General features: G+C 46.1%; 306 protein-coding genes, 6 pseudogenes, 2 riboswitches and 1 other annotated feature. Of the genes and pseudogenes, 57 read left to right on the top strand and 255 right to left on the bottom strand.

Annotated features, from left to right (window positions below; translation table 11 throughout):
• Nucleotides 1-335: pseudogene (locus tag CHI14_RS01650) on the bottom strand (hypothetical protein); the annotation flags it as partial.
• 610 nt (nucleotides 336-945) lie between these two features.
• Between CHI14_RS01650 and CHI14_RS01645 the strand changes: the two are divergent.
• Nucleotides 946-1368, top strand: coding sequence for a MerR family transcriptional regulator (locus CHI14_RS01645; protein WP_349290346.1), 423 nt, complete (start codon nucleotides 946-948; stop codon nucleotides 1366-1368).
• 67 nt (nucleotides 1369-1435) lie between these two features.
• Entirely contained in the window at nucleotides 1436-2395 is a 960-nt protein-coding gene (locus tag CHI14_RS01640) for an oxidoreductase (RefSeq protein WP_095286662.1), read from the top strand.
• 270 nt (nucleotides 2396-2665) lie between these two features.
• Here the strand turns inward: CHI14_RS01640 and CHI14_RS01635 are convergent, their stop codons facing one another.
• From CHI14_RS01635 to CHI14_RS01525, 23 genes and pseudogenes are all read right to left on the bottom strand, one after another.
• Nucleotides 2666-3652: an alpha/beta fold hydrolase gene (locus tag CHI14_RS01635; RefSeq protein ID WP_095286661.1), complete on the bottom strand. Its 987-nt coding sequence runs from the start codon at nucleotides 3650-3652 to the stop codon at nucleotides 2666-2668.
• A gap of 310 nt (nucleotides 3653-3962) precedes the next feature.
• Nucleotides 3963-4840 (bottom strand): annotated as a pseudogene (locus CHI14_RS01630) (protein kinase family protein).
• 306 nt (nucleotides 4841-5146) lie between these two features.
• Nucleotides 5147-5752, bottom strand: coding sequence for an acetylglutamate kinase (locus CHI14_RS01625; protein WP_095286660.1), 606 nt, complete (start codon nucleotides 5750-5752; stop codon nucleotides 5147-5149).
• A gap of 159 nt (nucleotides 5753-5911) precedes the next feature.
• Entirely contained in the window at nucleotides 5912-6799 is an 888-nt protein-coding gene (locus CHI14_RS01620; protein WP_095286659.1) for a cation diffusion facilitator family transporter, read from the bottom strand.
• A 251-nt stretch (nucleotides 6800-7050) separates the two neighbouring features.
• Nucleotides 7051-7335 carry a hypothetical protein gene (locus tag CHI14_RS01615; RefSeq protein ID WP_095286690.1) on the bottom strand — a complete coding sequence of 95 codons (285 nt, stop codon included), beginning with the start codon at nucleotides 7333-7335 and terminating at the stop codon, nucleotides 7051-7053.
• Nucleotides 7335-7634 (bottom strand): DUF2089 family protein, encoded by a 300-nt coding sequence (locus CHI14_RS01610; protein WP_095286658.1) that lies wholly within the window; start codon nucleotides 7632-7634, stop codon nucleotides 7335-7337. The genes CHI14_RS01615 and CHI14_RS01610 overlap by 1 nt, the downstream gene beginning before the upstream one ends.
• A 173-nt stretch (nucleotides 7635-7807) precedes the next feature.
• Nucleotides 7808-9235: a VanZ family protein gene (locus CHI14_RS01605; protein WP_170947979.1), complete on the bottom strand. Its 1428-nt coding sequence runs from the start codon at nucleotides 9233-9235 to the stop codon at nucleotides 7808-7810.
• 205 nt (nucleotides 9236-9440) lie between these two features.
• The gene (locus tag CHI14_RS01600; RefSeq protein WP_095286656.1) at nucleotides 9441-10739 is read right to left on the bottom strand and encodes an NCS2 family permease; all 1299 of its coding nucleotides are present in this window, start codon (nucleotides 10737-10739) and stop codon (nucleotides 9441-9443) included.
• A gap of 375 nt (nucleotides 10740-11114) precedes the next feature.
• The gene (locus CHI14_RS01595) at nucleotides 11115-12098 is read right to left on the bottom strand and encodes an alpha/beta hydrolase (protein WP_095286655.1); all 984 of its coding nucleotides are present in this window, start codon (nucleotides 12096-12098) and stop codon (nucleotides 11115-11117) included.
• A 282-nt stretch (nucleotides 12099-12380) separates the two neighbouring features.
• On the bottom strand, nucleotides 12381-13694 hold the full coding sequence (locus CHI14_RS01590; RefSeq protein WP_095286654.1) for an ABC transporter substrate-binding protein: 1314 nt from the start codon (nucleotides 13692-13694) through the stop codon (nucleotides 12381-12383).
• Nucleotides 13695-13725: 31 nt separating this feature from the next.
• Nucleotides 13726-14550 carry a carbohydrate ABC transporter permease gene (locus CHI14_RS01585; RefSeq protein WP_095286653.1) on the bottom strand — a complete coding sequence of 275 codons (825 nt, stop codon included), beginning with the start codon at nucleotides 14548-14550 and terminating at the stop codon, nucleotides 13726-13728.
• Nucleotides 14551-14569: 19 nt separating this feature from the next.
• On the bottom strand, nucleotides 14570-15442 hold the full coding sequence (locus CHI14_RS01580) for a carbohydrate ABC transporter permease (protein ID WP_095286652.1): 873 nt from the start codon (nucleotides 15440-15442) through the stop codon (nucleotides 14570-14572).
• A complete protein-coding gene (locus CHI14_RS01575) occupies nucleotides 15439-16527 on the bottom strand; it encodes an ABC transporter ATP-binding protein (RefSeq protein ID WP_095286651.1) in 1089 nt (362 codons plus the stop codon). Before CHI14_RS01575 ends, CHI14_RS01580 begins: the two co-directional genes overlap by 4 nt.
• 20 nt (nucleotides 16528-16547) lie before the next feature.
• A complete protein-coding gene (locus tag CHI14_RS01570; protein ID WP_170947977.1) occupies nucleotides 16548-17384 on the bottom strand; it encodes a metallophosphoesterase family protein in 837 nt (278 codons plus the stop codon).
• 38 nt (nucleotides 17385-17422) lie between these two features.
• Nucleotides 17423-18274 carry an HAD-IIA family hydrolase gene (locus CHI14_RS01565; protein ID WP_349290345.1) on the bottom strand — a complete coding sequence of 284 codons (852 nt, stop codon included), beginning with the start codon at nucleotides 18272-18274 and terminating at the stop codon, nucleotides 17423-17425.
• Nucleotides 18275-18988, bottom strand: coding sequence for a glycerophosphodiester phosphodiesterase (locus tag CHI14_RS01560; RefSeq protein WP_095286649.1), 714 nt, complete (start codon nucleotides 18986-18988; stop codon nucleotides 18275-18277).
• A 139-nt stretch (nucleotides 18989-19127) separates the two neighbouring features.
• A complete protein-coding gene (locus tag CHI14_RS01555; protein ID WP_095286648.1) occupies nucleotides 19128-19667 on the bottom strand; it encodes a glycerol-3-phosphate responsive antiterminator in 540 nt (179 codons plus the stop codon).
• A 262-nt stretch (nucleotides 19668-19929) separates the two neighbouring features.
• The gene (locus CHI14_RS01550; protein WP_095286647.1) at nucleotides 19930-20814 is read right to left on the bottom strand and encodes a carbohydrate ABC transporter permease; all 885 of its coding nucleotides are present in this window, start codon (nucleotides 20812-20814) and stop codon (nucleotides 19930-19932) included.
• Nucleotides 20815-20836: 22 nt separating this feature from the next.
• Nucleotides 20837-21727: an ABC transporter permease gene (locus CHI14_RS01545; protein ID WP_095286646.1), complete on the bottom strand. Its 891-nt coding sequence runs from the start codon at nucleotides 21725-21727 to the stop codon at nucleotides 20837-20839.
• An 85-nt stretch (nucleotides 21728-21812) separates the two neighbouring features.
• Nucleotides 21813-23495 carry an extracellular solute-binding protein gene (locus CHI14_RS01540; protein WP_170947982.1) on the bottom strand — a complete coding sequence of 561 codons (1683 nt, stop codon included), beginning with the start codon at nucleotides 23493-23495 and terminating at the stop codon, nucleotides 21813-21815.
• Between the two features lie 174 nt (nucleotides 23496-23669).
• Nucleotides 23670-24806, bottom strand: a complete 1137-nt coding sequence (locus CHI14_RS01535; protein WP_095286644.1) for a response regulator transcription factor — start codon at nucleotides 24804-24806, stop codon at nucleotides 23670-23672.
• Nucleotides 24803-26563 (bottom strand): sensor histidine kinase, encoded by a 1761-nt coding sequence (locus CHI14_RS01530; RefSeq protein WP_095286643.1) that lies wholly within the window; start codon nucleotides 26561-26563, stop codon nucleotides 24803-24805. The genes CHI14_RS01535 and CHI14_RS01530 overlap by 4 nt, the downstream gene beginning before the upstream one ends.
• A 161-nt stretch (nucleotides 26564-26724) precedes the next feature.
• The gene (locus CHI14_RS01525) at nucleotides 26725-28668 is read right to left on the bottom strand and encodes a glycoside hydrolase family 127 protein (RefSeq protein WP_095286642.1); all 1944 of its coding nucleotides are present in this window, start codon (nucleotides 28666-28668) and stop codon (nucleotides 26725-26727) included.
• A 141-nt stretch (nucleotides 28669-28809) separates the two neighbouring features.
• Here CHI14_RS01525 and CHI14_RS01520 point away from each other — a divergent pair, with 141 nt between their 5' ends.
• Nucleotides 28810-29655 (top strand): AraC family transcriptional regulator, encoded by an 846-nt coding sequence (locus CHI14_RS01520; RefSeq protein ID WP_170947976.1) that lies wholly within the window; start codon nucleotides 28810-28812, stop codon nucleotides 29653-29655.
• Nucleotides 29656-29669: 14 nt separating this feature from the next.
• Here the strand turns inward: CHI14_RS01520 and CHI14_RS01515 are convergent, their stop codons facing one another.
• The 20 genes from CHI14_RS01515 to CHI14_RS01420 all read right to left on the bottom strand — a co-directional run bounded on the left by CHI14_RS01515 (nucleotide 29670) and on the right by CHI14_RS01420 (nucleotide 56579).
• Entirely contained in the window at nucleotides 29670-30128 is a 459-nt protein-coding gene (locus CHI14_RS01515; protein ID WP_095286640.1) for an EVE domain-containing protein, read from the bottom strand.
• On the bottom strand, nucleotides 30128-30685 hold the full coding sequence (locus CHI14_RS01510) for a DinB family protein (RefSeq protein WP_095286639.1): 558 nt from the start codon (nucleotides 30683-30685) through the stop codon (nucleotides 30128-30130). The genes CHI14_RS01515 and CHI14_RS01510 overlap by 1 nt, the downstream gene beginning before the upstream one ends.
• A gap of 68 nt (nucleotides 30686-30753) precedes the next feature.
• A complete protein-coding gene (locus CHI14_RS01505) occupies nucleotides 30754-31701 on the bottom strand; it encodes a helix-turn-helix transcriptional regulator (protein ID WP_095286638.1) in 948 nt (315 codons plus the stop codon).
• A 75-nt stretch (nucleotides 31702-31776) separates the two neighbouring features.
• Nucleotides 31777-32790: an alpha/beta hydrolase family protein gene (locus CHI14_RS01500; RefSeq protein WP_095286637.1), complete on the bottom strand. Its 1014-nt coding sequence runs from the start codon at nucleotides 32788-32790 to the stop codon at nucleotides 31777-31779.
• Nucleotides 32791-32823: 33 nt separating this feature from the next.
• Nucleotides 32824-33459, bottom strand: coding sequence for a GNAT family N-acetyltransferase (locus CHI14_RS01495; RefSeq protein ID WP_095286636.1), 636 nt, complete (start codon nucleotides 33457-33459; stop codon nucleotides 32824-32826).
• Nucleotides 33456-34256, bottom strand: a complete 801-nt coding sequence (locus CHI14_RS01490; RefSeq protein WP_095286635.1) for a helix-turn-helix domain-containing protein — start codon at nucleotides 34254-34256, stop codon at nucleotides 33456-33458. Before CHI14_RS01490 ends, CHI14_RS01495 begins: the two co-directional genes overlap by 4 nt.
• Nucleotides 34257-34463: 207 nt before the next feature.
• A complete protein-coding gene (locus CHI14_RS01485; RefSeq protein ID WP_095286634.1) occupies nucleotides 34464-34925 on the bottom strand; it encodes a GNAT family N-acetyltransferase in 462 nt (153 codons plus the stop codon).
• A 70-nt stretch (nucleotides 34926-34995) separates the two neighbouring features.
• Nucleotides 34996-35601, bottom strand: a complete 606-nt coding sequence (locus tag CHI14_RS01480) for a hypothetical protein (RefSeq protein WP_095286633.1) — start codon at nucleotides 35599-35601, stop codon at nucleotides 34996-34998.
• A gap of 181 nt (nucleotides 35602-35782) precedes the next feature.
• Nucleotides 35783-36619 carry a putative RNA methyltransferase gene (locus CHI14_RS01475; RefSeq protein WP_349290347.1) on the bottom strand — a complete coding sequence of 279 codons (837 nt, stop codon included), beginning with the start codon at nucleotides 36617-36619 and terminating at the stop codon, nucleotides 35783-35785.
• Between the two features lie 323 nt (nucleotides 36620-36942).
• On the bottom strand, nucleotides 36943-38733 hold the full coding sequence (locus tag CHI14_RS01470) for an L-fucose isomerase (protein WP_095286632.1): 1791 nt from the start codon (nucleotides 38731-38733) through the stop codon (nucleotides 36943-36945).
• Nucleotides 38733-41537, bottom strand: coding sequence for an alpha-L-rhamnosidase (locus CHI14_RS01465; RefSeq protein ID WP_095286631.1), 2805 nt, complete (start codon nucleotides 41535-41537; stop codon nucleotides 38733-38735). The genes CHI14_RS01470 and CHI14_RS01465 overlap by 1 nt, the downstream gene beginning before the upstream one ends.
• Nucleotides 41538-41557: 20 nt before the next feature.
• Nucleotides 41558-44566: a glycoside hydrolase family 2 protein gene (locus tag CHI14_RS01460; protein ID WP_095286630.1), complete on the bottom strand. Its 3009-nt coding sequence runs from the start codon at nucleotides 44564-44566 to the stop codon at nucleotides 41558-41560.
• A 28-nt stretch (nucleotides 44567-44594) separates the two neighbouring features.
• Entirely contained in the window at nucleotides 44595-47636 is a 3042-nt protein-coding gene (locus CHI14_RS01455; protein ID WP_095286629.1) for a family 78 glycoside hydrolase catalytic domain, read from the bottom strand.
• 104 nt (nucleotides 47637-47740) lie between these two features.
• Nucleotides 47741-49489, bottom strand: a complete 1749-nt coding sequence (locus tag CHI14_RS01450) for an extracellular solute-binding protein (protein ID WP_095286628.1) — start codon at nucleotides 49487-49489, stop codon at nucleotides 47741-47743.
• An 81-nt stretch (nucleotides 49490-49570) separates the two neighbouring features.
• The gene (locus CHI14_RS01445; RefSeq protein WP_227779495.1) at nucleotides 49571-50491 is read right to left on the bottom strand and encodes a carbohydrate ABC transporter permease; all 921 of its coding nucleotides are present in this window, start codon (nucleotides 50489-50491) and stop codon (nucleotides 49571-49573) included.
• Nucleotides 50492-50517: 26 nt separating this feature from the next.
• The gene (locus tag CHI14_RS01440) at nucleotides 50518-51459 is read right to left on the bottom strand and encodes an ABC transporter permease (RefSeq protein ID WP_095286627.1); all 942 of its coding nucleotides are present in this window, start codon (nucleotides 51457-51459) and stop codon (nucleotides 50518-50520) included.
• Between the two features lie 37 nt (nucleotides 51460-51496).
• Nucleotides 51497-51688, bottom strand: coding sequence for a hypothetical protein (locus tag CHI14_RS01435; protein ID WP_170947975.1), 192 nt, complete (start codon nucleotides 51686-51688; stop codon nucleotides 51497-51499).
• 50 nt (nucleotides 51689-51738) lie between these two features.
• A complete protein-coding gene (locus tag CHI14_RS01430) occupies nucleotides 51739-53562 on the bottom strand; it encodes a cache domain-containing sensor histidine kinase (RefSeq protein ID WP_095286625.1) in 1824 nt (607 codons plus the stop codon).
• Complete coding sequence (locus CHI14_RS01425; RefSeq protein WP_095286624.1) at nucleotides 53562-55181, bottom strand: response regulator; 1620 nt, start codon at nucleotides 55179-55181, stop codon at nucleotides 53562-53564. Before CHI14_RS01425 ends, CHI14_RS01430 begins: the two co-directional genes overlap by 1 nt.
• 3 nt (nucleotides 55182-55184) lie before the next feature.
• Nucleotides 55185-56579, bottom strand: coding sequence for a glycoside hydrolase family 140 protein (locus tag CHI14_RS01420; RefSeq protein ID WP_095286623.1), 1395 nt, complete (start codon nucleotides 56577-56579; stop codon nucleotides 55185-55187).
• 280 nt (nucleotides 56580-56859) lie between these two features.
• Here CHI14_RS01420 and CHI14_RS01415 point away from each other — a divergent pair, with 280 nt between their 5' ends.
• On the top strand, nucleotides 56860-60477 hold the full coding sequence (locus CHI14_RS01415) for a chitobiase/beta-hexosaminidase C-terminal domain-containing protein (RefSeq protein ID WP_095286622.1): 3618 nt from the start codon (nucleotides 56860-56862) through the stop codon (nucleotides 60475-60477).
• A gap of 228 nt (nucleotides 60478-60705) precedes the next feature.
• Nucleotides 60706-61923, top strand: a complete 1218-nt coding sequence (locus CHI14_RS01410; protein WP_095286621.1) for an NAD(P)/FAD-dependent oxidoreductase — start codon at nucleotides 60706-60708, stop codon at nucleotides 61921-61923.
• 149 nt (nucleotides 61924-62072) lie between these two features.
• Here CHI14_RS01410 and map read toward each other — a convergent pair whose 3' ends face one another.
• Nucleotides 62073-62813, bottom strand: a complete 741-nt coding sequence (gene map / locus CHI14_RS01405) for a type I methionyl aminopeptidase (protein ID WP_095286620.1) — start codon at nucleotides 62811-62813, stop codon at nucleotides 62073-62075.
• Nucleotides 62814-63380: 567 nt separating this feature from the next.
• On the opposite strand from map, the gene CHI14_RS01395 reads away from it, so the two are divergent.
• Nucleotides 63381-63836 (top strand): CBO0543 family protein, encoded by a 456-nt coding sequence (locus CHI14_RS01395; RefSeq protein WP_095286618.1) that lies wholly within the window; start codon nucleotides 63381-63383, stop codon nucleotides 63834-63836.
• A gap of 176 nt (nucleotides 63837-64012) precedes the next feature.
• Here CHI14_RS01395 and CHI14_RS01390 read toward each other — a convergent pair whose 3' ends face one another.
• On the bottom strand, nucleotides 64013-64537 hold the full coding sequence (locus CHI14_RS01390; protein ID WP_095286617.1) for a hypothetical protein: 525 nt from the start codon (nucleotides 64535-64537) through the stop codon (nucleotides 64013-64015).
• 104 nt (nucleotides 64538-64641) lie between these two features.
• Nucleotides 64642-65925 carry a DUF418 domain-containing protein gene (locus CHI14_RS01385; protein WP_249280954.1) on the bottom strand — a complete coding sequence of 428 codons (1284 nt, stop codon included), beginning with the start codon at nucleotides 65923-65925 and terminating at the stop codon, nucleotides 64642-64644.
• Nucleotides 65926-66068: 143 nt separating this feature from the next.
• On the opposite strand from CHI14_RS01385, the gene CHI14_RS01380 reads away from it, so the two are divergent.
• Entirely contained in the window at nucleotides 66069-66797 is a 729-nt protein-coding gene (locus tag CHI14_RS01380; RefSeq protein WP_095286616.1) for a response regulator transcription factor, read from the top strand.
• Nucleotides 66794-68593, top strand: a complete 1800-nt coding sequence (locus CHI14_RS01375; RefSeq protein ID WP_095286615.1) for a sensor histidine kinase — start codon at nucleotides 66794-66796, stop codon at nucleotides 68591-68593. Before CHI14_RS01380 ends, CHI14_RS01375 begins: the two co-directional genes overlap by 4 nt.
• A gap of 195 nt (nucleotides 68594-68788) precedes the next feature.
• Here CHI14_RS01375 and CHI14_RS01370 read toward each other — a convergent pair whose 3' ends face one another.
• A complete protein-coding gene (locus tag CHI14_RS01370; RefSeq protein WP_095286614.1) occupies nucleotides 68789-69760 on the bottom strand; it encodes an aldo/keto reductase family protein in 972 nt (323 codons plus the stop codon).
• A 135-nt stretch (nucleotides 69761-69895) separates the two neighbouring features.
• Between CHI14_RS01370 and CHI14_RS01365 the strand changes: the two genes are divergently transcribed.
• A complete protein-coding gene (locus CHI14_RS01365; RefSeq protein ID WP_095286613.1) occupies nucleotides 69896-70273 on the top strand; it encodes a MerR family transcriptional regulator in 378 nt (125 codons plus the stop codon).
• A gap of 71 nt (nucleotides 70274-70344) precedes the next feature.
• Here the strand turns inward: CHI14_RS01365 and CHI14_RS01360 are convergent, their stop codons facing one another.
• The gene (locus tag CHI14_RS01360) at nucleotides 70345-70743 is read right to left on the bottom strand and encodes a YkvA family protein (protein ID WP_095286612.1); all 399 of its coding nucleotides are present in this window, start codon (nucleotides 70741-70743) and stop codon (nucleotides 70345-70347) included.
• Between the two features lie 464 nt (nucleotides 70744-71207).
• Here CHI14_RS01360 and CHI14_RS01355 point away from each other — a divergent pair, with 464 nt between their 5' ends.
• Nucleotides 71208-72566 carry an alkaline phosphatase gene (locus CHI14_RS01355; protein ID WP_249280953.1) on the top strand — a complete coding sequence of 453 codons (1359 nt, stop codon included), beginning with the start codon at nucleotides 71208-71210 and terminating at the stop codon, nucleotides 72564-72566.
• 111 nt (nucleotides 72567-72677) lie between these two features.
• Here the strand turns inward: CHI14_RS01355 and CHI14_RS01350 are convergent, their stop codons facing one another.
• The 4 genes from CHI14_RS01350 to CHI14_RS01335 form a co-directional block, all read right to left on the bottom strand.
• A complete protein-coding gene (locus tag CHI14_RS01350; protein ID WP_095286610.1) occupies nucleotides 72678-72866 on the bottom strand; it encodes a hypothetical protein in 189 nt (62 codons plus the stop codon).
• Between the two features lie 466 nt (nucleotides 72867-73332).
• A complete protein-coding gene (locus CHI14_RS01345) occupies nucleotides 73333-79425 on the bottom strand; it encodes an S-layer homology domain-containing protein (protein WP_170947974.1) in 6093 nt (2030 codons plus the stop codon).
• A gap of 229 nt (nucleotides 79426-79654) precedes the next feature.
• A complete protein-coding gene (locus tag CHI14_RS01340) occupies nucleotides 79655-80686 on the bottom strand; it encodes a ketopantoate reductase family protein (protein ID WP_095286608.1) in 1032 nt (343 codons plus the stop codon).
• Nucleotides 80687-80699: 13 nt separating this feature from the next.
• Nucleotides 80700-81446 (bottom strand): acetoacetate decarboxylase, encoded by a 747-nt coding sequence (locus CHI14_RS01335; RefSeq protein WP_095286607.1) that lies wholly within the window; start codon nucleotides 81444-81446, stop codon nucleotides 80700-80702.
• Between the two features lie 132 nt (nucleotides 81447-81578).
• Here CHI14_RS01335 and CHI14_RS01330 point away from each other — a divergent pair, with 132 nt between their 5' ends.
• Complete coding sequence (locus CHI14_RS01330) at nucleotides 81579-82484, top strand: LysR family transcriptional regulator (protein ID WP_095286606.1); 906 nt, start codon at nucleotides 81579-81581, stop codon at nucleotides 82482-82484.
• Between the two features lie 65 nt (nucleotides 82485-82549).
• On the opposite strand, the gene CHI14_RS01325 is transcribed toward CHI14_RS01330, so the two are convergent.
• The 3 genes from CHI14_RS01325 to CHI14_RS01315 are packed head-to-tail and all read right to left on the bottom strand — an operon-like array spanning nucleotide 82550 to nucleotide 88929.
• Nucleotides 82550-87040 (bottom strand): carbohydrate binding domain-containing protein, encoded by a 4491-nt coding sequence (locus CHI14_RS01325; protein WP_095286605.1) that lies wholly within the window; start codon nucleotides 87038-87040, stop codon nucleotides 82550-82552.
• Between the two features lie 41 nt (nucleotides 87041-87081).
• Entirely contained in the window at nucleotides 87082-87960 is an 879-nt protein-coding gene (locus CHI14_RS01320) for a carbohydrate ABC transporter permease (RefSeq protein ID WP_095286604.1), read from the bottom strand.
• Nucleotides 87961-87978: 18 nt separating this feature from the next.
• On the bottom strand, nucleotides 87979-88929 hold the full coding sequence (locus CHI14_RS01315; protein WP_373323151.1) for an ABC transporter permease: 951 nt from the start codon (nucleotides 88927-88929) through the stop codon (nucleotides 87979-87981).
• Between the two features lie 147 nt (nucleotides 88930-89076).
• On the opposite strand from CHI14_RS01315, the gene CHI14_RS01310 reads away from it, so the two are divergent.
• Nucleotides 89077-90786 carry a sensor histidine kinase gene (locus CHI14_RS01310; protein WP_095286602.1) on the top strand — a complete coding sequence of 570 codons (1710 nt, stop codon included), beginning with the start codon at nucleotides 89077-89079 and terminating at the stop codon, nucleotides 90784-90786.
• Nucleotides 90787-90795: 9 nt separating this feature from the next.
• Nucleotides 90796-92436 carry a response regulator gene (locus CHI14_RS01305; RefSeq protein WP_095286601.1) on the top strand — a complete coding sequence of 547 codons (1641 nt, stop codon included), beginning with the start codon at nucleotides 90796-90798 and terminating at the stop codon, nucleotides 92434-92436.
• A gap of 118 nt (nucleotides 92437-92554) precedes the next feature.
• On the opposite strand, the gene CHI14_RS01300 is transcribed toward CHI14_RS01305, so the two are convergent.
• The 6 genes from CHI14_RS01300 to CHI14_RS01275 form a co-directional block, all read right to left on the bottom strand.
• Complete coding sequence (locus CHI14_RS01300) at nucleotides 92555-94240, bottom strand: extracellular solute-binding protein (protein WP_095286600.1); 1686 nt, start codon at nucleotides 94238-94240, stop codon at nucleotides 92555-92557.
• Nucleotides 94241-94589: 349 nt separating this feature from the next.
• Nucleotides 94590-95303 (bottom strand): beta-glucanase, encoded by a 714-nt coding sequence (gene bglS / locus CHI14_RS01295; RefSeq protein ID WP_095286599.1) that lies wholly within the window; start codon nucleotides 95301-95303, stop codon nucleotides 94590-94592.
• 255 nt (nucleotides 95304-95558) lie between these two features.
• Nucleotides 95559-96401 (bottom strand): formylglycine-generating enzyme family protein, encoded by an 843-nt coding sequence (locus CHI14_RS01290; protein ID WP_095286598.1) that lies wholly within the window; start codon nucleotides 96399-96401, stop codon nucleotides 95559-95561.
• Between the two features lie 94 nt (nucleotides 96402-96495).
• Nucleotides 96496-97128, bottom strand: a complete 633-nt coding sequence (locus tag CHI14_RS01285) for a glycoside hydrolase family 11 protein (protein ID WP_095286597.1) — start codon at nucleotides 97126-97128, stop codon at nucleotides 96496-96498.
• Nucleotides 97129-97212: 84 nt separating this feature from the next.
• Entirely contained in the window at nucleotides 97213-97980 is a 768-nt protein-coding gene (locus tag CHI14_RS01280; protein ID WP_095286596.1) for an alpha/beta hydrolase, read from the bottom strand.
• A 59-nt stretch (nucleotides 97981-98039) separates the two neighbouring features.
• On the bottom strand, nucleotides 98040-99332 hold the full coding sequence (locus CHI14_RS01275) for an SGNH/GDSL hydrolase family protein (RefSeq protein WP_095286595.1): 1293 nt from the start codon (nucleotides 99330-99332) through the stop codon (nucleotides 98040-98042).
• Nucleotides 99333-99614: 282 nt separating this feature from the next.
• Between CHI14_RS01275 and CHI14_RS01270 the strand changes: the two genes are divergently transcribed.
• Nucleotides 99615-100757, top strand: a complete 1143-nt coding sequence (locus CHI14_RS01270) for a family 8 glycosyl hydrolase (RefSeq protein ID WP_095286594.1) — start codon at nucleotides 99615-99617, stop codon at nucleotides 100755-100757.
• Nucleotides 100758-100887: 130 nt separating this feature from the next.
• Here the strand turns inward: CHI14_RS01270 and CHI14_RS01265 are convergent, their stop codons facing one another.
• The 11 genes from CHI14_RS01265 to CHI14_RS01220 form a co-directional block, all read right to left on the bottom strand.
• Nucleotides 100888-102585, bottom strand: coding sequence for an RICIN domain-containing protein (locus CHI14_RS01265; RefSeq protein WP_249280962.1), 1698 nt, complete (start codon nucleotides 102583-102585; stop codon nucleotides 100888-100890).
• Nucleotides 102586-102671: 86 nt separating this feature from the next.
• A complete protein-coding gene (locus CHI14_RS30610) occupies nucleotides 102672-102803 on the bottom strand; it encodes a hypothetical protein (protein WP_283163782.1) in 132 nt (43 codons plus the stop codon).
• Nucleotides 102796-103740, bottom strand: coding sequence for a carbohydrate ABC transporter permease (locus CHI14_RS01260; protein ID WP_095286592.1), 945 nt, complete (start codon nucleotides 103738-103740; stop codon nucleotides 102796-102798). The genes CHI14_RS30610 and CHI14_RS01260 overlap by 8 nt, the downstream gene beginning before the upstream one ends.
• 17 nt (nucleotides 103741-103757) lie before the next feature.
• Complete coding sequence (locus CHI14_RS01255) at nucleotides 103758-104603, bottom strand: carbohydrate ABC transporter permease (protein WP_095286591.1); 846 nt, start codon at nucleotides 104601-104603, stop codon at nucleotides 103758-103760.
• Nucleotides 104604-104656: 53 nt separating this feature from the next.
• Nucleotides 104657-107239, bottom strand: coding sequence for a DUF5696 domain-containing protein (locus tag CHI14_RS01250; protein WP_249280952.1), 2583 nt, complete (start codon nucleotides 107237-107239; stop codon nucleotides 104657-104659).
• A 16-nt stretch (nucleotides 107240-107255) separates the two neighbouring features.
• Entirely contained in the window at nucleotides 107256-107891 is a 636-nt protein-coding gene (locus CHI14_RS01245; protein WP_095286590.1) for a Yip1 family protein, read from the bottom strand.
• On the bottom strand, nucleotides 107875-109338 hold the full coding sequence (locus CHI14_RS01240) for an NHL repeat-containing protein (RefSeq protein ID WP_249280951.1): 1464 nt from the start codon (nucleotides 109336-109338) through the stop codon (nucleotides 107875-107877). Before CHI14_RS01240 ends, CHI14_RS01245 begins: the two co-directional genes overlap by 17 nt.
• A gap of 15 nt (nucleotides 109339-109353) precedes the next feature.
• The gene (locus CHI14_RS01235; RefSeq protein ID WP_076288847.1) at nucleotides 109354-110229 is read right to left on the bottom strand and encodes a carbohydrate ABC transporter permease; all 876 of its coding nucleotides are present in this window, start codon (nucleotides 110227-110229) and stop codon (nucleotides 109354-109356) included.
• Between the two features lie 2 nt (nucleotides 110230-110231).
• Nucleotides 110232-111149, bottom strand: a complete 918-nt coding sequence (locus CHI14_RS01230) for a carbohydrate ABC transporter permease (protein ID WP_481856380.1) — start codon at nucleotides 111147-111149, stop codon at nucleotides 110232-110234.
• Between the two features lie 58 nt (nucleotides 111150-111207).
• Nucleotides 111208-114105: an extracellular solute-binding protein gene (locus CHI14_RS01225; protein ID WP_095286588.1), complete on the bottom strand. Its 2898-nt coding sequence runs from the start codon at nucleotides 114103-114105 to the stop codon at nucleotides 111208-111210.
• A 112-nt stretch (nucleotides 114106-114217) separates the two neighbouring features.
• Nucleotides 114218-115573, bottom strand: a complete 1356-nt coding sequence (locus tag CHI14_RS01220; RefSeq protein WP_095286587.1) for an extracellular solute-binding protein — start codon at nucleotides 115571-115573, stop codon at nucleotides 114218-114220.
• Between the two features lie 283 nt (nucleotides 115574-115856).
• On the opposite strand from CHI14_RS01220, the gene CHI14_RS01215 reads away from it, so the two are divergent.
• Entirely contained in the window at nucleotides 115857-116612 is a 756-nt protein-coding gene (locus tag CHI14_RS01215) for a helix-turn-helix transcriptional regulator (protein WP_141236626.1), read from the top strand.
• Nucleotides 116613-116811: 199 nt separating this feature from the next.
• Here CHI14_RS01215 and CHI14_RS01210 read toward each other — a convergent pair whose 3' ends face one another.
• From CHI14_RS01210 to CHI14_RS01080, 26 genes are all read right to left on the bottom strand, one after another.
• Complete coding sequence (locus CHI14_RS01210; protein ID WP_095286585.1) at nucleotides 116812-118434, bottom strand: response regulator; 1623 nt, start codon at nucleotides 118432-118434, stop codon at nucleotides 116812-116814.
• 3 nt (nucleotides 118435-118437) lie between these two features.
• Nucleotides 118438-120189 (bottom strand): sensor histidine kinase, encoded by a 1752-nt coding sequence (locus CHI14_RS01205; RefSeq protein ID WP_481856375.1) that lies wholly within the window; start codon nucleotides 120187-120189, stop codon nucleotides 118438-118440.
• Between the two features lie 33 nt (nucleotides 120190-120222).
• The gene (locus CHI14_RS01200) at nucleotides 120223-121923 is read right to left on the bottom strand and encodes an extracellular solute-binding protein (RefSeq protein WP_249280950.1); all 1701 of its coding nucleotides are present in this window, start codon (nucleotides 121921-121923) and stop codon (nucleotides 120223-120225) included.
• 133 nt (nucleotides 121924-122056) lie between these two features.
• Nucleotides 122057-123607, bottom strand: a complete 1551-nt coding sequence (locus CHI14_RS01195; RefSeq protein WP_095286584.1) for a glycoside hydrolase family 43 protein — start codon at nucleotides 123605-123607, stop codon at nucleotides 122057-122059.
• Between the two features lie 302 nt (nucleotides 123608-123909).
• On the bottom strand, nucleotides 123910-124896 hold the full coding sequence (locus CHI14_RS01190; RefSeq protein WP_095286583.1) for a glycoside hydrolase family 43 protein: 987 nt from the start codon (nucleotides 124894-124896) through the stop codon (nucleotides 123910-123912).
• A 71-nt stretch (nucleotides 124897-124967) separates the two neighbouring features.
• Entirely contained in the window at nucleotides 124968-126002 is a 1035-nt protein-coding gene (locus CHI14_RS01185) for an endo-1,4-beta-xylanase (RefSeq protein ID WP_095286582.1), read from the bottom strand.
• A 61-nt stretch (nucleotides 126003-126063) separates the two neighbouring features.
• Nucleotides 126064-127620: a glycoside hydrolase family 43 protein gene (locus CHI14_RS01180; protein ID WP_095286581.1), complete on the bottom strand. Its 1557-nt coding sequence runs from the start codon at nucleotides 127618-127620 to the stop codon at nucleotides 126064-126066.
• The gene (locus CHI14_RS01175) at nucleotides 127621-128460 is read right to left on the bottom strand and encodes a carbohydrate ABC transporter permease (RefSeq protein WP_249280961.1); all 840 of its coding nucleotides are present in this window, start codon (nucleotides 128458-128460) and stop codon (nucleotides 127621-127623) included.
• Nucleotides 128461-128572: 112 nt separating this feature from the next.
• Complete coding sequence (locus CHI14_RS01170; RefSeq protein WP_095286681.1) at nucleotides 128573-129538, bottom strand: ABC transporter permease; 966 nt, start codon at nucleotides 129536-129538, stop codon at nucleotides 128573-128575.
• A gap of 128 nt (nucleotides 129539-129666) precedes the next feature.
• Complete coding sequence (locus CHI14_RS01165) at nucleotides 129667-131343, bottom strand: type 2 periplasmic-binding domain-containing protein (protein WP_095286579.1); 1677 nt, start codon at nucleotides 131341-131343, stop codon at nucleotides 129667-129669.
• 178 nt (nucleotides 131344-131521) lie between these two features.
• Nucleotides 131522-133063, bottom strand: a complete 1542-nt coding sequence (locus CHI14_RS01160; protein WP_095286578.1) for a response regulator transcription factor — start codon at nucleotides 133061-133063, stop codon at nucleotides 131522-131524.
• A complete protein-coding gene (locus CHI14_RS01155; protein ID WP_095286577.1) occupies nucleotides 133053-134876 on the bottom strand; it encodes a sensor histidine kinase in 1824 nt (607 codons plus the stop codon). The genes CHI14_RS01160 and CHI14_RS01155 overlap by 11 nt, the downstream gene beginning before the upstream one ends.
• Nucleotides 134877-134923: 47 nt before the next feature.
• Nucleotides 134924-136450 (bottom strand): response regulator transcription factor, encoded by a 1527-nt coding sequence (locus CHI14_RS01150; protein ID WP_095286576.1) that lies wholly within the window; start codon nucleotides 136448-136450, stop codon nucleotides 134924-134926.
• Nucleotides 136451-136751: 301 nt separating this feature from the next.
• Nucleotides 136752-138500, bottom strand: coding sequence for an allophanate hydrolase (gene atzF / locus CHI14_RS01140; RefSeq protein ID WP_095286680.1), 1749 nt, complete (start codon nucleotides 138498-138500; stop codon nucleotides 136752-136754).
• 37 nt (nucleotides 138501-138537) lie between these two features.
• On the bottom strand, nucleotides 138538-140145 hold the full coding sequence (locus CHI14_RS01135; protein ID WP_095286574.1) for a PucR family transcriptional regulator: 1608 nt from the start codon (nucleotides 140143-140145) through the stop codon (nucleotides 138538-138540).
• A 16-nt stretch (nucleotides 140146-140161) separates the two neighbouring features.
• Nucleotides 140162-140596, bottom strand: a complete 435-nt coding sequence (locus tag CHI14_RS01130; RefSeq protein WP_095286573.1) for a cupin domain-containing protein — start codon at nucleotides 140594-140596, stop codon at nucleotides 140162-140164.
• Between the two features lie 41 nt (nucleotides 140597-140637).
• Complete coding sequence (gene atzD / locus CHI14_RS01125) at nucleotides 140638-141696, bottom strand: cyanuric acid amidohydrolase (protein ID WP_283163781.1); 1059 nt, start codon at nucleotides 141694-141696, stop codon at nucleotides 140638-140640.
• A gap of 11 nt (nucleotides 141697-141707) precedes the next feature.
• Complete coding sequence (locus CHI14_RS01120) at nucleotides 141708-142460, bottom strand: ABC transporter permease (RefSeq protein ID WP_095286571.1); 753 nt, start codon at nucleotides 142458-142460, stop codon at nucleotides 141708-141710.
• A complete protein-coding gene (locus CHI14_RS01115; RefSeq protein WP_095286570.1) occupies nucleotides 142457-143281 on the bottom strand; it encodes an ABC transporter ATP-binding protein in 825 nt (274 codons plus the stop codon). The genes CHI14_RS01120 and CHI14_RS01115 overlap by 4 nt, the downstream gene beginning before the upstream one ends.
• A gap of 11 nt (nucleotides 143282-143292) precedes the next feature.
• Complete coding sequence (locus CHI14_RS01110) at nucleotides 143293-144300, bottom strand: ABC transporter substrate-binding protein (protein WP_095286569.1); 1008 nt, start codon at nucleotides 144298-144300, stop codon at nucleotides 143293-143295.
• A 48-nt stretch (nucleotides 144301-144348) separates the two neighbouring features.
• On the bottom strand, nucleotides 144349-145032 hold the full coding sequence (gene biuH / locus CHI14_RS01105; RefSeq protein ID WP_170947973.1) for a biuret amidohydrolase: 684 nt from the start codon (nucleotides 145030-145032) through the stop codon (nucleotides 144349-144351).
• 336 nt (nucleotides 145033-145368) lie between these two features.
• Nucleotides 145369-145908, bottom strand: a complete 540-nt coding sequence (locus CHI14_RS01100) for a GNAT family N-acetyltransferase (RefSeq protein WP_095286567.1) — start codon at nucleotides 145906-145908, stop codon at nucleotides 145369-145371.
• 217 nt (nucleotides 145909-146125) lie between these two features.
• On the bottom strand, nucleotides 146126-147328 hold the full coding sequence (locus CHI14_RS01095) for a glycoside hydrolase family 5 protein (RefSeq protein ID WP_095286566.1): 1203 nt from the start codon (nucleotides 147326-147328) through the stop codon (nucleotides 146126-146128).
• Nucleotides 147329-147917: 589 nt separating this feature from the next.
• On the bottom strand, nucleotides 147918-148841 hold the full coding sequence (locus CHI14_RS01090; RefSeq protein WP_095286565.1) for a bifunctional helix-turn-helix transcriptional regulator/GNAT family N-acetyltransferase: 924 nt from the start codon (nucleotides 148839-148841) through the stop codon (nucleotides 147918-147920).
• Between the two features lie 187 nt (nucleotides 148842-149028).
• A complete protein-coding gene (locus CHI14_RS01085; protein ID WP_095286564.1) occupies nucleotides 149029-150324 on the bottom strand; it encodes an MFS transporter in 1296 nt (431 codons plus the stop codon).
• A 200-nt stretch (nucleotides 150325-150524) separates the two neighbouring features.
• On the bottom strand, nucleotides 150525-151931 hold the full coding sequence (locus CHI14_RS01080; RefSeq protein ID WP_095286563.1) for a family 4 glycosyl hydrolase: 1407 nt from the start codon (nucleotides 151929-151931) through the stop codon (nucleotides 150525-150527).
• A gap of 173 nt (nucleotides 151932-152104) precedes the next feature.
• Between CHI14_RS01080 and CHI14_RS01075 the strand changes: the two genes are divergently transcribed.
• Nucleotides 152105-152956 (top strand): helix-turn-helix transcriptional regulator, encoded by an 852-nt coding sequence (locus CHI14_RS01075; RefSeq protein WP_095286562.1) that lies wholly within the window; start codon nucleotides 152105-152107, stop codon nucleotides 152954-152956.
• A 110-nt stretch (nucleotides 152957-153066) separates the two neighbouring features.
• Here CHI14_RS01075 and CHI14_RS01070 read toward each other — a convergent pair whose 3' ends face one another.
• From CHI14_RS01070 to CHI14_RS01025, 10 genes are all read right to left on the bottom strand, one after another.
• Entirely contained in the window at nucleotides 153067-153999 is a 933-nt protein-coding gene (locus CHI14_RS01070) for a copper amine oxidase N-terminal domain-containing protein (RefSeq protein ID WP_095286561.1), read from the bottom strand.
• 196 nt (nucleotides 154000-154195) lie between these two features.
• Nucleotides 154196-154846: an HAD hydrolase-like protein gene (locus CHI14_RS01065; protein WP_095286560.1), complete on the bottom strand. Its 651-nt coding sequence runs from the start codon at nucleotides 154844-154846 to the stop codon at nucleotides 154196-154198.
• A 44-nt stretch (nucleotides 154847-154890) separates the two neighbouring features.
• Complete coding sequence (gene dnaN, locus CHI14_RS01060) at nucleotides 154891-156015, bottom strand: DNA polymerase III subunit beta (RefSeq protein WP_170947972.1); 1125 nt, start codon at nucleotides 156013-156015, stop codon at nucleotides 154891-154893.
• A gap of 26 nt (nucleotides 156016-156041) precedes the next feature.
• Nucleotides 156042-156221: a ribbon-helix-helix domain-containing protein gene (locus tag CHI14_RS01055; RefSeq protein WP_249280949.1), complete on the bottom strand. Its 180-nt coding sequence runs from the start codon at nucleotides 156219-156221 to the stop codon at nucleotides 156042-156044.
• A 277-nt stretch (nucleotides 156222-156498) separates the two neighbouring features.
• The gene (locus CHI14_RS01050; RefSeq protein WP_095286557.1) at nucleotides 156499-157458 is read right to left on the bottom strand and encodes an amidohydrolase family protein; all 960 of its coding nucleotides are present in this window, start codon (nucleotides 157456-157458) and stop codon (nucleotides 156499-156501) included.
• A gap of 16 nt (nucleotides 157459-157474) precedes the next feature.
• Nucleotides 157475-158959 (bottom strand): ABC transporter substrate-binding protein, encoded by a 1485-nt coding sequence (locus tag CHI14_RS01045; RefSeq protein WP_095286556.1) that lies wholly within the window; start codon nucleotides 158957-158959, stop codon nucleotides 157475-157477.
• Between the two features lie 55 nt (nucleotides 158960-159014).
• Nucleotides 159015-159905 carry a carbohydrate ABC transporter permease gene (locus CHI14_RS01040; protein WP_481856374.1) on the bottom strand — a complete coding sequence of 297 codons (891 nt, stop codon included), beginning with the start codon at nucleotides 159903-159905 and terminating at the stop codon, nucleotides 159015-159017.
• 9 nt (nucleotides 159906-159914) lie between these two features.
• Nucleotides 159915-160847 (bottom strand): ABC transporter permease, encoded by a 933-nt coding sequence (locus CHI14_RS01035; protein WP_095286678.1) that lies wholly within the window; start codon nucleotides 160845-160847, stop codon nucleotides 159915-159917.
• A 326-nt stretch (nucleotides 160848-161173) separates the two neighbouring features.
• Nucleotides 161174-162394: an amidohydrolase family protein gene (locus CHI14_RS01030; RefSeq protein WP_095286555.1), complete on the bottom strand. Its 1221-nt coding sequence runs from the start codon at nucleotides 162392-162394 to the stop codon at nucleotides 161174-161176.
• A gap of 61 nt (nucleotides 162395-162455) precedes the next feature.
• A complete protein-coding gene (locus CHI14_RS01025; RefSeq protein ID WP_095286554.1) occupies nucleotides 162456-163676 on the bottom strand; it encodes an amidohydrolase family protein in 1221 nt (406 codons plus the stop codon).
• 204 nt (nucleotides 163677-163880) lie between these two features.
• Here CHI14_RS01025 and CHI14_RS01020 point away from each other — a divergent pair, with 204 nt between their 5' ends.
• Nucleotides 163881-165506, top strand: coding sequence for a PucR family transcriptional regulator (locus tag CHI14_RS01020; protein WP_141236625.1), 1626 nt, complete (start codon nucleotides 163881-163883; stop codon nucleotides 165504-165506).
• A gap of 291 nt (nucleotides 165507-165797) precedes the next feature.
• Here CHI14_RS01020 and CHI14_RS01015 read toward each other — a convergent pair whose 3' ends face one another.
• From CHI14_RS01015 to CHI14_RS00985, 7 genes and pseudogenes are all read right to left on the bottom strand, one after another.
• Nucleotides 165798-166553, bottom strand: a complete 756-nt coding sequence (locus tag CHI14_RS01015; protein WP_095286552.1) for a class I SAM-dependent methyltransferase — start codon at nucleotides 166551-166553, stop codon at nucleotides 165798-165800.
• Between the two features lie 183 nt (nucleotides 166554-166736).
• Nucleotides 166737-168788 (bottom strand): serine hydrolase domain-containing protein, encoded by a 2052-nt coding sequence (locus CHI14_RS01010; RefSeq protein ID WP_095286551.1) that lies wholly within the window; start codon nucleotides 168786-168788, stop codon nucleotides 166737-166739.
• A gap of 112 nt (nucleotides 168789-168900) precedes the next feature.
• The gene (locus CHI14_RS01005) at nucleotides 168901-170199 is read right to left on the bottom strand and encodes an ATP-binding protein (protein ID WP_095286550.1); all 1299 of its coding nucleotides are present in this window, start codon (nucleotides 170197-170199) and stop codon (nucleotides 168901-168903) included.
• A 1-nt stretch (nucleotide 170200) separates the two neighbouring features.
• Nucleotides 170201-170941, bottom strand: coding sequence for a LytR/AlgR family response regulator transcription factor (locus CHI14_RS01000; RefSeq protein WP_095286549.1), 741 nt, complete (start codon nucleotides 170939-170941; stop codon nucleotides 170201-170203).
• A gap of 248 nt (nucleotides 170942-171189) precedes the next feature.
• A complete protein-coding gene (locus CHI14_RS00995) occupies nucleotides 171190-172266 on the bottom strand; it encodes an ABC transporter substrate-binding protein (protein WP_095286548.1) in 1077 nt (358 codons plus the stop codon).
• Nucleotides 172267-172490: 224 nt separating this feature from the next.
• Nucleotides 172491-173606 (bottom strand): annotated as a pseudogene (locus CHI14_RS00990) (glycoside hydrolase family 88 protein).
• 30 nt (nucleotides 173607-173636) lie between these two features.
• Complete coding sequence (locus CHI14_RS00985; RefSeq protein WP_095286547.1) at nucleotides 173637-174782, bottom strand: DUF2264 domain-containing protein; 1146 nt, start codon at nucleotides 174780-174782, stop codon at nucleotides 173637-173639.
• Nucleotides 174783-174896: 114 nt separating this feature from the next.
• Here CHI14_RS00985 and CHI14_RS00980 point away from each other — a divergent pair, with 114 nt between their 5' ends.
• Nucleotides 174897-175682, top strand: a complete 786-nt coding sequence (locus CHI14_RS00980) for a helix-turn-helix transcriptional regulator (protein WP_095286546.1) — start codon at nucleotides 174897-174899, stop codon at nucleotides 175680-175682.
• Nucleotides 175683-175849: 167 nt separating this feature from the next.
• Here CHI14_RS00980 and CHI14_RS00975 read toward each other — a convergent pair whose 3' ends face one another.
• Entirely contained in the window at nucleotides 175850-176263 is a 414-nt protein-coding gene (locus CHI14_RS00975; RefSeq protein WP_095286545.1) for a cupin domain-containing protein, read from the bottom strand.
• 168 nt (nucleotides 176264-176431) lie between these two features.
• Here CHI14_RS00975 and CHI14_RS00970 point away from each other — a divergent pair, with 168 nt between their 5' ends.
• Nucleotides 176432-176983 (top strand): TetR/AcrR family transcriptional regulator, encoded by a 552-nt coding sequence (locus CHI14_RS00970; RefSeq protein ID WP_095286544.1) that lies wholly within the window; start codon nucleotides 176432-176434, stop codon nucleotides 176981-176983.
• 567 nt (nucleotides 176984-177550) lie between these two features.
• Here the strand turns inward: CHI14_RS00970 and CHI14_RS00960 are convergent.
• The gene (locus CHI14_RS00960) at nucleotides 177551-178039 is read right to left on the bottom strand and encodes an NUDIX hydrolase (RefSeq protein ID WP_095286542.1); all 489 of its coding nucleotides are present in this window, start codon (nucleotides 178037-178039) and stop codon (nucleotides 177551-177553) included.
• A 194-nt stretch (nucleotides 178040-178233) separates the two neighbouring features.
• Between CHI14_RS00960 and CHI14_RS00955 the strand changes: the two genes are divergently transcribed.
• The gene (locus CHI14_RS00955) at nucleotides 178234-179175 is read left to right on the top strand and encodes a DMT family transporter (protein WP_249280947.1); all 942 of its coding nucleotides are present in this window, start codon (nucleotides 178234-178236) and stop codon (nucleotides 179173-179175) included.
• A 95-nt stretch (nucleotides 179176-179270) separates the two neighbouring features.
• On the opposite strand, the gene CHI14_RS00950 is transcribed toward CHI14_RS00955, so the two are convergent.
• From CHI14_RS00950 to pdxS, 4 genes are all read right to left on the bottom strand, one after another.
• Nucleotides 179271-181541, bottom strand: coding sequence for a beta-glucosidase family protein (locus CHI14_RS00950; protein ID WP_095286541.1), 2271 nt, complete (start codon nucleotides 181539-181541; stop codon nucleotides 179271-179273).
• A gap of 18 nt (nucleotides 181542-181559) precedes the next feature.
• On the bottom strand, nucleotides 181560-182792 hold the full coding sequence (locus CHI14_RS00945) for a PTS sugar transporter subunit IIC (RefSeq protein ID WP_095286540.1): 1233 nt from the start codon (nucleotides 182790-182792) through the stop codon (nucleotides 181560-181562).
• 201 nt (nucleotides 182793-182993) lie between these two features.
• Nucleotides 182994-185453, bottom strand: a complete 2460-nt coding sequence (locus CHI14_RS00940) for a GH39 family glycosyl hydrolase (protein ID WP_283163783.1) — start codon at nucleotides 185451-185453, stop codon at nucleotides 182994-182996.
• Between the two features lie 262 nt (nucleotides 185454-185715).
• Entirely contained in the window at nucleotides 185716-186600 is an 885-nt protein-coding gene (pdxS, locus tag CHI14_RS00935; protein WP_212676968.1) for a pyridoxal 5'-phosphate synthase lyase subunit PdxS, read from the bottom strand.
• Between the two features lie 213 nt (nucleotides 186601-186813).
• Here pdxS and pdxR point away from each other — a divergent pair, with 213 nt between their 5' ends.
• On the top strand, nucleotides 186814-188286 hold the full coding sequence (gene pdxR / locus CHI14_RS00930; RefSeq protein WP_095286538.1) for a MocR-like pyridoxine biosynthesis transcription factor PdxR: 1473 nt from the start codon (nucleotides 186814-186816) through the stop codon (nucleotides 188284-188286).
• Nucleotides 188287-188464: 178 nt separating this feature from the next.
• Here pdxR and CHI14_RS00925 read toward each other — a convergent pair whose 3' ends face one another.
• The 3 genes from CHI14_RS00925 to CHI14_RS00915 form a co-directional block, all read right to left on the bottom strand.
• The gene (locus CHI14_RS00925) at nucleotides 188465-189733 is read right to left on the bottom strand and encodes a cytosine deaminase (protein ID WP_095286537.1); all 1269 of its coding nucleotides are present in this window, start codon (nucleotides 189731-189733) and stop codon (nucleotides 188465-188467) included.
• Nucleotides 189702-190979, bottom strand: a complete 1278-nt coding sequence (gene codB, locus CHI14_RS00920; RefSeq protein ID WP_095286536.1) for a cytosine permease — start codon at nucleotides 190977-190979, stop codon at nucleotides 189702-189704. Before codB ends, CHI14_RS00925 begins: the two co-directional genes overlap by 32 nt.
• Before the next feature lie 300 nt (nucleotides 190980-191279).
• Nucleotides 191280-193532, bottom strand: coding sequence for a glycoside hydrolase family 3 N-terminal domain-containing protein (locus CHI14_RS00915; protein WP_095286535.1), 2253 nt, complete (start codon nucleotides 193530-193532; stop codon nucleotides 191280-191282).
• A 181-nt stretch (nucleotides 193533-193713) separates the two neighbouring features.
• On the opposite strand from CHI14_RS00915, the gene CHI14_RS00910 reads away from it, so the two are divergent.
• The gene (locus CHI14_RS00910; protein WP_481856373.1) at nucleotides 193714-195738 is read left to right on the top strand and encodes an ATP-dependent DNA helicase; all 2025 of its coding nucleotides are present in this window, start codon (nucleotides 193714-193716) and stop codon (nucleotides 195736-195738) included.
• Between the two features lie 255 nt (nucleotides 195739-195993).
• Here the strand turns inward: CHI14_RS00910 and CHI14_RS00905 are convergent, their stop codons facing one another.
• Complete coding sequence (locus tag CHI14_RS00905) at nucleotides 195994-196674, bottom strand: TetR/AcrR family transcriptional regulator (protein ID WP_095286533.1); 681 nt, start codon at nucleotides 196672-196674, stop codon at nucleotides 195994-195996.
• Nucleotides 196675-196814: 140 nt separating this feature from the next.
• On the opposite strand from CHI14_RS00905, the pseudogene CHI14_RS00900 reads away from it, so the two are divergent.
• A pseudogene (locus CHI14_RS00900) lies at nucleotides 196815-198166 on the top strand (MATE family efflux transporter).
• Between the two features lie 129 nt (nucleotides 198167-198295).
• Here the strand turns inward: CHI14_RS00900 and CHI14_RS00895 are convergent.
• Nucleotides 198296-199012, bottom strand: coding sequence for a 3-ketoacyl-ACP reductase (locus tag CHI14_RS00895; protein ID WP_095286532.1), 717 nt, complete (start codon nucleotides 199010-199012; stop codon nucleotides 198296-198298).
• 165 nt (nucleotides 199013-199177) lie between these two features.
• Entirely contained in the window at nucleotides 199178-199549 is a 372-nt protein-coding gene (locus tag CHI14_RS00890; RefSeq protein ID WP_095286531.1) for a winged helix-turn-helix transcriptional regulator, read from the bottom strand.
• 396 nt (nucleotides 199550-199945) lie between these two features.
• Here CHI14_RS00890 and CHI14_RS00885 point away from each other — a divergent pair, with 396 nt between their 5' ends.
• On the top strand, nucleotides 199946-200473 hold the full coding sequence (locus CHI14_RS00885; RefSeq protein WP_095286530.1) for a DinB family protein: 528 nt from the start codon (nucleotides 199946-199948) through the stop codon (nucleotides 200471-200473).
• A gap of 136 nt (nucleotides 200474-200609) precedes the next feature.
• Here CHI14_RS00885 and CHI14_RS00880 read toward each other — a convergent pair whose 3' ends face one another.
• Nucleotides 200610-201518, bottom strand: coding sequence for a LysR family transcriptional regulator (locus tag CHI14_RS00880; RefSeq protein ID WP_095286529.1), 909 nt, complete (start codon nucleotides 201516-201518; stop codon nucleotides 200610-200612).
• Nucleotides 201519-201657: 139 nt separating this feature from the next.
• Here CHI14_RS00880 and CHI14_RS00875 point away from each other — a divergent pair, with 139 nt between their 5' ends.
• The 6 genes from CHI14_RS00875 (at nucleotide 201658) to CHI14_RS00850 (ending at nucleotide 206155) form a co-directional block, all read left to right on the top strand.
• Nucleotides 201658-202677: an alpha/beta fold hydrolase gene (locus CHI14_RS00875; protein ID WP_095286528.1), complete on the top strand. Its 1020-nt coding sequence runs from the start codon at nucleotides 201658-201660 to the stop codon at nucleotides 202675-202677.
• A gap of 298 nt (nucleotides 202678-202975) precedes the next feature.
• Entirely contained in the window at nucleotides 202976-203305 is a 330-nt protein-coding gene (locus CHI14_RS00870; protein WP_095286527.1) for a PadR family transcriptional regulator, read from the top strand.
• 14 nt (nucleotides 203306-203319) lie between these two features.
• Entirely contained in the window at nucleotides 203320-204183 is an 864-nt protein-coding gene (locus CHI14_RS00865; protein WP_095286526.1) for a pentapeptide repeat-containing protein, read from the top strand.
• Between the two features lie 12 nt (nucleotides 204184-204195).
• The gene (locus tag CHI14_RS00860) at nucleotides 204196-204957 is read left to right on the top strand and encodes an ABC transporter ATP-binding protein (protein ID WP_095286525.1); all 762 of its coding nucleotides are present in this window, start codon (nucleotides 204196-204198) and stop codon (nucleotides 204955-204957) included.
• Nucleotides 204958-205725: an ABC transporter permease gene (locus tag CHI14_RS00855; RefSeq protein WP_095286524.1), complete on the top strand. Its 768-nt coding sequence runs from the start codon at nucleotides 204958-204960 to the stop codon at nucleotides 205723-205725. It begins immediately after the preceding gene.
• 217 nt (nucleotides 205726-205942) lie between these two features.
• Nucleotides 205943-206155: an EamA family transporter gene (locus CHI14_RS00850; RefSeq protein WP_212676966.1), complete on the top strand. Its 213-nt coding sequence runs from the start codon at nucleotides 205943-205945 to the stop codon at nucleotides 206153-206155.
• Nucleotides 206156-206574: 419 nt separating this feature from the next.
• On the opposite strand, the gene CHI14_RS00845 is transcribed toward CHI14_RS00850, so the two are convergent.
• From CHI14_RS00845 to CHI14_RS00840, 3 genes are all read right to left on the bottom strand, one after another.
• Nucleotides 206575-207210, bottom strand: a complete 636-nt coding sequence (locus CHI14_RS00845; RefSeq protein WP_095286523.1) for a hypothetical protein — start codon at nucleotides 207208-207210, stop codon at nucleotides 206575-206577.
• 321 nt (nucleotides 207211-207531) lie between these two features.
• On the bottom strand, nucleotides 207532-207660 hold the full coding sequence (locus CHI14_RS30380; RefSeq protein ID WP_220039431.1) for a DUF6254 family protein: 129 nt from the start codon (nucleotides 207658-207660) through the stop codon (nucleotides 207532-207534).
• A gap of 120 nt (nucleotides 207661-207780) precedes the next feature.
• Complete coding sequence (locus CHI14_RS00840) at nucleotides 207781-208518, bottom strand: SDR family NAD(P)-dependent oxidoreductase (RefSeq protein ID WP_095286522.1); 738 nt, start codon at nucleotides 208516-208518, stop codon at nucleotides 207781-207783.
• 176 nt (nucleotides 208519-208694) lie between these two features.
• Between CHI14_RS00840 and CHI14_RS00835 the strand changes: the two genes are divergently transcribed.
• The 3 genes from CHI14_RS00835 (at nucleotide 208695) to CHI14_RS00825 (ending at nucleotide 210935) form a co-directional block, all read left to right on the top strand.
• A complete protein-coding gene (locus CHI14_RS00835; RefSeq protein WP_095286521.1) occupies nucleotides 208695-209318 on the top strand; it encodes a TetR/AcrR family transcriptional regulator in 624 nt (207 codons plus the stop codon).
• A 302-nt stretch (nucleotides 209319-209620) separates the two neighbouring features.
• On the top strand, nucleotides 209621-210136 hold the full coding sequence (locus CHI14_RS00830) for a DUF2243 domain-containing protein (protein ID WP_481856379.1): 516 nt from the start codon (nucleotides 209621-209623) through the stop codon (nucleotides 210134-210136).
• Complete coding sequence (locus CHI14_RS00825; RefSeq protein WP_095286520.1) at nucleotides 210126-210935, top strand: cytochrome c oxidase assembly protein; 810 nt, start codon at nucleotides 210126-210128, stop codon at nucleotides 210933-210935. Before CHI14_RS00830 ends, CHI14_RS00825 begins: the two co-directional genes overlap by 11 nt.
• 131 nt (nucleotides 210936-211066) lie before the next feature.
• Here the strand turns inward: CHI14_RS00825 and CHI14_RS00820 are convergent, their stop codons facing one another.
• Complete coding sequence (locus CHI14_RS00820) at nucleotides 211067-212767, bottom strand: ABC transporter substrate-binding protein (protein ID WP_095286519.1); 1701 nt, start codon at nucleotides 212765-212767, stop codon at nucleotides 211067-211069.
• Between the two features lie 228 nt (nucleotides 212768-212995).
• Here CHI14_RS00820 and CHI14_RS00815 point away from each other — a divergent pair, with 228 nt between their 5' ends.
• Nucleotides 212996-213883, top strand: coding sequence for an AraC family transcriptional regulator (locus tag CHI14_RS00815; RefSeq protein WP_095286518.1), 888 nt, complete (start codon nucleotides 212996-212998; stop codon nucleotides 213881-213883).
• 117 nt (nucleotides 213884-214000) lie between these two features.
• On the opposite strand, the gene rbsB is transcribed toward CHI14_RS00815, so the two are convergent.
• The 10 genes from rbsB to CHI14_RS00765 all read right to left on the bottom strand — a co-directional run bounded on the left by rbsB (nucleotide 214001) and on the right by CHI14_RS00765 (nucleotide 225647).
• The gene (gene rbsB / locus CHI14_RS00810; RefSeq protein ID WP_095286517.1) at nucleotides 214001-214933 is read right to left on the bottom strand and encodes a ribose ABC transporter substrate-binding protein RbsB; all 933 of its coding nucleotides are present in this window, start codon (nucleotides 214931-214933) and stop codon (nucleotides 214001-214003) included.
• 14 nt (nucleotides 214934-214947) lie between these two features.
• Entirely contained in the window at nucleotides 214948-215910 is a 963-nt protein-coding gene (gene rbsC / locus CHI14_RS00805) for a ribose ABC transporter permease RbsC (RefSeq protein WP_481856378.1), read from the bottom strand.
• Between the two features lie 10 nt (nucleotides 215911-215920).
• Nucleotides 215921-217402: a sugar ABC transporter ATP-binding protein gene (locus CHI14_RS00800; RefSeq protein WP_095286515.1), complete on the bottom strand. Its 1482-nt coding sequence runs from the start codon at nucleotides 217400-217402 to the stop codon at nucleotides 215921-215923.
• A 14-nt stretch (nucleotides 217403-217416) separates the two neighbouring features.
• Nucleotides 217417-217818 (bottom strand): D-ribose pyranase, encoded by a 402-nt coding sequence (gene rbsD, locus CHI14_RS00795; RefSeq protein ID WP_095286514.1) that lies wholly within the window; start codon nucleotides 217816-217818, stop codon nucleotides 217417-217419.
• Nucleotides 217815-218696 carry a ribokinase gene (rbsK, locus tag CHI14_RS00790; RefSeq protein ID WP_095286513.1) on the bottom strand — a complete coding sequence of 294 codons (882 nt, stop codon included), beginning with the start codon at nucleotides 218694-218696 and terminating at the stop codon, nucleotides 217815-217817. Before rbsK ends, rbsD begins: the two co-directional genes overlap by 4 nt.
• Nucleotides 218689-219678 carry a LacI family DNA-binding transcriptional regulator gene (locus CHI14_RS00785; protein ID WP_095286512.1) on the bottom strand — a complete coding sequence of 330 codons (990 nt, stop codon included), beginning with the start codon at nucleotides 219676-219678 and terminating at the stop codon, nucleotides 218689-218691. Before CHI14_RS00785 ends, rbsK begins: the two co-directional genes overlap by 8 nt.
• 190 nt (nucleotides 219679-219868) lie before the next feature.
• Nucleotides 219869-221974 carry a serine hydrolase domain-containing protein gene (locus CHI14_RS00780; protein ID WP_249280945.1) on the bottom strand — a complete coding sequence of 702 codons (2106 nt, stop codon included), beginning with the start codon at nucleotides 221972-221974 and terminating at the stop codon, nucleotides 219869-219871.
• A gap of 418 nt (nucleotides 221975-222392) precedes the next feature.
• Complete coding sequence (locus CHI14_RS00775; RefSeq protein ID WP_095286511.1) at nucleotides 222393-223625, bottom strand: MDR family MFS transporter; 1233 nt, start codon at nucleotides 223623-223625, stop codon at nucleotides 222393-222395.
• A gap of 396 nt (nucleotides 223626-224021) precedes the next feature.
• Nucleotides 224022-224918, bottom strand: coding sequence for an aldo/keto reductase (locus tag CHI14_RS00770; RefSeq protein ID WP_095286510.1), 897 nt, complete (start codon nucleotides 224916-224918; stop codon nucleotides 224022-224024).
• Nucleotides 224919-225158: 240 nt separating this feature from the next.
• Nucleotides 225159-225647, bottom strand: a complete 489-nt coding sequence (locus CHI14_RS00765; protein WP_095286509.1) for a GNAT family N-acetyltransferase — start codon at nucleotides 225645-225647, stop codon at nucleotides 225159-225161.
• Between the two features lie 171 nt (nucleotides 225648-225818).
• Between CHI14_RS00765 and xerS the strand changes: the two genes are divergently transcribed.
• Nucleotides 225819-226913, top strand: a complete 1095-nt coding sequence (gene xerS / locus CHI14_RS00760) for a tyrosine recombinase XerS (protein ID WP_095286508.1) — start codon at nucleotides 225819-225821, stop codon at nucleotides 226911-226913.
• 167 nt (nucleotides 226914-227080) lie between these two features.
• Here the strand turns inward: xerS and mobB are convergent, their stop codons facing one another.
• Together mobB and CHI14_RS00750 are read right to left on the bottom strand one after the other, a co-directional pair.
• Entirely contained in the window at nucleotides 227081-227620 is a 540-nt protein-coding gene (gene mobB / locus CHI14_RS00755) for a molybdopterin-guanine dinucleotide biosynthesis protein B (protein WP_095286507.1), read from the bottom strand.
• Nucleotides 227621-227625: 5 nt separating this feature from the next.
• Entirely contained in the window at nucleotides 227626-228894 is a 1269-nt protein-coding gene (locus tag CHI14_RS00750) for a molybdopterin molybdotransferase MoeA (RefSeq protein ID WP_095286673.1), read from the bottom strand.
• Between the two features lie 166 nt (nucleotides 228895-229060).
• Between CHI14_RS00750 and CHI14_RS00745 the strand changes: the two genes are divergently transcribed.
• The gene (locus CHI14_RS00745; protein WP_095286506.1) at nucleotides 229061-229351 is read left to right on the top strand and encodes a restriction endonuclease; all 291 of its coding nucleotides are present in this window, start codon (nucleotides 229061-229063) and stop codon (nucleotides 229349-229351) included.
• A gap of 127 nt (nucleotides 229352-229478) precedes the next feature.
• Here CHI14_RS00745 and CHI14_RS00740 read toward each other — a convergent pair whose 3' ends face one another.
• The 5 genes from CHI14_RS00740 to lpdD form a co-directional block, all read right to left on the bottom strand.
• Complete coding sequence (locus tag CHI14_RS00740; RefSeq protein ID WP_095286505.1) at nucleotides 229479-230213, bottom strand: DUF4247 domain-containing protein; 735 nt, start codon at nucleotides 230211-230213, stop codon at nucleotides 229479-229481.
• A gap of 11 nt (nucleotides 230214-230224) precedes the next feature.
• Nucleotides 230225-230731 (bottom strand): DUF4178 domain-containing protein, encoded by a 507-nt coding sequence (locus tag CHI14_RS00735; RefSeq protein WP_095286504.1) that lies wholly within the window; start codon nucleotides 230729-230731, stop codon nucleotides 230225-230227.
• 23 nt (nucleotides 230732-230754) lie between these two features.
• Entirely contained in the window at nucleotides 230755-231156 is a 402-nt protein-coding gene (locus tag CHI14_RS00730; RefSeq protein ID WP_095286503.1) for a DUF350 domain-containing protein, read from the bottom strand.
• Nucleotides 231157-231251: 95 nt separating this feature from the next.
• Entirely contained in the window at nucleotides 231252-231923 is a 672-nt protein-coding gene (locus CHI14_RS00725) for a PspA/IM30 family protein (protein ID WP_095286502.1), read from the bottom strand.
• Nucleotides 231924-232047: 124 nt separating this feature from the next.
• Entirely contained in the window at nucleotides 232048-232389 is a 342-nt protein-coding gene (gene lpdD / locus CHI14_RS00720) for a prenylated flavin chaperone LpdD (protein ID WP_095286501.1), read from the bottom strand.
• A 151-nt stretch (nucleotides 232390-232540) separates the two neighbouring features.
• On the opposite strand from lpdD, the gene CHI14_RS00715 reads away from it, so the two are divergent.
• Nucleotides 232541-233332 (top strand): polysaccharide deacetylase family protein, encoded by a 792-nt coding sequence (locus CHI14_RS00715; RefSeq protein WP_095286500.1) that lies wholly within the window; start codon nucleotides 232541-232543, stop codon nucleotides 233330-233332.
• 130 nt (nucleotides 233333-233462) lie between these two features.
• Here CHI14_RS00715 and CHI14_RS00710 read toward each other — a convergent pair whose 3' ends face one another.
• The 3 genes from CHI14_RS00710 to CHI14_RS00700 all read right to left on the bottom strand — a co-directional run bounded on the left by CHI14_RS00710 (nucleotide 233463) and on the right by CHI14_RS00700 (nucleotide 236751).
• Nucleotides 233463-234137 carry a 3D domain-containing protein gene (locus CHI14_RS00710; protein ID WP_095286499.1) on the bottom strand — a complete coding sequence of 225 codons (675 nt, stop codon included), beginning with the start codon at nucleotides 234135-234137 and terminating at the stop codon, nucleotides 233463-233465.
• 2 nt (nucleotides 234138-234139) lie between these two features.
• Nucleotides 234140-234339, bottom strand: a riboswitch (cyclic di-AMP (ydaO/yuaA leader).
• Between the two features lie 263 nt (nucleotides 234340-234602).
• Nucleotides 234603-235328, bottom strand: coding sequence for an amino acid ABC transporter ATP-binding protein (locus CHI14_RS00705; protein ID WP_170947970.1), 726 nt, complete (start codon nucleotides 235326-235328; stop codon nucleotides 234603-234605).
• The gene (locus CHI14_RS00700) at nucleotides 235315-236751 is read right to left on the bottom strand and encodes an ABC transporter substrate-binding protein/permease (RefSeq protein WP_481856377.1); all 1437 of its coding nucleotides are present in this window, start codon (nucleotides 236749-236751) and stop codon (nucleotides 235315-235317) included. Before CHI14_RS00700 ends, CHI14_RS00705 begins: the two co-directional genes overlap by 14 nt.
• 207 nt (nucleotides 236752-236958) lie before the next feature.
• Between CHI14_RS00700 and CHI14_RS00695 the strand changes: the two genes are divergently transcribed.
• Together CHI14_RS00695 and CHI14_RS00690 are read left to right on the top strand one after the other, a co-directional pair.
• A complete protein-coding gene (locus CHI14_RS00695) occupies nucleotides 236959-238134 on the top strand; it encodes a M20 family metallopeptidase (RefSeq protein WP_095286496.1) in 1176 nt (391 codons plus the stop codon).
• Nucleotides 238135-238386: 252 nt separating this feature from the next.
• Complete coding sequence (locus CHI14_RS00690; RefSeq protein ID WP_095286495.1) at nucleotides 238387-240138, top strand: alpha-glycosidase; 1752 nt, start codon at nucleotides 238387-238389, stop codon at nucleotides 240136-240138.
• Between the two features lie 75 nt (nucleotides 240139-240213).
• On the opposite strand, the gene CHI14_RS00685 is transcribed toward CHI14_RS00690, so the two are convergent.
• From CHI14_RS00685 to glgB, 3 genes are all read right to left on the bottom strand, one after another.
• On the bottom strand, nucleotides 240214-241920 hold the full coding sequence (locus tag CHI14_RS00685) for a right-handed parallel beta-helix repeat-containing protein (RefSeq protein WP_095286494.1): 1707 nt from the start codon (nucleotides 241918-241920) through the stop codon (nucleotides 240214-240216).
• A 135-nt stretch (nucleotides 241921-242055) separates the two neighbouring features.
• On the bottom strand, nucleotides 242056-243498 hold the full coding sequence (gene glgA, locus CHI14_RS00680) for a glycogen synthase GlgA (protein WP_095286493.1): 1443 nt from the start codon (nucleotides 243496-243498) through the stop codon (nucleotides 242056-242058).
• Entirely contained in the window at nucleotides 243495-245501 is a 2007-nt protein-coding gene (glgB, locus tag CHI14_RS00675) for a 1,4-alpha-glucan branching protein GlgB (RefSeq protein ID WP_095286492.1), read from the bottom strand. The genes glgA and glgB overlap by 4 nt, the downstream gene beginning before the upstream one ends.
• A gap of 196 nt (nucleotides 245502-245697) precedes the next feature.
• On the opposite strand from glgB, the gene CHI14_RS00670 reads away from it, so the two are divergent.
• Nucleotides 245698-246924, top strand: coding sequence for a glucose-1-phosphate adenylyltransferase (locus CHI14_RS00670; protein WP_095286491.1), 1227 nt, complete (start codon nucleotides 245698-245700; stop codon nucleotides 246922-246924).
• A 75-nt stretch (nucleotides 246925-246999) separates the two neighbouring features.
• On the opposite strand, the gene CHI14_RS00665 is transcribed toward CHI14_RS00670, so the two are convergent.
• The 5 genes from CHI14_RS00665 to CHI14_RS00645 all read right to left on the bottom strand — a co-directional run bounded on the left by CHI14_RS00665 (nucleotide 247000) and on the right by CHI14_RS00645 (nucleotide 252541).
• On the bottom strand, nucleotides 247000-248505 hold the full coding sequence (locus tag CHI14_RS00665) for a sensor histidine kinase (RefSeq protein ID WP_249280944.1): 1506 nt from the start codon (nucleotides 248503-248505) through the stop codon (nucleotides 247000-247002).
• Nucleotides 248502-249200, bottom strand: a complete 699-nt coding sequence (locus CHI14_RS00660; protein WP_095286490.1) for a response regulator transcription factor — start codon at nucleotides 249198-249200, stop codon at nucleotides 248502-248504. The genes CHI14_RS00665 and CHI14_RS00660 overlap by 4 nt, the downstream gene beginning before the upstream one ends.
• Complete coding sequence (locus CHI14_RS00655; protein WP_212676965.1) at nucleotides 249193-250509, bottom strand: hypothetical protein; 1317 nt, start codon at nucleotides 250507-250509, stop codon at nucleotides 249193-249195. The genes CHI14_RS00660 and CHI14_RS00655 overlap by 8 nt, the downstream gene beginning before the upstream one ends.
• A gap of 22 nt (nucleotides 250510-250531) precedes the next feature.
• Nucleotides 250532-251257 carry a phosphonate ABC transporter ATP-binding protein gene (locus tag CHI14_RS00650; RefSeq protein ID WP_095286488.1) on the bottom strand — a complete coding sequence of 242 codons (726 nt, stop codon included), beginning with the start codon at nucleotides 251255-251257 and terminating at the stop codon, nucleotides 250532-250534.
• An 84-nt stretch (nucleotides 251258-251341) separates the two neighbouring features.
• A complete protein-coding gene (locus tag CHI14_RS00645) occupies nucleotides 251342-252541 on the bottom strand; it encodes an MFS transporter (RefSeq protein WP_095286487.1) in 1200 nt (399 codons plus the stop codon).
• Between the two features lie 202 nt (nucleotides 252542-252743).
• Here CHI14_RS00645 and CHI14_RS00640 point away from each other — a divergent pair, with 202 nt between their 5' ends.
• Together CHI14_RS00640 and CHI14_RS00635 are read left to right on the top strand one after the other, a co-directional pair.
• Nucleotides 252744-253664, top strand: coding sequence for an ArsR/SmtB family transcription factor (locus CHI14_RS00640; RefSeq protein WP_095286486.1), 921 nt, complete (start codon nucleotides 252744-252746; stop codon nucleotides 253662-253664).
• Nucleotides 253665-253708: 44 nt separating this feature from the next.
• On the top strand, nucleotides 253709-254473 hold the full coding sequence (locus CHI14_RS00635) for an HAD family hydrolase (RefSeq protein WP_095286485.1): 765 nt from the start codon (nucleotides 253709-253711) through the stop codon (nucleotides 254471-254473).
• 57 nt (nucleotides 254474-254530) lie between these two features.
• Here CHI14_RS00635 and CHI14_RS00630 read toward each other — a convergent pair whose 3' ends face one another.
• From CHI14_RS00630 to pdhA, 9 genes are all read right to left on the bottom strand, one after another.
• Complete coding sequence (locus CHI14_RS00630) at nucleotides 254531-256861, bottom strand: type IA DNA topoisomerase (protein ID WP_095286484.1); 2331 nt, start codon at nucleotides 256859-256861, stop codon at nucleotides 254531-254533.
• Between the two features lie 125 nt (nucleotides 256862-256986).
• A complete protein-coding gene (fur, locus tag CHI14_RS00625; RefSeq protein WP_283163780.1) occupies nucleotides 256987-257478 on the bottom strand; it encodes a ferric iron uptake transcriptional regulator in 492 nt (163 codons plus the stop codon).
• Between the two features lie 250 nt (nucleotides 257479-257728).
• Nucleotides 257729-259216, bottom strand: coding sequence for a glutamate synthase subunit beta (locus CHI14_RS00620; protein WP_095286483.1), 1488 nt, complete (start codon nucleotides 259214-259216; stop codon nucleotides 257729-257731).
• Nucleotides 259217-259851: 635 nt separating this feature from the next.
• Nucleotides 259852-260340 (bottom strand): dihydrofolate reductase, encoded by a 489-nt coding sequence (locus CHI14_RS00615; protein ID WP_095286482.1) that lies wholly within the window; start codon nucleotides 260338-260340, stop codon nucleotides 259852-259854.
• A 27-nt stretch (nucleotides 260341-260367) separates the two neighbouring features.
• On the bottom strand, nucleotides 260368-261162 hold the full coding sequence (gene thyA / locus CHI14_RS00610; protein ID WP_095286481.1) for a thymidylate synthase: 795 nt from the start codon (nucleotides 261160-261162) through the stop codon (nucleotides 260368-260370).
• 275 nt (nucleotides 261163-261437) lie between these two features.
• A complete protein-coding gene (gene lpdA, locus CHI14_RS00605; protein ID WP_095286480.1) occupies nucleotides 261438-262853 on the bottom strand; it encodes a dihydrolipoyl dehydrogenase in 1416 nt (471 codons plus the stop codon).
• Nucleotides 262854-262856: 3 nt separating this feature from the next.
• On the bottom strand, nucleotides 262857-264176 hold the full coding sequence (locus CHI14_RS00600; RefSeq protein ID WP_095286479.1) for a dihydrolipoamide acetyltransferase family protein: 1320 nt from the start codon (nucleotides 264174-264176) through the stop codon (nucleotides 262857-262859).
• Nucleotides 264177-264352: 176 nt separating this feature from the next.
• The gene (locus CHI14_RS00595; RefSeq protein ID WP_095286478.1) at nucleotides 264353-265330 is read right to left on the bottom strand and encodes an alpha-ketoacid dehydrogenase subunit beta; all 978 of its coding nucleotides are present in this window, start codon (nucleotides 265328-265330) and stop codon (nucleotides 264353-264355) included.
• A 105-nt stretch (nucleotides 265331-265435) separates the two neighbouring features.
• Nucleotides 265436-266503 carry a pyruvate dehydrogenase (acetyl-transferring) E1 component subunit alpha gene (gene pdhA / locus CHI14_RS00590; RefSeq protein ID WP_095286477.1) on the bottom strand — a complete coding sequence of 356 codons (1068 nt, stop codon included), beginning with the start codon at nucleotides 266501-266503 and terminating at the stop codon, nucleotides 265436-265438.
• A gap of 255 nt (nucleotides 266504-266758) precedes the next feature.
• On the opposite strand from pdhA, the gene CHI14_RS00585 reads away from it, so the two are divergent.
• Nucleotides 266759-267493: an alpha/beta hydrolase gene (locus CHI14_RS00585; RefSeq protein WP_095286476.1), complete on the top strand. Its 735-nt coding sequence runs from the start codon at nucleotides 266759-266761 to the stop codon at nucleotides 267491-267493.
• Nucleotides 267494-267638: 145 nt separating this feature from the next.
• Here CHI14_RS00585 and CHI14_RS00580 read toward each other — a convergent pair whose 3' ends face one another.
• Together CHI14_RS00580 and CHI14_RS00575 are read right to left on the bottom strand one after the other, a co-directional pair.
• On the bottom strand, nucleotides 267639-268109 hold the full coding sequence (locus CHI14_RS00580; protein WP_095286475.1) for a low molecular weight protein-tyrosine-phosphatase: 471 nt from the start codon (nucleotides 268107-268109) through the stop codon (nucleotides 267639-267641).
• A 2-nt stretch (nucleotides 268110-268111) separates the two neighbouring features.
• The gene (locus CHI14_RS00575; protein WP_095286671.1) at nucleotides 268112-268780 is read right to left on the bottom strand and encodes a trimeric intracellular cation channel family protein; all 669 of its coding nucleotides are present in this window, start codon (nucleotides 268778-268780) and stop codon (nucleotides 268112-268114) included.
• 168 nt (nucleotides 268781-268948) lie between these two features.
• Between CHI14_RS00575 and CHI14_RS00570 the strand changes: the two genes are divergently transcribed.
• Nucleotides 268949-269590: a thiamine diphosphokinase gene (locus CHI14_RS00570; protein ID WP_095286474.1), complete on the top strand. Its 642-nt coding sequence runs from the start codon at nucleotides 268949-268951 to the stop codon at nucleotides 269588-269590.
• Between the two features lie 287 nt (nucleotides 269591-269877).
• The gene (locus CHI14_RS00565; RefSeq protein ID WP_095286473.1) at nucleotides 269878-270378 is read left to right on the top strand and encodes a C40 family peptidase; all 501 of its coding nucleotides are present in this window, start codon (nucleotides 269878-269880) and stop codon (nucleotides 270376-270378) included.
• A gap of 140 nt (nucleotides 270379-270518) precedes the next feature.
• On the opposite strand, the gene CHI14_RS00560 is transcribed toward CHI14_RS00565, so the two are convergent.
• The 26 genes from CHI14_RS00560 to metH form a co-directional block, all read right to left on the bottom strand.
• A complete protein-coding gene (locus CHI14_RS00560) occupies nucleotides 270519-271211 on the bottom strand; it encodes a response regulator transcription factor (protein WP_095286472.1) in 693 nt (230 codons plus the stop codon).
• Nucleotides 271212-271372: 161 nt separating this feature from the next.
• Nucleotides 271373-272422, bottom strand: coding sequence for a ThiF family adenylyltransferase (locus tag CHI14_RS00555; protein ID WP_095286471.1), 1050 nt, complete (start codon nucleotides 272420-272422; stop codon nucleotides 271373-271375).
• Nucleotides 272419-273186 carry a thiazole synthase gene (locus CHI14_RS00550; protein WP_095286470.1) on the bottom strand — a complete coding sequence of 256 codons (768 nt, stop codon included), beginning with the start codon at nucleotides 273184-273186 and terminating at the stop codon, nucleotides 272419-272421. Before CHI14_RS00550 ends, CHI14_RS00555 begins: the two co-directional genes overlap by 4 nt.
• A gap of 3 nt (nucleotides 273187-273189) precedes the next feature.
• Complete coding sequence (thiS, locus tag CHI14_RS00545) at nucleotides 273190-273393, bottom strand: sulfur carrier protein ThiS (protein ID WP_095286469.1); 204 nt, start codon at nucleotides 273391-273393, stop codon at nucleotides 273190-273192.
• The gene (thiO, locus tag CHI14_RS00540; RefSeq protein WP_095286468.1) at nucleotides 273390-274622 is read right to left on the bottom strand and encodes a glycine oxidase ThiO; all 1233 of its coding nucleotides are present in this window, start codon (nucleotides 274620-274622) and stop codon (nucleotides 273390-273392) included. The genes thiS and thiO overlap by 4 nt, the downstream gene beginning before the upstream one ends.
• 30 nt (nucleotides 274623-274652) lie before the next feature.
• Nucleotides 274653-275279, bottom strand: a complete 627-nt coding sequence (locus tag CHI14_RS00535; protein WP_095286467.1) for a thiamine phosphate synthase — start codon at nucleotides 275277-275279, stop codon at nucleotides 274653-274655.
• 242 nt (nucleotides 275280-275521) lie between these two features.
• Nucleotides 275522-275631: riboswitch (TPP riboswitch) on the bottom strand.
• A gap of 109 nt (nucleotides 275632-275740) precedes the next feature.
• Nucleotides 275741-277291 (bottom strand): ABC-F family ATP-binding cassette domain-containing protein, encoded by a 1551-nt coding sequence (locus tag CHI14_RS00530; RefSeq protein ID WP_095286466.1) that lies wholly within the window; start codon nucleotides 277289-277291, stop codon nucleotides 275741-275743.
• 138 nt (nucleotides 277292-277429) lie between these two features.
• Nucleotides 277430-278425, bottom strand: a complete 996-nt coding sequence (locus CHI14_RS00525) for a hypothetical protein (protein ID WP_095286465.1) — start codon at nucleotides 278423-278425, stop codon at nucleotides 277430-277432.
• Nucleotides 278412-278963: a hypothetical protein gene (locus CHI14_RS00520; protein WP_095286464.1), complete on the bottom strand. Its 552-nt coding sequence runs from the start codon at nucleotides 278961-278963 to the stop codon at nucleotides 278412-278414. Before CHI14_RS00520 ends, CHI14_RS00525 begins: the two co-directional genes overlap by 14 nt.
• Nucleotides 278960-279358: a hypothetical protein gene (locus tag CHI14_RS00515; protein WP_095286463.1), complete on the bottom strand. Its 399-nt coding sequence runs from the start codon at nucleotides 279356-279358 to the stop codon at nucleotides 278960-278962. Before CHI14_RS00515 ends, CHI14_RS00520 begins: the two co-directional genes overlap by 4 nt.
• A 16-nt stretch (nucleotides 279359-279374) precedes the next feature.
• A complete protein-coding gene (locus CHI14_RS00510; RefSeq protein WP_095286462.1) occupies nucleotides 279375-279860 on the bottom strand; it encodes an ABC transporter permease in 486 nt (161 codons plus the stop codon).
• 64 nt (nucleotides 279861-279924) lie between these two features.
• The gene (locus CHI14_RS00505; protein ID WP_095286461.1) at nucleotides 279925-281991 is read right to left on the bottom strand and encodes a hypothetical protein; all 2067 of its coding nucleotides are present in this window, start codon (nucleotides 281989-281991) and stop codon (nucleotides 279925-279927) included.
• A complete protein-coding gene (locus tag CHI14_RS00500) occupies nucleotides 281981-283807 on the bottom strand; it encodes an ATPase, T2SS/T4P/T4SS family (protein ID WP_095286460.1) in 1827 nt (608 codons plus the stop codon). Before CHI14_RS00500 ends, CHI14_RS00505 begins: the two co-directional genes overlap by 11 nt.
• 7 nt (nucleotides 283808-283814) lie before the next feature.
• Entirely contained in the window at nucleotides 283815-284645 is an 831-nt protein-coding gene (locus CHI14_RS00495) for a CpaE/TadZ family protein (protein ID WP_095286459.1), read from the bottom strand.
• Nucleotides 284642-285355, bottom strand: a complete 714-nt coding sequence (locus tag CHI14_RS00490) for a hypothetical protein (protein ID WP_095286458.1) — start codon at nucleotides 285353-285355, stop codon at nucleotides 284642-284644. The genes CHI14_RS00495 and CHI14_RS00490 overlap by 4 nt, the downstream gene beginning before the upstream one ends.
• Nucleotides 285356-285429: 74 nt before the next feature.
• A complete protein-coding gene (locus CHI14_RS00485) occupies nucleotides 285430-286446 on the bottom strand; it encodes an SAF domain-containing protein (protein WP_095286457.1) in 1017 nt (338 codons plus the stop codon).
• Between the two features lie 30 nt (nucleotides 286447-286476).
• Complete coding sequence (locus CHI14_RS00480) at nucleotides 286477-287952, bottom strand: serine/threonine protein kinase (RefSeq protein ID WP_095286456.1); 1476 nt, start codon at nucleotides 287950-287952, stop codon at nucleotides 286477-286479.
• Between the two features lie 179 nt (nucleotides 287953-288131).
• A complete protein-coding gene (locus tag CHI14_RS00475; RefSeq protein ID WP_095286455.1) occupies nucleotides 288132-289181 on the bottom strand; it encodes an SAM-dependent methyltransferase in 1050 nt (349 codons plus the stop codon).
• Between the two features lie 6 nt (nucleotides 289182-289187).
• On the bottom strand, nucleotides 289188-289961 hold the full coding sequence (locus tag CHI14_RS00470) for an ABC transporter ATP-binding protein (RefSeq protein WP_095286670.1): 774 nt from the start codon (nucleotides 289959-289961) through the stop codon (nucleotides 289188-289190).
• A 2-nt stretch (nucleotides 289962-289963) separates the two neighbouring features.
• Nucleotides 289964-290281 carry a thioredoxin family protein gene (locus tag CHI14_RS00465; protein WP_095286454.1) on the bottom strand — a complete coding sequence of 106 codons (318 nt, stop codon included), beginning with the start codon at nucleotides 290279-290281 and terminating at the stop codon, nucleotides 289964-289966.
• The gene (locus tag CHI14_RS00460; protein ID WP_095286453.1) at nucleotides 290281-290619 is read right to left on the bottom strand and encodes a cyclic-phosphate processing receiver domain-containing protein; all 339 of its coding nucleotides are present in this window, start codon (nucleotides 290617-290619) and stop codon (nucleotides 290281-290283) included. Before CHI14_RS00460 ends, CHI14_RS00465 begins: the two co-directional genes overlap by 1 nt.
• A gap of 20 nt (nucleotides 290620-290639) precedes the next feature.
• Nucleotides 290640-291488: a deoxyribonuclease IV gene (locus CHI14_RS00455; protein ID WP_095286452.1), complete on the bottom strand. Its 849-nt coding sequence runs from the start codon at nucleotides 291486-291488 to the stop codon at nucleotides 290640-290642.
• Nucleotides 291478-292299 carry an Fpg/Nei family DNA glycosylase gene (locus CHI14_RS00450; protein WP_095286451.1) on the bottom strand — a complete coding sequence of 274 codons (822 nt, stop codon included), beginning with the start codon at nucleotides 292297-292299 and terminating at the stop codon, nucleotides 291478-291480. The genes CHI14_RS00455 and CHI14_RS00450 overlap by 11 nt, the downstream gene beginning before the upstream one ends.
• Before the next feature lie 6 nt (nucleotides 292300-292305).
• A complete protein-coding gene (locus CHI14_RS00445) occupies nucleotides 292306-293115 on the bottom strand; it encodes a TIGR01457 family HAD-type hydrolase (RefSeq protein WP_095286450.1) in 810 nt (269 codons plus the stop codon).
• A gap of 349 nt (nucleotides 293116-293464) precedes the next feature.
• Entirely contained in the window at nucleotides 293465-294409 is a 945-nt protein-coding gene (gene rnz / locus CHI14_RS00440) for a ribonuclease Z (RefSeq protein WP_095286449.1), read from the bottom strand.
• Nucleotides 294410-294483: 74 nt separating this feature from the next.
• The gene (gene metH / locus CHI14_RS00435) at nucleotides 294484-297924 is read right to left on the bottom strand and encodes a methionine synthase (RefSeq protein ID WP_095286448.1); all 3441 of its coding nucleotides are present in this window, start codon (nucleotides 297922-297924) and stop codon (nucleotides 294484-294486) included.
• A 179-nt stretch (nucleotides 297925-298103) separates the two neighbouring features.
• Here metH and CHI14_RS00430 point away from each other — a divergent pair, with 179 nt between their 5' ends.
• The gene (locus tag CHI14_RS00430) at nucleotides 298104-298649 is read left to right on the top strand and encodes a cupin domain-containing protein (protein ID WP_095286447.1); all 546 of its coding nucleotides are present in this window, start codon (nucleotides 298104-298106) and stop codon (nucleotides 298647-298649) included.
• 93 nt (nucleotides 298650-298742) lie between these two features.
• Here the strand turns inward: CHI14_RS00430 and CHI14_RS00425 are convergent, their stop codons facing one another.
• The 8 genes from CHI14_RS00425 to CHI14_RS00390 form a co-directional block, all read right to left on the bottom strand.
• A complete protein-coding gene (locus CHI14_RS00425) occupies nucleotides 298743-299417 on the bottom strand; it encodes a GntR family transcriptional regulator (protein ID WP_095286446.1) in 675 nt (224 codons plus the stop codon).
• 106 nt (nucleotides 299418-299523) lie between these two features.
• On the bottom strand, nucleotides 299524-301155 hold the full coding sequence (locus CHI14_RS00420; RefSeq protein ID WP_095286445.1) for an ABC transporter substrate-binding protein: 1632 nt from the start codon (nucleotides 301153-301155) through the stop codon (nucleotides 299524-299526).
• A 70-nt stretch (nucleotides 301156-301225) separates the two neighbouring features.
• Nucleotides 301226-302095: a carbohydrate ABC transporter permease gene (locus CHI14_RS00415; RefSeq protein ID WP_095286444.1), complete on the bottom strand. Its 870-nt coding sequence runs from the start codon at nucleotides 302093-302095 to the stop codon at nucleotides 301226-301228.
• A gap of 12 nt (nucleotides 302096-302107) precedes the next feature.
• Entirely contained in the window at nucleotides 302108-303037 is a 930-nt protein-coding gene (locus tag CHI14_RS00410; protein ID WP_481856376.1) for an ABC transporter permease, read from the bottom strand.
• A 586-nt stretch (nucleotides 303038-303623) separates the two neighbouring features.
• A complete protein-coding gene (locus tag CHI14_RS00405) occupies nucleotides 303624-304415 on the bottom strand; it encodes an HAD family hydrolase (RefSeq protein ID WP_095286442.1) in 792 nt (263 codons plus the stop codon).
• Nucleotides 304416-304442: 27 nt separating this feature from the next.
• On the bottom strand, nucleotides 304443-304955 hold the full coding sequence (locus tag CHI14_RS00400) for a hypothetical protein (protein ID WP_095286441.1): 513 nt from the start codon (nucleotides 304953-304955) through the stop codon (nucleotides 304443-304445).
• A gap of 127 nt (nucleotides 304956-305082) precedes the next feature.
• Entirely contained in the window at nucleotides 305083-305292 is a 210-nt protein-coding gene (locus CHI14_RS00395; protein ID WP_095286440.1) for a DUF896 domain-containing protein, read from the bottom strand.
• 96 nt (nucleotides 305293-305388) lie between these two features.
• Nucleotides 305389-305766, bottom strand: coding sequence for a LysM peptidoglycan-binding domain-containing protein (locus tag CHI14_RS00390; RefSeq protein ID WP_095286439.1), 378 nt, complete (start codon nucleotides 305764-305766; stop codon nucleotides 305389-305391).
• A gap of 296 nt (nucleotides 305767-306062) precedes the next feature.
• On the opposite strand from CHI14_RS00390, the gene lexA reads away from it, so the two are divergent.
• Complete coding sequence (gene lexA, locus CHI14_RS00385) at nucleotides 306063-306689, top strand: transcriptional repressor LexA (protein ID WP_056689962.1); 627 nt, start codon at nucleotides 306063-306065, stop codon at nucleotides 306687-306689.
• A 113-nt stretch (nucleotides 306690-306802) separates the two neighbouring features.
• On the opposite strand, the gene CHI14_RS00380 is transcribed toward lexA, so the two are convergent.
• The 21 genes from CHI14_RS00380 to CHI14_RS00280 all read right to left on the bottom strand — a co-directional run bounded on the left by CHI14_RS00380 (nucleotide 306803) and on the right by CHI14_RS00280 (nucleotide 333346).
• Nucleotides 306803-308098, bottom strand: coding sequence for an aldehyde dehydrogenase (locus tag CHI14_RS00380; RefSeq protein ID WP_095286438.1), 1296 nt, complete (start codon nucleotides 308096-308098; stop codon nucleotides 306803-306805).
• Nucleotides 308099-308343: 245 nt separating this feature from the next.
• Complete coding sequence (gene glnA / locus CHI14_RS00375) at nucleotides 308344-309672, bottom strand: type I glutamate--ammonia ligase (protein ID WP_095286437.1); 1329 nt, start codon at nucleotides 309670-309672, stop codon at nucleotides 308344-308346.
• A 128-nt stretch (nucleotides 309673-309800) separates the two neighbouring features.
• Entirely contained in the window at nucleotides 309801-310214 is a 414-nt protein-coding gene (locus CHI14_RS00370) for a MerR family transcriptional regulator (protein ID WP_095286436.1), read from the bottom strand.
• An 82-nt stretch (nucleotides 310215-310296) separates the two neighbouring features.
• Complete coding sequence (locus CHI14_RS00365) at nucleotides 310297-311550, bottom strand: methionine gamma-lyase family protein (RefSeq protein WP_095286435.1); 1254 nt, start codon at nucleotides 311548-311550, stop codon at nucleotides 310297-310299.
• Between the two features lie 84 nt (nucleotides 311551-311634).
• The gene (gene hflX / locus CHI14_RS00360; protein ID WP_095286434.1) at nucleotides 311635-312918 is read right to left on the bottom strand and encodes a GTPase HflX; all 1284 of its coding nucleotides are present in this window, start codon (nucleotides 312916-312918) and stop codon (nucleotides 311635-311637) included.
• Nucleotides 312919-313036: 118 nt separating this feature from the next.
• On the bottom strand, nucleotides 313037-314008 hold the full coding sequence (locus tag CHI14_RS00355) for an AAA family ATPase (RefSeq protein WP_095286433.1): 972 nt from the start codon (nucleotides 314006-314008) through the stop codon (nucleotides 313037-313039).
• A gap of 108 nt (nucleotides 314009-314116) precedes the next feature.
• Nucleotides 314117-314680: a ribonuclease FAU-1 family protein gene (locus tag CHI14_RS00350; protein ID WP_095286432.1), complete on the bottom strand. Its 564-nt coding sequence runs from the start codon at nucleotides 314678-314680 to the stop codon at nucleotides 314117-314119.
• A gap of 283 nt (nucleotides 314681-314963) precedes the next feature.
• Nucleotides 314964-317639, bottom strand: coding sequence for a penicillin-binding protein 1A (locus tag CHI14_RS00345; RefSeq protein WP_095286431.1), 2676 nt, complete (start codon nucleotides 317637-317639; stop codon nucleotides 314964-314966).
• Between the two features lie 170 nt (nucleotides 317640-317809).
• On the bottom strand, nucleotides 317810-318052 hold the full coding sequence (gene hfq, locus CHI14_RS00340; RefSeq protein ID WP_017687918.1) for an RNA chaperone Hfq: 243 nt from the start codon (nucleotides 318050-318052) through the stop codon (nucleotides 317810-317812).
• A 228-nt stretch (nucleotides 318053-318280) separates the two neighbouring features.
• Nucleotides 318281-318493 (bottom strand): hypothetical protein, encoded by a 213-nt coding sequence (locus CHI14_RS00335; protein ID WP_095286430.1) that lies wholly within the window; start codon nucleotides 318491-318493, stop codon nucleotides 318281-318283.
• Nucleotides 318494-318727: 234 nt separating this feature from the next.
• Nucleotides 318728-319675, bottom strand: a complete 948-nt coding sequence (gene miaA, locus CHI14_RS00330) for a tRNA (adenosine(37)-N6)-dimethylallyltransferase MiaA (protein ID WP_095286669.1) — start codon at nucleotides 319673-319675, stop codon at nucleotides 318728-318730.
• Nucleotides 319659-320444: a class I SAM-dependent methyltransferase gene (locus CHI14_RS00325; RefSeq protein ID WP_095286429.1), complete on the bottom strand. Its 786-nt coding sequence runs from the start codon at nucleotides 320442-320444 to the stop codon at nucleotides 319659-319661. The genes miaA and CHI14_RS00325 overlap by 17 nt, the downstream gene beginning before the upstream one ends.
• Nucleotides 320445-320461: 17 nt before the next feature.
• Complete coding sequence (mutL, locus tag CHI14_RS00320) at nucleotides 320462-322549, bottom strand: DNA mismatch repair endonuclease MutL (protein ID WP_095286428.1); 2088 nt, start codon at nucleotides 322547-322549, stop codon at nucleotides 320462-320464.
• Nucleotides 322550-322569: 20 nt separating this feature from the next.
• Nucleotides 322570-325365: a DNA mismatch repair protein MutS gene (gene mutS / locus CHI14_RS00315; protein ID WP_095286427.1), complete on the bottom strand. Its 2796-nt coding sequence runs from the start codon at nucleotides 325363-325365 to the stop codon at nucleotides 322570-322572.
• Between the two features lie 206 nt (nucleotides 325366-325571).
• Nucleotides 325572-326822 (bottom strand): putative amidoligase domain-containing protein, encoded by a 1251-nt coding sequence (locus tag CHI14_RS00310; protein WP_349290342.1) that lies wholly within the window; start codon nucleotides 326820-326822, stop codon nucleotides 325572-325574.
• 109 nt (nucleotides 326823-326931) lie between these two features.
• Nucleotides 326932-327492 carry an outer spore coat protein CotE gene (locus tag CHI14_RS00305; RefSeq protein ID WP_095286426.1) on the bottom strand — a complete coding sequence of 187 codons (561 nt, stop codon included), beginning with the start codon at nucleotides 327490-327492 and terminating at the stop codon, nucleotides 326932-326934.
• Nucleotides 327493-327567: 75 nt separating this feature from the next.
• The gene (locus CHI14_RS00300; protein WP_095286425.1) at nucleotides 327568-328545 is read right to left on the bottom strand and encodes an aromatic acid exporter family protein; all 978 of its coding nucleotides are present in this window, start codon (nucleotides 328543-328545) and stop codon (nucleotides 327568-327570) included.
• A gap of 472 nt (nucleotides 328546-329017) precedes the next feature.
• Nucleotides 329018-329809, bottom strand: coding sequence for an ABC transporter permease (locus CHI14_RS00295; protein ID WP_095286667.1), 792 nt, complete (start codon nucleotides 329807-329809; stop codon nucleotides 329018-329020).
• Between the two features lie 41 nt (nucleotides 329810-329850).
• Nucleotides 329851-330645, bottom strand: a complete 795-nt coding sequence (locus tag CHI14_RS00290) for an ABC transporter ATP-binding protein (RefSeq protein WP_095286424.1) — start codon at nucleotides 330643-330645, stop codon at nucleotides 329851-329853.
• A 29-nt stretch (nucleotides 330646-330674) separates the two neighbouring features.
• Entirely contained in the window at nucleotides 330675-331679 is a 1005-nt protein-coding gene (locus CHI14_RS00285; RefSeq protein WP_095286423.1) for an ABC transporter substrate-binding protein, read from the bottom strand.
• Nucleotides 331680-331831: 152 nt separating this feature from the next.
• Nucleotides 331832-333346, bottom strand: a complete 1515-nt coding sequence (locus CHI14_RS00280; RefSeq protein ID WP_095286422.1) for a carboxypeptidase M32 — start codon at nucleotides 333344-333346, stop codon at nucleotides 331832-331834.
• A 220-nt stretch (nucleotides 333347-333566) separates the two neighbouring features.
• Between CHI14_RS00280 and CHI14_RS00275 the strand changes: the two genes are divergently transcribed.
• From CHI14_RS00275 to CHI14_RS00260, 4 genes are all read left to right on the top strand, one after another.
• Nucleotides 333567-334127 (top strand): beta-class carbonic anhydrase, encoded by a 561-nt coding sequence (locus CHI14_RS00275; RefSeq protein ID WP_095286421.1) that lies wholly within the window; start codon nucleotides 333567-333569, stop codon nucleotides 334125-334127.
• A gap of 190 nt (nucleotides 334128-334317) precedes the next feature.
• Nucleotides 334318-334884, top strand: coding sequence for a PadR family transcriptional regulator (locus tag CHI14_RS00270; RefSeq protein WP_095286420.1), 567 nt, complete (start codon nucleotides 334318-334320; stop codon nucleotides 334882-334884).
• A gap of 100 nt (nucleotides 334885-334984) precedes the next feature.
• The gene (locus tag CHI14_RS00265) at nucleotides 334985-335482 is read left to right on the top strand and encodes a hypothetical protein (RefSeq protein ID WP_095286419.1); all 498 of its coding nucleotides are present in this window, start codon (nucleotides 334985-334987) and stop codon (nucleotides 335480-335482) included.
• A gap of 5 nt (nucleotides 335483-335487) precedes the next feature.
• Nucleotides 335488-335766 (top strand): YxcD family protein, encoded by a 279-nt coding sequence (locus CHI14_RS00260; RefSeq protein ID WP_095286418.1) that lies wholly within the window; start codon nucleotides 335488-335490, stop codon nucleotides 335764-335766.
• 158 nt (nucleotides 335767-335924) lie between these two features.
• On the opposite strand, the gene tyrS is transcribed toward CHI14_RS00260, so the two are convergent.
• The 9 genes from tyrS to CHI14_RS00215 all read right to left on the bottom strand — a co-directional run bounded on the left by tyrS (nucleotide 335925) and on the right by CHI14_RS00215 (nucleotide 344870).
• Entirely contained in the window at nucleotides 335925-337184 is a 1260-nt protein-coding gene (gene tyrS, locus CHI14_RS00255; RefSeq protein ID WP_095286666.1) for a tyrosine--tRNA ligase, read from the bottom strand.
• Nucleotides 337185-337303: 119 nt separating this feature from the next.
• Nucleotides 337304-337526: a binding site (T-box leader), on the bottom strand.
• A gap of 102 nt (nucleotides 337527-337628) precedes the next feature.
• On the bottom strand, nucleotides 337629-338033 hold the full coding sequence (locus CHI14_RS00250) for a DMP19 family protein (RefSeq protein ID WP_095286417.1): 405 nt from the start codon (nucleotides 338031-338033) through the stop codon (nucleotides 337629-337631).
• Between the two features lie 34 nt (nucleotides 338034-338067).
• Nucleotides 338068-338538, bottom strand: coding sequence for an Imm63 family immunity protein (locus CHI14_RS00245; protein ID WP_095286416.1), 471 nt, complete (start codon nucleotides 338536-338538; stop codon nucleotides 338068-338070).
• A gap of 188 nt (nucleotides 338539-338726) precedes the next feature.
• A complete protein-coding gene (locus CHI14_RS00240) occupies nucleotides 338727-340196 on the bottom strand; it encodes a protein adenylyltransferase SelO (RefSeq protein ID WP_095286415.1) in 1470 nt (489 codons plus the stop codon).
• 292 nt (nucleotides 340197-340488) lie between these two features.
• Nucleotides 340489-341808 carry a nucleobase:cation symporter-2 family protein gene (locus CHI14_RS00235; protein WP_095286414.1) on the bottom strand — a complete coding sequence of 440 codons (1320 nt, stop codon included), beginning with the start codon at nucleotides 341806-341808 and terminating at the stop codon, nucleotides 340489-340491.
• A 311-nt stretch (nucleotides 341809-342119) separates the two neighbouring features.
• Complete coding sequence (locus tag CHI14_RS00230; protein WP_095286413.1) at nucleotides 342120-342578, bottom strand: hypothetical protein; 459 nt, start codon at nucleotides 342576-342578, stop codon at nucleotides 342120-342122.
• A 27-nt stretch (nucleotides 342579-342605) separates the two neighbouring features.
• Nucleotides 342606-342914, bottom strand: coding sequence for a Dabb family protein (locus tag CHI14_RS00225; RefSeq protein WP_095286412.1), 309 nt, complete (start codon nucleotides 342912-342914; stop codon nucleotides 342606-342608).
• Between the two features lie 187 nt (nucleotides 342915-343101).
• Nucleotides 343102-343647 (bottom strand): PadR family transcriptional regulator, encoded by a 546-nt coding sequence (locus CHI14_RS00220; protein ID WP_095286411.1) that lies wholly within the window; start codon nucleotides 343645-343647, stop codon nucleotides 343102-343104.
• Nucleotides 343648-343721: 74 nt separating this feature from the next.
• The gene (locus CHI14_RS00215; protein ID WP_249280942.1) at nucleotides 343722-344870 is read right to left on the bottom strand and encodes a YhgE/Pip domain-containing protein; all 1149 of its coding nucleotides are present in this window, start codon (nucleotides 344868-344870) and stop codon (nucleotides 343722-343724) included.
• Between the two features lie 106 nt (nucleotides 344871-344976).
• Between CHI14_RS00215 and CHI14_RS00210 the strand changes: the two genes are divergently transcribed.
• From CHI14_RS00210 to CHI14_RS00200, 3 genes are all read left to right on the top strand, one after another.
• Nucleotides 344977-346230 carry a cytochrome P450 gene (locus CHI14_RS00210; RefSeq protein ID WP_095286409.1) on the top strand — a complete coding sequence of 418 codons (1254 nt, stop codon included), beginning with the start codon at nucleotides 344977-344979 and terminating at the stop codon, nucleotides 346228-346230.
• Between the two features lie 153 nt (nucleotides 346231-346383).
• Nucleotides 346384-347238: an AraC family ligand binding domain-containing protein gene (locus CHI14_RS00205; RefSeq protein WP_095286408.1), complete on the top strand. Its 855-nt coding sequence runs from the start codon at nucleotides 346384-346386 to the stop codon at nucleotides 347236-347238.
• Nucleotides 347235-348155 carry a DMT family transporter gene (locus CHI14_RS00200; protein WP_095286407.1) on the top strand — a complete coding sequence of 307 codons (921 nt, stop codon included), beginning with the start codon at nucleotides 347235-347237 and terminating at the stop codon, nucleotides 348153-348155. Before CHI14_RS00205 ends, CHI14_RS00200 begins: the two co-directional genes overlap by 4 nt.
• Nucleotides 348156-348279: 124 nt before the next feature.
• On the opposite strand, the gene CHI14_RS00195 is transcribed toward CHI14_RS00200, so the two are convergent.
• The gene (locus CHI14_RS00195; protein WP_095286406.1) at nucleotides 348280-348972 is read right to left on the bottom strand and encodes a pseudouridine synthase; all 693 of its coding nucleotides are present in this window, start codon (nucleotides 348970-348972) and stop codon (nucleotides 348280-348282) included.
• A gap of 117 nt (nucleotides 348973-349089) precedes the next feature.
• Between CHI14_RS00195 and CHI14_RS00190 the strand changes: the two genes are divergently transcribed.
• On the top strand, nucleotides 349090-349977 hold the full coding sequence (locus CHI14_RS00190) for a hypothetical protein (RefSeq protein ID WP_095286405.1): 888 nt from the start codon (nucleotides 349090-349092) through the stop codon (nucleotides 349975-349977).
• A 98-nt stretch (nucleotides 349978-350075) separates the two neighbouring features.
• On the opposite strand, the gene CHI14_RS00185 is transcribed toward CHI14_RS00190, so the two are convergent.
• The 3 genes from CHI14_RS00185 to CHI14_RS00175 form a co-directional block, all read right to left on the bottom strand.
• Nucleotides 350076-350258: a YjfB family protein gene (locus CHI14_RS00185; protein WP_095286404.1), complete on the bottom strand. Its 183-nt coding sequence runs from the start codon at nucleotides 350256-350258 to the stop codon at nucleotides 350076-350078.
• Between the two features lie 292 nt (nucleotides 350259-350550).
• Nucleotides 350551-351411 carry a Cof-type HAD-IIB family hydrolase gene (locus CHI14_RS00180; protein ID WP_095286403.1) on the bottom strand — a complete coding sequence of 287 codons (861 nt, stop codon included), beginning with the start codon at nucleotides 351409-351411 and terminating at the stop codon, nucleotides 350551-350553.
• A gap of 66 nt (nucleotides 351412-351477) precedes the next feature.
• Entirely contained in the window at nucleotides 351478-351969 is a 492-nt protein-coding gene (locus tag CHI14_RS00175) for a GNAT family N-acetyltransferase (protein ID WP_249280941.1), read from the bottom strand.
• 252 nt (nucleotides 351970-352221) lie between these two features.
• On the opposite strand from CHI14_RS00175, the gene CHI14_RS00170 reads away from it, so the two are divergent.
• The gene (locus tag CHI14_RS00170) at nucleotides 352222-353382 is read left to right on the top strand and encodes a S8 family peptidase (RefSeq protein ID WP_095286402.1); all 1161 of its coding nucleotides are present in this window, start codon (nucleotides 352222-352224) and stop codon (nucleotides 353380-353382) included.
• Nucleotides 353383-353515: 133 nt separating this feature from the next.
• Here the strand turns inward: CHI14_RS00170 and CHI14_RS00165 are convergent, their stop codons facing one another.
• The 8 genes and pseudogenes from CHI14_RS00165 to CHI14_RS00135 form a co-directional block, all read right to left on the bottom strand.
• Entirely contained in the window at nucleotides 353516-354958 is a 1443-nt protein-coding gene (locus CHI14_RS00165; RefSeq protein ID WP_095286401.1) for a 6-phospho-beta-glucosidase, read from the bottom strand.
• Between the two features lie 31 nt (nucleotides 354959-354989).
• Nucleotides 354990-356912 (bottom strand): beta-glucoside-specific PTS transporter subunit IIABC, encoded by a 1923-nt coding sequence (locus CHI14_RS00160; RefSeq protein WP_095286400.1) that lies wholly within the window; start codon nucleotides 356910-356912, stop codon nucleotides 354990-354992.
• A gap of 355 nt (nucleotides 356913-357267) precedes the next feature.
• Nucleotides 357268-358107 carry a BglG family transcription antiterminator LicT gene (licT, locus tag CHI14_RS00155; RefSeq protein ID WP_095286664.1) on the bottom strand — a complete coding sequence of 280 codons (840 nt, stop codon included), beginning with the start codon at nucleotides 358105-358107 and terminating at the stop codon, nucleotides 357268-357270.
• Nucleotides 358108-358617: 510 nt separating this feature from the next.
• Nucleotides 358618-359256, bottom strand: a complete 639-nt coding sequence (locus CHI14_RS00150; RefSeq protein WP_095286663.1) for a pyridoxamine 5'-phosphate oxidase family protein — start codon at nucleotides 359254-359256, stop codon at nucleotides 358618-358620.
• Between the two features lie 45 nt (nucleotides 359257-359301).
• Nucleotides 359302-359862, bottom strand: a complete 561-nt coding sequence (locus CHI14_RS00145; protein WP_095286399.1) for a DEAD/DEAH box helicase family protein — start codon at nucleotides 359860-359862, stop codon at nucleotides 359302-359304.
• Nucleotides 359863-360018: 156 nt separating this feature from the next.
• A complete protein-coding gene (locus CHI14_RS00140; RefSeq protein WP_095286398.1) occupies nucleotides 360019-361107 on the bottom strand; it encodes an acyltransferase in 1089 nt (362 codons plus the stop codon).
• Nucleotides 361108-361346: 239 nt separating this feature from the next.
• The gene (locus tag CHI14_RS30375; RefSeq protein ID WP_249280957.1) at nucleotides 361347-361778 is read right to left on the bottom strand and encodes an alpha-L-rhamnosidase C-terminal domain-containing protein; all 432 of its coding nucleotides are present in this window, start codon (nucleotides 361776-361778) and stop codon (nucleotides 361347-361349) included.
• A pseudogene (locus tag CHI14_RS00135) lies at nucleotides 361779-364038 on the bottom strand (family 78 glycoside hydrolase catalytic domain); the annotation flags it as partial. It lies immediately after the preceding gene.
• Between the two features lie 137 nt (nucleotides 364039-364175).
• Here CHI14_RS00135 and CHI14_RS00130 point away from each other — a divergent pair.
• Nucleotides 364176-365045 carry a helix-turn-helix transcriptional regulator gene (locus CHI14_RS00130; RefSeq protein ID WP_095286397.1) on the top strand — a complete coding sequence of 290 codons (870 nt, stop codon included), beginning with the start codon at nucleotides 364176-364178 and terminating at the stop codon, nucleotides 365043-365045.
• A 29-nt stretch (nucleotides 365046-365074) separates the two neighbouring features.
• Here the strand turns inward: CHI14_RS00130 and CHI14_RS00125 are convergent, their stop codons facing one another.
• From CHI14_RS00125 to CHI14_RS00095, 7 genes and pseudogenes are all read right to left on the bottom strand, one after another.
• Nucleotides 365075-365641, bottom strand: coding sequence for a 5' nucleotidase, NT5C type (locus tag CHI14_RS00125; protein WP_095286396.1), 567 nt, complete (start codon nucleotides 365639-365641; stop codon nucleotides 365075-365077).
• A gap of 135 nt (nucleotides 365642-365776) precedes the next feature.
• Nucleotides 365777-367240, bottom strand: coding sequence for a glycoside hydrolase family 1 protein (locus tag CHI14_RS00120; RefSeq protein WP_095286395.1), 1464 nt, complete (start codon nucleotides 367238-367240; stop codon nucleotides 365777-365779).
• Between the two features lie 30 nt (nucleotides 367241-367270).
• Nucleotides 367271-369190 carry a beta-glucoside-specific PTS transporter subunit IIABC gene (locus CHI14_RS00115; protein WP_095286394.1) on the bottom strand — a complete coding sequence of 640 codons (1920 nt, stop codon included), beginning with the start codon at nucleotides 369188-369190 and terminating at the stop codon, nucleotides 367271-367273.
• A gap of 127 nt (nucleotides 369191-369317) precedes the next feature.
• On the bottom strand, nucleotides 369318-370160 hold the full coding sequence (gene licT / locus CHI14_RS00110) for a BglG family transcription antiterminator LicT (RefSeq protein ID WP_095286393.1): 843 nt from the start codon (nucleotides 370158-370160) through the stop codon (nucleotides 369318-369320).
• A 314-nt stretch (nucleotides 370161-370474) separates the two neighbouring features.
• Entirely contained in the window at nucleotides 370475-370858 is a 384-nt protein-coding gene (locus CHI14_RS00105; protein ID WP_170947967.1) for a hypothetical protein, read from the bottom strand.
• A gap of 214 nt (nucleotides 370859-371072) precedes the next feature.
• Nucleotides 371073-372176: a metallophosphoesterase gene (locus tag CHI14_RS00100; RefSeq protein ID WP_095286391.1), complete on the bottom strand. Its 1104-nt coding sequence runs from the start codon at nucleotides 372174-372176 to the stop codon at nucleotides 371073-371075.
• Nucleotides 372177-372482: 306 nt separating this feature from the next.
• Nucleotides 372483-372690 (bottom strand): annotated as a pseudogene (locus CHI14_RS00095) (NADP-dependent phosphogluconate dehydrogenase); the annotation flags it as partial.

Genomic DNA, 372690 nt, shown 5'->3' with positions numbered 1-372690 from the left:
GAACCTGTGGCGCCTGTTGTTCCGGTAACCCCCTGGGCACCCGCTGCACCCGTTGCACCTACGCCTCCACTTGCTCCGGTTGGACCTGTGGCGCCTGTTGCTCCAGTGACTCCCTGCGCACCCGCTGCACCAACGTCTCCAGTTGCTCCCGTTGAACTTGTTGCACCTGTTGCTCCAGTGACTCCTTGTGCACCCGTTGCACCCACGCCTCCGGTGGCTCCCGTTAAACCTGTAGCCCCCGTTATTCCGGTGACTCCTTGCGCACCGGCAGGACCGACACTTCCGGTAGCTCCAGTTATGCCTTTAGCTCCTGTTGCTCCGGTAACTCCCGTCACACCCGCTGGACCGACACTCCCGGCTGCTCCTTTATCTCCTTTTATTCCTCTATATCCACGTGGTCCTCTCCAACCTCTACATCCTCTTTTGCACGTTCTTCTCTTCTTTTTCTTATTATATTTCTTAGAATAGGCATCCCTACTACAGGAAGGTTTACGATCTTGTGGAGGTTCAGGATTTTGAATCTGGCTATAACAGGGTTTTGTCTTCTTCAGTTCCTTCTTCGTTGAAGAGCGATGGCTGGCCTTTTTCGGGTGCTGTCGCAAAGCGTTTTCTTTTATGCGAGTAATCTGATTGAGATCCAATGAAAAGGTCAACTTCAACACACCTCCTTAAGCCTAAGATATGCGGGAGCTGAAAACTGGGACTAGGTAAACTCACCAATATATAGCCTATCGTCATATAGACAATTGCTCATAGTAACGAAATCCCTTAAGAGCAGGCCAAGCCAAATATAAGAAAACCTCGAAAGGCAATACTATGTATAACTGGAATTACACTTTCAGTCTATACTCCATGAATTTCACTAGAGTTAGCTCCCTTCACGCTTTCGACCAAACGCTTATTTTGTTAGTCTAAGATTACCTTGATATATTTATATGAAGAGCCATGGTTCAAATATATAAAATCGGAGTTCAAGTTTGTGAGGTGGAGCAAGTGTACAGCATAAGTGAAATGCAATCTATATTGAATATCAATGCTTCGACTCTTAGATATTACGAAAAAGAGGGGATTCTCCCCGAAATTGAACGTAATGATGGTGGAAGACGAGTATACAGGGAAGAACATGTGCTGCTGATGAAATTTCTCCTCTGCTTAAAGGATACGGGAATGAGCATTGAAGACCTGAAAGCCTATATGAACTTAGGCTATCATATGGAGACTATGCTTGAAGACCGAAGGGATATTTTAATTAAACATAAAAAAAGCGTAGAGCACCAAATCGCTCAAATTCAATCCAATCTAGAACGCATCAATCAGAAAATTGGATTCTATGATGATTTGATTTCGAAGAAGAACCTTCCTGAGTGAGGATGCTTGACTTAAAGTTAACTTTAAGATGTATGTTATGTACACATCACCTAAAGGAGAATTACACATGCACTCAAACAAAACTTATCGTCGTACTCCTCAGGAGCCCATTACATCAGGTTACGGAAGAAATTCCACAGCAAAAGAAACGCTCCAAGAAATCGATTTAAGCGATAAAATTTGTATTGTAACCGGCGGATACTCCGGCATTGGACTGGAGACCACACGTGCTTTGGCAGAAGCCGGTGCTACAGTTATTGTGCCTGCACGAACCATAGAGAAGGCTCGTACAGCTCTAGCCGATATCCCTCATGTTGAGATAGAAGAGCTTGATCTCATGGACCCCGCTTCCATTGATGCTTTCGCCAAGCGCTTCCTGGATTCGCAACGCCAACTTGATATTCTTATTAATAATGCTGGTATAATGGTTCCTCCTCTGACCCGGGATTTCCGTGGGTATGAATCCCAATTCGCTACAAATCATCTGGGACATTTCCAGCTCACTGCGCGTTTGTGGCCTGCCCTTAAACAAGCAGGAAGCGCTAGAGTGGTATCGGTCTCCTCTTCAGGCATTGTGTTTGGCGGTATTAACTTTGAAGACCCGAATTTCGAACAAGAGCAATATGATAAATGGAGAGCTTACGGACAGTCCAAATCTGCAAACTCCCTTTTTGCCGTTTCATTAGATGAATTCGGGTATGATTATGGCATTCGGGCATTCGCTGTCCATCCTGGTGCAATCTATACCGATTTGTCACGCTTTCTGTCCGAGGAAGAATTGAATAATCTGGACTTTGGAATGGACCTCAAGACAGAAGAGCAAGGAGCAGCAACAAGTGTATGGTGTGCCACAAGTCCGACTCTGGAAGGTCAAGGCGGGGTTTACTGTTTAGATGTGAACATTGCCAGAGCTGTACCTACTGTGCAGGATATGCCAGGTGTACTTCCTTGGGCCATTGACTCTGACTCAGCACAACGATTGTGGCAGCTTAGCGAGAAATTAACCGGTGTGAAGTTTGACCTATAACCTAACCAGAAGTTTACGAAACGGCGTCTTTAATCATCATCATTTTCAATTGGATACGTATACGCTAAGTCATAACTCCAGTGAGCAAGGCGAATAGGCAGGCATTAACGCCTGCCCGTTTGGGACAAATGTTAGCATCAGAAAGCGAGCCGTGTACCGCAAACACGAGCTCGCTTCTGTTTTACCCTATGACTACTTTTACTATAAAAGCTTTTAGCATGTAACTTCCTTCCCTCCCTCTCTTACCAGTTCCTACAGGATTTCTCCCCATTATTTTAAATCTCTCGTGAACTCCTTGATTTTTTCAGAGATATCTTGGGGATGGGAGCGATACAAGTAATGTCCCGCATCCATTAGGACCATTTCTGCATGTGTAGAATCCTTTATTTGCTTCTCATGTTCGGGAACCCATCGATCCGTTGCCGCGTTATTCGCTTGAACAAAGAGAAGAACAGGTAAGTTTTGAGGGAACGATAGCTTCTCAGCTTCAGTAAAGTTGGTATACATGCGCTCTGCCTCGTTCAACTGCGTGTTGTTATACATGTTTTTACGTATGAAGATGTCTATTTGCTCTTTGGTTTGTTGATCATATGGCAGTCCTTCATAAGGGTCCGTGCTTAATTTTAACTGTATGCGGTGGAAGCCCAGGTTACGAAACCATTTAATCGGAGTGGTCACCGATGAATCAATGGTCTGTTCTTCTTTCAGCGTTGGAACACTGCTATCCAGCCCGATAAATGCTCTCACCTCGTCCGGATATTGGTTCACATAATCCAAGCTATAGATCCCTGATATGGAATGCCCCATGAGAATGTACCGGTCAATATCGAGGCTTTGTAATGCTTCATGAATTTCACTTACGATATTTGCAGTGCTGCGCTCCTTCTCGGTCTGATCGCTCAATCCGTAACCAAAAGGCTCAACGACGACGACTTTGTAAAATGGTGATAGCTCTGTGATGAGCGGTTTAAAATCAAGCGCAGGTGCCGCAGTTCCATAACCGGGTAACAGGACGACCGTCTCTTCGCCTTTCCCTTGAATCGAGACATTCATCTGCTTCCCATCCACAGATACAAGCTGACCGTAAGGTACCATTCTTTTTTGTTCTGAATAACGGCTAACCTGGTTAAATGTATACACGCTGGCTACAAAAAGCAGGATGGCTATTACGATTGCAGCGATGATTTTAAGTAAAATATGTAACACTTTCTTGAATAATGTACGTTTCCTTACTTCCTTTGCTGCTTGTTGTGTCAATCTCTTTCAGCTCCTCTTGTCATCTTGTACAATGGCTTTCCGGTCCACTGATGCTAGTCTAACCAACCAAGTTGTCCTCTGAATGAATACAATATGAACGGAGTATGAACAAGAAGATGCAAAGGATAAAGCTCCTATACTCCTTCCAGACGTAAAAAATCAGACCATGTAATTAAAAAAAGCCGCTAAATAGCGACTTTTCATCAGGAAATGTTCAATTGTTATAACCCATTAAGCTCACGTAACTCGGAAAAAAAAGAACATGACTTTGAAGCTCCTAAGCTTCTTCTAAGCTGCTATAGTCCACTGACTAGTTTTTAGCTGCATTCCAAGCATTGAAGAATTCACGGACACTTCTGTATCGTTGATCACGTTCCTGACTAACCGCTCGTAGAGCGACTTCGTAAAGTGATCTATTTGCTTCCCATTTTGCAAATGAATGATCCATCTCACCACCCAGCAGCCCGAATGCAATGGCTCCCATGGTAAACACATTCGTTCTCGCATCAATAGTCGCACCCCGTGTGAACTCTTCCGGTGCCTTTGAGCGTGCTGCTCCCCAAAAGTTCTCTCCCATGTCATTGACTGAAGGAGACGTTCTGTAGAAGTCAATATCGCAGATCTTCGTTTCATCCGTTGTAAAATCATACAAAATACTACCGTCATAAAAGTCAACAGCAACGTATCCTTTGGACTCCACGTGTTGATGAAACTCAAATATCTTATCCAGTGAATGCTGTCTCTGCTCGGTAGATAGCTGTCTAAATTTATAAAAAGGCGATTCCGGATGACGATGTTTCGCTCCACCTGCAAATAACCAGTGTGAATGCAGGCATTCGCCAGTAAACCATTCAAAAATGACAGCATACCCATTTCTCGTTTCAAAATGATCTATACGTTCAATGAGATTGGGATGAGCCAGGGTTTTGTACAGCGGCATGGCACTCTTTAATCTGGCAATTGCATCTCCGGGATTTCCTGAAAAAGCCATGGGTCTGCATCCCGCATATTTAACAAATCGCTTCTTGCTATTAATCTCAACTCCAAAACTGATGTTACCCGAATCCTGCTGGTCAAACACGCTAAAAACGGTACCAAGCGATTGCAGCCATGTGAAATGAAATCATGGTCTTCTTGAAGTTCGAATGATACACGATCCATCTTGAATGGAATCGATTTTTGATCCATACTATCGTCCCCTCACCATTTGGGGAATCACGCTATTTATAGGGATACTTAAACGTGTTCCCCTTATTTTGATCTGCCCTGTTATCGTATAAATGTCTACTCATAAGACATCACTCCTTTCATATCCTGTACCACCATTATCCATCTGTATGTAAATTTTGCAAACCTCCATCGGGTCAGAAAACTCCCCGTATTATACTTAATCATTGAAAATCAAAAAAGTCGCTTAAATAGCGACTTATTGTACAAACGCTCTTATTTAACTATCCTGAAAAAATTCAATTGGATGCTCTTCTTGCGTTTTGATTAATACTGAAATACCGCCGGGAATTGTTGTACAATTCCGCTTGTCATCATATCAGCCATCTCTAACGCCTGTTGTTGAATGGGATCACTTATTGCAACATTTCTCAAGTAATCTTTCGCTATCCGAGTTGCCACCTCTTCCGTGAGGAGACGTAAATGTTCATGCATCATTCGCTGCCATTCGATTTGAGACCAGTATGGATTAATTTGGGCCAGAAAGGCTGCAATTGCATCTGCATTCGCATACCACCGTTTCTGAGCGTCTTCTGCAGCTGCTGTGTTACCAGACTTCAAGTTACTAACAAGTTCGGCCGCAATGGTTAAATGTTCTCTGAACAATGTTTCAAATTGCTTGGCAATAGCCGTCCCGTACAACGGTTCAAGCACCATGGCGAAATCACTTGGATTGCGTAAAAGTCTTGCGGTTGTTGGCTGGACATCCTCAAGCCCATCGACGATACTGTTTACGGTTAATCTCGTCCAGAACACATGCTGTTCCCATAGTGATCTGAGCTTCCTGTTCAGATCGACACTGGCTGGCGTCCAGCTCAAATGATCTGATTTTCGATAGACAGGATAATAGTAGGTTTGAATATAATTCATCATGATCCGTCAGCTCCTTTTCTACAACAATATATAGGCAATAGCCTTCATTGGTGCATTCGGATAAGCGAAGTTGATTCTTTTGTCATTCCTGATATTTATCAAAAAAAATAAAAACCAATGAACGAGTGAACGTCCACTGGTTTACATCTTCAATATCGTTTACACGGATTCTTCCCACATCTCGGGTTCAACATGTACATGTACAGTATACACATCGTGTTCTCGAAGCAATTCGTCTTCAACATCGGTGCATATATCGTGTGCTTGGTGCATGTCCAGGTCAGAACGAACCGTAATAACGACGTCTACAACCGCATTATTGCCGTAGCTTCTCGCTCTTACATCTTTCACCGTCTCTACCCCATCAATCGTGGCAATGGTTTTTCTGTACTCCCGAATAAGCTCCACATCAAAACCGTCTGTTAAATGGTGAGTAGCCTCTTTGAAAATATCCCATGCTGTTTTACAAATGAGGAAACCTACGATGACTGCTGTTACGGGGTCAAGCCAAGGCAGTCCAAATTGCGAGCCTGCAATTCCAATCACAGTACCTATACTTACCCAAGCATCAGATATATTATCACGAGCTGCGGCCATGACCGCCTGGCTTTTAATTTTGGTAGCAAGTCGTTTATTAAACCGATAGACCAAGTACATCACAACTGCACAGAAAATGCCTGTATATGCGGCAATCAGATCCGGGGATTCACTTTCCCCTTGAAAAACGGAACCAATGGCTTCAAATAAAACTTGTAAACCAACAGCCATCATAATAAACGAAGCCACTAACGATGCAACGGTCTCCGCTTTCCAGTGACCATATGTATGATCCTTGTCTGCTGGCCGTTGAGCAAGCCGGAGTCCAATAAGGACGGCGATCGAGGCCACAATATCGGTTGCGTTATTCAATCCATCTGCTTTGAGCGCTTCTGAGCCTGCGATGGAACCGATAACCAGTTTTAATGCGGTCAGGCATATATAAGCAATAATGCTAATAATGGCTCCTCGTTCACCCATTTTTAAATTGTCGTACTTCAGTTGATCCACGAACAAATCCTCCTGCACTCTCCAGTCTTCTAGCACGTTTTTGATAGTATCATCACGAGATTGTGTGGGTCTAGAGAAACGTTTTGAGCATAGTGAAACATAATCTGAACGCGGCAAGACTGTTATAACAAACTAAAAGAATTGGAGCGGGTAAACTTTTTCCGCTAGTAGAACTACAATTAGAAAAAGCGAGCCGTCTGCTCGCTTTTTTACAACCCTGCATCTCATCCTATTTTTTGTTCTTCACATACCTAGTTCATGTCGTGAGTCTTCATCTTGGCTAATTCCTTATTTCTCTTCAGTTGAAGTGATTTTCTTCCCGCACTCCATTCAGCAATCAGGAAGAGCAATCCAAGTAGAAGATACAGGATAAAACCAAGAGTACTTTCAATACGTTCTGTAACAAACATCCATGTGGAGATTCCAATATAAGCTACGGGTACAATTGCACCCCAATAAACGTTGCTTCTGGTTGAAAAAAAGTACTGAACTACCAGTATTCCTACAATGATCAATAATCTGTAAACATCGTTCATCATTCACTTTTCCTCTCTTGTTTATATTTCTGAATAATTAGTTTGGCATCATCTACGCTTATCCGGTCATCAATAGATAAATTCTTAATGAATTTAATAAAATCTTCGTTATCCTCTGCTTCATTGACCTTTATTTTCTCAATAAGCCGATCGAGCTTAATTCTTACGGTTGGATACGAGACTTCATATATCTTCGCAATTTCTTTTAATGATCCTGAGTTTAGAACAAATTTTCGGATAAACTCCATATCCTCATTTTCCAAAGCTAAAACCCAATTAGGCACGTCTTTAATATCCATATTCCCCCTCCTTTTATACATATAATAACCAAATAATTAAATAAAATCAAACTTTATTTTAATAATATTAAACATAAAGTTGATTTAATTATGAATATTATAAAAACAAAAGAAACAAACACAAAAAACCATTGAGCTCATCACAAGCTCAACGGTCCTTTTCATACTCTTAGTCAATTCTTCAAGGCTGGTATCTGAGTGCTCCACTCTTCCCCGTTGACGGTTCCCTTGAATTGGTAGACGGGCTGGTAATACCCTTTTGAATCGTAGACATAGGTCAGTTCATAATCGGTCACAATCAATTTGTCGTTTTTTTGCAGGTCGTTATACATGTAGAAATTCCCTCTGAGAACTTCTTCATACGCGTCCGCCGGACTGCTCACATCAACGGTACGTATATATTTATTCTTATTCATGGCATAGAACAAATCTTGTGGAATAAGACCTTCTGCCGCAGGAACAATGATGATCATCCCATGATCTACGTCTCGCTGTTCTGTTGACATTTCGGAGTTGGACATATGCAAATCCCATCGAACGGTATCTTCATTTTGTGTACTAAATTCAGCTTCCTTAGGCAGTAATCCTTGCTGACTTAGCCACTTACCATAGGCAGTTCCTTTTTCCTCCAAAATCTCCGCCTGCATTGAGTTCGTCGCATACTGATTAGGTGCCAACGACCAATTGCCGCTATTCACGTTGTAATTAAAGGTGTAATCGGTCCCTCCGCTGTCATACAGATTCCAGATCCGGTTGAATCCGTCAATGGAGATGTGACCTCTCTGCTGCAGTTGAAAATGATCACTCAGTAATGAAACCATCTGCTTGGCATACTCCATGTTATGAATCTCAAAGCTTCGATATAGTGCTACGGGTTCAGCGTGGTCGGGCAGTTTCGTGTCTAGCGTCACATGGACCTTATTCATCTTCTGCGATGTGGCTGGACGAATGGCAAGGTTCCCGAGCTCTTGGCTGGAATACATCATGAGTGCCCCTGTAAATAACAGTACAAAGGTCAAAGGAATGCAGAGCGCACGAAACATCGCTTTGAGGGATATTCTCTTTTGCTGCCTGATGTCAAGGATTGCACTCATCAACCCGTATCCCGCTAAACTGCCGAGCGTATTGTGCAATATGTCATCCAGTTCAAAAATCCCTCTGCCTGTCGCCATTTGAAATGTTTCTATACCAATTGTGATCATCAGCGATATGATTAATATCGACTTGAAGCCACGTGTCTTCTTTCCCAGAAGCGGAAGCAGGAAGCCTAGGGGTGCAAACATCAACATATTGAAAATAATAAGCTGGAATTCACTCAGCGACCATTGGTTCCATGCATTTACATAGCCGCTGAACAACTCCAGGTTTACCCATCCGCTATAGTTAGCCCCTCTGCTAAATGTTGTTAACATCATGACCATGATCAGCCAGCCCATCAACGAAAATGAGGCTATAAACTGCCATAATTTTATGATGCGTTTTCCTCCTCTTTTTCTATACAACCTATAGGCCAATAACACGATTCCAAAGGCTATGAGACCGACTATTAATGCAACACCCACAACAGGTAATAGTTTCTGTACCACTTGAATGAAATCCATCTGTATCTCCTCCATCATGATTGGCTACACTGAGCAGCTCTCTATGGTTCAAGTATACCGAGAGTGGAAAAAAGCTCCTATCTATCAAGCTTTCATGAATCTTTCAATCGTGTAAGATTGTGCTTGAGATCCATACAGAATAAACCAAAAAGGAGAGCAGCCTGTATAAATTACAGGCCGCTCTCCTTCTATTTCAAATTGTTTTTTAGTGATCCAAAAATACAAGCTGGATGAAGAACAATACTGCGAACACGTAGAATACCGGATGAACATCCTTACCTTTACCACGAAGCAGCTTCAGAACCGGATAGAAGATGAATCCTACGCCAATACCCGTCGCAATACTGTGCGTTAGTGGAGTAAGGATGATAATCAGGAAAGCAGGAAATGTTTCTTCGAGATCCTTCCAGTTGATTTTGCTGATCACACTTATCATGAAGTACCCGACAATAATGAGTGCCGGAGAAGTAATCGCTGGAATACCGGATATTACGCTTACGATAGGTGTGAAGAACAGCGTAAGCGCAAGCAGCACACTTACCGTTACCGCCGTCAGTCCCGTTCTTCCTCCTGCAGCTACCCCTGTGCTGGACTCGATATAAGCCGATGTTGGGCTGGTTCCGAGCAAGGCGCCGGTCGTTGTTCCTACGGCATCTGCCAAGAGCGCACCGCGTGAGCGAGGGAATTTCCCGTCCTTCAGGAGTCCTGCTTGTTCAGCAACACCGAGCATCGTTCCCGTTGTATCAAACAGCGTGATTAACAGGAAGGTGAAGATGATCGTATACAAGCCATTTGAGAATACACCTGCCAGATCCAGTTGGAAAGCCGTTGCTGTAAGCCCCTCCGGCATGGATACGATGGATTCTGGCATTTGAAATAGCCCCATAATCCAGGCCAGAATCGCTGTAACTACCATTCCGATGAACAGATAACCTTTTACATTGTAAGCCATCAACACAACCGTAATAATCAACCCAATAATCGTCAGGTAGGTCATTGGTTCTGCCAAATTCCCGATGGTAATCAAATTCGATTCCGAATCGGCAATAATTCCTGCATTTTGCAAGCCTACCGTCGTAATAAACAGTCCGATCCCTGCTGTAATCGCATGCTTAAGACTCGCCGGAATGGCATCGAGCAGCATGTAACGGAAGGAAGTAAGTGATAAAACAATAAACAAAAGCCCTGCGATAAATACCGCACCCAGTGCAACCTGCCAGGACACACCATATCCTGCAACTACACTATAGGCAAAGAATGCATTGAGGCCCATACCCGGCGCGATAACGATCGGATAGTTGGACCATATCCCCATAATCAGCGTTGCCACAATGCTCGCCAGTACCGTTGCAATGAATACCCCGTTGAACTCCATTCCTGTGCTGCTGAGTATCCCCGGGTTTACGATCACTATATATACCATCGTGAAGAATGTCGTGATCCCTGCGATGATTTCGGTTGAAACACTTGTGCCTCTTTCTTTCAGTTTGAACCAATTGTTCATGGTAAAGCCAGCCTCCAACTTTCAAATTATTTCTGGATTAGATAAAAACAAAAAAATCCTAATCTTCGTATAGGATTGTAATATTACCGCTCCTATATTCGTCATTAGGATTGAACAGCTAAGCTTAGAGACCCAAAAAGTGATTCTCATATCTGTTATAACCTGACGTCCATTTCGTATTTTAATAAAAGTAACACGCATTGTCAACGAATCAACCGATTTGTTCACAGTTATTTACGAACTATATAGATGGTTTGTAATTAATTCATTCGCTTTTCGGGTCGAGATACATTCCCTTTCTGATCATCCGTAATCGGAAATGCATAACAAAAAAACGGCACCAATTACGGTACCGCAGTTTTATGATCAACCCAACTACTCGATTTGTTTCATATACTCTCTGAATTCCTCGGCAATTTCTTGGTATTTCGTATGATGCAGGTAGTGTGAACCTTCCATCGGGATCATCTTGCCCTGGGCAGATTGTTCGGCTTGCTCCGTATGCAGCGGAACCCACTGCGGATTGTGCTCATTATTCGATTGAACAAAAAGAAGCACGGGCAGATCAGAAGGATAAGTAAGCTGTTCTCCATTTTTGAAGTTGGAGCCGAGATGCCTTAGCTCATCCAACAGCGTCGGATTGGTCGCAACCTGATTCGAAATCAATTTCATCTGCTCTTTGGTATGTTCATCGAAATCAAGGGATGCATAAGGATCTGCACTCACTGCTTTAATGAATCTCATCCAACCTGAATCCTGAAGGAACTGCATCAATCCTAGAGGCAATTGCACATCCATGCCGGGTTGATTGGGAACACTGCTGTCAATGCCGACAAAAGCAAGAACTTCATCCGGATATGTGTTCACATAGGATACTCCATAAAGTCCTGTGATTGAATGCCCCATCAGAATGTAACGGTCAATACCAAGCTGCTGTACAGCTTCGTGATATTCGCGGATAATATTCTCCGTTGTTCTCTCCTTCTCCGTTTCGTCACTCAACCCATACCCGAAAGGCTCAATGGCCACGACTCTGTAATCGGCAGACAATTCATCAATCAACAATTTGAAGTCAAGCACCGGCGATGGAGTACCTTGTCCCGGAAGCAGAACAATCGTCTGCTCACCCTCTCCTTGAATATACGCATTCATCTTTTTGCCATCCACATGGACATACTGGCCATACGGTTCGATTTTCTTTTTCTCGACTCCGTTACTGATGGCATTCACTACAGATACGATGCCCATGCACAGTACAAGTCCACCGGCGATACCTCCGATTATTTTCAACCATAAGTTTCGTTTCTTACGGCTTTTCGTTCCTGTCGTTTGTATTTCCACCGTTTTTGCCACGTTCATCTTCTCCTATCTTCGCTTCTGAAGCGCCGCCTTGGCGACATAGTTGAAGTGTAACCAAGCAAGATGTCCACTTCATGACGACAATATGAACCGAATATGAACAAGTCAGAATCAAGTGAAGACACCGCTACATCAACGCGACTAGTCAATACGATTCACATGATTAGGTGCGGCTATGTCCCTCGTTACGAAGGCTAAGCCAGATTCTCTCAGTATCCCAGGGACAAAATAAAGGGGCTAACGGAAAATTACCGTCTAACCCCTTTGCACTTTCATCTTGTTCTACTTACTCAACAAGGCATCAGCCTTCTTTGCTGCTTCGGCTATTGCTGCTTCTGCCGTAACAGAGGAATCAACAACTGCACGAAGGATCTCATCCTTAATCATCTCACCAATTTCAGGATAAACCTTCTGCATCGGACGAGGACCTGCATATTCCAGTTGGTCTACCGCTACTTTGAACAGCGGCTTTTCTTCATAAAGCTTCTTCATTTCATCACTTTCCACCGCGCTGATTCGACTAGGCAAATATCCCGTGAATGAGCTCGCATAGATCGTTTGCTCTTTCGAAGTCATCCACTTGATAAACTTCCACGCCGCTTCCTGCTTTTCGGGGGACAGGCCAGAGGTCATTACCAGGTTTGCACCACCCGTTGGCACACCAAACGTATCATTTGCAGGCATAAATGTCGTTCCAAGTTCAAAGCCCTGCTCTTCTGCAACCTTCATGTTATTGGTCAAGTCAGCAGTGGAAGCGAACAGCATCGCTGAACGCTGATTGTGGAAATCCGTTTTGGCTTGCGTACCCGCGTCATCCGTCGTACCGATGCTCATGATGCCTTCATCCTTCATCTTCAGCCACAACTTCACAGGTGCAATTCCCGTTTCATTATTGAATGCTGCACTTTTCCCATCTTCACTAATCATCGTTCCTCCGCTCTGTCTTACAAAAGCTTCATAGAACCAAATATCGACAGGCATCGAGATACCATAGCGCTGATCCTTAATCGTTAGCTTGCGTGCATAATCTTCAAATTCAGTCCAATTCTTCGGTCCTGCAGGATCAAGTCCCGCCTCCTCCAGCATCGTACGATTCATATACAGTATTGGCGTACTCCGTAAATAAGGCAGAGCATACAGCTTGTCATTCACGTAGGAATTTCCCATCAGACCTGGAATGAAATCATCCATATCAAGCTGATCCTTCTCTACAAAAGAAGTCAACTCCTGCGTCATGCCGGATTCGGCAAATACACCAACCGAAGCAATTTCATTTTGCCATACTTCGGGAGCATTGCCCGCTGCAAAAGCAGCCTGTGCCTTGGAATGCTGATCTGCATACGATCCCTGATATTCTGCCTTCACAATCACTTCATCCTGGGATTCATTAAACATTTTCACCAGGTTCTCATTGTTCTCGGCGATCTTGTCACCCCATGAGTACCAATATGTAATCTCTACCGGTTTACTCGCCTCACCATTCGAATTCCCAGAAGCAGCAGCATTATCGGTTGAACCTGCGGAATTGGAATCACCACAACCAGCTAAAGCAAGTGCAAGCGTTCCTGCCAACAAAAGCGAACCAAATTTTTTCATGAATAAACCCTCCCATAAATTAAAAATTGAATTATTTCACACCGGAATATACGAATGCTTTAATAATTTGCCGTTGTCCAAATAAGAAAACAATCAGAATTGGAACGACCAAAATCATGTTTCCAGCCATCAAAATGTGCCATGCCGCCCCTCCGTCCACCTCGCGAAGCTTGGAAATCCCAATCGGAAGTGTTCTGGCAGCATCTGAGGTCGTCATCACAAGCGGCCAAAAATAATCATTCCAGTGTGCAATGAAGCTGAATAATGCAAAGGTTACCAGCGTCGGACGGGCCATCGGCACCATGATCCTAAGGATGATCTTCCATTCAGGTGTCTGGTCAAGCCGTGCGGCTTCAATAAGTTCTTCCTGTACCTGCTTGAATGACTGCCTGAGCATGAAGATCCCAAACGCGCTGGAAGCGAAGGGCAGAATAAGTGCCAGCAAATTGTTAATGAGTCCCCACTTGCTGAGTAACAAATACACTGGCAAAAAGATGAGCTGACCTGGAATCATTAAAGTGACCATCGTAATTCCAAATAACAGCTTGTCTCCTTTGAAGGAGTATCTGGCAAACGCATAGGCTGCCAATATAATGGTCGTAAATTGAAGAAGAAGGATACTGATGGATACAACGACACTGTTCATTAAATATTTCAAGAAAGGTCCCGATTCCCACGCCGCTTGGAAATTGCTCCACATCACCTTGGAGGGAATCCATTTTGGGGGAAAGATCACGGTCTCCGGATACGACTTCAATGATGTTGAGATCATCCATAGAAAAGGGATAGCAAAAATTGCAACCAGGACGATCGTCGCCGTGACGTTCAGAGCACGCAGAATTGACTTACTTGCCATGATATTTCCCTTCTCCTTTCTATTGGTAGTGAACCTTGCGGCTTAGCAGCTTGAAGTAGACTAATGTAAGCAAACCAACGACAACAAGCAGGATAACTCCAGCTGCCGAAGCGTAACCGATCTTGAAGTAGCGGAATCCATATTCGTAGATATAAAAGACGAGCGTGTTCGTTGAATTGATCGGACCTCCATTGGTCATGATGGCTATGGTTTCAAACACCTGGAACGAACTGATCAGATTAATGATAATTAGGAAGAAAAGGGTCGGTGAGAGCATCGGCAGCGTAATCTTGTAGAACTTCCTCCACCAATTGGCCTCGTCCAGGGCTGAAGCTTCATACACATCCTTTGGAATGCTTTGAAGCCCAGCGATGAAGATGAGCGCGTTGTAACCCACTCCCTTCCAGACCGAAACAAGCACAAGTGACAGTAATGAACTGTCTGGACTGCTGAGCCACTCCAGCTTGGGCAAGCCCAGCATGTCGAGTAATCCGTTAAGTAAACCGAATTTGGGATCCATCAGCCACATCCACACCAGAGATACCGATACAAGAGAAACAATATGTGGACTAAATAGCGCACCCTGAACGAATCCGTACCATGCGCCTTCCCGATTCAGCCATATGGCTAGCACCAGTGATATCACAATGGATAAAGATACGGAAAGAAGCGTATAGTTCAAGGAATTGCCCAGGACTTGTAGAAACGCACGATCCTTAAATAACTCGGTAAAGTTGTTGAAGCCTACAAACTCCTTGACCGGATTAATGAAGTCCCAGTTGTAAAAACTCAGGAAGATCATATAGAAGATCGGATAGATGAAAAAAATCGAAAATATGACGATTGAGGGAGCCACCATGACATAGGGACGAAATTTGGACCAAACGGTCATGAATATTTCCCTCCCAGGACAATAAGCTCTCTCTCTACGGATCTCTCATGCTGACGAGCACGGACTCCGTTGCGATCGAAGTAGTACAGGTCCTGCATGGAGACCATGATGTTCACCTCGGAAGCAGTCTCCAATGGCTTCAAAAAACTCTTCACAGACACAAGTCCAAGCTCGGATTCCAGTTGATAGATAATTTCTGCACCTAGTGTCTCACGTGTCATGATCCGCCCTGGGAAATGAACAAGTCCGGACTGAGGCCGGTTCTCAAGCGTCATCGTTGCTTTCTCCGGTCTGAAACCAACCTGCCCAATGTTGTCATGCAGCTGCCCATTCAAGTATGGCAGGATACGTTCACGATCAATCACATTCATCGGCGGTGTACCAATAAACTGGGCTGTGAAGACATTATCGGGATCGTCGTAGATTTTCATTGGACCATCTGCTTGTTGAATCAGTCCTTTGTTCATGATGACGATCCGATCTCCCATCGACATCGCCTCAACCTGATCATGTGTAACAAAGACAAAGGTTGCGCCTAGCCGTTTGTGAAGCTGAATTAACTCCGTTCGCATTTGATGACGAAGCTTGGCATCGAGATTCGACAGCGGCTCGTCCATCAGGAAGACTGCAGGGCTCTTCACCATGGCCCGAGCCAAGGCAACCCGCTGGCGCTGACCTCCAGACAGAGCTTGCGGCTTCTTGTGCAGATACTCTGCCAGACCGACAACCTCCGTGATTTCCTTAACGAGGCGCTCGCGTTCGGGCCGGGGCACCTTGCGATTCACGAGCCCGAATTCGATGTTCTCCTTGACTGTCATCATCGGATATAATGCATAGTTCTGAAATACCATAGCCACATTGCGCTTGCCTGGTTCTACGCCATTGACACATTGATCTCCGATCCATATTTCACCGCCCGTTTCTTTCTCAAGCCCTGCGATCATACGGAGTGTCGTCGATTTTCCACAGCCAGAGGGGCCGACCAATACCGTAAAGGAACCATCCTCAATGGTCAGATCCAGACCCTCAATGACTTTATCCTGCTTGAAGCTTTTTTCAATCTGCTTCAGCACAATTTGTGCCATGAGCTTCCCTCCTCTTTCATTTATTGAGCGGCCGATGCGAATTGAACCGATAAAATAAGGTCGCTTTTTTCTCCTAATGCACCAGCGACAGGGCCAAAGCCTGGCATATCACAGCAAAAGCTCTGAATATCATCGAGGAGACCCGCACCCTGTATCGGATGGTGGGTTATCTCTACCTGGCCCTCATGGACTTCGATCACACGGTATGCCGGCACATCCAGACAAGCTGCGGTCTGAACATAGTGCCACTTCCCCTGCTTCACGATGGAGTTTATGTGATTATGTCCGCAGAAATAGATGCCGCCTTCCGGTCGATTGTTGAATATGCTCTTCAGTTCATCCTGTGGACGAATGTACAGCTTATCGAGTGTCGAGCGTGCAGTAGTATCAAATACCGGATGATGCCCGAAGAGGAGTAGCTGCTTGTCATGTGAATTGGTAAGCTCTTCTTTGAGCCATGCCAGCTGCTCTTCGTCCAGCTCCCCACCCCAATCTGCAGGATTCATTTCCTGGGTCGTGTCTAGAAAAATCAGCTTGGCATGAGGCGTGTCAATCGCCCGATAGCGATCTTGACCGGTTAATTTGGAGATTTCATGCTTCGGTATCGAATACGTGTCATGATTGCCAAGCACATGTATGAAGTTCCGTTCACTCCTGGAAAGGAAGGAGAACATCGATCTGAATTCCTGAGCTGTTCCTTCATGCGTCAAATCGCCAATAGAGATATGGAAGTCCGCCTCAACCTCCAAAAAAGCCTTGAGCATATGTTCATAAGCTCGAACTCTTGCAGCTTTCATCTCTTCCGTTCCGTGACTCATGCATGAATAGTGATAATCACCAAGTAACGCTAAACGCATGAACTCCACCTCCATTATTTTTCAGAACTTACTGCTATTTAAATTCTCTTCATTTGTAGCACCATTGAGTGCTTGGATTGGCTATCCTGCTCCATGATGCATTCGTTGAAAGAAGACCATATATAGTCCGGAATAATCCCTGTTTCCTCGATATCCTCTCTTGAGGAGATGCCTGTGAGCACAAGGGCCGTCTTCATTCCATTCTGTTGACCAAATAAAATATCGGTCTCCAACCGATCGCCTATCATAAGGCATCTGCTGTTGTTCACATTCAAGAGCTGGATTGCCTTCTCTGCATAGTAACGGGAGGGTTTACCAATCACGACGGATGTTTTCTGCTGGCTGGCTGCCTCAATCGAGCTTAGAATCGAGCCGGTATCCGGAATGATATCTCCCTGGACGGGACAGCAGCTGTCCGGATTCGTTGCGATGAGAACTGCTCCATGACGAACTGCTTTTGCCGCCAGATGAAGCTTGTCGTAATGGAACTGCCGATCCATTCCGACTAATACATGCGTTGATTGAGTTGGATCTTCCGTCATAGTGATCCCAATCGCTCGAAGTTCATTCCGCAAAGCTTCTTCACCTACAACCAGTACTTGGGCATCAGGCGCATACTCTGCAAAATACATCCCTGACACGTATCCCGCGGTCAGAATTTCGTCAAGCGCGCATGGTACACCCAAACTCAGCAGCCTCTTGTAGCAATCCTCCCTCGTATGTACGGGAGTATTCGTTAAGAACAACAGACGCTTGCCTTGGGATCTCAAACTGCTTATGAAGCTGTTTACGCCAGGAAGGATCATCTGGCTAACATAAATCGTTCCGTCTAGATCGAAGCAATACGCATCGTAATCATACACATTTTCCATAACCTTACCCTTGCCCACTCATACTGAGCTGGACAGCTCCAATACATCCACGAAGGATTCGAGCTCGTCTGTACAGACCCACACGGACGGGTAATCCTGAAATTTCTTCATGACGGAGGTATCGTTAATTGTCCAGGCCATCAGTTGAATCCCCAGCTCTTGACATCGATGAATATAATGCTCGGTCACAAAAGCATAGTGCATGGACAAGAACGTGGCTCCCATCTCTACAGACCAGTCAAGAATAGCCTTCGAACAACCAAAGGTAATCAGACCGATGCGTACCTCACTAGATAATTGTCTGATTCTCTCCAAGGCGTCAAAATCAAATGACGTAATGACGACCTGATCCAGCATGCTGAATTCCTTAATCACTTCAAGTACCTTCTCCTCGAGCTGAGGATAGTAAGTCCCCATCTGCTTAAGCTCAATGTTAAGTCCAATTTTCCCCTTCAAAGCTCGAAGCACCTCTTCAAGGGTTGGTATGTGCTCACCTTGTTTTATGTGGAACGATTGCAGTTCCGAAGCAGTATAATCAGCTACTCTGCCCGTTCCATTCGTCATGCGGTCAACCGTATGATCATGAATGACAACCGGGATACCATCTTGGCTGAGATGTACATCCAGTTCGAGATGGGTGAACCCAAGTTCCACCGCTTTTAAAAAGGAAGACAACGTATTTTCAGGATATTTCTTTGGATAGCCTCGATGTGCGACTGCTTGAATGATCATGCTCCATTACCTCCTGTTGTATTTTTTGGACAACACAAAAAACCCAGCAGCAAATCACCCTCCTTCAACATCAAGGTTGTATTGATTTACTTACCACCGGGTTTTCTCGTCGTCTCCACCCAAGGATAAATGTATGAAATTAAGTCCAGAATTTCTCATGGCCTATCGATACAAAATCTGCCCCACTCTTTAGGGCTTGCTGTATCTCTTCCTCATGCCGGATCAGCCCACCAACAATTAACGGCTGTGTGATGCGCTCATTCAGCTCTTGGATGACTCGCGGCATCAGCCCCGGCATCAGTTCAACCTCATCCGGCTTGTAGCTCTTAATCATTCGCACTGCAGTCTCAATGGCTGCAGAATCAATGGCAAATATGCGCTGAATGCTCCGTATGCCTGCTTGCTTGGCCGCAGAAACCGCATTACTCTTCGTTGTCACGATACCATCAACTCTAAACACATCGGCAAGATATTGTATGGCCGAGGCATCTCGTCCAATCCCGGATACCATCTCGGTATGTACATAGGCCTGTTTGCCGCTCTGATGCAGCCTGTCTATAATGGATCCAAGATTCGTAATGTTTCCTGTCATCAGAATAACTCGCTTCACATCGCTTGCTATAGCCTGTGCAATCTGTTCATCTACCGTAATGGAGGCGATGATCGGATAGTTCTTCATGATTCAGTCCTCATTCCCTCATTTGTCATCTTAAATGTTAAAGCTGAAATATTTCTTTTGTTTCATGTTCATGTAAACGGGTTGTTAATTTCACGACTCAACATTCGCCATTCGGAGACAGCTTAAATGCAAAAGTAAAATGGGTTCGGCAGCTTGAGTTAACTGAAACGCCTTTCATAAAAAATAGGCCCGTATCGACGAAATCGACTACAGACCTATTCTGTCACGCTATTCGTTTGTTCTTAGGCCATGTCCTATTCAACTACTCCTTCACCGAACCCAGTGTAATACCATGAATGAAAAAGCGCTGCAGGAACGGATAGACAATAAGTACAGGAAGCATGGCAATGAAAATTTTTGCGGCATTTAGGGTTTGATTAGACAACTCATTCATCCGTTTATATTGGTCTTCCGTCATGTTCGACGCGTCGATGACCACAACGAATTGTTGGATTAACGTTTGCAGCGGATAATGATCCTGCCCTGAAGTCAGCACCAATCCATGGAAGAATTCATTCCAATGGTAGACGATGGTGAACAAAGTGACCGTAGCCAGTACTGGTACGGCCAGCGGTACATAAATGGTGATTAACATTCGCCACGGCCCGGCCCCGTCCACGAGTGCAGCCTCGTCCAGTTCCTTGGGCAGATTACGGAAATAGTTCACGATCAGTATGACGTTAAATACCGGCACTCCCCCACCAAGAACAAGTGCCCAGATGGTATCATACAGCCCAATCGCCTTCACCGTCATGTACCATGGAATCAGGCCGCCGTTGAACAGCAGCGTGAACACGAGAATCCACATGAATACATTGCGCATACGGAATTCGCGTGGGCTTCGTGAGAGCGGATAAGCCATCATCGTTGTCACCACAAACGTAATTGTCGCACCAAGCACAACACGCTGAATGGAAATCCAGAAGGAATTGAAAAAGGAACGGTCGCCGATAATTTGTTGATATGAATTGAAGTTGAAGCCAACGGGCCATAACCATACTTTTCCGGCAGCTGCCGCTGATTTTTCGCTTAAGGATACGGCCAGCGTATACCAGAGGGGTAGTATGCACAGGAATGCAATCAGGAGCAGCACAACCAGAAGCGTTACATCGAACACCCTGGATCGCAGCGTTGTTTCTCTAATCATCTCGCTCGACTCCTTCTCCTTATCAGAATATGCGGTAATTGGCGAACTTCGAAGCCAGCAGATACGAAACGATAATGAGCACAAAACTGACCACCGACTTCAGCAAACCAACTGCGGTTGCGAGTCCGTACTGCATGTTCAGCAACCCTTCGCGGTATACCCAAGTATCGATAATGTCACCCGTGGAGTAGAGCAGCGGGTTGTACAGGTTGAAAATCTGATCAAACCCTGCGTTCAGTACATTCCCCAGGCTTAACACTGCCAAAAGCACAATTGTGGTACGCAAGCCAGGCAGCGTCACATGCCAGATTCTCCTCATGCGGGTTGCTCCGTCAATTGAAGCAGCCTCGTACAGGGAAGGACTGATGCCTGTCAGCGCAGCCAGGTAGATGATCGTGTTGAAGCCGAACTCCTTCCATACATCACTGCCGACCACAATAAACGGGAACAGATCTGCACGGGCAAAGAACAATACCGGTTCAATGCCAAGGATGTTCAGCAATCCGTTGACCGGACCCGTGTATGAAAACACGTCGAGCAATATACCCGACAAAATAACCCAGGACAAAAAGTGCGGAAGGTACACGATCGTTTGCACCCAGCGCTTAACCACCATAAGACGCAGTTCATTCAGCATGATCGCAAAGACTAATGGCACAATCAGGTTACCCGCAATTTTCATGACGGCAATATACACGGTATTGAAGAAAATGGTCTTGGTATCGTTCAGGCTAAACATATATTCGAAGTTCTCCAGCCCGATCCAGGTCGATTTCCAGATGCCCTGGCCCGGGTTAAAGTCCTGAAAGGCAATGGCAATCCCGAACATGGGAATGATGCTGATGAACAGCAGCCATACCAATCCGGGCAATAACATAATGTAGTAATGTTTGATGAAACTTCGGTTTCGCATCCGGTGTTCCTCCTCCGCAATCTCCCATCCCTGATCTTCTCAAGAAGAAGCGCCGGATGACTAACCCGGCGCTCTGGACAGCTACCTACTTGACGTACTCCTTCACTTCCTCGGTGATTTTGTCGCCGCCTTGCTTTTTCCAATCACTTACAAACGTATCGAACGTATCCAGAGGTGCAGCTCCCATGATGATTTTCAGGAAGGTTTCATCCTCCAGCTTCTTCAGATTGGACCAGCGGCTTTCCATGGTGCGGGTCTGGGAATAGAGAAGGCTATAAACCTTGTTGTAGTCCTGCTGCAGGGATGATGATCCGACCAGCAGTGAATAGATGCGGCTCCATACGCCAAGGTCAGCCTGAGGATCCCAATACTGGATGTCCATATTGTCATACGGCTCTTTCTTCACCTTTTTGACGTTCTGAATGTCTGCAGCAAGCAGTTTGTAGCCCGGATCGGTGAAGTCTTCCGGTTTTTTCGTGCCAGCGAGTACTTCCTGCAAGGCTTTCGCTGAATATTCGCTCTCATCCATATAGGACATCGGTACACGCAGCGGATAGTGACCTACAGGCACAGAGATATCAAACTTCGATTCGTCCCGGATGAGCAAATTCAACATTTTGATGACCGCTTCGGGATGTTCGTATCCTTTGCGTACAACAACGAATACGGTAGAAGGAGCGCCCATATGAGCATTAAATTGTCCATCAGCATCCAGCGGCAGCAAGTATGCCTGCCAGTTGGCGTTCGGGTTGTTCTTAATGGCATCCGGCAATGGTCCGTATCCCATCCACCATGGTGCAAAGAAGATCCCTGCATTGCCGTTGACCACAGGCTCGGACGCGGCTTTGCGAATGCCGAGTTCCTTGTCGATTAGCCCATTCGCATACATGTCGCGCAGTTTGGCGAGCGCTTCCTTCGTTTCTGGCAGAATGGAGCCGTAGACCGGGTTGCCTGCATCGTCTTTTAACCAGTAACCAGGATAAGCCTGGTAAGCTCCGAAGATCGGATCAAGTCCATACGTGTTATTCGTTGATTCCAGGAAATTGGCATATAACCGGCCGCCGTTCTGCTGTCCTGCAATCCCAATTGTATCGTTCTTGCCGTTGCCGTCCGGATCTTGTTCCACGAATGCTTTCGCTACGTTCTCCAGTTCCTCCATCGTTTGGGGCGGTTCAAGTCCCAGCTTGTCGAGCCAGTCCTTGCGTATCCACATTTGGTGAACACCATCGGAGTGTACTTGTATACTGGGGATAGCGTACATTTTCCCGTCAAATGTTACCGCCTCGGCAGACACACCATTTGTTTTCTCCATATAACTCTTCATGGCTGGTGAAGCATATCGATTAAATGCATCAGTTAGGTCCTCCAGCTGGCCCGCCTTCACCATTGCCCGCAGCTGGGTATCCTTGACCACGAGCGCATCGGGCAAATCGTTGCTTGAAATCGCGAGGTTCACTTTCTGCTCATAGTTCGTTCCGGTCGCCGCCTGCCAGGTGACTTTGGTATCAATATTCAGATTGTCCTTCACATAACGCGAATACTGGTTGTTCTCCGGTGTATCCCCGGCAGGCAAACTTTTGTCTGTTGGATCGACCTCTTTGCCATACCTTAGTGTAATCGTCTGATCGTACTTGCCGAATGGATCTGCCGTCCCTTCTTCAACAACGCCAGGCGTAGTATTACTTTCCGCCGTTTCATTCTCCTTGTTGCCCGCGTCGCTGCAGGCGCTCGTGAATGCGAGCAACAGCATCATTGCCACCATGACCATTTTTTTGCCCAAATGCATGCTCCCCCTTTAATGGAATGTCATTCGCGTCCAGCACCAACAATATAACACGGCCGGAAAACGTTAATGGATAGAGAGCCGAACGAAGAACAGGAGGTGAAACGTCCGATTTTGTTAACGCTTACAATTCATTTATCCTACCTTCTCTCCATCCGTCTACCCTCTTCTTGGTGTATTGCGGTACTCGCTTGGCAGCATGCCCACCTGCTCACGGAAAATCCGGCTGAAGTATTTTTCGTCTGCATAGCCCGTATGTTCCGCGATCCAGACAATCGGTTTGGCCGTTTGGGTCAGATAGTCCTTCGCCTTGTCGATCCGAATTTTGCGCAGATATTCGTTAAACGAATAACCCATCATTTCCTTGAAACATTGATTGAAATAACTGCGGCTGAGGTTGACCCGCTTCGATACATCGCTGGCGAATAGTGGATTATGCAACTCGTCATGTATGATTTTGACGGCGGTCATGATACTGCTGCTGACCTCCTTGCGCAGATACTGCCCACCCGATAAACGTAGTGCTTCTGCACGAAAGTTCGCCATCCATTCCACCACATCGTTCCATGATACAAATTGAACAGGTATTGTCATTTCCGTGCTGACGATGTTCTTAAACGTTCGGTTCCAGTCTTCCGTTACACCGTACAGCAACTGCATCAATCGGGGGACAGGCAATCTCATGGTTTTCAAATCATCTAGAAGTTCAACCATATAAGACTCTTCATGAACCCAGCGAAACGAATGCAACTTGTCCTTAACACTCACATCGCTCGCTTCAACGACTGATGACCCGGGCCGTCCACGTTCACAGCGCGACTCATCGAACGATGGAGTTTCTTTTCCTTGCTCCCCATAAAATAACGCATCCTTTCCGGATTCCATCGTGGCTTCGTCATTGAATCGTTTTCGCCTGTCGGCCTGAATACGGTCATGAATGCGCCCAAGCACTTCCTCGAACCGTTCTTTCTCAAGCTGTACTTTGGCAATGTAATCGATGGCACCCAGACGGAGTGCCTCCTGAATGTATTCAAAATCCTGATGAAGGGTCAGAACCGCAATTGGCAGATCCGGGTATAGCTTACGAGTGGTGCGGATTAACTCGATCCCTGACATGACCGGCATGGCCAGATCCGTAATCAATAGATCGACGTGGTTTTCAGACAGAAATTCAAGCGCCTTCTCTCCGTTTCCCGCTTCGCCAACGATCTTCATTTCAAATCTGTCCCAAGGCATTGCGAGCATTAGCCCTTTGCGCACGAGTTGATCGTCATCGACGATGAGTACGTCAATCATGATTTTCCCTCTCCTTCACAGTGAATTGGCAGCTCAATGACAATCCAGGTTCCTTGCCCCGGTTCGCTGGATACGTTCATACTGGCTTGGCCTTCATAATAAGACTCCAGCATGCGCTTGACATAATTCATGCCAATCCCCATTCCGACCCGATGACGCTCGGCCTGTTCTTGTTCCAGCAGCGCTTTGATCTTTTCTTCGGAGATTCCCCTGCCGTTGTCTCTGATCGAAATTTCAAGCCGGTCGTTGTGCCTGCTTACTTCAACTTCGATTCTTCCTTTGTCATCCAGTCCATGGTACAGCGAATTTTCAACGAGCGGCTGCAAAATAAACCTCGGCACGGGCACGTTAAGCAGCTTGTCATCGATATGAATGCCAACATCGAATTGAAAATTATAGCGAATCTGCTGCAGGATCAGATACTGCTTGAGCGAATCAATCTCCTCCCGTATGGTTGAGCTCTGACCGCCCAAGCGCAAATTATAATACAGCAGCTTGTTCAGCGAAGTAACCAGCCGGTCGATCTCTTCCTGTCCATTCATGACGGCCAGCCAGTGCGCAGTGTCGAGCGTATTCATCAGAAAATGCGGATTGATCTGGTAGAGCAGCTTTTCAATTTCCAGGTCTGCCCTGCGCTTCTCCTTTAACTCCACTTCGGAATACAACCTTGCAATGTGGGACTTCATTCGTCCGAATTGTGTGAGCAGCATCTCAAATTCAGGTATGCGCGAGTTCGCGTCGACCACGTCGAAGTTGCTGTTCAGCATCTGCTTCATTTCCCGGTGGAATTGGGACAACGGCCGATATACCATTTTCCACAGCAACCAGCCGATGGCCAAGCTGACTGCGGCGAATAACACGGTTAACAGAACCATCTGCATGATCCAGCGGTTTTTCTCCTGATCATAATCTGCTTTGGACACGAGCGACACAACACTCCATCCCTGGTTGCTGTATTGCTGGTACCAGTAATAGCCCGAAGCGATTCCCGAAGTTGTAGAAGGTTCAGAGAGCTGGCCGGAAACTGGGAAATTTGCGTTTTCAGGGAAAGCGTCCCTTAACTCACTGTAAGAGATGCGTCCGTGATTATCCAAAATGAGGTGGGCTGTATTTTTGCTGACATCGTCCAGATCAAGAATGCTCTGTGTTAGATTAAACCCGGTTTCAATGTATACATAGGCATCCTCCCGTTCGGGCAGATCCACCTTTCGCAGCGCGGAAAGGACATATTGATCGTTGAACCTGTCGTTACTGATATGAGGCCCGAAATACGTGATTCCGTAATAACTCGCCATGATTGGCAATTTCTCCGGATCGAATGAATCCTTCACCCCCATGGTCTCAAAGAGATAGGTGTCGTCTTCACGAAAATAGTACATCGATAACCCGATATTGGGATTGGTAAACGCAATCAGGTTCAGCTGATTTTTGATCTGGTCGGTCAAATAACTGCGGTCATATGGTTGATCCGCAAGCATAAGCTGCTCCAGCTGTTTACCAATGCTTCCCTCGAAGGCAAGCTGCTGAGATACATGGTTCAGGTTGCTGAGTGTGTTTTCCAAGGAAAGTGTCACCTGTTTCAGATTACTTTGGATCCCGGATTGCAATTTGGTCGTCAAAATGGAATTAATTGTTCGATAGGATAGGTAGCAGGATAAGAGGAAAGGAATGAGGGCTACGGCCGCAAAAAGCAAAAGAATTCGGTTTTTGAGCGTTATTCGTTCGATACGGGATTTTAGTACATGTTCTGGTTTCATGCATTCATCTCCGCTTCCGGGTTTCGAGAAGGCCAGACATGGCGGAAGTCCCTCGGATAATATTCGAGGGACCTTCTGTCCTGCCAATATTGAAACCACGCGTTATGTTCAGTTGCCATTCAACCTCTTCAAACGATAGAGTTGCTTCGAAGACCCACGCTTCAGCTACGCAGCCAGACGCTCATTTCACCCGGTTCACGGTTCCCCCACAGATAATAAGGAATGGCGGTAAAACGTACTGGAATGCGAGGTTTGCGAATCGGTTGGTACAGTTGATCCTCCGGCCATGCTGACCCATCTGCAGTCAGTCCGTCGCCCTCCACAACAACACAGCCGCCAAGTAAATTCGGTGCATCGCGCTCCGTTAAATTGGCTGCTTCGGCAATGGATAATGAAGCCAGCGGCGCTCCGTTATCCGCCTCTTCCACGCAATATACAAGTGGTCCGCGCTGAATGGCTGCTTTGCCTGCATCAGCTCGAATCTGTGGATGAGCTTCAATCAAGTGCGTTTCAAGTGGCAGTAACCACTCCAATGCATCTCCTTCCGACCATATTCGGTGGATATGAGCATAACCATTGTTCAATGTATATGCCTGCTCTTCGCCATTCACTCGCAAAACAGGCTGCCCACTCTGGAACCAGTTTGGAATTCTGAGCGCGAGTGTAAATGCAGCACCATCTGAGCTGTCTGGAGCAAGCGAGATGTTGAAGTTGATTTTTCCGTTCCAAGGAAGCTCCGAATGTTGACTCAGCTTGACTTCCCTGCCTTCGGCGGACGTGAATTCTACCGTACTACCAATGTATAAATGAACATGAACCGCGTTCTCTTCCGCAGAGACATCATAGATATAATCGTTCAGCGAGCTAAGCAAACGGGCCACGTTTGGCGGGCAGCAGGAACAGCCGAACCACTTCTGACGGACCGGTTTCACATGATGCTTATCCGGATTGCGCATGCTGGCCTCTGGCCATATTTCAAGCGGGTTCACATAGAAAAAGTGTTTGCCGTCCTTGGACATGCTGCCAAGCACATTGTTGTACAGCGCACGTTCCATCACGTCCGCATACTCGCTCTTCGCTTCCAAACGAAGCATCCGGCGTGCCCAGAAGATCAATCCGATGGATGCGCAAGTTTCCGCGTACACCGTGTCATTCGGCAGATCATAATCGAAAGTGAACGCCTCGCCCAAATGAGTCGCACCGATGCCTCCCGTAATGTACATCTGTTTGCGAGTTGTATTGGCCCACAGCCGTTCGCACGCCGCTCGTAAGCTGTCATCCTTCGTCAAACGAGCGAGATCGGCCATGGCCGTATACATGTAAACCGCACGTACAGAGTGTCCAACGGCTGCTGTCTGTTCCCGTACTGGAAGATGGGATTGATACATTTCCAAGTCCGGCGAACCTTGTGACCAGATGTTAGTTCTGCCTCCCCGTTCCCATTCCTGGATGAAATAACTCGGGCTGCTGCCCCGCTCATCAATGAAATAATGACTAAGATTCAAATAACGTTCCTCACCGGTTGCATAATATAACTTGACGAGAGCCAGTTCAATCTCCTGGTGCCCGCAGTATGCCCGTTTCTGGTTCTCTCCCGTACCGAAGAGCTTGTCGATTAAGTCAGCGAAACGGCATGCAATGTCAAGAAGCTTACGTTTGCCCGTTGCGTCAGCGTAGGCCACCGCAGCTTCGATCAGGTGTCCGGCACAGTACAGTTCATGGGCCTCATACATATTTGTCCACTCTTTGCCCGGTTCCTTGATTGTAAAATAAGTATTGATATATCCGTCATCCCGCTGAGCCTGCCCAATGAGGTCGATTGCTCCATCTGCGGTGTTCTCGAGTTCGGGATCAGGATAACTCCGTAGTGAATAAGCAACCGCTTCCAACCATTTATATAAATCGCTATCCTGAAACACCCATCCGCCGAATTCTCCCTGTTCTAGACCGGCAGCAATTCGGAAATTGCGAATGGCATAGCTGGGTTCCGCTCCTTCGATACGATCATTCAATGCCTCCCATTGATAGGGTATGACTGTTTGACGTACCAGTGTGGAATAATCCTCCCAAAATGAGTCCCGGATATGAACCTGTGTTGTCTGCATCAGTAGTACCTCCTATATTAATTGACTCTTTACGAACTCAATTATATGCTTGGTATAACCGACTTAATAGGAATGGAATGAACCATTTTCTATAAAATATGACACAAGCGAAAGGATGCGAACGTTCTGGGCGAAGACACCATGATTGAACTTCATATGCCCCCACTCCCCTACTATTTGGGATCGGGCCTGACAGAGTATAAAAGCGGGGACCAGCACCCTCATCGCAGCAACATCGGAGCGTATGATCTGCTGATCCTTGTTCGCGGAGAGATGTATATCGGCGAGAATGGATCACAATGGACACTAACCGAGGGAGACATGCTGCTGCTGCTGCCTGATGGAGAACACTATTCGATCCGACCTTGCGATCAGGATACCGTTTTTTATTGGGTTCACTTTGAGCATGCACCGAGACGGGATGCATCTGTGACTGAGCTAGCGGAGAACAATACATCACCTTATTCAACCAGGCCATTTATTAACCCTTACACGCTTCGATTGCCTAAATATATGCATTTGCCTGACTCACGCACGGTGTTCGGTATGGTAGAACAGCTGCTCACCCAGCCGCCCACGCTCTCCTTTTGGCAGGAACAGCAACTTCTCGGAGAACTGCTCAGCTTGCTTGAAGAAGAATGTTTCGGCCGAACGGATTCGGTGGCTTCCCGATTGGCCGAACGGACTGCGGCTTACCTCCAAGCTAACTATCGGGAGAAAGTCACCAATGAAGCCATCGCGTCCGCCCTGCACTTTCATCCAAACTATATTGTACGATGCATGAAATCGAGATACGGATGTACGCCATCCGATTATTTGCAGCAGTTTCGGCTGGAGCGGGCCAAACGCCTCCTGGTCACGACCGATTGGTCCATTGACCGGGTCGCCGAGGAAGTGGGTTTTCGGTACTCCCCGTATTTTTCGTCCTGCTTCAAACGGGAATTCGGCTTTTCTCCGCTGCAATTTCGCAAGCAATACTTAAAATAGCAATGATCACATTCCTAGCAGATTTGAAAGTCCTTATGATTAATCATGGAGGCAGCGATTGTCATGAAATCTTCGGCTCCAATTTCAAAATGTCCTTTGCGAAATGTAAATCCCCAATTTCGATTTCCGCGTGTAAAGTCGAGTTCGTTTAATAGAGAGGCAATCTTAACTTCCCGACACGGAACATAACGGATATCCCGGCGGAAGGGTACAAAAGATTCCGTCATCTGATATTTGTAGACTGGGCTGTCCTTCACCTGGCCAATAGCGGTAAATGCCTGGAGCGGCTTCCCTGTCGACATGTCTGTGCGCGGGGAATAGTATATCAGCCAATCACCTGGGGACATCAGACGCAGGGATACTGCCTTGCCGTGACACAACTGTGCAAATCCGCCTTCTACGGCTGTATGGACATGAGAAGCAGAAACAACGCCAATCCAATATCTGCTTGTCTGATTTGTTATAACCGACATTAGATTTCGCCTTCTCTCTGCCCAATGCCTAAATCCAACTTCAAACGATTCAGTTGCAAAAAGTGATGTCTGTAATGCATTTCGATCAATAAAAACCATTCCTGGGCGTTCAGTGCCCCAAGGCTTGGATGAATGATCTTATCCGTTACTGGCGATGGACGCAAAACAGCTTCCATGTCCCTCATTGCTTCTATGACTTGATGCAACCCTTCAATCAATTGCTCCATGTTCTCCGGTGACTTCGGAGTGTACTGCGGTGAAGCAGGGACTTTAATTCGAATGGCCGGAAATTGTTCTTGCTCGAACACCCTTTCCCCCAGCTCCGTTTTTCCCTCATTCGAATTTACCGATGGTTCGCTGTGAACCAAACATTGTTTCATATTAGGCAGGTGCATAAAGAGCGCTGATTGAATCAAATGCATATACATCTGTCCAATGGACCATTCCTCCTCATCCGTCTTTCTATGTAATTGCTCCATACCCAGCTGTTTCAATTCAGCCAAATACCTCTCTACAGAATTTTCAAAAGATTTCAGTACAATAAGTGTGTTTTTCATCCTTCCAGCAACCCCTTTTCATCTTAGATATACTCAAAGTATAAAAAAACACTACTGACAAGGGTATGTCAGTAGTGTTTTAAAATATTTTTCGCAACTTCTTGAATTCGCATGCGCAGAGACTCCGGCTCAATCACTTGAATATCCCCACCCCAACCAAGCAAATGATGCAATAGTTCTTCCGTATGCCGGACACGAAGATGAAAATTCACACCGTCCACATGATCCTCTATGGCTTCGATATAGAAGTTGACTCCCTCTATAATCTTGTCTGCTATTTCAGGGTTTGCCCTGATCAATACCCGTTCATTCCGATCATCCGACGGCCGATATTTGCTTAGGTCAAAACGATCCGGTAAAAGAAAGTGATCCTCCAATACTTGAAGTTCCGTCATTCGGGACAGTCGGAAATGACGGATGTCTTGTCGCATATCGCAGTGTGCGATTAAAACCCAATGTTCATGCAAAAGAGATAATCCATACGGAGATACCTCCCGGAGATTGCTTCGATTCCCGTCTGGCCCTGGCATTTTTTTACGGTACATAAAACGAATCTTGTGCTTCTCCAGAATGGCGCTACGTATTTGCTTAAGGTAAGTTTTAACCGTCTCTCCAGTTAAGGGATCATTTCCATGAAGGAGTCGCATGGTTTCCCGAACACGTGTAGATTCATTTCGAACGGATTCTGGCAAAATAGCTTCAATTTTACGTTGAGCCGACTCGGCTTCACTTGCGTATGTATGATCCAATCTCTGTTCAATAAAATCAGCCCCCATGAGCAGGGATACGGCTTCTTCGGCTGTAAAGCTAACCGGGGGGAGAAAATACCCTTCCATTAGAGAGTAGCCCTGACCAGGTGCTCCTATTATTGGCACCCCAGCTTCGCTTAGTGCTTGCATATCCCGATATATCGTTCGTACACTTGTCTCAAACCGGGAAGCCAGATCTTCTGCCCTTAGCGTTTTGCTGCGCTGTAACTCAAGGGTAATTGCAAGATGCCGCTCCGTTTTATTCATATCTCTATCCTCCGCTTATCCATCATCCAAACTGCATTCATTCTATCATAGTAAGGTATGCACGGAATTCTTTCTTTAATTTGGAGTAATGGATCGCAGAAAATCCTCGATTTCATCCATATATCCCTTCACTGTAATGTTACGCGGGGCAAACAAACTTATCAATAATGCACGCGCTGGTGATTCGGTCGTAGAGACGGACAGCATGGAGTGCTCCGTGTCTGGCAGGAGTTTGACTCGTAATAGTTCCGATGGCGATACATGCTCCCTGTAGACCCTCTCCGTTTCCTGCACGTCGACGTTTATATCCTGATCGCCGAGCATTAGCAGGACAGGGGACTCAAAATTCGCAATATCGTTTGTTGCATCGGAAGTGTAGTTCCGGCTCACGAATCTCCATCGTTCTCTGGACATGGCATCTTCTTGCCCAGCGAGGCTCACATATTCTTCATAGGAACTGCCTGCGATCAGCAGCTTCTTAATCCGGTTATTCTCTTTAACCTGTTGCTCAATCTCATTCATGGGGCGTCCTTCCTTAGCCATCTCACTCCGTGTGTTGTACTCTCCCTGCGTGAGCCAGTTGATTGCCGGAGAGACTAGTATGCTGAAGGCTAGCCGTTCTTTGCCAGCCAGCTTGGGAATGACCCATCCTGCCTGACTTGCGCCCCATACGCCTATGCGACTCGCGTCGATTTCCGGTTGCTGCCTCGCCCACGCCAGCGCCTGCCGTGCTTCCTCTACCCGATCATCCATACGCTGGTCAAGCCAGCTGCCTTCCGACCCGCCGATTCCCCTCTTGTCCAGCGACAGTGAAGCATAACCAATCCCAGCAAGCCGCTCCCACAGCGGTTTATAGCCGTCGTTGTGTGTCGCGTCGATCGGCCCGTCGCCATGAATGAATAATACTAAACCCACTTTGCCGCTGTATTTCACGGGAAGCGTTAACACCCCCGTTAATTTGCCTTGAGGCGTATCTATTTGCACGGCACGTTGGACCATGTCAAAGCTATTTTGCCATAAAATAATTGAACCCGTCCCTCCTAAAAGCAGCAGGACGATCAAGAGCATCATTCCCCATTTTTTCTTCACGTTTTTTTCTACATCCCTTCCTCGTAAAAATGACTATCCTTCATGGATCATGTAATTCCATTCCGGTTCGTCAAACAACCATGTCATGAAGGAGCTGCGCTGTACTTCAAGCGTGCGGAATCCCATGCGCTCATACAGTCGTTTGGCTCCGAGGTTACTCCCCGACACATGCAAGCTTGCATATCGGACTCCCGGCCTTGTAGATGCTTCGCGAAGGGCCCATTCCAGCATCGCTCGGCCTACTCCTGTTCCTCGAAACCGTTCATGGACGGTTATATCGGCAATATACATTTCTCCACGTACCGGACGATGGCTCAAACATGCCAATCGTAGAGCAAAACCGAGTGCTCTCCGCCATCCAACGTTTTGAACTTCTTTCCACAAGGGAAGCAGGTCTGTTACTGTAATACTCGAACGCAGCTCGCCTGACCAAGCCTTAAACTGGAGGCTCAAGCTGCCGAGAATGGCGTCTTCCTTCATGGCAACGATACGCTCGCTTTTCCCCTGTTGTTCATCCAGCGAGAGACACGTTTCAAACATCATCATCATTTGTGCGTTACTCAAATTTGCACCAAATTTGCTGCAAAACCCTTGAAATAACAGTTGGCTGACCGAAGCTTGATGTTCCTCTTTCATTCGCTCCATCTGAACGACAGGATGGATGTTCATCGTTTTCCGTCACCATCCACTGCATCGCTACCGTTATGTTCAATACGTGCACACAATTCATAATATAAGCTTTCTTGGGTGAACAGCGACAGATATGACTTCTCCGCAAGAATCCGTGAACCATGTAGTATGAGACCAGTGCGGTCAGCAAATGCCTGGAATTGACTGAAGTGCTGCTCCAGGTCTTCTTCGCCATGTATTGTAAACCGGTAAGATACGTATTCGCCAGCTGGGAAAGCGATATCGCCTTTCACGTCATGCACTTCCGTGCACAGCAATACACGGTGGTCTCCCTCATAAACGTAATGAATGTCCGCTTCAAACAACTCTGGCAGCGTATCCCCCTCTTGAACCAACATTCGAGCATCCAATTCACTCTCCATGTGCGTCTCGAACCATGTAGTCAGGATAAGCTGATCACGTTGAATAACCTGAAAGGAAGTGCCCTCCTGCCCGTAGTGCTCGTTCTCGTCCAGCACCTTACGGATAAAGCCGCTTAACGATCGCAGCCTGTCTATTTCAGCTTCCATCTTGGAAACCGATTGTACAAGCAATTGCTGCATATCGTCCGGGGTACCTTCTTCACTCCATTCCCGGATGGCTTTTACCGGCAACCCAACTTTGCGGAGAAGTAAAATATGCGCCAATCGGTAAATCTCATTCATCCCATACATGCGATATTGATTTTCATCGATATACGACGGCAACAATATGCCTTTTTCCTCAAAATAACGAATTTGATGGACCGACACGCCCATCAGTTTCGCTAACTCGCTGATCGTAATTTCCTTTTTCAATTGCTTTCCCCCTCAGTTACATGGAATATGAACTAAGCATATACCTTAGGTCAGACCTAAGGTCAAGTCGTGAGAGATACCCTAAACTAAGGCTGCCTCGGATTGCAAACGTTCTGATGTTTCATAGAGCTGCTGCTCCAATATAAAAAGACCATCATAAGATGGCCCCCCATTACGATTTATATTATTTTTACTATTTTTTCAGAATTACTCTATTCGCTTCTCGTATTTGAATAAAATCAGCTTTTGAGCAAGCTGAATCTCTTTAGTCTTTTGGTATCCAAACTTTTCATAAAAGTAATGATTACGAAAGCTTAAATGCGGTGTATATAAGGTCCATAATTTTGTATTCGGAAATTGTGATTCCACAAATTGAATTGCTGCAGTACCTACACCCTTACTTTGATTAGAAGGAGAAATGAACACCTTATCAATGTGCATGCGCTCATCGTTGCCTCTTACATCAATCGCACCTATAATTGTTTTTTTCTCTAAAATAGTAAAGTGTTGATATTTTCTAATATTTTCAGCCAATTTTTCATAGGTTTCACATGCTGGATTAGTTTCAAAGTCTTCGTACTTTTCCAAATCCTCTTGAAACGCTGCTTTTTGAAGAAGAAGCAATGTTTCAATATCTTCTAATACTGATTTCTTAAATGTTATAAACATCTTTTATTCTCCTTTTTCATAAGAAAGCCAGTATGCTTATCCGCATGTCTATAAGAGCATAGAGGTTCACTTAAGTATGAATTGTACCTAGCTGTGATCGACATACATCCAGGGCACGATAGGCGGAGCGTTCCATGTATGCCAAGATCTCGTCTAATGAAAAAACACTCATCTCCTGCTGAACATGTTCCACTGGGTAGTTAAAGTCCTCCAGCGCCTGTTTCTTCAATATGAATACATTCTTCTTATCAAGTTCATCCATAACTGGTATGTATACAGCGGCATTTAGTGTTTCGTAAAGTCCCTCAGAAGTAAACATTTCAATCAGCTTCGCATTGCACAATCGAAAGTCATGGTGATAGCGATCGTACAGTGCAGGCTCCTTATTCAGTCGCTCTTCCAATCCGCTAAAGTAAGATTTCATAGCCCAAACTTCATCCGCAACCAAATGAGTTAAATAACCCAGCATAAAAGGCTCAGTAATACGCTCCTTATATTTAGTGATGAAACGCCCGTATTCCCATCGCCTGTTGACGCCATACTTGAATTGATCTCCTAGAAAATGGGTATCTCCTTTTTCGGAGTTTGCATCTGGCGCTATGGCGCCAAGGAGCATATCACCACGCTGCTTGATAGACAGCTCCTTACCTACAAAGTCTGAAATCAACAAATGCATTAACCTAGAGCCCACCTTATCATCCCCTTGATCCATTTCAGATGTTCTTATTCCAATAATAGTACCATATATTGGGTTTCACACTCAAAATGCTTCGCTGTTCCCTGAACAAAAACAGCCGATCTATTGATCGGCTGCCTTGATGGAGGCTTTGGTATTAGTTAATCGTAAATGCAGACCACTAGTTTTTTGATGGTTTCATACCCACTAATATCTTAAAGTCCATCGTAATTTGTCTCAGATCCATCCGTAAAATCTGTTCTCTGGCCCCTTGTGAAGCCCCCCAAGATAACGGCGTCATCCCAAGCAAAGGTGGAATGAGGTGCTCACTGAGGCTAACTTGATATTGAATATCTTCAACCGCTATTAAATCGAACCGTTCGTTAAAATAACGAATTGTAGGTGTATTGGAATAGACCTGTTTACCTGTTCCTTTGTAGAGGATATCTCTGATTTCTTTTAGATAATGCTGCTCTGGAACCACTTTAATCACCAAACCGTGATCTGTGAGCAATCTCTGAAACTCGGAATAATTGGCTGGGGATAGAATGTTTATGATGTAATTAAATTGCTGGTTAGCTAGTGGGATGTTTGCAATGTCTGCAACACACCACATGGCATTTGAATATTCCGCTGCTGCAAGACTGATCCCTTCTTTTGAGATATCCATTCCTACAGCCAATATAGCGTTACGTTTTCTCTGATTTATTGTGGATTGTATGTTATACAAATGAGAACCTTCTCCGCAACCTGCATCCAGTAAACGTATGGGTTCTTTGCTCTTGTTTTGACTCACAATTATTTCACTTACGGCAGCCTGCAAGGGATGAAATAACCCGCTCTGGCTAATTATTCTTCTGGTTTCGAAGGTTTGTCTATCATACTTAGATTTAATGGAGCGTGAGGATAGATTGATATATCCTTGCTTGGCAATATCGAAACAATGCTGATTCATGCAGATTAAGCTCTGCAAGTGAATCAAGTTCATCGGTTTACTGCATAACGGGCAACGAAACATCTCTTGCGACTCCCTGATTCTCTCAATACTCATCTGCTTTTTACTTTTGTTGAACACAAAAAAGCACCCTTTCATTCGTTTTAGGTTAACGAAAAAAGGCACAGTCAAACAAACCCCGCATCTTGTTCTAAAAATTCCGGGGTATCTGAGCTGTACCTGTCATTACCTTAAACGAATGAATTGGATGATCATATTTAAGCGCTCCTTATCATGATAACTATAAAGCACTTAAATACTACCATGTTTCTCTTGTGTGGGGAACGATTACATTCTTTTATTTAACTTACTAGCAATTTCACGTGTACAGACAATGCGTATGCTGCTCATCCATAGAGCGGCCCATACACGGAACAAGCTCTGAAGTCCGCTCCCTCCAGGTCTTTTGTTCCAAATGCAGACCAGGCGCTGGGCCGGAAAATGCGATCAGCTTCAATATTGTGCATATTAACCGGAATACGAAGCATGCTCGCAAGGGTAATTAAATCTGCACCGATGTGCCCGTAACTTACAGCGCAGTGATTCGATCCCCATGCTTCCATCACACCATAGACGTCATCAAAGACGGGGTCACCCGCTAGCCGCTTGGGTACGAACCACGTGGTCGGCCATGTTGGCGTAGTTCGCAGATCCAATTGACGATGCACGTCTTCCGGCAACTCCACGGTGTAACCTTCCGCAAGCTGGAGCACAGGTCCCAAACCCGCAACCAGGTTGATCCGTGCCATCGTGACGGGCATGCCACCTCGCGTTGTGAAGTCGGTTGAATACCCGCCTCCTGCAAACTGATCCATATAGGTTGGTCGCCAGCTTACAGCTTCCAGGCATTCATGAACCTCTTGATCCTCAATCTCCCAATGTGGTTTCATCACGGGCTTACCTTCACGTTTCTGTTCCCCCGTCCCGTCGAGTGCAGCTGGCCCCGAATTGATCAGGTGAATGAAACCAGCCGCGGCCAAGCCGTCAGGCTGCCAGCCAGTAACCCGTTTCACTGCCTCTGGACTCCAGAATGCACGCACATCAGCAAAAATCTGAGCGGTATGTGACAAGTAGTGATTGAACAGCATTGTGACTGCGTTTAGATTGTCATTCTCCGTTGCAACCATGTAAGGCTCACGAATGCCATTCCAGTCGAAGGAACTGCACAGGATAGCTTCCAAGACATCTGCACTGGGCTGGTAATCGGTCCACTCACGCTGACCCTGAAATCCCGATGCAATGGCGTTATAACCATAAGCTTCTTCCTCGTATCCCATCTCGGCAAGTTTCGGGTTACCAATCATCAGATCACGTACGATCAGTGTCATGCCAATGGAGATTTCCCAGTTTTTCTTTTTGATCTCTGGATCAATCTGTACCGATTCAGGATTGGGATCCGGTCCTTCCTTGCAGTGCTGTGCAGCCCAGGCTAATGCTGACTGTAATTCCTGCTTGTCGTAGATATGATTCTCCAGCCTTCGGCTAACTTCGGTCATGTCGACGTAGGCGTTGCGCATCCCCAGATAACGCTGGTAGAAATGTTCGTCAACAATACAGCCTGCGATGCCCATGGAGACAGAGCCAATGGACAGGTAGGATTTGCCTCGCAGCAGTGCAGCGGCCATGCCCGCTCGGGCGAACCGGATCAGCTGATCGCGTACGTCCTCTGGAAGCTTCCGTTCATCCTGGTCCTGTATATGCTTGCCATAGATCTTGAATATGGGCAGCCCTTTCTGATTATGTGCCGCTTGGAGTGCAGCCAGGTAGACCGCACCGGGTCGTTCCGTGCCGTTAAAGCCCCAGACCGCGTGTGGCAGGGTTGGATCGGTCTCCATGGTTTCAAGCGGATAACACCAGCCGCTCGCAACAGTGACAAGCACGCCAACACCTTCCTTGCGAAATTGCTCAGCGCAGCGAGCAGCTTCGGTCATTCCGGAGATGCATGGTTCAAAAATGACAACTTGCACGGGCGAGCCATCCGGATTGCGAAGAACGGAGGTGATCTCGGCCGCAGCCTCACGGGCAAGTTCCAGCGTACTTTCCGCCAACGCAGCCTTTACTAGCTTGCGGCGATCCACGATTGGACGAATACCGATTTTGGGAAATCCGCCTTCATAGCGATGTATCATGTCAGGCATCACGTTGACCCCTTTACAGTATTTTTAGTCGATGGTTCACAGGAAATGGAGAAGGAGTGTCGTCCCGGTTTCAATTCGTGAACACGGGGCTGCTTAGCTGCTGTTACCAGATCATGTGGCAAGACAAGCGTAGCAGCGGTTCCTTCAGGAATCACGGTCTGAATATGCAGACTCCCGTGTTCCTTTTTCCAGGCTACTTCGATGGCTCCATATGCTGTCCTGAGCGAAGCACGTACCGCATCCAGTTTGGAAGGAATGACAGGTTCAATCCTTATCCTTTCATAGCCAGGGGAGTCTGGTCTGATGCCTGCAAGTCGGGTGTAAAAAGAAGTACTTATTCCGCCAAACATTGCATGATCGTGGGAATGCATGCCGCCCTTCTCGCTCCATTGTTCCCAGAGTGTGGTGGCTCCGCGTTCAATTTGATAGCCGAATCCGGGATATTCCTTCTTGTTCAAAAGCTCCAGGGCAACATCGATATGTCCATGATCAGCCAAAACGTCCATCAGATATCTCGTGCCATAAATGCCTGTATGAAGATGACCGCCTTTTTCCGCAATAGCTTGCACTAGACGGTCCACGGCAAAAACGTGTTGTTCTTCTGGCACCATGCCGAGAGCGAGCGGCAGCAGCTGAGCAGTCTGGGAACCACTGCCGTAGACACCTTCCCCGGAGTACCAACGACGATGGAAAGCATGATTAATCTGCCGGGCCAGTTCGGTATAATAATCACGATCTGCATTGATATCCAGAACTGCAGCCGTTTCGGCAACAATGGAAGTGATTTTATAATAGATACTGGTATTTACTAGTTCGACTTCATGAAAATAATTCTCCCAACCATCGTCGTTAGGAGGACACCAGTCTCCAAAGCCATCTTTGACTTCATGGTCAGGCCATCGCTCATGCAGATGATCGATGTAGTCCTTCATGAATGGATAACTTTCACGTAACGTATTCAAGTCGTTATAGTGCATATAGAGATGCCAGGGAAGGGAGACCTTGTCTCCGCTCCAATCCGGATTGGTCATGCTGTCTTCGATATCTCCAAGCCACTTACGATAATAACGATGCATGTTGAAATGGTTCATCCCCGCTTCCTCAACCACAGCCGAATCCATAAGACATGGGGTGCGCTCATCACGCTGGCAGCAGTCCGTTGGTATGCTCACCAAATTGTTAAGATAGGACCACCGAATGTTACTGTATAGTCTGTTGATGCCTTGATCAGAGCATTCAAAGGTACCTGCCTGCTCTACATCTGCATGAACCGGAACAGCCTGTATGGAGAGCTGACCTGTCTCCCCGCTGACCTCCACATAACGAAATCCATGATATGTAAAGCGCGGTTCATAGCACTCTCCTACTTCCCCGTTAAGGATGTATATATCCTTCGCTTTGGCGTTTCGATTCGTCCAAGGGTCGATGTTGCCTTGTTCATCTACCAGTTCACTGTATTTCAGCCGAACTTCGCTGCCTGCCCGACCTGTTACCTGAATACGGACCCACCCTGCCATGTTTTGGCCAAAATCATAAACATTCACACCGGGTAGCGGGTTATAGACGGCAACAGGTTCTATCGGGTCGAACGGTATGACAGGAGGTTGATGATTCGGCTCCAACTCACCCACTGGTGGATCAGCGACTACTGCCATTGACCAATCCTCATCTTCCAGAAAGTTGGGCTCATCCCAACCTAGACGCATCTGCCTAGCATCATAAGTCTCACCGTCATAGATATCGTTGACAAGAATCGGGCTTGTCGCAGTTGACCAGGTTTCGTCCGTTATGATCGTCCGCGTGCTGCCGTCCTCCAGCCTAAGATCCAACTGCACGATAAATGCCTTATCCCGGTTCCACTTCCATCCCCAGCGCGAATAGTTAAAATGGTACCCGTTGCCCAGCCATACGCCCAGCGCATTTTCTCCATCGTGAAGCAAATGGGTCACGTCGTACGTGTCATAAAGCATCCTGCGTGGGTATGGTGTGTTGGCTGGTGCCAGCACTCGGGTGTCTGCCCGAACTCCATTAATGCGAAGCTCATACCAGCCTATCGAATATATGCGGAGCCTGGCTTGGAGTAGGGATGAGGGAATGTCAAACGTTTTCCGAAACATCGGACTGTCTACCGGAAGCGGAGCCTCACAAATGGACAGCATATGTCCCTCGACCACCAGCCCATTCCCCGAAGGATGTATAGCACCTGCTGTGAAATGAGTTGTTTTCGGATCATAAAACCGGTTGGAATACATCATGCGTCCATCTTTACCAGTAACCCTCAAGTCGCGGAAAACAGCCTTCTGTCCACCTGTTGTGCGAAAACCCACCGTTCCCTGATAATCCGCTGCCATGCAACGATAGGTATACTGTTGATTTAGCGTGAGTTCCCACTCCCCGCCTTCCTTCGTCACTTTGAGTGTGATGTGTTCAGGCTGCTTTTGGGATGCAGGAAGGGTGATTTTCTGCAAAGTGTGGCGCATACCGGATTCCATCCGAAAAATGTATGCCCGTATCTGCCGTGCAGCTCCTTCATTCGGATCGCCCTCACTCAGTTCAATACCGCAATGATGATCTTTGTCCTGATAACCGAAAAGAAAGGCTGCACCTCCTTCTTCCACGCTAATCACAACCTCTGCCTGATACAAAGTCCAATCTTGAGGAGGGGATGTTGACCGGGTGATCCACTTGGCAATCCATTGATCTGAGGTTAAGATTTCCTTGTGTGCCACCATCTCCTTTGAATCCTGTACTTTCTTCAGCACCTTCGTTGAATTCAGTGGTTCGATTGCCTTCGATGATGTCATATTACTGCTCCTCCTGTTATTCAATCCACATTTCCGCCTTGGATGCGGCTCACTTCTGAACAACTCCCCTGCACCTCGGGTGCGTTCCAGGCGCTTACAGTCATCCCGGATAGCAGAACCTCGGATCCTGCTTCAAACGGAATACGTCTCTCTTCTCCTGGCAATATTCCAAAATCGTTATCCTCCAGATAACAGCTCCAATCATCAGGAAAATGGTGAATGATGACCCGAATTGCCGGCACACTCCCGATATTGCGAATGGTAATAATACCGCCCTTATCTTGCCGATCAATAGACCATTCAAGCACGGTAGAGGGAAGTTCACGCAGCGGTGCAGCAGGGAGATCAGCGTATAATGAAAACGCCTGCCTGGCTTGATCCCCCGGATACTCGTTTGCTTCATGCTGATGTTCTCTCTCGAACGCCAGCAGCTCTGCTGTCTTCGGCTGGGCATTGAACCAATACCACTGATCGGAGATGAGAGCTCCGCTGCTCGCATAGAGCATGATGGCTATCAGGAACGGCTGAATCGCTTCTTTTTCCGGCAAGTTTACTCCCAGCTGATCGATGCAGGCTGCCAGCCCTGGCTTCACATTCAACGCAGGGTACTTCCAAGTCATCACCTCGGTTAATTGGCTGTTATACATCAAGACTTGAACGTACGCATTGTTAAGAGATTCACGTGAATCGTTCACCACATGCAATTCTGCGTGGAATCGTTCACCTGGCTCCCAGGTATTCAGCTTGGGGCTGGTGATAAAGGCATTTTGCGGACGTGAAGCTTGCTTGGCGCGATAATAAGACAACTTGGCTGTCCCGTAGTAATCGACCACTGCCCACGAATGTCCTGGAAAACAATCCGAGAATTTGTAATACCAGAAACCACTCTTGTCTCTCCCTGTTCCCGCTCGCTGTATATCAGCAGTCCAACGAATGGCATCGCCTTGAGCGGTTTGGGAATACGTGATGTAATCCTGCCAGTTTCGGATCGGTCCGTAGGCTGCGTATCGCATGACTTTAATAACATCCTTCAGGCCGAACTGGTGAAAATGTGACTTCCAGCCCCTGCTTTCTTCGGTGGGGGGAAACAACTCGAGCGCTTCCTCTGGCATATAGCGGAGACAGCTTGAAACGTTCGTCTGGCTTGGAATGCCGAATTCGCCATAGAATTTCGAAGGCATCGCCAGAATTGCCTCATCCAACGGTTCACCGCCATGGTAGACGTTCCAGTTGTGTGCGCTGCCACCCCATGGATCGGTTCGATGGAATGGACGGGATGGATCAAACTCACGACATCTTTTTCCGACCAAAAAGAGACCTTCATCTGCACCGCCATGCTTGCCATTTTCGTTACCTCCGCCCCACATGACCAATGAAGGATGATTTCTCAGTCTTTTTACCGAAAGTACGGTCTGACGGTCGAGTACACCGAGATCCGTCAGGGGAGAATCGGGCGGACCCCAGCAGAGTGGGAATTCCTGATAGACCATAATGCCTTTTTCGTCACACAACTTGTAAAATTCATCATCTTCCACCAATCCACCGCCCCATGCCCGGAGCATTTGCACATTTCCGCGACGGGCCAGCTCCAGAAGCCGTTCATACTGTCCCTTCTGCTGTGTCAGCATGACATCAGGCCAGCACCAATTGGCCCCTTTAATGAACATGGGTTCTCCATTGATAACAAATTGCCAGCGGTATTCGGTTTCCGGCGTTGTACCCGGCATGGGACGCATCTCAACCGTTCGGATGCCAAACGAAGTGCGGACTTCGCCCACCTTAATGAGATCTGGTACTGGGTTGCTCGCAGAGGCAGATTCAGTGTCCTGTAGAAATTCAGTTGTAGAGGTTCCTTGCAGCACGAGCTCATACAGCGGATGTTCGCCGTAACCTGAAGGCCACCACACTTCCGGATTGGCCAGCCTAATCACGGTACTAAATTTGCTCCGACCATATGGCACCTCGATAGAAAAGGTAAAGTGAGCATCCTTTTCCCTATCCCCATTGGTATTTGAGTCAAAAGAATCCATATCCCTCTTCGATTGTTTCATCCTAATCAATCCCTCGATCGTTAATTGGGACCGATTGGTAAGATGGCTCTCCACTGTAAACTCCAATTGAAGCAGAGCTTGAGCGGAGGTACAAGACAGCGTTGCAATATAAGGATCAAGCAAAGCAATATCCGGCTGAGCCACAATCCTCACATCCTTCCAGATGCCGAGTGAGATGAGGTGCCCATAATGCCAGCCAAAACCTGGACTTGGCTTCATCAGACCATTCCAGCTTTGAGGTCCAGGATCGATTCGGACAACAAGCACATTGGATTCATTCCATTGAACCAGTTCTGTGATGTCGTGAACTGGGCCACCGAACATCCCTTGATGGTGCCCCAGTGATGAACCATTGATAAAGACCGTGCCCGAATAGTCAATACCATCGAACTCCAGGGTAAGCCTTCTTCCTTGCCACTCATTCGGCAGCTCGAACCTTACAGCGAACCACCATTCCTTGCATTCCACACGTGTCCTGCGGAACCAGACTGGGGTTTCTTCCGGTGTGCCATGCTGCTCCAGTTCATCAATGGTATTGGTGTTCCAGTGGGGATCGTCCATCAGCTCCAGATCGATCAGTGCTCTCTGCACCGTTGTGGGTACGCTAATCACAAGCCAATCCTCTCGATTATGATCGGGATCGTACCAACGTTCCTGCATGCCTTCGCTGGCCCGGGCTTTTCGCCCAAACCAACCGGTTGCAGGCGCCGGATCTCCAGCATCGGCCGGATCGCCTCCCTTCATTCGCCAAACGCCGGACAACAGCAATGTATCCTTGGTCAAGGATTGGTTATCTGAATCACCATGCCGAATTTCTAGTGAATTCTGCCCTTCATTCGTTATGTAACGGGCAGGAATACGGCTCTCCATCTCCACCCACGCGTCCCCATGCAGCGAGGATCGAGAATACGCTTCGTCTTGAACTTCATCCAGATATCGCTTGTCTGTTACCGGATGATAATATGAGATATGCTTCATGAACCTAAACCTCCGCTCTTAAACGAATTCATAATGTTTTGTGTATAAGCACTGGCCGAAATCCTTCAGGAGCCTCCATCACAATCGTAATTTCTTTCGGCGCACATACCTCCATTTGAAATACAAACTCTCCTTCTTCTTCACGAATCTGCCATGCTACATCAACTCTTCCGTCACCGGGAAGCGGCACGGCCCCTTTTGCCCATTGCAAATCACCAGGCTGCGGAGCAACACGAATTTGTGTCCAACCGTCTGCAATGGGGCGAACCCCGAGTACGGATGCGCCCAAAAAGTACCCCGGTGCTGCCGACCAGGCGTGACAATGACTGCGTGTCAAATCTTTGGGATTCGCCCGATTCTCCGTAAATCCCGGGTACATTTCCCAGCAGGTGGTTGCTTCGTGTTTCACCATTTCGCCGAATTTCTTCCTCATGTCCTGCAGCATATAATCCGTCTCACCGCTCATCACCAACGCTTCATAATAGAAGAACGTCATAAATGGACTACCGATAGCCACAAAATTCTCAGGCGGCAAGGTTAAATAGGAAATAAGCTTTTCCCTGCGTTCCCCTGTTGCTATTCCGGTAACCAGTGCCATCACCTGGGTCTGCATGCTAAAGATGCTTGAACAAGCACCATTCGCATGGATGCAGTCCACATAAGCCTGATGCTCTTCGCTCCATAAATGGCTATTTATCGCGCGGGTTAAACCTTCGGATGCGGAAAAGTAGGATAGACTCTCTTCTGTGCAGCCTGCCATTTCGGACAATTGGGCCGCATCTGCCAGCGTGCGCGCAAATATCGTATTTTGATGCGTGACCGTCCCGTCGTTGGGCTGCTCCATCGGTGCCCAGTCCAGCAGATTCCAGGCTTTAATGGTAAAGAGTCCTTTGGCATCGATATGCTGCAAATAATGATCCAGCGTGAACTTCACTTTGGGCCAGATCGTCGCTGCAAATTCCCTGCTCCCGGTATAGCGGGCATATTCGAGGCAAGCGGTGACCCAGAAAAAGGTCCAGTTTGGAATCACACTGCTCCAGCCGCTGGGCACCTGATTCACATAGAGCGGCGTTTGGCGGCTTGATCCTGGAACGAGCTGCAGACAATGTCTTACGATATCGGTTGCACCGAACACATAATAGTTGACAAGCGCTTCATTGCGGCTGTCGCCAACCCAGAAAACCTGTTCATAAGTGGGGCAATCTACAAAAGTATCCTCCATGCACAGCCGTGTGGTATGCTTGCTGATCTCCCAGATGTCATTCAAAAGAGAATCGGAGCAATGGAATCGACCAATCTCTGCCACTGGATAATTGCTCTGCGCAAGGGTAACACCAAACAGCCGCACGGGTCTCGTATTCCCGTGTATGGTAAGCATCAGATACCGCAGCCCTCTCCTTACTGGAGATTCATAGCTTTGTCTTCCTTCACGGCAAACGTAACGCAGCGTATTATCAACGCCAAAGGTATCCTGACGCCACCTACCCTCCATATACTCAAAACCGTACGCATCAATAATGGTGCCTTCCGAAGCATCCACTTCGAATCGAAGGTAACCGGACCATTCACGGCCAAAGTCCAGAATCAGCTCGGTACTTCTCCCGGCAGAGCTTGTCGGCACGATGGCAGGCTGTCGATTGGCGAAGCATACTTGCTGCAAATCCGCAGGAACGGGACGTGCTTGCTCCTGACTCTTCCAGATGCTGGACGTAAAGATTGAAGCATCCGAGCTGAGTCTCTCGGGAAACGGCTTTATCCAGGCCCGGTATGGAGCAAGTTCAGAGACGGAGGCCAAATTTCGGCATCGCAGGTATACTTCTGCATCCGGGAAGGCCTTTCCATCCAAAGATTGGTTACCGCCAAATCCCTGATATGCCCGGATGGGATCATGATCCGGCTGATGGTCGATATGCACGAGAGTCGCAAATGGACCTATCAAGGCAAAGGGTGTTTTGCTCGCTTGTAATTCATCAAAAGGCGGTACAACTGTAAAAGGAACGTCGCAGTCGATTCCAAGGTGCAGCCCGCCGCCATGATCCGGTCCAGCCAGCTCGACCAGCAGCAGATTGTCTCCTGGCTGCAGTGTAACACGCTGAATTCTACGTGGATGTTCCCCGCTCATCGCTGTCGCTGGATAATGTGTACCGTTGAGCGTTATGCCACGCAGCGCATGAAAAGCACTGAAAAATCCAATAGCAGCTTCAGCTTCACCACTTGCCCGAATAACTGCTGCAGCATATCCGGCAAAGGATACGGGATTGGCATGCATCCTGCTCCCCGGGTCCATCGCTTCTCGCACATCCAGCACATGGGTCCAGGATACGAGAGACACTTCTTTGACTGATTCCACTCGAATAGGCCATACTTCTTGCTCAGTCAGTTCGGTTATGTCACTCGGAATCAAGTTCTCCCAAGGCGCAATGCCTGGTGTGCCAATGATCCGTGCAGCAGTCCAGCCATCATCCTCAGGATAAGACAACGCTTCTGCTCCAACCCAGCCTTCGTCCCAGCGGGATGCATCCACTTGTTCAGCAAAGCCAAGCTGACAGGACATGCGTGCTGACCGACGTTCATAACCGGCATGAAGTGCCGTCTGCCAGGATTCATCCGAACCCAGGATAAACTCTCTTCGCGGCAGAATACCGTCCGAGGCACGGTGTACCGATTCCAGTTGAGCGAGAAGTCCTCCCCTGCCCGGCAGATACGTGAACGTAGCCACGCCATAGCTAATTACCAGAACTGCGAGAACATTACGCCCTGTCCGAAGCAGATGGCCAACTTCATGCACATGGAAGTTCAGTTCAAAAGGCCAGGAGCGATTAGGTCCTCTGCCACACAACACACCGTTGACATATAAGACATATCTGGCATCAGCCGTAATGGTTACCTCAGCGCTTCCATACTCCCATTCCTGCAATTCGAATTCCCGCCGAAAACAACGCCATTCATTACGCGGCCAATCCTTGCCTTCTCCCCAGATCCATGAAGCTCGCCATGTGAATGCCTCTTCAGCGGTGACTTTTATTGCTGCTGGCAGGTCACTCCCGCCAGTTGATAAAATGTGGTCCATATCTGCATCAACTCCTGTCAATCCGAATGTTCAAAAGAAAAAGGAGCTAAAACTTCACAGCTCTAGCTCCCCACTCTGCCGTCTACCGTTACACCCAAGTCTTATTACAGCCCATGAGCTTGACGAAGCCGCTGAACTTCAGCGTTATACCAGGCAGAAAACTCATCTGCGCCAGCTTTTTTGAATGCCGCAAGTGCAGCTTGTTTGTTCGCTTCGAATGCCTGATCGTCCTTGGAAAGAATGATTTTGGCGGCCTCGCGTGCTGCCAACTCTTTGAGCTCTGACTCCTGTTTCTTCAGTTTGTCATCCAAGGTTACGCCTGGAACGGTATTGCGCTGCACAATCTCTTCGTCCGACATGCCGTTCATCCAGGTGGTAAACGTGTTCAATTTGCCTTCATCAATCATCTGTTTGAACACCTCTCCCGAGTAAGAAGCGCCATAGTATTCGGCAAAGTCCTTTTCAAGCGGTGTGGCCGCTTTGGATAACGCTTCCTCTGAAGTAAAGAGGTCGACCGGCATCTTGTCATTCGGATTGATCATGTTGCCACCGAGTCCAATGATATTGCGGTCCAGCGACAGTCCGCTTGCTTCATACGGTGCACCGCCTGCTGCTTTGAGAGAGAGTGTTTCGTCTGTAAGTGTCGGTTTGCCGTCCACGGTCTTCCAGTGCTTGCCTTCCACACCGTTATACATGGTTCGTGCTCCCTCATAAGAGTAAATATAATTCAGGAATTCCATTGCTTTTTCAGGATTTTTGGACGTTTTCGAAATACTATAGGCTTTATCCTGCCATCCAAGCGGATTGACTGCTCCCGTCCATGCAAGTTTGCCGGCAGGTACAACCAGATATCCCTTGCCCTCGCTTGCATGCTGTGCATTGAAATCACCCATCGCCCAAGTGGCTGGACCAACAACGATCTGTCCTGCAGTTGCTTTTGCCATATAGTCATTGTTTTTCATCGTAAGGGAATCCGGATCAAGCAAGCCTCTGCGTTGGGCCTTGTTATAGAAATTCAGTGCTGTCCAAAAATTGGAGGACTCGTCGCTCAAATTGCTGATGAACTCGCTGCCGCCAACTTGGGATGCTGTCAGGTCGCTTGTAGCGCTTACACTTTCAGTGAAGATGACGGGTGGAATGGTATAAGGCCAGAGCCCCCAATCCTGCCACATGGACACGCCGTAAACTTTTTTCCCGTCTTCGGTCTGTGGATGCTTCTCCACAATTTTTGCTACAACGTCCAGCAGGTCATCCATAGTAGCCATTTCCGGTGCACCGATCTCCTTATACCAGTCCCATCGTATCGTTGGTCCGATCGTTATGGGTGCAATGGACGTACCTGGTTTGGATTGTACTTGCGGAGGCAGAAAATACAGTTTGCCTGTACCGTTACTCCAGTTCTGTTTGCTGTATTCAACCACAGTTCCGATGTTCGCCGTAATATCTTTGCCTGATGTGGCTAGCAACTCGTCAAGTGGAACAATGAGATCCCCCTCAATTAGCTGCTTCTGGTATTTGTTCACATCCGTACGCACCAGGTCAGGCAGATCGCCACCAGCCAGCAATACATTGAATTTATTCTCGTCTGCTTCAACGTATTCAATCTTGACACCGATCTTCTCCGCAATAGCCTGTGCCACCTCGTTATTCTGTTGTGTATTCCATTTGGAGCCAGTTTCCATTATGAGTACCCGAAGTGTCACGAGGCCTTTTTCCGAGCCGGTGTCTGATGAACCCGCTCCCCCCGTATCCGTCTGGCCTGTTCCCGAGCCGCCACCTGTACAGGCTGCCAGCAGCATAGACGTCATGATAAACAGTGCCATTACACGGCGAAACGATTTTTTAGTTCTCATGTCATAACCCCTCCTGTTTATTCTTCTATGATTATCGGCAGATGCCGGATAATCCGGTTTGATTGCAGATTCATTTAAACCTCAACCCTTCACGGCACCCATCATGATACCTTTGACGAAGTAACGCTGCAGCATCGGGTACACCAGGACGATGGGTAGCGTGACGAGCATCGTAATCGTCATGCGAATGGACTGTGGTGTCAGTGATCGGACAACGTCCCCACGGGTCAGTTCTTCGGTCGTCATATTGGACAGATTGCTCGACTGATTCAAGAAATTGTACAGCACGAGCTGCAGCGTTTGCAGCTTCGGATTTTCCACCAGAAAGAAGTTGTCGAACCAGGTATTCCACTGACCAACGGCTGAGAACACCGCAATGGTGGCTATGATAGGCATCGACAGCGGAAAAATAATGCTGCGATAGATTCTGAAGTACCCTGCCCCGTCGATCTTGGCCGATTCCTCCAGTGATGCGGGCAGCTGTTCAATGAACGTTTTGATCAAAATAATATTAAATCCAGACATCGCACTTGGGATAATGTATAACAAGAAATTGTTTTGCAAGCCGTAAGTTTTCATGGTCAGATACCACGGAATAAAGCCAGCATTGAAGTACATGGTGATCAGAACGAAACGGTAAATGATTTTGCGGTACGGCATCTCTTCCTTGGTAATGAGGTAGGCAAAGAATGAACAGCTGAAAACCGTAATCAGTGTACCCAGCACCGTACGTGAGACACTTACAATGGCTGCGTCAAGGATGCCTGGCAGCTGAACTGTCGCTCTGTATGCTTCAAGAGAGAAGCCAGCTGGCCAGAGGTAAACCCCTTTTTGAACCTCAATGGGATCACTGATGGAATAGATGAGGATATAATAAAACGGATATATGGTGATGATGACAAGCAGTGACAGCATGATGTAATTAAACAGGGTGAACGTCAGATCTTTCCAATCCGTGTGGCGTACCGGACGAAGCATCTGTCCTGCGGGTTGTGTACGCATCTCTGTATGTCTCCTTTCCCTGCGTGTCAGACAATGCCTTGACCGCGAACTTTCTTGGATAGAATGTTAACACTGAAGAGCAGCAGGACACTGATGACGGTTTTGAAAATGCCCACTGCTGTGGAGTACGAGTAATCTCCGGTCACAAGGCCGAGCCGATATACATAAAGGTCAAGCACTTCAATTCGGTCTGCTATCATGACATTGCTAAATACGAGATATTGCTCGAATCCCGCAGAGAGCAGGTTACTGACCGAGAGCAGCAAGAGTACAATAAAGGTCGGCATAATGCTCGGCAGCGTAATATGCCAAATGGTGCGCATGCGTCCCGCGCCATCCACCTTCGCTGCATCATACTGCTCGCTGTCGATGCCGACGATGGCGGCCAGATAGATAATGGCGCTCCATCCTGCAGATTTCCACAGCAGCAGCAACGTTTGTACCGTCCAGACACGGTCATAATTGCCCAGGATATCAACTGGGGGACTGCCAATACCCGTTTTTAACATGATGGAATTGACGGCCCCTTCCGTGCTGAACATGCTGAATGCTAGAGAGAATACGATAATCCAGCTGATATAATTCGGAAGTGTGGACACGGTCTGCACCAGCCGTTTGAACCAGCCGGAACGAACCTCCGAAATCAGGATGGCAAGCAGCATCGGTATGGGGGCTGTTGCAATGGACAACAGGCTCAGTGCCAGCGTATTGGCCAGTACGGGACCCATCCGCGGATCATCGAACATATTGCGGAAATTTTCCAGTCCCAAAAACGGGGTTTGTTGAAGCGGAATGCCTGGTTTGTAATCAAAGAATGCATAGATCCATCCGAATAAAGGGACATAACTGAAGGCCAGCGTAAACAGGACGAACGGTGTGGCTAGTAGCAGGAGGTGTATGCCGTCCTTGCGGTTCAACTTGCCAGCTCTTTGCTTCACAGAGCTGTTCAGGGTCTCGGTACGTTGCATATGAATTTCTCCTTTGTGCGTTTGCTTTCGTTTGGGCTTATTCATATGGTAACGCTTTCTTTTCTTTGTTTGAATGAAGAATCCCTTGATCTGCTTGAAAAAAACAATGCTGCCTCACCAGCTCACTTGAACAATTCCAGGCTTTTGCTTGAACAAATTCCACCACCACATTATAAAAAAACGCCCTCATGGGCTGCCTTCCGGCCAAGCTCACGAGAGCATCGATCATTTTGCGTTTGAATGTTGCTGTACCATCATATCCAGACATAAGCTCCTGTTTTACAGTCGGTGAACCGGCAATGTAACGATCGCCTTGGCCCCCTGCTCAGCAGGAACGAAGTGAATGCCGAAGTCCCGACCATAATATAATCGAATCCGTTTATTGACGTTATTAAGCCCGATTCCACTTCCGCCAACGGTGGATTTGGGTGATTCACCGCTTGCCAGCTTTTCGTTGAGTGCATTGATGCTCTCCCTATCCATGCCAATGCCGGAATCTGTGATGCATAACATCAGACATTCATGGTCGCCAGAGACACTGATCCTGATCTGGATGGCAAAGTCATCACTCTGTCTGCCTGATGCAATGGAATTCTCCAGCAGCGGCTGCAGAATAAAGCGGGGAACCTGACAATCCATCCACTGCTCATCCACGTCTATCGTGAACGTAATGTTATTGTTGAATCGCATGTTGATGATTTTCAAATAGTTGTCCACATACGACAGCTCGTCACGCAAGGAACACATCGAATCTTTACTGGAGAATACAGGACGCAGAATATTGCCGAGAGCCACAATCGTATTAACAATGTTGTCAGCCTTCACGATAACAGCCATCCAGCGGATCATATTCAGCGTGTTATACAAGAAATGGGGATTAATCTGATATTGCAATGCCTCCAGCTCAAGCTCCCTCTTCTTCTCTTGAATCTCATTGTTTTTATCCACCAGCTCAACCATGCTGAGCGACATCTCGTTAAAGCGGCGGATAACCGTGCCCAGCTCATTATTCGGAACATGATCCACGGTGACCCCAAGTTCACCGCGGCTCATATCTTTCATTTTGCCGGACAATTGGTTCAGTGGTTTGATGATTTTGCGCAACCAGAAGTATGAGGCGATAAATATGGCGAGCACGCTAATCGAGAATACCAGTACCAGCATTCGTTGAACACCCAGGATCTGATCGGCATACTGGCTGAGCGGAATTTCCTTCAGGAGATACCAGCCGCCGTCATGGAGTTTGTAATATACAACCTGCATGCTGCGTCCACCTTTTTCGTCATCCAAACTTCCGTAAGCTCCGTCCGCCAGCTCCACACCGGGTTTCAAGTGACTCTGCGTACCTACCCGATCCGCCTCACTGGCCGATAAAACCGTTCCCTCAGCGTTCGCGATATACATGTCTCCTTCTTCGCTGTTCAGCGCCGTAGAGTAGATGGATGACAGATAGCGTTCATCAATATTGATGATCAGTGTGGCACTTGTTGTTGGATCATAGATTGCACGAGTTCCTCGCATCAGACTGATTAGATAGCCGTCATCTTTGCCGGTGAGATAAGGGTTGTAGAACGATTTTTTGATCCCGGAATGGATAATCAGCTGAGGATACTGTTCAAGCGTCTGAAGGAAGGGTTCGGAGGTGAAGAAACTCTTCTGCCATGCATCCCGATCGTAAACGAGTGTCCGCTTCTGGCTTCCTCCAACCGCTCCCAGGTTGTTCGCCGTAATATAGATGGAATCGATATAATTGTAGTTGTCAATAAAATCGGCAATGACGCGCTGCACATCGTTTTTGGATTCGAGGAATTCCTCTTCCGTTTTCTCCGAAATTTTGTACAAAAAGCGCTGAATGTGTTCATCTCGCAAGAAAAGCATGGATAACCGATCAATCTCCTTCACCAGTCCGCCGATATTATGGTCAAGCTGCTGAAACTGCTGGTAGAGCAGCCGTTCATTTTGAATCTTGATCATGTTTTGCATAAAGGAATAAATAAAATAAGAAGCCCCAGCCAGTACGGCGAGGCTGATGACCATAATATAGAGAATTAGCTGGGTTCTCAGCTGTCTGGAATCAAAAAGCGATTGGAGGGATTTCTTCATTAGGGCACCCTCTTGTCTTTGTTCGTCGTTTGTCTGCGATATTCATTCGGATTAAGACCGGTGATTTTTTTGAAAACCTTGCTGAAATACGTGTACTCCGGCGAAAATCCGACCAATGCCGGCACATCGGAAGAACGCAGCTGACTTTGGGCAAGCAGCTCCTTTGCCCGTTCAATTCGGTATCGGTTTACATAATCGATATACGTAATCTGCAGCTCTCGGCGGAACAGGTTACTAAGGTATCCCGGGCTTAATCCAACATGATCTGCAACCATTTGAAGACTAATGTTCTCCGTGTAATGTCGCTTGACGTACTCAATGGCCCGGGTGATTTCATCGCTCATTTGTAAGCGTTTGCTAATCAAGTCAACCAACGTATCCATATATACGAGTACCTGGTCGAGCATATCTGGCATCGTGTCACAGGTCTCCAGATTCTCAGTCATGCTGAGCAGCAGCGTTTTTTCGTTGTTATGATCATATACATGCGTATTGACCCACTGCACGAACTGGTAGATGGTGATCTCCATGGATTTTCGCTCCTGGTTCATGCCACGTTCCATCTCATCCAGCCACTCATCATATTCTTTCTCTTTGAGTTTCGGCAGCAATTCCCGAATGGATGTGTGATTTCGAATCTGTTCAAGCCTGGCAAGCACACCAGTATAGTCAGCCCGCCCGGTTCCTTGATGCTGCTGTCCGGAGCCTGTGATGAATTTGCGCTGCAATGCCCGTTGTGCTTCGGCGTATTGTCTGGGGAGGGAATCATACCCTCCGTTGACACTGCTGATCCCAAATGAAACGGTACTGTTAAAATAATGGCGAATGGTATCCTGAATATGTTCGAGCAGTTGACGAATTTCCTGCACGATGGCTTGTTCGGACAGCAGATCAGCAAAATGCAGTACAAGTGCGTAGTGCCGGTCGTTGATCTGAACTGCTTCTCCTCGTTTGTAACCGGACATAATCTCGCTTAATATGTTTAACAGCGACATCTTGACCAGATGACCATGCTCATCCCGGAAACGTTCCTTGAGCGAAACATACCGGTCCACTTCCATCACGCAAACGACCAAGCGAACAGGCGAGAGCCGAAGGCCGCTGTCTGTAATGAAACTGGCGAATTCTTCGGATGAAAAAATACGATAAAACATAAAATCCTTAAACATCTTTTCCTTCACAAGCTCCATATCCGGGGATGCTGCAGCTGCTCTGGCTTGAACATGCGTTGAGTTATGCTGCTGATCCAGCTCTTCCCTGACCCCGGTCAACACTTGCTCAATCTCTTCTTCCGTCATCGTCAGCTTCAGAATATAACTGGATACGTCCAGTGTCAGTGCTTTGCGGGCAAGCTCGAACTCTTCCAAACAAGATAGCACAACGACACGCGTATATTTGTCCTGCTTGCGGATGTTGGAGATCAGCTCCATGCCATCCATTCTCGGCATACTGATATCGGTAATGACCACATCGGGTTTCTCGCGCTCATAATAGTCCCATGCAGATTGGCCATCCGGAAAATCGGCGGACACCTCAAGCCCAAATTTGCTCCATTCGACGGAATTTTTCAGTCCGATGCGAACCAGCATTTCATCCTCGACAATCATTACCTTATACATGCATCAAACCCCTTTCAAAATCAAAATCCAGTCGTTCCCTCTTCCGCTGGTTGGGGCTGTGAAACGTTTAATGCCTTGGTTCGGTATTGTAGAATCTGTAGAAACTTCGGTCGTGCCTCCTGTTCTGGGGCAAAACCATATGGCTTTGACCTGTTTGCCCTCAATATACCCCATGACCACGTCAACATACAAGCCACTGGGCAGATATATGTAAGCGTTATATTTATTCTGTGCAGCAACAGCGTAATTGGCACCTGTACGGTTGAGGTGAATCAGTTGTGAATTGGGTCTCCAATCCGGACCGATCTCCTCTTCAAGCAGAGTACGAGCATGACGCATCTCTTCCGCTCCTGGACGATGCAGTGCTTCACGCCAGGATATGATGAAATAATCACCCATGCTGTTTGATTCAGCCAGATCATCCGTTCCCTGATACATAGACCATATCGAATGATGACCATATGTGTGACCCAGCGCGCCTGAGAATAACGCATAATATGCAGCTCTTCTCACATCGGCTGCATCGAAATAGCCTTGTTCACCCCTGAACCCGACGGGAATATCCTCGTAGCATGGCTCCGCATCCAGCGTCGGTTTAACGGGCACACGTTCATAATCTTGTTGTACACGCCTGTTGTTGGTAATCTCTCGCTCTCCATGTCCAGACTGAATCATATTGAAATCCAGCCAGGACTCATCATGAAGCTGGCGGGAAGATGAATCACAACCGGGCGGATGGAAGGTCATAAGTTGCCGTGCACCACCTTGTTTGAGCCCTTGTGCCATGGACGTGACAATGTCAAAATGACGTTTCGTTTCCAGTGGACGGTCCCCTCCCAGCACCCAAACGATCTGAGGGTTATCAGCATATCTCTCTCCTAGCCATTTCCCGTAAATAAACGCAGTTTCTGGTGTGAATATCTCCGGCCCTTTCCCCCACTTCTTATTAAACTTGTCACCCCAAGTCGGCAGCAGTGCCACATAGAGTCCAAGGCTATCTGCAAGGTCAAGTATGTAATCCACATGATCCCAATAGGAGTAAGTTCCCTCGGTATCCGGTCGGGTTGGATCGGGTTCACCTATTCCACTCATATACAAGGGCAGTCGGCCCTGTGCGTTTTCCGTTGTGACACCACTAAACTCCGCAAGCAGCACGGTCTGAATGACGGTAAAGCACTGTGCTGCCCTTGTACGTAAATACAGCTCGCTCTCTTCCTGGTTCAGGCGATGAAGCAATTCCCAAGCCGTGTCTCCCAGCCAGAAAAAAGGAACACCCTGCGATGTCTCCAGATAACGACCGTTCGCAGCAACCCGAAGGGCAGCTAGATTACGATTTTTATTTTCAAAGTTTAATGGATTGCATCGTTCTCTGTTCGCTTCACTGTTTGACGTATTCATAGCATGTGTCACCTTCCTAACGTTTGTTCTCTTATCAAGAGCATAGAATGCATATTTCGTTTCGTAAAGGCCGTTTCCGAGCAAAATCGTTCAACTGTGCTTTGTTTTGTTCAACCTGAGCGACTTTTTTTCAACTGTTTCAGTGGATAATTCAAATCCGTATTTTATTGAAAACGCTATCATTTTAATTGCCGCAAGCAGATTACCGCACAAAAGGTCTACATGAGATCTTGGCTTCTGCATTCTGCCTTGCGGTATACCACAATAAAGGAGAGCTGAGATGAAAAGTAAATCTGGTTATCGAACCTCAAGGTGGGGGATTTCGCTCCTCATTACCACGATGCTCACTTCGTTTATTCCCGTTTCTCCCCAAGCATATGCAGCTGTTCAGAACCAGAACCCGAGCCAGAGTGAGAACAGCACCAGTACCAGTCATACCATAACAATTGATACAAGTGATGTCATTCAGGATGATTTTCTCGGCGTTGGAGTCAATACCATTCCAACAGCACTCATGCCCGGTCAGACTCAATACGGGTATACGGAAGCCCACTGGGAGGTGGATAGGAAGCGAATACAGACGATTGAACCCAAGGTCGCCAGAGTATGGTTCCAGATTGACTGGATGGAGCCGACCAAAGGTACGTACACATGGGACAGTGCCAAAATGAAAGCTTTTTACAAATATCTAGACGCCTTTAAAACCGCTGGAACGGAAGTCGAATTGAACTTCGGCTGGAAAGTCGGATCGACCGTACACGATTGGTTCCCGATACCGGGAATTGATCCGTGGACAAGTGCACCGGCTGATCTGGATGCTTATGCGGCTTCCGCATCCGCTCTACTTAAGGAATTGATTCAGAACCGAGGATATGACAATGTGAAGTACCTGACGTTTTATAATGAGCCTAACGGAAGTTGGGACTTTGAAGCTCCCGGTGATCAGAAAGCCTATTACGCCGAGATGGTCAATAAAACAAGTGCCAGACTGACTGCGGACGGACTCCGCGATCTGATCGAAATCTGGGGGCCCGAAGAGACAGGCGCTCCTGCCTGGATTGAGTACATGAAAGAGCATGCGGATGACGCCATTGATGGATACAGCTTTCACGTTTATGGAGAATCCTACGATGGACTGGGCAGCGCCTTCGCGCAGCGGAAAGAATACGTGGGGGATAAACCGCTCCATTTAACCGAATTTGGCTGGGCAGACGACAACGCCAGCAACTGGGATGCCGGATATGCAAATTCAGTGATTCAGACAGCCAATATGGGTGTGAAATCCGCTCTGATGTGGCAGTTAAATGGGGTATGGACCAATGATCCTACAGGTGGAACGAACGGTACGTATACGATGTGGGATGCATTGCCCCTGGGGCTGAACCCTCGCAAAACATTCTACATCGCTGGCATGCTGAACCGCTATATTCCTGAGCACAGTAAGGTTTTGGCTGTAGATACGAACGGCTCAACCGATGTTCGCGCAGCAGCGTTCAGAGACAACGATGGCCATTATACCGTACTCGTCGAAGCAAAAGCAGGTACGGAAAAAGAAATTACGCTGGATTTTGGCAGTACTGCGGTAAACAACACGATCCGTAAAATGGTATACAAAAACGATATCCTTCAAGAACCAAATGCGGTCCTTCCTCCTGTAACAGCAACTTTTCCTGGGGGAGCTATGTTAACCGATAGCAATGTGAGCGATGATTACAATGTTATCATTTATACGACCCAGCCTGCAGAGACGCAAGTCAAGCTGGATAACGTAAATCCTACCGTCCGCTCGGGGGATTCCATCACGCTTGGAGCAGAGGTCATTGATAACATCGGAAGTGTGACTTGGAGCGTCGTTGGACAAAACAATGGCACCATTAACAGTACTAGCGGCGTATATCAAGCACCTCAAGTGACAGACGAAACGTTAATTGCAGTTCGTGCAACGAGTACGGCCGATCCGTCGGCATATGGTGTCGTTCTCGTACGCGTCCTGCCTTCGTCACTGGCCGGCAAAGTTGAAGTTCCAACCTTTAGCCTGGACCGTCACGTGTTCCCTAGCTCCGAAGTGCTCTATCTGGAGACAGCGACGAGCGGAGCTCAAATCCGTTATACAACCGACGGCAGCGAACCTACAGCTCAGTCCTCCCTTTACGTGAGACCTATTATTCTGAACGAAGGTTCACTCGCACTCTACAAGGCCAAAGCGTTCAAAACGGGTATGCAGCCTTCGGGCACCGTATCCTCCCTGTATCAAATCGGACAGATCAGCAGTTCACCAGATGGTTACAAACTCTGCATGGTTGAAAATGGCGGCGATTGTTATTTTCAGGGAAAAGCCGTTGTTGCCTACGGCGCAGATGGGTTATTTAATTATTCCATTCAGGAAGATGGTGTGGCCTGCACAAGCGCCATTCTGGGAGATCCCATTCCAGGTGTAAACAAACGCTGCTATGTAAACCCTGAAATTCCGGATGAACTTCCCGTGGTTACTTTCTTCAATGCTGGCTTTGAGAAACCGGCTACCACTTCAGCCCGGCCGGGTCCCTTAACCAACGGATGGGTGTTCGACAGCCGCTCCGGTGTGCAGCACAATAATGGTCCATTTCAGGCCCCTGCCGCGCCTCAAGGGGTACAAACAGGCTATCTGAAAACGGATGGCGGTGTATCGGGCACACTAAGTCAATCCATCCATTTCAAGCCAGGAACATATCAAATGTCATTTGAGGCGGCTAAACGGACCAGCTTTGGGGGCACCCAATCATTTGATGTTTATTTTGATGATCAGGTAATAGGCTCATATCAGCCCGAGTCAGGCAGCTTCGAAACGTTCAGAACAGATGCCTTCGAGACAACAGGTGGAAAACATACGATCAAATTTGTGGCGACTACGACTCAAGGGGACAACACCGCCTTTATCGATGACGTTAGAATTACACTGCCACTTACCACAGAGAACCCCTATATCGGGAATTCAAGCTTTGAGTCACCTGCAGTTACTCATCCGACAGGTGTGGTGACCGGGATTACCGCTGATTGGAGTTTTAATGATCAGTCCGGTATCCTGCGAAATGGCAGCAGCATGACCTCCTTGACTGCACCCGCCGGGCTGCAGGCAGCTTTTGTTCGAAGCCAGGATGGTGTTCAAGGTTCATTTCATCAGTCCGTAACGTTCCCGGCAGGAAGTTACGTCTTAAACCTGAAAGCTGCTGCACAGATTGCTGAGCAAGCTCAGCCCGTGCAAATTCAAGTGGGCGGTCAGACAGTTGGTACCATTGCCCCATCCAGCAGTACATACCAATCCTTCACGACGGATTGGTTTACCGTTGCCGATGGCTCGCATACGATCATCCTTACCGCAACGGGAACAGGCAGCCATGCAACCTTTATCGATCAGATTACCGTAGAGAAAGTTGATGTACCAGATCATGCCGTTTTGCAAAATAACGGTTTTGAACATCCGGCTATTTCATCTCAGAATGGTGTAGCTGTGGGCAGCGGTGAGGGCTGGAGCTTCAAGAACAACGCGGGCAGAATTCGCAATGGCAGCGTGTTTGGCGCCTCTGATGCACCCGAAGGCACACAGGCTGCGTATTTGCAGACCCTAAATGGTAAACAGGGTGAATTCAGCCAACCCCTGATCTTCCCTGCGGGCAGCTATGTCATTCAGTTTCAGACAGCCAAGCGGACCAGCTTTGGCGGACAACAATCCTTTGATGTCTATTTGGATGATCAGTCGATCGGTTCGTTTACACCTGGAAGCGGATCTTACACTGCTTACACCAGCAATTCCTTTCAAATCTCGAAGCCGGGGAAACACCAAATCCGGTTTGTGGCAACTTCAGGTACCGGCGACAATACGGCATTTATCGATGATATCGTGATTACACCGAATCCTTAAAAGGAAAATCAAGCAGAAACGTACCTGTATGATCCTATAAAAAGTGACTGCCCATTAATCTACAACTATATGAAGAGAGGACAGGCAAAAAAGCCTGTCCTCTCTTCATCATTTTCGATCTTATTTTCGATGAAATACAGGAATCGCTGCTTATCGGCCTAAGTGCTGCATCGAGTTCCAGTGAGTTGCCCATACTACCTACCGAATATATATAAGGGAGAGACTCGAATGGATCTGCAGAGCGGTAAGTTATACTGGCCGACAACAATAGCTAATCCCCCCTCTTATCCAAAGTTGGAGGAGGACATATCCTGCGATGTGCTCATTATCGGCGCTGGCAGCTCCGGAGCTCAGTGTGCAAACTTCCTTTGTGACCAGGGTATATCTGTCGTTATCGTCGACAAGAGAAAAGTTGGAGAAGGCAGTACCAGCACCAATACGGCCTTGATTCAGTATGCAGGTGAGAAGAGTTTTGTATCGCTCAGTCACTCGTTTGGTGAAGAAATAGCCTCTCGTCATTTGAAGCTATGTGAAGAGTCTATTAATCATATTGAGCAAGTAAGCCGTCAATTACCCATCAATCCTGATTTTATAAGACGTGATAGCCTCTATTACGCAAGCTATGAAGAGGATGTTTCCGCTTTGAATGAAGAATATGCTCTTCTACAGAAGTATGGATTTAAGGTAGATCTGTGGAATGAAGAGCACATATCCGGCTCGTACCCATTCCGGAAAAAGGCAGCACTGTACTATCATGACGATGCAGAAATAAACCCCTTAAAATTCGTATATGGACTTCTTGAGAAAGTAAAAGCTCAGGGAGGAAAGATCTATGAGAACACGGAGATAACTGGCAGACGATTCGAACAGGATTATGCCGTCTTCTACACCAAGGAACGTCGCGAAATCCGAGCCAAACATGTAATTATTGCAGCCGGGTATGAAGATAGTGATTTTAAATCCGAAAATAATGCAACGCTGGCAAGCTCCTATGCCGTCATTACGAAGCCGATTAACGACTTTTCAAGCTGGTACAAACGAACATTGATCTGGGAAACTGCACGCCCATATGTGTATATGCGTACAACCCCGGACAACCGGGTTATTATCGGAGGAATGGATAAGGATACTTCCTTCGCTTCAACCCGAGATTCCAAAATCCTGGCGAGCAAGGACAAGCTCATTCAAGAGTTTAACAAGCTATTTCCTGACATTCCGGCCGAGCCTGAATACTACCTGGGCGCCTTCTACGGAGGCACGCATGACGGATTGCCTGTCCTCGGCCAATACGAGACATATCCCCACTGCTATATTTTGATGGCATACGGAGATAACGGAACGGTGTATAACGGTGTCCTGGCCAAAATTGTTTCGGATCAGATTCTTAATGGATCGAGTTCGGATCTCGATATCTACCTGCAAACCAGACCACTCATCTCCAGGTAATCCAAGATATAAATGACCTTCAAGGCAAATGGATGGGTACAAGCCTGAAGGTACATGCTCAGGTTCTAGTTCACCTGAAACAGGAACCTGAGACACCAAAAAGCCGATTTCACAATGGAAATCGACCTTCAACAACACTCTTGTTCCCGTTACTCCGTGATGATAATCGGACCATTTTTGGTCAGGATAATCGTATGTTCGATTTGAGCCACATAGCTGTTTTTGGTAGCAAAGGTCCAGCCGTCATTTTTTTGGAATACTTCTTCTTCAGAAGTTGAAATAAACGGTTCAAATGCAATAACCATTCCATCTTTTAGCAATTCGTCATCCGATGTATCGTTGTAATTATAAATATGATCGGGTGCTTCATGGATTGTACGTCCAATACCATGTCCGGTAAGATTTTTGATAACCGTTAATTCATGTTGTTTTGCAGTTTGGAACACTGCTTTTCCGATGCCACTTTTTTTGGAACCGGGTTTTGCTTTTTTAAGCCCTGCTTCAAATGCTTTTTTTGCAACGTCGCATATTTTGGTTAATACTTCTTCACCCTCGCCAACTACAAAGGAGATTCCCGTATCTGCAAAATAGCTGTTCTTGGAGCCAGATACATCTATGTTTACGATGTCACCTTCCTGAATAACGCGCTGTCCAGGAATACCATGCGCTACTTCATCATTAACACTGATACAAGTGTATCCCGGAAAATCATATTCACTTTTTGGAGCTGACACAGCCCCTTCTTTGGCAAACAGCTCTCCGGCTATGTCATCAAGTTCTTTCGTCGTTATACCCGGAACTGTCCGCTGTACCAATTCATCCCGAATGGCGGCTACGATCTTACCGATTTCCTTCAAACCATTAAAGTCTTCTTCTGTCTTTGCAATCATTTTTTCTACCTCACTATCTTTTATCATCAGTGCACTTCATTCATGCTATTCTCACGAATAACTCAAACCATGTAAATGAGTAACCATACCTTTAACTAGACTAACCTGACCGATTGTTGGATGTGTCTCATTATAATCTCTCCAAAATCATCGGTGTTCAGAAGTGGAACACACGGCTATTTGAGACCACATTTATTTATAATAACGCAAAGAAGAGATATTAACTATCCTGTCAATACGAAACTTAATTCCAAAACAACATAATTTCTGCAAATTGGTTCATCCTATATATTAGGAAACAAAGTACTTTCCAGAGAGAAGGGTATCCGAGATTGAATGGGTTAAATGAATGGCTCAAACAGATCGCACATAATTACGTACTGATCGTCATTGCAGCAATATTATTTTTTACAGTTAAAGCCGTAATCGGGTTTATTACATATAAGCATTATGATAAACAATTAAAAATGGTAAACCAGAAGCTCAATACCCTACTTGAGGATAAAAATAAGATGGATTGAACGGAATGCGTGCTTCACAGGTGAATGAACATGAGGAGTGATCAACATGTTGGGGAATATTATTTTCGGTTTTATGATTCCTGTTCTAATTGGTGGATGGATTTTACGAAGACACCCCAAGATTCTTCTCGTTTTTTATCCGCTAGGAATAGCTGTCTCTGCTTGCATCAACAGTGTGGGTTTCAATTTTTTCTGGAACATACTCCCTAACTCCAATAATCAGTCCTATACCGCTGTTCCAATGGATCTGGGTATCTACCCTATCTCAGGATGTCTTATGATGTATGCCATTATCAAAAAAGGCACAAAACCCTGGCTCGCTATAGTCATTACATCCGTAGTTCTTACCCTCATTGAATGGCTGGCCAAAGAAATGGGCAGAGTAGTGTACTTCAATGGATGGAATATCTACTGGACCGGCCTTTCCTACCTGATGCCTTTAACTATAGCTTACGGTTACGGCCTTCTTTTCAGGAAGCTGTTCATACATTCAGAACTATAGGAAGGGATTTTACATGTCGGCCTTCGCCATTTCTGGCTCCCTCCTTTTTTTTGGTGATATGAGAATTACGAAATGCTATTTTTTCTTGGATTTTCGGATCGTTCCATTATCCATGATTTCTCCTCTATGTCAAAAAAGAAAAGCCCCTTACATCTGTCAAAGGGGCTGTGAGTTTATTATGCTTCTTCCTGTTCGGCCTTACTAGGCCCGGCCATGAGACCTTGGACAGCACCCATGAACGGCTTGATGGACTTGATCATACCGTAGCCCATTTTCACGACAGGCACGAATTGCTGGATCATGCCGAATAACCGCATTCCTCCGCCAAGCAATCCTCCAGCTGCAGCCCCGCCACCGAGCCCGCCAAACAAGGAACCCATCATGGGCAGAAAGGACGAAACCTGCGCTTGCGACATTTGGCGCGAACGCGTAGATGGCTTACGTGTGCCTTTGCCCTGTTTTCTTTTGTGAGAGGAGCCTCCGTTACTGCCTGAAACAGCCTTTCGGTTCCGTTTGGAACGATGGGAGCTGCCTCCTGTTGTCGGTGTACCTAATACGGTTCCTCCACCAGTTAGCACCACTCCACCGTTATTCACTTCAGCGATATAACCAATGTATGTTTCACCATTATGAAGAGTCACGCAGACGGGTTTGGCTTTATATCGCTTTGCCTTTAGGCGTATATCGTTGATTTTAGCCATAGAATTCACCTCGCTCTACTGAATCTCCTGTAGTTTACGCTATAAATGGACTGCTTGCCTGTGCGAATGGGGCATATGTAAGGTATTCTCAACGTGAAGCATGATCAACCTGTATATCCTTGTTCAGGCTTTAGCGAGTTCGCCTCCGCTTCTAACGTATTCCGTGGTTTTCGCCTCTTCTTTTTCAGCTTCCCTCTCCAGGACAGATACGTCCAGATGCGCAGAATGTATTCCATGGGTCCACTCCGGAACTTCTTGAGATACATTGGGCTAAACCACAACTGAATGCAATAAACAGCAACAGCGATAAGCGCCCCAACGAACACGCCAGCATGACCAAACAGTCCAAGCCCATACCCATAGAAAATCGACGTACATATTACACTTTGCAATAGATAATTCGTGAGTGAGAGACGGCCGACCGCCTCAAACCTTGCCATTAGAGCAGAACGATGGTTTCCCGTATACAGGAGTGCAAAAGCGTAAATGTAGCCCACTGCAAGCACCATACCTCCGAGTGTTGATCCAATACCGGTACCGATCCAGCTTTCTGCACCCAGTTGCGGGGCTAATACGCCGTATGCTTTAAGTAACAGTCCCACCGGAACAAAGAACGCGGTGCGGCGATAGTATGTACGTCTCATTGCTTGTGGGTTGTCAAATGTTCCGATTCTGGCGGAACGCATGCCGAGCAGAAACATCGGCAGCGTGATGATCGGGGCTAACACGATAACAAACAAAATGAAATCCGTTCCCATTTCCGCAAATGGATCCGCATTATTCCGAAAGTCCTTGATCTCCATATAGCTGCCGTTGCCGTATATATCCTGGCTCTGCACAATGTAGTTAATCATGCCCTGTGACGTAGCAGCCATCGGGTCTGACGAATCAGAAGACGGGAGACCAAGAAGCCCTGTAATAGTAAGTAAGATGATGGCCCATATGAATAACGTTTTTGGTTTCCGGTTCAGGAACAACAACAGTAAGAAACCAGTAATTCCATAAAACGCCAATATGTCCCCTTCCCACAGAAAAGTCGAGTGCAGCAACCCGATCATGAATAGAAGCAGAAAACGGCGGGCTAGATGACACTTCGGCCTTAGTTCCCTTGTTTTCAAGCTATCTGATAGCTTAATCATCCCGAATCCGAACATGAACGCAAAGATTGGCATGAAGCTGCCCACCACCGTGATATGCAGGAATGAATGAAAAGCCAGGTCCGTCCCTTCAATCCCAAACAATTGCGGTTCGCTCTCGCCAAACAGACCGTATTGAAAAATCAACATATTCGCCAATACAATGCCTACCAGGCTGAATCCGCGCAGTCCATCGATTAATTGAACGCGCTTTTTATTAATAATCAATTCAATCACCTCTGTATACAGCATAGTAGTCCGCCCTAAATGAGCGCTAAAGTCTTCCTTAACATTTCCTTAACGCAGCCATGAAAACAACCTGCTTACTTTAAGCATCGTTAAGGTTTCTCTGGTACAATGACTAATGCAATATGAAGACAAGGAGGAAATTCCCAATGAATTCTGCAAAAATTCTAATCGTGGACGACGAAAAAGCCATCGTGCAGATGATCGAGTTCGTACTGCGCAAGGAAGGCTTCGAGTATATCTATACAGCAGACAATGCGGAAGAAGGAATGCGTCTTTTAGCGGAATATGGCGCTGACATTATCCTTCTCGACGTGATGCTGCCTGACCGCACTGGTTTTGAGCTTGGACCGCAGATTCGGGCACAATCTGACGCACATCTGATCTATTTGACCGCTCGAGCAACAGATCTGGATAGACTGACGGGCTTTGCTGTAGGTGGCGACGATTATGTTACCAAGCCGTTCAATCCCCTGGAGATAGCCGCCCGAATTAAAGCCCGCTTGAGACGAGGAATTGCCGAATCAACAGTCCAATCCTTAGCCACACCTAACGCGGATCCACGTCAACGATATGATTTCGGCGGTTTTATTCTTGATGAACGGGCAGGCGAGCTGCTTGTTGGCGACCAAAACATGCCCTGCCCTGCTCAAGCTTACCAACTGCTGCTGTTCCTGTGCCGTAATCCAAACATTGTCTTCTCCAAATCCCAATTGTACGAATCAGTCTGGGGCTTTGACGGACTCGGCGACGATAATACGGTTATGGTTCATGTCCGCAAAATACGTGAACGCATTGAGCCCGATCCGAGCTCACCACGTTATCTTTTGACTGTTCGGGGTCTCGGATATAAGCTGGTGAAGGGCGAAAACGTATGAAAAAGCAAGCCAAAAAGAAACATAGCCGCTTTACGAGGCGTTTGGGGTTACATTTTACCATCCAGTTCTTCACCATTTGGCTGTTGGTTCTAGCCATCGTATTAATTTCTTTATTCACCATTATGTATCACATAAGTAACGAACAGCTGAAGACCGACATTCCCTCAGATGTGCTGGATTCACTGGTGATTGAGACCACGATCGAAGGTGACAGCGTGGAGCTTCCTTCTTTCTGGCCCGGCCAGCTTGAGCAAAAGGGATATTGGCTCCAGATCGTCAACGAAAGTGGTCGGGAAGTTTATAATCTAAACGTACCTGAAGACGTGCCGGAGCAGTACTCTGCTGCTGATCTACTACGCATCAGTGATACTAGAAGACTGAATGAATACCAGGTTACAACCTTATACGAAGAGATACTGGGTGACCGAAATCTCTATCTGCTCGGGCGGAAAGACGTGGACGGAACGAAGCTTGAAGAGTGGTACAAACTTTACTCCGAGAATGGAAAGGTACCGGACTCCGCGGCTAGAATATTAGAAAATGAAGTGAAATCAATCGGAGTTTCACTTATTGTTCTGAACGAGAGCGGCCATATCGTTCAGAGCTTCGGGCTCCCTTCAGGCCATGAGGCATACGGGGCCCTCGCTCTGATTGAAATGAGCCAGCAACCAGCCAAATCGAAGATTGACGTCTCCTATCATTACGACCCCGCTTCCCAATATACATGGCTGATTGAACGTCCACGAGAGGAAGCAGAATCAACAAACCAGCCGATATTACGTACCATGCTCATCGTGTTGGTTACCATCGGCTTAGCGATTTTATTGCTGTCCCTTGGGCTTGCTGTCTGGCACGGCTATCGGTATGGCGGTCCCCTGCTATTGTTCATGAGGGGTTTCGAGCGAATGGGCCGGGGCGAGTACGAGGAGGTCTTTACCGAGAAAGAGCGCAAGAAGATTTTTGGCAGAAAAGGCCGTTTTCGTGCCCGTTATAAGCTGTACCATGAGGTAATCGCGGGCTTCTCTGAAATGGCAGATAAATTAGCCTATGCCCGTAATGAGCGCCTGCGTCTCGAGCAATCTCGCGAAGAATGGATGACCGGCATTTCCCACGATCTACGTACACCACTTACAACCGTTCAGGGTTACGGTCATCTGTTAGAGAGTGGACAGTTCAGCTGGAGTGAGGATGAACTGAGAGAGGTTGGAGGCACAATCCGCGAAAAGAGTACATATATGTTGGAACTGTTACAGGACTTCTCCCTTACGTTTGAACTTAAAAATCATACGCCAGGAGAAAAGCTGGAGCCGCTTGAACTTAATGAATTCGTTCGACGTGCCGTTCTACGCTATGTTAACGATGTAACGTTGAAAAACGTGGTTTTCGATTTCGAAGAAAGCCCGGCTTCTCTTCGTATTTTAGCCAATCCAAAATGGTTCCAACGTTTGCTCGATAACTTGATCTCCAACGCTGTCAAGCATAACCCGCCAGGAACGAAAATCACACTGAGCGTTATAAGCGAAGGAGAGCTTGCCTTCATTATCGTCCGTGACAATGGGGTAGGTATGGACGAGGAGACGCAGTCCCGTCTCTTCGATCGTTATTACCGAGGGACCAACACCGACGAGGGAAGCGATGGAGCGGGACTCGGCATGAGCATCGCTTACGCAGTGGTGGCGGCGCACAAAGGCACGATCATGGTGGAGTCCAGTATTGGCGAAGGTTCGATGATCAAACTGACTTTCCCTAGACTTGCATCTACCGATTGCAACAATAAACCGGAAACTCACCTCTAAAGATAAGTGAAACGCCATTTTTTTACTTGAAACGATATGTAAAAGGCCCTGCTGAGAAACGGCAGGGCCTTTTACATCCTTCATTTTTCTAAATGGTCAGCATTCTGATTTCTACTAAAAACTTTCAGTCCCTACGTTTGTTGTTCAGCTCTCCATCTTCTACGTCGTCTGCCACCTATAACCGATTTTTCACATCTATCTCAGTGGTGCAAAATGGCTGATTGACGATAGAATCTTCTCTGTTCGTTCGATGATCTCAGAAGGTAGTTCCAGTTCGGTCGCTTTGATGTTTTCTTCAATTTGTGCCGGTCTACTGGATCCGATGATTGCTGAACTTACAGCAGACTGACGCAGAATCCATGCCAGAGCAAACTGGGATAACGTTGCCCCAAGCTCATTGGCCAGTTCCGACAGCTGTGCAGTACATTGGAGCACATCTTCACGTAAGTAACTGTTGATAACTCCATTGGTCTGATCATTGGAAGCCCTTGTTCCTTCTGGAATCTGCTGTCCAGGTTTGTATTTGCCCGTCAACACACCTTGTGCTAATGGAGAAAATACGATAAGTCCCAGTCCTTCTTGCTCACATTGTTCAATAATACCTTCTCTCTCGATATAACGTTCAAACATGTTGTAAATCGGCTGATTGGATATGATTGGACGCAGATTCAGGCGTTTGCCGATCCCGGAGGCTTCCGCAATCTGTGCTGCGGTCCATTCGCTGACACCCGCATACAATATTTTGCCCTGTGCCTGCAAGTCATCTAAAGCTCTCAGCGTTTCATCAATTGGTGTTTCGGAATCAAAGCGGTGACATTGATACAAATCAATATAATCGGTACCTAATCGCTTTAAGCTCGCTTCGCACTGCTCCATAATATGTTTGCGGGACAATCCACGATCGTTTGGACCCGGTCCTTGTGGGAAAAAGAGCTTTGTAGCCAGTACGTAACTGCTGCGTGGATACTGCTTCAATGTACTGCCCATTACCTGCTCCGCACCGGGATAGGAATTGGAAGTATCGAAAAAGTTAATGCCTAGTTCATATGCCTGATGCATGCAGGCACGCGCAGCTTCCTCCGATGTAGCCGATCCGTAGGTCAGCCAGCTCCCCAATCCGATTTCGCTCACTTTCAATCCGCTTCTGCCCAGTCTTCTGTACTTCAACCCAATCACTCCTTCATTGAATATTAAAATGAGAGCTTATCTCCTGAAAACGCTCTATTGAACAATCTTAGGATAGTGGTTAAACTTAGGTTTAAGTCAAGCCATTCAATCGATTTTTTTGAAAGGAAGATTTGTTTGGAATTTACGATTAAACAAGTCGCGGAACGCACCCAATTACCGCCTTCCACGTTACGCTTCTATGACAGGGCAGGTTTAATGCCTTTGTTGAAAAAGACAGAATACGGCACCCGCCAATATTCCGAAATGGATATCTGCTGGCTGGAGTTAGTCCGCTGCCTGAAGGACAGTGGCATGTCCCTGGAGGATATCAAAGCATTTATGCTGTTATGCCTGGAGGGTTCTTCCACGAGTGAACAGCGAAAGGTTATGCTGGAGCAGCATCGACAAAATATACTGAAACAACTGGATGTGCTGAACTGCAGTCTTGGTACCATTGACTATAAGCTGGAGCATTATAACGAAATTGGCATCTTTCACATCGACTCCAAATAGCATATCGATTGCTTCATATTTTATAAAAAAAGAGCCCATCTGAATCTGCTGGTTCAGGTGGGCCTCTTCATTTAGGTGAAAAGTTTATAGCAGATCGAACCAATCCAGACGGCAAAGACGATCCACACAAGGATAAACAATCCTCCTGTAATCCAATTCGTGGGTTTACCTTTCTTTCGGATCTCCTCCGCTTTGTCTCTGCAATCCCGGATGACTTCTTGAGGAATCAGCTTCAAAGCTATTGTAATGCCGAGGGGCACTATAATCAGGTCATCAAGATACCCAAGTACAGGTATAAAATCAGGGATCAGGTCTATTGGACTGAAGGCATAAGCTACTACGCCGACCGCAAATAATTTTGCATACCAAGATACCCGAGGATCCTTGTACGCCAGGTACAAAACGAATACATTTCGTTTGATCTCCCTCGCCATGGCTTTTACTTTATCGATCCATTTTACTTGTTTCATCTTCTGCCCTCGCCGCTTGTCATTGTAATGAATTGATCATAAACCATTTACATCCGGTTTGGTAGTAAATCATGAGTATACTTCAGGCATGACCCTCGCAACATTTCTCCGCAGCGCTTCCTTCCATCTCCTGTTAATAATTTCTTGATATTAACTTACTTATCAAGTAAATTAATAAATAATGATCCGGTGGTATCCGTCATTGCCTGAGTTATGCTGCTTGGATTCTCACTATACTTTGTCAACGTATTTGTTGTGAGCATAACACGATTATTTTAAATAACGTTTTTATAATAGGATGAATTGGGGATCTGCACTTGCAGGTCCTCTTTTTTTGTAATTATTTTACACAACGAATACAGAGGACAGGGACTTCTTTTACAGTCGAATGATAATCTTCATATTGACCGACAAATGAATAAAGATACATATGTTCATGTTTAATACTAAAAGGAGGAATTAACGTGAAATTATCCAAAAAAGTACTTCCTGCAGCTGCACTCAGCCTGGTCTTTGCCGCTTCTACCGTCTTGTCTGCCGGTCAAGCCCACGCGGTGCAAGCCGTTAGTGTAGAGACAAAAAAAATCAAGAATATCATCTTCCTCATCGGTGACGGCATGGGAACGGCTTATACTTCCGCTTACCGTTATATGAAGGATGACCCTTCGACTAAGATCATGGAGAAAACGGTATTTGACCCTTATCTTGTGGGCGCTCAAATGACCTATCCGGATGACGACACACAAAACGTAACGGACTCGGCTTCCGCGGCGACCGCAATGTCTGCTGGTGTGAAAACGTATAACGCAGCTATTGCTGTCGATAATGACCATACTGAAGTGAAAACGGTTTTGGAGCAAGCCAAGGAAAATGGAAAGTCCACCGGGCTTGTAGCTACCTCAGAGATCACTCATGCCACACCTGCTGCCTTCGGTGCTCATGATATAAGCCGGAAGAACATGGATGCAATCGCAGATGATTATTATGATGAATTGATCAATGGGGCGCACAAAGTCGATGTACTTTTAGGTGGAGGAAAAACCAATTTTGTACGTGAAGATCGTGACTTGACCAATGAGTTTGAAAAAGCCGGTTTTAGCTACGTGACGGATCGCAGTGCCCTTCTCAAGGATACAAATAAACAGATTCTCGGACTATTTGCTGACGGAGGTATGGACAAGTTGATTGACCGTACTAGCGAAACGCCTTCGCTGGCCGAGATGACAAATTCAGCCATTGATCGCCTGAGCTCAAACGAAAATGGGTTTTTCCTCATGGTTGAAGGAAGCCAGATCGACTGGGCGGGTCATGATAATGACATCGTTGGTGCTATGAGCGAAATGGAGGATTTTGCTGCAGCATTCGAGGCGGCTATTGATTTTGCCAAAGAAGATGGAGAGACACTTGTCGTAGCAACCGCCGACCATTCCACTGGTGGACTTACGCTCGGGAAAGATGGAGAATATAACTTTTTCGTGGATCCGATCAAAGCAGCTGTACGCACTCCTGACTTCATGGCAGCTCAAATCGCTAAAGGGGCTTCCGTGGAAGAAACACTTAAGAGTTATCTCAAACTTGAGTTAACTTCCGAGGAGATTCAATCGGTTAAAAATGCAGCTAAAGACGCAGATGTCACGACGATCGACAATGCCATCGAAGCCATTATTGATAACCGCTCGTTCACTGGCTGGACGACAGGCGGACATACGGGAGACGACGTGCCAGTCTACGCTTACGGTCCGGCAAGTCATCGATTCTCCGGCCTGATCGACAATACCAATAATGCAGAGATCATATTTGATATTTTAAAGAAGCATAAATAACAATCTGCCTCTCACCAGTAGCCCTTCTCTATTTCCGACAGGAATCGAAGAAGGGCTTATTCTTCTTTATCTTCATAAAACCTAATGAGAGAATAATAAGAAATGATACAACTATTGGTTTAACTTTTCAGGATTCTTCACTTTGATCGATACCACTTCTCCGCAGTTCAGACAAACGGTATACACCTTTTCAGATCCAATCGCTAGTTTCTTATCCACCGGACGGAGGTTGATAAAGTCTGAAGCTTGTACAAATGAATTTCCTCCACAATCATGACATCTCTTTTCAGTTGCTTCCATGTAGTCTGATTCCTCCTAGTCATTTACTTTGCTGATTCTTATGAATGGAATCTCCTGTATTATAGGAAATGAACCACTTTCAATATACCGTATTAACCAAATCAGGACAATATTAACACGTGCCATAAATGACAATAACACTGGATTTTCAACCCTAACCCTAAAGGGTTTAAAAAAACAAGAAGCCGCGTCTCGCGCGACTCCTTGTCTATCTTAAGCTTCCCTCGATTCAATCTTTCTGGCTTCTTAATGTAATTTCAAATTATGAATTTGTCTCTCCTGCAAAAACAACTCTCCCAGTGCAAGTTTATTCCTGCTCGCTATCCGTTGAGAGTCATGTCGAACATCATGCTTCACAAGGCAAATTGGCTGCACATATAAAATACTATCCGATAAAACAAAAAAAGCCGCCATTCAGGCGACTTCCTCTGTGTGAATTACATGTGCGAGTTGCATTGCAAGATGTTTATTCATGAATCAGCATATACACTATTTTAGCCATTTCTGCCCGTGTGACTTTACCTTTCGGATCAAAGCGAAGGTTCGCTTTGCCTGTCATCAGTCCCAGCGCATTCACATGCTCTACAGCATCTTGAGCCCAAGCAGATACCTGGCCTTGGTCAGAGAATTCTGCTCTTACCGTCGATTCCTGCTTCTCCATAAACAATACTTGCTGAGCTTTCATCAACATCACGGCTGCCTCTTCGCGGCTGATCGAATCCTTCGGCCTGAAGAGATTACCGTTTCCTTGTACAATGCCAAGTTCGGTCGCCTGAGCAACGGCTGCTGCATAATATGCATTGGCTGGTACATCGGCATATACCTCGGTTTTCCCCGAAGAATTCAGCCCTGCTGCACGCATGATCAGGGTAATGAAGTCGCCTCGACTTACCTGCAGAGCAGGACCGTAGTTCTCATTGTCCATCCCCTGGATCAAATGTTTTGCCGCCAACGTATGGACGTAACGCTCAGCCCAGGAGTCTTTCATATCCTTGAATGGTTTATGATATTCCAGGATTGCGTACAAACCTGGTTGCTCCGCCTCAAACGTCACCGATCCGCCTGCGAAGCGACCGCCTTGATATTCCATTCCTTGCCCAAGCAGATATACACCTGCATATTCAGATTGAATCTGTTTTTGCTGTTCAGCCGTCAAGATTCGATTAATCTCGACCGGACTGCCGAACTTCGTAACCTCCGTCTCGTTCTCTCCATGAATGAGGAACATACGAAGCGATTGCACTAACTCCGTGCGGGAGTAATGCTGCTCCTCCAATAGATGGTTATCCAATATCTGCTTCGCACTATCGTTAGATACAGTACTGAAACGCAGCAGCAGCTGGTCTGTCTCTCCCCATTCTTGCGGCAGGGATCCAGCCGGGAGCGTGACTTTTAATACAGGTGATGAGATTACTACGGAGAGGCCGTCTGCTTTCACCTTTTTCACGGCACTGGCAGGTAGGTATACATCAAACTCCCCGTTATCGTTCTGCTCTTGTATGCCAGCAAGTGTAATGACTACTTTCCCCCCACTCGCTGAACTCGCGGCTTGCTCCAGCGCTTGTGCTTCAGCACGATAAGTACCATCCGAAGATGGATTAAGCGTAATTTCACCATTGCTGATCGGTGCTGCTGGCTTCGTCACACTATTATTATCTGCTGGAACTGCCGGATTACTGTTACCTGAGCCTCCTCCATTACCCGGAGTCTGTCCCCCAGGAGCCGAGGTCCCTGTATAGAATCCCCAAATATCGGATAGAGCACTTCCACTATGCTGGTCTTCAGCTTTGGCGTACCATTGATAGTAGCTTTCGTTAGAGAGTCCCTTCCATACCATAGAGGCTTCTCGTCCACTCGCTACGTTCGTTTTTGAACCGATTTTCTCATCTGTGTAAACTTTAACCCCGATATAATCCGTGGCTACTCGCTTTGTTGTTGGTGCCAAACCAAGATCCAGGCTAAACTCATCTTTGCCTTGTTCGGTCTCTGGATCGTAATAGTTGTAGTCATCTAGATAAGGTGAATACGTCTTGATATGGAGCTTGTTGTTTGCCATATCAAACTGCATAAGCCGGATATAACCAAGTCCTCCTTCAGGAGCACCTTGATAATCTGCCAGCATTTGATAGACGTTACGGTCAGGAATGCCATCTCCGTTATCATCCAGCTGATCAACCTTAAGCTCGGCATCGTGATAGTGCCCGGAAAGAGCAGCAATCACGTTTTTGTTCGGTTTAACAACCTTCTCAAAAATCTGATCCGCAATCGGTGAACGGTTATTGGATACGAGCAAATACTCATGCAAACAGAGAATTGCTTTACGTTCCGGGTACTTGGAAACGATGTCGTTCATCCACTCAATCTCTTTTTCACCGAGTCCCCATCCCATATACACAATGACAAAATCATTGCCGTTCGCTGAAACCAAATCATAGTGTCCACGGTTATTCTCGTATGAACCACTAAATACCTCATTATTGATGAACCGGTTCGCTCCAAAATACTGCTGGAACTTCGCGTAATCGTTATCCTGATGTCCCACGTCGTGATTTCCTGCCAATACTCCATAAGGTATCGAAGCATCTTCAAGTACCTTCATGTTTTTGTCTGCTTCAATCCACTGGTATTCCTGGTCTGCCTTATCGACGACATCCCCGGTATGAATAACGTACTTGATGTTCATGTTTTCTTTTTGCCCGGCGATCCAGTTGACGATGTTTTGATAAATTAGTGGATAGCTCTGGGAATAGTACTGCGTATCCGACATCCAAACAAATGAAAAATCGTACGGGTCCTGTGATTCCGGTGAAGGCTTATTGCCTGCAGCAGCAGCTGTTTCCGCTAGTTCGTCCTGCACCATAATCTGAATCACATCTTCGTTTTCATAATCACCCGCCTGTACCACAGCCTTTAATTCAAAGTCCTCTGTACCGGCAATAACCTGATCCAGCTGATTCCATTTTTGCTCGCTTATGCTCCAGGCATACAAGCTTACTTTCCTTCCTTCAAGCGACTTGCCCTGCCATTCGATTTCAACACGATCTGTACTTTTCACGGATGGATCAAGCTTCACTTCGAAGCGTTGGTAAGGAAATTGCTCAACCGAATCATTGACGAGATATGTTCCGTCTACCGCAGCAATTTTTTTGTAATCCTCTGCATTCATGTCCTTTTCTCCGGAAGGAACCATTTCTCTAGGCGGCTCCGTAACGGAAGTATTCAGGTATCCTGCAAAACCTTCGGCTCGGGTTGCATCGTATTTATAACCTTTGTAAAAGGTTACATTCATGTCGTCTCTGCTTGGGTCCTGAACTTTAACTGTCAGGTTGGCGTCTATGCCAACATTGGTTTGATTTTGCTTAGGCGCCACCAATTCCGGTGGTAGCGGGTTCTCATCGGGCACTTCAAACTTTACCGTTCTCTCCGCAACGTTACCCACCTTATCGGCTGCCTGAATATGCAGGACATGCTTCCCGCCCTGCATCTCTCCCGACGAGGTTCTTAACGGAAGAGTAATTACTTTGTCATCCAGCTTCACACTAACCTTGTCCACGCCAGCTATCGCATCCTCAATTTCGGCATCAATGACGAATTCTCCGCGATATGTCTTACCATCTTCAACGGTTGGCTTAATGTCAGGTGCCGTATTGTCCACCATCACTTTGGCCGTTACCTGCTCTGAACCATCCGTTACGGCTACTTCATGAGCACCGTCCGAGGTGTGGGTTGTGTCCCATGCATAGGCTTTAGCTGTAAGATGTTCCGATTTCAGCTCAAAATGGAAGCCGATTGATTCGCTTTTCCCGGCAGAATCACCCATTTTAATCTGTTTTTCTTTTTCGGCGTAGGCAGGATCCCATATTTCAGTCCCATCAGCCAAGAGCAAACGGACGTTTTTGACTTCAAAGTCATCTTTGTTCTCTTCCGGACGTTGATCAAACGGCGAGGTTTTGGAACCAGCCCGTATGTAGATCACATTATCACCCTGAAGCAAACGTTCCGAATCAATAGGAAAGGATAATGTCGTATAGCTTGTAATCGGGTTCATGAACGTATAGAGAATCGACTTGTCCTCCAGCTCTGGTGGTCCCATGGTTACTGCGTTTTTAAAATAATAATCGACATTAACGGCTTCAAATACGAAATATGCATCATCCTCAAGCGCAGCATAAGTACTGTCATCAGGCAGAACTTCACCGTCAATACTGAGCCTGACGTCCATCCCCACAGCTTGCGAGGTTCCTTTAATGGTGTGCATACCGCGAATGGTATCCAGTTCCTTCACATTCAGTCGAAGCGGTTCATCGCTTACTCCTCCGGTCACGGATATAACAGCAGGCTCAGTTCTCGTTTCGTTAATACCGTCCGAAGCAACGAAATAATACTCCATGGTTTTGCGTCCGATGAGGTCGGCGGGTGACATGTTATAGTGGTACATCATGTCATCGTAGTCTTCTGTCAAACGATGTGCCGTAAATTCAGACTGTTTATCTGAACGAACGAATACCTCTACAGATGTTACCTCACGGTCATCTTTGGCATCAACGATCAGCTCTAATCCGTTCGATTGATCCGCCTCGGTCACATTTGTCATGTCCTGAACCGTTGGGGGTACGGCATCCAACTCGATATGAACGGGTACGGAAGGAACTTGTCCCGGCAAAATACTGGCTGGCGAAGGTGTTTCGACTCCAGAACTTGACTTGATCATCATTGTGCTGCCGTTTCTAGGATAGGTGTAAGTGATCGCTTTATCTTCCTTCGTTTCATCACTTTTGGTTCCATTTTCATAAGTCTGATCAGCATCGTAATAGGCAGAAGAGATTTCCTTGCCCGTATTCGTTTTGATTACGAGCGCTCTGCGGCCAGAATTCGCCATGCCATCACTCTGGATCGAGTGCAGCGTAATATTGGGGATGAGGTTGGTTTGATAAAATTGGTTGAAATCTTCCTCGGTATAAGCAGTGTTGACGCTATTTTTGATCCAAAATACAACCGATTGCTGCGCAGGAATAACAAAATCGGGATGAGCTGCCCCCCATTCCACATCCGCGCTTGGTCCTTTGTCCGGATAACGATAGTACAGGCTGTAATTTTTAAAGTTAACCGGTTGGTCTGTATTGTTATATATCTCGATATACTCATAAGCATCCGAAGACGTACCCGGTACATTCGTTGTATTCGGTACAAGCTCAGTAATAAGCAGCGTTGGTGCTTTAGCCGGATCGAATGCATTCAATTGAACCTGTGCCGAATACGGCTTGTCCATGCTGCCTGCTTGTATCCGGTATTGCAATTCGGGCTCGGTAAGTGCCGACGCCGGAATTGTTGCTGTATACTCATCTGTTTCAACTATATTCATCATGACTGCAACACTGTATCTGTTCTGGGAAGGCGTCTTGTACAATAGCTTGACCGCAGGCTGGCTTCCATCTGCATTTGTACCCAGATTCTTGATCTGCGCCTTTATCTCAACATCCTGAATGGCCAAGGCGTCAGTTGGAGCCGTATGCAGAATTTCGATTTGGGACCCTTCTTCCACAACTGGCGGAACTGCCTGTGCCGGATCAATGGATCCGGGTGTGGCTGAGATTTTCCCGGAATTCTCCATAACACTCATCTGAGTGCTTCCAGCTGCCGGATGTTTGAAGAATATCCCCATATTCGCTTTAACCTGAGCCGGTTCATAAGCTGCTGAAACGATACTCTCGTTGGCTTGATTTTTGATCACAAGTGACCTGGCACTTCCATTCGCCATACCAGCTCCACCCTGTATACGGAATAAGTGCTCTCCTTCGGTCAGAGATGTTCCATAATTTTGATTAAATTGCTCAGCCGTAAGATCGTTATTGCTTCCGTTCAAAATCCAGAATACGACCGGACTGTGAGCAGGAATCAGGATGTCCGCATCTTCTTCTGTTTTCCAAGTATCCTTATTATTGTAGAAGAAAGTATAGTCTTTAAAATTAATCTCTTGATCCGTGTTGTTATACACCTCAACAAACTCATACGCATCCGTACTGAGGTTAGGCAGATTGGTCGTGTCTGGTACCATCTCGGTAATCAGCAAATCAGGTCCTGAGGACTGCTGCATTAGAGACGTGGATGGCCGAATGGCCGCCGAGTATCCTGTCGATTGAATGATTTTTCCTTCCTTATCCATACTGTCAATGGCATAGTCTAACTCACTGCCGATCAAATTCTCACCAGGAATGTTCCCCACATAGGTATCCGGATTCTGCTCTAAGGGTACAAGTTCCACCGGAGTATGCATTTGACCGTCTACCGAATAAGAGATACGCCCGGTCCATGACTGGTCGGTGCCATATACCGTTGCAGTAACCGTGTAATCCTGCATTTCGTAAATCCAATCCGCCGGGGTGTGGTCTACCTGAACGTTTACAGCTTGAGTGACTTGTGTCTGTTCCTGGCTGTCTTCCTGCGGCATGCTTTCTGCATGAACTGCTGGCAATGATGTGAGAGGCATCCCGGTTGTCAAGATCATGCTGCTTAATAAAGCGATTGCAATACTTCGCTGAAGAATCCTTCTTCTGTTCAATTTAACCCGCATCTCCTTCTAATCCATTTTTGCTTACTCCACTTTGACAAACATTGTTTTATCATAAGTGGGATTTGTTAGGAGAGTGCGCTCCCTAAGTAAATTGAAAGTTAACGATATTACCCTTTCTCAATTAACTAGAGTTGAACAGACATAACAAAAAAAGCCGCAAATCGCGGCTTTTCATGGAATTCTATTCTCTATCAGGCAAGGCATTGATTTCAACAAATTAACGTCTGTCTACCAGATGTTTAAATTCTTCAATGTTCGTCTGAAAATCAGGAACCGTTTGTGTCTCTTCAGCAGCTTGGACCAGCTTCACAACCAAGTCATTATACGGTGTCGCAATTCCTGTACCTTCCGCTTTGCTCGAAACAACTCCATTAATGTAATCAATCTCGGTTTTGCGCTTTTTCTCCAGATCTTGAAGCATGCTTGCTTTGAGCAGCCGGGAAGGTTCCATCACATATTTCAACGTTTTAATCCGTTCAGGAATATCCTGTTCATTTTGGAGTTCAAGGGAGGCGATATCGAATCCGTTCATTTTGACAAATTCAATCCCGTTCGCATGTCCGACCTTAATCGTTTCGTCCGCGATATGAACAGCACTCACAATACCGACTTCATCATCCAGAATGTCTCCGTATTCTCCGTTCAATGCCGCCGACAGACCACTGAAGGCATTATTGATCAGCAGCTTGGACCATTTAGTACCCACTAAGTTGTCGGAAATGTGTGTTCCACCTACCAGATCCAAAACCGATTTTACACGCTGAATGCGATCGGACGTTTCTCCATTTAATTCGCCAATCTGAAAAGCATACTTCTTGAATTGTGTGTACTCCGTTGTGAGGCTTGATACACCTGGTTCCATGAACGTGGCACCAAATTCAACGGATCCGGCAATTACGCGAGCTGCACCCACTATGGAAGCCACGTCCTCTTCAGGAATCCCGTTCTGCAAGGAACACACGATACTCTCCTCATGTAAGAACGGAAGCAATTCCCGAAGGATGGTATCGTTGGATAATTGTTTGGTCAATAGCAGTACAAGATCATATGTCCCAGATTTTTGGTCAGGAGTAATGGCTTTAACTTTTGCATGAAACTCCGTTGTACCGACCACTTTAGCTCCCGTTTGATTCAAGGCATCGACATGCTCCTGATATGCATCAATTAACTCCACATCCATGCCGCCATCCGCCAGGTATGCGCCTACGATGGTTCCTAGAGATCCTGCTCCTAAGATTGCGATTCTCATTATAATTTCCTCCTTATTTCTGCTCAAGATAGTTATATACAGGCTGTGCTGCATTCAAGGTCAGGTCTGTCAGGATATGTGAAGCTGAAACAACTTCCAATACTGGTAAGTCGGCAAGGGGTGCGAGTGCATGTTCAAAAAGCTGAAGTCGTGCTGGTCCCGTCCATGCTTCCTTCACTTCGATATCCGTAATTTGAGTTCGAATCAAATCACATATTCTTAAATTCCCACTGTAATCCGTAGCAATTTTCATCATAAAGTTAGGTCGGCAGATTTCATTTCTGGCGAGTTCCTTATCCATCGGAACATGCTTATATCCCATCGTTGCAGTTGCAACACGAAGCGTTCCGTAATCAAGCGTACCCACAAGTGTATCTGAATCAATATATAGTTTGGGTGCACCTAACTTTTTGGGATACGCCGTAAGCTCTCTGCCACTTGCAATCGCAGGAAAGTTGTCCACGTACATTGAATGCACATAGTCACCATCCTCACCATTGAATCGCACAGGGATAACCTGCCCAGCTTCGGTATATGCACCTAATCCGGAGACATCCGGCATCCACATCACTTCAAATTTAACCAGCGGTTCAGTAATTTCCAGTGGTTCAGGCACCGCTGCCCGCAGAGCTTTTTCATCCGTTCGATAAATAATGTTTAAGTATTCCCGATTCACAAATTTATAGGGTGGCATGGGGTAAGCCGGTGCCGTTAGGGGTGTATTCAGATTTTTGGCTATGTTATTCACATCGATTTTCATGAAGGACACCTACCTTTTATGTTATGTTTTCTTCTCTCTCACAAATAAAATTCTACATTAATAATTAAATTTAATATAATACATAATAACTACTATATATATTTATTGAAATAAATAAGGGGTGCGAAACGAATGGAATTGCTGCAGCTCAAATATTTTCAAACCGTTGCCTATACCGAACATATCTCCAAAGCAGCTCAACAACTGAATATTGCTCAGCCCTCCTTAAGCCTGACGATCAAAAGACTGGAGGATGAGCTCGGTACAACCTTGTTTGATCGAAAAGGCAGAAACATTCAATTGAATTCGTCAGGGAAAATTCTATTGAAGCATGTTAATCGGATCTTTAACGAAATTGAAAATGCTCAACTGGAGATCCAATCGGAAGAACAACACGTTTCTAATATCATCCGAATTTCGATTACGAATCCTAGATTCCTTACCGGGCTGATTAGCGAATATATTCATAGCAACCCGCAAACCCAGATTCATCAAGGTATTGGAACGAAGAGCGAAATCATCACAAGCTTGCAAAAAGGAGACATCGATGTAGGAATAACGGGTCACCCGATCCAGGATGAGGAAATTGAGAGTTGTGTACTGGTTAATGAGGATATTGTTCTTGTTGTGCCTTCCCATCATCCGTACGCTGGAAAGACAAACATCTCGTTACATCTTGTTGCAAACGAACCCTTCATATCTCTTGCCGATAATGTGGAGTACAGCAACTTTACCACCATGCTCTGCGGGAAAGCAGGCTTCGTACCCAATCAGGCCTTTGAAGTGGATTCACACACACTGCTTGAAATCATCAAGCTTGATCAGGGAGTTGCTTTGTTACCTGTTTCCGTATGTAGAAAACTGGGGTTGCACTATATAAAAATTGCTGATGATTCAGCGATCTACCCGATTAGTTTATCCTGGACGAAACAAAAATCATTGTCTCCTTCAGTTCAACATTTTCGCGATTTTATCTCTATGTATTATGAATTGAATGCTGACCTCTTTACGGTGGTTAAGAACCGAAAGAATTCATGACAAAAAGGCAGCGGGATTCACCCGGCTGCCTTCTTCATTTTTACCCATCTTCCATTAATGATGATTTAATCAGCTACGGCTGTCTGCACCGGGCCAAGATTGGTCAGGCTAACACCAGACAACGTAATTGTGGTGTTACCGTCTTCGGCACCTGTAATATTCCCCATATCAAATACGATACGGCTGTTTGCATAGCTTGGTTCGGTTGTATCGAATGTGAAGGTGTACTCTTGTTCTTCCGTGGATAAGCTCACTTGCTGTCCATAAAATCCATGCCACGCGTATCCAGCGGGAACATCCACCCAGCCGATACCAACCCCCATTTTGCGCGCTTTATCCGCTTTGGCCTTGAACGTCAGCTTATACTTGGTTCCCTGCTGCATTGCAAAACCTTCATTAATAACCTGCCGGTCCCACGGATTCGTTCCCGCCTGACCGATTACAGCATGCAGCTGCTGATTCTCAACATGAATCGCAAGGTCAGATTCAACACCGGCTGCATATTTGAACCAGCCTTCGATTCCTTTGGCAAAGTCCCCATTCGGGATCAGATTGACGTGTACCGGCTGTCCTCCCTGATCCGCACCCGGGTTCACCTCGAACAACATCACATTTTGAATGGATACACTGTGCTCTTCCGCTAGCGGTCTGCCAAGACCTAAGTTCAGTAAGGCCGCCGCATCCGCTGTTTCTCCCATTGTAAATGTGAAGGTGTAGGGCTGCTTAATTTCAGTCAGATCTACCTTTTCATCCATATACTTGGCTTCGCCGCCATTACCTTGCGAGACCACTGCCTGTATTGATTTGGGTGCAGAGGCTGAAGCATCAAAGCTCAGACGATAAGTTTTGTCAGCCTCAAGAGCAATTGAACCCTGCTGGAAAAACGAATCCCACCCATCGTCGGTTGCAGCCGGCAACGTAATACTAATACCATGGTCTTTCCCATACGTAGCCGAGAGCACGTCGGGAATTAGCGTCCAATCCGTTCCATCTGCGGTCAGTTCGCCATTCCTTACTTTATTCTGTGAAACGTCCAACCAACGTGTATTATATTCGTTTCCTTCAAAATTCACATAATACGATGTTCCGGCTTTCAGTGAAACTGCTGGCAGATATACCGTCTTATAGGATTGCCATCCCCCCGTATCTCCAAGCAGAAGTTCGGAGCTTGCAACCGTTGTGCCTTGTTCATCCTGCACACTGAATCGGACTTTTGAATCGGCTTTGGCACTTGCCATCCTTGTGGAGAATGCATATACGCCATCATTTGCTGCATCGATTTTAAATTGCAGCAGATCACCTTCGTCCATATAGCTGACATGTTTGCCGCCTTCATCGGAATTTTCGAGCTGCAGACCTTGCATCATCCATGCATCCGTAGCAGGAATATGAGTATAGCCATGGATTGTTACCGGCTTACCTCGTTTGGTCAGCTTCACATTGTCGATGTAGACCTTCCCTTCGGAACTGCCGAATAAAAGCTTCAGTTCGGCTGTTACCGTTGCTGCTGACGTTGCGTTCTGTCCAATCACAATTTCACCCGAATAATTCTTGAGTTCCTGACCAAGTTGGATCTGCTGCCCTTGATTCACCTGCACATCATGCCCCTCTGCGGTAGACAAACTCAAATCCATCGTACGTGGCGTATCTGCCTTTGCATCAAAAGAGAATCCATAGGTTGTGCCCGCTTCCAGCTTCATTCCCGGCTGTACCACAGCCACCTGATCAGGATGGCCATTCGTTCGTAGAACGTCGACCACGAGCTGCCGTTCCATGATCGGAAACTTCAGGAAGTTGTTCACGGTAATCAGTGCTTCAGCATCAGACTGAACCTGTTTGGACCAGAAGCCGAGGCGATCCTTCCCTTGATCAAATGTGCCATTAAAGACATAGTTTCCATCCGGCAGTGCTTTGCGTTCCACCGGAAGAGAGTCGGCTTCACCGATATCCGTCAACCGCACATTGGTCACCGTAACTTCCCCTTCATTCAATCCCAGATTGAATTCAAACCTTGCATTGTTGTCTGCCCCATTCCGCATGTTGAAGGTGTATTCATACGGTTGCCAATCTGTAGTTAATGAGAAGCTCTTATCGTCGGAGTAATTTGTCCAGCTTTTTTCAAACTGCGTCACTTTCGAAAGAATGACACGATCAGCAGATGCCTTGGCATCGAACTGCACCTTGTATTTTCTATTTTTCTTCATATACATCGGCATTTGTGTCAGTTGTACGGAATAACTTTCGGTTCCGGCTTGTGAGATCGTTACTTTCGCTGCCTTGCCCTTCTGCACATCATCAATAACCTCTACCTTACCAGCCCCGCCTGCATTCGTGATGAAGTTCCATTCGTTTGGTACACCATTTAAATCCACACCTTCAGAAAAGCGTTCATTGTAGATCTGGTTTCCATCCGCTTGCGGTTCTCGCTGCCATTCAGGTTCGATCGGATTAGATGTTACGTCCGGCCATTCGCTCAATTTCTTGTACTCGTAAACCCGAACGAAATCAACACTCATCTTCTCAGAGACAAAATCACTTTCCGGCGATCCAGGCCAGTCTCCCCCAACGGCAAGATTCAGAATTAAATAGAACGGACGATCAAACGGAGCAGGAAAAGTGTAGCTTTCCGGCTGTCCCGCTGCAGTCGTCTCCCAGTTATTTACCTGATGATGCAGTTTGCCGTCAACATAGAAACGAATCATGCCAGGCAGCCATTCCACCTGAAAATCATGATAATCATCTGCGAACGATTCACCTTGTGGCAAGCTAAACTTGCCTTGATCATGCCCGTGTGAACCGTCTGGTTTTGGGGAATCGTAATGGATCGTACTGTATATTTCATGATCTTTGTTTGTACCACCAATCAACTCCATAATGTCGATCTCACCAGAAGCAGGCCATCCTCCATAATGAGCTTCGTCCGTAGGCATCATCCAGATTGCAGGCCACATGCCCTGCTGCGCGGGCAATTTCGCTCGTACGACCACTTTTCCGTACGTCCAATCGCCCTTCTCTTTCGTAATCAGTTTACCAGAAGTATAATTTTTGCTGCCCTTCTGCTCCCGCTTTGCTTCAATCTGCAGTACATTGCGGTTGCCATCTTTCACAATACGTGTGTTATTCGGGCTGTAATATTGCAACTCATTGTTGTACACAAGCTCCGTATCCTGAACAGTCCATTTGGATGCATCCACGGAAGGCGCATTGAATTCATCATTCCAGACCATCTGCCATTGCTCATCCGGAATCGTCGTTGCAGGAATCGGTTTTTCACCTGAAGGATTGCCCGGTACGGATGGTGTCGTTCCGCCTGAATTGGAAGAGCCGCCCCCACCTGTACTAGAATTGTTGCCACCGTTAGAAGTACCTGGTGTAGCAGCGTTTGGTTGCTCGGACTGTCCTGTCCCAGGCATAATGCTATCCTTGTATTGTCCTGGTGCAACCGCTTTCCCATTAAGCAATACGTTGTCTGCATCTACGTCCAGCAGATTGATTTTACCTTTGCTGTCAATCATGGTATTACGGGCTTTGCTGCTTACTTTTAATGTATTAATCGTACTCTCAGCAGACAACTCAACTGTAGCCTTTTGTTCAATAAACATGTTTTCAATTTGAGTTGTCCCTGTGATCTTCACATGTACCGGACTGGTGTTTTTGTCTACCACAACTCGATTCAATTTAGAGTTATGAATATCGATCGAGTGGTTTCCTCCGCCTTTCACGATTACACTTCCAGTGACCGTTACTCCGTCGAGCTTCACTGTACCTTCTCCAATAGCTTCTGTAAGTAACAAGTTTCCATTAACTGTTGTGTTCTTCAGCGTCACATCGATTGAGCGGACAATCAGATTACCTTCTACTTTGGATTCATAGGTACCTGGTTTGCTTTTAATATCAGCTATTAATGTGGACATGATCATAGCAGCTTCTGCTCTCGTAATGTTGGATTCAGGTGCAAGATTTCCGTTGTATCCGTTTACAATTTTATTGTTTACAAAGTAGTTCATCGCATTCCTAGCATAGTCAGCTACATCTTTGTCGTCTTTAAACGCAGAACCAAGCGATTTATTCTCACTGCCTGTCGATAACTGAAACGCACGATCTGCCATTACGACAGCATCCTGCCGGGTAATCGGAAGCTGGGGGGACAGATGTGTTGCATCTGTTCCCTGAATAATGCCAGATCCACTTGCTCGTGTGATCGCATCATAGTACCAGTCTTTTTCACTAATGTCTGTGTATGACGCCGCGCCGGGGCCTCCAGCGAATCCGAACACCCGATCGAGCATTACTACAAATTCGGCACGGCTGATACGTTCACTCGGTCTGAATGTGCCGTCCGTATAACCTTTAGTGAGCGCCATATCCTGCATACGCATCACTGCATTTTCAGCCCAATGTCCCTGCAAATCTTTGTACGGTGCCCGAAGCAGGCTTGACGCCTGCTCCTGCTCCGTTACCGTTTGCTGCTTCATCTGTTCTGCCCCGACTGTAGCCGGAGCTGCCAATGAAACGATCATGCTTCCTGCTACGAGACAAGCCAACCCTTTTTTCACTCATATTCCTCCCTAGAATGTGTGGTACTTGCAGGGCAGTACTACTCTTTTACTGCCCCAATGACGATACCTTTAACGAAAAAGCGTTGTAAGAATGGATATATGACCAAAATCGGCAATGCCCCGATGAAAATCTGTGCTGCGCGAACCGTACGCTGTGAAACATTTTCCAGCATGGATGGGTCCACGTTGATTTTACTGAGGTCTTGCTGCACGATGATGGTTTGTAGCAAGGAAGCCAGTGGGTAATTTTTGACATCGGACATATAGATCATGCCATCGAACCAAGAGTTCCACTGACCTACCATGGTAAACAAGGACAAGGTTGCAATCGCAGGCATGGATAGCGGTACATATACCAGTGCCAGGGTTTTAATGTGACCTGCTCCATCCAGATAAGCTGCTTCCTCCAGCTCTTTAGGCAGACCACGGAAGAAGTTCATCATCAGGATAACATTCCACACGGACAATGCACCTGGCAGCACCAGTGCCCAGATCGTATCCATCAGTCCTAGTTTCTGGACCAAGATATAACTTGGAATTAGACCTCCGCTGAACAAAATCGTAAATACAAAGAACCAGGTGTAGATCGAACGGCCTTTGAAATTAATATCTTCCTTCGACAGTGGAAATGCAGTGAGAAGCATAATCACCATACCAATCACCGTAGCAATGACTGTTCGTTTAACCGAGACCAGCAAGGAATTAATGAAATTTGAATTGCCGAACGTTTTGACATATGCATCTGTCGTAAAGCCAATCGGCCAGAAGCCGACAAGATTGGCTGAGGCCGGTGCCATGCTGCTGAACGAAACGGCCAAAATATGAATAATAGGCAGAATGCAAAGCAGTGATAAAACGCCCAGAAAAATATAGTTCGCAACGCTGAATATTCGATAGCCTTTTGTTTTGTAATACAAGCCCTTTTCTCCTCTCTACTAGAACACGCGGTAATTCGCCAACTTGTAAGCCATGCGATATGAGATAACGATCAGAATGGTTGCCACGACCGATTTGAACAATCCTACAGCCGTTGCGAAGCTCATTTTGCCGTTCAAGATACCAAGACGGTAGACGAAGGTATCGATGATATCACCTTTGTCGTAAACGAGCGGATTGTACAGGTTGAACACCTGATCGAATCCTGCATTCAAGATGTTTCCGATGGAAAGTGTCATGAGTACGATCGTGATCGGCATCAGGGCCGGAATCGTAATGTGCAGTGTTTGTTTGAACCGGTTTGCACCGTCCACTTCCGCAGCCTCGTACAGTGCCGGGTTAATACCGGACAGAGAAGCCAAAAACACAATCGTGCCAAAACCAAATTCTTTCCAGACATCACTAACTATCAGTGTTATCCGAAACCATGTTCCATCCCCCAGGAAAAAGATCGGATCCCCGCCTAATGCAACCACCAGCTTGTTCACCATGCCGCCCTGCGGCGAAAGAATATCAAGCAATATTCCGCCCAGGATAACCCATGACAGAAAATGCGGAAGATACACCAGTGTTTGACTGACCCTTTTAAAGGCATTCAAACGAACTTCGTTCAACAAAATCGCAAACAGGAATGGAGCAATTAAACCTGCGATTATTTTGAAAAATGCAATCACCAGTGTGTTCCATATGACCTGGCCTACGTCCGGGTATAAGAATAAATACTTGAAATTATCCCAACCTACCCATTTGGATTCGGTAAATCCGAGGTATGGTTTAAAATCCTGGAAAGCAATCACAATCCCGCCCATTGGTATGTACTGAAATACAATTGCCAGCAAAACCGCTGGTACGAGCATCAAATGCAAGGACCAATTCCGTTGCATGTTCCAGCGCTGTCTCGCCTTGATGGCACGCCCCTTGCGAGGCGTTTCTAACGTATGTTCCTTCACCCCTACATCCCCCATGTTCTAAAAATTTGTATTTTACAAGTGCATATGAACTTGTATATTAAAATTATAGCAACGGTTATTAGCAATCTATATCCTAATATTGCAACAACGATAACAATATTTTAATGAGTTGAGGGAGGCCCAGCATTGTTCGCACGTCTGAACGTCTTCACCAAAATTACACTGTTGTTTGTAGCACTGCTTGTCCTGGTTTTGTTCCTGTACACCTATTCAAACCGGGAAAGTGTACGTGTAATCGAACACGAAATTCAGAACAATACCATGAATCATTTGTCCACTTTTGCCGACTCTGTAGAATCTAATATTTACCAATTATCTCTGTATGGGATGTCCATTGGGCAAGATTCGAGCATACAGGAATATCAGCGGCCGGATTACAAAGATGTGCCTTATGAACGTGTCAAAGTTGGAAGTGCCATTCTTGAAAAAATGAATCTGTATAATGCAGCCAGCAAATGGCATTCCACCATCACCCTTTATTTTCCAAGGTTGCAAAAAGTCATTTCCACGGATTATTATGCTTATATCCCGTATGAAGAGGATGAATTTTCCAAGCCACTTTCGAAATCATGGGCATATAAGCATAATCAATTTGTGTGGTACACGACCGATCCAACAACAGCGATCGCCACCCCTGGGAAATCGAGACTCATTACCAAGATCAGCTTTCCAGTGCATCATTTGATCAGTATGCTGGACCAGAACAAATTGAATAACAAAGGTGACCCTTTTATGTTCCATCCCGAGTTTGGCTTAATTAGCAACACTAGTGGAAATGACACATTGACTGCAATTCAGACCAAGCTGAAAGAGATGCCTTTGCAGGAAAAAGGCGGATTCACCACGACGCTTGACCGCACAGAATACTATGTTTCGTACATACAGTCAGGCAGTCTGGGATGGTACTATGTAGACTACGTGCCTATGCAGCAAATTCTAGGGCCGATCACAAATAGTCGTAATCTCTTCTACGCTTCCATAGCCGTTCTAATTGCCATGAGTGTTGTGGTTTTGTATGTGCTGTATCGTAGCGTGCAGCTCCCATTGCTTCAACTGGTGAAGGGAACGAACCGTTTGTCGACTGGAGATTTCTCTGTTCGATTACATCATTCTTCACGTAATGAATTCAGTTTATTGTTTGCACGATTTAACATCATGGCACAGCGAATTCAGGAGTTGATTGAGAACGTGTACGAAGAACAACTCCGAAGACGTGAGGCCACATTGAAGCAGTTGCAATCACAGATTAATCCGCATTTCCTATACAACTGCCTCTTCTACATCAAAAATATGGCGAGGATGAAAAATGAGAAAGCCGTTGTGGCGATGGCGCTTAATTTAGGTGAGTATTATCGGTACATCACCAGATCCGAGAATGATCAGGCCACCGTCAAAGAAGAGTTGAACATGGTGAAAAATTACCTGGAAATCCAGGCACTCCGGCTGGAACGCATGCATTTTAGCATCGATGTACCGGATGATATGCTTCATAAAACGTTACCCCGTTTAAGCTTACAACCTATCGTTGAGAACGCTATCATTCATGGCATTGAACCCCGTACTGAAGACGGTCATATCAACATAACAGGTTATCATACGGATGAATTGTGTACGATAACCGTCGAGGACAGCGGGCTGGGTATGACGGAGAATCAGATGCAAGAATTGGTTGATAATCTTAACAAACCGCTCGATGGCAACATGGGATGCGGAACTTGGAATGTTCATCAGCGTTTGTCTTTTTTGTATGGTGAAGACGCGGGTCTAAGCTATGAACATACGCCTGGAGGAGGCGTTAAGGTAAGCATTACATGGTACAACAATATCAATGAGTAGGTGAAGTACATGTTACAAATGTTGTTAGTTGATGATGAACGTTCCGTTGTAGAAACGCTGGCGGAAACCATTCCGTGGGAAAGCTGCGGAATCGGCACTGTACACGAAGCTTTGTCAGGTGCCGTAGCACTGGAAATTATGGAGAATCATGATATTGATATTGTAATTACTGATATTCGCATGCCGGAGATGTCCGGTATTGAGTTAATCACGGCAATTCACGAGAAATGGTCGCATGTGCAGACCATTTTACTCTCGGGCTTTGCTGACTTCGAATACGCCAAACAAGCGATGGCTCAGGAAAGCTTTGATTATTTGCTGAAACCTGTAAGTGATGAGGATCTAATCGAAACCGTACAGCGGCTTGTTGACCGGATCAAACAAAAATGGGAAGCGGCTGCCTCCTATCAACGTGCCTTGCATGCATTCCAGGATAACTTGCCTTTATTGCAATCTACGATGCTCCATGAATTGCTGACAGGCAAAACCTATTCTCCCTCAACGCTCGCAGACAAGCTCGAATTACTACATCTGCCCTATTCGGTTGGTGAGGAGCTGGGCATGCTTGTTATTCGAATGGAAGAGCATCTATCCGAGATGGCTGACCATGATCTTTCGCTGATGCAGTATGCCATTAGCAACATTATCAGCGAGGTGACGCAGCAGCATTTTCATATGTGGCATACGCGGGATGTCCATGATTATCTGGTTGTGCTGGTTAGTGTCAAAAAAGGCAACACACAAAGTGTGAGCAAAGAGGAAAAACCTCAAGTGCTGCTGGAACATTACGCTGCCCAAATTCAGACAAACGTTCAGTTATATTTAAAAGGGGCTATTTCAATCGCAGTCTCTCACTGGGGCAAATTCCCTAATGAGATTGGTGAGATTTATGAGAGTGCTGTCAGATCCATGCGGAAGCGTATGGGACATGCGCAGGGTTTGTTCATCACGGCTTCAGACGATAAGGATGTACACCCCCTTCCTGCCATCCGCTCTCTGTACAAGCCTCCAACCCTATTCAGTCTTCTGGAAGCCGGTCGCTTTGACGATGTGGAACAGAAGATTGAGGTCATTTTCGAGGAATTACTCGAATCGGCGCAGCATCATGATATCGCGGAAACGACAATTGAGGTTTATCATGCTTTGGCTGGGGCTTTTGCTTATATCATCCATAAGAATGGGAAACAAATTTCTTCTGTCCTCCCTGCCGAAATGTATAGATACTTTCAAGCTCCAAGCTATGCTACTGCCCAGCAGTTGAAAGACTGGTCGATCCGCACACTGCATTCCATCAGTGATGACGCAGAACAGGAGCTGAAGGACAATCACAGTACCATCGTTCGCAGTGTCAAAAGCTTTGTGGATCTGCATCTGGCTTCCGATGTTTCCTTACCTGCTATTGCAGAGCATGTCCACCTGCACCCAGTGTATCTATCCAAAGTATATAAGGCGGAGACAGGAGAAGCGCTGACGGCCTATGTCTATCGGTTACGGATGGAGAAAGCAGCTTATTATTTGCGTTCGTCCAGCGCCAAAGTATTCGAAATTGCGGAGCTTGTCGGCTACAACAACACGGCATATTTTATTCGGGTATTTAAAAAGTTTTACGATCTTACACCGCAGGAATATAGAGAGAATCTGCCGGTTTGAAGCAAAAAGGCCTCGCTGGAATGATTTCCAGCAAGGCCTTTTCTTTGTACTTTCCCACCTGCTTTAGCAGCTTGGTTAGAACGAAATAACGGATAAGATTTAATTACTTGGCTCGTACTTACTTTCCGCTCGTAACGGATTGGTACCACTCATTAACTTCCTTCGTATTTTGATCTCCACCGGAAGATCTCCACTTCTCTACAAACGTATCAAAAGCATCGATCGGAGCTTTACCATAGATGATTTGCGAGAACAGGTCCTTCTCCATTTTGGTTAAGATGTCGTTGTTCATTTGCATTGACATCGTTGGTGCACCAGTGAACATCTGTTTTAAAGCGATATCTTTTTGATCCTGAACAATCTTGGCCGCTTCCACCATTGGTACCGGTACACCAGACTTAAGTTTTTTCTCGAAAGGTGTTGTTGCTTCTTCACCGTTAGCAAACTTCGCAAGCGTAGTCATGTTCAGACTCGGGATACGTGCACCATCAAACGTTAATGTGTATTTCTCAGGTGCATAACCGCCTGTCACACTAGCATCCGTTGTTACTTTGCCGTCTTTCATTGCCCAGTCATATCCTTCAGCGAAGCCATTTTCGAATTCATCACCTGCTTTTGGATTAGCAAAGTGATCAAACAGATAGTTTTGATAAGTGAAAAAGACTTCTGGGTTCTTCATATCTTTGTTAATCAGAATTACACCGTTGTCGTTCGCGGTACCGCGTCTGCCTGCCTTGCCATCAGGTCCAGATGGAATCGGGTAAGCTTTGTACTCCGCTTCCGGATTGTTTTTCTTCACATCTTCGAGCGGCCATGACGGCATCCAGTGAGGCCCGACAACAATCCCGGCTTTACCTGCTGTAAACTCTTCTGCTGCTTTGGTTTCATCATATACCCCAGCTTCTTCTGGAATATACCCTTTTTTCATCCAGTCAGCCAGTGTTGCCAAAGCTTGTTTTGCTCCTGGATTTATAGAACCGTACTCCAGTTGGCCTTCTTCGTTCAGATTCCACTGATTTGGCATCGTGCCGTAGGCTCCGAAGACCCAACCAGCATCAGACATCCATGTGCTGAGCCAGTTTTTGAATCCGATGGTCAGACCGTAGGTGTCTTTTTTACCATTGCCATCCGGGTCTTTATTCGTAAACGTTTCCATAATCACTTCAAGATCAGCCAGCGTTTCAGGTGCCTTCAAATTAAACTTCTTCATCCAATCCTCGCGAATCCACATCACTGGATCACTATTGTAGGAGTAATCCAGAATCGGAATACCAATTCGTTTACCATCCTGCATGTACGGATACCATACGGAAGGATCTTCATTCACGGCAGCTTTCCAGGTATCACTTGCATATTGATCAAACAATTCACCAGCATCAACGAACTTGCCTGTTTCAATCAACTCACGTGCCAGATTGAAATCGCCGCGATACGAAATGATGTCCGGCATTTCTGCATTGGAAGCCAGCGACAAGCGCAGCTTCGTTTCAAACGCATTGTTGGTGGACGGTGATACCCACTGATTTTTTAATTCAATGCCGAGCTTGTCTTTTGCCCATTTGGTGTGCACGTTATTGTCCTGATCTTCACCAGATTTGAATTTGATTTCGGGTCCCCAGGGACGTAAATAAGTAAGTGTTACGGGTGGATCATACTTCCCGTCCTTCAATTCCAGTGCAGTACTCGGTGTGCTCGGTGCAGCCTCTTTGCTTGCTCCACTGTTACATCCGCTAAGAACTGCTGTAAGCGCCAACATTCCTGCCAAAGCCAAACCGCCAATCTTTCTTTTCTTGATTGTTTTCAACTTGTGAGTCCCCCTGTATGTAGTGATGTTGTCTACAGAGTCCATCATAATGAATGAACCATATGAATGCCCATACTAATATTGCAACATTTATTGTATTAATTTAGGATATTAAAAAGTGAATATGGATGTTGTATTAGTACAACGTCTTACTCTTGTCTCTCTTGTTTGTCAGGGTGACCGAAAGGTTCCAGCAAGTTCATTCCCACCCTTTTCCCTCATCATCTTACGTTTCGATTGTTCTGTAAAGGTTGAAAATGTTCATAAAAAAACAGAGGATTGCGGACGTAATCCGCTCCTCTGTTTCTTGCAGTTTATTGCACTAGTTGGACCTGATCGTGAGTTTCTGTTAATTACTCGTATATTTCACCCAATCATATTCGGCATGCAATGGATTAGCACCATTATAAGGCCCGAGCCAGCTGTCCACACCCGTTCCATTCCAGATATTCATCATAATTTTACCTGGTGTTTTCGGAATATTGGTTGTGGCTGTATGTTTCAGCACGCCATCGACGTACCACTTAATGTGACCTGGTTGCCAATCGAACGCATACGTGTGGAATCCCTGGGACGCATCGAAGCCCAGATTCACGATTTTCTCATGATTTCCAACGCCGTTTGTATAATAATTGAATTGTACTTTCGTTGTGTCTTTGCCAAGGAACTCGATATCAATCTCATCCCATTGTGTGCCATCAGAAGGACCGGTATAGGTGAAAAAAGAGGATACAATCCCTGTATTTTTAGCAGGCTTCATACTTACTTCATAGAGACCATAGCCGTAAGTATTCGTTGACCGATATTCTCCACAATCAAACTTGTTGTATGAAGGACTTGTCAGACTCAAGCGCAGCTTGCCATCATTCGTAAAATTAGCATTATTCGCCCGCCACGTGCAGTTGAACATGGAACCGTTGGAATACCCATCTGCCTTCTGCCAGGTACTTGCATTGTGATACGTCAGCGGTTCCCAAAACACCCACCCAGCAAAAGCGCTTACCGAAATAAATAATGAAACCACTCCAGATACCATCAATGTGAACCAAGTCTTCCTCTTCATCAATACACCTCCATTTCGTATTCCAACCGTGTAAACAATTTTCTGAAACTCCCTTCGCTCCTAGATTCGTTTCAACAGCCAGTGCTTGATTTAATCATTTCATAAAAGCGCTTACATTGGTTGGTATTTCCATTTTATATGGTCCATAATGGGTGAACTATAGCAAAGTTTAAAGAAAACATATTCATTTTTTAAGATCGTTCTTCCTTTTTCAGTTGTCATGTATAAAAGCCCATTTTAAAAGAATGGGCCTCGTTATTTACTACGTACGACTCGTAATCCCTGATCGGGACCAATGCCATTCGCATCGAATTTTCCTGGATAGGAAATCTCTGCTGTATTTACACTACTGACCCAGCCCCCACCCTTGCTGACTCTCCAGGTGTTGTCCGGCGTCTCCGGATGGCTGTGCCATTCCCAGCACCATTCTCTAACATTACCAGACATATCATAGATACCAAGTTCATTGGCCCTCTGCTGACCTACTGGCTTGGTTTGATTCCGATTGTTTTCAATGGCTGGCCAGTTCCAGTCTCCTGTTAACGGCTTTTCACCGGCATTCATCCAGTACCACGCCACTTCGTCTGGATTGTTGCCTCCGCTATAAGTAAAATTCTCACTCTTTTGTCCGCCACTTGCGGCATATTCCCACTCTTCTGCCGTTGGCAGACGATATCCATTCGCATCTTCATTGATGGTTACAGTCCATTTAACATTATCATTTTCATTCTTATTATTCGGATCCAGCGTTTCTTTATCAATGGTATAATACGGTTTAAGGTTTTCCTTCATGCTGCGTGCATTACAGTATTCGATCGCATCATACCAGCTCACCCTTTCAACGGGCCGTTCTTCCCCTTTAAAACCAGAGGGATTGTCTCCCATAACGTCAGCCCATTGTTTCTGGGTCACTTCATATTTGCCGATATAAAAGTCAGACAGTATGATGTCTTTGCCACTATAAGTGCTTTTACTGCTCTTGAATGCCCCACCCTCTACCAATACAAGATCATCACTCACGGTAGTACTGCTGCCTGTCGAACAAGCACTTAATCCAACAAAAGCTGCGATGAGCAGAAATATCATCCACTTTCTCATCTGTAGGTCTCCTTTAAAACGGGAATGGAGAGCAAGACAGATCCATAGACCTGCCTTGCCTAAGTTTTAGACTAGCCGATTGAAAAGAGAGCGCTTACCAAACAGTCACATTCGAACTACCGCTACTTTGATATCCTTCGGTCGCCATCACTTGATAGGACCAGCTGTTACCCAAGTACATGCCCTTGCTCGCCCACGCATTTACGTGATTCTGGAACGTAATTTGGGAGTTTACACCGATTGGACGTTTGGATTGTCTAACACTCCAGTATTGCGGGAATGTTGAATACCCGTCAATGGATGGCTGATTGTATCTCATCGTAGTATAGATGTCATATGTGCCACCATCACTGGTTACTGTGCCTTTGTATGTTCCAGTTGGACGGTATGTTCCCCAGTTATCCACCACGTAGTATTCAATTAGTGCATTCCGTGTCCACCCGTAAAACGTCAAATATCCGTTGCCGGATGGAGAGAATACACCCGCATTGTAATTCACTACACGATTAGGTGTACCGTAAGTCCACCCTTTACCGACAACAAAGTTCCCCGTGTTCTGCCAGTTTACACTGTAGTTTCCTCCCGAACCGTTCACGGCATTAACAGTACCCCCGCCATCTGTCCAGTTCTGCCAGTAATCTGTAGCACCTGTCGTAGCAGCGAATACACCAAAACTCATGGAAGCGGCAAGGACAACAGTTAACAATTTTTTTCCGAATTTAAACATGGAAAAACCTCCTGATATTTGGGTTAGGTTTTGAAAAATTCGGTACTTTTTGGGTAGGCACTGGAGTTGGAGTTGAATTGGTATTTATTTGAATAGACGTTTGGAAAACAGATACAGATCATTTTTCCACACTGGCCAGTCATGACCTCCGCTCTCTTCATACCAGATGTGCGGTACGCCCTGCTGTTCCAAATATTGATGTACATCAACGCTAATTTGGATAAGGTTATCCTGATCGCCACAGGAGATCCAAAGAAGCGACAAAAGCGAGGATGCTTCCTGCGGATTAGGAAGGAGCAGCTCTGGCGCTTTGGTGTTTGGAGCGGGAGAGAAGGCACCGACCCAAGCGAAATGGTTGAGATTGCCCAGTCCTATGTTTAAGGACTGTCCTCCGCCCATGGATAAGCCGGCGATTGCCCTATTATCCCTGGTTGTACTTGCGGAATAATTGGCTTCAATATAAGGAATAAGGTCATCAATCAAGTCGGATTCAAATCGCTCAAAGGCTTTTATTTTCTCCGGGTCAAATAGATCTCCCTCGGCTCGATCGTTGGGCATGGCGCGACCGTTGGGCAAAACAACAATCATGGGCTCCAGCAGGTTATCGTTGTACAGATTGTCCAAGATGATCTGCGGGCTACCATGCTGCTGCCATTCCATCTCATCTCCACCGATCCCGTGAAGCAAGTAAAGAACAGGGTATGTGTTTTCGGAAGAAAATCCTGGAGGTGTGTACACCAGCGCTTTCCGTGTATTCCCTACCGTAGTGGAATCATACTCTATCGTCTCTATTGCTCCGCGAGGTATATCATTGCGGTATTGGTCAAATCCAGCCGGTGCTGAAGATATCATGTACAGTACTCCCTTCATAGGTGCATTTAGTTATTGGATTAATCTCCGGCCTTTTTTTGTTAGCTGACATAGCCAAAACCAAGAATCGTGAAACGTTTATCCTCGTGCCCGTCTGCCATTTCGATCTCGATCGTATGCTCGCTGACGTGCTTCTCTTGAATCAGGAGCATGGCATGACAGCGTGTCCAATTTACTTCATGCGGATCGGCAGTTTTGGTGAGAACACCATCCACTTTGATCCGGGCTGTTCCGAACTCGTCGCTTCCGGAGTCTTTGAAGATTAAAAGTAGACATCTGCAACGCATTTGCAGCTTGAACTTTTGTGCTTCGGCCCTCTCACCGCGGGTATACATCCAATTGTGCGGAAAGAGCGGCGTAGCATAATCGTGATCATCCATCTCGGCCATCTGCAGGTCGATATCCGTCTGCGCGAAGCACCCGGGGTCGATTTTGGCAAGCTGATTGCCATTTTTCCGATCCAGAAGTTTCACGTGGACGAAATCGTCCCCAATCAGAGGCGGCCTTCTCAGATCATGATCGTCCTGGTCCAGTTCGGCATGATTCACTGCATCAAACAGGTGACCCAGTGCATCGGCCATGATCTGATGTCCCAGGTTGGTCGGATGATATATATCATGAAAATATTGCTCTTTGGTTACGACGTTACCTTCTTGCTTGGTCTTGTGGAATTGCTCGACAAGAGCATCCTTCATGCTCACCATGGGCAGATTGTAATGCCAGCCCACCGGAGCTAGGCGATCCTGTAGATTCCAGTCGTTCTCAAAGACACTGAACAAAAGGATGACTGCAGGCTTGTTATCTGCAGCAAGCGCTTTCAATATTAAACTTTCGTAACAGTTCCCCCGGGTTTCATCGTCCGCATCATTAACTGCAAACTCAATAACGACGATATCCGGTTGAATTTGACCATCTCCAAGCACATCACGATCATAGCGTATCATTCCCAGTTCGGAAGGCGTTCCGCCTACTCCGGCTTTAACCAGCTGAATGGAACGACTGTCTGATGGAGCAAACATCGCCTTGAACCGCTCATACGATCGATAGGCGTAACTACGGAGATGAATAGGGATTGCGCCAGCGCCGTGGGTGATCGAACCACCGATATAAGCCATAACAACAGGTTCACCCTGCCCAGCCTTCTGAATCGCCCGTTTTAATCTGGCATTGTGACCTTTGTTCAAAATAGATTGGCTAATCATGTTGTGATATTCAGGGGAGCAGTAATCGAACGTTGCCTCGTTATTCGTCTCCTTCACTCCAACGGGATCGCGCGGTGCAGTTATCCCTTGGTGTATATCTGCTTCTGGTGTATCTCCTGCATCGCGAACCATGTTTACCACCATCCTTTCTTCGATCATAAAGTTCATAGTCATTTGAAGGAATCCAAACGGGTAAAACTTTATGCTTGGTGGGTCCTTCTTCACGAGTGTAACACTTACATAATTTTACAGATACCCGATGAAGTATAGGACTTGCAGCCATCATATCATTTCATTTTGGTCATGATAATCGGAAAAAGGAAAGAACTAAGATTTCCAATGTAAACGCTTTAATTTATACACATTTACCGTGTTATAATTGGTTTAACGTTTGCATTAAAAGGAGGAAAACCCATGAATATCACCGGTCAAGGCGCCTATGATACAAATACATATAACAATCTCTTTCACAAGTTTGGTTATGAGGAACAGGAAATAAATGCACGGCTGGAGGCGTCATGGAACGAGCTGTTTTATGGGGAAGAGAATACGCGAATCTATTACCCGATGGGTGAGGACAAAGGCTATTTACTCGACACCGGTAATAACGATGTTCGCTCCGAAGGCATGTCTTATGGCATGATGATGGCTGTGCAGATGGACAAAAAAGAAGAATTCGATCGGCTCTGGAATTATTCCCATACGTTCATGCAGCATGCTGAAGGTCGATACAAAGATTATTTTGCCTGGCACTGCAAACCTGATGGAACCCGCATATCTCAAGGTCCTGCACCTGATGGTGAGGAGTTTTTCGCCATGGCTCTGTTCTTTGCTTCTAACCGCTGGGGTGATGGAGATGCCCCATATAACTATAAGGAACAAGCCAGAAGAATCCTCCGCGCATGCATTCATCAAGGTGAAAATGGCGAGGGGGATCCGATGTGGGACCCGGAAACCAAGCTGATCAAATTTGTACCGGAATCTCCATTCAGCGATCCATCCTACCATCTCCCCCATTTCTATGAGTTGTTCGCATTATATGCGGATGAAGACGATCAAGCCTTCTGGAGAGAAGCAGCGGCGGCAAGTCGAGCTTATCTGCATACCGCCTGTCATTCTGTAACCGGGCTTTCGCCTGAGTATGCGAACTATGACGGGTCGCCCGCACCTGTTCAGCCGCATGGTGATTTTAGACACTTTTACAGCGATGCTTACCGGGTTGCCGCGAATATTGCTCTGGACTGGGAATGGTTCCGTCAGGATCCCTGGCAGGTGGAACAATCCAATCGAATTCAGTCCTTCTTCCGCAGCATTGATGTCGCCGAATATCGCAGATATACCATTGAGGGTGAACCGTTCGATGAACCTTCCTTGCATCCGATCGGTCTGCTCGCTACCAACGCGATGGCCTCACTGGCTGCAGATGGTCCACATACGGAACATTTCGTACGCCTCTTTTGGAACACCCCCCTGCGTCAGGGTGAGCGCCGCTATTATGATAACTGTCTGTATTTTTTCAGCTTGCTGGCTTTAAGCGGCAGATATCGGATATATTAATCACTCTCTACAATGAGTCATCGTACAAACGAGTTCATTTGCAACACAGCGAATCTCACAGACTGAAATCTCAACGTAAAGAGGACCTTTCTGGCGATAACAGCCGTGGAGGTCCTTTTGTACAATAACGTTAATTACTAACCGCGATAAATTTCCATTGTTGATTCGTTGCGCCCGTGTACGTATTCTGCTGCAACTTGGCACCATCGGATGTGGAAGCGTTTTCTACTTCAATCGCTTTGTTGCTGTTTACGTTAATGATGCTCCAGTATCCATTCCCCAGATCGTTGACTTTGAAATGCTGTGCGGTCGTGTTCAGATTGCTCATGAGCTGAACCGCTTCACCGTTCGTGAGGGTACCGTTGCGAATATCAATCACTTTGTCCGGTGAGTTCACGCTGGTTAGTGTATAGCTGCCACCCCCAATGGAGGTCAGAACCCACTTCTGAGGATTGCCGCCCAGATCGCTCCATTGCTGAAGCTGAAGATTGTTTTGATTTTGCCCCCCAGGAACGTCAATGACCTTACCCGAATGTCTGGCCACAATTTTGTAGGTTGCACCTGACACAAGCCCGGTTGTTGGTCCACCACCATTTCCACTACCAGGATATGATTGAGCACGTTCATGGTACCAGTTGAACAGGAATCGTCCCATGGCACTTCGTGAAGCATCGCCATCCCATTTCAGTCCAGCCGTTGGATCGGCAAAAGAGCTGCGCTGCCCCGGCTCAAGAATGAAGCCGTTCATGTGAGCTGCAATACTAACGTTTCCAGCCGCATTGAAAATGGTTTTGGTATTGGTACCGAAACCTTCGTTGCTGCCATTAAACAGGTTCCAATAGGCCGAATCACCAGGTTTGTTCTTAAACCAGGTTACTTCCGTGATATTGATCGGATACTTGTCTGCAGCTGCTTTCACATTGGTATTCCACTGATCCTGCAAAATGGAGAAGTTATCGTACGCGCCGTAACCCGGATACCAGTGAACCGCATATCCGTAGTTGTTCAGGGGATCCGTCAATGGATGGCTTGCCGTCAGACTGTAGAACTGGTTATACCCCAGACCTGCAGCCCAGATTACGTTATCGGCACCCTGGTTACGAATCGTGGAGATGATGGAGTTCTGGAAATTGCGCAGGTCATTCCAGTGATCCACAAAATCATTTTCCCCGTTGTATCCGCCCCAATGTCCATTCGCATATGATTTCACTGGCTCGTTAATGAGCTCGAAGTGAACGTTGTCCGCACTTTTAATCTCGGGACGAGAGGCAAGATATCCCCAGATTTCATTGAATTTCTGCAGGTTGGAAGCTGTGGTTGCCTGGTCATCCTTCAACGTAAAGTCAAGTCCCAGGACTACATACACACCCTTGGTTTTGGCATATTGAATGTAGGGGATAATGACGTTCTGCGTAACCGTCTGCACACCGGCAAAATTGTATGTACCCGCCGCCACATCACCCATGTCCTGACGATCAATGAACAGACGTACCTGATTCATATTCCAGCCATGATTGCTGCCGTATTTCGGACTCGTGTCCGCAAACGTATCGGTGATGTCTTTCAGGTAGGCCAGTGTAGCCGCATGACGATTGTTGCCGTGCAGATTAAGATAATAATTGCTGTCCTGATATGTCCAGTAGGCACCTGAAGGTTGATGCCATCCGTTTAGAAGCACAGGCTGATTGTTGCTGTTCACCAGATTCTTGCCATTTACGTGAAGCTTGCCCATAGGCATGCCAACCCACGCCTCTGCGCGGCTTCCTCCCCATGGAGCAATCGTAATCAGTAAAGCCAAAACGAGTAAAAGTTTACAAGACATCCACATCTTTTTCACTTTATATCCTCCTGTCATGATCGATTGCTTTTCCTCAATGCAATATCCGATGAATTGCAGCAAAGCCTAAGAGTGGACTAAGCATTCGTTGGCGCACGCTTCCGTAACCCGTTCCAAACGTTCAGGCGCAAGACTCCTCCTCCTCTCTTCAGATCGGTATCGATCTGTCTCGGATCTTTCTTCACAGTTAAGCCCAGCGTTTTAGCCAACGATTCCTGTACGTTCTACACTTTCCACGAAATAACGCTGCACGAAGAGATAGATGACAATCAAAGGAAGAATGGCGAGCAATATTCCCGTATCCTGGATCATGCTTAGATAAAAAGGATCAGCCTTAGAGGCCCCGTCACTAACTTGTTGTGCCAGATTATACGGAAGCGAAGACAGTTGGGTCGACATGACCTTACTTGAAGTCAGATACGTGGTCGTGTAGAAGCTATCATTCCACTGCCATACAAAGGAAAACAGCATCACGGTCACCATGGATGGAATTGCATTCGGCAGCATGATTCGGGCAAATGTCCGCCCAATGCCTGCCCCGTCCACATATGCCGCCTCTTCCACTTCCTTCGGAATGCCGCGGAAGAACTGACGAAAGATGAAAATATACAATCCGGCTTTAAGCGAATTGGCCGTAATGGCCGTCAGAATGAACGGCCAGTAGGTATTCAGCAGGTTCAACGGTTTCCCGGTAATCAGTGTCATCAAGCCCATCAGGTCGAAGCTTTTCAGATTCAGATACACCGGAATCAAAATCGTCGTGGGCGGAACGAGAATCGTGAGAATCACACCTGCGAACAGCAAGTTGCTCCCTTTGAACTTCAACCGGGCGAAGCCATACCCTGCAAGGGCACAGGATGCTGTCGTTAACAGTGTTGTTGTCGCTGACAGCGCGAAGGTATTGAACAGAGTCGCCCAGTAATCCATAACCCGGATAGCCTGCTGAAAGTTATCGATCGAGAAATTCTGGGGGATCCATACCACCACTGCGGAATACAGGTCACCCTTATCTTTGATGGACGTTGAGATTTTCTGAAATATGGGAAAGAGGATAACAAAGGAAAGTCCAGTAATCAGTACGAACCGAATCACAGACCAGAGCCAGCCTTTCCAGTGTTCCAGCGATAATAATCGAGAAGTCGTCACGCTGAACGTCCTCCTTTCTAATCTTGATAGAAGACTCGTTTCGAGAAAATAATGGATACAATCACGAGAATGATGGCAATCGCCAGAAAATACACCCATGCCATCGCCGAGCTGAGGCCAAAGTCAAATTTCACGAATCCGGTATCCCGGATCAGTTCAGTCATGGCGTTATTGGCAAACGAGTCGATAATGGTGTAGATCGCATTGACAAAGATCAGCGGACTGACCATCGGGAATGTAATCTTCCAGAATGCCTCGTACCCGGTAGCACCTTCCATTTTGGATGCCTCATAGAGCTGAGGCGAAATGGTCTGGATGCCAGCCAAAAAGATCAAAATCTGCACGCCCGACTGGCTGACAATCTGATAGATCCGATCCACGGCACTGCTCAGATACGTCACGATCCATTCGCTCACCCCGGCATCCAACATCAGATTTTCAAGCTCAAATGTACCTAGTGCGCTTCCTCCAGTACTGTTCTGATTAACAGCATCAATCAAGCTGGTGCTCTCCAGTGACATGATGACACCGGATGCCAAAATAACGGGCAAGAAGAATATGGAACGTGCCATAGCCCGGCCTCTGAACTTCTGGTTCAGGATAACGGCGAGAAACAGGCTAAATATGACAATTAGCGGCACATTGACAAGCACATCGGTAATCGACTCGATCAACGCCCGGTTAAAACTGGTATTAACGGTGAGCGCCTGAATATAGTTGGCAACCCCGGTGAATTGAATGGCAATACCTTCCGCATTGGCCTGAATCGTGCTCATGCTGTAACGCAGCGACGCGAGCAGCGGGATGAAGAAAAATAATACAAACCCGACCAGCCATGGAAGCACGTAGATGACGCCCCACATGGCTTTCTGCTGAGCATACGTACGACTTCCCGATTTCCATTTCAGGAGTGTCTTCAGAGCTGCTCACCACCCGTCACATAACCTTGGGCTTCCACGGATTGGCCCTCAATCTCTACAGGAAAATCATTATAATTCACGATCACGAAGCCCCCGCCATCATAGGTTGTTCGGTACACACCTTCCGCCAATGCTTCATGCGACTGCATGGAACGCTTGGCAAATGGAAGATTGGTCTGATTGACCTCGCTGTACATCTCGGCAGCCAAATCCACCCACTGCTCGTAATTTGCTGCGTACAGATCGTCATAATCGGTCTGTTTAACTACATGATTAGGCGCATTAAACCAGGCAAAGTACGGACTCGCACCGTATTCGATCAGCTTCAGCACATATTGTCTCGGGTTCGTATACGTCGACAGATTGTAAGGAGATCCCGTGTAACTAATATTTCCATGAACCACCAATTGAAAGAATGGAATCTCCTCATCCTCCAGTTTGAACTGACTGCTGCTCATTGGAGCATCCGTCAGTCCGGTAACATAAGGCAGGGCGTAGCCATTTCCACCTTCGGCAACAACGGAGCCTGCCTGCTGTTTGATCTGTTCCAGCGCTTTGGTGACCACGCCCAACGCTTCCGTTCGATCCAGCAGCTTCTTGGGATTCATATCGCTGTTCAGCTGTTCAGCTAAATCCTGCAGGCTCAATGATTGTGCCTGCGCTTCTTGTGAAATAGACTTCATCTCATCCAGCATATCTGTTGTAACTTGATCCAGCTCGTTGGGCGAAAGTACATAGGATGGTGACCTTTCGCGGTCACGGCGCTGTAAGGCTTGATTCATCGGATACACAACAGCCGGTTCCTGGGTTAACGTTCGTGAAGCCTCTCTATTTGGTTTAAACCCTTTCTTCGACTGCACATTCAGAAGAGCTATATCCGGATAAAATCCGATACCCGCTTCCCGTGCGTAATTACTAAATTCGCGCATGCCCTTCTTGCCACCAATAGCTCCATCCACCGAAATGGAATCCGGCAGCCTGTGGTGCAATCCATCATTGAACCATCCGGCGTAGCGAACCTGAATGTCGGATACATTTTTCTCCGTCAGCGTGGACAGAATCTGCTTGGCTTCCTCAAAGGTCGTAAGAGCCTCTGTCGAATCATAAGGAATACCCATCATATGCTGCCGGGTTGTCATCCCGCCGAACAATTTCAGATAAAATGGAATTCCGGCCTGTTCTTTACCTACTTGCTGCTCGGGAAGTCCGCCGGTTTGCAGCAGATAATTCCGATAGAGTTCGGCCAGCCCAGAGTAGGAAGCCTTCTCCTCGCCGACAAAGGCGTATCGGACAACAAAGTCTGACGCTGTCGGTTTCTTCTGGAATTTGGGAAGTGTTCGCACCATGTCACTTGCCTGAAGCGTTACATCGCTCTTGTTCATGACATAGAAGCTTGGATATACGTTGTTGTAGCTGTTCAGCTTGCCGCTGATATCCGCATTCACCACTGCCACAGCGTCCCCTTCCTCGATAATGCCAAGGAAAGCTCCCTCTTTGCGAATCAGTCCAAAGACCGGCAACCGGGCTTTGGCTTCATTCGAGCCGGCTTCCCGCAGCTTCATTGTCAAGTCAGGGCCGTAAACATCTTGTTGATAACCGGGATACTGGAGCTTGCCATTGTTAAAATGGATCAGTGCTCCCGAGCCGTCCGGTACAAATATCGAGCCCTCTTCATTCGTGCCTCCGGCTCCGAAATATTCCAGTACGGATATCGTGTTGATCGGATATTCTTCCGGAAAATGAATGCCGGATGCAGGAACACGCACCAGCAGATTCTCACCATCCAGTTCGTACTCCAGAGTCATCATGAAAAGCCGCGGTCCACTTCGCTCCTGATCGATCCCGTGTTCGGCATGGTCCTGTGCCAGGTCTTCTTCCGTATAACCAGCCGTGTCAAATGCCTTGAGAGCACGAGACAGCTGAAGTCCCTGCAGGGCCTTATCGATTCGAACATAGACACCTTCTTCTTTGTCTTCGGTATACCCGATCTTCAAGGCGCGTTCTCCTGCCTTGTCGAGCTGCGCTAACAACTTTTGCTCAAATCGTTCCTTGCTGATTTTGACCGGCAAATCTTCAATGGAGCGCTCGGTGCTCCCGAACTGATAGTGAACCCGGACCCCGCTTGGCATAGCCTCATAGCTAACCTGCTTGTGACCGATGCTATCCGTATAAGAGTTCACCGTACTGCTCTGACCCTGGTTGTTGAAAAAGCTAAGTCTGGCTTGGGATGACAGAAGATCTTTGTTAATGCCGGCTGCAATCCCGTCCTGCTCTCGATCTGCCGGATTGCTGCGCCAGATCTGTCCGCTCTTTCTGTCCAGGACAGCAATCTCTGCCGTCTTTTCATCGATAAACAGCTGCAAGGCTTCATTCCTGGCAATACCAATCATGCCTGGCAGGCGAGGATCGCTGAAAGAAGATTTCAGTTGTTCTCCGGGAGGCAGGGAGGGAAGATCGGCCTGATCTACAGCTGCTGCTCCCTCACGAGCTTGCGGTGATAGCGAGAACTGGCAACCACTTAGAAGCAGACTGCCAATCAGCAGCATTCCGGTTATTTTTTTTGCTACAGCATATTTCACTGGATGTCCTCCTTCCTTAGCCCCGAAGCACGATTTCTTGATAGATGGTTACGACAAACGATACGATCTGCTGCACCAGACTGAAGAAAAGCAAGCACAGAAAAGCCATAAAAGCCATGGCTACCAGGGTAAGCAGCATCGTAAGTACCGTCTTAGCCGGTGTGTACTGATGAACGGTCATGTTGCCCACGAATAACAGATACACCGTCCAAGCCACAGCAAGTGCGTTGGAGAAATAATAAAAGGCTGTCTCCTGCGCGGAAATGACGAGACTCAGCCAGATCCACGGGAAATGAATCAGGAGCAGCGGCACCAGTGCAAAACACGTCGACATGAAAATCTCCGAAAACTTGCCTTCTCCATCCATAAGGGTCGTTAACGACCAGTTGGCCACACACCAGAACAGTACCGGGATCATGACATACAACACTTCAAGCAGGCTGTTTAGATACTTGGGATTGTTAAAATTAATGAGAAATCCGCTGTACTGGGCATGCAAAATCTTGGTAACCGTCAGCAGCAGCATAATCATACAGGCAATCAGCAATGTCGTTCGTTGATTACGTTCATATTTCAGTTCCCAGTACCCATCGAACGGGTGAAAGATGAGATGCAACGGATACTGGTATAGCTGCTTACTTGGCGCTTGCATTTGTTGTCCTCCTTTTCTGCCTGCGAACGATGACGACGGTTACAAACGCAGCAACAGCAAGGAATAGACCGGACATCATCCACGAAAAATGCTCACGCATCAGTTCCTTGCGGAACAAAAGAAAAGCTTTGGAGTAACCCTGCCGCTCCATGCTCCGTTTGAAGTATTGCGCAGACTCGGCGTAATCCTTCTGGCGAAGCAGCGACTTGCCAATACCCGCATAGGCATACTCCAGGTTCGCATTCATCTCGGCGGCCTTGGCGAACAGCACCGAGGATTGATCTTCATCTCCGTTGTAATAACTGCGTACTGCTTCGTGCAGCGTACGTCCATATTCCGTTATCTCGAATACCGTAATCTCACCGAGCGCCTTATCCAGCACAAGCATTCGGTCTCCTGCACGTTCCAATGCAACTGGTGTGTTAAACTGTCCCAACCGATTGCCTAACCCCCCAAATATATGGAGCAGATATCCATCACCGTTATAGGTGAATATTCTCCCTCTGTTGGAGTCAAGCACCGAATACATGTCACTGTCTCCCACGTCTACATCAATCAGGCGCGATGGCCCTGCTTCATTTGTGTACATCAGATCACCTTGTGGGTAATGATAACCTTGTCTGCGCAAGATATCGGTCCCTTGGGCATTCAGCTTCTTGATTGGATCTTTGCCGCGGTCACCGCTCGTGGCGTAGATGAATCCCTCTTCATCCATATCCAGGTTGGTGAATTCCGTCGGCGTGAACATGACCATCTGACTGCGCTGCTCGCGCGTGGCAAATCGTTTCCACAAATACTCTACCGGGTCAACTTGAACCCTGTTCGCCCCGATAAAGGAGGAAAATGTACCGTCGGCACTGAACTCCATGAATCCGTCAAATACACCCGCCGCCATGACGTAAATGCGGTCTCCTTTATCCATGACAACCCGAACGGGTTTGAATTGAAAATCCGCTTGTAACAGATCCGATTTCGGTTCAGCCACAACCTTGACCAATTGGCCTTGTTCATTCAGATGAACGACCCGTTGATTGTCGGTATCCGCAATGAGAAGATCCCCTTTTTCACTTACATACAGCCCTTGCGGATTATTGAACTGCTCCTTCTTTCCCTCACGTTTAAAGGAATCAATCGTCCGGACTAGCTTCAAATTACGATCCATTTCCACAATGCGACCATTGCCGGAATCCAGTACGAACACCCGCTGATCCGCTGTGACATGCATGTCACTGGGTTCTTTGAATGCACCGGCGTTCACTTTTTTTCCCGTAATGATGGACGTGGCCTCGTATGCTGCAGGAGCCGGAACGGAATCGCCCCAGTAGGAATATTGGTAAGCATCCTGCTTGCCATCTGCACTCGCGGGTGCTGCCTCCTGGCTGAACCACAGGAGGCAGACCATGCCCATGATGATCCAGCCCTGCTTGTTCCATGTGCTTTTCCGCACCTCGCTGCCTCCTTTCTACTCTTTCATGCCCGAAGTAGCCATCGTCTGCATGACGCTGCTCTGGGAGATGATGAACAGGGTAATCGGTACGATCATAAGCAGCAGTGCAACCGCTGCACCAACCCCCGCTCTCGCTATTCCTCCCTGAACAATCTGGCTGAGCGCGTAGTGCAATGTTTTAAGATTTTCACTGTAAATAAAACTTCCACCGTCTGTACCCCAGAGGGCGGGAAACTGCAATATCATCAGAGTAAGCCAAGCCGGCTTCACATTAGGCATCACAATACTCCAGAAAATCCGGTATTCATTCGCGCCATCAATCTTCGCTGCCTCCAGCAGTGCATCCGGGATCTGTTCCATAAACTGTTTCATCAGGAACAGTCCCAAAGAGAACGCCAGGGATGGCACGATAATCGAAGCATGACTGTTAATCCAGCCGAGCCAGGACATAACCATGTAGTTCGGGATGGCAGTGACATGCGGCGAAAACATGAGGGACAGAATGACAATTGTGAACAACACCTTAGAACCGGGAAAACGATATTTCGCTAGTGGATAAGCCGCCGCTGAGGCCAGAAGGATATGTCCTGCCGTCCCCAGGATCGTAATGAGCAATGTATTGGCAATATAGCGGGATAATGGTACCCACGAATTGCCCATCAGATTGATCAGATCCGCGAAATTCTCCGTTGTCGGGTTGTTCACCCAGAAGCGCGGTGGAAATATAAACAATTCATCCAGTGGCTTAAATGCGTTGTTAACAGCATAGATGAGAGGTAATACCATAAATGATCCAAACACGGCCAGCAGGGCAAACAGCATCAGGCTGACGGTAAATGACCGATTCAGTCTTTTGGGCATGCCGAACACGGCACGTACTTTGCTGGTCATTGTCATTCACCTATCTTTCTCAGCATTTTTTGCGTCAAGACGTTCGTACCAAGCATCAGTGCAAACAGCACCGTTGCAATGGCCGAGGCATATCCCATCTCGAAGCGAATGGTGCCGAAGTCCATCAAGTGAGTAACGACCGTATGCGCTGCATAGTTAACACTTGGGAAACCGGCCAGGGCAATCGAAATTTCGGCTACCGCAAATGAAGCCGTAATCTGCATGACGGCGCCAAACATGAGTTGGGGTCTCATCGATGGCAGGGTAATATACCAGAGCTCCTGCCAGCGATTTTTGATCCCATCCACGGTACCGGCTTCCACCAGCGAGCGGTCAATCGTCTGCAAACCTGCGATAAAAGCCAGGAAGCTGGTTCCGAGACTGAGCCATAGTTGAACGATAATGACGATGGCCAGCACGTATCTCTCATCTGCGAGCCATTGGATGGGTTCCAGGGTGACACCTAGACGCATCAGGAAGCCATTCATGTACCCGTAGCTGTCACCGGAGAAGATGATCAGCCAGATGAAAAACACGTTACCGGATATGGACGGAGCGTAGAATACCAGCGTCATGACTGCCCGGATTTTGGGCGACAGTTCATTGATGATCCACGCAAACAAAAAGCAAGCAATATAACTGACTGGGCCGGTGATGACGGCAAACAGCAGCGTATTTTTCAGAGCAATTAAAAAGACATCGTCCCCCAGGAACAGGCGTGAATAGTTTTGCCAGCCGATAAAACGGGGCAGCTCCAGCATATTGAAATGGAAGAAACTGAGACCAAGCGAAATGCCGACCGGTATGACAGTGAACATGAAAAAGATCAACATAAACGGTGCCATCAATACGTAATAGTGTCTGCTGAGATACAGATCCCGCTTCAAAAGGGACCACCGGCTCGCTGGACGCGTATGGATGGCAGGAGCGGCTGCTGTCTTGGTTGTTTTGGCTTGCAACCGTTACCCTCCCTTCCTTCTACTTCAGATTGAATTCCTTGCGCTTTAACTCGATTTCATCATCGATATACAGGACATAGTCCGACAGTGCCTCACGCGGGTTTTCGTTGGCGTTAACCACCTTACGGAATGCATTGTCCAGATGCCTGCCTGTGAAATAACCTCCCGGAAGCTGTGGGATACCTTGTACCCATTTCCATTGTTTCTCCAGATTTTGATAATCCTTCACAGGCCAAGGCAGCTGCTGCAATGCCTTAATATTCGCCGTCGGGTAGCGGGCAGCCGCTCCCATCAGGCCTTCCATTTCTCTTCCGTATTCGATCTGGGTCTGCTCATCGGTCCACCACTTCATGAATTTCCATGCAGCTTCCTTGTTGCCTGCATTTTCGAGCATCATCACGGCGCTGGTCGCACTGGCTACCTCATGCCTTATCGTACCGTCGGGAAGCTCAGTACCCGGAACAATGGTAAAATCCCAGAGGTTGCGAATTTCCGGTGCCATAACCGTCAGCATGTTGTACGTCGTATAATCGGCGATGCCAATCGGCATTTCCCCGGTACGGAACCGGTTTGGAAAGTCTGCCTTGAGCGGAAATTTGTAATTGGTATAGAACTGGGTCCAGCGTTTAAAAGCATCCATTGAAATCTCCGAATCCAGTGCACTCTTCTTCTGATCTTCCGTATAGAAGGTGCCATCATTCTGATACAACAGCATGGCAAAAGTAGAGTTCGGTACAAGGTTTGCATTGTTCAGCGTATCCTCGATGGGCAGATAGAACTCCATGTTGTGTTTTTGCAGAACCGCGATGGCGTTATAGACGTCCTGCCATGTCTTCGGGGGTTCAAGGCCCAGCTCGTTCAGGATATCTTTACGGTAGAAAAGCATCGGGAAGTGCTGCTGCTCCGGCAGCGCGTAGACCCCGTCATTGTAACGGTAAGGCGTCAGTCCGCTTTCACGGAAACGTTCGGAAATCTCTTCAAAGTCCGGGAACTTGCTCAGATCCGCTGCCGCATTTCTCATCGCATAGTTCACGGGAATGTCCTCGCCCATCTGCATGGCCACGTCCGGTCCTTCCCCCGAAAGCGTTGCAGGCAGCAGAATGTTGGGCGGAACAAGACGCAATTGTACCGAGACATCGGTATCCGGGGTAAACGAATCATCGATCAGACCCTTAAGCACCTGGGCCTGATCCCGTCCGGTCGTAATCCAGACGGTAATCGCGTCTTTCTTTTGCTCCACGTTGCCGATACTGTCGTAATCTTCCGTATAGGAAGCCACATAGGCACCCAGTTCATGCTTTACTTGCTGGATAGCTGAAGAATTCGCATCCGGCAAAGACCCACCTGGCTGGGATACGACAAGGTAATCCATCGTAATGGGCTGCTCTCGCACGGTCAGAATCCAGGTGCCAAGTCCGCCCACGTTAATCTTGAACGTATCCAATCGTTTCGGTACCGTCTCCGGTCTGGCCACCATATCCTTAAGCTGAATGACCATTGCATTCAGAATCGCAACTTTATCGCTCTGCTCACCCGTGGCCTGCTCCAGATAGGCTGCGACCGAGCTAAGTGTATCCGCCTGTCGTTCAAACACCTCCGTCATCTCCGGAATACGGCGTTCGAGCTGATAGTCCCGCAGCGGATCAGGCTGGTTCGAAGTAATCATTAATATTTTGCGGTACATCTCGTTCAGTTCCAGCACGCTGGACTCCACCGTACGAAGCAGCGGGGCAATATCACCCAGTGTGACCGTCATCCGAATGCGGTGTTTCCCTTTTTCAAGATGGAACTGATAGGGCTGTTCTTCTCCGGCTCCGAGGACTTGCGTTTGCCAGGAAGGACTGTAATTAAAACGAATGCGTTTCATTTCCTTGAAGGGTACCTTGCCGTCAATGGTCAGACTGCGGGTGGCATAAATGCCGCGCAGTTGATCCTGCTTCACCTTCAGCCCGATCTGATATAACCCGTCTTCCGGCACGTCAATTTCCCACTCAATCCATTCACCAGGCAGTTTCCAGTTTATCCCTCCAATGGCGTTAATCCGAATCTTCGAAACGTGATATGGCTCGAGTGAAGGACTGGATCGATCCGAGATGGGTGACAGTGTCGGCGAGGACTTGCTCGCTGCCTGCTCTGCCTGAACCTTCAGCATGACAGGAGCAGCCGGTTTCAAGCCACGTGTCTCATAACTTGCCTGCAAATCCGCATAGGAAGGGACGTCCTCTTCCTGATACAGTTCGATATAATCAATGGCCATGCTCTCTCTTAGCGAGGTGAGCGTTAAATCCTGTGTTCCCTTTTCAAAATAAAATTGGAACGGCTCCTCGAAGTAACCTGCGCTATCCCTGAAGGAAGCGAGCTGCCACTCGGGCTGTTCCACCTGTCTTGGCCTGAGATCGTTGCCGCGGTCATCCCGCCTGATGTCTTCTTCCCGATTGCCCCACACCCTGTCGAACAGCAGGACGTCAGCACCCCTGAATGGAACCTGCCCGTTTAGCTCCAGCCTGCGTTCAATCCCTGAACTCTTGCCTTCAACGGGATAATAATGGATGCGGACATGGTACAGACCACTCGATTGTACGGGCACATCCCAGCGAATGCTTCCGGTTTCAGGCGTAATGACGGCTTTGCCATCCAATCCTTCATATCCCTGTACAACTTCGAATGCTCCGCCTTCGGCCTGAACATAAGATTCGCCTTCAATTCGTATGACGGTATCCGGCTTGGCACTGCTGGCATGCATACTCAGATAATGTTCATAGCTGCTTTCGTCGTCCGTGTTCGAGACCGCTTCAAAATCTTCGAGCGCATGTACCGTTCCCGTGCTTTGATCACGCGATGGATAGATCGTCCAGATCGAGAACACTAAGGCCAGGACAAGCACCAGAATCAGCCCCATTTTCTTACGTGACCGCATGTTCGAATGTATCCCCTTTCCTGTAAGCGTAGCGACCATAAATCGGTTGACTAACTAACCCGGACAGACCACACCGATACTGATGCGTTCTGCCCGTGTATAGTGTAGGTGCTTATTTATATACCTCATCAATCGCTGCCTGGAAGGGAGCCTTGTATTTCTCAATCAGCGTAGAGACGGATACGCCCTCTTTAAGCTCTGCATCAAAGTCCCAGAATGGCAGGGACGGGAATGTATTGTGGTCGAGTACAAGCATGCCCTCTGCAACCTCTCTGGCGTTATTGATGTCTGCCTCATCCGTCAGGTGTGTCTCCAGCGTGGATTGGCCGGGATACTCGTAGATCGAATCGATCTCGTTAATTTTCTCCCAGATGTACATCAGTTGTTCCGGGTTCTCCACCGCTTTAGGAATTGTAATTGCTTGGTATCGTGATTCACCGGAGTGATATGCCGAAGCACTTGGCCCTTTGGGAAAAGGTACAAAGCCGATATCATAGTCCTTCATATCCGTCATAATGCCTTCCACTTCGTACATTGCCCCTGAATACATCAGCGTATTACCTTGACGGAAGAAGGTGGATGGTTCTGTCCAGTCACCGCCTTCTGAAGCTCTGCCGACTTTCTCAGTTGCTAGTTTGGACAGGAAGTTTAATGCTTCTTTGGTTTTCGGATCTTCTAGGTTCTGCTTATCCTCTTTGGTCAGAGAAGCTTCGTTGGAATACAAAATGGGTTCAAGAAGGCCCGTCTGAGCAAGTCCCCACGTATCCAGCTTGCCATCATTGTTACGATCCTTGTTTGCTTCTTTTGCGACGCTGAGGAATGTATCCCAGTTCCATTCATCGGCATCCACATATTCCTGCAATGGCTTCATGCCCAGTTCTTGCATAAGGGTCCGATTATAGAAAATGCCATTGATAAACGAAGACTGATCTTCGGTAAACCCATATCCCTTGCCTTCGTACTGCATATATTCCTTGGTCGTTTTCTGGTTGAATACCTTGTCGTTTTTGATATAGTCATCTACTGGCCACAACAGATCCTGTTTGGTTAATGCGGGGATGGCGTAGTCCTTACCGAGCCTTACAAAGTCCCCAAGCGGTTCACCTGCCATCAGGGAAGCCACCACTTTCTCCTGATACTCACCAAAGTCGATGGAAATATATTCGATGTTAAAGTTGTGTTTTTTCTTCAGTGCTTCCAGATTTTCGAGGCGCTGAATATTGTCCGGGTTATTGTCCTGAATCTCCATATCCCACCAAGCAACCACTTTGATGGTCCGGCCGCCCATATCAAAATCCATCTCCGGCGTGGAGTTTGGATTCACGGGCTCATTTTCGGCAGGTTGTTGTTCCTCCTGAGGTGCCGGTTTCTCCGGTTCAGGTTGCGCGGTTGGCGTAGAACTGCATGCAGCAATGAACAGCATGACCGCGAACACCAGGCTCAGCAGCATAAACTTGTTTTTTCTCATCGTCTTCCCCCCTGATTGTCGTTTGCTCCCACAGTGTATCTCTCGAATGAAAGCGCAAACAACCTGATGAAACTTAGATATTTACCCTGTCAAATTATAGAAATGCGAGTTTTTGAAGAGATACGCTGTCTTTTTAATGTGAATTGGTAAAGAAATGCACTGTCTGCAAAAAGTTGCACATTGTATGCGCTTTCTTTTATTCCCATAATAAAAATATGCCTTTATCCAGAGATGAACCGCCCGCACGAAATTCAGGAAGGTGAGGTCATGCTTCTTGTACAGTATGCTGCTTGTCGATTACAGTCGCCGTTGGTGCAGAGAACTTCAGCATCTGCTGAACCAAAACAAATCGCAGTTTGTGATCGGTGAATGTGTCCACTCTGCTCCTGCAGCCCTGACTGCTTTGTCTGAACGCCAATTTGCCATTGTTGTTGTATTTACGGAGCAGTATGATACGGCCGGGCTGTGGTTATGTCACCACATACGGAAAACAAGTGATATTCCAATCCTTCTGCTAGGTGGAAGAGATCACTACCGACTTGTGCGGAAAGCACTGGCTTATCAGGTAAATGACTATTTGTCTGGTCCAGTACGTCCCTCTGATTTGCTGAACAGTTTACTTGGAATGCAGAGCAGGCTGAGCTCTGAACCAATCAAACAAAGTATGCCTAGTAAAGCCCCTATTCCAATCTACGGAAAAGCAATGAACTCCAGTCATGTCATCCGACTTGTCAAAGCCTATATCCGGGATCATCTGGGGGATGAAATCACGTTAAGGAAAATTTCCGATATGCTGCATTTCAATTGCGCCTACCTGGGCCAGAAGTTCAAGCTGGAGGAAAATATGTCTTTCACGGATTACTTGCTTCAGCAGCGTATGGAGAAAGCTATGCAGCTTCTATCCTCTACCAGTTTGCGAATATACGAAATAGCTGTAGAGGTCGGTTATAAGGATATTGATTGGTTTTACAAAAAGTTCAAATCGTATACCGGTTCAAGTCCCAATGCCTACCGGAGACAGAAAACCCATACGGCATAGGTATGAATTAATCTGTTTACTATTTGGAACTCTTCCAGTCAAAACCAAAAAAACGCAGGAGCAACTGCTCCTGCGTTTTTATCATATCCGGATCCTTATAACATCTGATGAAGACAGTTAACCTATCGTAAATGTACGAAAGCATAGTTGACTCTTGTAAGTTGTCCCAGCCAATCATTTCTGTTTTCTTGCATTGCCGCTATCGAACCAGCAAGGATTCGCGATATTCCTGCGGTGTCATACCTGTCAGCTTCTTGAACAAACGAGTAAACGAATGAGCTGCTTCATAACCGACTTGCAGCGCGATCTCCCGCACCATAAGATCTGTATGGGCCAGCAGCTCCTTGGCTCTTCGAATGCGGCAATCGTCAATAAACTCGGACAAGTTGATCCCGGTTTCCTGCTTGAAGAACCGGGAGAGATAGGATGGGTTGAAATGATTCAATTCAGCCAGTCGGACCAAGGATAAATCCTTCTCAAGATTATTTTTGATGTACGTGCATATCGTTTGGGTCACCAAATTAGCCCGTTCCGCTTCATTGGCCTGTTTGAATTGAACCAACTGATCAGCTGCCTGGTACAGGTTGTGTACGGCCTCCCTTATACTTCGATAATCTCCGAGATGAAGAAGGCTTCGGTGATCAGGGATCTCATGCGGAAGCCCCCAACGATTGAATGTGGTGTACAGCATCAGTGCCAGGTGATAGTAAGTCTCCATCGCTCGCTCCATGATCATGTCCTGATGCAGCAATTCGTTGATCAACTCTTCAAAGACGTCATAAAAAGCCTGGAACCTGCCGGTTTCCAAATAACCGATCATTAATTCGATCCGGCTTGAAATGCGGAAGTAATCCTTAGAAGCCCCCACTGCAGGTTCTTCAGTTTTATCTGTTAACACCATGGATACCCCATCCCCGATCTTCATCCATTGCAGGAGACGCAACCGTTCGTATTGTCTTGGAATTCGGGACCATGGACAGCCCTGTCCGCTTAATGCGAATGCAATGGATACACCTAAGGAAGACTGGCAAGCTTCTTGTACAAGTTCCAATGTACCTTCGACATAGGTGACAAAATGATCGTCCGGGCTGACGTTCTCTCTATTCGGTTGAATCAGCCAGACCGCATCGCCATAATGATCGGTTACGCTGGCAGATATCGCATGTTCACGGATAAGTGAAGAGCCGATCACTCGAATGGATGTTTGAACATGTTCGAGATCAGCCGGGTTTACAGGAATCGTGTTGAATCGTCCAAGCACCAGGAACACCGGGGAGTCGGCTTGCAATTCAATGTTTCTTCGGGTCAGCTCAGCTTGGATCTCATCTGCTGAACCGGGCGGCTTACACTGCTGAAGAAGCTTACGCACATATTCCTCCTGCTGCAGCGCGGCTAATCTGGAAGTAATCTCATCAGACTGTTCCAGCACTTCATTCATGGTATGACTTTGCCGAATCTCTTCGATCACCTGTTCGACCACGGTCATCACTTTGTCATAGCCCTCCGTTTTGAGTAAATACCTTACGTTGCCCATTTGAAAAGCCTTGTAGGCATAATCAAAATCACTATGTCCTGTCAAGAAAATAACGCGGCATTGCGGCCATCGGGCCTTAATCTCCTCGGTAAGCTCCAGGCCGCTTGTTCCCGGCATGCGGATATCTGTCAGTACAATGTCTATTCTGGAGCGCCGCATCCAAGATAACGCCTCCGCAGCAGAGTATGCCTTACACACGTCAAGGTTGTCTGGCATATATCTGGCAAACGTCTCATACAGACTATCCGTTATAATCTCCTCATCGTCCACGATCAAAAGTCTATACATTCGTTATTCGTCTCCCCTTCCTTCCGCCTGAATCCGAACAGCGACTCTGAGCCCCTGCAGCTCACTCCTTGAGAGAAAAAGACCGCTTTTTTCCCCATAGGTCAGTCTAAGGCGCCGGTGTATATTCATTAATCCGGTCATTTCATCTGTACTTGTTTCATTAAGTAGCCGCTCCTGGAGGAGCTCAATATCTTCCATTCGCAGCTCGTTTCCGTTGTCTTCCACGACAATTTCGATATAGGATTCCTCCATATAGAAATGTACGCGCAAGAGACCCATGTCTGTATTTTTTTCAAGACTGTGCTCGTAAGCATTCTCAATAATCGGCTGAATAATCAGCCTGGGCACCTGAATCTGTTCCATCTCCAGGGGTACCTGCCCGAAGTCCACCTTGATGCGTCTGGAGAATCGTAGCTGCTGAATTTCCGTATAGATTCTCGAATGCTCCACCTCCTCCTTCAAGGGAACATGATCTGTCCCGTTTCGGGTGATGAAGCGGAAATACTCGCCAAGCATGTTCGTAAATTGTTCAATGCGATCCGTATCTCCTGTTCTGGCTAGGGAATTCAAAATAAAGAAGCTATTGTACAGAAAATGCGGATTAATCTGGGATTGAAGCTGTTTTAATTCGGCCCGCTGCATCATCATGGTCATTTTGAAATCACGGTCAATCAGCTGTCGAAGATTTTCGATCATAAGATTGAAACGGCTGTACAAAAAACCGAATTCATCTTTTCGATGATGGTTGATTGGAATGTCCAGCACGCCTCCCTCCATTTTCTTGAATCTTTTGACAAGCAGCAGCAGCGGCATGTGGATCAACTTGTAGCTGGAATACAGATACGCCGCAATGGCGATGAATGAAGTGATGGCAAAAATCCAAGCCCATTGAACAAATCTGCTGAGAGGTTTGGTTACGATTTCCTCCGGCAAATAGGTGGCTACGGACAAGCCCAGCGTACTTATATGAAGCTGGTTCACATGATACATGGTATCGTCCACACTCACCTGAAAGTTGCTTTGCGGATTCGTAAGGCTGGACTTGCGGTGACTGGATAGAATGGCATCACGCGGCTGGTCCGAGATGGCAAGCCCCGTTTGGTCCTCAATCAGCAATGTTGCGCTCTCGGGATACAGATTAAGCTGTGACAATTCATTCTGAACTTCAGCGTTATCCAGTTCAACTTGGACAACAAACAGCGGTTCCTTACCTCTTTGACCAGTTAGTCGCACAGCGCTAAGATTCAGGTTGTCACCTTTCACAGTAAAGCGAATCCCTTTTTCTTCTCGAGTTGAGCTAAAGTAGCTAAAGGATTCCTGATCAAAGTCATCAATGCCCTGCACGGCCGATACGCTCTTGTTGACTGAAGGGATATGTACGTAAACGTTCCTGATGTATGAACTGCTGTTTTTGAAAGCAGCCAATCGTTCCGATAAATAATTCAACGATTCACGTCGTTCCACTTGATCCATCATGTTCCATAGAATGGCAAGCCGGTTCAGTTTGCGGTCTTCCGCAATGTCGAACTGCTGCAGCTCCATCCATTCAATCTCCCTGTTCAGCTCCGTGGCAAATTGGTTCAAACGCCGATCCGTCGAAAGCGATATTTCCTGGCTTGCCGTATCGTAACTCCAGTGATAGAGATAAACTCCAAGAAGAATCAGTGGAATCACAAACACCAGATAGGTCATGATTAATCTAGCAAATATGCTGTTGAGCCACGACTGGGCAGGAATTCTAAACAACCCTTTCACCTCCTGTCCACCAGGCTGAACTAGAATTTCGGGTTAATAGGAAGAGGCGAATGAAGAATGATCTCTTGCACCATTGGTTCTGAACCACGCATTCACCTCCGCTGTAATTTCTTCCCCGCCCAATTTGTCCCAATCGTCTACAAACTGATCAAATTCTTCGATGGGCGAACCAAGAATAATATTCATGTATGCTTCAAGCTGGAGATCTCTGAGAATGATTTGTCGATCGACCATGGTTTCGGTTATTCCGCCTGTGAATTCATCATATAAAAGCTGTCCGTTCCGGTCATAGGCATCGGCAATGCTAAAGGCCCCCGAGGATCCATAGGTTTGTTTCCATCCCCATCCACTCTTCATGCCTTCTGATTCATAAGCAACAATCCGTTTATGGATCGCAAGTGCCTCGTTCTCCAGACCTGAGAAATCCCCTGTCTTTCTGGCGTCACGTATGTCTCTGTAAGCATCCATATTTTTTGTCCCGGGAAAGGGTGTTACCGGCGAAAGCATCCAAACGGCTTGAGAATCATCATTGTAATACGTTTCATATTCAGCTTGCTCCCCCCAGTTTTTATCCAGATGCAGATTCATGAGTTTTACGATGACCTCAGGATAGGCAAATCCTTTCTTTACTGCGAAGTATTGTCCTGTATTGGAGCGAAGCGGGACCCTTATGTTTCGCCCAGACTCCGCAACAAGAGGGTAAGCTTGCCATTCCGCATCGGGGTCTGTATCACGCGTAGTCTGCAGCATGAAGGGGGTCCACTGTTCACCATAGAGCATGCCTATTTTACCGTCCTGAATCAGTCGGTACTCCTTACTACCGTTTTTGTAGGCAAATTCCGGATCAAGCTGCCCTTCACGATATAGCGTTTGCAACATTTTCAGTGCTTTTCTTACCTCCGGTTGGATGCCACCGTAGACCAGATTTCCATCCTTGTCCTTAACCCATATGTTCGGGTACGCTCCGTAACCAGCCATGAATCCAGATACACCCATGACGGGATCCCACAAATAACTTGTCATGGCAAGTCCATACGTGTCCTGTTTACCGTTTCCGTTGGGATCTCCTTCTGTGAACGCCTTCGATATCTGCAGGATGTCCTCCATCGTTTTAGGCGGCTGCAAGTCCAACTTTTCCAGCCAATCGCTTCTAATCCACAGATACTGGGCTGTTTCGATGGAAGAGGACGATTCCGGAATAGCCATCAGTTTGCCGTCAATTGTAGCGGCATCGAATGCACCTCTACCCTCAGCCTCCAATATTTTCTTCGTAAGCGGTGAGGCTTGTGTCTGATACACTTCTGTCAGATCTTCAATCAAGCCGGCATTGCTTAACTGCCTGAGCTGATAAGGGTTAACTTTGACTACATCGGGAAAACGGCCTGACGCAAGGGACACCCCCAGCTTCTGATTATATACGTCACCCATGGAGATCCAGTCATAGTGAATTTTAATGCCGAGTTCCTCTTCATATAGGCGTGTCCAGCGATTATCCGTCAAACTCTCACCGGGTAATTGGTCAATCATACGCTGCAGGTCCTCCCCGGTTTCCCTGACAAAAGTAACTTTTACAGGTGGAACATACCTTTCGTTCTCTTCAGGAGGCTGTACCTGCTGCCCAACAGGCCCGGGCTGCTTTTGCTCCGAAATTCCTTGCATCAGGCTTACAGACATGAGCACCGCAAGGAGCAGAATTAGAGTCCATTTTGTTCTGTATTTCCGTTGATTAGACACGGCGACTTGCCCCCATTTCTATTGGAATCAATTATGCTACCCCTTTTCGGGTCATCCCGAATCCATTATTCGATGATCAAATTGACCTATAGGCGTACAAAAAGCCGCCACCAGGCGACTTTTATCCCTACCATCATGTGTTCGTTGCCTGACTGATCCGATAATGAAAATTGGAAAAATCGGCTGTTCCTCCAATAACCTTCGTTGAATACAGGAATAAGCCAATTCTGCAGCCCATGAAATGATCCAGTTTATAGAACATCTTGTGAGGGATGCCAAGTGGCCTCCACTCCGTACCATCAAGATAGGCAAAAGAACACTCATCCTGATTGTTCACAAAATGACCTGACGCCTGGAGCGTAACGACCGGCCCGGCTACGGGAATTCGTGCATGTTCCGTCGCAGGCTCCTGATCAACCAAATTACCAAATATGCTGGGATCCTGACTTTCCCGCGCCTGCATGACAAGGTAAAACTGTCCCTCATCCCTTGTTAGCGCAATCAGACCGTAAGTACCTATGAGAAAACCAATCCCTGCATAATCACCATCATTCAGTCCGCTGCCGTCCAGTGTGACGTTTGCCGTACAAGCGGGCCCCATCGCACGCTGGGTTAAAGTGTTTACGGCAAAAGTAAGGTTCGGACTGAGCTGACCAGTCTGAATTCGGTAAACTCCCGGCTTCTCGGTTACGGACCACAGCTCATCATGTGGCGTATGGTTCCACTGCCAAATATCACGGAGGCGTACCTTTCCGTCCTCTCCGATGTGATACTGAAAGTCGTCACTTCCTACCAGCGGGCTATAACGATAATCTGGTCTTGTGCTGGGAATATCTATTTCTCTTGGTGCTTTGCTTGCAAAAACAGGAATGCTGTCTTCGAAATGCATGGGAACAAGTACCGGAATCCGACCCACGGCTCCATGATCCTGAAACAGCATGGCATACCACTCACCATCCGGAGTATCGACGATCCCTCCTTGAGCAACACCAGAATTGAAATACCCCATATCGTCGTTAAAACAGTCTCCACCGACAAATTCACCATCTAACGAATCCGCCATAAAGTATGCCTGGGTTCTTCGTCCCGCCTCTTTGGAAATGTGAATCAGGAACACATAATACGTTCCATCTATTTTATAGAAATGGGCACCCTCGTACCCCAGATGGTAAGGTTCTCGCTCTTTTACGATTAAACGCTGCAATCCCCCCGGTTTAGGTCCTGACAGATCAGCCTTTAACTCGATCAAATGAATTTCGGTATTGCCATGTACAAGATATACCCGATTGTCATCGTCGAAGAAAAGAGAGCAATCATGATAAAAGCCCTCAACAATGTGTTTATCCCATGGCCCGGAAATAGATGAAGATGTGTACAAATATGTCTTTCGCGTATCATTAGCTACAAAGATTACATAAAAAGTCCCTTGATGATACCGAAGTGAAGCTGCCCACATTCCTTTACTATAAATCTGCTTACCGTCTTCCAGTCTTTGGGCAGGCGTGTCATCCAGTCTATCATACACATGAGTTGCCACTTCCCAATGCATCAGATCATATGAACGCAGGATGACACATCCTGGCATCATATGCATCGTCGTACTCACCATGTAATACGTATCTTCTACGCGGATGACATCGAGATCCGGATAATCGGCCCATAGAATCGGATTGTGATGAACCATGCCTTAATACACCCCGCTTATTTTGTATATTGTAAAAATATCGTTAGAAATAGCAATCCAAACACTGACTCCTCAGTCAAACCCATTTTACATGTTTTAATCCAGAAGCGACAGAAAAAAATAACATCTTTCTCCATTATAATGAAGCTTGATTCCTCAAATTAAGCGCTTTCAAAAATAGATAAGCTAATGTGACCTTCTCTTTAAAACCAAATACATGCCCAAAAAGAAGATTTTAAAGGGCGGCTTCAAGGTATGATTATATAACCAGGGAGGCCTATTAGGCCCCCCCTTACAACTTGTTATTTTTCCGGGTATGGATCAATCATGCAAATGGTTCCATCGGAGTTATACGTCAGTTCGGCAAATTTGACACAGCGCTTGTAATCGACACCGCCGGACAGGGAACAGTCATGATAAAATAAATACCATTTGTCCTCAAATTGAACAATGGAATGATGTGTTGTCCATCCCAAAACAGGCGGTAATATGGTGCCCTGGAACGTGAATGGTCCCTTAGGATTGTCCCCTGTAGCGTACACCAGCTTGTGCGTTGTTCCCGTGGAGTAAGACAAATAATACTTGCCATTATACTTGTGCATCCATGGTCCTTCGAAATATCTGCATTCTTCGTTGCTGGCGGTAAGCGGCTTGCCTTCCTGGTCCACGATCATAATCTCCATAGCCTCCGAAGACATAGATAGCATATCCTCACTCAGCTTGGCAATTCGTGGGCCAAGGGCAGGTGCATCCGGAGCAGGACCTTCGGCATCTTCAACGTAGCTTCCCGTCTGCCATTTCTCCAACTGTCCGCCCCACAGCCCGCCAAAGAGCATGTAGGCCTCGTCGTCCTCATCAATGAATACGGCAGGGTCAATGCTGAAGCTGCCTGGGATGTACTGCTCCTCCGGATGGAATGGACCTTGGGGAGAAGAGCTTGTTGCTACGCCGATCCGGAAGATGCCATCATGATCGCGTGCGGGGAAAAACAGATAATATTTTCCGTTTTTGTATGCAGCATCTGGCGCCCACATCTGACTGGATGCCCACGGGACATCCTTAACATGCAGCACTTCGCCATGATCCACGACCGGCGAATTCAGATCGGCCATGGACAAGACATGATAATCCTCCATTTTGTATTGGTCTCCGTTGTCATTCACCGGACCGTCATGATCCAGATCATGAGATGGATAGATATAGATCCGATCCTCAAAAACATGCGCTGATGGATCTGCAGTATAGATGTGGGTGACTAACGGTTGATGCGGTTTAGGCACTTCAGACATTCAAATACTCCCTTTCAAAAGAGATGATTCAATTTCAACATATTTTTTCGGACGTTTGAACGATATAAGTATCACTTTTTCTCCATTGCAGCACGCTTCGGAATCTGAGCGACGCGCTCATAAGCCGGTTTGGGAGCATGCGACTCATCGAACAAAAATGGCCAATTTTTCCTGCCTCTGACCGGGAAATGATCAAGCCAGGTATAATCATCGGCTGCTCCCCAGAATGTGACGGCGCTGATGTGTTCACGATATTCGTAAAGGAGACGGAAAATGGATTCATAACGCTCGGCTTGCAGTTCCAGCATCCCCTTCTCAGGACGAGTCAGATCCGTACGTCGGTCGTCAAAGCGAAATACCGATACGTCAAGTTCAGTGAGCTGAAGCTGAAGGCCAAGCTGGGCATAACGCTCAATTGCAGCGCGCATGTCGTCCAGCGTGGGGTCGTACAAATTCCAGTGTGCCTGCAAACCTACCCCATGAATCGGTACGCCTTGATCCAGCAGAGAACGAACAAGCCGGTAGATGCGCTCCCGCTTATGCGGGTTGGACTCGTTGTAGTCGTTATAAAACAAGAGAGCCTGTGGATCTGCTTCATGAGCGAACGCGAATGCTTTGGCAATAAAGTCCTCCCCGGCAATATCCAGCCATTTGGAAGGCCGCAGAAATGCATTTTCATCATTCTCATCCGAGATGACCTCATTCACAACATCCCAGCAGTAAATAACATCCTTATATCTGCCAACGACAGTCTGAATATGCGAGCGAAGCCGTTCAAGCAGTAGATCCCGCTCCGCCTTTCCGCCCGTTTCGTTTTCGAACAACCAATCGGGAGTCTGATTATGCCAGACCAACGTATGTCCTCGCAGTGCCATGCCTTGCTCTCTGGCAAATGCAGCTATGACGTCTGCGTTCTCGAACGTGTAGAGATTCTCCTCCGGGTGTATGCTTGAAAATTTCATTTCATTTTCTGCTGTCAAGCTGTTGAAGTGGTAGGCCAGCAGCGAGCGCTGGCTGTCAATCGTCAAGGGATTAACCGCTGCACCGATATGAAAAGCATCCTTATATAAAGCTTTCAATGATTCCTCATCACGCCTGGATTCCATAAATTCCCCTCCTCCTGATTACCGAATAAGTAATATTCGTTCGTCTGGTTAGATCATTTAGCTAGATTTCATAATCGAACCAATCGAAGCGTGCAGGTGTATGACTTGCCTGGCCGTTGCCAGTGGCATATAACCCGACTACCGCTCCGGTAAAGCACATTTTATGCACAAAGTCCTCCGGAGAGATGGCCCGTGCTGAACCCGTGCCAAGACTTACCCAGTCCTGTTCATCCAAAGAGCAGCTCAGCTTATAGTCCTTCTCGGTTGATTCAATCCGAAGAAACAGCTGCTCAGCTTCAGTTTCATTCTCGTACACGATTTTCGACTCTCCACGTACCGTCAGACGGGCAAAAATGAGGTTGCGTCCTTCCGACCTTTTAACACCAAGCTCATAATGCGCATCTTCATCCCGGCGAATGCACATGCCCGCTTCTTCTCCATCAGCAGTCGGTATAAATGACATGCTGGTTGTGTAGCAAGCCTGAAGATGCTGCTGTCTACGGCCAATAAACGTAATCTGACCAACGTCGCTGAGATTTGCCTCCTGCCCGTAAAGCGTTAAAGAACCCGGATTATCGGTTATGGAGCATGCTCCTTCTGACGGATTGCGCACAAACATCCACTGCGGACCCAGTTCTTCATTGAAGTCATCTCGGCCTGCAACAATTGCTGTATTACCATCCGCTTGAGACGGAACTGACATCGGCGCACGCTGAATCGTCATGTCCAGACTTACCGTGCCTTCATTGTTGTCAATGTGCGGCCAGCCCTCATTCCAGACAACCGGTGCAAGGAATGTTTCGCGTCCAAGCACGCTATATCCATCTTCTGTCAAGCGGACACCAAGGAATACAGCCCACCATTCACCGTGATGATCCTCCACCAGATCGGCATGACCCAAATACTGGATAGGGTGGTCCAAATGGCGGTGAGTCAGAATCGGCTCTGGATATCTTTCGAACGGGCCATACGGATGTTCGCTGCGACCGATGATTTCGCGATGCTCCTTGGCCGTCCCTCCGGAAGCAGACATCATATAGTACATCCCATTGATTTTGTACAAGTGCGGCCCCTCGGTCCACGGTCCACCGTCTCCGTGCCATACCACCTGCGGTTCGGATAACGCCTCTCCTGTCGTGATGTCGATCTCATATTGAATGGCATGAGAATCGTAGTCCGCTCCTTGCTGAGCGGTAACATACACTTTTCCGTCATCGTCAAAAAACAGAGAGGGGTCGATTCCCCCATACGGAATGCGAATCGGATCAGACCATGGTCCGGCAGGGTTGGTTGCTGTAACATAGAAATTCCCGATACCTCTAACATCTGTCGTGATCATATAAAACGTACCTTCGTGGTATCGAAGCGCAGGGGCATAAATCCCGTCCGAGCTCTTCTGACCAGTCAAATCAAGCTGACTCACCCGATCTAATACGTTGCCGATCTGCTCCCAATGAATCAGATCCGGGCTCCGAAAAATCGGAACCCCCGGAAAATACTCAAACGAACTGCACACAAGGTAAAAGTAATCCTCTGCCTTCACAATGCTCGGATCCGGATAAAATCCGGGAAGAATCGGGTTCGCATAGCGAATTTGTTGTACTTGAAGCTGTGACATTTATTCCTTCACACTCCCTACATTAAGTCCTACGACAAAGTATTTTTGCATGAACGGGTATACAAGCAAAATCGGAACGGAAGCCACAATGGTTACGGCCGCACGAATGGAAATTGGGGTTACCTGAGTCGAATGCTCCGCCCCTATACCATTGGCTACGGAAGGATTGCTGTTGGCGTTCATACTGGAAGACAACAATTTCATCAATTCGTACTGCAGCGTGCTGAGCTCTTGACGAGACGACGTGTACAGAAAAGCATCAAACCAGGAGTTCCATGCCCCGACGGCAACAAAGAGCGCAATGGTCGCCAGCACAGGTTTACATAGCGGGAAAATAATTTTCCAGAAAATCCGGAAATCTCCTGCACCGTCTATTTTCGCAGATTCAATCAAGCTTTCAGGTATCGTGTAAATATAAGTACGAATGACGATCAGGTTAAACGCACTTACCAGTGATGGCAGGACATACACCCAGAAGGAGTTAATCAAATGCAGATCCTTCATGAGGAAGTATCCTGGAATCAGACCGGCATTGAAATACATGGTCAGTACAAAAATAGTTGTAATCAGCTTGCGGAAAATATAATCCCGCCGGCTCAGCGTATAGGCCAGCATGGTGGTCAAGAAAATATTAAGCAGAGTGGAAAGTACGGTCCGCGCAACTGAAATTAAAAACGCATTATAGATCGTGCCTGAAGCAAAAACTGCTTTGTAATTCTGCAAGGTGAAATCACGAGGCCATAAATATAAACCTCCCCGAATGGTGTCATTCCCTGCATTAAATGAAACCACGATGGTGTTTAAAAATGGATACAGTGTCACAATTACGAGCAAAATCATGAAGATCGTGTTAAAGGTGCCAAACAGAAACGGTTCAAGGCCTCTGGCACCAGGACGGCGTACCGAAAGCGCCGATGTATTTCCTAAACCGGACAATGGTGTTTTTTTCATCTTATAAGAGCCTCTCTTCCCCAAGCCGCTTGGCTGTCCAATTCGCTACAAGCAACATCGTAATGCTGACCACGGTCTTGAATATACCGCCTGCAGTCGCAAGCGAATAGTTACCCTGTGCAATCCCGTATTTGAGCACAAAGATATCAATCGTTTCTGCCCAGTCAACAACCAATCCGTTACCCAGCAAATATTGAACCTCGAAACCGGCCTCTAGAATATGCCCGATCGACATAATCAACAGGATGACAATGGTAGGCTTGATTCCCGGCAAGGTGACATTCCACATTTTTTGATAACGGTTAGCTCCATCAATGTCGGCAGCTTCGTACTGTGCCGGGTCAATTGAGGCCATGGCCGCCAAATAAATGATGGTACTCCAACCGACTTCTTTCCAAATGTGAGAGCTTGCAACAACGCCCCAGAAATACTTGCCTTCCGTCAGCCATAAAATAGGCTCATCAATTAAATGCAACTTCATCAGGATATCGTTGACAATACCGTCAGAAGCAAGTGATGTCGCAACGATTCCGGTAACGATAATCCATGATAAGAAGTGAGGCAGATACGAGATCGTCTGTACCGTCCGCTTCCACAGGACCTTCTTGATCTCATTAAGCAGCAATGCCAGAACAATAGCGGTTACGAAACCCAGAATCATGTTGATGACACTCATGGCTAGCGTATTGCGAAGCACTCGCAAAAAATTGTCATCGGTAAATAAAAATTGGAAATGCTTAAATCCTACCCACGTCTGCTGCGAGAAACTCCGGGCCGGTTTATAATCCTGAAAGGCCATCGTCCAACCCCATACAGGTACATACGCAAAGACAATAATGTACGCAAGCAGAGGAACAGACATCCAAATGAGTTGTCTCTGTGCTTTAATATTCTGCCAAGTAATCCGCCTGATTTTCGGTTTTTTCTTCGGGCGGAGAGGCTTGGTACCCACTACAATTTCCTCCATAATATCAAACTCCCTATCCATCTTTATAATCAAAGGAAAACGTCGAAACAACCAGAACACATCTGCCATAACCATATTTCAAAAGAATCAGGAAGGAAGGTTATCTTCCTTCCTGACATAAGTTGTTTTTATTTCACAGACCAGTTATCAATTCTCCACTTCAACACTTCATTGATACGATCTTCATACGCCTTGATGTCAAGCTTTTGAATCTCGGAAACGTATTCGCTCCAAACATTGTCAAACTCTGATGTACCGGCCAAGATGGCTTTTGGCAAATATTTGGTCGACAATTCGTTCAACTTCGTATTGGCAATCTTGGCTGGAGATCCCTCTACCACATCGACAGACCAAGCAGGGTAAGTCACCGGATTCTCTGGTGGAGCACTGAAGAAATCGACATAGCTTTTGAAACCATATGCATCCAAAACTTCCTTATCAAACGGTTTCAGACTTGCCTGGTATTCTTCTGGCTGATTACTTGCCGAAGTTGCGTTGCCATCGCTAAAGTACCCTTCCGTTTTCGGCGCAGTTCCATAAAATGCGTCAGCTTTGTTGGCAAGCTTCCAAGCAGCATCTGCTGCATTGTCGCGTTGTTCTTGTGTCTTCATGAAGCGGCCTTCTTCATTGACATAATAGTCTTCATCCACAATGCCCCAAGTGAGTGTTTTCTGCCATTCTTCCTCCATCAATTTGTCGAGCACTTTGAGGATTTTTACAGGGTCTTTGGCACTCACGGTAATACCGAAACCATTGTTGAGATTCAGTGCTGCACGGTCACGATAATAGTCTTTGATGCTGCTGTCATACACAAGCGGGAAACCTACATAAGTGCGTTCAATTTTGTCTTGCGTTATGAGGGAATCTTCCGCGCTTTGGAAATTCCAATGTTGATCGAACATGCCGAGTACGGAACCACTGGACAATTTGGCCATATATTGGTCGTAGTTCTGTGCAAACGCTTCCTTATCAAGCAAGCCTTGGGCATTGATTTCATTTAGCTTCTGATAGTACTGTTTGGCATAATCCTTATCAGCGAAGATCTCCGCCTTGCCATCGTTGACGACCACTCCGCCATCATTCGGATGACCGATCAAGTGCTGAGGCGGGTTCAGCAAGCCCCAGTTTTTCCAGTCATAGTTCAGGACCTCGAAACCGATGGTCGGCTTGCCGTCAATAGTCGGATATTTCTCTTTGTATTTCGCGATCAGGTCGAAGTATTCATCCAGTGTTTTTGGAGTCGGGTAACCGAACTCTTTCAGTACGGCTTTTTGAATCCAGAACGCGGGACCGCTGTAATAGGTGTCAGCTACTTCGCCGTTATATGCTCCATAGTTTGGCAGGTAGTAGATATGTCCATCATTCGGGTCCTTCATTTGATTCCAGTACTTTTCGTAATGTTTTTTCAAATTCGGGGCGTGTTCCTCAATCAGATCTTCAAGCGGAATGACTGAACCTGCAGCTGTCAGTTTGGTATCAGCTGAGATCAGGTCTGGATAATCCCCACCAGCAATCATAACGCCAAGCTTTTGGTTTTTGTCACCGGCCAGAAATTCGAACTTGAATGATACACCAAGCTCATCCTTCATTTTCTTGTAAATCTTGTTGTCAGCGGTTGGCTGCTGTCCGGCCTCGTTAAGGAATACCGAGATTTCTATCGGATTGTCAGGCCCTACCTCTGTACCACTTCCCTCTTCTCCGCTGCCTGGGTCATTTGTACCGCCGGAACAACCAGCCAGTACAACGCTCAGTGACAACAACATGGTTGCCCCCATACGGAAAAACTTCTTTTTACTTTCCCCCATAAAGCACCTCCAAAGTTTGATTACGCCTTCATGAAAGCCCTTTCATTTGAATAATTTCATTATAAATTTAATGCGAAATGGAAAATACACCCGAATTATAGCTCTTTCCGAGAAAAACTCAGGTATTCTTTCTATAATCTATAGATTCAACCATACGCGATTTTCTAAATGTATTTTGTTAGACATGTTTCTTATATTCATTCGGAGACATATTCAGCCTTTTCTCAAATTGCTTCAAAAAATGATGGTAGGTGGAGTATCCAACTTTTTCTGAGACCTCGCTATTTTTGTATTGATTCAATTGGAGTAAACGGCAAGCTTCCTCAATCCTCAAATTATGTAACAGTTCATTGAAACCAATGCCATTTTTTCGCATAAGCAGTTGTCCCAGGTAGGCTGGATGCAAAAAGAAACGCTCGGCAAGCATTTTAATGCTTAACCCTTCCCGGTAGTGCTCATGAATATAATCGTTGATATCCTGTACAATACCCTGCGCTTCGGAAGCATTCTCCTTAAGCAAAAGTTCAAAACAGACTCGCCCGCACGACTGCAGCATGTCGATCAGATCATTCCATGTCAGCAGACGTTCATCCAGATTGGGAATATCGAACAGACGATTTGGAGCACCCGAATCCTGTGCCAGTTCGGCTCTCATATATGCTCGAATCTCATGAAGTAGGTAGATCACGTATTTGCGGGCCTCTTCCGGGTGAACTCGTAACTGGCGAAAAGACTGCTCAATATAATCCACTGCTGACCTGTAGGCATCGTGGTCAATGAGTTGAAATGCCCCCATGATTCTCGCCGTGAGTTCTACCTGATCATCATGTCTTTGGAACGTAAGATCCTTAAGGCTCTCATAGTCCAACACGCCGTTCCTATTCGTTTCATAAAAGGTATGCAGGAGCGCTTTTTCTGCTGTGACCCTGGAATGATGAATGAAAAGAAGTGAAGATGCTGCTTCACCAATGGCCATAAATGCGCGAAAGTCCGCCAAACGGCGTGCCAGTTCCTCCATTCGCTGTCTGGCTGTGCAGCTCGTGCCATGGGAGGTTGATTCAGCACTGCCAAACACGATGGAAACCAGATCATTTCGCAAGCGAATCACATACATGGCTTTTGACCTGTCCAAATATTCCGCAGCAACCGTGCTCCACCTGCAATAATCCTCTGCCGCTATCTGAACGAGGCATACTTTCCAAACATGAGATGAGCGCGACAAGAACTCCAGTACACCAGCAGCTTCTGTTGACAGCCCTTTGCCTATTAGAGCCTCCTTCATCGCCAGATTTTCCTTCTCTCTCTGTGCCACCTGCCCGACGTATAGTTGTTCCCGCTCCTTAACCAGTTCCTGTCCCACCTGACGGATCTCCAGCTCGGCCTGTTCCTCATCCAGCGGTTTAAGCAAATATCGGGAAACTCGATATTTGAGTGCCTTTCGTGCATAATCAAAATCACTGTACCCTGTCAGGATAATGAATTTGGTAGACTCGTTGCCCCTTCGTCTCCACTCCTCAATCATCTCCAGGCCGTTCATCACCGGCATATGAATATCAACCATGACCAGATCGGGCTTCAGCTCCTCCATCTGCTTCAGGCCCTCCGAACCGTTTCCGCAGACCCCGCACACCTCAAAGCCAAGGTTTTCCCATGGTATCCATAACTGCAGACCCTCAAGCGCCAAGGGCTCATCGTCAATTAACAACACTTTAAATGCCATCGTCCACGCCTCCTTTTGCATCCTGACGTTCCAGCAATTGCAACGGGATTTCAAAGGATACCTCAGTCCCCTCCCCGATCCTGCTTACCAAATTAAAATTCACTTTATCGTCGTAGTACAATTCAAGACGGCGATATACATTTCGTATTCCAATATTGTATCCGCCGCTCTCTTCCTTGCTTCTCATGTGATACAGAACCTCTTGAAGCCGTTCCTTGTCCATACCCTTTCCATTGTCAGATACGACAACACGCAGATGCTCGTTCACAATTTCAGCTTGAATTTTCACATAGCCAAGCCCCTCAATGGCCTGAATGCCATGTTTGCATGCATTTTCCGCCAGCTGTTGGATACTCATTTTGGGTATTTTATATCTCCTTGCCTCTTCAGTGATGTCAATATAGTACTCAAACTTGTCCCGGAAACGGAATTTCTCAATACCCAGGTACATAACCGTAAAGCTCATTTCCTCCTCCAGCGTGACCACATCGTCCTTCCAGTTCAACAGACGGCGAAGCAGCTTGGACAGATCCTTGATAATATCTTTCACGTCCGCATAGTTATTTTTGGTACTAACCACAAGCAGCGCATTCAACGTATTGAATAAAAAGTGAGGATTCATCTGGCTTTGCAGCAGATTAAGCTCAGCTCGAATGCGCTCAGCCTCCTGGCTTCGCTGCTGAATTTCAAGCTTGTACACGTTGTTGATCAATGAATGGATTCGTGCCGTCATCATATTGAAATTGCTAATCAAATGCCCAATCTCGTCATGTCCACCATCCATGTTGATTAGTTCGAATTTCTCATTACCCACCTTCTGCATATGTCTCGACAGCCGCTTGACACGATAATTGTAGGAACGGAGCATGACATAAATGAAAATGGAAGTGATCAGCGTAATAATCCCCGCCAGCATTCCAAAATAAAGCTGCATGGATAACATTGCTTGTTTGACACGTGTTTCCTGAGGAACACCAATAAGCTTCCAACCTTTCACATAACTAGCACTACCGATAGGGACGATATGTAAGTCTTTGTCTGCCGCTTTGCTCATATCAAACAAAGCATAGCTACTCTCCATCTCGCCCTGATACTTGTCATCCGCAGATACAATAATTTGATTCTGGGCATTCACCAGATACAGATCCAGAGAACTCTTTTCTCTGGCAATCACATCATAGAAACGATTAAGGTAAAAATCGATGCGTACCAACTTCTGATAAGAGTTGTCGGCGTTATAATAATCCATTTTTTCGATCACGCTTAAATACGAAGAGGTTGCAGCACGATCATTCGTTGCCTGATCACGGTATGCAAGCACTTTTAGGGTTTCCCCAGCGGCCTTCCACTGCTCGAACCAGGTTCCGGAGCGTACGTCGTTGTCCAAAACATAATAATCCCCGCCAGGCACAATGGTCGGATTTTCGGTGTAAACCCCTATTCGCTGAATTTGGTTGTTCACAGGAATATAGGAAGTCACCCGATGACGAAGCTGATCATCGAGTGTGTTATAGAAATCAAGCTGACTGTCATACACCCGATCCATGGATTCGGTCAACAATTTGTCCGTGATCAAGGCATGACTGACGGCGACGCCACCATCAATCATGGTATGAATATCCTTTCTTGCCCGCTCCAGTGAGATTTGTAGATTCTGCTCTTCCCGTTCCTTGATCAACCCTGACATACGATCCATAAACAAAACATTGCTTACAAAGATAGGAAGCAAGATACCAATGACATATATCAATATAAATTTGTAATTCAAGGGTATATCGTTCACGATGCTGCGAAAACGGATTGTTCTGAACATGTTTGCTATCGCCATCCTTCATTCGTACTTCTCATCTCTCGGGGGATCTATTGCTGCTTACGATATGCAGAAGGTGCCATGCCCGTCATTCGCTTGAACTGACATACAAAATAGTCTGCATTCGGATAACCAGACTGTACTGCAATATCAGCAACGCATGCGCAGCTTTGGCGTAACAGCCTTTTCGCTTCCTCAATCCGTTTATCGTTTAAATATTCCCGAAACGTTTTGCCCGTCTGCTGCTTGAATGCCTGCCCCAAATAATTGGCGTTCATATGAAATTGATGTGCTAGCTCCTGAAGCTGCAGCTTCTTACGGAATTCCTGATTGACATATTGCACCACACGAAAAATGGTGCTGCATTCCTTTTCTTTTCTCTGCTGCTGCAGCGCCTCCAAAGCGTTCAAACATAACACACGTGCATAATCCCGAAATGCTGGATAGGAGTCGATTTTAGTTATGCCGCCTGCCTTATTTTGAACGTGAAGCATAAAACTGCCCATATCTCCATCCAGCTCTTTCAACTCCTTGAGAATACTCATTTCAAGGGCAAGCAATTGAACCCGGACGTATTCCATATTGGAGAAGGGCAATCCTAAGTCAGGCTCAGCAAGAAGTCCTTGAATCTTCCCTTCCAACCTATCCTGCTCACCAGAAAGAATGACTTCCATCAGATTGGCTAAAGCTTTTTGATTTACGCTGGCCAATGGGTCACTCTGCGGCAGATCCTGATGATGAACAAATCCTCCCCCTCCCTGATAACGCTTCCATCTCAGAGCGAACAAAGCTTTCTCGTAGGCTGATCGCATACTGAATTCTGTGCCCGAATGATGTCCAACGGCCACAATCATGGACGAATGACCAGCATAGGTCTCCACGATATTTCTGCCCATTGACTCAAGCAGCTTCAAGGAATTATCGATATCGGCAGCGAACACTCCGAGGTTTCCTTCAGCATCCACAAAAGGTTCCGACCAATGGATACCACCAAAAGCGTGTATTCGCCCTTTCACGTCATCTTTACTGATATCCGTGGCAATTAGAAGACAGGCCATATTCTCATGACCTTCCATTTGCAGCATGGTATTCACTTCGTCCTGCAGCTCCATGCTGTCTTCCCCTTGAATCAGGCGATTAAACAAACAATTCACATACAGAGCACGATCACGCTGGTGTACTTCTGCCGAAAGCTGTTCTTCCTGAATTTTACGGCCCATCTGTTCCAATACGTTTTCGATCTCGATCTCATCAATAGGCTTGAGCAAGTAGTCCTCTACTCTTTGCTCCAGTGCTGTTTTCACGTACTCGAAGCTGTCATATCCACTTAATATAACGAATCGAGGTGCTTTGGCCAGCTCATGCTTGGAACGGTCGATCAGTTCCAGGCCACTTACAGAGGGCATATGAATATCTGTAAACACCAGATCCGGTTGAAGACTTTCGATCATGGACCAGGCGGCATTGCCATTCTCCGCCTCACCGCAAATGCGAAAACCGTATTTGTCCCAATTCACCATGGTTCTCAAGCCTTCGAGCACCCACGGCTCATCATCCACCAACAAAACATTCATCATTCGTATTCCCCCTTAGGAATGATTTTCTCTATAGAAAGAACCCGTTTTATTCCCATACTAACATATGTGAGTACATCTTTTAACCGGACAATTGCAGGGTAATTTTGCTGCTCCTGAATTATTATCCATGCCATTACAGCACACCTAATGGTTTTCAAAGCGAATTGACGGGCCTTCAGCAATTGCCCAATACACTTCGAGCCTTCACTAGAAACCGTGTTAAATGTCCTCAATTTGCAGCATTCACTCGGTTCGGTAAAACGCAAAAAAAGCCGCTCCAATAAGCGACTTTCTCTTCATACTATGGTATGTTTCTCCAGCCTCCATAAGCAGAGATATCCTCTGCTTCTTCTTCAGCATAGCCTTCACATATAAATCCGGGTACGTCTGTCCCGTCTGCCAGTTCAATTTTGCCTATGCCTAACGGGGCCGGAATTAATGCAGCGAACGCGCCAAAAGAAGCGACAGGCATCTGCCACAATTCAAGCGTAAAACTGCTGCCGCCTGCCTTCTTCTTCAGCAATCCAGGCTTAGCCGGTATGGTAGGCAGCTTCACCATTTGATACTTTTCCGCCGTTTGCGACTCACCAATGAACCGGCTCCCGTGCTCCAGCATTTGCTTCTCCAGTGGATAACCCCTCATGTGCAGGCCGCAGACGGCAACCAGCATCGTTTCTTGCCTGTTTGCTTCCAGAGGCGGCAAATTCACTTCAAGAAAGGAGGCCGCAGCGTTTTCCATCAAGTGCTCATTTCCCGACAGCGAAAATAACGTAATTCCAAAAGGCATCTGAGACGCGGCATCCTCTGCCGGTACAGCCACCGCGCATAAATCCAGAAGATTGCAATGATTCGTGTATCGTCCCATGTCCGAATTCGTGGTTATTGGGCCCGCCTCAACCTGTCCTCTCGTCCATGTGCCTCCGCAGGTCGGCATGACAAGCACCGCTTCCTGGAGAAGCTCGTTGCTTATCATTCGCAGCTCCTGAAGCTTATGCATCGCGGTAAATACGGAAGCTGCATCATATTTGTCTGATTCGCCTGATCGCAAGACTTGTTCCGTCACCGGGAAAGTGACTCCTGGACTTGATTCGATGAATTCACCTACACTCGCCCAGCGCTCAGCTACCCAAGGTCCATCATACAGAAGTGCAGCAGCCTTCTCAAAGAGATCGTAATCGATATACTCGAGTGGCAGCTCCAACCGTTCGATCCTCTGTACGGCTGAATCCCATGCCTTGCTGTATTCTTCCGCCAGCGGACCAAAAAACGTTAATGGTTTTTCAGGGAGATACAACTTGTTGGGAAGCTTATCGACCAATCGCGGTATTTCCTTGGACCATGGGTCTGATGATTCAAGGCCTCGTACTTGCCTATCGACAATCCTTGCTTCGTGTATAGAATGGGTAAATACAGTTACACAGTCCAGACTGGCACAAGCGGGAACAACACCTTTTGTCGACCAGGCTCCGAGACTCGGTTTATAGCCGATGAGACGGTTCAGCGCCGCAGGAACCCTTCCGGAGCCCGCTGTATCCGTGCCCAGGGCGAATGCCGCCTGCCCCCTCACTACCGCTACGGCAGATCCCGAACTGGACCCGCCGCTTATCCATTCAGCGTTCAGCGCGTTATGTGTCTCACCGTAAGGACTCCGGGTGCCTACAAGCCCTGTAGCAAATTGATCCATATTGGTTTTACCTACAGGAATCGCTCCGGCGTTTAACAATCGTTCTACAACTGCAGCATGCCTGTCTGGAACATATGCATATTCGGGACAGCCAGCAGTTGTTGGTGTGCCAGCCAAATCGATGTTGTCCTTAATGGCGAAGGGTACACCCCACAGCGGCAAGGAAGTATCCATTGTTTTGAGACGGTCCAAATACGGCTTGATTCTCTCCAGCACAGGCGGAGTGATCCAAATATTCATCCCTTCGTCCTCACGGGAACGGCGGATGATCTCTTCAATGACTTGCTCCGGCTTAAGCTTCCCGCTCCCATATTGCGCTTGCAGCCAGTCTATTGTCAGTTCACACGGTATTTCCATATCCAGCATACTCATCCGTCATCCCTCCTTGACGCGCATATATCAATCAGGCTGGTCTCATTTCATTCAGCTTCATCGCTAGGTGCAGCTGCAGCACATCATCGCCATGATCCATGCTGATCCCCAGCAATTCACACACCCGCTCTACACGATAGGAAACCGTATTATAATGGGTAAAAAGCTCCGCCGACGTCTTTTTCACATTACGATTATGCTTAAAGTATACCTTCAACGTTTCAAACAGCTGGGAATTATGCTTCGCATCATAGGCAAGCAAGGGCAGAATGAATCGATCGCGGTACTCCTGAACCTCCTCCGTATCAGGCAGATGGTATAAAAGCTGAAACACGCCTAGCTTCATATAGTCCACATAGGGTTCACGGTAATCGCAAATGGAGCTGATATGATGAATCTTTTTGGCATCGTTATAGCTTTCGTACACCTTCTCTGCAGCTTCGGTTCGATTACCGATACAGAGAGAATAGCTCTCAGCAGGAAAAACCACCTTCATATCAGCGAGAATGGCTTCCAGCGCCACATTCCGAATCCCATGCATTTCTTCTGCGAAAAGAAGGACCAGCTCTCCCTCCAGTATGGTTGCCTGAAGCCCCACACATCTGGACTTGGTTCTCAATCTTTTAATCGCCTGCTGTATGGTCCTGATGCTAGGTTTGACGTTCAGAAATCGCACTAACGCGACATGCCGCGTTTGTTCATCATCAAGTGGATGCCCGCACGCTTCCGCTCGCAGCCTCAAATCCTCAATAGTGACAATTCGGCCCGTAATCCAGTCCTGCAGAAACTGATCAACATACTTCAGCTCAACTTCCCGCCTGGCGTTGGCATTGATCATCTCGAGTCCTACCAAAACACCTACGCGATCAATTGTCAGCCGATCGACAACCGAGTGCTCCTGATTCCATTCCAGCAGAACCAGCAAACATTTGTCGTATTGCTTGTCATTAACGGCTGATACATATACACGAATTCGGCGCTCGCCTAGTGTTATGAAACTCACACCGAGGCTGCTCTCCTCCCGCAGACCGGACCACAGCATCGGATTATCCGCCTCCACAATCTCCTCTGCCTGGGGGGAGAGAAACAGATGATTCGAGTCATCAAGCAATACAATGGGATTGTTCAATATGCCATCCAGCGTTTGCAAAAATTCCTCTAAACCTTTCCCGTACAGGAGCTGTTGAGAAAGCTTTTGAAAACGGCTTTGCAGCAGCGAAAGCTCTCTCGCCTCCTGCACAAGGACCCGCTCCATAATATCCCGGACAACATCCGAAAATACAGTCGCGGCCGGAAGTTCGAAGATCGGAAAGCCCAATTGGTCAGCCAGCTCAAGTGCACGGTCAGGAATATGATCGATGAATCGTTTGGTTTTAATCCCCAGTGCCGATACACCTTTCTCCACCAGCTGCGGTATGATATCCGCAATAGCTTCCGGCTGATCACGAAATGGAAATCCACTGGTAATCAGAAACTCCCCCGGGCGTACCCAATCGATCACATCGGGCACTTCCATCACGTTGACACGGTTAATCATTCGCTGCATGCCACTCGCTCCAGCCAAGACGACAGCTTCCTTAAAGTCGGGGATCAACAAAACATCACTGCACGTGAATCCTGCCTTCTTGTGATCTGCCATCTCCTATCCCGCCTGACTATTTCAATTTGGTGGAAAAGACATCTTCCACTAATGTCGTATTAAAAAAGGAGTTAACCGGAGCATTTTCTTCAACCGGCAAAAAAATACTGATCTGCTCTGTCGCCTGTACATCGTCATTGGCTACCGAATGAATAACGCCTGCCGGGACATGGAACGTATCTCCTGCCTGGTAGCTCTTCCATTCTCCATTACACAGCAGTTTCACTTTACCTACCGTGATGTGAATGATTTCAGCTACATCATGATAGTGAGGCAGTACCTGACCGCCTACTCCAATCTTTTCCCACAAAACGGAGCTGGCACGAAACCCCATCTGATCCGCCTGTTCCGCAGACACAATCTCGCGGTGATACAAGTGAATATGATTCGGCATTAATCCCCATTGCATGTCTTCTCCAGTGATAACCTCAGTTTTCTTGGCTGTAATCATCGTGTCATTCCTCCATTTGTTTTTTTATGGATGTATCCCGTCTAATCCCTGCGTTTAAAAACGACCGCCACCGGCCCGCCGCCTGCCGGACCTTGATGTTCGGCTCCACCGGACACATAGATCATTGGATCACCACACACCGAAGCAAGCACACCTCCGACGACCGCTCGCGCATGTCTCGTATGGTTGATATCTGAATCATCCAGCATCGTATGCCTGTGACCCCGGATGAACCCGGTGGGATCAGCCTCTGCCTTAGCCATCACCTGCACCATTTCAGCATCTGCATGAACATCCAGCAGGCGCTTGAGTGCAGGGGCGTCAATCGAATCTTTCATTACAGCATGGTCGATAAAATACGGACCTTCTGCAAAGTCGGAATTGCCGAAGACAATTACCTCACAATACGCCAGCTCGCTGCCTGCCGACGTGGAGGCTACGCTGCTGAACAAATGCCATGAACTGCAGATGTCTGTATCTTGAAGTCCAGCTCGTTCCACCTCGCCAAGAGCAACTGCCGCACCTAGTGCAGAGGCTCCTCGTGAATATCCCATGGATTTGTAGGTATCTTCTGTCACGGTGGTTTGAGATCTGCTCAAGGCATCATGCACACCCTCGGACGTTAACAGCGGACACTTAATTTGCACAAAATGTACATCTGCTGAAGATTCGATGCCAGCTTCCGCTTTGGCTCGCTTAACGGCAGCAGCCACTTCATCAACTTGAGCCAGCCTTCCAATCTCCTCGGGAAGAAAATCCCGTGTTTTTGCGACGCCAATGGCCAGCGATTTCTGATCTTGTCTCTGACCATCTTGGTTGTAAGCACCTTTGCGGCTAATCACTGTAAAGTGAGGGCTGAGTATGCCCTCGGTTCCTCCTGACATGACATAGGATATCGTAGAGGTTGATTCTTTTCGGTATTCGCCAAAAAATTGCTTTAAGGCCAGCACAGCATAACCACGCGTAAAATCGTTCACGCAGCCATTGCCCTCGGTTTTGCCTAATACCGCAACCACATCTTGAGGATCAATGAGTCCCCCTTGGATTGCTCTCTCCATTGCAGCCGTATCGTTAGGCGAACGGCTTGGAATACGGTTCACAGTGCATCTCATCATAGGTCATCCGTCCTTTGCCAGAATATAATTCTTCTCTCAAGTAAGCTGATGGCCCAAAAGAGAACCAGTCCGCATAGTGCGGATGCAATAATTGCGGAGAACATCACAGGTGTATCCATATGGTATGAAGATACCAGGACGACATAGCCGAGCCCTTTGTTAGCGCCGACAAATTCGCCGACAATGGCACCCACGATCGCCAGCGAGGTCGAGATTTTCAACGCAGAAAACACATAAGGCAAGCTTGCAGGCAGCCGTAATTTCCAGAAAATTTCCGACTTGGTGCCTTTATATGTGGAGAACAGCTCCCATGCTTCGTGCTCAATGGCTTTCAGACCCTTTACGCTGTTGACCAAAATCGGGAAGAAACAGATTAGCATGGAGGCTACGACCTTGGAGGAATATCCCGTTCCCATCCATACCACCAGAAGCGGAGCCAGAGCGACGAGCGGGGTCGTTTTGAGTGCAATCGCCAGCGGGAATACTCCCTTTTCAATCGGCTTGGAATGCACGAAGATCACAGCGGTAATCAATCCCAGGATATTGGCAAGCACGAAGCCCGCCAAAGCCTCCAGCAGCGTAACCAGCATATGTGACCATAAGGAGCTGTCCATCACCGATAAGATGCCTGTGGGAGATGGAAGCAAATAAAGGGGGATGTCGAAAAGGCGTACAATGAGCTCCCATAAGATAAGAAAGGCAATGGCGAATACGACAGGATACATGGCATCTTTGATCTTGGTTTTCATAGGTGTTTGACCCGCTTTCTTAACTCATTGACAGTCTGGTGGAAGGCCGGAAGTTCATCCATGCCAATCTCCCTTGGTGAAGGCAGCGGAACCGAAATAATATCCTCCACGCCGGCAGGCCTTGGTGACATCATGATCACGCGGTTGGATAGCAGCACGGATTCCTGAATGGAATGGGTAACCATAACAACTGTGCTTAGGCTCGTTTCGGGACTCTCCCATAAACGCAGCAGCTCGAAATTTAGCTTTTCTCTCGTAAATTCATCAAGCGCCCCGAAGGGCTCATCCATAAGCAACACTGTCGGATCTGCAGCGAGTGCCCTTGCAATCGCAATCCGCTGCTGCATGCCCCCGCTCAGCTGGTGCGGAAAATGATTCATGAAATCCTGAAGTCCAACCAGCCGCAGCGAGGATTCTGCTTTTTCCTTGATCTCTTTTTTGGTGAATTTCTTCTCTCCAATCGTGAGAGGCAGGGATATATTTTGGATTGCGGTTAGCCAGGGCATCAATACAGGTTTCTGAAACACCATGCCGAGCGAGAGATCCTTCGATGGATAAACGATCTCTCCTCCTGCATTGGGTTGAAGCAGGTCGAGCATTAACCGGAGCAGCGTTGACTTCCCGCAGCCGCTTGGGCCGAGAATGGATACAAATTCATTTTTATAAATATCAATCGACACATTGTTCAATACGTTGACGTCACCAAAGGATAAGGAGCAATTTTTCAACGTAACCGCGATGTCGCTTTTGGAAGAAATGGTTGTCTGTTGTTCATGCAGCCCCGAAGCTTCTTTCTCCAGACCACTGGTCGTTGTTAGCATAAAATCACACCCTATTCGATAAATTCGTTTGAAAAGACGTCTTCAAGGTTTTGCTCTTTCTTCAAAAATTCCAGATCGATCAAGTTCTGCTGCAGCACGTCCCACGCCTCTGATTCCATCTTGCCGAGTGGAAGATTCTCCGGCTCCAGCAAAGGAATGCTTGCGTTCATCATGCTCACCTCGTGATCAATGGTCAATTTATCTCCATATTTCAAGCCAAATTCGGCAGCCTCTTCCGGGTTCTCAATAGCATAGCTCCAGCCCTTCATGGAAGCCTGTACGAAGCTTTTCACCATTTCGGGATCACGCTCGATGATGTCCTCTGTCGTAAACAACGTATCTGCATAAAAGTTAATATCATAATCGTTTGGCTCAATAATATTGACTTCATTCCCCTGCTCCTGTACGGCGAGGACCTCATTGATGACATAACCCGGCCATGCCTTTACCTGTCCACTGAGCAATGGGCTGAGATCATATTTTGCTGGCATTTCCTCCACCTTGGTTCCGTCTATACCCGCATTCTTCACCATTGCTCGGTAAGTCAGCTCTTCATTACCTCCAAGCTTCACACCGATCTTCTGGCCGACCAGATCCTCCATTGTCGTGATCCCTGAATCCTTGAGACTAAACAATACAAATGGCGTTTTTCTGTAAATGGCGGACAGCGCCTTCACGGGAACTCCTTTCTCCCTGGCCATCAGTATTTGATCTGCGCCCGTCACGCCGAATTGCTCCGCACCTGATGCAATCATCTGTACGGAAGGGAAATCCGCGCCGCCTGGTCTGATTTCAACATCCAAACCCGCTTCTTTGTAAAACCCCTTTTCTACGGCGGTATAGAAGCCGGCAAACTGTGCTTGATGAACCCATTTTAGACGTAGAACGACTTTTTTCAGTTCACCCGATTCTCCATCTCCTGAAGCTGAGCTAGGCACATCGTTCGACCCGCAAGCGGTTAGTGCGAGCAAACAAACCGACATTACGATAAACAGTGACTTTCTGGACCATCTCCACATATGATTTCCTCCCATGCTGTTGTTTTTCTATTGCTGTGGTGGTGTTGCTTAAAAGGCAGCTAGCGCCTTTAAAACCTCGCTGGAGTTACTGACGCTGCCGAACACACCTCCCTGCATTTTGACCATCTGGAGCGCTGCATGATGATTATCAGGATCGGTTGCTCCCGTGCAGTCTTCCAGGATCAGACATTCATATCCTCTGTCGTTGGCTTCACGCATGGTTGTGTGCACACACACATCCGTTGTAATTCCCGTCAATATCAGATGAGTGATGCCTTTATTCTTCAGGATCAGATCCAGGTCTGTGGCATAAAAACTGCCTTTACCCGGCTTATCAATGATCGATTCACCTTCAATGGGAGCAAGCTCCTCTATAATCTGCCAGCCCGGTTCACCTCGAACCAAAATGCGTCCCGCCGGTCCGGAAGAACCGATCTCTGCCCCGATCTGTTTGCTGCGCCAACGTTTGTTTGCTGGCAGATCGGATAGGTCCGGTTTATGTCCCTCTCTCGTATGAATGACGTGAAAACCATCTATCTCCCTGACCCGATGCAAGAGTTTTTGAATAGGCTCAATGGGTTTGGCCGTCAGGGACAAGTCATATCCCATCTGTTCCACATACCCGCCTTTTCCGCAAAAATCGATTTGCATATCAATAATGACTAATGCCGTTTTACCGGGATCGATGCTCCCGTCGTAAGGCCAACGGTAAGGTGCTGCTGTAATTTGCATAGATATTCTCCTTTCAGAACAGAGACTGAGATCCCTGTGTTAATTAATTTAGATGTTATATAACCTGACTTATTTCTTCATTCATTCTTCTTGTGTCATATTATATTACGAACATTTCTCGATGTCTTTGTAGTTTTCCATAAAAAAGCTTCATTATTTTTTGTTGTTTTTCACAATCATTCAATATATGTGTTATAAATTATTACATAATCCTTTATCTCCTGGCCTAAAGAGCAACAAAAAAAGTCGCTGATTCAGCGACTCTCGATTGTATGCATTGGTATGATGAACACCCATCTATGACCTTATATAGGATTCATGAGGCTTACTGTGCAGTTATGTAGCCACTCCCTGGTTCAGGATCATACTATATTCAATAAAGTCGATCCGTTCCACGCGATACAGATCATAGATCTGCTCCCCGGCATTGATGCATCCGTATAATTCATCATGCGAATCATTGGCCAGTTTTACATAGGGCAGTTTTTGTGCAGCTTTGCTTGACCGGATATTTTGTTTGCGAATCTTCAAAAATACTGTTTCTATGGCATGTTCGAGAAATAGTTCACTCAAGAAGACGGATTTCGCCCGTTGACTGTATCCATTACCGAAGTAAGGCGCTCCAATCCATGTGGCCAGAAACCCGGTATGGTTTACGATATGATACAAATCAATGGTTCCAATGGGCAGACCCGCTTCGTTTAGAATTGTGCGGGAAATCGTGGTTTTCTGTTCTTCCTCGTCCATTAACTGTTTGGTCAGGAATAAATATTCCTCAGGTGACTGACATTGGTAACGAACATAAGGTGACACTGAGGGGTCGTTCAATAAGCTGTACAGTGCGTGGCATTCATGCAAATCGCGTTTTTTTAACATTCTGTCTACCACCTAGTCCTTTTAGTTCGCTATATAAGCAAATTAAGTATATAAAAGGTATTGTGGAGTTTAATGAATTCTGTATGTGGCTTATGTAAAATTCATTTGGCAATATGGTATTTGTGTTTGAATGATAACGAACGAGTAATGCATAAAAAAAGGCATGTCCTTTCTTATGAGAGGACATGCCTTTAATACGATGAAACGCATGCTTGGATTACTGCATACCCTGCATAATGGCATTAATAATGCCTTGCTGGGTAACCGTGTTGTTTGAGCGGTTAAACAAAGCAAAACCATGCTGACCGTTATGTCCATTGTCCCAATACACCGGCACAGCCCCGTACTTCTTGGCAGTTGCCGTTACCGCCTTGGCATAAGCTTGACGATATACGTTATTGGTGGAGTCATACGCCGTTTTATCAATGGAGCCAAATTCGCCAATAACAACCGGATAGCCCTGTGTTACAAACTTATCGTACATCGATTTGAACTGTGCATTCAGATAGTCTTCCTGACCCCAGGTTGATTTCTTCGAAGGATTTGTTGCCGCTGCGCCCCACTGTGTGATATTTCCGTTCTCCTCACCAGCAAAATCCCACGGAGAGTAGTAATGCGCAGAGATCATAATTCTCTTCTGAGAGCTTGGGATTGCCGAGGATCTGAAATGATCTGTTGGAAGAGCAAAGCCATAATTGCCTACCGTATAGTCGATATTGGTGTTCCAGCCAGGAATCAGTAACCATCTGGCGTTGTTGTTGCCCCCAGTCTGCCGGACCGTGTCCACAAAGATTTGATTATAAGCGTTCAAGTTAGCATAGTATGCCGCATTCGGATTGCCGTAATTTCCGTCAAACACTTCGTTCATCGATTCAAAAATAAGACGCTCATTATAATTGCTGAACTTGGTAGCTATCTGCTGCCATACCTTTTGGTATTTCTCCTTAATTGCAGCCTGATTGCTGCCATTCACAAGAAGCCATCCGCCCGGGATGGAATTATAGCCATCTCCATGGATGTTAATGACGACATATAAACCTTCATTATATGCATAATCAACGACGGTTTGGACTCGATTTAACCACGCTGCGTTTATGGTGTAATTGGGAGCGCTTCCAATATGATTCAAATAGGATACAGGAATGCGAATGGTCTTGAAGCCTGCCGCCTTTACCTTTTTAATCAACTCTGGAGTAACAACAGGATTGCCCCAGGCCGTTTCACTAGGGACGCCATTCACTGTTGCTTCAAGCTGATTCCCCAGATTCCATCCTGCACCCATCTCCGATACAATCTGTGAAGCGTTCAATGATCTGAAATCCGCTGCCGATGCTTTAGTACTCCACCCGGTCAATGCCGCAGCCGCAAACAATACAAGTGCCAAACTGCAAACACCATATTTCTTCATTTTTTTGAGCATAACCAAACCTCCGCTTATTTTTAATTTTTTACAAGCAGTGCCGTTACTCTCTTTATACCAATTGAATGAATCGAGAAGATGTCCCTCCCTTCTATATCGATCAGACAAATGAAATAGTTGCCTAACATCAACAGAATAACACAAAAATGGAAAATAAAGAACAAAATTCTCTATGAAATTTTCGACGAAAACAACTCTCCCAATCTCGGCTATATCCCGTCATACTTAGGAATTCTTTAGAAAAAACCTACCCAAATATTCAGAGTTTTTTTATTATGGTTATGATCTATTTACCAATTAAACATACCATTCAATTTTTTTCCGAAGTGATGTAGACATTGAAGGATCATTGGCTTTCGCAATAATTCCAGGAACTGGTGACACAGACGCATCAGGACGAAAGTGCTAATTGGAGATGGCTTGAAGGTTTAACGAATGATGTGGTTATTAATTTGGAAGAATCGTCTATGTGTATACATGCCGTAAGAAAGACAACGACACCTGATCAACTAAGTTAATCGCCTGACTCATAAAATTTGTTCGTGTTTCCTTCAATCAAGAAAAGCCGCGAATCCAGCGGCTATTTTCATTAAAGCTCAAGTTCATAGGTTTGTTCAATGTGGCGAACTCCCCAGGCATCGTTTTCTTGTTCTTTTATTTTGACAAAACCTTGCTTGGTATACATGGCTATGGCCGTTTCCTGGTCCTCCGTCGTTTCCAGAACGACGCTGCGGTATCCTTTTTCTCTGCAGTAAGCAATGGCGTCTTGGATGAGCTTCTTTCCAATCCCCATGCCTCTATAATCTGGATGCAAGATAAACCACCGAATCTGAGCTCTTTCATCTGAATGACCGATCACAGCAATACTGCCAACGATTTCGTTATTGGCTTCTGCCAGCCAGAACCGATCTTTGTCCGGATTGTAGGTTTGCAGCAATTCATAAAACGTTTTGCAGACATATCCTTCAAAAATATGATTGTAGCCGCATTCCTCGGCATATACCCACCCGTGCAGATGAATCAATGCTCCGGCGTCTCCTGCTTTTAGTTCGGTCCGGAATTGAATTCTCCGTTTTGCTGGATGGCCAGATAATTCGTTCTGAATGGCGGTCATGCTTCGAGCGATATCTGCCCGACTCTTGGATGGCAAATCGATAATCATGTCACGAATTTGATCATCGGATAAGGCGTTCATTCGAGCCAAGGTTTCTTCTCCGAGTTCCGAGAGATACAGCAAGGACGATCTTCCATCCTCCTTGGATTGAACCCGGTAGGTTAATCCGAGCTTTTCAAACCGCTTCAATATCCGGCTAAGGTACCCTGGATCAAGTCCCAATTGCTCCGTGAGCACACTGGCCGTGCAGTGTTGGGCATTGCCTATTTCGTAAAGAACCCGGACCTCCGAAAGAGAAAACTCACTGTCGAGCAAGTGCTTGTCCAGCAACCCCAGTATCCTGGTGTAAAAGCGGTTAAATTCACGAATGATCGGAATGATCGATGTTGGTGATTTCATGGTGTCCTCCTGACATACAGAACATAATTTATGGAGTTTGTTTACTTGACTAAGTCAACTATATACACCTTACCCCAATATAGTTGACTTAGTCAAACAAATGAACTAACCCTCCAAAGTAAAGTAAACCGAATTGCTTCCCTTATTCCGGACACAATTCGGTTCTTTGTAACTTGAGTGATTAATGTTATGGTTTGGCACGTGACCAAATGATCATAGGAATAAGAAGCAAGGACAAGACTCCTCCCAGTAATGAGAGTGTGGAATAGCTCGTTTGTGCTGCAACCATGCCTGACATCGCGCCTCCTGTCGCCCCTGCCAGAGCGATTAGAACATCCACCTTACCTTGGGTTTTCGCACGAAGCTGAGGAGGAGTTGCATCAACTATGGCTGCTGTTCCACTAATTAGACCAAAATTCCATCCCAGACCAAGTAAAGCCAAAGCTAGAATAAGAAGAATCATTGAGTCAGCCGGTGCAAATGCAGCCAGCAAACCTGCAATTAGCAACGTCACACCAGAGGCGTAGGACATCATTGTACGTCCAAACCGATCAACAAGAATTCCGGTAATTAAGGAAGGTAGATACATTGCGGCAACATGAATACCAATCACCATTCCCACAGCACCTATTCCATGACCGTGATGCTGCATATGAACTGGAGTCATCGTCATTATGGCAACCATGACAATCTGAGTAAGAATCATGACTGCTGCGCCAATAATGATGCCTCGCTTATGAACACTCGGAGTGATATGATCCGATTGTTCTGCCTGGTTGTGATTCTCTTTTTCCGCGATGCCCTTGGCTACCATGAATGGATCGGGACGCAAAAAAATAAGCAATATTACCCCCGCTACAATGTACGCTAACGCTGCAAGCATGAATGGACCCGACAATACCGGAGCCCCTAAGGACTCAGCAAATCGCCCTGTTACGTTAACCAGATTGGGACCGGCAACCGCACCAAATGTAGTGAAAACCATAGCCATGCTTATCGCTTTTGCCCGCTCTGTTGGTAATGCCAAATCGGTACCGGCATATCGCGCCTGCATGTTCGTGGCCGTGCCTCCCCCATACACCAATAAAGACAAGAAGAGCAGCGGAAGGTTGTCAAAAATAGCAGCAAGCACGACACCGATCGCTCCGAGTCCTCCTGCCAGAAATCCTGCGGCCAAACCAACTCTGCGGCCCTTTTGTTGCGATAGGCGTCCAACGAGCAGCGCGGCTGCGGCAGAACCTAACGTAAATAGTGCGGCAGGAATTCCGGCATATTGATCCGTTCCAAGCATTTCCTGAGCAAGCAGTGCTCCCACAGTGATGCCGGCAGCGAGACCTGCACCGCCAAATATTTGGGATGCGATGACAATACCCAATGTCCTTTTCTGCAGCTGACGCTGCTTCTCTCGTGATTCTATGTACCCCTGAATGACCGCGTCATAACGCTCAGTCTTTTCCTGATCCCGGACCTTATTTGAAGACATATCATTACACACCTCTTTTTTTTCATCTGCTCATTTCATTATAAGAGAGTATGATAAGTCTACAATCCCATAACATTGGGATTTAATATGCCTGGAATCAGACCACACCAAAAAAAGCCGCCACACGAGCGACTTTCTTCGGTAATTCGTAAACAATTAAGGATAAAAAACCAAACCCTTTTCTATGAATTATCCAAAATTCAGATTTTGATCAGTCCATCCGAATACCAGACACCTGGGATCATCTCACGTTCCAATTCCAGAAGTTCTTTGATGATCTGATCCGCATCACCGATGGAACTGACAAGCGGATCCGTCAACATCGCTCTTCTTAACTTCTCATAACTCTGCTCCACAACGCCCTCTGCCGTAAGCTCGTGGGTATCCAGTACAAGCTCCTGCATTCCCCGAATTCCTCTCGGCATCTCACCGACATGAACCGGTTTCGCTCCCTCCATGCTTACATCACATAACAGCTCCAGGAACGAATCATCATTCATATTTGTCACTGCTCCATTGTTGAGCGTATTCACGAAGAAGCGTTTTCCCAGATTGCCCACCATATTTTCAATAATGTCTGTTGCATGATCCGGGCCGAAGGTACTCATGTAATCGGCAATCGGAATGTCCCCCGAAAGGAAACCGTCTACTTGCTTCCACATCTCGTCGTGACGCTGATAACGGTCCTCTGTCTCCCAGATCGATAACGGCGGGATACGATCTTGCGATTTACCATGACCTTGCCAATAACGGACATATTCCTTCGTATGTGCAGTACATGTAGGGATATATCCAAAAATGTCGTACAACTCATACGTAATGGCATCGTTATGGAGAGCTTTGGCACCTTGATCACCACCATTGTTCTCCTCACCGGCCGATTTCCGCATAGCCTCCGCAATCGTCGGCATGACATCCTTGCCTTCGAACTCCGCCTTTAGGAGCCACGTAAAATGATTGACCCCGGCAATGCGGAAATCAAACTTCCGATCGATTTCCTCGGTGAACTCGTTTCTGTCGCCGATGATCCCTGCCCGCACAGCATAATAAGCCTTCTTATGAGGCATATGATGACTGTCACAAAGCGCAAACGATTTCAGCTTCGGCGCATAACGGTGCAGCGCTATACCATGGACGGTAGACGGATTGATATAGTTAATCACCCAAGCATCGGGACACAGCTCCTCAATGTCTTTGGCGCATTCCATAATGATCGGCAATTCCCGCATCGCACGGAAAATCCCTCCTGGCCCGATCGTATCTCCTGAGCACATACGGATGCCATATTTCAACGATACCTCGCAATCAATCCCCCGATATTTCACAGATTGCTCTGCGAAGCTGAGCACAACGAAGTCGGCCCCCGGAAGCACCTGTCTGCGGTCTGTCGAGCCCTCAATCTTCAGGGATACATTGTTCTCCCGAGCAACCATCTCCGCAAGTTTTACCATTTTCGCCAGCCGTTCTTCGTCCGTATCGACCAGAGCAAGCGTCCCCTGGTTCAAGTAAGGGGAATGAACCATCTGCCATATGGACTGACGACCAAAGAATAGACTCCCTGCTCCGATAACGACAACCTTAGGCTGCGGCATGTTCGTCGTGTTCATGAATAACCCTCCTCATGTGATATAAGTTCATTATAGAAGAGTGGCTAATAATCGGAATGTGCAATAGTTTTCAATACATGTCATATCGTACGATATTTAACAACGTGTAAAACCTTTGATATAATGAATTAATTTTAAAGATGTCAGTTGGTAAAGGCAGATGAGGAAATCGGATGAGTGAAAACAGATTGAACATGAGCATCCTTAATGAACTTTCGGAATATATCCATCTCCGGATGAGCTCCTATCTAGAACAAACTCACAATCAAGACTGGACTGAACACAAATCGCATCCTGATTACGATCTTTGGTTCATTCAGGAGGGCTCCATCAAGATGATGATCGACGGGTTCGAATATACGGCAGTTCCGGGAGATGCCATATTTTTTTATCCGGACATGCCCTATATCGCCTCGACGTCCGAGGACGTTTGCCGATTCATATACATCCATTTCGATTTTGGCATCGGGGAGCAGCAGCGAATTCTGGGTGGGTTTCAACTTCCAGGGATTGTGCCGGGCAACCTGATTCAGGAGGAAACCATGCTGTTCACCAAGGCATTTCGTCGATTAAAACAGGAGAACGGTACGTCAGGGAACCAACTCTACTTAAAGGCCTCTCTTCTTGCTGTTATTGCAAAGATTCTCGAGCTTCACGGTCAGGGCGCCTACGTGGGTCAATTCCTGAACGGCAAGAAACCGCGAAAATCCGAAGGTAGCCTGGAAGTATTACAAGACGTATTTCAATATGTCGATGCGAACCTGCACCGTCCGATTCGAATGAATGATCTAGCAGCGATGACAGGAATCTCCGAGAAGTATTTCATATCCTATTTCAAGAAAACCGTCGGGATCACCCCGGGTCAGTACATTTCCCAGATCAGAATGAATCGCGCCAGGGATTATCTCTATGAAAAAAAGTATACGATCCAACAAATCGCCGGCTTCCTGGGCTATCCGGATCCGTTTACCTTCTCGAAAGCTTTCAAAAAATACTATAACGTGCCTCCATCCAAGTTTGAATGATTGGTTACATTGATGTAGTTGTGCGGGAAAAACGCAAAAAAGCCGCCTAAACGGTGGCGGCTCCTTATCCTAGATGTGCTCTGATTCGATGCTAATCGTTCGTCACTATCCTATTCTTCATAGACTACAACGGTTCTGCTTTGCTCTTCCCATAGGACAGTTGCTCTCAATGCCTCACTTATAAAACGAACAGGCACATAAGTACTCCCCTTGGTGATGGTGGCTGGCGCATCCAATGATACGTTTTGACCATTGACAGTTGCAGTCTTACTGTCAACCACAAGTTTGATGCTTACTCCATCCTTGGTGACAGTTATGGAGCGTTCTTCAGGGTTCCAGTTGACTTCGGCGTTCAAAGTCTCGGCAATGGCGCGAAAAGGAACGAATGTGTTACCTTTTTTGATGAACGGTTCGCTATCTGTCCCTTCACCATTCACATACAGCTTCACTCCATTCTTTTTACCTGCCTTTTCATTCAGTTTCCCCAATGTTTTGTACAGATCCAGGTTTTTGAAATTAGCTTTGATGGCTTCTTCCTGCAAATATACAGCATCCGTCACACTACCATTATTCTCAAGCATCTCTGCTGCGGTTTCCAATGCCTTATCCTCTTCCATGATGGCTTCCAGTTCTTTTTTCTGTTCGTCCGTCAATTCAGCTGCATATTTTGTGAGCAAAATATCGGCCAAAACGGTACCTGCCGGCTTGTCTTTTACATTTTGAATCGCTTTTAACAACCCTTTGTATCCTTTTGGTCCTTTTTTACTGGGTTCAGATGAATCGGTTGTAGGGCTCTCTGTATTCTCTGCCTCTGATACTGCAGGCTCCTTCACTTCATCTTCTTCCGGGCTGGCCGTTTCAGCAGGATCAATTTCTTCGGTCTGTTGCTCCTCCATTTGCCGCTCCTTGTCCTTAGGTGCGTTTGATGATACTTCTTTACTTGGTTTTCCGGGTGGAGTGTTTCCCGGTTTGGCTGAGGCTGTGCCTGCAGCGGTGCCTAACATTAGCGCTAGACTTGTTAACAAGATGACCGTTTTTTTCATTGACAATTCCTCCTGAAGTAAAAATATATGCACCTTCATTATCGGCAGAATGCATGCGTTCCGATAGGAATTTTGTATATATTTTTTCATGACGGAATCGTGAGAATGAAGTCAGCACTATAACCATAAACACATGGAGAATCTACCATGTGTTATTTGCATTGTCATATGAATAATTTAATCGTTATGAACCCCATCAGAAGGAAAAGTACTCTTTTAACTCGATTAAATCATCGATAACGATATCAGCCTGTGAAAGCTCGTCACTTTTTGCAAAATCAAAATTACATCCGATCGCTAGCAAACCGTTGTCTTTGGCAGCATGAATATCCGATAGGCGATCCCCTATTACGGCACCATTCGAAATTCCATATTTTACGATAATCTGCTGAACAAGATCTGATTTATTCAACGATTGAATTTGCTGAATGCTAAACGTCTCCGTAACCCAATAATCCAATCGATAATACTCAACTATGGCTCTTAAATATTCAGTCAACCCATTACTTGCTATGTAAATTGAGAAATCTCTCTTTTTAAAGTAGGTGAATATTTCTATTACGTTAGGGTATAGAGCCCCTTTACCATTTTTTATATTCTGTATTAATCTTTCTAGGAAATACGTATCCGTTAATTCCCTCAACTCTGCAGAATGCTGTGGTAATAGCGTTTCCCATACCTTGGGCAGCGGCACCCCCATAATTTCTCGATATTGATCAATTGGTGTAGAAGTAAACCATTCATGCCGTGCTCTTAAATGATTAAACGTATCTTCAAGTGATAATTCTAAAATTTTATCTGTTTGAAACAATGTTCCATCCATATCAAATATAAGTGATTGTGACATAGCTGCATCTCCCTCGGTTAAATTACATTAATATTATTATACATTTATTGGGTTCTGACGGGTGTAATTATAAAAATGGTTGATGGATCGGTATGTTCAGGGATTAGCATAATAGGACTTAATTTCCCGGAAAATCTTAATCTAACCTCCCCACCTCCTATAGATCGAAGGATCTCAACCAGAAGCTTAACATTAAGCGAAAAGTTAAAATCATCTCCTTTCATTTGGGCAAAAGGTACTTGATGTTGAACATCACCAACATCGGCTGTCTGGGAGAACAACAGTAAGTTATTTTTCGTTGCTGCGATTTTAATTACACGTTCACTTGCTAGAACAGAGACACACTCCACTGCATTTAATAAGCGATTTGTTTCAAGCAAAACTTCTGATATATAAGATGTAGGAATGACGTTTGATAATGATGGAAATTCTCCTTCAATTAATACGGATTCTATCTGTACATCATTCGAAGTAAATCTTACTTGATTTGCATACGTAACAATTTCAGTGGTATCCGTATCATTTTTCAGCAGTTTTGTTATTTCAACTAGATTTTGAGCAGGAATCAAAAATGTTGCGTCAATGTCCTGATCATTTTCAATAACGATCTTTCGGGTAGCCAGACGAATTCCATCCGTAGCCATTAAGTTTAACCCATCTCGATTGAAATTGAACAATACTCCCGTTAATACCGGACGTGCTTCGGACGACGAAGCTGCAATGGCCACCTGCTTAATCGTTGACTTCAATAAGGCATTATTTATTCTAAGTTTTGCTCGATAATGATCATCTTTGGAATGAATGGAAGGGAACTCTTGGGGGTCCATCCCCCGAAACCGAATATGTGATTCGCTTGAAACAATGGTGAGGTCTAGACCTTCTTTCATCTCTAATGTCATCATTCCCTCGCCAAGCTTACGAACAACTTCGAAGAAGTGGCGTGCAGGCACAACAATCTCACCTGTTCTATGTATTAACAAAGAAGGAGCATCCAGTGTTAACCTATACTGTATTGTCATTTTCGTATTACTTGCAGTAAAGATGATTTCGGATGCTCGTACCTCAATATGTATGCCTGCTAAGATAGGTAATAGGTTGTTAGAGGGTACAGCTCTTAATACAAGCTGCAGGGCACTGATGAGAGAATCCTTTTGAATATCGATGAACAAAGGTTCCACCTATCTTCCACATAAAATTAGTTAGCATAAAAGGATTCAACCATTTTACGGATCACTTCTGATCGGGATTGATTGTTATCAGTACAGTCCTTCTCCAGTCTCTCCCATAGATCATCGGTTAAGGTTAACGAGATCTTCTTGGTTGTTCCTATGCTCTTCCTGCCAGAGCCCTCACGCAACCCTCCTTTGGAGAACACGAAACCTAGTTGACCCTCCTTATTGGAAACTCCTATTTTTATATTTTTATCGTTGATTATAATCCTCTCCATTTCCTTTTTTTGATTTAGGTAACCTTTTTCAAAATAACTTATTTTTATTGTATCACTTCATATCCCATCTGGCAATTTATTCAAGTGACTAAAAATGATCTCTTTTTAACCTATTGAAAAAGAGCAGTTTGCCCATTGGCAAGCTGCTCTTTTAATTTCCAACAGATATATCCCTCTACTCTTCATTCGCAAAGTCGTCCTGAAGTTAGTTCAGTGTCACTTTTTCGTAAAACTTACTTATGCGGGGAAAGAGACGAAAGGCGTTGCCGTAAGCAATTGCCTTCATGTTATCTTCGCTAATCTGCATGGCTTCATGGAGTACCGACTCCCGCTGCATGCGTAGTACGCTGTCTGCCGGCCAGGGAATATCTGCACCAAATAGAATCCGATCAGGCCCAATTAACTTTTGGATTGTGCCGAGGTTCAGCGTGGAATCATAGTAGAGATGGTCCAGTTTGGCCATTTCGGCTTCGAATAGTTCCGGTGTCGCTTCCACTTGAATCGAATCCTGCCCTATGGCAGCAAGGGCAATCCTCCATTTGATGTACGGAACCATGCCTCCTGTATGAGGAAGAATAAACCTAATGGAAGGGTATTGGTCAAAAATGCGATGAACCGCCATCGTAGTCACAGCACGCGTGGTATCAAAGGTTCCTTCAAGCAGCGCAGGACTCAGTCCGGCAATTTTCTGGGGAATGAGAATCGGGTGAAGAAACACAACCGCACTACGTCGATCCAACTCGCTTAGCAGTTCAGCGTAATCTGGATGACTTAAATATTTCCCTTGATAACTAGTGAGCATTGCAACTCCATCCAGTCCAAGAATATCTAGCGCATATATGGTTTCTTCCAGCGCAGCTTCGGCATCAGGGAGCGGCAGCGTAGCAAATGCACCATATTTTTCTGGATACTGCTGAGCATACGAAGCAAGCTCTTCATTCATTTTCCGCGCAAGCGTATTGGCAGATGGCCGGTCAATGAATGTCAGATCTGACGGGGCCGAAAGAAACGAAAACGAAATGTCGGCTACACCCATTTTCTCAAGTCCAATCTCAGGCGTCCACTTCGGCATAAAACTCGGGATCTCCATGCCCAGCTCCTTCTGTTTCCTTTGCATTTCTCTAGAAATGATATGATGATGCACATCAATAACAGGATTAAACATATACGATCAGCTCCTTTTATTTGTTTTCAAGCCATTGGTTTAGCTGGTTTTGCTTTTCTGCCAATATTTTGTCAACGCCTGCACTCTTTAATTTTTCGATATAAGCCGGCAATTCTGCCGGGTCAAACGTTCCTGTCTGAAATCCAGCGTCATACTGATTCTGGACATTGGTTACCGATGTAATTTGCGTTTTGACCGGATTGATATCGAAGCTGAATCCCATCGCCCTTGATTTTACGGCACTTTCATTTTCACTCTTTAACACCTCCCACATATCAGGGTCATTCCCTTCCCAGATATAGGACAGAAAATTGTTGCCAACTGCGTACTGATTGGAATCATATCCTGATGAGCTCACACCGTCCGGCTTGGCAATGAGGCCATCGCTCTGTTTAACATAGTGCTTGCCCTCGATTCCATTCGTGAACAGATTAATGACCGACTCGTCCGAGTAGAACAGTTCCAAAACCTGAATGGCCTTATCCGGCTGCTCACTGTTCCTCGCCAAGGACATCATGTTGGAAGCTACGCTATTTCGGGTCATATACGAATCTTCCAGGGGAACACATGCAAGCTCTGTCCCTGCCGCCAGCGATTCCGAGTAACACTCATTGATATTCCGGATATAGGAGAAGGCTTTGCCCGCCTTGATCAGGTTGGATCCCGTTTCCTGGGATGTTGCAACATCTTTGCTGAAATAACCTTTCTCGTACCACTCGCGCATCAGATCGGCCATCGTTGAGAAACGTTCAGTGGCAAAGAGATTCTGCACGGTGTAATCCGTTCCATTGAAATCCAGTACGCCAGGCGCAGTTCCCAATGGATCGAAATTCAGCATGGCCTGTCCGGGAGTTTCCTGCGAGGTATAGCTGACGATTGGTGTGACTCCCGGCTCTTTATCCTTGATACGCTGTAGCACACCCGAAATATCGCTCCATGTCTTAATGGACGCAAGGTCAATACCATGCTTATCAGCCAGCTCCTTGCTCATCACAAAACTTGGAGATAGTGCCCAGGCTTTGATGCTTGGAACGCCATAGGTTTCACCATTCATTCTTCCGGCTTCCGCCGCTTCTCCCGGAATAGTCTCCAGAATCTTTTGGCCGAATTCGTTCAAATGTTCGTCCATAGGCAGCAGCTGCCCCCTGCTGATCTGGGATTCCAGACCGAACCACACACTGGTATACACCAGATCCAGTTTGTCGCTGCCAGCCAGCATCAAGTTCATCTGATTCGCATAATTGGAGCCATTTACAGGCAGGAGCTTTACCGTTGCACCTACTTTCTCAGCTGTAATTTCACTAATGGCGTCCTGAACCTCCTTGACATCCGTCACGTCGCCAAAAGCCGGATACGTCATGGCCACTTCATACAAGCCAGTTTCTGCGTCATTTCCGCGTACCGATTCTTCCTCGCTGCCCGAATTTCCGCATGCTGTTAGTAAAACACCAAACAAGGAAATCACCAGCGTGAAACCTACAAACCTTTTTTTTGTAAACATCTTTCTTCACTCCCCCATGTTTGCTATTGGAACAACCTATTGATGCCGAGCTCTGTTAGCCTTTTACAGCACCAATGGTCAACCCTTTAACGAAGAACTTCTGGAAAAACGGATATGCTGCGATAAGCGGCAGTACACCGATGACGGCAATAGCCATTCTCACGCTTGCAAGAGGTACGGATGAAACGACAGCCGTCTGCCCGGACAAACTGTTCTGCTGCAAATACTGAACATCGGACAACATGCGGTTAAGCAGGTTCTGAATACTGTACAGGCTTCCGTCATTGATGAAGATCAGACCGTTAAACCAATCGTTCCAGTACGAAATCATGAGCATCAGACCAATCGTAGCCAGACTGGGGAGCGCTAGCGGGAGAACAATTTTGCAATAAATGACCCATTCACTCGCACCATCCACGTAAGCCGACTCCACAACTTCACCGGGAATTGACGTGGAGAAGAAGCTGCGCATCAATAAAATGTAGAAGCCATTCGTCAGTAAATTCGGGATGATCAAGGACCAGATGGTGTCTTTCAAATGAAAGAGGTCCGTATATACCAGGTACATCGGCACGAGCCCGCCATTGAAAAGCAGAGTGAAAAATACAAAGAAGGACAGGAACGAACGAAACGGAAGCACATTTCTCGATAATGGATAAGCGATGAGGGTTGTAATCAGAAGGCCAAGAATGGTTCCCACAATGGTAATAAACGTGGTAATTCCGTACGAGCGCAGAATCAATGAATACTGATCGAACAAGTACACATAAGCGTCTAAACTGAATTGATCTGGAATCAAGCTATATCCATTTCTAATGATGGCTTGTTCCTCGGTAAGCGAAGCGGATATGAGGAGCAGAAACGGAAATGCTGCAGCAATTGCCATCGCGATAAGCACGAAGTGAACAGTTATTTGATAAATTCGATTTGAATACAAGTTGGCCACCCCCTTTTACTAAAACAGAGCCAGATCCTTGTCTTTTCGGCGAACAAACGCATTGGTCGTCAAGACTAACACAAAACCGACGATGGACTGGTATAGTCCTGCTGCAGATGACATCCCGAAGTCCCCGAAAGTCATCAATCCGCGGTAAACATAAGTGTCAATGACATCCGTAGTGGTTTGCAGTGCACCTGAATTCAACGGGACCTGATAGAATAGACCAAAATCGGAATTGAAGATGCGTCCAACCGAAAGGAGAACCAGAATGACCATTGTGGGTTTAATCAGAGGAAGGGTGATGCTCCAAACTTGTCTCCACCTGGAGGCTCCGTCCAGCGTAGCCGATTCGTAATACTCCTGGCTGATACCTACGATGGAGGCCAGATAGACGATGCAGGTATAACCCACATTTTTCCACAGGTACACGACACTTAATATGTAAGGCCATTTCCCTGCGTCTGCATACCACGACACCGAATCGATCCCCAGCCAAGGAAGCACGTAATGGTTAACGAATCCGTTCTCCTCGTTTAACAAGGCTAGTACCAAATAAGCGACGATAACCATAGAGATAAGGTAAGGGAGTAAAATAATGCTCTGATACAAGCGGGAGACGAATCTTTTTCTTACTTCGTTTAGCAACACCGCTACGGCAATGGAGAGTATCGTTCCGAGCACGATAAACGCGCCATTGTACAATAATGTGTTTCGGGTAATCACCCAGGCATCCTGCGTTTGGAACAGGTAGGCGAAGTTATCAAGACCTACCCAGTCGCTTCCCCATATCCCCTTTGCGAAATTAACATTTTTAAACGCAATGATAATGCCAAGCATCGGCAAGTAGTTGTTGATGAACAGATAGATGATACCTGGTAAGATCATGACCAATAGCAACCAATGCCTTTTTATGTTTTTGATGCGAGAAGCAAAGGTACTACGACGCATGCCCTTCTCCCCCTTTTCCACGTAACGATACTTGGTGTCGTAAATCAAATATATCCCTCCTTTTCTTCTTCATGTGAGTTTATCTAACGTTATTTTCTTCTTACAAGAATAATACGCTGTAAACACTCCCTAGTCATTGGTGTAATCGTCTAAAAAATTCAACGCATTTTGGACTGATACACCAAAAGGAAATCTCTATCTCGGCATCCGTGTCAACAATAATTACGTAACAACACAACATGTCTAGTTTTTCATACATCCTATTTCCGCAAACGATAAAGCAGCGCATCAAGGACGCGCTGCTTTTTACTCCTAGCAAAAAATAGTTATGAATGGATTTCTGCCATCTGCCTGCTGGTTGGGAGCGCACGGCCTCCAACAAGCACACCACCCGAGAATACCGCTTCTCGTGGAGGTGCCGCTGCCAGCGCATGCATCGCATTCAAGGCATTTACTAAGGAGAAATCGCCGCGATCACCCACTTTTGGAGTTAACGGCGCATTGGAAATAAGCTTGTATGTCTCAAGCAACCAGTGGTCTTCTACCCAACCGGATGCTTCAGCGAGACGTGACCCACGTGAGAGCATGTCGCCATTGCCGAATGGACTCCACGAATCCAGAATATTATCTGAACCGACATATACAGCTACTCCCGCTTCCAGCAATAGTTTAATGGGCGGCATAGGTCTATCGATAGGTGCACTTGTCATGATGGACACGCCGTTCGCACACAGCTTTTCTGCCAATGAACGTACCTCTGCTTCACTAACCTGACCCAAACAATAAGCGTGGCTCACTGAAGTGCGGCCGGACATGCCTGCTTGTTCCGTTAAATCAGCGAAACGATCAATCGTGTATGTTCCGAGGTGATCCGGGTCATGCAGATGTAAGTCGATTCCCGCAGCAAATTCTGCCCCCAGCTCAAACATCGCTTCCAGGCTGGCGTCAACTCGGCAGTCCAGCCCGGCCGGATCCACACCGCCTACATAGTCGGCTCCAGCCCGGAGTGCTTGCCGCATGACGGCTATAGATTCGGATCGAAGTAGTCCTTGTTGAGGAAACGCAACGATCTCCATATCCATGCGTCCCCGATATAATTCGCGAACTTCCAATATCTCCTCCAGATGCGAAAGACCGATTTGCGTATCAACGTCAACGTGCGTTCGGATCTTGGCCGTACCTTGGGCCAGCATTAAATCCAACAACCGTTTAGCGCGTTCTCCTGCTCCAGTCGAAAGTTCTCCCAGCATGCGTTTCTCGAATTCCAATTGGCCAGGCAGAGTGACAAAGGGCTGCAGTGTCTTCCACGGCTCGCCAAGAAAATGTTTGTCCAAGTGGATATGCATATCTGCCATGGGCGGAACGTAATGCAAACCTTCCGCTTCGAAGACATTTGCCTCTTTATGGTTGGTTCCACCTGATGCAAACTCTGCATCGGTTGCGGCTGTTTCAATGCTGATGATCGTTCCCGTCGTTCTATCAATCGTTAGATTGAACAGATCATCTGCCCATTTGACGTTTTTAACGATGGTTAACTGTTTCTCCATAGCTTCATCCCCTTCACTCGTGTTCCAATGGTATCCATAGCTTGTGATTACCGCAGCTATTCTATTGCATTTGAACCATACTGCCGACCTGCACACCCGATTTCCAAACCATTCGCGTTTCCGGCTTATCCAGCAGTACATCCCTTTCTGATCGTTCCTGGAATAATATCAAATCCGCCGGAGCGCCTACCTTCATTCCATAATTTTTAATACCCAAAGCCTGAGCTGCGTTATACGTCAGCATCCTGATCAACGCAAGGGCATCCCGTTCCCCGCCCATATACGATGTGACTGCCAGAAGCCAGGCGACCTCTAACGGATCCGCTTTGCCAAAGGGTGTAAACGCGTTGCGGACATTATTGACGCCAATTGCTACATTCACACTGCATTCCTGCAGCAATTTCACAGGTGTCAAGCCTCTGCGCGGTCCTTCCGCATCTCCCCGACCATTCAAAAACAGGTCGGTCATCGGCAGCGTAATGACGCTGATCCCGGCACGATGCAGAAGTTCCGCGATATCCATGGCTTCATGCTCAGGCAGAGAACCGAGCGAGGTTACATGTCCGGCAGATACCTGTCCCTGCATTCCTGTGATGAGTGTTCTTCTGGCTATGTCCGCAATTGCACGGTCCTTGGGATTGTCCGAAAAATCCGTATGAAAATCCAGCGGCTTTCCGTATTTTTCTGCCAAACCAAATGCAAAATCCAAGTGATCTTCCAGGCATTCATCCTGATAAGTGATTCCTCCGACGACGTCAGCCCCCATACGCAGCGCTTCCTCCATTAACTCTTCAGTCCCAGGACTTCTGAATACGCCTTCTTGCGGAAAGGCAACCACCTGCAAATCCAATTGATCTCTTAAAGACTGCTTCAGATGGAGAGCCGACTCCATAGCCTTGAGACCCAGAATCGGATCAACCTCGGCATGGCAGCGCATATGGGTAACACCATTGCGAACAGCTTGACGAATGACAGCAAGCGAGCGCTTGTGCATGTCCTCGTCTGTAAAAGAACTTTTCAGTTTAGCCGTTATCTGAATTGCGTCTTGGAGAGAATCTGCATCCCGATCCATGACATCCAGTAAACAGGCTTTTTCCAGGTGAATGTGCGGCTCGACAAAACCGGGCAGCAGCAAGCCTCCTTTGGCTTGCACGACATTCATCGCTTCCGATATCCCTTCACCGGATGGTGAGATAAATGCAATTTTACCTGAGGATACCCCCACATCCATTCGCCTTCCATCCTTGGATAACACGGTATCAGTAATAAGCAAATCAACCATGACAGCCCTCCAATCATGTACGCTTTTGTTACACGTTAAGAACAATCCAAGCATATTCCACGCTGCAGGGAGAAGTCATTGGATGATAAAGATAAAAATAATTTAGATTATTGGACGAACAAGCCAAAGATATTTACTCGGAAGGATCATAATGTTATATTACTTAACAATAGTTTAACTTGTTCCAGAAAGGGATGGGTCGATGTGCTGCTGATAGATTTGCTCAATAACGGCATTTACGATGATGCCAGAGTGATTACTGGGCACAAGGGTCTTACGCGCGAGGTTCAAACCGTTAACATCATGGACTGTCCAGATATCATACGGTTTTTGAGGCCAAACGAGCTCTTGCTGACCAACGGCTATTTTATGAAACAGCAACCAGAGGAGTTCATCCACCTGATCAGGGACATGCAGCGGCTTCGCTGCTCGGGTTTGGCCATTAAAACCAAGCGTTTTGAACTTCCGATCCCTGATGAAATATTACATGAAGCCGACCGGATCGAATTTCCTATCATCGAAATTTCCGATGTATGCCTATCCCTAGGTGAGATTTTGCAACGATCGACCAGTGTTATTCTGAACAATAAGAGCGACGAACTCCAATATGCACTTAGCATTCACAAAAAATTCTCCGAAATGATCATGCAAGGCAAAGGGATTTCCGGCATAATTCATTCCCTGTCCAAACTGCTTTCATCCCCAGTCATCCTTTTAAACAACAAATGGAAAACCATTGCTTCCAACAATCAGAATGCAAACATTACTGAGCTCACTGCAGCTGCTGTTACAGCACTTCATGACTTGTCCGATACCTCTAGCCCGACTTCATTGTGCTTAATCGACTCATCCCTTCGGGAACGCAGCTGCATGCTAGTATATCCGGTAAAAACGTATCGTCATGAAGGCTATTTGTTATCTTTTCATATGCCGGATCAATGGACCGGTCTGTACGGTTTAACGCTTGAACAAGCCTCTAACGTCATTGGAATGGAGCTGACCAAATCTCAAGCAGTCAAGGAACGTTCCCGCAGGCACAAAAACGAGTTTTTTTCCGATTTGATCGAGGGGTATATCACTTTCGAGCAGGAAGCGCTGAACCGCGGCAAGAGATACGGGCTTAGAAAGGGTTATTCATGTGTCGTGCTGGCTATTCGTAATGATGAGGCGGCAGTACTAAAGGGAGACAACTTGACTGAACAAGAGGAGCAATACGAGCACATTAAACGTCATTTCGGTGCGTTGGAGCATCCATTTACCATGTTTACCAAACATGATACCTACTGCATTTTGCTATCCATCCCGGACTCAGGCTGGGACGAGGCGAAGCTCACCGAGCATCTCACTGGAATGCTTAAACACCTCCATCAGGAGAATGGAATGAGCATGTCGGTTGGCATCGGCAAACCTGCAATGAATGTGCTCGGCGTTCGCCATTCTTACACAGAAGCAGTCAATGCGCTGCAATTCGGCTATCGATTTAAACGCAAAAAATTTGTCCAATCCTACCAAGCCAAGGATATCGGATATTTATTCCATATGCTTCCCCACGACGAGCTAAAACAATTTTACGAATCGACTCTAGATGGATTGCTGCAAATCGCCGATGAATCCGAAAGAAAAGAGCTGCTCCGTACCCTGAACGCATTTTACGAAACACAATGCCAGCTTGTCGAAACCTCCAAACAGCTCTTCGTGCATCGGAATACGGTGGTGTACAGATTGGAAAAGTGTGAAAGACTCCTGGATGTAAAACTCAAAGATCCCGCTGAAAGTCTACGAATTCGTATAGCGCTAGCGATCGAGCCTTTATTGCTGCAAAAAGATTAAGAGACGCATCTTCATGAAGGTTCTTGTTTCGTCAAACATCTTATGAGAGGGTTCCCGCAGTTCTACCGGTATTTCACAAAAAACAGCCGCTCTCAGGTTCTCTGTGAACGGCTGCAGATTATTTTTTCAACGAGTGCTACATTTTACATTAACAATGCATACATTCATCACCGGAGCCCAAAAACAGAAGCGATCAAAAGAAGAAGTCCGATTGTTAACAGCGATGCCCATGAGTCACGAGCAAACATTTGAACAAGCTCCCATACGTTTGAAGGGCCAGATTGAGGGCCATCACACTTCTCCCCAAAATATCTCTGTTTCATAATCAAAAAGAACGGTACCCTCCCGTTTATTTCGATCAAATATATTCTGAAGCTCAGTCATCATCGGAGTATAATTGGGATGACCGGGCACAGGACTGTAGGAAGATGATTGCAATCTGCCTTTCAAGCCCTCGAACTCGAACTCCTGACCCATTTGAAAGCTAGCTTCTTGCATTGTGCCTTCCTTGAAAAAGGAATGAAGTATGGACTGAGAAATGTTCTTATGATTTACTTTCTCATAGTCGGTTCCGTATGTATGCAGCAGCTGATCGTATTCAGTACGAAACGAGTTACCGGTAGTAAGACGGGAATTCCAGATTAATACGACTTTACCTCCGGGCTGTAAAATTCTCCTAAACTCGGTCTGCGCTGCCAAGCGGTCAAACCAGTGAAACGCCTGTGCGCACACAATAAAATCTACCGACCGATCAGGTAATCCCGTAGATTCAGCAGAGCCTGATATCGTCTGAAAGTTCGGTTCACTCTCAAGCATCTGCTCGGCGGCTGTGCGCATGGCCTGATTGGGCTCGACGGCTATAACATAGCTTCCACGTTCCAGAAGTAATTTTGAGAAGATCCCTGTACCTGCACCAATATCTGCGATCTTACTGTTTGAATGCAAACCAACGGAGTTGTATAGATAATCAATGGCCTCTTTCGGATAACTCGGGCGGTAGTTCGTATAGGAATCAACCCGGTTTGAAAACCGTTCTTCATTTTTCATCTGTCATCAGTTCTCCTTTGAATTAGACTGTCCAAAACAAAACATAATTTCACTACTTTCTCTCTTTATTTCAGAAACCCTTCCTGTTTATTCCATTATTCGTCCCAAAAAAAATAACAGACCCCGGGCAACTTGTGCTCGTGATCTGTTATCTCTATTAAACTCGTTTGATGTAACCCGCATTTACTTTAAATGGATCTTGAAGACATCTCCAGCTTCACCACCAAAAACGATAAAGCCGGCTTTGGGAAGCTCAATGGATTGTTGATCGGTAGCAACGGAAAAGTGAACCACTTCGCCCTGCTCATTATATACAGCGTAACCGCCGCCTTCCGGCGAATCTACCGTCAATGATTTGTTCGCAGAATGAGAATCGATAGCATACCAGCGGGCTTGACCGCTCGCAGGGATGGTGGCCTTACCTGTCTTGCCGCCAAAGATCGGTGTAATCGCATCCTCTGCAATATATTCCTGTCCGTCCTGAATCAAAATCTCAGCATTATTCTTGGTGTAAAATTGCAGATCGAAAGCATCTCTACCGTTCATCACGGGAATCTCTGCGACATTCACTGCATGGTCTGAATCTACAATTTGAGTGCCGTTTGCATAACCGCTCTCCGTATCAACGCTCAGATTTTTGATCAGCATCGAAGGAAGCAGATAAAAAATCGATGTGATTTTTTCATCTAGTGCGTAATATTTGGAACCGCTGCGATCTGCCCATTTCTTTTCTGTGGCTGTGTTCAAAGGGTTGGGATCCAATTTTTGATAATCATACGTGTTCATCACCGTTTGACCTAAACCCGGAAACGTGATCACTGCCTGAACCTTAACATACACTTTCCCGTTTTGTTCCTTCACGAAACTGGCCTTCACACTTCCATCCGGACTTGTAAATTGGCCCTCTCCTGTGTAGACATACTTCTGCTCTGGAATGATTCCGCCCTGCAAAGCAGGCAGCGTGATTTCGTCGTTTTTGACCTGGATATCCAGTGTTGTACCTACCGTACCATATAAACCCGAATACCCATTCAACTCCGTCGGCATCTTCACTTTTACGGGTGGAGAGAATGTCTGATCTTCCTTGATTTTCTCGATGACACCCTGATCTTCCAGAACCTCCAACAGTACTTTGCTCGCAAACATCTGATTGTAGATGGAGGACCCACCTGAGGACAGAACGGCTATTGAAATATCATGCTCAGGTATAGTGATTAGTGATGCATGATACATCATGGTGTCCCCACCTTTGGCAAGTGCAGTAATGCCATAATCGCTAAACGGAGCAAGATCCACAGCATCCCATCCCAGGCCGTAATTGAATGTGTTTCGTTCCTCTGAGACCCATATTCCTTGACGATATTCATGATTTTGCATGGACTTGGCCGAGGTTTCGGACAATATGTCCGGTCTGTTACCCATTAATACTTCTGCGAATTCGGTCAATTCTTCGGATGTGGAGTATATTCCACCTGTACCGAGAATGTTCGCATTTTCAACTGGCATTTTGGTTTCAATCGTGGGCCAATACGCTTCAGACAATTGATCTCTATCGAATGAATCCAGCGGTGTTTTGGTTGCTTCCAGCTGTAACGGATTGCTGATAAACTTGGCGACATAATCGCTGTAGCTTAAACCACTCACGCGTTCAACCAGGATCTCAAGCAATTGAAAGCCATCGTTACAATAAACGGAATATGAACCAGGCTTCGATTTTAACTTTTCGGTTTTGAGTTTGTGCAATAGTTCATCGTGGTTGCGCATGTCATTGTCGTCAAACAGCATGCTGTTCCCGTAATGTGAACCGTAGAGACCGGATGAATGATTCATCAGCATCCTCGGGGTAATTTGGGTGTACCGGGCATCCGCCATCTCAAAGTCCTGAATATAGGTAGTAAGAGGCTCATCCAAATTTACTTTCCCGGAATCCACCAGCATCATGGTGGCAGCGGTGACAACCATCTTGCTCACCGAGCCAATGCCGTACATGCTTTCCTTGGTGATTGGTGTCTGGGATGCTTTGTCGTGAAAGCCAGTGCTGCCCGACAATATGATCTCTCCTTGATCCCTAATGGCATATTGCAGACTTGTGACTCCATAATTTTGCACCAGATCTGTAGCCATTTGTTCTGCCTGCTTTTCAATTGAAGTGCTCTTATTCGCCTCTGCCCGGACGTCTGTCATCGGAGTGATTACAAGCACCGCTGTAAATAACACACTAAACAGTTTCTTCATCCTCAGCTTCCTCCCTCAGTACTTTCGTAAGATGAATTCATCATAACTGAGAAGAGGACCCCTGAACGTGAACAAACCCTGAATGGAACAAAACAATCCCTGAACGGCATGTTCAGAGACTGTTGACTTCAAAGGGCAGCACGACCATGTTATTGAAAGTCCGATGATGATGTTCAATCGTCATATGCCCACCGTACTTCTCGCAAATCCTTGATATATTCGTAAGGCCAATTCCGTGAAACTCCGGATTGGGCTTCTCACTTTTCAAATGGGTTAGTGATTGCTCTACATGATTCAGCACCTGGATGATCATTGCAGATGCAGTAGAATGAATGGCGATCAGGATATATCTGTCTTCAGCCTGTCTGACTTTCTTGGAAGCCTCGACTGCATTATCCAGCATATTGCCAAGTACAACACAGAGATCATAACGATCGATATGAACCTGTGGAGAATGAAGCTGAATGCGGGCGTCAATCTTGATCCCGTTTGCCTGTCCTACGGCAATGGTATTCGTGACAAGCGCATCGATCACGAGATTGCCGGAGTTTACCCGCTGGTACACGCCTTCAATCTTATTCAAGGTAAGCTTTATATGATCAGATGCCGCTTCATGTTTGTTTTGCTTGATACATTCTTCAATGTACAGAAACTGCTGATGAATATCGTGGATGATGCCTTTCACATTTTTGAAACTGTGCACCGTCTTCTCGTAGTTGGCATCCTGATAATCCATCTGACGCTGCAGCTGGGCATTCTCATTCGCTAGCTGAACCTTCTCCACCATATTATCGAATACATAGACAATGAACACATTGAGAAACAGCGAGCCCATCACGGAAATGATATAATAGATGTTCTTCTCACTGTAGTTCGAAGCCACATTAATCTGATATAACGTAATGATCGGTACAATGAGAAATAAAAGATAGTAGCGATAGTGCAGGGCGAAACTTCTGCGTTTGGCAATAAGACGAACAACCTGAATGACAATAAACATGAGACTGCAGCCAAGCAGCATCACCTTGTAGAACACCCCATGATAACCCTCGTTGAAGCGATCCCATGTGGTGTAATCCGTAGCGTCCCAGACACTCATAATATATACAGCAATATAATTCACCATGGTGATCAGTACGGCATATAGGACCGTGAAAACCAGTTTTAGCTTCAACTCGACGTCATAGGATTGAGCCAGACTGAAGATAAATATTAATACAACCAACGACGAGATGAGCGAAGGCAATGTAGAAGCCAGATAGAAAAAACATAAGACAATAGACAGGACAAAATAGACCACTCTCTGCGGCTTTTGCCTGGACTTGCCCAGTACCGAATTGAAATAAAAATTCACCTGGAATGCCATAAGCAGCGTAACGACGATGATAGACAAAATCGTAAAAGGCTCCATATCATTGAATCCTCGTAATCATATATTTGGTGTAGGCATCCTTGACTTCCTTGACTTTGGAACGGCCGATGGGCAATTCAGCGCCATTTAACATGACGACCTGGGAGCCGCTAAACTTCTGGACATGCATCAGGTTAATGATAATTGAGCGATGAATTTGCAAGAAGCCATGATCCTTCAAAGCATCCGCATAATTCGAAATAATGCCTTTACTTTCATGCGTGCTTTCGTTGGTCACAAAATTCAGTTTGTTTTTGATTGTTAGACTTTTGATCACTTCAATCCAGAGAATATCATCGTATTTCAACAGCAATTCTTCATAAGCTGATTTGATTAATACAAACTTTTTGTCCATTGAACTCAAGTACTGGCATAGTTTAATCATTTTCTCCTCGAAGATATGTGTCTGGATCGGTTTGATCAGATATTGAAAAGTAACCACATCGAAGCTCTCTACCATATACTCCGGATAGCTGGTCAGAAACATGATTTGTACATCCAGAAATTTCATCATTCTGATTTCTTTGGCCGCCTGAATGCCGTTCATCCCGTGCATCTCCACATCCATAATGAGAATATGGAAGGTATCCCCGGCCGTTTTGTAATGAGCAATCAACTCCTCACCGGATGCAAATAATGTAACTTGGAAATCAATATTCGTTTTCAGAGATAAGGAGATCAGCATCGCTTTCACGAGCTCTCTTTGTTTCTCCTCATCATCACAAATGGCAACATTAAACATGATTGAACATCCGCCCTTCATTTGACGACAATTCTGTGTTTCACTCTCAAATATACTACTTTATCATACATTTCAGGGGGAAATGGGATGAAACGCATGTTTCAAACCCTAAACTGCATGGAGAAGGTTGGATCGGGTAACATTTCAAGTTATTCAAAAAAGAAAAAGGAGCCAACTCCGAAAGTTGGCTCCTACTTGAATGTGAAGATATAGTATAACAATACATGAATCATACAACTTAGGTTATATTACAACCCCATATCATCGGCAAGGTTCTCAACACCTGTGAAGATGGAATCTCCGTAACCCCAGAAATTGTTGAAATCAATAACATAGATTTTCTTGTTCTTCACTGCGTTAATACTTTGCACCTGCTTGTTGGCAAGCAACTTGTCAATCGTTTCTTGTGGATCAATACCGCCAGCATATTTGGAAATGATCATCACATCCGGATTGATCTCGATGAGCTTCTCCAGACTGAGTGTGCCTGTTTCATTGATCAACATATTATGTACGTTGATTAATGACATTGCACTTTCGATAAACGTATCTCCATTTCCGTTGTAAACCGCAATGGTTCCATCACCATTATCAGAGAAGGACGCATAGTTGATTGTTTCAGCGCTAGCACGAGCCTTCAATGCTTCCTCGCGTACTTTAAGCTCCTCAATATAGGCCGCCGCGTTAGCTTGTACATTAAAGATCTCGCCTAGCTCGGTGATATCCTTATACAGACTATCCAACGAAGCATCAGTAACACTCGTGCTCTGCACAAACGTTTTGATCCCCATATCATTCAAGCTGTTGACTGTACCCACACCCCAGTCGGCATCCTCAAACAGCCCGCCACGTCCCATGATCAGATCAGGTGAAGCGCCAATGGTCACTTCCTTACCCACATATCCTTCGGCCAGAACAGGGATTTTCTTAAACTCATCAGCAATATCTTCAGGCACACTGCCAAACAAAGCAGCTACACCCACGAGCTTGTCCGTCAATCCAAGGCGAATCATCAGCTCGGCTGCACCTTGAGTATTGGCAACAACGCGTTCAGGTGCCTTGTCAAATGTTTGTTCCTTCGCGACCCAAGTACCGTTCTCTGTTGTATAATTCGATACAGTTACCGGGTAAGTGGTTTCAGCTGCAGCTGAAGCATCAGCATCGGTCTGCTCCCCATCTGCTGCTGCATTCGTGGCGCTGCTCTCCGCAAATTGCTGTGAGCTGCCATTGGCATTATCGCCGCCACCACTTGAACACGCAGCCAGCACCAGAATCATTGCAGTAATCAAACAAAGAAACATCCCTTTTTTTACGGACACCAACATGTAAATAACCTCTCCCTTTTCCATTCTCGTCTGTCTTTTTGACCATTATGTAAAATAACTATTGTCAGTATACAGTAAATGTCGGAGTGTGTAAATGAGAACAATAATCAATATCAATTATATAGAAAACAAAAAAGCCGCTAATATAGCGACTCTCCAATGTGATTCTATTCTTGCCTCTCCATGAATAACATCAAACTGCACTAACTAACGATCCAATAGGATTACCAAAAACGTTCCTTAACCCCCTTTAAAATCGATATCCCTTCTACAAAGTAATAATCGCCGTAACTCAGTGGAACATCGACATGTCTCTGCTCAGGGAAGTGGCTCGTTCCATGCAAAATAAGGCCTTCTTCTGCTTCGGAGTCCCAAGCTCCATAATTCATATATAAGGAATGAAGAATTCTTTCTCCACTTTTGCGATACATCTCTGATTCAAGCCCATCAACCTGATCAGCCAAAAGCAGCAGTCCGCAAGCAGCACAGGCTCCTGCCGATGAATCACGAACTGAGGAACTTCCTTGAGGTGTGCGAAAATCCCAAGTTGGAACCTGGTCTTCCGGTAAATTAGCCAGGAAAAAATGGGCCGTCCGTTTGGCTGCATCCAGATAATGCTGGTTACCTGTATAATGATAACTTAGACTCATGCCATAAATCGCCCATGCCGTACCACGGGACCAAGCAGACTCTGGAGAATATCCCTGACCTCCCTTTACTTCAAGCTTCTCCCCCGTTTCCGGGTCAAACACGAGAATGTGGGCAACAGAGCCGTCCGGGCGGTAAAATTGCTGCAGCACTGTATCCGCATGCTTAACTGCGATATGTTTGTACCGGGGATCTCCCGTTACACCGGATGCCCAGTATAGCAGTGGCAAATTCATCAAGCAGTCTATGATGGCCCAGCCAGCCATATGCTCCCCATTCCATGCACGGATATAATTTCCCTCGACATTAAAGCGTGCAGCCAGGAGATTAGCGGCAAGCAGAGCTCTCTTTTTGGAATCCTCTGTTCCTAGAAGCTTATATCTGGCACCGCTTGTTAATGTCCAGATGAAACCGATATCATGATCAACCATCTGGGAATCCGTTAACAATGCATCAAGCTGGCGTTCGCAGGATTCTGCCGCTTCCTTAAGATCCTCATCTTTGGTGTCCCGATAGACAAGCCATAGTATGCCAGGCCAGAAGCCCGCAGTCCACCAAGATGGTCGCTCTAACTGATATTCTCCATTTACACTTGCGTGAGGAAACCCATCCCCGATTCAACAAGAAATCCGTTTCACTTTTGCCTTTGTTTGATCCCATGCCTCCTGCACCCAATCCGGTTGAACCGTCATTTCACAATCCTCCTCTTCAAATGTGCACTTCTAGTGTTGATCATGATAGGCTTTGTCCAACTTAACCTCTCCTCCAAACCATGCCTTCCGTGAAGTCCACTCGGCCTCTCCCTGCCAGAAATCAGCGTCAGGTGAGAGGCCTAACGCAAGAAATACAGTCGTACAGAGATACAGACTACCCGTCGATATATAAACTTCTCCTACTTCCGGCTGGCTTCCGGCGAATCCAATCCGCAGCCATCCGGCACCGTCAAACGTCCCGGGCATCTGAATCTGCCGCTTGATTACAGCCGTAAGCGCGCAGCGAACTTGAGCTGGTTTCACTTCTACCGGGAGTTCCTCTCTGAGTGCCATGAGAGATAAATGCTGAAATGCTCCGAAACGATAGGCAAGTGATCGCCCAATAGGCGGGAAGGTGCCTTCGGGTGAAATCAGGCGTTCCAGGATGGCTGCATAGCGAGTAGCTCTGTCTAGCACCTTGACCCTAATCGCTTTCCAATCGTCGAATTGATCTCCTAACGCGTCCAATATATCCACGAGCATGGGTTGAATCACAAAGCTGTTATAGTAATCCCAATGAAAATCAGGCCCGTCCCCATATGCACCATCACCCATGTACCATTGGTCATGCTGCCTTACCGCATAATCCACTCGCATGCGATCCCAGGTTTCTACGCCCATTCGGGCAAGGGCTGCTTCAATGATGGCACTAAACAACAGCCAGTTGCTGAATACGGGGCGTATAATCCGTGTGGCGAGCAGGGCGGATTTCAGATTATCTTTCGCTTTCTCATCCAGCAGTTCATACAGCTCATGTGGAGCCCGAAGCACCGCATTCGCAAGAAAAGCTGCATCAACAACAGGCTGGCCGCCTTGCGTAAAATTCATAAAATCGGGAGAAGCTGGATCTGTCGCCACTCCAATTGCGTGCCTGGACAGATCTGCCATTCTGGCTCGAATCTCCCCTTCCTCACCTGAATGAGGGCCGTGTTCAAGCCACGGTGCAATCCCAGCCAGTGTGCGGCCCAAAGCTTCCAAATAGGCGTAATCTGCTCGATCTCCCCCTTTTGATTCGACAGGCATATCGATAACCAGTCTGCTTTCCGATAAGGCATAGAGTACAGGATGTGCTATGCGAACCAACGTATCCACCCAATACTTTCTGTCATCCGACACTTCCTCTTCCTCCTTCAAAATAAACATTTTAAAAAAATTATAGATGGTTGTTTACACCCGAACAATAAACTATAATCATCAAAAACTGACCTATTGTGCTGGGGAGGATAAGGCATGCTTACGTTACTTTCTTGCGGCTATCGCACCATTCACCATGAAGGGATTGTGAGAAACCGACCAAATGGTTCAGGAAACTACACCTTTGTGTTTTTTAATAGCAGAGCAGAAGTCAGATTGCATGACAATATAAGCACGGTTGAGAAGAATACCTTCATTTTGTTTCAACCTCAAACGCCCCATTATTACCGTGAGCTGGAGAGTCCATTTATTAATGATTGGTTCCACTGTAACGGCAGGGATCTTCACGAATTTCTCCTACGTATTCAATTTCCTGTGGACACGCTTATTGAAGCTTCAGATCCCTTGTTGATTTCCAGAAGCATTGTGGAACTTCAGAAGTGTCACAGACTGGATGGAAAGCTGCGTGACAGTATTATCGATTGCGACCTTCGGTCTTTTTTCATGAAATTGAGCGACTTGCGGGAAAGAACTGCTCCCCACCAACTCAGCCGATATTACGTTCAATTTACAGAGCTGCGCAACGATATCTATCGTTCTCCCCAGCAGAACATATCTGTGACAGAGCGAGCTTTACGATTAAATTTGAGCAAATCCTACTTTCAACACATCTATAAAGAACTATTCGGTTGTTCCGTTATGACGGATATGATACATGCCCGGCTTGAACATGCGAAATATCTTTTGGATCACAGTGAGCTCTCCGTTAATCAGATTGCGTACGCATGTGGATATGAGAATGACACCCATTTTATGAGGCAGTTCAAGAAGTTTGTTGGTGTATCGCCCCGGAAATACAGATTCAGAATCGAGCCCAGTTGAGCTGTGTTCGTGTGTTCGTGTGCTCTTTAATCCCGTTCCCGTTCTATAAAATTGCAAAAAAACCGTTATTCAATTAACGAATTACAGTATGTAGAAAGCAAACAAAAACACCCTTACGGGTGTCTCTTTCGTTCACTCTAAACTTTAGTTCATGAGAATCTGGTGATTCACTTCGTCGCATTGTTGTAAACTTCATCTGTGACAGGTTCAAGCCATTCAGGTGTACCTGCAGTGATCGCAATATGTTCAAACCAGCTATCTTTTGCGGCACCATGCCAGTGTTTTACACCATCATGCGTAACAATTACATCGCCGGCTTTCAGGGGTTGGGCAGGTTTGCCTTCCTCCTGATACCACCCTTCCCCACCGGTAACTAATAATATCTGAAATCCGTCACGATGAATGTGCCAGTTGTTTCGGCATCCTGGCTCAAAGGTCACGTTCCCTACACCAACATTCACTTTCGGATCTGCAACCAGAGCTTGAAGATAGCTTTGTCCCACAAAATATGATGCATAAGCTTCATTCTTCTCTCCTACCGGAAATATAACGCCGTTCTTAACCTCTTCATGTTTTGTCATATCTGATTTCTCCAATCTATTGATTAATCTTATTTCGTGTGTTACCGCACATGTGTATAATATAAATGGAAAGTGATACAGCTTCAATAAACAAACCGTCTTCATTCGTGCGCTGTTGCACAAATTTGAAATAATGTGCGACTACCCTCAGGAAAGGTGCGAACCCTCATGTCCAAATTGAAATTGGATCGAAGAGTACAAAAATCTCAGGATGCCATTAAGAATGCATTCACTCAACTGATGTCTGAGAAAAATCTGGATCAAATTACGATTCAGGACATTTCCAACCGGGCAAACGTCGGTCGAAGAACGATCTATGATCATTACATGGATAAATTTGATTTGCTCGACAAACTTATTGAAGAACACATTAACGAGCTGCGAAGAATATGCGAAGCCGCATCTGACTCAAGTTTTGCAGAGGGAAATCTCCTCTGGTTTGAATACTTTGAACATCATCACCCCTTCTTTTCAGCCATGTTATCAAGCAAGGGGGCCTCTGTATTCCGTCATCATTTTCTTGCATTTGTTATTGAAGAATTAGAGGGAGAAGTCAATGTAACCGAAGGAATAAATCAGGGATTAAGCAAGGAGATTATTCTTAATTTCTTTGGAGCGGCAATCGTGGAGATCGTCGAAGCGTGGCTTACCAATGGAATTTCTGAACCGACTCAGGTTATTGCAGAACAAGTAGGGGGTTTGTTGGATCGGAATTTCTAGGAACGAGTTACAGAATGAGATATCACAGCAGAAGGGGCATTGAACCATGATTTTTATTACCAAAAAATTGTTGAATCGGCTAACTCAATCTTATAGAGAACCTAACATGTACATATGTTATTCCACTCCGCAGAGCTTGTCATCGAAGACAAGCCGGGCTATATTGCTCATAAATGAGGATAAATTAATCATTCTCTTCGTCAATTTTTTTTCGACTAGAGTCGTACATAACGTTGAATTCCAAACAGCAGAATTACAAGATCAAACCTATCATTCTGGAATCTTATTGTCTGCAACATGGTCGTTCCACGTTCAAGGCCAGCGATGGAAATTCATGATTCCCAGGAAGATCCTTACGCTGGGCTCGATGCAGAGCGATTTTTTGAATTTTGTGAAACAGCATATCTATCATTAATGTTCAAATCATCACATCGATCTCCGGCCGTATGAATAAGAGCAGTCGATCCAACGAATCGACTGCTCTCCTGTGTCCAATCAAAAGCTGTTCAACCCATTGACGCTTAAGCATCTGCACATAACTTTATTTAACTGCAAGCACCCGTACAGCTAAACATGTCGATGAAGCTTGGTGTTACACTCCGATGTTGTCTCAGTGACATACTCCACGTAATTCACTGAACCTTGAAAGTTCAGATACGCTTCATAACGCATGCGGATTGCTGGTAGTGTAATATAATCCAGCACCTGTTCCTTTGGAACCCACCTGCACTCGCTCGTTTCCTCAGATGCAGCTAATTCTCCACCTTCTAATTTGCACACAAAATCAAACATGACTTTTGTCGGAACATCCGTCACACCGTCATACCACTTATGTACTGCTGTATTCGAGACAACACTAATCAAATGACTAACACTGGCGTCAATCCCGCTTTCTTCCTTGATCTCACGGATCACGCCATCAATCAGGTTTTCTCCTACTTCAGTAATCCCGCCTGGGTACACCCAGCCATCGTCATGGGCTTTTACTAACAGGATATTTCCATGTCCGTCTTCTACAATTCCACCTGCCGATACGATATGCGTTGGAAAGACCATCTAACCACCTCCTCTACAGTAAATCTGTATATAACTTCCACATCCTTCATACAGCTTCCTGCATAAAGCACATATTCATTTTCCTTAGTGCTTAGTCCATTCAACTTTTGGATACAAGCCGCGGGAAATGTGATATGTTCTAGAATGTATTTGTTACATAACACACGCACTACATATTGAGGAGAAGATTACACGTGAATGAAAGTCAAGGAATGAAGAAACCACACCGATTTACAGATCCACTAGTTGTAACCCTAATCGCAAGCCTATGCTGCTTGTTATGGGGAAGTGCTTTCCCTTCTATAAAACTAGGGTATATCGCTTTTAACATCATGCCTGAAGATATTGCTTCCAAGTTTGTATTTGCAGGGTATCGATTTATACTCGCAGGCTTGCTACTTCTGATCCTGTACCGACTGATTGGAAAACGGAAGTTCGCTCTATCTGGACGGCAATGGACCAGTCTCTCCATGCTGGGAATCATGCAAACAGGCCTGCAGTATATGTTTTTTTATATAGGTGTATCGAATACGACCGGTGTTAAAGGCTCCATTGTGAACGCAACAGCTACCTTTTTCAGTGTGGTGCTAGCCCATTTCCTGTATCAAAATGACAAGCTAAGCAATAAAAAAGTGATTGGCTGCGTGCTGGGATTTATCGGAGTCATTATTGTGAATTTCAATACCGATCTACTTTCATTTTCCGTTTCGTTTACAGGTGAAGGCTTCGTCATTGCAGCTGCTTTTATATTTTCCATTACGGCCATCTACGCGAAGCATTTAACCTCTTCCATGGATGTATTGGTCGTCACGGGTTTCAGCCTGTTTGTCGGCGGATTAACGCTTGCTCTGCTGGGTCTGCTGCTCGGCGGACGGGTTACACACTTCACCCTGGAATCCACCAGTAACTTAGTTTATCTAGTACTGCTGTCATCCGCGGCATTTTGTCTATGGAATATGCTTCTTAAATACAACAAAGTAGGAAAAGTGTCTGTATACAACTTCCTTATCCCTGTATTTGGCGCATTACTATCTGCTGTATTTTTGGGCGAAAGCATTATGGAACTGAAAAATCTGATTGCCCTCCTATTCGTGTCGATTGGCATTTACATCGTGAATCGAGCAAGCTCTGCATAGCATTCGGCTGCTTGTAAAACTGTCCCGGAACGATAGAAAAACCAAGTTCATCTCCTCTGTACGGGATCGAACTTGGTTTTTCTTTACCTTATCTATTATTTTCGTGCCTGGTTAACCCTGGCAATAAGTTCATGAATAACCTCATCAGGCGAACGCTCATTCATCCATTGTTGACCGAACATTTGGAATACTTTGATCATAGGGAAGTCTTCCCAGAATCCTACAAATTCCTCGTTAAGATATACCTTATCTGTAACATGTTCGTTCATGTCATTCAGGCATTTTTCCAATTCTGCTTTCGCTGCCGGATCACTCATCCATTCGCTCAGAAGACTGAATTTGTGGAACGTAATCTCTTCCTTTCCAAAGTCACAGTGGAGACGCTCCGTGATTCGGATGTCTTTGGACGAGCTGCCCAGCGAAATTTGGAAGTATCCGGTCTCTGCTACCCAGCGGTTATACTTGGTGTTATAGTACGAAAAATCTCTCTCTTCCAGTTCAAAGGTAATCTTGCGTTTCTCACCGGGCTCCAGTTCGATTTTGACAAAGGCTTTTAACTCTTTCTCCGGACGGGTCCATGTGCAATCTTCATCGTGTACGTACAATTGAACAACTTCTTTCCCTTTGCGCTTACCTGTGTTTTTTAACTGGAAAGAAACCGTGACGCCAGTGTTTGTCTGAGCCACTTCCAGATCCGAATACGAGAAGGATGTATAGGACAATCCGTGCCCAAACGGGAATTGAGGATCCAGTTCTTTCCGGTCATAGTATCGATATCCTACAAAAAGACCTTCACGATAATACAGCATGCCATTCTCTCCGCGAATCCGCATATGGGACGGGTTGTCCGATAGCTTCACAGGGAAGGTCTCCGACAGCTTACCCGATGGATTCGTGTGTCCGAATAATACATCTGCAACCACTTTACCCATGCCTTGACCCGACAACCACGAGTGAATCACACCAGGTACATGCTGTACCCATGGACGCATGGCGAGTGCGGTGCCGCTGCTGGTTACGACTATGCACTTGGGCTGAACCGCGGCTACCGCCATTATCAATTTCACTTGATGCTCGGGAAGGTCAATGCCTTGCAGATCACGCATCTCCGATTCGGCATATTCCGGCTGGCCAACAAACAGTACAGCGACATCAGAATTCTTGGCTAATGTAACGCTCTCCTGAATTAACTCATCGTGAATGGAGTCATCCTCCGGGTATCCTTCTGAATATCCCACAGTAATATTCTCGCCGGCCAGATTCTTTATCTCGTCCCACGGAATGTCGACTCTTGTCGGTGTTACCTTCGCACTGCCTGCCCCCTGAATTCGAGGTTTCTTGGCAAAGCGCCCAATTACCGCAATGGACCCCAATGATTCCGGCTGCAGCGGAAGAATCGCGTTCTCATTTTTCAGAAGTACAATACTTTCGGCTGCCGCTTTACGAGCAAGTGCGTGGTAATCCGCACCTTCAGAAGACCCCGCGTCTTTGTTGCCCGTTACCCGCTCGACCAGCTTCAAAATACGGCCCACGCTTCGATCCAATTGTTCTTCGGAAAGGCTTCCGTTCTGAATCGCCTCAACAATGGCTTTGGCATTGTAATGAGCAGGACCTGGCATCTCCAGATCAAGTCCAGCCTTCAGTCCGCGTATGCGATCATTGACAGCTGTCCAGTCGGATAGTACAACGCCTTCATAACCCCATTCTTCTCTCAAAATGTCATGCAGCAAATGTTCGTTTTCACTCGTGTACGTTCCATTCAATAAGTTATAAGAACACATAACCGTCCAAGGGTCGGATTTCTTAATAATTCGTTCAAAGGCGCTCAGGTAAATTTCACGAAGTGTCCGCTCGTCGATTTCCGAACTGGTCACCATTTTCTCAAACTCCTGGTTGTTTCCCGCAAAGTGTTTGACAGAAGCACCCACACCTTCGCTTTGGATCCCATTAATAAACGCCGCACCAAGCTCACCCGTCAAGCATGGGTCTTCCGAATAGTATTCGAAATTTCTCCCGCCAAGCGGTGTCCTTTTCATATTCACACCCGGTCCAAGCAGCAGTTCTACATCCATGGCTTTCGATTCCCGTCCTAGAGCCACACCGACCTCATGCAGCAATTCCGTGTTCCACGAAGAACCGATGGCTGAACCCGTAGGGTAACAGGTTGCAGGTACATTTTCCGTTGTGATGCCCATTTCCTCATCACTGTTCGTTTTACGGATGCCGTTTGTGCCATCGTACATATGAACGGGCGGAATGTTCAACCGCTCGATCCCCTTCGTCATCCACATATTTAAACCCGCGCAGAGTGACGCTTTCTCAGCAAGCGTCATTGCCGACAGCAATTCATTAATCGATTTATTCATGGTACTCACCCTTTTTATTTAATTTTGTTCCTGTTCTTTCTTCAGTTCCTGTGCATCATACAGTTTGAAAAACGGAAACCATACAACAAATACAATGATTAGAACCACAGCCAGCAAAATAAGACCGTTATAACCAGACATAATATAGGTGGACAGGCCAATTGGCGTGTACCATAGCTGGAAGATCTGGCTTGGAATCCGCACCCAACCCCAGTCGAGAGCGAAGTATACAATCACCGGCGTGATAAGCGCGTTGATCCACATGGGCACCATGAGCAGCGGATTAAAGGCAATCGGCGCTCCGTACACAACGGGTTCATTGATGTTGAACAAGGACGGAATGATTGTCGCTTTACCGACAGATTTCAGTTTTTTCGATCGAGCCATCAGGAACCAGACCACTAACGGCAAGGTCGCTCCCATCCCCCCAATACCAAGCCATCCAGAGAAGAAGGTTTCAAATGTGTTGATATTGACCGGATCTTGTCCGGCTGCAACGAGAGAAGCATTCTGTTCAATTGCAGGTATCCAGATCGCGTACCAGATTGGTGTCATGACCCATGGGCTCACGCCGAAGGAATAGAGCACTACGCCGATAAAATTAAATAATAAAAATCCAGTTAAACTTTGTCCCACAGCATTGATCGGCTCAAATACGTTTACAATCAGACCAAAAATATCAAAATGAAGCTGATATACGAGAACCCATCCTGTTGTTAATATCAGGGCGATCGGTACGAGAAAGTCGAACCAGTCCATAATGAATTCGGGAAGTGAAGACCCCTTTTTGAAGAACGAAAATTTGTTGCACATGATCATCACAAGAGCAACGAATACACCCACCAAGAGTGCTGTGATCATTCCCGATGGCCCAAATCGTTCAAGGATGAACTGAATGGTACCATCTTCGTTTATTGTCGGGTTAAGCAGCATAGCGAACAGGGATACCCCCGTCATTCCCGCCAGCAGCTTGATTTTGTGCCGCTCCTTTTTTTCCATCACCACATAAGGCGTCAAAAAAGCAATAAACAACCCAAGCAAACCGAAACTGAATGTCGTGATTGGTGTCAGGTCCGGCATACCCGGAATAAAGTCCTGCAAAATTGAAATCAATGTAATTATCGAACCGATGAATATCATCGGAATGGCGACCATAATGGCTTCCTGAATCGAAGAAACCCAAATATTATTCGTAAACGCCTCCAATCTTGGCGCAAACGAATCTGTCATCCATTTCATGAACCGCTTCATCCAAACTCCCCCTGTCTTCCTCTTAGCTGCCACAACCATAGTATATCGATTCGTGTGAACGCTTTCTTGTTGGAACTTGCCACTTGATGGTTCGTTTTTTGCCCATTTCTAGTCCTACGTTCTAGCTTGCCTGCCTGTACAAGAAATAAACAACAAAAAACATCCCTCCATAGACGAAAGGATGCCTTAAAGATAATTTTTTTAATATTGTCTATTCAAAATGAGCAGCATTACGCCATGTGGCGGGAGCAAAATCTCTCTACGCCAACATTCATCCCTAATCATCTCTGTCCCCATAACAGGGCCGCTCCTACCTTCCAGATAAGAGATCTCTTCTTCCGTTAAGGCGTATGGCGAACCCATGCGTGTCCACTCATCAAATACGGAGCCATGATCCCGATCGAGTTGATAACTGGTGCATTTATAAGGCCCTGGGAGCTTGTTAAGCGTGAGTTCAAAAGCTTTGCTTCCTTTCTCCTCAAATACGTCATAACGGGTTGAACAGGATAATTCGGACCAATCTCCACTCGCAAACAGCTGATCTACATGCACATAATGATAGAACAGAAATTGCATGCTTCCGTCACTTTTTCGCGTTCCGACATAACCGTCTCCCTTGAATAGCAGCTCATCACCCAGCTTCTGCATAAGCTCAAATGCATAATAGCTAGGTTTCTTCAGACCATCGCGATTGATCAGGCCAAAGCCCCCATAGAAAGGAGAAGTAGGAACGATACTTTCTTCGAATACATCGGTAAAAGACCAAAAAGCCATGGCTTTCACATCACCTAGCGTATTCATGGTGTGATAAATGACGAACGGAGCCATGAACATGGTATCGTGCAGCAAGTTACGGTCATACAGCGAAAAATTCCACTCGGTGACATGGAGTTCAACATGCCCGTACGAAGACGCCTTCATTTTCTGCCGAAGAAGATCAATACTTTCCTTATAGAAAGATGGCGGCATGATTTGAGTTAAGCGATCCTCTTCAACTTTCCGCTTGGGATACTCCGAATAGATATGGAACGAGAAGAAGTCGAGAGCAACTTCACGCTTGCTGCAATATGACAGAAACTCCTCAGCCCAGGTGTCGTTCCAAAGAGATCCATAACCCATCGCTGGGCCTCCCACTCTTAGCTCGGGCAATACAGTTTTGATGGCATGGGCGGTCGATTCGTAAAAAGTGAAATATTCTTCCTTGCTTCCTGCCCAACAAACGCCAGCCAGATCAGGCTCGTTCCATACTTCGAAGTACCACTTCTTCACTTCTTCCGCCCCATAACGATTCAAACAGTGCCTGATGAATTCGCGAACAAGTGCCTGCCACTTGGCAGGGGCGGATGGCGGACTAATGTTCCCCCTCCACCAAAACAACGTTTCTTTGGATCTCGCCAGCTGGCTCGGCATAAAGCTTAATTCTACAAATGGCCGAACTCCCTGATCCAGCAGGAAATCATACAACTTGTCCACATATGACCAGTTATAGACAGGAGTACCTTGCTCCGTTTCGCTGTACACCATCATCTCATCATTAAATATGCCGTGAAATCGAATGTATTGAAAAGGAACTTTGCCTTTCAAAGCAGACAGCTGCTTCCGCCAATCTTCACGCAAACCTTCGATGGCTCTCCCCGCCGTCATGGTGATATTCCAGTGCTTTTCGTAGACGAACGACGTCTGATCCGCACGAACCTCAATGTTGGTTTGGTCTGACTGATGTGCAGACGATACAGGGTGCATCTCCTGATCCGCGTTGCCCTTGGCATCCAGATATCGATACAGCGAGCCAATTGCGTTCAACGTTTCCATCTCGTAATAATCTCCGCTAGAAGATTCCTCATACGTTTTGGGCTTGCGGTTCACATTCAACTCATGGGGCTCCGGTGTACGCGAAGCTTCACGGTAGGAACCGGGCGTGCAGCCGTACTTTTCCTTAAAGTATTTGTTAAACAGCTTGATGTTGGCGAATCCGCAATCCAGTGCGATTTCGGATATTTTTTTATCATTAGTTGCCAGCTGGGCCTGGGCTTTTTCCAGACGAATGAGGGTCAGATACTTTTGGAAAGGTATCCCGATCTTGTCCGTAAAGAAGTGGGAAAAATAATGCAAGCTTAAATGCTCGGAATGTGCCATATCCTGCAGCGTAATCTTCTCATTATAGTGAATATCAATATATGTGAGGACCCGGTTCAGCCTTTTATAATCATAATCCTTGCTTCCTTCTTCCAACGTCGGATTCGTTCCATTTGAAAAATACCTTTGCAGGAAGCCACATAACATCTGTAATCTGCCCATGGTGAAATTTTGATACCCCGGCGTTTTTTTATTGATCTCCCACACCATCTGCGCAAGATGTTGTTTGATGCTAAGCAACCGGGGAACGTCCTGCTCCACGTTTAGGGAAGAGTTACACGAGATAAACGCATTATTGTTCATCAACTCCGGGCCAAACTGCAATGTTAATAACACGTTGTCCTGATTGGTTCGTTCCATCTTGTGCACGGACATGCTGTTTACCACAATCAAATCATCTTCATGCAGTGTATACTGCTGTTGGTCCAGATACATGTTGATTGAACCATGGAGAACATAGACAACCTCCACTTCCTTATGCCAATGGAAATCGATATGTTTCACTGAGTTCACGAAGAGTTTCATAGGCAGATCGTCGTGATGTTGAATAAACTCATATAGATAGCGAATGGTCTGCACCTTCCTTCATACCGCTTATTATAGACACAGCATTTTGAAGATATCAATGTGCAGGTCAGTTTCACGTCCATTACATTCATTGTTTTCCTCTTGGAACATCTCTACATTGTTCTTAAAGAATAACAAAAAAACCGATCAATGATACTCCATTGACCGGCTTTATTTCTAACTATTTGACTACCTACTTCATATCGAAGTCCCTTATTTCTTACCAACCGCGATCGGACATGCGCTCATCCGCAGACAGTTTGGAAATCTCGATCCCTTTCATTGGGGCACCCAGGTTTTTGGACACTTCTGCGATCAGTTTGTAATCCGTGTAATGCGTTGTCGCTTCGACAATGGCACGAGCGAACTTCTCAGGGCTATCCGATTTGAAAATACCGGATCCAACGAATACGCCGTCTGCGCCCAAATGCATCATCAGTGCTGCATCTGCCGGAGTGGCTACCCCGCCTGCAGCAAAGTTAACAACGGGAAGCTTGCCATTCTCATGTACTTCGAGCAGAAGCTCATAAGATACACCCAGGTTTTTCGCTTCAGCATACAACTCGTCCTTGGACATGTTTTGGGCTTTGCGGATTTGGCTGTTAATCAGACGCATATGACGAACCGCTTCAACAATATTGCCTGTTCCAGGCTCACCTTTGGTACGAATCATCGATGCGCCTTCACCAATGCGGCGAAGAGCCTCTCCGAGATCTTTGGCTCCACATACAAATGGTACAGTGAACTCATGTTTATCAATGTGGAATACTTCGTCTGCAGGTGTCAGTACTTCACTCTCATCGAGATAGTCCACGCCAAGGGATTCAAGCACTTTGGCTTCAATGTAATGACCGATACGCGCTTTGGCCATCACCGGAATGGATACCACTTTCATAACCTCTTCAACGATCGTTGGATCTGCCATGCGAGCTACACCGCCGGCTGCGCGAATATCAGAAGGTACCCGCTCAAGAGCCATTACAGCTGTTGCCCCAGCCGCTTCCGCAATTTTAGCCTGTTCCGCATTCATGACGTCCATGATGACGCCACCTTTTTGCATTTCAGCCATTCCTCTTTTAACACGATCTGTACCTGTTTGCATGATTGTAATCCTCCCAGTTTAACTTTTGATTGTTTTCAAAAAGGACATCTTATTTCAACAAAGTAAATGATCTATTTTTCGATGCCACTATTGTTTCCCCTTAAACTATGAATTAGTATAAAATGAGAATGGATACATAAAAAGATCCAATATCACCGGATTTTATTGTACCACTTTGAATGTATTGAACCACTTTATACAACCATTGGAGGATCTATGCAATTTCATCTAGCGTATAGTTCATATTTGAACCGACAATACACCAAAATGAAGGCTCTCTATCATGCGGTGCGTGATGCTATTCATGATGGGGATCTCGTATACGGCGAAAAGTTACCTTCCACAAGGGAGTTAGCAGCGTCATATCACATTTCCCGAGGGACCGTGAACCAGGTCTATGATACGTTAACGGCCCAAGGTTACCTTCAGTCAGAGCACGGAAGAGGTACCTTTGTTGCTTATCAAGCGGATTTAAGCAATGAGGAGTACAAGGTAAAATCCTGTACTCATCACTTGTCAGCTTGGGGAAACCGTATTCAGCAGCTTGAGCAGCAGACCGCCCAACAAACGGCACAAGCCCGTGATCACAGCAAAGAGAACAGCCAAGTTATCGACTTCAGCAAATACCAACCGGACCTTTCCAAGTTCCCTTACGATGAATGGAATAATCGATTGTATGCAGAGATACGGCATCGTGAAGAGAACGTTATCCATGCTTCTGCCTCTGTTAGCTCAACAGGAGACCCGAAATTACGAGAAGCCATTGCGGCCTACCTGCGGAGAATGCGGGGTATTCATGTAGATGCGGATCATATCGCCGTTACTGCAGGTTCCATGCAGGCTATAGCGCTGCTCACCCAGCTGCTCGCAGACCCTGGCGATCATGTCGTGACGGAAAGTCCTTGTTATGTCGGGATTTCTCAAGCCATTCTGGCTGCAGGCGCCAAGTTGATTGAAGCGAGTCTCGATGGTCAGGGACTGGTTCCCCAGAACTGGGATGCACGTATGTTGTTTGTCACGCCGTCAAGGCAATTTCCAACAGGCGAAATGCTTAGTCTTGAACGCAGACAAACCCTGCTGGACTGGGCACATCGCCGGGATGCCATGATTGTCGAGGATGATTACGACAGTGAGTTCCGATACCGCGGCATGCATGTTGAACCTCTGAAAACACTCGACAAAGAAGGGCGCGTCATTTACCTTGGAAGCTTCACCAAAACATTACCTTTTGAAGTAAGGCTGGGTTATGTGGTTCTCCCTCCCACCTTGGCAGACATATTTAGAAAAGCCCAGGCTTTATATGAGCCAAGACCTGTCAATCTCATCGAACAGCGGGCGCTCGCAGCATTTATGACAAGCGGTCAGTATGAGCGCCATCTGCGCAGGATGAATCGTCTATACAGCCGCAAGTTCCATATGTTACTCAAACTGTTGAATCAGCAGCTATCTGCATGGTTTGATTGGGTGGAAAATGAAGCGGGTCTGCACGTATTCGGTTGGTGGCGAGGTAAAGCTTCAGCTTATGAAGCCTTTCGGGCATCCGCCAGATCGGAAGGGGTGCACTACTCGGAAGTCAGCAGCTCAACATCGGATGGCATAAAGGTTGGTATTTATTTATCATTTGCCCATTTGTCGGATGCCCAAATACAGGAAGGCGTAGCGAGATTACAAAAAGCTGTAATGAACTAGTCTTATCATGAAGCACTTTGTTTCTTTAATAACAGTAAAAATCCCCTCATGTGTGGCAGGAAGAATTCACGATTAGATGTGATTTCTGATTGATCCTGTCATCCCGAGGGGATTTTTTTGATTAATGCCTAGAAAATGCTTAATGTATAATGTGCCTATTTCATTTCATTCTCATTGCTTATTTATTAAATGTTACCTTCTCCAAACCGCCATCAAGAATGATCGACGTATCCCGTGGTTTCGTTTCCGCGATTTTGCGGCCGCCTCTGAACGAGTAGAGCACACCGGCTTGTTTACGGATAGCTTCATATTCATTCTCTGCTTCCAGAACGATGAAGTTGGCCGGCTTGCCTTCTTCAATGCCGTACACATCCTCGATGTGGAGCGTTCTTGCACTGTTTTTGGTAATCAGGTCGATAGAATTCACGATCTGATCATAACCAAGCAGCTGGGAAGCATGGATACCCATATGCAGGACCTGAAGCATGTTACCTGTACCGAGCGGATACCACGGATCGAAGATGTCATCGTGACCGAAACACACGTTCAGACCTGCTTCCTGCAGCTCTTTGACACGAGTCAGTCCTCTTCTTTTCGGATACGTATCGAAGCGTCCCTGCAGGTGGATGTTCACCAGCGGGTTGGATACGAAGTTCAGGTCAGCCATTTTCAGCAATCTGAACAGCTTGTACGTATATGCATCATTGTATGAGCCCATTGCCGTCGTATGACTCGCTGTCGTACGGGAACCCAGTCCACGTTCGTAGGCTTCCTTGGCAACGACTTCTACAAAACGGGATTGCTCATCATCGATTTCATCACAGTGAATGTCGATTAGACGGTCATATTTCTCCGCAAGGTCAAATGCAACCTTCATTGAATCGACGCCGTATTCTCGCGTGAATTCGAAGTGCGGAATACCTCCCACAACGTCAACGCCCATTTTCAGCGATTCTTCAAGCAGCTCCACACCGTTGGGATAGGAATGGATACCTTCCTGCGGGAAAGCAACAAGCTGGATGTCAATGTAAGGCGCCATCTCTTCTTTTACTTCAAGCATCGCTTTAACGGCCGTCAAGCTTGGATCCGTTACGTCCACATGTGTCCGGACATGCTGGATACCCTGCGCCATTTGCCATTTCAGCGCCGTTTTGGAACGTGTTTTAACGTCTTCATGCGTCAGAAATGCTTTGCGTTCGGACCACCGCTGAATGCCTTCGAACAGCGTACCGCTCAAATTCCATTCCGGCTCACCAGCCGTTAACGTTGTATCCAGATGAATATGAGGCTCAATGAACGGTGGCAGTACAAGCGAACCACCCACGTCGAATACCTCCTCATTGGCAGCAGCAGCTGGCTCCTGCGTGATTTGTTCGAACTTCCCGTCCTTTACGACGATATTCCATAGACCTTCTTTACCCCGCAATTTCGCGTTCTGTATAATCATTTATTTTCCCCTTTTCTTTGGATTCTTTCGCAGATAGGATCAGCATAAGTACAATGTAGGCTACTGCTGTACCAAGAAGTGCATTCAACGGCGTTACTCCTGGTGCAAGTTGAGCGAAAGCCACACCGATCGCCCAAGCCGCCATCGCTATCCAGTTTACCGTTTTAAAAGTCATCTCGGCAAACGGTTTATAATTTCTGCGCTTCACGAAGAAGTAATCTGCAATGATAATGGCCCCGATGGACGGTACGGCTGCGCCGAGTACGTTCAGGAAACCAACGAAGTTGTTGTACATCCACATCGCGAAGATGGTACCCACGATGCCGTTAACGATGACGAAGAATTTCTTCGAAATTTTAGTGATGTTGGCAAAACCAAGTCCCGATGCATAGAGAGCATTGTCGTTCGTTGTCCAGATATTCAACCCCAGAACGATGATCGCAGGAATGATCAAACCTTGCAGGAACATGACTTCCGAAATATCTGCCAGGTTATACGCCATGGCGCCGACTGCACCGAACAGGAACATGAGCGAGTTACCCAGGAAGAATGCAATGACTGTTGCGATGACTGCCTGGCGAGACGTACGGGCAAAGCGGGCAAAGTCTGGCGTTAACGTTCCACCGCTGATAAATGATCCGATACAAATGGTTAGTGCGGCAGCTGCAGTGAGCGACTGTGCCGGCGTGTAATCAAACAATCCTTGCAGACCGCCCAGCGTGTCTGCACCTTCGAACATGGAGTAACTCCCGAGAATGGCAATGGCCGGAACTGCAATATAACCCAAAATGACAAGTGACTTCATACCGAAGATTGCAGATGCCGTCATGGCGAGACCAAACACAAAGATTAACAGATACACATTCCAATCCATCGCTTTAGCGACGGGAATCGCGAACATCGCTACGCCGACACCGAACCATCCAACCTGCGTGAAGCCGAGCAGGAACGAAGGCAGATACGAACCTTTCTCACCGAATGCATATTTAGCCAGCAAATGTGTGGATAAGCCTGTCTTTGCCGCGATATGTGCCAGTGCTCCCGTGTAGATCCCGAGGACCAAATTACCCGCAAGTACGATACCAATGAACTCCATAAACGTTAAGCTGACCCCAAGCGTCCCTCCTGCCAGCATGCTTGCTGAGAAGAACGTGAACCCCAGCATAACGGACAACGTCTTCCAAAAATGGTTTCTCTGCGTTTTTGGCACTGCCTGCCATGAAAATTCTTGATCTTGTTTGCTCATCAGAATACCCCCAACTTAAAGTGTCCTGATACCAAAAAGCAGAAAAAAGAGGCTACTCATCAGGTCGTAAACTGACAAGTAGCCTCTTTTTTGCATCATAACCCGCGCGAAGACGCAGAGCATCCCTGAACGGAATATGCCCTGTTTCACGCGTGATTATAAAAATCCGCTGCCCTTGCCAGCCTCTCTGGACTGAATTAAAGGTACCAGTATTCAATTACGTTCTATTATTTTGGAAAACGCCACAGATGTCAATGTCATTATTATCCAACCATTAAAAAAACACATACTTTCTTTGCTTTAATTCGTTTTCACTGGCAACTTGCCGGTAGCTTCTTGATGGCCAAGCAGTACATTGATTCCGGCTTCTGTATTGGCCTCCTGTTTGCCATAAACAGCAAGTCCTGAGCGAATGTTCTTCAGATATATCGTTTCATAAGGGTTGCCGAGCGACAACAGTGTGTAGCGTTGATTTCGGTTGTTCATCTCATTAATTAAGGCTTGATAAGCGCTCCATCCAAACTGGCTGGCCACGTTACGGAACTGGTAGGAAGCCAGGATGACATAATCGGCTTTGGCAACCGTCTCTTTCGTTTGGGTTTGTCCAATTAGGGCAATGTCCGTCTTTAACGACAGGTTAGTTGATGCCTGCTTCAATTGTATTTCAAGCTGTTTGGCTTGCTCTTCCTCTGCTGCAACAATTACGACCCGATCTCCTTGTTGCAATGAATCCGGGCGTTTACCGTCTCGGCTGGCCAACAGGGTGACTGCTCGCTCTGCGATTTCCCGCTCCACCTCGCGATGTCCCTGTGAACCGATCACTTGGTTAAGCTCGGCTAGTTTAGACGTAAGGCTTTTACTGCGTTCAAACAAGCCATATTTTGCTTTCAGTTCCAAAATGCGCTCAACGGACGCATGTATGGTTTCAGTCGGAATCGTTCCGTTCTTCACCGCGTTTACCAGTGTTTGATGAGCAGCTGCAGAATCCTGCGGCATTAGGATGATATCCACTCCCGCGTTGACCGCACGTTCTACCGCCTGGTCTTCGCCAAAATGCTCCGCTATCCCATCCATGGTGAACGCATCTGAAATGATGAGCCCCTCATACCCCAGCTCTTCCCGAAGCAGACCATTCAATACCTTTTTGGATAACGTGGCAGGAACAGGCACGCGCTGTCCGTCTTTCAGCGAAGTGACCTGTTCGTTGTCTATGGCAGGAAAAGCAATGTGTGCAGTCATGATCATCTCCACCCCGTTCTCGATTGCAGCCTGAAAAGGTTTCAGCTCCACCGAATCGAGCCGCTCGCGGTTATGCGTCAGTACCGGCAATCCGAGGTGGGAGTCCACCGTCGTGTCTCCATGTCCTGGAAAGTGTTTAACTGCCGCAATGACGCCCGATTGATGCAGCCCCTTTATCGTTGCGAGACCAAGTCTGGTGACCAGATCTGCATCTGAACTGAATGATCGCATACCGATGATTGGGTTGTCCGGATTACTGTTAATATCGAGTACTGGTGCAAAGTTGATATTCAGTCCCAGTGCTTTCAGCTCTTCTCCCGTCAGCTGTCCGGCCGCTTCAGCCAGGGCTGAAGCGCCGGTTGCGCCTAGAGCCATTTGACCCGGCAAATTGGTACCGCCAGGGATTCGTTTAATAACGCCTCCCTCCTGGTCAATGCCAAGAAACATCGGAATGTCTCCTGCTTCCATTTGCAGATTGTGCGTCAATGTTGTGACCTGCCGAGTATCTACAATATTTTTATCAAAAAGGATTAAGCCACCCAGATCCTGATTATGGATGCTGCTTTTCAACCCTTCATTGACTGTCGTGGTCACTTTACCGTTCCACTGCCGAATGTCAGGCATAAGCATCTGACCGACCTGCTCACTCACGGTCATATAAGAAATCAACTTGTCCCAATCCCGTGCCTGAATGGCTGCCTGGCGTTCGAACTGAATCAATCGTGACATAAATACGGCATATTCTGCTCGCGTGACCGTTTGATTCGGACGGTAGGTGCCATCTGAATATCCGCCGACCAAACCATTGGAGCTCATGACGAGAATGGGCGCTGCTGCCCAATGGTTTACCGTATCGGACCAATTGGTGGTTTGCTTGCCTTCCGATAGAGAATATGCGCGTGTTAAGAAAGCTGCAGTTTCAGCACGGCTAAGCGGTGTATCCGGACGGAAGGAACCATCCGGGAATCCGCTGGCAAGTCCATTTTTAGAAGCTATCGCAATTTCTTTATTAAAGGCATGTGTCTTTGGAACATCGGAGTAGGTCGTACCTTCAGCGGGCTTCTCAAGCTGTTCCGGATATAGCTCACGCACCAGAAAGGTGACAGCCTGTGCTCTTGTGACAAGCCCTGCGGGTTTAAATTTTCCATCTCCATACCCTGCGACAGTTCCCCGCTTCGCCATATATTCAATACCGTCTTCTGCCCACTTCGAATACTGTAGGTCGTTAAAACGCTCTTCCGCGGCTGCATTTCCCGCCCATATGAGCATAGAGCCGAGAACGGCGCCGAATATGCCTATCATTTTTAGCTGCATTTGTTTCACTCCTGTTGCTGTTCTATGTAAGATAAATAGACGCTATGATATCCATTTTGTTGCGTTTAATAGCCACGGGCTTGATCATCGCTTATGTACACTTGACTGTGAATCATGCATCTAAGATAATTAGAGTTTCACTAAAAATAGCCAAAGAGGAAGATTTTACATTGGAAGTGAGGTGATTGACTTGAATTGGTTAAATGAACTCTCTAGATCACAGAAACGCAAACCGAAAAAGGATCTCGAACGCTCGCTCGTTGAAGGCATCTTTCGGGTGTATGACCGTTTTCCCCGAATGGGCCTTCGCGAACGGATTGGGCAGCAGGATATGTCTCTGGATATAACGGATGCCTATGTTAACGGGCGTAATGCCATGATTGAAGCCGGCGTCGGTATCGGCAAGTCTTTTGGATACCTCATCCCCAGTCTGCTCATTAATCAGGTTTCACAACAGCCCATTATTATTGCCACATCCTCCATTCAGCTTTCGGAACAGATACATAAGGATCTTCGCGTCATCGGCAGCCGGCTCGGCTTCACTACAGTTCGCTCTGTCGTAGGGAAAGGCATGGGCCAGTATGCTTGCCGAAACAGGGCTGCGGAGTTGTTCAAACCAGATAATCCCAATTCCCCGTTGTCTACCCTTGCCCAGCGAGTAATCAATTACGAAATTGATGAAAGAGCAGACATTGAAGGTGGAATTAGTGATGCCGAATGGTCTAACGTGTCCGTCAATGATTGCCAATTCGAACGTTGTCATCATAAAAATGGATGCTTGTTTTACGAAATGAGAGCCAAAATTAATGCAAGGCCAAGCGAGATTGATTTTATTATTGTGAATCAGGATCTGCTCATCCGGGACTTGATGAAGAAAAAAGAAGGAACAAGGGGCATCATTACAGAACGTCCGGCTCTAATCATCATTGATGAAGCCCATAATCTGGAGGCCAAAGTTAGGGACGCAAGAACGCTCGAGTTCACGTTAAGAGGCATCTGCCGTACGCTGGACGACGCGGTGCAATTGCTCATGAAGCAGTCCATGGATAAGAGCCTTCTTTCCCAATCCAAATTCATCAAAAGATGTGCTCAGCATATTTTCAAACAAATCGACGCTGACCTGCTCCAAGAGGCCAAACAGGATAGTGACCGTATCAAGATTTCTGAGATGCAAGGCATACCATTTCGCCAAGTCTCTCAACATTTGAAGGACCTTAGTCTTCGCTTATCGGTTCTGACCTCCCGCAACGAGCGGGAGATTGACGAAGTTTATGAAGCAATGAACGGGCTTATATCTCTCATGGATGTTTTGGCTAACACAGATGATAATCATCTTAGTTGGGCAAGTAGAACACTTCGGGCAACCACAATCAGCATCTGTCCCAAAGATATAAGCCAGTTTCTGAAACATACGTTATTTAACGGCAAGAATTCTGTGATTCTCACGTCGGCCACGATGTGTCAAGGCGGAGATACGCTGGAGGAACAATATTCTTATTTAACACAATCGCTTGGTTACAGGGGCGATTTTATGGACCGCAAACCCTCTCCATTTGATTACACGAACCATGCCATGATGTACATCTCAAACAAGGTTCCAACTTATCATTACGATCAGCGAGAGCTATATCTTGAAGCAGCCTACCACGAAATGATTCAACTCTGTAATTTAACCCAAGGTAGAACACTGGTCCTTTTTTCTGCCAAGGAAGACATGAAGTATATTCATCAGAAGTTGATCTCAGATAAGAGTAAATATCCATGGGCGGTACATGTTCAGAAGGAGGGATCTTCCCAAGATGGGGTGATCGCTGAATTCCGGGGAAGTAAAGGTGTGCTGCTTAGTACAGGCGTTTTCTGGGAAGGTGTGAATATCGAGGGCCCTGACCTGTCACAAGTCATTGTTTTTCGTCTGCCCTTCCCTGTTCCGTCCGACCCCATCTATGAGTATAAGGCCACTGTATCGGACAATTCGTTCATGGACGTGTTTGTACCGGACATGCTTCTTCGATTACGGCAAGGAACAGGACGATTGATTCGCAGCGAAACGGACCTTGGCGTGCTCAGCATCCTTGATTCCCGTCTCAGTTTCGCAGCCAGGAAGAATTACCGGGATCAAGTGCTGGAAACATTGCCTTTTAAAAAGGTGACAGAGGATTTTTCGGTTCTGAAAAATTTCGTCCACGAAAAGGGCATTAAACGGTAAGTTGAAACGGGATACGACTGTTAACGATTCGTTGAGGACACACATAAGAGAATTGGAATTTGCGTGTGTTCAACATGAATAAAGCTGATACGGCCTTGTCATCCGCATCAGCTTTTCAGTTTACATCAAACAAGGGAATGTACCTTGGCAATCACTTCTCTCAAAATCACTGTCTCTATTCTGTTGCACGTATGCGCAGCGCATCGTAAGGTTTGCCGGGGCAACTTCATCCCTAGATGAGCAGTGAATATCGATTTACTTCTCATGCTCGTTGATAACCTGCTCAATCCCCATCAGAATCAGCTTCAAACCAAATTCAAAAGCCTGATCGGTCCCCATTACCTCAAAAAGCCCACTTTTGTACATTCCTCGGAACAGTCCCGCTTCTGCCTCTGTCATGGAGTCCAGAAGTTCGTTCATCTGCCCGCCCGGAGCCACTCCCTCATCCTCCAGCATCACGGTGATATTTCGCTGATGTTGATAATCATCCAAAACGAAATAGAACACATAGTTTGTAAGCGTGATAACGGCTTGCAATTTCTGCTCCTGCTCAAGTGGGGTCGATTCTACGCAAAGCAACATACGGTTGGTGAATCGGATCATGTCAGGCTCATGGGGCAGCGTCATCATCATGAGCTGCGTCGAGCAGGGATAACGACTCAATACACTTCGAATGGTTATGGCTAATTCCTCCAACTGCTCTTTCCAATTCCCCTCCGAATTGAATTCCTCCAGAATGATTTTCGATATCTGGTTAGCCAGTCGTTGATAGAGATTCTGCTTGCTCTTGAAATACCAGTAAATAGAAGGCGCCTGAATCCCCAGACGATCGGCTAATCGTCTCATGCTGAATTTCTCGATACCCTCTTCGCCCAGAAGCCCCCACGAGGCTTCCAATATTTTGTCTTCCGAGATTTGTGGCTGTTGTTTTTTCATTGTATCCGCCCTTTTATCTAACAGTGTAAGTTTCTCTTTACAGGTTCATAAGCTCATGATATCATCTTACACTGTAAGGCACAAACTAACAGTGTTAGATTGTCAACAATACCAAATTACATGAAAAGGTAGTGAACCACATGGATGCAGAAAACCTCCATTATTTTGAAAAGGCTCCAATCACCAAAGCCGTAGCTCACTTTGCCATCCCCATGATGCTCGGCACGTCAATGAACGTCATATACTCCATCTTGAACGCCTATTTTCTCGGTACGCTGGGCAACACAGCGATGTTAACCGCTCTTGCGCTAACCTTGCCTTTGTTTGCCGCTATCATGGCGTTAGGTAACTTGATTGGCATAGGCAGTGGTACCTTTATTTCCCGTTTGCTGGGCGAGCAGAAATATGATGACGTAAAACATGTGTCTTCCTTTGCGTTCTACAGCAGTTTAGCTCTCGGTTTGCTGGTCATGGCCATCGGTCTTCCGTTGATCGATCCCATCGTTCATGGTCTTGGTGCAACAACAGAATCATTTGGATTCACAAAAGAGTATGTCACCGTTATGTTGATTGGCTCGCCATTTGTAATCCTGTTTTTCACACTGGAAAATATCGTACGTTCCGAAGGAGCAGCCATCACGTCGATGGTCGGCATGATCCTCAGTGTGGTCGTAAATATCATACTTGATGCTGTAGTCATCTACGTCTTTCACTGGGGTGTTATTGGTGTAGCCTCTGCTACCGTGATCTCCAACCTGGTTGCGAGTGCATTCTATGCCTTTCATATGGGGAATAAAAGCCGTTTACTCACCATTTCTGCGAAATGGTTTAAGGCAAGCAAAGACATCCTGAGTAATGTATTCAAAATTGGTGTGCCTGTATTTACATGAGTATCTTTCTGGGGGCCATGTCGCTTTTCTTGAACCATTTTCTTGCCGACTATGGGGATCAGGCTATAGCGGGTTACGGAATAGCATCTCGTTTGCTGCAGTTTCCTGAATTTATTCTGATGGGGTTATGTGAAGGAGTTGTGCCATTGATTGCTTTCACGTTTACGGCGAACAGGCTGCGTATGAAACAAACCATTGGATTTACGATTAAAAGCATTCTCGTACTAGCCGCCGGGTTCGGCATCATCGTTTATCTGATCTCCGATCATTTAATCGGACTATTCACAAGTGATCCGCAGCTCATTGAAATGGGAAGCTATATTCTGCATGTGACATTTCTGTCCCTGTTCATCTCAGGAATGACGACGCTGTTTACAGGCATTTTCCAGGCAACTGCCCAAGGAACCGCCGCTTTTGTTATGTCCATTATTCAAGGAGTTACATTGATTCCTGTGCTTTTCATCGCAAGTCATATGAGCGGCTTCCATGGCGTGGTCTGGTCACTTGTTATTGCAGATGCGGTTGCTTTCCTCGTTGGTGCGGCCATGATGTTTATGCTGCGGAATAAACTACAGCCTGAACTGGAACACCTTGTACAGTAGAAAATAATATCGGGTATTTGTGTGACTAGACCAGAACGTTGCAAAACAAAAATAAGCCGCTTAAGCAGCGACTTATTTTTGTATATTTCTAGTGTACATTTTAACAATGTACTCTTTGCTTCTATCCATTTACGGATTCGTTGACCATAGACCCGCATGCTTCAACAGTACGCGTGGGTGCAGCTTCAGTTGTGCCACAATCAGGTCTGCCAGATCTTCAGGCTGCATCACCTTGTCCGGATTGCCGTCCGTCAACTTGAGCTCGACCGCCATATCTGTAGCAACGGTACTTGGAGTCAGAGCCGTAACTCGGATGTTTTTCTTGCGTACTTCGAGCATCAAGGACTCGGTGAGTCCATTCACAGCTGCCTTTGATGCAGTATACGCGCTCGTAAGCGGCGCACCTTTTTGTCCAGCCGTAGATGAAATGTTAATGATATCGCCTGTGTTGCGCTCCATCATCTCTGGCAATACCGCACGAGTCGTGTAATATACACCTTTCACATTGACATCAATGATATTGGTCCATTCTTCCGGTGTTAACTCCATGAATCCGCCGAATTTGCCAATACCCGCATTGTTGATCAGAATATCGATCGCTCCGAGCTCTCCCCGCACAGACTCTACTGCTGCCGTAATGGAATCCAGATCGGCCACATCAGCTGCAGCAATCGCTACGTTCACATTGTACGGTTTAAGTTCTTCCTTGACCTTTTGCAAATTCTCAAGAGTACGGCCTACAAGACCTACGTGAATGCCCTCTTGTGCAAATGCAATGGCAATCGCGCGACCAATCCCGCGACCCGCTCCTGTAATTAATGCTACTTTACCTGCAATAGACTGCATATTATTGTTCGCTCCTTTGAATATTAGATAAGTTAAATTGAATTAAAAACCTAGCGTTAAAAACAATCGTTCTCAACTTCTATTCCATTCTAACTGCCCTTACTTTAAATGAAAAGCATGCACTTTTTGGTGCGGTGGTTACCAAACGGTAACTGCCATATCCATTTACTTGGCTTCTTCCTTAAGCTGACTTAGCCGATTCAGACCCCAAGTATACATCATTTCCACGATGGGCAGTATGCTCATACCTACTTCTGTCATCGAATATTCAACCTTGGGAGGGACATCCGGATAGACTTCTCTATGAACAATGCCATCCTCAATTAGCTCACGCAGCTGGCTTGTCAACATTTTATGTGAAATTTTAGGAAAGAGCTTTTGCAAATCGCTAAACCGATGAGGTCCTTCCACTCCCAAATGCCATAAAATAACCACTTTCCATTTGCCGCTAAGGATCGATAACGTATACTCTTTCTCGCAATGGTAATCCTTTTGGGCTAATCGATCTCGGATGTCTTGTCTTAGCGAATCTGTCATGTCTTATCATTCCTTTATTGAATTAAACTTCTGTTAGCGATCTCGCTACCCCCGTGCTCAACACAACAACGTATTTAGCGACCTTTCTATTATACCATCATATGTTTGAATGGAAGAGATAACGTGAAACGGTTGCGAATAAGAAGCTGCTCTATCCAATTGTCGATTTTCAGGCGGCCAAAAGATAACAAAAAACAGGCCCTTCAACAATAAGTGAAGGGCCTGTTTCGTGCTGAAGGCAAGGTTCAATTCGTCCGGATTTTGCTCTAGGATAATTTCACACCATTAAATATTAACGACATAAAGGAGCAGCTTCCTGCTATTGAAAGGTTGAGAACATGTCCCGGTATATACTACAATTAAATCCAGAGCTAGGAATCCAAAGGAGGGGCTAACATGCTTGAAAGACCAACGACAGAGGAGTATGCAGCTTATTATGAAGGATACATAAAACTGGTTCCCGAAGGGAATATCCTCGAACGGTTGGAGCAGCAATCCAACATCGTACAATCCGTTCTGTCCTCATTGACTGAGGAGCAAGCGAATTACCGTTATGCTGAAGGCAAATGGAGCGTAAAAGAGGTCATTGGCCACCTAACGGATAATGAACGTATTATGAGCGGCCGACTGCTTCGCATCGCCAGAGGCGACCAAGCAAATCATCCCGGTTACGATCAGGATGTCCTTATGCAAAGTCATCCATTCGATGTGTACACCGTGGCCGATCTAAGCGAAGAATATGCGGCCGCACGCCGCTCCACGCTGCTCATGCTTCGTCACATCACGCCGGAAGCCTGGCTGCGTAGAGGAATTGTTAGCGATAATCCTGCTTCTGCTCGATCCATAGCTTACGTTCTGGTTGGACATGAACTGCACCATCTGTCCGTTCTTCGCGATCGTTATGCGGTACATGTGCCATTATAATTACTAACTCAACCTTTTGATGTCATTCCTATTATGGTTATCGGACAGACGTTGATCCTTCTCTCTCTTTGAAGATTTCAACATCTGTCCGACATCCCTTTAATCCGTCGTTCAGCGCTTACGGATCACCTTAGCTTTATAACTCTTCAAATCCTTCCTCCTTCGCAATGACCTCCCTTGCTGCTTCTAGAAAAGATAACAGAATTGGTGAAAGCCACTTGTCCTTATGCCATAACATTTGTGTATACACGTGCAAGTCAGCAATTTTCCAAGGAAGAACGATAAGTTCACCCCGATCTACCTCGGCTTCCGTTGTTAATTCCGGCAGAAACGCAATACCTATTCCTGCCATGGCACATTGCTTAATCGCTTCGGCATTTTGAAATTCCAAATGTGTAATGGTATCTATCCCCTTTTTCTCAAATGCCCGGTCAAACATGGTTCGATATGTACAGCCCTTCTCATTGGTCAGGAACACTTGACCGTGAAAATCTTCAAGCTTTAATACCGCATGCTGCGCAAGTGGGTGATCCGGCGCAGCGTAGAAACGGAATGTCTCTTCCACCAACGGTTCCACTGCAAGACCTGTAGAGCGAATGGGTTCGTCCAACATAAAGACCACATCTGCGGTACCCTCAAAAAGCGTGTGCTTCAGTTGTTGGTTGGGAACGGAGCGGAAGATTAGGCGAACTCCAGGATGCCTTGAACGAAACAGATGAAAGACCACCGGGAGCCGATACGCACATAGAACCTCATTGGCACTTATGGTTAAGGTTCCGCTTAAATGTTCATCGTCGTGAACAGCATTCCGGGCTTCATCCAATTTATCCAGAGCACTCTCAATATGAATTAAGAAGCGTTTCCCCGCTCCTGTGAGTACAAGCTGCTTACCCAAGCGGTCAAAAAGCCGAACACCCAGTTCATCCTCCAAAGCCTTGATTTGCATCGTCACGTTCGAAGGTACATAGCCCATAGATTCGGCTGCCCGGCTGAAATTAAGGGTAGATGCGACAGTGCGGAACATATTTAATTGGCGCAATTCCATGTATTTCTCCTCCTCTTGTTATCAAAAATATTGAACACTATATTAAGTTTTAATCACTTTTATTGAGAGTAACACGGACCTATACTGAGTACAAGAAACACACATAATGAGTCATTATATTTGAAGGGAGAAATTAAATATGGACTATGATATCTTCAAATTGGGTGATGTAACCTTGCAATCCGGTGTGACGTTACCCAATGCTTTTCTTGCTTACAAGACTTACGGTAAATTGAATGAGAAGAAAGATAATGTTGTTGTCTATCCTACAGCTTTTGGCGACCAGCATGTACAAAATGAATGGTTAATTGGAAAGGGCATGGCACTGGATCCGGAAAAATATTTTATCATCGTTCCGAATCTGTTAGGTAATGGATTGTCCTCGTCTCCCAGCAACACGCCTCCTCCATTTGACCGGGCGAATTTCCCCAGAGTAACCATCTATGATAATGTTGTTCTGCAGTATCGGCTAGTTACCGAAATATTCGGCATACAAAAGATTGCACTCGTTGTAGGGTGGTCCATGGGTGGTATTCAAGCATTCCAGTGGGGGGCAAGTTATCCAGATATGGTGGAACGCATCGCGCCTTTTGCCGGCGTTGCCAAAACATGGCCTCATACGTTTGCAGTCATGGAAGGAGTATGTGCCCCCCTCCTGTCAGCCGCCCAATTTGATTCGAATCAGCTGAATCATTTGACCGCTGCAGACATGCGCGGGGTTGGCAGGGTTTACGCGGGATGGGGATTTTCGCAGGCTTTCTATAGAAGGGGACTTTACCGTGAGCTGGGTTTCGACTCATTAACAGATTTTATGGCAGGCTTCTGGGAAGAGGTCTTCATAACTATGGATCCGCACAATGTTCTCGCCATGTCATGGACAGGCCAACATGCCGATATTAGTGATAATCCCCTCTATAACGGAAATTTCGAGCATGCGCTAAGCAGCATTCAAGCGCTTGCCTGCATTATGCCAGGTAGCACGGATCTCTTCTGCACGGCGGAAGACAACGAGTACGAGGCTGGCCTTATTCCTAATGCTGACTATCAGCCGATTCATTCGATTTGGGGACATTTCGCCGGTCGTGGGATTAACCCTGCCGATAACAAATTTATTGATGAGAATCTTAAACGGTTGCTTATGTTAAGTCCAGTCGGATAAACCTGCTCATCTTAGAGTAGACCCCAAATCATTTTATATCTTCAAAAAAACTCTAAAGCAACCTCTCCTATCGTCAAGATCTCTTGGACGACAAGAGAGGTTTTTTTCAAGTTTAACATGCCCTCTCTGCCCCGCTACCCATGTACCGTCAAACGACGGATTGATCCACATAAACAGAAGAAATGAAGATGGTTCATGACCTGACAAACACACAAATTCTCAATCAAGGTAATTTGATTATAATACTACCTTGACAGTCACAGTAATATGACGTATTATACAATTGCGAGGTGATTACATGAGCCAAAACAAAATTACATCCGACCTACTACGCGGCCATACCGATACAATGATTTTACGGCTCTTATCCGAAGCTGACAGATATGGGTACGAAATTGTCAAAATGATTGCTGAACGCTCAGGCGGTGAGTACGAATTAAAAGAAGCCACCATGTACTCCAGCGTTCGGCGACTTGAAGCGGAGGGTGATATCGAGTGGTATTGGGGCGATGAATCTCAAGGCGGACGCCGTAAATATTTTAGAATTACCGAAAAAGGCAAAGCAACGCATGCCAGCAACAAAGAAAACTGGGAGTACGCGAAGCGCGTGCTTGAAAACTTATTATAAGGAGTGTTGAGGTTATGAATGAAAAGCTCACTAACTATTTAAACGGAGTTTTTGCACCGTACGATGGGGTAAAAAGTGTCACTGAATTAAAAGCAGACCTGCACTCCGATTTGCAAGAAAGGTTCCGTGACCTCAAGGCTGAAGGCAAAGATGATGAAACTGCTTATGAGATGACCATTGAAAGCATCGGCGACATTGAAGAGACCGTGCAGGAGGTTGCCAACCTCTCCCGTTCACTGGAGCGGCAGGTAGTGACAAACTTTAATGCAAGTAACCTGTCAACAAGTGATTTTGCTGGTGTTACCGCGCATAAAGGACAATTCAAGTCCAGTGCGCTGCGAGGCTCCAATTTCAGGGATGCAGATTTGACCGGTAGTTCTTTTTCTAGCAGCGATGTCCGGGATGCCAATTTCGATCGTGCCAATCTGACGGACTGCATCCTGTCTACACTGGACCTTGCCAATGCGAGCTTTAATCAATCCGTTCTTGTACGCACGAACTTCAGCAAATCGGGTATGGACGGAGCCAAATTCTCAGATGTTAGACTGACTGACGTTACGTTCTCCTTGACTGATCTTAGAAAAGCCCTTTTCGATAACTGTATCTTCGACAGTGTGGAATTCAAGTCATCCGATCTGAGCGGGCAGCGTTTTGATGGGCAAACCTTTATCGGGGTCAAGTTTGACAAGGTGGCCCTGAACGAAGTTTCATTTCAGAACGCTACACTCAAAAACGTATCTTTTCCAACGTCTTCCTGGTCCAAAAAATACTATCGTGTGATCAAAACCGTCTGCTTTGACGGTGCGATGATGGATAAACTCACTTATGCTGCCCTCAAAGGCATGGAAGCCAATGTGTCCAAAGTTACCGTTATCTAAGGAGGGAATCCTATGCAAAACAAGTCCATTCAAGTGATTGGCCTGCAAAAATCCTACAAACAGCTGCACGTTCTTAAAGGCGTGGATTTCGAAGTGGAACAAGGCAGCATCTTCGCCCTTCTCGGCTCCAATGGTGCCGGCAAAACAACCGTTGTCAAAATTCTCACTACGCTGCTTCAAAAAGACAGTGGAACCGCTACCGTGAATGGATTCGATGTTGCAACAAACCCTGATCATGTGCGGCAGGCGATCAGCCTGACCGGACAATTTGCCGCCGTGGATGAAATTTTAACCGGACGGGAAAATCTGATCATGATTGCCAAACTGCGATATCTTAAAAATCCGCGTCAGATTGCAGAAGATATGCTTCAACGCTTTCGTCTGACGGATGCTGCGGACCGCAGGGTATCAACGTATTCGGGCGGGATGCGTCGCAGACTCGACATTGCTCTAAGCCTCGTGGGAAAACCACAGATCATTTTTCTCGACGAGCCAACGACCGGGCTAGATCCCGAAGCACGCATTGAGGTATGGAAGATTGTTAAAGAGCTGGCGGATGGCGGGACGACAGTATTTCTGACCACACAGTATCTGGAGGAAGCTGAGCAGCTTGCTGATCGAATTGCCATTCTTCATGAGGGCAGAATCATCGCCAGCGGCACGCTCTCCGATCTGAAGAAGTTGATTCCGTCCGCAAAAGTGGAGTATGTCGAAAAGCAGCCTACACTTGAGGATATATTCCTCGCAGTCATCGGCAAAAAGGAGGCCAATTGAATGGAAACGGTAAAAAAGCACTTTTTCAGTGATATGAGCGTAATGCTGGGACGTTCCTTGCGCCATATTTTTCGCAGCATGGACACCATTATTACGGTTACGATCATGCCGATTGCCTTCATGCTGCTGTTCGTCTATGTGTTTGGCGGTGCGATTCAAACCGGGACGGATAACTACGTCAACTATCTATTGCCCGGTATACTACTCATTGCGATTGCCAGCGGAATTTCCTACACCGCGTACCGTCTGTTTATCGATGTACAGCGGGGCATATTTGAACGGTTTCACTCGATGCCGATTTCACGTTCCACTTTATTATGGGGGCATGTCCTGACCTCGCTGGTTTCTAACGCTATTTCCGTATCTGTCATTATTTTGGTAGCACTCGTCATGGGCTTTCGTTCACCAGCGGGAATCCTCTCATGGCTTGGCGTAGCAGGCATACTCACCTTGTTTACACTGGCATTAACCTGGGTCGCTGCGATAGCTGGACTGTCCGCAAAATCCGTGGATGGCGCAAGTGCCTTCTCCTACCCCATTATATTCCTTCCTTTTATCAGCTCTGCATTTGTACCAACTGAATCCATGCCTTCAGTCGTTCGCGTCTTTGCCGAAAACCAACCAGTAACCTCCATTGTCGAAGCGGTCCGTGCGCTGCTCTTAGATCAACCGGTAGGCAATGAGATATTGGTCGCTTTGGCATGGTGTGTCGGGGTCCTACTGGTCGCATATATTCTTGCAATGAAAGTATATAACAAGCGGGTGTAAAAGAATCCGTTCTCTGTATATTCCTCCTCCCTGTTAAACTCTAATTCCACATGGAATCACTTTTAAACACTAACGTAATGTGCAGTAAGACCACAACAAAAAGGCTCAAGTATGCTGCTTATTAAGCAGCGCTTGGGCCTTGGTTTTAGTGTAAATTAGCTCACGAACTTTATTCCATAAAAAAAACCGCTGCCCTAGCGGTTTGTGTGCTTAAAACATGTTCTGGTTCATCCGTGTTTCCGGCAAAGCTTTGGGATTAATGTATGCACTCGAGCCGATAGTCGCTGCTCTGATTGCCTTTGTTTTCGTCGGAGAACGACTGAGCATGCAGGGTTACTTCGGAGCCTTGCTGGTAGTCGGCGGGATCCTCATCTCCCAATGGCTGGAACAGCGGAAAAAGATTGCCACGTATGCCGCTTCAACCTCATAGGTCCATGATCATGTTAAGGTCGTTGAAATCCAGCCCCATGGGGTTGATTTCACGACCTTTTATTGTAACCATTTGATCAAATGAAACTTCCTCTGATTGTTCTATCTTTTTCCTGTGTTATAATAAAACACAAACCTATTTTGGGTAATTCTAGGAGGTTTCAAATGTTGCATAGTATTGGTATCCCAGGATTAATCATTCTCATCCTAATAGTTGTATTAATAATATGGTTTGTTCGTAAACTGATGGCATCCTTACGCCGTTAGGTACGTGTTCTTGTCCTCGCACCGCGACACCTGCTGTACGCCTCAAAACAAAAAGCCGCTATAATAGCGACTTATATAGAATGTATCTCTGTAACTCGACATGTCATGAATACTGGCACTCACGACCATCATTTAACCTAAAGGAGTCCTAGGCTATGTATCGCTTTGCACGGTCGAAAGTGAAACGAGAACTGGTCCAGCGAAATCGGATGCCTCATCCCCTTTTGGATTATGAAGCCGGAACAGAAAAGCATCTCCTGCTTCAGACTTCCATACCATATAATCGCTTATTCCTTCCTCTCCGGAAACTTGAAGGTAGAGTTCCGCGAAACCTAGAGGATGTTCAACCAATTCGCCACTATAATCGGATACCTCACCAACTGCACTGAGCTCCTCCTTGCCTTCAGCTTCAAGCTGAGTCAAATCGTAATCAGAGGACAGCGGTTCAATGTCCACATAATAATCCGGATGACTGCTTAACGACAAGCGACCTGCTGCTTTATCGAAGACGAATTTCTCAAAGACATACAAGGAAAAACCTTCGCCTTGTTTCAGTACCGCTTCCATGGACTGGTTTCCATCTGCTGTCATCAACTCAAAACTATCTGCCGCTGGACGAGTCGTTTCAGGAGCTGGCTCTACCTCGGAGGGTGGAGGTGAAACCGATTCAGATTCTGGAGTTTCAAGCTCCGGATTAACGGTAGGCTCCGCTTCGCCTGTACAAGCAGAAAGCATCAGAACCAGGATAACCATCGGAAGGTTTAGCCACAGGGCATAACGGGTTTTCAATGTGATCGCTCCTTTCAAACGTAACCTAAGAATTTAAATTTGAATGAAGTTGCACCCAACAAACAAACGATCCAATCCTTCCTAATGTTACAATAATAGGTATTACCCGCTACGTTGATCGTACACTCAACCATTTTTATTTCAAGCTCCCCAGCACTTTAAGTTTGATGATTCATGTAAAAAAGCCGCTACTTAGCGACTTCAACTTCAAACGTATTTCTTTATCCCATTCTAGATCGACATGGTTAACATGAATCAGTCTTCTACAGTTTGATGTTATTAAAAAATGACTGCCGGACAGGTTGTCCGACAGTCATTTACTTAACTCGTAGTATGCTTCTCTTCATATTCGCTTGATAATTCTTTAAGCGATCTGATTTTACCATGAGGATGCTGTTCTTGCTTTCGTGACTTCCAAGCAGCTTCCTGCCTTTTCTTCTGGCGAGCCATAAAAGATCTCCTCCTCAGGAAATTAGAGTGATACTACTTTTCTATGATGTGAATTATCACTGACTTTCATTCATGTACAGCTTCATCATCAATAATCCATCATTCAGAAATCACAAGCTCTTATTGAGCAGTGTATCCACCATCTACGATCAGGCTGTTACCTGTCATGTAAGACGAATCATCACTGGCCAGGAACAGAACGGCTTTAGCCATTTCTTCCGCTTGACCGAGACGTTTCATCGGTGTAGCTGCCGAAAGAGCTTGTTTGCTCTCTTCAGGAATAATCGGTGTATCGATAAAACCTGGGCATAGTGCGTTGACGCGAATGTTTTTCTCTGCATATTCCAGCGCCAGCGAACGAGTCAAATTCACAACGCCGCCTTTGGCTGCATTGTAGGCTGCAGAACCAGGTGAACCAACCCATCCATACATGGATGCCGTGTTAACAATTGTGCCTCCACCGATTTTGAGCATTTCACGAATCGATTCACGCGCAACCAGGAATACTCCGTCCAGATCGACATTAACCGTATTACGCCACTCGGCATAGTCCAGCTCGTGCGACGGATGAACACGTCCGATTCCTGCGTTGTTGAATACGATGTCCACTTTGCCAAAAGCTTCAATGGTTTGTTTGAAAATCTCAGCAACCTCTTGTTCGCTAGTGATGTTGGCTTTGATAAATAGAGCCTCCGCGTTAAGCGCTTTCAGCTCATGCTCAAACGCTTTGCCTTTTTCTTCATTCAAGTCCACCAGGACGACTTTGGCTCCTTCGGAAACGAATAGACGAGCTGTCGCTGCACCAATTCCGGATGCTCCTCCTGTGATCACTGCCACTTTGTCTTGTAGTTTGCCCATGACTATATCCTCCAGTATACTATTTTGAATAGCGCCTATATCAATAGTGCTATATGATGTTTACAAAACTAATTGTATGCTTAAAATTGTAACAATCCAATCATTAAGATAAAGCCAAGTGTCTACCTTCTAGACACTTCTCTAAACAATGTCGATATTTATAGGAGATTTTTTGAATGAATGATGAACTTATTGTGAATTCACAACATCGCAATCGTACCAAAGAGCATCTCAAAACGGCTCTGATTCAGCTTATTAAGAAAAAAGGCTTTCATGCAGTGTCTGTCAAAGACATCGTCGACCAAGCGGGTTACAATCGAAGCACGTTTTATTTGCATTATCAGGACAAGTATGTCCTTGCTGAAGAGTTGTTGATCATGAAACTGGAAGGCTTAAAAGAAGCCACTGGCAAACCCTACTGGCACGGTCATAAGGTCCTTACAAACAAGCTTAACGTGGAATCTTTTCAAATCGTGGATTATATTTATGAACACCGGGACTTCTTCGAATTAATTCAATACGATGATACGTTACCCGGTCTGCATACAGGCTTTCCACAAACCATGCTCAAAATTTATGAAGAGCAATTTGTATTCGAAACGATCAATAACTCCCCTGTCAACATGGAGTATTTCAAGTACTATACTGCATATGGTTTTTTTGGACTATTAAACAATTGGATTTTAAGCGGATTCCGTGAGTCACGGGACGCGTTTATCCATAACGTTATTGAACTCACCAAAACGCATATTCACTCTTTTCATTATGTGGGGAATAAGCTGGACCCTGATACCAAGTGAGCAGCTTAACTTAGAAACTACATACAAAAAGAGCCGCTTTATAAGCGGCTTCTTATGAGAGTTTATGATATCCTCCGATATGTTCTACAGTACACTCCATCTTTATGAATTGGCCAATTCTATTCCTTAACTGCAGCTTCAGCAACATCCATGCTGTGCTGAATGATAATCTAATCCGGGTTCGCTTCAATAAACTTTTGTCCTATATGCCACAGCTTTGTCTTCGTTCCTGAGTATAATTGCTTTTAAGTGGGTATATTGGATAATATAGTTAATGATCCGGGAGGCGAAGCGCATTGGCTATTCGAAGATCAGGCAGTAATTCAAACCCAAACCCAAATGGTACGAATCACGATCTGTATTCCAAACGAAATGTATGGTCTGGTGTTCTATTCGGCATTGGCGCTGTCGCCTTCATGGATGAGGCGGTTTTTCATCAATTGCTGCATTGGCACCATTTTTATGATAAATCCACAACCAACGTAGGTTTGATCTCAGATGGGCTATTTCATGCTTTTAGTTGGTTTGCAACCATTGGCGGATTGTTCATGTACGCGGATCTTCGAAGAAGAAGTGCTCTTTGCCGCGCCAGATGGTGGGGAGGATTATTACTTGGAGCCGGAAGCTTTCAGTTATATGATGGGCTGGTCCAACACAAACTGATGAGAATCCATCAGATTCGATATGTGGAAAATGTCATTCTCTACGATATGGTATGGAACATCTTGGCCGCTTGTATGATTCTCATTGGGCTCATTCTTGTTTACCGTACCCGGAGCAGCCAAGAAACAGGAAAGGCATACTCCAATGTACATTAATTCTCATCTACATCATTACCATGGAACTGAACAGCAGCCAATAGTGTCTGCCCTGCCACAACTACTTCTGGCGATACCTTTTGTGATTGCTTTGATCTTGTATATTATGGCTGCACATCGTTCTAATTCTAATAAGCCCTGGCCTCTACATCGGACAGTTTTCGGGTGTATTGGCGTTGTGTCAGCCGTTATTGCTGTAGCTGGTCCCCTTGCTAGTCTGGCCCATACTAATTTTGTTGCACATATGCTGAGTCATTTACTGTTGGGTATGCTCGCACCGTTACTTCTGGTCTTGGCCGCACCGATGACGCTTCTGCTGAAAACGTTAAGCATCCCGTTAGCCAGGCGGATTACACGCATTCTGAAAAGTTGGCCCTCTCGCCTGTTGACTCATCCGCTCTTCACAGCGCTCCTCAATATAGGAGGACTCTGGCTGCTGTATACTACGAATCTTTACTCACTTATGCATGAGAGTGTCGTTCTTTATCTCTTAATTCATTTTCATATCTTCATTGCAGGCTATCTATTTACGCTATCCCTCATTTATATTGAGCCTATGCCTCATCGATTCTCCTTTGTGTATCGATCAATCATTCTGATCATATCGTTGGCAGGTCATGGCATTTTATCGAAAATGATCTATGTTCAACCGCCTGACGGTGTATCTCTGAACCAGGCCAAGCTCGGAGCCATGCTCATGTACTATGGTGGGGATATGATTGATCTCCTTTTAATCATGATCTTATGTTCACACTGGTTTCGAGCAACTCGACCACGCTCCGACTTATCTATCAACTGATAGCATATCGCAATCGACCACCTTGGGAGTTTTCCAACAACTACAAAAGACCGTTGAATGGCTTAAATATGTTCAACGGTCTCTCTATTATTTATGGTTGAGCATGCTTCATCTGCAGACCTTGTAGTTCGCTATTTAATGTCCTTACCTGTCCACAATCTGACCCGATCTTTAATCCATTCCGTATATTGCTGTTCCATCTCGACGGCTCCTGCCTGATCAATTTCAGCAAGCATCCCATCATAGATGCCATCAAACGCACTCGGCGTAGCAGTGATCGCTTCGGCGATTCGTTTCTGAATGATATCCTGCGTTTTCTGCGAAATCACGTTGTAATCGCCGCTATCCGAAGGTATAGGCATGTTATACGCTGCTCCCCATTCTTTGACCGGAAACTCTTTTTCCGAAGGGAATAGATCCTTCCACGTACTGATTCCGTAACCCGCAAGGGCCTCCTTCTCTGCTTTCGAATAACTTTGCTGTATTTGCTCAGGATAATTGGTTGTAAAATAATTTCCAGTGGAGTCCTTCACTCCATCGCCGTAGTGAGCTCCGAAAATGTAGTACAGACCCACACCGGACTCCTTGGTAAATGTATTATTGTCTTTGTTTTTCTTTTCCTGGATCTCTGCCGGTATGGTGCGAACTCCATCTTCCAGGACATAATGCTCTCCCTCAACTCCCCAGTTTCTTAGAATCTGGCCTTCTTCGGAAGACATCCAGTCCAAAAATTTAATCGCCCGAACAGGGTCTGGGCAGTCCACCGTTATGCCAATTCCATAGCCGTCAAAACCAATGTTCTGGAAGTCTTTGCGCTGGAATGTCTCATCGAGCGTTACAGGATAGTACCCATAAGTCATGTCATCTTTCCCCACACTTTTGAGTGCATTTTCTGCATCACTGTAACCCCAGTTCGGGTCAAGCAGAGACAATACTCGTCCACTGGCAATTTTGGACTTATACTGATCGTCTTTCTGAACAAAACTATCTTTGTCCAGGAGCCCCTCATTGAACATTTTGTTCAGCCAACGGAAATATTCCTTCTCCTCCGGGCGCTTGTAATGAAGCTTAGCTTCGTAGGTTTCAGGATCAATAAAGTACTCCCCGTCTCCTGGGCCACCAGTTGCCATGGCCGCCGGATCGGTTACGGTGATCATTCGGCGCCATCCGTCTGCGCTGAGTGTCAGTGGAATGGTCGGCTGTCCGTCTTCAGTTGTGGGATGCTTTTCATAATATTCTCTTAGCACCTTCTCATAATCATCCAGCGTTTTGATCTCCGGATATCCCAGTTCTTTGACGACACGATGCTGGATGGCAGCGCCATTGTTCGCATCAAAGCTGATCTGGTCGATAGCGCCATTGGTAGGAATCCAGTAAATGGATGGATCTTCATTGCTGTATTTCAATCGATTGAACTGCTCCCCATAGATTTTCTTCAGGTTTGGCGCATGCTCTTCGATTAGTTCCGTCAAGTCCAGCATGGCACCCGCATCTACCAATCTCGTTAAATTTCCTTTTGGAAAGATCAAATCCGGATAATCACCGCTTGCAGCCATGAGGGAGATCCGGTCATTGCCTCCTCCGCTTGATATATCATATTCTGCATCAATGGTGACGCCTGTTTTTTCAGTAATCTTTTTGCCTACCGCGTCCTGCATCTTGTTCCAGTTAGGACTCGCATCTGCCCCGAAAAAAGTGAACGTAATCGGGCTATCCGAGTCGACACCCTCCTCCGAACTGGAATTGTTCGCTGTGTTACTGCTGCATCCGGCCGAGATCAGTAAAGTGCCCGTTAAAAGGCATGTTCCTATTGCTTTGGATAGTGTGCGCATGTTTTTTGACCCCCTGTATCTGGATTGACTTGTTTCCAAATGGCTGTCCTTTTATTGATATCGCTTTCAAGAATACGTTTTCGACTATGCCGGTTGAATCCCTTTAATCTCTCGCCTCACTCTCCGTTTTTTCTATATAGTAGTATGTGTGCATTCATTCAAACCTTGATTATTCAGTCAGAAATGTAGCATGATATAGACAAATCTCGATGCGGTGGTGGTGATTTCTTGAAGAACGTTCGTCTAAGATGGTTTACGAGAGACGAGGAATTTCCATTTTTCATTCAATACGGGGAGCATGCAGAAGACTTCTCCCTTCATAAACATACGGACTTCTCTGAACTCGTCATTGTGCTTAACGGTCATGCGACTCATATCGTTAATGATGAAATTTCTTTTATTAAAAAGGGACACGTGTTCGTCATTAACGGGGAAACCACACATGCCTATAAAGACCCTTGTAGCTTTGAGATATGTAATTTCATGTATAAGCCGGAGATGATGATTCAACTTGGTTCCGATTTGCGTTCGTTTGAAGGTTATCATGCGATGTTTGTATTGGAACCGCTTTATCATAACAAAAAATCAATCAATAAACATATGTATCTGTCGTTAAACAATATGGATTTTATTGAAGAGTTTATCGCCGACATGATCGACGAATATCACGGGAAAAGGCCGGGTTACAAAACTTTACTGACTTCCAAATTTACTGAGCTCGTAGTCTATTTATCCAGGCACCATGAATCGAGCGGAAAAACGACAGAAGGCCAAGTTATGCATCTGGCTGCGGCAGTCTCCTATATTGAAGATCATTATTTGGAACAGATCACTTTGGAGAATATCGCATTATATGCCAACATTTCCGTACGACATCTGAATCGGATTTTCAAATCCTTTTATCAAACGTCCCCCATTGCCTATCTTCAACGTTTACGCATGGAGCGTGCGTGCCAGCTCTTGAGGTTAACCAATCTGCCTATTACACAAGTTTCATACCAGTCCGGATTTAATGACAGCAATTATTTTACGAGACTATTTACTAAAACGTACGGGTTGTCCCCAAAACTTTTCAGACAGAAGGAAATGGTAATGGCCGAATCAACCTCTGAATAAGCAAACTCGCCTGAAGTTCCCTTCGTAGAAAGTTTGAGTATTCATGCTCAGGCAACCCAACCACAGAGAGTAAAAAAACGCCCTGGCTCATTTGGCCAGGACGGGATGTAAGATCATTTAGTTGTTTGCATTTTCCTTGGTCACCAGCTTCAATTCTGCCGGGATGGACTTCTCCACCTGTTTGCCGTCCAGGACATCCAGAGCAGCTTGTACGGCCAGCTGTCCAATCAGTACCGGCTGCTGAGCGACGGTTGCCGTCAGTTTTCCGTCCTGAATGGATTTGATCGCATCGTCATTACCGTCAAATCCGATCACCGGAATGTCTTTGCCCGAGCTTTGGATCGCTTCGATCGCACCCAGTGCCATCTCATCGTTGTGGGCAAATACAGCCTGTACATCCGGATTTCCCTGCAGCAGGTTTTCCATCACATTCAAACCTTTGGAGCGGTCGAAATCCGCCGACTGTTTGGCAACCACGTCAAGCTTCTGGTCAGCTACCTCGTGGAACCCTTTACCCCGCTCACGTGTCGCGGAAGCTCCTGGCACACCTTCAAGTTCAATGACTTTAGCACCTTCACCGAGCTGTTCAACGAAATATTCTGCTGCCATCTGTCCGCCTTTGACATTATCGGATGCTACCAGAGCCGCTACATCACCTTTGTCTGCGGAACGATCCAGTGTAATTACGGGAATGCCTACGCTGTTGGCAGATTGAACTGCCGTAGAGATTGCCGCGGAGTCCGCTGGGTTAATCAGGAGTGCATCAACTCCCTGCTGAATAAGGTCATCCACATCGTTGGTCTGCTTGGCCGAATCATTTTGTGCATCGACCACGATAACCTCAATGCCTTGTTTTTGAGCTTCGGCAACGACTCCGTCTTTCAATGAAACGAAGAACGGATTGTTCAGTGTTGAAATCGAGAGACCGATTTTCTTCTGTCCCTGATTTCCGGCAGCGTCCGGCTTCGCCCATTCAGGCGGCTCCAGAGAGCACCCGGCCAGAACAATGATCATGATCATGCTTACAAGTGTTAATGTCCATTTTTTCATAATTGTTTCTCCCCTTAAGCCGTTTTCTTGCGGTCCAGCAGGACAGCAATCGCAATGACGACACCTTTGACCACCATTTGATAGAAGGAGTTCACGCCGAGTAGGTTCAAACCATTGTTCAGCACGCCGATAATCAGAACACCAATTAATGTGCCTACGATCCGTCCGCGTCCACCTGTCAGGCTTGTTCCGCCCAGAACAACGGCTGCGATCGCATCCAGTTCATAAGAAGTACCTGCTGTTGGCTGTGCAGAATTCAAACGAGATGTCAGAATTGCACCTGCCAGAGCTGCCAGCATGCCTGCAAGGGAATAGATCATGATCTTCACACGTGTGACTTTGATACCCGAGATGATGGATGCTTTCTCATTACCACCGATAGCATACGTTTTGCGGCCAAAAGCCGTTTTATGCAGAATCGTCCATAGAATCACGAATGTAATCAGCATCGTTATAGCAGGTACCGGAATGCCTAGCAGATAGCCGCGTCCAAACAGTTGGAAGAGCAGACTGTCCCCGAGTCCTGTGATCGGATTACCATTCGTATATACAAGCGTTAAGCCGCGGAATATGGTCATTGTCGCCAAAGTTGCGATAAATGGAGCCATTTTACCCTTGGTAATCATGAGTCCATTCACCATACCCATCACACCACCAAGTGCTACCCCGATGATGATGGACAAAATCGGATCCAGGCCAGACAACATCATGTTTGCGACAAATGCGCTGGATAAAGCCAGTATGGAGCCAACGGACAAGTCGATCCCGCCTGTCAGAATGACAAAGGTCATACCGAAGGCAATCAGTGCATTAATCGATACCTGGCGCAGCAGGTTCAAGATATTAAGCGGCTCCAAGAAGCTTGGATTGAGTACGGATACGATAATAATGAGAATGATTAAACCAAGCAGCGGTCCTAATTTCTGTGTTACGTTGGATAAGCGGAATCCCGTTCCGGTTGTTTTCTTGTTCTGCATTGTTGTCATTTCACTGTCCCCCTGTGGCCAATGTCATAATGTTTTCCTGTGTTGCTTCTTCCCTGGCCAGCTCTCCGCTGATCTGCCCTTCATGCACAACCACAATTCGGTCACTCATACCAAGTACTTCGGGAAGCTCCGAAGATACCATGATGATGCCGACGCCGCGTTCTGTCAGTTCATTCATCAACTGATAGATTTCACGCTTTGCTCCGACATCCACACCTCTCGTTGGTTCATCCAGAATGAGCACGCTTGGTCCGATACCCACCCATTTGGCAATAACAACCTTCTGCTGGTTGCCCCCTGATAGGTTACGCGCAGCTGTCTCCGAAGATTGCGTCTTGATCTGCAGACGCTTGATCAGGGTATCGACGAAATCCTGTTCTTTTGGAGCTGAAATGAACCCTTTACTGGAGAAGCTGAACAGATTGGTCAGCGCCATGTTTTCCCGAATCGAAAAGTCCAGTACAAGCCCTTCATCCTTACGGTCTTCTGTGATGAAACCGATGCCGTGTTTCACTGCATCCGAGGGTTTACGAATGTTCGCTTTTTTGCCACGGATCAAGACTTCTCCACTGTCCAGGGTATCAAGACCAAAGATCGCTCTCATAATCTCTGTTCGCCCCGAACCCATAAGTCCGGAGAAACCAACAATCTCACCTGCTCTTACGTTGAAGCTGACATGCTGGAACAATCCCTTAATGCTTGCGTCCCGCACTTCCAGAACCACTTCGCCATAGGAAGGATTACGGGCCGGATACCGCTCGGTTAACTCCCGTCCAACCATTTTCCGCACCACTTCATCGAAGCTTGTCTCAGGAATCGGCTGGGTATCTACCGTCCTGCCATCCCGCATTACAGTAATCCGGTCGCAGATGGTGAAGATCTCCTCCATACGGTGAGATATATACACGATGGATACTCCGTTTTTCTTCAGTGAAGTAATCACGTCAAACAACTTCTGAATTTCACGTTCCGTCAGCGCTGCAGTTGGTTCATCCATAATAATGACCTTTGCGTCTGTCATCAGTGCCTTGGCGATCTCAATCATCTGCTGCTGTCCAACGGAGCATTCTCCTGCGGGACGTTCGAGCGGGACTTGTACCGACAGCTTGGCGAATTGTTCTGAAGCTAGCGCTTTCATTTGTTTTGTATTAAGCAATCCTAAGGTAGATGTCATCTCCTTACCGATGAATAGGTTATCGAGCACCGTCATTTCGGGCCAAACGTGAAGCTCCTGATGAATAAATGCGATTCCTAACTTCTCTGCTTCCTTCGGACTGCCAAAATAGGTTTCATTTTCATCAATGGAGATCGTTCCCTGATCACGCTGGTGAAGTCCGATCAAAATGTTCATCAGCGTGGATTTGCCGGCTCCGTTCTCACCCATCAGGGCATGAACTTCACCTTCCCTCAGTTCGAAATCCACTCCGCTTAGCACCTGGTTGGTGCCAAATGCTTTATGAATGTTGTGCATCTGAATATGCATCATGCAACCTCCTTTTAACCGAAATGAACACCTGATTGTAAAATGCAATTGGCGTAGGGTGTAGCTTCACCCGTGCGAATAACCGCTTTAACCTGCCGGGTTAGTGCTTTGAATTGTTCGTGGTTGATGGAAGCATCAATGGTATCGTTGCCAAATTTATCTGTAATGAACTGCAGAGCTTCCGGATTGCCTTCCTTGATCTCTTCTGCCACGATCACTCTCTCAATGACCATGTCGTCTGCGATCAGTTCAACCACTTCCTGAAAGCTTGGCGTTCCGAGTTTCAGAGCCACATCAATCTTGAGCACCCCTTCCGGAACGGGGAGACCCGCGTCCGCAATGGCAATCATGTCCGTATGACCCAAATCAGATAGTATTTTAGAAATGTGACTATTTAGTATGCCGTTTCTTTTCATGATAAACTCTCCTCCACTTCGTCTCTCGTCGGCATGCCGCCCTGTGCTCCAAACTTGGTCACGGACAACGATGCGGCACGATTGGCGAACCGTATGCTCTCCTGCAGGGGCTTGCCTTCCGCTAAGGCGACAGCAAATGCAGCATTAAATGTATCCCCTGCACCGGTGGTATCCACTGCCTCCACCTTATATGTTGGCACGAGGATTTCCTCCGCTCCGTCAAAATAACGAACTCCCTTGCTGCCTTCCGTTATGAACAGTTTGTTTGGGTATTTGCGCAATGCCTCAGCCGGGCTCATGCCTTGAAACAGGATTTCGGCTTCATGCTCGTTCGGCGTGATGTAAGCTGCATTGTCAATGACTTCCTGCGGCACTGTTCTCGCTGGAGCCGGATTAAGCAGCAGAGGCGTTCCGTATTCAGCACACAGGCTGCTCACATGAACAACGGTTTCTTCCGGAATTTCCTGCTGGATCAGTACGATATCCGCATTGCGGATCACTTCCGCCGCTTGATCAACATACGCCGGAGTGACTTCGCGATTGGCAGCTTCAACAAATACAATGCTATTATCACCTTCCGCCAGTATGATATGAGCCGTTCCGCTTTCCGAATGTGTAACCGGTTTCACATTTTGCGTATTTACAACATTTGCTTTGAAGTTATTCAAAATGTCTTGACCAAAAGCATCGTCTCCTACCCGGCCAATCATCGTTACCTCACCACCCAGTCTTGCCGCGGCAACGGCCTGATTGGCTCCCTTACCGCCAGGTACCGTTTTGAAACTTTCCCCAAGGACGGTTTCACCCGCCCCCGGACGTCTTGAAGAAGTAACGACCAAATCTATGGAACTGCTTCCGATTACGCATATTTTAGCCATCTGAATTCACCTTTCTCGTTGTGCCTCGTTCGATAAAACTTACGGGCATCTGTATGTTTTTGTTCTCAATTGGAGCTTGTTCCACAAGCCCGATAAGTAATCCCGCCGCTTCCCTTCCCATCTCGTATGCAGGCTGGCGAATGGTGGACAATGCAGGTGATAACAGGCTGCTCATCGGAATGTCGTCGAATCCGATCACTTGCACATCTTCAGGAACCTTTCTCCCGATTCGCGAAGCCTCATGCAGTACCGCCATAGCTGCAATGTCATTGCTGGCAATGACTCCATCCGTGTCGGCAAATTTGCTGAACAGCTCTTCTGCCCATGATCCCGCTTCGTTAAAAGAGAACGAGGTCGTCTGGATCACATGGTAATCCAATCCGGCATCCCGGATAATTTCTATGGCTCCCTGGAAGCGATCCTGTGCTGGCTTGATATGTGACGGACCCTGCATAACCGTTATCCGGCGACTACCTCGCTTGATGATTTCTCTCGCTGCCAGTCGTCCGCCCTCTCTTCCGTCCGCATAGACAGAAGGACTATCCAGTGCAGTCCTGTCAAGAAACACGACAGGTATTTTTAATTTTTCATATATTGGAGAATGAGGGTAGTTCGTGGATGAAATCACACCTACTACGTTATTTTGGATAAACGTCTGGATGTAATCCTGCTCCTTCGATTCATCCTCATCACTATTTCCGAAAATGAGCCTGAAATCCTGCTCCTGCATTCGATCTTCTACACCCCTAGCTAACTGTGGGAAGTAAGGGTTTGCAATATCCGGCAGCAGCAGACCAATCAGTTTGGACTTACGTTTATATAATGATCGAGCTACTTCATTAGGGGAAAAGTTAAGCGCCTTCACGGCATCTTCTACTTTCTTGCGAGTATCCGCATGTACATAACCCCTGTCATTAATGACCCTTGATACGGTGGCTACTGATACGCCAGCCAGATTCGCTACGTCTTTGATTGTTGTCATGAATTTGTTCTCCTCTTATGTGTAACCGGTTACAGACATTAAATTATCATATATCTTTTTATTTGACAATCATTTTCTTGCTGGAAATTTATCCAAGTTGTTCTGTATTTACTGCTGCTATTGAGTAGTTGAACACAAAAAGCCACGGTTAGCGCGGCTTTTTGTTCGTACCAATTATTTTTTTCAACGTTTAATTCGTGTTGTCGGTGAGTGTAATTTCAAATGCTGAACCGATATCACCAGCAAAAACAATGATTCCATTCTCAGGAAGAACTACCTCGTTTTGACCGCTGACCACGGTGTGATTAATGGAAATACCTGCTTGGTTATACACGGTAAAAGCACCTTTTGAAGGCATTTGGACCGTCATAACTTTACCTGCGGCTGGCCCAGGGATCGAGTACCAAGTGGCATAACCTTTCGCCTGGATCGTTGTCTTCGACTGATTTCCGGAATAGAGCGGCTTCACCGCGTCTTGGCTTGCGTAGACCTTGCCCCCTGCTGTGACATATTCCACTCCGTTTTCCTTGAAGAATTCGTATTCCATCGTATCACGACCGGCCAAACCGGGAATTTGCAGCTGGTTCACAGCGAGGTTGGCATCTATGATTGTATTGGTGTATACCAAGCCTGGCATCTCGTCAAAGAGGTGAATCGGGATGATCGGTGTAGCACTGTCATATACCGTTGAAGTGTATTTCTCATTCACAAGAAAGTAACTTTTGCCATCACGTTTCTGCCAGGCCGCCGCAACATCCGGGGACAATTCACTCTTTTCCAGCTTCTCAGCCTTGTATTCGGAAGAAGCGATCTGCCCAAGTCCAGGCATGGATTGATACGAGCGTGACCATAAATAGATTTTTCCGTTATCCTCTTCAACGAATGCTAATTTTTCCGTACCTTCGTCGTTGGCAAAAGTTCCATCCGACGTATACATGTACTTTTGTTCAGGACTATTCGGTGTTAAAGGCGAGGACAAAATTAGTTGCCCATCAGCCTGCACGGTAATCTTCAGCAGCGAGCTGGCTCCCCCTCCATAGATGCCCGAATACGCTGCTAATTCCTTAGGCATCGTTGCACTTACAGGCGCCCCAAATGACTTATCCGACTTTCGTTCCGTAATGATATCCTTCTCCTCAAGTGCACCAAGCAGCAGTTCCGTTGCAATCAATTGATCCGTTGTACTTGTTCCTCCCGATGAGGTAACGGCTGCAGCCATGTTGTATTCGGGAAGCACAATTAAAGAGGAATGGTACGAAATCGTATTTCCGCCTTTGGCAACGGCCTGGATGCCGTATTCATTGAATGGAAAAAGGTTTACACTATCCCAGCCCAAGCCATAAGAAATAGACGAATCTGCGTCTTCCGGCCACATGCCATTCTTGTATTCTTCTTCTGCCATCGCTTCTGCTGATTCATGCGAGAGAATCCCTTCGACCTCACCCGTAAAAATTTGCGCAAATTGAACCAAGTCTTCGGCTGTGGAATAAATGCCTCCCGAAGCAATCATATTTGTGTTTTCTTGTGGAAGTTGTCCATTATGCAGGGCTGAATACGTCACGGCCATTTTGTTGTCACTAATCAGATCCTGTGGCGTTCTGGTGTTGTTCATACCCAGAGGCTCGGTAATATAGCGGTGCATAAATGCAGTAAAACTGATTCCACTAATTCTTTCAACCAGAATTTCAGCTAACGAAAAGCCGTCGTTACTGTAAACCGAATATGCTCCGGGGTCTGCCTTTAGCTTTTGCGTTGCGAGTTGATCCAACAATGTATCATGTGCGTACGTATCGTTATCCCCGAACAGGATTGCACTGCTGCTTGAAGTTCCAGGAAGTCCGGAGGAATGATTCAACAGCATTCGTGTCGTGATTCCTTTGTAGCGTTCATCCTCCATTTTGAAATCAGGGATATAATGTATGACTGGTACATCCAGATCGATTTTCCCTTCATCGACCAACATCATCACAGCAGTTGTTACCACCATTTTACTGGTCGAACCTATGCCATAGATCGTATCTGCGGTAAGAGGTACAGTGTTATTCTGGTCATTCTTACCAGCTTGCCCGGAGATTACGATCTCACCATCATCAATGAGTGCATACTGCACGCTTGTTGTGCCATAGGTTTCGGTAAGTATTTTGGCTTTCTCATTCACTGCTTTTTGGGTCATCACGTATGGAACATTGCTGACGTTACTTACCGGCGCAGCCATAGCAGACATTGGAGCAAGTATGCTAAACACCAGCGTTATAGCTGTAATTGAAGTTCGTTTCTTGATGGGCAAAATTATCATCTCCTGTTTTTCTGTGTTGGCTACCATCAGGTGGCGTCAAGATAAGTCTACTTAAGGAAAATGTACTGCGCGTGTCATCCATATGAACTGAACATGAACTGCAAAAAAAGCCGCGAATACGGCATGATCAAGACACCCATCAACGACGTTATTGATGTTCCAAAATATTGGTTCATTCTACGCTGATTCTTTTCTCGAATATTTTTCTTGACTTTTGTTCATGGATAATGAAGTTCTTTTGAACATTTGGGAGCTCAAATGTAGCATTGTTGTAGGTAGAAACAAAGTGCGGAATACGGTTTTATTATTGTGAATTTTTCATATGTTGAAATATTATAGTTTTGAAACAAAAATAAACCTTCAAGTTCACGATCAAGTGATTTGAAGGTTTTTGGATTTACTTAAATACGAATCACATCTAGGTTTCCATCGTTCGTTGCTGTTCCCTTGCCTGTAGTCGTTGATGTGCTATCCATAAAAATGGAACCCCGCATATGGCACTTATCGCAATAGGTGCAAAGACTAGCATTGGTTGGTTAGCCCCGAAGCTGTCCAGCAAAAAGCCCCCCAGAATCGGTGCACTGACGTTGCCCAGATTGTTGAATCCGATCATGCCGAAATATGTCCCTTTCAGTTCCGGCTTCGCAATTCGATCCACCAGAACATCCATCAGCGTAAACATGAGTACTTCTCCTACCGTAAAAATGACAACTGCCGCCACCAGCATCCATGGGCTTTGCGCCAATCCAAACAGCAGCAGACTGACAGATACCATAATATTGCCTGTAATGAGCGGCACTACAGGTGGAAAGCGACTCGCGATACGAACCACCGGAAATTGAACGGCGAGAACAACCACTGCGTTTAAGGAAAGCATGTATCCAAACCATTTCGCACCATCAGTCATATTCGGGTTAATCGCCATGAACTGAGGTAGCGTCGAGCTAAAGTGTCCGTACCCGAGCACACAAAAGATAGTCCCAATCAAAACAAACATAAAAACAGGATCCCCACTTGTTATGCGGAATGCTTGTTTCAAACGGATCGGCTCCGCCGTCCCCGTACTCTGCTCGTCCTGCTTCAGCGGATGAAGAATAAACTGAACAATTAATAGAATACCGTAAGCTATGTATACTCCTCCAGCCACCAGAAAGGACAAATTGGAATCCGATAATCCCAAATACAGTCCCAGCAGCGGTCCAAATACTACACCCAGATTTATCGCTGCATACCTCAGATTGAATACAAGCAGCTTGCTTGACGGTGGTGTGATATCCGATAACAACGCCCTGGATGTCGGTTCGAATAACGCCCGGCAAATGCCGTTGAGTGCATTCATGATAAAGAACAGCCAGATCTGGTCCGATAGGGCAAACCCAATAAATACGAGCGCCCAGCCAAATACCGATATGAACAACACTTTTTTGCGGCCAATCCGGTCAGAGATGTATCCACCATAGAAGCTGGCAAAAACACCGACGAGCGCGCTCACGGCCACGATTATGCCTGTCTGAGTTGGCGAAGCCCCCATCTGCTGTGTCAAATAGATGGACAGAAACGGAATGCTCATGGATGTCGCCATACGTCCAAAAATGGTACCCACGATAATCGTCCACGCCAGTGGATGAATTTGTTTTAACTGTGAAGCCATGCTGTTCCCCCTTGTTGACAACTCCTAATTTTACATGTTCTTATAAACATATGTATGGATTCTATTATACGGTGCGTGGACTTACTAGAGGGACATTTTATTTGGAAAACGGACTTGACTTTTTACGTTTAGGCTTAAATCCTCACCCTTTTCCTCGTTATAGGCTTACACTGTATCTATATCTCGTGCGGATACACAAAGAGTGTTTATTATTGTGAATTTTTCATATGTTGAAATATTATGATTTTAAGTTTTTTATAAATTCTTCTTCTATTGTTTTTGCATGTCTCCTTTAGCTTGGATGCTTGGAATCTTGGATTCCACTAAAAAAGCCGCCCGAGGGCGGCTTTCCAAAAATTGACGGTTCTCTGTCGAACCGTTCGCTCCATTCTTCCATTACGTACGTCCGGTCCAATCCGCTCCGGCAACTTCCTTCCATCTTGTCCTGATTTCATCGTACAGTTCCTGCGGAAGAGCCCCTTTTGCGACCAGATCAGCATTTTGCTGCCAACGGTTCGGCTTCGTTGTTCCAACAATAGCCGTATCGACTCCCTCTGTACTTAACGTGAAACGAAGGGCCGTTTCGACCGCACTTTGCACATCATTACCTGTCAGAAAACCGTAGCCCAGCTCCTGCAACCGTCTCCAATATACGAATGGATAAGCATCTTCGGAGAGTGTGTCAAACATCCATGCTGCATTGGCAATCGGTCGTTTGGCGATGACACCCATGTTTCTTTTTCTCGCCTCAGGCAATGTCAAATCAATGGCTTCCTGGTCTGCAATGTTTAGCGAAGTTTCCAAACTGTCGAACACCCCGGTGCCAATGGCATAGAGCGCGTCCGTTGTGTCCCCGCTATAACCGATAAACCTGGTCTTTCCGGCTTCCTTGGCTCGCTGCAGCACTTCAATTACTGCCCCTTGCCGGAGAACCTCTTCAGAGCAGCTATGCAAATGAATGACATCCACATACTCCGTTTGGAGTCTTCTCAGACTGCGGTTGATCGTTTGCTCCAGCACCTTGGGATCCCAATCAGGTCCATCTACCCCGGCAGCATGTCCACATTTGGTAAACAGATAATAGTCATCACGCCGATGCGAAAGTACATCCCCAATCAATTCCTCACTGTTCCCATAACATTCGGCGGTATCAATGACATTCAATCCGGCATCCAAAGCGGTATTCAAAAGTGTTTCCACGTCTTGTTTGGATACGTTGCTTCCGATTTCGGATCCGCCAAATCCGAGCGTGCTTACTTTCATGCCTGTGTTTCCATATTCGCGCAGTTCCATGATTGATTCCTCCGAGCTTCGTTAATATAGGTACAACTTATGAAAGAATGACAACTCTATGGGTTATTACCCGTTAGACGAACATCGCACCCACTTTAGATCTATTTCTCCAACATTTAAAATCCGTATATGAAGAGTGCCGTCTGCCCTTCCAAAAGTCATAGAGGATTCGATCGTGTCACACGCTCCTTATTCAATCCAATATGTATAAATGACAGTCGATTAGCTCATCACCTACGGTCACGTTACAAAAAACTGACTCGGGTTACCGAGTTCCGGATGAAATTTCTCACGAAATCTTCCTCCTGTGTAGGCTCCGATCACTTTTCTCCAAAACGCCTGAGCGATCACATTGTTGCGCACCTGTGTTACTTTCCATCTTCCCGGAAAACGATGGAACAGCTCGTGTGCCGCTTGAGTCCCTATTCCGCTCCGCCGATATTTTTGCATGACAAAGAACTCGGTCAAATAATAATCGTTATCCTTGCTGCCAGGCTCGAAGCGCTCCACCAGTGCAAAACCGGCCGGGGCCCCATCACACGTGATGAGAAAAGCAAATTTACGGTCTTCCTCCTCCCAAAATGCTTCCAAACCGGGATACTCCGGAAAAATGCCATTGCTGTCCACATCGATATTCAGATATTTTGTAAAATCATATAGATAAAACTGCATTAAATGCCGAATTACCTGACTCCGTTCCCGGGGAACCAGCTCGATTTGCATATTCATCCGGTTCAGCTCCTCTGCTTAACTTATACTAGTTACTTTAAAGGTTTGTAAGGCGAAGGGCAAGAATACAGCCCTCCTTTGCACTATTCCGTGATCAGGCTGTGACCAAGCAAATTATGGTACACTAGGACATAGACGATTCGAAGAAGAATTAACCAGGAGGTGCCGAACTTGACCAATGTGCAAAAAGAGATTGATCGACGCAAGCTGGATGACAAACTGCCTTCCATGCCTTGGTTCGTTCAGCAATTCATTGATTATAAGCTGCCCGATTTATCACCCTCTACCCTGCTGGAGTACTTAAGGGACTATGATACTTTTTTCAGCTGGCTGCGTGCTGAAGGATTATCCCAGGCAGAATCTAACCGGGAAGTGACGTTAACTGAACTTGAAGTGTTACGGATGGATTCGGTAACCTCGTTCCGATTGTTCCTCGCTACTAAACGCGAAGGAGCCAATTCGAGAATTACTGTATCCCGCAAACTGTCCTCTCTGCGCTCCCTCTTTCATTATTTGAGCCAAATTGCCGAAGACGAAGATTTCTATCCGCTGCTGAAACGAAATATTATGGCCAAGATTGAGATCAAACGCACACACAAGCCAAAGGACACCGCGGCGAAGCTCAAAGGGAAACTATTAGAGGATGAGGAGCTGCTTGAGTTTATCGGATATATCCTCGAAGGATATGGAGTCGACATGCAAAAAAACAAACAAGCTCTATACTCCCATGAACTCAACAAAGAACGGGATGCATGCATCGCCAGTCTTATTCTGAATTCCGGACTACGAGTATCCGAAGTGGTTAACCTGAATGTCGATGATCTGGATTTGAATAACAAACTGTTATATGTTTACCGCAAAGGTAACAACGATGAAACGTTCAAAACCCCCGTTTATTTCAGGGAGCAGGCCAAGGATGAACTAGCCAACTACATGCAGCTCCGGCAAACAAGGTATCGCACACCCAAACGGGAAAAAGGATTATTCATTGCGCTTCGTAACGGTGAGTCTGAAGGCAGTCGAATGACCAAACGTGCGATTCAGGCCATGATTATGAAATATGCCAAATGTTTTGGCAAACCGTATCTGACCGTGCATAAACTGCGACATTCCTTTGCAACAGACTATTACCTGCAAAACGACATCTATAAAACAAAGGAACAGCTTGGGCATGCTTCAACAGAAACGACCGAAATCTATGCACATCTTACTGACAAAACGATGTCTGAAGCCATTGAGCGTCGTTCGGAAGGTACGGGGTCATAGAAAACACCCATACCAATCAAACAGCGGATACTTTTTACTGATAACCAGTAAGAATATCCGCTGTTTTTACGCTTTTTAATTATTTCTATGATATCAAATACGGTAGAGTTTGCTGAAATGAAACTGCATTACTCTTTCGATCATACCAAATTCTTCCCCATTCATGACTACTCTTTATTCACATGTTCCAGCAACCATTGAGCAATAAGTTCTGGCTCCTGCACGGAGTGCCAAACCACATCGCTGGGCGGATCAGGTTCACTGCATGCTGAATGCATAGATTCTTTCGGGAACCAGGAAACGACTGCCAACACTCCCTTTAGCTTCTGAAGCATAGCCACATGCTGTTCTTCACGAATCATCACTAGTTTGGGGTAAGGTGCCGCTTTGTATCCCTCAATCAGAATCCAGTCGTAATCCGATAGACGAGTCAGCATCGTCTCCAGACTGGTTGGCTGCTGCTCGATGATTGCCGTTCGCTTCTCTGACATTACAATCACTGCGGAGGCTCCCGCCTGATTGAAACGATATGAGTCTGTTCCTTCATGATCCATCTGGAAATGATCGTGTCCATCATGCTTTATGACAGCAACCCGTAACCCTTTCGAAGAAAGATAGCTCGTGAGTTCGGCAGTTAAGGTGCTTTTTCCCGTATTTTTGTATCCCACGATCTGCACAATGTGTGGAAATGTCCTCTTATTGGCCATGAGCCCTACCTCACCTGTCCACTTGGCAGCTTGAGAATGCGCACCTGTTCTCCTGCAGCAATCCCTTTCTTGTCAGGCGGGATGATGATCAGGCAATCACTGTCCTTGATCGTAATCATGACGCTGGATTCATCCACTCGTGACGCAGCAGGCTTCGCATATACCCTACCATCACGAATCTCTGTGCGCCCCCGTACAAATCGCGTAAAATTGTTCACTTTTGTATATTCTTGATCCAAGGTCGCTGTCCACTCTTCCAAATAAGGCCGGGCATCGTTTTGCATCATGCGAATGGTAGGCCGTACGAAAAGACCAAATCCTACAAAACAAGCTCCGGGGTTACCGGATAGAGCAAATAGTAACTTGCCACTAACAACCGCTGCTGTCGTAACACTTCCTGGTCGCATCGTCACTTTATTAAACAGCATCTCCATGCTGCCTTCCCGTACCAGATCACCCATAATGTCATAATCGCCAACCGATACGCCCCCTGTGGTCACAACGATATCGTTATGCTCAACTGCTTCTGCCAGTTTAGCACGAGCCGTATCCACATCATCGGCTATGGATCCATACATCACAGGTTCTCCACCTGCCTCCACGACCAAGGATCGGAGCATATGACTATTGCTGTTACGAATGCGTCCCGGCTGCAAAGGCTCATCCACCTCAAGCAATTCCGTTCCCGTTGCAAAAATGGCGACTTTCGGACGTCTAAACACCGGTACATCGGCCACACCAAAAGTAGCCAATACGGATTGTTCTCCTGCCTGGATGATCGTTCCGGCTTCAAGCAGCAGTTGACCGTCCTGAACTTCCAGTCCAATTGGCGTTATATTGGCATTGGGCTGGATATGGCGCTTCAATGCAATCCATTGTTCTCCATTCTGTTCCCTGCTTTCGGTCATCTCCAGCATAACAACGGCATCCGCCCCTTCAGGCACTTGTGCACCTGTCATGATCCGCGCAGCGGTACCTGGAGTAATGGGTAAATCCGATGTATATCCACATGGAATTTCATCGATGACTCGCAGCCAGATCTGTTGATCGCTGGACGCAAGGGTTGTATCACTGCTGACAATTGCATAACCATCCATACCTGACCTTCTGAAGAAAGGGTATGGATGCGGAGCATGGATCGTTTCTGCCAGCGTTCGTCCATGAGCAGATTCCAAGGTTACTTTTTCGACTGAAGCTGTAGTAACATGAGGTGATATTCTGGCCTGAGCAGCTTCGACCTGCACGGCTGTACGGTTAAATTTGGGACTTGTCATATCATCTGAATGTGTATTGATTTTCAAAATGGAACGGACCTCCTTGGGACAGAACTTGTTTAAGAAAGTGTAGCGTGAAAGCAGGGGTGTGACAAGTACTCGCCTCGCGGGTAACATGAAACTGTGAGCTTATGCCCATAATAGGGGTAAGAACGGAGGAGCAGAAATGAGCAACCGATGCGAATTATGCGGTAGAGAGCCTGTGGAAACAACAGTTCATCATCTCACGCCCAAGGAAATGGGCGGTACTTTCATGCCCACTGCTGATTTATGTGTCCCGTGTCATAAACAAATCCATTCGCTGTTTACCAACCAGGATATCATCCGTCTCCAATTAACAGAACTTCAGGCACTGCGAGAGAATGAACGAATGGCCCCTTTTGTTCGCTGGATTCGCAAACAGCCACCTTCCACCATTCCCCGGACACGTAAATCCAATCATGTTCGCAGATCTTAATGAAATCTATACTTCCTAATATAAAACAAAAAGAACAGCCACAAAGTGAGCTTTCGCATGGCAGGGTTCATTCTGCCTTACCTTGTGGCTGTTCTCTATAAACTCTTCAGGCTGGTAAATCTCATCTTTACCTTCGCCTCATAATTCGCCCGCCGCCTACCCTTGTTTTGGGCTTCTTATAAGAGCTCTTTGGTGAATTGAACAATCCACCGCTCTTGTTACGTTCGACGGTGCCGGTGCTCGGTTCTTTTTTGCGGCTAAACAATCCTCCGCCTGAGCCTACACTAGTATCGGTGTCTCCTCCCCGCCGGGTAATGGATCCTTTTCGATCAACCGTGATGGGCGGAGCGGCCTTTTTGTCATTGCTTGTTGGTGCACGATAAGTACCTTGATTCGGTTTGTACGTATCACGATCGGTGTACCCTCTGTACTTTCCGTATCCGCTACCGCCAAAGGAATCAAACAAATTACCAATGAGCGTTGCGGTCAAATACCCCTGTAAAAAGGAAGAATCATAGTTCTGGCGTACGTATTCCTTGGAATCCACCTCAATTAAGGTATCTTCCTTCTTGTTCGGGTCCTGCTGCAAATGATAATACTGGTCCTGATACACCAGGAACATCCGCTCTTCATTTTCCGCTGAGATCTGATCAGGTTTGCGCTGTTCGGATAACTCCTGAGCGACTTCCGGAACAGAACGGTCGGCAGCCCGATACACATAGGATGTCGTATTGCCACTGCCACTTACAGACTCAAGCGGATAAGTGTCCTGAACGGAAGGCATCCCGCACGCGGACAACAGGGACATGACAAGGCTGAGGACCAGCATTAATTTTAATCCAAGTGCCATGCGCTTTTTCATTGGAACCTCTCCTAGCTCGAACGAATCACTTTGATATCCGCAGGAAGAATGGACTCACCTTCATACAGAGTAAATCTTCTGTCTTGCCATTCCACACGCAGAAGCATGTTATCATCAGACTGGTACTGCCAAACCAATTGCTCTCCAGCCTGACCATAAGGTGTCCTGCCGGCAGTGGTAACCATTCCTCCATATTCTTCCTCCAGATGATACGCGCGTCCGTCCAGATCAAGTAAGGTTGGTACTTCGTCTGGAGCGTCAAGACGCCCATCAATTGGCGTATAGAGGGAATAACGTGTCAATTCTCTTTCTTCTACATGCAGATGTCTAAACGTTGTACCGTCCTGCAGTGTTAGTACCACCGCTTTTCGGGCACGATGCTGCACCCGCCCCACAACTTCATACGTAACGAGCGAGACCTCACAGATATCTCCAGGCTCAAGGTCCAGCATGGTTTTCTCTGCTCGTGGTGGTTCGGGTTTGGCTAGTATTCCTTTAATCCGTTTCCATACACTCATACCCATTACTCCCGTTCGTTATCTTATAAACAAGCTGCAATAATTAATGCGCCCACGATGTGTAAGGCACCGGAGAACAAGCCATATCCTGTCTTCCCTTGCTGAATTCCTGTGTCCAAATCAAGATTGGCCCACGTGCGAATCATAAAGTGCACAACGCTCTCCAGAATAAGCAGGATGACAAATGAAACAACCGATACAAGCAACGCTTCACCCAGATGACCCGCTGTCGAAATCGAAGTGGCAAGCACATACCCTTGAGCAAACAGCTTCATGACCATCCGTGTCGTAACCGCCATGTTCCCTGCCTTAACTTCCGCAAAATCCTTATACTTCGTAAACAATGAATCCACATACATCAAAACAAAAAGCAAAACCGAACCAGATAATGTCCAGACCAGCATCGCCAAAATGTTCAAATCCATTTACACAGCCCCCACTTATCAACATGAACCGCATTTAAAAGCGAAGGAGAAACGCTGTCTCTCCTCCGCTAGGAACCCTGCTTAAGATGCAAGATTTAGTTCTTATTTTCGTACTGCTTCATGAGTGCCGCCAGTTCATCCTCAACGGCCTGATCCTTGCCGAGTTTCTCGAACTCTTCATCCAGTGATTTTCCTTTGGAAGACATTTCGTTGCTCGCTTCAGCCTGTGCTTCCATTTGCATCATTTTCTCTTCCATGCGTTTCATGCCAGCACTAGCTGTGTCGGAACTGAATCCGTTCAGCGCTTTGTTGATTTCGGTTTGTGCTTTTGCTGCATTGTAACGTGCCACCAGGGTTTCACGCTTGTTTTTCATTTGTGTCAATTGCTTGCGCATTTCATCCAGCTTGCCGCGCAGATTGTCTGCCGAAGCCTTGTTCTGATCATAGCTTGTTTTGTATTCTGCCATTTTTACTTCGGCAGCTTTTTTCTCTTCCAGAGCCCGGCGCGCCAGATCCATGTTCTGTGCACGTGCTGCGGTATGAGCTTGCTCCTCACGTTTCTTCACCAATGCTTCCTGTTCCTCGAACAGCTGCTTGAATTTTTTCTCAATCGCGATTTGTTGAGCAACAGCCTTCTCGGCATCTTCCAGATCTTCCTGCATATCACGGATATATTGATCCGTCATTTTGATTGGATCTTCTGCCTTGTCAATAATGGCATTAATGTTAGACATCGTTAAATCACGCAAACGTTTGAAAATGGACATTATGGTATTCCTCCTAGTCGATATTACATCCTTGTATATAATCATACATACGTGGTAACCTTCATCCCGTTTCAATTTTACCAAAAAAAATCATAAAACACGATTCCGGGTCACCCAAAATCTACTATTTTATATCATTCGCCAGGGTTAAATGGTCGTCCAGCAGCTTCTCCGCCGTCTGTACGATCTCATCGATCTGCATGCGCGTAATGGAGTCAAAGTGAATGCCCATAATAACGGTTACGGTCACCTTTAGAGAATTTGCAGCCTTACGTGCAAGGCGCTCGCATAATTCCTGTTCCTTATGCCCCGGAATATGGACTGCCGTTCCCACCACGCGTTCTCTTTCCGGATAAAACGTCGCCACAGCCCCTATATGAGCTTTCCCACCCGTGACCAAAAATATCTTATCCTCTCCAGCTTGAATGACCTGCAAACGAACCGATTTCAAATCATATGTACTCATCCTAATCCACCCATCCTTTGTGTGTATATGTAATGGTGGAATTATGAGCTTATCGACTGAATTGGACAATGAAACTTCTCACATTTATGCATAATGGACCATCACCGCGGGCATACCAAAGAGAACGCAATTTGACAAAGGAGGCTATATCATGCGTATTCGCCTCATCGCATTCTCCATGCTGATCCTTATATTGATAAGTGGAAGCTATTCACCTGGACAACTGCTGGCAAAACCCGTTCCAGAGAGCATGCCTGCTGCAAAGCCGGATCTATCTGAGGATGAACAGCTGACACTGGGTCAGCTAAGGCAGAAATATGCCGATACGTTCAAGACCAACGGACCTTCGACGAGACAGGTAGCACTGACTTTTGATGATGTACCTGATCCGCGCTTCACTCCGCAGGTATTGGATATTTTAAAGAAATATAATGTAAAAGCGACCTTTTTTATTGTTGGCAATCGCGCAGAGAAACATCCCGACCTCGTCAGACGGATCGTTAGGGAAGGTCACATTGTTGGGAACCACAGTTACAACCACCCTGAATTCAGTAAGCTGTCTTTGAATGCTTTTCGCAAACAAATTCTACATACCGGTGACATTATTCGTAAACTGACCGGGTATACACCAAAAATGATTCGTCCTCCATACGGGGACATTAATGAGAAACAGCTGCAATGGGCCGCAAGACAGCAATACAGCATCGTCAACTGGAATGTGGATTCGCTGGATTGGAAAGGCCTCAGTAAAGAGCAAGTGAAGCAGAATGTTTTATCTGCAGTCAAGCCAGGCTCCATCATTCTTCAACATGCGGGCGGAGGCGTGGGCTCCAATCTGTCCGGTACCATTGGAGCACTTCCGGAGATTATAGATGAACTGCGATGCAGGGGCTTCAATCTGGTGACTTTGGACGAAATGCTGCAATTGCCAAAAAGCAAATAATACACGGCTTAGTAGAGACGAAACACACAAGTTATGGAACTACCAATCTTGCGCGTTTTAATAAAGAAAAAGGGTACCCTTATTTCACGTTAATCGTGTCGTAAAGGCACCCTTTTGTTGGCGCTGATACTTATTTCAAGATATAAAGTTCAACATCCTGAAAACCGAATGTACTCACAGACTTCTGGCTCCCAGGAATGAAAATATCAATTCGTTTCCCTTTGATCGCTCCACCGATATCCCGGGCAGTCGCCACAAATGCCTGCTTAGGCAGTCCCGGATGGGAATGGCCTGTAACAAGAACCTTCGTACCCAGTGGGATCACACTAGGGTCTACAGCAATCGTGCCGAGCTCAAGTGCATTACCGAAGTAATCAACGGGACCCCATCCACCATTTTCGGAAGCGGCTGCAGAGTACGCTGTTGCTTTCACATCAATGGACTTACTGTAGTCAAACGTTTTGCCCCAGGCTTGAACGACTTTATCGTCAGCATTCACATCAAGGCTAGCTGTCGTAATCGTCTTTGCCCCCGTAGAGCTCTTCGCTGCTGGAACAGCTGAGGCCGTGTTTGCTTTTCCAGGAATCGTAATTTTCAAACCACCATAAATGTTGTAAGGTGAAATATCACTGTTTGCTTTGACCAGTGTGTTCAGTCCAACTCCATATTTTTTCGATAAGGTATAGAAGGTATCCCCCTCTTTGGCCACGTGAACAGAATCAGCGTGAGCTGGAACGGCCTGAATGAGCATTGCTGCTGTCAGCAGGGCTGCTGCTGTTTTGGCTATAGTTCTCTTCTTAATCATGGTCTTCCTCCCTCATTGTGCCTGCGAAGTTAGTTGTCGGATTCGGATGGAGGAAACCACCCTATAGGTCTCTGTTACATTCGTCTTGCGTTATGTACCCCTAATTCACCCCAAGCAGCGTGCGTTTCAATCTTCCCCTCCACGGTCTGCATCATTACATCCTCCACACTTCCTCCTCAGGAAGTTTCGGCAGGAACAATATATCACAATTTTGTAACCAGGGTCCGTAGTAAATGTTACCAACTGTCTTAAACAACACATTATGCTGCTTAGAAATAAGGATTTTTCTTATTAAAGAGCGATCAAGCGGCTCTGAAATGATGACAGAAACGTTACTTTTACGGCACTGGATACTTATCCATGCACAAAAAACAACCCTGCTAACGTGACGTCAGCAAGGTTGTTTGATTTCGTTCTTTGTTCTTCTATTTGAATCCGGTTCACTGACTGGAACGTGCTCAAAGACTATGACAAGACTTTACCGAGGAAGTCACGCGTACGTGGATGCTTAGGTTGACCAAATACTTCATCTGGGGTCCCCTCTTCCACAATTACACCGCCATCCATAAAGATGATGCGATCACCAACTTCACGGGCGAAGCCCATCTCGTGGGTAACAATAACCATAGTCATGCCGCCTTCAGCCAGGCGTTTCATTACGTCGAGTACTTCACCAACCATTTCAGGGTCGAGTGCAGACGTCGGCTCGTCAAACAGCATCACATGCGGCTGCATCGCAAGCGCTCTGGCAATGGCAATCCGCTGCTTCTGTCCACCCGACAGCTGACTCGGATAAGCATCTTTTTTATCTAATAACCCGACGGTTTTGAGCAAGTCTGCGGCGATCTGCTTGGCTTCCTGTGCAGTCTGCTTTTTGACTTTGATCGGGGCAATGGTAATGTTTTGCTCGACGGTTTTATGCGGAAACAGATTAAAGTGCTGGAACACCATCCCCATTTTCTCCCGCGTTGCATTAATGTTGTGTTTGGGATCCGTGATCGATACGCCTTCGAAATTAATCTCACCTGAAGTAGGCTGCTCCAACAGGTTAAGACAGCGAAGGAAGGTACTTTTGCCTGATCCTGAAGGACCAATCACGACAACGACCTCGCCCTTGCCAATCGTGACATCTATGCCTTTAAGTACTTCGTTTTTGTCGTAGGATTTGTGTAATTGTCTAACGTCTATCACTTGCACTCAACTTCCTTTCCAGTCGACCCAGCAGCTTGGACAAAATAAATGTCAATACAAAGTATATGGCTGCTGCAATAAGGAACGGATTCATTCCTTGGTACGTAATGTTTTTGACTACACTTGCCTGATACATGATATCAACCATACCAATAACCGAGATAATGGACGATTCCTTGATAATGGTTACAAATTCATTACCGATGGCAGGCAGTACAGCTTTGAAAGCCTGTGGCAAAATAATAAATCTCATGGCCGCAGCTCTACCCATCCCAAGCGAACGGGCTGCTTCCAATTGACCGCGGTCAACTCCTTGAATCCCTGCACGGAAGATCTCTGCAAGGTAAGCACCACTGTTGATGGAGAGTGTGATAATACCGGCTTGAAGAGCCGAGAAATTAATACCGAAGGTCAGGGAAAGGCCATAATAGATAATCATCAGTTGAACCAGCATCGGCGTTCCGCGAATCACTTCAACATATGCCGTACCAATCCAACGTAAAACGGCCATATCATGCATCCGGAACATGCAAATGATCAAACCGATAATGACCCCGAAGATTACGCCAAGTGCGGACAATAAGAGGGTATAACCAACCCCCGTAGCATAGAAGCTTTTGTATTGCCAGAATACTTCAAAAATATTCGGTGATTTGACCTCACGGTCTGCCATTAATTGACTGGCTTCCGTTACCATCTGATCAATTTTATTTTCGCTCTTCAACCGTTCAAGCGTACCATTAACGGCATTCAGCAATTCCGTATTGCCTTTGCGAATACCGATCGCTGCTGCTACCTGCTCTTCGTCCGGAACAGCAGGAGCAAGTCCGATCATATCATCCAGGTATCCTGCGGCAACGGTATCTTCAACGATTGCAGCGTTGATCCGTTTCGTTTGCAGTTGAAGCACAATGTCCGAGATTTTATCAAGAGACGTCAGCTTGGCTCCAGGAATCTTTTGTCCGATTGTTTCCTGAATCGAACCTTTTTGTGCTCCGATCTTTTCATTTTCCAGTTCAGCCATGGTTGGGTATTTGTCTTTATCCTCATTGCGAACCATGATGACTTGTTTCGATTTATAGTAAGTATTCGAGAAGTCGATACTTTTCTTGCGGTCCTCTGTCGGTGTCATGCCTGAAATAACGATATCCACGCGTCCACTCTGCAATGCAGGCAGGAGGCCGTCGAAACCCATATCTTCAATCACAAGTTCTACGCCCAAATCGGCAGCAATCTCTTTGGCAATGGCAATATCAAATCCGACAATCTCATCCTTGCCATCGATGACTTTATGGAATTCATATGGTGCAAAATCGGCACTCGTGCCGAGAACCAATTTTTTACTGTCTGAAGTGCCCGTAGTTCCACTTGCCAGCGCCGAAGGAACGGCAGCCGTCAATAAAACGACAAAGGTCAACAGCATTATGGTGTAACGACTAATCAATTTCAACCCTGTTCTCCCCTTACATACATTATGTGCTTCCTCATGTTGATGCCTGAGTCATTATAAAGTACAATGCATGATTATGCAATGAGTTTTCAACTTACAAATCCTGACTTGTTTCTGAAAAAACCAAGCAAACGTGATATAATGACTAAATTATTTTCATTTTGCACGAAGGAGTTCACGATGACACATACCAAATCACAAATTTTGTCGGTTATTGATCAATATGCTTCCCGTTTTAAGGAGATTTCATCATACATTGGTGCCAATCCCGAACTCGGGAACGAGGAATACCTCGCTTCTGCCCGCTTAAAGGAAGAACTGGTATTTCACGGTTTTGAAGTAGAAGCTCCCGTACTTGGACTGGGTACGGCTTTTATCGGCACCTACGCTGCTGCCAAAAAAGGACCAACCATAGCGCTGTTATGCGAATACGATGCACTTCCCGAGATTGGTCACGCTTGCGGCCATCATCTGATCTGTATGATGAGCCTGGGTGCTGCGGTCGGTCTAAAGTCCATTCTGGATGAAGTTGGAGGAACTTTAAAAGTCTTCGGCACACCTGCGGAGGAAACTCGTGGCGCCAAAGTTCCAATGGCTGAAGCAGGTCTGTTTGATGATTGTGATGTCGCACTGATGGCCCATCCTTACTATGCTTATGAGAAATCGGGCAGCTCTCTGGCCATTGATGCCGTGCAATTCGAATTCCACGGCAAATCCTCTCACGCCGCGGCCAGTCCGCATGAAGGGATCAATGCTCTCGATGCCGTCATTCAAACCTTTAATGGTATAAATGCATTTCGCCAGCAGGTGAAAAGTACTGTCCGGATCCATGGTGTTATTAATAACGGTGGTCATGCTGCTAACATCATTCCCGACTACGCTTCTGCCCAATTTTACGTACGCGCCGCAACCAGAAAAGAGCTTAACATACTAACACAGCGTGTTATACAAATTGCCGAAGGTTCTGCGCTCCAAACAGGCTGTCGTCTTGTGACTTCGAATTATGAAACGTCATATGACGAGATGGTAACCAATGAATCTTTATCTGCAGCGTTCAGTGAAAACCTCATGGAACTTGGTATTCCACAAGACGAGATCGTTAGCGGAGATGATCATGGCTCCATGGATATCGGTAACGTATCCTTACGCTGTCCTGCAATTCATCCTTACATTCGGGTCGTTGATGAGGTTCATACCCTGCACTCCATCGAATTCCGCGATCTGGCATTACAGGAACGGGCACTGGATGGCATGATCTTGGGTGCAAAAGCACTTGCCACAACAGCTTATGATGTGCTAACGAAGCCTGAGCTGCTGCAAACGATTCGAACAGAGTTCGAACAGGCCCTACGATAATATAAGTTATAAGTTTACAGAGACAACCAATGAGGTGTTCTCTACAGATTGGATGGATATCACCAGGTCTGCAGAAAACACCTCTTTTCTTTATTTCGCATACGTATATTCAAGCCTATCCTGGAGATGCTTGTGAAATGAAAATGATGAAAACAATGAAAATTTTACTAATTATGTAAACCTTTCTTGGTTCATTTGCTGTCTAGCTTGGTTATGTAATGCTATACTCATCTTGAAACAGGAGGTGCTGTCATGCTGCTCGAAGCGATGTATCACGTTCCCCGTGACAAGTGGGCTTACGCCTACAACACGTCTACGATTCATCTGCGTGTACGTACGAAGCGAGATGATGTAGACTATGTGACTGCACTGACCGGTGATAAATATGATTGGGACGGAACCTACAGGGAAATTCAACTGGAAAAAGCCGCTTCGGATCGGATGTTCGACTACTGGGAGGCTGCGGTTAAACCCAAATTCAAACGACTTACCTATATTTTTCGAGTCACGGCGGGTCATGAAAATGTATTTCTGGCCGACAATGGGATTCACCGTGATCCCCCTTACCCTACTGGAGGATATTACGAATTTTCGTACATTCATGAAATTGATGTGTTTAAGGTTCCAGAATGGGCCAAAGAAGCTGTGTTTTACCAGATCATGACCGAACGGTTCGCCAATGGCAATCCAGACCTCAATCCCGAAGGAACTCACGCCTGGGGAGGTACGCCGGAGCTGGATAACTACTTTGGCGGTGACCTGCAAGGCGTCCTCGATCATCTGGATGATCTAACCAAACTTGGCGTAAATGCTATATATTTTACCCCCCTCTTTCAAGCCAACTCTTACCATAAATATGACACCATTGATTATAAAAAAGTAGATCCGCATTTTGGAGATAATGATCTGCTCAAAAAAGTCACAGAGGAATGCCACCTGCGTGGTATCCGCGTCATGCTTGACGCCGTTTTTAATCATTGCAGTGAAGATTTCCCGCCTTTTCAGGATGTGCTGAAAAATGGAAAACAATCAAAGTATGTAGACTGGTTCCATATTAATGAATTTCCTGTCGGTATTAAGAATGGCATACCCACCTATGATACCTTCGGTTTTTATGGAAATATGCCTAAATTTAACACGGCCAATCCGGAAGTGAAAGCGTATCTGCTGGATGTCGCCGAATACTGGATTAAGGAGATCAAGCTCGACGGTTGGAGATTGGATGTAGCGAACGAAGTGGATAACCACTTCTGGCGAGATTTCCGCAAAGTAGTTAAAACGGCGAACCCGGAAGCCTATATAGTGGGCGAGGTTTGGAGTGATTCCCTGACATGGCTGATGGGTGACCAGTTCGATTCCGTTATGAACTACCCTTTTGCCGATAAAGTCCTGGAGTTTTTCTGCGGTTCCATGGATGGCTACAACTTTGCAAATGAGATGGGGTCCCTCATAATGCGGTATCCCCAGCAAACCAACGAAGTGATCTTCAATATGTTATGCAGTCATGATACGCCTCGTCTGCTCTCCCGATGCGGTGAGGACAAACGCCGATTAAAACTGTCCGTTGTATTCCTGTTTACCTACATCGGTACGCCGTGTATCTTCTACGGAGATGAAGTGGGCATCAGCGGTGAAGGAGATCCCGATTGCCGCAAATGTATGGAATGGGACCCTGCCAAGCAAGATCGGGAACTCTATGACTTCTACCGGCTGATGATTGATCTGCGCAAAAGCAATGAGGCACTTCGCAAAGGCCGCTTCCGCTTCCTGAAAGCGGATCACAACGATCCCTGTATCGTATACGAGCGAATGGATGACCAGCTTCACTTTACCGTCTGGATGAATAATACCCCAGATGCACGCACCCTCTCTCACCCTATGGAGACCAGGGACTGGAGAGATGCTCTAACCGAAGATCCCGTTATTCCCACAGATGGCATCATGAACATTAAGCTCGATCCTTACGGTTATCGAATTCTATACAGACAACTGGATCCTTCATAAAGGAATCTCCTAATTCATCAGATCCATGCACCCTTTCTTCGATCTGGTGTTTAGGAGGTTTTTTTATGATAAATGCTAAACCTTGGTCCCCTTAATATTCCCATTGGCATCGACAGTAACTCTCCAGCGGGTGGAATTAGGTCCCGTCAGTACAAGGTCGTTCACCAGTTGATAGACAGAACCATTGTTGTCCTTAACTACATCAATCACAACGTTTTTTCCATTCGAAAAAGCGCTGGACCCGTATAAATATCGACCAGTGGCACTAGACGATACCAGCAACACATTATCTTTGATAATGTTATTTTCCACAACCCGATTGGCATTATCAAAATGGACTGCCCACCAATTCCCATCATAGCTCATGCGATTGCCCGTTATAACGCTGTTTGATCCACGAATTTTCAGTGATGTGCCTTTACCCGAAATTGAATTGCTTGTGAATGTCACATGATCATTAATGCTGACCATCCGGTCAGGATTGGTCGTGACAAAACCAGGCTGAATGATATTGCTGGTGGCGACTACCCCATTACTTAAGTCCATTGCTATGCCTGCTTTGGCAATATAATTGCCTTTGATAATGATGTTTCCGTCTGCAATGATCCCCCAATGATTGCCATTAGGAATCACGATATTATCGGAGATGACGCCAATATCCATGACTTCAATCCCGTTATTGGTTCTTGCCTCAATGGCTGCTGTAGGACTCGACTTCAAAATGGTATCAATATAATTGCCCTGAATCACAAAAATATGGTTGCTCACATCATTTGGGTTGAATTGGGAAGGGAGAAAGGAGACAGAAACTACAGAACTGTTTCGAATATTACGGAAGAAGTTTGAAGTGACGAATGCGCCTGTAAACCCGATAAGCCCTACGCCAAAAGCTGTTCCGATTACACTGTTATCATGGATATGCAGGCTCCGGGCCCCTGTCTCGCCACCTTCATTGTTACATGTAATGCCTCCACCTACTTTGGGCACATTCGGCCCTTGCTGGCCTGCTGTAAACGTAGTATAGTCTGCATCGGTTGACAGTACGGGAGTATGAAGATAGTTTGTCGTTACGAATACATTCCATGTTGCTTTAATGAGGATCCCATCACCCAAGTATCGGTAGCAGTCATTTTGGCTAATGATGACAAAGGCCAGATTGGTCCTAACTGCAATGGGCTCTTCACCCAAGTGGTGAAGCTTATTGTTTCTAATGATAATATTTCTTGAAGGATTCTCCTGACTGGTTGAACCATTTACGCCAATGCCGTCCGTAAATTTGCTAATATCATTATTTTGCAATATGACGTTGCTGGAATTCTCTACGTAAATGCCTGTTCTTCCTTTGGCCCATCCAGCCTGAGTTGTACGCCTTAACGTTAGACCACTTACTTCAATGTGGTTGCTGTTCTCGAAGCGTAAACCCTGATCCGAAACTTCCAATATGGCTCCCGGGTGAGCTCTGATGGTTACCGCTTTTCCATTAAACGTATAAAACCATCCCGATTTTATGACTTTGTAGTGTCCCGGCGTGAATAATAAAATATCACCTTCTTGCGCTGAGTCAAAAAAAGCTTTGATCTGTGCGGATTGGTCAGTTCCATCACCCGGAGCGAAGTTTTTAACGTCAATGATATTTCCAGGTATAGAAGATTCAACCGCTGCAATATTTCCCAAAATCTGACTTAACATTGCATTCATCTTGAGAGGATCAAATGTTTCATTCCCACCCCATGCCTCCAGATTCGGATTATAAGTGGAGGTGAAATTAATATGATTGGCCATTTTACCAACTCTCTTTCATCCATTTTTCAACCTCATTCACTTCATTCGACCTCTACAGGGCATTCCAACATGGCTCCTGATTTATTCTCCAAAAAAAGCCACAGTACGATATACTGCGGCTCCGTGGTTTAATCATTATTTTGTATTCTCAACCGTAATGCTGCGATAAATGTCCATGTATTCGTCAGCCGAAACATCCCAGCTGTAATCCCCGTTCATGCCATTTTTCACAATCTTCTTCCAGTGGTCAGGCTCGCGATACAACTTCTCGGCACGGCGGATCGTATTCATCATGTCATGTGCGTTAAAGCTGGTAAACGAGAAGCCGTTCCCTTCACCGCTGAACTCATTGTATGCCTGCACGGTATCGTTAAGACCACCCGTTTCACGGACAAGCGGCACACTGCCATACCGGAGTGCTAACAGCTGACTTATGCCGCACGGTTCAAACTTGGAAGGCATGAGAAATATATCACTTCCTGCATAAAAACGACGGGATAATCCATCGTTGAACTTGATTTGGGCTGACATTTTCAGTGGGTAACGATAGGACGCCTCCCTGAACCAATGCTCATAGGCAGGATCCCCTGTTCCCAATACGGCAAACTGGATATCGTCGTAGTACAACAGTTCATCCAATATGCGACAAACGAGATCAAGTCCTTTAGAGTCAACAAGACGGGTAACCATTACCATCAATGGTGCGTCCGGACGGACAGGCAGTCCAAGCTCCTTCTGCAGCTCAATCTTGTTCTCCGTTTTCTTAGATAGGCTTGTTCTGTACTTAACCGGGATTTTGTTGTCAGTCGCCGGGTTGTAACTCTTGGTATCAATACCATTCACAATTCCGGTAAATCCTTCGCCAAGCGAGCTAAGCAAACCGTCCAGGCCATAGCCGTAATAGGAAGTTTTCACTTCCTGTGCGTAGGTGGGGCTTACTGTTGTTACATGGTCTGAATAGACAATACCTGATTTTAGAAAATTGACATTACCATAATATTCTGCGCCATCCATGGTGAAATATCGGTCGTCCAGTTCAAGCAGATCGCTGAATAACGAATGTGGGAATACACCTTGATACAACAGATTATGTATGGTGAATACGGTACGTATCTCACTATAGAATGGCTCATGTGCGTAATGCGCCTGCAGCAGCAGCGGAATCATTCCCGTATGCCAGTCATGACTATGAAGCACATCCGGCTTGAAGTCCAGCAGCGGCAATACCTCGAGTACCGCGCGATTGAAGAAAGCAAATCTCTCCCCATCATCCATATACCCGTAGACACCGTCACGGCCAAAATAATATTCGTTATCGACAAAATAAATCGGGATTCCGTCATGGACGAGCATTTCAATGCCGCAGTATTGTCTGCGCCAGCCCAGTGGAACATCAGTCACGATAACCGGCTTCATGGCCTCCTTATATTCGTCAGGGATCCCTTTATATTTGGGTAAAATGACACGAACATCTGCCCCAGCCTTTTTCAAGGCTTGAGGCAAAGCTCCAATAACGTCAGCGAGTCCACCTGTTTTGATAAATGGATGGCCTTCAGCAGCAGCGAATAAAAGTTTCACGCCTTTTTCCCCCTTTTTGATTTGGCAGTGGTCTTATTTGTATTTTTGAGTACTTTTGGTCTGACAGAAGCGACTTCATTTGCTGTCTCATCCGTTTTCCGCCGTGTATTCTTTTTTAGAATAACCACGCTTAGCGGAGGCAAAACAATCTCCAGACTGTGGGGATGGCCATGAAAAGGAATCTTTTCGGTAGCTATCTGCATATCATTCAATATACCTGATCCCCCGTAATCGGGATGATCACTGTTCAGAACTTCGGCATACATACCGGGACGCATGACACCAATCCGGTAACGCTCCCGCTTGACCGGCTGGAAGTTAACAAGCACAAGGAGTGTATCCGCAGGTTTTTTTCCTTTGCGTACATATGAAATGACACTTTGGCCATGGTCATCCGGAGTGATCCATTCATATCCGTCCAGGGAATGATCAAGCTCCCACAACGCTTTTTCGCTCAGGTACAGCTCAGACAGGTCACGTTCAAACTTGTGGAGTTTGCGGTGACTGTCATAATCCAGCAAGAACCAATCCAGTTCATCCTCATCTTTCCATTCAATAAACTGGCCAAATTCTCCGCCCATAAAGAGCAGCTTCTTGCCTGGGAAAGTCATGAAGTAACCCAAGAAAGCTCGCATGCCATCAAACTTTTGTTCGTACGATCCTGGCATCTTGTCCAGCAAGGACTTTTTGCCGTGTACAACTTCGTCATGCGAAAGAGGCAGCACATAATTTTCAGAGAAGGAGTAAACCACAGGAAATGTCAGCAAATGATGCTTCGATGGACGATCGTGGAAATCAGTTTTCATATAATCCAGCGTATCGTTCATCCAACCCATGTTCCATTTATAATTGAATCCCAGTCCGCCTACGTCCACAGGAGACGTGACCATCGGCCATGCACTGGACTCTTCAGCCATCATCAGCGCATAAGGATAATACTTGAAAATCGTTTCATTGAGTTGCTGCAAGAAGGCAACAGCTTCTTTATTTTCCACCCCCCCGTCTGCATTGGGACGAAATTGGCCAGAATGCTTTTCAAAGTCAAGCCTTAACATGCTGGTAACCGCGTCTACACGCAGACCATCAAAATGATACATTTCCATCCAGTACAGAGCATTGGAGATAAGGAATGAACGAACTTCCGGTTTCGAATAATCAAAACTTAGTGTGCCCCACCCTGGTTTCTCAGCCAGCAATGGATCTGCATATTCGAACAACGGTGTGCCATCAAACAAACGCAGACCATGAGCATCTTTGGCAAAGTGTGCAGGCACCCAATCAAGTAATACACCTATTCCAGCCTGATGCAGTGTATCCACTAAATACATTAAGTCCTGGGGACCTCCAAAACGGCTTGTCGGTGCGAAGAAACCCGTACTCTGATACCCCCAGGAAAGGTCATAAGGGTGTTCACTGAGCGGCATCATCTCCACATGAGTGTATTTCATTTCTAATAAGTAAGGAACGAGCAGATCCGCGATCTCTCTATAACTGTAGAGGGAGCCGTCTTCCTTGCGCTTCCATGTTCCGATGTGCATCTCATAAATATGTAAAGGCTTGTTATATACAGCCCTCTGTTTCCGTCTCCATGCACCATCGTTCCATTTGTAACCCTGGATGGAACTTGTAATGGAAGCAGTGCGAGGCCTAACTTCGGCGTGAAATGCATACGGGTCTGCTTTCAGCAGTTCTGTTCCGTCTTCCGTTAAAATACGGAATTTGTATAATGTTCCTTCACTGATTTCCGGAAAAAAACGAGTCCAAAATCCAGAATCGGGTATCTTATATAAAGGTGCCTGTTCACCTTTCCAATCATTGTGGTCATGAGCCAACCCTACTTCCTTGGCATTTGGAGCCCAGACGGTGAAGCGATACCCCTGACGATGATCCTGAGTCGCAGGCTGTGCGCCTAATATTCGATAACTGTGATGAAGGTTTCCTTCATGAAACAAATAGATATCCTCCGGCGAAATGGCCGGATCTGCCAATGGTTGAATGGCCAAGAGATCACCTTCTTCCCCTAGAAAATAGATATAACGTTAACCATTACCCCATTCTAGCCAAGTTGAAAAGAAAAATGACGTGTTTAAAAAAATGTTGTAATTTTACAGGAATTTTACAGTATACATCGTTTCAACAGCTCCACTTTGCGTTTATGTAAGTACTACACTGGACAAATATCTTGGGAGGGAAACGATTATGTTTAATAAAGATTGCATCGCTATGCTGTTGGCGGGAGGAGAGGGGAAAAGATTAGCCCCATTGACCTCAAGTATTGCTAAACCCGCTGTACCGTTTGGCGGGCACTACCGGATTATCGATTTTCCTCTCAGCAACTGCGTAAACTCAGGAATCGATACGGTTGGAGTATTGACGCAGTACCAAGCTGAATCTTTACACGATCACATTGGTGGAGGAGAACCATGGGGACATGGGAATTCGGAAGAGGCAGGAATCTCCCTGCTTCCATCTTATCATACAGGAAATGACGAATACTTGGGAACGGCGGATGCCATTTATAAAAATATCGACTATATTGACCAGCAAAACCCCGAAAATGTTCTAATTTTGTCGGGAGATCACATTTACCACATGAATTATCGTGACATGCTGGAATCCCACAAAGCGAACAAAGCTGTTGCGACCATTTCGGTCATGGAAGTTCCTTGGGAGGAAGCACATCGCTTCGGAATTATGGCTGCGGATGAAAATATGCGTGTGACCGAATTTGCAGAAAAGCCCGCTGAACCAAAAAGTAACCTGGCTTCCATGGGTATTTACATGTTTAATTGGGAGTATCTGAAACGCCATCTTCTGCTGGATGCAGCTAATCCGAATTCCAGTCACGACTTTGGTAAAGACGTAATCCCTCAGATGCTTAATGAAAACAACTCTCTTTACGTGTATAACTTCGATGGTTACTGGAAAGATGTTGGTACTGTAAAAAGCTTGTGGGATGCACACATGGATCTGCTGCATAACGAAGAAAACTGGAGCCTGCACAAAGAACACTGGCCAATGTTCACTCGTGACTGGAAAACCAAATTAAGTGCTCACAAAGCTCGTCATTCCCGTGCTGAGCATGCGTCCTCCATGGTTCATGAGTCATGCACCATTGAAGGTCGTGCAGAGCGCTCTGTTATCTTCTGCGGTGCTGAAGTAGGAAAAGGTTCTGAGGTCAAAGACAGTGTTATTATGCCAAATGCCCGTATCGGTAGAGGTGTTCATATCGAACGTGCCATTATTGGTGAAGGTGCTATTATCAAGGACGGCGCCATTGTCAAAGGCACTGCTGATGAAATTGTCGTTGTAGGCCCTAATGAGGTTGTATCTGCCAAACCGGCAGTCCGTACTCAGCCTGCACGTATTCTGAAAGAAGTGTATGAGAAAACCGGTCGCTTGCGCGCTGGCGAACTCTCTTCATAATATACCAAAAAAGGCAAGCCGTTGATGGCTCGCCTTTTTTGGTGCATTCAGAATCTGTCAATTGTAATCAGGTGTTTATTCGCTTTTGCCTGTACCCGAATCCGGATTAATATGTTGTGCCCCGCTCTCTTGTTGCGTTTCTGAAGTGAGTTCATTAACCTGATGCTCAGTTACGATCTCTTCTTCCGGCAAAGCAGGCAGTTCGATCGTGACGGTTGTCCCCGATCCGAGTTCACTTTGTATCGTAATCGTTCCTTCGTGCAGCTCCACGAGTTCTTGCGTGATGGCAAGCCCCAATCCTGTTCCACCATTCTGGTGATTAACCTGGAAGAATCGATCACGTACTTTGATGAGATGCTCCTCGCTAATCCCGATCCCGGTGTCCTGCACAGCCGCTATGATCTTCCCGTCCTCTTCTTTTACCGACAGATAAATCCACGAATTTTCGTGTGAGAATTTGATTGCATTATCCACGATGTTCAGGAATACCTGTTTCAGGCGATTTCCATCACCATGCACGTTAAAAGCACGGGTCTCATCTGTGTCCAGCTTCAAATGTATTTGCTTTTGTTCCGCTTTGGCCCAAACGTTTAACATCGTTTCCTGCACAATCTCGCGAATGCTGACCGTACCTTTGACCAGCTTCATCTGATTTTGCTGCAGTTTGGAGAAATCCAGCATCTCTTCGACAAGCCCGATCAAGCGTTCTGTTTCTTTCGAGATAATGCTCATGCCAATACGTGTCTCATCCGGATCATATCCGCCTGAATCCAGCGTTTCACTCCAGCCTTTAATACTGGTCAGTGGTGTTCTGAGCTCATGAGAAATGGATGATATAAAATCATCCTTGATCTGGTTACTGCGAACAATCTCATGAGCCATAAAATTCAGTGTGGATGCCAGCTCGCCAAGTTCGTGCTTATAGTTCCCTTTGACTCTGACATCCAGACGTCCTCTCGCCATCTGGGCAGATACCGCGGTAATATTGTTAATGGGACGGACGATGGAATTCGCCATACCAATGCTGATAATGAGAACAATAGCCAGAACAGCGATCCCGACGGCAACGGCAAGCAATCCCATGACAAGCAGCTTCGAGTTTACATTTTCGAGAGAGGTCAGATATCTTACAATGTACGTATTCTCCCCACCCAGATCAAGTTTGTGCGAAACGGCCATGACTTGCTCACCGGTGCCCGGTTGTCTGCCTACCCACCGTCCCGTATTGCCATTAATGGCCTGCATGATATCACTTGTCTGCATTACGGCACGGTCAGACTCGAAGGCCGCAGAGCTGGCAAGAACTCGTCCGTTGAGATCAAGAATTTCGAGCTCTGTGCTGGATAGTTCCAGGTTCGAAAGTAACTTCGACAGATTTCCATTATCCGCATTATCCTCGCGGGCGATGGGCTCCAAAAAGTCTTTTGACATGGAAATATGAGAGCTGATGGTATTGTAGATACTCTCGTAATAATACCGCTGCACCGCAAGCATAAAAATAAATTCCACCAATAACAGAGCAAGCAGAACTACGAAAAAATAATGTAGTACGATTTGCCTGGTGATGCCTTTTTTAATCATTGCTCCCGGCCCTTCCATTTATAACCGTGACCCCATACAGTCTGCAGGTATTCAGGTTCGGAAGGATTATTCTCGATTTTCTGGCGTAGGCGGCGAATGTTCACATCCACAATTTTGGGATCCCCCATATATTCCTTGCCCCATACATGATCCAGGAGCAAATCACGGCTAAGTGGTGTGTTCTCTTTTTCCAGGAAGAATTGTATAAGTGAAAATTCCGTTGGAGTCAATTCAATCAACTCATTTTGTTTTTTAAATTGCTTTGAGATCAAATCAAGAGAAAACGGCCCTGATTGGAATGTGACCTTAGCTGCAGTCTCCCGATGCACATTTACTCTGCGCAGCAAGGATTGGATTCGTGCGATCAGTTCGGTTGGGCTGAATGGTTTGCTTACATGATCGTCTGCTCCAACAGAAAGAGCATATACCTTGTCCTGTTCCTGAACCTTGGCCGTCAAGAAAATGATGCCCAAACGTTCATTGGTTTCACGGATGCGACGACACACTTCAAAACCGTCAATGCCAGGTACCATGACATCAAGAAGAGCCAGGTCAATATCTGGTACAGTTTGCAAGATGCGAAGTGCTTCATGCCCATCTCCTGCTTCAAGCACTTCGAACCCGTTTCTCTTCAAATTGATAACGATAAAACTACGGATGGATTCTTCATCCTCAAGAATAAGTACTTTACTCATTTAGTTCTCCCTTTCTGTTCAGCTGAGACATATTATCAAGTAATCCATCATTACTATCCTGCGCATTACGTGAAGCAATCACCCGGTCGTTTGTTCGGGTAATTTCCTTCCATCTCTTTCCTTTCTCCTGTTCCCACTGAGAAAGCGTAAAATATTTAATTTCACCCACGGTTTCATCCGTATCAATCATTTTAAATCGAATATATTTTTCTTTTTCCGATTTGGTGTCAATGGTAATCTTCCCGTACCACTCCGGCTTTAGATTTAAATGAAACAGATTGGCATCATCACGATACTGGAACGAAACAAATTCTTTTCCATCCTTGCCATCCCATTGATAAAAGGTATAAAACCACATGCGGGAGTCAAACACGTAATGTTCCCAGCCTTTTGGCGTTTCCTTTAGCCCAAACTCAATAATACCATCATTGTTGAAATCACCGCTTAAAATTTTGTCATCTCTATAGGTTTGATCAGGTGATTTGAAGGCATTCACCAGTTTGTTATCCTTCACATAGATCAGTTGTGAGAAAGAACTGCGGTCATCCAGCTCTGCGTCCAGCACAATACCCATTTTATCCTTGGCGATTTCTCCTCCAAGCGCATTGTAGATCTCTTTAACCGTATAATCGGTCTGCAGCCGATCTACTTCCTTAAAGCTGCCTTCGTCATACTGATACAACGCTACACTTGCAAACCCAGTGTTATTTAGGGCTACAATGGCAAAATCGCTTTGTCCATCCCCATTCAGGTCCAGTGTGTTACCTTGCTGATCATCAATAATAAATTGGTTATAAGGGACTCCACCCAATACCTGCTCAAGTGCACCGCCATTATATGAATAGGCCGTCAGTGCTTTTTGATCCTGCAGACTCACACCGAGTATGATATCCGGGTTTCCATCGTTCGTGATATCCAACACTTTAAAGGATTGCAATTCACTTCCCGGAACGTCAAACGTCAGTTTCTTAACCCACGTATCTCCCTGTTCCTCCAGGAGCATGCCATGGATACGCACATTCTCATTGGGTGTTTCGTAAAATACGATAGCTTCGCGGGTTCCATCCCCGTCGAGATCTTCAACACGGATCATGCTGGTATTGTTCATGTCTTTGGGACGAATCAGATTGCTCTCTGGAGGCTGCTCCTTCTGAACAACGTAAAACAATTTTTCTTTGTCCGTGGACAGCATGGGTTTCTTCATCAAGCCCTTGGGGTCGCTTATGACCGTACATCCGCTAAGAACGGAGCCGAGCACCACCGTCACTGCTCCACACGCTAACAGGCGCCCCCATCTTGAGTTAAGCAATTTCATCACTCATTTCAATAGTTTAAATCATGTTTTTTTCCTTCTGTGTCAGTCTACGTCCACGTATATCAAAGGCAATCTTGCCTTCTGCAAGACCCCAAATGCGAGTTGCATGTTTCTCCGCCATCTCAATTGGTAAAACGGCAATAACCGTTGCCCGTTCTTCTTCGCACAGTTTCCGCAGCGTCTCGAGAACGGTATCGGCAGTATGCGGGTCAAGCCCAATTACTGGTTCATCCGCGAGAATGACTTTGGCCCCATGGGCGAGTGCTCGGGCAATCGCTACACGCTGCTTCTCACCACCGCTTAGCTTTTCTGCGGTTTGATGAGCCTTATCCAAAAGTCCGAGTCCTTCAAGATAATCCATGGCACCCATATAATCATCGGAACGGACCATTCCAGTCACCATTCTCCACCAAGGCGTCTGACCAGACCGACCAATCAATACGTTTTTGAGTGCGGACTTTCTAGGATAGAGCTGAGGATTCTGTTCCAAGTATGCCCATTCACGCTTAATTTTCCGTTTGCCGGACCAGCCTTCTTTCAAAATTTCGACACCGTCAACCGTAAATCGGCCGCCATCCCATTTCTCCATCATGGCCAGGCACTTAAGCAGCATGCTTTTTCCACTGCCGCTTGAACCGACTACTGCGATCATTTCACCTTGTTGCATATCAAATCGTATATCCCGCAGAACCGGAACACGGTCCGCTCCAACGGATTTACTCAAATTCTCAACTCTGATCATCGCGATGTCTCCTCTTGTCCATGTTTTTCCCTACTATATAGTGTACTCGGAAATGGACATCAATTTCCATGCGAACACCAGCTTCTATTTTAACACAGAATGAGAACTTGGTTTATGTTGGAACAGGACACCTGCGGCACCAAAAAGCAAATAAAAACAACCAAGCAGGATAAACATGCTTCCGGGTGAGATCCAATTGATCATCTGACCACCCAAATTCGGCCCCAGAATACTGCCTATCGTAAAATGGAACGAGGCCACGACGTTCGCTGCTGGAAGAAGTGCCTTTGGTAAAATATCTGCTGCATAGGCAAGTCCAAGCGAAAAAAACGACCCCACCAGCCCGCCTGCTACAGTCAACAACACCAGCGTCCACCAGAAGTGAGTTCCGGCCACAGGTACCAGCATAAACATGACCCCGCCTGCAATACCAGCAGACATTAACACTTTTTTGCGTCCAAAGCGGTCACTGAGGATACCCAGTGGTAATTGCAGAAACAATCCTCCAATTCCCACAAACGGCAGTAAAGATGAGATCTGATTGGCGTCTAAACCGATCCGCAATCCATATACCGGAAAGTTGCTGTTCATCCCGGCTTCCATATAGCCATACAAAAGCGCTGGTATTAATGCATACCATGCCCATGCCCAGCTGCGACGGAATCGGCGTTCCGGGAGCTGACCATGCTCTGCTTTTTCCGGTTTGGTATCAGGAAGCTTCATTAATACAAGCAGGAGCACAGCCCCCATGCAAACGAAAAGAACCCAGAACGGCACTGCCTCGCCGAATCCGAGCAGCTTAATGCCCAAAGGCCCGATACTGAAGCCAAGTCCGTAGGACATGCCATATAGGGATATGTAACGACCTCTCTTTTCGGGTGCCGTCACGAGAAGCACCCAGAGCTGAGCAGCATAATGTAATGCACTATCGCCTATACCAACGACGAGACGAAGAATAAACCATATTTTAATATCCGGTAAATACGGAAAAAGAATCAGGGGAAACATAACAAATAGCAGGCCGCCGACAATCAGCTTTTTAAAACCAACCGCTCCGAGCAGCCGTTCAGCGACCAGAGTCATGGCAAAGGAACCTACATACAGCGCTGCTGCATTGAGGCCATTTAACCCTGGGGATACCCCTTTTTGCTCCAGAAAAATGGATAGTACAGGAAGCAATAATCCTTGACTAATCCCTGCTACAACTATAACGATGATCAGGATGAGATAGTTGGATGTTGAATGTGATGATTTTGCGACATTAATAGATGACACGAATTTCATTCCTCCTGCGGACAACCAAAAGAAAAATCGCCATCGCTGACGACTTTTCGCATGTTATTCATATTCATATGATAAAGCGCTGCTTACCGGTGCATTTGCCCCGGACTTGAACATTATAGTGGACAACGCCCTGCAAAACAAGCCATAATAGTACATAAGTCGCTGCGTACATTTAGATGTGACGGGAGGATTCTGCATCGTTATGACTTATCATGTCAAGATTGATGTTTCACCGATATATGAAATGCTGAACAGTTTTCTTGTATATGTCACGAAAAAATGGATTCAACATCTGGATGTTGGACCCGAATGGATTCTTGAAGTGGAAGGCAAACTAAGTTCCAACGTACGTGCTGCTCTCGCACCTGCGTCGACTTGGCCTTTTGATGATTTTGATGTTTTGTTCGCATGGGCTGCCTACCGGACCTGCTCTTCAGAGAATCAGGATTTTCTTCATATGCTTGCGAGTCTGCCTGCAGAGGAATTGTTTGCACGTGTATCTCCTCTTCTGCCGAGTATTACAATAGAAGAAACAAGTCGTATTCGGGACAGTTACGTGCCCCTTTTACGTCTTTGGGACCAGCATTACTGCCAAAATATAAGTGACGATTATCGTACCTGGCTGGAAGAGGACGCTCATGAGAAGCGAATTCTTTTGGAGAAAATGGGACCTGAACTGCTTATCGAATATGCTACAGCAGGTGTTATTGTGGAACCAATGCCCGGATTAGATGAAGTGATTCTATTCCCCACAGTACATAACCGTCCAATTAATATTTACTGCTTCTACGAAGGCATGATGATTATGCAATACCCGGTTGATACTCCTGAAGAGAATGAAGATCAGCCGCCAACCTGTTTGCTTCGTTTTACTCATGCTTTGGCTGATCCCGAACGGCTTCGCCTGCTTCGTTATGTATCCGATGAGCCGAAGTCGCTTGCGGAGATGTGTGAAGAATTGAACAAAGACGAAGACATGGTTAAAGATCAGGTTATGGCGCTACGTGTCGCAGGTTTGCTGCGAACCCATCTGCTCGGCAGTAACCGCAAAGAGAAATACAGTATCCGGCCGGATGGCGTGTCTGAATTGAACATGTTCCTGGAATCCTATATTCGCATTTAAATGAGGATGTAACTGGAGTTGCCGGCTGCAAGGAGTGATTTGAAATGAACACGATTAAACAGCATATCATTTTCGATCTGGACGATACACTCGTCTATTGCAACAAATATTTCAACTTAGTCCTCGGTGAGTTCTTCGAGAACATGCAGGAGTGGTTTGACAATCATGCATTAACCGTTCAGGACATTCGTGACAAACAACTGGAGATTGACGTGACTGGTGTTAACCAGGTCGGATTTGCAAGTCACCATTTTCCACAGTCTCTTATTGATACGTATCGCTATTTCTCTCAGAAATATGCAAGAGCCACTTCCACTGAAGAAGAAACGTTCCTCACTAAGCTTGGTATGAGTGTATATGATCGGGAGGTTGAACCATACCCTCACATGGTTGAGACACTGGAAAGTCTGCAATCAGCCGGTCATGCCCTCTATCTGTATACCGGAGGCGAAACGGTGATTCAACAACGGAAGATTGATCAGATGAAGTTATCCGCTTATTTCGATGACCGTATCTATATAAGGCAGCATAAAAACGTCGAAGCCCTCGAAGGCATTTTATCTTCCGGCCCTTTCGACCGCAAGACAACATGGATGATCGGAAACTCATTACGCACGGATATTTTGCCGGCAGTCACGGCTGGAATCCATAGCATTTATATCAAACAACCAAATGAATGGCAGTATAACATTGTTGAACTGCAGCCCAATCCGGAGACTTCGATGTACACCATCACGGCTCTCGAAGAGGTGCCTCAAGTCATTCATGAGAATATTCAGCAGCAGCAGCAAAAAAGGACCCTGGGTTAAGGGTCCTTTTTGTTTACATCACATCTGTGATTGCTTTATTTTTTATGAACTACCTTATTAGTCCTGCCTCTCGGCTGACAGCTTGCCCGAAGATTGATCCTGCAGGATGATCCGGGCCTTAACCGTACTTCCGTCCTTACGTTTGAAAGACAGCACCTGAGTGCTTCCCTTCTCGATCAAAGACTTTAACATCGTACTGGTTATTTTTTTGCCAACGTACTCTTTCCAGATGACAAACCCACAACCTTCCTTAAATCGCGTACACCCATACCCTTTTTTTCCCTCTATAATCTGACCTGTACATCCCGGCGAGGGACAAGAAGCCAAGGGCTCACGAACACCGGCATTTGCCGAGCTCGCAGATGCAGTCTTGGCCACTGAGACTGCTGTGTTACTCGATCTGGAGACAGACCCTGAAGGCTGCTTTGATGTTTTTGGGGCTGAAGCTGCTGTTTTCGCTGATGTTCTTGTACCTGATTTTGAGGATTTTGCTCCCTTGCCTTTGCCACGTCCCCCACGTGAATCTTCACCAAATGCATCTGCAGGTGCAGGAGCTTGGACACGCACCTTATCAATGATGGACATCGTAAACTTTTTAACGTTCTCCATAAACTTATCCTGACCGGCTTCCCCTTTTGAAATCTGATACAATCTTCTCTCCCATTGTCCAGTCATCTCCGGAGAGGTTAACAAATCAACTCCGGCTCGCCGAATCAATTCGATCGCTGTTCGGCCTTTTAGCGTCAACTGCATCTTTTTCCCCTGCATCGTGATATAACCAACATTTTTGAGCCGCTCGATGGTTGCAGCTCGTGTTGCTGGCGTGCCCAGACCGCTGTCCTTCATGGCATCTCGCAGTTCCTCGTTTTCGATCTGCTTCCCCGCACTTTCCATCGCTTTCAGCAAAGTTCCCTCCGTATAACTTTTGGGAGGTTGGGTTGCTTTCTCCTTGAACTCGCTCTTGCTGCACTGCACTGGAAGTTCTGGCTGCACAGAGAACGACTTATCCGTCCATTCTTCGGATTCTTCTTCCTCATTATTGTTCTTCTTCGTTTTTTTCTTTCCCGAGCCATTCTGCTCTTGATCTGTAGAAGGCAGAACAAATTTCCATCCGAGTGACAGCAGTTCCTTCACAGAAGTTTTGAACTGATGCTGCTCTACTTCAGTAAGTACGGTATGCTGTTTATACTCTGCAGGCGGATAGAAATGAGACAAAAACCGTCTGAGGATCAGGTCGTAGATGTTCTGCTCATCCTTTGATAAGGTACCCGGCCTTTTTAACGTAGGCAAAATGGCATGGTGATCCTCAACCTTGGATGGATTGCAGACTCCCTTGTTATTCTTATGAACCAATTCAGGTTTTGCACCAATGGCCAGTTCACTATAGGGCCCGTTCTTTAGCAGGTTTAATGTTTTGTGCATACCCTCAATATTCTGTTCCGTAACATAGTTGGAATTCGTCCGCGGATACGAAATAACCTTGTGTTTCTCGTACAAGGCCTGTGCAATGTCCAGTGTCTTCTTCGCTCCGTACCCATACTTGGCATTGGCTTCACGCTGCAGCAGAGTCAGATCATATAGTCTAAACGGATACTCCTTCGTTTGCTTCGCCTCATACTTGGTAATATGTCCGGTCTTGCCCTTCACACTGCTCGCTATCGCTTCAGCAGCCTCCGCGTCCGTGAGCTTGTCTCCCTGGCGTAACCCTCTGTACTCTACACCCTCCTGACGGAACCAGGCGGCGACTTCATAAAATGTCTGTGATTGAAATGCCTCAATCTCCATTTCCCGATCATAGATCAACGCAAGAACGGGTGTCTGTACACGTCCCACAGATAAGAGCGCGTTATGCCTAGTCGTAAAGGCACGTGATGCATTCATGCCAATCAGCCAATCGGCCTCACTTCGGGCGCGAGCAGCATGAGTCAGATTTTCGAACTCTGATGCATCCTTAAGCCCATCAAAGCCACGCTTAATGCTTTCTGCAGTCAGGTCCGAAATCCATAATCGTTTAACCGGCTGACGCAGCTTCAACTGCTGTTGAATCAATGCAAAAATATACTGGCCTTCGCGCCCGGCATCACATGCATTTACGATTGATGATGCTCGTTTGGCAAGATCTCCAATCATCTTCAGCTGATCTTTGGTTCTAGGATTCGGCACGATTTTGAACTGATCCGGAATAATGGGCAGATCCGCAATATTCCATCGTTTGTATTTCGTATCATACGCATCCGGTTCAGCAAGCCCGAGCAGATGACCAATCGCCCAAGTGATAATGTAATGCTCACCTTCAAGATAACTGCGATTGTTCTTGGCTCTTGGTTCTATGACGGCGGCAATGGTTCGACCCATATCAGGCTTTTCCGCTATAACCAATGTCTTCATCCGTCCATCTCTCCTCCTTCACCGTCCACATGACGGCAAAAAGGGGCCTTCCGCCCACGGAAGCCCCTTGCTTCTGAATCCTATTATATCAGATTTTGATTCCGGGAGCATCCTCCGTGGAACAATTAGCCTGCAGCTTGTTCATTTACGGCCTGCTTCTCCCGGCATTCCCTGCATACACCCTGAAAGTCAAGACGATGATCCGTCACGGCAAATCCGTATTGACGTTCAATCTGCTGCTCCAGACGAAGCAAGCCATCTTCCATAATTTCTTCCACGGTTCCGCACTCTGTGCAGATCAAATGATGGTGATGATGGGAGCCATCTGTACTCCGCAGATCGAAGCGTGCAGCACCATCTCCAAAATTAATTTTCTCTACAACCTGAAGGTCACTTAGCAGCTCAAGTGTCCGATATACGGTTGCCAGACCGATCTCAGGAAACTGCTCCTTCACCAGCAGAAACACTTCCTCGGCACTGAAATGATCCTTTTCATGTTCAAGCAGCACACGTACCGTCACTTCACGTTGTTGTGTCAATTTATATCCTTTGTCTACCAATTGCTTTTTAATGTCAAATATTTGTTCTGAAATGCACTTCTCCCGGTTTCTTGCCATAGCTGGTCGCACCTCCGGATTTAAATTCTCTATTTAACGATGTCATTTGTTGTCTTATTTATAATTATTATAATCTAATAATAAATCTTTACGACTTAAAAAGCAATGCTATACCGCACACTAGCTCAAATTATTTGCTGCGCAATAGAGTTATGAAACAAAAAAAACAACTCCCACTATAAGCGAGAGTTGTTTTTTGTATCACATCTTTTGTTCCGATATAATGTATGAAATTATTGCTTATTACAAGTTAAGCAAGAACGGTGGCACCCATCAGGTATTTGTCTACTTCACGAGCGGCTTCGCGTCCTTCATTGATTGCCCACACAACCAGACTTTGTCCCCGACGCATGTCACCTGCAGCAAATACTTTATCCACATTGGTATTGTATTTGCCGTAGCGAGCTTTAACATTGGTACGACGATCTGTTGCAAGTCCCAACTGTTCAACAAGCGTTTGCTCCGGACCATCAAACCCGATCGCGATCATTGCCATTTGTGCAGGGAAAACGCGCTCTGTTCCAGGGATTGGCTGGTAGATCTTACGACCTGTTTCATCGACAATACGCTCGATTTGAATCGTGTGCAGCTCTTTGAGGTTGCCCTCTTCATCTCCAACAAATTTGGTTGTCATGATGGAGAATTCACGCGGATCTTGCCCGAACAACGCTTTGGCTTCCTCTTGAGCATAGTCCAATGTGTAAACGTTAGGGAATTGTGGCCAAGGGTTGTTAATGCGATCACGTTCCATTGGTGCTTGGGTATGTGTACCAAATTGGGTTACGGTACGACAACCGTGACGGAGCGAAGTAGCCACACAGTCCGAACCGGTATCTCCGCCACCAATAACGATAACGTCTTTATCTTTTGCAGAAATGTAGTTGCCGTCTTCCAGGTTGGAATCCAGGTAACTTTTGATACTGCCATTCAGGAAGTCCATCGCGTAATGTACGCCTTTCAAGTCGCTTCCTTCAATATTGAACTCCCGCGGCTTCGTAGCACCACCACACAGCACGACTGCATCATACTCGTCCACCAATTGCTGAGCAGGAATATCCTTGCCAATCTCGGTGTTTGTCACGAACTGAACGCCTTCCGCTTCAAGCAGATCCACACGACGTTGCACCACTTTTTTGTCCAGTTTCATTGTAGGAATACCATACATCAGCAAACCACCGACACGGTCCGAACGCTCATATACGGTTACCGTATGACCTGCTTTGTTCAACTGAGCTGCCGTTGCAAGACCTGCAGGGCCAGAACCAACCACCGCTACGCGTTTACCTGTGCGTTTCTCCGGAGGTTGGGGAACCACCCAGCCTTCTTCAAATCCTTTTTCAATAATAGCTTCTTCAATTGTTTTAATGGTAACCGGCTGGCCGATCAGGCCAACGGTACAAGATCCTTCACATGGAGCCGGACAGACACGACCTGTAAACTCAGGAAAATTATTTGTTTTGTGCAGACGATCAAGTGCTTCTCTCCACAATCCACGATATACAAGATTATTCCATTCCGGAATCAGGTTATGCACAGGACAGCCCGACGTTCCGCCAATCATATCTATACCTGTATGGCAATACGGGGTACCACAATCCATGCATCGTGCACCTTGTGTTCTGAGCTCTTCTTCAGCCATATGTTTATGAAACTCTTCCCAATCCTTAATCCGCTCAGCCGGCTCCCTGTCCGCAGGCAGCTGCCGTTTGTATTCCATAAATCCAGTAGGTGTAGACATCTTACGTTTTCCCCCATCCGTTCTCGTCTTAATCCTTTCATTGGCATGGTTCTATATGAAATGGATTACTCATGCTGAGTTTTTTGTCTATTGTATCACAAAAACTTCTCAAAGATATTTCAATTATAGTAGCATTTCGACAACTGAATATTAAATGGATTATCCGCATAATTATTTGTATTTTATACATCATATCGTCAGGTTTAGCTGTGGTCAATACCCTTATTTTGGAGCTGAAAATGATGATCAAAAGTCTAATCTAACGCTTATTATGTCGAAAAACAAAAAGAACGTCATGTAAATGTGAGCTAATTTGCCATTAAAATCATGCGAGTCAGCCCTATACACCACCCATTTCCGAATATTAAGTCGAATTTAGAGCTTTACAACGTTAAATCCCCGCAACTTTTATACTTTTTTACTAGTTATGTTGAAAAGCTTATTTTCTTGCCCCTATTTCTCATGGTTACAAATGTTATATTCGTGTAAACCACAAAAAATGGCAGAGGGCATCCTACATTTTTAAAAATAATAAAAAAAAGACGCAGTTCACGAATATTTCGTCAATCAGCGCCTTTTCTATGTTTCATTTCACACATTAAATTTCTAATGAATGATCATCTTACAGGTTAACTTCAGCGTTTGCGTTCATAAAACTCAAAGGTATAGGCGTACACATTTTTCTCATCCTGCTCGCCCTCAATCTGCTCCTTCAGCTCCCATTCGGACCAATCCACATCCGGGAAAAAGGTATCTCCCTCAAATTCCTCGTGGATCCTCGTAACCACCAACCGGTCCGCCAGCGGGAGAAACTCACGGTATACCTGTGAGCCACCGATCACACATAGTTCCTCGCCTTTGGTAGCCTCCAAACCTTCTTCAATGGAATGCACCACTTCTGCCTGTTCCACCTTGTAGTTCAGATCTCTGGTAACCACAATATTCCGACGCTGCGGGAGCGGCTTACCACCAAAGGATTCCCACGTATTGCGACCCATAATAATCGTTTTATTTAACGTACGACGCTTAAAAAAAGCCATATCTTTGGGCAATCGCCATGGAATCGAGTTGTTCAAGCCAATAACACCATTTTCACCCATAGCCCACACAAGTTCAATACTCAAAATGCTACACTCCTTCTTCGAGTCTGCTTATACCGCAATTGGAGCTTTGATCCCCGGATGATGCTGATAGTTCTCAAACTCAAAATCCTCAAACTTATAATCGAAAATCGAATCCGGCTTACGTTTAATGATCAACTTAGGCAGCGCGAAAGGCTCCCGCTCGAGCTGTGTTTTTACTTGCTCCACATGGTTGGAATAGATGTGCACATCGCCACCCGACCAGATGAAATCTCCCACTTCAAGGTCACACTGCTGGGCAATCATATGTGTCAGCAACGCGTAGCTGGCAATATTAAATGGCAACCCCAGGAACGTATCCACGGAGCGCATCGTAAGCATACAGGATAGTTTACCCTCCGCCACATAAAATTGAAACGCAAAATGACAAGGCGGAAGCTTCATGTTGTTAATCTCTGCCACGTTCCATGCACTTACCAGATGCCTGCGTGAATCCGGGTTGTTTTTAATTGAATCGATCACTGCTGAAATCTGATCAATTTTCTCCCCGTTTGGTGCTTCCCATGTTCTCCATTGTGAACCGTAAACCGGGCCTAGATCGCCATTCTCGTCTGCCCAATCGTCCCAGATCTTCACTCCGTTTTCTTTCAGATAGGCAATATTCGTATCCCCACTCAAGAACCATAATAGTTCATGAATGACGGATTTAAGGTGGATTCGCTTCGTGGTTACAAGCGGAAAGCCTTCGGACAGGTTATAACGAAGTTGTCTGCCAAACACGGATTGTGTACCCGTTCCGGTACGATCTCCTTTATGAACACCGTTATCCAATATATCTTGTAATAAATCGAGATAGTTTTTCAAGTTGATTTCCCCTCGCATCTCTATATATGTTGCTACTCAGTTCCAGATTGATCTGAGTACCATCATGTCTGATCATCTTTACAGTTTATCACACTGTGCACGATGGAAAAAGAGTTGAAAACACATTCAATTTTGCCCATGTTTACAACACAATGTACATGATATAACTCTACGGAAGCCTTCTACACTCACAAAAAAAGAGGCGAATAACGCATTAGCGCTATTCACCTCTTGATTTACGTATGATGCCGGACGAGTCCGAAGCTTAGACGATATTAGCGGGAAATGATGTGGATCGGGTGACCCATAACCAGTTCCGCAGCTTCCATCACGATTTCGCCCAAAGTTGGGTGAGCGTGAATAGTCAGAGCCAGATCTTCCAGAGTAGCACCCATTTCGATTGCAAGACCAAGCTCAGCAATCAGGTTGGAAGCTTCCAGACCAACGATTTGGCAACCCAGTACAAGGCCGCTTTCTTCGTCAGCTACGATTTTCACGAAGCCTTCAGCATGGTTCAAAGATACAGCACGACCGTTACCCGCATAAGGGAACTTACCTGCTTTAACTTTATAGCCTTTTTCTTTAGCTTCTTTTTCTGTGTAACCTACGCTGGAGCATTCAGGATCTGTGAACACAACTGCTGGCATACATTTGTAGTCAACGACAGACGGTTGTCCTGCGATCGCTTCAGCAGCCACCTTACCTTCATAAGAAGCTTTGTGGGCAAGTGCCAAACCGGATACGATATCACCGATTGCGAAGATGTGAGGAATGCTAGTGCGGCCTTGGTGGTCAACTTTAACGAATCCACGCTCGTCAACGTCAACACCGATCAGGTCCAAACCAAGCTCACCATCCGTGTTTGGACGACGTCCAACAGTAACGAGCAGGTAATCTGCAGTTACTTCTTTAGACTCACCATTTACGGAATATTTAACAGTTACATCTTTGTCCGTTTGCTCAGCACTTTCAGCTTTTGCACCCGTTACGATTTCGATGCCTGTTTTCTTCATGTTTTTAGCCACAAGGCTAGTCATGTCCTTATCGAATCCTGGAAGTACAGTATCCAAACCTTCGATGATCGTTACTTTAGCACCGAATTTGGAGTACATTTGACCAAGCTCAGCACCGATATAACCGCCACCGATAACGATCAGGCTTTTTGGTACTTCAGGCAGGTTCAATGCTTCTGTAGAAGACAGAATGCGTCCGCCAAACGGGAAAGGTTTCAGTTCGATTGGACGGGAACCTGTTGCAATAATTGCATTTTTGAATTTGTAACGCGGAGATTCGTGATCGTTGAATACACGCGCTTCGTTTTCGTTGATGAACATGCACTCACCGTTGAAAACTTCAACTTTGTTGCCTTTAAGCAAACCAGCTACACCGCCAGTCATTTTCTTAACAACGCCGTTTTTGAATTCTTGAGTTTTGCCGAAGTCCACTTTTACGTTTTCAGCAGAGATACCGAATGCTTCACCGTGAAGTGCATTTTCGTATTGGTGTGCAGCAGAGATCAGGGCTTTGGATGGGATACATCCACGGTTCAAACAAACGCCACCAAGCTCGGATTTGTCTACAATCAATACGCTTTGGCCCAGTTGAGCAGCGCGGATGGCAGCTACATAGCCGCCAGGACCCGCACCAATTACTAATGTGTCGATATTGAGAGAAGCGTCGCCTACTACCATATCTTACACCTCCATAACAAGCAGCTCAGGGTTAGCGAGCAGCTGTTTAATGTAGTTCATAAAGTTTTGTGCTGTTGCGCCATCGATGATACGGTGGTCAAAGCTCAACGAAAGAGCCATTACAGGAGCTGCAACAACTTCGCCGTCTTTGATAACGGCTTTTTCGCTGATACGTCCAGTTCCGAGGATTGCAACTTCAGGGAAGTTGATGATCGGAGTGAAGAACATACCGCCAGCAGAACCGATGTTACTGATGGAGATTGTGCTTCCTTTCATTTCGTTAGCACTCAATTTGCCATCACGGCCACGAGCTGCCAGATCACGAATGGAATCAGCGATCATCCAGATGGATTTGCGATCAGCATCTTTGATAACAGGAACGATCAAGCCGTTGTCTGTATCTGTTGCGATACCGATGTTGTAGTATTTTTTGTAAACAATTTCGTTAGCTTCTTCATCAATCATTGCATTCAGAGCAGGGAATTGACGGGAAGCTGCTACCAATGCTTTAACGATGAACGGCAGATAAGTAACTTTCGTTCCTTTTTTCTCTGCGATTGGTTTCATGCGAGTACGGAAAGCAACCAACTCAGTTACGTCCACTTCGTCCATGATTGTAACGTGAGGTGCAGTGTAAGCCGATTTAACCATAGCATTGGAGATTGCTTTACGGATACCTTTGAATGGTACGCGCTCTTCTTCAAGGCGTTGGTCAGCTGCTGCCGCTGCTGGTGCTGCGGATTTTTTCTCTTCTTGAGCAGGAGCTGCGGAAGCTGCTGCGGATTGGCCGCCACCATTTTTGAAGGATTCAACATCTTCTTTGGTTACTTTACCGTTGTTGCCAGTGCCGTTAACCTGAGCGATGTCTACACCTTGCTCACGAGCAAATTTGCGTACGCTTGGAGTTGCCAGAACGTCTTTGGCAGGTACCGCAGGAACGCTGTTGTTGCCGCCTTCTTGAGCTGCATCCGAGCTGGAAGCTGCTGCCGAAGAACCGCTAGTGTCAGCTCCGCCTTGAGCTGCGTCTTTCTCTTGTGCACCTTGGTCGCCAGCAGGAGCGTCGTCTTGCTCAGGCAGTTCGCCTTCTGCATCGATAACAGCAACAACTTCACCAACGTGACAGATTTGACCGTCTTTTGCGAATACTTCAGTAACAGTTCCGTTAACCGGACAAGGTACTTCTACTACCGCTTTGTCGTTTTGTACTTCCATGATGATATCGTCGTCAGTTACTTTGTCCCCGACTTTGATGTGCATCTTGATGATTTCGCCTTCGTGAAGGCCTTCGCCTAGTTCAGGGAATTTGTATTCAAATTTAGCCAACTGAAAAACCTCCTTGATTATGTGCTCAATCCTGAAAACAACCCTTAGCTCCAAGAACTAACTGTTACTGCGAATGCAAATAACTGTCAATCAAGGGGCTAATGGCTGTTTACAGTGCAGCCTGTGCTGCGATGTGAATCACCATACTGCGCCTTGCGGCATGTCAGATGATCAAATTAGAAATTTACGACTTTGTTAACCGCAGCAACGATGCGTGCTGGGTTAGGCAGCCATGTATCTTCAATTTGTGCGAATGGATATACAGTGTCCGGACCAGCTACACGCAGAACCGGAGCTTCCAGGTGAAGAATTGCTTTTTCATTGATTTGGGCAATGACTTCAGCTGCAACACCTGCGCTCTTTTGAGCTTCTTGTACAACAATTGCACGATTTGTTTTCTTAATGGAAGCAACAACGGTATCGATGTCGATCGGGCTGATCGTACGAAGGTCGATGACTTCAACTTTGATTCCTTGTTTTTCAAGCTCTTCCGCTGCTTTAACGGAAGTATGAACCATCATACCGTAAGTGATGATCGTAACGTCGGAACCTTCACGAACAACATTTGCTTTACCCAGTTCAACAACGTAGTCTTCTTCAGGCACTTCTGCACGGAAAGCGTGGTACAGGTTCAAGTGCTCCATGAAAAATACAGGATCGTTGTCGCGAATGGAAGCGATCATCAGACCTTTTGCATCGTAAGGGTTAGAAGGAACTACTACTTTAATACCCGGAGTTTGCGTGAGCAAACCTTCCAGAGAATCTGTATGCAATTCTGCCGCTTTTACACCGCCACCGAATGGTGTACGGAATACGATTGGAGAATTGTATTTTCCACCGGAGCGGAAACGCATACGAGCAGCTTGCACTACCATTTGGTCAAGTGCTTCGAAGATGAAACCTACGAATTGGATTTCAGCTACCGGACGGAAGCCTTGAATACCCAAACCTACAGCCAAACCACCAATAGCGGACTCAGCCAGCGGAGTATCAAATACACGCTCTTCGCCAAACTCTTTTTGCAGACCTTCCGTTACACGGAAAACGCCGCCTACATTACCTACGTCTTCACCGAAAAGCAGAACGTTAGGATCACGTTTCAACTCAACGCGAAGCGCATCACGGATTGCTTCTTTCATGTTCAATTGTGCCATTTGCTTCATTTCCTCCTTAAACATTGACAGTTCACATTTGAATTCATACATGTATACCGAGACACCAGAGCCGGCGCCGGATGTTTATGCTTTATCGGAAAAAACTTATTGGAAATCAGCTTTTTGCTCTTCCAAGTGCTTAGGCGTTTGTTCGAACATGCTGTCGATCAAGCCTGAAATCGTCATTTTCTCGGTTTTTTCCGCTTTTTTGATCTCTTCATTTACTTTAGCTTTTGCTTCTTCTTTCACACGAGCTGTATCTTCTTCAGTCCAAAGACCTTTTTTCTCCAGATACTTAGCGAAACGTGCGATTGGATCTTTTTCGCTCCACTCAGCCTCTTCTTCTTTTGTACGATATTTGGAAGCATCGTCAGAAAGGGAGTGAGGACGGAAACGGTAAGTTACCGCTTCGATCAATGTAGCGCCTTCTCCGTTACGTCCACGTTCAGCAGCTTCCTGAACCGCTTTGATAACAGCGAAGATGTCCATACCGTCAACTTTAACACCTTTGATCCCTGCTGCTACCGCTTTGTGAGCGATGGACAGAGCTGCTGTTTGTTTAGCAAAAGGAGTTGTGATGGCATAGCCATTGTTTTGTACGAAGAAGATAACTGGCAGTTTGTATACACCAGCGTAGTTCAGACCTTCATAGAAGTCACCCTCAGAAGAACCGCCATCACCTGTGTACGTAATAACAACTTGCTTTTGTTTCTTCAATTTGTAACCCATAGCGATACCCATTGCGTGCAGAATTTGTGCACCAATGATGATTTGTGGCATCAATACGTTAACGCCATCAGGAATTTGTCCACCATGTTGGTGTCCACGGGAGTACAAGAATGCTTGATAAAGAGGAAGTCCGTGCCATACGAGTTGCGGAATATCGCGATAGCCTGGAGCAATAAAGTCTTCTTTCTCAAGTGCAAACTCACTACCAACCATTGTTGCTTCTTGTCCAGATACTGGAGCATAGAAACCAAGACGACCTTGACGGCCCAGGTTTACTGCACGGTCATCCCAAGTACGGGTAAATACCATGCGGTACATAATTTCTTTTAATTGATCGTCGGAAAGTTTAGGCATCATGTCTTTGTTTACAATTTCGCCGTCAGGAGACAGCACGGACAGAGCTTCTACATCCTCCGTATACACTTCATAAGGAACCTTGCTCATTTTTTTCTTCACCTCAACAAAAAATTTGAATATCAAGTTCCGCTGTTATAATATTATTATACACCTGTTTCACTGCATACGTCAAAGATATCCGTAATTTTTTTATGTTTCCTTCCGGATTGTATGTATAACAGGGGCTTAATATTGGTATAACAGCATAATACATGATTGCGTGTTTGACCTATCCCCGCACCAGGTTAATCTTACCGTATTGCGCGGACGAATGCAAAAATAAACCGAGAAAGGTGACGTTTTATGACGGATTCCCGCTATTTGAAACGTACGATTGTTAAGGAAGAAATCGATAGCCGCTATCTTGGAGAGAAGCGAACACTTCGAATTTATCTTCCACCAGGCTATAACGAATTACTCAGCTACCCTGTCGTTTATTGTCAGGACGGCGAAGAATTCTTCAACTTTGGTCGTATCGCTACGACTGCCAACCGTATTATTCTGGATGAGGGTGCTGAACCTTTCATCATTGTAGGTGTTCAGGTTGACGTTTCCGTTCGAACCCAGGAATATGCTCCATTCGGTAATCGATTCAAAGCATATACCTCATGCTTTGCTGAAGAGATTATTCCCTTTATTGAAGAGAAATATCCGGTAAGACGCTCCCCACAGGAACGCGTTCTCGCTGGCGATTCGCTTGGTGGCAGTGTTTCATTACATTTGGCCCTGCTCTATCCGGATCTGTTCACACGGGTGATCAGCATGTCTGGAGCCTTCTATTCTGCCTCCCAGGAGATTTATGCAGCTGAAGAAGACTTGTCCTGGCTATCCATCTGGATGATTGTCGGTTTACAGGAAACTGCCTTTGAGGCGGATACCGGCACTTATGATTTTGTTCAGTTAAACAGAGACACTCGTGATTTGCTCGAAAAACGCGGTGCTCACGTCTCTTATCGGGAAAAGGATGGTCATCATCAATGGGGATTTTGGCAAAAGGAACTGCCTGAAGCCTTGTTGTATTTCTTGCAAGAGAACTAGTGTGCTTCATTATTATAAGCGGCTGTATTGGCCGCTATTTTTCTCTTTTTATTTGATAACGCTTACAAATATCCACTTAAAAAAAGCAGGAATCTCCTGCTTGTCTATAACATCATTTTTTGAACAAATCCTGTACCTCTTAGGATTAGGCAAGAGAATGATCTTTTTGAATTTGCTCCAAAAGTACATTGCAACCCGCTTCTACCAGCTTGTACACTTCTTCAAAGTTACCTGTAAAGTATGGATCGGGCACTTCTCGAAGGGATTCATTCGGCAGAAGGTCCATGAATCTCATAATATCAGCCTCTGCTCCGCCAGTTATCTTACGCACATTGGCAACATTGGAATCATCCATGCAGACAATATAGTCAAATTGATCAAAGTCATCACTTCCGAATTGCCTAGCAGCCATGTCGGCATAGGAAATTTGGTACGAATCCAGCAGCTTGCGCGTTCCTTCATGCGGAGGCTTGCCAACATGCCAATCTCCTGTGCCAGCCGAATCCACCTGAATCTGGTGTTGAAGTCCTCTCTCCTCTACCTTGTGACGCAATACCGCCTCTGCCATAGGTGATCGACAAATGTTACCTAGACAAACAAACAAAACACGAACCATGATTACTCCCCCTTGCTTAACGTACGCTTAAGCGCTGACTGTGAAGACTGTGATGGAACTGCTTCTGCGCTTACCAAGGAACGGCGAGGAAGCTTCCATTTATAATGTACAGAACACATCCGGAAAAATACAACTGCTGCAAAACATATCAACAGTCCCGCATTCGAGGTAAACCATCCCATCCCTATAACAAATCCGGCTGTCATAGCCCATACCGCATAGATCTCGTCGCGGAGGACAAGTGGCTTGCGGCCTGCAAGCAAATCACGAATTATTCCCCCGCCAATTCCCGTCAGTACTGCAGCAACGATTACCGCGCTGATGGGATGTCCCATATTAGCAGCATACAGTCCACCCTGAATGGCAAACGCCGCCAGTCCGATCGCATCAAATAGCGCTTCTGTCCTCTTCCAGTGACCGATCCACTTCAGAGGAAGCAAGAACGCTACAGCAACAGATACCAGCGCTAGCATAATTAGTCCACCCTGACTCCATAGCGTAGTGACAGGCACCCCAATCAGTACATTACGAACCACCCCGCCACCGAAGGCGGTCACTAGCCCCAATACGAGCACGCCCAAGATGTCATATTCCTCTTCCATCGCCACGAAAGCACCAGACATTGCAAAAGCAACGGTGCCAATAATGCTGAACACTTCAAAAATGTGCAAGTCCAACCTGTTCAAACCTCACTTTTCAAGTCATCTCCATGTCGCTCTACCCATTGTATCCGCGAGGACTGAAATTGTGCAACCACATTTTGTGTTTTATACTGAGAACATTCGTGAATACTGTGAAATGATGTTATACGTTCTACATTAATAGAAAGGATGAATGGAATGACTACGAAACGCATTGTGATTTTTACAGGCGGGGCTCTCTCTCCTCAATTTCTCAAAGAAATTAGACAAGATGATATGGTTATTGCAGCCGATCGCGGAGCACTGTATTTAATTGAACATGGCGTAAAGCCTCATATAGCAGTTGGAGATTTCGACTCCATTACAGAGCAGCAATGGCAAATGGTGCGTGAAAACAGTGAGCGCATGATCACGGTTGATCCTATCGCAAAAGATTGGACAGACACTGAAATGGCCTTTGAGACGGCACTAGACCACGAACCTACCCGTATCCTGATGCTTGGAGCTACGGGGACTAGACTGGACCACACCTTGGCCAATGTACATATTATGGTTCGTGCTATGCAGCATCATATCTTCTGTACCATTCAGGACGAACACAACTATATGATGCTGACAACATCAAAATTAGAAGTGGAGGACCGGGGATATGAATACATTTCATTACTGCCCCTCACTCCAGAAGTTACGGGTATTACATTAGATGGCTTCCTGTATCCTCTTGATCAAGCTACCATACGGATGGGACAATCGTTGGGAATAAGCAATAAACTCCTTGGAGCATCAGGAACTGTATCCATAGACAGTGGATTATTACTTATCATACAGAGCAAAGATTAAACCTATATTCTCGATAGTTATTACTTTTTTGTAACCTATAAAATGTACGGAATATACGATCATAACTAGAAAAGACCCTTGATTATCAAGGGTCTTTTCTAGTTTTCTGTCCAAACATATAAGTCAACGATTAATTTTTTGACATTTTTAATTATTTTTTAATAAAGAAACCCAAACCTAGGCTGTACAAGGGATTATAGCGGTGTATCCAATTTCTAGGCTGTTACAAACCTGTTATACTCGCTTTAGCAACTTAACGAAAACGAATTTTGGAGGTAACAAACAACATGAAAACAAACATCTTAGTCCAAAAGGCCGTAACCGTCGGGTTGTGCGCTACATTAGGTTTTGGAGCTGTATTAATGACAAATGCACCTGTTGCACAAGCAGCAACTGCATCCGTATCTACTGGACAACAAATCGTAAACTACGGCAAAAAATTTACGGGAACACCATATAAATTTGGCGCGTCAACATCCACTACGAAATATTTTGACTGCTCTTCTTTTATGAAATATATCTTTAAGAAGTATGGTGTAGATTTGCCACGTACGTCTGTAAAACAATCCAAAGAAGGTAAGGCTGTATCGAAGGCTAACCTGCGTGTTGGAGATCTGGTATTCTTCTCGAGCGGTAGTCGTTCCACAGGTTCAAACATTACTCACGTAGGAGTATACGCTGGAAATGGTAAAATTCTGCACACTTACGGCTCTCCTGGTGTAACCATCTCGGATCTGAATTCCGGTACTTGGAAAAGAACATATATTAAAGCTCGCCGCGTACTGTAGTTATACTCTAATTTATACTATAGACAGGCAGTTGGGACCGGATCTTGGATCCGGTCCTTTTATATTTACCCGGATTTCTCAGGATTACAAACAGGCGTATTTTGGTAACTTAACGTCATATGGACGCTGGGAGTCATTCATTAACTGGTATGAAGCATGTAGCCGATGCCGCGTACCGTATGGATCAGTTTAATATCTCTCCCTTTATCCACCTTAACACGCAAATGTTTAATATATACGTCCACTACATTGGTATCCATCGCAAAATCATACCCCCACACTTCCCTTAGAATTACACTCCGCGTACATGCCTCATTCACGTGTCTGGCCAAAAATTCCAGCAGTTCATATTCTTTTGGTGTCAACATGAGATATTCCCCTGCACGGCTTACCCTGCGTGAACGCAGATTCACTTTAAGATCATGCACAACGATGACCTCCTCATCCGTTCGGGCTGCATTCGAGAAGACGCGGAGTAAATTTCGAATTCTCGCCATCACGATTTTCCACTGAAACGGTTCAACAATCACATCATTTGCGCCCTGATCAAGCCAAGCGACGATCTGTTCCGGGGGTGCCTGTGGTGTAAGCACGATTATAGGAACGACGCCTTCCTTGTACTCCATTAGCCACTGCAGTTCCTCCACAATTGAAGTGTCGTGCTCCTCATCCACCACGCCAATAATCATGCTGCAGGTTTCCAATCCAGCGTCCTGTTCCTGATACAGCTCTTCCCATTTAATATCAAAAACGGAGTAACTCTCGGCACACAACACTTCCTTAATCAAGTTCGTTCGGTCTTTGGCACCAATAAGTAAAATGGACGTTTTCATTTTCGTTTCACCCGGCCTGTCTCAAACCGCTGTCAAGGTGTAAAAATGACCAATTTCCTTATCATTTCCACCAGAAGTACAGCAACCTATTGTTTGCTTAGCATGCCGTAAAACGAAAAAGTCCATTCCCCTATAGGGAACAGACTGGAGAATTTAATCATTTAGCCAAAGTATCGATGTACGAGTGTACGAGCTTCTGCAGTATCTTTTGTACCATGAACCAGAACACGTCCATCCTGAAAAATAACCAATCGATGCACCCCTGTCGTAAAAGAGATCAGGAACGGATTGACTTCGACTGGTCCTTCATCAAGCCTCCTCAGACGCTCAGCCGTATCTTGAAGATTCAGCTTCATGGAGCGAGAAGGACGAATCTGAACCGTATCCCTGCCGCATAACACATCGGTTTTCTCCAGATTGGCAGCGGAAAGGTAAGGATAGGAGGCGGTATTTCCGCAGGAAGGACAATCTGCTTTTTTGGCCCCATCCACATTTATGGATATGTACTCATTCCGCCATACATCAAACGACAACAGCTTACGCCGCAGCGCACCTTCATTACCGCTAAGAAGCTTCATCGCTTCTGCTGTCTGGTTCGCCGTTACCATCTGCACAGCCTGAGGTATGATGCCCGATGTATCGCAAGTATCACCACCGAGCGGTACCTCGCCAAGTAAACAGTTCAAACAAGGGGTATCCCCGGGCAGGAACGTATACGTGATACCATAACTCCCCACACACCCCCCATAAATCCAGGGAATGCGGTATTTCTGGGACATGTCATTAATCAGCAGCCTTGTATCAAAATTATCCGTGGCATCCATGATGAGATCTGCATTTTGAATGAGATCCTCCAGCTCGTCTGCACGGACATCCATCACCTTGCCTTCAATGACAATCGAGGAATTGATATCGAGCAGGCGTTTTTCGGCTGCCATCGCTTTTGGCATTCGCTGAAGTGCATCCTGTTCAACATAGAGCTGCTGTCGCTGCAGGTTGCTCCATTCCACATAGTCCCGGTCCGCAATGGTAATATGTCCAATACCTGACCTGGCGAGCGTCTCCGCAATGCCGGTTCCCAGTGCACCGGCGCCCACGATAACAACCCTGCTGTTGTTCAGTCGGCGCTGCCCTTCTTTGCCAAGCGGAGCATACCGTTCCTGTCTCGAATATCGATCACTTTGCTCCGTTGAATTTGTTTCTTCTATCATGTATGAACCATTCCTTCCGCCGGACTGCTGGCTGCCGCATAACGCTTAACGGGTATCATGCCTGCTTCATAAGCAAGTCTTCCCGCTTCAACTCCCATTCGCATTGCTTTTGCCATTTTAACCGGGTTTCCCGAACCGGACACCGCCGTATTCAGCAGCACACCATCCGCCCCCAGCTCCATGGCATAAGCAGCGTCCTTGGGGGACCGTAATCCTGCATCCACAATTACAGGAACAACCGCTTGCTCCAATATGATTTCCAGGTTGTACGGGTTGATAATGCCTCTTCCTGCTCCGATTGGTGAAGCACCTGGCATGACTGCATGAACCCCGAGCAGTTGAAGCCGTTTGGCTAAAATCACATCATCCGAGATATAAGGCAGTACGGTGAATCCTTTTTCCAACAGGATCTCACAGGCCTTGTACGTTTCGATCGGGTCTGGCAGCAGTGTGATTCCATCTCCGATCACTTCTACTTTTATCATATCACAAAGTCCTGAGGCACGGGCAAGTTCAGCAGTTCGGACAGCCTCTTCTGCAGTGGAAGCTCCTGCGGTGTTAGGGAGTAAAGTAAATCGCTTTAAATCGAGTGTATCAAGGAAGTGTCGTTTACCCCGTTCTTCCAAATTCAGGCGTCGAACGGCAAAAGTCAACACTTCGGTTCCTGACGCTTCTACCGCTTGACTCTGTACATCCAAATCGTCAAATTTGCCCGTACCCAACAACAATCTAGAGTGAAATGAATGATGTCCTATCTTCAGCATGTTTTAACCGCCTCCCACAAAATGTACGATCTCAATTCGGTCTCCGTCTCTTAATACAGTCGATGCGTGTTGCTCCCTCATCAAAATCTGACGATTTAACTCAACCACCACAGTTTTCACCTGCAAATTAAAGGATTGCAGCAACTGATCCACATGATTCAAATCGTCATCAATGTTCATGCTCTGCCCGTTTACGATGATGTTCACTGCATAATCTCCTTTCTGCTCAAACGCTCCGGACTCAATTCATCAATGCCAAGTTCCTCCGAAGAATGGCCAGCAATCAAATCAGCCATCAGACTGCCGGTTATTGCGCTCAGTAAGATGCCGTTTCTGTAATGTCCAAATGCGGCATATAGCCCAGGTATGCTTTTACAAGCTCCCAGATAAGGCAAACCGTCAGGAGTCGCTGGTCGAACCCCTGCCCAAGCACGGATAAACTGGGCTTGCTGAATTCCAGGGACCCAGCCTGCTGCGGATGTAAGCAGCTTTTGAATACCTCCAACAGTAACATCCCGATCTGAGCGCCCCGGTAAACTGGTAGCTCCGATCCAGACTTCGCCGTTTGCTTTGGGGACAATGTATACATTATCTGCATAAACCGTCTTGTCAGGTCTGTAATCTGCATCATGTTTCGCATATTGAATTGCTGCAATTTCACCTTTCACCGGAAGAGTGGGCAGATTAAGACCCACCTGTTTCAACATCTCTCCACCTTGTAATCCAGCTGCGACAACAACATGCTTACACGTTAATCTTCCAATCGACGTTTCCACACCCTGGATTCCACTCGAATCCGCAGTTAGACTTACATTCTGTACTCCTTCGAATACTTTGACTCCCATTGTCTGAGCTGCCCTCGCATAGGCACGTGTCAAATTGACAGGAAGAAGCTCGCTTTCTGAAGCCCTATATAGAGCTCCGAAAGTTTCCTTGCTTATCCATGGAGCTTCACGTTGAAGATTGGAATGATCCCACCATATTTTCTCTGTAAGCAAATCTGTACTTCTTCTGGTATCACTATACTTTATCATCTCGTCTTCATTCCGAAATGGTGTAATAAATCCATTCTGCTGCAGGCCAATTTCGATGCCGCTTAGTCGTTGAAGCTGTTCTTTTTGCTGATGCAGTCGTTTTCTACTTTCATATGCTAGCTTTGACATCACAGTAGTATGAAACGACTCGCTGTCTGCAGCTAACATGCCCGCTGCGGCAGAAGATGTCTCACTTGCAATACGCGCACGCTCGATCAAAATCACTTCCTTACCTCGTGAAGCTAGCTCATACGCGATGGCACAACCTATAACGCCGCCTCCCACAACAATCGTTTCCGCATGAAGCTTGCCACGAATTTCTCCACGTATTTGGGTCGTAAAAGCTGCTCCATTTCGGTAAAGGCTGCCACTTCGTCTTCGGCCTCTTGCTTCTCCGCTCATTCATTCACCTCCGTGATTTATTCTTAATTTCTATCGTTCAACAGTCCGCCTCAAGGCTGCTGCTGAGCGTTCGGGATTATCACTGGCCCATATAGAAGATATTACTGCGGCACCACTTGCTCCAGCTGCACGTACAGCTGCTATGTTTGCCGGTCCAATACCGCCAATGGCAATTACGGGGATGGAAACAGATGAGCATATTTCAGACAGTGCAACTAGCCCTCTCGGCTTGATCCCAGGTTTGCTGCTGGAGGAAAATACATGACCATAAAAGAGGTAATCTGCTCCGCGTTCTTCAGCTTCTCTAGCTTCGTGAAGACAATGAACAGAAATGCCGAGACGAAGTCGATAGCTTTTGTTCAGGCTGCTGCCTTGAATATTCGCCATATTGGACTGACCCCAATGAACCCCCTGAAATAATACATGTTTTTCCAAATCATCCAGATCACTAAGACCATTGATCACGATCCTATCAGATGGAATTCCTGCATACAGCAAACTATACGCCCATTGAATTTTTTGTTCGGTCGTTAGATGCTTCTCCCGAATGTGGATATAGTCAAGCCAGGGCCATGCATCCGCTGCCATCTTCACAAAACGTTGTTCATCCCCTATGCCCGGCGAAACAGCATGCAGTTCAAACGATAATGAATTCATAAGTTTCCTAGAGATATCCGTTTGGTTTCACCTTCCCTGCCGTCAATATGTAAGCACAAAAAAGCCACTCCCGTAGGGAGTGGCCGCGATAACATGTCAGTTAGTTAAATGAGCTTTACATGCCAGTTGTCAGGTATACAAGCTATTAAACCATAGCCTTGATATATACGAGATACCTTCATGTTCCACTTGTGAGCATCTACATTCGCTATAATATCGAATATTAATTGGCCCATATCATTAACTAAAACGCGCCACTTCCCTACGCTGGTATAATCCAGATCAGGTGCAAAGGGTCCGGAATCGCATTATTCCATCTCAGCCGCAACGAGCGGCCCCCCTAGTGATCGTATGAAGTTGTAGCCTATGTTACCATAGACACCTTTTTTTGTCACCGTTGATTTTTTAATCTAATGTTGATGAAGGTTTTGATTGTAGAGCACTTCATTGCTCCGCAACAACTAGTTTTTTTCAGACCAGGCTTCGACGTCCCATGTTTTGGTGACCCAATCCTGATAAAATTCAGGTTCATGGGAAACGAGCAATACTGTACCTTTAAACTCTTGCAGGGCTCGTTTTAGTTCCGCTTTTGCTGTAACATCCAGGTGGTTTGTCGGTTCATCAAACAGGATCCAATTGCTTTCACGCATCAGAAGCTTGCACAAGCGAACTTTCGCTTGTTCTCCTCCGCTAAGCGCACTCAGCGGACGAGTGATGTGCTCGTTTTTCAAACCGCAGCGTGCCAGATGTCCTCGTACTTCGTTCTGTGTCAGATGGGAGAATTCGTTCCACACATCTTCAATCGGCGTAATATTGCCAGCACGGACTTCCTGTTCAAAATAAGCCGTCTCCAGATAATCCCCCAGGAACGTTTTACCGCTAATCGGAGGTATTTTCCCCAAGATGGTTTTAAGCAGCGTCGACTTACCTACACCATTACATCCAACAATGGCTATCTTCTCACCACGTTCGATTGTCATTGTCATTTTAGGCAGCAAAGGGTAGGAATAACCAATCTCAAAATCAATTCCCTCGAATACTGTTTTGCTGCTGGCACGGGCATCTTTGAATTTAAATGTCGGTTTTGCCGCTTCATCTGGGCGATCGATTCGTTCAATCTTGCCCAGCTGCTTCTCGCGGCTTTTGGCACGTCCGGAAGTGGAGGCTCTTGCCTTGTTACGCTGAATGAAATCTTCCTGTTTCTTAATATATTCCTGCTGTTTCTCATAGGCATCGATATGTTGAGCTTTTTGCATATCGGCCATTTCGAGAAACTTATTGTAGTTGGCAGCATAACGCGTCAATTTAGCAAATTCCAGATGGTAAATGACGTTAACGACTTCATTCATGAACTCCGTATCATGCGAAATCAGGATGAATGCATAAGGATAATCTTTTAAATATCGTGTTAACCATTCGATGTGTTCTACGTCCAGGTAGTTGGTTGGCTCGTCCAGCAAAAGAGCCGTCGGTTTCTCGAGCAGCAACTTGGCGAGCAATACTTTGGTTCGTTGTCCCCCGCTTAGAGCAGCAACGTCACGATCAAGCCCAATAGCGGATAATCCGAGGCCATTCGCCATTTCTTCCACTTTTACATCAATCAAATAAAAATCGCCCTGCTCAAGCTGCTCCTGGATTTCACCCATTTCTTCCAGCAATTTTTCAAGCTGGTCTGGATCTGCATCAGCCATCTGGTCAGTAATGGCCATCATTTCCTTTTCCAGCTCAAGCAGGGGAAGGAAGGCATCTTTTAAAACGTCACGGATTGTTTTGCCAGGAGTCAGCTTGGTATGCTGGTCCAAATATCCGTACCGGACCTTTGGTGTCCACTCTACTTTCCCGCTGTCTTTCAGCAATTTTCCGGTCAAAATGTTCATTAAAGTGGACTTTCCTACACCATTAGCTCCAACCAGGCCTACACGCTCTCCTGCAAGTAAACGAAAAGATACATTTTTAAATAACGTGCGGTCACCAAAATTGTGACTGACGTTTTCCACTGACAATAAACTCATGAGATGAGGTTGCTCCTATCTATTTAACATTACTTTTTATTCGGTATAGTTGATACCGGTCAAGTTCTGAACTGAAACCCTATTTTAGCACAGGACCTGCCTTTTCTGAAAGCAATGTAGTAGGCGAAGCAGTCTTACTTAGTGAACAACCTTGTTAATGTAACAATTCCCCTCAAAATACCCCGCCGCCGCGGCCTGCTTCGCATCGGTAAAAACTTCTTCAGCTCGGAAGTTATTCTTACAAGTTGCTGGATAATAATACTTTATGCTGGTAGAAGGTTCTATCCCTCCAATGACTGCTGTTCTTTTAACCAGCCTTCCTCCACCGATGGCATAGGTGTTTACCTTCTGGCTCCCTACAGGCAAGCCCTGAATAAAGGCCATGATCCCCGTATCATTAATCGTATTGTACCAATCCTCCTGAGAAATAAGAGGCAGCGTAAACGTATAGGATATCCCGTTTCTTCTTGCAAACTCATTATGCCGATTAATGACTTCGGCGAGATTCTCCTGTACGCTCATGACAATGCGAGTTTGTCTGACCTGCTCAAACGAATCTGAATTTTGCAGCAAGGGAATTCCACTAGTTGAAGCGAGTTCTCTTTGAAAACCTTCAATCCATTTCCCCTGAACGGCATCATAAGCATATACATAACCGTCGAGTGTAAAATTAATGCTGCTTCCGTCTGAATCTGAATATGTATAGGGCATTTTAGGACTCCATACCTGGCGGTACGAATCATCAGTCTCACCAGTCATCTCCCCTTCCTTAGCTAAGATATAATAACCATCGTAATCTAGTACGACTATGGCTGGTATATAATCAAACAATGCATGTATCGCATTAGGATCATCATGTATGCCCATATTCAAGGCCATCGTCTGAGTGAATGTCTGAAGCGCCAGTTCCTTATCTGCCTTTACGAATTTGGTGGAATCATAGCCTGCCTCACTGTTTTGCTTCTCATTCTGGTGCATTACATTTCCCGCGTCCAATACAGCTGTTTGGAGGGCCGATCTATACCTTTGATTTAGAAGATGAGCTTCATCCGCATTAAGGGTATGCCGAGAAATCATCCAAAAAAAGGGTAGAAATATTAGAACAAACACAATGGACAAATCAGTAATCTTCATTCAGAACCATGCCTCCATAAGTCGTAAACACTGCTGCCGCAGGAGCCGTACCATTCAGCCACTCGCGAATCAGCATGGCTGGTGTCCGATTGGTATTTTTAAGTGTAATCGTGAAGAAGTCACCCATGGTCAGTGTGTATCTACGAGGCGGATCATCGGCTGCATACTTGTCCGAGACAGGAAACATTTTTTCTAAGATTTGTGCTGAGTAATAGGCATCCTGTACCGTCTCATACGATCCTGTAAATGTACCTTGATCCATCGGATCGATGTAGTGAGGAACATATTTTTTGTGCAGATGCTCCATGGTAATCTCGTAAACATTGCCTGTTCGCGCCAGCTGTTCTTCAAATTCGGCATACATCCCAGGAGAAATGTAACCTTTCGTTCTGACCGAATCCACAAAACGGGTAACCGTCTGATAAGTGGTCATTCGCGCTATATCATCTTGTCGATCTGCCGTTTCTGCAGCCGGATATACATATAGCAGAAGTACTGCCAGCATAACTGCTAGCAGCTTGGATACAGCATTTATCAATTGATACTGGCCTCCTTCCAAAATGCAATTCGAAGCAATTCCCCGCTATCATTTCTTATAAACTCCGGTTTATAGGAAGCAGACACGTGAACAGGTATGGTCGCACTTCGGTAGATAAGTGGGTCTATCGTATACGTTTTCCCGTCAACCTGCACTTCGACTGCTGTACCCGTCATTTGTCTAACCGTATGTAACACCTCAGCTCCGCTGTAACGAAGGGGTTTGCTTATTCTTAATGTCGTATTTATTCGTCCTTCCATGTCTTCATTCGTGTGTACGCTTGAACTCAAAGCACTGTCCAATACGCTAACGCTTTGTTGTCCATACAGACAGGCTGTTACAAACAGGACAATGGCGGTGCAAAACAACATGAGCTGCTGTGTATTCCGGGACAATGAAAACCAACTCCTGTCAGGATTGCTGGAAGATTAGTCCTCTCACCACATTTGATTTGTCTTTAACGATTACGGCCTTGAACTTTCCACTTGGATTAACGTATTGATTGTCCTTTTCGCTCATGGTCTGATTAATACTGCCCACTTTGTTATCTGGAGCAACAACTGAACCGTAGTCCGCATTATTAATATCCTGAGAAATGTTCAACTCATTGCCATACCACTGACCACCCTTGTTTTTCCCTGTAATGACCTGAATACCAAATTGATCCTTGTCCGCATACTTACGCAGTGCGTTAGTAACTTGGGAGCCACTGATCGTTGTCCCGTCATACACCGTAAATGCTGCCTGAGACAATTCCGTCTGGATATCCGCAAAATTGTTCTGCGCCGTTTTGGTCGCCTCCTGAGCCGAAATAAACAGCAGCACCACAATCGTAATAAGGGCAATCGTCAAAAAGATCCCTGCTGCTACCTTTAAAGCACTTGAAGCATTGTTCATGTTAAATCCTCCTAGGTTTTGATAAATAAATGTATATCAGACTGAACGGGTTTAATCTGAACCGCTACAGTTTCTGAATTTGTTCATAATAAATGTTCATTTGCAGGAAGCTCATACCCACAAGCGGGATCACCAGATAGAGGAAAATAAGGGCATACATAGGTGCAAAGCCAATCATTCTGCCCCATGAGGCTTTTACATCTATCATTCTGGTATACTCCTGCTTCCGCTGATCAAAATAAAAAGCCATCATGCTGTCCAGATCATCAAACGCTTCACGAATCGATATTTTACCGAGTGCAAGCTGCAGTTTGTCTACCAAACGCTGAAACTCAGGCAATCCTGCATCCTCTTTCAGCTGCTCAAGTGCATTTTCTGGTCCATGTTCAAAGTGCAGCAGACATTTTTGAAGTGGTCGTTTGAAAATGACGGCAAAGCGATTAAGCCATTCCAAAATCTCTTCGACGGACATCCGGTCCATCTCACGCAAAATGGAGATCACCGTCTGATATTGGTAAATTTCATGCTTCATGTCCATGCTTCGCATTTTACGCTGGAACATCATGAGCCATATGGGCATGTAATATCCAGCCGCGCCGATAAAAATGGCAATCAGCAGCTCCCACCAGTGCAAATACTGCTTGTTGTATATTTCGAGCTTTCGAATAATGCGCAGACTCGTTTCAGTTTGTGTATCAGAGTCTAGTGGCATGGAGGAAACCTGTTGTAACATGTTAAACACGTCATCATAACTAGTTCCACGTTTCATGCCTAACTGCTCCATTACCTCTCGGTCCAAAGCTGTTTTTTCGGCAGCCTGATTCAGTTCCGCTTCGGCCATCGCTCCAAACATGCGGTCATCTCTCACCGGATCGTATAAAACATGATTTCGTTCAATATGATGAAGCAGTAATATACAACCGATAGCCAGTGCAAAGGAGCACACAAATAACATCAGTCTGCGGATCGCCAGCCACTCGTATTTTATTTCAGCGCTGCTCTCCCTCATCAACCTTACAGTCTGGGTATAATTTGTACTTCCTGGTTTGGCAGCAAACAACATTGCCAATTTGCGAATGAATTTTTGGTTATACAAAAAACGGTCCATGATGGAAGGTTTGTGTCCTGATCGGAATCGCGTTTCATCGTAATGCTGAAGTCTCTGCAACAGCAAGTAGGCCAAAATAATGATGATATAGATGGATATTTTGGTTATAAAACCAAGCTTGCTGCGGTAAAACTCATCCATGGTCGGGAAACTGCCTCTTGCCCAGCGTTCAATGGGAGCCGTAAATAATACCGGAGCCAGCGCAATCATATTCAATCCTTTTAAAAGGTAATCCAACTTGTCACGCCGCAAAATTTCCAAATGAATTTCCTGAGTCAGGTTTCCCAAACCTTTCAGGTATATTGAACCTTGAGCCCTATCCTTGTCCCCAAACTCCATCACCATATAGGAGATGCCAGCAAAAGCCTTCAGAAAGCGATTGGGGGCTATCTCGTAATACCTCTCCAACGCTTCATTGGGATCTGGTGAAGTCAGTGCCTCATAGATTAGCAATACCTGATCAGCTGCTTCGCCCACACCAGCTTCTCCAGCTTCATAGAGTGCTTCTTCGATCATTCCATGCTGGTGGTATCGATGTCGCACGTCCGCAAACAGATCCAACATTTGGACCAGCAGCCGTTTCTCTGTGCGATTCAGCCACAAGTCCACAACAAGACTATGGATTACGACAGCGCAAAGTACAGACAAAATGACGAAAGCAATCCCTGGTTGCATGAAGAACAGCACGATACTAATACTTCCGTACCCTCCCGCAACAATCAGAACAACAGTCATGGTCATGCGTCGTAAAGAGGCTTCATCTCCAACATGTCTGAATGAGATCCGTTTCTGAATAAAATAGATGTAAGATGCCAAAATCGGCACTCTCATACCCCAGCGATAGGACTGCAGCAGAAATGACCTCACCCGGACCGTTCGATTGGCAACAGGAGTTGTTGCTCCAGGAACTCTACCGCTTAAGCCCTTCCCCCTCTTTTGACAGAATTGGAGAGTCAGGAGCGTAATCACGAGCCCGGAGATACATATACCCAGCAAAAGGATAAGCCACGATTTAGTTGTCATGCATATCACCCCAGTGCCGCTCAATAAACCGTTCAAACTGTGATGCATCGTGCAATGTCATTTGGTCCCGCATATCCATGATGCAGCTTGGTGACAGGGGAGCAGTTACCACATATTCGCCATCCTTGTATTCAATGACATTACGAAAAGCAAACCCTGCCCGTTCTTCCACACTGTCCACCTGATCAGCACGAGGCAAGCACTCTGTAATTCGCTCTATGTATCTGCGTCCTTCGGGATCCTTTTTCATGTGAACATCAAAATTGATGACACTCACGACCTGTTCCTCAGCAATGTGCTCATGTTGAAACATGCCTGTTTTGAGCAAAGAGTTGCGGAGCGAGAATACCAGATCCCGGAATGTCTTGGCATGGTGGGTAAACAGAGTGAACAAACTCGCCACCTGTGACATTTGAATCATCCAGGCAGCAACCTCATCACTCGCAACCTCTCCCAGTATGTTGACGGTACCATCTGTTTTTTTCTGCAAATCCAGTCCTTGTTGACCTGAAATATGTTCCGTCTCCCGAAAGCTCAAAATATTACGACGACTGTAGATTCGACGCAGCTGCAGCTCGAATGCCATTTCTTGTACACGCAGGGTGTAAGAAGCATAAATATGCTTGACCATCGCCATTAGCAGCGTCGTTTTACCAGAGCCCTGAGCACCAGTCACAGCTGTAATACGGCTTCCTTTCATGAGGTACTGCAGCAATGTGATTGGCAGTTCGGCATTGCTGCCGGTTATTAATTGCTCAAGCGACGCATTGGGAATATCGAATTTCCGGACAAAAAACGCCCATGATTCTGCAAAAGGAGGCCGTACCACAACTACACGTGAGCCATCCTTCATTTCGTTAACCTTATATCCATTCGCTTCAGATAACTGACCAGGATAATTATATTTATAAATATTCTGACAAACCCTCTTCAGCTCGCGTGTACTGCCAAACGATAAAAATGAAAGATGGATCGACTTCCCTTTGTAAAAAATCCAGACACTTTCCATACCACTTAGCGGAACTTCAATGGGTGTATCCTCTAAGCCGTCTTCCAACAAATCATTCCAGGAAGCCGGGTGCTTAATTCCGATATCCTGCATGGCATCCAGCATACCGCTAACTCCACCGCTAACCCCGTCAATTCGCTGGTCTCTGATTTCATCTACAACCGAGAAACCTTTGTAATGTTGGTATATCCGCTGGACGATAATATCCGTTTTTTCTCTAAATCCAAGTTCACGGTATTCGCATTCAAATACATACCGGATATCTTCCTCGGAAACATAATATCCACCGCCATCCTCAGCACCATCCTCCAATCGGAGTCTGCCCAGGTCGTAAGTGTCAATCAAACGTGACAAGGCATCGACGCCGAACTGCTGTCGGTATAGGTAAAAGACAATTTCAAATTGGTCTTGAACGGATAATAGATCGGGTTCCGCAAAAAGGATGACTTCATCCACATTGGTTTTATTCAGACCTATGTTTCGAGTGAGTAAGTCAGCAATCAGGTTCTTTACATAGGTTTTGTCACTTATGCTGCCAGAGACACAGCCTTTCAGCGCTTTTCTCATCTCGGCCCGCTGATTGATTCTCCTGCGATATTCTTCTTCATGAAGACCGATATCAGCAAGCTGACTATGACTTATTTCATGCAGCGAGTTCTTCACCTGTTCAGTTAGCATTTCAATCGTAAATGCCTCGCGTTCAGGAGTTCCTGCATTTTTTTGCCGATGGAATGATTTTGTTTTGATCCAGATGTATGTCAAAACAGCTATCACAATAAAACTGATCCCTATCGTATTCCAGAGCATTGGAGGTTCAGGCTCCCCTTTCCAGCCTTTTCAGAACAGTACGTATACCTGCACCGTCCATAATCAGGCGAGCAAGTTCAGCCATACTGGCGGCCATGCTCCCTTTTCGAAAATCTCTATTGTTACTCAATCCTTCAAGCTGCAGATACGTAGCCGTATCCCTCCGATTCACAGCATCCAGAAATGCGGTCGTATAAGGCACAATGGATATGGATCCTTTGTAACCGAAACTTCGGCGAATGTTGTTAAGAGTTGCCCTTGCTTGCGGATCATACTTGTTGATGACTACATGCATGTTTTGGCTACTTAATTTATCAGGTTTGATGTGTTCAAAAAACAATTCCAGATCCCGCATATTTTGTGTCAAATTCACTACAACATAATCCGCTTGAACCAGTAGATCGGTCGCATCCATTCCCTCACGGTCCACATCCAGCAAAACCATATCGTAGTACTCATTCGCCACTTCCAGCAGTGCTTTCAACGTTTCAATATGTTCTTTGGGCGTACGTTCCATCTGGTTAATTCTTCCGGTCAATAAATCTAATCTATCCCGTAGTAGCGGCTTCGCGTAATCCTTCAAATTATGCTTATTGAGGCTTCCGCTTATATGTAATCGTTCTACTGCATCCCAACCACCCTCTTCAAATCTGAACAGACTGTCAGCCTGCCCTAATTCCATAGATGGAAGCGGTGCTTCAATTCCACTGCCGACTGGACCAGTGTTCACTAATAAAACTCGGGTCCTGTATTGAAGTGCCATGGCGTAGGCGCTAATTACTGCACTGGACGTACTACCCGAGCCTGCAAAAGGACTCCAAAACAAAATGTTGCTCATGCTCTCATCCTTTCCGCTTCCTTGATCGCTCGGCGACTTCGAACACTTTCCCATCCAGTCAATTGTTCGAACAAACGACATAGTGATTTTTTGTAACTCCGTGATAAAGGCCCTAACCGCACCCGACGGTGATGTTCATTTTCCAATTTCACCGCAGCCGTCAGTTCATCCCATGGAAGTATCAAAGATTCGCCTGTCCAAACAAAAGGACTTCCTTCCAGATAGGCCCATAGGTAACGTTCATCCAATTTGCAGTCAACTGCATTAATCAGAATGCGCTGAAATGAAAGCTCTGTTGGTAAAGATTGCTCTTCAAGGAGCCGACTCAACCAGCTTTTTCCTCGTTCCAGATTGTAACGTTCATAATCACTCACCCAGACTCGAATATCAGCCGTGAGCCATAATTCTCTTGAGGCGAAATGGGAGGTTTCCATGTCATACAGGACATAATCATAAGAGTCCATACCTTCTCCACTAGCCTCCAGATGACTCTCAACCGCGGCCGAAGTTACAAAGTGACAGGCAATATCAAAACCCTCAAATTCAGTGATGCCCAGTGAATGGTGTCCTTCTCCAACCACATACCCATACTTTTGTTGTAAGGTTCCGTCAACCAGTAACACCCGCTTGCCTGAAGTGGCTAAAATTTTGCACAGATATAACATAAGATCATTTTTTTCACATAATCCAGCGAAAATCCAAGTTTGCACGTGACAATCAACTCCTTCATTCGGGGCATTAGTTCGTTGTTATCAGCATTATATTTTTACATTTTGAATGTCTACTACTCTCCTCCGGTCAACAGACTTTTCTGTTCATCCGTATATGCGGAAGACTCCGTGGATTGACTGTTTCCATTTGTCGACTGCTGATCGCTTCCTGATCCGTCATTCCATATAACTTCGTCCGAAGTATTGTTAGAGCGAGGTCTGCTGTTATGGGATACGGATGATTGTGCAACATCTTGCTCAACACTTTGGGAGGGCGCTGTCATGGATGCAGCCAGAGAGCTCTCAAGGGAACTCCGTACCTGTCTCGTCAACTCCTGTTCTGCCTTTCGAACAATGTTCGGGTCACTTTCAAGCAGTTTCAGCACTTCACTATTGGCAGGGTACGTTGGAATTGCAGATGTCTGGAACTGAGGCTCAACATACGTTAGTGCATAAATTGAAGCTTTATGTAAATAGGCATCTACGATTGCGCTGGACAGCGACAGAATCTCTTCCTCGGTCATGGTAATCCACAACGTCGCTTCATTCAGACGCTCTACTTTCTTCTTGGACAGAAGGATGTAGTCCTGACCTGTTGGAAATTGGATGCGAATGTCTATATTATCGCCTTGTGCAAGTGAAGTGGGTAATAAAACGACCTGCAGTTCACGATTTCTTAGATCTGGCGGTGCTGGCGTGTCTTCATAAACCATTTCGGTTGTTATGGCTGTTCCTTTTTTCAGTTCTATTTTGGCTACTTGCCCATCCATCTGTTTGGTGCTGGACCATAAATTACGTGGCGCTTGAGCATCAGGCACTGCGATAAGCTTAATATCCTCGGGTAAGATCGGTTCTCCTGCTTCAACGTCACGTACCGTTACCCAGCCTTGTGCTCCTGTGTTCCATTGCTGCAGCAGCTCAGCCTCTTTTTGTTCGTAAGCTGAAGCATACTGGGACTCCATTTCAGATTTGGTGTCATTCATTGTAATCACGTTGTAGATGACATATCCCCCGAATAATAATCCTACTGCTCCCGCACCCGTTAGTCCGGCATAGATCATTTGTCGGCTTTGTTTTCTTAATTTGGACAAAAAAGGCTCTCCTTTCACAAGCTGCTCTAATCATGATTTTATTCTTCTTGCAAAAAACGAACGCTTCTTGGGCTGCTGCCCGATCAAATGATTCAAAATATGGGCTAATACCTTGTCTGTCTGAGGATCCCTGTCAAAAGGATCAATGTGCAATGGAAGTCCGTACACACTTGATGTATTCAATGTTCTACGTACACGCTGAACAGCATCTGTGGCTGCAAGCGGCAGACAATAAATCCATTTGTCTCTCGGATAACGATGATGCGAACGAACAAATGCATTAATCTCTGCCTGTTTCCACTCAGCACCTGACCCTACAACAATAGGCAGGTCTGCTCGCAGAAACTCCTCCAGTCGATTCTGATCCTGACCACTCCCCAGATCCATAACGATGAATTGATAGCTGCCACCCAGCAGAGACAAAATATCTGCTCGTCCGGACTGTTTCCAATAGTGCACTCCGTCTACTGCAAACTGTCTGCCTGCCGATAATGGCTTTCCAGCTTGGGCAACTTGCTGAATCCTTGCAAACGATTGGGAGCGCGGCGACATCTCGATGACTGCCACCTTAAACTGTTGTCTCTCCAGGTAATGGCTAATGGCTATGGCTGTATGCGTAACCCCAACACCGGAAGATGCACCTGTCAGAGCAATAACTCTGGTTCCACCGCTAATTGTCAATGTTGTCGATTCATTACTTTCCGTTATTCCAGGTCTTCGAAGCAGTTCCTTGCGGACTTCATCGGCAGATTGGAAACGTTCCTCGGGGTTCTGTCTCAACAATCGCCGAACAACCGGTATGTAAGTGCGATGTACGTCACTGCGTATGGAACTTTCGACGCCTTGTATCCATTCTGTATATGAACCACCCGTCATGAGATAGAGCAGCAATGCTCCGAGCCCATACAAATCCGACCTTGCATCCGTCTGTCCGGTACCGTACTGTTCGGGAGCAGCAAACCCTGCCGTACCCAGTTTCACCGTATCCTCTGTATGCTGAGCCTTGAAGCTGCGAGCAATGCCAAAATCAATCAACCTGACTTCATGGTCCGGGGTTATCATGATGTTGGATGGCTTCAGATCACGATAGATCACTGCTGGATTCAGACCATGCAAATAACTGAGCACGTCAAGTAATTGGAGCACAAAATCTGTCATATGTTCGAGGGGTATCCTTCCGCGACATTGCTTGTGATAATCACTCAGTGTCTGACCCTCAATGTATTCCATTACCAGGTACGTGTAGCCCTCTTCATCCGGTACAAAAAAATCAACAATCAGTGGTAATCTGGGGTGCCTGAGTGATGTCAGAAGGGCAGCTTCCGTCTCCATATTGGACTCGTAAGGTACCGTAACAACACTTTCTTTTATCGCCCAGGTCTTACCTGGCAACTTCATATCTTCTGCCTTATAAACGTGACTCATCCCACCTGTACCCAGCACGGACTCGATTCGATATCGTCCTCCCAGCAGGCTTCCGTGTTCCAGCCTCGCCGGATGTCTCATGTATAATCCTCCTTTCTGCATAACAAAAAAGGGAAAGCTTACCGAAGTGTAACAGTCCGGTTACCCGGACTTGTCCACCTCGGGATGCTTTCCCTTGGAATCATTATGGTTAATATTGGTATCATTATAGTATACGCCACAAGATATTGTAAAGTAGTAAATTTAAAATCTTTACGTGCTTAATATTTAATCATATAAAGTGTTATTTCCTCGCGATTGTGGAACAACTGTTTGGATCGTTGAATCTGCATCCGTGAACGCTCAAACGTATCAATGACTTCCTTGATCAGCGCGAGTGGTTTCTTATGCAGCAGTTTCACCGTAACAACCGCTGTTCCACCGGATTGAAGACTGTATAACAAGTCCGAAACGAGTCGGCTCATCAACTTGGGACTCCAGCTCATGTCACAGACAAGCAGGTCAAATTCACCTTCACGGAACCGTACATCACCTGCATTCTTTTTCAAAAACGTAAGTTTGGGCGATTCCAGAAGTGTGGCATCCATTTTGGCCGGGTCCACTGCTGTGACTTCTAGTCCTCGTTCTAGCAAAAAGGAAGTCCAACCACCAGGGGCAGCACCAATATCAAGCGCCTTGTGAAACGATGCAAAATCAATGCCAAACGTCTGCTCTGCCTCAAGCAGCTTGAATTTGGCTCGCGAGATCTGGCCTTCCTCTTTTTGAAAGCGTACAGCTCCCCCGCTCCAGTCGGAAAGGTTCTGATCAGGTCGTGATATCCCAGCATACAATGCATTATCTGCCGCGAACACAGAAATAACAGAGTCCGCATCGCGAACAACCCACTCACAGCCTAGTGTATCCAGCTTTTCGGTCAACCATTGCTTTAATGAAGCGGCGTTCTCCAGCCAAAATGAACCTTCCGTTTTACGGACCTGTAGTGCCACTTTGGTTCCGGTCAACTCCGTATGGTTTGTAATAAAGGCAATCAGTTTCTCCATAGCCAGATCAGAATCTTCCGTATTCTCCTGAAACTGTACAGGCTGAATGTGACGTAAAAACGTTGGATTTTCCTCAAGGAGTTTGATCGAAACCTCTTCTTCTGTTACCGGTAAGCCCGCAAGAAGCACTTCACCCGGTACAAGTACCGTGCTCTTAACAGCACCAAATGTACGGCGCAGTTCTTCCTGAGCATAAGGTGCAAAGCCATGATTGGCTGTGCAGATAAAACGGGAGAAGTTCCCTTCTCCGCTAGACGACTGTGTACTCAACTTGTGTTACCCTCCAGAACGTACGCGAATCCATGGTCGATCGTGATCCCACTGAATGTCGACCGGAATGTCGTACGTATGCTTAATTGTATCCTGTGTCAGAACATCATGTTTGTTTCCTGCTGCAGCAATACGACCTTCGCGAATCAATGCTACATGTGTAAATAAGGGCATGATCTCTTCTACATGATGCGTTACATATACTACTGTTATATTGCGCTGACGAAGTCGGTCGATTTCAGCCAACATTTTTTCCCGTTCATACAGATCGAGTCCAGCGCACGGCTCGTCCATAATTAATAACTTAGGATCCGCCATCAATGAACGTGCCAGCATGACTTTTTTTCGCTCGCCCTGGGAAATTGTACCCAGCGGGTGGTTAGCCAGTTTAGCAAAGCCCATGTCATCCAGAAGATTCAAGGCTCTGGTCTTCACTTCATCGGGAATGGTCTGATAAAAACGCAAAAAGGCAAATGCACCTGTCGCAACGACCTCCCAGACCGGATCTCGCAGTGTCAGTTTTTCAATCAGCGTTTGACTGATGTAACCTATCTCTTTTCTGACTTCACGAACGTCACATTGCCCATATAAGTTCCCCAGCACCTCAATACGCCCTTGACTGGGGAACATATATCCATTCATCATTTCCAGCAGCGTTGTTTTTCCTGAACCGTTACGTCCCAGAATGACCCAATGCTCGCCCTGCTCAATATGCAGATGAACGTCATCCAGGATCTGATTATCCTCACGGCGAAGAGAAACATGCTCCATCGAAATAATCCTCATTTTAGGACCGCCTTTCGAATTTCATTTAGCAGGTGCTCCACCGAGGACATTCGATAAATCATTTTAGGTACGTCCTGCTCACCATCAAAGAGCATCACTGCAGGTACGCTTGAAATTTTAAACTGCTGCACAAGATCCGGAATATCATGAATATTCATTTCAAATAATGTGTTCTCAGGCAGCAAATGCTCCGCGATTTCCAGCATTCTTCTCGCTGCAGCACAAGTACCGCATAAAGGGGTGTAGATAAATACAGCTTGAGGAATACCTTCCCACACACCGCGCATCAAAAGCTTCGTATGAATGGGCTTCATCAGCTGAGCTCTCCCGCAGCAACCCGAAGCATAACCTCACCTGTCATCGGACCGTTGTGTACCTTTACAGTGTCAGGTTTATTGGTATATAACAATTCGTACATCTGACGTTTGCCATACATGCTGGATGTGTGTAAATAGATTTCGCGCGGAAACAGCCCTTCCCGTACAATGGCTGCCGCAACTTCTCCACCATTTGGAGAATCCGGACCCAATTCATAATCCAGGGACAGGATATCCACGTCACCTTCCCTGAGCAGCATCAGACATTCTTCAGCATTGGTAGCCAGGACAAATCCCTTGGGACATGACCGGTAATCATCCAAGAAAACATGCATACAACCACTCCTCTCCCCGTTTACAACCAGGAACGCATGACCTCAATATCCTCTTTGTGCGTCCCATCCTCACCTGTCTCGGTTTCCAACACAACGACAGCCCGTTGGAACTCAGGTGAACTCAACAATTCTTGCATCGCTTTGCTTCCTATAAATCCTTGACCGATTCGCGCATGTCGATCCTTGCACGAGCCCGAAGCATATTTGGAGTCATTAAAATGCACAGCAGCAAGTGCATCCCAGTACCCGAGCTGTCTGCCTTTTTGAACCATATCCCGTTCACTATTGCTGTGCCACATCCCTGAAGCAAAAGCATGACATGTGTCAAAACAAAAAGCAATATGCTCCGGATATTGGCTCAGCTTGCGAATCTGAATCATTTCTTCCATGGTCGTGCCCATTGGACCGTGGTCACCTGCCTGATTTTCGAGCAAGATCTTTGCCTGTCCATTCCAGTCTTCCAAAACCGTATCCAGACAATGGATAAGATTCTGATACCCTTCAAGCGGCTGATCACTCTTAAGATGACCAAAATGAACTACCGTTCCTACTGAACCGCACGCGTCTGCTATATGCAGATCATTCCTTATGGAAGCTACGGTAGCATGAAACCCCGCCTCTCCTCGGGTCATGCCCAAAGCCGGATTCGTCGGATAGGGTGAGTGTGCAATGGACGCAATGCCATGCTCCTCACACCACTCCCGGCACAATTCAGCATTTTTAAGGTCAGGATCTTTCAAGCCAAGGCTCCGGGGGTTCTTCGGAAAATATTGAAATGCCGTTGCCCCCATCTCATATGCCCTCTTGGCTGCTTGTAAAAATCCTCCTCTCGTGCTGACGTGTGCGCCGATTCCGTAATTAGGCCTCATGCTGACAATTCGGACAGAAGAAAGCCTTCTTCCCCGTAATTTCCACTCGTTCAATCGTGCCTCCACAACGTGGACAGCTTTCCCCTTCGCGATCATATACCCGGCATTGCTCATCAAAACTTCCTGTTTTCGTGTCCCCTTGCATCAGCGGCATTTCCATATAACCACCCTCCGATGCTGCTTCACGGAGCACCGATTGCATAGATCGGAACAAACGCTCTGTGAGTTCTGGAGAACTGGCGATGTTCTGTGTTTTGGAACTAGGTCTCAAACCTGCAGCAAAAGCAATTTCATCTGAGTAACAATTGCCTATACCAGCAATAATGTGCTGATTAACCAGGGTCGTTTTGAGCGTTCCGCGGCGTCCTTTCAGCAATGAAGCAAAGCGCTCAGGATTCATGCGTCGATCCAGTGGCTCAGGTCCAAGATCCGACATGGCTTCTTCTGTTTCCTTGGATGTAAGCAGGTGCAAATAACCCAATCGAAGTCCAATAAAGAACAAGATACGATCACCAAATTGAATCTCAACTTGTGTCGACCGATCGGGACGATCTGCCTCAGTCCCCCAGTAAATCATGCCTCCCAGCATGAGATGGAGCACCAGTCGTTTACCGTTTGCCAAATGAAAAATAAGATGCTTAGCCCGGCGCTCGACAAAAATAATACGATTGCCTGTAAGTTCGCGCGTAAATTCCTCTGGCTCTTTATTAATCGATTTTTCCCGATTAACGACAACACCAGTAATAGGTAAATCAAGTATTTCTTCGGACAATAATGTCCGATAGTTTTCCATTTCCGGCAGTTCCGGCATCTGTATCTATCCCTTCTTGGATGCTTGGCTCGCTTGTTGCGACAGCCACTCAATCAGTTTATGCAAATCATCAAACACATGATCAGGACGTATCTTGGTCGCACTAATATGAGTGTCCATATTTTCTTTCGTTGTGACTCCGGTTAATACGAGTAATGTCTCGCATCCAGCTGCTGCTCCTGCTGCAATATCAGTACGCATATTGTCCCCGATCACAGCCACTTCATCAGCCCTTAAATTTAAACGGTCAATCGCGGACTTCATAATAATGCTGGAAGGCTTCCCGATTACAGTTGGTGAAACACCTGTAGCCGCTTCGATCGCAGCACCAATCGTACCTGCTCCTGGAGTCAGGCCATCATCAGAGGGTAGCTGCAGATCTGGATTGGTCAGGATTGATTTTGCTCCATCATTAATCCAGCGCAGTGCCTTGGTTAGTTTTTGGTAGGAAAATTCTCGGTCAATGCCTTGAATGACGTATTCCGGCTTTTCTTCCGTCCTCTGCAATCCTGCTTCATCGATAGCCTGAAGTAAACCAGCTTCTCCAATGCAGGCAACCTTTGCACCAGGAGATTCTTCAGCAACATATTCCGCAGCAGAAACTGCAGAAGTACAAACTTGAGATGCTTTCGCTGGAATTCCCATTTCGTTCAAGTGATCTGCTACCCCTTGCGGGGTACGTGAAGAATTATTTGTTACAAATAAATAAGGTACAGCCTGTTCATTCAGCGTCTGAATAAGCTTGTCTGCGCCTTCAATCCGATGTCTGCCATGATAGAGTGTTCCATCCAGATCGATCAGATAGGCCTTAATCATACAGAGCACTTCCTTTCTTTTAGACCATTAACAATTCATGTCCTTAATTACATTTTGATGTTTTTTTGATCCATAGCTATGTATTTCAAAAAATAATACGGGCTTGCTCGTATGAGCACGCAACACGTCGAACCGAATCGAACCCAGACGTTTTGACTCGCGCGCCTTCTGTACAAGCTTGTCATTTCCTGCGCTTTCCCGGAAAATAATTTAATTCATTTCCCTGCTCATATTGCCCATCCTACACGCTTTCCGATCAGATTGCAAAAGGGACCTCAGGGCCTCTCCCCTTCAGTCCCGCCTGAATTGCCGTCTTTAAACAAACTTTTTTGAAGCCCAACTGCCTTAATTATAACTGAGATCCATTCTGATGATGAATGACAGGAATTAACTGATGCTCATTCGCCAATCTGGAGTTAGGAAAAACGGCCTTTGCCTCGTCCAAAAGGGGCTGCAGCTGTTCATCATCCTTATAACGAGAGCTAAAATGAGTCATAATCAATTCTCCAACATCTGCCGCTCTGGCCGCCTCGGCCGCTTGCTTAGCAGTGCTATGATAGTACTCATGAGCGGTATCGGCCAAATCGTCCATAAATGTTGCTTCATGTACAAGTACATCTGCTTGCTTAGCAAGGGGCAATACATTCGCACACGGTCGTGTATCTCCCAAAATGGTTATCACTTTGCCGCGTTTGGGAGCTCCTAATACATCCTCCGGACGAACAGCTCTGCCGTCATCCAGGGTAATCGTCTCACCACGTTTAAGACGACCAAAAAGAGGCCCCGGCTTCAAACCATACTCTGCCAGCTTGGCTTGATCGAGACTGCCTGGACGATCCTTCTCCGTAATTCGGTATCCGTAGCTGTCGATTCGGTGTTCCAGTAATGCAGACTCTACAATGAAGCTCTCGTCTTCAAACAGCAAACCACCCGTATGCTCAATAATCTTCAACTCATAGTTAATCCGAGACTGACTTAACTCCATTACGGTTGTAATCATACGTTCTGTCCCAGGCGGTCCATAAACCGTTAGGGGCGTCGTCCCTCCCTGGTAAGCTCTGCTTGATAGCAGGCCGGGAAGCCCGAATACATGGTCCCCATGAAGATGGGTAATGAAGATTTTCTCCAACTTACTCAGTTTAAGCGGTGAACTTAAAATTTGGTGCTGGGTTCCTTCCCCGCAGTCAAACAACCACAAAGCTCTTCGCTCATCCAACATGCGGAGCCCAATGGAAGTTACATTCCGCTGCAGTGTAGGTACACCAGCGTTAGTTCCCAGGAAATATAGTTCCATCCGGATTGCACCTCTTTCTGTTGCCAGCAAAAAGCCTCCGACGATGCGGAGGGCTCTGCCTGACCTCTTATTGATTATGCTTTTTCAACATTAAAATATTTGGCTTGCGGGTGACTGAACACCATCGCAGATACGGAAGCTTCCGGCTCCATCATGAAGCCTTCTGTCAGTTCCACACCAATGTCCTCAGGCTGCATCAGCTTGAAGAGTGGCCCCTGATCTTCCAAATCCGGACAAGCCGGATATCCAAATGACACCCGTATCCCTTGATAACGCGCGCCATGACGCTGTTTCATGGTCATGTTCGCCGGATCCGGGAAGCCCCATATATCTCTCATCATATGATGCACCCGTTCTGCTAATCCCTCAGCCACTTCGAGCGCTACAGATTGAAGAGCATGTGATCGAAGGTAATCCCCTTGCTCCTTCCATGCCGTAGATAGTTCACGAACACCGTGACCGGCAGTTACAACCATAAATCCAACGTAATCCATTTCTCCAGATTCCACCGGCTTCAGGAAGTCCGACAGGCACAGGAACGGTTCAACCTTTTGCCGCGGGAATGTGAAGGTATGCAGAATATTGCTTGTATTTTCGGGATCGTAAATGATGATGCTGTTGCCGCTGGATTGAGCCGGGAAGAAGCGATACATCGCATGTGCCTGGATAATTCCATCCCGGACTGCTTCTTGCATAATCCCGTCGACAACCGCTTTGAGATCAGTTGCTTTGGGATCACCCGAAGCGAGCAGCTGTTCCACAGAACCGCGAAGGCCAAGATGGTGACCAAGCAGCATCTGCATATTTACATACGGCAAAATGTGCGACAATGGATAATTACGCAGCGTGTGCCGCTCAAGATCCGGAGGAACGAGAACAGGATTGTCGATTGCGATATCCGACCGTTCGACTCGCGTAAGCTCCGGCAGCGGTTTAACTGTTTCTGCACTGGACGCATCCGCTTCTTTTTCAGCCTCCATCTCCAGCTGCATGACTTCACGGGAAACCGGGTTCATTAGCTTGTTTGCCAGATCCAGACCGTCCATGGCGTCTTTTGCATATACAACCATTCCGTCATATTCAGGACGAATCCGGTTTTTGGTGAATTTGCGCGTAAGTGCTGCTCCGCCCACCATGATAGGCACGTCGATACCCGCTGTACGCAAATCTTGCGCGGTGACAATCATCTGCTGTGCCGATTTGACCAGCAAACCGGACAGACCAATCGCATCCACGTTTTCTTCTCTATATGCTTCTATGATTCGTTCTGGTGGTACTTTTATACCCAAATTAATGATTCGATAACCGTTATTGGACAGGATGATCTCCACCAGGTTCTTACCGATGTCGTGCACATCACCCTTAACCGTTGCCAGAATGATTTTGCCTTTCACAGATGTTTCATTTTTCTCCATGAATTGTTCCAGATAAGCAACTGAGGCCTTCATTACTTCCGCACTCTGTAGAACCTCAGCAACGATCAGCTCGTTATTGTTAAACAGTCGGCCTACTTCTTCCATTCCCTGCATGAGCGGCCCATTGATGACTTCAAGCGCTGAGTATTTGGCAAGAGCCTGTTCCAGATCTGGCAACAATCCCTCTTTGCTGCCTTCGACAACATAAGAGGCAAGACGCTCTTCTAATGAAAGATTCGAAATCTTTTCTTTCTTCTCAACCTTTTTGTTCCGGAATGCCGCTACGAATGCAGCGAGTGTTTCGTCATTCGTATTATAGAGCAGCTCTTCCGACAATCTGCGTTCTTCCTCCGGGATGGAAGCATAACGTTCCAGCTTCTCCGTGTTAACAATCGCGTAATCGAGTCCGGCCTTCGTACATTCATACAAAAACACAGAGTTCAGGACTTCCCGACCGGCCTCTGGCAATCCAAATGAGATGTTACTGATACCAAGAATCGTATGACACTCAGGCATAGCTTCCTTGATAACCCGAATCCCCTCGATGGTTTCCTTGGCAGAACCAATATACTGCTCATCTCCGGTACCAACAGGGAATACCAACGTATCAAAAATCAGGTCTTCAGCCTTCAATCCATATTTGTTCACCAGGAGATCGTATGAACGCTTGGCAACCTCCAATTTATCTTCACGACTAATGGCTTGACCACGTTCATCGATCGTACCAACTACAACGGCTCCGCCATATTTGTGGATAAGAGGAGTCACAAGCTCGAATTTCTCTTCCCCATCCTCAAGGTTAATGGAGTTAATTATCGCTTTACCTTGAGAGTACTGAAGAGCAAGATCGATAACCTTTGCGTCGGTTGTATCAATCATCAGCGGAACTTTTACTTTTTTGACGACCAATTCGAGGAATTTTTCCATATCCTCAGCTTCTTCGCGGTCCGGGTCCTGCACACAAACGTCGACAACATGTGCACCATTTTTCACCTGAGCGCGTGCAATTTCGGAAGCTTCCTCATATTTCCCTTCAACAATCAGGCGCTTGAATTTCCGAGATCCAAGCACGTTGGTCCGTTCACCAACCATATATGGACGATTGTCCTGCTCTATATACACCGGATCAATACCGGATAATGCTGGCGGATGTGTTCCGTTCATTTCTCTTGGGGGGTACTTGGCAAGCGTATCACGCATCGCCCGAATATGTGCTGGAGTTGTACCACAGCAACCTCCGGCGATGTTTAACCATCCCTGTTCGGCAAATGCTCCAATTTTCTGAGCGAGTGAATCAGGTGATTCATGATAATTACCATTTTCATCGGGCAGACCCGCATTCGGATAACAGCTGACTGCTACTGAAGCCATTCCGGAAAGAGAACGAATGTGGTCACGCATAAACTCCGGGCCTGTAGCACAGTTTAGTCCCACTGAAATTGGGTTAAGGTGTTCTAGGGATATATAAAAGGATTCGATGTTCTGACCCGCAAGGGTTGTGCCCATCGGTTCTATTGTCCCTGAGATCATCAAAGGGAGCTTAATTCCGCTCTGCTCGAATGCTTGCTGGATACCTATGCTGCCAGCTTTGACATTAAGGGTATCCTGCGAAGTTTCAAGCAGCAGCGCGTCAACGCCTCCCTCAATTAAAGCGAGCGCTTGCTCGGAATAACTGTCGATGAGCTCTTGGAACGTTACGCCACCCGTAACCGAGAGCGTCTTCGTTGTCGGTCCCATCGCACCTACCACATAACGTGGAGAATCTGGAGTCGAAAAGCGATCTACCGCAGCTCTCGCAATTCGAGCAGCTTCGAGGTTAATCTCGCGAGCACGATCCTGGATGTCATATTCGGCCAATACAACCGAAGTAGCTCCAAATGTATTGGTTTCGATTAAATCTGCACCAGCTTCCAGATATTCTTCATGAATGCGCTGGATGAGTTCTGGACGTGTAAGTACCAACATTTCGTTACATCCATCCAGATCATCTCCGCCAAAATCTGCACCAGTGAGATCAACTTGTTGAATCATGGTCCCCATCGCACCGTCGAGGATTAATATTCGTTGTTTTAATGCATCATGTAGACTAAGCTTATCCAATATCTTCACCCCCGCAAAACGTTAAATCTTAGTTTAACAGAAACTTACTTATTGTGAAAGATCGGTTTTATTCAGCTGTATGGCGGGTTTCAGACGATCAGGGTCGAATTTGCGAATCGACAAAAAGGTAGACATCCGATATAATATCTATTAAACCAAGTGGAAAAGAGGGAAAGAACATGGCTGAAATTGTGATCAGAAATACGAACGAACGTATCACTGGAGACGAAAATGTTCGAAATTTCTTGGACAAATATGAAGTACTTTATGAAAAATGGGATGCATCCAAATTAAGTGCTGAATTGCAAAATAACTTTGGATTGACTGACGATCAGAAAAACCAGGTTTTGGAAACCTTTGATTATGAAATCAAAGACCTCGCTGCACGTCGCGGATATCAAATCTGGGATGTCATCACCCTCTCCGAACAAACGCCAGATATCGAAGAAAAATTGGCAAAGTTCGAAGAAATCCACACACATGCCGAAGATGAAATCCGTGCCATTGTTGCGGGAAAAGGGATCTTTGTTATCAAAGGTACTGATGATGTAGGTTACTTTAATGTAGAATTGTCTCCTGGAGACGTTATTTCCGTACCCGAAAACACGCCGCATTTCTTCACTTTGATGGAGAACAAACAGATTATTGCTGTCCGTCTCTTTATCGAAAAAGACGGCTGGGTTGCTGACCCATACCCGGATCCTACGTTTATTAAGCAGGCCTAATCTTATATTACGAATATCGTTCATTCAACAAACCCCTGTTCATTTTGAACAGGGGTTTGTTGCGGTTTGGATTATTATACAACATGAGATGGATTATATAAAATAATGTGGATACTTTGCTTTGACCGTCTCCTGTTCAACAACGACCAGTCTAAGGTGAGCTTCCATCACCTTCATCGCTTGTTCTGTTTGGCGCTCCTTGATGAGCTGGTAGATTTCCTTGTGTTGGGAGATAATAATTTCGGAATTAATGTCTTCGGACAAGCGAAGGATGCGCAGACGATTAAACGGAATATTAAGCTGCTGAAGCATTTTCCACGTTCTCATTTTTCCCGTTCCCTGAAACAGGATCTGATGAAACTCCTCATCCAGTTCAAACAGTCGATAGAAGTTATTCTTATCCATGCACACTTCCTGCATGGCGATATTGGTTTCCAATCTGAATTTGAATTCTTCTGCAAATGAGGCACACGCCAGCGCTACAATTTCCTTTTCTATTTTTTCTCGCATAAATCTGCCTTCTTCCACATGCTCCAGATTAATATGTGAGACGATTGTTCCGCTCTGCGGGATAATATCCAGAAGTTCCTCTTCAGCAAGCTTCATGAAAGCTTCGCGAACAGGTGTTCTGCTAACCTCAAGTTCATCCGCTATTTCTTTCTCTGAAATCTTCGTACCAGGCTTAAGCTCAAGGTGCAAAATTCTTTCCTTTATCAGCTCGTATGAATAAGCCCGGGTCGAACCTCTGATCTTTTGATTAAGTGACATTCCTTAACCTCTTCCTCTCAGCCGTATTCATTTATCTTAGCATAAATTGCCGTTTCACTAAAATGAGCTCAGCGAAACGGCAATCGATTAAACTTTGTCTATCATGTTACTGCTGTTTGTTCTCTTTATACTTTTTGTACGTATCGTTGGAAATCTGCAGGTACTGAGACAACCCTTGTCCTTCCAATTCCTGTACAAATGCATCGAACTCGTCAAGACTGCGTTCGCCCAGAATAAATTTAAGTGTATTTTGATCCGAGTAGTCCTTAAGTGGAGTACTAAGCAATGTTACCTGTTCACGGTCAATGTCTGAGTACGGAATCGGCGGTTCAGCCGGAATAACTTCTTTGGTCTCCTTCATGTCCTGCTGGAATTTCAATTCTTCTTCACTAAACATGGAGTGCAGCAGATCCGTTGTTCCACCATAAGCAAACACGCCACCAGAGAAACCGTAATCAATACGCAGATCTTTTGTACCTTTAGGATTCAATCCATTATAGTTCACATCATCCGCAAGCTTGCGAACCCCATCCTGTTTCGTGAAGGTCTCTCCTTCAACTCCCCATTTGGCGAATTCCTGTCCTTCATCACTGTAGTATAACCAGTCAATAAATTGCATTGTGGCTTTGAAATTCTCACTTTCTTTGATTTTACCGGAAATCATGACACCGTTTTCAAGTCTCGATCCAGACATTAATTGTCCTTTCGGACCACCTGGAACCGTAATTTTAGCAATGGAGAACTTTCCTTCACCCAACGTTTTATTCATATCATTGCGATGCAGTACTAACGTTTGAGAGTTACCGTTAATGATAAACGACTTGCCAGAGACAAATTTTTGTGTCGCTTGATCATCATCTTGAGTGAAACTTTCCTTGTCCAGCAATCCTTCTGACACCATTTTGTTGAAGTAGGTCAGCATTTCTTTGTACTCAGGAGTAGTGGATGTATATACGAATTCATCCTTGTCTTCCTTATACGTAAGACCATTGCCGAAGCCCCAACCGCCCTTGGTTCCAAAACCAGCAGCCGCAATATTTAACGTACTGTTAAATTCAAATCGGTCCGAGAACGGAATCGAATCTGGGTAGATCTCTTTCAACTTCTTGGCAGCATCATATAGTTCATCCCATGTCGTTGGGATAGGAATGTTGTTTTCCTCGAAGACATCCGTTCTAACAATCAGTGTATAGTCTGGCCATACTTCTTCATGCAAACCAGGGAGAACATAATACTTCCCATCTTCCTGACGGAGACCCTCCAGTTCATCCTCAAGTCCCCACTTCTCTACCTTGTCCTTGAAATTAGGCATCAAGTCAACATAGTCACTTACGGGCAATACGGCTCCAGAGGATACGAAGGCAGATTCTTCACCCGGATAGGTTTTAGGGATTACGAGAGGTGCATCTCCCGAACTGATCAAAAGAGATCTTTTTTGCGGATAGTCAGACATCGGTACAATGGTGGGATCCAACGTCACACCCGTCAGCTCAGTGATTTTTTGGAAAAGCAACCAATCTTTCTTGTATGGATATGCTGGCTGATCACTATAAAGTATGGATAAGTTGAATGGCTCTGAGGCTTTAAACGTTTCACCCACTCCGTAGGACTCCATAGCCCCTTTGGATTCGGGTTCTGCCTTTTCGGTTCCCGCTCCGCTGCTGCATGCTGCCAAAACGACACTCATCATTGTTGCCAAAACCATCTTGCCTACAAGCTTGCGTGGTCTCTTTTTCATTCCGTTGTCCCCCTGCATGTGGTTTAGATTGGCCTTGCGTCTAAGAGATGTTAACTATATGCACTTGGAATTACTGCTTAACAGATCCCAACATGATACCGGTTACAAAGTATCTTTGCACAAACGGATAAATCGTAAGGATAGGCAGAATCGTAAGTACCATCGTTACCGACTTGATATTAGCTGAGATTTGAGTCAAATTATCAGCCGACGCTCCAGCAGAAGCTCCTCCTGTTGCACCTGCAATCATATTGCGCAAATAGATGGTCACAGGGAACAGTTCCTTTTTGTCGAGATACAGGAATGCCGGGAACCATGAGTTCCAGTGTCCCACTGCGTAGAACAGAACCATTGTAGCCATTACAGCCTTACTTAGCGGCAATATGATACGAAGTAAAATACCATATGTGTTCAAACCGTCGATGGCTGCTGCTTCCTCCAGCTCCTCGGGCATGTTCTCGAAAAATGATTTCATAATTAACATGTTATAAATACTGATTGCTCCCGGTACAACCAACGCCCACATCGTATTGTTCATGCCAAGGGAATTAATCAAGACGTAGTTTGGAATCAATCCGCCACTGAAAAACATGGTGAACACGGCAAACATTGTCCAGAACTTGCGTCCCATTAATCTCTTTTTGGAGATCGCATACGCGAAAATGGTTGTCATGAACATGGATATCAATGTACCTACCACAGTGTAGATAATCGTATTTTTATAATTGGTCCAGAACATGTTATCACGCGAGATTGTCTTGTAGGTTTCCACATTAAAACCTCGCGGGATGATGCTGACTTTCCCTGAATTGATATAGGATTCACTACTGAAAGATTGTGCTACAACATTCAGGAATGGATAGAGTGTGATGAACACCACGAGCAGCAAAAAGATGGTGTTAAATACTTTGAAGACTTTGTATGATTTTGATTCCTGCATGTTACCCCTCCTTTACCACAAGCTTCGCTGTGTTAGTCTGCGTGAAATTGCATTTACCGAGAATACCAAAATCAGTCCGATGAGTGATTCGAATAATCCAATCGCAGTAGCGTAACTGAAGTTGCTGGATTGCAAACCTACACGATACAGATAAGTGGAAATCACGTCTGATGTATCATAGATAAGCGGATTGTAAAGGAGGAGAATCTTCTCAAATCCGACAGCAAGAAAATTACCCATATTCAGAATTAACAATGTAACAATCGTTGGCAAAATGCCTGGTATGGTTACATGGATCGTCTGTTTCCAGCGATTCGCACCGTCAATTCGTGCAGCTTCATACAAAGAATCATCGATTGTTGTTAATGCGGCAAGATACAAAATGGCTCCCCAGCCCATGCCTTGCCAAATTTCAGAGGTTATATAGATTGTTCTGAACCATTCAGCGCGCTGCATAAAAGGAATGTTGTCTCCGGTAAAGAATGCAACCAAGCCATTAATAGATCCATTCACTGCCGTTAGTTGCAAAATCATACCAGCTACGATAACGATCGATAAGAAATGCGGCAGATAAGATGCAGTCTGAACGAACTTTTTGAAGCGTTTACTTTTTACTTCATTCAAAAGCAGAGCAAAGATAATGGGAACCGGGAAAGTGAAGAGTAATGCAAGCCCGCCCAACATGAGTGTGTTCCCAAATACTTTCCAGAACGTGGGGTCCTGTACGAACATCTGAAAATACCTTAACCCAACCCAAGTTTCACCAAAAATGCTGCCTCCCGGTACAAATCTTCTAAAGGCAATCACGTTACCAATCATGGGCCCGTATTTAAAAATTATCAGATAGATCACTGGAAGTATTAATAGTGAATACAGCTGCCAATCTTTGCGGAGTAAGGCTCCAGCTGTTCTTAACCTGCTTTCTTTGCGTAATGAGGTCATCGTAAGCGTGGTTTTAGCAGTTTCTGACTTCATATCTGATTCACTCCGATCAAATAAACTTGATAAAATCAAAAGTACTTTATGACAGCTCCCATCTTCACTTCTTTCTATCGAAGACCTTGCAGAAATTTCACCCCCACTGCATAATAGATATTTGGTAATGTAAGCGATATCAATTTAAAGTAGTTTAATGGATATACTTAGGTTCAGATGGTTATTTTATTGCTCAATCTCATGAGTACCTGTTGTATTCCAAAAATTAATATTTCCCAAAACTATGTAAAGCGCTTACAATATACATAAAAATAATAAAGCAATAACTTCTGATTCCATAACCTGGATATGCCAAAAGAGTACTGCTTTTAAATGATTCCCATACTAGTCATACTAGTATGTTAGTTACATTCTAAAACAGCAGTCCCAACATTTCAATACCTTTTTTTATTATTTTTGAATATTTCTTCATTACACTGTTGTTTTAAAGTTTCAACCAAACCAAAAAACATTGATAACCCATGAATGATTTTGCCTCATTCACCGAGGTTATCAATGTTTTAAAATGCACCATTGTTCACTTCTGAAATAATCAGAAATTAGCAATGATACGATCTAATTCTGATAAGTGCTTAATCTCATGATCGGGTACATACGACTCCGAGTTCACTTTGTTCTCCCGATTAATCCAGACAGACTGGATTCCTGCTGACAAAGCTCCGCGGATATCCGTCGTGAGTTTATCTCCAACCATCAAGCCTTCTTCTGGTTTTACTCCAAGTTTGCTGAGCGCATGTTCAAAGATAGATGGGTCCGGTTTTCCTTTTCCAAAAGTACCCGAGATGATGATCTCATCGAAGAAAGGAGCCAGTTCAGGCACACCATCCAACTTCTCTTGCTGCAGAGCAGGACAACCATTCGTCAAGAGCAACAGTTTGAATTTTCCCTGCAATTGACGCAATGTGTCCATCGTTTCCTCATAAACATGAGGTCTGGATCTTCGCTCTGCTCCGAAATGCGCGGCTAGACGCTCAGCCAAATCTTCACGGTCCACTCCCAGCTTCAATAAACCACGACGCCAGGACTCCTTACGATATACAGGGGCAAGCTGCTCCAATTGACGGAATTCCGGCTGGTCACCACCTGTAAAATTAGCCCAAAGTCCTTCAAACGGATTGATACCAATCATTTTGGTGAATGGAAAGGTTTCATATGATTCATAAAGACTACGAGCTTCATTACGAACAGCTTCTTCCAATGCCTCAGCATCAACGCCGGTTTCTTGTGAAGCAAGCAGGCAAGTTTCGTGGAATGCTTCCCGCACACTGCGTTCATCCCACAATAAAGTATCATCCAGGTCGAACAAAATCGCTTTTAATGCCATTCCGATCATCTTCCCCTTTGTGAATAATTACTTTTTCTCGTCTGTTTCTACAGTAATCTGATGTGCTTTGGCAAATTTCAGAAGTCGTTCAGAAATGGCATCTGTATCATAGCGGTTCAACAGTTTAGTGAACACCCATCTTTTTCCACGGCTGTTATGTTCGATAACTACCGTTCCCTGTTCGAATCTAAACTTAACGATGTCATCTACTCCAATGGAGCGTTCCCGATTCCCTTTGGTTGTTATAATCCGGTTGCTCCCGATTTTGATGTAAGGACGGCGAAGCATAAAAATTACAGCCAAAAATACATACAACAGCATCGTAACCCAGTCCCATGTTGTCATCGGAGCTTTAACAAGAAATGTGCTCATAAACAGATACAAAAACGCAAGTCCAATGAGGAAAATAGGAAACAGAAGACTGCGTCCTTTGAAAATGTCCTCACCAGGCGTACCCGAAATCGGCTGACCATTTTTTTTGCGCTGCTGATTCAACTGCTTTGAATTTTTCCGAACCGTTCTCTCGAACGAACGAGCCATGAGAATCCCCCTTATGTCATCTTTGTATCGGCTTACAAAATTCGCAAACCGACATTCCCCCTATAAATTTGCATTCTCAAAATAAAAGGAAGAAACCTAAATATCATTACGATATCTTTAGGTTTCCTTAGTGTTTGAGTTTGCCTTGGTGGCCTTGATCTTTCTCATCATCTACAATTTCAATGGACTCCAGTTGCTGTCTGAAGTTACTGCGGATGTTGTTTAAGTAAATTTCTCTAAGTTTAGCACGTTCGGCAAGTTCTTCCTCTGAAAGTCCAGTGGACTTTTGTTTACGAGCCAATTCATTGATGCGTGCTACCAGGCTATCTATATCCAAGCTTGTCCCCTCCAAAAATACAAAGTCATACTAACTTTGACATGATCGAGGCTGCTTGTCAAGGCTGCTACTTACTCGCTCAACTGAATCATGATTTTAGGGGTTAAACTGAGGCAAAATTAGAACCTGCCCAGCTTGAATTGAAGTCGTTTGAAGCTGGTTAACTTTCTTTATTGCTTCTATATATACACGCGTATCCATATTTTCCGGTTTATGCTCCAAAGATAAGCTCCATAATGTCTCACCCTGGGATACTGCTATTTTGCTGCCAGGAAGAACATTGTTCTCATCACCTGCAAACACAGTCAATACAGTGCTGCAGCCTATAATTATGATTAACGATGCCATAATCAATTTCAACATCCATGTTGGCATCTTGGCTTCTGCAAACCATTGTTTAACGTTACTTATGTTAGACTTGACCGCTTCCGAATTCACCGGTTCGTAAATACTTTGATAAGTGGAATATCTCATATTAATCGTCCTCCAAACGTTTGTTCCTATCTGTTAAAATCAATATAACACGAACACTTGTTTTGTACAACAGATTTTTAGAACAATTGTTCGCTTTATTTTGAACTCCAAATTTTCCGTAAATCTCTAGGTGAATTTTAACTCGTTTTTTTACTATTGTTAGATTTGTAGGACTATACGAATTAATGACTCAAAAACATTGATTTTATCGGATTTTATTTAGAACTTATGTTTGTACGAACGGAGGTTCTATGTTATAATTTTCCCAAACGTTACTAAAATGGGGTTGATACGGTATGTCGAAGATATCCAGCAGGCAGCAAGCTATTCTGGAGTTTATACGCAATGAAGTCCGGTTGAAGGGATATCCTCCTTCCGTACGTGAAATTGGAGAAGCGGTTGGACTGGCTTCCAGCTCTACGGTTCATGGACATCTGGACCGCTTGGAGAAGAAAGGTCTCATTAGACGTGACCCTACTAAACCGAGAGCCATTGAGTTATTAAGCCAAGAGGAATCAGAACACTCCCATCAGTTTGCACACAGTGTTGCTCGCATTCCTGTCGTAGGTAAAGTCACTGCAGGGGTTCCGATTACCGCAACAGAGAACATTGAGGATTATTTCCCGCTACCGACACATTATGTTGGAGAACAGAAAGTGTTTATGCTCTCTGTTGTGGGTGACAGTATGATCGAAGCAGGAATTGTCAATGGAGATTACGTTATCGTACGCCAGCAGCAAACGGCAGATAACGGAGATATTGTCGTTGCGATGACTGAAGATGACGAAGCTACAGTTAAAACATTCTACAAAGAAAAAGACCACATTCGTCTTCAGCCTGAGAATGCAACATTTGAACCACTTCGTTTAAAACATGTTAGCATTTTGGGTAAAGTGATTGGCCTTTTCCGTGATATTCACTAGTCTTTCTTCCAACAGCAAGTCAGCTGAACTGTAATGACAAAAAGAGGTTGCCCTGTTCAACAGGACAACCTCTTTTTTTATAGGCTATATTTCGACTTCATTCATTCCATTTGTTATCGTTTGAGAATGCTTTTGTGATGGGAGAACACTTCAAAGCTTTGCTGACCATGATAAGACCCCATGCCACTCTCTCCTACACCGCCAAACGGTAAATAATGTGAAGTCATATGAGACAACGTATCATTAATGCACCCTCCACCGAAGGATACTTGATCCAAGACCTGATTCTGCAGCTCCTCTTGCTGCGTGAACAGGTATAGCGCCAGCGGTTTGGGACGGCGCACAATCTCAGTGAGTAGAGGATTAAGATCCTCGTAAGTCATTACCGGTAAAATGGGACCGAATATCTCCTCTTGCATAACAGGTGAATCCCAGTCCACATTTCCTACCAAGGTAGGTTCAATCAGCAGCTGATCCCGATCAGAGCGACCACCAATCAGAGCTTGACCATCTTCTAGGAATACAGACAGTCGATCAAAGTTACGTGTGTTGACGATATGGGGAAAATCAGGATTTCCCATGACATCCCTACCGAATTTATCTTGAATCTCCTCACGAATCTCTTCAATGAGTTTATCGTGTACGTCTTGATGTACAAGCAAGTAATCTGGAGCAACACAGGTCTGACCAGCATTCAAGAACTTGCCACGAACGATCCGCTGAGCTGTCAGCTTCAAATCGGCGTCTTTATGAACAATTACAGGGCTTTTCCCACCCAATTCAAGCGTTACAGGCGTAAGATGCTCTGCCGCTGCTTTCATAACAATGCGACCTACACCCGTGCTGCCTGTGAAGAAAATATAATCAAACTTCTCTTTCAACAAGGCTGTGCTCGTTTCGACTTCACCTTCCATGACAGCTACATATTCCTCAGGGAAAATATCCGTGATCAGGTCATACGTTAGACGTGACACTGCCGGCGTTAATTCAGAAGGCTTAATAACAGCACAGTTACCGGCTGCAATTGCACCAATCAAAGGACCAAATGCCAGTTGGAACGGATAGTTCCATGGCGCAATAATGAGAGCAACTCCATATGGTTCTGGATAGATCGTGCTTGTACCATCAGGGATAACAGCACTTGTTGGCACTGCTCTAGGAGCCGCCCATTCCTTAAGGTGTTCTAGTGCAAAATCCAGTTCACCCAAAACGATGCGAATCTCAGAGTTATAGGCCTCTGTTTCCGATTTATTTAGATCAGTATGCAATGCGTCCAATATCCGTTGCTGATATTTCTCTATCCCTTGTCTTAATTGCTGAAGAGCATGAATCCGATTTTCAATATTTTTAGTTTGTCCTGTATAAAAGAAGGCCCGCTGACTTGCAACGAGTTGTTTCGCTTGTTCCATATTAACATCTCCAATTAATGATTTAAAATTAAATTGCTAAAAATATAATTGAATTATACCTTATTTATATGAAATTATCAACATATCAAAACGGTTGTTCTCTGGAAAATATGTATCTTCTCTCTTACTATTATATGTACACTATTAAATGCTGCTATTTTGTTAGTAAACTACTCACCTGTGTGTCCCATAATGTAATTCATCAAAAAAAACCCTTGGCACTATTGCGCCAAGGGCTTTCCATATTAGTACAACGTAATGTATTGATCGCGTTCCCATTGGTGGACTTGTGTACGGTACATATCCCACTCAATTTCTTTCAGCTCGTAGAAGTGAGCCAGGGCGTGATCGCCAAGTGCATCACAGATGACTTCGCTGCGGATCAATTCGTTCAAAGCTTCTTTCAGGTCAGCTGGCAAGCTTGGAATGCCTTCTTCCACACGCTCTTCTTCTGACATAATGTAGATGTTACGGTCAATCGGAGCTGGTAAGGAAAGCTCACGTTTGATTCCGTCCAATCCTGCTTTCAATAAAACAGCCAAAGCCAAGTAAGGGTTAGCAGCCGGATCCGGGTTACGAACCTCTACACGTGTACTCAGACCACGCGAAGCTGGAATACGGATCATTGGGCTACGGTTACTGGCCGACCATGCTACATAACAAGGGGCTTCATAACCTGGTACAAGACGTTTGTATGAGTTCACAGTTGGGTTAGTAATTGCTGCAAACGCACGCGCATGCTTCAGCGTTCCAGCCATGAAGTGACGTGCAGTTTTGCTGAGACCCAGCTCGTCCGACTCGTCAACGAATGCATTCGCACTACCTTGGAACAACGATTGGTTGCAGTGCATACCGGAACCGTTCATACCAAACAATGGTTTTGGCATAAAGGTAGCATGTAGACCATGCTGACGTGCAATCGTTTTAACAACGAGTTTGAACGTTTGGATCTGGTCTGCTGCTTTAAGAGCATCAGCATATTTAAAGTCGATCTCATGCTGACCTGGAGCTACCTCATGGTGGGAAGCTTCGATCTCAAAGCCCATTTCTTCAAGTGTGATAACGATGTCACGACGACAGTTTTCACCAAGATCTGTAGGCGCCAGGTCGAAATATCCACCTTGGTCATTCAGTTCGTTAGTCGGGTTTCCTTTTTCGTCTGTTTTGAACAAGAAGAACTCTGGTTCAGGACCGACATTGAAGGAAGTGAATCCCATTTCTTCGGCTTCCTTCAGGTTTCGTTTCAAGATGCCGCGTGGATCTCCCGGGAATGGGTTGCCATCCGGCAAATAAACATCACAGATTAGGCGAGCAACACGGTTCTCAGCTACCCAAGGGAAAATCAGCCAAGAATCGAGATCCGGATAGAGGTACATGTCGGATTCTTCAATACGCACATAACCTTCAATGGAAGAACCATCAAACATCATTTTGTTATCCAAAGCCTTGGTCAATTGGCTTACAGGAATCTCAACGTTTTTGATAGCTCCAAGCAAGTCGGTAAATTGCAATCGAACGAATCGTACGTTTTCTTCTTTAGAGATGCGGAGAATGTCTTCTTTTGTATAACTCACGATACCTCTCCCTTTCTTTTCTGCTTATTTGGCTTGCATGTTATATTTGTACATTAGAAAGTCCAACGGGTCAAGGAGTCTGCCATCACAACTGCATGATTTCCCCTCACTCGCCAAGTTATGCGAACTTACTTTTTATTAAAAAATCGGGAAAGCTCTCCCTGAATGAGAGATACTTGTCCAGGTCTCTTACCCGAAACCAGCTGTTGCTTCAATAAACGGTGCAGCTGTGTATCCGACAGTTCTCTGCGCTTCACTTCAGTATCTGCGGTGATGACTGTCGCTTCTTCGGATTCCTTGGATACCGGATTCATAACCTGCTTGATGCCGGCAATGTTAACGCCTTTTTCGATCAAAGCCTTGATCTCCAGCAATCGTTCTACGTCATTAAAGGAAAACAAACGTTGGTTACCTGATGTTCTTGCCGGTACAATCAAGCTGTGCTGCTCATAATATCGAATCTGACGAGCGGACAGATCCGTAAGTTTCATAACAATACCTATCGGGAATAAGGCCATATTTCTGCGAATTTCGTCACCCATGTTCATCAACCTTCCAGTCATCTATTCTTCACCCTATTGTACATTTAGTTATTACTAAGTGTCAATGACGTGTTAGATAAACTCACAATAATTTACGATCTTTCATTGTTTGTAGCGCCATCAAAACGCCATATTTAACATGAGAGTAGGTTAATCCCCCCTGCATGTAGCCAATATATGGCTCTCGAATAGGTGCATCCGCTGACAACTCCAGACTTCCGCCCTGTATAAACGTACCTGCCGCCATAATGACAGGATGTTCATAACCAGGCATGTCCCATGGCTCAGGAACAACATGACTATCCACTGCAGCAGCCCGCTGAATGCCCTGTACAAAAGCGATGAGATGCTCCGCGGAGGAGAATTGCACAGCTTGGATCAAATCTGTGCGTGTCTCATTCCAAGCAGGTTTGGTTACAAATCCTGAAGCAGCAAACATTGCAGCAGCAAAGGTACTGCCCTTAATCGCTTGTCCCACAATTGTCGGCGCCATGTAAAGTCCCTGATAGATCCCACGGGTCGTTCCCAACATGGCACCAACCTCACCACCTATGCCAGGTGCAGTCAAACGATACGCTGCCAGTTGTACATACTTTTCCTTCCCGCATATGTAACCCCCGGTTTCAGCAAGGCCTCCGCCAGGGTTTTTGATTAGTGAACCTGCCATCAGATCTACCCCGACCTCTGTCGGTTCGCGTTTCTCAGTAAATTCGCCATAACAGTTATCCACGAACACGATAACATCTTCTTTAATAGCCTTCACCCGTTTTACCATATCTGCGATCTCATCAATACAGAAGGAAGAACGCCAGTCATATCCACGTGAACGTTGGATACCAATGACTTTGGTTGAAGCAGTAATACTCCCCTGAACTGCATCCCAATCGACACTGCCATCTGCCAGCAAAGCGGTTTCACGGTATCCAATACCAAAGTCCCGTAGAGAGCCGGTTCCATCTTCCGGACTTCCAATGACTTTGTGTAATGTATCATAAGGTTTACCTGTGATGTATAACAACTCGTCACCTGGGCGCAGTACGCCAAAGAGAGCGGTAGCTATCGTATGTGTACCTGAGGCAAAATGGGGACGAACCAACGCAGCTTCTGCGCCAAATACGTCCGCATATACCTCATCCAGCACTTCCCGGCCACGATCGTTATATGCATATCCCGTTGATCCGGCAAAATGATAATCACTGACTTGTTTGCGTTGAAACGCATCAATGACCTTCCACTGGTTGTAATCCGTAATACCGTCAATCATTCTCATCTGTTGTTCAATCTGGGCCTCAACTTGTTGTTGCAGCTCCACAATCTTTGTATCCAAGCTTGCCATCTTACTTCATTCCCCTTCATTGCACTAATCTAACGCATAATATCGATTATCGTGTCAACTTACCATACCAATATGTCATGTATATTACAATTCAATGAAATCTTCAAGTAAATAACCGAATTTTTCATATTCCCCTTTTTGCAGCTCAACTTGATAGATCACATCGTTTTCTTCAAATGTTGTTTCAACAACATCTCCGACCTTATAAAGAACAGATGTAAGATCTCCCCGCTCTGCAGGAATACGGAACCGCTTCGTATCCCCCGTCAGCTCTTCCTGAATTCGCTCCCGAATCTTCAGCAGGTCAGCCTCTTCCAGTGCACTTACCTTCATATGGTCTTTGTCCAAAGGAAGCATTTCCAGCTGCTCCGGTGTACATGCATCTTTTTTGTTATAGAGCACCAATTGAGGCTTGTCGCCGGATCCGAGCTGCTGGAGAATTTCGTGCACAGTTCTCATCTGATCCTCCCGCATTGCAGAGGATGCATCTACAACATGCAAAATCAGATCAGCTTCGTTCACTTCCTCCAATGTTGCACGGAAAGCGGCAATCAGATCATGTGGAAGGTTTTGAATGAACCCTACTGTATCCGTAAGTACAATTTCTTTACCGCTTGGAAGCTCCATCGTACGTGAAGTTGGATCCAACGTTGCAAACAGCTGATCCTGAATATATACATCAGCGGCAGTTAATTGTTTAAGCAATGTGGATTTGCCTGCATTCGTATACCCTACAAGTGCAACCTGTACAATGCCTGTCTTTTTACGACGCTCGCGATGAAGTTTGCGGTGGCGTGTAACCTCTTCCAGGTGCCGTTTCAGATCATCAATGCGCCCCCGAATATGACGGCGATCCGTCTCCAGCTTGCTTTCCCCCGGTCCACGTGTCCCGATTCCCCCTCCAAGCCGTGAAAGGTTTTTACCATGTCCCGATAATCGTGGAAGCAGATAGCTAAGTTGGGCCAATTCGACCTGAATGATACCTTCTCTTGTATTTGCACGTTGAGCGAAAATATCCAGAATCAATTGAGTACGGTCGATAATTTTGAGATCCAGTGCCTCTTCCAGGTTACGAACCTGAGCTCCAGACAGCTCCTGATCAAATATCGCTGTGGTCGCGCCCAATTCCTCTGCGATCGCACGTAGCTCCTCTACTTTACCTTTTCCGATAAACCACTTCGTATCCCGGGTTTCACGGTTCTGAGACAATACACTCAGCACCTCAACACCTGCAGTCTCTGCAAGCTTCACCAATTCCTCCAAAGAATACTCCGGATTAATGCCTGACCGCTTTACTTCATCTGTAATCAAACTAACTAAAACGGCGCGGTCTTTCTTGACCTGATCTGTATCATGGGTAACTGTCATATTCAATATGTCCTCCTTCTCAAACTCAGCTTCTTCTATTACGATTATTGTTCCCTCATAGCGTACTTTAAGCCGAACCGGATAACCCGGCCGGCTGCTCCAAAAAAAACATTATCGCTTACTTTCGCTCAAACTTCAAATCCTCGGTTCGAATCGTCATCAGTTCCAATTTTCCCGGACTGCCCTGGGTATACTGTTCGAGCAATCGAACCGCCTGATGACGTATGGACCGCTCAATTGCATTTCGAACGTACCTGGCATTGCTGAAGGCATGCTGAGATTCATTTTTTTCCTGCAGCAAATGCTGTTTCAACTTCAGGATGGTCTGTGGCATTAAAATATAGTCTCGCTCTTTCGCCATAATCTCTGAAATCTGTATCAACTGATCTATACTGTAATCCGGAAATTCAACCTGGATAGGAAATCGGGAAGGTAATCCCGGATTGGTCTGCAGAAAGAAATCAATTTCTTCAGAATACCCTGCCAGAATCAAAATGAATTGATTTTTGTGATCTTCCATGGATTTTACAAGTGTATCAATAGCTTCCTTGCCAAAATCCTTCTCGCCACCGCGAGCCAAGCTATATGCCTCGTCGATAAACAAGATGCCTCCAAGTGCCTTCTTCACCAGATCGCGCGTTTTCTGGGCCGTATGTCCAATGTACTCTCCGACCAGATCTGCCCGCTCCACCTCAATAAGGTGCCCTTTGCTGAGCACGCCCATCTTTTGGAACAGCTTTGCCACAATCCGCGCAACCGTTGTTTTGCCGGTCCCTGGATTTCCTTTGAAAATCATATGATACACATGTGCTCCACTGATCAGGCCTGCCTCAGAACGCATCTGGGCTATTTGCAAAAACGCATAGATTTCAAATACGAGATCCTTGATATTTTCCAGCCCAACCAACTGCTCGAGCTCACCTTGAATCTCTTGAAAATGGCTGTGCTTAGCTAATCCCTTTACTGCCTGAAGTGGTGTCTCTTCTTCCTTCGCCAACATCTGAGGCTCTTGGTTACGCAATACAACATTAATTTGTCTGGATGGTCTGCCTCCCGGTTGCCCTCCTGCAGCCATGACCCGTCCGTTCATTCGCCATCACCTCTATTTTATCGGGCTGATCTCTCCTGATTATTAATGTATTCTATCAGATGCTCCAATATTAGAAGGATGGCGAAGTAATTCTCTGCTTGTCAAAACTCAGATTTGAACGTTTTTGCGAAACTCCCCGTTCTCAAACAAGGTCTGCCGATGCTTCAATGATAGTTGAAAATAAGGAAATACGTGAGCATCAATAGCGTGCAGCAATTCCTTGGCCGTTCGGTTCGCCAGATCATAATCGCCGGTTGTAATATGCTTGCGCGAGAGGGCGTCTTCAAGCTCATCTTCATCCAGCAAAAATACCTCTCCATCTTTCAGGACGACGACATCGAGATAGAGATCATCAAACCAGGGAACCCCCTGATCCGTGATGCCCTGGCTTCGACAGGTATCAATATACCATTCAACGATCCGTTCCTGATCATCAAACATGGCTGTCACCACGAAATGCTCTCCCTTCGGATAGTACTGCAGCCATGAGTACCCTTTATCCGCGATGCAAAACGTACTCCCCCCATAAGTTTTCCACAAGGGTTCTTTCAAATCCTGTATGGTATACAACGTAATGTAACCTGTAAAAACTTTGGATTGTACGAACCGGCATGTAAATTGTCGGTTCGTAATCCGGCGCCAGTTCGCGCGGTCCCCGAATTTCCGTTTCATACGAACCCCTCTTTGCCGACTACAGGTCCTTGACCTGTTCTCATATTGGTGAACACTGAATAACGTCCGCACAGCCGATTCCATGACTTACGAATCAGTTTTGCACAACGTATTACGATAGCTACAGCTTACCATATTTAAGTTATACACTCAAAATTAAGCTTTGCTTCACCAATTACTTGATATGAATGAAGTTAAAATATCGTTGTCTAAAACAAAAAACCTGCTTCACCGAGCATTCGGGAAGCAGGTTAAGAACTGCGTTAAAGATATTTAGTTAAAGTTAACCATCGTTTCCGGTCTGTGTTTCAACTGAACCATCATTTTCACCTGTGTTGCTTTCTGTTCCGGCATCCGGCGGAACAATTTCACCAGGAGTCGTAACCGAACCATCGTCGGATCCATCATTGTTCCCGCCAGGATCGGTAGTCCCCGTTCCAGGGGATGTATTTCCATCACCAGACTGGCCGTTTCCTTGCCCCGGTCCTCCATTGTTACCATTACCGGTACCATTATTGTCATTGTTTCCATTACCATTTCCGTTGTTACCGTTATTCCCATTGTTACCGTTGTTTTCACCCGAATTTCCATTATCCGGTGAACCGTTATCCGGGTTTTCTGTACCAGGCTGTTCCGTTCCCGGATCCGTTCCTGAGTCTGTACCCGGTTCTGGTTCCACTGGTTCGATCTCCTGCGCCTCAATCATAAGTGAGATCGTATTGGAAGGGTCCGTTTCAAGTCCAGAGGCCAGATCAAACGCTGTAACATAATACTCGTAAGTCAAACCTGGAAGTGCACTCAGATCCTGCGCACTAGTCGATCCCACTGAATCAATTAGATGGGTGAATTGCGCCTCGGACGACTCTTTCCGATAGATGCGGTATTGAGTATTCGCATCTCCTGTTCCTGTCCAGTTAAGCGATACCGTCTGAGAATTCGGATCATACGCCCCGCTTAATCCACTAACCGATAATTGTGGCTGCTCCGGTTGCGTTTCTTCCGGCGGTGGTGCCTGTGCACCTTTAGGCGCTTCAAAGTCCTTCACAGGTACACCCTTCAGTGCATCAGTCATGACTTTGGCGAAGAAAGCAGCAGATAGCTTACTGCTGTTTTTGAGCATATGGGTTGCGTCCGGATTATCATATCCCATCCAGACTGCAGCAGTCCATTCAGGTGTATACCCGACAAACCATACATCACGGTTTGCGCTGTTGCCAGCGATCCCGCTCTGCACCGTACCCGTTTTACCTGCTACCGGACGATCCAGTCTTGCGGAACGTCCTGTACCATCATTGACTACGTTTTGAAGCATCTGTGTCAATGCGTATGCATTTTGTTCACTCATGACACGCGTCGTGTCTGACTTGTCATGCTTGTAAACGGACTTATCCGAGCTGTCTTTGATTTCCTTGATCGAGTAAGCCTCTTGATATTCACCGAGGTTGGCAAATGCACTATAAGCTTGTGCCATCTCAAGGGTATTTGTACCTTTGCTTAGACCACCCAGGGCGATTGCGAGATTTTTATCCTCATCTGTAAGCTGTATGCCTACACTCTTGGCAAACTGTACGCCTGTATTTACACCAATTTTATCTAGCAGCCACACGGCAGGAATGTTCTCCGACTTCGTGATGGCCTCGGTCATACTAATTGTTGAAGAGTATCCATGCAAGTTTCCCGGGCAATAATTGCCAAAGCACTGCTTCTCATTGCTCAGCGGCGAATTGGCGTTATAGTCGCCAGACTCCAGTGCAGGGGCATACGATACGATGGGCTTGAATGCCGATCCTGGTTGCCTCCGGCTCTGTGTTACCCGGCTGTACCCCTTCGTTTGATAATCACGTCCACCCAAGAGAGCAACGAGACTGCCATTTTCATGGTTCATGATAACCATGGATCCTTGGACCTTCTGGTCATCTTTGCTTTGCTCGAATAAACTGTCATCCGAGAAGGCACTTTCCATGGCCGTCTGTGCCTGAGCATCCATGGTTGTATAAATCTTGTATCCACCGATGTTCAGGTCATCTTCTGTTTTGCCTGTTACGCGTTCTGCTTCACGAAGAACATAATCAATAAAGGCTTGATACTTTTGCTCTTTCTCCGGTGGTGTATAATCGTAATCCACCGCTTTGGCCTCATCCATTTCTTCCTTCGTAATGTAGCCTTGTTCGTACATCAGCTGCAGCACCACACCGCGGCGTGCTTTGGAATCGTTCGGATTGCTCAGCGGGTTATAGGCGGATGGCCCTTTAGGCATCGCTGCCAGCGTGGCAATTTCCCACAAATCAAGGTCCTCAAGCTTATCCTTGCCAAAATAAAATTCGGATGCAGCCTTAATACCATAACGCTGATGACCGAAGAAGATTCGGTTTAGATACATTGTCAGAATCTCGTCTTTTGTGTACTTGCGTTCCAAAGCCATCGCAATGGATACTTCCGTCGCTTTCCGGAAGAATGTTTTGTCACGGGACAGGAACATGTTTTTCGCAAGCTGCTGGGTTAGCGTACTGCCCCCCTCAACCATGGAACGGGCCATGATGTCTTTTACAGCCGCACGTCCGATGGACCAGATATCCACACCCTGATGCTCATAGAATCGTCTATCCTCTGTTGCCACAAAAGCTTCCTTTACCAATTCGGGAATCTCATCTCCCTCAACGGGTTCCAGCTTCTGAATCGACAGCTCACCCATTAATTGGCCATTGCGATCATATACTTTCGACGTCTCATTAATTGTTGTTTTGTCCATGTTGGCTGTAAGCAGCCGCTCACCACTTACCATGATGAACAGATACCCGCCAAGTGCACAAAAGATGGCGATTGCCATAGTGAAAAATAGTGTCCACCCAACGCGTTTACCCGTAATTTTTTTCTTTTTAGAGGTCTTTGACTTCGCTTTTTTGGTTGACTTGTTATTGTTGTTGCGATTGTTAGACCTCGACAACGGATCGTTTGGCATGTTACCTCCTGACTCCCTTTCGGTTGCGTAATTTCTATTCGCCTGTATTGGCTAAGGCTTATCATAACCCTTTTTTGCCCGGAATGAAAAGAACAACCCTTGTTAAGGTTGCTCTGCTTCAATTCCTATACTTGTAGACGAAATGGTTGTAGAAAAGGTTTCGAAATTTTTTAAGCTTCGCCGCTGTTATCCTGCTGCATCAGCGATACGCTGCGTTGCGGCGTGAACGTGGAGATGGCGTGCTTATAGACCATTTGCTGGCGTCCGTCGCTGTCAATGACGATCGTAAAATTGTCAAATGCCTTGATCGTTCCACGGATTTGAAAGCCGTTGGTCAGATAGACCGTAGCAGGAATGTTTTCTTTCCGCAGTTGGTTCAAGAACGTATCTTGGATGTTGATGGACTTGTTCATTAGCCGTACCCCCATTGGTTCATTTGAATTCGTGTTTAAGATAGTATTCAATATCGCTGAGTAGCTTTCGTGCTATTATATCATGAACAGTTTCATATAATCCACAAAAACCCCTTGTCTACTAATTTGCATCTCGGAATCAATCTGACGTGCAGTTAGAAGACTTATCCATTATACACCGCTTGTCTAAAATGCAAAAGAGGGACAAAATCATCGTTTTAGAGCGCTTTATTCCTGCCGTTCCTGGTTAACCAAAGGGTTCGCCAATGCTTTCGTTAACGGAATTTTCTGCCGTTCTTTTCGATCATGAATCAGCATTTTCAGGTATGTATTGGTATTGGACAGAACGATAATTACCCAAATTAGGGCAATAAGACCCAGAATGGCAGCGGCAACTCCATATATTCCAGACAAAAAAGAGATATACACTCGTAATTCCACTATCACTTGAGTCCATTAAAACTCCTCCTTTCTCATTTTGAACACATCATTAGTGTCTTATGTTGTTATGTGTTTTCATCTTAATGATATTGTTATTTTTTTACAATCTTTTTATCGATTCTATTCCTTTAATTTCTATTTTTTGCACACAAAATAAAAAAACCTCTACTCTTTTTTGAATCAAGAAATAGAGGTTCAAACGTCCCATTGGGGACCTATTTACACGTCTGGCAATCATTTAAACTTTTGATGAATTAATGTACTTACCCGCTCATAGTTCCCTGCGAAATCTTCGGTATCTGTCATATCCACCCATTCAATGTCCTTCATATGCCGGAACCAGGAGAGTTGACGTTTGGCAAACCGGCGAGTATCCCTCTTCAGCCATTCCACCGCAGCATCCCAGCTGACTTCGCCTTGAAGATACGCCGCAATTTCCTTGTATCCCAGTCCCTGCATGGAGATATGTCCTCTGGCCACACCGCGTTCCAGCAGTGACTTTACTTCTTCTACCAAACCTTGCTCAATCATCAGGTCAATACGTTCTTCAACCCTGGCGTAGAGCTTTTGACGATCCATTGTTAACCCTATAATACTTAGATCGTACGGGGATTCTTTCTTCTGTGACGCCAGTTGTTCAGATAACTTCTCCCCTGTCAGGTGGTAAATCTCAAGAGCCCGAACAATTCGCCGCTGGTCGTTCACATGCAGCCGATCCGCACTAATTGGATCTATTTCCCTCAGCTTGTCATGCAGTGCCTGGGCACCATGTAACTCCGCATAGCGGAACTGTTCCTCCCGAAAAGCCTCATCCGACCCACTTTCCGAAAATTGAAATCCGTAACAGACCGACTCTACATACAGACCGGTTCCGCCAACAATAAACGGCAGCTTACCGCGATCCTGTATTTCACTGATCAGACGGGTACAGCTCTCCTGAAATTCCGCCACTGAATATGGATATTCCGGTTCATGGATATCAATGAGATGATGGGGCACTCCTTTCATCTCTTCACGGGTAATCTTGGCCGTTCCGATGTCCATCTCACGATAGACCTGCATCGAATCTCCCGAAATAATCTCGCAATTAAATGCTTGTGCGAGCTCGATACTCATCCTTGTTTTGCCTACTGCTGTCGGTCCGACCAATACGAGCAGTTTCGGTTTAGCTTCCGCTTTCAACATTTATCACTCCGTACAGTGTTTTTGCATTGGCGCGATCCAGCACCTCGAATCCGAGCCTCGTAAACTCCGCGCTGCCGCGCTTTTCTTTCATCACAACCCGCTTGCGGGCTACCCGTTTGGCCTCCATGATACTTTGAATATCCAGTGCATGGGAGTTTGCATAATCCCGCAATGGCTGAATCGCACTTGAATCCATCATCGGCTCGCGGAACATGGGGTCGAAGTATACTGTGTCGCAGCTTCGATCCGGCATAGAACGAAGAAGATCCAGATGATTGGCATGTCTTAATTCAATTCTGCGAAAGGCTTCATCGACTTCGGGCTGATTACTCTCGTAATAGGACATCCCTTCGACCAACAGTGTATAGAGCTGCAGAGAGCTCTCACAAGCAATAACCTGCCCCTGCTTACCTGCTGCGACGGAGAACACAAGTGCATCCGTACCTAATCCAGCTGTACAATCAATGATGGTATCTCCTTCAAGTACAGCTCCCGCTTCCAGCATAGGGTCAGGCTCTCCGCGCAATACACGCTTCGCTCGTACGAATCCCATGCTTGGATGAAATTCAAGCTGCGGCGCATTCTTGCGATACAAGCGCGCCTTGCCCTGAAGCACGACCAGGATTTCGTTAATGCCATAACGTTCAATCAGCCTGGGCAAAGACTTTTTATTGCGCGGCACATAGGTACCACCCGTCGTTTCCGCGAGCTTGCGCGCGCGTTCCACAAGCGAAGGCGCCTCTGTATCACCGGTTGTAATATACATAACTTCCTCCTAAACAGCTACATGACCCGCTTGAACAATTTCTCCAGATCATAGGTTGAAAATGAAACCACTATCGGTCGCCCGTGTGGACACGTATAGGGCTGCCTGCAGGAACCGAGTCGCTGAATTAGCGTCTCTGCTTCCTGTTCTGTCAGCTTCTGATTGGCTTTAATCGAGGCTTTGCAGGAGCACATGATGGAAGCAGCTTCCCGCATTTTCCCCACATCAATGCTGCGCTCGCTGAGCACCCATTCAGACATTTCCTCAATAATATCCTTCTCGTCCCCTTTGGGAAACCAGAACGGATGGGAGCGTACACGAAACGTCTGTCCACCGAAATGCTCCAGATAGACCCCAGCCTGTTCAAACCAGGCCAGCCTTGACTTGAGTTTTTCCGTTTCGGACGGTGTAAACTCCAGTGTGATCGGCAGCAAAAGCTCTTGTGAAGCTTGAGCCGGATTGCCAAACTTTTCATAATAATATTCATAATTCACCCGCTCATGAGCGGCATGCTGATCAATCAGATAGAGGCCGTCTTCATTCTGGGCAATCAGATACGTGCCGTGATGCTGACCAATCAGGCTGAGCTCAGGAAACGCAGGCAGCGTCGCATCCGACTTCACCGCTGCTGCCAGCTTCGCAGTATCAGGTAAACCTGAACCCTTCCAGCTGCGCTCCATATTAGAACGATTAGACACTTGATATGACGGCCGGTTTTCTCTAACTGGAGCATTCACGTTGGTTGGTCGATATATCGGCGCTGTGTCCTGAGTTGGCACCTTGCGTTCATCTGACTGAACCGGCTCATCAACAACAAGTGCTTGAAACGGATTTATCGGGTTGAGCTGATCTGGCGTTGGAGCGTCCGGCAAGGGAGGTACCTCTGAAAAGAGTTCAGCAGCCTGTCCCGGTTGAATATCAGCGGGGGCATCCAGATCATCCTCTTCCATGGCCGTGTTTCCTGGCCCAGGGGTGTTATTCTTTTTGGACTGTGCCCCCTCATCTTCTATCGCTGGCTCATCCTTGTATGGTCCACGCGGAAACAGAAACTGTTCCTGTATAAATGAACTGTCGTCTCCACGTCTGATCTGCTGTTTGGTCACTTGAGGTATAAGCACTTCCTGCCGCAGAATTCCCCGTACTGTCGTTTCAATAAATTCGTACAACTCGGCTTCCTTGCTGAACCGCACTTCCAGTTTTGCCGGATGCACGTTTACATCCACGAGTGATGGATGCATCTCAAGCTGCACCACAACAAGCGGGAATCGATTGATCGGCAGTAACGTGTGATACGCTTTAAGAATGGCTTGATTAAGACCATAATTGCGAATAAACCGTCCATTAACAATCGTTGACATGCCGCCACGATTGGCCCGTGTCCATTCCGGGAGACTGATTAATCCCCTTACCCGATAATCCAGATTCTCGCCTTGGATGGGCAGCATGGCTTTGGCTGCACTCGTACCGTAGATTGCTGCCACCACCTGAAGCAGGTCGCCGTTTCCGAGCGTCTGCAGCAGCACATTGGCATTATGACGGAGCGTAAAGGAAATATGCGGATGAGACATAGCCATCCGGTACAGCACATCCGAGATATGTCCCAGCTCGGTTTGGATCGTTTTCATATATTTCAGGCGGGCAGGAGTATTATAAAATAATTCTTTGACAACAAACTCTGTCCCTTGAGGTGAAGCAGCATCCTCATGTGTGCACAGTTTGCCACCCTCAATCACAATCCGGCGCCCCCGGCCATCGTCTCCACTAGCCGTTAGCACTTCGACCTTGGAGACAGCCGCGATACTCGGCAGAGCCTCTCCCCGAAAACCAAGACTTGTGATCTGGAAGAGATCACGTCCGTGCGTAATTTTGCTCGTTGCATGACGATAGAATGCTGTTTCCAGATCCTCGGGTTCAATGCCTGAACCGTTGTCTTTCACACGAATACTGAGCAATCCGCCCTCTTCAACGGAAACTTCAATTTTGGTAGCCCCAGCATCCACGGAATTCTCCAGTAATTCCTTAACAACCGAAGCAGGCCGTTCAACCACTTCACCTGCTGCAATCTGGTTGGCAATATGTTCGTCAAGGACATGTATTTTCGCCACAGGTTTCCCCTCCCATCATATCAGGATAATTGCTGTGCCTTTAACTTAAGCTCGTTCAATAATTGCATCGCCTGCAGAGGCGTCATATTCATCACATCAATGTCTTTCATGTTGCGTATAAAATCTCGTGCGGGTTTGTCCACAGCGAGCACAGTATCGGGCTTGCTTCCCACGCCCGGCTCATCATCACCGAATATCGACAGCTGGACAACGTCCTTGGGTTTGGAACCAGATTTGTTCTTATTGCCTCGCTCCTTGGACGACTCGCTCTCCATGTAAGTCACCGTATCGGGAACCGAAACTACAGCTTCCTCTCGTATCACTGTGGCACTTTCGGCATTGTCCGTTCCAGATGTATTATTGTAGTCCGATCCCGGAATACGGCTTCCCTTCCCAGCAAACTCAGTGCCGACCGCCACCTGTGCAGCCGCATGTTCGAAGCCGTGCAGTAAACCATTCGCTCGTTCAATGATACTATCCGGCAGACCGGCAAGTCGTGCGCAGTATATACCATAACTGCTGCTGGCAGCACCCGGAATCAATTTACGCAGAAAATTCACTTTGTCCCCACTCTCCTGTACGGCCATGGAGTAGTTCGCCAGCTTATCCAGACTTTCTTCCAGGTGAGCCAGTTCATGAAAATGCGTCGATACGAGTGCTTTACAGCCTATTATGTCGTGCACATACTCAATGACGGATTGGGCAATGGCCATCCCCTCGCTTGTCGAAGTGCCCCGGCCCAATTCATCAATGATGATCAGGCTTCTCGGCGTTGCTTTGTCGGTCATTACCTGAATATCCGCCATCTCCACCATAAACGTACTTTGACCGCCAATCAGATCGTCTGCTGCCCCAATTCGTGTGAAGATGCGATCCATGATGGGTACCTCTGCCTGACCTGCAGGTACAAAACAACCGATCTGCGCCATGATTGAGATCAGGGCAACTTGTCGCATATACGTACTTTTCCCGGCCATATTCGGACCAGTAATCAGAAGAATCCGTGCTTCTTCCTTTTTCATTGCCGTGTGGTTGGCGATAAATGCACCATCCCGCATAACAGCCTCCACCACAGGATGACGTCCTTGTTCCACCACAAAGTCATAACCATCTGTCAGTGTTGGTCTAACAAAATTCCGCTCTGCACTGATTACCGCGAAGGATTGATACACATCAATTTCCGCAACCTGTTCAGCCAGTTTTTGCAGTCTTGCAATTTCCTGATTCAACCGATCCCTCAGCTCAGCAAACAATCCGTATTCAATATCGACCATCTTGTCCTGTGCTTCTAGAATCAATGTTTCCTTTTCCTTAAGCTCCGGCGTAATGTAACGTTCTGCATTAGCCAACGTCTGTTTTCGCTCATAACGGCCTTCCGGCAAGGAGGCCAGATTGGACTTCGTAATTTCGATATAATAGCCAAACACCTTGTTGTAGCCAATTTTCAGGGAGCGGATGCCGGTAGCTTCACGTTCTTTTGCTTCCAATTCAGCGATCCACTGTTTGCCATTCACCGATGCTTCCCTTAGTTCGTCCAGTCGTTCATGGTAACCTTCACGGATTAATCCTCCATCCCTTACGGATACCGGAGGCTCGTCCACAATGGCACGGCCGATGGCATCCCTTAAGTCACTACAGTCATCCATCATCTCCGCAATGTTCTGCAGCGTGGTCGAAGAAGACTCTGCACAATACTGGCGAAGTCCCGGTATTTTATCCAGCGACAGCTTGAGTGCGTTCAAATCGCGCCCGTTGGCATTCCCGAAGGCAATTCGCCCCACCAGCCGTTCCAGATCGTAAATGTCCTTCAGATCAGCACGCAAATCCTCACGCAAAATAAACTGATTGTATAGCGTGTCCACTGCTTCAAGTCGCTCATTAATTTTCCCTTTTTGCAGCAAGGGTTTATCCACCCACCGTCGCAGCATCCGCGCACCCATGGATGTCTCCGTTCTGTCCAGCAGCCAGAGCAACGAACCTTTTTTGGAACGCTCGCGAACCGTTTCCACAAGTTCCAGATTACGTCTGGTGAATGGATCCAGAATCATGAAGTGATCCGGCTCGTAAGTCGAGATTTGTGTCAATTGCCCCAGAGAACGTTTCTGCGTTTCACTCAGATAAGAGAACAGTCGCGCAACACAAACTTGACGTTCAGGCTCCAGTCTTGCCCATGCAGCCTCACCGAATTGTTGCCGAACGAGATCTTCCTTGCTTTTGGTCCAAGGCGTGTATACAACAGGTCTCCCGATTGGTGAAGACTGCGCAGCGACGGTATCGAGAAGAGTCGCATCACCGACGAATTCGGAAGGTTCGTAGATGCCGATCTCGTCTTTCAGCCATTCCTTGGAATATGGCACGGACGTCACGTACAATTCACCCGTTGACAGATCACACGCTGCCAGCGCCAGTGTATTTTGGTTTCCTGTCAGACAGACCATATAATTGTTGGATTTGTCGCCAAGAGTCTTGCCTTCCATCACCGTTCCCGGCGTGATGACACGTACAATCTCCCGGCGTACCATGCCTTTTGTTACGGTTGGATCTTCCATCTGCTCACAGATGGCAACCTTGTATCCTTTTTCAATCAGACGCTGTATGTAATTGTCCGCCGAATGATAAGGCACACCACACATCGGAATTTTCTCTTCCCCACCGCCTGCGCGTGCAGTCAGCGTAATTTCGAGCTCACGTGCTGCATTGACAGCATCATCGAAGAACATTTCATAGAAATCACCTAATCTAAAAAAAAGAAAAGCGTCTTGCGCTTCGGCCTTCACTTGCAAATATTGTTGAATCATTGGCGTATACTGAGCCATGAATATCCTCCATCCGTTCCTATGTTGTCAGGAAGAGTCCCTGGCCTAGAAGGAACAATAAGGCGGTCAGGCACATCTTCGTGCCTCCGCCTCATGTTTCGGCCACCTGCCGCTTCCTTCACAGACCAGTGTCTGCATGTCTTCCATAGCTGTAATCAGATCCAAAATTGACTTGATTTCTATTATAACAAAAAAACATCCACTCTTCATGAACCTGCACGAATATTCCAGACTTTGCGAATGTCCCGGCTTTCATCCCACGTCTTCCCTTCTCTCAGGTGACGTATGAGTGGAGCTGCATACTTTTCATATCTTGCGTAGTCCTCCAAGCCGACCAGATCGTCCAGAAGCGCTGGAATGTACTCCTTCATTCGTTCCCGGTCTCCTTCGTAAAAGGCAGCATGCACGTTTGTGTTCATCAAAGGACGAAGAGGAAGACTGGTGTAGGAGGCGGCAATAAGACCTGCGAGAGCGACAACTCCTTTGGCAACGAGTGGAGAGATCAGGAAGCTGGGCAGTGTTCGATATTCAAATCCACCATAGTGCTTCAGTCGAAAATCACCCAGTGCTCCGTACCTTGGACGCCTGCCCGAACCACGCGGGTCCTGCAGAAACGCAAGCGGTAGGGCCAGATAATTGTCAAGCACACGCAGCAATTCCCCGTTAAGCGTCACTCCGCTGAAATGGACATGTCCCCCGAGCGGCAATCCACGCTGCGGCATTCCACCAGCCTGCCAAATGAGCGAATGGTCGGTTATGCTGCGGGATGCCAGGTCGAAAGCTCTAAGTAAATGAGTTAGCAGCTCTCGTGGTTCCGAACTCGGGGCAGGACGAAGTTCTGCAACCGGATAGATCCGCCTCCCCCCGATGGTCACGGAATCGCAGCCTACCATTCCCGTGCGTCCGAGAAACCTTGAGGCAGGTATAATTTTGGACTCCGGCATCTGCACGAGTAGAAACTCCGGGTCCATTCCAAGCACGGGCGTTACTTTGTTCTGACTTTCCTCATCCAGTTGAGACTGCAGCTGCTTCCAGCCTTCCCGGTACATGACAGATAGATCTGTCATGCCCTTCCACGGACGCGGGTCAATCGAAACAACAGTGCACCCGTTTTTTCCCGAAGCTTCCAGCCGTACAGCGCCGTGATCCAGTCCAAGGGTATACAAGGTTTTAACAGCGAGCCGCTCGATTCTTTTGAACAGCGTCGAACCCGCTTCCCGGTCCAGTACGCTATCCTGTGCACCGCCCATGCCGCTTGTATCCCGCCGTTTAATCCGAAGTGCGTACAGGCAGCATATCTCTACATCGTAACGTACTCTCAGGCCAGGCTCCCTTTTTTGCCTGTCTCGTGAGGCAAGCACTTCAATGCCGGCTCGCCCCAATCTTCCTGCCCGTTCTCCTGCCGACATGTGTTCGTAACGTCTAACCGCTTGCTCTGCCTCTTCCATTACATTCATTCGGTCCCTCCTTTCCATCGCCCAAAAAGAAAAAAGAGGGCTTGCGCCCTCTTCACTGCCGCTTGCGGCGCATATAATACCTTAGCTAAGGATACAAAAGACGAAGAAATTACAGTTCCTCGTCAAGCAGGTCCGGATCAAGATCATCATAATCTTCATCCGTGCTGCCAAAGTCATAATCCTTGTCTTCGTAGTCTCCACAACCATCTGTGCATACCTTCACGCATACTTTGGTTTCGGCAACCAGTTCAACAGCGAATTCCCGTTCTACCCGGATAATTACGCTGCCTCCGCCTGCGGATACAGTGGCTTCCACACAGCTTGGTTCCTGCGTTGCATCCGCAGATACCTCTACTGTGGAAGCCCGGTGTTTCGGATCCAGGTAAGACAAAGGTACATGTTCTACATACGACACCGTTTCTTTGGCTACATCTGTCTGCGAATTTTTGTCATAGGAATACCAAATGTTGATATCGTAAGTACCAATAACTTCAATTCCGTCCCCCGCTGATACGGCTTCATATTGGTGGTTGATAATCCAAGCCCCCAAAATACTGGTCGGACCATTAGGCGGAGTCACGGTATGTGTTACGGTAGAGAACTTACGACCTTTGCCGCAGATCGCCTTCGTGATGATCTCTCTACATTGATGTTTATGACTCAATGACATCTTTAAACCTCCTCCATACAATCATTCACTACAAGTGTATGCAGGGCATCCGTCTAGGGTGACAACTATTTTCTATTATTCGTTTGTAGATTGGGACCGGTCCGTAATCGGCGACGGCGCTTTGTCCTTTTTCGCAATTTTCAGATACAGCGCGAGTTCCCGGCACAGCTGGAGAATCGCAGAACGAATCTCGAATTCTTCCCTTGTATCTGGCAGTTCCATTCGCCTGAATTCTTCCTGCACATCTGCGAGAAGTTTTTCGGTTCGTCCAGTGTAAGACTCTGTGAGCACATCCTGACTGAGCTGGTCAAACAGCTCCGACACCATTTCGGCGTGTGGCATCTTCTGATAAATTTGAGATACCAGATGCATCATATGCTGAATGGAGTCCAGCTGCGTTTTTCGCATGTAAAAGTATACGCTCCATTCTTCGTTCGGATGAATGACCTGATTCTCCAGTGAACGCTTGGCTGCTTCAATGCCTCCAAGAACAGCCTTGTCCGCTTCGATCAGTTCCTTCCCTGCCCAGACCTCATTCGGATTACGAAGAGTCGCAGCAAACTCCTTGAAAATCACGGAGAATAGTTCGTCAATCCTTTTGCGAATCTGAAGCATTTGCGGGTCAGCTGCTGGCATATAAGCCAGATTAACGACCATCGCAGATCCCAGACCAATCAGCAGCAACCCGATTTGTACCAAAATGACTTGAACGTCCATCTCCCCGCCACTGAAGACACGAAAGACCACGACAGACCCCGTCACAATGCCTTCCTTGAATCCGGCCCGAACAATTACCGGAAACGCAATCAGTATGTACACGGCCAGAACCCAATAATGGAAGCCTAGAAAGTGAAAAAGTACACTTGCAAACAAAAGACCTACCACGGAAGCAAAGAATCGCGCCGAAATCGTGCGAATGCTTCTTTTTCTCGTAACATCGACACCCAGAATGGCTAGCAAGCCTGCCGATGTTGGCCCGGGCAAGCCGCACCAGTCCGCAATCAGCACAGCCATCAGTGCAGCAATTGCGGTTTTAATTACTCTAAAACCCATTTCTCATTACCTCTCCTCTAAGCTGCTTATATGTCCAAGCCAGCTCTTCGTCCCATCCGTATGAATGCATGTCCTGCTTCATACCTCTAACAAATCTGCGTTAGCCTGGTTCTGCAATACGTAGTATTACACACCCTGAGGCAAACCATTTCCCGTTTTACAAAAAAAGAAGCTATTGAACGAATGCATAGACATATGCAGTCACATCAGAATCAATAAACGGCATCAACCGACATGCCCATGCATGCCGGTCACAACATCGCGTCCCGGATGGGGGACGCTGGCAATTTTGATTTCATGCGGGCGGAAGCCATATAAGGCCCTACTCGCCAATCTCCGCATACATGAAAGACTGCACGGAATATTTGTATTAGTATGGTACTTGATTTTTGGTTAGCGGGCAACGTGACACCCCTTGTGAAATTGTATACATAACACGATCTAGCAAGCTCTATTAACCTTTTTCGTGGCACTACCTGCGCCCTGCCAGCAGTTTTCGCTCCACATACACCACAAGCTGATACATCGCTGTGGCTACGGCCGCGATAATAAGCAGGCTCGATAATACCAGGGTAAAATTGAAGACCTGAAATCCGTAGATAATCAAGTACCCGAGCCCCTGTTTGGCAACCAGAAACTCACCCACAATTACCCCGACCCAGGCCATGCCCACATTGACTTTCAACGTAGAAACAATCGCGGGAAACGATGCCGGCAGGACAACTTTAGTAAAAATCTCGGACCGGTCGCCACCGAACGTACGAATGACCTTAACATAATTGCTGTCCACTTCGTTGAAACTGTTGTACACGACCAGGGTCGTAATAATTACCGTAATGGACAACGTAGTCATGACAATAGCCGTAAAGCCTGCACCAAACATGACGATGAAGATGGGGCCGAGTGCCACCTTTGGCATGCTGTTGAATACGACCATATAGGGATCAAGCACTTTGGACAAAAAAGGAGACCACCAGATCAGGACCGCAAGCAGCGTTCCGACAAGCGTCCCCAGCAAAAAACCAACTGCCGTTTCCCCAACGGTGACTGCGACATGGATCCAAAGTTCACCACTGGCGATGTCCTTGCCGATCTGGGCAAAAACTTTGCTCGGATAACTGAACAGCAGGACATCAATCCAGCGCAGCCTGCCCGCCAGCTCCCATAACAAAAACATGCAGACCAGCAGGGACAGCTGAACCGCAAGTACCTTGCGGCGCCACTCAGCAACCTGCTTCATGTGGCCCTGGTGCAGCTTCTGCATCCATTCATCACGGCGTATTTCCTGCTTCTCTCTCGTCTGATTCACCCGTTCTTCTCACCTCCTCCGGACTGCTCCAGTTCGCTCCATAACGCCTGAAAAAGCTCATTAAAACCTTCCTGTTCCCTTGCGTAGAAGGGCTGGGATTTCCGAATGGCTTCAGGAATGATGAACTCTTTCCGAATTCGTCCAGGATTGCGGTCCAGCACAATAACGCGGTCACTCACTGCAATCGCTTCGGACAGGTCATGTGTGACCAGCACCGAGGTTTTTCCCGTTTCCTTGAGCGTATCCGACACCAGATCCTCCAGCTGCAGTTTGGTCTGGTAGTCAAGCGCAGAGAACGGTTCATCCAGAAGCAGTAAGGATGGATCGGTTGCTAGCGTCCGCACAAGCGCGACACGCTGCCTCATGCCCCCGGATAGTTCGGAAGGATATAAATTCTCTGTTCCAGCAAGCCCCATCTCAGCAAGCAGCTCGCTTGTTCGTTTACGACTCCGTTCATCCAGCCTGCCCGTCAATTCAAGTCCGATCAGTGCATTGTCCAAAATGGTACGCCATGGAAACAGATAGTCCTGCTGCAGCATATAGCCAATCTGGGCAGAAGGACCTTCAACCAGTTTTCCTTTAATTTTCACATCTCCCGCGGTTGGAGTAAGCAGTCCGGCAATGATGGACAACAATGTCGTTTTGCCACACCCGCTCGGACCGACAAGACTGACAAATTCTCCTTGCTTAACCTGAAGACTCAGGTCTTCGATGACCAATGAGGCTTCACGCTCATTGACATAAACTTGCGAAATCCCTTCCAGTCTAATCACTGTATCGGATTCAGGCATGGCAATCACTTCCTTTCCTGAATGCCTGATTACTTCACAGATGCTGCTTGTTCCGCATAGGCGTTATCGACAATCGCTTTGGAATCCACCCGTTGTTCGAGTTCTCCGGCCGCACTCATGACGTCCAGTAGATTGTTCCATTCTTCATCATCAATAATCGGATCTGTTGCATACGTCCCCTGTTCCTTATAACGATGAATACTACTTACGAGAATGGATTGATCGATATCTTTAAAGTAAGGGAGGATGACCTCGGCAATTTCTTCAGCGGAATGGGAATCTACCCAAACCTGTGCTTTGTGCAGCCCGTTTGTAAATTTCTGTACAATTTCCTTGTTGTCGTTGATGTAACTTTGTTTCGTCATGAACACTGTGTAAGGCAAATGTCCACTCTCGGTTCCAAACGATGCAACGACCTTCCCTCGACCTTCCTGTTCAAAGATGGACGCCTGTGGTTCAAATAGCTGTACATAATCTCCTGTACCGGACGCAAATGCAGAAGCAATGTTGGCAAAATCGACATTTTGGATCAATTCCAGATCGTTCTGCGGATCAATGCCGTGTTTGTTCAACGTGAATTCTCCAGCCATTTGCGGCATCCCGCCTTTGCGTTGTCCGAGAAAAGTACTTTGGTTCAGCTGATCCCAATCAAAGCTGCCTTCCGCATTCCGTGCAAACAAAAATGTTCCGTCTGTCTGGGTTAGCTGAGCAAAGTTAATGACCGGATCTTCCGCTCCCTGCTGATAGACATAGATGGATGTCTCTGCTCCGACCAGGGCGATATCTACGGAGCCCGCGAGCAAGGCAGCCATCGTTTTGTCACCACCAGCCGTTGTCTGGATATCGACTTCCAGTCCCTCTTCTTCAAAAAAACCTTGGGCTACGGCTACATACTCCGGTGCGTAAAATACTGAACGCGTCACCTCGCCAATCGTAATTTTCGCTTCGTTTTTCTCTTGGTTGCAGCTTGTGAGCGCCACAATGATAATCAGCAATATAACGATGGCGCGGATGAACCAGGGCGTGTATTTCATGCTGTTTCCCTCCTTCGCTGGTTTCAGCAGTTTCTCTCTACTATGAATATGCCGCTGCCCATCAAAAGGTTAAGAACTTGCACACCAAAAAAAGAGCCAGGCATATGCCCGGCTCTATCTCTAGTGCCTGCTTCGTGTTATGTGATTAACAACTACAGTTTATAAATCTCAGTATATTTTGCTTCCAGATAGTCAGCCAGATAATCCGGGTTCAGCTCTTCACCTGTCACAGCGAGAATCAATTCGGAAGGCGTGCGGCTCTTGCCGTAACGATAAATCTTGTCCGTTAACCATTCCTTGATCGGTATCAGATTACCTTCAGCAATATAAGCATCGAACTCCGGCAGTTCCTGGCGCAGCGTATGTAGAATCTGAGCGGCATACATATTGCCGAGTGAATAAGATGCGAAATAACCAAAATCGCCACCGGACCAGTGAACATCCTGAAGCACCCCTACACCATCGTTTGGAGGAACAATCCCGAGATATTCTTTGTACTTGGCGTTCCAGGTTTCCGGCAGATCCTTGACTTCCAGTCCCTCGTTGAACAGCATTTTCTCAATCTCATAACGGATGATAATGTGCAGATTATACGTCAGCTCGTCTGCTTCAATTCGAATCAGGGAACTTTCGACGCGGTTGATCGCACGGTAGAAATCTTCCAGAGCCACTTCGCTCAATTGCGGGAAATGCTGCTGCAAGTCTTGATAATAGCGAGTCCAGAACGGACGGCTGCGGCCAATCATATTTTCCCAGAGACGGGACTGGGATTCATGAATACCCATCGACGTTCCTTCAGCCAAAAGGGTACCCGCCAGACTTCCGTCAATATTTTGCTCATATAGAGCGTGTCCGCCTTCGTGCAGAGAACTGAATACTGCGCTCGTCACATCATCCTGCAAGTAATTCGTCGTGATTCGCACATCCCCCGGGTTAAGTCCTGTCGCGAACGGATGAACACTCTCATCCAGTCTTCCGGCATCAAAGTCATAACCCATCTGTCCCAAAATGAACAAACTGAACTTTTCTTGTTGATCCGTATCAAACAGCTGGTTTAAAAACTCCGTGTTCGGCTTGTTTTCGGAAGCATTGATCTTTTCCTGCAGCGGCACCAAGCGTGCTTTTAACCGGGCAAATACTGCATCTACTTTATCTACGGTCAGATCCGGCTCGTACATATCAAGCAGCGTATCATAGCGTGTGTCTTTCACACCCCAGTAGTCGATGAACTCCTGTTTGAGTTTCACGATCTCTGTCAAATACGGGGAAAAGCCTTCAAAATCGCTATTATGCTTGGCATCTTCCCATGCCGTTTCCGATTTGGCCGTGAGCACCGTATATGCTTGAACCTTCTCAGGCGGGACGGATTGGCTCCGATCGTATTCCTTTTTGCATTCCAATACCAGGCGGCGATTTATATCATCCAGTTGATTCAACACCTCTGGTTTGGTCAGCGTGTCCAAATAGGTTTTCATCTCAGCCGAAGTTTGAAGCTTGAACGCTTCGGTAGATAACATGCCGATGGTTTCCGAACGAGTCGGAACGCCTTTCTTCGGCGCACCAGTGCGCAGATCCCAATGAAGCAAACCAATGGCTTCGTGATAACTTTTGATTTTGCTGGCCAAATGAAGGAATGATTCCAGATGTTTCAGGGTTTGTTCTTCCATTGTTATCGTTCACCTCTCCAAAAAAAGTTTAGACTCCCTATTGATGATACTTTTTGCAATGCGTATAATCAACTTTTAACAGAGGTAAATGGCTTGATTCTTCTTTTAAGACATCGTGCCGTTTGCTGACCGTGGTATAATCAAGAGCAGGGCGTAGGACAGGCTGCATACCGATGCAGAAGCCGTGCTCATCGTATTTGGATAACAGGAGGCAATGGACATGAACAACATTCAAGAGATTTTGGAGTACAACAAATCATTTGTCGAGACGAAAGAATACGAAAAGTATACGGCCGGTAAGTTTCCAACTAAAAAAATGGCAATTATCACATGCATGGACACCCGTCTGGTGGAACTGCTGCCTAAAGCGATGAATTTGAAGAATGGTGAGGTTAAAATCCTTAAAACTGCAGGCGCCATTATCTCTCAACCTTTCGGTTCTGTTATGCGAAGCGTGCTTGTAGCTATTTATGAACTCGGAGCAGACGAAGTTGTTGTTGTCGGTCACACCGAGTGCGGTATGGCATCCTTGCAAGCAGACACCATGATTGGCCACATGGTTGACCGCGGTGTATCCAAAGAAGTCATAAATGCTCTGGACAACTCCGGAATCAATTTGCAAAATTGGCTTCGAGGGTTTAACAGTGTTGATGAAGGGGTAAAACACACTGTAGGAGTCATCAAAAATCATCCCCTGTTTCCACAGGGAGTACCCGTTCACGGCATGATTATCGATTCCTCTACAGGCCAGCTTGAGCTTGTAGTTGAAGGGTACGAGTAACAGGCATCTCTCTAAATGGTTTTGGGTGCGGACCTCAGGGTCCGCACTCTTTTTTTGTCTAAATTGAGGCAGTTATGCTGTCAGGTTGTCAAACCATACAGTTTCAGTGTACACTTTTTATGAAAGCGGTCATTGATGGCAATATCCATTGTTTTCACTGGCCCAGCCCTAATATTAAGGAGACATGTGCATGAACATACTTTCCTACGGATTGCTCGGGCTGCTTACCCGCGAGGAGTCGTCTGGTTACGATCTGATGCTGAAGATTCAGCCTCATTGGCAAGCCAAACACAGTCAGATCTACCCGCTCCTGTCCAAGATGGAAAATGATGAACTATTATCTTCCCGCTGGGTGCAACAGTCTGACAAACCGGACAAAAAAATGTATGCAGTCACGGAAAAAGGTATCGAGAAACTGCTCGGCTGGATGATTACTCCTGTTACCGCTCCGGTAACACGTGACGAATTCAATTTGCGTATTTTATGTGTCGGCATAGCCGAAGATGGAAGCATGAGACGCATTCTGAATGAGCGCAAAAACTGGTTTATGGAACGCATCCGTTATTTCGAGGATCTGAAGTCCCGCATCCCTCAGGATAATCTCCGCGTAGGCAGCCGGGAATTTGGGAGCTACATTTTGGTTCAAAAGGGATTAATGAATGCCCAGACCGGCCTGGAATGGTGCAACTGGGTGACTCAGCTGCTGGATGGTCAGGCAGCCATTCAGGACCCTTGTCCGATTATTTCGGAAAATTAATAAAAATTTGAAACGTTCCTGCTTTTAAACCGTATTACATGAGTAAGGCCCATTTTTAGGGCTAATCACACAATTTAATCGGGGGGTTACGATCTTTACAATGAAGAAAAAATTTGGAATTAAACATCTGATGATGGTTTTTATGGCTTTCACTCTGTTGTTCGCAACAGTTGGCGTAGCAAATCCGGATTCTGCTGACGCAAGACGTGGTGGCGGTTTCAAATCTGGCACAAAAAGTTATACCAATACACCTAAGAAATCCGACAATAATGTGAGCCAGTCCAACTCCAATAAATCGGGTACAGGTGCAGCTGCAACCAACCGTGGTGGATTCTTCGGTGGTGGCGGCGGATTCATGAAAGGTATGATGCTGGGTGGTCTGGCAGGTATGCTGTTCGGCGGATTGTTTGGCGGCATGGGAGCTCTTGGTAACATCCTTGGATTGCTTGTAAACGTAGCTGCAATCATGCTGATCGTCATGCTGGCAATGGCACTCTTCAGAGCAATTACGAATCGCCGTAAACCGGCTGCAGATGGTCGTTACGACCGCCGCAATGATCGTGATGATGATGACCGCAACAGAAACGGACGGTACTAATCATTATGGTTCTAAGCATGGATGAGATTGTTAATGCAATCTGTCTTCACATGGCTGAACGCAAAGGTGTGCGCCCGACCGATGTCAATGTTGAACTGAGCTGGGAAGAAGATACGGGATACTCCGCTGAAGTCTGGATTCAAGGCCGTAGTCAATACTTGGTTGAATCCAACATGATAGAAGCGATCCTGCGCTACCTGCACAGCGAATACAACATCCGGGCTTACCGTGAAAACGTCAGACTTGATCTGGACGAAGAGATTACAGCCATTGTGAATCAATAATCAAATCAATAATTTGCGGATGAATTGTTAAAGGGCCGTCTCCACTAATGTCAATGACATTAGGGAGACGGCCCTTTTGTTTACCTTGAGAAGGGTGAATATCCTGGAAATTTAAACTACCGTTGTTCTTCCCAAGATATTCATGATACGGTACGTTCCTACTTCAATTTCACAAGGCTGTAGTTCTTCTTGCCTTTACGAATAATGATGAACTTGCCACCAATCGCATGCTCCGCAGACACTGTGAATTCCAGCTCTGTAATCTTCTCTCCGTTCATAGAGATCGCACCTTTGGTGACATCCTCACGTGCTTGGCGTTTGGATGGCTCAAGGCCCAGATCCACCAGCCAGTCCACGATGTTTTTGGCTTCGCCGTCTGTTTCAAACGTAGGCATTTCCTTGAAGCCCTGTTCGATCTCATCGGCTGTCAGGGAGCGAATATCTCCACTGAAGAGCGCTGCGGTAATGCGTTTAGCTTGCTCCAGCATCTCTTCGCCGTGAACGAATTTTGTCATTTCTTCGGCGAGTGCCTTCTGCGCTTCACGTTTGTGCGGCTCAGTCTCCACCTTTTCAGCCAAAGCTTCAATTTCCTCTTTGCTCAGGAAGGTGAAGTATTTCAGGTATTTGATGACATCGCGATCATCCGTATTCGCCCAGAACTGGTAGAATTCGAATGGTGTCGTTTTGTCGGGATCCAACCAAATCGCACCGCCCGCGGTTTTACCGAATTTCGTACCATCGGCTTTGAGCATCAAAGGGATCGTCAGCCCGTAGGCTCTTGCTTCAGATCCTTCTTTCTTGCGGATAAGGTCCAGACCACTCGTAATGTTCCCCCATTGATCGGAGCCACCGATTTGCAGCTGCACATCCTCGTTTTGGAACAGGTGATGGTAATCCAGAGACTGCAGGATCTGGTAGGAAAACTCGGTGAATGAGATTCCGCCTTCCAGTCTGCTTGCGACGACATCTTTTGCCAGCATCGTGTTAAGATTGAAGTTTTTCCCGTAATCACGCAAGAACTCGATGACATTAATTTGATGTGTCCAGTCGTAGTTGTTAACCATGCGAACCTGGTTGTCGCCTTCGGTTACAAACAATTTTTTCATCTGTGCAGTCAGCTTATTGACGTTCTCTTGGACCTGTTCCAGTGTTTGCAGCGAACGCTCGGATTGACGTCCACTTGGGTCACCGATTGTACCCGTTGCCCCCCCAATCAGGATCACCGGACGATGGCCCGCAAGTTGAAAACGTTTCAGCATCATGAACGGAATCAGGTGGCCGATGTGCATACTGTCTCCAGTAGGGTCAACCCCACAGTACAAGGATATCGACTTGGTTTCGGTCAGCTCACGCAGCCCCTCCGCATCCGTCTGTTGGTTTATGGCGTCACGCCATTCAAGTTCATCAATAATATTCAACCCAAACAACCCCTTTCTCTCCTAATCGTTCTTCAGTCATGGACTACGTTAATGGTAAAAAATACAGACGGGAGCAGCTTTTTTGGACACAAAAAAATCGCCTCCTTGTCTTCATTAGACATAGGGACGATTATCATAACCGTGGTACCACCCAACTTGCATGAACAGATGCTTACACATTATCCATACCGCTTTTGACAATATATCGTTTGCCCATTCCGCTTGGCATTACCCAAGTACTCCAGAGTGTAATTCGCAGCCCTTGTATGTATCAGGTTCCATCAACCCCTGACTTTCTGTAACAGGGACAAAGCCGCTACTGCGCTCCATCAACGTAATTCATGTATTAGATTATAGCCAGTATAGCCGAACGTTCAACCCATTGCAAGAGCCTGTATTCATCATCTGCTGACCGTACAGCAAAAGAGACTCTGATCTTTTATACTATGCCTCTATATTCAACTTTCTATGATAATACATGTATGCCTTCTCCGCAATCTGATCCTCGTTATCCCACAATTGCTGATCCAGTGTATCTAACCTTAGTTCCTCTTCTGTCGTGAGTAAACGGGGAATGTCCCATAGTGCTGTCAGCCTTTCATCATCCGCCAAATGCTCGATCAAGCGATACTGCTCTTGAATATTGCCCAGCACCTGGTTCGCACCAATCATATGTAATGCCCGCAAAACATGAAGATATGCTTCTTCTCCCCAGTTGCAGAAAAATTGAATGAACCCACCGTTATATACGTCTACTTCCAACAGCCATAGGGCTGCAATTTCCTGGTCCTCGGATGTTAATCCCGACCATCCCTGTTCCTGTTTGTTCTTTTTGTCTACAAACTTCATCGCATAATCATACCATACATCATTGATATCTTAATTATTCATGCCCATCATCCCTTCCCCTAGTCTGCATGCTCTCCAGTTCGTGGCGTTTACCGGTTTGATGCCAGTTCAAATAGGGTTCTCCCAATTGCTGAAAAGCGTTCGTTACGTTGCGGTCCATTTCCTGTATCACTTCGCTCGTGTACTTCAAATGCGTGTTGATATTATCAACATCGTATTTTTTCAACATCTCCACATGCACCGTGGTAAAAATAATATCCTCCAGCAGCCAGTAGATCACCATCTCGGTCTGCTTCAACTTTTTCTTCAACATGGGCATTCCACGTTCATAGATGGTAACGATATAGGTTCCATTCTCCGTTTCAACATAAGGCACGCCTTCCCATTTGAACGGCTCCAATAGACGGTTAACATATGTATTGCTCTGTTCTTGATTAAAGTCTGTTTGGGATAACAGTTCAAGCAGTTTTACTGCTAATTCCTGTTTCGTTAAAATATCTGACATGGCAGCTCACCACCTGTAATTCATTTAAATTGCATTCCCCATGGCATGCATGATCATGAAAAAGCTGCCGGTGGCAGCTTCTTCGTGATCAACAGGTTGCTTGTACTCACAAGGTACCTATTGTAATTGATGATTATATTTTTAATCTGAAAATTTTTTCAATCTGAATGCTGAATCTGCACTCCCCATCAGGTTCCGCAAAATGTCCGATAAGATGGATCACAGGTCGTCGGCAATGTGGCGTATTCTTCCTGTTCCGGTGTATGTGCGTAAGGTTTCCGGAGAACGGCTAGCAGCTGATTCATTACGCTATAATCCCCATCATTCTCTGCCCGTTCGAGCGCCTCTTCCACTCTATGATTCCGTGGGATGACTGCAGGATTGCTGCTCTTCATCAATTGCTCTACAGCATCTTTTGATTCAGACTGCCGGCCCAGTCTGGCTTTCCAGCGTTCGTTCCATTCCGTAAATTCCGGTGCTTCGTTCAAATTCGAGTTCTCCCACTTATCAAAAGTTAAAGCTAAGAACGTATTCGTGAAGTCCGCTGATTGCTTTTCCATCAGTTCCAGAAGATCTTTCATCAGCGTTTCATCTTCGGCCTCTTCCGTTAATAATCCCAGCTTGGCACGCATGCCGGATAACCACTCATGATGATACTGCTCCGAAAATTGGGAAATGGCATCCTGTGCAATCTGTATGGCCACATCTTCATTATCATGCAGCAGCGGCAGTAATGTCTCCGCAAGGCGAGCCAGATTCCAGCCCGCAATATAGGGTTGATTGCCGTAAGCATAACGACCTTGCGTATCGATTGAACTAAAGACAGTAGCTGGATTATAAGCATCCATAAAAGCACAAGGCCCGTAATCAATCGTTTCTCCACTGATGGCCATATTGTCCGTATTCATGACGCCGTGGATAAATCCAACATTCTGCCATTTGGCTATCAGCGAAGCCTGTCGTTTGATGACTTCCCGGAGGAAGTTCAAGTAACGGTTATGATCTAAAGGAATGTCAGGAAAATGCCGTTCCAGCGTATAGTCCGCCAGTGCTCTCAGTTCGTCTACAGTCCCCCATCTAGCTGCATACTGAAAGGTTGCCACGCGGATATGACTGGAGGCCACTCGGGTTAATATGGCACCGGGCCGTTCCGTTTCACGAAAAATGCTTTCCCCAGTCGTTACTACCGCCAAACTTCTCGTTGTAGGGATACCCAGTGCTTCCATGGCTTCGCTGATAATATATTCACGCAGCATCGGTCCGATCGCCGCCCGACCATCCCCTCCACGGGAGTATGGCGTTCTGCCCGAACCTTTGAGCTGAATGTCCACCCTCTCGCCCTGTGGCGTAATCTGTTCACCCAGCAGCAATGCCCGTCCATCACCAAGCATGTTGAAATTGCCAAATTGATGCCCTGCGTAAGCTTGAGCCAGAGGCTCGGCTCCAGGCGGAATTTCATTGCCAGCAAAAGTTGCTGCCCCTTCCTTGCTGTTCAGCGTTTCAGCATTCAATCCAAGGCTCGCAGCAAGGGTTTCATTTAAGATGACGAGCTCAGGTGACTGTACCGGTACTGCACCCTGACTCGTATAAAAGGTCTGCGGCAGCCGGGCATAACTATTGTCCAGATTCCAGCCTGCGCCTAACTTATCCTTTTCCATGTGCACTCCACTCCTTTTCCTCAACAAAGGAACTCCTCTGTTTGTATTCATGTAGCCTGTGTGAACCAATGCTCATTTATGTAGTCGCATGGAATTTCGAAATGATGAACATATTATATGCTCATAAGGAAACTTTAGCATATTTGTAGGGTGTTTGCATGTTCCATCGTGTAGGGCAGCCAAATAAGCCCACAAGGTATTCATTTAGGAAAAAGGATATTTTCCACTCTTTCCAGCAATGAATTCGATGTGGGCTTACTCGATTAATTCGCTATTATTCAGTTAAAATGGATCAGGTATGTGCCTCCTGAGTTCCCGCTACAGGCTGAACAGGCAGACTTTCCTTTTTGAAACCAAGGTTGAAAAAGATATTGAGCAGAATCGCTGACAGACTTCCTGTGATAATGCCATCGCTCACAATGATCCGAACGCTTTGTGGCAGCTGGGCAAACAGGTCTGGTACAGCTGTGACACCAAGCCCGAGCGAAACCGAACAAGCGACGATCAACAGGTTGGACTGCTTGCCGAAATCGACGGTTTGCAGCATTTTGATTCCAGAGGATACAACCATACCGAACAGAACAACTGTCGCTCCGCCTAATACTGCACTTGGGATAATAGTTGCAAATGCCGCTACCTTCGGAATGAGACCGAGGAAAACCAGAATGCCTCCGGCTGCAACCACAACATTTGTAGTTTTCACCTTGGACAATTGAACGAGCCCGACATTCTGCGCGAATGTATTGTATGGAAAGGCATTGAATATACCGCCAAGCACAAAAGCCAAGCCCTCTGCACGATAACCGCGAGCCAGATCCTTCTCATTGATGGGCTGATCGCAAATTTTGCTCAAAGCCATAAACACACCCGTGGACTCGATAATCACGACAGTTCCTACGATGATCATTGTAATAATCGGGCCAAGCTCAAATGTTGGCATTCCGAAATAAAAGGGTTGTGGCAAGTGGAACCATGACGCTTCCTGTACAGGAGAGAAATTCACTTTTCCCATTAGAGCCGCAATGAGAGTTCCTGCAATGATGCCAATCAGGACGGCAAGAGATTTAACGAAACCCCGAGCATACCGGTTCAGTACCAAAATAAAGAGCAGTACTCCGAAAGAAAGTGCCAGATTGTCCAAGCTTCCGAAGTTCTCACTATTTGCCCCGCCAGCCATATTCTTAATACCGGTAGGAATAAGTGCTAGACCAATAATGGTTACCACGGTACCAATGACAACGGGAGGGAACAGCTTGACGATTTTGCTAAAAAATACGGCACAGATAACGATAAATAAACCGGCTGCTATGATAGACCCATAAATGGCTGGAATACCATACTGAGATCCGATGGCGATCATGGGCGTAACAGCTACAAATGAACTACCGAGTACTGCTGGCAAACCAATGCCCAGATACTTTCCCTTCCGAGCCTGCAGCCACGTTGCAACACCGCATGTGAGCAGGTCAATGGATACCAGATATGCCAGCTGCTCAGCAGTCAGATTCAAGGCTCTTCCCACGAGTAAAGGTACCAGAATAGCCCCGGCATACATGGCCAATACATGTTGAATCCCCAGTGAAAAAATTCTCATCTTTTTTGTTTCGTTCATCCGCGCTCGCCCCCGAAATTAGAATCAACCCATCGCACTGAATAATCATGTTATGTTGATTCACATTATATAAACTATTTCGGGAACTTCCATGATACATGAACGAGAATTGTTACAGGAGATAAAGAGATCGTATCTTTTTGGGCAAACGAAACAAAATGCCGGATTTCCAGTGTAATATTATTTAACATCTCACTACATTTTTTTTACTGAATATCAGGAGAAAAGAAAAAAGCCAGCACTACATGTGCCAGCCTGCTGTCCAATCGCTTTAATCATGATTGAAATTTTCATTGGAGGTACCAGGGCTTCTAGGTGGCTAATTGGGAAGCGATGTAGCCCCATCCCTCCTCCACACTCCGGAACACCCATCCGGCAGATTCGATTCCATCTTTATTACCAACCCCAAGCAGAAGTGTTCTGACCGCTTCTTCTGATTTTGGTCCAACGGTAAGCGCAAGCGGAAATGAACGGTACCGGGAGATCTCACTACCTACGTCAAAAACAAGATCCAACTCATCTCCCCAATCATATTGCATGTCCGACAGATCAATAATGAGTCCGTCCGGCCTCCATGCTTCCAGCACAGCTTTGCCGATTGCACTCATATAACGGGCATCCGAGTTGCCTCTACTGCCAAACCCGTAGACACCTATAAATTTCAAAATCATGATCTTCCTATAGGAATTCTCTGACACACTCCCGATATGAACTTCGTACTCCAGATCGCTTAAATCTTCCAAACGATATGTTTTGGTATTTAAACTCATACTTAGTGTTCTCCTTCATGACCTGTCTTATTTCGAAGGGATCGGAAAGTCCGTTACAATAACATTCTCTACCCATCCGTTAAGGGAAGCTACAAAAGCCTGATGCGCAGGATGCGGACCATATGAACGCAAGGCTTCTTGGTCTTCAAACGTCACTCTTAATCCAAGCGTGAATCCCTGAATATGATCCGTCTCTTCTGTTACATTGATTCCGGCAGTCAGATCGATGATCCCAGGAATCTCGTCCTGTAAGGCGAGCAATTGTGTGACAAATTCCTGCTGTTTTGCCGGCGTAACTTTATCGTTGAATTTGAATACCACCAGATGTTCGAACATGAAATTTTCTCTCCTTTATTATAAAAATTCATTTACGACATAGTTCAGATTCTATAGGTTATTTCCATATGTTTCAATCCGGGCTCCTGATTCTGCTTCACACTTTAAACGCAAAAAAGGCGCGTTCAAAGCCAGACTGTCGCTGACCTGACGCACCTCTTCGCAGGCACGGTGACGCTAAACGCGCTTAATGCCTTAACGCTCTGTTCTGAACATGATGAAGGAGCTTCTCCAACCATGCAATGTTGCTCTCAATCGTGTGATAAGCATGATCCCTCATCAGCCACAGAGCATCCATCAAATCCTCACTTACCTCGATCTCCTCTGGTTTCTGCTCGTCAATATAATCTAGTTTTTTTCTTTGTTTCACGATTATATCTTCAATAAGGTATGCGATCTTCTGATTATCCACCTTATCCAGATTAACCAGCGCTGCATAGAGGGACTGAATGGTCGTGAATTTCTGAAATACTTTATAGATGCTCTCTTCCAGCGCGAGCCGCCCTTGATCGGTGATCCCATACATCGTTTTGTCTGGTCTATTCTCACTCTGGATCGTTTCAATTTTCTCGATTAGCCCCTTCTTATGCAGCACTTCGAAATTGTAATAGATCGTACCTTCCGTGATTTTGGCCTCGGTCTGATCCAAATGTTTGCCTATTTGCTTTTTAATATCATAGGGATAGCAATTCCCTTCACTTAATGCTCCAAGAATAAATATTTGAATTGACATGTGACTGCCCCCATTCTGCTCTTACCAAGGGCACAGCTTCCTACAAATTCGCCTGAGCCCTTTTATTTCTTATTTTATACGATAGCGGGCTGTTGTGAAGACTCTTGCAGCGGATTGGTTTGCTTGGCATGTTTGAAATGGTGAATCGCTGCATTGAGAACGAATGCGACCAGTCCAACCAGCGCTAATCCAATGGCGTAATGGGCCGTTCTGCCACCGCCGAAGAGAATATTGTAATCCAGATGCGTGGAATAGAACATCGGTGTGATCTGACTGACAAATTTGAAATATCCAGGCATCATTTCGGGTGACATGGACGTACCGTTAGCAATGGATTGACTAAGCACGAATATCATGTTGATCAGCATACCTCCTTGACCGAGAAGCATGATGAAGATACTTGTAAATTCGATCGACACGAATAATTGCAGACTGTGCACCAGCCACATTTTCAGAAACACTTCCACCCCATATCCTTGAACCATGAAGTAGATGCCTACTCCAACCAGAGGAGCAATCAGGGATATGAGCAGGTTCGCCCCCCGCAGGGCAAAAAAGGCTTTCCATTTTCCCATTTGGGCACGCAGCTGCTGCATTCCGCCCACGCTCTGCATGGCATAGATCATGGCTCCAACATAGAGCGCCATCGTGATGAACATCGGTGCCATCTGATTTTGCATACCGGCAGGCTGCGGGTTGCTCATGACGATATTGGATGAGACCTTGCCCGTGGTTGATTCCACAATCTGTTTGGATTGATCCGCAGGAACCTGCATTCCGTTCAATACCGCTTCGAAGCTTTGAGCCTGAACCTGTGCGCTGATCTGAGCGGTAATTTCTGCTGCTGCACTTTTCATCGAACTGGTAATGGTGGTTGGGTTAGATTCATTAATCAAATATTCCAGCTGCGCTTTGCCGCTCTGTTCAGACAGTTTCTCCGTAAAGTCACCAGGTATACGTATCACCATATGAATATCGCGGTCTTCCAGACCCGTCTTCGCCTGTTCCAGCGACTCATCGGTTACGATATTGAACGGGAGCTGCTCTTGCAGCTTCTGAACAAATTCAGTACCGGATTGTTGGTCCTCATTAACGATGGCCACGGTAAGATTCGTTACGTTTTTGGGGATGGCGCTATATCCGGACATGAAAACGGTCAGCATCACAATCTGATAGAACACAATCATGAATATCCCCGCTTTGACTCCTTTATGCTTCAGCATGCTCTTCACTTTCTACTCCACCTTATTATTATAATTTAAACTACTTGAATTAAAGTACTCTTGTTTGTTATATTTGTCAATGACCCCAACTAAGGAGGTAAGATGAATGAAGAAGAGCACGATTATTTCTCTGTCTGAAATCACGAAATTCCAATCGAAAGAAGAAGAGTTTAGCCCTTATCGTTGGTATCGCCACATGCTCAAACAGGAACCTGTCGTTTACAATGAAGAAACGGATTCCTGGCATGTGTTCAAGTATGACTTGGTCAAAACCGTATTGAATGATCATGAGCATTTCTCCAGTGTAAGAGAAAGATCGATTGTGAACGTGGGGTATTCAAGTGAGGGAGAAGGTGCGGACAGCGAGCACCACATTCCGGACAAGCTGGATATTCACAACGTCGATCCTCCGGAACACCGCAAGCGAAGATCACTGTTGGCCAGTGCATTTACCCCAAGAAGTCTCAAACTTTGGGAACCGCGCATTCAGGCCGCAGCAGACGAGTTAGTCGCGGAATTTTCACAGCTTCCCGAGGTGGATATTGTACAAGCCTACACAAGTATGTTTCCAGTAATCATCATGTCTGATCTGCTTGGCATTCCTTCCAAAGACAGGCTCTTATTTAAGGAATGGGTAGATATTCTCTTCATGCCAACTACGGATGCAACCTTTAGCCGTATCAATGAAATGAAGAAAATTGCGGGTCAGCAATATTTCGAATACCTTTACCCTTTTGTAGTGTCCAAACGAACGAATCTTGCCGAGGACATTATCTCGGACCTGATCCAGGTCGAAGTGGATGGTGAACATTTTACGGATGAGGAAATTGTACGCACCACCATGTTCATTCTGGGCGCAGGAATAGAAACGACAAGCAACCTGTTGGCCAATTCCTTCTATGCGCTGCTCTATGATAAGCCTGAACTGTACACGGAGCTGAGAGATAATCCAGAGCTTGTCGGAAATGCAGTGGAAGAAATGCTGCGGTACCGTTTCCATATCAGTAAAATGGACCGCATGGTCAAGGCGGATAATAACCTGCTTGGGGTTGAACTCAAAAAAGGAGACGCCATCGTAGCCTGGATGAGTGCAGCCAACATGGATGAGGACATGTTCGAGGATCCATTCACATTGAATATTCATCGTCCGAACAATAACAAACAGCTCGCTTTTGGCTTCGGCACACACTTCTGCCTGGGTGCACCTCTGGCTAGGCTGGAAGCCAAAATTGTTCTGACGACATTTTTGAGAACCTTCTCAAATATTGAACCTGTCAGCGGATTCGTTTTGGAAGACCACCTGACTCCGTCTGCAGCAGGACAATCTCTGAAAAGCCTTCCCATGAGGTTATATAAGTAGTACGCTATAGATGGATAGCAGAAAAAGAGCAGGAAATCTGCTCTTTTTTGCTGCTTCACTGCTATTAATAGCAAGCGATGGAGCAATATCGTTCAAGAACTTGCCTTCTTTTCCGTTTATAATGACAAGAACATACGAGAAAGAAGGTGCAGCATGAATCGCGAAGTACGAACCGTTGTATTTGATACCGATCTGCAGCTTGAAGCTTATCAATTCCAGGGCATTATGCAGAAATTCCCCAATCACTTTCATGACTATTATGTCATTGGTTTTATTGAGCAGGGCAAGCGACATCTGGTCTGCAATAATCAGGAGTATGTGCTGAATACAGGCGACATGATCGTATTTAACCCTCATGACCCCCACGCCTGTGAAGGGATTGACGGAAGAACACTCGATTATCGCTGTATTAATATCCAGCCAGAGGTCATGAGAGAATACACCCGCGAAATTACCGGACAAGACTATCTGCCGAACTTCACAGCACCCGTACTCTATCAACACGAATTGGTCAGTTCTTTGCATGACCTGCACTTAATGATTTTGGAGGAGCAATCCGATTTTGGCAAAGAAGAGCTGCTGCTCCTGCTGCTGGAACAGCTGCTTCGGGATTATGCAGATGCTGAATCCTCCGTCTCTTCTCAAGATGTCACGATCGAAGTCAAGTGTATCTGCGAATACATAGAGTCTCATTACATGGAAAGTATATCGCTGGGTGAGTTAGCTGAACGAAGTGGAATGAGCAAGTATCATCTGGTACGTCTATTTACTCGCCAAAAAGGCATCTCACCATATCGGTATCTGGAAACAATTCGTATTAATCAGGCCAAGCGCTTATTGGAACAAGGAACGCTGCCGCTTGAGGTATCCGCCCAGACGGGATTCAGCGATCAGAGCCATTTTACGAACTTTTTCAAAAAACTGATCGGCTTGACGCCCAAACAATATCACCGAATCTTTAACCACGAATATGAGTCTCAACGGCTGCAGGACCGTGTTTCACGATGAGTGAAAATAAACATACGGCTGGTCACCTGCTCGCCTTGCTTACGATTTTGATCTGGGGGACCACCTTTATCTCCACAAAAATTCTGCTCTTCGACTTTACACCTGTGGAAATCTTGTTGTTTCGTTTTCTGATTGGATATGTGGTATTGTTCCTGATCTACCCTCGTGTGATGCGGGTATCAACGATCCGGGATGAGATGCTTTTTATGGCGGCCGGACTGTGCGGGGTCACATTGTATTTTTTGATCGAAAATATCGCGCTTGTATTCACACTGGCTTCCAACGCAGGTGTCATTGTGTCCATTGCACCCTTCTTCACCGCTGTGCTTGCGCACTTCTTCCTGAAGGATGAGCCGTTATCTCGGCATTTTGTCGTCGGTTTTGCTATTGCTTTGACAGGCATTGTGATCATTGCGTTCAATGGAAGTTACAGCCTGCAGCTAAATCCGCTGGGCGATCTGCTTGCTTTTGTGGCTCCTGCGGTCTGGGCAATCTATTCCGTCCTTATGCGTAAGATAGGCAATCTTCACTATCACACCATTGGTGCAACACGCAAAGTGTTCTTTTACGGGCTTTTGTTTATGCTCCCTGCCTTATTCCTGTTCGAATTCCATTTTGACATGGAGCGGTTATCCGATCTGACCAACCTTTCCAATCTTCTTTTTCTCGGAATAGGCGCTTCTGCGTTGTGTTTTGTAACCTGGAATAGGGCGGTAAGCCTTCTGGGAGCAGTGAAAACCAGTGTTTACATTTATTTGGTGCCTGTAATTACATTGTTAGCCTCTGCACTGCTGCTGCATGAACCCATTACTTGGATTACCATGCTTGGTGCGGTGTTAACACTCCTGGGTTCCATCATCTCAGAACGAAAAGTGCGGAAGCACGCCCCCGGATCGAAGCTGTCCGAGATCCATTAGACTCTGGTCGTTTGGAACGCAAAGAAGGCACCATCCATCCTTTCAGGATTAGTGCCTTCTTTGTGTTTGCGTACGATAACTTACCTTTTGCACAAATGTTATTATCCAAGCTAGGAGTAGTCAGCTAATTCAGCCTGGAAAGCAGCGTACTCAGCTCATGCTTCTCCAGATGCCTCCATTGTCCTCGTTCCAGCTGATCCAGTGTTATATTCATAATACGGATGCGCTCCAGTTTCAGCACTCTGTACCCCAGGGCTTTGCACATTCTGCGTATTTGCAGGTTAAGCCCCTGTGTCAGAATAATCCGAAAAACATTCTCGCTGTGGCGATATACTTCGCATGGCTTGGTTATTACGTCCAGAATCTCGACTCCTTGGGACATCATTCTTAGGAATTCATCTGTAATCGGTTTATCCACGGTCACCACGTATTCTTTCTCATGATTGTGCTCTGAGCGCATCATTTTGTTGACAATCTCTCCATCGTTCGTAAGCAAAATCAAACCTTCGGAGGCTTTATCCAGCCTGCCAACGGCAAAGATGCGTGATGGATAATTCACATACTGTATAATATTTCCTTCGACTTGCTGTGCCGCCGTACAGACGATACCTATTGGTTTGTTGAGAGCCAGGTATACAGGTTGGCGTTCAACCTGAGGGATTTCCTTCCCGTCGATCAGGACGATATCTTCTGCTTCAACCTCTGCCCCTTTTACACATACCTCACCATTGATCGTAATGCGTCCGGCTGCAATTAAGCGGTCTGTCTCTCGCCGTGAGCAGAATCCCGTTTCACTTATGTATTTATTAATTCGCATGCTTCACCGCTTCTCATCTGTAATATAGCCATCATCTCATTTATAATGAAAGGAAGCAATGAAGCCTATGCGAAAGTCTTAGGATAAGCTAAGCAACTAACTTTTGAGGAGATGTTCATGGACAAACAATGCATGAGAGTGCTTAAGAAGCTGTATCAGCATGCCAATGGCAAGTACGACAGAGAGCGACAGGTGACGGTGTATCGAGCGGATACACTAACTGCTGACGAACAAGAAGTATTACATACGCACGGCTGGGTTCCTAATGATCTGGAGCTAATTGCGCATGACGAGATCATTCAACAATTAATTGATTTGCAGCAAAATGAACATCTATCCTGGACCACGATTACCAATGCATTTGTCGCGGGTGTTGGTGGAAGTTATCCCCGAGGCATAACTACACTTGGAAGCTACCATATGATGGTTCACATGCAGCACCATGCTTATGAAGAAGCGAAACAATTCCATTGTTGTAAATACTGCGGTTTAAGCCGTAACAGCAATGACGCTTGGGATAATTTGTCCTTTATTCGCTATGCCATTCACTTGGGACACGATTACAGCTCGACTAGTTTAGGGGCATATGCTGATTTGACCGAGCTAGTCTCCCTGCTTGAACATGACTCCATTACACCGAGTGAAGAGGACATTCACACCTTCAATCGACTGCTTCATAGTTTGGATCGGGCAGAGAGCGATGAATCTCCGGGAAAATATGAGAAACGGCTCACAGCCGAGAAATTGATCAAAGGACAGGCTGGCATCCGCCGAGGCATATTAAAATCGTTATCCCGAGTAGGTGTTCTGCCGAACCAGATTCTCCCCCTTCGTCCCGATCATTGGACTAATATTGAAGAACTGCTGAATGCCGAATTACTGCTCAGCAATACGAAAGGCCGCTCCGACATGGAGATGCCTTGGGCTGGATGGCAAGGTAAACTCGGCGTGGATTGGGACAAGGCCCGTCAGCTTTTTGGAAGTATGATCCTACATCATTCCTAATCGTAAAAAACAACCCAAACAGCTTCAATTCGATGAATTGAAACCGTTTGGGTTCGCTTGCTGCAATTGTTTTTGAACATGCATTTCTTAGAAAACGTCTAAACTGAAATATCCAGACTACTTCCCAGATTCGGATGTGGGGCTGGAACAGATTTTAACATTTCCGTAAGCTGTTGACCTTGTTGTTCTGCCATGTTTTTCGACATTGACATCACCTGTAAACTCGCTGACTGTGCCAGCGATGTTTGACTCATGGCCATTGATAATGCTGCAATATCCATGTTCTGCACTCCTTTATGTAGCTATTAAATGAGCGTACCTAATATATATCGGATACTGTACAGGAATTATGTAATATAACGCACGCCATTATTACAATTTAAGCGGGAGAAATCTCATGAACGGAAAAAAATTTGTATTTCTTTTTACGCTCCTATGCGCACTGTGCGTGGGAGGTTTTGGCGGTATCCTCTTATGGATCCTGACCCTAGTCTCTAAGTCTTAACATTGCAAACAGACATCTCCATTACAGGAGCTGCCTGATCGCCTTACTATTTTGATTGCTCAAGAACGTTAAGACTGAATCAAGCCATACTTCGCAAAACTGTGATATAACCCGTCTTCCTCAATGGTTCCGGTAATGTCATCGGCGATAGCTTTCAGACCGGGCTTCGCATTGCCCATGGCAATCCCAATATTGCAAAATTCCAGCATCTCTGCATCATTCATGCCGTCTCCGATGGCCAGTGTGTCTTCCCGAGACATGCCCAGGTGTTCCAGCAGATCTGCAATTGCAATTGCTTTGTGAATGCCAGGAATCATGAGCTCCCCGCTTCCCTCTCCAAAGATAGGTACGGTACATTGGATTACCTCGAATTTGCCCTGAAACTCCTGCTTGATCCGATCGAACGGAACCACAGCACTTTCCAGAAAACAAACCTTATTGACATCATCCTTATATAAGTCGGCTTCACCGTAGGTTAGACCCGTAATAAAGGGATGTGGCTTCTGTTCCTTTTTCGCTCTGGCTGCTGGATCATTCTCCACATCACCGTATATGCGACGTTCGAGATGGGTTTGAAGATTGCTACTTGCATAGAGGGCTGAATTGGATTCCAGATAGAAATCAATCTGATGTTCATTGAAAAAATCGACCATATGCCGAACATCTTCAGCCGTTACCTTTTTATGATAGAGAACTTCATCACCAAACTCCACATATCCTCCACCTGCACCAATCAGACCGTCGAATCCAACGTCCCAGATGGAATCATAAATTTCCGCCTTGGAACGCCCTGTGCACAAATAAAGCAAATGTCCATTCGCGCGTGCCTGTCTACAAGCCTTCTGAGCTGAAACAGGTATGTTCCCATCATCATCCACAAGTGTGCCATCAATATCGATAAAGACTATTTTCTGTGTCCGTGTGTTCATCTGCATCTGCCCCCATTATGTCTCATGCCATGTTGTAACCATCGCAAAACACTTATACATTACAAATCACTTCTCAGCTGGCTTCTCCATATGCACAATTTGCCACTCATTATGCTCTTCGGTCACAATTGTAAATCCTTGACGCTCCCAGAAATCCACGGCCCCAGGCAAGAAGCGGTGGGTATGTAGGTATAACGTGCTGTACGGCATTTCTCTTACCACACGCTCCAGCTCTTTCACCAAAAGTGAACCAATGCCGTATCTGCGATAGGCAGGATCGACATAACATTTTACAATTTCAGCCGCGGTTTGTTCCGGGTAGCGACCTTCGATCACCTGAATCCGTCCATCATATGGCAAAATGCCGATGGAGCCTACAATGCCTGCTTCCTCCGTTACGGCTACAAGAAAAACCGCTCCCGCTGTCTCCATATAATGTTCTCTAAATTGCATCAGATCCGCAGGCATCTGTTCGTGATTCATCATTGGAAATACTTCTCTGCGGACACGCATGGTAAAATCTACAGCTTGCTCAATCTGATGGAGTTGAACCTTCATTATCTTGGGCACTGTCTGAAGCTGTGTCACAATATTCTCATTCCTATCTTTTAGATTAGAGCCTGGTTTATAGCAGCTACCCGAACCCACATTCTTGGTGAGCTCGCTCTCTTCCATCATCTTACCTAATTAAATTTCTTCTATCAATCTAGCTATACTCCTATCCAAAATGATAGAAAGCCCGCGCGATTTGAGAGACTCTGCATACGATAAGACGTGTTATCAAATCAAACTCACAAGGGGGAAAAAGCGATGTGGCTATGGCTGGGTATCTCTGCTTCATTTCTGCTCATGCTGGGATTTGTATATCGTTACGTAGAAGACATCCTAGAAACGCGAAAGTTTCATCCCCATGCTCCCAAGCAGCTCTTGATCAAATTTAAAGACGGCACCACAGCAGATCAAATGCACGCTCTGCATAAAAAAGGAAGATGCAAAGTTGCCGAAACTTATGAGGATCTCGGCTGGTATCGGGTAGAATCAAGCAGAATCATGCATCGCATGCTAAAGAATTATAAGGATCATGAACTCATTGAACATGTAGAACCCAATTACCTCGCTCAGGCATCCTATACCCCGAATGACCCCTACTTCCCTTATCAGAATAACCTGCAAAAGATTAACGCACCTGCGGCTTGGGATATTAGCCAAAGCAACAGCTCCATCAAAATTGCCATTATTGATACCGGAGTGCAGCTAAACCACCCCGAGCTTGCCAGCAAGCTCCTTCCAGGTTATGACTATGTCAGCTATGACGCCATCCCCGAGGACGGAAACGGACACGGCACACATGTGGCCGGAATTGCGGCTTCGGTCACGAATAATGGAGCTGGCATCGCTGGCGTTGCTCCGCTTGCGTCCATCGTACCCATTCGTGTCCTGGATGATAGCGGAATGGGAACCATGGGCAATGTCGGCAACGGGCTGGTCTATGCTGCCAATAACGGTATACAAGTGGTTAACTTGAGTCTGGGCGGACCTATCGGCGATGCATTCTTGCAAGCTGCGGTACAGTATGCCTGGGACCGCGGTGCAGTCATTATTGCTGCTGCCGGCAATGACAATACTTCCTATCCAATCGTGCCCGCCTCCTACCCCAATGTGATTGCTGTCGCTTCCACCAATCCTTCCGACCTGAAATCCAATTTCTCCAACTATGGTTCATGGGTTGATATGGCTGCTCCGGGTGACAGCATACTGTCGACTTATCTCGGCAGCTCGTACGCATATATGAGCGGAACATCAATGGCTGCACCACAGGTAGCAGGTACGGCTGCCTTGCTTGCTGCCCAAGGCAAAACCAATGCCCAGATCCGTGATGCGTTGTGCTTTGCCTCCGATCCCGTATCCGGTTCCGGGGTCTACTGGCAGTATGGCAGGCTAAACGCACATCGGAGTCTGCAAGTCCCCTAATTGGTTCTTCTCTTAGATGAGCATATAAAGGTGAACTTTCAAAGTTCTGTTCAATTGAACAAAAGAGGAGCAGTACCGTGTGTAACACAGGGTTGCTCCTCCCTTTTTCTGAATTTCACTTACTGGACAGAATTTAGAAGTATTGTGCACCATGAGTAGCAATGACGTCTTTGTACCAGTGGAAGCTTTTCTTTTTCACCCTTCTCAGCGAACCCGTGCCGTCATTGTTTCGGTCTACATAGATGTAACCATAACGTTTTTTCATTTCTCCTGTTCCTGCACTGACCAAATCAATCGGGCCCCAGCTCGTATATCCAATGATCTCGACTCCGTCCTGAATGGCTTCTGCCATCTCGGCAAAATGACGGTCCAGATAGTCAATGCGGTAATCATCCTCCACCGTATCTTTATCCAGCAATACATCCGTAGCACCAAGACCATTTTCCACAATGAATAATGGCTTGCCGTAGCGGTCGTGCAGCTGGTTGCAGGTAATTCGCAGACCTTTCGGGTCAATGGTCCATCCCCATTCCGATGCATCAAGATAAGGGTTTTTCACGGAACCAAATACATTGCCCTCCGTTGAATCCTTCAAAATCTCCGGATCGGTGCTTGTGCAGCGGCTGGCATAATAGCTGAAGCCAATATAGTCCACCGTATTTTGCTTAAGAAGCTCGGCATCTTCAGGCTGCATTTCAATATGAATCCCGTTTTCTCTGAAGAAACGCTTCGTATAACCCGGGTATGCCCCCTTGGACTGAACATCAATGAAGAAAAATGACTCGCGATCCTGCTCCATCGCCTTCCATACGTCCTCCGGATTGGATGTGTAGGGATACACCGTACCTGCAGCCAGCATGCATCCGATCTGTGCACCGGGAATCATCTCGTGACACGCCTTCACGGCAAGTGCACTGGCTACCAGTTCATGATGCGCCGCCTGATACAGGACCTGCTGCTTGTCCTCTCCCTCTTGCAGGACGATACCTGCACCAATATACGGAAGATGCAGAAGCATGTTGATTTCGTTAAACGTCATCCAGTATTTCACTTTGTCCTTATATCGATGGAATAACGTCTTCGCATAGGTTTCAAAAAATCCAATCATCTTGCGGTTCTTCCAGCCGCCATATGTTTGCACGAGGTGTACAGGTACATCAAAATGACAAATGGTAACGACCGGTTCAATATTATATTTCAATAATTCATCGAAGACATCATCATAGAATTGCAGGCCTGCCTCATTGGGCTCGGCGTCATCCCCGTTCGGGAAGATCCGGGACCAGGCGATCGAAAGCCTGAAACATTTGAACCCCATTTCGGCAAATAAAGCAATGTCTTCCTTGTACCGATGATAGAAATCAATGGCTTCATGAGAAGGGTAGAACTCGCCTTCCTTGGGTTCGAACGAGTCCAGGTTACCCATCGCAATGGGGAAACGCTTAGACCCAGTAGGGATTAGGTCGACCGTAGTCAATCCTTTCCCCCCTTCCAGATAGGCACCTTCCAGCTGATTCGCTGCTGTTGCTCCTCCCCAGAGAAAATTCTCCGGGAAGGAAGTTGGCTTTTCAAACATAAAGCACTCCTCCTCTTCATCGTAACTTGATTTAACCAAGCACCGTTAGCAATTTGTCTTTTTCGTTCACCGATGCATTCTCTGTGCCCACAACATCCAGGTAATTTGAAGTATTTGTAATAATAATAGGAGTAACCGTCTCATAACCGGCATCCTTGATGGCCTGCAGATCAAACTCCATAATCAAATCTCCAACGTTGACCCGGTCACCATCTTTCACATGAGCATTGAAATGTTGACCTTTCAGTTGTACCGTATCTTGTCCAATGTGGATCAGCATCTCTACACCATCATCCGTCACAAGTCCAATAGCATGCTTTGTGCGGTAAACCGTTTGTACAACACCTGTGATTGGAGATACCACTCGGCCACTTGTTGGTCGAATCGCAATGCCTTTACCCATATGCTCACCAGCAAACGTAATGTCGTTAATTTCCTTCAATTGAATAACTTCACCAGCCATTGGGCTGAAGATTTCGTATTTGCTGTTCGGATTGGGATCGAGTGCAGGTGCTTGTGCAGCTGCCGGAGCTGGTACAGGTGAAGCAGCTTCCTTGAATCCAACTACATACGTGAGAACGAAACCAAGTATGAACGCAACGGCTGTTGCAACAAGTGCCATGTAGAATGTTGAATCAACACCTGTGGCCGGGTTAATGAAGGTCGGATAACCGAATACGCCAAGTCCGCCAAACATGTACATTTTCGAGCCGAAGAATCCCAGTATGGCGCCGCCAATACCACCTGCAATACAGCTCATGATAAACGGTTTTTTCAGTGGAAGGGTCACACCATAGATTGCCGGCTCGGTAACACCGAAGATGCCTGAGATGAAGGCTGGAATACTCAAAGATTTCAGTTTGGCATTTTTAGTTCTCAACATTACGGCAAGTACTGCACCAATCTGAGCAAAGGATGCAGCGAACGACATGGCAACCACCGGATCCGCTCCGGACGTACTGAGGTTCAGAAGCATGACTGGAACCAGACCCCAGTGAAGACCGAACAGTACAAACACCTGCCACAGACCGCCAATGATAAGACCTGTAAGAAGTGGGCTCAGATCATAGATTCCGGTTGCTCCTGCACCGATCAGCTGTCCAGCCCAAGTGGATACTGGACCAATTACAAGGAACGTTGCCGGAACGATAACAAGCAGCGTAAAGAATGGAACAAGGAATGTGCTAACCACTTTAGGGATAACATTTTTGAAGAATCTTTCGATTTTCACGGCAAAGAATGTAGCAATAATAATTGGAATAACCGAAGATGAATAGTTCATCAGGATCACAGGAATACCCAGGAAAGTAATATGAATCGGTGATTCAAACAACGTACCCGCGAATAGTGTGTACAATGGATCTCCCGCAGTCAAACCGGACAGCGTAGGATAAACCAGTGTAGCCCCGATGGCCATACCCAGGAACGGTGAGCCGCCAAATTTCTTGATAGCCGTATAACCAAGGAATACCGGGAAGAAGTAGAACAGACAGTCACCCGTTGCATTCAGCAAATGGTACGTTCCGGATGTGTCCGTCAACCAGCCGAAGGATAGAAACATGGCTGTAAACCCTTTGATCATCCCTGTTGCAGCAAGCAAGCCGAGAAGTGGAGTGAAGACTCCCGAGATCATATCGATAAATCGGCTGAATAATCCTACTTTTTTCCCCGATTCTTCCTTCGTCTCTTCAACCTGACCTTCTGTCGGCAAGTTGCCGACCTTCACAATCGCTTTATATACATCCGGCACTTCATTGCCGATGACGACCTGATATTGTCCTCCGCTCTGCATAACCGTAATAACGCCAGGCAGATTTTTAATCTCTTCTGTTTTAGCAACGCTTTCATTTTTCAGTTTAAAACGTAATCTGGTTACACAGTGGAAAACGCTGTTTACGTTTCCAGAACCACCTACACGGGATAGGATGTCTTTGGCCAGTTGATCGTAATTCATAGTTATTCTCCCTCTCTAAGTAGACTCCCCATGCTTGTGAAACAAAGAAAACCTGAACTACTGAACATACACAACGTGCCGGATGATCCGGAAACAAGTCGTGTTATTCAGCAATTCAGGTTTTGCCCTTAATGGTTGCAACCCTGTAAGGCTGTACACAGCGATATTCGGTTGTTACTTCAACAACTTTATCTTAAAGTAAGTTGCAACCAGTCTACTGACCTGGAGTGATCGGCATTGCCTGATTGAACAGTTACAATCCGATTTTGTATGCGCTTACTTTATGGATTCATAATAGTATAACTTCTGAACTTTTGCAAGCGCTTTTTTAGTGGGATATTTTGGTTATATGGAACTACTCTGAAGTGGCGTGCACCACACGTTCAATGTGAATCGACAGATACATCATTTCCTCGTTAGTAAGTTGATATGTGTAGTTATTTTCAATAAATTTTTTGATTTTTTCGGAGCACTTGTGCGCTTCGGGATACTTCTTCTGGATCAGTTCAAACAATTCATCATCATTGTTATTTTTATAGTGCTTCCCTTTCACCAGACGCTGGGCGAAAAATTTCAGATGTGTCACAAATCGGTAATAGTTCAGCGAGTTCTCGTCAAAATCCATTTTGAAATGGTACTTGATGATCGTCAGCACCTCTTGCATCACCTGCGTCATACTTCGAATATTCGGCATTTCTTCGTTAAGTGCTGCATTTACAAAATGTAATGCCATAAATCCGGCTTCATCTTCCGGTAACAGGACACCAAATTGATCACAAATCATGTTGAGGGCCTCAAGTCCCACTTCGTACTCATCCTTGTACAACTGTTTTGTTTCCCACAGTAATCCATTTCGTATAGGCAGGTTCTTGCGATATCGCTCAATGGCGAAATGGATATGATCTGTCAGATGGAGATAGATGCTGTCGTTCAATTTTTTGCCTAATTTCAGTTTGGCATACGCGATGATCTCTTCGGAAACTTTCATGTATTCCATTGGTATGCTGGCGATTAATGTTTTGAAGTTTTCCTGGATATCTTCGTTCTGCAAAGTAAAGATCTTGTCAATATGCTCCTCGGAGACCCGATCACCTGCCCGCTTCTGAAAAGCTATTCCTCGGCCAATGACGATGACTTCGCGCCCATCCTGAATGGCAACTACAGCATTATTGTTCAGCACCTTCTCGATTTTCACTTTATCCACCCCAATATACAGAAAAAGACAAGCCATACCTTCAACGAGGTCATAGGTCCTGCCCTTTTCAACTTCAATATCTACGATATGTGCGTTCATGGTATTACAATTTTCTACAATGTGCAACAATAAATTTAATTTGGTTCCATCTGTTTTATTTTATTCAACCTCTCCCGTAAGTGCTTGAAGGATTTGTATTAATTCCTCTTAAAGAATGATAAAAGACTGCCAAAAATGAAAAGCACAACTCACCTAAATGTCGATCTACTATAGGTAATATTCCATACCATTCATGGTTAATGAGAGAACGTTGAATGTAATACCGATTCGAGTAGATCCAGCTGTTCTTTTGTATTAAAATACAGGACAAAACAGACCTGCACGACTCATTTTTTCTTATTTCTATTATCCGATGACAGTGCCATACGGAAACATAAGACTAACAATGGCTCCTGCAATCATCAAGACTAATACAAACAAAATGATTCAACTCCTTAGACTTTGCAAATATTAATACAATCGCTTCTCATACGATTCTTGTAAAGAACGGACGACATCGTCCTCCGTAACACCCAATTTGCCAGCGTGTGCAGCGATAATACGTGCTGGTTTGGGTAATTCCTCCTTGGCGGGCCAGTGCTCGGGTTCCCATGTGTGCGAACGTTTAAAGGCTTTGCCACAATGCATATAACACTCTTCTACCGTTACAGCGATACCAAGTTTGGGTGTTTTACCCTGCGCCTGCATTTGCGTCATCATGTCCGTATCCCGAATAATCATCGCTCTACCATTGATACGCAGTGTCTCTTCCAGTCCAGGAATAACAAAAATCAATCCAATGTGCGGATTGGACAAAATGTTTAACAGCGAGTCAAAACGTCTGTTGCCCGGCCGTTCCGGAATGACCAGATGATGCTGATCCACGACATGTACAAATCCTTCTCCGTCACCACGGGGAGATACATCACAAGACCCAGAACGATCGCTGGTTGACATAAAGAGCAGGCCAGAACGCGCAATGAATTGCTGACAATGCTCATCCAGATATGCGATCGATTTATTCTTCACCAATTCTCCCGGTGTACCGCAGATCTCTCGAAGAATGTCCTCCGATGCTACGATGTCTTTAAATATGTTGTTGGTCAACATGACCACGTCCTTTCTATCCTTCTAAATCTCTGGTTGATTAACTGCTTATAGATCAAATCTTTTCTTGATGGCTTCCGCCACCTCTTCAGGACTTTTATGTGTGTTATTGATTCGAATATAGTGCTCGTGTGTAAATCGCCCCGGTGCTGAGTTCAGTTGGTGCTTCTTCATGCTATCTAGCAAATCCTGTTCGGACCATTCTACGTTTCGCTTCGTTGCTTTATGCAGCAGCCGGTGAGGACTCCGGTTACGTTTCAATCGCTCCGGCATATCTGCCTCCAATTCGACATAACACACCTGTCCGCCATGAGCAGTGAACAGCTCACTGATTTTACGGATATATTCTGCATCCTCTTTAGAATCGAACGCCCACACGTATGTAAAGATCAAGCCGGGAAGATTGCTCTTCGCCACTTCTTCAAAAATTTCCTGGCGAAACAGACTCACCAGTCGTTTGCCTTGAGGTGTGCCATAACTGAAGTAGGGGGATACCAGTTCAATGGTCATGTGATTATGAAACAACTTCAGATCCGTGATCTTCTCTAGTTCCTGGCCGACGGTCATCTTCCCGACCGCTTGTGGACCAAAAATGATGACAAATTTCATCCCATCACTCCTCCTATGGATATAAATTATTTGAATTTTCTGGACATTCATCCATAATACCTCTTCAAAAGAAAATAAAAAAGAGATTCCAGTTCCCCTTTTTTCATCAGGAGCCTTAGAATCTCTTATTCATATTCCTAAATATAACATTCAAATTTATCGCCCAATCAGCGCCCAGCCCCATTTCATTCGCCGTAATCCAATCGCGATCACCCATGAGAGCAGCAGGGCAACGACGTATGAAAGTAGTATGCCAAAACTAAAATGCCGGGCCAGTTCCACCGAGAACTCACGTCTCCAGAATAACAATACTAATGGGTGCATCAAGAATACCCCGAAGGCCACTGTACCCAGTGAGTCCAAGAGTCGATGAATCCGATGTGCTTGATCCCACTTTTGGGCCGCTATTCGTTCACATCCCATCAACAATAACAAACATGCAGAAAGTGTAAACAAATTCCGGAACAAAAACAACAAGGTATACATCATAATTGGAAGTGCAGTTAAGGATGTTTTTATGTAGACACTGCCATAGATAAATATAAAAGCTCCGCTTAAAAAGGCCAAAATTAAGACATAGCGGTATGAACGCAGTTTCCCCAGAGAAACGTTAAAGTTCAGGCCAATCCATGCACCAAATCCAATAACGATCAGGTAACTCGGCAGAAGACTTCCCATTCGCTCGAAGTGAAACTGAAGATGCAGCGCATAAAAGACAGCCTGAGCTGCAATGAAGAATAAGGGCAGATAACGCTTAAATAAACGAAACCGGGTCAGTGATAAAAGTAAAGGAAATACCGCATAAAACTGAAGAATAATAAGAAAAAAGTATAAGTGCGTATGGGCTGTTCCTGTGAGCAATTGTTTAAGAAAAAACGTAAAATGAGACATGGGATCATGACGTGCCAGCAGCTGTTTGACCCCAAAATAAATGAATGACCACATCAGATAAGGCACAAACACATAGAGCAGACGCTTTTTATAAAATCCGAACATCCACCCCGTTTCCTTCACCCTGGTACTATAATTGTAGAACAAAACAAGCGAGGACAAAAACAGAAACGCAGGCACCGCAAATTGCAGTATACTGTTCCAGAAAAAATAAAAATCATAGCCCTGCGAATGAGTGGGATAATGTGTAACTGCTGTGGATGTTGCATGGATGGCAACCACCGCCATGATGGCAACAGCCCGAAACAGATCCAGATATTCAATTCGCCGGGGCCGATTAACCGGTTGATTCATGATAAAACCTCACTTATGACTGATATGGGATGATAGTTTCCGGCCGTAATCCAGATTCTACACTTCATTGTAATCAGCCTGCGAGGGTTATACAATCGATATCCATATTATTTTCGTCAATTTCCTCCCATATTCAACATCATTCGACATTTCGGACCCGAATCTTAAATAAGAATGAAGAAGGACCTGCGTTAATGCAGATCCCTTTTACTCAAAGTGCTTATATTCCTCTATCTATATTACTTCATGATTACGGGCTCCGATTCCTCCATACACTTGTATGTGAACTGGTAACTTCCTGATCCCAAATCAATCTTCACGTGAGATTCTCTCGTATGGACACCCTGAAGATGAGGCACCTTATGCAAAGGAAGACCACCCTCCATAACTGTCTGAAGACTTGCACCTGGCAAAACAACGGTACCCGTTGCATTGGCGGGAATGGTTACGTGCACTTCCATCTCATTGTGTTCCCGGCGATACCAGCTTGAACCCACACGTCCATACATCGTATCGAGACTTGCTTCCACCCAATCCAGACCCGGACCTGGCTGCGGCTCTATACGCACAACATGAAAGGCCGGAGATTTCTCATCAGAACGAATGCCTGCAACATAACGGTATAGCCACTCTCCAATGGCACCGTACGCATAATGGTTGAATGAATTCATATCTGCACTCCATAGGCTTCCATCTTCTTTTATCCCGTCCCAATGTTCCCAGACGGTCGTCGCCCCTTTCGTTACCTGATACAGCCAGGAGGGATAGTCTTCCTGAAAGAGCAGCGTATAAGCCAGATCATGATGGCCTGTATCGCTAAGTACTGGATTCAAATATGGCGTGCCCACGAAGCCGGTTGTCAAATGATTTCCTGCATCTGCAACCAGTTTTCCCAGTTGGTCGATAGTCCGCTGTCTTGCCTTAGAATCCAGTAATTCAAAATGCAGGGCAAGAACATGAGCTGTCTGTGTAGGAACCGCCAATTTCCCCGCCGGCGTAACAAATTCCTCGCGGAATGCAGTTACAATGTGATCATGCAGCTTTTCATAGTATGCTTCATCTTCTTCGTTTCCGAGAACTGCGGCCGCCTTTCTCACGAGTGAGACCGAATAGGCATAGAACGCGGTTGCCACAAAATCCTTGTCCGTGGCACCAATGTAGCTATCCGGCTTGGAATCGAGTCCCAGCCAGTCCCCAAAGTGAAATCCTGTGTTCCATAAGTATGGATCGTTACCTTGCTCATGAATATAATGAACCCAACGTTTCATGCTATCATATTGCTCGGCAAGCAGTCTGACATCCCCATACATCTCGTAAATGGTCCAGGGACAGATGACCGCTGCATCACCCCAAGCAGCTGAAGAATGACTGGTATCCCCCCAGCCCTCGGAAGTTGAACTTCTAAGATCCGGAACGAAAAAGGGAATACCGCCGTCCTCGCCCTGATCTGCCTGAAGATCCCGCAGCCATTTCGTGAAGAAGGGACCCGTGTTCATTAGATATGAAGCTGTCCGAATAAACATCTCCGCCGGTCCAACCAAGACGTTCATCCCGCTGAGGACAGTCTGTCGGTACGTCAAGAAAATTCCCCTTTTGTCCCCAAAGTATGTTGTGATGGAGCTGGTTTACAAGCGGGCTGGAGCATTGGAAATCACCTGTTCGCTCCATATCGGAGTGCAGTACCACTCCCCTAAAGTCATCTAGATTTATGGATTCCGCGAAGCCGATGAGCTTAACATAACGGAATCCCTGAAATGTGAAATGGGGTTCATATGACTCAACCCCCTCACCTTTTAAGGTATATCGAATGGACTGCGTTGCTCCGCGTAGATTCTCGGTATAAAAATTACCCTCATGGTCCAAAATTTCAGCGTGTCTTAACTCAACGGTATGCCCTTGTTTGCCCTCTATGTTGAATTTCACCCATCCCACCATATTTTGCCCCATGTCCAGCACGCGGTCTCCCTGTGGGGTCGTGATCAAGGCGATAGGTTCCAGCTCCTGCACCTTGGTCACAGGTACATTCTCCTGAGCAACGATAATATTCTTGGTATATTCCAGTACTTCCACAGGTGACCAACGGGTTGAAGTGTTATCTGTCCAATCTGACTCCAAGCGCGCATCATATGTCTCCCCCATGTAAATATCAGACATACGGATGGCACTGCTCGCCGTCTTCCAGTCTCCATTAGACAGAATGGTTTCTACCGTTCCATCCTCGTAGTGAATATGGAGTTCCAGCAGTAAAGCTGCTTGATCTCCGAATATCCTCTTTTCTTTATTCCATCCCAAATGACCTTTATACCAACCGTCACCAAGGTATGCACCTAGAATATTCCCACCTGCTTGAAGCAGATCAGTGACATCATACACCTGGTATTGCAACCGCTTACCATAACTGGTCCATCCAGGGGTAAAATAATCCTGACCCACTCTCTTGTTATTCAGGTGCAATTCATACAGTCCAAGAGCTGTTACATAAATTCTTGCACGGGTTATTGCTTGTTTCAGTTCAAAAGTGGTACGTAGGCGAGGACATGCCGTATCATGCTCATCTTCGGGCTTTGACGTAATCCAATCCGCCTGCCAAGCATTCTTGCTGTCCATCAGTCCCATTTCGAAGAATGCTGCTGCTGACCAGGCAGAATGCTCTTCAGCAGTGTCCCAGACACGAATTCGATAATAATACCGGGTTCGTGCCTGAGGCTCCCAACCAGTCAGTTCCACATGAATGGACTGATCGGAGATTACTTTTCCGGAATCCCACACGGTCTGTTCATAGCCATCCGTTAGAGACAATTGAATTTGATAGGCGGATTGAACACAGTTTCGCTGGTCCGACTGCAATTGCCAGCTTAATCTAGGTGATTTGACATCCAGACCAATCGGATTTACTTTATACTCGCAACGAAGATGATTGATGGTCAACATAGGGATAAACATTCCTTTCCATCATGGTTTCCAACACAGGCTTACGCTATAATTATACTGATCCCGTTCCAGAAAATACCCGGTAATGAGGACTGTTTAACCCGGTAATTCGGCCATGACCTTAAGGAGGTGTAGACATGAACTCATCTGTGCACCTGTTAAAAAGTGAACTCTTCTTCAACTCCGAACTGCAGCTCTTTGTGAATAGATGTACCGAGGACTTCAACCTCCCTTTCCATGCCCATGATTTCTTGGAATACAGTTATGTTGCGGAAGGCGCGGGTTTCCATCACATTGCTCAGGACATTGTCCCGGTTCAAAAAGGCATGCTGTTTGTCATCCCGGTCGGCGTTCCCCATGTATTTCGTCCATCATCCTCCAATGTCTCAGAGCATCCGCTGATCATATATAACTGTCTGTTCCATACAGAGCTGATACATAAACTGTCCCTCACCATTCAGGAAGAGGACATTCGAAGCCACCTGATCGATTTGGCCAACAATGAGATCTCTTATATATCCATTGGTGATCAGAATCGTCAGATTGAAGAGTTGATGGTGAAGCTCTACCGCGAAACCTCCGTTGCGGGAATCGGTTCGTCCAGTATGTTATTCACACTCGTTTGCCAGCTTATCGTAACGACCTACAGACAGCTGCATCAGAAAAGACACGTTGAACAAGGGCCCTCTTCCGATTTTGAATACATCCTTCAATATCTGGATCAGCATCTTGGCATGCGCATTCGCATGAGTGATCTATCTCACCAATCAGGTTGGAGCGAAAAGCAAATTGGCCGCATGTTCCTAAGCTATACGGGACAAACCTTCAGCTCTTACCTACAGCACCTGCGCATACAAAAAAGCTGTGAACTCCTGAAGAATTCACAGCATAAAGTTAGCCTCATCGCCGAGCTTGTCGGATACCGGGATGTCGATACATTCTACGCCGTCTTCAAACGAATTACCGGGGAAACTCCGCTGACATACCGCAAAAAGTCCAGAACCTGAAGTCCTGGACCTTCTTTTTGGTACTTTGACTAGCCCCTCGCAGTTTCAAACAAATCATCTATGTACGCCTTGGCACCTTTCCAACTGGACATCAAGGGAAACGGATACTGTTCCCGCTCACTCCCATTCCACGGATGAGGGATACAAATGACTTTCTTTCCCGCTTTCCAAGCCGGAATCAAATTATGTGCTCCGTCATCAATTAACAAGTCAAAGTTAATCAAATTTTTCCGTTTGCATGTGATAAACTGCTCCGCCGTGATAAAGGGCATATGGCGCTGAAGCCAGTTCCACTTTTCCACCACGGTCTTTGGGTCTGCTGCGGTCACAATAATAACGTCATAAGCTTCATTTAGCTTCTTCATTTCATCTACAACGTACTCGTCGTACAGCTCCAATTCCTCAAATAGTCCCGGCCGACCATAAAAAACTTCATGAGTGCTCTCCGGATGACGCAAGTGAGACGTATCCCAATGAGTCATATCCTCATAACGCAGCGGATGGGTCGGGAAATTGATGTTGTTGTGATAAATGGCTCGCCGGACCAGATGACAGATTGTATCATCCATGTCTACCGCAATGATTGGTTTTTTCATGTTATCCCTCCCCAGTACGAACACAGTATATCACCCCGGGTGTCATGAAGCTATTCTTTTTACCAGCTCATCTATGGATAAAAAAAGGCGCCCCCTGCGCCGCTCACCTGCCGCGCCTGGGGCTGCCATTTTGAATTAAGCCAAATCTTCACCGTTGGAAGCAATGACTTTTTGATACCAGCCAAAGCTTTTTTTCTTATAACGGTTCAATGTACCTTGTCCGTTATCGTCCTGATCGACGTAGATTACGCCATAACGCTTGGACATCTCGGAGGTGGAGGCACTGATGATGTCGATCGCTCCCCAGTTTGTGTAACCCATGAGGTCTACACCATCCATAACGGCTTCCTTCATTTGCGTAATATGTTTTCTCAGGTAGTCTATCCGGTAATCATCGTTAATGGAACCGTCAGCCTCAACCGTATCCTTGGCACCTAGTCCGTTCTCCACAACGAATAATGGTAATTGATAACGATCATACAGCTCTTTGAGTACTACTCGAAGTCCGATTGGGTCAAGCTGCCAGCCCCATTCTGTACGTTCCAGATTCGGGTTTTTGATGGTGCTGTACAGATTACCTCCTGTTACTCCATATTCCTCTGGATTTACAGCAGATACCAAGGACGTGTAGTAACTGAACGAGATGAAATCGACTGTGTGCTTTTTCAACAGTTCTTCATCGCCTGGTTCCATGACAATGGAAATTCCATGGTCAGCCCAGTAACGTGCCATGAAGGTTGGGTAGCTTCCGCGAACCTGCACATCGGTATGCAGCAGATTCAGTTGGTTATCAATCTGTGCCTGCAGCACATCTTCCGGTTTCGAAGTGGCCGGATAGTGAATCATGCGAGCAAGCATGCAGCCAATCCGGAACTCCGGATTAATCTGACGAGCTTTTTCCGTAACCAGACTGCTGGCAACGAATTGATGATGAAGCGCCTGATACGAAGCCTGCATCACATTGTCCACACGGTCTTCGATAATGCCTCCACCTGTGAACGGCTCAATGATGGTTGTGTTGATTTCATTAAACGTCAGCCAATATTTAACCTTGTCTTTATAACGGGTCATTACCGTTTCAGCATATCTCACAAAATGACCTATGACTTCCCGGCCAGCCCAGCCGTTATACTTCAGTACCAGGGCCATTGGCATTTCATAATGAGAAAGGGTTACGAGTGGTTCAATGTTGTGCTTGCCCAGTTCATCGAATACTTCGTCATAGAAGCGCAGTCCTTCTTCATTAGGTTCCGCATCATAACCGTTCGGGAAAATACGCGGCCAGTTGATCGATAGACGAAAAGTCTTGAAACCAAGCTCGGCGAATAGGGCAATATCCTCTTTGAAGCGGTGATAAAAATCAATGCCGTAGCGTTTCGGATAACCCTCCGCACTGTGGTGGGACATTGCTTTCTCAACGGTTGCAGTCGTCACATGCATGAGCTCTCTTAGATTGGTGTAGTCTTTTTTCTCAAAATAAGGAACCATGTCCGCCGTGGACCAGCCTTTGCCACCTGCATCGAATCCACCTTCAGCCTGATTGGCGGCAATGGCGCCGCCCCACAGAAAACCTTCCGGAAATCCTTGTCGATTAATCATGCGTATCTCTCCTCTTCTCGTTGATTAAGATTAAATTTGGGCTTTCAATACCTCTTGCCCCATCGTGATCTCACCCAAATTTACTGGCTGAATGTCTTTGTAATCAGCCGTGTTAGTAAGAACCATGGCTGTTGTAATGTCATATTCTTTCGCAATTTGATCGAGTTCGAAGGAAAGCAGCTTGTCTCCAGCCTGTACGCGAGTTCCGGCAGCAACATGGGATTCAAAATATTGTCCGCGCAGTTTGACTGTATTGATTCCCACGTGGATCAGGAGCTCCATGCCGTTATCACTGCGGACAACGATCGCATGTTTCGTTTTGAACACATTCATAACCGTTCCTGTTACTGGAGATACGAGCTCACCCACGCTTGGAACAAATGCAACACCTTTACCCATTAATTCATCGCCAAACGTTGGATCATTGACTTCTTTCAGCTGAATTGCTTTTCCTGTCATCGGAGCTACAGCTGTCGCATCACTTGTTGGTGTTGGTGCACCCATATCATCCACGTCCACCGCTGCTGCCTCATTGGAAGGCGCTGCTGCTGGAGTAGAAGAAGCACCAGGGGAGAATTGAGCGAGCGCTTCCGCGTCTCCTTCTTCTTCCTTAATTCCGAATACCGTGGACATAATCGCACCTACCACAAAAGCAAGAATCATACCAATCAAGGAATACCAGAACGTTTGTCCAATGAGGGAAGGCAGTCCAGGAAGTCCACCGTTACCCGCAAGCACATAAGCTTTGGCTCCAAAGGCCAGTGCGAATCCGCCACCTACAGCACTACCGATCATGGCCGCAGCAAATGGTTTTTTGTATTTCATGTTTACCCCGTACATTGCCGGTTCAGTTACACCCATGAGCGCTGTAAAGCTGGTCGATAATGCAACGGTTTTGAGCTTTTTGTCTTTTGCCCGGAAAAATACGCCGAGAGTTGCCCCAGCTTGACCCATATTGGAGATATACGTCAGCGGCAAGAATTTATCAAAGCCCAGGGTAGCAATGTTGCTCAGGATAATCGGAACAAGTGCATAGTGCATACCTGTCATAATAATCAGCGCCATTGCACCGCCAAGTACGATACCTGCAATCAATCCGCCTTCGTTCAGCAGCCAGTTAATACCGCCAGACAATCCATTACCTACGAATGTACCCAGTGGGCCGATCGCGATCAGCGTAACCGGAACCATAACAAGCAAAGTAATCAACGGAACAAGCAGCAGTTTCAAAGCGGCTGGAATTACGCGGTCAACCCACTTCTCAACATAGGACATGAGCCATACGGCCAGCAAGATCGGGATAACCGATGATGCATAGCTTACTGCCGTTACCGGAATGCCGATAAAAGCAACGGATTCGCCGCTGGAGAGCAGTGTGCTCATATCCGGATACATCAACGCCGTACCTAATGCAATCGCAACGAACGGATTACTACCGAACTTGCGAGCAGCACTGACTGCAATCAGCAGTGGCAGGTAATGGAAGACGCCATCACCGATGGCTGAAAGAATGCGATACGTGTCCGTACCTGCCGACATCCAGCCGAGAGATACAAACAGGGCAAGCAAACCTTTGAGCATACCTGCAGCGGTGATCGCTGGCAGCATGGGTGCAAAGACCCCTGCAATCGTTTCAAATATTTTAAGAATTACATTTTTCTTGTTGTCCGACTTGGTCTCTTTCTTTTCCGGGCTCTGCTGCAGTGCCGGATGTTCTTTGACCATCGCATCAAACACTTTTGGAACATCATTACCAATAATGACCTGGAATTGGTCTCCGGAGATGTTGGTCCCCATGACCTTGTCCAGCTTCTTGAGTGTACCGTTATCCACTTTGTCATTGTCTTTCAATTCAAAGCGAAGACGGGAAATACAGTGGTACACCGAGTTGATGTTGTTTGTTCCCCCAACGGCTTTGATAATTTCCTGCGCCGTTTCTTGATGGTTCATGATCTTTTCCTCCTTATATTTTCCAACAAAAATACCCGAACGAATACGACACGTCGTGTGCGTGTCATTTCATTCGGGTATTGCCTGATTGAACAGTAACAAGCCCATGGGATATTCAATTTAAATTCTAATTTTCTCGCTTGGTTTTCATTAACCGCTCCAGATGGAGCGTAAGATATAACTGTTCCGAGTGTGTCATGTCGTATTGATAATTCTTATGGATAAACGTTTCGATCTTGCCGATACACTTGAAGGTTTCCGGATAGTTTTTCCGAACCACCTCGTATAAATACTCCTCTGCATCATCATGCGTTGAATGGGTGATGACTCTCTGGCAGAAGTATTTCAAATGTGTGATGAAACGGAAATAGTTAACGCTATCTTCATCCAATTCGACATTGAAGTGATATTTGATAATGTTCATGATTTCCTGAAGCAGCTGCATGAGATGAGTCACATCATTCATGGAATCATTGACTTCCGCATTAATGAAATGCAGTGCAATATTGCAAATCTCATCTTTGGGAAAATCAATATCCAGTCTTTCCTTGAGCAGCGTCAGCGCTTCTCGGGCGACATCGTACTCCGCCTTGTAAAAGTGCTGCACTTCCCAGGAAAGCGGATTCCTTGTAATCATGCCCTTTTCCATACGCTGGACAGCAAAATGAATGTGATCCGACAACGAGACATAGATCCCGTCACTGATGGTTTTATTCAATTGTGTACGTGCCAGCGTTACGATATCATCCGTTGCCTGCAGAATTTCAATCGGCACTTCAGTGACGATGGACTTGAATTTCTCATAGATCGATGCATCCTGAAGACGGAACACTTTCTCTATCCGTTCCTCATCAATCCCGTCACCGACTTTAAACTTAAACCCGATACCCCGGCCGAGGATCAGCAGTTCCTGATTTTTGTCATCCACGGTACTTACAATATTGTTATTAAATATCTGTTTAATAATCATTTTGGACCACCCGTTTTTTTTGAGGATTAAAAAAGGGCAAAACCAAAATAGAAATAATAAAATCATTTCCATAGTGGTTTTGCCCGCATTACCGGTAACAAGCCTCGGGTATAATTTATCACAACCTGAAAACGGTGTCAACTAAAAATGCTACCACTGTCTTATTTACATCGATCTATTACATAGAAAAATCCTTTTTATTAGGGCTTTAATCTTAGCAATTTCACTTCATATTAAGTATTTCACCTGTTTGCCTCTATAAAGTATTACCATCGAACGGTGGTGTGAAACCTTATTAATATATACTAGTTATTCTAATTCATTCGGGTTTCATCTTTTACTTCAGTAAGCAAAGGCTTGCCACTTAACGGTTGAAATCGTACGAGCTTATAACTGTTAATCCATTCTTCGCTTGCTGCATTTAATACAATTACTTCTGCGAGGTACTGTTCCTTTAACTCCGTTAACTTCACATCTACAGTAGAATATTCAATTTCATCAATAGCATAATAGACGTAAATCCACCCCTCATACTCAGCAGCTAACACTTCAAATTTTCTGGCTTTCCCCGCTTCGTCTTCAATTACCTCCATGACCTCAGGTGGTGCCTGAGCAAGTTCAATCGTCTCAAAAGCAACCTCAGGAATCTGTGACTGATCTCTAATCCAGTAGAGGTAGCCAGCCAATATAACCAACATCAGACCCATGACGAGCACTAATCGATTTAGTATTCGGGAATGTCTTTTTGTGTTCAACTGATCATCTCTTTTTTAGAATTATTGTATGTTAATATCCTAGTTTCCGAAGTAAATAAGCTCTATGTATATAAACACAACTTAGATGGTTTTGGTTCGCTTAGAGCCAGCAGACTTCTATAAAAAAAGACCCTTCGTTTTGAAGGGCCTTTTACTATTATTGTTGGAATGTCACATGAATCTGAACAATTTCAGAGCGACTGCTCGTGCGGATCGGCGGTCCCCAGAAACCATAACCCGAGGTCACAATGGAGTGCATCGAACCTTTTTGCAAGTAACCCCAATCGTTCTCGTAGATCGCCTGGGTGATGAACTGAGCTGGTGCAATCTGGCCGCGGTGGGTGTGACCGGACACAACCAGATCCACATGATTCTGCTCCGCAACATCCAGATCATACGGCTGATGATCCATCATCAGCACCGGCTTGCTGAGGTCGGTATCCTGCATCAACGTTGCCACTTCAGCACGGTCGTCTTCCGTCCTGTCTTTACGTCCAATCAGGGTAATTTTGTCGTCCAATACGATCTTATCATCATAAAGAACCTGCATATTGCTCTTCTCCAGCGCAGCAATCAGATCTTCAATGGGACCGTCGAACTTGTCATGATTGCCCAATGAAGCGTAGACTCCGTAAGGCGCCTGGATACCACTGATAATATCTGCGATGCCACTACCCAGATACATGTCCAGATTGTCATCGATAATGTCACCCGGATAGAGAACCAGATCAGGCTTCAAAGCATTAATTTCCTCCACCATGCGTTTGGCATGTGCCGGTCCTGAGAGAAGACCAAAATGCATGTCTGCAGCCATAACAATGTTGAGACTGTCGATCCCTTCCACCTTTTTATCAATCTGAATGCTGTACTCTCTGACGACCGGACTATACGCATTGTAGATCCCGTACGCCATCGTAGAGAGAAGTAACACCAAAGTCACTACACCCGCCCACTTCTGCGTGTGATGTCTGGGAATCCGTGTTAATCGGAGCAGCCACAATGTTAAATGGATAACTGGCAAGATCAGCAGCAGCAATGAGAAAATCGCTAGCCAGTAAGAACCAATTACACTTAAGAAGGATACACTTCCAAACAGCCGGGCCAGAATGAATGAAACTGCAAGAAATACTAGAGCAACAATATAGAACCATCGAAATCTGGCTGACACGACGGGCTTCATCCAGCTCCAGCCGCTCCAACCTATGTAGAACACCAATAAACCGTATACTACCAAAAACAAAATGCCTGCCAATACGAACATGCTCCGGTTAACCTCCACGTCAGTAAGTTGATTGCTGAATTTACACCTAACAAACGATAACTAGTAGTCTGTCTGAATCAGTATAACGCAGTTTGCAGGATCGAGGCATCACCATTACCCGTATAGATACGTACATTTTATTACAATTTGGGATACTTAAATTTCAACCACTCGCAATCAATACTTTGAAGTAATCGGATGCCTATTTAAAATAAAAAAACATGCCTGCATTCGCCTAGAGTATAACACTCCTAAACGATGCAAGCATGCTTGCTTGTTCTATTCAGTACATTGAATCAACAGATCTTACTCGTTTGTATCCATCCATTGGAAGTGGAATGAACCTTCTTTGTCCACACGTTTGAAGGTGTGAGCACCGAAGTAGTCACGCTGCGCTTGCAGCAGGTTTGCAGGCAAACGCTCTGTACGGTAGCTGTCGTAGTAGGAAAGCGCGCTGGAGAAGCCAGGTACCGGAATACCTTGTTTTACAGCAGCTGCTACAACTTCACGCCAA

It is taken from the genome of Paenibacillus sp. 7516 (genome assembly GCF_002272715.1).
In the GTDB taxonomy this organism is placed as follows: domain Bacteria; phylum Bacillota; class Bacilli; order Paenibacillales; family Paenibacillaceae; genus Paenibacillus; species Paenibacillus illinoisensis_A.
This window is presented reverse-complemented; position numbering and strand designations above follow the sequence as displayed.

What these genes read in the sequence shown, in the direction of transcription:
- CHI14_RS01645 (WP_349290346.1), top strand. Translation starts at nt 946, where the DNA reads ATGGTTCAAATATATAAAATCGGAGTTCAAGTTTGTGAGGTGGAGCAA.
- CHI14_RS01640 (WP_095286662.1), top strand. Translation starts at nt 1,436, where the DNA reads ATGCACTCAAACAAAACTTATCGTCGTACTCCTCAGGAGCCCATTACA.
- CHI14_RS01625 (WP_095286660.1), bottom strand. Translation starts at nt 5,752, where the DNA reads ATGATGAATTATATTCAAACCTACTATTATCCTGTCTATCGAAAATCA.
- CHI14_RS01615 (WP_095286690.1), bottom strand. Translation starts at nt 7,335, where the DNA reads ATGAACGATGTTTACAGATTATTGATCATTGTAGGAATACTGGTAGTT.
- CHI14_RS01610 (WP_095286658.1), bottom strand. Translation starts at nt 7,634, where the DNA reads ATGGATATTAAAGACGTGCCTAATTGGGTTTTAGCTTTGGAAAATGAG.
- CHI14_RS01605 (WP_170947979.1), bottom strand. Translation starts at nt 9,235, where the DNA reads ATGGATTTCATTCAAGTGGTACAGAAACTATTACCTGTTGTGGGTGTT.
- CHI14_RS01600 (WP_095286656.1), bottom strand. Translation starts at nt 10,739, where the DNA reads ATGAACAATTGGTTCAAACTGAAAGAAAGAGGCACAAGTGTTTCAACC.
- CHI14_RS01595 (WP_095286655.1), bottom strand. Translation starts at nt 12,098, where the DNA reads ATGAACGTGGCAAAAACGGTGGAAATACAAACGACAGGAACGAAAAGC.
- CHI14_RS01590 (WP_095286654.1), bottom strand. Translation starts at nt 13,694, where the DNA reads ATGAAAAAATTTGGTTCGCTTTTGTTGGCAGGAACGCTTGCACTTGCT.
- CHI14_RS01585 (WP_095286653.1), bottom strand. Translation starts at nt 14,550, where the DNA reads ATGGCAAGTAAGTCAATTCTGCGTGCTCTGAACGTCACGGCGACGATC.
- CHI14_RS01580 (WP_095286652.1), bottom strand. Translation starts at nt 15,442, where the DNA reads ATGACCGTTTGGTCCAAATTTCGTCCCTATGTCATGGTGGCTCCCTCA.
- CHI14_RS01575 (WP_095286651.1), bottom strand. Translation starts at nt 16,527, where the DNA reads ATGGCACAAATTGTGCTGAAGCAGATTGAAAAAAGCTTCAAGCAGGAT.
- CHI14_RS01570 (WP_170947977.1), bottom strand. Translation starts at nt 17,384, where the DNA reads ATGCGTTTAGCGTTACTTGGTGATTATCACTATTCATGCATGAGTCAC.
- CHI14_RS01560 (WP_095286649.1), bottom strand. Translation starts at nt 18,988, where the DNA reads ATGATCATTCAAGCAGTCGCACATCGAGGCTATCCAAAGAAATATCCT.
- CHI14_RS01555 (WP_095286648.1), bottom strand. Translation starts at nt 19,667, where the DNA reads ATGAAGAACTATCCGATCATCGCCTCCATTACGGTAGATGAACAGATT.
- CHI14_RS01550 (WP_095286647.1), bottom strand. Translation starts at nt 20,814, where the DNA reads ATGATTAGAGAAACAACGCTGCGATCCAGGGTGTTCGATGTAACGCTT.
- CHI14_RS01545 (WP_095286646.1), bottom strand. Translation starts at nt 21,727, where the DNA reads ATGCGAAACCGAAGTTTCATCAAACATTACTACATTATGTTATTGCCC.
- CHI14_RS01540 (WP_170947982.1), bottom strand. Translation starts at nt 23,495, where the DNA reads ATGGTCATGGTGGCAATGATGCTGTTGCTCGCATTCACGAGCGCCTGC.
- CHI14_RS01535 (WP_095286644.1), bottom strand. Translation starts at nt 24,806, where the DNA reads ATGATTGACGTACTCATCGTCGATGACGATCAACTCGTGCGCAAAGGG.
- CHI14_RS01530 (WP_095286643.1), bottom strand. Translation starts at nt 26,563, where the DNA reads ATGAAACCAGAACATGTACTAAAATCCCGTATCGAACGAATAACGCTC.
- CHI14_RS01525 (WP_095286642.1), bottom strand. Translation starts at nt 28,668, where the DNA reads ATGCAGACAACACAGGTTCATATCCGGGACTCATTTTGGGAGGATTAT.
- CHI14_RS01520 (WP_170947976.1), top strand. Translation starts at nt 28,810, where the DNA reads ATGATTGAACTTCATATGCCCCCACTCCCCTACTATTTGGGATCGGGC.
- CHI14_RS01515 (WP_095286640.1), bottom strand. Translation starts at nt 30,128, where the DNA reads ATGTCGGTTATAACAAATCAGACAAGCAGATATTGGATTGGCGTTGTT.
- CHI14_RS01510 (WP_095286639.1), bottom strand. Translation starts at nt 30,685, where the DNA reads ATGAAAAACACACTTATTGTACTGAAATCTTTTGAAAATTCTGTAGAG.
- CHI14_RS01505 (WP_095286638.1), bottom strand. Translation starts at nt 31,701, where the DNA reads ATGAATAAAACGGAGCGGCATCTTGCAATTACCCTTGAGTTACAGCGC.
- CHI14_RS01495 (WP_095286636.1), bottom strand. Translation starts at nt 33,459, where the DNA reads ATGAACATCCATCCTGTCGTTCAGATGGAGCGAATGAAAGAGGAACAT.
- CHI14_RS01485 (WP_095286634.1), bottom strand. Translation starts at nt 34,925, where the DNA reads ATGTTTATAACATTTAAGAAATCAGTATTAGAAGATATTGAAACATTG.
- CHI14_RS01480 (WP_095286633.1), bottom strand. Translation starts at nt 35,601, where the DNA reads ATGCATTTGTTGATTTCAGACTTTGTAGGTAAGGAGCTGTCTATCAAG.
- CHI14_RS01475 (WP_349290347.1), bottom strand. Translation starts at nt 36,619, where the DNA reads ATGTTTCGTTGCCCGTTATGCAGTAAACCGATGAACTTGATTCACTTG.
- CHI14_RS01470 (WP_095286632.1), bottom strand. Translation starts at nt 38,733, where the DNA reads ATGCCTGACATGATACATCGCTATGAAGGCGGATTTCCCAAAATCGGT.
- CHI14_RS01465 (WP_095286631.1), bottom strand. Translation starts at nt 41,537, where the DNA reads ATGACATCATCGAAGGCAATCGAACCACTGAATTCAACGAAGGTGCTG.
- CHI14_RS01460 (WP_095286630.1), bottom strand. Translation starts at nt 44,566, where the DNA reads ATGAAGCATATCTCATATTATCATCCGGTAACAGACAAGCGATATCTG.
- CHI14_RS01455 (WP_095286629.1), bottom strand. Translation starts at nt 47,636, where the DNA reads ATGGACCACATTTTATCAACTGGCGGGAGTGACCTGCCAGCAGCAATA.
- CHI14_RS01450 (WP_095286628.1), bottom strand. Translation starts at nt 49,489, where the DNA reads ATGAGAACTAAAAAATCGTTTCGCCGTGTAATGGCACTGTTTATCATG.
- CHI14_RS01445 (WP_227779495.1), bottom strand. Translation starts at nt 50,491, where the DNA reads ATGCGTACACAACCCGCAGGACAGATGCTTCGTCCGGTACGCCACACG.
- CHI14_RS01440 (WP_095286627.1), bottom strand. Translation starts at nt 51,459, where the DNA reads ATGCAACGTACCGAGACCCTGAACAGCTCTGTGAAGCAAAGAGCTGGC.
- CHI14_RS01435 (WP_170947975.1), bottom strand. Translation starts at nt 51,688, where the DNA reads ATGATCGATGCTCTCGTGAGCTTGGCCGGAAGGCAGCCCATGAGGGCG.
- CHI14_RS01430 (WP_095286625.1), bottom strand. Translation starts at nt 53,562, where the DNA reads ATGAAGAAATCCCTCCAATCGCTTTTTGATTCCAGACAGCTGAGAACC.
- CHI14_RS01425 (WP_095286624.1), bottom strand. Translation starts at nt 55,181, where the DNA reads ATGTATAAGGTAATGATTGTCGAGGATGAAATGCTGGTTCGCATCGGA.
- CHI14_RS01420 (WP_095286623.1), bottom strand. Translation starts at nt 56,579, where the DNA reads ATGAATACGTCAAACAGTGAAGCGAACAGAGAACGATGCAATCCATTA.
- CHI14_RS01415 (WP_095286622.1), top strand. Translation starts at nt 56,860, where the DNA reads ATGAAAAGTAAATCTGGTTATCGAACCTCAAGGTGGGGGATTTCGCTC.
- CHI14_RS01410 (WP_095286621.1), top strand. Translation starts at nt 60,706, where the DNA reads ATGGATCTGCAGAGCGGTAAGTTATACTGGCCGACAACAATAGCTAAT.
- map (WP_095286620.1), bottom strand. Translation starts at nt 62,813, where the DNA reads ATGATTGCAAAGACAGAAGAAGACTTTAATGGTTTGAAGGAAATCGGT.
- CHI14_RS01395 (WP_095286618.1), top strand. Translation starts at nt 63,381, where the DNA reads ATGTTGGGGAATATTATTTTCGGTTTTATGATTCCTGTTCTAATTGGT.
- CHI14_RS01390 (WP_095286617.1), bottom strand. Translation starts at nt 64,537, where the DNA reads ATGGCTAAAATCAACGATATACGCCTAAAGGCAAAGCGATATAAAGCC.
- CHI14_RS01385 (WP_249280954.1), bottom strand. Translation starts at nt 65,925, where the DNA reads ATGCTGTATACAGAGGTGATTGAATTGATTATTAATAAAAAGCGCGTT.
- CHI14_RS01380 (WP_095286616.1), top strand. Translation starts at nt 66,069, where the DNA reads ATGAATTCTGCAAAAATTCTAATCGTGGACGACGAAAAAGCCATCGTG.
- CHI14_RS01375 (WP_095286615.1), top strand. Translation starts at nt 66,794, where the DNA reads ATGAAAAAGCAAGCCAAAAAGAAACATAGCCGCTTTACGAGGCGTTTG.
- CHI14_RS01360 (WP_095286612.1), bottom strand. Translation starts at nt 70,743, where the DNA reads ATGAAACAAGTAAAATGGATCGATAAAGTAAAAGCCATGGCGAGGGAG.
- CHI14_RS01350 (WP_095286610.1), bottom strand. Translation starts at nt 72,866, where the DNA reads ATGGAAGCAACTGAAAAGAGATGTCATGATTGTGGAGGAAATTCATTT.
- CHI14_RS01340 (WP_095286608.1), bottom strand. Translation starts at nt 80,686, where the DNA reads ATGAGAATCGCAATCTTAGGAGCAGGATCTCTAGGAACCATCGTAGGC.
- CHI14_RS01335 (WP_095286607.1), bottom strand. Translation starts at nt 81,446, where the DNA reads ATGAAAATCGATGTGAATAACATAGCCAAAAATCTGAATACACCCCTA.
- CHI14_RS01330 (WP_095286606.1), top strand. Translation starts at nt 81,579, where the DNA reads ATGGAATTGCTGCAGCTCAAATATTTTCAAACCGTTGCCTATACCGAA.
- CHI14_RS01305 (WP_095286601.1), top strand. Translation starts at nt 90,796, where the DNA reads ATGTTACAAATGTTGTTAGTTGATGATGAACGTTCCGTTGTAGAAACG.
- bglS (WP_095286599.1), bottom strand. Translation starts at nt 95,303, where the DNA reads ATGAAGAGGAAGACTTGGTTCACATTGATGGTATCTGGAGTGGTTTCA.
- CHI14_RS01290 (WP_095286598.1), bottom strand. Translation starts at nt 96,401, where the DNA reads ATGAGAAAGTGGATGATATTTCTGCTCATCGCAGCTTTTGTTGGATTA.
- CHI14_RS01285 (WP_095286597.1), bottom strand. Translation starts at nt 97,128, where the DNA reads ATGTTTAAATTCGGAAAAAAATTGTTAACTGTTGTCCTTGCCGCTTCC.
- CHI14_RS01280 (WP_095286596.1), bottom strand. Translation starts at nt 97,980, where the DNA reads ATGATATCTTCAGCACCGGCTGGATTTGACCAATACCGCAATGATATA.
- CHI14_RS01275 (WP_095286595.1), bottom strand. Translation starts at nt 99,332, where the DNA reads ATGGTTCGCGATGCAGGAGATACACCAGAAGCAGATATACACCAAGGG.
- CHI14_RS01270 (WP_095286594.1), top strand. Translation starts at nt 99,615, where the DNA reads ATGAATATCACCGGTCAAGGCGCCTATGATACAAATACATATAACAAT.
- CHI14_RS01265 (WP_249280962.1), bottom strand. Translation starts at nt 102,585, where the DNA reads ATGTGGATGTCTTGTAAACTTTTACTCGTTTTGGCTTTACTGATTACG.
- CHI14_RS01255 (WP_095286591.1), bottom strand. Translation starts at nt 104,603, where the DNA reads ATGTGGGGCGTCATCTACGTGCTTCCATGGCTGGTCGGGTTTGTATTA.
- CHI14_RS01245 (WP_095286590.1), bottom strand. Translation starts at nt 107,891, where the DNA reads ATGCAAGCGCCAAGTAAGCAGCTATACCAGTATCCGTTGCATCTCATC.
- CHI14_RS01235 (WP_076288847.1), bottom strand. Translation starts at nt 110,229, where the DNA reads ATGACCAGCAAAGTACGTGCCGTGTTCGGCATGCCCAAAAGACTGAAT.
- CHI14_RS01225 (WP_095286588.1), bottom strand. Translation starts at nt 114,105, where the DNA reads ATGCGGTCACGTAAGAAAATGGGGCTGATTCTGGTGCTTGTCCTGGCC.
- CHI14_RS01220 (WP_095286587.1), bottom strand. Translation starts at nt 115,573, where the DNA reads ATGAGAAAAAACAAGTTTATGCTGCTGAGCCTGGTGTTCGCGGTCATG.
- CHI14_RS01215 (WP_141236626.1), top strand. Translation starts at nt 115,857, where the DNA reads ATGCTGCTTGTCGATTACAGTCGCCGTTGGTGCAGAGAACTTCAGCAT.
- CHI14_RS01210 (WP_095286585.1), bottom strand. Translation starts at nt 118,434, where the DNA reads ATGTATAGACTTTTGATCGTGGACGATGAGGAGATTATAACGGATAGT.
- CHI14_RS01195 (WP_095286584.1), bottom strand. Translation starts at nt 123,607, where the DNA reads ATGGTTCATCACAATCCGATTCTATGGGCCGATTATCCGGATCTCGAT.
- CHI14_RS01190 (WP_095286583.1), bottom strand. Translation starts at nt 124,896, where the DNA reads ATGTCTGAAGTGCCTAAACCGCATCAACCGTTAGTCACCCACATCTAT.
- CHI14_RS01185 (WP_095286582.1), bottom strand. Translation starts at nt 126,002, where the DNA reads ATGGAATCCAGGCGTGATGAGGAATCATTGAAAGCTTTATATAAGGAT.
- CHI14_RS01180 (WP_095286581.1), bottom strand. Translation starts at nt 127,620, where the DNA reads ATGTCACAGCTTCAAGTACAACAAATTCGCTATGCGAACCCGATTCTT.
- CHI14_RS01175 (WP_249280961.1), bottom strand. Translation starts at nt 128,460, where the DNA reads ATGATTTTGCTCGTAATTGTGACACTGTATCCATTTTTAAACACCATC.
- CHI14_RS01170 (WP_095286681.1), bottom strand. Translation starts at nt 129,538, where the DNA reads ATGGAGGAAATTGTAGTGGGTACCAAGCCTCTCCGCCCGAAGAAAAAA.
- CHI14_RS01165 (WP_095286579.1), bottom strand. Translation starts at nt 131,343, where the DNA reads ATGGGGGAAAGTAAAAAGAAGTTTTTCCGTATGGGGGCAACCATGTTG.
- CHI14_RS01160 (WP_095286578.1), bottom strand. Translation starts at nt 133,063, where the DNA reads ATGGCATTTAAAGTGTTGTTAATTGACGATGAGCCCTTGGCGCTTGAG.
- CHI14_RS01155 (WP_095286577.1), bottom strand. Translation starts at nt 134,876, where the DNA reads ATGTTCAGAACAATCCGTTTTCGCAGCATCGTGAACGATATACCCTTG.
- CHI14_RS01150 (WP_095286576.1), bottom strand. Translation starts at nt 136,450, where the DNA reads ATGATGAATGTTTTGTTGGTGGATGATGAGCCGTGGGTGCTCGAAGGC.
- atzF (WP_095286680.1), bottom strand. Translation starts at nt 138,500, where the DNA reads ATGCTGGATATGGAAATACCGTGTGAACTGACAATAGACTGGCTGCAA.
- CHI14_RS01135 (WP_095286574.1), bottom strand. Translation starts at nt 140,145, where the DNA reads ATGGCAGATCACAAGAAGGCAGGATTCACGTGCAGTGATGTTTTGTTG.
- CHI14_RS01130 (WP_095286573.1), bottom strand. Translation starts at nt 140,596, where the DNA reads ATGATTACAGCCAAGAAAACTGAGGTTATCACTGGAGAAGACATGCAA.
- CHI14_RS01120 (WP_095286571.1), bottom strand. Translation starts at nt 142,460, where the DNA reads ATGAAAACCAAGATCAAAGATGCCATGTATCCTGTCGTATTCGCCATT.
- CHI14_RS01115 (WP_095286570.1), bottom strand. Translation starts at nt 143,281, where the DNA reads ATGCTAACAACGACCAGTGGTCTGGAGAAAGAAGCTTCGGGGCTGCAT.
- CHI14_RS01110 (WP_095286569.1), bottom strand. Translation starts at nt 144,300, where the DNA reads ATGTGGAGATGGTCCAGAAAGTCACTGTTTATCGTAATGTCGGTTTGT.
- biuH (WP_170947973.1), bottom strand. Translation starts at nt 145,032, where the DNA reads ATGCAAATTACAGCAGCACCTTACCGTTGGCCTTACGACGGGAGCATC.
- CHI14_RS01100 (WP_095286567.1), bottom strand. Translation starts at nt 145,908, where the DNA reads ATGTTAAAAAAACGCGATTTGCATGAATGCCACGCACTGTACAGCTTA.
- CHI14_RS01095 (WP_095286566.1), bottom strand. Translation starts at nt 147,328, where the DNA reads ATGCTCAAAAAAATGAAGAAATATGGTGTTTGCAGTTTGGCACTTGTA.
- CHI14_RS01090 (WP_095286565.1), bottom strand. Translation starts at nt 148,841, where the DNA reads ATGAAATCACCAACATCGATCATTCCGATCATTCGTGAATTTAACCGC.
- CHI14_RS01085 (WP_095286564.1), bottom strand. Translation starts at nt 150,324, where the DNA reads ATGTCTTCAAATAAGGTCCGGGATCAGGAAAAGACTGAGCGTTATGAC.
- CHI14_RS01080 (WP_095286563.1), bottom strand. Translation starts at nt 151,931, where the DNA reads ATGAACACGACGAACATGCCGCAGCCTAAGGTTGTCGTTATCGGAGCA.
- CHI14_RS01075 (WP_095286562.1), top strand. Translation starts at nt 152,105, where the DNA reads ATGAGTGAAAACAGATTGAACATGAGCATCCTTAATGAACTTTCGGAA.
- CHI14_RS01070 (WP_095286561.1), bottom strand. Translation starts at nt 153,999, where the DNA reads ATGAAAAAAACGGTCATCTTGTTAACAAGTCTAGCGCTAATGTTAGGC.
- CHI14_RS01065 (WP_095286560.1), bottom strand. Translation starts at nt 154,846, where the DNA reads ATGTCACAATCACTTATATTTGATATGGATGGAACATTGTTTCAAACA.
- CHI14_RS01050 (WP_095286557.1), bottom strand. Translation starts at nt 157,458, where the DNA reads ATGTTTAATCCTGTTATTGATGTGCATCATCATATCATTTCTAGAGAA.
- CHI14_RS01045 (WP_095286556.1), bottom strand. Translation starts at nt 158,959, where the DNA reads ATGTTTACAAAAAAAAGGTTTGTAGGTTTCACGCTGGTGATTTCCTTG.
- CHI14_RS01035 (WP_095286678.1), bottom strand. Translation starts at nt 160,847, where the DNA reads ATGCGTCGTAGTACCTTTGCTTCTCGCATCAAAAACATAAAAAGGCAT.
- CHI14_RS01030 (WP_095286555.1), bottom strand. Translation starts at nt 162,394, where the DNA reads ATGGAGAAACAGTTAACCATCGTTAAAAACGTCAAATGGGCAGATGAT.
- CHI14_RS01025 (WP_095286554.1), bottom strand. Translation starts at nt 163,676, where the DNA reads ATGGTTGATTTGCTTATTACTGATACCGTGTTATCCAAGGATGGAAGG.
- CHI14_RS01015 (WP_095286552.1), bottom strand. Translation starts at nt 166,553, where the DNA reads ATGAAAAATGAAGAACGGTTTTCAAACCGGGTTGATTCCTATACGAAC.
- CHI14_RS01010 (WP_095286551.1), bottom strand. Translation starts at nt 168,788, where the DNA reads ATGAAGAAACTGTTTAGTGTGTTATTTACAGCGGTGCTTGTAATCACT.
- CHI14_RS01005 (WP_095286550.1), bottom strand. Translation starts at nt 170,199, where the DNA reads ATGGAGCCTTTTACGATTTTGTCTATCATCGTCGTTACGCTGCTTATG.
- CHI14_RS01000 (WP_095286549.1), bottom strand. Translation starts at nt 170,941, where the DNA reads ATGTTTAATGTTGCCATTTGTGATGATGAGGAGAAACAAAGAGAGCTC.
- CHI14_RS00995 (WP_095286548.1), bottom strand. Translation starts at nt 172,266, where the DNA reads ATGTTGGTGTCCGTAAAAAAAGGGATGTTTCTTTGTTTGATTACTGCA.
- CHI14_RS00980 (WP_095286546.1), top strand. Translation starts at nt 174,897, where the DNA reads ATGCTTACGTTACTTTCTTGCGGCTATCGCACCATTCACCATGAAGGG.
- CHI14_RS00975 (WP_095286545.1), bottom strand. Translation starts at nt 176,263, where the DNA reads ATGACAAAACATGAAGAGGTTAAGAACGGCGTTATATTTCCGGTAGGA.
- CHI14_RS00970 (WP_095286544.1), top strand. Translation starts at nt 176,432, where the DNA reads ATGTCCAAATTGAAATTGGATCGAAGAGTACAAAAATCTCAGGATGCC.
- CHI14_RS00960 (WP_095286542.1), bottom strand. Translation starts at nt 178,039, where the DNA reads ATGGTCTTTCCAACGCATATCGTATCGGCAGGTGGAATTGTAGAAGAC.
- CHI14_RS00950 (WP_095286541.1), bottom strand. Translation starts at nt 181,541, where the DNA reads ATGAATAAATCGATTAATGAATTGCTGTCGGCAATGACGCTTGCTGAG.
- CHI14_RS00945 (WP_095286540.1), bottom strand. Translation starts at nt 182,792, where the DNA reads ATGAAGCGGTTCATGAAATGGATGACAGATTCGTTTGCGCCAAGATTG.
- CHI14_RS00940 (WP_283163783.1), bottom strand. Translation starts at nt 185,453, where the DNA reads ATGAAACTCTTCGTGAACTCAGTGAAACATATCGATTTCCATTGGCAT.
- pdxR (WP_095286538.1), top strand. Translation starts at nt 186,814, where the DNA reads ATGCAATTTCATCTAGCGTATAGTTCATATTTGAACCGACAATACACC.
- CHI14_RS00925 (WP_095286537.1), bottom strand. Translation starts at nt 189,733, where the DNA reads ATGATTATACAGAACGCGAAATTGCGGGGTAAAGAAGGTCTATGGAAT.
- codB (WP_095286536.1), bottom strand. Translation starts at nt 190,979, where the DNA reads ATGAGCAAACAAGATCAAGAATTTTCATGGCAGGCAGTGCCAAAAACG.
- CHI14_RS00915 (WP_095286535.1), bottom strand. Translation starts at nt 193,532, where the DNA reads ATGCAGCTAAAAATGATAGGCATATTCGGCGCCGTTCTCGGCTCTATG.
- CHI14_RS00905 (WP_095286533.1), bottom strand. Translation starts at nt 196,674, where the DNA reads ATGAAAAAACAACAGCCACAAATCTCGGAAGACAAAATATTGGAAGCC.
- CHI14_RS00895 (WP_095286532.1), bottom strand. Translation starts at nt 199,012, where the DNA reads ATGCAGTCTATTGCAGGTAAAGTAGCATTAATTACAGGAGCGGGTCGC.
- CHI14_RS00890 (WP_095286531.1), bottom strand. Translation starts at nt 199,549, where the DNA reads ATGACAGATTCGCTAAGACAAGACATCCGAGATCGATTAGCCCAAAAG.
- CHI14_RS00885 (WP_095286530.1), top strand. Translation starts at nt 199,946, where the DNA reads ATGCTTGAAAGACCAACGACAGAGGAGTATGCAGCTTATTATGAAGGA.
- CHI14_RS00880 (WP_095286529.1), bottom strand. Translation starts at nt 201,518, where the DNA reads ATGGAATTGCGCCAATTAAATATGTTCCGCACTGTCGCATCTACCCTT.
- CHI14_RS00875 (WP_095286528.1), top strand. Translation starts at nt 201,658, where the DNA reads ATGGACTATGATATCTTCAAATTGGGTGATGTAACCTTGCAATCCGGT.
- CHI14_RS00870 (WP_095286527.1), top strand. Translation starts at nt 202,976, where the DNA reads ATGAGCCAAAACAAAATTACATCCGACCTACTACGCGGCCATACCGAT.
- CHI14_RS00865 (WP_095286526.1), top strand. Translation starts at nt 203,320, where the DNA reads ATGAATGAAAAGCTCACTAACTATTTAAACGGAGTTTTTGCACCGTAC.
- CHI14_RS00860 (WP_095286525.1), top strand. Translation starts at nt 204,196, where the DNA reads ATGCAAAACAAGTCCATTCAAGTGATTGGCCTGCAAAAATCCTACAAA.
- CHI14_RS00855 (WP_095286524.1), top strand. Translation starts at nt 204,958, where the DNA reads ATGGAAACGGTAAAAAAGCACTTTTTCAGTGATATGAGCGTAATGCTG.
- CHI14_RS00850 (WP_212676966.1), top strand. Translation starts at nt 205,943, where the DNA reads ATGTTCTGGTTCATCCGTGTTTCCGGCAAAGCTTTGGGATTAATGTAT.
- CHI14_RS30380 (WP_220039431.1), bottom strand. Translation starts at nt 207,660, where the DNA reads ATGGCTCGCCAGAAGAAAAGGCAGGAAGCTGCTTGGAAGTCACGAAAG.
- CHI14_RS00840 (WP_095286522.1), bottom strand. Translation starts at nt 208,518, where the DNA reads ATGGGCAAACTACAAGACAAAGTGGCAGTGATCACAGGAGGAGCATCC.
- CHI14_RS00835 (WP_095286521.1), top strand. Translation starts at nt 208,695, where the DNA reads ATGAATGATGAACTTATTGTGAATTCACAACATCGCAATCGTACCAAA.
- CHI14_RS00825 (WP_095286520.1), top strand. Translation starts at nt 210,126, where the DNA reads ATGTACATTAATTCTCATCTACATCATTACCATGGAACTGAACAGCAG.
- CHI14_RS00820 (WP_095286519.1), bottom strand. Translation starts at nt 212,767, where the DNA reads ATGCGCACACTATCCAAAGCAATAGGAACATGCCTTTTAACGGGCACT.
- rbsB (WP_095286517.1), bottom strand. Translation starts at nt 214,933, where the DNA reads ATGAAAAAATGGACATTAACACTTGTAAGCATGATCATGATCATTGTT.
- rbsC (WP_481856378.1), bottom strand. Translation starts at nt 215,910, where the DNA reads ATGCAGAACAAGAAAACAACCGGAACGGGATTCCGCTTATCCAACGTA.
- CHI14_RS00800 (WP_095286515.1), bottom strand. Translation starts at nt 217,402, where the DNA reads ATGCATATTCAGATGCACAACATTCATAAAGCATTTGGCACCAACCAG.
- rbsD (WP_095286514.1), bottom strand. Translation starts at nt 217,818, where the DNA reads ATGAAAAGAAACGGCATACTAAATAGTCACATTTCTAAAATACTATCT.
- rbsK (WP_095286513.1), bottom strand. Translation starts at nt 218,696, where the DNA reads ATGGCTAAAATATGCGTAATCGGAAGCAGTTCCATAGATTTGGTCGTT.
- CHI14_RS00785 (WP_095286512.1), bottom strand. Translation starts at nt 219,678, where the DNA reads ATGACAACAATCAAAGACGTAGCGAATCTGGCTGGCGTATCAGTAGCC.
- CHI14_RS00780 (WP_249280945.1), bottom strand. Translation starts at nt 221,974, where the DNA reads ATGATAATTTTGCCCATCAAGAAACGAACTTCAATTACAGCTATAACG.
- CHI14_RS00775 (WP_095286511.1), bottom strand. Translation starts at nt 223,625, where the DNA reads ATGGCTTCACAGTTAAAACAAATTCATCCACTGGCGTGGACGATTATC.
- CHI14_RS00770 (WP_095286510.1), bottom strand. Translation starts at nt 224,918, where the DNA reads ATGGAACTGCGCGAATATGGAAACACAGGCATGAAAGTAAGCACGCTC.
- CHI14_RS00765 (WP_095286509.1), bottom strand. Translation starts at nt 225,647, where the DNA reads ATGAATATGCAAATCGAGCTGGTTCCCCGGGAACGGAGTCAGGTAATT.
- mobB (WP_095286507.1), bottom strand. Translation starts at nt 227,620, where the DNA reads ATGGCCAATAAGAGGACATTTCCACACATTGTGCAGATCGTGGGATAC.
- CHI14_RS00750 (WP_095286673.1), bottom strand. Translation starts at nt 228,894, where the DNA reads ATGACAAGTCCCAAATTTAACCGTACAGCCGTGCAGGTCGAAGCTGCT.
- CHI14_RS00745 (WP_095286506.1), top strand. Translation starts at nt 229,061, where the DNA reads ATGAGCAACCGATGCGAATTATGCGGTAGAGAGCCTGTGGAAACAACA.
- CHI14_RS00740 (WP_095286505.1), bottom strand. Translation starts at nt 230,213, where the DNA reads ATGAAAAAGCGCATGGCACTTGGATTAAAATTAATGCTGGTCCTCAGC.
- CHI14_RS00735 (WP_095286504.1), bottom strand. Translation starts at nt 230,731, where the DNA reads ATGAGTGTATGGAAACGGATTAAAGGAATACTAGCCAAACCCGAACCA.
- CHI14_RS00730 (WP_095286503.1), bottom strand. Translation starts at nt 231,156, where the DNA reads ATGGATTTGAACATTTTGGCGATGCTGGTCTGGACATTATCTGGTTCG.
- CHI14_RS00725 (WP_095286502.1), bottom strand. Translation starts at nt 231,923, where the DNA reads ATGTCCATTTTCAAACGTTTGCGTGATTTAACGATGTCTAACATTAAT.
- lpdD (WP_095286501.1), bottom strand. Translation starts at nt 232,389, where the DNA reads ATGAGTACATATGATTTGAAATCGGTTCGTTTGCAGGTCATTCAAGCT.
- CHI14_RS00715 (WP_095286500.1), top strand. Translation starts at nt 232,541, where the DNA reads ATGCGTATTCGCCTCATCGCATTCTCCATGCTGATCCTTATATTGATA.
- CHI14_RS00710 (WP_095286499.1), bottom strand. Translation starts at nt 234,137, where the DNA reads ATGATTAAGAAGAGAACTATAGCCAAAACAGCAGCAGCCCTGCTGACA.
- CHI14_RS00700 (WP_481856377.1), bottom strand. Translation starts at nt 236,751, where the DNA reads ATGCTGTTGACCTTTGTCGTTTTATTGACGGCTGCCGTTCCTTCGGCG.
- CHI14_RS00695 (WP_095286496.1), top strand. Translation starts at nt 236,959, where the DNA reads ATGACACATACCAAATCACAAATTTTGTCGGTTATTGATCAATATGCT.
- CHI14_RS00690 (WP_095286495.1), top strand. Translation starts at nt 238,387, where the DNA reads ATGCTGCTCGAAGCGATGTATCACGTTCCCCGTGACAAGTGGGCTTAC.
- CHI14_RS00685 (WP_095286494.1), bottom strand. Translation starts at nt 241,920, where the DNA reads ATGGCCAATCATATTAATTTCACCTCCACTTATAATCCGAATCTGGAG.
- CHI14_RS00670 (WP_095286491.1), top strand. Translation starts at nt 245,698, where the DNA reads ATGTTTAATAAAGATTGCATCGCTATGCTGTTGGCGGGAGGAGAGGGG.
- CHI14_RS00665 (WP_249280944.1), bottom strand. Translation starts at nt 248,505, where the DNA reads ATGATTAAAAAAGGCATCACCAGGCAAATCGTACTACATTATTTTTTC.
- CHI14_RS00660 (WP_095286490.1), bottom strand. Translation starts at nt 249,200, where the DNA reads ATGAGTAAAGTACTTATTCTTGAGGATGAAGAATCCATCCGTAGTTTT.
- CHI14_RS00650 (WP_095286488.1), bottom strand. Translation starts at nt 251,257, where the DNA reads ATGATCAGAGTTGAGAATTTGAGTAAATCCGTTGGAGCGGACCGTGTT.
- CHI14_RS00645 (WP_095286487.1), bottom strand. Translation starts at nt 252,541, where the DNA reads ATGAAATTCGTGTCATCTATTAATGTCGCAAAATCATCACATTCAACA.
- CHI14_RS00640 (WP_095286486.1), top strand. Translation starts at nt 252,744, where the DNA reads ATGACTTATCATGTCAAGATTGATGTTTCACCGATATATGAAATGCTG.
- CHI14_RS00635 (WP_095286485.1), top strand. Translation starts at nt 253,709, where the DNA reads ATGAACACGATTAAACAGCATATCATTTTCGATCTGGACGATACACTC.
- CHI14_RS00630 (WP_095286484.1), bottom strand. Translation starts at nt 256,861, where the DNA reads ATGAAGACATTGGTTATAGCGGAAAAGCCTGATATGGGTCGAACCATT.
- fur (WP_283163780.1), bottom strand. Translation starts at nt 257,478, where the DNA reads ATGGCAAGAAACCGGGAGAAGTGCATTTCAGAACAAATATTTGACATT.
- CHI14_RS00620 (WP_095286483.1), bottom strand. Translation starts at nt 259,216, where the DNA reads ATGTCTACACCTACTGGATTTATGGAATACAAACGGCAGCTGCCTGCG.
- lpdA (WP_095286480.1), bottom strand. Translation starts at nt 262,853, where the DNA reads ATGGTAGTAGGCGACGCTTCTCTCAATATCGACACATTAGTAATTGGT.
- CHI14_RS00595 (WP_095286478.1), bottom strand. Translation starts at nt 265,330, where the DNA reads ATGGCACAATTGAACATGAAAGAAGCAATCCGTGATGCGCTTCGCGTT.
- pdhA (WP_095286477.1), bottom strand. Translation starts at nt 266,503, where the DNA reads ATGAGCAAGGTTCCTTATGAAGTGTATACGGAGGATGTAGAAGCTCTG.
- CHI14_RS00585 (WP_095286476.1), top strand. Translation starts at nt 266,759, where the DNA reads ATGACGGATTCCCGCTATTTGAAACGTACGATTGTTAAGGAAGAAATC.
- CHI14_RS00580 (WP_095286475.1), bottom strand. Translation starts at nt 268,109, where the DNA reads ATGGTTCGTGTTTTGTTTGTTTGTCTAGGTAACATTTGTCGATCACCT.
- CHI14_RS00570 (WP_095286474.1), top strand. Translation starts at nt 268,949, where the DNA reads ATGACTACGAAACGCATTGTGATTTTTACAGGCGGGGCTCTCTCTCCT.
- CHI14_RS00565 (WP_095286473.1), top strand. Translation starts at nt 269,878, where the DNA reads ATGAAAACAAACATCTTAGTCCAAAAGGCCGTAACCGTCGGGTTGTGC.
- CHI14_RS00560 (WP_095286472.1), bottom strand. Translation starts at nt 271,211, where the DNA reads ATGAAAACGTCCATTTTACTTATTGGTGCCAAAGACCGAACGAACTTG.
- CHI14_RS00555 (WP_095286471.1), bottom strand. Translation starts at nt 272,422, where the DNA reads ATGATAGAAGAAACAAATTCAACGGAGCAAAGTGATCGATATTCGAGA.
- CHI14_RS00550 (WP_095286470.1), bottom strand. Translation starts at nt 273,186, where the DNA reads ATGCTGAAGATAGGACATCATTCATTTCACTCTAGATTGTTGTTGGGT.
- thiO (WP_095286468.1), bottom strand. Translation starts at nt 274,622, where the DNA reads ATGAGCGGAGAAGCAAGAGGCCGAAGACGAAGTGGCAGCCTTTACCGA.
- CHI14_RS00535 (WP_095286467.1), bottom strand. Translation starts at nt 275,279, where the DNA reads ATGAATTCATTATCGTTTGAACTGCATGCTGTTTCGCCGGGCATAGGG.
- CHI14_RS00530 (WP_095286466.1), bottom strand. Translation starts at nt 277,291, where the DNA reads ATGAGTTTATTGTCAGTGGAAAACGTCAGTCACAATTTTGGTGACCGC.
- CHI14_RS00525 (WP_095286465.1), bottom strand. Translation starts at nt 278,425, where the DNA reads ATGAAGATTACTGATTTGTCCATTGTGTTTGTTCTAATATTTCTACCC.
- CHI14_RS00510 (WP_095286462.1), bottom strand. Translation starts at nt 279,860, where the DNA reads ATGAACAATGCTTCAAGTGCTTTAAAGGTAGCAGCAGGGATCTTTTTG.
- CHI14_RS00505 (WP_095286461.1), bottom strand. Translation starts at nt 281,991, where the DNA reads ATGACAACTAAATCGTGGCTTATCCTTTTGCTGGGTATATGTATCTCC.
- CHI14_RS00500 (WP_095286460.1), bottom strand. Translation starts at nt 283,807, where the DNA reads ATGCTCTGGAATACGATAGGGATCAGTTTTATTGTGATAGCTGTTTTG.
- CHI14_RS00495 (WP_095286459.1), bottom strand. Translation starts at nt 284,645, where the DNA reads ATGAGCAACATTTTGTTTTGGAGTCCTTTTGCAGGCTCGGGTAGTACG.
- CHI14_RS00480 (WP_095286456.1), bottom strand. Translation starts at nt 287,952, where the DNA reads ATGAGACATCCGGCGAGGCTGGAACACGGAAGCCTGCTGGGAGGACGA.
- CHI14_RS00465 (WP_095286454.1), bottom strand. Translation starts at nt 290,281, where the DNA reads ATGAAGCCCATTCATACGAAGCTTTTGATGCGCGGTGTGTGGGAAGGT.
- CHI14_RS00460 (WP_095286453.1), bottom strand. Translation starts at nt 290,619, where the DNA reads ATGCATGTTTTCTTGGATGATTACCGGTCATGTCCCAAGGGATTTGTC.
- CHI14_RS00455 (WP_095286452.1), bottom strand. Translation starts at nt 291,488, where the DNA reads ATGAGGCCTAATTACGGAATCGGCGCACACGTCAGCACGAGAGGAGGA.
- CHI14_RS00450 (WP_095286451.1), bottom strand. Translation starts at nt 292,299, where the DNA reads ATGCCGGAACTGCCGGAAATGGAAAACTATCGGACATTATTGTCCGAA.
- CHI14_RS00445 (WP_095286450.1), bottom strand. Translation starts at nt 293,115, where the DNA reads ATGATTAAGGCCTATCTGATCGATCTGGATGGAACACTCTATCATGGC.
- rnz (WP_095286449.1), bottom strand. Translation starts at nt 294,409, where the DNA reads ATGGAACTATATTTCCTGGGAACTAACGCTGGTGTACCTACACTGCAG.
- CHI14_RS00430 (WP_095286447.1), top strand. Translation starts at nt 298,104, where the DNA reads ATGGCTGAAATTGTGATCAGAAATACGAACGAACGTATCACTGGAGAC.
- CHI14_RS00425 (WP_095286446.1), bottom strand. Translation starts at nt 299,417, where the DNA reads ATGTCACTTAATCAAAAGATCAGAGGTTCGACCCGGGCTTATTCATAC.
- CHI14_RS00420 (WP_095286445.1), bottom strand. Translation starts at nt 301,155, where the DNA reads ATGAAAAAGAGACCACGCAAGCTTGTAGGCAAGATGGTTTTGGCAACA.
- CHI14_RS00415 (WP_095286444.1), bottom strand. Translation starts at nt 302,095, where the DNA reads ATGCAGGAATCAAAATCATACAAAGTCTTCAAAGTATTTAACACCATC.
- CHI14_RS00410 (WP_481856376.1), bottom strand. Translation starts at nt 303,037, where the DNA reads ATGACCTCATTACGCAAAGAAAGCAGGTTAAGAACAGCTGGAGCCTTA.
- CHI14_RS00405 (WP_095286442.1), bottom strand. Translation starts at nt 304,415, where the DNA reads ATGGCATTAAAAGCGATTTTGTTCGACCTGGATGATACTTTATTGTGG.
- CHI14_RS00400 (WP_095286441.1), bottom strand. Translation starts at nt 304,955, where the DNA reads ATGGCTCGTTCGTTCGAGAGAACGGTTCGGAAAAATTCAAAGCAGTTG.
- CHI14_RS00390 (WP_095286439.1), bottom strand. Translation starts at nt 305,766, where the DNA reads ATGAGATATTCCACTTATCAAAGTATTTACGAACCGGTGAATTCGGAA.
- lexA (WP_056689962.1), top strand. Translation starts at nt 306,063, where the DNA reads ATGTCGAAGATATCCAGCAGGCAGCAAGCTATTCTGGAGTTTATACGC.
- CHI14_RS00380 (WP_095286438.1), bottom strand. Translation starts at nt 308,098, where the DNA reads ATGGAACAAGCGAAACAACTCGTTGCAAGTCAGCGGGCCTTCTTTTAT.
- CHI14_RS00370 (WP_095286436.1), bottom strand. Translation starts at nt 310,214, where the DNA reads ATGGGTGACGAAATTCGCAGAAATATGGCCTTATTCCCGATAGGTATT.
- CHI14_RS00365 (WP_095286435.1), bottom strand. Translation starts at nt 311,550, where the DNA reads ATGGCAAGCTTGGATACAAAGATTGTGGAGCTGCAACAACAAGTTGAG.
- hflX (WP_095286434.1), bottom strand. Translation starts at nt 312,918, where the DNA reads ATGACAGTTACCCATGATACAGATCAGGTCAAGAAAGACCGCGCCGTT.
- CHI14_RS00355 (WP_095286433.1), bottom strand. Translation starts at nt 314,008, where the DNA reads ATGAACGGACGGGTCATGGCTGCAGGAGGGCAACCGGGAGGCAGACCA.
- CHI14_RS00350 (WP_095286432.1), bottom strand. Translation starts at nt 314,680, where the DNA reads ATGAAACGGAAATTCGGGGACCGCGCGAACTGGCGCCGGATTACGAAC.
- CHI14_RS00345 (WP_095286431.1), bottom strand. Translation starts at nt 317,639, where the DNA reads ATGCCAAACGATCCGTTGTCGAGGTCTAACAATCGCAACAACAATAAC.
- hfq (WP_017687918.1), bottom strand. Translation starts at nt 318,052, where the DNA reads ATGAACAAGTCCATCAACATCCAAGATACGTTCTTGAACCAACTGCGG.
- CHI14_RS00325 (WP_095286429.1), bottom strand. Translation starts at nt 320,444, where the DNA reads ATGTATATTACAACCGGTGATACAGAGGCGCCTTCGCTTGTGGAACGC.
- mutS (WP_095286427.1), bottom strand. Translation starts at nt 325,365, where the DNA reads ATGGCTCAGTATACGCCAATGATTCAACAATATTTGCAAGTGAAGGCC.
- CHI14_RS00310 (WP_349290342.1), bottom strand. Translation starts at nt 326,822, where the DNA reads ATGAATGTAATGGAAGAGGCAGAGCAAGCGGTTAGACGTTACGAACAC.
- CHI14_RS00305 (WP_095286426.1), bottom strand. Translation starts at nt 327,492, where the DNA reads ATGTCATTGAGTCATAAACATCAATGTAGAGAGATCATCACGAAGGCG.
- CHI14_RS00300 (WP_095286425.1), bottom strand. Translation starts at nt 328,545, where the DNA reads ATGGGTTTTAGAGTAATTAAAACCGCAATTGCTGCACTGATGGCTGTG.
- CHI14_RS00295 (WP_095286667.1), bottom strand. Translation starts at nt 329,809, where the DNA reads ATGCAGAAGCTGCACCAGGGCCACATGAAGCAGGTTGCTGAGTGGCGC.
- CHI14_RS00290 (WP_095286424.1), bottom strand. Translation starts at nt 330,645, where the DNA reads ATGCCTGAATCCGATACAGTGATTAGACTGGAAGGGATTTCGCAAGTT.
- CHI14_RS00285 (WP_095286423.1), bottom strand. Translation starts at nt 331,679, where the DNA reads ATGAAATACACGCCCTGGTTCATCCGCGCCATCGTTATATTGCTGATT.
- CHI14_RS00280 (WP_095286422.1), bottom strand. Translation starts at nt 333,346, where the DNA reads ATGGAAGAACAAACCCTGAAACATCTGGAATCATTCCTTCATTTGGCC.
- CHI14_RS00275 (WP_095286421.1), top strand. Translation starts at nt 333,567, where the DNA reads ATGAACAACATTCAAGAGATTTTGGAGTACAACAAATCATTTGTCGAG.
- CHI14_RS00270 (WP_095286420.1), top strand. Translation starts at nt 334,318, where the DNA reads ATGAACATACTTTCCTACGGATTGCTCGGGCTGCTTACCCGCGAGGAG.
- CHI14_RS00265 (WP_095286419.1), top strand. Translation starts at nt 334,985, where the DNA reads ATGAAGAAAAAATTTGGAATTAAACATCTGATGATGGTTTTTATGGCT.
- CHI14_RS00260 (WP_095286418.1), top strand. Translation starts at nt 335,488, where the DNA reads ATGGTTCTAAGCATGGATGAGATTGTTAATGCAATCTGTCTTCACATG.
- CHI14_RS00250 (WP_095286417.1), bottom strand. Translation starts at nt 338,033, where the DNA reads ATGAAGTTTGTAGACAAAAAGAACAAACAGGAACAGGGATGGTCGGGA.
- CHI14_RS00245 (WP_095286416.1), bottom strand. Translation starts at nt 338,538, where the DNA reads ATGTCAGATATTTTAACGAAACAGGAATTAGCAGTAAAACTGCTTGAA.
- CHI14_RS00240 (WP_095286415.1), bottom strand. Translation starts at nt 340,196, where the DNA reads ATGGAAAAGGATAAGTTAGGCGCAGGCTGGAATCTGGACAATAGTTAT.
- CHI14_RS00235 (WP_095286414.1), bottom strand. Translation starts at nt 341,808, where the DNA reads ATGAACGAAACAAAAAAGATGAGAATTTTTTCACTGGGGATTCAACAT.
- CHI14_RS00230 (WP_095286413.1), bottom strand. Translation starts at nt 342,578, where the DNA reads ATGAGTTTAAATACCAAAACATATCGTTTGGAAGATTTAAGCGATCTG.
- CHI14_RS00225 (WP_095286412.1), bottom strand. Translation starts at nt 342,914, where the DNA reads ATGTTCGAACATCTGGTGGTATTCAAATTCAACGATAAAGTTACGCCG.
- CHI14_RS00220 (WP_095286411.1), bottom strand. Translation starts at nt 343,647, where the DNA reads ATGTCAATTCAAATATTTATTCTTGGAGCATTAAGTGAAGGGAATTGC.
- CHI14_RS00215 (WP_249280942.1), bottom strand. Translation starts at nt 344,870, where the DNA reads ATGCTGAAGCATAAAGGAGTCAAAGCGGGGATATTCATGATTGTGTTC.
- CHI14_RS00210 (WP_095286409.1), top strand. Translation starts at nt 344,977, where the DNA reads ATGAAGAAGAGCACGATTATTTCTCTGTCTGAAATCACGAAATTCCAA.
- CHI14_RS00205 (WP_095286408.1), top strand. Translation starts at nt 346,384, where the DNA reads ATGAATCGCGAAGTACGAACCGTTGTATTTGATACCGATCTGCAGCTT.
- CHI14_RS00200 (WP_095286407.1), top strand. Translation starts at nt 347,235, where the DNA reads ATGAGTGAAAATAAACATACGGCTGGTCACCTGCTCGCCTTGCTTACG.
- CHI14_RS00195 (WP_095286406.1), bottom strand. Translation starts at nt 348,972, where the DNA reads ATGCGAATTAATAAATACATAAGTGAAACGGGATTCTGCTCACGGCGA.
- CHI14_RS00190 (WP_095286405.1), top strand. Translation starts at nt 349,090, where the DNA reads ATGGACAAACAATGCATGAGAGTGCTTAAGAAGCTGTATCAGCATGCC.
- CHI14_RS00185 (WP_095286404.1), bottom strand. Translation starts at nt 350,258, where the DNA reads ATGGATATTGCAGCATTATCAATGGCCATGAGTCAAACATCGCTGGCA.
- CHI14_RS00180 (WP_095286403.1), bottom strand. Translation starts at nt 351,411, where the DNA reads ATGAACACACGGACACAGAAAATAGTCTTTATCGATATTGATGGCACA.
- CHI14_RS00175 (WP_249280941.1), bottom strand. Translation starts at nt 351,969, where the DNA reads ATGAAGGTTCAACTCCATCAGATTGAGCAAGCTGTAGATTTTACCATG.
- CHI14_RS00170 (WP_095286402.1), top strand. Translation starts at nt 352,222, where the DNA reads ATGTGGCTATGGCTGGGTATCTCTGCTTCATTTCTGCTCATGCTGGGA.
- CHI14_RS00165 (WP_095286401.1), bottom strand. Translation starts at nt 354,958, where the DNA reads ATGTTTGAAAAGCCAACTTCCTTCCCGGAGAATTTTCTCTGGGGAGGA.
- CHI14_RS00160 (WP_095286400.1), bottom strand. Translation starts at nt 356,912, where the DNA reads ATGAATTACGATCAACTGGCCAAAGACATCCTATCCCGTGTAGGTGGT.
- CHI14_RS00150 (WP_095286663.1), bottom strand. Translation starts at nt 359,256, where the DNA reads ATGTTGACCAACAACATATTTAAAGACATCGTAGCATCGGAGGACATT.
- CHI14_RS00145 (WP_095286399.1), bottom strand. Translation starts at nt 359,862, where the DNA reads ATGAAATTTGTCATCATTTTTGGTCCACAAGCGGTCGGGAAGATGACC.
- CHI14_RS00140 (WP_095286398.1), bottom strand. Translation starts at nt 361,107, where the DNA reads ATGAATCAACCGGTTAATCGGCCCCGGCGAATTGAATATCTGGATCTG.
- CHI14_RS30375 (WP_249280957.1), bottom strand. Translation starts at nt 361,778, where the DNA reads ATGAATTCATTCAACCATTATGCGTACGGTGCCATTGGAGAGTGGCTA.
- CHI14_RS00130 (WP_095286397.1), top strand. Translation starts at nt 364,176, where the DNA reads ATGAACTCATCTGTGCACCTGTTAAAAAGTGAACTCTTCTTCAACTCC.
- CHI14_RS00125 (WP_095286396.1), bottom strand. Translation starts at nt 365,641, where the DNA reads ATGAAAAAACCAATCATTGCGGTAGACATGGATGATACAATCTGTCAT.
- CHI14_RS00120 (WP_095286395.1), bottom strand. Translation starts at nt 367,240, where the DNA reads ATGATTAATCGACAAGGATTTCCGGAAGGTTTTCTGTGGGGCGGCGCC.
- CHI14_RS00115 (WP_095286394.1), bottom strand. Translation starts at nt 369,190, where the DNA reads ATGAACCATCAAGAAACGGCGCAGGAAATTATCAAAGCCGTTGGGGGA.
- licT (WP_095286393.1), bottom strand. Translation starts at nt 370,160, where the DNA reads ATGATTATTAAACAGATATTTAATAACAATATTGTAAGTACCGTGGAT.
- CHI14_RS00105 (WP_170947967.1), bottom strand. Translation starts at nt 370,858, where the DNA reads ATGTTGGTTATATTGGCTGGCTACCTCTACTGGATTAGAGATCAGTCA.
- CHI14_RS00100 (WP_095286391.1), bottom strand. Translation starts at nt 372,176, where the DNA reads ATGTTCGTATTGGCAGGCATTTTGTTTTTGGTAGTATACGGTTTATTG.